Source organism: Mammaliicoccus sp. JADD-157, assembly GCF_049310805.1.
Classification (GTDB): Bacteria; Bacillota; Bacilli; order Staphylococcales; family Staphylococcaceae; genus Mammaliicoccus; species Mammaliicoccus lentus.
On record NZ_JBMOVZ010000003.1, the window covers coordinates 1 to 461373 of the forward strand.

General features: G+C 32.1%; 412 protein-coding genes, 1 rRNA gene, 1 pseudogene and 2 riboswitches (1 of these 416 only partly in view). Of the genes and pseudogenes, 123 read left to right on the top strand and 291 right to left on the bottom strand.

From position 1 onward, the window contains the following. From ACO6VN_RS09225 to ACO6VN_RS09275, 11 genes are all read right to left on the bottom strand, one after another. A 16S ribosomal RNA gene (locus ACO6VN_RS09225) occupies positions 1-872 on the bottom strand; the annotation flags it as partial. A gap of 420 nt (positions 873-1292) precedes the next feature. Beyond that, a complete protein-coding gene (locus ACO6VN_RS09230) occupies positions 1293-1940 on the bottom strand; it encodes a KinB-signaling pathway activation protein (RefSeq protein ID WP_135022045.1) in 648 nt (215 codons plus the stop codon). 15 nt (positions 1941-1955) lie between these two features. Beyond that, positions 1956-3017 (bottom strand): Mrp/NBP35 family ATP-binding protein, encoded by a 1062-nt coding sequence (locus tag ACO6VN_RS09235; protein ID WP_016998985.1) that lies wholly within the window; start codon positions 3015-3017, stop codon positions 1956-1958. A 139-nt stretch (positions 3018-3156) separates the two neighbouring features. Beyond that, positions 3157-4626 (bottom strand): MDR family MFS transporter, encoded by a 1470-nt coding sequence (locus ACO6VN_RS09240; protein WP_194200578.1) that lies wholly within the window; start codon positions 4624-4626, stop codon positions 3157-3159. A gap of 70 nt (positions 4627-4696) precedes the next feature. Continuing rightward, positions 4697-5164: a SepA family multidrug efflux transporter gene (locus tag ACO6VN_RS09245; RefSeq protein ID WP_016998983.1), complete on the bottom strand. Its 468-nt coding sequence runs from the start codon at positions 5162-5164 to the stop codon at positions 4697-4699. Between the two features lie 42 nt (positions 5165-5206). Next, positions 5207-6538, bottom strand: a complete 1332-nt coding sequence (gene sdrM / locus ACO6VN_RS09250; protein WP_194200577.1) for a multidrug efflux MFS transporter SdrM — start codon at positions 6536-6538, stop codon at positions 5207-5209. Positions 6539-6541: 3 nt separating this feature from the next. After that, positions 6542-8131 carry an amidohydrolase gene (locus ACO6VN_RS09255; protein ID WP_194200576.1) on the bottom strand — a complete coding sequence of 530 codons (1590 nt, stop codon included), beginning with the start codon at positions 8129-8131 and terminating at the stop codon, positions 6542-6544. Positions 8132-8311: 180 nt separating this feature from the next. Continuing rightward, complete coding sequence (locus ACO6VN_RS09260; RefSeq protein WP_016998980.1) at positions 8312-8719, bottom strand: TipAS antibiotic-recognition domain-containing protein; 408 nt, start codon at positions 8717-8719, stop codon at positions 8312-8314. 258 nt (positions 8720-8977) lie between these two features. Then, on the bottom strand, positions 8978-9220 hold the full coding sequence (locus tag ACO6VN_RS09265) for a hypothetical protein (protein ID WP_194200575.1): 243 nt from the start codon (positions 9218-9220) through the stop codon (positions 8978-8980). 10 nt (positions 9221-9230) lie between these two features. After that, entirely contained in the window at positions 9231-9929 is a 699-nt protein-coding gene (trhA, locus tag ACO6VN_RS09270; RefSeq protein WP_016998978.1) for a PAQR family membrane homeostasis protein TrhA, read from the bottom strand. A gap of 13 nt (positions 9930-9942) precedes the next feature. After that, the gene (locus ACO6VN_RS09275) at positions 9943-11130 is read right to left on the bottom strand and encodes a UTP--glucose-1-phosphate uridylyltransferase (protein WP_194200574.1); all 1188 of its coding nucleotides are present in this window, start codon (positions 11128-11130) and stop codon (positions 9943-9945) included. A gap of 181 nt (positions 11131-11311) precedes the next feature. Here ACO6VN_RS09275 and ACO6VN_RS09280 point away from each other — a divergent pair, with 181 nt between their 5' ends. Next, positions 11312-11464 (top strand): hypothetical protein, encoded by a 153-nt coding sequence (locus ACO6VN_RS09280; RefSeq protein ID WP_016998976.1) that lies wholly within the window; start codon positions 11312-11314, stop codon positions 11462-11464. A 135-nt stretch (positions 11465-11599) separates the two neighbouring features. Here ACO6VN_RS09280 and ACO6VN_RS09285 read toward each other — a convergent pair whose 3' ends face one another. Both ACO6VN_RS09285 and ACO6VN_RS09290 read right to left on the bottom strand, forming a co-directional pair. Further along, a complete protein-coding gene (locus ACO6VN_RS09285; protein WP_016998975.1) occupies positions 11600-12091 on the bottom strand; it encodes a metal-dependent hydrolase in 492 nt (163 codons plus the stop codon). Positions 12092-12373: 282 nt separating this feature from the next. Then, positions 12374-13072 carry a hypothetical protein gene (locus ACO6VN_RS09290; protein ID WP_422404571.1) on the bottom strand — a complete coding sequence of 233 codons (699 nt, stop codon included), beginning with the start codon at positions 13070-13072 and terminating at the stop codon, positions 12374-12376. Between the two features lie 159 nt (positions 13073-13231). Here ACO6VN_RS09290 and hutG point away from each other — a divergent pair, with 159 nt between their 5' ends. Both hutG and rarD read left to right on the top strand, forming a co-directional pair. After that, positions 13232-14221, top strand: a complete 990-nt coding sequence (hutG, locus tag ACO6VN_RS09295) for a formimidoylglutamase (protein WP_194200572.1) — start codon at positions 13232-13234, stop codon at positions 14219-14221. Positions 14222-14224: 3 nt separating this feature from the next. Then, positions 14225-15133 carry an EamA family transporter RarD gene (gene rarD / locus ACO6VN_RS09300; RefSeq protein ID WP_016998972.1) on the top strand — a complete coding sequence of 303 codons (909 nt, stop codon included), beginning with the start codon at positions 14225-14227 and terminating at the stop codon, positions 15131-15133. Positions 15134-15205: 72 nt separating this feature from the next. Here rarD and argF read toward each other — a convergent pair whose 3' ends face one another. Next, complete coding sequence (argF, locus tag ACO6VN_RS09305; RefSeq protein WP_216683926.1) at positions 15206-16225, bottom strand: ornithine carbamoyltransferase; 1020 nt, start codon at positions 16223-16225, stop codon at positions 15206-15208. Between the two features lie 205 nt (positions 16226-16430). On the opposite strand from argF, the gene ACO6VN_RS09310 reads away from it, so the two are divergent. The 3 genes from ACO6VN_RS09310 to ACO6VN_RS09320 all read left to right on the top strand — a co-directional run bounded on the left by ACO6VN_RS09310 (position 16431) and on the right by ACO6VN_RS09320 (position 17961). Continuing rightward, a complete protein-coding gene (locus ACO6VN_RS09310) occupies positions 16431-16691 on the top strand; it encodes a hypothetical protein (protein ID WP_194200571.1) in 261 nt (86 codons plus the stop codon). Between the two features lie 194 nt (positions 16692-16885). After that, the gene (locus ACO6VN_RS09315; protein ID WP_422404572.1) at positions 16886-17608 is read left to right on the top strand and encodes an SDR family NAD(P)-dependent oxidoreductase; all 723 of its coding nucleotides are present in this window, start codon (positions 16886-16888) and stop codon (positions 17606-17608) included. An 11-nt stretch (positions 17609-17619) separates the two neighbouring features. Next, entirely contained in the window at positions 17620-17961 is a 342-nt protein-coding gene (locus ACO6VN_RS09320; RefSeq protein WP_194200570.1) for a heme oxygenase, read from the top strand. A gap of 162 nt (positions 17962-18123) precedes the next feature. On the opposite strand, the gene ACO6VN_RS09325 is transcribed toward ACO6VN_RS09320, so the two are convergent. After that, positions 18124-19482, bottom strand: coding sequence for a YjiH family protein (locus ACO6VN_RS09325; protein ID WP_194200569.1), 1359 nt, complete (start codon positions 19480-19482; stop codon positions 18124-18126). A 359-nt stretch (positions 19483-19841) separates the two neighbouring features. Here ACO6VN_RS09325 and ACO6VN_RS09330 point away from each other — a divergent pair, with 359 nt between their 5' ends. After that, positions 19842-20996 carry an MFS transporter gene (locus ACO6VN_RS09330; RefSeq protein WP_194200568.1) on the top strand — a complete coding sequence of 385 codons (1155 nt, stop codon included), beginning with the start codon at positions 19842-19844 and terminating at the stop codon, positions 20994-20996. A 112-nt stretch (positions 20997-21108) separates the two neighbouring features. Here the strand turns inward: ACO6VN_RS09330 and ACO6VN_RS09335 are convergent, their stop codons facing one another. From ACO6VN_RS09335 to ACO6VN_RS09385, 11 genes are all read right to left on the bottom strand, one after another. Further along, positions 21109-21624, bottom strand: coding sequence for an Asp23/Gls24 family envelope stress response protein (locus ACO6VN_RS09335; protein ID WP_017001188.1), 516 nt, complete (start codon positions 21622-21624; stop codon positions 21109-21111). A gap of 67 nt (positions 21625-21691) precedes the next feature. Beyond that, positions 21692-21916: a DUF2273 domain-containing protein gene (locus ACO6VN_RS09340; RefSeq protein ID WP_017001187.1), complete on the bottom strand. Its 225-nt coding sequence runs from the start codon at positions 21914-21916 to the stop codon at positions 21692-21694. A gap of 23 nt (positions 21917-21939) precedes the next feature. Next, on the bottom strand, positions 21940-22479 hold the full coding sequence (amaP, locus tag ACO6VN_RS09345; RefSeq protein ID WP_064211668.1) for an alkaline shock response membrane anchor protein AmaP: 540 nt from the start codon (positions 22477-22479) through the stop codon (positions 21940-21942). A 74-nt stretch (positions 22480-22553) separates the two neighbouring features. Next, the gene (locus ACO6VN_RS09350) at positions 22554-23405 is read right to left on the bottom strand and encodes a GNAT family N-acetyltransferase (protein ID WP_422404573.1); all 852 of its coding nucleotides are present in this window, start codon (positions 23403-23405) and stop codon (positions 22554-22556) included. A 166-nt stretch (positions 23406-23571) separates the two neighbouring features. Beyond that, positions 23572-24588 carry a FecCD family ABC transporter permease gene (locus tag ACO6VN_RS09355; RefSeq protein WP_194200566.1) on the bottom strand — a complete coding sequence of 339 codons (1017 nt, stop codon included), beginning with the start codon at positions 24586-24588 and terminating at the stop codon, positions 23572-23574. Further along, positions 24585-25589 carry a FecCD family ABC transporter permease gene (locus tag ACO6VN_RS09360; protein ID WP_194200565.1) on the bottom strand — a complete coding sequence of 335 codons (1005 nt, stop codon included), beginning with the start codon at positions 25587-25589 and terminating at the stop codon, positions 24585-24587. Before ACO6VN_RS09360 ends, ACO6VN_RS09355 begins: the two co-directional genes overlap by 4 nt. 14 nt (positions 25590-25603) lie before the next feature. Continuing rightward, positions 25604-26407 (bottom strand): ABC transporter ATP-binding protein, encoded by an 804-nt coding sequence (locus tag ACO6VN_RS09365; protein ID WP_017001183.1) that lies wholly within the window; start codon positions 26405-26407, stop codon positions 25604-25606. A 220-nt stretch (positions 26408-26627) separates the two neighbouring features. Beyond that, positions 26628-27464: a YitT family protein gene (locus ACO6VN_RS09370; protein ID WP_216683924.1), complete on the bottom strand. Its 837-nt coding sequence runs from the start codon at positions 27462-27464 to the stop codon at positions 26628-26630. 251 nt (positions 27465-27715) lie between these two features. Then, positions 27716-28672, bottom strand: coding sequence for an L-lactate dehydrogenase (locus tag ACO6VN_RS09375; RefSeq protein WP_194200564.1), 957 nt, complete (start codon positions 28670-28672; stop codon positions 27716-27718). Between the two features lie 27 nt (positions 28673-28699). Continuing rightward, positions 28700-30298 carry an L-lactate permease gene (locus tag ACO6VN_RS09380; protein ID WP_017001180.1) on the bottom strand — a complete coding sequence of 533 codons (1599 nt, stop codon included), beginning with the start codon at positions 30296-30298 and terminating at the stop codon, positions 28700-28702. Positions 30299-30552: 254 nt separating this feature from the next. Further along, positions 30553-32277, bottom strand: coding sequence for an ABC transporter ATP-binding protein (locus ACO6VN_RS09385; protein WP_064205186.1), 1725 nt, complete (start codon positions 32275-32277; stop codon positions 30553-30555). 188 nt (positions 32278-32465) lie between these two features. Here ACO6VN_RS09385 and pbp4 point away from each other — a divergent pair, with 188 nt between their 5' ends. Both pbp4 and ACO6VN_RS09395 read left to right on the top strand, forming a co-directional pair. Further along, entirely contained in the window at positions 32466-33839 is a 1374-nt protein-coding gene (gene pbp4 / locus ACO6VN_RS09390) for a penicillin-binding protein PBP4 (RefSeq protein ID WP_017001203.1), read from the top strand. An 81-nt stretch (positions 33840-33920) separates the two neighbouring features. Then, on the top strand, positions 33921-34670 hold the full coding sequence (locus tag ACO6VN_RS09395; protein ID WP_017001204.1) for a M50 family metallopeptidase: 750 nt from the start codon (positions 33921-33923) through the stop codon (positions 34668-34670). Between the two features lie 240 nt (positions 34671-34910). Here ACO6VN_RS09395 and ACO6VN_RS09400 read toward each other — a convergent pair whose 3' ends face one another. Further along, on the bottom strand, positions 34911-35561 hold the full coding sequence (locus ACO6VN_RS09400) for a metal-dependent transcriptional regulator (protein WP_017001213.1): 651 nt from the start codon (positions 35559-35561) through the stop codon (positions 34911-34913). 146 nt (positions 35562-35707) lie between these two features. Here ACO6VN_RS09400 and ACO6VN_RS09405 point away from each other — a divergent pair, with 146 nt between their 5' ends. From ACO6VN_RS09405 to mntC, 3 genes are read left to right on the top strand one after another with little or no spacing between them, the layout of a single operon-like run. After that, complete coding sequence (locus tag ACO6VN_RS09405) at positions 35708-36421, top strand: metal ABC transporter ATP-binding protein (protein WP_017001212.1); 714 nt, start codon at positions 35708-35710, stop codon at positions 36419-36421. Further along, on the top strand, positions 36421-37248 hold the full coding sequence (locus ACO6VN_RS09410; protein WP_026023754.1) for a metal ABC transporter permease: 828 nt from the start codon (positions 36421-36423) through the stop codon (positions 37246-37248). The genes ACO6VN_RS09405 and ACO6VN_RS09410 overlap by 1 nt, the downstream gene beginning before the upstream one ends. 9 nt (positions 37249-37257) lie before the next feature. After that, on the top strand, positions 37258-38175 hold the full coding sequence (gene mntC, locus ACO6VN_RS09415) for a manganese ABC transporter substrate-binding lipoprotein MntC (protein WP_017001210.1): 918 nt from the start codon (positions 37258-37260) through the stop codon (positions 38173-38175). Positions 38176-38688: 513 nt separating this feature from the next. Here mntC and ACO6VN_RS09420 read toward each other — a convergent pair. The 8 genes from ACO6VN_RS09420 to ACO6VN_RS09455 are packed head-to-tail and all read right to left on the bottom strand — an operon-like array spanning position 38689 to position 45150. Continuing rightward, positions 38689-39180 carry a Na+/H+ antiporter subunit G gene (locus ACO6VN_RS09420; RefSeq protein ID WP_422404574.1) on the bottom strand — a complete coding sequence of 164 codons (492 nt, stop codon included), beginning with the start codon at positions 39178-39180 and terminating at the stop codon, positions 38689-38691. Next, positions 39158-39451: a Na(+)/H(+) antiporter subunit F1 gene (locus tag ACO6VN_RS09425; protein ID WP_194200560.1), complete on the bottom strand. Its 294-nt coding sequence runs from the start codon at positions 39449-39451 to the stop codon at positions 39158-39160. Before ACO6VN_RS09425 ends, ACO6VN_RS09420 begins: the two co-directional genes overlap by 23 nt. Continuing rightward, a complete protein-coding gene (locus ACO6VN_RS09430; RefSeq protein WP_017000805.1) occupies positions 39451-39933 on the bottom strand; it encodes a Na+/H+ antiporter subunit E in 483 nt (160 codons plus the stop codon). Before ACO6VN_RS09430 ends, ACO6VN_RS09425 begins: the two co-directional genes overlap by 1 nt. A 2-nt stretch (positions 39934-39935) precedes the next feature. Further along, positions 39936-41432 carry a Na+/H+ antiporter subunit D gene (locus ACO6VN_RS09435; RefSeq protein WP_064205227.1) on the bottom strand — a complete coding sequence of 499 codons (1497 nt, stop codon included), beginning with the start codon at positions 41430-41432 and terminating at the stop codon, positions 39936-39938. Then, positions 41425-41772 (bottom strand): Na(+)/H(+) antiporter subunit C, encoded by a 348-nt coding sequence (locus ACO6VN_RS09440; protein WP_017000807.1) that lies wholly within the window; start codon positions 41770-41772, stop codon positions 41425-41427. The genes ACO6VN_RS09435 and ACO6VN_RS09440 overlap by 8 nt, the downstream gene beginning before the upstream one ends. Further along, entirely contained in the window at positions 41769-42194 is a 426-nt protein-coding gene (locus ACO6VN_RS09445; RefSeq protein ID WP_194200559.1) for a monovalent cation/H+ antiporter subunit B, read from the bottom strand. Before ACO6VN_RS09445 ends, ACO6VN_RS09440 begins: the two co-directional genes overlap by 4 nt. Then, positions 42181-44580: a DUF4040 family protein gene (locus ACO6VN_RS09450; RefSeq protein WP_422404575.1), complete on the bottom strand. Its 2400-nt coding sequence runs from the start codon at positions 44578-44580 to the stop codon at positions 42181-42183. The genes ACO6VN_RS09445 and ACO6VN_RS09450 overlap by 14 nt, the downstream gene beginning before the upstream one ends. 18 nt (positions 44581-44598) lie before the next feature. After that, positions 44599-45150 (bottom strand): tyrosine-type recombinase/integrase, encoded by a 552-nt coding sequence (locus ACO6VN_RS09455; protein ID WP_017000810.1) that lies wholly within the window; start codon positions 45148-45150, stop codon positions 44599-44601. A 137-nt stretch (positions 45151-45287) separates the two neighbouring features. Between ACO6VN_RS09455 and ACO6VN_RS09460 the strand changes: the two genes are divergently transcribed. After that, positions 45288-45497: a hypothetical protein gene (locus ACO6VN_RS09460; RefSeq protein ID WP_017000811.1), complete on the top strand. Its 210-nt coding sequence runs from the start codon at positions 45288-45290 to the stop codon at positions 45495-45497. Between the two features lie 35 nt (positions 45498-45532). Then, positions 45533-45748: a DUF2922 domain-containing protein gene (locus ACO6VN_RS09465; RefSeq protein ID WP_017000812.1), complete on the top strand. Its 216-nt coding sequence runs from the start codon at positions 45533-45535 to the stop codon at positions 45746-45748. A gap of 116 nt (positions 45749-45864) precedes the next feature. On the opposite strand, the gene ACO6VN_RS09470 is transcribed toward ACO6VN_RS09465, so the two are convergent. After that, entirely contained in the window at positions 45865-46194 is a 330-nt protein-coding gene (locus ACO6VN_RS09470; protein ID WP_017000813.1) for a transcriptional regulator, SarA/Rot family, read from the bottom strand. 262 nt (positions 46195-46456) lie between these two features. Between ACO6VN_RS09470 and ACO6VN_RS09475 the strand changes: the two genes are divergently transcribed. Then, complete coding sequence (locus tag ACO6VN_RS09475; RefSeq protein WP_194200556.1) at positions 46457-48637, top strand: AraC family transcriptional regulator; 2181 nt, start codon at positions 46457-46459, stop codon at positions 48635-48637. A gap of 83 nt (positions 48638-48720) precedes the next feature. On the opposite strand, the gene ACO6VN_RS09480 is transcribed toward ACO6VN_RS09475, so the two are convergent. The 13 genes from ACO6VN_RS09480 to ACO6VN_RS09540 form a co-directional block, all read right to left on the bottom strand. After that, on the bottom strand, positions 48721-49683 hold the full coding sequence (locus tag ACO6VN_RS09480; RefSeq protein ID WP_194200555.1) for an LCP family protein: 963 nt from the start codon (positions 49681-49683) through the stop codon (positions 48721-48723). Between the two features lie 223 nt (positions 49684-49906). After that, positions 49907-50209 carry a hypothetical protein gene (locus ACO6VN_RS09485; RefSeq protein WP_194200554.1) on the bottom strand — a complete coding sequence of 101 codons (303 nt, stop codon included), beginning with the start codon at positions 50207-50209 and terminating at the stop codon, positions 49907-49909. Positions 50210-50262: 53 nt separating this feature from the next. Next, on the bottom strand, positions 50263-50685 hold the full coding sequence (locus ACO6VN_RS09490) for an HTH domain-containing protein (RefSeq protein WP_017000817.1): 423 nt from the start codon (positions 50683-50685) through the stop codon (positions 50263-50265). 159 nt (positions 50686-50844) lie between these two features. After that, positions 50845-51699, bottom strand: coding sequence for a MurR/RpiR family transcriptional regulator (locus ACO6VN_RS09495; RefSeq protein ID WP_194200553.1), 855 nt, complete (start codon positions 51697-51699; stop codon positions 50845-50847). Position 51700: 1 nt separating this feature from the next. Beyond that, positions 51701-53137 carry a PTS transporter subunit EIIC gene (locus ACO6VN_RS09500; protein WP_135032211.1) on the bottom strand — a complete coding sequence of 479 codons (1437 nt, stop codon included), beginning with the start codon at positions 53135-53137 and terminating at the stop codon, positions 51701-51703. 17 nt (positions 53138-53154) lie between these two features. Beyond that, the gene (murQ, locus tag ACO6VN_RS09505) at positions 53155-54039 is read right to left on the bottom strand and encodes an N-acetylmuramic acid 6-phosphate etherase (RefSeq protein ID WP_194200552.1); all 885 of its coding nucleotides are present in this window, start codon (positions 54037-54039) and stop codon (positions 53155-53157) included. Positions 54040-54043: 4 nt separating this feature from the next. Continuing rightward, positions 54044-55090: a MupG family TIM beta-alpha barrel fold protein gene (locus tag ACO6VN_RS09510; RefSeq protein WP_017000821.1), complete on the bottom strand. Its 1047-nt coding sequence runs from the start codon at positions 55088-55090 to the stop codon at positions 54044-54046. A 192-nt stretch (positions 55091-55282) separates the two neighbouring features. After that, positions 55283-55666, bottom strand: coding sequence for an aspartate 1-decarboxylase (panD, locus tag ACO6VN_RS09515; RefSeq protein ID WP_017000822.1), 384 nt, complete (start codon positions 55664-55666; stop codon positions 55283-55285). Between the two features lie 200 nt (positions 55667-55866). Then, positions 55867-57489 carry a BCCT family transporter gene (locus ACO6VN_RS09520; RefSeq protein ID WP_017000823.1) on the bottom strand — a complete coding sequence of 541 codons (1623 nt, stop codon included), beginning with the start codon at positions 57487-57489 and terminating at the stop codon, positions 55867-55869. An 81-nt stretch (positions 57490-57570) separates the two neighbouring features. Then, on the bottom strand, positions 57571-58041 hold the full coding sequence (locus tag ACO6VN_RS09525; RefSeq protein ID WP_194200549.1) for a thioesterase family protein: 471 nt from the start codon (positions 58039-58041) through the stop codon (positions 57571-57573). A 4-nt stretch (positions 58042-58045) separates the two neighbouring features. Next, on the bottom strand, positions 58046-59014 hold the full coding sequence (locus ACO6VN_RS09530; protein ID WP_194200548.1) for a 3-hydroxyacyl-CoA dehydrogenase NAD-binding domain-containing protein: 969 nt from the start codon (positions 59012-59014) through the stop codon (positions 58046-58048). After that, entirely contained in the window at positions 59011-59901 is an 891-nt protein-coding gene (locus ACO6VN_RS09535) for a 3-keto-5-aminohexanoate cleavage protein (protein WP_194200547.1), read from the bottom strand. The genes ACO6VN_RS09530 and ACO6VN_RS09535 overlap by 4 nt, the downstream gene beginning before the upstream one ends. Positions 59902-60071: 170 nt before the next feature. Next, positions 60072-60608: a TetR/AcrR family transcriptional regulator gene (locus ACO6VN_RS09540; RefSeq protein ID WP_194200546.1), complete on the bottom strand. Its 537-nt coding sequence runs from the start codon at positions 60606-60608 to the stop codon at positions 60072-60074. Between the two features lie 514 nt (positions 60609-61122). Between ACO6VN_RS09540 and ACO6VN_RS09545 the strand changes: the two genes are divergently transcribed. Further along, positions 61123-61578, top strand: a complete 456-nt coding sequence (locus ACO6VN_RS09545) for a MarR family winged helix-turn-helix transcriptional regulator (RefSeq protein ID WP_216683918.1) — start codon at positions 61123-61125, stop codon at positions 61576-61578. An 11-nt stretch (positions 61579-61589) separates the two neighbouring features. Continuing rightward, complete coding sequence (locus ACO6VN_RS09550) at positions 61590-61958, top strand: transcriptional regulator, SarA/Rot family (RefSeq protein ID WP_017000829.1); 369 nt, start codon at positions 61590-61592, stop codon at positions 61956-61958. A 60-nt stretch (positions 61959-62018) separates the two neighbouring features. Here the strand turns inward: ACO6VN_RS09550 and ACO6VN_RS09555 are convergent, their stop codons facing one another. Further along, positions 62019-63650, bottom strand: a complete 1632-nt coding sequence (locus ACO6VN_RS09555; protein ID WP_422404576.1) for a poly(glycerol-phosphate) alpha-glucosyltransferase — start codon at positions 63648-63650, stop codon at positions 62019-62021. A gap of 102 nt (positions 63651-63752) precedes the next feature. Continuing rightward, entirely contained in the window at positions 63753-66347 is a 2595-nt protein-coding gene (locus tag ACO6VN_RS09560) for a fibrinogen-binding adhesin SdrG C-terminal domain-containing protein (RefSeq protein ID WP_422404577.1), read from the bottom strand. 364 nt (positions 66348-66711) lie between these two features. Between ACO6VN_RS09560 and ACO6VN_RS09565 the strand changes: the two genes are divergently transcribed. Continuing rightward, positions 66712-68229: an AbgT family transporter gene (locus tag ACO6VN_RS09565; protein WP_422404578.1), complete on the top strand. Its 1518-nt coding sequence runs from the start codon at positions 66712-66714 to the stop codon at positions 68227-68229. A 365-nt stretch (positions 68230-68594) separates the two neighbouring features. Here the strand turns inward: ACO6VN_RS09565 and ACO6VN_RS09570 are convergent, their stop codons facing one another. The 7 genes from ACO6VN_RS09570 to ACO6VN_RS09600 all read right to left on the bottom strand — a co-directional run bounded on the left by ACO6VN_RS09570 (position 68595) and on the right by ACO6VN_RS09600 (position 76260). Then, entirely contained in the window at positions 68595-69212 is a 618-nt protein-coding gene (locus tag ACO6VN_RS09570; RefSeq protein ID WP_194200538.1) for an AAA family ATPase, read from the bottom strand. After that, entirely contained in the window at positions 69206-70066 is an 861-nt protein-coding gene (locus ACO6VN_RS09575) for a class II fructose-bisphosphate aldolase (protein WP_194200537.1), read from the bottom strand. Before ACO6VN_RS09575 ends, ACO6VN_RS09570 begins: the two co-directional genes overlap by 7 nt. Positions 70067-70082: 16 nt before the next feature. Further along, positions 70083-71372, bottom strand: a complete 1290-nt coding sequence (locus ACO6VN_RS09580) for a PTS sugar transporter subunit IIC (protein ID WP_017001017.1) — start codon at positions 71370-71372, stop codon at positions 70083-70085. A 15-nt stretch (positions 71373-71387) separates the two neighbouring features. After that, the gene (locus ACO6VN_RS09585; RefSeq protein WP_194200536.1) at positions 71388-71693 is read right to left on the bottom strand and encodes a PTS sugar transporter subunit IIB; all 306 of its coding nucleotides are present in this window, start codon (positions 71691-71693) and stop codon (positions 71388-71390) included. Beyond that, positions 71690-73774 carry a BglG family transcription antiterminator gene (locus tag ACO6VN_RS09590; protein WP_194200535.1) on the bottom strand — a complete coding sequence of 695 codons (2085 nt, stop codon included), beginning with the start codon at positions 73772-73774 and terminating at the stop codon, positions 71690-71692. The genes ACO6VN_RS09585 and ACO6VN_RS09590 overlap by 4 nt, the downstream gene beginning before the upstream one ends. A gap of 238 nt (positions 73775-74012) precedes the next feature. Next, positions 74013-75272, bottom strand: a complete 1260-nt coding sequence (locus tag ACO6VN_RS09595; RefSeq protein ID WP_070045073.1) for an oligosaccharide MFS transporter — start codon at positions 75270-75272, stop codon at positions 74013-74015. Further along, entirely contained in the window at positions 75265-76260 is a 996-nt protein-coding gene (locus ACO6VN_RS09600) for a family 43 glycosylhydrolase (RefSeq protein WP_194200533.1), read from the bottom strand. The genes ACO6VN_RS09595 and ACO6VN_RS09600 overlap by 8 nt, the downstream gene beginning before the upstream one ends. Before the next feature lie 294 nt (positions 76261-76554). On the opposite strand from ACO6VN_RS09600, the gene ACO6VN_RS09605 reads away from it, so the two are divergent. The 3 genes from ACO6VN_RS09605 (at position 76555) to ACO6VN_RS09615 (ending at position 79417) form a co-directional block, all read left to right on the top strand. Continuing rightward, entirely contained in the window at positions 76555-77058 is a 504-nt protein-coding gene (locus ACO6VN_RS09605) for a GNAT family N-acetyltransferase (protein ID WP_194200532.1), read from the top strand. Positions 77059-77088: 30 nt separating this feature from the next. Further along, positions 77089-78084, top strand: coding sequence for an LLM class flavin-dependent oxidoreductase (locus ACO6VN_RS09610; protein ID WP_422404579.1), 996 nt, complete (start codon positions 77089-77091; stop codon positions 78082-78084). A 118-nt stretch (positions 78085-78202) separates the two neighbouring features. Beyond that, entirely contained in the window at positions 78203-79417 is a 1215-nt protein-coding gene (locus ACO6VN_RS09615; protein ID WP_422404580.1) for a pyridoxal-phosphate-dependent aminotransferase family protein, read from the top strand. A 372-nt stretch (positions 79418-79789) separates the two neighbouring features. Here ACO6VN_RS09615 and ACO6VN_RS09620 read toward each other — a convergent pair whose 3' ends face one another. From ACO6VN_RS09620 to allC, 9 genes are all read right to left on the bottom strand, one after another. After that, positions 79790-81004 carry a CynX/NimT family MFS transporter gene (locus ACO6VN_RS09620; protein ID WP_228086099.1) on the bottom strand — a complete coding sequence of 405 codons (1215 nt, stop codon included), beginning with the start codon at positions 81002-81004 and terminating at the stop codon, positions 79790-79792. Between the two features lie 82 nt (positions 81005-81086). Beyond that, entirely contained in the window at positions 81087-82022 is a 936-nt protein-coding gene (arcC, locus tag ACO6VN_RS09625; protein ID WP_422404581.1) for a carbamate kinase, read from the bottom strand. Next, positions 82022-82798 (bottom strand): DUF2877 domain-containing protein, encoded by a 777-nt coding sequence (locus tag ACO6VN_RS09630; RefSeq protein WP_422404582.1) that lies wholly within the window; start codon positions 82796-82798, stop codon positions 82022-82024. Before ACO6VN_RS09630 ends, arcC begins: the two co-directional genes overlap by 1 nt. Before the next feature lies 1 nt (position 82799). Beyond that, positions 82800-84059, bottom strand: coding sequence for a DUF1116 domain-containing protein (locus ACO6VN_RS09635; protein WP_016999007.1), 1260 nt, complete (start codon positions 84057-84059; stop codon positions 82800-82802). Next, a complete protein-coding gene (locus tag ACO6VN_RS09640) occupies positions 84059-85810 on the bottom strand; it encodes an acyl-CoA synthetase FdrA (protein WP_194200527.1) in 1752 nt (583 codons plus the stop codon). The genes ACO6VN_RS09635 and ACO6VN_RS09640 overlap by 1 nt, the downstream gene beginning before the upstream one ends. 16 nt (positions 85811-85826) lie before the next feature. Next, a complete protein-coding gene (allD, locus tag ACO6VN_RS09645) occupies positions 85827-86876 on the bottom strand; it encodes an ureidoglycolate dehydrogenase (protein ID WP_016999005.1) in 1050 nt (349 codons plus the stop codon). Between the two features lie 23 nt (positions 86877-86899). Continuing rightward, the gene (gene allD, locus ACO6VN_RS09650; protein WP_194200526.1) at positions 86900-87931 is read right to left on the bottom strand and encodes an ureidoglycolate dehydrogenase; all 1032 of its coding nucleotides are present in this window, start codon (positions 87929-87931) and stop codon (positions 86900-86902) included. Positions 87932-87946: 15 nt separating this feature from the next. Beyond that, the gene (gene allE / locus ACO6VN_RS09655; RefSeq protein WP_016999003.1) at positions 87947-88735 is read right to left on the bottom strand and encodes a (S)-ureidoglycine aminohydrolase; all 789 of its coding nucleotides are present in this window, start codon (positions 88733-88735) and stop codon (positions 87947-87949) included. Between the two features lie 28 nt (positions 88736-88763). Beyond that, positions 88764-89993 carry an allantoate deiminase gene (gene allC / locus ACO6VN_RS09660; RefSeq protein WP_016999002.1) on the bottom strand — a complete coding sequence of 410 codons (1230 nt, stop codon included), beginning with the start codon at positions 89991-89993 and terminating at the stop codon, positions 88764-88766. A 174-nt stretch (positions 89994-90167) separates the two neighbouring features. Between allC and ACO6VN_RS09665 the strand changes: the two genes are divergently transcribed. Continuing rightward, positions 90168-90989, top strand: coding sequence for an alpha/beta hydrolase (locus ACO6VN_RS09665; protein ID WP_016999001.1), 822 nt, complete (start codon positions 90168-90170; stop codon positions 90987-90989). Between the two features lie 8 nt (positions 90990-90997). Continuing rightward, positions 90998-92230 (top strand): M20 family metallo-hydrolase, encoded by a 1233-nt coding sequence (locus tag ACO6VN_RS09670; protein ID WP_135022222.1) that lies wholly within the window; start codon positions 90998-91000, stop codon positions 92228-92230. A 408-nt stretch (positions 92231-92638) separates the two neighbouring features. Here the strand turns inward: ACO6VN_RS09670 and allB are convergent, their stop codons facing one another. After that, positions 92639-94000: an allantoinase AllB gene (gene allB, locus ACO6VN_RS09675; RefSeq protein ID WP_070045063.1), complete on the bottom strand. Its 1362-nt coding sequence runs from the start codon at positions 93998-94000 to the stop codon at positions 92639-92641. Positions 94001-94002: 2 nt separating this feature from the next. After that, positions 94003-95463 carry an allantoin permease gene (gene allW, locus ACO6VN_RS09680; RefSeq protein ID WP_147641129.1) on the bottom strand — a complete coding sequence of 487 codons (1461 nt, stop codon included), beginning with the start codon at positions 95461-95463 and terminating at the stop codon, positions 94003-94005. A 147-nt stretch (positions 95464-95610) separates the two neighbouring features. Here allW and ACO6VN_RS09685 point away from each other — a divergent pair, with 147 nt between their 5' ends. After that, entirely contained in the window at positions 95611-97218 is a 1608-nt protein-coding gene (locus ACO6VN_RS09685; protein WP_070045061.1) for a PucR family transcriptional regulator, read from the top strand. A gap of 86 nt (positions 97219-97304) precedes the next feature. Here the strand turns inward: ACO6VN_RS09685 and pruA are convergent, their stop codons facing one another. The 4 genes from pruA to ACO6VN_RS09705 form a co-directional block, all read right to left on the bottom strand. Then, positions 97305-98855: an L-glutamate gamma-semialdehyde dehydrogenase gene (gene pruA, locus ACO6VN_RS09690; RefSeq protein WP_422404583.1), complete on the bottom strand. Its 1551-nt coding sequence runs from the start codon at positions 98853-98855 to the stop codon at positions 97305-97307. A 241-nt stretch (positions 98856-99096) separates the two neighbouring features. Continuing rightward, a complete protein-coding gene (locus ACO6VN_RS09695; RefSeq protein WP_422404584.1) occupies positions 99097-99606 on the bottom strand; it encodes a thioredoxin domain-containing protein in 510 nt (169 codons plus the stop codon). Between the two features lie 175 nt (positions 99607-99781). Next, positions 99782-99982, bottom strand: a complete 201-nt coding sequence (locus ACO6VN_RS09700; protein ID WP_016998994.1) for a cold-shock protein — start codon at positions 99980-99982, stop codon at positions 99782-99784. 193 nt (positions 99983-100175) lie between these two features. Then, positions 100176-100862, bottom strand: a complete 687-nt coding sequence (locus tag ACO6VN_RS09705; protein ID WP_194200521.1) for a 2,3-diphosphoglycerate-dependent phosphoglycerate mutase — start codon at positions 100860-100862, stop codon at positions 100176-100178. Between the two features lie 189 nt (positions 100863-101051). Here ACO6VN_RS09705 and ACO6VN_RS09710 point away from each other — a divergent pair, with 189 nt between their 5' ends. Both ACO6VN_RS09710 and ACO6VN_RS09715 read left to right on the top strand, forming a co-directional pair. Then, positions 101052-101438, top strand: a complete 387-nt coding sequence (locus tag ACO6VN_RS09710; RefSeq protein ID WP_194200520.1) for a CidA/LrgA family protein — start codon at positions 101052-101054, stop codon at positions 101436-101438. After that, positions 101435-102118 (top strand): LrgB family protein, encoded by a 684-nt coding sequence (locus ACO6VN_RS09715; RefSeq protein ID WP_194200519.1) that lies wholly within the window; start codon positions 101435-101437, stop codon positions 102116-102118. The genes ACO6VN_RS09710 and ACO6VN_RS09715 overlap by 4 nt, the downstream gene beginning before the upstream one ends. 227 nt (positions 102119-102345) lie before the next feature. On the opposite strand, the gene hxlB (ACO6VN_RS09720) is transcribed toward ACO6VN_RS09715, so the two are convergent. Both hxlB (ACO6VN_RS09720) and hxlA read right to left on the bottom strand, forming a co-directional pair. Further along, positions 102346-102885 carry a 6-phospho-3-hexuloisomerase gene (gene hxlB, locus ACO6VN_RS09720; RefSeq protein WP_422404585.1) on the bottom strand — a complete coding sequence of 180 codons (540 nt, stop codon included), beginning with the start codon at positions 102883-102885 and terminating at the stop codon, positions 102346-102348. After that, positions 102872-103519 carry a 3-hexulose-6-phosphate synthase gene (gene hxlA, locus ACO6VN_RS09725; RefSeq protein ID WP_016998989.1) on the bottom strand — a complete coding sequence of 216 codons (648 nt, stop codon included), beginning with the start codon at positions 103517-103519 and terminating at the stop codon, positions 102872-102874. Before hxlA ends, hxlB (ACO6VN_RS09720) begins: the two co-directional genes overlap by 14 nt. 112 nt (positions 103520-103631) lie before the next feature. Here hxlA and ACO6VN_RS09730 point away from each other — a divergent pair, with 112 nt between their 5' ends. Together ACO6VN_RS09730 and ACO6VN_RS09735 are read left to right on the top strand one after the other, a co-directional pair. Next, a complete protein-coding gene (locus tag ACO6VN_RS09730) occupies positions 103632-103988 on the top strand; it encodes a winged helix-turn-helix transcriptional regulator (RefSeq protein WP_064211761.1) in 357 nt (118 codons plus the stop codon). A gap of 58 nt (positions 103989-104046) precedes the next feature. Next, on the top strand, positions 104047-104601 hold the full coding sequence (locus tag ACO6VN_RS09735) for a DUF4256 domain-containing protein (RefSeq protein WP_422404586.1): 555 nt from the start codon (positions 104047-104049) through the stop codon (positions 104599-104601). 65 nt (positions 104602-104666) lie between these two features. Here the strand turns inward: ACO6VN_RS09735 and ACO6VN_RS09740 are convergent, their stop codons facing one another. From ACO6VN_RS09740 to ACO6VN_RS09755, 4 genes are all read right to left on the bottom strand, one after another. Further along, positions 104667-105485, bottom strand: a complete 819-nt coding sequence (locus tag ACO6VN_RS09740; protein ID WP_422404587.1) for an alpha/beta hydrolase — start codon at positions 105483-105485, stop codon at positions 104667-104669. A 98-nt stretch (positions 105486-105583) separates the two neighbouring features. Further along, positions 105584-105898 carry a hypothetical protein gene (locus ACO6VN_RS09745; protein ID WP_282861971.1) on the bottom strand — a complete coding sequence of 105 codons (315 nt, stop codon included), beginning with the start codon at positions 105896-105898 and terminating at the stop codon, positions 105584-105586. Positions 105899-107177: 1279 nt separating this feature from the next. Further along, on the bottom strand, positions 107178-107558 hold the full coding sequence (locus ACO6VN_RS09750) for a (deoxy)nucleoside triphosphate pyrophosphohydrolase (protein WP_103269026.1): 381 nt from the start codon (positions 107556-107558) through the stop codon (positions 107178-107180). Between the two features lie 60 nt (positions 107559-107618). Continuing rightward, positions 107619-108653: an HNH endonuclease gene (locus tag ACO6VN_RS09755; protein ID WP_422404588.1), complete on the bottom strand. Its 1035-nt coding sequence runs from the start codon at positions 108651-108653 to the stop codon at positions 107619-107621. A 178-nt stretch (positions 108654-108831) separates the two neighbouring features. Between ACO6VN_RS09755 and ACO6VN_RS09760 the strand changes: the two genes are divergently transcribed. Beyond that, positions 108832-109359: an HdeD family acid-resistance protein gene (locus ACO6VN_RS09760; protein ID WP_210619066.1), complete on the top strand. Its 528-nt coding sequence runs from the start codon at positions 108832-108834 to the stop codon at positions 109357-109359. 517 nt (positions 109360-109876) lie between these two features. On the opposite strand, the gene ACO6VN_RS09765 is transcribed toward ACO6VN_RS09760, so the two are convergent. The 7 genes from ACO6VN_RS09765 to isdC are packed head-to-tail and all read right to left on the bottom strand — an operon-like array spanning position 109877 to position 116710. Then, positions 109877-110212, bottom strand: coding sequence for an antibiotic biosynthesis monooxygenase (locus ACO6VN_RS09765; protein ID WP_135021682.1), 336 nt, complete (start codon positions 110210-110212; stop codon positions 109877-109879). Positions 110213-110239: 27 nt separating this feature from the next. Continuing rightward, the gene (gene srtB / locus ACO6VN_RS09770) at positions 110240-110959 is read right to left on the bottom strand and encodes a class B sortase (protein WP_064211624.1); all 720 of its coding nucleotides are present in this window, start codon (positions 110957-110959) and stop codon (positions 110240-110242) included. Continuing rightward, the gene (locus tag ACO6VN_RS09775) at positions 110943-111731 is read right to left on the bottom strand and encodes an ABC transporter ATP-binding protein (RefSeq protein ID WP_282861983.1); all 789 of its coding nucleotides are present in this window, start codon (positions 111729-111731) and stop codon (positions 110943-110945) included. The genes srtB and ACO6VN_RS09775 overlap by 17 nt, the downstream gene beginning before the upstream one ends. Further along, positions 111712-112686 carry a FecCD family ABC transporter permease gene (locus ACO6VN_RS09780; RefSeq protein ID WP_422404589.1) on the bottom strand — a complete coding sequence of 325 codons (975 nt, stop codon included), beginning with the start codon at positions 112684-112686 and terminating at the stop codon, positions 111712-111714. The genes ACO6VN_RS09775 and ACO6VN_RS09780 overlap by 20 nt, the downstream gene beginning before the upstream one ends. A 12-nt stretch (positions 112687-112698) precedes the next feature. Next, positions 112699-113577: a heme ABC transporter substrate-binding protein IsdE gene (gene isdE / locus ACO6VN_RS09785; protein WP_422404590.1), complete on the bottom strand. Its 879-nt coding sequence runs from the start codon at positions 113575-113577 to the stop codon at positions 112699-112701. Beyond that, a complete protein-coding gene (locus tag ACO6VN_RS09790; RefSeq protein ID WP_422404591.1) occupies positions 113574-116003 on the bottom strand; it encodes an NEAT domain-containing protein in 2430 nt (809 codons plus the stop codon). The genes isdE and ACO6VN_RS09790 overlap by 4 nt, the downstream gene beginning before the upstream one ends. Beyond that, positions 116003-116710, bottom strand: coding sequence for a heme uptake protein IsdC (isdC, locus tag ACO6VN_RS09795; protein ID WP_422404592.1), 708 nt, complete (start codon positions 116708-116710; stop codon positions 116003-116005). The genes ACO6VN_RS09790 and isdC overlap by 1 nt, the downstream gene beginning before the upstream one ends. A gap of 305 nt (positions 116711-117015) precedes the next feature. On the opposite strand from isdC, the gene ACO6VN_RS09800 reads away from it, so the two are divergent. The 6 genes from ACO6VN_RS09800 to ACO6VN_RS09825 all read left to right on the top strand — a co-directional run bounded on the left by ACO6VN_RS09800 (position 117016) and on the right by ACO6VN_RS09825 (position 122412). Continuing rightward, positions 117016-118530: an AbgT family transporter gene (locus tag ACO6VN_RS09800; protein ID WP_016999527.1), complete on the top strand. Its 1515-nt coding sequence runs from the start codon at positions 117016-117018 to the stop codon at positions 118528-118530. A 63-nt stretch (positions 118531-118593) separates the two neighbouring features. After that, positions 118594-118703: riboswitch (TPP riboswitch) on the top strand. A gap of 61 nt (positions 118704-118764) precedes the next feature. Continuing rightward, the gene (locus ACO6VN_RS09805; protein ID WP_228064682.1) at positions 118765-119349 is read left to right on the top strand and encodes a thiamine phosphate synthase; all 585 of its coding nucleotides are present in this window, start codon (positions 118765-118767) and stop codon (positions 119347-119349) included. Beyond that, positions 119342-120448, top strand: a complete 1107-nt coding sequence (gene thiO, locus ACO6VN_RS09810) for a glycine oxidase ThiO (RefSeq protein WP_422404593.1) — start codon at positions 119342-119344, stop codon at positions 120446-120448. Before ACO6VN_RS09805 ends, thiO begins: the two co-directional genes overlap by 8 nt. Then, positions 120445-120645 (top strand): sulfur carrier protein ThiS, encoded by a 201-nt coding sequence (gene thiS / locus ACO6VN_RS09815; protein ID WP_016999530.1) that lies wholly within the window; start codon positions 120445-120447, stop codon positions 120643-120645. Before thiO ends, thiS begins: the two co-directional genes overlap by 4 nt. A gap of 1 nt (position 120646) precedes the next feature. Continuing rightward, a complete protein-coding gene (locus tag ACO6VN_RS09820) occupies positions 120647-121414 on the top strand; it encodes a thiazole synthase (protein ID WP_135021670.1) in 768 nt (255 codons plus the stop codon). Next, positions 121414-122412 carry a ThiF family adenylyltransferase gene (locus ACO6VN_RS09825; protein WP_194200506.1) on the top strand — a complete coding sequence of 333 codons (999 nt, stop codon included), beginning with the start codon at positions 121414-121416 and terminating at the stop codon, positions 122410-122412. The genes ACO6VN_RS09820 and ACO6VN_RS09825 overlap by 1 nt, the downstream gene beginning before the upstream one ends. Before the next feature lie 55 nt (positions 122413-122467). On the opposite strand, the gene ACO6VN_RS09830 is transcribed toward ACO6VN_RS09825, so the two are convergent. After that, positions 122468-122824 carry a DUF488 domain-containing protein gene (locus tag ACO6VN_RS09830; protein ID WP_422404594.1) on the bottom strand — a complete coding sequence of 119 codons (357 nt, stop codon included), beginning with the start codon at positions 122822-122824 and terminating at the stop codon, positions 122468-122470. 150 nt (positions 122825-122974) lie between these two features. Here ACO6VN_RS09830 and ACO6VN_RS09835 point away from each other — a divergent pair, with 150 nt between their 5' ends. After that, a complete protein-coding gene (locus ACO6VN_RS09835; RefSeq protein ID WP_422404595.1) occupies positions 122975-124930 on the top strand; it encodes a fructose-1,6-bisphosphatase in 1956 nt (651 codons plus the stop codon). A 109-nt stretch (positions 124931-125039) separates the two neighbouring features. Here ACO6VN_RS09835 and ACO6VN_RS09840 read toward each other — a convergent pair whose 3' ends face one another. The 5 genes from ACO6VN_RS09840 to ACO6VN_RS09860 all read right to left on the bottom strand — a co-directional run bounded on the left by ACO6VN_RS09840 (position 125040) and on the right by ACO6VN_RS09860 (position 132138). Continuing rightward, positions 125040-127040: a CocE/NonD family hydrolase gene (locus tag ACO6VN_RS09840; protein ID WP_422404596.1), complete on the bottom strand. Its 2001-nt coding sequence runs from the start codon at positions 127038-127040 to the stop codon at positions 125040-125042. Between the two features lie 161 nt (positions 127041-127201). Continuing rightward, entirely contained in the window at positions 127202-128965 is a 1764-nt protein-coding gene (locus ACO6VN_RS09845) for an ABC transporter ATP-binding protein (protein WP_016999536.1), read from the bottom strand. Further along, entirely contained in the window at positions 128949-130739 is a 1791-nt protein-coding gene (locus tag ACO6VN_RS09850) for an ABC transporter ATP-binding protein (RefSeq protein WP_194200501.1), read from the bottom strand. Before ACO6VN_RS09850 ends, ACO6VN_RS09845 begins: the two co-directional genes overlap by 17 nt. Positions 130740-130921: 182 nt before the next feature. Then, positions 130922-131731, bottom strand: a complete 810-nt coding sequence (locus ACO6VN_RS09855) for a glutamate racemase (protein WP_194200500.1) — start codon at positions 131729-131731, stop codon at positions 130922-130924. Between the two features lie 11 nt (positions 131732-131742). Next, on the bottom strand, positions 131743-132138 hold the full coding sequence (locus ACO6VN_RS09860) for an acyl-CoA thioesterase (RefSeq protein WP_016999539.1): 396 nt from the start codon (positions 132136-132138) through the stop codon (positions 131743-131745). 183 nt (positions 132139-132321) lie between these two features. Here ACO6VN_RS09860 and pcp point away from each other — a divergent pair, with 183 nt between their 5' ends. Further along, positions 132322-132963, top strand: coding sequence for a pyroglutamyl-peptidase I (gene pcp / locus ACO6VN_RS09865; RefSeq protein WP_422404597.1), 642 nt, complete (start codon positions 132322-132324; stop codon positions 132961-132963). A 413-nt stretch (positions 132964-133376) separates the two neighbouring features. Here pcp and ACO6VN_RS09870 read toward each other — a convergent pair whose 3' ends face one another. Together ACO6VN_RS09870 and ACO6VN_RS09875 are read right to left on the bottom strand one after the other, a co-directional pair. Then, on the bottom strand, positions 133377-134816 hold the full coding sequence (locus ACO6VN_RS09870; RefSeq protein ID WP_422404598.1) for a 6-phospho-beta-glucosidase: 1440 nt from the start codon (positions 134814-134816) through the stop codon (positions 133377-133379). A 14-nt stretch (positions 134817-134830) separates the two neighbouring features. Further along, positions 134831-136714 (bottom strand): beta-glucoside-specific PTS transporter subunit IIABC, encoded by a 1884-nt coding sequence (locus ACO6VN_RS09875; protein ID WP_194200497.1) that lies wholly within the window; start codon positions 136712-136714, stop codon positions 134831-134833. A gap of 153 nt (positions 136715-136867) precedes the next feature. Here ACO6VN_RS09875 and ACO6VN_RS09880 point away from each other — a divergent pair, with 153 nt between their 5' ends. Beyond that, on the top strand, positions 136868-137569 hold the full coding sequence (locus ACO6VN_RS09880) for a GntR family transcriptional regulator (RefSeq protein ID WP_064204645.1): 702 nt from the start codon (positions 136868-136870) through the stop codon (positions 137567-137569). A 194-nt stretch (positions 137570-137763) separates the two neighbouring features. On the opposite strand, the gene ACO6VN_RS09885 is transcribed toward ACO6VN_RS09880, so the two are convergent. Beyond that, complete coding sequence (locus ACO6VN_RS09885; protein ID WP_064211609.1) at positions 137764-138351, bottom strand: histidine phosphatase family protein; 588 nt, start codon at positions 138349-138351, stop codon at positions 137764-137766. Between the two features lie 272 nt (positions 138352-138623). Between ACO6VN_RS09885 and ACO6VN_RS09890 the strand changes: the two genes are divergently transcribed. From ACO6VN_RS09890 to ACO6VN_RS09900, 3 genes are all read left to right on the top strand, one after another. Continuing rightward, the gene (locus tag ACO6VN_RS09890) at positions 138624-139259 is read left to right on the top strand and encodes an FMN-dependent NADH-azoreductase (protein WP_064211608.1); all 636 of its coding nucleotides are present in this window, start codon (positions 138624-138626) and stop codon (positions 139257-139259) included. A 145-nt stretch (positions 139260-139404) separates the two neighbouring features. Next, positions 139405-140688, top strand: a complete 1284-nt coding sequence (gene kynU, locus ACO6VN_RS09895; RefSeq protein WP_422404599.1) for a kynureninase — start codon at positions 139405-139407, stop codon at positions 140686-140688. A gap of 31 nt (positions 140689-140719) precedes the next feature. Then, positions 140720-141100, top strand: coding sequence for a GtrA family protein (locus tag ACO6VN_RS09900; RefSeq protein WP_016999547.1), 381 nt, complete (start codon positions 140720-140722; stop codon positions 141098-141100). A gap of 254 nt (positions 141101-141354) precedes the next feature. Here ACO6VN_RS09900 and lrgB read toward each other — a convergent pair whose 3' ends face one another. The 4 genes from lrgB to ACO6VN_RS09920 form a co-directional block, all read right to left on the bottom strand. Continuing rightward, positions 141355-142056, bottom strand: a complete 702-nt coding sequence (gene lrgB, locus ACO6VN_RS09905) for an antiholin-like protein LrgB (RefSeq protein WP_216683742.1) — start codon at positions 142054-142056, stop codon at positions 141355-141357. Further along, positions 142053-142469, bottom strand: a complete 417-nt coding sequence (lrgA, locus tag ACO6VN_RS09910; RefSeq protein ID WP_194200493.1) for an antiholin-like murein hydrolase modulator LrgA — start codon at positions 142467-142469, stop codon at positions 142053-142055. The genes lrgB and lrgA overlap by 4 nt, the downstream gene beginning before the upstream one ends. Before the next feature lie 119 nt (positions 142470-142588). Then, complete coding sequence (locus ACO6VN_RS09915) at positions 142589-143311, bottom strand: response regulator transcription factor LytR (protein ID WP_194200492.1); 723 nt, start codon at positions 143309-143311, stop codon at positions 142589-142591. Beyond that, positions 143311-145065, bottom strand: a complete 1755-nt coding sequence (locus ACO6VN_RS09920; protein ID WP_216683743.1) for a sensor histidine kinase — start codon at positions 145063-145065, stop codon at positions 143311-143313. Before ACO6VN_RS09920 ends, ACO6VN_RS09915 begins: the two co-directional genes overlap by 1 nt. A gap of 139 nt (positions 145066-145204) precedes the next feature. Here ACO6VN_RS09920 and ACO6VN_RS09925 point away from each other — a divergent pair, with 139 nt between their 5' ends. Then, on the top strand, positions 145205-145993 hold the full coding sequence (locus tag ACO6VN_RS09925; RefSeq protein ID WP_422404600.1) for a putative hydro-lyase: 789 nt from the start codon (positions 145205-145207) through the stop codon (positions 145991-145993). 94 nt (positions 145994-146087) lie between these two features. Here ACO6VN_RS09925 and ACO6VN_RS09930 read toward each other — a convergent pair whose 3' ends face one another. Continuing rightward, a complete protein-coding gene (locus ACO6VN_RS09930; RefSeq protein ID WP_064204640.1) occupies positions 146088-146930 on the bottom strand; it encodes a tryptophan 2,3-dioxygenase in 843 nt (280 codons plus the stop codon). Between the two features lie 2 nt (positions 146931-146932). Further along, positions 146933-147553 (bottom strand): cyclase family protein, encoded by a 621-nt coding sequence (locus tag ACO6VN_RS09935; RefSeq protein ID WP_194200489.1) that lies wholly within the window; start codon positions 147551-147553, stop codon positions 146933-146935. A 123-nt stretch (positions 147554-147676) separates the two neighbouring features. On the opposite strand from ACO6VN_RS09935, the gene ACO6VN_RS09940 reads away from it, so the two are divergent. Further along, positions 147677-149932 (top strand): ATP-binding cassette domain-containing protein, encoded by a 2256-nt coding sequence (locus tag ACO6VN_RS09940; RefSeq protein ID WP_422404601.1) that lies wholly within the window; start codon positions 147677-147679, stop codon positions 149930-149932. Positions 149933-150533: 601 nt separating this feature from the next. Here ACO6VN_RS09940 and ACO6VN_RS09945 read toward each other — a convergent pair. Together ACO6VN_RS09945 and ACO6VN_RS09950 are read right to left on the bottom strand one after the other, a co-directional pair. Continuing rightward, positions 150534-151019: a DUF2798 domain-containing protein gene (locus ACO6VN_RS09945; RefSeq protein ID WP_216683500.1), complete on the bottom strand. Its 486-nt coding sequence runs from the start codon at positions 151017-151019 to the stop codon at positions 150534-150536. Between the two features lie 309 nt (positions 151020-151328). After that, entirely contained in the window at positions 151329-152729 is a 1401-nt protein-coding gene (locus ACO6VN_RS09950; protein ID WP_422404602.1) for a 6-phospho-beta-glucosidase, read from the bottom strand. 152 nt (positions 152730-152881) lie between these two features. On the opposite strand from ACO6VN_RS09950, the gene ACO6VN_RS09955 reads away from it, so the two are divergent. Continuing rightward, positions 152882-153754: a MurR/RpiR family transcriptional regulator gene (locus ACO6VN_RS09955; protein WP_422404603.1), complete on the top strand. Its 873-nt coding sequence runs from the start codon at positions 152882-152884 to the stop codon at positions 153752-153754. Between the two features lie 85 nt (positions 153755-153839). On the opposite strand, the gene ACO6VN_RS09960 is transcribed toward ACO6VN_RS09955, so the two are convergent. The 3 genes from ACO6VN_RS09960 to abc-f all read right to left on the bottom strand — a co-directional run bounded on the left by ACO6VN_RS09960 (position 153840) and on the right by abc-f (position 157389). After that, on the bottom strand, positions 153840-154973 hold the full coding sequence (locus ACO6VN_RS09960; RefSeq protein WP_422404604.1) for an FAD-dependent oxidoreductase: 1134 nt from the start codon (positions 154971-154973) through the stop codon (positions 153840-153842). 24 nt (positions 154974-154997) lie between these two features. Beyond that, positions 154998-155573, bottom strand: a complete 576-nt coding sequence (locus tag ACO6VN_RS09965; RefSeq protein ID WP_194200483.1) for a PadR family transcriptional regulator — start codon at positions 155571-155573, stop codon at positions 154998-155000. A 190-nt stretch (positions 155574-155763) separates the two neighbouring features. Beyond that, complete coding sequence (gene abc-f / locus ACO6VN_RS09970; RefSeq protein WP_422404605.1) at positions 155764-157389, bottom strand: ribosomal protection-like ABC-F family protein; 1626 nt, start codon at positions 157387-157389, stop codon at positions 155764-155766. Positions 157390-158270: 881 nt separating this feature from the next. On the opposite strand from abc-f, the gene ACO6VN_RS09975 reads away from it, so the two are divergent. Further along, positions 158271-159011, top strand: a complete 741-nt coding sequence (locus ACO6VN_RS09975; RefSeq protein WP_216683504.1) for a transglycosylase family protein — start codon at positions 158271-158273, stop codon at positions 159009-159011. A 69-nt stretch (positions 159012-159080) separates the two neighbouring features. Here the strand turns inward: ACO6VN_RS09975 and ACO6VN_RS09980 are convergent, their stop codons facing one another. Beyond that, on the bottom strand, positions 159081-159644 hold the full coding sequence (locus ACO6VN_RS09980; protein WP_422404606.1) for an RBBP9/YdeN family alpha/beta hydrolase: 564 nt from the start codon (positions 159642-159644) through the stop codon (positions 159081-159083). A 246-nt stretch (positions 159645-159890) separates the two neighbouring features. Here ACO6VN_RS09980 and ACO6VN_RS09985 point away from each other — a divergent pair, with 246 nt between their 5' ends. After that, positions 159891-160811 (top strand): nucleoside hydrolase, encoded by a 921-nt coding sequence (locus ACO6VN_RS09985; protein ID WP_422404607.1) that lies wholly within the window; start codon positions 159891-159893, stop codon positions 160809-160811. A gap of 790 nt (positions 160812-161601) precedes the next feature. Here the strand turns inward: ACO6VN_RS09985 and ACO6VN_RS09990 are convergent. Then, positions 161602-162984, bottom strand: a complete 1383-nt coding sequence (locus ACO6VN_RS09990; RefSeq protein ID WP_017000208.1) for an amino acid permease — start codon at positions 162982-162984, stop codon at positions 161602-161604. A 235-nt stretch (positions 162985-163219) separates the two neighbouring features. Beyond that, entirely contained in the window at positions 163220-164413 is a 1194-nt protein-coding gene (locus ACO6VN_RS09995) for a CynX/NimT family MFS transporter (RefSeq protein ID WP_422404608.1), read from the bottom strand. A gap of 113 nt (positions 164414-164526) precedes the next feature. On the opposite strand from ACO6VN_RS09995, the gene ACO6VN_RS10000 reads away from it, so the two are divergent. Next, the gene (locus ACO6VN_RS10000; RefSeq protein ID WP_194200477.1) at positions 164527-165084 is read left to right on the top strand and encodes a helix-turn-helix domain-containing protein; all 558 of its coding nucleotides are present in this window, start codon (positions 164527-164529) and stop codon (positions 165082-165084) included. A 54-nt stretch (positions 165085-165138) separates the two neighbouring features. On the opposite strand, the gene ACO6VN_RS10005 is transcribed toward ACO6VN_RS10000, so the two are convergent. After that, complete coding sequence (locus tag ACO6VN_RS10005; RefSeq protein WP_422404609.1) at positions 165139-165996, bottom strand: fructosamine kinase family protein; 858 nt, start codon at positions 165994-165996, stop codon at positions 165139-165141. A gap of 206 nt (positions 165997-166202) precedes the next feature. Here ACO6VN_RS10005 and ACO6VN_RS10010 point away from each other — a divergent pair, with 206 nt between their 5' ends. Next, positions 166203-166835 (top strand): phosphatase PAP2 family protein, encoded by a 633-nt coding sequence (locus tag ACO6VN_RS10010; protein WP_422404610.1) that lies wholly within the window; start codon positions 166203-166205, stop codon positions 166833-166835. A 299-nt stretch (positions 166836-167134) separates the two neighbouring features. Here ACO6VN_RS10010 and ACO6VN_RS10015 read toward each other — a convergent pair whose 3' ends face one another. The 7 genes from ACO6VN_RS10015 to ACO6VN_RS10045 all read right to left on the bottom strand — a co-directional run bounded on the left by ACO6VN_RS10015 (position 167135) and on the right by ACO6VN_RS10045 (position 175472). Next, on the bottom strand, positions 167135-168370 hold the full coding sequence (locus ACO6VN_RS10015; RefSeq protein ID WP_422404611.1) for an acetylornithine deacetylase: 1236 nt from the start codon (positions 168368-168370) through the stop codon (positions 167135-167137). Between the two features lie 20 nt (positions 168371-168390). Next, a complete protein-coding gene (gene tenA, locus ACO6VN_RS10020) occupies positions 168391-169068 on the bottom strand; it encodes a thiaminase II (protein ID WP_064204625.1) in 678 nt (225 codons plus the stop codon). 69 nt (positions 169069-169137) lie between these two features. Then, a riboswitch (TPP riboswitch) is annotated at positions 169138-169246 on the bottom strand. A 64-nt stretch (positions 169247-169310) separates the two neighbouring features. Then, on the bottom strand, positions 169311-170030 hold the full coding sequence (locus tag ACO6VN_RS10025; RefSeq protein ID WP_422404612.1) for an epoxyqueuosine reductase QueH: 720 nt from the start codon (positions 170028-170030) through the stop codon (positions 169311-169313). A 152-nt stretch (positions 170031-170182) separates the two neighbouring features. Continuing rightward, entirely contained in the window at positions 170183-172099 is a 1917-nt protein-coding gene (locus ACO6VN_RS10030; protein ID WP_422404613.1) for a glucose PTS transporter subunit IIA, read from the bottom strand. Positions 172100-172126: 27 nt separating this feature from the next. Beyond that, positions 172127-173806 carry an alpha-glucosidase gene (locus tag ACO6VN_RS10035; RefSeq protein ID WP_422404614.1) on the bottom strand — a complete coding sequence of 560 codons (1680 nt, stop codon included), beginning with the start codon at positions 173804-173806 and terminating at the stop codon, positions 172127-172129. A gap of 75 nt (positions 173807-173881) precedes the next feature. Next, positions 173882-174883, bottom strand: a complete 1002-nt coding sequence (locus ACO6VN_RS10040; RefSeq protein ID WP_422404615.1) for a LacI family DNA-binding transcriptional regulator — start codon at positions 174881-174883, stop codon at positions 173882-173884. 73 nt (positions 174884-174956) lie between these two features. Beyond that, positions 174957-175472, bottom strand: coding sequence for an NUDIX hydrolase (locus ACO6VN_RS10045; protein WP_422404616.1), 516 nt, complete (start codon positions 175470-175472; stop codon positions 174957-174959). Positions 175473-175679: 207 nt separating this feature from the next. Here ACO6VN_RS10045 and ACO6VN_RS10050 point away from each other — a divergent pair, with 207 nt between their 5' ends. Then, positions 175680-176534, top strand: coding sequence for a DMT family transporter (locus tag ACO6VN_RS10050; RefSeq protein ID WP_194200469.1), 855 nt, complete (start codon positions 175680-175682; stop codon positions 176532-176534). 68 nt (positions 176535-176602) lie between these two features. On the opposite strand, the gene ACO6VN_RS10055 is transcribed toward ACO6VN_RS10050, so the two are convergent. The 8 genes from ACO6VN_RS10055 to ACO6VN_RS10090 form a co-directional block, all read right to left on the bottom strand. Further along, on the bottom strand, positions 176603-176962 hold the full coding sequence (locus ACO6VN_RS10055) for a DUF2200 domain-containing protein (RefSeq protein ID WP_194200468.1): 360 nt from the start codon (positions 176960-176962) through the stop codon (positions 176603-176605). A gap of 19 nt (positions 176963-176981) precedes the next feature. Beyond that, the gene (locus ACO6VN_RS10060; RefSeq protein WP_228086094.1) at positions 176982-178154 is read right to left on the bottom strand and encodes a YbfB/YjiJ family MFS transporter; all 1173 of its coding nucleotides are present in this window, start codon (positions 178152-178154) and stop codon (positions 176982-176984) included. A gap of 150 nt (positions 178155-178304) precedes the next feature. Continuing rightward, positions 178305-180815 (bottom strand): NEAT domain-containing protein, encoded by a 2511-nt coding sequence (locus ACO6VN_RS10065; protein ID WP_422404617.1) that lies wholly within the window; start codon positions 180813-180815, stop codon positions 178305-178307. 315 nt (positions 180816-181130) lie between these two features. Beyond that, positions 181131-182075 (bottom strand): hypothetical protein, encoded by a 945-nt coding sequence (locus ACO6VN_RS10070; RefSeq protein WP_422404618.1) that lies wholly within the window; start codon positions 182073-182075, stop codon positions 181131-181133. Positions 182076-182257: 182 nt separating this feature from the next. Continuing rightward, entirely contained in the window at positions 182258-183577 is a 1320-nt protein-coding gene (locus ACO6VN_RS10075) for an Nramp family divalent metal transporter (protein WP_194200465.1), read from the bottom strand. A gap of 208 nt (positions 183578-183785) precedes the next feature. Next, the gene (locus ACO6VN_RS10080) at positions 183786-185054 is read right to left on the bottom strand and encodes an MFS transporter (RefSeq protein WP_194200464.1); all 1269 of its coding nucleotides are present in this window, start codon (positions 185052-185054) and stop codon (positions 183786-183788) included. 247 nt (positions 185055-185301) lie between these two features. Then, entirely contained in the window at positions 185302-186009 is a 708-nt protein-coding gene (locus ACO6VN_RS10085) for a MerR family transcriptional regulator (protein WP_194200463.1), read from the bottom strand. A gap of 114 nt (positions 186010-186123) precedes the next feature. Continuing rightward, positions 186124-186807, bottom strand: a complete 684-nt coding sequence (locus tag ACO6VN_RS10090) for a pseudouridine synthase (RefSeq protein WP_194200462.1) — start codon at positions 186805-186807, stop codon at positions 186124-186126. A gap of 245 nt (positions 186808-187052) precedes the next feature. Here ACO6VN_RS10090 and ACO6VN_RS10095 point away from each other — a divergent pair, with 245 nt between their 5' ends. From ACO6VN_RS10095 to ACO6VN_RS10125, 7 genes are all read left to right on the top strand, one after another. Next, positions 187053-189143, top strand: a complete 2091-nt coding sequence (locus ACO6VN_RS10095; protein ID WP_343222329.1) for a BglG family transcription antiterminator — start codon at positions 187053-187055, stop codon at positions 189141-189143. A gap of 19 nt (positions 189144-189162) precedes the next feature. After that, entirely contained in the window at positions 189163-189630 is a 468-nt protein-coding gene (locus tag ACO6VN_RS10100) for a PTS sugar transporter subunit IIA (protein WP_194200461.1), read from the top strand. Positions 189631-189695: 65 nt separating this feature from the next. Further along, a complete protein-coding gene (locus ACO6VN_RS10105) occupies positions 189696-189974 on the top strand; it encodes a PTS sugar transporter subunit IIB (protein WP_135021610.1) in 279 nt (92 codons plus the stop codon). A gap of 94 nt (positions 189975-190068) precedes the next feature. Then, positions 190069-191328, top strand: a complete 1260-nt coding sequence (locus tag ACO6VN_RS10110) for a PTS galactitol transporter subunit IIC (RefSeq protein ID WP_017000188.1) — start codon at positions 190069-190071, stop codon at positions 191326-191328. A 20-nt stretch (positions 191329-191348) separates the two neighbouring features. Further along, positions 191349-192380 carry a zinc-binding dehydrogenase gene (locus ACO6VN_RS10115; RefSeq protein ID WP_216683516.1) on the top strand — a complete coding sequence of 344 codons (1032 nt, stop codon included), beginning with the start codon at positions 191349-191351 and terminating at the stop codon, positions 192378-192380. Between the two features lie 23 nt (positions 192381-192403). Further along, a complete protein-coding gene (locus tag ACO6VN_RS10120; RefSeq protein WP_017000186.1) occupies positions 192404-192559 on the top strand; it encodes a hypothetical protein in 156 nt (51 codons plus the stop codon). A 29-nt stretch (positions 192560-192588) separates the two neighbouring features. Beyond that, the gene (locus tag ACO6VN_RS10125; RefSeq protein WP_194200459.1) at positions 192589-193626 is read left to right on the top strand and encodes a galactitol-1-phosphate 5-dehydrogenase; all 1038 of its coding nucleotides are present in this window, start codon (positions 192589-192591) and stop codon (positions 193624-193626) included. Positions 193627-194062: 436 nt separating this feature from the next. Here the strand turns inward: ACO6VN_RS10125 and ACO6VN_RS10130 are convergent, their stop codons facing one another. Beyond that, positions 194063-194620, bottom strand: a complete 558-nt coding sequence (locus tag ACO6VN_RS10130) for a helix-turn-helix domain-containing protein (RefSeq protein ID WP_422404619.1) — start codon at positions 194618-194620, stop codon at positions 194063-194065. A gap of 107 nt (positions 194621-194727) precedes the next feature. Here ACO6VN_RS10130 and ACO6VN_RS10135 point away from each other — a divergent pair, with 107 nt between their 5' ends. After that, a complete protein-coding gene (locus ACO6VN_RS10135) occupies positions 194728-195312 on the top strand; it encodes a LysE family transporter (RefSeq protein ID WP_147640787.1) in 585 nt (194 codons plus the stop codon). A gap of 38 nt (positions 195313-195350) precedes the next feature. On the opposite strand, the gene ACO6VN_RS10140 is transcribed toward ACO6VN_RS10135, so the two are convergent. Then, on the bottom strand, positions 195351-196994 hold the full coding sequence (locus ACO6VN_RS10140; RefSeq protein ID WP_231051432.1) for an alpha-keto acid decarboxylase family protein: 1644 nt from the start codon (positions 196992-196994) through the stop codon (positions 195351-195353). Between the two features lie 213 nt (positions 196995-197207). On the opposite strand from ACO6VN_RS10140, the gene ACO6VN_RS10145 reads away from it, so the two are divergent. Together ACO6VN_RS10145 and ACO6VN_RS10150 are read left to right on the top strand one after the other, a co-directional pair. Then, positions 197208-197657: a MarR family winged helix-turn-helix transcriptional regulator gene (locus ACO6VN_RS10145; protein WP_016999873.1), complete on the top strand. Its 450-nt coding sequence runs from the start codon at positions 197208-197210 to the stop codon at positions 197655-197657. Positions 197658-197719: 62 nt separating this feature from the next. Continuing rightward, the gene (locus ACO6VN_RS10150) at positions 197720-198067 is read left to right on the top strand and encodes a hypothetical protein (RefSeq protein ID WP_194200456.1); all 348 of its coding nucleotides are present in this window, start codon (positions 197720-197722) and stop codon (positions 198065-198067) included. 59 nt (positions 198068-198126) lie between these two features. Here ACO6VN_RS10150 and yidC read toward each other — a convergent pair whose 3' ends face one another. Further along, positions 198127-198894 (bottom strand): membrane protein insertase YidC, encoded by a 768-nt coding sequence (yidC, locus tag ACO6VN_RS10155; RefSeq protein WP_070045193.1) that lies wholly within the window; start codon positions 198892-198894, stop codon positions 198127-198129. Between the two features lie 35 nt (positions 198895-198929). Then, the gene (locus ACO6VN_RS10160; protein ID WP_422404620.1) at positions 198930-199199 is read right to left on the bottom strand and encodes a hypothetical protein; all 270 of its coding nucleotides are present in this window, start codon (positions 199197-199199) and stop codon (positions 198930-198932) included. Positions 199200-199364: 165 nt separating this feature from the next. Between ACO6VN_RS10160 and ACO6VN_RS10165 the strand changes: the two genes are divergently transcribed. Further along, entirely contained in the window at positions 199365-200288 is a 924-nt protein-coding gene (locus ACO6VN_RS10165) for an ABC transporter substrate-binding protein (protein WP_016999859.1), read from the top strand. Between the two features lie 125 nt (positions 200289-200413). On the opposite strand, the gene ACO6VN_RS10170 is transcribed toward ACO6VN_RS10165, so the two are convergent. The 5 genes from ACO6VN_RS10170 to ACO6VN_RS10190 form a co-directional block, all read right to left on the bottom strand. Continuing rightward, complete coding sequence (locus tag ACO6VN_RS10170; protein WP_194200453.1) at positions 200414-201379, bottom strand: FecCD family ABC transporter permease; 966 nt, start codon at positions 201377-201379, stop codon at positions 200414-200416. Then, positions 201379-202362 carry a FecCD family ABC transporter permease gene (locus ACO6VN_RS10175; RefSeq protein ID WP_194200452.1) on the bottom strand — a complete coding sequence of 328 codons (984 nt, stop codon included), beginning with the start codon at positions 202360-202362 and terminating at the stop codon, positions 201379-201381. Before ACO6VN_RS10175 ends, ACO6VN_RS10170 begins: the two co-directional genes overlap by 1 nt. A 72-nt stretch (positions 202363-202434) precedes the next feature. Beyond that, positions 202435-203391 carry an ABC transporter substrate-binding protein gene (locus ACO6VN_RS10180; protein ID WP_422404621.1) on the bottom strand — a complete coding sequence of 319 codons (957 nt, stop codon included), beginning with the start codon at positions 203389-203391 and terminating at the stop codon, positions 202435-202437. A gap of 221 nt (positions 203392-203612) precedes the next feature. After that, positions 203613-203996, bottom strand: a complete 384-nt coding sequence (locus tag ACO6VN_RS10185) for a hypothetical protein (protein WP_194200450.1) — start codon at positions 203994-203996, stop codon at positions 203613-203615. A gap of 161 nt (positions 203997-204157) precedes the next feature. After that, a complete protein-coding gene (locus ACO6VN_RS10190; protein WP_422404622.1) occupies positions 204158-204763 on the bottom strand; it encodes an NDxxF motif lipoprotein in 606 nt (201 codons plus the stop codon). Positions 204764-205027: 264 nt separating this feature from the next. Between ACO6VN_RS10190 and ACO6VN_RS10195 the strand changes: the two genes are divergently transcribed. Further along, a complete protein-coding gene (locus tag ACO6VN_RS10195; RefSeq protein WP_422404623.1) occupies positions 205028-206389 on the top strand; it encodes a CitMHS family transporter in 1362 nt (453 codons plus the stop codon). Between the two features lie 548 nt (positions 206390-206937). On the opposite strand, the gene ACO6VN_RS10200 is transcribed toward ACO6VN_RS10195, so the two are convergent. The 3 genes from ACO6VN_RS10200 to ACO6VN_RS10210 form a co-directional block, all read right to left on the bottom strand. Next, the gene (locus tag ACO6VN_RS10200; protein WP_016999842.1) at positions 206938-207873 is read right to left on the bottom strand and encodes a mechanosensitive ion channel; all 936 of its coding nucleotides are present in this window, start codon (positions 207871-207873) and stop codon (positions 206938-206940) included. Positions 207874-208082: 209 nt separating this feature from the next. Beyond that, positions 208083-208568, bottom strand: coding sequence for a GNAT family N-acetyltransferase (locus ACO6VN_RS10205; RefSeq protein WP_216683528.1), 486 nt, complete (start codon positions 208566-208568; stop codon positions 208083-208085). 19 nt (positions 208569-208587) lie between these two features. Next, positions 208588-209301, bottom strand: coding sequence for a GntR family transcriptional regulator (locus tag ACO6VN_RS10210; RefSeq protein WP_422404624.1), 714 nt, complete (start codon positions 209299-209301; stop codon positions 208588-208590). A gap of 134 nt (positions 209302-209435) precedes the next feature. Here ACO6VN_RS10210 and ACO6VN_RS10215 point away from each other — a divergent pair, with 134 nt between their 5' ends. From ACO6VN_RS10215 to ACO6VN_RS10225, 3 genes are read left to right on the top strand one after another with little or no spacing between them, the layout of a single operon-like run. Then, positions 209436-210779, top strand: a complete 1344-nt coding sequence (locus ACO6VN_RS10215) for a 6-phospho-alpha-glucosidase (protein ID WP_216683529.1) — start codon at positions 209436-209438, stop codon at positions 210777-210779. Then, on the top strand, positions 210776-211507 hold the full coding sequence (chbG, locus tag ACO6VN_RS10220) for a chitin disaccharide deacetylase (RefSeq protein WP_194200446.1): 732 nt from the start codon (positions 210776-210778) through the stop codon (positions 211505-211507). The genes ACO6VN_RS10215 and chbG overlap by 4 nt, the downstream gene beginning before the upstream one ends. 21 nt (positions 211508-211528) lie before the next feature. After that, the gene (locus tag ACO6VN_RS10225) at positions 211529-212932 is read left to right on the top strand and encodes a PTS transporter subunit EIIC (RefSeq protein WP_016999837.1); all 1404 of its coding nucleotides are present in this window, start codon (positions 211529-211531) and stop codon (positions 212930-212932) included. A gap of 53 nt (positions 212933-212985) precedes the next feature. Here ACO6VN_RS10225 and ACO6VN_RS10230 read toward each other — a convergent pair whose 3' ends face one another. Beyond that, positions 212986-213327 carry a DUF4889 domain-containing protein gene (locus ACO6VN_RS10230; RefSeq protein ID WP_194200445.1) on the bottom strand — a complete coding sequence of 114 codons (342 nt, stop codon included), beginning with the start codon at positions 213325-213327 and terminating at the stop codon, positions 212986-212988. A 193-nt stretch (positions 213328-213520) separates the two neighbouring features. Here ACO6VN_RS10230 and ACO6VN_RS10235 point away from each other — a divergent pair, with 193 nt between their 5' ends. The 4 genes from ACO6VN_RS10235 (at position 213521) to ACO6VN_RS10250 (ending at position 218463) form a co-directional block, all read left to right on the top strand. Beyond that, on the top strand, positions 213521-214411 hold the full coding sequence (locus tag ACO6VN_RS10235; protein ID WP_194200444.1) for a fructose bisphosphate aldolase: 891 nt from the start codon (positions 213521-213523) through the stop codon (positions 214409-214411). 159 nt (positions 214412-214570) lie between these two features. Beyond that, a complete protein-coding gene (locus tag ACO6VN_RS10240) occupies positions 214571-215866 on the top strand; it encodes an MFS transporter (protein WP_194200435.1) in 1296 nt (431 codons plus the stop codon). A gap of 5 nt (positions 215867-215871) precedes the next feature. Then, complete coding sequence (locus ACO6VN_RS10245; protein WP_422404625.1) at positions 215872-217299, top strand: glycoside hydrolase family 32 protein; 1428 nt, start codon at positions 215872-215874, stop codon at positions 217297-217299. A gap of 186 nt (positions 217300-217485) precedes the next feature. Then, on the top strand, positions 217486-218463 hold the full coding sequence (locus ACO6VN_RS10250) for a LacI family DNA-binding transcriptional regulator (RefSeq protein ID WP_194200433.1): 978 nt from the start codon (positions 217486-217488) through the stop codon (positions 218461-218463). 497 nt (positions 218464-218960) lie between these two features. Here the strand turns inward: ACO6VN_RS10250 and ACO6VN_RS10255 are convergent, their stop codons facing one another. The 4 genes from ACO6VN_RS10255 to ACO6VN_RS10270 form a co-directional block, all read right to left on the bottom strand. Then, positions 218961-219395 (bottom strand): hypothetical protein, encoded by a 435-nt coding sequence (locus ACO6VN_RS10255; protein WP_194200432.1) that lies wholly within the window; start codon positions 219393-219395, stop codon positions 218961-218963. Between the two features lie 108 nt (positions 219396-219503). After that, entirely contained in the window at positions 219504-220577 is a 1074-nt protein-coding gene (locus ACO6VN_RS10260) for a hypothetical protein (RefSeq protein ID WP_194200431.1), read from the bottom strand. A 120-nt stretch (positions 220578-220697) separates the two neighbouring features. Further along, positions 220698-221102 (bottom strand): universal stress protein, encoded by a 405-nt coding sequence (locus tag ACO6VN_RS10265; protein ID WP_422404626.1) that lies wholly within the window; start codon positions 221100-221102, stop codon positions 220698-220700. 20 nt (positions 221103-221122) lie between these two features. Continuing rightward, on the bottom strand, positions 221123-222574 hold the full coding sequence (locus tag ACO6VN_RS10270; protein ID WP_216683531.1) for a SulP family inorganic anion transporter: 1452 nt from the start codon (positions 222572-222574) through the stop codon (positions 221123-221125). 93 nt (positions 222575-222667) lie between these two features. On the opposite strand from ACO6VN_RS10270, the gene ACO6VN_RS10275 reads away from it, so the two are divergent. Beyond that, positions 222668-223210, top strand: a complete 543-nt coding sequence (locus tag ACO6VN_RS10275) for a recombinase family protein (protein WP_422404627.1) — start codon at positions 222668-222670, stop codon at positions 223208-223210. Positions 223211-223322: 112 nt separating this feature from the next. Here ACO6VN_RS10275 and betA read toward each other — a convergent pair whose 3' ends face one another. Further along, entirely contained in the window at positions 223323-225005 is a 1683-nt protein-coding gene (betA, locus tag ACO6VN_RS10280) for a choline dehydrogenase (RefSeq protein ID WP_194200588.1), read from the bottom strand. A 39-nt stretch (positions 225006-225044) separates the two neighbouring features. After that, complete coding sequence (gene betB, locus ACO6VN_RS10285; RefSeq protein ID WP_194200427.1) at positions 225045-226535, bottom strand: betaine-aldehyde dehydrogenase; 1491 nt, start codon at positions 226533-226535, stop codon at positions 225045-225047. Positions 226536-226742: 207 nt separating this feature from the next. Here betB and cudC point away from each other — a divergent pair, with 207 nt between their 5' ends. Continuing rightward, a complete protein-coding gene (gene cudC / locus ACO6VN_RS10290; RefSeq protein ID WP_070045202.1) occupies positions 226743-227297 on the top strand; it encodes a choline uptake/conversion transcriptional regulator CudC in 555 nt (184 codons plus the stop codon). 339 nt (positions 227298-227636) lie between these two features. Here the strand turns inward: cudC and cysC are convergent, their stop codons facing one another. The 15 genes from cysC to ACO6VN_RS10365 all read right to left on the bottom strand — a co-directional run bounded on the left by cysC (position 227637) and on the right by ACO6VN_RS10365 (position 243843). After that, the gene (gene cysC, locus ACO6VN_RS10295) at positions 227637-228236 is read right to left on the bottom strand and encodes an adenylyl-sulfate kinase (protein WP_194200426.1); all 600 of its coding nucleotides are present in this window, start codon (positions 228234-228236) and stop codon (positions 227637-227639) included. Positions 228237-228260: 24 nt separating this feature from the next. Further along, complete coding sequence (sat, locus tag ACO6VN_RS10300; protein WP_064211723.1) at positions 228261-229439, bottom strand: sulfate adenylyltransferase; 1179 nt, start codon at positions 229437-229439, stop codon at positions 228261-228263. A gap of 15 nt (positions 229440-229454) precedes the next feature. Beyond that, positions 229455-230363 (bottom strand): sulfite exporter TauE/SafE family protein, encoded by a 909-nt coding sequence (locus ACO6VN_RS10305; RefSeq protein ID WP_422404628.1) that lies wholly within the window; start codon positions 230361-230363, stop codon positions 229455-229457. Next, entirely contained in the window at positions 230351-230998 is a 648-nt protein-coding gene (locus ACO6VN_RS10310; protein WP_194200423.1) for an NAD(P)-binding protein, read from the bottom strand. Before ACO6VN_RS10310 ends, ACO6VN_RS10305 begins: the two co-directional genes overlap by 13 nt. 5 nt (positions 230999-231003) lie before the next feature. Then, positions 231004-231768: a sirohydrochlorin chelatase gene (locus ACO6VN_RS10315; protein ID WP_194200422.1), complete on the bottom strand. Its 765-nt coding sequence runs from the start codon at positions 231766-231768 to the stop codon at positions 231004-231006. Positions 231769-231782: 14 nt separating this feature from the next. After that, positions 231783-232553 (bottom strand): uroporphyrinogen-III C-methyltransferase, encoded by a 771-nt coding sequence (cobA, locus tag ACO6VN_RS10320; RefSeq protein WP_017000083.1) that lies wholly within the window; start codon positions 232551-232553, stop codon positions 231783-231785. A gap of 14 nt (positions 232554-232567) precedes the next feature. Further along, complete coding sequence (locus ACO6VN_RS10325; protein ID WP_216683533.1) at positions 232568-234274, bottom strand: NADPH-dependent assimilatory sulfite reductase hemoprotein subunit; 1707 nt, start codon at positions 234272-234274, stop codon at positions 232568-232570. Positions 234275-234289: 15 nt separating this feature from the next. Continuing rightward, positions 234290-236107, bottom strand: coding sequence for an assimilatory sulfite reductase (NADPH) flavoprotein subunit (locus ACO6VN_RS10330; protein ID WP_194200420.1), 1818 nt, complete (start codon positions 236105-236107; stop codon positions 234290-234292). A 94-nt stretch (positions 236108-236201) separates the two neighbouring features. Next, positions 236202-236918 carry a phosphoadenylyl-sulfate reductase gene (locus tag ACO6VN_RS10335; protein ID WP_194200419.1) on the bottom strand — a complete coding sequence of 239 codons (717 nt, stop codon included), beginning with the start codon at positions 236916-236918 and terminating at the stop codon, positions 236202-236204. Positions 236919-237153: 235 nt separating this feature from the next. Further along, positions 237154-238776 carry a BCCT family transporter gene (locus tag ACO6VN_RS10340; protein WP_194200418.1) on the bottom strand — a complete coding sequence of 541 codons (1623 nt, stop codon included), beginning with the start codon at positions 238774-238776 and terminating at the stop codon, positions 237154-237156. 330 nt (positions 238777-239106) lie between these two features. Further along, entirely contained in the window at positions 239107-239808 is a 702-nt protein-coding gene (budA, locus tag ACO6VN_RS10345; protein ID WP_422404629.1) for an acetolactate decarboxylase, read from the bottom strand. A 28-nt stretch (positions 239809-239836) separates the two neighbouring features. Further along, the gene (locus tag ACO6VN_RS10350; protein WP_017000077.1) at positions 239837-240526 is read right to left on the bottom strand and encodes an LrgB family protein; all 690 of its coding nucleotides are present in this window, start codon (positions 240524-240526) and stop codon (positions 239837-239839) included. After that, entirely contained in the window at positions 240526-240906 is a 381-nt protein-coding gene (locus ACO6VN_RS10355) for a CidA/LrgA family protein (RefSeq protein WP_194200416.1), read from the bottom strand. The genes ACO6VN_RS10350 and ACO6VN_RS10355 overlap by 1 nt, the downstream gene beginning before the upstream one ends. A gap of 691 nt (positions 240907-241597) precedes the next feature. Next, positions 241598-242473 (bottom strand): cidABC operon transcriptional activator CidR, encoded by an 876-nt coding sequence (gene cidR / locus ACO6VN_RS10360; RefSeq protein ID WP_017000885.1) that lies wholly within the window; start codon positions 242471-242473, stop codon positions 241598-241600. 35 nt (positions 242474-242508) lie between these two features. Beyond that, positions 242509-243843, bottom strand: a complete 1335-nt coding sequence (locus tag ACO6VN_RS10365; protein WP_216683535.1) for a sodium-dependent transporter — start codon at positions 243841-243843, stop codon at positions 242509-242511. A 255-nt stretch (positions 243844-244098) separates the two neighbouring features. Between ACO6VN_RS10365 and ACO6VN_RS10370 the strand changes: the two genes are divergently transcribed. After that, positions 244099-244335, top strand: coding sequence for a type II toxin-antitoxin system Phd/YefM family antitoxin (locus tag ACO6VN_RS10370; protein WP_422404630.1), 237 nt, complete (start codon positions 244099-244101; stop codon positions 244333-244335). Between the two features lie 56 nt (positions 244336-244391). Beyond that, positions 244392-245258, top strand: coding sequence for a nuclease-related domain-containing protein (locus tag ACO6VN_RS10375; protein ID WP_422404631.1), 867 nt, complete (start codon positions 244392-244394; stop codon positions 245256-245258). Between the two features lie 399 nt (positions 245259-245657). On the opposite strand, the gene ACO6VN_RS10380 is transcribed toward ACO6VN_RS10375, so the two are convergent. The 9 genes from ACO6VN_RS10380 to ACO6VN_RS10420 form a co-directional block, all read right to left on the bottom strand. Then, the gene (locus tag ACO6VN_RS10380; RefSeq protein ID WP_135031993.1) at positions 245658-246626 is read right to left on the bottom strand and encodes a sugar phosphate isomerase/epimerase family protein; all 969 of its coding nucleotides are present in this window, start codon (positions 246624-246626) and stop codon (positions 245658-245660) included. Positions 246627-246651: 25 nt separating this feature from the next. After that, entirely contained in the window at positions 246652-247692 is a 1041-nt protein-coding gene (locus ACO6VN_RS10385; protein WP_194200415.1) for a Gfo/Idh/MocA family protein, read from the bottom strand. Between the two features lie 11 nt (positions 247693-247703). Continuing rightward, a complete protein-coding gene (locus ACO6VN_RS10390) occupies positions 247704-248420 on the bottom strand; it encodes a ThuA domain-containing protein (protein WP_216683667.1) in 717 nt (238 codons plus the stop codon). A 20-nt stretch (positions 248421-248440) separates the two neighbouring features. Continuing rightward, positions 248441-249517: a Gfo/Idh/MocA family protein gene (locus ACO6VN_RS10395; protein ID WP_017001008.1), complete on the bottom strand. Its 1077-nt coding sequence runs from the start codon at positions 249515-249517 to the stop codon at positions 248441-248443. A gap of 301 nt (positions 249518-249818) precedes the next feature. Beyond that, positions 249819-251471, bottom strand: coding sequence for a Na/Pi cotransporter family protein (locus ACO6VN_RS10400; RefSeq protein WP_194200413.1), 1653 nt, complete (start codon positions 251469-251471; stop codon positions 249819-249821). A 158-nt stretch (positions 251472-251629) separates the two neighbouring features. Further along, a complete protein-coding gene (locus ACO6VN_RS10405) occupies positions 251630-251998 on the bottom strand; it encodes a DUF2294 domain-containing protein (protein ID WP_420907883.1) in 369 nt (122 codons plus the stop codon). Positions 251999-252032: 34 nt separating this feature from the next. Then, positions 252033-252524, bottom strand: a complete 492-nt coding sequence (locus ACO6VN_RS10410; protein ID WP_194200411.1) for a hypothetical protein — start codon at positions 252522-252524, stop codon at positions 252033-252035. A 37-nt stretch (positions 252525-252561) separates the two neighbouring features. After that, a complete protein-coding gene (locus ACO6VN_RS10415; RefSeq protein WP_194200410.1) occupies positions 252562-255138 on the bottom strand; it encodes a DUF2309 domain-containing protein in 2577 nt (858 codons plus the stop codon). After that, a complete protein-coding gene (locus ACO6VN_RS10420; RefSeq protein ID WP_422404632.1) occupies positions 255131-256651 on the bottom strand; it encodes an NADH dehydrogenase subunit 5 in 1521 nt (506 codons plus the stop codon). The genes ACO6VN_RS10415 and ACO6VN_RS10420 overlap by 8 nt, the downstream gene beginning before the upstream one ends. Positions 256652-257058: 407 nt before the next feature. On the opposite strand from ACO6VN_RS10420, the gene mbcS reads away from it, so the two are divergent. Continuing rightward, a complete protein-coding gene (gene mbcS / locus ACO6VN_RS10425) occupies positions 257059-258639 on the top strand; it encodes an acyl-CoA synthetase MbcS (RefSeq protein WP_422404633.1) in 1581 nt (526 codons plus the stop codon). Between the two features lie 98 nt (positions 258640-258737). Here the strand turns inward: mbcS and ACO6VN_RS10430 are convergent, their stop codons facing one another. The 13 genes from ACO6VN_RS10430 to ACO6VN_RS10490 all read right to left on the bottom strand — a co-directional run bounded on the left by ACO6VN_RS10430 (position 258738) and on the right by ACO6VN_RS10490 (position 275614). Continuing rightward, positions 258738-259925, bottom strand: a complete 1188-nt coding sequence (locus tag ACO6VN_RS10430; protein ID WP_135031997.1) for a thiolase family protein — start codon at positions 259923-259925, stop codon at positions 258738-258740. A gap of 31 nt (positions 259926-259956) precedes the next feature. Further along, entirely contained in the window at positions 259957-262215 is a 2259-nt protein-coding gene (locus ACO6VN_RS10435; RefSeq protein WP_422404634.1) for a 3-hydroxyacyl-CoA dehydrogenase/enoyl-CoA hydratase family protein, read from the bottom strand. 45 nt (positions 262216-262260) lie between these two features. Beyond that, positions 262261-263466, bottom strand: a complete 1206-nt coding sequence (locus tag ACO6VN_RS10440) for an acyl-CoA dehydrogenase family protein (protein WP_017000995.1) — start codon at positions 263464-263466, stop codon at positions 262261-262263. Between the two features lie 60 nt (positions 263467-263526). Further along, entirely contained in the window at positions 263527-265050 is a 1524-nt protein-coding gene (locus tag ACO6VN_RS10445; protein ID WP_017000994.1) for a class I adenylate-forming enzyme family protein, read from the bottom strand. 13 nt (positions 265051-265063) lie between these two features. After that, complete coding sequence (locus tag ACO6VN_RS10450; RefSeq protein WP_422404635.1) at positions 265064-266641, bottom strand: acyl CoA:acetate/3-ketoacid CoA transferase; 1578 nt, start codon at positions 266639-266641, stop codon at positions 265064-265066. Positions 266642-267335: 694 nt separating this feature from the next. Next, positions 267336-268820, bottom strand: coding sequence for a malate dehydrogenase (quinone) (gene mqo, locus ACO6VN_RS10455; protein WP_017000991.1), 1485 nt, complete (start codon positions 268818-268820; stop codon positions 267336-267338). Positions 268821-269204: 384 nt separating this feature from the next. Next, complete coding sequence (gene rpiB / locus ACO6VN_RS10460; RefSeq protein ID WP_216683669.1) at positions 269205-269654, bottom strand: ribose 5-phosphate isomerase B; 450 nt, start codon at positions 269652-269654, stop codon at positions 269205-269207. A 24-nt stretch (positions 269655-269678) separates the two neighbouring features. Next, positions 269679-270416, bottom strand: a complete 738-nt coding sequence (locus ACO6VN_RS10465) for a DeoR/GlpR family DNA-binding transcription regulator (protein ID WP_301420773.1) — start codon at positions 270414-270416, stop codon at positions 269679-269681. 72 nt (positions 270417-270488) lie between these two features. Continuing rightward, positions 270489-271862, bottom strand: coding sequence for a PTS transporter subunit EIIC (locus tag ACO6VN_RS10470; protein ID WP_422404636.1), 1374 nt, complete (start codon positions 271860-271862; stop codon positions 270489-270491). A 37-nt stretch (positions 271863-271899) separates the two neighbouring features. Continuing rightward, positions 271900-272826: a sugar phosphate isomerase/epimerase family protein gene (locus tag ACO6VN_RS10475; RefSeq protein ID WP_216683672.1), complete on the bottom strand. Its 927-nt coding sequence runs from the start codon at positions 272824-272826 to the stop codon at positions 271900-271902. A 169-nt stretch (positions 272827-272995) separates the two neighbouring features. Beyond that, complete coding sequence (gene rpe, locus ACO6VN_RS10480) at positions 272996-273652, bottom strand: ribulose-phosphate 3-epimerase (RefSeq protein ID WP_216683673.1); 657 nt, start codon at positions 273650-273652, stop codon at positions 272996-272998. Positions 273653-273692: 40 nt separating this feature from the next. Next, a complete protein-coding gene (locus tag ACO6VN_RS10485; RefSeq protein WP_216683674.1) occupies positions 273693-274613 on the bottom strand; it encodes a PfkB family carbohydrate kinase in 921 nt (306 codons plus the stop codon). 20 nt (positions 274614-274633) lie between these two features. Beyond that, a complete protein-coding gene (locus tag ACO6VN_RS10490) occupies positions 274634-275614 on the bottom strand; it encodes a LacI family DNA-binding transcriptional regulator (protein ID WP_216683675.1) in 981 nt (326 codons plus the stop codon). Between the two features lie 44 nt (positions 275615-275658). On the opposite strand from ACO6VN_RS10490, the gene ACO6VN_RS10495 reads away from it, so the two are divergent. The 4 genes from ACO6VN_RS10495 (at position 275659) to ACO6VN_RS10510 (ending at position 280140) form a co-directional block, all read left to right on the top strand. After that, positions 275659-277044: a PTS transporter subunit IIC gene (locus ACO6VN_RS10495; protein ID WP_282862071.1), complete on the top strand. Its 1386-nt coding sequence runs from the start codon at positions 275659-275661 to the stop codon at positions 277042-277044. A gap of 17 nt (positions 277045-277061) precedes the next feature. Next, positions 277062-277610, top strand: a complete 549-nt coding sequence (gene hxlB / locus ACO6VN_RS10500; RefSeq protein WP_422404637.1) for a 6-phospho-3-hexuloisomerase — start codon at positions 277062-277064, stop codon at positions 277608-277610. 253 nt (positions 277611-277863) lie between these two features. Then, complete coding sequence (locus ACO6VN_RS10505) at positions 277864-278166, top strand: hypothetical protein (RefSeq protein WP_017000990.1); 303 nt, start codon at positions 277864-277866, stop codon at positions 278164-278166. Between the two features lie 153 nt (positions 278167-278319). After that, positions 278320-280140, top strand: a complete 1821-nt coding sequence (locus ACO6VN_RS10510) for an acyltransferase family protein (RefSeq protein ID WP_422404638.1) — start codon at positions 278320-278322, stop codon at positions 280138-280140. A 55-nt stretch (positions 280141-280195) separates the two neighbouring features. Here ACO6VN_RS10510 and ACO6VN_RS10515 read toward each other — a convergent pair whose 3' ends face one another. The 3 genes from ACO6VN_RS10515 to ACO6VN_RS10525 all read right to left on the bottom strand — a co-directional run bounded on the left by ACO6VN_RS10515 (position 280196) and on the right by ACO6VN_RS10525 (position 282245). Next, positions 280196-280717, bottom strand: coding sequence for a VOC family protein (locus ACO6VN_RS10515; protein ID WP_064204420.1), 522 nt, complete (start codon positions 280715-280717; stop codon positions 280196-280198). Positions 280718-280948: 231 nt separating this feature from the next. Further along, positions 280949-281944, bottom strand: a complete 996-nt coding sequence (locus ACO6VN_RS10520; RefSeq protein WP_194200405.1) for an LLM class flavin-dependent oxidoreductase — start codon at positions 281942-281944, stop codon at positions 280949-280951. A 4-nt stretch (positions 281945-281948) separates the two neighbouring features. Next, entirely contained in the window at positions 281949-282245 is a 297-nt protein-coding gene (locus tag ACO6VN_RS10525; RefSeq protein ID WP_194200404.1) for a DUF3219 family protein, read from the bottom strand. Positions 282246-282523: 278 nt separating this feature from the next. On the opposite strand from ACO6VN_RS10525, the gene ACO6VN_RS10530 reads away from it, so the two are divergent. Further along, positions 282524-284473, top strand: a complete 1950-nt coding sequence (locus tag ACO6VN_RS10530; protein ID WP_194200403.1) for a PTS fructose transporter subunit IIABC — start codon at positions 282524-282526, stop codon at positions 284471-284473. A 683-nt stretch (positions 284474-285156) separates the two neighbouring features. Here the strand turns inward: ACO6VN_RS10530 and ACO6VN_RS10535 are convergent. From ACO6VN_RS10535 to ACO6VN_RS10545, 3 genes are all read right to left on the bottom strand, one after another. Continuing rightward, the gene (locus ACO6VN_RS10535; protein WP_422404639.1) at positions 285157-286311 is read right to left on the bottom strand and encodes an FAD/NAD(P)-binding protein; all 1155 of its coding nucleotides are present in this window, start codon (positions 286309-286311) and stop codon (positions 285157-285159) included. 156 nt (positions 286312-286467) lie between these two features. Further along, positions 286468-287391 carry an AEC family transporter gene (locus ACO6VN_RS10540; protein ID WP_422404640.1) on the bottom strand — a complete coding sequence of 308 codons (924 nt, stop codon included), beginning with the start codon at positions 287389-287391 and terminating at the stop codon, positions 286468-286470. 98 nt (positions 287392-287489) lie between these two features. Further along, a complete protein-coding gene (locus ACO6VN_RS10545) occupies positions 287490-288221 on the bottom strand; it encodes a type II CAAX prenyl endopeptidase Rce1 family protein (RefSeq protein ID WP_064211817.1) in 732 nt (243 codons plus the stop codon). Positions 288222-288668: 447 nt separating this feature from the next. Between ACO6VN_RS10545 and ACO6VN_RS10550 the strand changes: the two genes are divergently transcribed. Further along, complete coding sequence (locus tag ACO6VN_RS10550; protein ID WP_194200398.1) at positions 288669-289913, top strand: Glu/Leu/Phe/Val family dehydrogenase; 1245 nt, start codon at positions 288669-288671, stop codon at positions 289911-289913. A gap of 507 nt (positions 289914-290420) precedes the next feature. Here ACO6VN_RS10550 and ACO6VN_RS10555 read toward each other — a convergent pair. After that, the gene (locus ACO6VN_RS10555; protein ID WP_194200397.1) at positions 290421-291308 is read right to left on the bottom strand and encodes an osmoprotectant ABC transporter substrate-binding protein; all 888 of its coding nucleotides are present in this window, start codon (positions 291306-291308) and stop codon (positions 290421-290423) included. 229 nt (positions 291309-291537) lie between these two features. Here ACO6VN_RS10555 and fni point away from each other — a divergent pair, with 229 nt between their 5' ends. The 5 genes from fni to ACO6VN_RS10580 all read left to right on the top strand — a co-directional run bounded on the left by fni (position 291538) and on the right by ACO6VN_RS10580 (position 296995). Beyond that, positions 291538-292593, top strand: coding sequence for a type 2 isopentenyl-diphosphate Delta-isomerase (gene fni, locus ACO6VN_RS10560; protein ID WP_016999721.1), 1056 nt, complete (start codon positions 291538-291540; stop codon positions 292591-292593). Positions 292594-292904: 311 nt separating this feature from the next. Further along, positions 292905-293879, top strand: a complete 975-nt coding sequence (locus ACO6VN_RS10565) for an SMP-30/gluconolactonase/LRE family protein (RefSeq protein ID WP_064204412.1) — start codon at positions 292905-292907, stop codon at positions 293877-293879. Between the two features lie 114 nt (positions 293880-293993). Beyond that, complete coding sequence (gene mvk / locus ACO6VN_RS10570; protein ID WP_422404641.1) at positions 293994-294917, top strand: mevalonate kinase; 924 nt, start codon at positions 293994-293996, stop codon at positions 294915-294917. A 5-nt stretch (positions 294918-294922) separates the two neighbouring features. Continuing rightward, positions 294923-295906, top strand: a complete 984-nt coding sequence (mvaD, locus tag ACO6VN_RS10575; protein WP_194200394.1) for a diphosphomevalonate decarboxylase — start codon at positions 294923-294925, stop codon at positions 295904-295906. 12 nt (positions 295907-295918) lie between these two features. Continuing rightward, positions 295919-296995 carry a phosphomevalonate kinase gene (locus ACO6VN_RS10580; RefSeq protein ID WP_064204410.1) on the top strand — a complete coding sequence of 359 codons (1077 nt, stop codon included), beginning with the start codon at positions 295919-295921 and terminating at the stop codon, positions 296993-296995. 70 nt (positions 296996-297065) lie between these two features. Here ACO6VN_RS10580 and ACO6VN_RS10585 read toward each other — a convergent pair whose 3' ends face one another. The 6 genes from ACO6VN_RS10585 to ACO6VN_RS10610 form a co-directional block, all read right to left on the bottom strand. Beyond that, on the bottom strand, positions 297066-297539 hold the full coding sequence (locus ACO6VN_RS10585; RefSeq protein WP_194200393.1) for a peptide-methionine (S)-S-oxide reductase: 474 nt from the start codon (positions 297537-297539) through the stop codon (positions 297066-297068). A 24-nt stretch (positions 297540-297563) separates the two neighbouring features. Further along, positions 297564-298019, bottom strand: coding sequence for a MarR family transcriptional regulator (locus ACO6VN_RS10590; RefSeq protein ID WP_016999726.1), 456 nt, complete (start codon positions 298017-298019; stop codon positions 297564-297566). Between the two features lie 184 nt (positions 298020-298203). Then, entirely contained in the window at positions 298204-298641 is a 438-nt protein-coding gene (gene aroQ / locus ACO6VN_RS10595; protein WP_422404642.1) for a type II 3-dehydroquinate dehydratase, read from the bottom strand. A gap of 29 nt (positions 298642-298670) precedes the next feature. After that, the gene (locus tag ACO6VN_RS10600) at positions 298671-299576 is read right to left on the bottom strand and encodes a shikimate 5-dehydrogenase (RefSeq protein ID WP_016999728.1); all 906 of its coding nucleotides are present in this window, start codon (positions 299574-299576) and stop codon (positions 298671-298673) included. A 21-nt stretch (positions 299577-299597) separates the two neighbouring features. Further along, positions 299598-300794 (bottom strand): MFS transporter, encoded by a 1197-nt coding sequence (locus ACO6VN_RS10605; protein ID WP_218708411.1) that lies wholly within the window; start codon positions 300792-300794, stop codon positions 299598-299600. Positions 300795-300994: 200 nt separating this feature from the next. Further along, positions 300995-301834, bottom strand: a complete 840-nt coding sequence (locus ACO6VN_RS10610) for a class I SAM-dependent methyltransferase (protein WP_422404643.1) — start codon at positions 301832-301834, stop codon at positions 300995-300997. Positions 301835-302021: 187 nt separating this feature from the next. Between ACO6VN_RS10610 and ACO6VN_RS10615 the strand changes: the two genes are divergently transcribed. Further along, entirely contained in the window at positions 302022-302855 is an 834-nt protein-coding gene (locus tag ACO6VN_RS10615; protein WP_216683613.1) for an alpha/beta fold hydrolase, read from the top strand. A gap of 75 nt (positions 302856-302930) precedes the next feature. Here the strand turns inward: ACO6VN_RS10615 and ACO6VN_RS10620 are convergent, their stop codons facing one another. After that, the gene (locus tag ACO6VN_RS10620; protein WP_422404644.1) at positions 302931-304847 is read right to left on the bottom strand and encodes an FUSC family protein; all 1917 of its coding nucleotides are present in this window, start codon (positions 304845-304847) and stop codon (positions 302931-302933) included. 258 nt (positions 304848-305105) lie between these two features. Between ACO6VN_RS10620 and ACO6VN_RS10625 the strand changes: the two genes are divergently transcribed. Then, entirely contained in the window at positions 305106-306053 is a 948-nt protein-coding gene (locus ACO6VN_RS10625) for a rhodanese-related sulfurtransferase (RefSeq protein ID WP_016999734.1), read from the top strand. A gap of 374 nt (positions 306054-306427) precedes the next feature. On the opposite strand, the gene cntE is transcribed toward ACO6VN_RS10625, so the two are convergent. The 9 genes from cntE to cntK all read right to left on the bottom strand — a co-directional run bounded on the left by cntE (position 306428) and on the right by cntK (position 315605). Then, a complete protein-coding gene (cntE, locus tag ACO6VN_RS10630) occupies positions 306428-307606 on the bottom strand; it encodes a staphylopine family metallophore export MFS transporter CntE (RefSeq protein WP_194200389.1) in 1179 nt (392 codons plus the stop codon). An 11-nt stretch (positions 307607-307617) separates the two neighbouring features. Next, a complete protein-coding gene (locus tag ACO6VN_RS10635; protein WP_194200388.1) occupies positions 307618-308367 on the bottom strand; it encodes an ABC transporter ATP-binding protein in 750 nt (249 codons plus the stop codon). After that, positions 308360-309175, bottom strand: a complete 816-nt coding sequence (cntD, locus tag ACO6VN_RS10640) for a staphylopine uptake ABC transporter ATP-binding protein CntD (RefSeq protein ID WP_422404645.1) — start codon at positions 309173-309175, stop codon at positions 308360-308362. The genes ACO6VN_RS10635 and cntD overlap by 8 nt, the downstream gene beginning before the upstream one ends. Continuing rightward, on the bottom strand, positions 309172-310041 hold the full coding sequence (gene cntC / locus ACO6VN_RS10645) for a staphylopine uptake ABC transporter permease subunit CntC (RefSeq protein WP_194200386.1): 870 nt from the start codon (positions 310039-310041) through the stop codon (positions 309172-309174). Before cntC ends, cntD begins: the two co-directional genes overlap by 4 nt. Further along, positions 310038-310973 (bottom strand): nickel/cobalt ABC transporter permease, encoded by a 936-nt coding sequence (gene opp1B / locus ACO6VN_RS10650; RefSeq protein WP_218708435.1) that lies wholly within the window; start codon positions 310971-310973, stop codon positions 310038-310040. Before opp1B ends, cntC begins: the two co-directional genes overlap by 4 nt. 11 nt (positions 310974-310984) lie before the next feature. After that, positions 310985-312583: a staphylopine-dependent metal ABC transporter substrate-binding lipoprotein gene (gene cntA, locus ACO6VN_RS10655; RefSeq protein WP_422404646.1), complete on the bottom strand. Its 1599-nt coding sequence runs from the start codon at positions 312581-312583 to the stop codon at positions 310985-310987. 99 nt (positions 312584-312682) lie between these two features. Beyond that, complete coding sequence (gene cntM / locus ACO6VN_RS10660) at positions 312683-313975, bottom strand: staphylopine biosynthesis dehydrogenase (RefSeq protein ID WP_194200383.1); 1293 nt, start codon at positions 313973-313975, stop codon at positions 312683-312685. Next, the gene (gene cntL / locus ACO6VN_RS10665; protein WP_135032040.1) at positions 313968-314792 is read right to left on the bottom strand and encodes a staphylopine biosynthesis enzyme CntL; all 825 of its coding nucleotides are present in this window, start codon (positions 314790-314792) and stop codon (positions 313968-313970) included. Before cntL ends, cntM begins: the two co-directional genes overlap by 8 nt. 9 nt (positions 314793-314801) lie before the next feature. Further along, the gene (cntK, locus tag ACO6VN_RS10670) at positions 314802-315605 is read right to left on the bottom strand and encodes a histidine racemase CntK (protein ID WP_135032043.1); all 804 of its coding nucleotides are present in this window, start codon (positions 315603-315605) and stop codon (positions 314802-314804) included. A gap of 353 nt (positions 315606-315958) precedes the next feature. Here cntK and adhP point away from each other — a divergent pair, with 353 nt between their 5' ends. Then, complete coding sequence (adhP, locus tag ACO6VN_RS10675) at positions 315959-316969, top strand: alcohol dehydrogenase AdhP (RefSeq protein ID WP_323710861.1); 1011 nt, start codon at positions 315959-315961, stop codon at positions 316967-316969. 116 nt (positions 316970-317085) lie between these two features. Here adhP and ACO6VN_RS10680 read toward each other — a convergent pair whose 3' ends face one another. The 6 genes from ACO6VN_RS10680 to fadH form a co-directional block, all read right to left on the bottom strand. After that, entirely contained in the window at positions 317086-318399 is a 1314-nt protein-coding gene (locus ACO6VN_RS10680) for a cytosine permease (RefSeq protein WP_064211372.1), read from the bottom strand. Between the two features lie 20 nt (positions 318400-318419). Continuing rightward, the gene (locus ACO6VN_RS10685; RefSeq protein ID WP_422404647.1) at positions 318420-320093 is read right to left on the bottom strand and encodes a hydantoinase B/oxoprolinase family protein; all 1674 of its coding nucleotides are present in this window, start codon (positions 320091-320093) and stop codon (positions 318420-318422) included. Next, positions 320083-322131, bottom strand: a complete 2049-nt coding sequence (locus tag ACO6VN_RS10690) for a hydantoinase/oxoprolinase family protein (RefSeq protein WP_422404648.1) — start codon at positions 322129-322131, stop codon at positions 320083-320085. The genes ACO6VN_RS10685 and ACO6VN_RS10690 overlap by 11 nt, the downstream gene beginning before the upstream one ends. Positions 322132-322150: 19 nt before the next feature. After that, entirely contained in the window at positions 322151-322690 is a 540-nt protein-coding gene (locus ACO6VN_RS10695; RefSeq protein WP_016999748.1) for a helix-turn-helix domain-containing protein, read from the bottom strand. 247 nt (positions 322691-322937) lie between these two features. Beyond that, complete coding sequence (locus ACO6VN_RS10700; protein WP_016999749.1) at positions 322938-323450, bottom strand: YfiT family bacillithiol transferase; 513 nt, start codon at positions 323448-323450, stop codon at positions 322938-322940. A gap of 99 nt (positions 323451-323549) precedes the next feature. After that, positions 323550-324314, bottom strand: coding sequence for a 2,4-dienoyl-CoA reductase (gene fadH / locus ACO6VN_RS10705; RefSeq protein WP_218708514.1), 765 nt, complete (start codon positions 324312-324314; stop codon positions 323550-323552). A 333-nt stretch (positions 324315-324647) separates the two neighbouring features. On the opposite strand from fadH, the gene ACO6VN_RS10710 reads away from it, so the two are divergent. Next, positions 324648-324890: an AbrB/MazE/SpoVT family DNA-binding domain-containing protein gene (locus tag ACO6VN_RS10710; protein WP_026023607.1), complete on the top strand. Its 243-nt coding sequence runs from the start codon at positions 324648-324650 to the stop codon at positions 324888-324890. Then, entirely contained in the window at positions 324887-325279 is a 393-nt protein-coding gene (locus ACO6VN_RS10715; RefSeq protein ID WP_422404649.1) for a type II toxin-antitoxin system death-on-curing family toxin, read from the top strand. The genes ACO6VN_RS10710 and ACO6VN_RS10715 overlap by 4 nt, the downstream gene beginning before the upstream one ends. An 80-nt stretch (positions 325280-325359) precedes the next feature. Here the strand turns inward: ACO6VN_RS10715 and ACO6VN_RS10720 are convergent, their stop codons facing one another. Further along, positions 325360-326697, bottom strand: coding sequence for a hypothetical protein (locus tag ACO6VN_RS10720; RefSeq protein WP_422404650.1), 1338 nt, complete (start codon positions 326695-326697; stop codon positions 325360-325362). 373 nt (positions 326698-327070) lie between these two features. Here ACO6VN_RS10720 and ACO6VN_RS10725 point away from each other — a divergent pair, with 373 nt between their 5' ends. Further along, a complete protein-coding gene (locus ACO6VN_RS10725; protein WP_422404703.1) occupies positions 327071-328690 on the top strand; it encodes a BCCT family transporter in 1620 nt (539 codons plus the stop codon). Between the two features lie 58 nt (positions 328691-328748). Here the strand turns inward: ACO6VN_RS10725 and lhgO are convergent, their stop codons facing one another. The 11 genes from lhgO to ACO6VN_RS10780 all read right to left on the bottom strand — a co-directional run bounded on the left by lhgO (position 328749) and on the right by ACO6VN_RS10780 (position 340854). Continuing rightward, positions 328749-329951, bottom strand: a complete 1203-nt coding sequence (gene lhgO, locus ACO6VN_RS10730) for an L-2-hydroxyglutarate oxidase (protein ID WP_194200376.1) — start codon at positions 329949-329951, stop codon at positions 328749-328751. 10 nt (positions 329952-329961) lie between these two features. After that, the gene (locus tag ACO6VN_RS10735) at positions 329962-331236 is read right to left on the bottom strand and encodes a (Fe-S)-binding protein (protein WP_147640699.1); all 1275 of its coding nucleotides are present in this window, start codon (positions 331234-331236) and stop codon (positions 329962-329964) included. Then, positions 331229-332581, bottom strand: coding sequence for an FAD-binding oxidoreductase (locus tag ACO6VN_RS10740; protein WP_228086113.1), 1353 nt, complete (start codon positions 332579-332581; stop codon positions 331229-331231). Before ACO6VN_RS10740 ends, ACO6VN_RS10735 begins: the two co-directional genes overlap by 8 nt. 62 nt (positions 332582-332643) lie before the next feature. Beyond that, entirely contained in the window at positions 332644-333348 is a 705-nt protein-coding gene (locus tag ACO6VN_RS10745; protein ID WP_147640697.1) for a FadR/GntR family transcriptional regulator, read from the bottom strand. Then, a complete protein-coding gene (locus ACO6VN_RS10750) occupies positions 333349-335274 on the bottom strand; it encodes a TRAP transporter permease (RefSeq protein WP_064211377.1) in 1926 nt (641 codons plus the stop codon). Further along, positions 335264-336292 carry a TAXI family TRAP transporter solute-binding subunit gene (locus ACO6VN_RS10755; RefSeq protein ID WP_064204397.1) on the bottom strand — a complete coding sequence of 343 codons (1029 nt, stop codon included), beginning with the start codon at positions 336290-336292 and terminating at the stop codon, positions 335264-335266. The genes ACO6VN_RS10750 and ACO6VN_RS10755 overlap by 11 nt, the downstream gene beginning before the upstream one ends. Positions 336293-336795: 503 nt before the next feature. Then, a complete protein-coding gene (locus ACO6VN_RS10760; protein WP_194200374.1) occupies positions 336796-337818 on the bottom strand; it encodes a lipoate--protein ligase in 1023 nt (340 codons plus the stop codon). Positions 337819-337828: 10 nt separating this feature from the next. Beyond that, the gene (locus ACO6VN_RS10765) at positions 337829-338719 is read right to left on the bottom strand and encodes an SIR2 family NAD-dependent protein deacylase (RefSeq protein ID WP_216683594.1); all 891 of its coding nucleotides are present in this window, start codon (positions 338717-338719) and stop codon (positions 337829-337831) included. Next, positions 338712-339497 carry a protein-ADP-ribose hydrolase gene (locus ACO6VN_RS10770; RefSeq protein WP_422404651.1) on the bottom strand — a complete coding sequence of 262 codons (786 nt, stop codon included), beginning with the start codon at positions 339495-339497 and terminating at the stop codon, positions 338712-338714. Before ACO6VN_RS10770 ends, ACO6VN_RS10765 begins: the two co-directional genes overlap by 8 nt. Continuing rightward, positions 339498-339830 carry a glycine cleavage system protein H gene (locus tag ACO6VN_RS10775; protein ID WP_422404652.1) on the bottom strand — a complete coding sequence of 111 codons (333 nt, stop codon included), beginning with the start codon at positions 339828-339830 and terminating at the stop codon, positions 339498-339500. It abuts the gene before it with no gap. Positions 339831-339849: 19 nt separating this feature from the next. Then, positions 339850-340854, bottom strand: coding sequence for an LLM class flavin-dependent oxidoreductase (locus ACO6VN_RS10780; protein ID WP_422404653.1), 1005 nt, complete (start codon positions 340852-340854; stop codon positions 339850-339852). 265 nt (positions 340855-341119) lie between these two features. Between ACO6VN_RS10780 and ACO6VN_RS10785 the strand changes: the two genes are divergently transcribed. Beyond that, the gene (locus ACO6VN_RS10785; protein ID WP_422404654.1) at positions 341120-342310 is read left to right on the top strand and encodes an NADH-dependent flavin oxidoreductase; all 1191 of its coding nucleotides are present in this window, start codon (positions 341120-341122) and stop codon (positions 342308-342310) included. A gap of 83 nt (positions 342311-342393) precedes the next feature. Here the strand turns inward: ACO6VN_RS10785 and ACO6VN_RS10790 are convergent, their stop codons facing one another. Continuing rightward, positions 342394-343368 (bottom strand): ketoacyl-ACP synthase III, encoded by a 975-nt coding sequence (locus tag ACO6VN_RS10790; protein ID WP_422404655.1) that lies wholly within the window; start codon positions 343366-343368, stop codon positions 342394-342396. 261 nt (positions 343369-343629) lie between these two features. Here ACO6VN_RS10790 and ACO6VN_RS10795 point away from each other — a divergent pair, with 261 nt between their 5' ends. Beyond that, positions 343630-344784: a hypothetical protein gene (locus ACO6VN_RS10795; protein WP_064211385.1), complete on the top strand. Its 1155-nt coding sequence runs from the start codon at positions 343630-343632 to the stop codon at positions 344782-344784. A gap of 1 nt (position 344785) precedes the next feature. After that, the gene (locus tag ACO6VN_RS10800; protein WP_216683590.1) at positions 344786-346018 is read left to right on the top strand and encodes a 5,10-methylene-tetrahydrofolate dehydrogenase; all 1233 of its coding nucleotides are present in this window, start codon (positions 344786-344788) and stop codon (positions 346016-346018) included. A 152-nt stretch (positions 346019-346170) separates the two neighbouring features. Here ACO6VN_RS10800 and ACO6VN_RS10805 read toward each other — a convergent pair whose 3' ends face one another. Further along, positions 346171-346920 carry a glycerophosphoryl diester phosphodiesterase gene (locus ACO6VN_RS10805; RefSeq protein WP_064204384.1) on the bottom strand — a complete coding sequence of 250 codons (750 nt, stop codon included), beginning with the start codon at positions 346918-346920 and terminating at the stop codon, positions 346171-346173. A 279-nt stretch (positions 346921-347199) separates the two neighbouring features. Between ACO6VN_RS10805 and ACO6VN_RS10810 the strand changes: the two genes are divergently transcribed. Beyond that, the gene (locus tag ACO6VN_RS10810) at positions 347200-348951 is read left to right on the top strand and encodes a metallophosphoesterase (RefSeq protein ID WP_369964357.1); all 1752 of its coding nucleotides are present in this window, start codon (positions 347200-347202) and stop codon (positions 348949-348951) included. An 88-nt stretch (positions 348952-349039) separates the two neighbouring features. Further along, entirely contained in the window at positions 349040-349690 is a 651-nt protein-coding gene (locus ACO6VN_RS10815; protein ID WP_194200366.1) for a hypothetical protein, read from the top strand. An 84-nt stretch (positions 349691-349774) separates the two neighbouring features. Here the strand turns inward: ACO6VN_RS10815 and lacG are convergent, their stop codons facing one another. The 8 genes from lacG to ACO6VN_RS10855 form a co-directional block, all read right to left on the bottom strand. Beyond that, positions 349775-351178 (bottom strand): 6-phospho-beta-galactosidase, encoded by a 1404-nt coding sequence (gene lacG / locus ACO6VN_RS10820; protein WP_216683588.1) that lies wholly within the window; start codon positions 351176-351178, stop codon positions 349775-349777. Between the two features lie 18 nt (positions 351179-351196). Beyond that, positions 351197-352930 carry a lactose-specific PTS transporter subunit EIIC gene (locus ACO6VN_RS10825; RefSeq protein ID WP_239724364.1) on the bottom strand — a complete coding sequence of 578 codons (1734 nt, stop codon included), beginning with the start codon at positions 352928-352930 and terminating at the stop codon, positions 351197-351199. 2 nt (positions 352931-352932) lie between these two features. After that, a complete protein-coding gene (locus ACO6VN_RS10830) occupies positions 352933-353247 on the bottom strand; it encodes a PTS lactose/cellobiose transporter subunit IIA (protein ID WP_016998946.1) in 315 nt (104 codons plus the stop codon). A gap of 24 nt (positions 353248-353271) precedes the next feature. Further along, entirely contained in the window at positions 353272-354252 is a 981-nt protein-coding gene (gene lacD / locus ACO6VN_RS10835; RefSeq protein ID WP_239724360.1) for a tagatose-bisphosphate aldolase, read from the bottom strand. Positions 354253-354256: 4 nt separating this feature from the next. Then, the gene (locus ACO6VN_RS10840) at positions 354257-355189 is read right to left on the bottom strand and encodes a tagatose-6-phosphate kinase (RefSeq protein WP_016998944.1); all 933 of its coding nucleotides are present in this window, start codon (positions 355187-355189) and stop codon (positions 354257-354259) included. 12 nt (positions 355190-355201) lie between these two features. Next, entirely contained in the window at positions 355202-355717 is a 516-nt protein-coding gene (lacB, locus tag ACO6VN_RS10845; protein ID WP_064204377.1) for a galactose-6-phosphate isomerase subunit LacB, read from the bottom strand. Positions 355718-355734: 17 nt separating this feature from the next. Beyond that, on the bottom strand, positions 355735-356163 hold the full coding sequence (lacA, locus tag ACO6VN_RS10850; protein WP_016998942.1) for a galactose-6-phosphate isomerase subunit LacA: 429 nt from the start codon (positions 356161-356163) through the stop codon (positions 355735-355737). A gap of 186 nt (positions 356164-356349) precedes the next feature. Then, positions 356350-357105: a DeoR/GlpR family DNA-binding transcription regulator gene (locus tag ACO6VN_RS10855; protein WP_103268983.1), complete on the bottom strand. Its 756-nt coding sequence runs from the start codon at positions 357103-357105 to the stop codon at positions 356350-356352. Positions 357106-357524: 419 nt separating this feature from the next. Between ACO6VN_RS10855 and ACO6VN_RS10860 the strand changes: the two genes are divergently transcribed. From ACO6VN_RS10860 to ACO6VN_RS10880, 5 genes are all read left to right on the top strand, one after another. Then, positions 357525-359915, top strand: a complete 2391-nt coding sequence (locus tag ACO6VN_RS10860) for an MMPL family transporter (protein ID WP_194200363.1) — start codon at positions 357525-357527, stop codon at positions 359913-359915. Between the two features lie 14 nt (positions 359916-359929). Then, complete coding sequence (locus ACO6VN_RS10865; RefSeq protein WP_370686875.1) at positions 359930-360859, top strand: glycine betaine ABC transporter substrate-binding protein; 930 nt, start codon at positions 359930-359932, stop codon at positions 360857-360859. Between the two features lie 231 nt (positions 360860-361090). Further along, a complete protein-coding gene (locus ACO6VN_RS10870) occupies positions 361091-361648 on the top strand; it encodes a TetR/AcrR family transcriptional regulator C-terminal domain-containing protein (RefSeq protein WP_194200362.1) in 558 nt (185 codons plus the stop codon). A 413-nt stretch (positions 361649-362061) separates the two neighbouring features. Then, positions 362062-363426: a branched-chain amino acid transport system II carrier protein gene (gene brnQ, locus ACO6VN_RS10875; protein WP_026023604.1), complete on the top strand. Its 1365-nt coding sequence runs from the start codon at positions 362062-362064 to the stop codon at positions 363424-363426. Between the two features lie 203 nt (positions 363427-363629). Beyond that, on the top strand, positions 363630-364919 hold the full coding sequence (locus ACO6VN_RS10880) for an ABC transporter permease (protein ID WP_194200361.1): 1290 nt from the start codon (positions 363630-363632) through the stop codon (positions 364917-364919). Positions 364920-365096: 177 nt separating this feature from the next. Here ACO6VN_RS10880 and ACO6VN_RS10885 read toward each other — a convergent pair whose 3' ends face one another. Continuing rightward, entirely contained in the window at positions 365097-365522 is a 426-nt protein-coding gene (locus ACO6VN_RS10885) for a MaoC family dehydratase (RefSeq protein WP_422404656.1), read from the bottom strand. Next, positions 365519-366697: a hydroxymethylglutaryl-CoA synthase gene (locus tag ACO6VN_RS10890; protein ID WP_016998935.1), complete on the bottom strand. Its 1179-nt coding sequence runs from the start codon at positions 366695-366697 to the stop codon at positions 365519-365521. Before ACO6VN_RS10890 ends, ACO6VN_RS10885 begins: the two co-directional genes overlap by 4 nt. A 101-nt stretch (positions 366698-366798) precedes the next feature. Between ACO6VN_RS10890 and ACO6VN_RS10895 the strand changes: the two genes are divergently transcribed. From ACO6VN_RS10895 to ACO6VN_RS10905, 3 genes are all read left to right on the top strand, one after another. Beyond that, positions 366799-367956, top strand: a complete 1158-nt coding sequence (locus tag ACO6VN_RS10895) for a thiolase family protein (RefSeq protein WP_016998934.1) — start codon at positions 366799-366801, stop codon at positions 367954-367956. Beyond that, the gene (locus tag ACO6VN_RS10900; protein WP_194200360.1) at positions 367956-369233 is read left to right on the top strand and encodes a hydroxymethylglutaryl-CoA reductase, degradative; all 1278 of its coding nucleotides are present in this window, start codon (positions 367956-367958) and stop codon (positions 369231-369233) included. Before ACO6VN_RS10895 ends, ACO6VN_RS10900 begins: the two co-directional genes overlap by 1 nt. An 888-nt stretch (positions 369234-370121) precedes the next feature. Continuing rightward, positions 370122-370865 (top strand): alpha/beta hydrolase, encoded by a 744-nt coding sequence (locus ACO6VN_RS10905; RefSeq protein ID WP_194200359.1) that lies wholly within the window; start codon positions 370122-370124, stop codon positions 370863-370865. A 101-nt stretch (positions 370866-370966) separates the two neighbouring features. Here the strand turns inward: ACO6VN_RS10905 and ACO6VN_RS10910 are convergent, their stop codons facing one another. From ACO6VN_RS10910 to ACO6VN_RS10940, 7 genes are all read right to left on the bottom strand, one after another. Further along, complete coding sequence (locus ACO6VN_RS10910; protein WP_194200358.1) at positions 370967-371620, bottom strand: GntR family transcriptional regulator; 654 nt, start codon at positions 371618-371620, stop codon at positions 370967-370969. 21 nt (positions 371621-371641) lie between these two features. Further along, entirely contained in the window at positions 371642-372919 is a 1278-nt protein-coding gene (locus ACO6VN_RS10915) for a TRAP transporter large permease (RefSeq protein WP_394877523.1), read from the bottom strand. Then, on the bottom strand, positions 372916-373380 hold the full coding sequence (locus tag ACO6VN_RS10920; RefSeq protein ID WP_315295792.1) for a TRAP transporter small permease: 465 nt from the start codon (positions 373378-373380) through the stop codon (positions 372916-372918). Before ACO6VN_RS10920 ends, ACO6VN_RS10915 begins: the two co-directional genes overlap by 4 nt. Before the next feature lie 11 nt (positions 373381-373391). Beyond that, on the bottom strand, positions 373392-374378 hold the full coding sequence (locus ACO6VN_RS10925) for a DctP family TRAP transporter solute-binding subunit (protein ID WP_422404657.1): 987 nt from the start codon (positions 374376-374378) through the stop codon (positions 373392-373394). Between the two features lie 31 nt (positions 374379-374409). After that, positions 374410-375192, bottom strand: a complete 783-nt coding sequence (locus ACO6VN_RS10930) for a carbon-nitrogen family hydrolase (protein WP_194200584.1) — start codon at positions 375190-375192, stop codon at positions 374410-374412. Beyond that, a complete protein-coding gene (locus ACO6VN_RS10935; protein ID WP_315295794.1) occupies positions 375192-375845 on the bottom strand; it encodes a DUF2848 family protein in 654 nt (217 codons plus the stop codon). Before ACO6VN_RS10935 ends, ACO6VN_RS10930 begins: the two co-directional genes overlap by 1 nt. A 306-nt stretch (positions 375846-376151) precedes the next feature. After that, positions 376152-376673, bottom strand: a complete 522-nt coding sequence (locus ACO6VN_RS10940; protein WP_422404658.1) for a TetR/AcrR family transcriptional regulator — start codon at positions 376671-376673, stop codon at positions 376152-376154. Between the two features lie 139 nt (positions 376674-376812). Here ACO6VN_RS10940 and ACO6VN_RS10945 point away from each other — a divergent pair, with 139 nt between their 5' ends. Next, positions 376813-377730 carry a ketopantoate reductase family protein gene (locus ACO6VN_RS10945; protein WP_422404659.1) on the top strand — a complete coding sequence of 306 codons (918 nt, stop codon included), beginning with the start codon at positions 376813-376815 and terminating at the stop codon, positions 377728-377730. A gap of 197 nt (positions 377731-377927) precedes the next feature. Here the strand turns inward: ACO6VN_RS10945 and ACO6VN_RS10950 are convergent, their stop codons facing one another. After that, positions 377928-378149, bottom strand: coding sequence for a hypothetical protein (locus ACO6VN_RS10950; protein ID WP_422404660.1), 222 nt, complete (start codon positions 378147-378149; stop codon positions 377928-377930). Between the two features lie 83 nt (positions 378150-378232). After that, entirely contained in the window at positions 378233-379384 is a 1152-nt protein-coding gene (locus ACO6VN_RS10955) for an MFS transporter (protein ID WP_422404661.1), read from the bottom strand. A gap of 114 nt (positions 379385-379498) precedes the next feature. Between ACO6VN_RS10955 and ACO6VN_RS10960 the strand changes: the two genes are divergently transcribed. Continuing rightward, positions 379499-380383, top strand: coding sequence for a LysR family transcriptional regulator (locus ACO6VN_RS10960; protein ID WP_422404662.1), 885 nt, complete (start codon positions 379499-379501; stop codon positions 380381-380383). A 101-nt stretch (positions 380384-380484) separates the two neighbouring features. Here ACO6VN_RS10960 and ACO6VN_RS10965 read toward each other — a convergent pair whose 3' ends face one another. The 17 genes from ACO6VN_RS10965 to ACO6VN_RS11045 all read right to left on the bottom strand — a co-directional run bounded on the left by ACO6VN_RS10965 (position 380485) and on the right by ACO6VN_RS11045 (position 399538). Next, positions 380485-381591, bottom strand: coding sequence for an ABC transporter ATP-binding protein (locus ACO6VN_RS10965; RefSeq protein WP_194200349.1), 1107 nt, complete (start codon positions 381589-381591; stop codon positions 380485-380487). A gap of 4 nt (positions 381592-381595) precedes the next feature. Further along, positions 381596-382918, bottom strand: a complete 1323-nt coding sequence (locus tag ACO6VN_RS10970; RefSeq protein WP_194200348.1) for an amidase — start codon at positions 382916-382918, stop codon at positions 381596-381598. Positions 382919-382932: 14 nt separating this feature from the next. Then, complete coding sequence (locus ACO6VN_RS10975; RefSeq protein WP_194200347.1) at positions 382933-383682, bottom strand: HpcH/HpaI aldolase family protein; 750 nt, start codon at positions 383680-383682, stop codon at positions 382933-382935. A 15-nt stretch (positions 383683-383697) separates the two neighbouring features. Beyond that, a complete protein-coding gene (locus ACO6VN_RS10980; RefSeq protein WP_422404663.1) occupies positions 383698-384387 on the bottom strand; it encodes an alpha/beta fold hydrolase in 690 nt (229 codons plus the stop codon). An 8-nt stretch (positions 384388-384395) separates the two neighbouring features. Beyond that, positions 384396-385004 (bottom strand): cupin domain-containing protein, encoded by a 609-nt coding sequence (locus ACO6VN_RS10985; protein WP_194200345.1) that lies wholly within the window; start codon positions 385002-385004, stop codon positions 384396-384398. A gap of 15 nt (positions 385005-385019) precedes the next feature. After that, entirely contained in the window at positions 385020-386276 is a 1257-nt protein-coding gene (gene hisD / locus ACO6VN_RS10990) for a histidinol dehydrogenase (RefSeq protein ID WP_194200344.1), read from the bottom strand. Positions 386277-386289: 13 nt separating this feature from the next. Next, the gene (locus ACO6VN_RS10995) at positions 386290-387114 is read right to left on the bottom strand and encodes a carbohydrate ABC transporter permease (RefSeq protein ID WP_017000026.1); all 825 of its coding nucleotides are present in this window, start codon (positions 387112-387114) and stop codon (positions 386290-386292) included. Then, positions 387114-387992 carry a carbohydrate ABC transporter permease gene (locus tag ACO6VN_RS11000; RefSeq protein WP_017000027.1) on the bottom strand — a complete coding sequence of 293 codons (879 nt, stop codon included), beginning with the start codon at positions 387990-387992 and terminating at the stop codon, positions 387114-387116. Before ACO6VN_RS11000 ends, ACO6VN_RS10995 begins: the two co-directional genes overlap by 1 nt. Positions 387993-388008: 16 nt before the next feature. Continuing rightward, a complete protein-coding gene (locus ACO6VN_RS11005) occupies positions 388009-389322 on the bottom strand; it encodes an ABC transporter substrate-binding protein (RefSeq protein WP_422404664.1) in 1314 nt (437 codons plus the stop codon). Between the two features lie 20 nt (positions 389323-389342). Next, entirely contained in the window at positions 389343-390551 is a 1209-nt protein-coding gene (locus ACO6VN_RS11010) for an ester cyclase (RefSeq protein WP_017000029.1), read from the bottom strand. A gap of 15 nt (positions 390552-390566) precedes the next feature. Next, positions 390567-391991, bottom strand: coding sequence for an aldehyde dehydrogenase family protein (locus ACO6VN_RS11015; RefSeq protein WP_194200342.1), 1425 nt, complete (start codon positions 391989-391991; stop codon positions 390567-390569). After that, on the bottom strand, positions 391984-393171 hold the full coding sequence (locus ACO6VN_RS11020) for an iron-containing alcohol dehydrogenase (protein WP_194200341.1): 1188 nt from the start codon (positions 393169-393171) through the stop codon (positions 391984-391986). Before ACO6VN_RS11020 ends, ACO6VN_RS11015 begins: the two co-directional genes overlap by 8 nt. A 45-nt stretch (positions 393172-393216) precedes the next feature. Beyond that, positions 393217-393993 carry an SDR family NAD(P)-dependent oxidoreductase gene (locus tag ACO6VN_RS11025; protein ID WP_194200340.1) on the bottom strand — a complete coding sequence of 259 codons (777 nt, stop codon included), beginning with the start codon at positions 393991-393993 and terminating at the stop codon, positions 393217-393219. 4 nt (positions 393994-393997) lie between these two features. Next, positions 393998-395023: a LacI family DNA-binding transcriptional regulator gene (locus ACO6VN_RS11030; RefSeq protein WP_194200339.1), complete on the bottom strand. Its 1026-nt coding sequence runs from the start codon at positions 395021-395023 to the stop codon at positions 393998-394000. 374 nt (positions 395024-395397) lie between these two features. Then, on the bottom strand, positions 395398-397746 hold the full coding sequence (locus tag ACO6VN_RS11035; protein WP_422404665.1) for an immune inhibitor A domain-containing protein: 2349 nt from the start codon (positions 397744-397746) through the stop codon (positions 395398-395400). A 180-nt stretch (positions 397747-397926) separates the two neighbouring features. Beyond that, the gene (locus ACO6VN_RS11040; protein ID WP_103269222.1) at positions 397927-398445 is read right to left on the bottom strand and encodes a transcription repressor NadR; all 519 of its coding nucleotides are present in this window, start codon (positions 398443-398445) and stop codon (positions 397927-397929) included. Between the two features lie 4 nt (positions 398446-398449). Then, on the bottom strand, positions 398450-399538 hold the full coding sequence (locus ACO6VN_RS11045; protein WP_422404666.1) for a cysteine desulfurase family protein: 1089 nt from the start codon (positions 399536-399538) through the stop codon (positions 398450-398452). Positions 399539-399623: 85 nt separating this feature from the next. Between ACO6VN_RS11045 and ACO6VN_RS11050 the strand changes: the two genes are divergently transcribed. Genes ACO6VN_RS11050 through ACO6VN_RS11065 form a run of 4 tightly spaced genes read left to right on the top strand, consistent with a single transcriptional unit; the run spans position 399624 to position 403552 of the window. Beyond that, positions 399624-401198 carry an L-aspartate oxidase gene (locus tag ACO6VN_RS11050; protein ID WP_194200336.1) on the top strand — a complete coding sequence of 525 codons (1575 nt, stop codon included), beginning with the start codon at positions 399624-399626 and terminating at the stop codon, positions 401196-401198. Then, on the top strand, positions 401149-401982 hold the full coding sequence (nadC, locus tag ACO6VN_RS11055; protein WP_194200335.1) for a carboxylating nicotinate-nucleotide diphosphorylase: 834 nt from the start codon (positions 401149-401151) through the stop codon (positions 401980-401982). The genes ACO6VN_RS11050 and nadC overlap by 50 nt, the downstream gene beginning before the upstream one ends. Next, the gene (nadA, locus tag ACO6VN_RS11060) at positions 401983-403083 is read left to right on the top strand and encodes a quinolinate synthase NadA (RefSeq protein WP_422404667.1); all 1101 of its coding nucleotides are present in this window, start codon (positions 401983-401985) and stop codon (positions 403081-403083) included. 46 nt (positions 403084-403129) lie between these two features. Next, positions 403130-403552, top strand: a complete 423-nt coding sequence (locus ACO6VN_RS11065; protein WP_017000040.1) for a pyridoxamine 5'-phosphate oxidase family protein — start codon at positions 403130-403132, stop codon at positions 403550-403552. A gap of 528 nt (positions 403553-404080) precedes the next feature. Here the strand turns inward: ACO6VN_RS11065 and ACO6VN_RS11070 are convergent. After that, the gene (locus tag ACO6VN_RS11070; RefSeq protein WP_422404668.1) at positions 404081-404854 is read right to left on the bottom strand and encodes a cytochrome c oxidase assembly protein; all 774 of its coding nucleotides are present in this window, start codon (positions 404852-404854) and stop codon (positions 404081-404083) included. Then, entirely contained in the window at positions 404841-405302 is a 462-nt protein-coding gene (locus ACO6VN_RS11075) for a DUF2243 domain-containing protein (RefSeq protein WP_017000043.1), read from the bottom strand. The genes ACO6VN_RS11070 and ACO6VN_RS11075 overlap by 14 nt, the downstream gene beginning before the upstream one ends. Before the next feature lie 319 nt (positions 405303-405621). On the opposite strand from ACO6VN_RS11075, the gene ACO6VN_RS11080 reads away from it, so the two are divergent. After that, positions 405622-407019: an MFS transporter gene (locus ACO6VN_RS11080; protein WP_422404669.1), complete on the top strand. Its 1398-nt coding sequence runs from the start codon at positions 405622-405624 to the stop codon at positions 407017-407019. A 174-nt stretch (positions 407020-407193) separates the two neighbouring features. Here the strand turns inward: ACO6VN_RS11080 and xylE are convergent, their stop codons facing one another. The 4 genes from xylE to ACO6VN_RS11100 all read right to left on the bottom strand — a co-directional run bounded on the left by xylE (position 407194) and on the right by ACO6VN_RS11100 (position 412792). Next, a complete protein-coding gene (gene xylE, locus ACO6VN_RS11085; RefSeq protein WP_422404670.1) occupies positions 407194-408651 on the bottom strand; it encodes a D-xylose transporter XylE in 1458 nt (485 codons plus the stop codon). A 20-nt stretch (positions 408652-408671) separates the two neighbouring features. Continuing rightward, complete coding sequence (gene xylB / locus ACO6VN_RS11090; protein ID WP_422404671.1) at positions 408672-410162, bottom strand: xylulokinase; 1491 nt, start codon at positions 410160-410162, stop codon at positions 408672-408674. A 5-nt stretch (positions 410163-410167) separates the two neighbouring features. After that, positions 410168-411490 carry a xylose isomerase gene (gene xylA / locus ACO6VN_RS11095; RefSeq protein WP_422404672.1) on the bottom strand — a complete coding sequence of 441 codons (1323 nt, stop codon included), beginning with the start codon at positions 411488-411490 and terminating at the stop codon, positions 410168-410170. Between the two features lie 147 nt (positions 411491-411637). Then, the gene (locus ACO6VN_RS11100; RefSeq protein WP_422404673.1) at positions 411638-412792 is read right to left on the bottom strand and encodes an ROK family protein; all 1155 of its coding nucleotides are present in this window, start codon (positions 412790-412792) and stop codon (positions 411638-411640) included. A 219-nt stretch (positions 412793-413011) separates the two neighbouring features. Between ACO6VN_RS11100 and ACO6VN_RS11105 the strand changes: the two genes are divergently transcribed. The 4 genes from ACO6VN_RS11105 (at position 413012) to ACO6VN_RS11120 (ending at position 418101) form a co-directional block, all read left to right on the top strand. Next, complete coding sequence (locus ACO6VN_RS11105) at positions 413012-413632, top strand: NAD(P)-dependent oxidoreductase (RefSeq protein WP_422404674.1); 621 nt, start codon at positions 413012-413014, stop codon at positions 413630-413632. A 308-nt stretch (positions 413633-413940) separates the two neighbouring features. After that, positions 413941-415989 (top strand): copper-translocating P-type ATPase, encoded by a 2049-nt coding sequence (locus ACO6VN_RS11110; protein WP_422404675.1) that lies wholly within the window; start codon positions 413941-413943, stop codon positions 415987-415989. A 20-nt stretch (positions 415990-416009) separates the two neighbouring features. Then, positions 416010-416558, top strand: coding sequence for a YdhK family protein (locus ACO6VN_RS11115; protein WP_422404676.1), 549 nt, complete (start codon positions 416010-416012; stop codon positions 416556-416558). 874 nt (positions 416559-417432) lie between these two features. Then, positions 417433-418101: an MgtC/SapB family protein gene (locus ACO6VN_RS11120; RefSeq protein ID WP_017000391.1), complete on the top strand. Its 669-nt coding sequence runs from the start codon at positions 417433-417435 to the stop codon at positions 418099-418101. A gap of 77 nt (positions 418102-418178) precedes the next feature. Here the strand turns inward: ACO6VN_RS11120 and ACO6VN_RS11125 are convergent, their stop codons facing one another. After that, positions 418179-418676, bottom strand: coding sequence for a TspO/MBR family protein (locus tag ACO6VN_RS11125; protein WP_064211432.1), 498 nt, complete (start codon positions 418674-418676; stop codon positions 418179-418181). A 234-nt stretch (positions 418677-418910) separates the two neighbouring features. On the opposite strand from ACO6VN_RS11125, the pseudogene ACO6VN_RS11130 reads away from it, so the two are divergent. Next, positions 418911-419116, top strand: a pseudogene (locus ACO6VN_RS11130) (winged helix-turn-helix transcriptional regulator); the annotation flags it as partial. 60 nt (positions 419117-419176) lie between these two features. Here the strand turns inward: ACO6VN_RS11130 and ACO6VN_RS11135 are convergent. The 6 genes from ACO6VN_RS11135 to ACO6VN_RS11160 all read right to left on the bottom strand — a co-directional run bounded on the left by ACO6VN_RS11135 (position 419177) and on the right by ACO6VN_RS11160 (position 425636). After that, positions 419177-419992 carry an alpha/beta fold hydrolase gene (locus tag ACO6VN_RS11135; RefSeq protein WP_422404677.1) on the bottom strand — a complete coding sequence of 272 codons (816 nt, stop codon included), beginning with the start codon at positions 419990-419992 and terminating at the stop codon, positions 419177-419179. Between the two features lie 62 nt (positions 419993-420054). After that, positions 420055-420738, bottom strand: a complete 684-nt coding sequence (locus tag ACO6VN_RS11140; protein ID WP_231051311.1) for a type 1 glutamine amidotransferase domain-containing protein — start codon at positions 420736-420738, stop codon at positions 420055-420057. 16 nt (positions 420739-420754) lie between these two features. Further along, positions 420755-421762: an NADP-dependent oxidoreductase gene (locus ACO6VN_RS11145; protein WP_422404704.1), complete on the bottom strand. Its 1008-nt coding sequence runs from the start codon at positions 421760-421762 to the stop codon at positions 420755-420757. Between the two features lie 542 nt (positions 421763-422304). Next, positions 422305-422859, bottom strand: coding sequence for a histidine phosphatase family protein (locus ACO6VN_RS11150; protein WP_422404678.1), 555 nt, complete (start codon positions 422857-422859; stop codon positions 422305-422307). A gap of 152 nt (positions 422860-423011) precedes the next feature. Then, entirely contained in the window at positions 423012-424331 is a 1320-nt protein-coding gene (gene xylA / locus ACO6VN_RS11155) for a xylose isomerase (RefSeq protein ID WP_216683805.1), read from the bottom strand. 156 nt (positions 424332-424487) lie between these two features. After that, positions 424488-425636, bottom strand: coding sequence for an ROK family transcriptional regulator (locus ACO6VN_RS11160; protein ID WP_422404679.1), 1149 nt, complete (start codon positions 425634-425636; stop codon positions 424488-424490). Positions 425637-425977: 341 nt separating this feature from the next. On the opposite strand from ACO6VN_RS11160, the gene ACO6VN_RS11165 reads away from it, so the two are divergent. Together ACO6VN_RS11165 and ACO6VN_RS11170 are read left to right on the top strand one after the other, a co-directional pair. Continuing rightward, entirely contained in the window at positions 425978-427411 is a 1434-nt protein-coding gene (locus ACO6VN_RS11165; protein ID WP_422404680.1) for an MFS transporter, read from the top strand. Between the two features lie 14 nt (positions 427412-427425). Then, on the top strand, positions 427426-429354 hold the full coding sequence (locus ACO6VN_RS11170; RefSeq protein WP_422404681.1) for a hypothetical protein: 1929 nt from the start codon (positions 427426-427428) through the stop codon (positions 429352-429354). Between the two features lie 217 nt (positions 429355-429571). On the opposite strand, the gene pdxA is transcribed toward ACO6VN_RS11170, so the two are convergent. The 12 genes from pdxA to ACO6VN_RS11230 form a co-directional block, all read right to left on the bottom strand. Continuing rightward, positions 429572-430567: a 4-hydroxythreonine-4-phosphate dehydrogenase PdxA gene (gene pdxA / locus ACO6VN_RS11175; protein ID WP_216683809.1), complete on the bottom strand. Its 996-nt coding sequence runs from the start codon at positions 430565-430567 to the stop codon at positions 429572-429574. Continuing rightward, positions 430564-431850: a four-carbon acid sugar kinase family protein gene (locus tag ACO6VN_RS11180; RefSeq protein ID WP_216683810.1), complete on the bottom strand. Its 1287-nt coding sequence runs from the start codon at positions 431848-431850 to the stop codon at positions 430564-430566. The genes pdxA and ACO6VN_RS11180 overlap by 4 nt, the downstream gene beginning before the upstream one ends. Before the next feature lie 20 nt (positions 431851-431870). Next, positions 431871-432848, bottom strand: coding sequence for a 2-keto-3-deoxygluconate permease (locus ACO6VN_RS11185; protein WP_119489465.1), 978 nt, complete (start codon positions 432846-432848; stop codon positions 431871-431873). A gap of 134 nt (positions 432849-432982) precedes the next feature. Beyond that, entirely contained in the window at positions 432983-434671 is a 1689-nt protein-coding gene (locus ACO6VN_RS11190; protein ID WP_216683811.1) for a PrpR N-terminal domain-containing protein, read from the bottom strand. A gap of 391 nt (positions 434672-435062) precedes the next feature. Beyond that, positions 435063-436496 carry a PTS mannitol transporter subunit IICB gene (locus ACO6VN_RS11195; protein WP_422404682.1) on the bottom strand — a complete coding sequence of 478 codons (1434 nt, stop codon included), beginning with the start codon at positions 436494-436496 and terminating at the stop codon, positions 435063-435065. Positions 436497-436515: 19 nt separating this feature from the next. Beyond that, positions 436516-437517 carry a Gfo/Idh/MocA family protein gene (locus ACO6VN_RS11200; protein ID WP_147640661.1) on the bottom strand — a complete coding sequence of 334 codons (1002 nt, stop codon included), beginning with the start codon at positions 437515-437517 and terminating at the stop codon, positions 436516-436518. A gap of 11 nt (positions 437518-437528) precedes the next feature. Next, on the bottom strand, positions 437529-438365 hold the full coding sequence (locus ACO6VN_RS11205; protein WP_422404683.1) for a MurR/RpiR family transcriptional regulator: 837 nt from the start codon (positions 438363-438365) through the stop codon (positions 437529-437531). Between the two features lie 71 nt (positions 438366-438436). Continuing rightward, entirely contained in the window at positions 438437-439087 is a 651-nt protein-coding gene (locus tag ACO6VN_RS11210; protein ID WP_422404684.1) for an HAD family hydrolase, read from the bottom strand. A gap of 105 nt (positions 439088-439192) precedes the next feature. Beyond that, on the bottom strand, positions 439193-440599 hold the full coding sequence (locus ACO6VN_RS11215; RefSeq protein WP_194200324.1) for a DHA2 family efflux MFS transporter permease subunit: 1407 nt from the start codon (positions 440597-440599) through the stop codon (positions 439193-439195). 123 nt (positions 440600-440722) lie between these two features. After that, the gene (locus ACO6VN_RS11220) at positions 440723-441178 is read right to left on the bottom strand and encodes a MarR family winged helix-turn-helix transcriptional regulator (RefSeq protein WP_194200323.1); all 456 of its coding nucleotides are present in this window, start codon (positions 441176-441178) and stop codon (positions 440723-440725) included. A 230-nt stretch (positions 441179-441408) separates the two neighbouring features. Continuing rightward, on the bottom strand, positions 441409-442764 hold the full coding sequence (locus tag ACO6VN_RS11225; RefSeq protein ID WP_017000412.1) for a gluconate:H+ symporter: 1356 nt from the start codon (positions 442762-442764) through the stop codon (positions 441409-441411). A gap of 307 nt (positions 442765-443071) precedes the next feature. Further along, positions 443072-443956, bottom strand: coding sequence for a 5'-nucleotidase, lipoprotein e(P4) family (locus tag ACO6VN_RS11230; RefSeq protein WP_216683499.1), 885 nt, complete (start codon positions 443954-443956; stop codon positions 443072-443074). Positions 443957-444216: 260 nt separating this feature from the next. Here ACO6VN_RS11230 and ACO6VN_RS11235 point away from each other — a divergent pair, with 260 nt between their 5' ends. From ACO6VN_RS11235 to ACO6VN_RS11250, 4 genes are all read left to right on the top strand, one after another. Then, on the top strand, positions 444217-445050 hold the full coding sequence (locus ACO6VN_RS11235; RefSeq protein ID WP_194200322.1) for a PRD domain-containing protein: 834 nt from the start codon (positions 444217-444219) through the stop codon (positions 445048-445050). 196 nt (positions 445051-445246) lie between these two features. Continuing rightward, a complete protein-coding gene (locus ACO6VN_RS11240; protein ID WP_216683498.1) occupies positions 445247-447154 on the top strand; it encodes a beta-glucoside-specific PTS transporter subunit IIABC in 1908 nt (635 codons plus the stop codon). Positions 447155-447166: 12 nt separating this feature from the next. Continuing rightward, on the top strand, positions 447167-448594 hold the full coding sequence (locus ACO6VN_RS11245; protein ID WP_194200320.1) for a 6-phospho-beta-glucosidase: 1428 nt from the start codon (positions 447167-447169) through the stop codon (positions 448592-448594). 128 nt (positions 448595-448722) lie between these two features. After that, positions 448723-449640, top strand: coding sequence for a DMT family transporter (locus ACO6VN_RS11250; RefSeq protein ID WP_216683497.1), 918 nt, complete (start codon positions 448723-448725; stop codon positions 449638-449640). A gap of 105 nt (positions 449641-449745) precedes the next feature. Here the strand turns inward: ACO6VN_RS11250 and ACO6VN_RS11255 are convergent, their stop codons facing one another. The 6 genes from ACO6VN_RS11255 to ACO6VN_RS11280 form a co-directional block, all read right to left on the bottom strand. Beyond that, positions 449746-451251 (bottom strand): phytoene desaturase family protein, encoded by a 1506-nt coding sequence (locus ACO6VN_RS11255; protein ID WP_194200318.1) that lies wholly within the window; start codon positions 451249-451251, stop codon positions 449746-449748. Beyond that, positions 451248-452123, bottom strand: a complete 876-nt coding sequence (locus tag ACO6VN_RS11260; protein WP_194200317.1) for a phytoene/squalene synthase family protein — start codon at positions 452121-452123, stop codon at positions 451248-451250. Before ACO6VN_RS11260 ends, ACO6VN_RS11255 begins: the two co-directional genes overlap by 4 nt. Continuing rightward, on the bottom strand, positions 452120-453265 hold the full coding sequence (locus ACO6VN_RS11265) for a glycosyltransferase (RefSeq protein ID WP_194200316.1): 1146 nt from the start codon (positions 453263-453265) through the stop codon (positions 452120-452122). The genes ACO6VN_RS11260 and ACO6VN_RS11265 overlap by 4 nt, the downstream gene beginning before the upstream one ends. Beyond that, positions 453266-454759, bottom strand: coding sequence for a phytoene desaturase family protein (locus ACO6VN_RS11270; protein ID WP_194200315.1), 1494 nt, complete (start codon positions 454757-454759; stop codon positions 453266-453268). Beyond that, a complete protein-coding gene (locus ACO6VN_RS11275) occupies positions 454752-455240 on the bottom strand; it encodes a glycosyl-4,4'-diaponeurosporenoate acyltransferase (RefSeq protein WP_194200314.1) in 489 nt (162 codons plus the stop codon). Before ACO6VN_RS11275 ends, ACO6VN_RS11270 begins: the two co-directional genes overlap by 8 nt. Before the next feature lie 314 nt (positions 455241-455554). Next, positions 455555-457234 (bottom strand): thiamine pyrophosphate-binding protein, encoded by a 1680-nt coding sequence (locus tag ACO6VN_RS11280; RefSeq protein WP_194200313.1) that lies wholly within the window; start codon positions 457232-457234, stop codon positions 455555-455557. Between the two features lie 268 nt (positions 457235-457502). On the opposite strand from ACO6VN_RS11280, the gene ACO6VN_RS11285 reads away from it, so the two are divergent. After that, positions 457503-458969, top strand: a complete 1467-nt coding sequence (locus ACO6VN_RS11285; RefSeq protein WP_194200312.1) for an aldehyde dehydrogenase family protein — start codon at positions 457503-457505, stop codon at positions 458967-458969. A gap of 274 nt (positions 458970-459243) precedes the next feature. Continuing rightward, a protein-coding gene (locus ACO6VN_RS11290; protein ID WP_422404685.1) for a YhgE/Pip family protein crosses the window boundary here: on the top strand, positions 459244-461373 show its 5' portion. It continues 1002 nt past the right edge of the window; only the first 2130 of its 3132 coding nucleotides appear in the window; it begins with the start codon at positions 459244-459246; the stop codon falls past the right edge of the window.

The following is a 461373-nucleotide window of genomic DNA, read 5'->3' on the forward strand; positions in this document are numbered from 1 at the left end:
AGCTGCAGCACTAAGGGGCGGAAACCCCCTAACACTTAGCACTCATCGTTTACGGCGTGGACTACCAGGGTATCTAATCCTGTTTGATCCCCACGCTTTCGCACATCAGCGTCAGTTACAGACCAGAGAGCCGCCTTCGCCACTGGTGTTCCTCCATATCTCTGCGCATTTCACCGCTACACATGGAATTCCACTCTCCTCTTCTGCACTCAAGTTCCCCAGTTTCCAATGACCCTCCACGGTTGAGCCGTGGGCTTTCACATCAGACTTAAGAAACCGCCTACGCGCGCTTTACGCCCAATAATTCCGGATAACGCTTGCCACCTACGTATTACCGCGGCTGCTGGCACGTAGTTAGCCGTGGCTTTCTGGTTAGGTACCGTCAAGACTTGTTCAGTTACTAACAAATTTGTTCTTCCCTAACAACAGAGTTTTACGATCCTAAGACCTTCATCACTCACGCGGCGTTGCTCCGTCAGGCTTTCGCCCATTGCGGAAGATTCCCTACTGCTGCCTCCCGTAGGAGTCTGGACCGTGTCTCAGTTCCAGTGTGGCCGATCACCCTCTCAGGTCGGCTACGTATCGTTGCCTTGGTAAGCCGTTACCTTACCAACTAGCTAATACGGCGCGGGTCCATCTATAAGTGACAGCCGAAACCGTCTTTCAACATTGAACCATGCGGTTCAATATATTATCCGGTATTAGCCCCGGTTTCCCGGAGTTATCCCAGTCTTATAGGTAGGTTACCCACGTGTTACTCACCCGTCCGCCGCTAACATCAGAGAAGCAAGCTTCTCATCTGTTCGCTCGACTTGCATGTATTAGGCACGCCGCCAGCGTTCATCCTGAGCCAGGATCAAACTCTCCATAAAAGAAGTAAGCTTGATTAGCTCTTGTTGATTGGTTAAGCCAATCACTCTTTGAAGTACTTTCAGTACTCAATTATTGGAATTAACGTTGACATATTGTCATTCAGTTTTCAATGTTCATTTAAATAAATGTTCAAACAATATTGTACTAAAAACAAAGATTGTTTTCAACTTATTTTTCTTAACTATTTTTTAACACGTTTATAAATATATCGCATTTACAACGTCTTAACAAGAGTCAATTTTACACTTTCAATAAAAACTTTATTTATTGTTTTGTGTGTTTCGCCTGTCGTTTTCGGCGACTTTTATATAATATCAAGTGGCTAATAAAAAGTCAACGATATTCCTTAAAATTTTTACAAAAAATTAAAAAACACAAATTCGGATTGTAAATCATCCATAAATTTGTGTTTTTCTTCTCTATTTCGTCTTTTTGGTACTTGTACCTTTAATTTTTTCTTTCTTTTTTCTTTCTTCCAAAGATAGTTCATTATATTTGGGTAACATTATTAATTGATATGAATTACATAATAAAAGTCCAAATATCGTTAAATAAATCCAACTAGTATCCTCAACTCTTAAAAATGGAATTAATTCTACAGTTGTCATAACTATCATAAAGAACATAGAAGGAATCCATAAGTTTTTTTTAGATTGTTTATTTTTGATATTACTTGTAATAATTGCAAAAATAATTACAACAATAGGTAACCATATGAATGAAATAATTTGATCCGTGCCACCAAATCTTAAAAATCTAAAATAAACGAGGTCAAAAATCGCAAATACAGTTACAACGATTTGTACATGTGGCCATATCTTACCAAATATACCTATACCTAACTGATTGATAAACAAATAAATAAAATATGCTAGCTGACTTATTGTTGCAACCAGTAAGCCTACAACAACAAACCATATCGATGCTGCTACAAATTCGCCAACTTCTCCAGCGACTAAATATTTAGTTACTTTATCATATCCAAATATCAATGAAGATATATATGTAACAATTACACCGATTAACAGAGTATTCCTATAAAATTGTATTAAATATTTAAGAGTCACTAACTTACCTCCGTATTATGATTCCGTTGTAATATCAATAACATTTTCAGCTATTTGATCATAAATTTTGCCTAGTGGTTCATGAGAACCATATATAGAAGGAGAGAAATTCTCTTCATTCCATTCTGGTTGACTCAACGGTAATTCACCTAATAATGGCGTTTGTAACTCTTGTGCTAATTTAGCACCGCCACCTTTACCAAACACATATTCCTTATTTCCAGTTTCTTTACTTTGGAAATATGACATATTTTCTATGACACCTAGTATTGTATGTTCAGTATGTTTAGCCATAGCTCCAGCTCTTGCTGCAACAAATGCTGCGGTTGGATGAGGTGTTGTCACTATTATTTCCTTACTAGAAGGTAACATCGTATGCACATCGAGCGCCACATCGCCTGTGCCTGGAGGTAAATCTAAGATTAAATAATCTAATTCTCCCCATTTGACTTCTGTGAAGAAACTAGTAATCATTTTACCTAGCATTGGACCTCTCCAAATTACAGGTGCGTTTTCTTCAACAAAGAAAGCCATAGAAATAACTTTAACGCCTTCTCTTTCTACAGGTATGATATGCTCACCTTCTACTTCAGGTTTTTCCTGAATACCCATCATATCAGGTACACTAAAACCATAAATGTCTGCGTCTACAAGACCAACTTTTTTTCCTTGTCTTGCTAATGATACTGCTAAGTTTACGGCAATAGTTGATTTACCAACTCCACCTTTACCAGAAGCTACTGCTATAAATTCAACTGGATTATCTTTAGATAATAATCCTTCTATTGTTTGTTCTTCCATTATTCCTTTGAATTTTTCTAATGTTTCTTCAGATAATTCATCGAAACGTATTCCAACAGTTTTAGCACCGTTGTCTTTTAATAGGTCTACAATTTCCATTTGTAAATCAAGTTGCGGTTGTCCACCCATCTTGGCAATCGCTATTTTGACACTAATATGTTCTTTTTCTTCTTTAACGCTAACTTCTACAATTCCACCAGTTTCTTTAATTGGTACGTCTACTATCGGGTCGTGTAACTCCCCTACTAATTCTTTAACCTGTTCTACAGATAACAATGCTACTACTTCCCTTCTTCTTGTTAATCTATTCGTATCATATTCAGTGTAACAAAAAATATAGATTAATTGTTAGTTTATTGTTCAAAAAAAAGCAGGCGAGACATTAATCAAATGTCTCAGCCTGCTTCTTTTAAATTTAATTTGAATGATTTGGAATTCTTGTATTTTGGTGTTTGTTCTCTGTTTTTATAAACATAGAAAGTACTATACCAAAAAATACAATTACAGTTAATACTAGGAATGCAGTATTAATACCGTGTATCATTGCTTGAGATTGCAATATCTCAGCTTTATTTCCTGCACTTGCCGCTTCAAATTGTTCTTTTGATGGGTTAAAGTTTTTAGCACCAATTGACATGATTGTTACTAATATACCTGTACCGATCGAACCAGAAATTGTACGTAATGTATTCATCATAGCAGTACCATGTGATAATAAGTCGTTTGGTATTGCATTTAAACCAGCTGTATTTACAGGCATCATTATCATCGATACGCCGAACATTCTAATAGTATATACTACAATTAAATATACTAATGAAGTGTCTGTACTCATAAATGCCAGCATAAACGTTGTAATCGTTATAATTGTAAAACCTGTTATCGCTAACCATTTAGCACCATATTTATCGAATAATCTACCTGTTACAAGCGACATTACACCAGTAATAATTGCCCCAGGTAATAATAATAAACCGGAAATGAGCGCTGAATATCCTCTAGCATCTTGCATATACATTGGCATTAATAATGATGGTCCTATTAAAGATATCATAGTAAATACACTAATAACTGTAGTTAAAGCGAATGTTTTATATTTAAACACTCTGATATTTAATAATGGATTTGTTAATTTTAATTGTCTTGTTAAGAATATTACGATTGTCACTATACCTATTATTAATGAAACAATAACAGTTAGTGATGAAAAGCCCATCGATCCTGCACTACTAAATCCATATAAGAGGGCACCAAACCCTACTGTTGATAATATAATTGATGGTACATCTAAATGAACATCTTTTGGTTTAGAAATATTAGTTAAATATTTCGCTCCAAAACTCAATGCTACTACTGCAAATGGAATGATTGAATAAAACGGACTTCTCCAACTAAAATTATCAACTAAGTAACCTGATAAAGTTGGTCCTATTGCAGGTGCGAATGAAATAACAAGACCTGCCATCCCCATTGCAAAACCACGTTTTTCTTTAGGGAATAAATTGAATAGTACGAATTGCATAAGTGGCATCATAACGCCTGCGCCCATCGCTTGAAGTACTCTTGCTAACATTAAAACACTAAAAGTAGGTGCTAAAGCAGCAACTAGCGTACCTATCGTAAACGATAGCATCGCCATTAAATAAAGTGGTCTCGTATTAAATTTGTCCATTAAAAATGCAGTGGCAGGTATCATAACACCATTGACTAGCATGAATCCTGTCATTAACCATTGCCCTTGGTTAGCATCAATATTTAAATGCACCATGATTTCAGGTATCGCTGTGTTTAATAAAGTTTGGTTTAAAATAGCCACAAAAGCACTGACTAACATGACAGCGACAACTAAATTTCTTTTACCTTTTGAAATATCCTGAACGTCCATGGTTTCATCTCCTTCTAAATATACCTTAGCTATTATGCACTAATTTATTTCGGAAATCAAAATAAACGTTCTATTTATTTAAATTTTTACTTTCTGGATAGAATATTTCAGTACAGATGTACAGAATCGTGATTATGATCAAAATCACCCAAAAATCAATTTTAATTTGAGAATAGTAAATATGAACGCAAAAATAAAACATAACGGTGCTCACCGATATCGTTAATAAGTGGAATGTCATACCTTTAAAATAAGGGTTATCATTTAATTTTGTTTTAAACCTATCTAGCAACAATTCAATGGCTACTAAAGTGAAATATCCGAATAGTATATAACTGCCGTAATAAATTAAATTGTCAATCATGCTTTTATTATAATTAAACTCTGCTAAACCATAATATATAAGTATTCTGCTTAATCCAAACATACCAAAGGAAAGTAGCACGATAAATATTGCACCAGATATAGTAAATATACCTACGATAGCTAGTATCGCTAGCAAATGAAAAATATCAAAGCGTTTGTTTTTTCTTCTCATAAAGCGCTACTCCTTTTAAATATGTTTACATACAAATTAAATCTAACTTTTAACTTCTTTAAAAATAATCGCCCATACAAATGTTAATATCACTACAATTAACATGATGTATAACATAATATTTTGAATACCATATGCTAAAAACGGGACGTTTAATGCAAATATAGATACAACAATTAATGAACCTGTTGTACTTCCGATTGTTTTGAACAATGTATAAATAGACATCATTGAACCTAAATGTTGAGGTGGTGACTCTTCTTGAACAATTACGACATCTTTTGTATATACCGTTCCAAATGAAGTTCCCATTACAAATACAGCAAAAGGTATAATCGCAATCATTTCAACACCTGTTAAGATGGCAAACGCCCCTACAAACATTGCTAAGAATGCTAACATATAAATAAATTTCAAAGCCAACTTATCTAATTTACCTAAAACAAAAGTAATAATTAGCCAACCTACAGACATAGGGAAAATGAGTAGTCCACTTTGCAATGGCGTAAAGTCTTGTTCATTTTGTAGGTAAATAGGCATAAATATAGTGTATCCCATCAGCATTGTTGAATAAATCAAATCTGTAAATAGTACGAGTATTATTTTCTTATTAATAGATGCTATCGGAACAAATGGATTTTTAACTTTCTTTTCAACTTTAAATAGTAAAAATATAAAAACAATTAAAGTAACAATACTTAGTATTCTTACTATAGAAGGAACTTGTTCAGAAACAATACACAAGAAACTAGCAACAGCTCCATAGAATACAATTAAGCCTTTATAATCTAATCTCGTTTTTTCAATTGTATCTTGTTCAAAATTAAAATACTTAATAACAAGCCACATTGAAATAAGAGCGATTGGAATATTGATATAGAATAAGAAACTCCAGTTTAAGGATTCTAATATTGCGCCACCAAGTAATGGTCCTACAATACTAGAAATACCCCAAACACTTCCTACTATTCCCATCACTTTATATCTTCTAGGTATAGGGAAAGCAAGTTTAGGAACGACTTGGCTAAGTGTCATCATCACACCTGCTCCCATACCTTGAATAATTCTAGAAAAAACTAAAAGTGTAAAACTTTGCGTTATTTCTGTAAGTCCACAAAGTATACTACCTATAATAAAGGTGGAGATACCTAGTAAAACAACATACTTAATATTTATTCTCTTTACTAACTCACCAACTATTGGCGTCATGAATACAACTGCCATTAAATAAACAGTAAATATCAGTGCTACTTCTGTACCAATACCAAAATCTTTTTGCATCGTTGGTGTAGCCAAAGAAACAATAGATGTTTCAATAGCGCTCATAAACATGATTAATACAAGCGCTAATACAATGCCTTTATTTTTAGTCATAATTTACTCTCTTTCATATACAATTTCCCCATTTACAACTGTTTTTGTTGCCTGAATTGTAGCTAATTCTTTTTTATCGATTTCAAATGGATTTTTATTTAATACTGTGAAGTCCGCTTCATAACCTGCTTTAATTAACCCAGTTTTCTCAGTAGTTTGAGCTATCTTACTCGCCTGAGTTGTATAAAGACCAATTGCATCAAAAACAGGTAAAGCCTCCTCAATAAAATATGCACCATCTTGTCCATATGATTGTCTATTAACAGCAGCATGAATCCCTAAAATTGGATTAGGTATTTCTATCGGAGCATCTGAACCTCCACCTATTATAATATTACGTTCCAACATTGATTTAAATGGATATAAATACCTCGCTCTTTCTGAACCTACTTTGTCTTCAACCCATGGAAAATCGCTTGTTATAAATTGTGGTTGAACGTCACATATAACAGGTAATTTTGAAACACGTTCTAATAATTCTTCATTTAACGTACTAATATGGATTAAACGGTCTCTTAAGCCGTTTGGAACTGGATTGTTTTCTATCGCATCCAATACCATTTCGCAAGCCCTATCTCCTATCATGTGAACAGCTATAGCACCATTGTGCTTTCTTGCAAGTTTTACTTTCTCATCTAGAGCTTCCGGTGTATAAATAGCTAGACCATAATTTTCCCCGCTCGGATCGTTCGAGTAAGGTTCTTTCATTAATGCTGTACTCCCACCGAATGCCCCATCAGCGTAAAACTTCATCGCGTCTGGCTCTAGCCAATTTTCTACAAATGTAGCACCATCTTGTATCATTTGTTCATACACACTAAAATGTCTTAACAGTCTAACTTTAAATGGTTTTTGATGTTGTTTATCTCCTATAACTGTTTTATATGCGTTTAATACATCTTTATAATCATTATAATAACCTAAATCTTCAGTATGTGCGCCAGTCACGCCAAATTGATATAAATAATCAACAGCATTTGTTAAATGTCTAGTTAAAGATTTTTCATCTTCAGTCATGGAAAGTTCTTCAAAAGATTCCATTGCAGTATCGTATATCCAACCCGTTAACTCGCCGTTTACTTTTTCATATGATCCACCTTCAGGATTTTGAATATGATGATCAACATTTAATAATTCTAAAGCTTTAGAATTAACAAAAGCAGCATGTCTACATACACGTTTTACGATAACAGGATTGTCTTTACATAGTTCATCTAAATCATGTTTATTCAAACGTATACCATCAAGTAAATTTTCATCATAGCCTTCAGCAACAAGCCATTCACCTTCAGATAATTCTTTAGCTTTTAATTTTATTTTATTTTTAATTTCTTCAATATTCGTTTCTCCATTTAAAATTACGGAAGACAACCATACTCCAGTTCCCATCACATGGATATGCGTTTCCACAAACCCTGGAAACATTGTTTCGCCTTTTAAATCAATAACTTCGTATTCTTTTTCATTTATTCGATTTAAATCATCTTGGTCCAAAACTTTTTCAACCTTGTTCTGATTAACAATTACGCCTTTATATGTATCATCAGGATTTATCATTGTATAGACTGTGCCATTTTTGAAAAGCTTTTTCATCATATCCATCTCCTTGTAAAATTGCTCTTACGCTAATTCTACATATTAAAGCTCAAAAAATACACCGATAAAAATAATAAACCAATTAAAATAACAATCATTCTTGGCGTTCAGCATAGTTAAAAGCTTTTTAAAAGCTGAACACCAAGTAATCAAGTTTATTAATTGGTTTAAGTTTGTTTAATTTTCTAGTACATGCCTAACAGCTGTGATAAGCACTCTTGATCTTTCTTCCCCAAAATACTCTCTAAATCTTGCATCTTCATCATACATCTCTACCATTTCAAGATGTCTTTCTTCTGTATAAGTCGGCCAGCTATATGTTAACCATTCTTTGTGTAATTCTGTTGCTTTTTGCTGTCTTTCTAAAGTAGCTCCATTATCAACAATTTCATCCAGTTGTTTAAACAAGTCATTTTCTATCTCATTTTTGCTTTGAATTTCATCTTGAGACATATCTACATATTTATCATCCGCCTGATCGATATTCTCGTGACCAAATCTTTCTTCTACTTGCTCGCCTTGTTTTTCTTCATTTTCATTAAGTACCTCTCGATGGAACGCTTCGTATTTTCTTTCTTTTGTCATCTTTAAAGCCCCCTTCTATTTCAAAAATAGCTTATATATATGTTTTACCCATTTTTTTAAAAGTTAATGAAAAATAAGAAAGGAGAGCAGGACAGAATTCTTATTTTCTTAAAAGATTCCGTAATCCCGCTCCGGCAAGGATGACTAGGTTTGAAAAAGTTTAATATAAGCGCTTTTCCAGTCAGCTACTGCCAATATGAGAAAAAAGAGTCTGAGACAATTTTTATGCCTCAGACCTTTTCATTAATATTTTATATTTTATTTTAATCGTCTATCTTCGTCGGTTTTTATATGTTCATTAAATTTTTGTTGGTTATTTCTTTTTTGATGCTTGATCAATAAAATCATGACATAAAATAAACAAAGACCAAATATAAGGGAAATGACACCCATGAATTGTAAACCGCTTGCTCTACCATCACTAAATACAAAGTAATAAAAGAAATAGCATTGAATCATTATAATAATTGTCAAAACAATATAATACAAACGGTAATTCATGACTTTCCTCCTACATAAAGTACATTATTGCAATGAAATGAAATATGGACGCAATCAATATAAAGAAATGCCAAATCATGTGGAAATACTTTTTATCTTTTTGTGCATAGAACCATGCACCAATTGTGTAACTAATACCACCGAAAAGTATAAATAACATAAATAGAAGAGATGTTTTATTAATAATAGACGGTAGCATAAGAACACCCATCCATCCCATTATTAAATACATTGATAAACTCAATTTATGATTAACATTTTTAGCAGTAGATTTATAAACTATGCCCCATATTGTTATGCCCCATTGGACACCCATTATGACCCAACCTAACCATCCGCCTACTAGAGACAACGCGATAGGTGTATATGTTCCACATATTGCAATGTAAATCATACTATGATCTATAATTCGCATAATATATTTCTGCGGAGACGAAGTAGACATAGAATGATAAACTGCTGATGATAAGAACATAAGCATGATACTAATAATATAAATAGACACACTTGTTGATTTTAGTGCACCATCTTGAATATAACTTGCAACTGCTGCATATGGTAAAAAGAATAACAGTATAAAAGCTGGTACTCCATGTGATACTGCATTTCCCACTTCTTCTCCAAAGGAAAGAGGCATAATATCTTTAAAGGCCTCTTTCACTTTTCCTTCTTTTTTGTGATGTGATTTTGCATTACTAGACTGTTCCATTCACTTACCTCTTTTACAATAATTGATTTGCTTCTAGATCTTGTTGTGCTGTTTCTATACTATCTTTTCCTTCTTTATTTTTTAATGGACTAAACTCTTCTTTTCTATCTACTTGTAGTGTAGCAAATGAATTTGCATATTGGAAAATATCAAAATAAAATAATTCGAATTTTAAAGTTTCTTTTTCTATTACACTAAAATCTTCATCTATTTGCTTAAGGTTTTTAATCGCTAAGTGATAAGGAAGTGGTTTAGAAGCCGCTTCAATTAGGAAATCTAATTTAAAGGCATGAATTCCAATATTAGCGTTTTCTAATTTATTAACCTCACCTTCAGGTAATTCTGAATACTCAAGGACTTGTTTTTTATCATCAATAGATACTATACGACCTACTTTTTCGTCTGGATATGCTTGTACTGATTTAGTTGTAATGTCACAATCCTTTTCTTTTATAAAACCGGCAAATTCTGGATCTAATACTTTAACTAGCACATTATCAATATTATTTAAGAATAAATATTCTACACCATTGTCTTTCATTTCATTTAATAAATTGGCTTTTTCTAATGATTTAAAAACGCCACCGTTTCCATTCGGGGTACGCATAATATGTTTATCTTTATCTAATACAAGTTCCCCCTCTGTTGATAGGGCTACAACATGGTCTTGTTTGAAAAAGTGGATATAAGATTCATCATAACCAAAATAATTATTTTCTAAAAAGTAAGATAGTGTATCTTTATGATTAATATCACTCGTCATGATGTACCAATGAATAGGTGTTCCAGTTTCTTCGAATAATTTATTTAACTGTTCTGCTTGTCTTTCAAATAAACTTTTATCATTAAATGAGAAAGTGCCCTTAGGTGCTTTATGACCTAAACGTGTGCCTTGGCCACCAGCCATAAGTAAAACTGCAAATTTACCTTCTTTAATTGCACTTAAACCTAATGAGCGGTACTCTGCTAATTTCTCTTCAGGTAAGTTTTCTTTAATGTCATAATTAATTTGTTCTACATCATCTGCTATTTCAATCGTTTTTCTATTTACATAAACATCTTCATATAATTTATCTACTTCATCTAGATCTATTCTGTCCATATCTATGTGTAGCTGTTCTTTTTCGCTTTGGCTCATCATTTTACAATATTCTAAAATGTGATCTTGCCTGTGTTGCTTTAAGATTGTTTCATCTAGCATTTATAATACCTCCAAAATTTGACTCATTATCATTATACGACTTTAGAATGATTTGTCTAAAAATATCATAAAATAATTAAAATTTAAATGATTACAGAAGTAAAATATGGGTACAGTATATAATGTGTAGATTCTATAGCACAAATAATCCTATATCTAATAGGTCAAGGAGGATTTTATTATGAGTTTAGGAGACAAATTTAACGACGCAAAAGATCAAGCAGTTGACAAAGGTAAAGAGCAGGTAGACAAAAACAAAGACGAGTATACTGAAAAAGGTAAAGATTTTGCCAAAGACAAAGGTAAAGATCTTAAAGACAAATTCAGTAAATAACATAAGTATTATAAAACAGTCCGGGACATATATAAATGTCTCGGACTGTTTCTTTAATATAGGCAAGGGAGACTATGAAATTTTTTACTATAAGGAGATTTCCACCCCACTCCCTTCACTTTTAAATATTTATTTTTATAAAAATAATCTATAAATATCTTTCCACCATAATACCACTGTAATAGCGGTAAATGCTGTTGAAAGACTTAAATCAACTACTCCGCCTGTCCTAAATACAAAGGGCATTTTCACAGATATATTAATTGGATAGAATAATTTTACGCCTCTAGGTGTAAGCATATCTAAAATAATATGTGATAGCATCCCCATTATGATAGATACTAAATATGGCTCAGGAGCTTCAATTGCCTTTAACCCCCAAAATATTAAAAATAGAAATAGTAATGAATGTGTAAAAGTCCTATGTCCAAAAATTGTGCGTATAATTAAACTTAAAGGAAAAAGCTTTCTACCTATATTACTTTTAAAATGACAAATATCTGGTACTAAACTAGCCACTCCACATAAACTGACAATTGTAAAAGAGGTAAAGATATCCTCTCCATAATAAATACTTAATGATGACCCGATGAATATACCGCAAGCTAGATGTGTTTTTCCCGTCATATTAGTTTTCCTCGTTTCTATAAATTTCTTTATTAATTTTAACATAATAAAGCGAACAAGTATACGAACACTTTGTGACTTTGTTGTGATTTAAATCACGGGAGGAAAGATTTATTGACAATAATGTGAATTAAATCACATATTCATTGATTTCTTTATAACACTTGGTACAATAACAGTGTAAGTCATATTAAACATAACCCTATACCATTGTTGAAATAACCCCCTTATTTCACACCAAAAGGCGCTCGTCAAAATTGACGAGCGCCTTTTGGTTAACCATTAACTTGCTGCTTTATTTTCATTTTGTTGATTATTTTGCAGATTAGACTGTTTGGGTTCTTGCTCTGAGTTATTATTGCTATTTTGTTTATTCAAATCTTCATGAGATTGTTTATTAGAGTCATCTTCTGGAGAAGGTGTTTCCTGACTTGGAGTATTATCTCGCGATTGATTACTCTGTTCATTAGGAGACTGTTGTTGATTGATTTCATTAGTGTCCTGATTTTCTTCAGGTAACTGACAGCCCTCATCATTACATAAATACCCATCATGACTTAAATTTTGCCAAGCTCGAGTAAATTCAATTGTGTTTTCAACTTCATCACACTCCGCTTGAGAATCACCTTGATTCAATAAACAATTTCTTGCTTTTGAATAAGTCTCAGTATCAAATTCACTTTCCCCTGAATTACGATTCGGTTTAACACCATTAACATTTTCTTCAATCGGAATTTCTTCCGATGATTCATTTTCGTTATTAATAGCTTCATTATTATTCTGATTTGTATTTTCGTTCGTTTCTGTTTCTTGACTACTATTTTTCTCAGTCGTCTTTTCTTCCGTTGTTTTTTTCTTATTTGCGTTCGTTTCCGAAGTTTTTTCGTCTTGGTTTGATTTATTTGTATTCGTAGAAGTTTCATTATCACATGCTACTAGAAACATTAAGCAAACTGCTAAGAGACCATATATCCATTTCATAGAATCACTCCTGGGCCTTTTTGCTTTATTTTCCTTGCTACTCATAAAAGACACTTCTTTCTTATAAAATAATTGAGCATTAATTAAAACATAAGAATATCATACATGATAAACTAATATTAGTAAAAATAATTGTATCATCCCAAGGAGGTATTTGTTATGTATAAAGCTGTCAACAAAGATGAATGGACTGGTAGAACAGATAGCGAAACTTTACGTTCTGCTTTTAGATATCATCAAATTATAGACACAGTTAACTTAGAGCAAGAAGCAATTGAACCAATAAAAGAGTTTGAAGATCAAATTAATATGGCTCTCATTGGTTTCGAATGTGACGAAGGCGTCGCTCGTAATAATGGAAGAACAGGAGCGGTCGATGGACCGAAACATTTTAGAAAAGCATTAAGTCCCTTGCCTATTCATAACGAATATTTACACTTAACAGATTACGGTAATGTCGTTTGTCATAAAACTAAACTCGAGGAAGCTCAAGCTGAACTTGGAGACAAATTATCTCAAATTCTTCCATATAACCATTACACTGTACTTGTAGGCGGTGGTCATGAAATCCTATATGGTCACTATTTAGGTGTTAGAAAAGCCAATAAGGACAAAAAAATAGGCATAATAAATATTGATGCTCATTTTGATATGAGGGATTATGATAAACAACCATCTTCAGGAACAATGTTTAAACAAATATTAGACCAAGATGATCAAGTAGGCTACTTTGTTCTAGGCATTCAGAAAAATGGTAATACAAAAGCTCTTTTTGAAAGAGCTGATGAATATGGCGTTCGATATATTCTTGAAGACGAATTAAGAAGTCATCTTTCAATTGAGACAATCACTTCTATAAGCTCTTTCATAGAAGAATATGATGAAATTATGATTACATTGTGTACAGATTCAATTGATGTAAGTTATGCCCCTGCTGTAAGCGCTCCTTGCATTATGGGATTACAACCTCAAATTGTACAAACTATTCTACAATTAGTTACGAATTCAAATAAAAGTACGAGCATAAGCATAGCAGAATTATCACCTAGATTCGATATAGATAATCGCACAGCTAGACTTTTAGCTAATATTGCATCGAACATTTATCACGACCAAGCTGAAGTAGTTCAGTCACATTGGGAGTCTTAATTTATGTCAGAAAATAAAAAAGGCATACTATTAGCTGGGTTAGCCTATACTATATGGGGTGTGCTGCCTTTATATTGGAATCTCGTTGACGAGATCGGTCCATTTGAAATACTTGCACACCGCGTTCTTTGGTCAGTAGTATTTATGCTTATACTATTGACAGTAACCAGACAGTTAAATATGTTTAAAAATGCGACAACAAAGTTATTCAAAAACAAAAAAATGCTAATCGCTATCATAGCAGCCGGATATATTATTACATTAAATTGGGGTACGTTTATATGGGCTGTTAATAACCATCATGTGCTACAAGCTAGTTTAGGGTATTATATAAATCCATTAGTCAGTATATTATTTGCTTTTATATTTTTAGGCGAACGATTTTCTATTGCACAATGGATTGCGATTATACTTGCTTTCATAGGTGTACTATTTATGACGTTTCAAGTTGGAGAATTTCCAACAGTATCCATCTTGTTAGCTGTCTCATTTGCTCTATATGGACTAATTAAAAAAGTAGTAGATATTGATGCTTTCAGTAGTATTACAATAGAATGTATTGTAACTTTACCTGCCGCATTGATTTATATCTATTATTTATCTGAAACGAATAACATTACATTTGGTATGAATACTTCTAGCGCTTGGTTATTATTAGCTGGTGTAGTAACAGCTACTCCACTTGTACTGTTTAGTGCTGGCGCAAGAAAAATCCCATTATCTTTAACAGGATTTTTACAATATATCGCACCGACCATTATGTTCTTCTTAGGTATATTCCTTTTAAATGAACATTTTGATATTAACCAATTTATTACTTTCATTTTTATATGGATTAGTATCATCATATATAGTTACTCGAAATACATGGAAATGAAGAAAAACAGAAGAAAACTAATAAAAAACAAATAGAAAAATCGTTTCGTTAGAAATAGCGAAACGATTTTTTATTTAACCATACTATCCATTATTTAAACTTAATTATTAATACAATTCTCCACATGTTGCTGCTAAGATAGCTTTTATAGTATGCATTCTATTTTCGGCTTGTTCAAATACTCTTGAATAACTTGATCTGAATACATCGTCAGTTACTTCCATATTTGTTACACCAAATTTATTAAAACAAAGTTCGCCCATTTCTGTGTTTAAGTCATGTATAGCAGGTAGACAATGTAAAAATAAAGTATTTGGCTGTTCTGTTAAATTAATTAATCGTTGGTTTACTTGGTAATCTTTTAACAATTCATAACGAGCTTCTAATTGATTTTCTTCACCCATCGAACACCATACATCTGTATAAATTACATCACTGCCATATACACCTTCTTGAATGTTATCTGTTATCAATATTTCACTTCCAGATAACTCACTTAATTCTATCGCTTGTTGTTGTACACTTTCTTCTGGTTGCAATTCTACCGGCGCTACTATATGAATATTAACGCCTAATATTGCACTTGTAACTAATAGTGAATGAGCAACATTATTACGTCCATCGCCTACAAACGTAACTGTCTTATTCTCATAAGTACCAAAATATTCTTTGATAGTTAAGAAATCAGCTAACATTTGAGTAGGATGCCATTCATTTGTTAAACCGTTCCAAACTGGTACGTTAGAAAATTCAGCTAAATCTTCAACTGTATGTTGTTCAAAACCTCTAAAGGCTATCCCATCAAACATAGACCCTAATACAATTGCAGTATCTTCAATTGATTCCTTTCTGCCAAGTTGTAAATCTTCTTTACCGAGATAAGATACATGTGCCCCCATTTTAGTAGCTGCTACGGTAAATGCTGCACGTGTACGAGTTGATTGTTTTTCAAACAATAAGGCAATATGTTTACCATTTAAAAAACGTTGAGGTATGTGATGTTTTTCCTTGAATTTTAGTTCTTCAGCTAATTCAATAAGTTGTTCTAACTCATCTTTAGAAAAATCAACCTCTTTTAAAAAACTTGTCTGATATAAATCTTTTAGCTTTGATAACTTCGTCCCAATGAAACCAACTCCTTTTTATTTATAAATAACATCATATAATACTTTTTGCACAATGTAAATAGTTATACAGTATATTGCATAAAAATACTTATTTTATTAGTATGACACATTGTTTTAAAAAGGTAACACATTTTTACTGTTTTCTATTGAAAACGAATTCATAATACGTTATGATATAGCTATCAAACAAAAGGATGTGTTAGATATGGCAATGAGAGTATCAAAGGATAATAATCAAGTTCATATTCACTGGAGAGTAGCTGACATTACTATTCCAAATGACGAAATCAAAGAGGTTAAGGAAGATCAAGACATTCATGCATTGTCTAATGAAGACCAAGATCACATTGTAAGAATTGGTTCAACTTTTGGTAAAACAAATCGTGTCATTATTAATACAGACGATAAAGAATACATTATATATACACATGCCGATAAGAAAATTTATAACGAATTAACTAAATAATACTTAGAAATAATAAACAGGCTGAGACATATTTTTGTCTCAGCCTAATTTATTGTAATAGCAGTAGATGACTGGGACGGTACGACGAAATCTTTTTTAAAACAAGATTTCTGTATCTCTCCTTTTTAAGTAGGTAAAATATTATGCTACTTTTTCATAGCGTGCTAACATAGAGTTAAGGAGTGATGCCAATTATGTTAAGAAGTTTATCTGGCTTAAACGCCATTATCACAGGTGGTTCTAGAGGAATCGGTAAATCTATCGCAATTGCTTTAGCACATGAAGGTGTTAACATTGCAATCACAAGTAGGAATCTTGATACTCTAAAAGAAACTGCTGATGAACTAAAAGAGTTTGATGTAAATATATTTTATAAAGACGCTAATATTGCTCGCAAAAATGATGTACAAAAATTTATAGAAGATGCTCACCATGCACTCGGTTCTATCGATATTGTTATTAATAATGCTGGCGTTATGAAAAACAATCCGTTTTTAGAAGTAGATGAAGAAGAGTTTGACCAACTTTTTGATACTAACGTCAAAGGAATATACTATGTACTACAAGAATCTCTTCCTTATTTAGTTAAACAAAAAAGCGGAGATGTTATAAATATCGCTTCAATGTCAGGACTTAAAGCTAATGCTACAAGCAGTATTTATGCTGCTACAAAATATGCAGTCATTGGAATGACTGAAGGAATTATGCAAGAAATGAGAAAACATAATATTAGAGTTTCTTATTTAACACCTTCAGCTGTTCTCACAGATTTAATTGGAGAACCTAAGTTACAAGAAGAAACGATGACACATGCAGAAGACGTGGCAGATGTCGTTGTATCTCAGTTAAAACTTCAGCCTAGAACTTTCATGAAAACAGCACAAATTTGGGCTACAAACCCAACACCAAAACAATAGGAGTGATTTAGATGTATGTTGTAACGAATAGAATTAAAATGAAAAAAGGCTTTGCAGAAAAATTAGCACCAATGTTTACTAAAGGTGGCGCATTACAAGAAATGAAAGGTTTCATTAAAGTTGAGACTTGGAATATGCAAGATATAGAAGAACATGATTTATTACATGTAAATATGTGGTGGGAAACTTTAGAAGACTTCGAAGCTTGGAAGACAAGTGATGCTTTTAAACAAGCACATAATCGTGATGATAAATCTGAAGATGATAAATCCGAGAATGAACAAAGCGATTCACCAATGCTAGGTTCTGAACTCGCAATTGCTAAAGTTGAAACATCACTAGACCCTAAATAAAAATAATTAGGCTTATATGCATAATAAAGCATAAGCATTCATAATAAAAAGTCCGAGACATTTATAAATGTCTCGGACTTTTTATTTATATAGGTATCCTTGCTGGGGTGGGCATACAAAATCTTTTTACCAAAATGAGATTTCTCAGCCACTCTCTTTTAATTAAAAGAATATATGAGCCATGATAACAATAATAGGTAATGCAATGATTGTACGTATAATATAAATCATAAATAACTTACCTAAACTGACTGGTATTTTAGACCCTAAAATAACGCCCCCTACTTCTGATAAGTAGATTAATTGCGAGATGCTCAATGCTCCGACGATGAATCTTGTCATATCACTAGGCACATCACTAATTAATAATGATGGTAAGAACATATCAGCAAACCCTATTAATAAAGTTTCTGAAGCTTCATGTGCATAAGGTATTTGCATTAATTCTAATAATGGTACAAACGGTGCACCTAATATACTAAATAACGGTGTATATTCTGCTACAATTGTAGCCAATGTACCGATAGCCATAACGACTGGCAATACAGCCAACCACATATCTAATACAGTTTTTATACCATTAATGAAAAATTGTTTTAATCCTGGAGACACAACTGCTTTATCAGTGGCTTGTTGAAAACCCCATGTTAATGGATTGTGTGTCTTAGGAATCGTTTCATTTAATTTTTCAGTACTACCATTTGAATATTGATCCGGTATTTGTTTAAGTGGCCATATTCTTGGCATAATAAATGCGGCTACAACACAAGCTATAATTACAGATAAATAGAATTTAAAGAAGTGGTCTACAAGCCCTATCGTTTGAGCAATAACAATAGCAAATGTAATTGACACAACTGAAAATGTTGTTGCAATAACAGTCGCTTCACGTCTTGTATAAAATCCTTGTTCATATTGTTGACTCGTAATCATAACCCCTACTGTTCCATCTCCAATAAATGAAGCTAAATTATCAACTGTTGATCTACCTGGTAATTTAAATAATGGTCTCATAACTGGCGCAAACATTGGGCCTAGAAATTCTAATAAACCAAAATCCATTAATAATGGTAGAAACAATCCAGCAAAGAAAAATACCGCTAATAATGTTGGTAATAAGTCGTTATAAACCATTACCCCAGTATTTTCATTAAGTACAACCCCGGGACCGACATTAAAATATACCGAGATTGCAAACAGTGCTCCTAAAATTCTAATAACTACCCAAATCCAATTAACATTAAAAAGTTCATTCGTGATAGTACGTTTTGTAGAAGTCTTGAATACTGTAGAATAAATAATCGTTAATATCGCAGATACTGATATTAATAACATGATAATTAATCCTGATGAATTGCCTAAAAACTCTAAAGTTTTATTAGCTAAAAACGCTACTGGCAGACTTGTTGAAGCCTTCCCGTCCTCATCTGTTACTGAGACAGGTATTAAAAATAAATAAATTCCTAGTAACGATAATATTATAAATTTTAATCTACCAACTAAAACACTTGTTTCTTTCATATGTATGCTCCTTTACGCAAGATTAACTATACACAATATTTTATAAATATTCAATCCTATTCTTTCCTATTTTTATTATATATTTTTTTGTAAGCGCTGTCATTAAAAATCGGGAGAATATATAATAAATAAGACTATTTATAATTAAATAGTCTTATTTCAAGCCACTAATATATTTTAATCATTCAATAATTTGTATATTTCACGTATATTAACCCTTGTTTAATCATGTTCTACTATATTTTTATACATATATTATGAGTTGAATTCTCAATCGTCCGGTTATTAAATTTTGTCTGTATTTTTGCATATCACACTGTTATAATCATGTTTATATGTAAAAAAGAAGGAGTAATAAAATGTCAAAATCACGATTAGTCACATTTATGTTGAGTGTTTTTGTAGTAGGAATGGTTGAATTGATGATTGCTGGTATTTTAACACTGATGAGTGCAGATATGAATATATCAGAAGCAATTGTAGGACAACTTGTAACTGTTTATGCATTAACATTCGCTATTAGTGGTCCGATACTTGTTAAGCTTACAAAGAATTTTTCACCTAAATTAGTATTAATGATTAGCATGATTTTATTTATTATCGGTAACGGGATTATCGCATTTTCACCTAATTTTACAATTTTAGTGATTGGGAGAGTATTATCATCTGCCGCTGCTGCAATCATTGTTGTTAAAATTTTAGCTTTAACTGTTATTTATTCAAAACCAAGTCAGCGCGGGAAAATGATAGGTCTTGTTTATACAGGTTTTAGCGCTTCAAACGTTTTAGGTGTTCCTTTAGGTACTAAGATCGGAGACCTTGTTGGTTGGAGAATGACATTTCTATTTATTTGTTTAGTTGGCGTAGTAGCATTTATTCTAATTTCTATTAATATTTCTAGTGACAAAATAAATAATGCTGATGAGCCTACACCTCAAAATCATAGTTATAAGATCTTACAGCCTTTAGAAGTAGTCAAATATTTAAGCATCACATTTCTAATACTTGCTGCAAACTATGTTGTTATCACATATATTAGCCCATTATTATCTATATATGGTTATAACTTAAATATTGTTTCTCTTGTACTATTAGTCGCAGGAATCGGAGCAATTTTAGGTACATCACTGGGCGGTTATATTACTGATGCTATAGGTAGTAAAAACTGGTTAATCATATCATTAAGTACATATACAGTACTTATGTTTATATTCCAATCTTTCTTACCTATATTAATCATCACTCTAATAGGTGTATTCGTTTGGAATATCGTACAATGGGGTTCTAACCCACCAGTTCAAATAGGTATTATTTCTCAAATAGAAGGAGATACTAGTGCAGCGATGAGTTGGAATATGTCTAGCTTAAACGCTGGTATCGGAGCTGGCTCATTATTAGGTGGTATTTTTGTAACTTACTTTAATGTAGTTTCAAGCTTATATGTAGCTGGAGCGCTTAGCTTTATCGCTTTATTGATATGTTTAACAATTAAAAAACAACCAAAAATAGTATAAAAAAAGGGGAGCAGGACAGAAATCTTATTTTCAAAAAAGATTTCATAGTCTCGCCCCTGACAAACATGACACAGGCTGAGACATTGATATGTCCCAGCCTGTTTTTTATTCATTATTGTAATTCTTTGTTATTACCTTGTGATTGACCATCTTCATTTGAAGAATTTTTTTGTTCATATTCTTTCTTACTCATAACATCATCTACATGCATGTTCACTTCAACAACTTCAAGACCAGTCATATGTTTAACTTGTTCTTTTACTAAGTCAGCAACTTTTTTGAAAATTTTCGGAGCTGATTCACCATATTCTAAAATAACTTTTAAATCTACAGCAGCTTGTTTTTCTCCTACTTCTACAGAAACACCTTGTGTTACATTATTTCCAGATGTGAAACGGTCAGTTAAACTAGAAGCAAAGCCGCCTTTCATATCTAAAATACCTCTTACCTCTCTAGCAGCAATACCAGCAATTTTCTCTATTACTTCATCAGAGAATGATAATGTATTTGAAAATTGTTGTTCTTGAACTTGTTCTTGCTGTTGTTGTTGGTTTTCACGTACTTGATCATTTACACCAGTTTGTTCATTGTAACTACTTTTTGCTTTATTGTTGTCTAAATTTGCCATAATAGAATCTCTCCCTTAAAATAGTTTAATTTAATTTATAGTTTCTTTATTTATTTAATAATGCAGTTTAACTTATTCGGTTTAAGAAATTTAAAAACTGCTGAGTACAGTCTTTAATGTACCCTAGTCCTATACCTATTAAACATAGGACAAGAATCAATACCGTTTTCCAAAAACCAATTGTTAAAAATAAAACTGCTAATATTAACATCGCAATAAACCCAACAATTCTCCATTTATACTCTTTAATAAAATTAATGAGTTGATTTGGATCTTGATTTTCATTTGGCATAACCGGAACCTCCTATCCTTAGTCTATAAAACTCTTGTATCACTTGTTTTCTGGTCTCTAACATTAATTTCAATGTTTTTGACAGGTATTTCGGAAAAATGCTCAACATTTTGCTTAATATCGTTCTTCATATTTTCCGTTAATGATTGAATACCATTCGTTTCAGATACAACAAAGAAATCTGCTTTAATCGTTGCATAAGAATTATTTTTCTTATTGTACAACTTTGCTATAACATTTGGTTGTCGTACTTCGTCGTATTTCTGGATTGTACGATAAACACATTTTTCAATCGAATTTCTAGTAATGTATATGTGCCCATCCTCATAATCACGATGTAAGCCTGGTTTCTTATGTGTCGGTTTAAATGCTGCAAAGAACATTAATAAACCAAAGAATATTAAAACCCCTGCACAAGCAATCAATGTCGGTTGGAACCAATTATATTTTAATAGTTCCTGTTGATAGCTTGTTATTTGACTAATATCCAAGTACATAAAAAGAAGCGTGCCCACTACTACTATGATGAATAAGCCTAGGAAAAAATTCTTTAATCTTCTCACTGGCAACTGCACCTCCTATGTAAAGTTCTATTGCTAGTATTAGTTATACCCCTAAAATGATTTTAGAAACGTTTTTAACTCATTATTTCATTTTTTGGTAAAATTTTTACAAATTCTCCAACTTGCACATAACCTATTTGTTTATAAATTTTATTGGAGGTGGGATTTTCAAGATCAGTATATAATGTCGTATATTTATAATCTTCTAATAAACGTTTTGTTAAGAGTGATACATTTTTAGCTGCATAGCCATTTCCTCTGTATTCATGAGGCGTATAAACCATAGCAACATGAGCAAATATTTCCCCAACTCCTAAATATTTAACGAAAGATACCGCCTTATTTTTATCAATAAATAATTGTCCAGCTTCATTTTCAATCCAATTCAAAATTATATTATTTTCTTCATCACGATTTAAATTTTTCAATTCAGTTACTAGACCTGTTTCTAGCATGAAATTTTCATACCATTTTTTCAGCAATATGATATCTTCATTTTTAGTTATTCGGGAGTGCCCCTTCACACTATCGAATTTATTTATTACTTTATGACATACATAAACACCCTCATGAATTGCTACATACCAGTTACTATATAACTTTTCTGCTAGTTTAATTGTATAATCCTTATCACCTACAATACCCATCTGAATATTGGAATAAGATGAAAGTTTTTCTGAAATATAATCTATTAATTTCATTTCATTATTCAATATTACAATTTGTATTGGAAACGGTGGTGTATGAATAATTATTCCAAGTACTTCCTTATTCTCAATAATTCCTGCTAAATAATACTCTTTATATTTACCTTCTTTGATAAAATATATCAGTCGCTCTGCCAAATTAAATTTTCCATTTGTATTTTGCAAGCTCTGAAAAATTTCTTCAGGGACACGATTACTTTCATAAACTTTCCAGTACATATACCTCTCCTCTTTTCTTTTGTGTATATTTTACACTATTAGTAGGTTTTTAAAACATTTAATATAATTTAACTTTCCAACAATAAAAAAATCCCTAACCTGTTGAATTAAATCTTCCAACTGATTAGGGATTATTATTAAATATAAATATTGATATCTCAAATTATTATATATGTGCTGATTTTTGCATTAAGTATAAGAAATATGGCGCACCTACTATTGCTACAATAATACCTGCTGGCAAGCCATTTGGTTCTAGTACTATTTTACCAATTGTATCTGCGACAACTAGGAGTATAGCTCCGTTTAATACTGCTATTGGTAAATATAGTTGATGTCTTGGTCCTACAATACTTCTTGCAATATGCGGCCCCATAAGTCCAACAAATCCGATACCACCTGCTACTGATACTGCTGCAGATGACAATACGACTGCTAAAAATACGAGTAAAATACGTTCTCTATTATTGTTTATACCGAATGAAACTGATATTTGTTCATTTGTACTGAGTACATTTAGTACATTAGCTTTATAAAATAGGAATGGCATAACTATGATTAACCATGGTATAAATGCAAATACGAACGGCCATTCATCGCCCCAAATATTACCTGCAAACCATCTTGCGATAAATTCCATTTGATCTTGGTCAAATGTAGACATAATCGTAATGGAAGCACCACTCAATGCAGTTGATAAGCCGACGCCAATCAATACCATTCTCACGGGATTAATGCCTTCTCCTTTTTTATAACTAAACATAAATATAACCATCGCCGTCGCTATACCCCCAACCATACTTACCATTGGGAGTACATATACAAAATCACCTGGTTGTACAGTACCGACAACTAAGAATAAAGCAATCATAAACCCGCTTCCTGCATTAATACCTAATATACCTGGTTCAGCAAGGGGATTCTTAGTAACACTTTGCAAAATTGCTCCACTTAAAGCTAAACTTGCTCCAGCTAATATCGTTATTAACATTCTCGGCATTCTAAATTCATACAATACCATTGAATCTAGTTCATTGCCTTGACCAAATAGTGTTTTAAAGAATTGAATGAATGACATCTTAAATTCGCCTGTCGTCATAGCGAATGCCATTGATGCGATTAATGCTATAATTAAAATGACAAGTGTTATTCTCTGTTTTCTAACTATTTTTGGATGTATCATAATATCTTACCGTCCCTTCTTACAAGATAAAGGAAGAACGGTACACCTATTATAGAAATTACAGCACCTATTGGAGCTTCTCCTAACATTCGTGCTATCATGTCAGCTAAAAGTAATATAAAACCACCCATTACTGCTGTTAAAGGTATAACACGTTTATAGTCTGTACCGACTATAAATCTTACTATGTGTGGCACCATCAAACCTACGAATGCTATTTGCCCTACTATTGATACAGCAATCCCTGCTAAAAACATTGTGGATACTAAACTTGTATATCGCACAACATTACTATTTTGTCCTAATCCTTTTGATAGTGTATCTCCTAGGCTAAGTATCGTTAATTGTCTGCTCATTATAACTAAAACAATTAAAATAACTAGAACAATCGGTGTAGAAATCGCAAGTTGTTTCCAGTTTGTACCACTTACGCCACCAACGCTCCAAAATGTTAAAGTTTGGTTTAATCTAAATATCAATGCGATTCCTTCACTTGCAGCTGTCAATAATGCAGATACTGCAGCACCTGCTAATACTAATCTCATCGGGTTAAAACCACCGCGTTTAGAAGAGCCTACGGTCATGACAAGAATACCACCTATACCTGCACCTATAAACCCTGCAAACATAAGTGTGAAATAACCTGCATTTGGAATAACTGCTAAAGTTAAAGCTAACATCATACTAGCTCCAGCATTTAAACCAAGTAAACCTGGATCTGCTAATCCATTTCGAGTAACACCTTGCATAACTGCACCAGATACTGCAAGTGCCATCCCAACGACAACAGCTCCTATTTCTCTAGGTATTCTTATCTCTCTTAAAATATTGTGTTCTTCGATACTTGGATTATAATTAAATATTGCGTTATATACCATTTGTAATGATGTGTCTTTTGCTCCAAATAAAAATGACAGAAGTAAAACAGCTACAAGTAAAATAATTGTAACTGTTAAGATAATTGGATAGCGATTTTCTTTAACTGTTTTTGATTGACTCATATGTTGCCATCCTTTTATAACTTAGTATAGTGTTTACATAAAAGATTATAAGTAACAAGCATAGGTTTTCCAGTTCTAGGATCCGTAGATAATTCAGCGTCAATATTAAACACTTCTTCTAGAATTTCATTTGTTAATACTTGTTCTGTTTCGCCTTGAGCAACAATATCTCCAGCTTTCATCGCTATTAAATGATCTGAGAATCTGATTGCTTGGTTAATATCATGTAACACCATAATAATTGTGCAACCTTGTTCTTTATTTAACTCTTGTACAAGTTCTAAAATTTCGAGTTGGTGAGAAATATCTAAATATGTTGTTGGCTCGTCTAGGAATATGATATCTGTCTTTTGTGCGAGTGCCATAGCAATCCATACACGTTGTCTTTGACCACCACTTAAATCGTTAATTGCTCTATATTTAAAATCATGAGTACCCGTAACGTTAAGCGCCCATTCTATTTCTTCTTTGTCTTTTTTTGATAATCTTCCAAATCCTTTTTGATGTGGATAACGGCCATAAGAAACGAGTTCTCCAACTGTTAATCCATCTGCAACGTCAGGTGACTGAGGTAATATTGCAATTTTCTTTGCGATTTCTTTAGTAGATGTTGAATGTAGATTTTTGCCATCTAAAACAACTTGCCCTGATTGTACATTTAAAATACGGCTTAATGCTTTAAGTAATGTTGATTTTCCACAACCATTCGGCCCTATAATAGAGGTAATCTTTCCATCAGGTACCTCTAAAGTTAAATCACTAACTATTGCTTTATCTCCATAACCTATTGAAATGGCTTCTCCCGTTAATCGATTCATAGTGAACCCTCTTTCCGTTTAAAATAAATCTATAATATATGCGTTGCGTTAATTTTTAATTGTAGTTAAATGATAATGATTATCATCAATCGTACTTACGTATTATATCATTTAATAATAGTGATTTCTATCAATATATGAATAATTTCACTCATATTACACATTTAATAAAAATAAACATGTTAAAAAAGCTAGAACTTTTTGTCCTAGCTTTTATGTTTTATTCGTCAAGTAAGAATCCGTTCCCAAGTACATCTCTTACATCATGGACAACGACAAACGCATTTTCATCAAATTTTCTAATCATTCGTTTTGTTCTTGTCAATTGCGTTTTGGCAATGACAACGTATAATACATCAGTATCTTTTTTAGAATAGTAACCTCTACCATTTAAAATGGTACAACCTCTACCTATTTTTTCATCTATCATTTTTGCTATTTGATCTGGGTTTTGAGAGATGATTGTAACAGCCTTTTTAGGGTTCAATCCTTCAATTACAAAGTCCATAACTTTTGTTCCTATATATAATGCAACGACAGTTATTAATGCTTTTTCTATAGGCATAACAGTTAATGAAAATAGAACTACGATAAGGTCAAAAAATAAAAGAGCATATGATGTGTTCACATCTAAATACTTATGAGCAATTCTCGCTAATATTGTTGTTCCTGCTGTTGTGCCACCTGATAATACGATTAAACCTATACCCAAGCCAACCGTAAATCCGCCAAACACAGCATTAATAAGAATTTCACTAGAATCTAATGCCCATGAATCCGTCACTCCTAAGAATACGGATATGAGTATTACAGCAATAATAGTATATACTGTGCTTCTCTTACTCAAGAATTTATAACCTAATGCAATTAATACCGCATTTAAAATAAACGTAGACCAAGCTGGCGCAATATCAAAAGCATAAAGTAAGATTAGCGAAATACCCGTCACGCCACCTTCACCTAGGTTAGCAGATATAATAAATGTATTAACACCTGCAGAAAAGACAAATGAACCTACAATTATTAATATCATATCTCTTAGTAATCTATTTTTCATGACCTTACCTCCTTTTAGTTTTTCAATTGACATACTGATACTACCACAAACAGCTAATCGCCTCAACATGCCGATATTTATAAAAATGGGTCGTAAGATAATTTTGCCCTAACTCTAGAAAGAGTTATTAGAAATCGCATATAAATACTCCTATTTCGTCAATTTCTTAATGAACGAATTAGGAGTACTATTTAAAGATAGGGATTCTTTATCCCGAACTCTTCATTATTATATTGTCAGTAGCTTATCATTTACTTAAACTCTTTTTCAAATGGTGCTTGAATGTCTTTTAGCACTTTTACTGAATTATCGAACAATCTTGTTTCTTCATCATTAAGTGGCATTTCAATAACTTCCCTTACACCTGTTCTATTTACAAGTGATGGTACACCGATATAAACATCTTCGTGTCCATACTCACCTTCTAAATATGCTGAAACTGTTAGTACAACATCTTGGTTGTTTAATATTGCTTTAGTAATGCGCATTAAGCCCATTGCTACTCCATAAAAAGTAGCACCTTTTGATTCAATAATTTCATATGCTGCATCTCTTGTCTCAACAAAAATTTCTTCAACTCTATGTTTACGTGTTTCATCTTTTTCAATTATAGAACGTAATGGTTTACCAGCAATATTGGCGTGTGACCAAACTGCTAATTCAGAATCGCCATGCTCACCAATAATATTAGCGTGTACACTTTGAGGGGCTACATCAAATTCTTCGCTTAATAAATATTTAAAACGTGCTGTATCTAATATTGTTCCTGAACCTATTACACGTTCTTTTGGTAAACCTGAGAATTTCATCGTAGCATACGAAAGTATATCTACTGGGTTAGTCGCAATTAAGAAAATGCCATCAAATCCTGAATCCATTATTTCAGTTACTATATTTTTAAATATTTTCATGTTTTTCGCTACTAAATCTAATCTTGTTTCGCCAGGTTTTTGAGCTGCTCCTGCACAAATAACAACCAAATCAGCATCTTCACAATCTTTGTATTCTCCCGCTTTTACTTTCATTGGTGATGGCCCATACACTGAACCATGATTTAAATCCATTACATCTCCATTTACTTTCTTCTTATCTAAATCGATGATAACAAATTCATCACAAATACCTTGGTTAATCATTGAGAATGCATAACTAGAACCTACAAATCCGTTACCTACTAATACTACTTTATTACCTTTAAATTGTTTCATCAAAATCTCTCCTCAAATTTTAAATTTTTATATAATAAATGAAAGTACGAACGTCCAAATACAAATGAAGATGACTATTCCTACACTATATTTTAAAGTCATTTTCAATAATTCTGATTCTTTTCCGACCTGACCTACAGCTGCTGTGGCGATTGCTATAGATTGAGGTGATATAAGTTTTGCTGCTACACCACCTGCAGTATTAGCTGCTACTAATAAAGGTCCACTAGTACCGATTTGGCTAGCTACTGAAGCTTGAATTGGTGCGAATAATGTATTGTTATTGACTACTGATCCTGTCATAAATACCCCAATCCAACCTAACACCGGAGATAGTAATGGGAATATACTACCAGCTTTTGCGATGCCAAGACCCATAGCTGCTGTTAAACCACCATAAGTAGTTACTTTTGCTATTGCTAATATGAAACAAATTGTCAAAATAGGTAACCATAATTCTTTGATTGTTAAACCTAATAATTGAAATGCTTCATTAAATTTGAAATGTTTGGAAATAAGAACTGTTATAATAATTGAAATTAATATAGCTGTACCTGTTGCGCTAAAAATGTCTATTTTTAGTGTTATAAGTTTGTTTGTGATTTCATTCATCGTACCTGGAATACTAATGTTCCATACTAAAAATGATAATGGTCCATCTGGTGCAAATAATGCTTTAAAGAATGGTGCACTCCATATCATCACAAATATCGTTAAAATATAGAACGGACTCCATGCATATAGAATAGACTTAACTGTATGTTTGTTTGCTTGTTTAAATTCAGCGTCTGAAACTCTAAATATTTTTTTCGGTTGATAAAATTTAGAAAATACTGCTAATGCAACCATTGATAATAACGGAGGGATAATGTCCGCTAACTCAGGGCCTTGGAAATATGTCAATATTAATTGAAGTCCAGAGTAAGTGAGACTTACTACTAATATCATTGGTAATATTTCTTTTATACCCTTAAATCCATCTAAAATCATGACTAATAAAAATGGAATAATAAAGTTTATGATTGGTAAAGTTAATGTTGATATTTGAGAAACATCTAAACTACTTATATTACCTTGTAGGCCTAGCGTATCTATCACGACTACTGGGAGGCCTATAGCACCAAATGCTCCAGCTGCTCCATTAGCGATTAAACATAACATTGCAGCTTGTAACGGTCTGAAACCAAGTTGTATAAGCAACACACTACAAATTGCTATAGGTACACCAAATCCAGCTGCACCTTCTAAAAATGCATTGAAACTAAAACCTATTAATAACAACTGTATACGTTGGTCTTGAGATATACCTGCTATACTATCTTGAATAATACTGAATTGCCCTGTTCCATTTGAAACTTTATATAACCATACTGCCATAACCACGATGTAACCTATTGGTAGAATACCTTGGAAGAAACCTTCTATAATTCCCCCTAAGGCAACAATTTTTGGTAATTCAAAAACTACTAAAGCTATTATTATCGTTACGATTAGCGTTGTAATAGAAGCATAAATACCTTTCATTTTAAAAACTGTTAAACATAATAAAAATAATATAATAGGTATACTTGCCACAATTGCTGATAATGCAATATTGTCAAAGGGATTAATATTATTTATTAACACAATAGACATCTTCTTTCTATTTTATTTATTTTAAGATGCGCATCTTTCTTTTGTGATTCTTTTCACAATGTAAATATAGCACTTGGTACCACTGTGGTCAAGTGTTTTTGTGAATATTTTCACATAAATTTTTACGCCTGTTTTCATTAATTTTTATAACTCCTTATTTAACAATAATGTTTGCGTTTACATAAAAAATGTTCTTTAAAGTTATTTTCGTCAACTTTAAAGAACATTTTTTATAATTTATAATTTTATTCTACTAAACTTTGCGTCTTCACAAAATGTCTATATTTTTCATGGTTTTTAATAAGTTCTCCATGAGTTCCTTTACCTGTCACTTCTCCGTTATCTAAAAAGATAATTTGATCAGCTTTTTTAATAGTTGCAAGTCTATGTGCTATTACGACAGTAGTACGGTCTTTCATTAACTCATTTAAAGCCTGTTGAATATAGTACTCACTTTCGCTATCTAAATTAGCTGTCGCTTCATCTAGTAACAAGATGTCTGGATTTTTAATAAAACTTCTCGCAATATCAATTCTCTGTCTTTGACCACCTGATAATTTTGTACCTCTTTCCCCAATTTCAGTTTCAAATCCTTGAGGGAATTTCATAATAAAATCATAACAGTTGGCCATTTTTGTGTTATGAATTAAAGTTTCATCACTTACAATCTCATTTATACCATATGTTAAATTATCTCTAATTGTTCCTGACATCATTGCGTTAGATTGCATAACGTATCCAATTTTTTGTCTCCAAAATCTTAAAGGCATATCTTCAATTAATTCATTACCATATTTGATAACACCTTTATCTACTGGGTAAAAGCGTTCTAACAAACTAAATAATGTACTTTTCCCTGATCCAGAAGGACCTACAATTGCTGTTACTTCTCCTGAACGGATTGTTAACGACAAGTCTTTTATAACTTCTTCATCTTTCTCATAGCTAAATGTAACATTTTCAAATAATATGTCATGTTTTTCATGTGGTAAATAATTGTTTTCATCACCTATTGGTTCTGTAGGTTCTTGATAAATTTCATATATTCTTTCGCTCGCTCCTACTGCTTTCTTATAGTCTGTTATAAACATAGAAAAGTTTAATATAGGAGCTGATAATTGAATAACATAGAATATCATAGCAACTAATGTACCAGCTGTGATTGCACCACTTGAAACTCGGATTCCACCAAAACCTAATATAATAGCTACCGTTAACATCATAATAATTCCTGATAACGGTGATATAATAGCTCTTATTTTAGCTTCTTTTAATCCTAATTTATAGATATCTAATAATGTTGTTTTTGTCTTTTCTAACTCTTTTTCCTCAGAGGTAGTAACTTTTACTAATCTCATTTCTGTGAGCACTCTGCCCAATAAACCACTAAAATTCGCAATTTCTGTTTGTGTCGCTTTAGAAATCTTACCCATACTTTTTCCAAGAGGAATCATAATAGCGATAAATATTGGCAATATGATAAATGTTATAAGTGTCATTTGCCAATCTAAAATAAACAACATAGCTACAGAACCAATCAACGTTAACAATGAAGGTAAAACACTTGGCGCTTTTTCTGAAATGAATAAATTGATGACATTTGTATCGTCAGTAATTCTACTCATGAGTTGACCACTTTCATTTTTATCAAAAAATCTCATGTTCAGTTTTATTAAATGTCTCCACAATTTTTCTCGTATTGAATAAATCGTTTTCTCACCGATTTTACTCAATAAGTATGTACCAAAACCACTTAAAATAGCATTAGCTAGAAAAATAACTATAAATAACCATACCATTCTTAAATCTAAATTTTCAGCATTGAATGTATCTACTAGTTGTCCCGTAAATAATGGAACTAACAATCCACTCAAACTGCCTAAAATAGATAGAATCATGGCAGTAACGACCATTTTCTTTGGCCAGTCTACTTTTTTCAGTAAATAAAACAACGAATTCTCTGTCTTCATTTTAAAACCTCATTATCTCAATTTATTACCTCATCATCATTTTACATTATTTCCCTATATTAATCTCTCATAATAGCTTTAAATTTACAATATTTTAATATACAATTGTAATATTTTTCTAGGGAGAATTATAAAAATATGTTAGAATGATGTAGTTATTTTAAAAAAAGAATAAAGAGGTTTTATTAATGAAAAAATGTTTATTATTATTTTTCTCATTGGTTTTAATTAATATTACTTTGAACCAAAATGCTTATGCAGCTGATAATGAAAAGTCACCTACGCAAGTAGCTAATGAATACGGGTATAACTTAGGCGAAATATATCAACCCGAGGGTGCTATTAACTACAGCTCAAAAACTGGTCAAATTATGTATGAGTATCAAATAGATAAAAAATGGTATCCGGCAAGTATGTCTAAACTTATGACTTTATATTTAACTGAAAAAGCAATTAAAAGTGGAAAGTTAAAAGAAGATGATACAGTTAAAATGACCGACGAAGAATACCGATTATCTACTTTACCTGAATTAAGTAATACTAAATTATATCCAGGTGATGTTTATACAATTTCAGAATTGATGCAAATTACAATATCTAATTCTTCAAATGCTGGCGCTATGATTTTAGGTAGAGAAACAATGAAAGCTGAAAATATTGGTTCTGCTAAAAAAATCGAAGATAAAGATAAAGATTCAAATAATAATACTGCCTCAAAACAACAGAAAAAAGATTTAGACTCTGATTTTATAGACTATATGAATGAAACTGCTAAAGAATTAGGAATGGAACATACTCAGTTTTATAATTCTAACGGCGCTGCCAATAATTTATTACTGGAATATAAAGCAAAGAGATATCAATCTGATGAAGAGAATTACTCTACTTCTAGAGATTTTGCTATATTAACGCAACATCTTGTAAACGATTATCCAGGCATTCTGGAATACACTAAAAAAGTGGCACCTACAATACATTACGTTACATACTACACATATAACCATTCTCTTGAAGGCGCTGATATGTCTTTAGAGGGCACAGATGGATTAAAGACAGGATCAAGCGACATTGCCGATTACAATCACAGTCTTTCCACTAAGAGAGATGGACTAAGAGTAAACCAAATTTTATTTGGTGCAGGCGATTATAATACTGTCGGCGGTGAAAAAGAACGTAATATGATGGGGAACAGTTTAATGGAGAAAACTTTCGACGAATATGAATGGAAAAAAGTTCTTTCCAAAGGTGTTCATAAAATTAATGATAAAAAATATTACATTACAGAAGATTTATACGATGTCGTTAAAAAAGGTGTAGATTATGAAGTAGTTGTAGAAAATGGTGAAGCACATATAGATTATGATCGTTCATATATAAACGATAGTTATGGCCCGCCTACAGTCAAATTAGAATCACCATCAAAACATAAATTTAACCAGACAAAAGATAAAGTCACAAGTCCAGATAATAGACCTATCCTTATGACAGCATCTATCATACTTGCTATCGGTTTAATATTATTATTAACTTGGTTGATTACGCGTAAGAAAAATACAAAATAACATTAAGTCTTAAGTCCGACAACAAAAGCGTCACTTTAGTGTAGAATAGTATTAGACTATTAAACACGAGGTGACGTTTTTTTGACTCGATTTTTACCGAACTTTTTATCAGAATCAATTAATATATCATTAATAACTATTACATTAATTGCCTTAATATATGTTTTTGTACACCATAGAAGACAACACCCAATATTGAGTATGATTGATATAATACTAGGTTATTTTCCGATTTTAATACATGAAATGGGTCATGTTATTGCCAACAAGTTGTCTGGTGGTAAACCTAAAGATCTAGTCGTAGTTTGGCGTAGAAAAGAACGAATGGAGACTGGTCGTCAAGGTTATGCTATTACAGGATCTAAATCTGGATGGAATCAATTCATCACTACATTATTTGGTTATATTATGCCACCATTAATGTTAATAATAGGTGTTTGGATGAAGCACCATACATTCGGACCAATTTTCTTAATTTTATTATTAATCATGTTCTTATTTTATGTCACATTAACTTCAAGAAAATTTCTACCAAGTATTATATTATTAGTTATCGCAGTTGCACTTTATGAAGTTATTTCCGCTCCAAACATCCACGATTTTGCTCAAGTTACAACTTATATTTATCACATAGCATTAGGTACGCTATTAGGTGAAGTTGCCCAATCTACAATAACCATCTTTTTATTAACATTTTCAAGACAGCGCCCTGAATGGGATGGTAGTCAACTTAGACAAATCACAAAAATACCTACTCTATTCTTTAGTATACTTTGGATTGCCATTAACATATACGCTGTTATGTATACATTTAATGCGTTATGGCCATAAAAAAACTTAGAGAACTATAATATCGAGTTAAGAAACGACCAAGCTAGATTTCTCTTATAAAACAAAAATGGGAGTGGGACAGAAATCTCATTTTAATAAATAGATTTCGTAGTCCCACCCCGGCAAGGATGACTAGGGTTGGAAAAAGCTTGATATAAGCGCATTTTCAATCCAGTCAGCTACTGCCATTATAATAAAAAGAGGCTGAGACATGTATTTATGTCCCAGCCTCTTTTTATTTTATCCTTCTTTAGTTCCGAATATATATGAAGCATTTGTTTCGCTAATCATAATCGTTTTATCGTTTAAGCTTAATTCTATTAGTTGATTAAGTTCATCTTTTTTAGTGATTTCAACGATATCACCTATTAGTAATTCTTCATTACTTAAATAGTCTAATAGATTAACATAGTCCATAACACGTTTGATTTTTATTTTATCGCCTACTTCAAATGTACTAAGTGGCGTATTATAAATCTCTTCGATTTGATTTTCTCTCGGTATAATTCCACCGTGTGGACATGTTTTAGGATAATCCATCAGTTTATCTATTTTCTCAATGAAGTGTTCAGAAACTCTATGTTCTAAAATTTCCGCTTCTTCATGTACTTGATCCCATGTGTATTCTAATTCCTCTATTAAAAATCGTTCTATCAGTCTATGACGCTTAATAATATTTGCAGTATGATTTAAACCTTTTTGAGTTAATTTAACACCTTTATACGGACGTATATCCACATAATCCTCTTTCTTTAAACGTAACATCATCTCACTAACAGATGAGGGTTTTATATTTAAATCTTGTGCTAAATTTTTATTAGATACATAATCTGTCGTACCGTTTAAACCAAATATTGCTTTTAAATAATCTTCTTGTTCTTCAGTCAACATTTGTTCTGACCTCACTTTTTTTAGCATATTTTTATTGTACCACGATTTATTTTTCCTTGCTATCTCTTGACTTTAACATAATTTACAGTTATATTAAAAACATAGTTTAGGTTACCCTAAACTTATTTTCGGAGAAAGGTGATAACATGTTACAGGTTAAGAATTTGAATTTATCATTAGGACATCAGCACATATTGCATGATATTAACTTAACAATTGAATCATCGGGAGAGTTAATTGGTATCATGGGACCCAATGGTGCGGGTAAATCATCATTGCTTAAATCCATCCTTGGTGAATTCAAAGCAACTGGTGAAGCACTATGGAATGATAAGCCAGTTAAACAACAGCTGACGGAACTAACTTATATTCCGCAGAGAAATTCATTAGACTTGGATTTCCCTATTACTGTGAAAGACAGTTTAATTACTGGCTATTATCAAACTTCAGGTTGGTTCAGACCTATGAAGAAAGAAGCTTATATTAAAAGAGATGAATTATTAAATGAACTTCAGTTAACTAATTTAAAAGATAAAATGCTAAATGAGTTAAGTGGTGGTCAATTACAACGTGTTCTTTTAGCGAAAGCATTAATGAAAGAGAGTGACTTTCTATGCCTCGATGAACCGTTTGTTGGTATTGACTTCAAAAGTGAAGAAATCATGATAAATCTGCTGCGACAATTAAAATCAGAAGGTAAACTGATTCTAGTTGTTCATCATGATATTCAAAAAGCTAAAGAATATTTTGATAGAATAATCCTCCTCAATCGATCATTAAAATTCTTTGGCTCTGCTAACGAAGCATTATCTGACGAAAACATAAAAGAGGTATTTTTAAAGGATGGCGTTGTATTATGATGAATGAATTTATTTCATCACTCGTAAATTATAATTTTTTAAGTAGAGCTTTGATTACTTCAATCATAGTCGGAATCGTTTGTGGTATTGTAGGTAGCTTGATTATATTAAGAGGTCTTTCATTAATGGGGGATGCAATGAGCCATGCTGTATTACCTGGTGTAGCGCTCAGTTACTTATTTAACATACCAATGTTTGTAGGTGCTCTTTTTACAGGTATGCTGACAAGTTTTTTAATTGGTTTTATTTCACAAAACTCTAAAACAAAAAATGATGCCGCAATAGGTATTACTTTCACAGCATTCTTTTCGATAGGTATTATTTTAATTAGTCAAATCAACTCCTCTACAGATTTGTATCATATTCTATTCGGAAATATATTAGCAGTAACAAAAAGTGCATTTTATACCACAAGTATTGTGAGCATTATTGTAATTTTATGTGTTGTGATTTTCTATAAACCACTGCACTTGTCTACTTTTGATCCAATTGCAGCTAAAATGAGTGGTCTAAATACAAGATTAATTCATTACTTTGTCATGATGTTATTGGCATTAGTAACAGTAGCAAGTTTACAGACTGTCGGTATTATCTTAGTAGTAGCGTTGCTTATAACACCTAGTTCTACTGCTTTCCTTATTACTAAGTCATTAAAAACTATGATGATTGTTGCAAGTACATTGAGTGCAATAAGTGCAGCCTGTGGCATGTATATTAGTTACCTATATAATTTGCCAAGTGGAGCTTGTATAGTCCTAGTAAGTTGTGCATTTTATATACTAGTATTTACTATACATAAACTTAAAAACAAAATTCAATTTAATTAGGAGGCATCTATGAAAAAATTATTATTACCTTTAATAGCAATTATTTTAGTTTTGGCTGGTTGTAATCAATCTAACTCTAAAGACGATTCAAAACTAAAAATTGTTACGACGAATTCAATACTTGGTGATATGACTAAAGAGGTTACTAAAGGTAACGCTGAAATTACTAGCGTAGTGCCAATCGGTCAAGACCCCCACGAATATGAAATTAAACCTAAAGATGTTAAAGCTATTACAGATGCTGACATTATTATCTATAACGGTTTTAACTTAGAAAGCGGTAATGGCTGGTTTGAAAAAGCATTAGAACAAGCAAATAAAAAAATCACTGACAAAAATGTTATTCAGGCTACTGAAGATGTAAAACCAATATACTTAAAAGGTGGCGAGGGAGATGAAAAGAAAATTGATCCTCATGCTTGGTTAAGTATTAAAAATGGTATTCAATACGTTAATACTATCGAGAAACATCTTAGTAAATTAGATGATGAACATAAAGATGATTATAAAGCTAACGCTGATAAATACACTGAAAAACTTGATAAATTAGACGATGAAATGTCGAAAGCATTTAACGACATTGATAAGAAAAAACGTGCATTTATTACAAGTGAAGGTGCATTTAAATACTTTGCAAAAGCTTATGACATTACGCCTGGATACATTTGGGAGATAAACACTGAAAAACAAGGTACACCTGACCAAATGAAACAAGCAGTAAACTTTGTACGTGATCATAATCTTAAAGCATTAACAGTAGAAACAAGTGTAGATAAGAAAAGTATGCAGACTCTAGCCGAAGAAACAAACCTAAAAATCCAAGGTGAAGTCTATACAGATTCAATCGGTACTAAAGATTCCGACGGTAATTCTTACTACAATATGATGGAACACAATGTCAAAGTGATCCATGACACAATGAAATAATAACCCCTCCTCCTCATGTATATAATAAACGAAAAAGAGTGTGAGACATTGATCATGTCTTACACTCTTTTTGCTCATTCTTAAATCTACTATTTTTCTTATGTTTTTTGCTATTATAGTAACCACTAAATCATATTTCACTTTAGATTTTTCTCGTGAAGATATACGAAAGTGCTTTATTTTTAGGTTTGAACCAGAAGAAAAAGTTAATTCGTGAGTTTAGGCATTACATAATCCAATAAAAACGTGTGTACTTGGATTAACGTGTTAGTAAATCCAACAATAATATCAACTCTTGCTTTTATTGATCAATTTCATCCAAAACAATCTAAGGATTTATGTCCCTAACTCGTTTTTTATATTACCAGCGGTTGACTCGATCGAACCATACACTAGGCAAGCATGCACGAACAAAATTCTAAATCACATAAAAATAACATCTGATTTCTAACTGAATAAATCATTGAAATCAGATGTTATTTATTTTGAATTGATATTTATGTTCCAGCTGTTTTATTTTAAAGTTGGGTCGTCTTTTTTCATAACTTGCTTATATTTACTGAATGTTTCTTTATCATTTTTAGAGAAAGCCTCGTTCATAATTCTTCTTTTCTCTGCTCTTCTTCGTCTATCTTTTTTAGATTCTTTTCGGTCATATCTAAAGTTCAACGAAGTTCCTTTTTTTGTAAAATCTTTCATAAACATATATGAACCAGAATTATATGCCGCTCGTATTATCATGTGACCAGCAACTGGCGATGTTAAATATAAAAATAGTATCGTTAATAAAGTACGAACACTAAAGTAATCTTTCGTTACTAAGAAATAAAAAAATACACCCGTTAAACAAAGTAAAACAGATAATGTAGAGCTTTTTGTAGCAGCATGACTTCTTAGAAAGGAATCTCTAAATCTCACAATACCTATCGAACTAATTAAAGCAGTTATAGAACCTAATAATATTGATATAGCTGCAATTAAACTAACGATCTCGCTTAGATTCAAAGACACGACCCCCTTCAATGAAACGAGAAATTCCAACTGTACTTAAGAAGGCTAAAATAGCAATAATTAAACTCGCTTCTAAATAACTGAAGGTGTCATAAACAATGCTCAATATACCTACTGTAGAAACTAAAATTGCACCCATAGCATCAAATGCTATAACTCTATCAGCAGTTGTAGGGCCAATAATTGTTCTAAATAGAACAATTACAATAGATATACCATATATAACTAATGCCGATTTTATGATAAACATGATAGCTATTTCCATTATTTAAGCACCTCCCAGATTAATTTCTCATACTTCTTAATTTGCTTTGTTAGTATCTTTTTCTCTCTTTCAGAAACATCAATCGCATGTATAAAGAATCGTTGTCCATCTGGTGATAACCTTAATACGACTGATCCCGGTGTTAACATGATTAATAACGTTAATAATGTTATAGCCCAATCTTGTTTTAATGTTGTTTCATAAGTAACAAGTCCTGGATTCAATTTATTTGTTTTAAATAAAATATAATTAATTGTTGTAATACTGGATGTCACAAGCTGATAGTTATAAACACAAATAAATTTAAAAATAACCCATACTTTTTTCATATAAAAAACATGTCCGAAAAATCTATGCATTAAGTAAACAATGAACATACCAATCAAGTAACCTGAAATAAATGTCGATAAATGAAATGTATCTTCGTCTTGAAATAAAGTCCACAAGAAGGCAATTAAAATATTTAATAATAGTTGTGCCATTATTATTTAGCCTCCACTTCTACATTTGGAATAACTTCTTTAAAATATTCAAGCTCATTCATGTTAAATTGAGCTGCCATTTCAGAAATATTTAATACATATTGAGAAGCAATACCTAATATTATTGTTGTTACTGTTAATATTATCATCGCATATAATTTATTCTTAACAAAAACAACTTTACCAACTTGAGGTACACTTTCTCTGCCGAAATACATTACTAAAAATACGCGTAATAAACTATACATTGCAATGATACTTGAAATAATCATCACGATAACGCCAAATGTATAACCATTTTCAAGTGCGCCTTTAATAATTAATAATTTCCCAGGAAATCCACTGAGTGGTGGTACGCCTCCAATTGATAGTATCGTAATAAAGAATATGACACCTAAACTTGGATAATGTTTAATTAAACCACCAAATTGGTCATAATATCTTGTACCTGTTAATAATACAAAAGTACCTATGATTAAGAATAATAAAGTTTTGATAATCATATCATGTCCGACATAGAATATAGCACCGGTAATCCCTGCTAAATTGTTTGCGCTCAATCCTAATACTGCAAATCCAATAGATAGTATCACTTGGTACGCTGCTATTTTCTTAATATCTTTAAATCCAAGAACACCTATTGATCCAATAATCATTGTAAGTATCGCCATAATGTAAAGTAAGAAATGTGTTACTTCTGGCTTTTGATCAAACATAAGTACCATCACACGAATAAGTGCGTATACACCTACTTTAGTCATTAAACTCGCAAATAAAGCAGCTAATTCTGTATTCAATGCTGCATATGCTTTCGGAAGCCACATAAATACGACAAGCGCTGCTTTACCTCCAAATACAAATATCATGATAATTGCGACTAAAGTAGTCGTGGTAGGTTGATTACTTTCACTAATTCTCATTGCAATATGACCGAAGTTTAAAGTACCTAACGTACCGTATATATAAGCAACGCCCATTAAGAAGAACCAAGAGCTCACAACGTTAATCACGACGTAAATGATACTTGCTCTTAACTGTTCTATTGATTGACCTAATGTTAATAATACAAATGAAGCTAATAACATTATTTCAAACATTACATATAAGTTGAATATATCAGCAGTTAGAAAACTACCATTAACCCCACTTAATAAGAACAATATAAATGATGGTAAAAAGTAGCGGTTAGCTAACCTTTCTCTCTTACCAAAACCAAAGTATATAATCACTGTGACGACAAAGCAAGAAATAGTAGTGAATAATAAGCTGAGCTCATCACCAACAAACTGAATACCAAATGGTGGTTGCCAGTCTCCGAAGTTGATAACAAGTGCTTTATTCATACTGACATCGACTAATAACCAACCACTTACAATCGTCGTAAGTGCTAGAAAAGTGATGGCGATACGTCTTGTTAACGCTAATCGTTCTTTAAAGAAGAACAATATTAAACCAATAAATAGTGGTACAAGTAATGGTATAAGTATTAAATTATTCATCTACGTCTTCATCCTCACCGCGTAACGCCTCTATTCTGTTGACTTTCGTCAATTTAAATGTTCTATACACTAAAACAAGTAAAAATGCTGTTATCGCAAAGCCAATAACAATTGCTGTTAAAATTAATGCTTGAGGTAAAGGATCGACATAGTCTTTTCCTTCACCATTTATGAGTGGTACATTTCGACCACCAAATTCGCTCATTGATAAAATCATTAAGTTAGCTACGTGTGTATAAATAGCTGTACCGATAACAATACGAATTAAGTTTTTAGATAAAATCATATACGTTCCAACGAAAGTAAGTACACCAATAATAATGACTAATATTAAATTCAACTGTTATCACCACTTATCGCAAGCATGATTGTTACAATGGATCCTACTACTGTAAGTAATATCCCGAGTTCAAATAATGTTACGCTTGAAAGATGAATTTCACCTAATAGTCGGAACGTAATATATCCATCTTCGTGTGTTAACATTGGATGTCCAAAGAACATTGGTATAATCGCTGTGCTCATTGACACTAGACACCCTATAATTGTAACTGCTCTAAAATCTATCGGTAATGATTGAACAACTGTCTCAACATCAAATGCTAAAAACATTAAGATAAACGCAGAACTAAAGACTAATCCACCAATAAATCCACCACCAGGATTATCGTGTCCCGCAAGGAATATATAAAAGCCGAATGTCAGAATGATAAATATTGCGATTTTTGATATGGTTTCTAATACTACATCATTTTCTTTCATCAGGCTCATCCTTTCTTATCTTAAATTTAACGAGTGTATAAATACCTAGTCCGGCAATCAATATAACGATTCCCTCTAACATTGTATCCAACGCTCTAAAGTCTCCTAAAATACCATTTACGATATTTTTAACACCTGCTAATTCATCAGCGTTATCATAATAATAAGAAATTTTATCGAATAGATTATCTTGTTGCATCATGATAACAAAAATTACGACAAATACCGCCATTAAGAGTGCGATTGCTAATTTAACGATTTCTGCTAAAACATTTGGTTTATCTTTCTGCACGTTTGGCAAATGGAAAAATACTAATAAAAATAAGACTGTCGTAATAGTTTCAATAACCAATTGCGTTAAAGCTAAATCAGGTGCTTTCATAAATATGAAAACAACAGCAATCGAATAACCGATTACACCATTTAAAATAGTCATTGTCATTCTTTCTCTAATAAACATTAATGCTGTCGCTGTAATCACAATGTTAATCAATATAATAATCTCGAATGTTGAAGCTTCTGTAATATGGTAATACGCAATATCATAAATACCGACATGATATATGCCATATGCCATAAGTACGAAAAATATTACATAAATGATGTGTAAATATTGGTTCAATCTGTTATTCATTACAATTTGAATTAAATATGCGCTTACCCGATCCAGTAAAATCATACCTTTATTATAAATTGTATTAATTTCTATATTTTTTGATACTTTGCTATAAATAAATGTCCAATTTGGCCATATTACTAATAATGTACCTATTAAATATATTCCTATGGTTAAAAACAATTCCGTTGTAAATCCATGCCACGCTTGAATATGAGGTATATATTCCATTACTTTATCCGATTGGAATATATCCCGTAACGCTGGGCCTATTAAATATTTTCCTAGTACATTTGGAATAAAGAAAAATAACGGTACAAATATTACAATTAAAACAGGCGCTATAAGAAGCCCCCCGCCATCGTGACGTGGTACTTTAGGCAATTGCTTTTCTTTCATTTCCCCAAAGAATGGCTCTTTTATTAACTTCAAACAATAAACAAAAGTAAAAATACTACCTATAAATCCTGCCGCTATCATTACGAACGACATTATTTGATTGAAAATATCCACTTGTCCTGTCTCTACCAGACTAGTGAAGAACTTTTCTTTACTCAAAAAACCATTAAATAATGGAATACCTGCCATAGATAAAGCAGAGATTGACATTACAATTGCTGTAATAGGCATTACTTTTCTTAACCCGCCTAATTTATTAACATCTCTTGTTCCTGTTTCATGGTCTATAATACCTACTCCCATGAATAGTACACTTTTGAAAATAGCGTGGTTAATTAAATGAAATAAAGCTGCAAATAAAGCTGCAATAAATATTTCATGTCCCGCTTCAAACCTTTGATTTAAAGCTAACAAGCCTAAACCAATCATAGACATAATCATACCTAATTGACTGATTGTAGAATATGCTAATAAAGCTTTTAAATCTTTTTTACTTACTGCAAAGAATGATCCTACTAACATGGTAACTAACCCGACTGTTACAACTGTATACACGACCCATTCACTTTGACCAATAATAGGTGTAAATCTAAGTAATAAATACAAACCAGCTTTAACCATAGTAGCTGAGTGTAAGTAAGCACTAACAGGCGTTGGCGCTTCCATAGCATCTGGCAACCATATATGAAATGGAAATTGTGCTGATTTTGTAAACGCACCGAGTAAGATTAAAATGACTGCAAGTACAAACCATGGTGATTGAAACACTTCATCAATCATACCGACTTGTTCAGTAATTGTATTCGTACCCGTAATGCTATATAACAATATCAACCCTACGAGCATAGCCATACCACCAAAAACGGTAATCAAGAAAGATTTAAGTGCCCCTTCTTGGCTTCTTTCTCTTTGATACCAATATGCAATGAGTAAGAAAGAAGAGATACTCGTTAATTCCCAAAATGAATATAGCAAAATTGTATTATTAGAAAGTACAACACCTAACATTGCCAACATAAACATTAGCAAGTATGTGTAAAATCTTGGGAGATTATCTTTTTCATGAGAAAGATAATAAATAGCGTAAAGGAATACACCTGTGCCAATGAGTGAAATAAGAAGTGCAAAAATTAAAGATAAACCATCTAATCTCAAATCTAAATTAAAATCAATTATAGGTATCCACTCTTTAAAAAAAGAAACAGTATGCCCACTCGATATGTATTTAATTTGACTCAAAAAATAAATGGAACTTATTAGCGGCGCGATTAAACTTATCAATCCAGCAAAACGGCTAAATTTAGTATTCATAGTCATAAGGACAATAGCCATTACAACTAAGATGGTGAAGAACAACCATATTAAAGCCATACACGAACTCCTTTCTTTTTATATATTTAGTTCTATTGTTGTTTCTTTTTTTATTGTAGTAACATCTATAAATTTTAAAGTTTCTAACAACGATTGATGACCTAAATATTTTTGTATTATTGAAACTGATACACCCGACTTAAATGCATGAAACGCAAAAGTTTTCCTTAAGGAGTATAGACCAATATTTTTCAATCCAACTTCTTCTGCAGCAACATGAATGATTCGATATGCTTGTTGTCTAGACAATTGTTTCTTCGTCTTGATAGATCTAAATACAAAGTCTTCTTTTCCTAACATTTCCATACGTATATAAGATGACAAACTTGATCTTAAGTGCAATGGAATCACTACTTTAATCAAATCCTTTTTATCATTCACCCAGTTAGAAATAATGTCGTTATCTTCATCTAGTAAATCTTGAACAGTTAAATTTAATAGTTGATTTACTTTAATACCTGTATGAATAGCAAGACTAAATAATAAATAATCTCTTTCACTGTGTGATTTTAATACTTCATACATCGCTCTAATATCATCTTTATTCTTAATTGGAGATACTTGTTGCATGCATTTCGTCCATCCTTCCTAATTAAGGTACATATTAATAATAATATATATTTGAGTAACATGAAAGAATTTTTAACTAATTTGTGGTCGTTTTTTTAATCTCATTTCGATATATAAAGTGAAAGGAGGTTAGCAAAATGGCAACAGTTAAAGACATCAACATCATATTGTTACATCAGTACTTAGATGAGAATGCCAAAGTGAAAAATGTTCAAAGAAAATTTAAAGCAATTAAATTAAATGTAACAAATGAACAAGTTAAAACTTTTAAAGGCATTATCGAAACGTTATCTGACGAAAAGTTCAAAGATGCTTATATCGTCAAAACAATTCAGATAGAAGATTAATTCTATCCTCTCGATCTACCAAGGAGGTGAATTCCATGAAACTCGTATTAGAACTTACTTTTAAAACTTCAACAGATAAGACTTTCACATTACAAATCCAAAACCCAAAACGTGATCTCACTGAAGAAAACGTACGCCAGGCGATGGATAGTATTTTAAAATTAAATTTATTTGATTTATCTAAAGGTGAATTAGTTTCTATTCATTCAGCGCACTACGTAGAACGCTCAACACGTACTGTAATTAAGTAATTTTATAATACCCTTTTAAATCTTTTTTAAATTCTATAGAAAAACCCAAAGAAAATCTTTTCACTTGAAAGGATTTCCTTTGGGTTTCTTTTTGAATAATTAAACCTATTGTTGTTTTATATGTCTTTTGCTATTTGTTCGTATTGAGCCTTTTGTTCGTCTTCCATGTAATAGTAAACTTTTCTTTCATCTAGCTCACTTCTATATTTATTAATATAATCTTTCCTATATAATTTAGCTAAGTTTGTTCCAATGTTAGAAGGTTTCGTTTGAAGTTCTGTTAGCTTCCCGTTAAGTATTTCTTTAATTGTAATTTCTTCAGATCTATAGATTTCTTCTAATATTATAAAATCAACTAATGTTAAACGTTTTTCGTTTTTTAAATTTGCGATTTTATTCTCATAATCTATCATATCTTGAATAATCTTGTTGAAATTCCCTGTCATTCTATATACCTCCATTTTAATATTTTCCCCGTTTTTAATAGTTTACAATACAACAATAGCATTAAGTATTATTGTAAACCGTTTTAATTTCAGATTTTGATTAAATCAATTCATTTATTTGATTTATTATCATCTTTCTTATAAAAATTATTTAATAATCCAACTTTTTCTTACTTTTTTTGATATAATAGTTTAAAATGTAATAAAAATATGACATTATTTGATATAAAATGTAATATCTTAGTGAAGATGAGGTGAAAAAGTGTACAATTACGACATTTCATTGCATAAAGAAGGCATTATTAACCCTAAAAAGTTAGGTTATGGTGCATTATGTTTTGTGCTAGAAGGAAAAGCAATATTAACTTTAAATCAAAAAACATATACATTTACCGTCGGTGACTTATTTTATTTACAGGATAATGACAATTACTTACCAGTAATAAACGACGGCTTAGTCGCAGTATTACATATTGGATATTCAATGATGGAAAGTTTAAGTGGCGAAGAGTCTTACCTATATTGGATACCGAAAACTACAAAAACAAATCAATTAAATAAATATAAACATCAAATAAAGGATTTATTTATAAGAGCTATTTTAGCAGATTTAACGAATATAAAGATCAGACGTAGCCATTATATCGTTGAAATTTATAAAATTATGTATGAGCGTTTTAAAGAAGAAACAAATTATTATGGACAAACAGAAATGGAATTAACAGGACTTATACGTAAAGTGAAGCAATATGTTGATAAGCATTACCAAGAAAAACTATCACTGAACCTCGTAGCTGACTTTTTCTTTATTTCTCCTGAACATTTATCACGTGAGTTTTCTAGACAAATAGGTACGACGTTCACTCAATATTTAAAAGAAACACGTTTGTTCCAAACTACTTACGCCTTGTTATTTACACAATTTAAAGTCGAACAAATTGCAGACTATCATGGATTTTCTAGTTACCATAATTTCAATCGTCAATTTAAAGAACAATTTCAATTAACCCCTAAACAATATCGTTTAATGTATCAACAGAAAAAAATAAGTAAAAAAACTGAGACAATGACAGAAGATGAGCGTAAAACTTTAATTTCTAAATTGCAAAAAATGATGCATAATAAGTCTCTCGTTCATGAGTACAAACATTTAACTTTTAAAGATTTACCTTTACAAAAATTAAAGGCTAACCATAAAACTTATTTACATATCGGTGACGTTAATGATTTTTATACTCCATTCCTTGGTACAATATTGGAAACTGTAGAAAATATACCTCGTCAGCCTATCATTGTTATTCACTGTTCATTAAAATCATTTTTCTGCGATATAGAAAAACATAAGTATCGACATAATTTAGCTTTTTGTTTAAGCATGTTTTCAGATACAAATATAACGCCATGTATAAAAATATATGATTTTGATGTACAAGATTATATGTTCAAAAGTAAATGGTCAGAATTCATAGATGTTATACATAACTATTTCGTTAATAAACAAGGTGAATTTTACTTTGATATTGAGTATGACGAGCTCACGCATATACAATCTCAAATTAATGACTCTAAAGAAAGCTTACCTGATTTACAAATAATGATAAATGGACCTGATCCATTTAAAAATGATTACGAGCAACTTGATATAGATATGCAACTATGTAAAAATATCGATTCTTTTGCAATATCTTATAGCTTTAATGAATTATTCGACTTTAACAAAATGAATAATCATGATATAGCGAAAATAAAAAGTGACTATACTGAAAAGCTTATTCACAATTTAAAATTCATGAAGAACAATAATAAAAACGTAGTACCTATAGAATGGAATGTCATTCATGGTGATTCGAGGACGACGAGTGATTTTTATTTCAATGCTGCTATTATTGTAGATCATTTATTAAGTATCACAACTTATGTGTCTGGTTTAGGCTTCTGGTTATTAGAGGAAACTTCAGCCGATCTCGCAACTATAAATCAACCTTTATCACTACATTTAAAGCATCACTGTAAAAGTCCTGTTAATTATTTAATATATATATTAACGTACTTTAACCAACAAGAATTCGAAAAGGGACAAAATTATATTAAATTTGAGCAACATAATAAAATATTTTTCCTTTTATTTAATTATGAACTATATAATCCAAATGATATCAACTACCAGAATAATGTCGGTATTAGTCTTTCTTACCGTGACATACCTTTTAATACTTTTAGAGTAACTAACATTACATTTGATCAGGATAACGGTAATATCTTCAAAGCAATTAGAAAATTAGATAACGAACGTTTTAATATTGATTATTTCAACACAGTTCTATTAGATAAATATTGTTCTCCAGATATAGAAATGGCTGATTATAATTCTAAGGATGTAGATGAGACATATTATTTAAAAACTAACGCTATCAAATTGCTTATTATTCAAAAAAGAAGTTAAATACAAAAATGCACCTCAAAATTTGAGGTGCATTTTTTGGTTTAAAATTTTGTTTAAAAATTAATATTTTCTAATATTATACTTTACTCCAAACCTAGATTTTCTCTATATGAGTCTACTATATCTTTCTTGCTAGCGTCACTAGGTACAAAGTAATATAATCCATCATCTAAAATTGAATCTTGTCCTTCTAACTGATTACGATCTACATTATCTAAAGCATCATTATATTTAGATCTTAAATCATTTAGTTGTCCAATCTTCATATCTGTTTTAACATTATCACCTAAAGTGTCAAAGATTTGATTAATTTTAGGTAAAGAGCCGATGCTAACTAATTCGTTAGCTAGTGCTTGAATCACTAATTGTTGACGTTCTTGTCGACCAAAGTCTCCACCAGCGCCTTCTTCTTTTCTACTTCTAATAAATGCTAACGCTTCTTCACCATTTAATTTGTATTTTTGGCCTTTAACATATGATTTCCCTTTAACCGTAAACGTAGCATTACTTGTAACATTTACGCCACCTGCATAATCTACTAAATCTTTAACGCCATCCATATTAATTGTTGCATAATGGTCTACCGGTACGTTCATTAATTTTTCTACAGAGTTAATCGCCATTTTAGGGCCACCATATGCATACGCATGGTTAATTTTTTCTACAGAATCATTGCCAACAATTTCCGCTCTAGTATCCCTAGGAATACTAACCATTACAGTTTTCTTCTTATCTGGATTTATAGATAATAAAACGATTGAATCCGAACGCTCTCCTCCACCTTCTGCTGATCTTGTAGAGTCGGAATCAATTCCAAATAAAGCTATCGAAATAGGATCTCCATTAGTATCTACTGCGTTCTTTCTAAGTTCAGATTTATCTCTATCCAGTGGGTTATGTATCGTATTACCTAATGCAAAAAACTTATACACAAAATAGCCAATAATAATTAAAAACGCAATTAATAACACAAGAATAATAGTTGTTACAATTTTAAATGCTGCTGATTTAGGTTTCTTTGCAGAACGCTCATATTGATTTGCCACGTATTCTCAGTCCATTCTTATTTTATTTTTTCTTTATTATACATTTATTAGATGTAATTTGCCAATATACACATAGTTATTTCACATTATCATATTAAATGATATATCTTTTTTCTGTAAAATCTATATATTTTATGTTAGAGTACTTATATAAGTCTACAACGTTACTTATTTAAATTTTTTTAGACATATTAAACGGGAAAGAGGATGAGATTCGGCGATCTCATCCTCTCTTTTTTCTGTTCTTTTTAGATTTATTAGATTTAATAACTTTTGTGGTCATTTGCATATCTTCGTCTTCAGGATATCTAATCCTTACAATATCTCCATAAAAGAGTCTTTCTTCTCCGTATCTTTTACATAAAGATAATTCAGGGTATACTTCTTCTATTTTCGCAATATATTTATAAGATTTATCTCTCTTTAATACATCTATAAAATAGCCAGGTTCTAAATATCTATCTGAACCTGCATTTACAACAAACGAGGTATCATCTAATATTCTTATAATTTCTACTTGTTTCATAATAACACGCTAACTTTCCTTAATTCTTAAAATATGATGTTTATGATGAGCAATTAGTTGACTGATTTTAAAGTTTCATAAAGTTGAAGAACGTTTAGTATAAGATTTCTCTCTTCGTTTCTATCAATTTTCTTAGAATTTATTAATTTTTTAATTGTTTTCTTTTTAACATTACATAATTTGGCAATTGACTTATTTGGTAAATTATACTCTTTTTTCAATGTTTTTTCAATAAAATATTTAGTATACTTTAAAGCATCTTCGTGCTTACCAATAGATTCAAAATAATTTAAACGCTTTTCAATTTCGTTTCTTTGTTTGTCTGTTAAAACACCTTGATTCCCATGCATAAGCAATTCATACTTTTCTTTAGGCAAGTTTAATAGTTTTCTCATTTGCTTATCTTCTAGACTAAATGCATCAATTACATTGTTAATTCTACTGGTGTAATTTTTCTTATTAGATTTTGCCATCATTATGCACCTCCACTCATAATATATATACCCCGTGACAATCTGTATAAGCGGAGAAAGTGTAATAAATTACTTTCTTTCATCTTTTTTCAGTTCTTACATATTATTTAAATACACTGAGAGTCCGGTACATAAATTGTTGTCTCGGACTCTATCAAACATTTATTCTGTATATAATTCAACTGCATCTCTCGTTTTACTCATCGTTATTACATGTTCATCATAATCTCTTGATAAATAGCTATAAAATAATATATCAAGCGTCATCAATTGCGATATAAGAGAACTCGTAGCTGCTAATCTTAAACTTTCTTCTGAACTTGCATCATGTGTTAATTGATAGTCAGATTGTTGTGATAAAGATGAACTTTTTGATTGAGTCAGACTTATTACTTTAACATTATATTTATGTGCAACTTTAGCTAAAGATAGTGTTTCGCTATTCTCACCAGAGTTAGAAATTCCTATCAAAATACAATCTTTATTATGTGAAGCTATTGCTGTAGCTAAAAAGTGAGTGTCTAAAGAATGAATAACTTGTTTACCAATTCTAGTAAATTTTTGATATAAATCTTGTGCTACTAAACTTGAAGCACCTACACCAAAAACTATAATTGTTTTTGCCTCATATAATTGATCAATAATGGCATTTACACTGCTACTCTCGATTAATTTTTCAGTCATTTCAAGTGTATGTGACGCTCGTGTAATAAGTTTCTTACTAATAGACGATACTGTTTCATCTTGTTTAATTTCTTGATATATACTTTTTTCATGTTGAGGCATATACCTAGAAATGGACAGTTTCAAATCAGTAAAACCTTTAAAATCTAATTTGTGCGTACAACGTATAACGGAAGCAGCACTTGTGTTTGTTATCGTGCCTAACTCCTTAGCACTTAATTCAATTATCTTTTCAGGATAATCGACAAAGTACTGTGCTATACGCTGTTCTCGTTTAGTTAAACGAGACATATTTTCTTTAATAAACATAAGTACATGTTGATGTTCGCTCATATTAATCCTCATCCAATTCTTGTGGTGCTGTCATTTCTTTGTTCGTTCCAAATAAATATGTGAAAATAAAGCCTCCTAAATAAGCTGCTAATAAACCTGCAATATATCCTACATACATATTATGAGATATTAATGGAATAAGGGATACGCCACTCGGCCCAATTGCACTTGCACCAATATGTCCGATGGCGCCTATAACTGCACCTCCGACTCCACCACCGATACAAGCTGTAATAAATGGTCTACCTAGAGGTAAAGTTACCCCGTAAATCAATGGTTCTCCAATTCCTAAAATTCCTACTGGTAGAGCACCTTTTAGAAGGTTAATGATTTTTTTATTTTTTCTACATCTAACCCATAGGGCAAATGCTGCACCTACTTGACCTGCACCAGCCATAGCAAGTATTGGTAATAAGTAAGTAGCACCTGATTGATTAATCATTTCTATATGAATTGGTGTTAATACTTGATGCAATCCAAACATAACTAAAGGTAAGAACGTTGCACCTAATATAAATCCACTAAATGCTCCACCTATATTTAAGACCCAATCAATTACGCCTAACAAGCCGTTAGAAATAAAACCTGCTATAGGCATGATTACAAAGATTGTTCCTAACCCCATAATAAATAATGTAATCGTTGGAGTAACAATAATATCTACAGCAGTCGGTACAATTTTGTGTAATCTTTTTTCAATTAAAGATAGCAACCAAACAGCTATAATAACCCCAATTACACCACCTTGCCCTGCTTCAAGTGGTTCGCCATTAAAAATATTTTTCAGTGGACTTTCTGGATCCATGCCAGTCAACATAGTTGTACCACCAATTACACCACCTAAGCCAGGTGTTGCACCAAATTCTTTTGCAGCATTAATACCTACATAAATGACTAAGTAAGCAAAAAGACCATCTTTTATAATATTAAATACTAAAACAAATTGTTCCCATGATGCTCCATCGATTGTGCCGGCTGTTAACAGGTTAGAAAGTACAGCAGAAATACCACCAATTAAACCGGCACCCACAAATGCAGGAATAAGTGGTACAAAAATATTAGCTATCGATCTCAACACTCTTTTGAAAGGTGTTTGATTTTTCTTGTTAATATTTTGTTTAAACAGATCCGCTTCTTGTTCTACTTTCTCTTTATTACTTTGATTTTTCTTAATTGTTTCGCCTAGTGGTACGCCAATAATAGAACTCATTTCATTGGCTACTTTATTTACAGTCCCCGGTCCAACTACCACTTGAATCATATCATCTTCTACAACCCCCATCACACCTTTGATATTTTTTAAACCTTCAATATCAACTTTAGTGTAGTCGACGATACTCATTCTAACCCTTGTCATACAATGAATGACTTTTTCTAAATTGTCTTTTCCCCCAACTTTATCAAGTATCTCTTTAGCCATTTCTTTTTCTTTAGACATATACATACACCCCTTGTTTACGTATTTCTCACAAACCCTTTAGCTTTTTCTAATTTCTGAATGGCTTCTTCTTTACTCACATTGTGCATGCCCATAACAATTGCCACTTTTACTTGTTCATCGCTTTCTTCAAAAAGTTTCTGGCTTTCTTCATATGAACACCCTAAAACTTCTTGAATCATATTAATAGCACGTTGTACAAGTTTTTTGTTGGTTGGTTTAACATCAATCATTAAGTTTTCATAAACTTTTCCTATACCAACCATCGCACCAGTTGAAATCATATTTAAAATGAGTTTTTGAGCTGTACCTGCTTTCAACCTTGTTGAGCCTGTTAAAACTTCTGGACCAACATCAACTTGAACCGGAAAATCAGCGTAATTTCCTACTTCTGATTGTTGATTACATGTTACACAACCAGTAGGAACGCCTATGCTTTGGGCGTATTTTAATCCACCTATAACATATGGTGTTCTTCCACTAGCAGCAATGCCTATAACCGTGTCATTTTCGTTTATATTTAAATTTCTTAAATCTTGTTCCCCTAATTCTAAATCATCTTCAGCCCCTTCTACTGCAATCGTCATTGCTTCTGAACCACCTGCAATTAAACCTATTACGACGTCTGGCGTGACACCAAACGTTGGGACACATTCCGCAGCATCCAATACCCCTAATCTTCCGCTCGTTCCTGCTCCCATGTAAATTAACCTTCCCCCATTGTTTAAGCCCGTAATAGCTCTTTTAATCAATTCGGCTATCGCATTATTCTCTAACTTAATTTGCTCGGCTACTTTTTGATCTTCTGTATTCATCACTTCAACAAATTGTTCTGGCGTTAAAGTATCTAGTTTTGATGAATATTTATTTCTTGATTCAGTAGTTAGTTTTTTTATGTCCATCACATTATCCCCTTTTAATAAATTGGAAAGCTTGCCCAGCACCAATCATATTTATACAATCTAAATTGCTACTAGAAACACGCCCAATAACATTCACGGCTTCATTTGCTTCTAAATCTCTCTTGACGATTTGCAGTTCGTTCATGTATCGCCCATATTTCAAGTTATCTAATGTAACGGTCCCCTTAACTCTTTCAGTCGTATTATCTGGTTTAACTTCCCCTTGAAAACTCATCCTTGCCTCTTCCGCTCTTACTACATCTCTCGCTTTGTCTTTCCTATTATGAAAAATTCTCCCTGTTACATCTTTTAAAGCAGGTGTTTCCTCTTCAATATAAAGACTTACGATTCCATTATTAAAATAATCATGAAATTGATTTATGATATCTAAGTCTATGCTTGTGTCCCCAATACAAACAACGTCGATATCATATTTTAATAATTGATAAGCAGCATATAAAGGATGTATATTTCTGTGTGCTTCAAGTGTTGGTAATCCTCTAAAGATAGGCCCTCTTAATTTAGTACCAGGGACAAATGCCATAATTTTCACATCCGGAAAAACATCCCTTATTTCTTTGTTTTTAGAAATGAAAAACTCATTTTCTAATCCTGTTTCCGGTCGTGGGTAATAATTATGTGCAACCATCACTTTTGATAAGTCTATATCTTTAGCTTTAAGTTGATAGAGCAATTCGACAGCGTCAGTACTTGCGTTACATACTACATTAACTTCATTTAATAAAGATATAATATCTTCTATCTCCAATGATATATCTAATCTTATAAAATCTATTCCAGCATCTTTTAAAGTAGTAGGCTTTTTATATGACAATCCTAAAGTCTTAAACGTTTTAGGATTTGCATCTGCAATAATCTCTGCTCTACCATTTACTATTTTATTTAACTCTTTTAATTTGGTTAAATACAACATTGGATCATCTTCTGGTATTTGCAATGAAGTAAATACATATTTGGCACCTTCATTAAGCATTGTTTCAATATAAGTCTTATCAAATGGTTCTCCTAAATAAACAGAAAAGCCTAGCATTTCAACACACTCCTTATTGGAATCGCTTACATTATCTCACTTTTGGAATGAAATTTCAATATAATATTAAAATATAACTAGAAACGAAATGAAATTACAAAAAGCTTTAAAGTTCAAAATAAAAGTTCTGAACTTTAAAGCTTTTTAGATTAATAATAGTATTAAGGCAAGTATATTCATGACATAGCCACTTTATAATATGATTTCATTTTCCTTCTCATGAATCATTTCAATAATTTCATTACGTTCATTCATTACTGCTACTTTAGGTGATAAATTTTTAGCTTCTTCGTTTGTAACTTGTACGTAATTCATAATGATAATAACATCATCTACTTGAACTAAACGTGCAGCTGCACCATTCAAACAAATCTTACCGCTTCCTCGTTCACCTTCAATTACATAAGTTTCTAATCTTGCACCGTTATTATTATTAACGATTGCTACCTTTTCATTCGGCAAAATATCTACTGCATCAAGAATATCTGCATCTATAGTAATACTACCTACATAATTTAAATTTGCTTCAGTTACCCTCGCACGATGAATTTTTCCATACATCATAGTTCTTATCATGCTTTTCATCTCCATATATTTTTTTATAGTTATTATCATCATACAATTATATTTTCATACGTCAACAATTAAATTCTGAGACGTCTTTCTTCTATTATATAGTTGTTAGAGTGTATTCAAATATCATAATAAATGAAAAAGCACTAACTCGTTATATATAATTCAACGAATTAGTGCTCAAAATTTATATTAAAAAATATTTATTTCTTTTCCCACCATCTATCATTTTTGGCATACCTGATAGAAAGTGTACGACGTTCTCTTTCTTTATGAAGTCGAGAGCGTTCTTCTAGTTTAATACGATCGTTGCTTAGCGTTTTGATGAAGGATACCATCAGCAATATAAATATTATAATCAATGGCACACCTGCAATGATTGAGGCGGTTTGTAACAGATTTAAAATCTCATCCCCACTGATTAGCATAAGTGCTAACGGAATAAATGATAACGCAAATGCCCAGAATAATCTGTTCCAACGATATGGCTCGTCATCTACTTCAGTTTGTGTTGCTCCTGCTAAGATGTATGAACCTGAGTCGAAAGTAGTCGCTAAATAAATGACTGCTGTAATTACGAATATAACGATAACGACATTACTCATTGGTAACTGCTCTAAAATGGACATAATCGCAGCGGGTCCTTCTTTTTCTTGAAGTACTTTTGTAACAGAGAATTTACCAGTAATCTCTAGCCATAAACCATAGTTACCTAATATTCCGAAGAATAGTGTACAGCCAAGGGTACCGTATCCAAGTGTACCTAAAATAACTTCTTTTAACGTACGTCCTTTAGAAATACGGGCTATGAATAATCCTACGAATGGTGCGTATACTAACCACCAAGCCCAGTAGAATATTGTCCATGATTGTGGGAAGTTGTCTTTTGAAATATTACCAAGCCCACCAAATGGTTCTAACCATGTTGCCATTCTGAAGAAATCACGGAACATTAAACCTACACTAGAAAGCGTTGTTTCCATTATAAATACTGTTGGTCCAACAATAAATACAAATAATAATAATATAAACGTTAACCAAATATTAATGTCGCTTAATACTTTAATACCGTAATTAATACCTGAGTATGAACTTGCTGCAAATATCAATGTTGATATGCCTAGTATCGTTAATCGTAGCCAAGTTGAACTACCATCTAGACCTGTTAGTGAGCCAACTCCTTCAGCAATCATTGGCGTAGCAAGTCCTAAAGTCGTACCTGCACCACCTAGTAAACCAAAAATGAAGAGAACATCAATCATTTTCCCAGGCCATTTGTCAGTGTATTTTCCTATTAGTGGTCGACATGCATGACTAATACGTATAATAGGTTGTTCTTTTACATAAAGCGAATAAGCGATTGGAAGTGCTGGCAAGACATATATTGCCCAAGCAATAGGTCCCCAGTGAAACATTCCATATGTAGCAGCATAATTAATTGCTTCTTCACTACGTGGTTTGATATGAAACGGTGGACCATCATAATAATATGCCCATTCGATAATACCCCAATATAAAATACTAGAGCCGATACCTGCACAGAATAACATTGCTGCCCAACTCATCGTATTAAATTCAGGTTTATCATTAGGTTTACCTAGTACAATTCCACCATATTTACCAAATGCGATATAAAGTATAAAGATTAAAACAGCTAGACCAATTCCTAAATAAACAGCACCTAATTTTGAGGTTATTAGATCATTAAGTGATAATATTACTTGACTACTTGCATCTGGAAATGCAATTAAGGGTATAACTACAGATAGCAATATAAGTAAAGAAATTGTAAATGTAACCCAATCCATCAATTTAAATTTTTTCACAATTTACTCATCCTTTAATTTAGTGATTTTTTTCATATAATTAGGACTATCTGCATCATACAAACAGTCCTAGTTATACTTTTATTTACGTTTAATGCCTATTTGACGTCCTAATTCACGTGGTAATGAATCGTCTTGCTTCTTAACTGACTCATTTTTAATTTGCTCTATAATGTTATCTGGAAACGCACTAGGACGGCCACTTTCGACATCGATTCCCATTAACATCACTTCATATGTAGAGCATAATTCGTTTGAACTATTAAACATATTCATGAATACATGACATCTCTTCTGATCAAAGTCTATTAATTGTACACTGACATTTAACGTTTCATTTTTGGGTACTTCTTTTTGGTAAGTAATATGATTTTCTAACGTAAATACAGTATATTTAATATCTTTAATCGTTTGAACATCTAACCCTATGTGAGCAAGCCAAGCATCAGTTGCTTGACTGAACACACGGTTATATTCTGCATCATTCATATGGTTGTTATAATCTAACCACTCATTCTGAACAGTTGTTTGATAGTTGAAAAAGTTAGACACGACATTAAACCTCCGTCTTAGTGAGTTGTTTTTTCTTCATATAATCACTATTTTTTGGCCAATATTCTTCTGCAAGTTCTTTAACTTTAATTAAAAATTCATTTCTTTTTTGGTCTAATTCTGACATTGAATAACCAAATGACGATTGTTCACAGCCTTCAACAACTGCATTGTATAAATCTGTTGTTAATTCTGGCGCGACTAGTTTCGTCCACGGTTTCTTCAGAGCAGGACCAAATTGTTTTAACATGTGACGCATACCACCTTGACCGCCAGCTAAATGGAAAGTCATAAATGGTCCATATTGTGCATATCTTAAGCCAGCTGCATGAGTAAATGCTTTATCTACTTCTTCTGTTGTAGCAATGCCTTCGTTTACAATATGCAATGATTCACGCCATAAAGCTTCCATAAGACGGTCTGCAATGTGGCCTTCTATTTCATGACGTACATGAAGTACATCATTTCCGATAGTTTCATAGATTTCTTCAGCTTTAATAACTGTTTCTTCGCTTGTTTGTTTACCTGGCACAATTTCAACTAAAGGTAAAATATAAACAGGATGGAAAGGATGCGCTACGACTAATCTTTCAGGATGCTTTAAATTTCTTTGTAATTCTGTTGGTTTAATACCTGATGTACTAGAACCGATAATTGCATCTGGACGTGCATAAAAATCAATATCCGTTAATACTTTATCTTTAATTTCTTCTACTTCTGGTACATTTTCTTGTATAAGGTCTGCATCTTTAACAGCTTCTTCTAAATAAGGTGTGAATGTTAAATTATCAAGTGACGCATTTGGGTGTAAGCCCATACGTTCAGCATATGGCCAATTAGATTTCACTTGTTCTAACATTGTTTCATATGCACTTTCACTTGGGTCTGTCGCTACAACTTCATGTCCATGAGCGAGCATACGTGTAATCCAACCGCTTCCGATTACACCTGTTCCTACTACTGCAAATTTCATGATTGTCCTCCTTTAGGGTCTCTTAGTTGATAAAATTCACGCGCTTCTTGAGGCGTCATAGGTTCTATATCTAATTCTTTTAATATTTCTACAGCTTTTTCTACTAATGCTTCATTTGTAGCTTTAACACCTTTAGATATATATAGGTTATCTTCTAAACCAACACGGACACTGCCGCCACGTTTAGCTATTTCTTCTACAGTTGGTAATTGCATTCTACCTATACCAAAGCCTGACCAATGTGCATTTTCTGGTAAACGAGTTTTAAAGTATTCAATCGTTTCTGCGTCATTATCTGCTCCCCATGGAATACCTAGACAAAATTGGAACATTGGTTCTCCATCAATTAAGCCTTCTGAAATTAATTGTCTAGCAAATCGAATGTGACCACTATCGAAACATTCAAGTTCCGGTTTAACACCAGCTTCTTGTACAAGACGTGCTTGTTCACGTAGCCAATCTGAAGGGCTTAAGTAAACCATATCTCCGAAGTTAGTACTTCCGCAGTCTAGCGTACACATTTCTGGTAATAATGTTCCGATAGGCTCATGACGCTCTTCAGGCGTTTGCATGTCTGAACCTTCCCCAGCAGTGTATGGATCTTGTAAATTAGGGATGAAATCTCCACCACCACCAGATGTAATATTGATAATAATATCTTCACCCGATTCACGGATTAATCGTATAGCTTCTCTAAATAATTCTGTATCGTGACTAATACCACCAGTTTCTGGGTCACGTGCATGAATATGTGCAACTGTTGCCCCAGCACGTGCACATTTAATTGCTGAATCTGCAATTTCTTCCGGTGTAACTGGTACATTTTCATTCTTCTCAACAGTATCTCCAGCGCCAGTTATAGCCGCTGTTAACATTACTTTATTCATTATAATCCTCCTGAAATGATGTTTTTTAAAAAATTCAACGTTTGTTAGTATACCAACTGGACGGTAAAGTTTCAAGCCGTTATTCAAATTCTTTTTTAAACACAAAAAAAGCTGGGACATAATAATGTCTCAGCCTGATTAACCACTATAGATTAAATATTTTAAATTGTTTAATTCTTATTTGTATAATTTGATAATTGGTTTAAAACTTCTTCACGTCTTGATTCATCTATTGCATCAAGTCCGAACAATTCTGTTAACCATAAGCCATCGATAGCAAGTCGAATAATAGTTGCATCTACAGGGTTCAAACCATCGTCTTCAATAAAATGTTGCCACTCTTGATAAGTTTCTTGCAACGGTTTTAAAAGTGAGCGGTCGTTACCTTGTGCTGCTAATACAGCTGAACTGATAGCAATATTATTGTCTCGATGACTTCTAGTAGCTTCAATATATCCTCGTAACAATTTACCAGTATCATCATTATCTTGAATATTTGTATCTACATTATTACGATAAGTGGCACTTGCATAATCGACTAATCCTTGAATTAAAGCTTTTTTGTTTTTAAAGTGATACAAAAGTCCGCCTTTGCTCACCTCTGCACGTTTTGCGACAGCATCAAGTGTAAGAGAATCAGTGCCTTGTTCATTTACTATTTGAATTGCTGCTTCAAGCATCTGTGTACGTCTATCGATTTTACTCATACTTGTCATCTCATTTCGGTTTGTAATTATAAAAGTCATTGTATACTAAATAATCTTTTTTATAAACATAGACTATTTCAAAAGTTGTAACTTATTGCCAATTTTTATTAATTTAAATATCCACCTATAACAATACCCTGTTATTTTTATATATATATCATTTATTGCTATTTGTAAATTACTATTTCAATATTCGTACATAATTCTACTAAAATATATAAATTTATTTTGATCTTAATAGTTTAATCAAAGTCCATGAATCACTTATTTGACAGCCTTTGTTTAGCTTTCGTTATATATTAGTTACATTAAATAAATATACAATTAATTATTAGAATATATAAAAGTTCGATTTATTATTGTATTTTACAACAATAATAAATTAGTAAATCTTAAACCTTTTTTAATAGTTTTTTAAACAATATTATTGTATAATTCTATATTTTTGGTATTATTTAGTATTATAAGGGTTTATAGTTATATTTTGACAATACTATATTGGGGGCACATCAAAATGAATGATCAATCTTTAAACGAAAATGCTGAAATTTTCAAAACTTCCCTAGTAAATTTATGTAGTAATTTGCATTATCTATGCAAAGATGTTGCGCAATCCCATGGCATATCCTTAAAACTCGCAAATTTACTAGAGATTATTTATGAACAAGATGGTATTACTTTGAACAACTTATGTAGAAAAATCGATGAAGACAAAGGAAATTTAAGTCGCCTAGTCAATGACTTAATGAAAGATTCTTATGTCATCAAAAAACAATCTGAACGTGATAAACGAATTTACTATATTTATATAACTGAATATGGTAAAGAAGCTATCCTAAATTTAAAACAAGTTTGCATACATAATATGGATAGCTTGCTGTCTATATTGTCTGAGGAAGAACAAAATCATTTTATAAAAGCTCTAACAAAACTTGATAATCACGTATATGACTTAACCATTAAAAAATAGGAGACGATTAAATGAAACAAATTATTTATTACGAACTATTTAAGAAAGATATCCTTAAGACAATTTATAATGAAAAGAAATTAAAAAGAATGGACATTTTAACTTTATTCTATCTATCTGAAATAGATGAGGAAGAAGTCTATGTAAGAAAATTGAGAGATATTATGTTCGATCCGCCCTCTTCAGAAATTACGAATTCATTAAAAACACTTGAACACTTCGGACTATTAAAGAAAGCTAGAGACCCATTTGATGAAAGAGCACTTATACTTAAAGATATTCAATTAAGTAAGATTGATGAAATCCTAGATTATTGTGAAAAAATCGTACAACATCATATAGACAGTATTGATTTAGTTCAAAAGAAAAAACTGATATAACATACTTAAAAAACTTCCTCATAAATTTTGAGGAAGTTTTTATGTATAAATAATTTTTTATTAAGTAATCTTATTATTTTCAAATACATTTTGATACTGCACATAACCTGAAATATAATGCTCCACATCATCTATGCGCACTCTGTAGCCATGGTGCTTAATAAAGAATGTGTTCATTATTCTTTCTGGATTTTTAAAATACATTACTATTTCTGGATAAAAATATCCAGTTCTTTGATAATTTGCTCTTGAATGAATGGTATCAATCAATTTTCTTTCGTCTATATACTCTGTTACTAAGTGTTTAAATCCACTATTTTTAGCTGATTGTACAAGTTTGTATGTCGCTACAAGCATTTCTAAAAATGTAGGAAATGTAGTTTCCCTTTGCTTAATATAGTCCAAATGACCAGCAGCATTTTTCATACCAAATATATAGTACTTTTCTTCATGCTTTAATTTCACTAACTCATTTGTACAATAACTTAACCAGTGATCATGATATTTCCAATAATTCTGTTTTATAAACTTTTCAAATAAATGTTTAACTAGATTGAGCCAATTTTCATCTCCATCAACTTGGTACAATCTTAATAAAGCAAAGGCAGCTTCCCCATCATAATATACAATGCGATACTTTTCTTTTACTTTTAACGTTGGATAATGCAATACATGTACCGTTTCTGCATCATTATCATCAATCATACTTTCAATACCTTTAGCTACTTTTTGTGCTATTTCTACATAATATAAATCATCTGGTCGATGTCTTAAATACTCACAAATCGCTAATATAAATGCTGCATTTTGCCCTAATTTAATTTCATTGATACCTTTTGTATCATCAAAAACATAAGCGATACCGTCATGTTCATATAAATAGTTTTCGATAATATAATTTAAAGGTTTCTTAGCGACTGAAATATCTTTATTCAAATAAGACAATCCTTCTATTAATGCATATGTAGAAGAAGAATGTCTTAAATTATTATAAAAATTAATTTTCTTATCAAAATGAGGAAAATACCCATAAATATACTTACCATTACTTTGAATTTCATACTTTAAATAATTTACACTTTGTTTAATTAATTCATCTATTTCTTCGTGAAAATTATCAACATCTCTTAAATTTTTCTCATAACCTTTTTCATTTAGCTTAATAATTCGATCTTTTTCAACATAAAAACCTTTTGTATAAAATTTAATTACTTTTTTATTATTATAGTAAGCCTTATTAAATACCAAGTTATTTTTCGTATACTTTCTTAAATAGTTATTGATATTTTTTTCAGATAGATATAATTTTTTATCTTTATTATTAGGTCTTATAAAGGCATTCGCATTAATGATTTCAGGTAAAAATGCATACCTCCAACTATCATCAAGTGAAAAACCATAGTCTACGTAATTTCTACGAGTCTTTTCCAAATCATTTACTAGTATATTAAACTCAATTTGCTCTGTATGTGTAACGATATCCATTTTAATCCAAACTGGCTCTTCACCCGTTTTTTTCTTAAATTGAGCACATGCTTTTAATATATCATCTTTTAAATATTTTTTTCTTTTCAAAACTGAAACTATAGCTTTAATATTTGGTAATCCTAAAGATAGAAACGAAATATCAAACTCTAGATTTTCTTCATTTAATGTTGCTAATAATTTATCAATTCGCTTTTCTAAAAACAATTTATTCCCTCATTTCTCGACTTTTGAAATAAGCTGAAAATAAATGGAACCAGGCTAAAAAGCCTGGTAGTAAAAATACTTCCATATTTATTTATACGCTATTTACTTTTCTTTTTTTCGGCTTCTACCAAATAAGAGCAATGAGCCTAAACCAGCAAATAATCCACCAAACAATAGACCATTTTGTGTATTTTCTTCACCTGTATCTGGTAATGTCTTATTAGATTTTCCATCTTTACTAGTACTAGCTGCTTTACCAACATTTGATCCAGAATGCGGTCCATTATCTATATTAGACCCTGGAACCATATCATGATCTACATCGGCGTCATTGTCGGAGTCCGCGTCACTATCGGAGTCCGCATCACTGTCTGAATCTGCGTCGCTATCTGAGTCTGCATCACTATCTGAGTCCGCGTCACTGTCAGAGTCTGCGTCACTATCGGAGTCCGCATCGCTGTCTGAGTCCGCATCGCTATCTGAATCGGCGTCACTGTCAGAGTCTGCGTCGCTATCGGAGTCTGCGTCACTATCGGAGTCTGCATCACTGTCTGAGTCCGCGTCACTATCGGAGTCCGCATCACTGTCTGAATCTGCGTCACTATCGGAGTCCGCATCACTGTCTGAATCTGCGTCGCTATCGGAGTCTGCATCACTATCTGAGTCTGCGTCGCTATCTGAATCAGCGTCACTGTCTGAGTCCGCATCACTATCGGAGTCTGCGTCGCTATCTGAGTCCGCGTCACTGTCAGAGTCTGCGTCACTATCGGAGTCTGCGTCGCTATCAGAGTCTGCATCACTATCTGAGTCCGCGTCACTATCGGAGTCCGCATCACTATCTGAGTCTGCGTCACTATCTGAGTCTGCATCACTATCTGAGTCCGTGTCACTGTCAGAGTCTGCATCACTATCTGAGTCCGCGTCACTGTCAGAGTCTGCGTCACTATCGGAGTCTGCATCACTGTCGGAGTCTGAGTCACTGTCAGAGTCTGCGTCGCTATCGGAATCCGCATCTGCGTCAGAATCTGAATCATCGTCGCCATCACCAGAACCAGAACCTTGTTTTACGATATTTTCATTGTCCCAATAATATGTGTTTTGATTTCCATAATAATCTGTATTACTATGAGTCACTCGTGTTCTTACACTTTCACCACTATTATCAAAGTGTCCGTCTACTACTACAACATAAGTTTTTGAAGTATTACTGAAATCTATTGTCGCTGTATTGTCTCTATAAGTAATTGCGTTACTAAACTGATTTGTTACATCTACATAATTTGAATCTTCAGGATTAATATAGTAACTATCTGTTAATTTTGTATTATCTTGAACTTCGTATACTTTAAATGATGTATTATTTTCATCAATTAAAGTACTACTTTTCGTAGGGTCTTCATGATAACCTTGGATTTTAACTGTAGAATAATTTAGTTTATTGCCTTTAGGATTAACGTATATAGATTGAGTATATTCATTTTGCCCAGAATGTAAGTCTATCTCTGTTATAAACGAAGTAATATTTGATCCATTTTCACCTCTATTACCTTGTACTGGACTTCCATAATTAATATTTATATCTTCATTAAATGTTTCGCCAGCTACATCAAACTCTAAAGGGTATTCACCAGATTGAGGAGCATTTTTTCTATCTGTAAATAATGGAAGTTCAAATTGACCATTAATATTCTTCTTACCATTTATAAAATCAGTAAATGTATACGTACCTGTTTTATTAGTAGTGTTGTACATTCCTGTAGCAATGACATCACCATTTGCATTTTTTAGTTCTGGTAAATTCATAATATTATTTAAATTTGAATAATCTACATCGCCATCAGCTGTTAAATACTGAGGTAATTTAAACGTAAAGTAGTCTCCAGATTTAACTTCTCCATCAACTTGGAATTTTGAATTAAAGGAAGTGTGTCCACTATTATTCGGATTGATATCTTGAGAATTAAAATTAAACTCAGTCGTGTTTACTTTATCATTTACTAATGTTCCAGAAGGTTGTTCACTTGCTTCCTCTGTACTTTCTTTGTCGTCTGTATCAGTTGCTGTATTCGTTACAGCATCATTAGTATTTGACTCTTCTCTATTGGTTTCTTTATCAGTTCGTGTATTTTCAACAGGTTCTTCGTTAGTTGATTCAGTGCTGTCTTCTACTTTATCTGTTACCGGTGTTTCTGGTGGCTCTTCTGTTGTTGCTTCTTCTTTGTCTTCTGCTTTATCTGTTACCGGTGTTTCTGATGGCTCTTCTGTTGTTGTTGCTTCGCTATCTTCTGCTTTATCTGCTGACGGTGTTTCTGGTGGCTCTTCTCTTGTTGCTTCTTCGCTATCTTCTACTTTATCTGTTACTAGTGTTTCTGTTGGCTCTTCTGTTGTCGTTGTTTCATTATTGATTTCGTTATCGTTTGATGTATTTTCAGCTGGTTCCACAACTGGCGGTAATTCTTCACTTGTTTTATTTTCTGTAGTTTTCTCAGCTGTTACCTTATTTATATTACCGTTATCGGTTATGTGTGTTGTACTACTAGTAGTAGTTTCTTCAGCTTGCGCTTCATTTCCTTGTCCTAAAAAGATTAGTGAACCTATGATAATTGAAGCTGTACCTACTGTGAATTTTCTAATTGAATACTTGTTTAATCGGTTAGGTATGAAATCTAACCTTCTTGAATTTGGTTTCTTTTTCAAAATAATCTTCTCCTTCCATTGTTAAAACTTCATTAATCGTTGTTAATTACAATAATTAGCAAACTTTATTATTTAAATAATAATTATAACAAATTAACAAATTTTTACATTCCTCCTTTTAAAAATATAATAGCATATTTTTTTCTGAAATGTATATTTTTTACAAATAATTATATTTATAATTTCATTATCAAATCTTATTCAATTACAAAATATCTCAAAATAAAAAAAGTTCGAATACACGAACGTTTCCCAACCTTTAATTTGCATTACCTTATTATTCTTATTTGTTTGATTTGTTATTCTTGAATTTAGTATAAATTACTATACAATTTTAGTATCACATAAAAAAGAAGGGATACACTTGCAACAAAATAAAATGAGCCGCTACCTAAGTAAAATTGAGAATATAGGTAATAGACTCCCACACCCAGTTACGATATTTTTAATATTTATCGTTATTTTATTTGTTCTTTCACATATACTTTATTTATTTGATGTGTCCGTATCATTTAAAGGTATAAACCAAGAAACTGGGAATGTAGAAAACCAAACTGCAAAAGTTATTAGCTTGCTGACACCTTCTGGTATTTCACATGTATTTACAAGTGTCGTTGAGAACTTTACATCTTTCGTAGCACTCGGCCCTGTTTTGGTCGCTATGCTTGGTGTTGGTGTAGCTGAGAAAACTGGTTATTTAAGTGCATTAATTCAAAAGACCGTTGCACATACACCACGTAAGTTCATAACTCCAATTGTTGTGTTATTAGGTGTACTTTCTAACATTGCCGCTTCAGTAGGATATGTTGTATTAGTGCCTCTTGGAGCAATGATTTTCTTATCATTTAAACGTCATCCTATAGCAGGACTCGCTGCTGCATTCAGTGGTGTAGCAGGTGGTTATTCTGCAAACCTATTTCTAGGTACAAACGATCCAATATTAAGTGGTATGACGACAGAAGCTGCACATATACTTAATGCTGATTACATTGTAAATGCTACAGATAACTGGTTCTTTATGTTTGTTTCTACTTTTCTTATTGTTGGAATTGGAACATTTATTACAGATAAAATTGTTGAACCTAGTTTAGGAGAATATGAAGAACCCGAAAACACTAAATTTGATGAAATTAATCCTAAAGCTTTTAAATGGGCTAACATTGCTTTAATTGCCGTAATTGTTGTTATCGGTAGTATGGTTATACCATCTAATGGATTATTAAGAGGAGAAAATGGGAGTTTTATCGATTCACCATTTATACACAGTATTATATTTACGATGATGCTCGTATTCCTTATCCCTGGTTTAACTTACGGTGTTATTAACAAAACAGTTAAAAACGATAAAGATGCAGTTGAACTCATGAGTGGGTCTTTAATGACAATGTCTGAATTTATTGTTTTAATCTTTTTCGCTGCACAGTTTGTTGCATTATTTGAATACTCTCATATTGGAACAATACTTTCTGTAAACGGTGCTGAATTACTGAAAGCTATGCATGTAAATGGACTAACGGCGCTAATAGCATTGATCATAATTACAACAATTATAAATATTTTTATCGCTGCAGACTCTGCAAAATGGGCACTCATGGCACCAATATTTGTACCGATGTTTATGCAATTAGGCGTTTCTCCTGAAGTTACACAAATCGCATATAGAATTGGAGACTCATCAACAAATATCATTTCACCACTAATGCCATTCTTCCCTTACATCGTGTCAGTAGCAGAAAGATATGGGAAGAAAAATGGGATAGGCACAGTCGTATCCGTCATGCTGCCATACTCTATCGTAATTCTCATATTATGGACAATTATGTTTGTTATTTGGTACTTACTAGGAATACCAGTCGGACCAGGCGCACAAACGAATATTTAGTTAAGTTAAAAATGAAATAGAAAGAGGCTGGACATATATCCTAACTCAAAATAAATAACATCTCCTTTCTAACTGAATAAATCAGTGAAATGAGATGTTATTTTTATATAATCTACGATTTTGTTTGTGCATGCTTGCCTAGGGTATGGTTCGAGCCTATAGTCTCTCACTCATATTATTCCCACAAGCGTCAGCACTTTACAAAATCATTACAAACGTCCATTTTTATACGAAAAATAAAGCACATTCGTATAATTTAATTAATTATGACAAAAACTATAACATGTCTCAAATAATACTTCCACTAGATATTGAAGTATTAATACCAGAAAATGATATTGCTCATTTTGTTTCAATTTAAAGCATTATAAATCAGTAATTGTTTTATTGTTAATCCAATTAATAATTTCATTCAAGTTTATATTCTCGTATTCTGTAACATCTATAAATTTACTTTCACCGATAGTGAATTGACTATACTTTCTATCCTCACATCTCTCTTCAAAACTTGAAAAATCATCAATATCATCTAATTTTATTGGTTCATCTTTTTTATGATATTTTGTAACTATATGACCAATATGTCTATTATCTTTTAAATCCCGTTCTTTTTGGCGATTATAAAGTACTTTAATATCTCCATATAACGTAATAGTTAGTGGTTTATAGTTATGTTTACTAATGATATTTTTTAAAGTTTCTTCTTGTTTATAACTAAACGGGTAATCTATTATTATTTTTTCTTTTTTCTCCATTAAAGTTTCCAGATTATCGTAGTATTCATCCCATGCCTTTAGACCAAGTCCGTGTTTTTCTTCTAAGTTATTAAATCCGAGTTTATCAAAATAGTCTTCTTTTATGTCATCATACGATAAGAGCTGCCAATCTTTATTTTGTTCTATAATTTTATGAGCTAGATATGTTTTTCCTGTTCCAGGTGGTCCGGCTAATATAATTAAGGTTTCTTGCTTTTTATTTACCATACTTTAACACGTTCTTTATTCATAAATAAATCAATTTTATGAGCTACAATATTTTTTACCGCTTCATTACAAGGTATTATATTGTGTCTTAATGATTTATTAATCTTTGTATCCCCAAAATATAACTTTGCCGTTTCTGTCCAAGAAACTAAAAGTTCAGTTCCTACATTAAATTTTCTAATACCATTATCTATCAATTCAGGGATATCTTCTTCTTTAACACCTGTGCCACCGTGGACAACTAATGGTGTTTTAACGATATCATTTATTTCTGCTAATAACGGTATATTCACATTTGTTTTAGATTTGAATTGTCCGTGATTAGTACCAATAGCCACAGCTAAAGCATCAACTTGCGAAGCTTCTGCAAAATACTTTGCATCTTGAGGATCTGTATATCTTACTTCTGATCCATCAATAGTAATACCTTCTTCAGTGCCTCCAATTATTCCAAGTTCTCCTTCCACTGATGCTCCATATTTATGAGCATAATCTACTACAGCTTTAGTCTTCATAATATTCTCTTTTAAAGGCAATGAAGAACCGTCAAACATTACTGATGAATAACCAGCATCAATAGCCTCTTTTATATCGTTAAAGTCTTTAGCGTGATCTAGATGTAGCACTACATCGACCATTTCATTGTTTGCAATTCCTTTTGTAACATTAACTAAATTCCTATATCCTATATATTTTGCAGTATCTACGCTTGTTTGTATTATTATCGGGCTACCTGCCTCTTTAGCAGCATCAATCATGCTTGGTAACATTTCTAAATTATGTGCGTTAAATGCACCAATCGTACAGTTCATTTTTTCCGCTTTCTCTGTTGCTTCTTTTAAATTAATATACATATAAGTTCCTCTCCTTTTAAAATGCTTTCATTAATGGTCCAATTATCCACGCATAAAATAAAGCTGCCGCTACCGTATCCACATCTGTTGCAGTAGCATTAACAAATCCCATGTTACTTAAAACTGTGACTAATAAAGCTGGTAATAAAGTTATAAACAACCCATGTGCAACTCCGCCAATGATTGCCCCTCTAAATCCTCCTGTTAAATTACCAAAAATCCCAGCAGTACCACCTGCAAAGAAGTTAGTCAGTATTCCCGGTATAATCATAGCTAAACCAATTTTCGGGAAAAAGAACATAGCTATAACAGTTCCAATTGTAGTCGTTATAAAACCAATAATTACTGCATTTGGTGAAAATGGAAAGAGTACTGGACAGTCTAAAGCTGGTTTTGCATTCGGTACAAGTTTCATTGCAATTCCTTTAAATGCTGGAACTATTTCGCCTAATAGTAAACGAACACCTGCAAGTAAAACATATACACCAACAACAAATTGTATTGATTGTAGAAATGCATACATTATATAATTTGTATCGCCAGATAATCCTGATGCATAACTTTCACCAGCAAATAAAACTGTAACTAAATACAAGGGAGCCATGACAACCATTAATGATAAATAAGTATCTTGTAAAAACTCGAAATTCTTAGGCAATTTAAGATCTTCTACTGATTTTCTATTCTCTCCTCTTTTACCGAAAACATAACCAACGCCCGCTTCAAATACATAACCTAAAGTACAAAAGTGACCAAGAGCAATATGATCTCCACCCACTATTTTTCGTACAAAAGGCTGTGCTATAGCTGGCATAATTGTTGCAAAGACTCCTCCTATAAAACCCCCAACTAATACTAAGGAAATCCCTCGAAGTCCTGCGAAATAACCTCCAATTGTCGTCATAGTGGCCATCCATAACAAAGCTTGACCAGTTAAGAAAATATATTTCCATGGTGAAAATCTTGCTATTAATATATTAAATATAAAAATTGCTAAAAAGGTAAAAGCAATTTCTCTACCTAAACCTAATTCTCCCATCGCTTGACCATTTATTGCTTCAATTGAAGGGACGATTCCATCCATATGAAATCCTTCAGAAAATATTTTTCCAAAATAAGTTAAGCTACCTACAATTATCGCTGATCCTGCAGTTAAAACTTGAAATCCTAACAGTGTCTTAAATGATCCTGAAATTATTTGTCCCGTTGATTTTCTTTGTAACATCAAACCTACCATTGCAATCAAAGCTACTATAATGGCTGCTTGTGTTAATATATTTTGGATTATAAAATTTATAATTTGCATAGCATCACTTCCTTATTAAATGATCCCTTTATCTTTTAATACTGGTGTTATTTTTTCTTCAATTTCGTCAGTAGAAACGATGTTTTTCAAATAAACAATAGTGGTATTTTCTTCATCAATCGTAAAGTTATCAAATTGTGATTTAAAATTTTCTCCTGTTATAATAATATTTGCATTTCTTGAAACAGCTGATGAAATAGTGTCATGGTCAAGGTTCGCTTCTACACCTAGTTTATTCAACACATCTTCAGCCGCCATCTGACACGCAAAACTACTCCCTAAACCTGCGCCACATACAAACAAAATATCTAATTTTCTCATGATACTTCCTCCTCTAATAAATAATTTATAAATGCATTTTTATCAGTTAAGCTCAATAATTTTTCTACTCTTTTTTCATCTCTTACTAATGAAACAATACTTTTCATAATGTTTAAATGTGAGAATGAGTCTGTTGCAGAAAGACAAAATATTAATTTTACTGGGTCATTCATTTCATTACCAAATTTAATACTAGGATTTAATGTAGCTATGCTAACCCCCAGTTTATTTGCTCCTTCCTCAGGTCTAGCATGAGCTAAAGCAATATGTTTACCTATCACTATATAAGGTCCATATTCTTTAACAGAATCTATCATTGCTTCTAAATATTGAGGTGAGATAACTTCATCCTCGAGCAAAGGTTTAGAAACAGTTTCTATAGCATTTTCCCAATCAGAACAACGTTTATTTAATTGTACGTGATGATTTTCTAAAACTTCTTTTAACATAGGCTGCACCTCTCTATCATTGAAATTCAAGTTATTATCTATAAATAATTTCTTCAATTCTTTATAGTCTTGCTCATTTAGTCTTATAGATTTATTTTCTAGCCATAAAGATAGATCCTTAAATAATGAAACTTCACTTCTATTTAAAGAATCACTATTTCTAGCAAGATAAGCATGTTGCTCTAAAAATTGTTCTATCTTTTTAATGTCTATTTCATTTACGATTGCATTTACATAGCAAGTTGGTTTTTCAAACTGGGCATCAATCGTAGTAAATACAATATCTACATTGTCATCATCAATAAATTTTTCTTCTTCAGAAGAAAGAATTTTCAAGATGTTCACGTTGAAATGCGATTTTAGTATTTCAGCTAATAAATTACTTGTTGCTATTCCGAAACTACAAACTATTACTGCATTAAAATAATTTTTGTTTTCTTGTATATATTTGAAATAAGCAGTTGAAAAATACACAGTTATAAAAGCAATCTCGTCTTCAGTAAATTCTAATTTGGTATAATTATTCAAATATTCTTCTGAATATTTTTTAATTGTTTTAAATATTTTAAAATGACTATTTTTGATATTTTCTTTTAAAGGGTTATAAATTTGAATCCCTTTTTCTAGCCTACTAATTAGCCCTGAGATATGTTTATTTAGCCCTTCAAATAAATGGCTTTGATATCCAGTAAAATCTATAGATAGTTCATGTTCTACATATTCAATTAGTTTTAAACTAACTAATTGTGATAATGCTTCATGTCTATCATCAACTATAATTTCGTTATCACCAATCAATACTTCTAATTTATTAATAATATAATGAAATTCATTACGTGAAACTTTTAAATCATATTGATTTATTAAATCGTTTATAAATATGTGTATAATGCTAAATTTCGCAGTTTTATCAACATGATTGATTTCGTAAATATGTCCTTTCCTAACCCTTGATAACCAAATAGAAGTTAAAATTATAGCTGATAGTTTGATATCACTTTGGTGAATTGCTATTAACTTATTGTAAGTATCATTTATAAAGTTTAAGTCTTTATTATCCAAATACTTAAGAATCGGACTATAGCTCTCATATAACGTACTTATATTTACATTATCTTCAGTTATTTTATTAACTAAATAATCATACAGAAAAGTTCTAATTTGACTCTCTTTTCCTTCAATATGAAGGCCAATTTCCAAATTAGATTCAATTTTCAAATCATATTTTTCTAGATCTATACGTATTTGCTTCATATCTTTATCCATTGTGCTTTTTGATATTTCAAGTTCTTCGCATAATTCATAAACTTTTTTAAAACAAGTTTTATCTAAAGCATTTGTTATAATATATTCTCTTCTAAATGCTGGATTATATGCTTGTTCTTCTATGTCATCAGAAATTAAAAATTTTAACTTTTCCTCCTCTTTATCCGATAATTTCAAAATATATGAACCACGATTTTTCCCCATTTCGTTAAGCTGATTAAGTAACAAAAATTCATTAATATCTTTCAAATCATTTCGTATAGTTCTTTCAGTCTTTTTGAAAATAATACTTAATTCTTTTGTTGATATACTCTCATTTCTACTAAGAAAAATATTTAAAATATTGAGCGGCCGACTTTTTAACATTTTTAACATCTCCCTTGTTTATATTGTAGTTTTATAATTAAACATTTGTTAGTATTTTTAAATTCATAAGCAATTCGGAAATAATGTAAGCGCTTAAATAAATCTAATTTATACACTACCATTCAATTTGGTTTTCATTTCGAATTGTAAAAAAGCTGTCTCTTTCAATACAAAAACACTCCATTCAAAGATTTCGCTTTGAATGGAGTGTTTTATTATTATATAATGCTGCTTTATATCACGTCTTATGAATACTTTGTTCATTCAATGATAATGTTGTTAATGGTACTTTGTCTGTTTTCATAAGCATTGCTCCTAAACAAACTAAAACACCGATTATAACTGCCATTACTAAATACGTGTATTGGAATCCTATTTCTACATATAACCTACCGATTACAATTGAGAAGAAAGCGACTCCAAGTTGCTTCGCTACGTTAAATGCTAACATATAAACTGTTGCTGATAATCTTACGTCGAATACGCTAATTATATATTTCATAATAGAAATAAGCATCAATGGCATTTCAATTGCCGCTAACAATCTAAAGAATGATAATAGCCAAACTTCATCCGTAAATGCAGTTCCCACTACTCTAATGAATAGTATAACTCCGTATAAAAACAGGCCATTTTTTGCACCTATTCTATTAATAATCCATGGCATAAATACCATCACAATTGCTTCAATGAATATTTGAGTAGATGTAAGTCTACTAAACAGTGTTTCACCTGATGAGGCATCATCAAAGAATCTGATAAAGTAATTAGGAAATTGTTGATCAAATACATCGTATAAACTTGCACTACCGATTATCAATAAACAAAGACCCCAAAAACTTTTGTTTTTAAATAACTTAAAGATACTTTCTTTGTTTACAAAATCTTTTTCATCTTGTACGTTATCATCTTTTTGATAATTAAGTTTCTTTACTTTAATGCTCCAAAGTATGACGCCTAGTAAAAGTGCTGATACTGAACACACCCAAAAAATGCTGAATGGATTTTTTATAAACATAATTCCACCTATAAACGCAAATGAACCTCCTGCAAGTGAACCGAATAGTCTAGTATGTCCATATTCAAATTTATTCGCACGGCTTGATTTTTCACAATATGCTTCAACCACGCCTACACCACTATATAAACATAGACTTAGGAATGAACCTCCAATAATACTTCCCATTAGCACGTTCATATCTAATAAAGGTATAAATAAATATTCAAAAAACGGTCCAATTAATGCTAAACAAAAAATGACAAATGCAAACAGATATTTTTTCAATCCTAATTTATCTTGAATAATTCCATAAATAGGTTCTAATATAATCGCTACTACTGACATTGTAGCGAATACAATACCCGCTTGTGATGCATCTAAATTAGCTACTCTATTTAGCCAAAGTGGCAAAAAAGTTATTATTAAAGTCCAAATAGCAAAATAAAAGAAATTAATGCCCCCAAATCTCCAGAACACACTATCCTTAAATTTATTCATGGACTTCGCCTCCTAATACTTCCGGAGTTTCTGGTGTCCAACGATTATCTGGTAACGGTACCCCAAACTGAGGGTTATTATTTTCATCCCAATTAATTATCTGAGCCCTAGCATGACGATTAGGGTCAAATAAAGGGTCTCCTTTGATGTTTTGATAATTCCTTGCGTGATAAACGATGATATCATGTTTACCATCTTCTGATTTAGTAAATGAATTATGACCTGGACCATATTGCTTATTTTCAATACTACTTTCAAACACTGGTTTTTTATTTTTAGTCCAAGACTCAGCATTCAGCAAATCACTACTAATATCGGCACTTAACATCCCTACACAATAATCGATACCTGTTGCACTTGCTGAATATGTTAAAAATATTTTTTCATCTTTTATTAAAATAGCTGGTCCTTCATTCACCCAAAAACCTTTGACTTCCCACTCGAATTCAGGAACAGTTAGTAATGTGATTTTACCTTCTAAAGTCCAAGGATTTTTCATTTTAGAAATATAAATATTTGAATGTCCTTTAATGTTTAAATCTTGTTGAGACCAAACATAATAAAGTTCATTATTTAAAGTAAATACTGTTGCATCTAAAGCAAAAGTTTCCCATCCTGTATCAATTTTCCCTTTGTCTACCCATTCACCTTCTAAAATATTATCTGATTCATTTTCTAATACGTACATTCTATGATTAAAAGTATCATCATCAATATTAGTATTAGGCGCAGCAGCATAATATATGTACCACTTGTTATTGACTCTATGTAATTCAGGAGCCCATATTAATTTACTCTTAGCTCCTTTGGAATCTTTCAACCATACTGTGTATTCCTTTGCATCTTTCAAACCGTTTAACGAATTCGATATTCTTAAAATAATACGATCATATAAAGGATACGAACCTGTGAAATAATATTGGCCTTCATGTTGTAATACAAATGGATCTGCCCTTTGTAACACTATAGGATTATTTATATCTTCCATAAAAAAATGCCTCCCCCTTTTTTGTAAACGCTTTCTAAAATGATAATATTACATGTACGTACATATGTCAAATGTTATTTTATTGTACGTACATGTTAAATTTTTAATTGTATGGTTGAAATAATAAGAAGCTATATTGAACGTAAGACGTGTCTTACAACATTCGGGGGGCTTTGTAGCAGTGGACCTCGACTTGCAACTTTCATAAGTAGCATCATCACATCATAAGCAGATTTTAAAACAATATTTATTTTTAAGTTATACTTTAATTAAGAGTAAAAGGAGTGTGGTTGAATGAATTATAGATTAGCGACAGTAGAAGATGTTGAAGGTATTATTTACGTATGTTCTGAAGGTTATAAAGCCACATACAAAAACATCCTTCCTCAAAAATATATCACTCAAATTATTAATGAGTTTTATAATAAAGTTCGTGTAACAAATGAAATTTTAAATATTAATCATTATTGGAATGGTTGGTTTGTAGCAGCCGATAAAGGTAAAATTATTGGAGCTGGTGGTGGAGGTTTTCGTAATGATAGTAGTTCTGAACTGTATGTCCTTTATTTAGATCCTACTCGTAAAAGAGAAGGTATTGGAACGAAATTATTACATAAAATCACAAGCGATCAAATAGAACGTGGTGCAAAAGAGCAATGGGTATCAGTATTAAAAGAAAACTACATGGGAATTCCTTTTTATGAAACAAACGGTTTTCAATTCCAATTTGAAAAACCAATGAACACACTCCCTAAAGAGGAAGGCTATCTTTCATTAAAATACAAACGTAAGTTATAAATAAGATTTATTCATAAAGGAGCATGCTATATGAAACTCAGTGTACTGGATCAGGCACCCATTTCTAAAGGTGACACGCCTGAGGAAACATTAAGGAAGACAATTGAATTAGCAAAATGGACAGAATCGTTAGGTTATCACCGTTATTGGGTTGCGGAACACCATAATACGAGTGGATTAGCGAGTTCTTCACCAGAGATATTAATGACAAATATAGCCGCTTCGACAAATCAAATTCGTGTTGGTTCTGGTGGTATTTTGTTACCTCAATACAGCCCATATAAAATTGCAGAAAATGCTAAGACATTATCAGCATTTTTCCCTAATCGTATTGACATTGGATTTGGTAATTCACCTGGTGGTTCGCCTTCTACACAAAAGGCTTTAACCGATAATCACATTAAACCTATTGATGATTTCCCTAGACAAGTTAGTGATTTACAAGGTTTCTTATATAATTCACTTCCTCGAGATCATAAATTCAGACTTGTGAAAGCTGGACCTCGTATCGATAATCCTCCTCCAATGTGGTTATTAGGATTAACTGAAAATGGTGCAAAAAATGCTGCGAATTTAGGAATTGGCTTTGTATTTGGTCATTTTATCAATCCTAAGTATGGAAAAATAGCAATGGAGCGATATTATAATGACTTTAAACCTTCTATTAGTCAGCAATCACCTTCTAGTATTGTATGTATTTTTGTAGTATGTGCTGAAACTGATGAAGAGGCTGAAGAACTTGCTCTAAGCCAAGATAAATGGTTAATTAATGTTAGCAAAGGTCGAGGGACTATAGTATTGTCTTCTAAAGAAATCAACGTTGAAGATTTTACAGATGAAGAACAGGATTTAATTAAGAAAAATAGAAAACGTTGTATTATCGGGTCTCCAGAAACAGTCGTAGCAAAATTAAAAGAACTTGAAACATATTATCAAACTGATGAATTCATGATTATTACTAATATTTATAATTTTGAAGATAAGAAAAAGTCTTATAAATTACTTGCAGATGCAATAACTGAATAATCACAATTTTTAGTCATTTTTAATAAAAGTTATATGCTTTTTTGTATAATTATACAAAGAACTTGAATTAATAATTTGATACAATTAAAAAGGAAAAGTGTAAAGGAGAGAACTTAATATGAGTGAATTGAAAATAGCAAAAAGATTAATTATGACACCAGGTCCTGTAAGTGTAGACCCACGTGTTTCACAAGCAATGAGCAACTCTATACTTGGTCAATTTGATCCGGACTTTACAGCTATAATGGATGAAACAATGGAACTGATTAGAAAATCATTTTTAACAGAAAATACATGGTCATTCCCTGTTGATGGTACGAGCAGAGCGGGATTAGAAGCTGTTATTTCAAGTATCGTCGAGCCAGGAGATCGTGTTTTAGTTCCAATTATAGGTAGGTTTGGACATTTATTCGCAGAGCTAGTTCAACGTGCTGGAGGTATCGTACATACTATTGAATGTCCTGTAGGAGAAGTTCTACCACAAGAAGAAATTATTAAAGCATTAGATATCATAAAACCTAAAGCATTAGCAATTGTTCACGGCGAAACATCTACCGGACGCCAGCAACCTATTGATAAGGTTGGTAAAGCTTGTAAAGAACGAGGCGTTTATTCAGTAGTGGATGCCGTTGCTACATACTTAGGTACAACTATACCAGTTGACGAATGGGAATTAGACGCTGTTATTGGCGGTGCTCAAAAATGCTTATCTATACCGTCTGGCATCACACCAATTACTTTCAATGAGCGTTTTAGTGAAGCAATTAATACTAGAAAACGTGTTGAAGAAGGTATTAGAACTAACGAAGAAACAGAGAAAGAAGTTTTCATAAGAAGTAATTACTTTGATTTAACACAACTTCAAGATTATTGGAGTCCTAAACGTTTAAACCACCATACAGAAGCAACAGCTATGGTTTATGCATTAAATGCCGGCTTAAAAATTGCTGTAGGAGAAGGCGTTGAAAATAGAGCTGAACGTCATGCTTACCATCACGAAGGTTTAAAACGCGCACTAGAAGCACTTGGATTAAAAATTTATGGAGATGCAAACCATGAAATGAAAATGGTCATTTGCGTTGAAATCCCTGAAGGTGTAGAACCTAACGAATTTAGAAAATCATTATTAGAAAATTACGGTGTAGAAATCGCTGGATCATTTGGCGAACTACAAAAAAAAATATGGAGAATTGGCTTAATGGGCTATGTAGTAGAAAAACAAAACATACTTACTTTCTTATCTATATTCTCTTTATTTTTACAACAACAAGGCGTACAAGGATTAAATCCTGTTAAAGCATTAGATACACTTGTTAAATATTATGAATCATAATTTTGATTAAAATAGAGGGTGGGACACAAAGGCGTCTCACCCTCTTCAACTCTTATTGGTTTTTCTATCTCGTTAATCCAACTACATACCCTCTTATTGGATTTTCTATCTCATTAATCCAACTATACATACCTTTATTGGATTTTCTATCTCATTAATCCAAATACACGCCCTCTTATTGGATTTTCTATCTCATTAATCCAACGAACCACATTCTTATTGGATTTTCTATCTCGTTAATCCAACTACATACCCTCTTATTGGATTTTCTATCTCATTAATCCAAGTACAACAAAAAACTATTACAATCCCTAATTATAAACAAATACTCCTAATCCGTTAAATCGGATTAGGAGTATTATTTTATAACTTTTATTGATCTTCTACATATACATCTTGTGCTGCTTGTATAGCAAATATAAACGTTAAAACAGATATAACAAGTAATGCGATTATACCTACGTCCCATCCGCCGAAGTAATCATGTAAATATCCAACGAAGAACGGTCCAATTGCTGCAATAAAGTAACCGATAGATTGTCCGAATCCAGACAATGACATGCTACCTGCACTTGTTCTTGCTCTTATTGAGAAGAATGTCATACATATACTGAAACATGCACCCATTCCTAGACCCGCTATAACCATACTAATTGCTAGTAAAACAATTGATTGGCTAAATAGTAAACTGAAGCCAACTAAGAATAGCACCGTTATAATTGTTACGAGTATTTTTTGATTTTTCATTTTAGAAGCAATTATTGGAAATAGAAATGTCATAGGTACTTGTGAAAATTGGTTCAACATAAGGAAATATCCAGCTGTAGTTGGTGATAGTCCTTTATCTATTAGGATGGAAGGGACCCATGCAACTACTGTATAAAACACCATAGATTGGAAGCCCATTGTTAACGCAACAACCCATGCTAACTTAGAAGTTACCATTTTAGGTTTAGGTCCTTGTGCTTTAGCTTGCATTTCTTTAGTAGCTTTAATTTCCTCGGCTTTTCCACCTTTAACTTGAGGCATCCATAATATAAGCGCTAATACTGCTAATATTACCCAAAACGCTAATGACAAACGGAATCCTAATGGTGAGATTTGGGATAAGGGATAACTTAGTCCACCACCCAGACCAGCAGTAAAGTTCATCGTCGCACTATAAATACCGGTGAATAAACCTATTTGTAATGGGAATTTCCATTTCACATAACTAGGTAGACAAACGTTTCCGAATGCGATAGCCACACCAATTAAGATTGTACCGAAAATAAATAAATTAATACCGCCAGATACACGTAAGAATAAACCAACCATTAATAAAATTAGTGCATAAACAATTGCACCTGACATTGTTAACTTAGTAACAACTCTCGATACTAACGGAGATACAATCCCGAATATAAGTAAAGGTATTGTTGTTAAAAATCCAGCCAAACTATTATTGATTTCTAATGTAGATTTAATTGAGTCAACAACCGGACCAACAGAAGTTAATGGTGCCCTTAACGTTGAAGCTACAAATATCATACCTAATAAAACAATCCAAATATCTTTAAAATGATATTTTTTCATTTGTTCTTCCAAATCCTCACCTCCATATAAAATTTTTAGAGTCTAAGACATAAATAATTGTCTCAGACTCTTTCATAATATTGACAGTAGCTGATTATTTTACAATGCGTGTGCCAGCTTTACCTTCTAAAGCATCTACTGCTTCGCCTAATGAACAAATAATTGCTTCATTACCTGTCTTAGCAAATTCAATAGCAGCTTCAATCTTAGGTAACATACTACCTGCTGGGAATTGTCCTTCGCTCACATATTGTTCAGCTTCTTCAACTGAAATTTGTTCTAATTTCTTCTCGTTCTCTTTACCATAATTAATATAAACATTTGGTACATCTGTTAACATCATGAACACGTCTGCTTCTACTTGTTCAGAAAGTTTTAAGCCTGATCTATCTTTATCGATTACAGCTTCTACACCTTCAAGATTTCCTTCTTCATTACGATATACTGGGATACCGCCACCGCCTAAAGAAATAATAATTGATTTACTTAGTAAACTTTTAATTTCTTCAACGCCATGAATAACAAGTGGTTCTGGAGAAGGTACTAATCTGCGGTAACCTCTACCTGCATCTTCTCCCATTGTGAAGCCTTTATTTTGTTCTAGGCTTTTTGCTGTATCTTCATCAAAGAATACGCCTATTGGTTTAGATGGGTTACTGAACGCTTTGTCATCTTTATCCACTTCTACCATAGTTAATAATGTACTAACGTTTGCATTAATTTTATCTTTATTCAAATGATTTTTCAATGCCATTTCCATCATATAACCAATCATACCTTGTGATTCTGCACTACAAACGTCTATAGGTAATGCTGGAACGTTATCTTTAGCATACTCATTTTGAGCAATAATATTTCCTACTTGAGGTCCGTTACCATGTGTAACAACAATTTCATGGCCTGCTTTTCTTATTTCTATCATTTTCTCTGTAGCTGTTATGACATTGTTGTATTGATTGTCATATGTTGCTTCTTGTTTAGGTTGTAAAATAGCATTTCCACCTAAAGCAAGCACGACTCTTTTACCCATTAATTCCACTCCTTATGTAAAGCTAGAGAAATACCATAAAGTGTATCCATTCCTGAGGATGAACCAACTGATATTAATTCTTTTATCGCTTTTTCCGATGCTTCATGTTGAAGCTTTGTAATTTTCGAACTAAACAACCCGTCTAAAGCACAATTTAAAAAGGCTTCACTAACGACTGTTGTAAGATGTTCATTCAATAATTGTTTTAATTTTAATAAATTTGATGTCTCTATAAATGGTGTTAATTTATTTGCATAAAGTATTCCAGTTATAATATCATCACCTGTTGGCGTCAGACCTTGTCCTCTACCAATGTAATATTTTAAATAAGGTTCAATATCTACTTCTTTCGAGCTCAGTGCTACTAAAAATTCATCTATTTTTGAACTTGTAAATTCTGATTCTTCATAATCTGCAAAAGAAAATTTATCCAATTGTTCTTTTAATAACGGTACATTACATTGATCAAAATCTTGTTCTAAATCGAGAACATCAACTTTCCAGTTTAACTTTAAATGATTAATGTTTAAGGTATGATGTTGAACTTTCAGTTGTGCCCCAATCTCAATTTCAGAAATGAGCTGTTCTCTCGTATATGAATCGACAAGTATACCGAAAGGGAACCGACCATTTTCGTCAGTACCTATGAATATTAAATCTTGTTGATTCGTTATGATATTAAAGCCTTTTTTAAATATACTGTGCACATAAAAAGCATCATGCTTTCTTAATAAATCAAGTGCGACACTACCTGTCGCACTTGCATTTAAAATCATCTTAGAATCCTAATTTCTCAGCATAAGCTGTAATTGCTTTTTCGAAACATTCGATTGGAGGATGTACAGTACCCGCTCCAATTTGTCCAAAGCCTGCTACTTTATGTGCAATACCAGTATTAATAACTGGAGTAATGCCTGTTTCTACTACTTTTCTAGCATCAATTCCTAATACAGCTCCTTTGAAATTCCAAGTTGGAATAGCAAAGTTAGGATTTTCACCAATAGTGATTTCTGTCATTTCATTACTTGTTTGTAATGCATCATCAAAGCCGCCTGTGCCTACAAAGCGTGTCACTGCAGGAGCAGCAATCATTGCCATGCCTCCTACACCTATTGTTTCTGTAATTGCAGAGTCTCCCATATCTGGGTTTGCATCGTCTGCTGAGTAACCAGTGAAATACAGTCCTTGTGGTGTGTTTACTGGCCCAGTGAACCATTCGTCTCCCATACCAGCGATACGGATACCGAATTGATTACCGTTACGTGTCATAGCTGTAACTACTGTACCAGATTGAATAGTTCTTGCTGCATCCATCATTGCTTTACCAGTTGCCATAGCAACGTTCAAGAAGAATTGGTCTGTATCAGATAAGAACTGTATTACTTCTGTACGTTTTTCGTTATCAATGTGGTCTAATGAAGATATAACTGGTGCTATATCACGTAAGAATGCGTATGAAGAAGCAATATTACGTTGGTGGAATTCGTCACCCATAGCGATAGCTTTTGCGATAAGCACGTTTACGTTCATGCCATCTTCTAGTGAACGAATTGCTTCACCTAATACAGGACCAAGTACATCTTTCATCCAATGTAGACGATTAATAACTTGTTCATTGTATGCACCGAAACGCATAACCGCACCGATACCTTCGTTCATTTGGCAATATGCTTCGTTACCATTTTCTCTGTTTTCTACAACAAGTACTGGCATGTTCATTGAAGTAATACCGCCCATTGGACCCACCGCGTTTACGTGGTGACATGGTATCAATGTAATTTCATCATTTTCTAACATTTTTCTAGCAGTTGCTTCGTCATCAGCCCATTCTTCAAAAAGAATCGCACCGACACATGCACCTTGCATTGGATCTGTCATATCGTCATATGTCATTGGAGGCCCTGCATGTAAAAGAACATTCTCTTTTAATTCTGGAATTTTAGTTTTTGCTGGGACTACATCTACTAAGAACGGTGCAGCAGCAACCATTTTATCTATAACGGCTTGATTGGCTTCATCAATTGTTTTAAATCCCATTATACTGACTCTCCTTCATAATTATTTAAAAATTGTAAGACTTTCATTAATTTTTCATTTCCACCTGCTATTGGACGCCAGTTAAATTGAACAACTTCTGATCCACTGTTTTCAACCGCTTCAGCGAAACTTTTCAGTCCTATGTTAATAACACTTGGTTTCATATTGATAAGGTTCATAATTTTTTCATCAACTGTTAAATCAACTTTAGTTGCTTCAAATGTTTGAACTTGTAATTCAGGTTGTTCTACTTTTCCACCTACTAATTCAATAGCTGTACGAACCATTTGATCGTTTGTATCACAAATAATTGCACCAGCTTCACGTAATGTTTCTTGTTGTTGTTCATAACCTTGATGATCATGTTCAGTACCAACTACAGTAGCTAAGATTGCAATATCTCTACCTTCTGATTGAACTTTAGATTTAATACTTGAGATTGTTGGTGCTAATTCATTTGCCATATCATTATGGCTACCATATCCAATTACGTTATCAAGCATAATGACAGCAGTTGTTTCTTGATCTGCAGATTTTTCTAACATTTCGATACGTTTTCCAGGATCAATCATTGGGTGTGGTCTACCTTGAGTATACATATCATCACCTAAGTCGATTACTTCGTGATTATTTGCTTTCAAAGTAAATCCTTCAGCTTCTTCACTTTCAACGTTTAAAGCATCTTTAACTAACATTGCTGCTTCAGAAGCTAAAGTACCGCCTGAATAATAACCTTTAATACCAGTTTGATTATCTTTTAGTTCAACATTAATATCTTTAAGTGTTGAAGCTGCAAAGTTCGGTTCTTCGCCGTTAGATAACTGTACAGAAACACGAGCTGCTTCTTCTAATGTGTATGCATGATGAATATTTTTCTCAGTAAATTCTGGTTTATGACCTAAGAATAGTGTTACAACTGGTTTTTCAATATTACGTAAAAGATTTAATACTTTTTCTTCTACTTCTTTAGCTGGGGGCTTAGAAATTACAGTTATCACTTTTACTTTAGGATCTTGGTTTAAAGCTTTGATTGAATCTAACATTGTAACCGCACCAACTTCTGTTGATAAATCACGGCCACCTGTACCGATTGCGTTTGTAACACCTTTGCCTTCACGGTCAATAATTGTTGTAACTTCTTGGATACCAGTACCAGATGCTCCTACAACACCAATGTCGCCTTCGTTCACGATGTTTGTAAATGCTAAAGGTACACTATGAATAATACCTGTACCACAGTCTGGTCCCATAACCATTAAACCTTTTTCATTAGCTTTTTGTTTCAACGCTACTTCGTCTTCTTTAGCAACGTTGTCACTAAACATGAAGACGTGTAAGCCATTGTTTAAAGCGTTATCTGCTTCCATAGCAGCATATTGACCAGGTATAGAAATCATTGCTAAGTTAGGATTATTTGCTAAATCTAAAGCTTGGTTCCAATTTGAAGCTTCTTTATTATTTGATGCTTCTTCCTTTTCACTATTGCCTTTTAATTCTTCATCTACTGCTTTACTTACTTCTTCTACTTTTTCTTCATCTTCTGTATCAACAACGATAGCAATATCGTTTGGTTTAGCATCTTCTAATTCTTCTGTTCCTAAACCTGATGATTTAAATATATCTTTATTTGCTGGTGTTCCCATCATTATTGAAACTTTATTCACACCGTCAATTGCTGATAATTTATTTGATAATAACATTAATACAATTGAATCTTGGTATGTGTTTTCTTTAATAATTGTATATAACATTTTCTTCCTCCAATTATTATTCGGCAAATCTATTTTTGCCGTGATATCTATCGTAATGTACGTCTTCAGATATTAGATAATTATAAATATCGTCTACTATCTCTATGCCTTCTTCGTCATACTTTTCACTTCTTAATTTGCCGCGTTCTCCTGGATAATATATTTCTCCATATCCTTCAGCTGCCGGTTGCTCTTTTAGTTCATCGAGCATAGTCGTGATTTGCTTTTTAAATTGATTTAAATCTGTAAAATAAGAAGGATTAATAACAATGTGTAATTGTCCCAAGTCTCTTCCTTTGGTTAAATCTTGATACATAGATGAAACATGTATACCGTGTGGCACACCTAACAAGCTTCCAGAAAGAATATCAACCATCATCATAAGTCCGTAGCCTTTTGGACCTGCAACAGGTACTAAAGCATGTACATCTCTTGAATCAGTTGTTGGCTCACCTTTGTCGTTTACTGCCCAAGTATCAGGAATAGATTCGTTTTTACTGCGCGCATCTAATACTTTCCCCCATGCTTGTACAGTCGTTGCCATATCAAAAGTAATAATACGATCATCATTTGATGGTGCACTAAATGCAATTGGATTTGTTCCGAAATATGGCTCAGTTCCACCAAAAGGTACTACCATTGGGTCAGATTGACACATGCTTATCGCTACCATGTCTTCTTTAGCTGCCATTTCAACAAAGTAGCCTAGTGCGCCGCTATGAGAAATATTTTTAACACCTACTACTGCAACGCCATTATCTCGAGCCATCTCTATCGCTTCTTCCATAGCTTGCTTTGCAGCTTGATGTCCAGGACCGTTATCACCATCAAATGTGGCAGTTGCTGGTCCAGTCTTTTCAAATGTATAGTCTGGATCAGCCGTTATACCTCCTTTGGCTATTCTTTCTGCATAATATTCAACACGTACTGCGCCATGTGAATGAATACCACGATGGTCAGCAAATGTTAAAACATCTGAAACATCAGACGCTGCTTCTTCGTTTAAACCAGCTTTAATTAATTTTTGTTTCATAAGATTGAATAGTTCTTGTTTTGAAAGACGCATAACGCCACCTCTTCTCCTTTGGATTAATAAACGCGATCTGAAATTAAATATTCGTATATTTCTTCTGCTACTGGAATACCAGTTTCTTGGTATTTTTTAATAACATCTTCTTGAATTTCACCTGGATAATAAACTTTGTCATATCCTTTTGCTGGTGGTACTGCGTGTAACTCTTCCACCATTTGTGAAATCTGTTCTAAAAATCTTTCTTCGTCACCAAAATAAGCAGGATTAATAACAATGTGTAACTGACCTAATCTACGATATTCTGTTAAGTCTTTATACATTGAAGTAACATGTTTACCAAACGGTAGTCCTAATAAACTACCTGATAAAATATCAACCATCATCATTAGTCCATAACCTTTTGGACCAGCTACTGGTAATAAAGCGCTTACTTCATGTGGGTCAGTTGTTGGTTCACCTTTGTCATCTACAGCCCAAGTATCAGGAATAGATTTATGTTTACTACGTGCATCTAATATTTTGCCCCAAGCTTGAACAGTTGTTGCCATATCAAATAATATTGGTGAAGCATCTTTTCTTGGTGCACTAAACGCTATTGGATTTGTGCCAAAATACGGTTCAGTTCCACCAAAAGGTACTACCATCGGATCTGATTGACATACAGTTAAAGCAACCATACCTTGTTCAGCTGCTTGTTTAGCAAAATAACCAATTGCACCACTGTGACCCATTTCTTTAACACCAACGATACCAATACCTGATGTTTTTGCTAATTTCACTGCTTCTTCCATTGCTTCATATGCAACATAATGCCCTAAAGCGTTGTCGCCATGATAAATACCAGAAGCAGGACCTGTTTGTTCAAAATTTAAATCTGGTGATAATTTATATCCGCCTTTTTTAATACGTTCTGAATAATATTGCATTCTCACGGTTCCGTGAGAATGCACACCTCTTTCATCAGCAAATATTAATAGATCCGCGGATTTGTCAGCTTGAGTTTCTGGTAAGCCTGCTTTTATTAATTTATCTTTCATAAGTTGACGTAACTTATTACGTTCAACATATACTAAAGCCTCTTCCGTCATTGCCGATTATCTCCTTTATATTTCGATGTCTCTATTTGCATCTTTAGAATAAATATAAGCGAATGGCTCATCTAAACCTACAGCATAAGTAGCTTGTGGTGAATATGCACCCATGAAGATATAGTCGCCTTTATCAACTGGTAACCAGTCATTGTCTAGGTTATACATACCTCTACCACTTAATACGTAAGCACCATGTTCTTGTACGTGTGTCTCAATGTAACCGTGAGAAGCGCCAGGTTTGAATGACAAGATATGAATATTCATGTCGTATGCAATTTCTTTAGGTAGTAAGTCTTGAACAAGTACTTCTTCCATACCTTCATACGCTTCTTGTTTTAAATCATTTACGTTATCTGTAACAACTTCTGGTGTATGGCCTTCGATTGGTTGGTAACGTTTTTTGTATAAGAATACACGGCTGTCTTCGCCATTGTTATTGTTTTCAAATGTAAGTTCTAAGTGAGGTGGTACATATAAATAGCCGCCTTCATTTAATTGATATTGTTTGCCATCTGCATAAGCATTAATTTTTCCGTAAACAACATAGATAAATGTTTGAACACCATTTCCACCAAAGCCTTCTTTATTTCCGCCTTGATTCTTCAATGTAACTAAGTAGTCAACGAAACGTGCACCTAATCTTGGTGAACCTAAAATTGTAATATCGCAATCTTCAAAGCCAGGTACAACGTTATTTACTAAACCGTCTGGCGTAATTACCGCATAATTGTCTTTCTTAATTACTGAACGTGTCTCTAATAAACCTTCTCTGTATCCTTGATTATGATTTAAATATCCCATTATAAAATGCTCCTTTATTTTTATATTTTTATTCTTTATAAGCTAATTCATAAAGTGTTTCTTTTAATACTTCGATTCCTTTAACAAGATCTTCGATATTTGTTTCTTCTTTGACGTTATGACTAATACCATCAATAGATGGAACAAATAACATTGCTGTTGGTACATATTTCGCAAATATTTGTGAATCGTGACCAGCTCCTGATGGCATAACTTTATATTGATCGCCAACTTTTTTCTGAGCTGATGACTCAATGACTTTAACAATTGATTCATCCATTAATGTTGGTTCTTCATCCATCCAACGATCGATATCACATGTTATACCATCTTCATCACAAATAGTTTGAATAGTTGTTTCAATTTCGTTTGCAAATTGATCCAATGCTTCTTGGTCAATATGTCTGCAATCAATTGAGAATGTTACTTCACCAGGCACTACATTTACAGTGTTTGGAACTGGCGTAACATGGCCAAATGTTAAAACTAACGGATCCCCTATTGATACTGCTTTTTCCGTTAATTGAGTTGCAATTTTACTAAAAGCAACTACCGTATCTTTTCTTAATCCCATCGGAGTCGTTCCAGCATGGTTTGCTTCACCTTTTAGGTTAACTGTATAACGTTTTTGACCAACAATACCATTTACAACTCCAATTGATTTGCCTTCAGCTTCAAGAACTTTTCCTTGTTCAATATGCATTTCAACAAAAGCCTTGATGTCATCTCTGACTGTATCGTTTTGTCTAAAACCAAATCCTGCATCACGCATAGCATCGACAAATTTTATACCTTCTGCATCTTCAATATCTTTAACATCTGCATTGTCAGCTAAATTAAAGAAGTTCTTACTTCCCCAGAAAGCATAAGGGAAACGACTGCCTTCTTCTTCAGCTAAAGATAAAACCTCTAATGATCGCAGTGGTGCACCAAATTCTTCTTTTAAAGATTGGATGGCAACTAATGCTGACAATATTCCGAATTGCCCATCTAAATGTCCACCTTCTGCCACTGTGTCAATGTGTGACCCTGATACGATAACTTCGTTAGGATATTTAGTGCCTTGCAGTCTACCAGTTAAATTCCCAACATCATCAAATTGTGCATCTAATCCAATTTCTTTAAATGCTGTTTCTAATTGTGTTACCGCTTCTTTCCATTCTTTTGAATAAAGCAAGCGCGTAATGCCGCCTTGTTCTAATCCACCAAAACTGGTGAATTGCTTGTCTAATGCTTCAAAAGACGATTTTATATCCATACAACACAACTCCTTTGTTCGTTCTCTTTCATTATAAGATTTATTTTTTGTCAGTTCATCTACATTTCACACAAGAAACTAATAGCTTTTTATGCATAATCAACAAATACTATTTTCTCTTTACTTGAGATAATATAGTTAGAGAAATATACATTTTTAAGGAAGTGATTAAATATGTCTCATATAATAGAGACAGTGAAGGCTCAAGACGGCTTTTTATTAAACATGAAAATATTGTCATCAAAAGATTCAAAAGCTTTAGGTAGTATCGTTTATTATCATGGCGGTGGTTTTTTATCCGGAGAACCTGATGACTTACCTAAAGAATACTTAAACATTTTAAATCAAAGTTTCAATATTATTATTGCGGACTATCGTTTAGCACCTGAAGTGGATTTAAATTGTATTATCCAAGATGCTTTTGAGGCTTATGATTTCGCGCATAATTACTATAAAGATTTGCCAATTTACGTTTTTGGACGTTCAGCTGGAGGTTACTTGGCATTTCAAGTTGCAGCTCACAAAGAAACTGCAGGTATTATTGATTTTTATGGCTATGCTCGTATTCATGTACCCCAATTTTTAAGATCTCATGCTCAATATAAAAAATTAACCGAAAGTATTACGCCTGATTTAATCAACAGTATGATACATTCTAAACCTATTACATCAATTCCAATACAAGAGCGATATATTTTATATTTATACGCTCGTGGTAATGGAAATTGGTTTAAATATTTAGGTGTAGAACATTCAACTGATTCAAAATTTAATTTACAACCAAACCAATTAAAAAAATTACCACCTACATTTATTGTACATGGTAAACACGACCCAGATGTTCCTAGTAGTGAAAGCAACTTTGTTGAACAAAATATACCAGTGACTGAAAAGGTTATCGTACAAACTGAGGAACATGATTTTGACCGTACCCCTACATCTTATACTGAATCAATTTATGAACAAGCTGTTGAATTTTTAAAAAATATAAAGTGAGGTTCGAAATGAATATTAAAAGAGTTTTATCTACTTTAGAAACATTTAATCAATATGGTCGCAATGATGATACAGGCGGTATAAACCGAATTGCTTTTACACATCAAGAAAGATTATCTGCGCTCAAGTTTTCAATGTTATGCCAACAAGAAGGTATGAATGTTTATTTTGATTTTATGGGAAATGTAATTGCACGACGAAGCGGTAAATACAATGACTTGCCAGCAGTCGTAATCGGTTCTCATATAGATACAGTCATTGAAGGTGGTGAATACGATGGACTACTTGGTGTTGTTGCAGCATTAGAGGTTGTTAGACATTTAAACGACTATAATATTGAAACTGATCATCCAATAGAAATTGTTGCTTTCACAGTTGAAGAGTCAACGCGATTTAACCAGGCAACACTCGGTAGTAAATATTTTTGTGGATTTCTAACAAAGTCACAAATGGAACAAATTAAAGATAACAACGATGAAACATTATTAAATGTCGTTCAATCACTCAAACAAGATGTCAGTACAACAGTAGTCCCTAGAAAGAATTCAGATATGAAAGCATTTTTAGAATTACACATCGAGCAAGGACCCATTCTACAAAATAAAGGGAAAGATATAGGTATTGTCACACATATTGCCGCACCTCACAGATTTAAATTAAAACTAAAAGGTGTAACAAGTCATTCTGGTTCTACACCGATGCCAATGAGAAAAGATGCTTTAACAACAGCTTCAGAAATCATATTAAATATAGAGAAAATTGGTAATCAATTTCATAAAGAAGGCATCGTCACAACAGTCGGCTATACAAAAGTACATCCAAATTCCATGAACGCTATACCCGGTGATGTAACATTGCTTATAGATGTTCGAGGAAAATCAATCGAGCCAAGAAATGAAGTAGTACAAAAAATCAAAACAAGCATAGAAGATGTAACAAATGCACGTGGTATTGAATATACACTTGAAGATTTAGGTCACGATAGCCCTGTGACATTAGATCATCAAATTGCTAAAGAAATAGAAAATGTAGCACAAGACTTAAATATAAGTTATCGCTATATGTTTAGCGGTGCTGGTCATGATGCAATGAACCTTGCAAAAATATGTCCAACAGCTATGATTTTCGTGCCATGTAGAGATGGTATTAGTCACTCACCATTAGAAAGAACAGAACCACAACAAATAGAAAAAGGTATTCAAGTATTGATTGATACCGTTATTGAAATTTCAAAATCATAAATACACATATAAAGCCACGCTGTTAGACGATGAACAGCGTGGCTTTTTTGCAGATTGTTGATGCTTGGATGGTCTTGTTGTCACTTCTTATCAAACGTGTCAATAACAGTAGCCTTATTGTCAATTCTTATCAAACGTATCAATAACGATGGTCTTATTGCCGCTTTTTATCAAACATGGGAGTTGGACAGAAATCTCATGTTTAAATAGATTTCGTAGTCTCACTCTGCCAGCTACTGCCAATACAAAATATAATCTATGCCCACGATGTTCCAGAGATTAAAAATCTCCTAACTCGTATATTAAACGAATTAGGAGATTTTTTGAGCATGAGGTTTAGGTCTCAAACTCTTTTTGTATATATTAGGAAATTTATAATGAGTTTATAGGTTTATCAACGTTTTATAATTAAATGAATTGACCGATATTTTCGTCAGAAATACCTTTTTCTATGTCATAGATTTCAGTACCACGTAGAATTGTTTTAACTACTTGCGCACCGATAGTTCTACCTACATATGGACTAATTTTATTACGGTAAGCTAAATCTTCAGTTTGTAATGTGTAAGGTGAGTCTTTTTTGATAAATACAAAGTCAGCATCTTTACCTACTGAAATACTACCTTTTGCATCAAGTCCAAAACGTTTTGCTGGGTTTGTCGCAATGATATCAGCAAATTGTTTCAACGACATGTTACGTTTTTGTACACCTTCGTCAAATAACACATCAACGTTATTTTGTACGCCTGCAATACCGCCCCATGCTTCAAAAGCATTGTCAGTATCTTTCAAGTCTGGTGTACATGGTGAGTGGTCTGAAGTTACGAATGAGATATTGCCTTCAAATACATGTTCCCACATACCTTCTAATCTAGATTGTTCGCGGATTGGTGGTGAACATTTCACAACTGGTCCGATTGAATCTAACTCTTCTTTATAGAAGTATAGATAGTGCGTACATGTTTCACATGTGATATCTACACCTTCTTGTTGTGCTTTAACAATTTCTTCTACGCCTTCTTTACAAGCTACATGTACGATGTGTACACGACATCCTGTTTCTTTTGCGAAAAGAATAATTTTACGAATTGGTTCAACTTCTGTAAATACTGGTCTTGAATCAACATATGCACTTAAAGTAGTTTCGCCATTTTCTTTAGCGATTTCGCCTAAACGATCAGTGATTGTCGCGTTTTCAGCATGTACTGATAGTATTTTACCTGTTTTAGCAATTTGTTTCATACCTTCATATAATGAATAGTCATCTACATTCATGAAGTCTCCTTCAATTGAACGATCTCCACATGTAGCTAAGAAACATTTGTAAGCAACAACGCCGTTATCAGATAATTCTTGAATGCCGCCATTTAAATTGTAAGGTACTAAACCGCCGTAGCTTGCAACATCGACAGATAGTTTACCGTTACCTGCATCAAATTTTTCTTGAATAGATTTATGATCAACAGTTGCTGGAACTTGGTTCAATGGCATTTCAATAAATGAAGTTACGCCACCTTTAGCAGAAGCTCTTGTACCAGTTTCATAGCCTTCCCAACTATCACGGTATCCGCCACCTGGTTCAGTAATATGAACGTGTGCATCAACCATACCTGGAGATACAATCAAACCTTTAGCATCTACAACATTATCAGCTTCGCCTAACTCTTTTCCAATAGCTGCTATTTTACCGTCTTTAATACCTACTTCTACTTCTTGTTCGCCATCTTCTAAAATGACTAAACCATTTTTTATAATAGAATCAAATTTCATAACTATGCATCCCTTTCTGTTCTTCTTACAGATTTTAATAACCAATATAGTAGACCAGATGTTAAGAATCCAATAAACCAAGAAAAGTCAGATATAACGCTAAATCCTGGTAAGAATCCTAGTAAACAAATGATAACACCCACTATTGTAGCAACATATGCTGGTAGGTTAACTTTAGGTATTGCTTTTTGTTTAGCTTTTACATCAAAGTACAACTCATCAATATTGATTTTACATTTTGAAACAATGAAAAAGTGTATAATCATAACGCCTGTAACAGGTCCTAGAATAGCACCAATCATATTTAAGAATACAAATATGCTATCTTCGTTCTCCATCATTTTCCATGGCATAATCAATACGCTGACCACACAAGCTATGATAACACCTGTTTTATAATTAACAAATTTCGGGAATAACGCACTTAATTGATAAGCTGCTGGAATAATGTTACTTGTAGCATTAGTTGAAATCGTTGTTAATAATAATACGCCTAATGCAACTAACACAGCCCAGAAGTTATCCCATTGATTGATAATCGTTAAAATGTTCCATTCTTGATGTCCAATATAAATTGAACCACCTATGATAATCGAAACACTCGCTACAGCAAATAATGTTTGAGCTACAAAAATACCTGCTGTTTGTCCGATAATTTGTGATTTTGTAGATTTAGCATTTTGTGTAAAGTCTGCCACACTTGATCCGGGTCCAGCCCAAACGCCAAGTAATGAGTTAAATATGAGGAAGAATGCCAACAATGAAGGATATAATAATCCACTGTTTGACGATAATTCATAATTAACAATATTACCGAATCCGCCGGCAGTATAAATGCCCCAAATCGTCATACCACCAAATACAATATAAATAAGGGGATTAAGTATTGCAGTGAATTTATTTAGTGTATCTCCACCACCAAAACCAATTGCAAAATTAATTACCCAGAAGATAATAAACGCAATGAAACCTGGTAATGTTATGCCGAGGAAAGTGCCTCCTCCGCCAATCTCGCTAAATCCTGGTATTACTTTATTAATTAAAATTAACAAAGCTTGTGAACCAGCATAAGTTTGCAGTCCAAACCATGCAATTCCGGCTATAACACCACGTAAAATACCTGGTAGTTTAGCACCGATGTCCCCGTAAGTATGTCTTAAATGCATTGCAAAAGGTATTCCAAATTTAGAGCCAGCGTAACCATTCGCTACGAGTAAAGTTGCAATAAAGAATGAACTTAAAACTAATGCAATCATTACTTGTAATGGCGAAAGACCAAGTAGTAAAAATCCACCAACCGCTGTATAATTTGGTATATTGTGAACCGCACCCATCCACAACGTGAAGAAGTTAAATGCAGTTGAATTTCTTTGTTCAGAATTCTTCGGCATGATATCTTTATTATAACCACGTTGCTCGAAAACTTTAGAATCTAGCTGGGTTCCCCTGCTCTGTTCAATCATAGTAGATTCTCCTTTAACTATTTTAAAGAAGATTATTCGTATAACCTTCAGAAGTAATGTTACTATTAACATAAAACGTTTTCATTGTGCGTATTGACATATTTTTTATAGATTTTATTAAAAATGAACAAAAAAGGAGTTAGATTAATGCCAACATTAAGAGAAATATTGGAAGTTCCTAGATTTTCAAACTTAAAATTAATTAATGAAAATGGGGATATAGATAGAAAAGTTGAGGGGTTAGATATCACGGAAGCCCAAGATATTAAACACTTCACTTCACCATATATGTTAATACTGACAACTGCTATGAATTATCAAGAAGACCAAGATGGATTAATTCAACTCATCAGTGATTTAAATGAAATTCAAACAGCTGGTCTTGGAATTAAAGTGTCACGTTTCTTAAAATCTATAGATCAAAAAGTTATAGATTATGCAAATTCCATAGAATTCCCTCTGATTGAGATTCCAGAAGCGTGGAATTTAGGAGATATTACACATCATATTTCATCATATATTTCAGATGATGAATCGGAAAAAATGAACTATGCTTTAAATATACAACAAGAATTAAATCATATGTTAATAAAAGGGTACGATGCTAACTTAATGGTCGAAAGATTCAGCAAGTTACTAAAGGTACCAATCATGTTAATTAATCCTTTTGATGATGTTGAAGCGGTTAGTCATCACTATACTCATAACAGGCAATTACTAAATGAAAACTTAAAGTATTTTAAGCTTTATAAGTCGACTCAAGACATCAAACAAAATACTAAATCTTCTTTTAATGAAAAGCATGTCATATTTGAGGTACCAGCTTTTAATTACTTTCCATATTATTTAATGGTTTCAAACGTTGATACTTTAAGCTATCCATTTAGTTTATTAACAATAGAACAAGCTGTTACAACGATAAGCTTTGCTATATATAAAAACAGTCGTATTAAAGCTACCGAACAACAAGATGTAAATAGATTTTTTGAATCGCTTATGACTGAAAATACATTATCTATTAAACAGCATCCAGATTTATTCAAACGTTATAACATCCATTTATCTGATTTCTATCAAATTTTAATTTGTGCAATTGATAGTGAAGATGGCGTAGAAAATAGTGTTTATCTTAATGAACGATATCAAATGACATCTGAATGGTTATCAAATATGTTGCATGATATCGACAACACTATTTCTGTATTTACATTACCAAGTAACTATAGATTTGCAGTATTACTACAAACAAAACATCAATATTACTTGGATTATTGTAAATTCATACAAAATGAATACACAAAGTATTTCCGCGGAAATATCTCTATAGGTGTAGGTAACGCAGTATCAGAGTTTTCACAACTGCCTTCTTCATTTTTTGAAGCTAATGAGGCATACGAAGATGAAGCTGAAAAAGGTGAAAAAGCTTTCTTAAAAGTTTATAAATCAAAAAGTGTCCAAGAACTATTACAACTTATTCCTGAAAGTAAATTAAAACCTTTCATTACTTATACTTTAGGTCCGTTGGCATATCCTAAAAAGACGAAAGATAAAGAATTAAAATATACATTAAAAGTTTATATGGATAATCAATGCGATATCACTAAAACAGCAGATGAAATTTTTATTCATAGAAACACTGTGAAATATAGAATTAAAAAATGTGAAGAAATCATTGGTTACCCGGTTGAAGATCCCGTAAGATCTTTAGATATACGAATCGCTTTATATGCATCAGAACGTATCAGTTTTCATTAATAAAAACCCCCACTCGTTAAATTAATCATAACGAGCGGGGGTTTTAAAGTTACATTGGATATTTATAATCCACTTACTTTATTATATTAAAATTGTTCTGAAAGAATTTTTTGCTCTAAGAAGTTTAACATGTAGTCTGGGCTACCTGTCTTAGCATCAGTTCCTGACATTTTGAATCCACCGAATGGGTGGTATCCTACTACTGCTGCAGTACAACCTCTATTCAAGTATAAGTTACCTACATCAAAGTCTTCACAAGCTTGTCTCCAATGTTCACGATTATTTGTAATAACTGCGCCTGTTAGACCATAATCTGTATCATTAGCTACTTCTATCATTTCATCAAAGTTTTCACATTTAGTGAAGCCTACGACTGGACCAAAGATTTCTTCTTGCATAATTTGATTGCTAGATTTTAAGCCTGAGAAGATTGTAGGGTTTACGAAGTAACCTTTACTGTCATCAGTTTTACCACCTACTTCAAGCTTACCTTCTTTACTACCGATTTCGATATAATTTTTAATTTTATCGAATTGTTTTTGGTTGATAACTGGTCCCATATAAACATCTGAACCTTTATCAGTATTACCAATTGATAATTCTTTAGTAAGGTTAACAGCTTTTTCTAGAACTTCATCATAAACTTCTTTATGCACAATTGCACGAGAACATGCTGAACATTTTTGTCCAGAAAAGCCGAACGCTGAGTCTACTATAGATTGTGCAGCTAAATCTGTATCTACATTATTATCTACAAGAATAGCATCTTTACCGCCCATTTCAGCGATAACACGTTTTAAGAAGTTTTGTCCTTCTTGTATTTTAGCAGCTCTTTCGAAGATTCTCGTACCAGTCGCTCTTGAGCCTGTGAACGTTACGAAATGAGTGTCTTTATGATCTACTAAATGGTCCCCGATTTCTTTCGGATCACCAGGTACAAAGTTAACTACACCTTTAGGTAAGCCTGCTTCTTCTAACACTTCAATTAATTTATAAGCAATTAATGGTGTGTCCTCAGCTGGTTTAAGCAACACTGTATTACCTGCAATTATAGGTGCAACAGTTGTACCTGTCATTATAGCGAATGGGAAGTTCCAAGGTGGTATTGTAACGCCTGGTCCCATTGGTTTATAGATATACTGATTATGCTCACCTTCTCTATCAAATACCGGTTTACCGTGAGCAAGTTCCATCATTGAACGTGCATAGTATTCAGTAAAATCAATGCCTTCATTTGTATCACCATCTGCTTCATTCCATGGTTTACCCGCTTCGTAAACCATCAGTGCAGAAAATTCATGTTTTCTTCTACGAATAATGGCAGAGACACGAAGCAATAATTCTGCTCTTTCATGAGGCGTCCATTTTCTCCAAGTCTTATATGCTTCTTTAGCCGCTTCCATCGCTTGATCAACTTGCTCTTTAGAAGCTTTTGAAACACGACCTAACACTTGTTGATGATCAGCTGGATTTACAGAATCGTACTTATCATCAGTGAAAATTTTCTCTCCGTTTATTACGAGAGGAATTTCTGTTCCAAATTCAGCTTGAACTTGAATTAATGCATCTTTAAATGCCTGTTGATTCTCTTGATTTGTAAAATCAGTTGCAGGTTCGTTACGAAATTCTACTACCATCCTTCATACCTCCTAAATATAATCAACCCTTTATAAGGTAATAAATACCTCTTATTACTATTGTACTATTGCAAAGTTTTTATATTCAAGTAAAGGGCTTACATTATTGATTCTACCCTATTTAGCACGATTTAAAAACCAATATACATCATTAAAATAAATTATCTTTTTCACCTTGTTAATAAGTGTAATAATATAAAAAATTCAATCGTAAATTAAGATATAAAGTTATAGAATTTGTTTAATTTAATAAGGCTTTTTCTAATTTTTCTTGAATTGTTTCTTGATTATCTTCTACAGGATCAAAATCAAATCTTTCTCCATTAATAAATACTGTCGGTATACCCATTATATCTCTTTCAAACGTTTCTCTATTAATGGCTAATGATCTATCATCTGCATGTTTTTGTGGCGCTAACCTTAATTCATCTTCCATTTTTCTTTCAATCGTTTCAAAGCTTACTGTCCATTCTTCTTGTGTTTCATATAAATCACGTATATATTTTATCGCTTCATCAGGGTCATCATAATCTAAATGGATGTTCGCTACCGTTCCTTTTAAAAGATGTTGCTTCGTCTTATCAAAATGTTTAACAATATATTTTACGTCTCCATTTTCTATATAAGGTGTTAACACTTCATCTGCAGCAAAAAAGTAATGTTTACAATATGGACACGCAAAGTTAATAAAAGCTTCTACTGTAATATTTGCATCTTCTTTACCAAAAGTTAAATGTTGTAATTCTGTCATGATATTACCCCCTTTATGTCGTTAACTTTATTAAATCATTAAATATGTAATATTACCATTATAAAGGGTGATTAACTTTCTTATAAAAACAAAAAAGCATGAAACCATCATAATTGATGATTTCATGCTTTATATTTAGAACGATAACGTCCCAAACAGATCATTAACAGAAATATTAGTTTTTGTTAACGTTAACTGCTTGAGGTCCACGTTGACCTTCTTCGATATCGAAAGTAACTGATGCACCTTCGTCTAATGATTTGTATCCTTCAGTTTGGATTGAAGAGAAATGTACGAAAACGTCGCTTCCGTTTTCTCCTTCGATAAATCCGTAACCTTTTTCTGCGTTAAACCATTTTACTGTACCTTTATTCATATAAAAGTCCTCCTAGTGCTTATGCACAATATATTTGCAATAATCAATCTTCAAACTTAAATGGACTTTCATTAACAATGAATAAAACTACCAATTAATTTAATCTCGAAATATCACTTGTCTATTACTATACGCTACATATTATGAAAAGTAAAGCTTTTTGTTAAATTAAACTTTTATTTCCCTTTTATCTCTATAAATAGTATTTATCAATGACTTTCAATTCATCATCTAATTCATAGATAAGTGGCGCGCCAGTTTTAATTTCTAACTCTGATATTTCATCATCAGGTATATCTTCTAAATATTTAATCAATGCACGCAGTGAATTACCATGGGCTGAAACAAGTGTCGTATGACCATTAACGAGACTCGTTGAGACGTGGTCAATCCAGAACGGAATCACTCTATCTAAAGTGTCTTTTAAACTTTCTGATAGTGGCATTACTCTACGATCTAACATTGCATACCTTCTATCGTTTAAATATTCTTCTTGCAACGCTTTATCTGCTTCAGGTGGTTTTGTATCATAAGAACGTCTCCATATATGTACTTGTTCTTCACCAAATTCTTCTCTTGCTTCGTCTTTATTTTTACCTTGCAAGCCACCATAGTGACGTTCATTTAAACGCCAAGTTTTATAAACGGGAATCCATAATTGATGAGAGTGTTTCAACAATAAATAAGTTGTTTCAATCGCTCTTGTTAACAATGAAGTATAGACAACATCTATTTCTATTTCTTGTTTTAATAATTTTTCCCCTGACAATTTCGCTTCGTTAAATCCTTGCTCAGATAGTCCTACGTCAGCCCAACCAGTAAACAAGTTTTTCTTATTCCAATCACTTTGTCCATGTCGACATAATATTAATTTTGGCATTTCTCTCACTCCATTTTTTTCTATTAGTTTATTCTATTGAAACACTATTTCTTATTTTTTTAAAATAATAAGATAGACTTAATTTATAAAAATACCATTTTAAAAATAACCAATGCATTCTATAATTGAATGATATATGACAAACACAAAGTACAATATTAAATACTTTTTATAAGGATATGAATAAACATGCTTTTAAAGTCCATTAAAGTAATACTTCAATTATGCTTAATATATTTGATTACCTTATGTGGAAATTGGATTCAAGAAACATTCCACATACCGGTTGCAGGAAGCATTATAGGCCTTGCTCTCTTTTTCTTATTATTACAATTTAAAATCATCAAGACAGAGTGGATATCTAGTGGTGCCAATTTATTATTAGGTACGATGATTTTCTTTTTCATACCTTCTATAGTTGGTGCTATGGATTTAGCTGAACAATTCAATTCGAAATACATAGCATTAATTATATTAATTATTGCGAGTACATGTATTGTTGCTCTTACTTCAGGTTATGTAGCAGAAAAAATGTTAAAATCCGCTCATAAAAAGGAAGGTGACAACATTCAATGATGATTAAAACAATATCAATGATTGTCTTAACTTTACTCATGTACTTACTGGCAATATTCATACAGAAAAAGTTGAAAATAGCGATGTTACACCCAGCGCTAGTATCATCAATTGCTATTATTTGCGTACTGCTCATTCTTGGCTATGACTATGATGATTATATGGTTGGCGGACATTGGATTTATGACTTCTTAAACTGTACAGTCGTGTGTCTAGCCTACCCTTTATATTTATATCGAGATATGATTGTAAAACATTTCAGAGTAATATTAACGAGTGTACTTGTTGGTATATTAACTAATATTGTATTAGTTTTTACAACCCTTAAAATACTCGGTTATTCTAAAGAAATGATTGCATCATTATTGCCAAGATCAATCACAGCTGCAGTTGGTATCCAAGTTTCAGAACAAATTGGTGGCGTTGATACTTTAACAGTATTATTCATCATGTTAACTGGACTTATCGGCAGTATGCTTGGACATTACTTAGTTAGACTAGCAAATTTTCAAACTTCCATTGCAAAAGGTCTTACATTTGGAAATGCATCACACGCTATAGGAACAGCTAAAATATTAGAAACTGACATTGAATCAGCAGCATTCAGCTCTATCGGAATGATACTAACAGCGCTATTAAGCTCTGTTATATTACCATTATTTATATTGTTTATATATTAAGAAGTAATATAAGAAAAAGAACTTGGTATATAATCTACGATTTTGTTTGTACATGCTTGCCTAAGGGCATGGTTCAAGCCTGTAGTCTCTCACTCCTACTACTCCCTCGGGCTTCAGCACTTTACAAAATCGTGGAACATACTCTCTTCTTATCTTTATAAATAATAAGCTACTCTCGCTTATATAACACAAAATCCGAGACAATTGTTATGTCTCGGATTTTTTACCTATTCTAAATTCGCATGATTATTTTGCATTGTTGTTTCGGATACGTTTATTTCTTTCATTAATTCCATAATGATACTATCTAAAAATATTTGACTGCTTTGTTCAAACAAACTTCCTAACGGTTGTTCAGAGCCTTTTTCGTCATATTTAGTACCTGCTGGTAATGTAATGACTTCGTTTGATAATTCAGCGATTTTTGATTCGCTTTGAGTTGATATTAAGATAATGTTTGCTTTAGCTTGGTTTGCTATTTCAGATAAAATTTGTAAATGCGCTGTTTTACCTGATCCAGAAACAATTAATAAGAGATCATCTTCTTGAATAGATGGTGTTGTTGTCTCTCCTACAACATAGCTACGTTTACCTAATTGGTTTAAACGCATTGCAAAACTATTCGCAACAAATGAAGAGCGTCCTTTTGCTGCAACAAAGATTGCATTCGCTTTTAAGATTTCGTCTAAAAACTTTATATTCTTTTGCTCATCCACTTTATTGAGTGTATGTTCAATTTCACTAAGAATCAGTTTATATTGTGACATCTTGTTTGCCATCCACAATATTTCTACACGTTTTAGCTGCTTCTACAGGATCTTCAGCATTAGCAATTCCGCCACCTACGATAACTAAATCTGGGCCTTCATCTACAACTGATTGAATCGTTTCTGGTTTTATACCACCTGCTACCGCAAGTTTAGAGTTTTTAATAACTGATTTAACAGTACGTAAACTCTCTAATGGAGATACACCTTCTGCTTGTAAATCGTAACCTGTATGAACAGCGATATAGTCAGCGCCTAATTCGTCTAGTTCTTTCGCACGTTTTTCTAGATCTTGGACAGCAATCATATCAACTAACAGTTCTTTGCCACTTTTATGAGCTTCTTCGATTGCAGCTTTAATAGAAGCATCTTCAGCAACTCCTAAAATCGTTACAATATCAGCACCATATTTGACTGCTTGGCTTACTTCATAACCAGCTGCGTCCATAATTTTTAAATCTGCTAATACTTGTGCTTTTTTAACAGATTGGCTCATTAATTCAACTGCACCTAACCCTTCATTAATAACAATTGGTGTACCGATTTCTACAACATCTACATATTCCTCGACTTGTTGAGCTAATTTAGCTGCTTCTTCTTTATTTAATAAATCTATCGCTAATTGTAATTTCATATTTTATTTATCTCCTTAATATATATTAACTTGCACTTACAATCATGATACAATGGTTAAAAATATGCAATACTGACAAATATGTCACTTAGTGAAGAAACGGGGTTATATCATGCTTTTAATTAACTATAAAGAAACAGAATATTATAATTCGAAAGACCTGGCACTATCGGTAATTGGAGGACGTTGGAAGATACCTATCATTTGGCATTTACTTCAAGAATCACCACTTAGATTAAATCAATTAGAAAAAAGATTACCTGATATTAATCAACGAATGCTCATACGACAACTTAGAGAACTAGAAAATGATCACATTGTACATCGAGAAGTTTACCCGGTTGTACCACCTAAAGTAGAGTACAGTTTAACTTCAATAGGAAAAGACTTAGAAGCGGTTGTCAACGGTATTTGTGACTGGGGTGACGAGTATTTGGCGTTTTTAAAAGAAAATCATGAAAACGAATAACATATTACTTTAAATAACATTCGTTTCTGGTAAACTATTACAAAAAGGAGCTATGACTATGTCATCAAACAAACTATCGCAAGAAGAACAACAACAACTTATTACTACTTTAAAAGAAAGATTTGAAAAATTTACAGAAAGACACGAAGGCATTAACTGGTCAGATGTAGAAGAAAGACTACTTAATAATTCTGAGCAATTATGGTCACTTAATGAAATGGAACGAACTGAAGGTGAACCTGATGTTATCGGAATAGAAGATGGAAAATATCTTTTTGTAGACTGTTCAAAAGAGAGCCCTAAAGGACGTAGAAGTGTTTGTTATGACAGAGAAGCATTAGAATCAAGAAAGAAGCATAAGCCCGAAACAAGCGCTATTGATTTAGTAAAGGAAATGAAAGTATCTTTATTAACAGAATCACAATACCGTCACCTTCAAACGTTAGGCGAATTTGATAAGAAATCTTCTAGTTGGATTGAGACACCAGATAAAATTAGAAATCTGGGAGGCGCACTATTTTGTGACCGTCGCTATGATACAGTATTTACATATCATAATGGCGCAGAATCATACTATGGAGCAAGAGGATTCAGAAGCATGTTGAAAGTATAAATAAAGAGGTTGAGACATGTGTTTATGTCTCAACCTCTTTATTTATTGGATTTCGTACATTTATTTTACTCATCTTCATCAGGTTCAAGTTCCATTATCCAACTACTTATTAAATGTGAGAAAGTGAAAAATTTCGGTGATTCATGAAATATTTCATGTTCGAACTTAGGGAAGATATGCAACGATTTATGTTCTGAGCCGATTTCTCTATATAAATCAATTGAATCTTCCGGTGATACTGCTCCATCATTTTTTCCGTGGAGTATCATGATAGGATCAACAAAGTCTTTAGCGTGTTCTTTTAAGTATTCTACTCCTTCCAGTAAGCTGTGCACTAAGCCTCCTGAAATATGTTTTTTAATTAGTGCATCAATTTTATATTCTTCAACAACTGATGCTTTACTACACAAACCTTCTCCTATTTCATTAGGAAAGTATTCTTCTGGTCCTAATGACTCAGCACCCTCAAATAATTTCGTATGGTATCTAGTTAGCGCACCACTTGTAATATATCCATCTACGGTACCAGGATACTTAGTGCCATACAGTGTTACTGCAAATCCACCCATACTATGACCAATTAAATAAATTTTAGGTCCTATGTTTTCTTTCACATAGTCTACAACAGCTTTAACGTCCTCAATAATTTCTTCATAAGAACCATAGTAAGTATCTTTTCCTTCAGAATGCCCATGTCCTCTATGATCAAACCTTACAATGTTACTACCAAACATATTTAATCCATCTACAAACTCATCATAACGTTCAGCATATTCAGCTAAACCATGCACAATAATAATTGTTGAATCATGCTCCTCTGAACGATTTACCTTAGTATATAATTTTGTTCCATCCTTAGATTCTACATAAGTAATATATGACATAAAATCACTCCTTTCATTCATTGTATCGTATATATAACTTGAAGTTAATTTTTCACAAAAAAGCTTGAAACAAAAATCTATTACCCTGACAAAGATAATTAGGATTGAAAAAAATAATCTAGGTATAAACAAATTTGATTCACTTTATATTCTCTAGCATTATCAGCAGTCGATGATTGTTTAAAAATAATTAATGATTCTAATTCCTTCCCTTTAAAAATCTTTATATACACATTATTAATAAACTGTTCAGGATAAAGATAGTCTTCGTAAAAACGATCATTTAAATTTGCTTTCAACACTGTTAAGTCATAACAATCAATCACATTATACATTCGTTTCCCAACAATCCCCTTTTTACCATTTGTACAAAAGCCTTCAATATCTGTAATTTCAAAAGATAATTTAACCACTATTAACATCCTCCAAATAAAAAAAGCGTGTCCTCTGTTCAAACAGAAAACACGCCCTCTTCCCATATACTACTAAGTCTCCCATCACGAAAAAATCGCGATGATATATGCTACAACATAATAAATTAATATATTTTTATTGATTAATAATAATTATCTTAATCATTTTTGTCCCATCAATTTCTAAGAACTTACCAACTTAAAATAATTTAATATAAAAGTATCGATCATTTATACAAAAATAAAACATCACAAATTCAAAAGCGACAAAATAAAATAGTTTTAGTCAGACATGAATTTTTAAATTGTTCAGAAATCCAATAATATAGTTTTGTAACCACACAATTCTATAAAGAAGAAATGAACACGATAATCTTTAAATATTATATTTAATTAAAATTATAAGAACTATGGAAAGAAAATGAGAAGAACAAAATATGCAACCTAGTCAAAAGAGTATGGTTTAGAACTTGTATGTTTATTGCCTAAATATACAAGCTTCATAATTACTGTAAAGACTAGAATTTACAGTAGAAGCGAGAACTTAATATAACCTTTACTAATAAAGCAATTAAGAGCTGAACTTTGAACGATCATTTAAAAAATCATTAAAACTTACAGAAAAGATTTATAAGTATATTAACAACAATTAAACGATAAATTATATAATCATCATCACGATATCTTAACAATCATTATATAAACAATTACAAAATTCAGTGTATAAATGTTTATTCATTCCCCTTAAATAGAGGTTCAGTGAGGTTACACTTAATATTATATATAATCTCTTTTTGATGTCAATACATTTATTTAATTTTTTTATAGGATTTTCAATAAAATCTATATACTCAAATATCGAAAAAATAACCATCTTTTTCTACAGAAATATCATATTACAATCGTCAAAAAAGAAGGTACATTTCTAGAAACCAAATAGAAATGTACCTTCTCTTCAAACTACCTTTTACTTACCCTCTCAGTTTGAAATAATCATCAAAAATACCTGGAAAATAATAAATAATGTTACAAAACAATCATACAATGAAATATATTTCAGTAAACAGAATACCAACAGCCTCCGGATAACTCTTAGATTACTGTTTACACTTATATTATATAACTCAAAAATTCAATGTCAAGTATTTTTTATAAAAATAACATATAATATTTGTAAATATTAAAATTTTGGTTGTATGAATATAAGCGCTATATTTTCGAACTTTATAAAATTATTTAAAGACTAATATAAAACTCTCAATTTTTAATATGATGCTTTCTATAACCAATTTAAAATTGGTATGTCTGCGGGAGCAAGTTTTAAATTAGTTAAGTTTTGTTTATTTAACCATTTACTGTCCTGGTGCTCTATTAAATTAAATTTTCCTTCCTCTAAATTACATAAATACACATTCAGAATGACTCTACCGAACTCGTACTCATACATTGTAGTTCCTAAGAATTTTTTTATATTGCAATTAGCATTTAATTCCTCTTTTATTTCTCTTTTTAATGCTAATTCTGCAGTTTCATTTATTTCTATTTTACCTCCTGGAAACTCCCAATAGCCGGCCAATGATTTATTTTCTGCTCTTTGACAGCATAGATATTCCTTATGTTCATTTTGAATAACCGCTGCAACTACTTGAATTTCTTTCATGTTATATCTCCAAATCAAAAAATTTTGTAAATGAACTATTCAGCATTTTTCAATGTTGTATTAAATTTCTGTTCTATATTTTTGTGGCCTTTTGTTGACACTTTCTATTAATTTTTCTTTATCAATAGGGTCTTCTAGCATATGGATTTTTGCATGACAATTTGGGCATACCGCTACGCAATTATCTATTGTATCGCTACCGCCTTTTGCTAAATATTCTATGTGGTGAACATGCAAAAATGGCACATTATCAACCTTGAAAGGTGCATTTTCTTCACATAACGTGCATCTTCCATTTGCTAAATACTTTACGATATCTCTAATCTCTTTACTTCTATCGTAATAATTTATCCTAACTTGTCTATGAAATGGTTTTGAACTCCCTATTTTATTTGATTCTTCTTTATTTAATTCACTAGCATCTTTAGCTTTTTTTAACAAATCTTCTATATTGTTTTCTTTTTTATTTTTCCTTGACCTTTCCTCTTTATTATTCTCTATCGTTTCTAGTGGCGGTGCATAAGCTTTATTCTTTAATACAATTGGAAATTTAATAACTGACCTAGCTTCTTTATCAACGTCTCTTTCAAGTATATAAAAAGGTTCTATTTTTTCACTTAATTCAACAGGTCCAGCATATATGTAATGACCCGTTTTAAACGATTCAAATAAATATAGATTTACGTAATTAGACTTATAATTTTTCAAAACTCTATTTTGCCCTTTTTCTATATCTTGATCTCCTTCTCTACCTTCTCCTGTATAATAAAATATATCTCCTTCCCATTTATTATCATATATGTCCTCTCTCTTTATATTTCTTGAAACAATAACTAATGAGTTGGTTCTATGTGATCTATTTAATCCTTTTTGTAATGAACATTTAAATGCATCAGCAACATCTTCCCCTTTATATTCCTCTCCTATTTTCAAATTATTAATTTTATCTTGGTTTAAATTATTTCTAAATTCCACTACTTTTTCTAAATCAAATTCTTGATAATTATCATCTATAGATGGGATTCCATTATCTATCAGATAATTAAAATCCTGTGAACTCATCTCTAAAGTTTTAAGTAATTCACTTTTTTTCATTTTATATCGTCTCTCTTTGTAAGATATTTTAAGTAAATCTTATCATTTAATGTAATTATTTTCATTGTTATTATTAAATTATTTAAATAATCAAAAATTTACATTATTTCCTACTTCCTCTCCGCCCTCTTTACAGTTAAAATATACTTACAATACTTTTTTCAAAGGAGGGTTCGGTTTGGCTAATCAAAATAGTAAGTTTAGATGGCCGAGTTTTGTGATTGGTGGGATTTTCTTAATCATTGGTATTGTTATTTTTAGTTATCCTGTTGAGAATTTCTACGCGATTACTTGGTTAATTGGTTTATTCTCTTTAATCAGTGGTATTTTAGAGATTGTGTTCAGACGTGCTAATAAGAAGGTTATGGGAGTTCCTAGTGGTTGGACATTCGTTTTGGGTATTATTAACATTGTTTTCGGACTTGTTGTGATGTTCAATTCTGCTGAGAGTTCTGTATTTTTAATTTATATTTTCGCGGTTTGGTTCATGATTAATAACGTGATTGCTATCTTTACAGTTACACCTGCTGAAAGATCTAATGGCATGTTCCATTTATTATCTATTATTTTAAATGTGCTTGGTATTTTAATAGCTATAGTATTGTTATTCAATCCTTTACTAGCAGCAGTGTTTATTTCATTCATGATTGGATTCATGTTTGCTCTGTTTGGTGTGTTTTACATTATTGATGCTTTATCGTCTTAACTGTAAAAACAAATTTAGATATATCTAACAAAAGAAGCGGCTTTTCGCCGCTTCTTTTAATTTATAAATTCTTTCTGTTTTCTGTCATATTTCATGTACAGCACTACGGCTAACAATAATATAAACACGATATACAATGTAGTTGTGTATATATTAGCCCACCCCAATGCTTTGATTAGCACATAAATCAGATTTACTCCTATAAATAACATTATGCTTATATACAGCCCTTTACATCGCTTATAAAAAGGCACCTTTTCTCTATCTGAAAAGTAACGCACAACGAGCCCTATACTGAAAAATACCAAGGTAAAAATTCCAGTTATATCATTCAGTGATATCCATAATATTAACCCATAAATAATATTTAATCCTACAATTCCTGATATGACCCAAAAGTCTTTCATACTCATTCCTCGCAATTTTAGTTATTCTATATTATTCGGTATCTAATTTCTTTTTCACATTATCATATTTTTCAAACAAAAACAGCATGACTTTGTTGTCATGCTGTTTTTTATTGTGCTACTTTATCGTTCGAATAATGGTATCCGATTTTATATGTTGTGACTGAGTTTTCTAATATAGGGCTTGTTTCGTCATCTGACTGGTGACGTACGTTTTTGTGTGCTTCTTTGAAAACATCTGATACTAGCCAGTTTTTAAAATTTTGTTCATCTTCCCATAGTGTTAAGATTTTAACTTCGTCGAATTCTTTTAAGTTATTTGTTTTTGTAACAAACATTTCTTTGAATCCTTCGATTGTTTCAATTCCTTGTCTCATATAAAATCTTTCGATTGTCTCTTCTGCTGTGCCTTTGTCTAGTTTTAATTTATTTTCTGCCATAAACATAATAATTACCCCTTTATATTTGTATTTTTATATTTCGACTAATTTCGCTACAACCACAATGCGTCCTGATGATAGTGAATATGCATCCTCACATGTAGACAGGGTTACGATTTTATCATTTTTATTGATTTCTGTTGTTGTTGATATTTCCGATTTTTTTAGTGTTTCTTCTAAGAACTTTTCGTATTGTTTACTTGATGAAAAGTCTGTTTGAATGTAATCATCTTCAGTTGTTGTTTCGTATGCACTGATAACTTCTAGTTGATACTTTCCGTATTTCGTATCATATTGCATCGTTTTGTGTTGATCATAAAATGATTGATCTAAATATTTTTCAACTGTATCGAACATCGTATCATCTCCAACGTGATGACCGTATATAACTGTGTTCATTTTTTCATGTTTTGGTGAATTACGATAATCCATAAAGATACTACCTTTTCTGCTATATTGATTTTCAAAATCTTTTTTTAAGTAATCTTCATTATCTTTAGATTGTAATATTGGATAGTTTAATGTTGTTGCATCTAAATGTATCCAACCAATTATGTCTGGATTGACTGCATCTAGTTGTTTAAATTGTGGACGTACTGTTTTATTCGAGGACACTTGAGTATATTTTTGTTGTAAACTGACATATCTTTCTTCGGTTTTTTTATCTTCTACTTTATTGTGGTATATCGTATAACCTGACCAAACAATCACACCTATTAAAGCTATTTGTATAAGTCTAATGATTATTTTCATATGCTAGTTTGCCCTTTCTTTTACATATAAATACGCCACACTCTGGGTCTTTAATGACCTTAGCCTTAATACCATATACAGATTCAATGAGTGATTCCGTTACGATTTCTTCTGGTGGACCTTGTATCAGTTGTTGTTTATTAATGCATATGATTTCATCACTATATTCTATTGCTTGATTAATATCATGCAATACCATAATGATGGTCATATTATAAGTTTCTTTGAGTGAACGTACGATATCTAATACTTGGTATTGATAATATAAATCAAGATATGTTGTCGGTTCGTCTAATAACATGTATTTCGGTTCTTGAGCAAGTGACATAGCAATATATACACGTTGTAACTCCCCACCAGATAATGCTTGTATCGGTGTATCTTGATAGTGCATTAAGTCGAGTTGTTGTAAAACTTTATCGATTACTTCTTCTTGTCTTGAATCTTTTTTTAAAAGTGATTGATAACTGTATCTGCCACATTTAACAACTTCTCTTACTGTAAAATCATCTGGTGCAGTACTTTTTTGATGTACAGTAGCCAAATGTCTCGCAAGTTCTTTTTTATTAAATGATGATAGTAATTTTTGATTAAGATAAACTAATCCTTCAGTAGGCTTTATGTTGTTGGATAATATTTGTAATAGCGTTGATTTACCAGCCCCATTTGGACCAACAATTGTTGTGATGGCATGTTTTTTAAACTGTATATTTAAGTTTTCGAACAGATTTTGATGCTCTGAATACTGAAATTTAACGTTCTCTATTTGCATTGCCATACGCTCCTTTACAAATTAGGTAAATCAAACAAGGTCCACCTATTACAGTTGTGATAATGCTAGCGGATATTTCTAATGGTGGCGCTATGGATCTCCCTAATGTATCTGCTAACAATACAATCCATGCTCCAAACACCATTGAAATTGGTATAACTTTTTTATAATTACTTCCCACTAACCTTCTCACGATATGCGGTACAATTAATCCTACAAATGCTAATTGACCAACAATAGCAGTAGCACTACTTGCAAGAAATACTGCTACCAAGCCAATGATTAGACGATATTTTGTAATATTAAATCCTATGTTGTTTGCCTGCTTATCATCGAACGATAGTAAATTAACTTTTTCTGCTAACATGTAGGCAATAGTCAGCCCTACAATTGTAAATGCTACGATTATGTATACATCCTGCCATACTTTCATAGTAAATCCTGTAGGCAATTGCATCACTGGACTCATCGAGAATAGTTCTAATACACCGTTTAGCATGGCATATATCGCTACCCCAACAAGAATAAGACGTATAGGTGTAATGTGATATCTAGATACTAATAAGAATAAAACTAAAAATGGTATTAACCCACCTATAAATATAAATATTGGCAAGAAGAAATATAAACTTGGTAAAAATATGAGTATGACACCTCGTGCAACAAGTGCACCAGATGTCACACCAATAATATTCGCTTCTGCTAGTGGATTCTGTAATACCGCCTGTAATAAAGCACCAGACACACTGAGAACAGCACCTACAAATATTGCAATGATGATACGAGGCATACGTAAATCGATAACTGCATCTACTTTTGGTTCGTTACCTGTTGTAATTTTCGTGATGAGTTGCTCTACACTCAAAGGCAATTTACCAGTTACTAATGATATATACGTTGTAACGATAAGCATTAATAACAATATCCAAAATACAAGATGCGAATATTTTTTCATGCTTTAACCTCTTTACTTATTATAAAAAATGTCATAAAGCTGAATCATTGCATCATCAGCTTTAATACTGGCTGTAATGCCAAATGGTATTTCTTCTAAGTCATAAACTTTATCATGCTTGACTGCATCAAAATGTTTCCAAATATCATTCGTTTCAAATTCCTTTTTAAACATTTCTTTCACTTGGTCAGGAAAACCATGTGGTAAACGTAAAATAATATCAGGATTGACGTTATATAATTCTTCAGTATTAGATGCTAAATAGCCTCTTGATTCATCTTGAATAACATTTTCTCCTCCAGCAATTTTAACTAAATCACCAATGTAAGATTTTTCAGTTGCCACAAGATAACTTCCAGACACACCCATTAGAATTAATACTTTCGGACGTTTTTTACCTTGAATTTTTGCAGTAATTTCTGCTTCAGCATCTTCAAATTTCTTATTCAATGCTTTAGCTTCTTTCTTACGATTAAAAGTTTCGCCCATTTCTGTGATGGATTTTTTCATACCATTTAGGCTATCGTAATCGTAATAAGTCCCTTCCATATTGAGCTGCTTATAAAATGGCTCCATCTCTGATTTAATTGTTGTAACAGTTAAAACATGAGTTGGGTTTAATGATTTAACAACTTCAACATTTGGTTTTTTTGGTTGCCCTACTTCTGGGACATCTTTATATCGCTTAGGTAGATCTTTATAACTCGTCGGTTTACCTACGATATCAAGGTCAAGAGCATCTAATGTTTCAGTTAATGCGACTGTAGTTGGCACAATGCGAAAATCATCATTTCCTTGTTTACTTTCTGTTGGCTTTTCTAAACTGAAGTTACAAGCTGAAAGTAAACAAATACAAGCTAGTAAAACACTCAATAATGACTTTAATTTCATTTCGTAGCACGCTTTCTAGCAATGAAAAATGATCCTGCTAATAATAGTACTGCTCCACCAAAAATAAGTGCGTAAGTCATGATATCTTCATTGCTACTTGTAGATGGATTGATGAGTTTCATGTTATTAGCACCATCTTTAGAACTGCCATCTGCATTACGATCAAACGCTGGGTTTGATTTATCAGTTGCACTTGTAGCGCTATTACCTGAACTTGCATTTGAAGCTGTTCCTGACATTGCATTTGTTCCAGTATTACTAGAACTTAAACCACCATCATTTGTACTTGAACCACTATCAGTCGTACCATTAGAACCACCTGTTGTATTACCATTATCAGAATGACTTGATCCACCAGTGCTACTGTCAGATGATCCTGCTTCATTATTTTGTCCACTTATTGCACCTTTGCCATTTGTCACTTCTTTATCAAACACAATGCGTGTTGTGTAATGATTATCGTAATTAATAGCTGGTACAATAATGTGAACTTTAGAAGTTAATTCCTTTAAGTTATTCGGTTCTATAAAACGAATAACTTTTGTATCAGCTGACTTATCTTCTGACACAGTTTCTACATTAATTCTCTTACCATTGTCATATAAATCAAATGACTTCCAATATGACGCACTCTTTAGAGTTATTTCTACATAACGCTTACCGTCTTTTTCAACAATACGAGCTGGTTTTACCATATATTGGTCCATATAAGATATTTCATTTGATTTTTCTTTATAGACTTTATAATCTCTTGTAATTTGACCTGATTCAGCTTTTGGTTTCTTTGTCGTATCTGACTTTTGATGTGATTGTTCCATACTTGTACCTGTGTTAGACTCTGAAGGTTTAGTTGTAGGGGTATCTGTTTCATTACTATCTTCTGCTTTACTTCCATCAGGTTTAGGAACTGCTGAATCAAATTTAATCTCTGTTGTATATTTATTGTCATAACCTATTGCTGATACAACAATATGAACTTTAGAAGTTAAAGATTTTGTACCTGGCTTAGCCTCAAATTTAATGACTTTAGTATCTGCAGATTTATCTTCAGATACCGTTTGAACATTCAATTTTTTGTTGCCGTCATACAAGTCAAATGACTTCCAATACGATGCATTCTTCAACGTTAATTGTAAGTACGTTTTACCATTCTCATGTAACACTTGAGCTGGTTTTTCCATATATTGGTCCATATAAGATATTTCGCTTGAACCTTCTTTATATACGTTGTACCCTAGCGTTGAAGTTGCCTTTTCTTGATTAGTTGAACCGTGGTTGGACCCAGTTGGTTTTTTAACTTCGTCAGGAATTGGCACTTCTTCTTTTGTTATTGGTTTGTTATCATCTTCAGATGGTTGTTCTGGCTTGTTTATAGAAGGTTTATCAGTACTTGGTTCCTCTGGACTTGGTTCTTCTGTACTCGGCTCTTCCGTACTCGGCTCTTCCGTACTTGGCTCTTCTGTACTCGGTTCTTCTGTACTCGGTTCTTCTGTACTCGGCTCTTCCGTACTTGGCTCTTCAATTTTAATCTGTGTACCATGCTTCATTATTCCAAATCCAGGTGCATTAATGCTCACTTTTGCATCATAAACATATTGATTATCTACTAAAGGAAACATGACTACTTTCTTATTACCGTCAACTGAAATAGGAGTTACTCGTTGATAACTATCACCAATTTTCACTTGGAAATCTGTCCAAAATTGTTGACTTGTAATTGTTGTCACAAACATTTTTTGACCGTTTACGTTTGCTATTTCACCTGGCTTTTCCATCTGTCTATCCATCGATGAAGTATTTGAACCATCTTCTTTAAGAACAGTAAAATTACGTTCTTCAGCTGATGATAAATCTACATTTAAATCTGTATAATCTTCTAGATAGTTTTTATCTTTAGAATCTTCTGGTTCCTCTGGACTTGGTTGCTCCGTACTTGTTGGAGCTTCAGGTATTGCTTCTTTAAAATTCACATAAGTTGTGTATTTATTATCATAATTAACAGCTGGTACAACAATGTGTACTTTAGAAGTTAGCTTTTTAGTTCCAGGTTTAACTTTGAACTTTATAACTTTTGTATCTGAATCTTTATCTTCACTTACTGTTTGAACATCAATAGGGTCTGCACCATCTAATAATTCGAATGATTTCCAATATGAAGCACTTTTTAATGTCATCTCAACATAAGTTTCACCATTTTCAAATGAAACTTTTGCTGGTTTTTCCATATATTGGTCCATATAAGAAACTTCATCTGATGTATCTTTGCTTACAGTGTAATCAATCGTTATATTCTCTTTTTCTGACGTTGTTGTTTCCGCTGCTTTAGCTTTGTTCACAGCTGTATGGCTTTGCGGCTCATATGATGTATAAGAAAACGTTGAGAATATTAATGAAAAAGCTAATAGTGACTTAACACCTTTCTTCATTAATTATGACCTCGTTTCATTTTTCTACTAAACACAAACGTTACGACAAGGATTAAGCCTGCGAAAATTGGAAGGGTAAAGATTACTGCAGGTGTTCCAGCGCTTGTTTGTGGGTTCTTCACATCTTTAGTTGTAGATGCTGTAGTAGTTCCCGTTGAATTAGTATTTTTATCTGTAGATTTGCTTGTTGCTGTTCCTGATGTTGAGTCATCTTTCTTTGCAGGTGTTGTAGTTGCTTGACCTTGATCACTGCTTGCACCAGATGGTTCTTTGACATCAAATATGATTTTATATTTATTGTCATATAAGAATGGTTTGCCATCTACTTCTTCATTAATGTAAACAGTAATAGTGCCATTAATTTTTCCTGAAGATGATTTAACTTTGAAGTTTGATGTTCTCACATCCCCTGATTTATCCTCGCTTACTACTTCTTCTGATGAACCATCTACCGTTATGCCTTTAATCCAGTGACTGTGATTCATCGTCAACTGTAAATGTTTCTCGCCATTTTTGACTACAAGTTTCCCTGGCTTATTAAAATAATCATTTGCAATCGACACATCTGAAGTACCATCCTTTAGGACAGTATAATCCACGTCATAAGTACCATCTTTCGTATCAGCAAATGCCTTTGTACTTAAAACTGTCGATATCATTAGTAAAGCTATAAGACAAAAACTTAAAACTTTCTTTGTGAATTGCATAATATACCTCCTTTTTTTAATTTTATAAAACTTACCTTCCAACCTTTAATTTAATTGATAATGATTATCAATGTCAAGGTAATTTTTTATTATTTTTGTTTTTATTCATGTTTAATCATATAATTTTTTTGTAAAAGTTAATTCTTTAACCTTTTTTACATATTTATACAAATTTAAATTTTAAGGTTGATAATTCTTTAACATTGCTAAATATTTTTCCTATCATGCACTATATAAATGTTACTAACACTGGTATAATAATGCCTTGTTAGAATTTTCTGATTTTATAGATAAGGAGTGATAGAATGGCCGTTTTTCGGAATATATTCTTGAGAATTATAGATAGAGTAGAAAAAGTTGGCAATAGATTACCCGATCCGAGTATTTTATTCTTCAGCTTGTGTTTAATAATGTTACTACTTTCTTCATTATTATCTGTTTTAAATGTAACAGCTACAGACCCTACCAATGGTAAGACGATACATATTACAAATTTACTTAGCGTTTCAGGCATTCAAAAAATTCTTTCTGAAACAATTACAAACTTTGCAACATTCCCTGCTTTAGGCATGGTTCTTGTTGTAATGATAGGTATGGGAATTGCTGAGAAAACAGGATATTTCGAACATTTACTTAATAGCGTTGTTGATAAAACACCTCAAAAGTTTGTTATACCTTTTTTAATTTTTATATCTATTTTGGGAAATGCTGCTGGTGGTGTGGCACCAATGATTATGCCTGTCTTAACAGCAGTTATATTTATAAAGATGGGTTATCATCCTATTGCAGGTTTAGTGATTAGTTATGCTGCAGTAGAAGTTGGTTATGGAGCTAATTTATTAATCGGTTTAGATGATGCTCTAGCATTTTCATTTACTCAATCTGCATTAAAATTATTCTCTGGGGAAGCTTCTATTAATATTGCAATGAACTGGTATTTCACAGCTATTTCAACATTTCTTTTAACCCCTATCATTTTCTATGTAGCTAAGAAGTTTACGATTCCTAGTTTTCAAAATAGCCAAATTGATAAATTGCATGCTGAGTCTGTAAAAACATTCAACCAACGTGCGAAAAAAGCATTAACATATGCGAATATCTCAGTCATTGTATTTTTATTATTTATTGTCGTTATACTTATACCTCAAAATAGTATTTTAAGAAATAATGATACTGGCAGTATTTTAGTTGAGTCTCCATTAATGGATGGCTTTGGAGTCATTCTTCTTCTAGTCTTTATTATTCCTGGTTTAGTATATGGATATATGAGTCGCAGTATTGTGTCTACAAAAGATATAGGCAGATTAATGACAAATAGCATGTCAGATATGGGTAGTTTTATTATAGTTATCTTCTTTGCAGCTCAATTATTAGCTTATTTTGATTGGAGTAATATTGGCAAAGTGATGGCTATTAATGGGGCAGAATTGTTGAAAAACCAAAACGGCGTTATTTTGATTATTGGGTTGATTATATTAACGTCTGTTATTAATATCTTTATGGGTAGCGCTTCAGCAAAATGGGCTATATTAGCACCAATTTTTATACCGATGTTTGCTACATTAGGCTATCATCCGGCATTCACACAAATGGTTTATCGTATAGGCGATTCTATTACAAACCCTATTACGCCAATGATTCCGTATTTACCATTCTTATTAACCATCGCACAAAGGTATGATAAAAATATTAAACTCGGTACTTTAATCGCACACTTATTACCTTACAGTATTATTATCGGTGTCGTTTGGACCGTAATCATGCTTATATGGTTCTTATTAGGCCTTCCAGTAGGACCTGGAGGACCAGTTAAATTATAATTTTTATTTATTCAATTTGAATAATTTCCATTTTAATTGTACAATGACATTAATAATTAAATAAATGACCACTGGAAGTGCCTTTATCAAAGGCTGAGACTGAAGTAGTGACTTTAGGATTCCCAGAACCTGATCCAGTTCGTACTGGCGTAGGAAAGTGGCGTACCTATTGAAGCTAATTTGCGCTATTTTTCTACTAAGAAAAATAGCGCTTTTTTATTTGGAGTGATTCAATTGTTTATCGCAATAACACCTTATCAAATTTTAACAAAAGAAGATTTAAATCATTACATCGAAATATCAGAACATATAGATTTACTGTTGTTAAGAACACCTATGAATCATCAAAACTTATTTGCAACCATCGACTATTTAATAACACACGGTTTTCCAAAAAATAAAATAATGTTGCACACACATACTTCATTAGTAGCAACTTTTGATTTAAAGTATGTACATTTTAAAGAAAATGATGCAAAAGCTTTTTTATTTAAAAAACAACATCCAGACATTTCAGTAAGTATGTCTACTCACAACATTGAGACCGTGACAAAAGCCCAAAAGAACAATTTGGATTTTGTATTTTTTGGTCATGTCTTTGAATCTTCTTCAAAGCAAGGAGCAAAACCTAGGTCTTTAGAAGAGATTAAAAATGTACTTTCAATCGATATACCTATTTTCGCTATAGGCGGAATTGATGAGCATACAATACAAAAGCTGCCAAAAGGTTTTCAAGGTGTATGTGCGATTTCTTTCTTTAGAAATGCTGGAAATTCTGCCATTAAATCATTAAGAAAGGAGTGGGAATCTTATGTATGACGTTCTAATTGTAGGGTCTGGCGTCATCGGTATGTCTATTGCACGCGCTCTTTCCGATAAATCAAATAGTTCAATAGCAGTTGTTGATAGAGATGTACCAGGATTACATGCTTCTTATAAAGCTGGTGGCATGCTGGGCGCTCAAAATGAATTTGAAAATTATTCACCTTTATATGAACTCGCTATACATTCTCGACGTTACTTCAAAGATTTAGCTGAAGATTTATACGATGAGACTAATATCGATATCGAATTTGTATCACATGGATTAATTAAGATGGCTTCTAATATTAATGATATTGCTCATTTAAATAAACAGTATACTTTTTTAAGTCAGCATGATGAACATGTAAAAGCGCTCGATAAATCTTCATTGCAAAGCTTATCCAATGGTTATATAGATTTTCATAACCAAGCAATTTATATACCAGATGATGGACAAATCAATGCTTCTAAATATACAAAGGCATTGCTTGAATCTATTACCAATAAAGGAGTTGAACGATTTTATAAAACAGAAGTTACAAACATAACTAAGCAACGTGATTATTACAATATCGAAACTTCCCATGATGTGCTTCAAGCTAAAAAAGTTGTAATAGCTGGGGGTGCTTGGAGTCATGAATTAATTAATGACTCAACTGTCGCATCTCAAATAACTGGTGTTAAAGGAGAAGTTCTTCTATTAGAAAATGAGCAAGTAGATTTAAAACAAACTTTATTTATGACCAATGGTTGTTACATCATACCTAAAGCTAAAAATAGATTTCTTGTTGGCGCTACTAGTTATATGAATGACTTTTCAGTAGGCACTTCTAAAGAAGGTGAAAGCTGGTTGTTTAATGAAGCAGCGCAGTATGTTCCAGCTTTAAAATCAAGCAATGTTATTCATAAGTGGTCTGGCATCAGACCTTACACTGAAAATGAATGGCCAATCATGGACGAATCTGATGACGGACTATTTCTCGTCACTGGACATTATCGTAATGGCATACTCCTCTCACCTATTATTGGTAAGTTAATGTCCGAATGGATTATCAATAATCATGCACCGCCTATATTAGAAAGATTTAAAGCAAAAAGGAGTGTTGAATTATGAAATGTATTATCAATGGAGATGAATTTAATTTTGAACAAGATTTACCTGTTACAGAGGTATTATCATCCCTTGAATTAGACCAAGAAAGAATCATCGTAGAATTCAATGGATCACTGATTAAAAAGGAAAATTTCAACGAAACAATTGTTAGAGAATCAGATCAACTAGAATTACTAGAATTTGTTGGAGGCGGATAAAATGTTAAAAATAGGACCATATGAATTAAACTCAAGATTATTATTAGGAACAGGGAAATTTGAAGATGAAAAAACACAATCAGAAGCGATTAAAGCGTCACAAACTGATGTATTAACGTTCGCTGTGAGAAGAATGAATTTATATGATAAATCATTGCCAAACCCATTAGCTAATGTTGATTTAAAACAGTTTGTTACATTCCCTAACACTGCCGGTGCACATACTGCAGAAGAAGCTGTGCGTATAGCTGAAATCGCACAACATGCAGGCCTTTGTAACATGATTAAAGTCGAAGTAATTGGAGATGACAAAACACTGCTACCTGACCCAATAGAAACTTATAAAGCTTGTGAAATTTTATTAGAGAAAGGTTATATCGTGTGTCCATACATTTCATGTGATGTAGTACTAGCTAAACGTTTAGAAGAACTTGGCGTACACGCTATTATGCCTTTAGCTTCTCCTATCGGTACTGGTAGAGGCATAAATAATCCACTTAATTTGCGATATATTATTGAGCAATCTGAAGTGCCTGTCATTGTTGACGCTGGAATTGGTTCTCCAAAAGATGCTTGTTATGCGATGGAACTAGGTGCTGATGCAATCCTATTAAATACTGCTATTTCCAGTGCTAAAGACCCTGTAAAAATGGCTGAAGCAATGAGATTAGGCATTGATGCTGGGCGATTAAGTTATGAAGCGGGTAGAATTCCAGTAAAATATACTGCACAAGCATCTAGCCCTACTGAAGGTTTAGGTTTTCTATAATGGATCGCTATGATAGACAAACAAAGTTCCAACCATTTGGTGAAAATGGTCAGCATCAATTACAAACAGCTAAGATAATGATTATGGGTGCAGGCGCATTAGGTAGTCACGTTGCTGAGCAACTTGCAAGAGCTGGAGCACATCATTTAACAGTTATTGATATGGACATAGTAGAAATCTCTAATCTTCATAGACAAGCTTTATATGATGAAACAGATGCTTATAATATGCGACCTAAAGTTGTCGCTTTACGCGATAAAATCAATAAAATTAATCAACATGTAACGTTAAATGCTGTGAATAAAGAGCTGACACCGTCTAATATTGAAGAAGTTATTCAACAATATCAACCAGATATTATAGTAGATGGTATGGATCATTTTGATATACGCTTTTTAATTAACGAAGTATGTCATAAACTACAACTCCCTTGGGTTTATGGTGCAGCTGTCGGGAGTAAAGGAACAGTATACGCAATTGATTTCGAAGGACCGTGTTTAAAGTGCATTTTAGAGAATGTTCCAGAAACAGGAGAAAGTTGTGCTATAAACGGTGTATTACCACCTGTCGTTACTCAAGTAGCAAGCTTTGAAGTATCCGAAGTATTACGATATATTGCTGGAAAAGGATTTTCTAAGAAACTTATAACATTAGATTGTTTCGAAATGAATACACGTAGTACTCAAATAGATATGCTGAAAAATCAACAATGCCCTGTTTGTGTACATGGTCATTACAACACCCTGGATAAGCAACATATGTCATCAATAGAAGCGTTGTGCGGAGATGCATTTTTATTTAGATTTAAAGAAAAGACATTTAACTTAGCACATTATTTCCCAGGTGATGTTTTGAAAGAAAATGATTACGTCAAATTGATTTCATTCAAAGATTATAAGATGACATTTTTTGCAGATGGGCGTATGAATGTACATGGTGTTTCACATTTAGAAGAAGCCGAAACGCTATATCATAACTTACGAAAATCAATACAATAAATATAACACCCTCTAATGTATAGATTAATACAATACATTAGAGGGTGTTTATTGATTATTGATGATCTAGAAATTCTTTTAGAACTACTGCTTGATTATGTTTTTCATCCTTCGCACCATATAATAATACAACATTACCGTTATTTTCTTTATAAATGTCTTTGAGTTGATCGAGTGCTTCTTTTTGTTCACCTGATTTAAGTTCTTCTTTATATTTTTTCTTAAATGAATCAAATTTTTCCGGGTCATGTCCGAAGCATTTTCTCAGTGAATCAGATGGTGCTATTTCTTTTATCCAATGGTCTAGATTTGCCTTTTCTTTAGAGATGCCACGTGGCCATACTCTATCGACAAGCACTCTAACATTGTCTTTATCGTAATCTTCATAAATTCTATTGATATCACAACTCACCTTAATCAACCTCCATTTCATTATGTTTATACCCTAAATATCGTGAGTATAAATCTTAATATCAAATTATTTAATGTGTTATACTATATCTCAAATGATGTCTATTATTTAAAGTTTTAACTCATCAATTATACGAACGGAGTGACTAGAATGACAGAGAACATCAATCAACATGTAAAAGAAAAATATTTAGACTTATTAGCAGAAAAATTTGATGCTGAAGAGAAAGTAGCAACTGAAATCATAAATTTAGAATCTATAATGGAATTACCAAAAGGTACAGAACACTTTGTTAGTGATTTACATGGTGAATACCACGCTTTCCAACATGTGCTCCGAAATGGATCTGGTAACGTAAGAGCTAAAATTAATGATATTTTTAAAGATAGACTTTCTGAAGATGAAATCAGCAGTCTTGCTGCCTTAGTTTATTATCCTGAAGAAAAACTTAAATTAATTAAAAATCAATTTTCATCTAAAGAAGCATTAAACGAATGGTACATTGAAACAATCCAACAAATGATTGAATTGATTTCTTACGCTTCAAGTAAGTATACACGTTCAAAAGTTCGTAAAGCTTTACCTAAACAGTTTGTATACATAATTGAAGAACTACTGTATAAAAGTAACGTTTATAATAATAAAACTACTTACTATGAAACAATCATTCAAAAAATCATCTCACTTGGACAATCAGATAAATTAATTATCGGTCTAGCATATACAACACAACGTTTAGTCGTGGATCACTTACATGTGGTCGGTGACATTTATGATCGTGGTCCAGACCCAGATAAAATTATGGAAACATTAATTAATTATCATTCAGTTGATATTCAATGGGGCAACCATGACGTACTTTGGATAGGTGCTTATGCAGGTTCAAAAGTATGTTTAGCAAATATTTTAAGAATTTGTGCGCGTTACGATAACTTGGACATTATAGAAGATGCGTACGGTATTAATTTACGTCCATTAGTCAATTTAGCTGAAAAATATTATAAAGATAATTCTGCCTTTCATCCAAAAGAACATGCAGACAAAGCAATATCCGCAGAAGAAAAATTACAAATAACGAAGATACATCAAGCTATCGCAATTATACAATTCAAATTAGAAAGCCCTATTATTAAACGTAGACCTTCATTCGATATGGAAGAACGCCTTATGTTAGAAAAAGTAGATTACTATAACAATGAAGTTACGATTTACGGCAAAACTTATCCTCTTGAAAATACATGCTTTGAAACTGTAGATCGTAATAATCCTGCACAATTAAGCAAAGAAGAAGAAGAAGTGATTAATAAACTTCTATTATCAGTACAAGAGTCTGAAAAATTAAAACGTCATATGAACTTCTTAATGAAAAAAGGAAACTTATACTTAAGATATAATGGTAATTTATTAATACATGGATGCATTCCAGTAGATGAAAATGGAAAAATGGAAGAAATGGAAATCGACGGTGAAATGTATAATGGTCGCGAATTACTCGATCAATTCGAACAACACATTAGAGTTTCATTCGCAAATAAAGAACAAACAGATGATTTATCAACAGACTTGATTTGGTACTTATGGACAGGTAAATATTCTTCATTATTTGGAAAGCGTGCCATGACTACTTTTGAAAGATATTTCATTAAAGATAAAGCTTCGCACAAGGAAGAAAAAAATCCTTACTATTACTTAAGAGAAGACAGTCAAATGTGTCGTAACATGTTACAAGACTTTGGTTTAGACCCAGAACAAGGACGCATCATAAATGGTCATACACCAGTTAAAGAAATAGACGGTGAAAACCCAATCAAAGCAGATGGTAAGATGATTGTTATCGATGGTGGCTTTTCAAAAGCGTACCAATCAACGACAGGTATCGCTGGCTATACATTACTTTATAACTCATTCGGCATGCAACTAGTGGCGCATAAACACTTTGGCACAAAAGAAAACGTACTTCTGAACGGCGCAGATGAACTGTCTGTCAGACGTGTTGTAGACGAAGAACTCGAACGTAAAAAAGTACGCGACACTAACATCGGTGCCAAACTACAAGAAGAAATAAGAATGTTACAAGAACTTATGGCTTACCGATATATTAATTAATGGTTAGCTGTACTCGTACAAACCCTCACTTTCGAAATCACATATGAAAAAATTCTCCTAATCCGTTAATTAAAAATCCAACGGGTTAGGAGAATTATTTTGTGTTTGTTTAAGTATAATTTCGTTTAATTTTATTTTCCCATGTCTTCGTAAAGCATTGTTCACCATCGTTATATGCAATTACTTCATTTCTTAAGTAATAGTATTCGGCGTCACATGACATAGTGCTGTATGTTTCAACTTCTGTATCAATGTCATCATCTTTCAATATTACTTTCCAGTCGCATTGTACTTTTGCTGAAAGTGGATCATCTTCTTTTATTGTATACACGTTCATATTTTCTGTACCGTAAGTGATATTACTATCTTTCAGTGTTCTCAAGCCTTCATCTGAGTAGTCTGATAGTATCCATTCATTCGTTGTTAACCTTTTCGTTATATCTCTAGTTCTTGAACCATCTCTATGAATAATCTTTTCTAATGGTTTGGCTGTTTCTGAAAATTCATGTTCTAGTTTAACTTCTGTGAACTCACGCACTAATGGTATATCTAGTTTAGAATGTTCTAAATCAACATCTAATTTAACAATTTCTTTGCTCGGCCAAATTTGTGGCCAATATGTTGGTGCGATAGAAACTTCAACCATGTGGCCCTCTGGTATTTGATAACCAATAACATCTAAAGGTACTTCTACATCTATATACTCGTCTACTGGTAAATCTTCAGGGAATTCATTACTCTTATAATGGTTTAAATTGAAATGTCCCATAGTAACAAGTGTTTTTGATCCATCTGGATGCACATCTGTTAAGCGAATATGTATATTTGCTTCTTTACAATCTGACTTAACGCGTAATTTTGCTACTGGTTGACCCATAATATTTAAAGTATCGCCATACATATCCAACATTAATGAATTAGCTAAAGCATTATCAATTGTTTGGTCGTCTGGTAAGTCACCGTCTTGACCGAATGGACAAAATACTCCTGAATATAATCCATGTTGTTGTTTATTCTTTAATTGAATTTCTCTCGTCGTACCAGCGAATAAATTTTTCGTCGTAATTTCTTCATTTAGTAAGTTTAACCACTTACCTTCTCGATAATCATAAGTTGTTTTAGGTTCAACACTATCTTGTAAATATACTAAAAATTCATCACGATGATTTTCAGTTTGTTTATCACCCATCCACTTATCTAACCAAGAAACGACTTCTTGTAAATAACCAAATTGAGGTCCTGGAATAGCTACGTCTGGAAACTCATGTGCCCATGGTCCGATAATCGCCTTTTTAGGTACGTCTAAATGTTTCATCAAACGAAATACAGCATTCGTATAACCATCAGCCCAACCACTCATTGTTAAGACTGGAATTTGAATTTGTGTATAATCTTCATTAATAGAACCGTGTTTCCAATATTCATCTCTTGTTTGATGTTTGACCCATTCATCTACAAAAGGTGGTGTTTGTTCTAATCTTTCTATCCAATTGTCATACCAGTTCTCTCCAAAATATTTAGGGAAAGCTGGTCTTGCATTGTAAGCAAACATAGTTGATGCCCACCAAAGCATATCTGATGCCATCATTGTACCACCTTTATAATGAACATCATCAGCATATCGATCATCTGTTGAACATAAAGATATGATTGTCTTTAAAGCTTCCGGTTGTCTAGCGGCTACTTGTAAACCATTGAAGCCACCCCAAGACTTACCAATCATTGCAACTGAACCATTAGACCAGTCTTGAGATTCAATCCATTTAATAATATCAATTGCATCATCTTGTTCTTGTTTAGGATATTCATCTTCAATAATACCTTCAGAGTCACCTGTTCCTCTTATATCCACTCTAATTGCCGTATATCCAAATCCAGCAAAATATTTATGTCTTATTTCATCTCGTAAAGCAGTGAACTCATCTTTTCTATAAGGTAAGTACTCTAGCACAGCACCTTTAGTTGTTCCTGACTTTTTTGGTTGCCATATTTTTGCTGACAATCGAACACCATCAGTCATTTCAATCCATGTATGATGTGTAACCTCTATTTCATAAGGAAACTCTGTTCGCTCAGTTATTTTATTATAGTCTACATCAAAAGCTCCCATGTTAAATCCTCCTTAAAAATATCTAATAGTTCTTATTATACATAAATTTATAAGAAAAGGTTGTCAGACAGAAATATCATCTTCAAAATAACACCCCCAATCCGTTTAATTTTAAATTGCAGGGTTGGGGGTATGTTTATATTTGATATGTGTTTTTACTTTCAACCATTTTGAAGTAAATACATTTTATGATAAATACCGTCTTGTTTAATTAGTTCATCATGTGTGCCTCGTTCTACAATTTCACCTTTATTTAACACAAGAATTTGATCTGCGTCTTGAATTGTTGATAGCCTATGCGCGATTGCTAAAGTTGTTCTGCCTTTACGCATTTTTGCTAGTGATTTTTGAATTTGTGCTTCTGTTTCAGAATCAATATTAGCCGTTGCTTCGTCTAATATTAATATTTTAGGCTCACTCGCCATCGTTCTCGCAAATGCTAGTAGTTGTCTTTCACCACTTGAAAAGGCACTTCCTTTTTCAATCACTTCATGCTCATAATTATCAGGTAATAAATTAATAAATTGGTCTGCGTGTACAAAGTCTGCCGCTTCTTGTACTTTTTCGAAAGTCATTGTAGGATGATAAAGTTTAATATTTGATGCGACCGTTCCAAAGAATATAAATGCATCTTGTAACACTAGACCGATATTACCTTTCAATTCAGATTTCGGCATTTCTTTTATAGATTGGTTGTCGATTAAAATTTCACCTTGATTGAATTCATAAAATCTCATAAACAAGTTTATAATCGAACTTTTACCAGATCCAGTATGACCAACTAACGCGACTGTTTCTCCTGGATTAGCTGTAAATGTAATGTCTTTTAGAACATCTGTCTTACCATCATAACTAAAAGTAACATGCTTAAATTCAACTTTACCATCCGTTATATGATAATTAGGGTTTTCATGTTGCTCTGGTTCCAACATATCGTTATCAATAAGCTTAAATACACGACTTGCTGACACTAACGCTTGCTGTAATACGTTTAAGTTTTGGCTGACTTGGTTAATAGGTTCAAAGAAGCGTTCCATATATTGTACAAAAGCAAATACAACACCAGCTGTAACGCCTCCAGAGAAACTTAATACTCCGAAATATCCAAGTATCATTACAACGGCAAATATTGAAATCATGCTTATAGCTGGTCTCAATAATAAACCGTCAATTTTAACTGTTCGCATATTAAAATCATAATGCTTATCGTTAATCTCATTAAATTCATTTTGTAATCTTTTCTCTTGGTTAAATACTTGTATAATGCGCATACCTTCTATAGATTCTGCTAATTTAGCATTCAAATCTGACAAGAGCTGTCGTGCCTGTGAAAAATAAATAGCTGAATATTTTCTATATAATGCTAATACAAGTATGATGACTGGCAAGAATATTAAAGCCATTAACGCAAGTTTAAAATCAAGTATAAACATCATGACATAACTAGAAATGACCATAAATATTGCCATTAAGAATGATGAGAATACACCAATAAACATTTCTACTATAGCTTCAGTATCATTAGTAAGTCTTGATACAATACTTCCGCCTGGTTCCTTATCAAAGTAACGCATCCCTAATTTCCCAATTTTATTAAATGCGTCTATTCTTAATTGTTGTATTACTTTAAATGCAAGATATTGAAATAAATATACGTTCCAATAAGTTGTTATAGCGCCAACAATTTGAATGACGAAAAATATAACAATCAGTAATGTAATATCACTTTCTGGGAACACTTGTGGCGTTAAGTAATCATCAATAAATACTTTAACCATATACGGTGTTGCAATGCTCGCTATTGTTGAAATCGTCAACATGATAAATGCTAATAAAATAATACCTTTGAAAGGGAATGTATATTTGATCAAACGTTTTAAAACTTGAAATTGATCTTTAGCTGTCAAATTATGATTTTGAGCCATCTTCTTCATCCCCTTTCGCTATTTCATCTAAGCTACTCGCAAGCTCTTCATGTAATGCTTGTGCTTGATATGTTTCGTAATACCATCCTTTGTTTGCCATCAATTCTGAATGCTTACCTCTTTCGATAATCGTACCTTTATCCATAACGATAATCATGTCAGCATGGCTCACCGCACTCATTCTGTGTGCAGTAATAATATTCGTTTTACCTTGGCGGACATTTTGCATATTTTCTAAAATATGTTCTTCCGTTTCAGCATCAACTGCCGACAATGAATCATCTAAAATAAGCACAGGTGGATTCATGATTAAAGCACGTGCTATCGAAATTCTTTGTTTCTGTCCTCCTGATAAAGAAACACCACGTTCTCCAACTACTGTGTCATACCCTTCCGGAAATGCTAAAATATCATTATGAATATAACTCAATCGACTCGCTTCATAGATGTATTGATTATCAATTTCAGGGTTACTGAAAGCAATATTGTTTCTAATTGAAGTAGAGAATAAGAAATGATCTTGAGGTACATATCCAAATTGAGCTCTTAAATGACTGATGTCATAATAACGAATTGGCTTACTACCGTATTTAATTTCGCTAGATTGTGCAGTATCAAACTCTCTTAATAACAAACGGATGATAGCACTTTTTCCTGAGCCAGTACGACCTACAATACCGATAGTAGAACCTTTTGAAATTGTGAATTTTATATCGCGTAGTGCTAAACTATCATCATCCGGAAAGTGAAATGTATCAATATCAAATTGAATATCCCCTTCAGGAATTGTTTCTGTTTCTACATTTGTATCAACATCATTTTTCACATTTGTTATTTCATTAATACGTTCATATGATGCGTGCCCTCTTTGTACAATATTAAAGAACAGGCCAAGAGCTAATAATGGCCATACCATCATGCCTAAATAAGTTGTGAATGTAACAAGTTGTCCAATTGTAATATCATCTTGAATCACCATTCTAGCTCCGAAGAAAATCGCTAAAAAGTAACTCACGCCTATTACTGACATTATTGTCGGATCAAATAACGCATCAATTTTAGAAACTTTTAAGTTTTTATAAACAACATCGTCACTTAATTTTTTAAAATCTTCTTGGTCATCTTTTTCATAACCGAAAGTTTTTGTTACTTTAATCCCGGCTATACTTTCTTGTGTCTTATCATTCAGCTGACTAAAGGCTGCTTGGGCCTTCTTAAAACCTCTGTTCAGCAATTTACCATAATAACTAGTTAATACAATCATAATTGGCAAAGGTATCATAACGATAAGTGTTAATCGCCAATCAACTGTAATTGCCATTGTTATGAGCACAGACCCACCTGTTATAAGAGAATCAGCTATCGTCAACACACCAGAACCAGCTGTGTTTTGTACTGCTCTAATGTCATTTGTTGCATGCGCCATTAAATCCCCTGTACGTCTCTTTTGGAAAAATGACGGGCTCATCGAAGTATATTTATGATAAAGATTAGATCTTAATATTTTCCCCAACCTCATACTCGCCCCAAATATCATAATTCTCCAATAGTACCGGAAAATATATGTAAGGATTGCCGCAACTACTAATATGACGAGGTAAATTATAAGCGTTTTTCCCGTTAATGTTTGAAGTGTAATCCCATCAATTACTCGTCCAATTATTTGTGGTGGTAATAAATCAATTAAAGCAACTAATAAAAGAATAAAAATACCTAAAATATAATTTTTTAGTTCAGCTTTAATAAACCAACCTAATTTAATAAATACTTTCAAAACTACCACCCTCCCCTTTTATATACACCTTAAAATTTTATCACAGAAAATTAATTTAAAAATAAAAATGTCTGAATTTTGTCACTTTTCCATTAAATTCATACTATCGGAGTATATATGGCTTCCGGTTAGCTACTGCCAATATAATAAAAACAGACTAGGAAGTTATTTTTCCCAGCCTGTTATATTTCAATTTCTTCTAAATTTAATTGTACATTGAAGTTTTGTAGCATCTTTTTAAATTCTTGTAGTGTATATTTTTCGTTTGTTGTGACAAGTGCTTTAATCGTTCCTGTACCTTTAGATGTATATATATTAGCTTTATTTATGATTTCATTTGCTGAATCAATAAATTGAATATGTGGATACAGTTCTTTTAAATAACTATATAACCATGACAGATGTGTTGATGACAACGTGAATACATCTATTTTTTCATCTTGTTCAATTATATTATCCATAAAGCGTTTAACTGTAATTAATGTTCGATATTTATCTGATAAAAATGCGCCCGATTCTACAAGTTCAACTAGAGTTGATGCATTATATGTTTGAACTGTCGCATCGCTTGTCGCTTCTTGTTCAATATATTGAAGCATTTCATCACTTTCTATTAGTGATTGAACACCTAAAACACCAATATTCTTTGATGCTGATTTTTCTATCGCTTCTTTTATAGGTGGATAAACACCTAAAATTTCAGTTTCGTATTCATCTTTAACATCATCTAGAACTGTAATAGAAGGTGCATTAGAAGCAACAACGATTAAACTGGGACTCCAATTTTCTAAGTACGTCAATGTACTTCTTATTACCTTTTTTAAATCATCTTTTGATTTATATCCGTATGGAAATTGATTACGGTCTGCTAAATATATAATATCTTGTTCAGGAAATTCTTTTTTTAGTAATGTTACTATTGCGTAACTTCCAATACCAGCGTCAAAAACAGCAATCGGTTTGTTTAAATCATTTATACTCGATTTCATCATTTAGACCTCACTTAGATATTTAAAAAGATTTCTGGCGATTTCACAACTTTCTCGGTAACAACATTATAGAAACCACCTTTTTGATAACCAGTACAATGCACTTGTTCAGAAGTAGCAATTTCAAATTCTAATTCCCATTTCATTTTGCTAACTTTTACTAACCAACAACGACCTACTGGTTTATCATGAATCGTTAACGGCGCTTTGTAATCCGCTTCTGTATGCATAAGTATAGGCGAGATATCAGATTTCATCATCTCTGAAATCGTCATATATTGATCAATAAATGCATTACGTAAATCTTCAAACCATTTTATATATACTATATTGCTCACTATACCCATAGCGTCGATATCATAGACGTTTACATCGATTGATTTTTCAGCGACTAATTTTCTTTCTGTCATATTAAGTACTCCTTTATTTAAAACATTATTCTAAAATAATATTTAACTTCTATAGCTTAATTATGAATTAATACTGTTTAATAATTCAACCTTTTGAGCATATTAAAATGAATGTCGTTTTGAAATTAACATGAGTCCATCTATAATGAAATAAAATATCGATTTATAAAGAGGCGAATAATCATGAAAATTTTAATCACAGCATTTGATCCATTCGGTGGCGAAAATATTAATCCAGCATTAGAAGCTGTCAATTTATTACCTACAAAAATTAATGGCAATGAAATTATAAAACTAGAAATACCAACAGTATTCCATAAATCAAAATCAATAGTATTAGAGCAATTAAAACAAGATCATTTTGATGCTGTATTAGCAGTTGGACAAGCAGGTGGAAGATTTGAATTAACACCAGAACGAGTTGGTATCAATTTAGACGATGCTAGAATTCCAGATAACGAAGGCAATCAACCTATCGATGAACCTATACAAACAGACGGACAAACTGCTTACTTTTCAACACTACCCGTAAAACGAATGACCATCACTATTAGAAATAGAGGTATCCCTTCAAGGTTGTCTAATACAGCAGGTACATTTGTATGTAATCATATTTTGTACCAATTAGGCTATATAGCAGATAAATACTACAATGATTTAAAATTCGGATTTATCCATGTACCATACACACCAGAACAAGTCGTCAACAAACCAAAACAACCATCAATGTCCATCGAAAATATTGCCAAAGGGTTAGAAGCCGCTATCAGTGCTATTAATGAAAGTGACGAAGATATCAAAATAGCATTAGGTGAAACACATTAATTGGATTTATGCCCTGCTTAATCCAACAAAAGGGACTCTATTTGGATTTTCGTCCTAATTAATCCAACAAAAGGGACTCTATTTGGATTTTCGACTTAATTAATCTAACAAAACGGACTCTATTTGGATTTTCGACTTAATTAATCCAACAAAACGGACTCTATTTGGATTTTCGACTTAATTAATCCAACAAAAGGGACCCTTATTGGATTTTCGACTTAATTAATCCAACAAAAGGGACTCTATTTGGATTTTCGCCTTAATTAATCCAACAAAAGGGACCCTTATTGGATTTTCGCCTTAATTAATCCAATAACAGAATTAGCACTCGCTTTTTAATGTTCCGTACCAAAGAAGAGCTAGGAGATACCCCTAGCTCTTCTTTAACTTCATATTTAATTTACACGTTTTAATTATAGTTCTTCACCGTTTGTCTTAATCACATTATTAAACCAGTAGAATGAATTTTTCTTAGTACGTTTTAATGTACCGTTACCTTCGTTATCACGGTCAACATGAATTAGACCGTAACGTTTTTTCATTTCTCCAGTTGTGAATGATACGATATCGATAATACCCCAAGGTGTATAACCCATTAAGTCTACGCCATCTTCATCTACTGCTTGTATAGAAGCTTTGATATGCTCTCTTAAGTAGTCGATACGTTCTTGGTCATCAATTGTTCCATCTTCTTTAAATTCATCAGTTGTTCCAAAGCCATTTTCAACAATAAATAATGGTAATTGATAGCGGTTATATAACACGTTTAATGTGTATCTTAAACCAACTGGGTCAATAGCCCAACCCCATTGACTTTCTTTAATATATGGATTTTTCACTGAATTTGGTAATCCGCCATTAACCACATTATCTTCAACACTTGTTACTTCATCGTGTTTTACAACTGTAGACATATAGTAACTAAATGCGATGTATTCTACAGTACCATTTTTCAAGATTTCGTCGTCGCCTTCTTGCCACTTAATGTCGTAACCATTTTTCTCGAACATTTTTAAAGCATAACCTGGGTAATAACCTCTTACTTGCACATCTGGGAAGAAGAATCTTAAACGATTTGCGATTTCAGCTTCCATAATATCGTTCGGGTTACATGAATATGGATAAATTGGAACGTGTGAAATCATGTTACCAATTATAAAGTCTGAGTTGATTTCTTTACCTTTTGATACTGCTAAAGCACTTGCTATTAATTCATTATGAGCAACTTGGTATAATACTTCTTCTGGATCTTCATCTTCTGCTAATGTTACACCAGAATTCGTCCATAAGAATATTGGATTACTCGTATCCATTTGGTTATTAATTTCATTGAATGTCATCCAATATTTCACTTTATCTTTGTAACGGTTAAACACTGTTTCAGCAAAACGGACAAAGTAATCTACAACTTTACGGTTTCTGAAACCTCCGTATTCGCGCGCTAAATGTAACGGCATTTCAAAGTGTGACAATGTTAATACTGGTTCAATATTGTATTTTAACAACTCATCGATGATATTATCATAGAATTGTAAGCCTTCTTCATTTGGTTCTGTTTCATCACCATTTGGAAAAATTCTCGTCCATGCTATTGATGTACGTAAACATTTTAATCCCATTTCACCGAATAAAGCGATATCTTCTTTATATCTATTGTAAAAATCTATACCATCATGATTTGGATAAAATTTATCATCTTTAATTGTTTCAGTGATTTCTCTTGCTTTACCGTGTTCACCCGCTGTCATGACATCATGTACACTCAAACCTTTACCGCCTTGATCATACCCACCTTCAAATTGGTTTGCAGCTAACGCGCCACCCCATAAAAAGTTTTTATCTAATTTAGTCATAATGAATTTCTCCTTTATTTTTTAATAATATTTAAAATTGTTTGCCCTTCTTCTACATCTGTAGCATCGACAGGCATAATTTCACTAAATTCTGCACTATTCGTTACAATCACAGGTGTAATTGTGTTATAGCCTTTCTCTACTATTGCTTCTTTATCAAATTTTACTAGTGGTGTTCCTATTTTAATCGAGTCTCCTTCTGAGACTTGTACTTCAAAGCCTTCACCTTTTAATTCAACTGTTTCTAAGCCGATATGAATCAATATCTCTGCACCGTCTAAAGTATCAATACCAATCGCATGTTTTGTAGGTGCAATCATAGTGATTTTACCTTCTACAGGACTATTAATTGAAGAATGTGATGGTTCTATTGCGACACCATATCCCATCATGCCACCTGAAAATATTGGATCTGGCACATCTTCTAATTTAACAAGCTTTCCTGAAACTGGCGCAGACAGTGAAACCTCTAACTGTTCGTTATTTGCTACTTTATTTGAATTATTAACATCAGCATCTTCAACTTGCTCAGTTGTATCTTCACCATATCCAAATACTTGTATCAAGATAATTGGTAATATAACTGCTATAGCTGAACCAATTAAGATACCCCAAATGGAACCAGCATTATCCGCGTTGTAACCATTCACAATAGTTATCGGTCCTGGTAACCCTGCATAAGCATAATATTTAGGATTAAAGAAACTAGCTACAAATGCACCTACTGCACCACTAATACAAGCGATAATAAATGGTTTCTTAAATCTTAAGTTCACACCGTAAATAGATGGTTCTGTAATACCGAATATACCTGTAATACCAGCTGAAGAGGATATTCGTTTAATTTCTTGGCTCTTCGCTTTAATAAGGACACCAACTACAGCACCTACTTGAGCAATTACAGCTATAGTTTGATACGCTTGGAATGAATCACTACCGTATTGTTCAAAGTTAGCAAGAACAACCGGTGTAATACCCCAATGCACACCGAAAATTACAAAGACTTGCCATACACCACCGATAATAGCTCCAGCTAACCAAGGAGCCACTTCAACAAGTGAGTTATAACCGTTTGCGATTCCATGTGCGACAACTGTTGAAATCGGTCCAATTACTAATAATGTTAAAGGTACCATGATGATAATAGCTAAAAATGGTACAAATAATGGTTTTATAACATCATTTATCACTTTATTTAAGTATTTTTCTAAATAAGATAAAATCCATACTAATAGTAACGGTGGTAATACTGATGACGTATATGATGTTTCAGTCAAAGGCATTCCGAAAAATCTAACTGTTTCTCCGTCACCAATTCTATCAATAATACCTGTTAATTCTGGTGTAACTAATGCTGCTGAACAAGCAACAGCAATATATGTATTTACGTTAAAATGTTTAGACGCCGTAATGGCAATAAATATAGGCAAGAACGTAAATGGTGCCCATGAGATAAAGTTAAATACTTCGTACGTTCCAGTCTTTTCAAATGCTGGAATAATTAAATTAATTAAAATAAGTAAACCTTGAAGAATACCTGCTGCTGCGAGTATATAAATAAACGGTGCAAACACGGCAGACATCGTTGCAATAACTCTGTTTAAAACACTACCCTTATTTTCTGTTTCTTTTTCTTCGTTACTTGATTTCCCAGTTAAAGCTTCAAAATATTTATAAACTTCTCCGACGTTATTCCCGATTACAATTTGAAACTGTCCATTATTTTCAACAACAGTAACAACACCGTCTATTTTCTTAACTTTTTCTTTAGCTGATGGATCAGAACGTTGTAATACTACTCTTAAGCGTGTGGCACAGTGCGTGCTCTTTACAATATTACCTTCGCCACCTATAGCATCTAAGATTTCTTGAGCGATTTTTTCATTTTTATTAGCCATGATTGACACCTCGATTATTTTTTAGTCAACTCTGTATACACTTACATTATAATTATACCGATACAATTTGTAAAGTACCATACAAATTTAGTTGGTGTATTTACTTATACAAATGCTATAATTATAGGTAATATAATAAAAGTGGGGATTAATATGCTTAAATACGAACAGATTGCTTCTCGCATCTCATCGCTTATTGAAGATGGACATTACGAAGCTGGGGATAAATTACCGAGCGTCGAAATATTAAAAACAGAATATGATGTAAGTAAAAGTACAATCATTAATGCACTGAAAAATCTAGAAAAAGAAGGCATGATTTATCAAGCTAGAGGAAGCGGCATTTATGTAAGGAATCCAAAGAGAGACGGGTATTTAAACCTGTTTACAGCTGACGGCTTCTCTGATGATTTAAAAGAACATGATGTTACAAGTAAAATCTTAAAAGTCACTGAAGTAAAGCCAGAATCTTATATACAAAATCAGCTAAAAATACCCGAAAATGAAACGGTATATTACGTAGAACGTATAAGATACGTGGATGGAAAAGTATTCTGTATAGAAACTTCATATTTCAATAAAAATGTAGTGCTATATATGAATGAGGAAATTGCAACTGGGTCTATTTTTCATTACATCGAAAATAATCTTAAAGTAAAAGTAGGATTTACAGATATTTATTTTAAAGTAGACAAACTCTCTAAAGACCAAGCAGAAAAATTAGAATTAAGCGAAGGAGAACCATCATTAGAATACACTCAAATATTCTACACAAGCACAGGTGTACCATTCGACTATTCTGACATCACATTCCACTACGAAAACTCAAGATTCTATATACCATCAATAAAATAAAAGTATATTTGCATGAAAAAAGGCTGGGACATAAATAAATGTCTCAGCCTTTTTTATCATATTGGATATACGCCTTAATTAATCCAACAAAAGCTGCCCTTATTGGATTTTCGACTTAATTAATTCAACAAAAGGGACTCTATTTGGATTTTCGACTTAATTAATCCAATAAGAGCCTTTTCTCTGATCTTGAATTATTTTTCTGTTGGATTAATGACATCTAGAAATTTGAATTGTCCGTCTTCATATTCAAACTCTAATATGCAACAATTACTAAATTTTATTCTTTGTACTGATTTTATTGGCAACCAGTCTTGTATGAACATAAACATCGCACCACCATGACTTACTGCTAGGATTGTTTCTGCGTCATCAGTGTTCATAACGTTTAATAATGTTTTGCTCATTCTTTTTTGTACATCTACACTTGATTCTCCACCGTACGCTACGAAAAAATCTCCATATGATGTTTCTCCTTCTTTATGTGGTGGGTTTAACATTTCATTTTCCGCTTCGAATAAGCCGAAGTTCCATTCTTTAAGACCTTTCAATCTCGTGTATGGTCTATTTGGACAAATAATTTCTAGTGTATCTGAAGCTCTTTCTTGAGTAGATGAATATAACGATTGAAATTGAATGTTCTCTTTATCAAAATACTCTTTCGCCATCGTTGCTTGTTCTATTCCTAATTCAGTTAATGGCGAATCACTAGCACCTTGAATTTTATGTTTTTCGTTAAAAAGCGTTTGTCCATGTCGCATTATGTATAATTTTTTTCTCATTTACTACCATCCCTTTGTTTTGTGTTAGTTATACCATATGTTAATTAAATTATAACTAAAGTCAAAAGTTTTACATAATTTTATTAATATAATATCGGACGAATCATATTAACCCCCTATAAATAAGTAATTAAAATCAACTTTCATGAAATAATATTTAAATAAGTGTAATATCACTGTTTTTCATAAATTAATTCTATTGCTAAAAAAATCTTTTTGAGTATACTATTTATAGTTAGTTTAATTTTTATTACGGGAAGGAAAGATTTTATATGTCACAAGTATTATTTATAACAGCTCATCCACACGATGACACAGTATCATTCTCAATGGCTACAGCTAAAGCTTTTATTGAAAGTTACAAAGTATCAAATCCAAATGATGAAGTTGTTCACATTGATTTATATAATGAATATATTCCTCAAATTGATGCGGATGTATTTGCTGGTTGGGGAAAACTACAATCGGGTCAAGAATTTGAAGCTTTATCAGAAGGCGAACAAGGGAAAGTTAAACGTCTAGAAGAATTAAGTAATCAGTTCGTAAATGCAGATAAATATGTATTCGTAACACCATTCTGGAACTTCTCATTCCCTCCAGTAATGAAAGCATATTTAGATTCTGTTTCAGTAGCAGGTAAAACATTTAAATATACTGCTGAAGGTCCTGTTGGTTTATTACCAGATAAAAAAGCATTACATATCCAAGCACGTGGAGGATATTATTCAGAAGGTCCTGCAGCAGAGTTAGAAATGGGTGATCGTTATATCAAACAAATGATGGGCTTCTATGGTATTACTGACGTTGATAGCCTAATCGTTGAAGGACATAATGCTGAACCTAACAAAGCTGAAGAAATTAAAGCTGATGGTATCAAACGTGCTAAAGCTTTAGGTGAAACATTCTAATATAAATAAAATCTCTCAATCCGTTAGTCTTCTAACTTTCAGATTGGGAGATTTTATTTATATTGTCATTATCTTTGTACGTTTTATAATGAAAGTATACAATTGATGTAAAGTATCATGAATCATATATAAGGGGATGAACCAAATGGATACATCATTTAATACAACTAAGGAATTTGCTAAAGCATTAGACACTGCAGATGTGTTGCATTACTTACGCGACCGTTTTTACATACAACCTAACGAAATTTATATGGATGGAAACTCATTAGGTTTAGCTTCTAAAGATGCGGAAGGAGCCTTGCTCAATGTTCTAGAAGTATGGAAAAAGGAAGGTATCAAAATTTGGAATACAGATGATAGCAAATACTATCATTATTCTAAACATATCGCTTCTTATATGGCACCTTTAATCGGTGTCGAGGCTGATGAAGTTGTTATTGTTGGTAGTACGACTTCTAATATTCACCAAGCGATTAGCACTTTTTATAAACCAACTAAAGATAAATATAAAATATTAGTAGATGACTTAAATTTCCCTACTGACCGTTATGCAGTTGATAGCCAAGTGAAGTTGAAAGGACTTAATCCTGAAGACGCAGTTAAAGTTGTGGAAAGCATTGATGGTTCTTATATCGACGAAAATGCTTTAATCGACGCTATGACTGACGATGTTGCTCTCATTTTATTACCTACTGTACTTTATCGTAGTGCTCAAGTTTTAGACATGGAAAAAATCACGATGGCAGCAAAAGAACGTAATATTATTATCGGATGGGATTTATGTCATGCAATTGGTGCACTTGATATGGATTTAACACGAGTAGATGCCGACTTTGCTGTTTGGTGTACATACAAATACTTATCAGCTGGTCCAGGCTCAACAGCAGCTTTATATATTAATAAAAAACATTTCTCAAAAATTCCTGGTCTTGCAGGTTGGTTTGGAAATAAAGATGAAACTCAATTCCAGCTTAAACATGAATTTGAACATCAACAAGATGCTTCAGGTTGGCAAATAGGAACACCAAACTTATTCTCCATGGCACCTATTGAGGGTGTTTTGAAAATATTCAATGAAGTTGGCATGCATGCTATTCGAACTAAATCGCTACATATCACTTCATATCTTATGTATTTAATAGATGAGAAGTTAACTAAATATGGATATGCAGTTGGAAATTTAAGAGAAGATTATTTACGTGGAGGTCATGTATGCCTTGTACATGATGAAGCTTATCGTATTAGTTTAGCTTTAAAAGACAAAGGCGTGATTCCTGATTTTAGAGAACCTAACGTCATTCGCCTAGCGCCTACTGCACTATATACAAGTTACGAAGAAGTATTAACAGTCGTTGATATTCTAGAAGAAATAGCACAAAATCAATTATATGAACAATATAGTAATAAGCGCGGGTTAGTCGTATAACAATTTCTGTTAATATAAGGAGCAACTGTTTATGTACAAAAAATACGGCGAGATCGTCCGATTTATCATAGTTGGCGGCATTAATACAGTTAACTATTATTGGATTTATTTATTGTTATTAAAAATACTACAATTCAATTATTTATTGAGTCATATTACAGCATTTATATTAAGCTTTATAATTTCATTTTATTTAAATTGTTATTTCGTATATCATGTTGAGCCAACAGTTAAGAAATTTTTACAATTCCCTTTAACTCAAATAGTAAATATGGGATTACAAACTTTATTGTTATACATTTTTGTACAATGGCTACATGTAAGTGAAATATTCGCACCATTCATAGGTCTCGTCATAACTGTTCCTGTAACTTTTATCATTTCAAAATGGATACTAGTAGAAAGAACATAAAATAATTCTTGTATGAGCAAATAAACTAAGAATCGTACTACTTATTGGATTCACTAACAATTTTGTGAAGTGCTGACGCCCAAGGAAATAGTATGCGTGAGAGACTACAGGCTCGAGCTATACCCCAGGCAGGCATGCACGAATAAAATCTTTAACTTTCATAAAAATAAGCATATCACTTTCAAACTGAAATAATCAGTTAAGTGATATGCTTATTTATTTTGAGTTAGGATTTATAATCCAAACTTGTTAACTTATAGCAACAGCAGTACAAATATTGGTACAACTGCTACGACCACTACACCAACTAATACGAGAGAAATACTGGCCATTGATTCTTCTATTTCTCCTAATTCTTTCGCAGCAGCAACACCTAATGTATGTCCACTTGTTCCTAATGCTAAACCACGTGCAATTGGATTTGTTATGTTGAATAGTTTCAGCAATTTATTACCTAATGCCATAATAATAACTGCATTTAAAATAACTGCAAGTGATGTTAATTCCTTAATGCCTGAAATACCTTCAGATACTGGTAAAGCAATCGCTGTTGTTGCAGCTTGTGGTAACATTGAAGCGATAATATCATCACCGAATTGGAAAGCTTTCGCAACAATATAGATGATAACTAATGCTGAGACTGTACCTACTGCTATACCTCCCATAATATGATGCCAATGTTTCTTTAATACTTCACGCTTTTTATATAAAGGAATCGCAAAGCAAATTGTTGCAGGTTCAAGGAAGAAGTTAATAATATCTCCCCCGATTTTATAATTTTCATATGGTATGCCTGTAACTTTTAAAAATAGAATACCTACTACCATACTGAAGAATAAAGGTGCGAATAGGAAAAATCCATTTGTTTTTTTAAATAATAGTGTTCCTAATAAAAATACGACAACTGATAAACCTATTCCGAAATATGGTGTATTTACGCCTAAATGTTCCATCATGCGTAATCACCTGCCACTCTTTTACGTTTAATATTTTTAGTTTGTTTAGCAGTTTTTTCACTTGGTTTCATAATAAGTTGTGAAAATATTCCTGTACAAACAAGTAATAAAATCGTGGAAATGATTATTAATAAAATAATTAAAATTGGACTTGAACTTAAAACACCCAGTGAATTAATAACGGAAATACCTGCTGGTACGAATAAAAATCCTATATTATTCGTTAACGCTGTACCAACCGCTTCTACTTGTTCTAATTTCACAATTCTCGTAGTAAGTGCAACAAACATCAATACTAACCCGATTACTGATGCTGGCATTGGTATAGGCATAAAGCTTTCTATAATATGTGATATCAATAATATGATTGATATCGTTAATACTTGTTGAAAGAAGTTATTAACTTGTTTCATAACGACAACCTCCTGTATTTATCTCTTAAGGTTATCTTAATATGAAAACTATTAAATAAAGCGTTTTCATCCCGAGATGCAATATTTAATGTGTGAGTTACAATAAGTTGATGTCCAAATTACACCAACCCTATTTCCGCTTTAAACAACTTCATATATGATCGGCTTACTTGTAATTTTATACCATGTGTTAACGTCACTTGGTATGTGGAATTAAACCAATGTTCTACTGACTGAATATGCTTTTTATTGATGATACTAGCACGGTGGATACGGATAAATTTGGCATGGCTCAGTTTCTTTTCATAATAACTGAGTGATTCGTTTGTTTCATATTTTGTTTCTGTCGTGTTAATTGTTGTAACACCTTGATTGACGGATATCGCTATAATATCTTCTATATTTAAAATGTAAATACGATCATCAATTTCAATAGGTAACACTTCAGTTCCGTCATGATTGGATTGTTCAACTACTGATTGTTGTTCACTACTAGTTAATTTATTTACAGCTTGTTCAATACGTGCCTTTTCAAAAGGCTTTAATATATAATCAGTAGCTTCTAATTCAAATGCCTGTACAGCAAAAGTATCATGAGCTGTTGCAAATATAATATGTGGAACATGTTTCATTTTATTAATTTTTTTAGCTAAATCTAGTCCGCTTTCTTCCATTAAATTAATATCTAAAAATATCACATCAAAATCATTTGATAATAAATGCTCTAATGTTTCTTCAACATTTTCTGCTTCTTTAATATCACTAAATGACCCAATTTGATTAAGTAAATATTTTAATTCATTACGTGCTAATGGTTCATCATCTACAATTAATGCTTGCATTACATATCCTCCTCTATATGTTTATACGGTATTTCAGTTTGGACTTCGGTACCTAAATGACTAGTATGAATGCTAAGTTCTGCAGTTGGACCAAATAAACCGATTAGCCTTTTATTTAAATTTTCAAGTGCACTACCTGTTCCCGACTGTGATTCTACAATTACTTTACCGATTGTCCCCAACTTTTCCTCAGGAATGCCTTGACCATTATCTTTCACTGATAATTTAATTTTATGTTGTTCACTCGTGACTTCTACCCATATTCGATTGTCATCTTTTCTATTTGTAAAAGCATGCTTAATTGCATTCTCTACAAGAATTTGAATTACAAATGGTGGTACAAGTGCTGATTCATATTGCTCAGGAATATCACATTCAATAATAAAATGGTCTGGATACCTTGCTTGTTCTAACGCAATATATGCTCTAACTTGCTCAAGTTCTTTAGAAATTGTAATTGTGTTATTTCTTGCACCTTGCAAATTAGAACGGAAAAACTGACTCATTTGTAATAATAGTTGTCTTGCTTTTTCATGATCAATTCTAACTAATGCAGAAATTGTATTCATAGCATTAAAGAAGAAATGTGGATTGACTTGTGCTTGTAATGATTTTATTTCAGCGTCTTGAAGTAATTGTCTTTGTGTTTCAACAGCACCAAGTTCTAATTGGCTCGAGAATATTTTCGCTAATCCTTCAGCTAAACGTTTCTCAACGAATGTTAAATCATGATAATCAGTAAAATAAAGTTTAAGTGTTCCTACGATATCTCCTTGTATATATAGAGGTATTACGATTGCCGCTTCCAGTGGACAGTTAGGATGTTGGCACCCTATCTCTTTACTAGAATACACTTCTTTTTGTTGACCGGTGTCAATTACGGCTTTAGATAAATCTGTAATGATTGTTTTATCTGGAGTGTGGTGATCACTAGCAACCCCTACATGCGCTAAAATATGTGTTTTATTTGTAATAGCTACAGCTGAAACTTTCATTAAATCTTTAATCACTTTAGCAGATTCGTTTGCTGAAAACTCTGTTAATCCCTCTTTAAAGTAAGGCAAGGTTTGATTGACGAGTTTCAATACATCTTGCGTTTGAATAGCTCTCATTTGCTCTTCTTGTTTTACAGTTGAAACAATAATGGACATAAATATTGCTGTTCCCAGTCCATTAATAATAATCATAGGTAATGCTATCAATTGAACAAGTTCTAGTGCATCTGCTTTTTGTGAGGAAAACACAAGAATACATATCATTTGAATAACTTCTGTAGATGCACCAATTAAAGCACTTTGTTTTACAGATAAATACCCTTTAGATTTCATCGCTCTTTGGCCGAAATAACCAGCCACTAAACCAATAACTATAGATGAAATTAAATAAGTATATGCATCTGCTCCGCCAATATAAACTCTAAATATACCTGATAATACACCTACAAATAAACCGACGAATGGTCCGCCGATCATACCTGCCACACCTATCGTTAATACACGTGTATTCGCCAGTGAAACTTCTGGTCCTAGATGAAGGTAAATCATGCTTGAAACCACTTCGCCATTATTAATAGCTACACCTGTAAAGTTAGATAACAAGGCAAATGAAGAAAACACTATGATAAGTCTCCATTTAACGTACCATTGTTCACGCTCTCCCATCATATTTTTAAAATATGATGTATTCATTAAGATGTAAGCGACAAGTATAATGAGCCCTACTCTTTCTAGTAATAATACAAATAAATTTAACATAATAGCACCCTATATTTTTATTTTTAATTTAGTTTCTCATCCTCAAACATTTTACCATATGTCATTCATCTCAATCATATAAAGAGAAAATGTTATAATATGATATACAAGACATTTAAGATTCAAGGGGGATTTAGTGATGGATTTACAAAACGCTTTACCGAATGAAATAAGAAGTTTAATAAGACGTGGTGAATTAGAAATGCCTACTAGCGGGATGGCTAAAGGTTATGTACAAGCAAATGTCGTCATTTTACCATCAAAGTACGCCTATGACTTTTTGAAGTTTTGTTTTAGAAATCCTAAGACATGTCCGTTATTAGATGTTTCAGAAGAAGGTTCAACTTCATTTAAAAAATATGGTAAAGATGCTGATATTAGAACTGATGTAGGGTTATATAGAATGTATACAGATGGTGTGTTAGTTGATACATATCAAGATATTAGGAACTTATATACAGAAGATATGGTGAGTTTCTTAATAGGATGTAGCTTTACGTTCGAACACGCTTTAATAGAAGCAGGCATTCCAATGAGACACATCGAAGAAAAACATAATGTACCCATGTATATTACAAATATTCCGGCGTCAACAAGCGGTGTTTTCAAAGGTAATATAACTGTAAGTATGCGACCAATGACAATGGCAGATGCGATTAAAGCAACAGAAATCACAACGCAATTTAAAGATGTTCACGGCACACCTATTCACATAGGAAACCCTAGTGAAATTGGGATACAAGATATCAACACCCCAGACTTTGGTGACCCTGTAACAATTAAAAATAATGAGGTCCCTGTATTTTGGGGATGTGGTGTTACACCTCAATCTGTCGCACTTCAAGCTAAACCAGAAATTATGATTACACATGCTCCAGGACATATGTTTATAACTGATATTAAAGACAGCGAAATGAGCAATTCATAAATTTTTTTGAAATAAGAAGGGAGCGGAACTACCAGCCTGAGACATTTATTTATGCCCCAGATTGGTAGTACCACTCCGGCAATTGTTATTGTTTTTACAATTCTGTTCTAAGTTCCCAAAGTTCTGGAAAGAAGCTATGATCTATAACACGTTTTAAATAATTTACACCAGAGCTGCCACCAGTTCCTACTTTAAATCCTATAATTCTCTGCACAGTTTTCATATGACGGAATCGCCATTGACTATATCTATCCTCAACATCCGTTAATTTCTCTAGTAATTCATATAACTCAAAATATGTTTCTGCATTTAAATATATTTCTTTAAACGCTTCTTTCACTGATTCATTAGAAACATGATTGTCTGTCACTTTCCTATTTAATACTGATTCATCAATCTTAAAACCAGCTCTGTTTATAGCTTTAATCGTTTCATCGTATATACTTGGTTTTTCAAGCTGTGTTTTTAACAAATTATATATGTTAGCATCTTTTTCATATATTTTAAGCGCATGTGTCGTTTTATACCCGAGGCTATATTCAAGCATTCTATTTTGGTAAGATTGGAATCCTGAAGAACTACCTAAATCATCTCTAAACGTTAAATAATCACTCGGTGTCATCGTAGATAATACTTCCCATACTTGAATGAGTTGTTTTTGTATATTTCCTACTCGTGCTAACTTTTTAAACGCTTGTTTAAATTGATCATTTTTAACGTCATCACATGCAGAATTAATTTCATGAATTATGAGATTCATCCATAATTCTGAAACTTGATGAACGATAATAAACAATTTTTCGTCATGACTATCTGTTAATGTATGTTGTGCTGATAAAACTTTATCTAGACCTAAATATTCACTATAAGTCATATCTTCTGTAAAATCTGTCTTTACACTTTCCCCTTTGATTGAATCATCTTGAAAATTATTCATCCCTATTCCCCTCTCTTTTCAATAACTGCTCTAATCGGCGAACCATCTGCTCCCATTAAATTAAGTGGTAAACCTATGAAATGATAATAGCCAGCTGATACTTCTTCTAATAATAAATTTTCAATATTGATAATATCGTATTTATTAAAAGCGTGATGATTATCTAATGTTTTAGAATCTATATCATCTACTGAAGGGACGTCTATACCAAACACTTTAATACCAATACTTGATAAGTAAGCAATCGCATCTTCAGTTAGTACAGGTACATTTTCAGGAAAAATATTTAATTTCGCTTCATGCTTTGTTTTAATCATGATAATAGTCCCTTTAATGTCAAACTGTTCAAGTATTTCCCGAGAAATTAAATTCTCTTCAAAAACTTCTATCAATGTAGCCTCGCCTATTAATCGATTTACATCAATTTGATCTATCGTTATGCCTTCATCATCAAAATGAAATGGCGCATCCATATGTGTTCCAATATGAGTACTTGTAGAAATACTCCCTATATTTACCGAGCCCGTTTCTGATTTAGTAGCAGACAATTCAAAATTAAAAGGCTCATCCCCCGGCCAGTGTGCAATTTCGTTTGATAATTTTTGCGTAATATCAATCCACATACATATACTCCTTTACTTTGTAATCGCTAACATTATTTTATGATATAACTTCATTGTACATCAATTTAAGCAGAAGTTTTCGTTTTAAACACAAAAGGGTACAATTATATTGAGGTGAAATTTATGTCTTATATTCGCGTGCATGGTGCAAATCAAAATAATTTAAAAAACATAAATATCGATATTCCTAAACATAAATTAACAGTGTTTACTGGTCGTTCAGGTTCAGGTAAATCTTCTCTAGTCTTTAGCACATTAGCTGCTGAGTCTGAAAGGCTACTAAATGAAACATATTCAAGTTATATACAAAATCAATTAACACAATATGAAAAACCTGATGTTGATCAAATAGAACACTTGCCAGTAGCAATGGTCATTAATCAAAAAAGATTAGGCGGTAATTCTCGTTCAACAGTCGGTACTATATCAGATATTTATGCTTCTGTTAGATTGTTATGGTCAAGAATTGGTGAGCCATTTGTTGGCTATTCAAGTGTATTTTCATTCAATAACCCGAGTGGTATGTGTCCAACTTGCCAAGGACTAGGATATGTTGAAGATATAGATTTAAATGAACTACTGGATTATGACAAGTCATTAAATGAAGACGCAATTAAGTTCCCATCATTTCGTCCGGATAGCTGGAGAGGTAAACGTTATTTATACAGTGGTCTATTCGATAACGATAAAAAGCTAAAAGATTATACAAAAGAAGAAATGGATACATTTTTATATACAAAACCTAAAAAATTAAAAAATCCACCTGATAATTGGCCAAAAACTGCCAAATTCGAAGGTTTAATACACCGTTTTAGACGTTCATTTTTATTAAATGATAATTTTGAGAAAAAACGCTTTTTAGAAGATGTGAACAGGGTTGTTACAACACATAAATGCCCTACTTGTGATGGTAAACGTCTTAATAAAAAAGTGTTAAGCTGTAAAATTAACAACTTAAGCATTACAGACTTCACAGCATTACCGATAGATGAAGCTATTACATTCCTTGAAAATATTCAAGATAAAAAAGCTAACTACATCATTAAACCATTGCGTGAACAGTTACAAGCTTTGTCATACGTTGGACTTAATTATTTAACACTAGACCGTCAAACACCTTCTCTTTCAGGAGGAGAGTCACAAAGAATTAAATTAATCCGTCATCTAAACAGTCCTTTAACTGATTTAGTATATATTATCGACGAACCAAGTGTAGGACTTCACCCTGAAGATATTGAAAAAATTAACGCCATTATGAAATCAATTAGAGATAAAGGCAATACTGTATTAGTAGTCGAGCATGATCCAGATGTCATTCGTATCGCTGATCATGTAATTGATATCGGTCCAGAAGCTGGAAAGCACGGTGGCGAAATTACATTTACCGGTACATATCAAGAACTGCTTGATACACATACTGCAACAGGTAAAGCTCTGAACCGATCTCATCATATTAAAAAGAACATTCGACAACCAGAAAACTTTATCCATCTAAAAAACATTAATAACAATAACTTAAAAAATATATCTATAGATATTCCTAAGAACATTTTATCTGTATTGACAGGTGTTGCAGGTTCAGGCAAAAGTTCCTTATTAAAAGCAGGACTTTATAATCGTAACGACACAACTTTTATAGATCAAAAACCTGTTCATGCATCTAACCGTTCTAATTTATTAACTTACATGGATTTATTTGATGAAGTCCGTGAGTTTTATAGTAATGAAACTGGATTGAAAAAGAGCATGTTTAGCTATAATTCAGAAGGTGCATGTCCCGAATGTAATGGTAAAGGCGTCATCAAGACAGAACTAGCTTTTATGCCTGACTTTTCACAAATTTGCGAAGTATGTAAAGGTACACGATATAGACCTGAAGTGTTAGCAGCAAAAGTAAATGGATATTCAATAGCCGATGTATTAGCTTTAACAGTTGAAGAAGGTATTGATATGTTCAGTCATAATCACAAGATTTATAGTCGCTTAAACCATTTACAGGCAACAGGACTACATTATATGACTTTAGGACAATCACTCGATACACTATCAGGTGGTGAAATACAAAGAGTTAAGTTAAGTAGATACCTTGATCAATCAGCAACTGATGAAATATTCGTATTCGATGAACCAACAACAGGATTGCATGAAGACGATATACCAACACTGTTGTCATGCTTCGAACAATTGATAGAACAAGGTAATACAGTTATCATCATAGAACATAACTTAACTATGATGACCCATGCAGACTGGATTATCGACGTAGGACCAGGAGCCGGCATGAACGGAGGACATATATTATATAGTGGTCCACCACAAGGTATATTAGATGTAGACGATTCATTTACAGCAAAACATTTAAAACGATATATAGATTAAAGAAGGTTAAAAAGCTGAGACATTTATTGATGTCTCAGCTTTTGTTGTTTTGAGCGCGAAGAAAAAGATACTCTATTTGGATTTACGCCTTAATTAATCCAACTAAATGGCTCTTATTGGATTTTCGGCTTAGTTAATCCAACTAAATTGGCTCTTATTGGATTTTCGGCTTAGTTAATCCAACAAAAGGTGGACTACTTGGATTATTGTCTTAGTTAATCCAACTAAATGGCTCTTATTGGATTTTCGGCTTAATTAATCCAACTAAATGGCTCTTATTGGATTTTCGGCTTAATTAATCCAACTAAATGGCTCTTATTGGATTTTCGACTTAATTAATCCAACTAAATTGGCTCTTATTGGATTTTCGACTTAATTAATCCAACTAAATTGGCTCTTATTGGATTTTCGGCTTAATTAATCCAACTAAATTGGCTCTTATTGGATTTTCGACTTAATTAATCCAACTAAATTGGCTCTATTTGGATTATTGTCATAATTAATCCAATAAAAGTATAATCTCTAGCTTTTATATATTCTTTCCAAAAAGGAGTCGACAGAAATCTCATTTTCCTAAAAAAATTTCTGACTCGCTTCCTTCTTAATTTTCCATAGTCATTCTATTCACTTGAATATACCTAGTAAATATATAACGAACTAGTGGGCCCATAACAATAATTTGTAATGGTAATGCTACGATTAAATTTTTACCAAATATCGAAAGGTAGTCTATAATCATTGAATTCGAAGTATATCCAATATGAATGTAAGTAGAAACTAAGCCGTAAATAGACATTAAAAATGCCATTCCTAAAACCATACATATGGACATTGCTAAGACTGTATAGATTTTCTTATTTGTATTTGCTGTTAATTTAAATGCTATCTTTTTAGCGTTAGGTCCTACAATGAACATATCTAATATAAATGCAATAACAAATCCTATTGCAAAATCAGATATTCCTTCTATAAAAGTAATTTCCCCAATTGTTCCATTAATATAAAGATTATATATACTCATTACTAACACCATACCAAAGCACATTATCAAGCCGAATTGTATACTTTCTTTTCTAGTTGTTGGCAAATTTATCATCCTTTTCTATTTATATCTTTATAGTATAGAGAGAATAAAATTTGCTCGTAAGTGAACTTTTTGTGAACAATTATTTTAAACTTAAAAGAGGCTGGGACATAAATACATGTCTCAGCCTCTTTTATTATAATGGCAGTAGTTGACTGGATTGAAAATACGCTTATATCAAGCTTTTTCCAACCCTAGTCACCCTTGCCGGGGTGGGACTATGAAATCTATTTATTAAAATGAGATTTCTGTCCCACTCCCTGGGATTTCAATAGATTTATTTTTTTATTGATTAAATACTTACAGAAAACACTATAAAGGTAACGATTGGTTATTTAATTCTAATACAACTTCATCTTTAATTGTGCATCCTTCTTCTAAAAGTTGTGTAATTTTATTGTCAAACTGTGGTAAATACTCTTTATGTGCTATTAATAGTTCGTCTAGAACGCGCTTAGCTGTTTCTCCACTTGGTATAAGTGGATTCATAGTAAATGCTTGTAGCGCTAAGCCATAATCTCCTGTTACTGCCGCTTCTTCTACAGTTAACTCCATATTCTTCATTAACTGTAACCAACCTTTTTCTGCTGGTTTGAATGTTCCAAATGCTATAGGACGTGCACCTTCTGCTCCAATATAAGCTGAAACTTCTACCACGTCTTCTGGTGATAAATCTGGTACAGATCCTTGGTTTTTAGTAGAAACAACAATATGTGTATTTTTATTAGCATAGATAGATGCAATCGTTTCACACGCTGCTTCTGAATAATAAGCGCCACCACGTTGTTCTAACTGTTCTGGTTTGTGATCTAAGTTAACATCTTTATATAATTCGAATAATTCTTTTTCACTCTTTTTAACTTGCTGTGCTCGCGTTCCTACTTTCTCATCATTGTATTCTTCTAGCATATTCTCAAGCATTTCTTCAGTTCTATAATAGTAGCGATGGTACCCACAAGGAATCATATTCATTTGTTTAAGTTGCTCTTTGAAGAATGGTATATCATGAATATTTGCTGGAATTCCTGAATCATTACTATACATTTTATCAATAATTTCAGAAGTTACATCAACACCTTTAGTATCTTTTACGCGGTGCCAATGAAAATGATTTAAACCGGCAAATGAATAAATTAGTTCATTTATATCTTTTCCTAATAATTCAGGTTCAGCCATCATAGCACCTACTGGAACGTTACATAAGCCAATAACTTTTTCCCAGCCACCGTAACGAATGATTGAGTCAGTTACCATACCGCTTGGGTTCGCAAAATTAATTAACCATGCATTAGGACAAAGTGTTTTCATGTCCTCTACAACATCTAAAATAATTGGAATTGTACGGAATGCTTTAAAAATACCACCAGCACCATTCGTTTCTTGACCTACCATGCCGTAAGATAATGGTATTCTTTCATCTTTCACACGAGCGTCTAATCCACCCACTCTAAATTGTGTCGTCACAAAATCAGCACCTTTCAAGGCTTCTTTACGGTCGACTGTTAAATGAACTTTAACATCGTAAGGAGAAGCATCCCACATTCTTTGAGCCATTTTACCTACAATTTCTAATTTTTCTTTACCTGATTCTATATCTACTAGCCAAATTTCTCTTATTGGAAGCTCTTCGTACCTTTTAATAAAACCTTCCATCAATTCTGGAGTATAACTACTTCCTCCACCTATTGTTACAATTTTTACACCTTTAACCATTGGAAAATCCCCCTTTACCTTAATAATAGTTTCCTTTTAAAAATGTACAAGACCTTAGCATGAATCAACTTTATGATTTACAATATTGTAAGAATTTTTAATTATTTTTGTAAATGTTGTTTACAAAAGCTATAATTAATTTGGTGATAAATATGCTATTAAGCGAGAAAATGAAAGAACAAGAACGTTTTTCTATTTCCGAAAGAACAGTTATTAGTTACATATTTAAAAATTGGGATGAAATACAAGATCAAACAGCAAAGCAAATTGCAGAAGAAGCCTATACTCACCCTTCCATATTAACGAGAATTGCTAAGAAACTAGGATATTCAGGTTGGGTTGATTTAAAAGAAGCTTTTGTTAAAGAAATGTATTACTTAAATAATAATTTTCACAATGTCGATGCTAACTTTCCATTTGATGAAACAGATAACTTCATGACAATTTCAAACAAGTTAGCCACTTTAAATGAAATGACAATAGAAGACACGTTATCGTTAATCGACTATAATGCATTAAAAAAAGCAGTTGATCATTTAAATACAGCATCAGAAATTAAGATATTTTCATTAGAAAATAACCTTCAACTTTGTTATGCTTTCAAATCTCATATGATGAGAATCGGTAAAAAAGTTACGCTATGCACCTTTGACCAAGGTTACGAAGCATCAACCTGTTCGGAAGATACTTGCGTTATTATCATTTCTTACACAGGTGAAACTACAAATATTCTTAAATTGTTACCAATGATAAGAAAAAAGAAAGCAACTATCATATCGCTAACAAGTATAGGCGATAATACATTGGTCAAACAATCCGACTATCTATTCAGAATAACAACACGAGAAAAACTATATTCGAAAATTGGTAACTTCACATTAAATAACTCTATTACCTTCCTGTTAGACATCTTTTACAGTTGTATCTTTTCAGAAGCATACAAAGATAATATTGAGTTCAAAGTAAATATATCTAAATATTACGATAGTAGAAAAAGTTCAAATAAAGTAATGAGAGAAGAATGAATGAATGTGAAAATACAAAGAAGTGGAACAGAAACCTTATTTTTCTAATGAGATTTCTGTTCCACTTCTTTCTAGTTTATAAAAATTATTCTTCCACATCTAAAAAGAATTGTGCCATTTTTTCCGCACCATTTTCCGAGAAAAATATTTCTAAATTATCTTGTGACTCTTTCGCATGAACTTTTGTAGTTTCGAACATTTGTTGTTCATAAACTTTTAATACTTCAGTAAGATTATTAAAATTTTTAAATGATTCTGCTAAAAGGTAAGCATCATACAAAGCCATATTTACACCTTCACCAGCGAATGGACTCATAAGATGTGCAGCATCACCAATGATTGTAATATTTGGTTGTGTTGCCCAAGTTAAACCAATAGGAAGTTTATAAATTCTACGGAATTTAATATCATCATAACTATATGCAATATAATTTTTAAGCTCTGAATTCCAATCCCTATATTCAGCTAACAATCTTTCTTTTAATGCATCCAGTGAAAGATTACGATATTCATCAAGTTTTTCATATTTGGTTTTGAAGCTGATGTATGCCATTATACGTCCGTCTCCATTACGTTGACCTAATATAGCTTGATCGCCACCTAAGCCAATTAGCTTACCATTTTTATTGAACTTAAGAAGATCTGGGTGTTCATTCTCATCAGAATTCATCTCAATCATAGAAATACCAGTATACTCAGGTTTAGCATTTGTTAAATAAGAGCGTATCTGAGAAAATGCACCATCTGCACCAATTACTAAATCTGTCATAACAGTTGTACCATTTTCAAATACTAGCTCAACTTCCCCATTATCTCGCTGTATCAGCTTTTCAAACTTAAAACCATATTTAATATTTTCCGGATGAATTTGTTCCATTATAATATCGCATAATTTCCCACGATCGATTTCAGGCCTATTACCCTCACCTTCTGCATCTTCATCGTATAAAATTTCTCCGTCTTTACTTACAATACGTGTATCTTCACCTTCGTAACGCGCGTGCTTACGAAAAGTCTCAAAAATACCAGCCTCTTTCAAAGGTAACTGCCCACTGTCATCATGAATATCTAGTGAACCACCTCTGTCACTATGCATATTTTGATAACCACGTTCGTAAATAGTGAAAGAGAAGCCTTGTCGCTGTAATAGTAGCCCTAGCATTAATCCACCTGGACCACCACCTACAATTGCTATATGTTTTAAATCTTCTTTCTTCATTATTAGTCATTCTTCTTTCAAGTTTTATTTTTCTTCTCTGAATTGTTGAAGTTTTTCTTTAGTTTCCTTAATTAATTGTTGAAACTGTTCATATTTTTTTTCATCTTGCATTGAGATTTTACCTGCCAACATAAATGATTTGAAAAGTTCTTGTAATTCACTTCTAGATTCTTTCATTTTTCCCATATCTATATTTTGGAATTGCTCCATACGTTTTGTAAATTCATCATTACTACCGTTCTCTTCTAAAAACTGCTTTCCTTCATCAGTAATCGTATAAACTTTTTTCTTGCCATCTTTAGAAATTAATACAAACTCACGATCTTCTAACATTTGTAAAATCGGATAAACACTGCCAGGACTTGCCGAATAAAAACCTTTAAATTTTGCTTCAAGATCCTTAATAATTTGGTAACCATGTTTTGGTTCTTCTAATAACAGATTCAATATAATGAACTGTAAATTGCCTTTTTTGAAAAATCTTTCATTACCTCTTGCAGCAGCGAACATTTTTTCAAAACCATCAAAGCCACGAGAGAAACCTCCGTCATCATGTTGCATCATTGCAAGTCTTCTACTGTGAAATTGTCTGTTGAACATTATTATCACCTTTCTCTTTTCGATATATCGTTATATTAACCGATATATCGAAAGTTGTAAAGCGATATATCGTAATTTAATAAAAATAATTAAACCTTTATAAATTACACCTCTTAAACCCACTAATTTTTCATACTAAAAAGACGTTAACAACCAGAACTGGTTCAGTTAGGTCGTCAACGTCATTTCTTTATATTTCATTTTGCTTTATTTTTTCTTTTACGTAATCATAGTTGCCTTCGTATTTTGTTAATATTTGTTCTTTCAATAAGTACGTTATATTAAACAATTTATTCAAAAAGTACCTATCGTGAGAAACTGCTATAATCGTTCCATTATATTTTTCTAACGCATCTTCTATTGTTTCTTTAGAGTCTATATCTAAATGGTTTGTCGGTTCATCTAATATGAGCACATTAAAGTTTTGATTAACGATTTGCGCCCATCTTAATCTCATTTTTTCTCCACCACTTAGATATTTGATAGGTTTAAACACATCTTCACCATAAAATAAAAACTGTGCTAATATATGCCTTGCTTGACCTTCTGTTACATTCACAACTTCCCTAAATACTTCGATAACTGTTTCAGAATTTAAGTTTTCAAAAGTATGTTGTGATAAGTAACCAATTCTTAAATTAGGTGCAAGCTTTATTTTACCTTCATCTTGTTCTTCGTTTCCTAATATTAATTTTAAGATTGTACTTTTACCTGTACCATTATCACCAATAATAGCTACGTGCTCTTTTCTTCTTATTAATAGGTTAATGTTCTCAAATAAAATATCATCATACATTTTTGATACATTAACAAATTCAACAACATCGTTTGAAACACGTTGCCCCTCAGATAAATTCACATTCATTTTTTTATTTTCTAATATAGGCTTTTCAACTCTTTTTATTCTGTCCAATGCTTTTTCCATACTTTTCGCTCGTTTATACATCGCTGCATTTGGTGGCTTCGCTTGGCTCGCCCATAATCTCAATTGCTTAATAGATTCTTCCATTTTTTTAATCCGCTTTTGTTGAGTCTGATAAGCTTCAAATTCTCTAATTATACGCGCTTCCTTTTCTTTAACGAAATAACTATAATTTCCGTTGTAGATATGAAGCGTTCCTTGATCAATTTCTATAATTTGATTGACTGTTTCATCTAAAAAGTATCTATCATGAGAGACAATTACAATTGCTCCTGAGTATTGTTTAATAAAATCTGTTAACCAATCTATTGCTGAGATATCCAAATGATTTGTAGGTTCATCTAATAGAAGCAACTTAGGTTGTTTAAGTAGAATTTGTGCCAAGCCTACTTTCGTTCTCTCCCCACCAGATAATTTACTCCATGTTGAATCCAATAAGTTACTTATCTTTAGTCCATGGCTAACTCTTCGGATTTGTGCATCTTTCTCGTAGCCACCATGTTCTTCATATAATTCTTGTAATTGACCATATTGTTTTAACAATTTATTTAAATTGTCTGGATTATTTGCCATTTTTAATTCTATATCACTCATTCGCCCAGCAATACTATTCAACTCCTCAAATACTTCTGATAAACATTCGTATATATTTTTATCGTCTTGATATTTCGGTAATTGATTTAAATAGCCTATTGATAAATTTTTCTGCCAGCTGATTTGCCCCTCTGTCGGCACTTCTACACCAGCCATCAATTTTAACAGCGTACTCTTACCTTCACCATTTCTTCCAACTAATCCTACGCAATCACCATCATTTAAATCATATTTTATATCGTCAAAAATAATATCTCCCATATAAGATTGCGTAACTTTCGATATATTTATAATATTCATATTTGCTTCCTCCAAATTGTACTATAAGGAAGCTAGTGCTAGATGTTCCTTATAGCAATATTTTTCTTCAAAAAAGACACACTCCACCAATTTTGGAGAAAAATCCGCAAATTTGTTGCGAACGATTACTATAAATCTGCAACTATTAGCTAAAAGAAACATCTAAAACACCTCCGTTCAAAAATAAGTTACTTCTATTATATATTCTATAACGTGTTTCTTCTATATATATAGATAAATTAAAAAGTTTATTTTTATAAATACTTGCAATGCTATTGATTTCTATTTCACACTCAATTATGCCTCTATGTTTATTACGAGAAGATTACAAAGATTACTGACTGATGACTAACACTATAAGTCAATAAACTACCAGTAATAAAACTGATAATTCTGTTTTTTATAGTCAACTTCGTCTGAAACTTACTCGCAGTAGTTCTCAACTTGTAAGTAAATATTTCAGAGTATTTATTAAAATAAAAATATAACATCATTTTAAAATTAATATTTCAGAGTAATGCTTAATTTTTTGTTCTTACTTTTTACCTTTAATTAATAAATTCAAATATCTTAATTTTTTATAATAAACTGTCACAACAGTTCTCAGAGAGTTTCTAGTCATAAAAGATTACCATATATACAGTTAAATAAGAAAGAGTAAAATAAAGTGTATTATTACAGAGTGTGACATGAAGAAATTTTTATTACAGAATCAATTTGACATTGTAACCTTTTGTTATTTGACTGTAATTTACAAAGGGCTCATATATGTTATTGTTGTCTTGTCCCATTTTCACAGGGAAGAATTTTCTAACTAACAAAGAAATTATCAGCTAACATTAATAATAAAATTATAAAATATTACGGAGGGTTTTTAAATTATGAAAAAAGCAATTTTATCTTCATCATTAGCAGTAGCAATCGGTGCAACAGGAGTAGCTTCAACTAACGTAGCAGACGCTTCAGAACAAAATGTAAACAAGGAAGAACTAGCTCAGTTAGCTCAAGCTAATGCACCACAACTTAACCAAGAAGCTATCCAAGAAGGCGCTTATGACATCAACTTTACTTTAGATGGTTTCGAATATAACTTCGAATCAGATGGTCAAAACTTCACTTGGGGTTACCATGCAACTAATGCAGCAGACACTGAAACTCAAGCTCCAGAAGCTACACAAGAGCCAGTTGCTGAACAACCTGCAGCTGAACAAACTCAAGCTCCAGCTGAAGAAACACAAGCTCCAGCTGCAACAGAACAAGAATCAAACAATGTTGAGGCTCCTCAAGTAGAAGCACCTAAACAAGAAGCTCAACAAACTCAAGAAACTACGACTCAAGAAACTAAAACTACACAAACTTCTTCAGCATCTGAAGGTTCAGATGTAGAAGTTAATGATCACTTAAAAGCAATCGCTGAACGTGAATCAGGCGGAGACCTAAAAGCTGTTAACCCATCTTCAGGTGCAGCAGGTAAATACCAATTCTTACAAAGTACTTGGGATTCAGTAGCTCCTTCAGAGTATAAAGGTCAATCACCAACAGAAGCTCCTGAAAGCGTACAAGACGCAGCTGCTGTTAAATTATACAATGAAGTTGGCGCTTCACAATGGGTTACTGCATAATATATAAGCAGTTATAAACTTTATTTAACAAAATAATCCAACGCCCTCGGCAATAGCTGAGGGCGTTTTTTATGCTTTATTAAATATTTCTTCTACATAATACTTAACTTCAGGAAATGAATCGTAACCATCTTCTTCACAAAAATGACCGTCATGATGCTTTTTAAATACTTTTGCATCTAATCTTTCTGCCAATGATTTACTTAATGGATAAGACACAGTAGGATCTTTTGTTGCACCTATAACGACTCTATACGGTACTACATCTTTAATTTTCTCATAATCTACATTTGTTGATTCTATAAACCCATCTAATTCAGGAAACTGTATTATCTTTTCATCAAATCCTGCAACGAGTACAAGACCTTTTATGTTAATATCACTTGTTGCATTAGATATCATATCTAATACAGTGATTACTCCTAAACTATGAGCTACTATAATATTTTCACCACTAGATAAATCTATATTTTCTTTTAAAGTTTGTGACCATTCTTCTAGCTTAGGTTCTGTAGAATTAGGAAAATCAATTAAATGTCCATCTACCTCTGGAAATTGATTTTTTAACCAATCAAACCAATTTTTTTGGCTATTGGCGTTATACCCGTGTGCTATATATAAATGTTTACTCAATTAAATCACCTTCCAATGAATAATTCTTACATATCAAACCTAGTATCGCCATTAGCATACCACCTACAGGAAATATGAGCCACCAAAAACTTGATAAAAACTCCCAACCATTCATTACTCTGTCATTTGTAGTATTAATAGTAGCTAATGATAAAAAATCATATTTTGGTGAAATCGCTTTATACATATAAAATTATATGGTTTGTTATAATTATTAGTATAGATATTTTACAAAGGAGTGGGATTATGACAACACCAATTATAATTGATACTGATCCCGGTATTGATGATATTATTGCAATTTCAGCAGCTTTAAATTCACAAGAAATAGATGTTCGGTTAATCACATCTATTGGAGGAAATGTTGGAATTGAACATACGACTAGAAACGCAATTGACATTGTAGATTACTTTAAGAAGGAAGTACCTGTAGCTAAAGGTGTCAATAAACCTTTATTAAACGCTTTATCTACGGCTGAATATGTACATGGACACAATGGTATTGGTAATTATGAATTTAACACTTCACAACGTTCAAATATTTTAGAAGACAACGCTGTAATTGCTATGAGAAATGTGATTATGCAGTCTGATGAACCTATTACATTAGTTCCAATAGGGCCATTAACAAATATTTCTCTTTTATTTTCACTTTTCCCAGAAACGATTGAAAATGTAGAGAAAATAGTTTTAATGGGTGGCGCAGCTGTCGGTGGAAATGCTACACCAGTAGCCGAATTTAATATATTCGCTGATCCTCATGCTGCTCACATTGTATTTAATCAAGATTTATCTATTGTGATGTGTGGATTAGATGTCACAAGAGAAACGATGATTAACCAAGATGATGTTGAACGTCTTGCTCAATTAGGTGATTTTGGAAAAATGATTACAACGATGCTCGATGTATACAACGATTCAAACTCTGGTGGCGCAAACCAACACATTATTCATGATCTTAGCACAATATTCTACTTATTGTATCCAGAAATTTACGAAACTAAAAAAGCAAATATTTCTGTTATAACAGAAGGGCAAGCAGAAGGTTGTACATATACTGAATTTAATGAAGAAGGTTTAGTAGATGTATGTATACATGCAGATAACGAAAAATTTAGATCATATTTTGTTGATTTTGTAGAAGATATTTATAAAGAATTTGGATAAATAAATTAACGTAGCGCACTCTTTATTGGATTTTCTAACTCATTAATCCAAGTACGTACCCTCTTATTGGATTTTCTATCTCGTTAATCCAAATACATGCACTCTTATTGGATTTTCTATCTCGTTAATCCAAATACATGCACTCTTATTGGATTTTCTACCTCGTTAATCCAAGTACGTACCCTCTTATTGGATTTTCTGCCTCGTTAATCCAAGTACGTACCCTCTTATTGGATTTTCTGCCTCGTTAATCCAAGTACGTACCCTCTTATTGGATTTTCTGCCTCGTTAATCCAAGTACGTACCCTCTTATTGGATTTTCTGCCTCGTTAATCCAAGTACGTACCCTCTTATTGGATTTTCTGCCTCGTTAATCCAAGTACGTACCCTCTTATTGGATTTTCTGCCTCGTTAATCCAAATACACATACTCTTATTGGATTTTCTATCTCGTTAATCCAAGTACGTACCCTCTTATTGGATTTTCTGCCTCGTTAATCCAAGTACGTACCCTCTTATTGGATTTTCTATCTCGTTAATCCAAATACATGCACTCTTTATTGGATTTTCTAACTCGTTAATCCAAGTACGTACACTCTTATTGGATTGACTACGACTTCAACTCACATAGACATAAAAAATGCCATCTATAAATAAAAATGGACACTACAAATCTCACATATTAAATAAATGCTCCTAATCCTCGAGTAAAATATACACTGGATTAGGAGCATTATGTTGAGTAAGGAATTTCTACCTTACTCTCTTTTTAATTTTAAAATATATGAATTTTAGTATTCTCCTCTATCGACTCTATGATGACCTCTTAAGAAATAAATAACTGTCATCAGTGATAAGAAGACAATACCTATAATAACTGATACTCTTGTTTCTGCATTAAATAACATACCTATCAATACTAATACAAAGAAAGCTAATGTTATATAATTTGTGAAAGGAGCGCCAGGCATTTTGAATGGATGTCCATCTAATTCTTCTGGATGATTTTTTCTAAATCTAATATGACTAAGTAAAATCATAAACCATGGCACCATACCTGGTAGTATAGACGCACTATATACATAAACGAATATATTTTCTGATCCATCAATAATTAATGGTAATACGATGTTTAAAATAACACCTACAAAAATACCAACTGAAATTGCTAATACTGCAAAGAATGGTACACCTGTTCTCATAACTTTTGTAAATATGCGAGGCATTTGTCCTTTTTGAGCAAGTGTATAAACCATACGACTTGAACTGAAAATACCTGAGTTACAACCTGACATCGCTGCAGTAATAACAACAAAGTTAATTAATCCTGCTGCTATTGTAATACCTACTTTAGCGAATGTTGCAACGAAAGGACTACCTACATTTCCTAATTGGTCCCAAGGATAAACAGTTACGATTACAAAAATTGCACCTATGTAAAAGATTAAAATACGCCAAATTACGCCGTTTACTGCACTTTTAATATTTTTCTTAGGATCTTTTGTTTCTCCTGCTGTGATCCCTATTAATTCCACACCTTGATAGGATCCGACAACCATGGATAATGCAAAGAAGAAGCCTACTATACCTTTAGGGAAAAATCCACCGTGTTCTGTTAAATTACTTAAACCAATTGCATTTCCGCCATTACCAAATCCAAAGAATATAAGCCCGAAACCTGCAACTATCATTAAGATAATTGTGACTACTTTAATCATCGCAAACCAGAATTCAAACTCTCCAAAAGCTTTAACTGACACTAAGTTTGCAGTTGCTAAAGTTAGTACAACGATAACACCTGGTATCCATGTTGGTAAGTCTGGCCACCAATACTGCATATATTGACCTACAGCTATTACTTCACTCATACCTACTACAATCCACTGGAATATATTACTCCATGCAGTTACATATCCTGCTACTGGATGTAAATAATCACTTGCATAGTTTGCAAATGAACCTGTTGTTGGGTATAAATAAACCATTTCCCCCATAGCTCTCATGACTAAATATAAGAATAGCCCTGCTACTAAATATGCAAGTATTGCTGATGGTCCAGTCCATAAAATAGTGCTTGAAGCACCCATAAACAGACCTACACCAATTGTTCCACCAAGCGCTATCATCTGCACTTGACGAGAACTAAGACCCCTTTTTAAATGATTGTCTTCCATCTTTTCGTGTCACTCCCATACCTATTTACCAATTTTAAGTTTATTTTTTAAACTGCATGGGACAATTATACTATAAAGAGTGAGAAATAAAAGTATAAGCAGAAAGCGTTTTCCGATTTATGTAAAAAATGTGGTGCAATGTTCATTAAATTGTAATATTTACCATAATTATTTTATTTATGTAAACAAAAAGATTACTCATATTATCTGTTGAGCAATCTTTTAAATTTATATTTTATTTAGTTTGTAAAGTTTGTTCTATTGTTCTATTACGTCCTGCTTGTGAACCAAAGAACATAATTAGCAATGCGGTAATTAGTAAAACGCCAAATGATGTATTCCAGCTGCCTGTAGCGTCATGTAATATTCCGAAGAACAATGGACCTATAGCTGCGAATAAATAACCAACAGCTTGAGACATACCAGAGAGCTTAGCAGCTGTGTATCCATGTTCTGTTCTTAAACCAAAGAACGTGTTTACTAGACCAAAAGCTAAACCACTCGCTATACCAAGCAGGACGATGCCTATAATTGTCCACTCAGGTTTAATCATTAGCGATAAAATTCCTAGTACAAACAATAACCCTGTAATAAATGTGATTAAAAATTGTGATTTCATTTTTTCAGCAAATATTGGTGTTATAAATGTTAACGGTATAATTGCAAGCTGTAAAATTGATAGATATATACCAGCTGCATTTATTGAGATACCATTACTTAATAAAAACTCTGGAAGCCAGTTTATCAATGAATAAAATATTAATGATTGTCCACCCATTAATAACGTTATTTGCCATGATAATGGAGATTTCCAAACATTTATATTAGCATTTGTTTGTTGAGTAGAAATTTTTTCATGTTTTTTTAGTTGAAATGACCAAATAATAATACCGAGTAGTGTAACGACTCCTATTAAACTAATCGCAAAATTATAATTAAAACTTTTCACTAATGGAGCAGTAACATATGAAGAAACACTACCAAATATATTCATCGTAACAGTATAATAACCAGTCATTATACCTATACGTAATGGGAAGTTCATTTTAATAATACCTGGTGTGAGTACATTTCCAAAAGCAATACCTACACCTATAAGTAGTGTACCTATGTATAACCAAGATACGCCTGTAATTGCTCTTAATACAATACCTAGAAAAATTAATATTAACGCGCCAAATACTGTACGCTCTAAACCAAATCTATGACTAATCTTAGCCGCAAATAGTGAAACTACTGCGAAAGATAATAACGGTAATATCGTAATAACACTTACAGTAGTATTAGATAAATCTAAACTCTCTTTAATAGAAGGTAATGCAATACCTACAGAAGTAATAGGCGCTCTTAAACTTGCTCCTATAAGCAAGATACCTATAAACAGCATCCAATTCGTTTTTTTATTATGTTGCCTTAAATCTTCTGACATAAAACATTCTCCTATTTTATATTTTCTGTTATAATGTACAAAACGTTCGTTATAAAGAACAAATCATATTGTACAGTACGTTCGTTACATTGTAAAGAGGAGTTGTTTAATTAATGCAAAATAACATCCATACGATTGTTGCCTATAACCTTTCACAGTATCGAAACAATCAACAGCTAAGTTTAAGTACCGTTTCAAAATTAACAGGTGTTAGTAAAACGATGCTTAACCAAATAGAAAATGGTCAATCCAACCCAACGATTACAACACTATGGAAAATAGCCAATGGTCTACACATACCTATATCAGATTTAATCTCTAATAAAAACGAAAATATTCATTGTATTTCAAAGTCAGACATCATACCTATTTATAATGAACATCAAACTGTTATTATTTATCCTTACTTTCCTTTTAATGTCGATAAACAATTTGAAATGTTTAACATGGAATTAGAAGAAAATGCTGAAATGCATTCAGAAGGCCATCATGTAGGTTCAGAAGAATATGTCATCATACATAATGGTACGTTAGAACTTGATATTAATGGGATGACCAATACTATAACAAAAGATGATGCTATACATTTTTATTCTGATGTACCCCATACGTATCGTAATGTTGGTAGTGAACGCATTCACTTAACAGCTAGTATTCAATATAAAAAATAAACTTTATACATAAAACCCCTTCACTACTTAATTAGCGAAGGGGTTTTAATTTACTTAATCATTTAATATATCTTTCATTGTACGGTTCACACTACCAGCATATAGGCTACCAAATTTAACAAGGTGTACCATTAATAAATATAACTCATAAAACTTTATACGTTCATTAGCGCCTTTACTTAAAGGTAATGCTTCATTATAAGCATCATAAAAGTCTTGTGTGAAACCTCCGAATACTCGTGTTGCGCCTAAATCAAATTCTCTGTCTCCATATAAAGGAGATGGGTCGAATAAAGCTGGTTTTCCGTCCCTTAAGAACATGTAATTGCCTGCCCATAAATCCCCATGTAATAACGAAGGTTTACTAGTGTGTTGTTCTAATTCTTCTAATATCGTTTCACGCACATTTTCGTAAGTGCCTAATGAGTCTTGTGACCAAAGTCCTCTATTCATAATTTCATCGCGAAGTTGATCAAGTCTTTGATGAACAAATAGTTCTGCCCATGTATCTTTCCAAACGTTTTCAAATGTTATATCACTGCCTTCATAAGGCGTATCAAATCCAAATTTACCATTAGGTTCATAGTTACTATGCAATTTCGCTACTAATTGTCCTAATTCTTTCTGACTTCCAGACCGACCTTCTTCTAAGAAGTTCAGTAGTAAATACGCATCACCATTAATTTCACCATGCGCTTCTACTATAGGTGCTCTGACACCAGCCGCTTCAAAAGCTTCTAATCCCGCTATTTCGGCTGCATAAAAATCTTCTGAACGATTTTGTTGAACAAGTAAGAAATAGTCGCCATCTTTACTTTCAATTTTATAAGCGTCGTTCACATCACCACCACTTACTGGTGTTATTTTTTGTATATTCTCTATCGGTAATTGAGATTGCCAATCTTTATTCATGAAAATGCCTCACTTTCTCAAATTTATCATCATATATTATTAACTACCCTTTTTGTTTAAGACAAATCTAGGTCGTCATGTGAAATGCTAATTAGTATCGAAGGACACTAGATTATTAGGTCGTCCTAAAGTTGTATTGTGCTAAATGTCTATCTCATTTAAAATAGTATTAATGTACAAAATACACAGAAGGAGCTTTATGCATCTTGAAGAAGGATACAAAGTTAATCATATCTTACTCTATTATTTTCATTATATTACTTGCTGGTGTACTAACACGATACATATATCCTCTCGATTATGCTGTTCACGATTTTATTGAATCAACAGCAGCGATATTTAGATTAAACACTTATCTAACTGTTATTTCTTTTTTATTTTCACCTTCTCATGTTGTTATTATGATAGCAATAATGTTGATTGGCATTTACTTTTATAAACGAACAGTATTTTCAACCTATACCATATTTACTATAACATCACTTGTAGTTGGCACAGCCTTAAAATATATTATCCAAAGGCCAAGACCTTCAGAATTTATAGATGGCTTTAGCTTTCCTAGTTTACATACATTAACTTTATTCGTAGCTATCTTTATTGCTACATGCTTCTACGATAAAGCAATTGTAAAATGGATATTTGGTATATTAATTGTTTCTATGATGTGTTCAAGAATGTATTTAAACGCTCATTTCTTCTCAGACACATTCGCAAGTTTAATCATTGTCCATTCAATTTATATAATCGTAGTTAACATGCAAATTAAAATTAAAGATAAACGTTTATTGGAAGAAAATAAGAGCAATAGTAAAATTCAAAATAACCAACAACAAAGCTAGTATATAATCCCATAGCTCTAAAAAAGTCTACTAGTCCGTTAATTATAATTTAATGGATTAGTAGACTTTTTATGTATATACGATTTTGAAAGTGCATCTTAGCTTAGGGTGTTGCTCGACCCTATAGTCTCTCACTCATACTATTCCTCAGGTCGTCAGCACTTTGCAAAACCGTTCAAGGTGAAATATATCGAGCTAACGTGCTTGTTTACAATCTCTAGCTCGTTAGAATATGTAACGAGCTAGACTTATTTTTCTTGCACTTTAGAGCACCCACTCTCTTCTAGTTTATTTCACTTTTATAATTTTTTAGGATTTGAATACCATTCTTTTAAAAATTGATATAATACGTCGCTAAAGTTTTCTAAGTCTTTTATTTTTATCTTTTCGTTTACTGAGTGTGCTTCTTTTAGCTCTCCAGGTCCATACAATATTGTTGGGATATCAAAATAATTCAACCATCCTCCGTCTGTCACGGTCGTACTGATTCCTTGTTGTAGCGGACTTTCCATAACTTTCTCATGTGCTTTTGTTAACATTTTGAGTCCTGGGTGTTCTGTCGGTAATGTGAAACTAGGAAAAATCTCACCTTTGTCTTCGATTATGGAAGATCCACCCCATTCAAATTGTAACGGGTTATCTCTCAACCAAATGTCCGCTTCTGCTACTTTATTTAAATATGATTCGATTTCTTCAACAACTTCTTGGTAATTTTCATTCGGTAAATAATGTACCGTAATCCATAATCGACATTGGTCTGCTATAAATGCAGGGTGACGCCCTCCTTCAATAACGGCTGGGTTAATTGTTGTTGTTCCACTAGGCATATTTGGATATTGTTTCATAACAGACCAATGTTGTTCTAATTCTTGCAATGCTTGTATTATTTTGCTCATTTTTTCTATTGCACTTGCTCCAAATAATCCTCCACCAGCATGTATCATCTGTTGTCTAGCACCATCATGTAGGGTTTCTTTACTTTGTACAGTTATCCATCCAGTTATTACGCCACCTTGACCTTGTGCTATTTGATTACTTGTATCTAATACTATAGCTAAATCGGCTGCTTCAATTTGTTCGCAAGCAGTCTTTGTACCTGCTTCTCCTACTTCTTCACCTACTACAGATTGAATGATAATATCGCCTTTCGGTTGAATATCTTCTTTACAAAGTTTTTCAATCACATATAATAACGTTCCATATCCACCTTTCATGTCACTCACACCACGACCATATAAATATTCATCTGCTTTCGTTAACTGAAATGGAGGATGCAACCATTCTGAAGCATCTCCAACTTCTGCTACATCTACATGACCATTTAAAATCAATTTAGGTGCATCTTTGTCCGTTCCTCTCAACACTGCATTAATGACACTATCATTCTCATATAATGGTATGCGCTCTATTTCAAAATTAAGTTCTTTAAGTAAATCTTCAATGTCATCTTGTATTGGATCAGTGTTGCGAGCAGGAGGACTTTCAGTATTAAACTTGATGAGCATATCGATTAAATCAAAATGTCTTTGGTTCATTTCTACTACCTGCCTTTAATTTATTTTACTGGCACTGACCACGTTTCTAAATTCTCAGCCATCTCCCAGAACATATATTCATAGTAGCTCGTCTTTACGACTATATTTTCTAATCGCGCTAGTTCTTCTTCAGTCTTACCTTCAGCTACTTTATCCATTAATTCAATACAATCTTCTTTAAATAAAGTAAATTCGTCAGATGAATACATTTTCACCCATTCTCCGTAAAGTGGATGATCTGTTGCTCCTTCAATATTTGCTAGTTTCAAACCAATATAATTATAGCTCCATGTACAAGTTAAAATAGCTGCAATCACATTTTCAATTCCACCTTGTTGAGCTAAATTCAGCATATAGCTTGTATATGCTACAGTAGTTTCTGCTGGTTCTGTTTCTTGTAGCTCCTCTTCAGAAATGTCGAATTGCTTAGCATATCCGCGGTGTAAATCCATTTCGGTATGCAACGTTCCATTTGCCAAATCTGCGTACGTTGTCATCATATTTAAGTCTGTAGATTTAGATGCTCCTATTAAAAATAATCTCGTATACTCAATTAAGTAAATATAATCTTGCCTTAACCAATGTTTAAACTTTTCTTGTTCCAACGTACCTTTACCTAACTTTTCAATAAATGGATGTTCTAAATAAGATGCCCAAATTGGTTCGACACGCTCAAATAATCTTTCTGTAAATTTCATGATATTTTCCTCCTTAAGAATATAAAAAAACGCTATTTTCCATTAGAAAATAGCGTGTACTCACATACAGATAAAGTTACGCCACTTTCCTACGCTAGTATCATCTAGATCAGGTTCAAGGAATTTTAAAGTTAATCTTTAATCTCAGCCTAAAAATAAGGCACTTCCAGTGGTTTCTTCGTATATTTAATTAGTTCGTAACACCAACATACATTCTTTTTATATTTTTTGCAAATTTCAATTTATTCACATGACTTTAAAAATGTTTTAGCACTTTTATTCACTTCTTTAAAATCAATACCTTGTTGCATAGCCGCAAATACACAACCACAATAGCATTGTCTAAAAATATCATATTCCTTACACATCGTAATTGATCTTTCATATCCTTTATTCTTCTTAAAATCACTCGGTAAATAATGAACATTATAAATGCTTTGTACTTCCATACCTAATTCATTAATCAATTGAGCGTTCTTCTTAGGTGACAGTGTTAAAGCACTCGCAAAATAGTCATAGCCTAAGTTTACAGCTGCTTCAGCAACAAGTTCTAGACGCATTTCAAAACAAGCAGTACACCTTAGACCACCTTCATTCTCATCAGCAAGCTCTTTATCCTTTACCATTTTCATAAATTTATGTGGCTCATATGGCGCCTCTATATATTTAACATTCGTATTCATTTTCTCATTAAAAGCTGTAACAAAATCTTCTTGAACCTTAGCTCTTCTTTGATACTCAGCTTTAGGATGAATATTAGGATTCGCAAAATAAATCGCAACATCAGCATACTCCGTTAACAACTCTAACGTATAAGTACTACAAGGCGCACAACAACTATGAATTAAAATACTAGGTCTTTCCTCTCGACGCTCCCAATCACTTATCATTTTTCTCATTACTCTATCGTAATTAATCTTTTGATTTTTCATCTTATCAATAATGTTATTCGCAGCAATCAACCTCAACACTCCTTATGTTAAAAATTGTAAAATATATATTATTTTATAACAATCAGTGATGAGAGGCAATTGTGTTAAGGTTGGGTATGCGTGAGTATTGGCCGCAAAAAAGAGATTCTTTTATTATCTCAAGAACCTCTTTTTAAATATATTTATTTTAAATTAAGTTCTGCTATTCGCTCGTTATTATAGACCAATCCTTGTTTAAGTAATTTTAAATGGTTAACTTTATCAACACTATTAGTAACAACTGTGATAATAGTCGTTTCTTTATTTAATTCTTTGATTCGATTTCTATCCATTTTAGCAATTAATTGACCTGGTTTAACAACTTGTCCTTCTTTAACATTAAGCTCGAATACATCTTCTTTAATTTCAACTGTGTCTATTCCCATGTGCACTAAAATTTCTAGTCCTTCTTCTGTTTCAAAGCCAATGGCATGTTTAGAATCTGAAATTAAAGTAACTCTACCTTTTATTGGACTGTATATCTCATCAATTTCTGGTATTGTACCAAAACCTTCACCCATCATTCGTTGAGAAAATACCGGGTCATTTACATCTGCTAAGGATATTATCTTCCCTTGTGTAACACTGTTTAACATTTCAGGAATTTTATTCTTGATTTCTAACTCTTCATCATCTAGTTCTGATTGATTTGTACTTTCAGTTACTACATTAGTAACTTTTGATACGCCAAATACATTTGTAATAATGAATCCTAATACAAATGTAGCAATACCAACAATTACATAAGTTAATAATTGGCTAAAATCATATATATACATAAGTGGTGATAGTATAACAGCTAATCCATAAGAGTTTGCTTGTATATTTAATAAAGCGAGAACTCCACCACCTAAAGCCGAACAAAGTAGCATAATACTTAATGGTCTAATTCCACTACGAAGTACAACACCAAACAACGCTGGCTCGCTTACACCTAATAATTGTGTAATTGTTGCACTTATACCCGCAGTTTTAAATGATGCTTTTTTACTTCTTAATGATAATGCAAGACATACACCAGCATTAGAAAAACCATACATAGCTGCTAAAGTGATAAGTGGATTAAATCCAGTTGAAGCTAATAACGAAGTTTCTACAATAATAAACATATGGTGCAATCCAGTCATAACAGCTAAAGGATATAAAAAGCCAATCAATAATCCACCAAATCCAAATGGTAAATGAATAAATGATTTAACTACTGTAATACCAAGTGATTCTATACCATGTACAATCGGTCCCATAATAAATAGTGAGAAAATCATCATTAATAATATAATGAAAAATGGTGTGAATATTAAATCTAATGCATTTGGCATTATCTTTCTTAGTCTTTTCTCAAGCTTTGCACCAATTATTCCTGAAAACAATGCAGTTAAAATACTTCCTTGATATCCTACGATAGGAATAAATCCACCAACCATTATAGGATCAGTATCTCCACTTGCTACATCATAAGCGTTTGGTAATGCCGGCGATACAAGCATAAGACCTATTAAGAAACCAATAATTGGGGTCCCACCAAAGGTCCTAAACGCACTCCAAGCTATAAATGCAGGCAGGAATGCAAATGCTGTATCAGTCAAAACAGTTATTAATGTTTGTATATAGTTGGGTATCATTTCAGGGCTGGCACCGAAAAACCCTAAAACTGACTCATTAAAGACGACTCCTTTAAGACCTAGGAATAAACCTGTAGCTCCCAACACTGGTATAATTGGTATGAATACATCCGCTAATAATCTAATTGCACGTTGAATACTTCCTTGCTTCTCATTCTTCATTTCATCCTTCGATGTTTCCTCAAAATAGTTTGCTTTTGATATTTCTTCATACACATTATTAACTATACCTGTGCCTAAAATAATTTGATATTGACCACCAGTATAAAAAACACCTTTTACTTCTTCTATCTCTTCAATTACTTCATCGTTTATACTTTTTCTATCTTTAACTGATAAGCGTAATCTTGTAGCACAATGTGTAACACTTTCAATATTATCTTCCCCAATTTCATTTACGATGCTATGAGCGATATTTTCATATTTATTGTTACTCATAATTTTCACCTCTTTCATAAATTTTATTCACATGAGTTCTAAAGTTATTGCTTCATAAGGTTTAAGTGAAATTTCATTTAACTTAGTATTTACATCCTCATAGTTATTTAAAATAATTTTATATTTATCTGTACCTAACTTAATATGTGAATTTTCATTTGATAAGTTAACAATAACTTGAATAGTTTTATTATCTTTTTGTCGGTAATAACTAATAATGTTCTCATTAATATCATGAGTTATAGGTTGAAATTCTCCATTTATGAATACGTCTTGATATTCAGAGTTATTTCTTAAATCTATAAGTTTTTTATAAAAGTTAAATAAAGATTTATTACTATTTAATTGTTCCGCAGCATTAATTTGAGGGTATTCTTCAGTTAAAGGTAACCAAGGTAAGCCTTTTGTAAAGCCTCCATTTTTTGAATTATCCCAAGGGAAAGGTGTGCGTGTATTATCTCTGCTACGCAAATTCACAAAATTTAATGCTTCCTCTTTACTAAATCCTTCATCAATGGAACGATAATAATTGTCTATGCTTGAAATATCATTAAATTCATCGATTGATTGTCTATTAAAATTAGTCATACCAAGTTCTTGCCCCTGATATATAAAAGGTGTACCTCTTAAGAAGAAATACATCATCGCCAAAGCACTTCCTCCAAAGAAGTTCTGATATTTTTCGTCTTTGATATATTTTGAAAGTGCTCTAGGTTGGTCATGATTTTCTATAAAGTTAGCACCCCATCCTACTTTTTGAATTGCGAGTTGACTATTGTATATTAATTTTTTAAATTCTTCCGTAGTCCAATTAGTTCGTTTAAACCAGTCACTTCCGGATTCAACATCTATGTCAGCGTATTTAAAGTCAAAAATCATAGAAAAATATCCATCTTCTCCTATAAAGTCAGTTAGTTCGTCATATTTTACGCCCGGTGCTTCTCCTACAGTTACACAATCATATTTATCAAAAGTTTCACGTTTTAATTCATGTAAAAACTTTTCTATTCCAGGTTGATTTCTTGTTTTATATTTACAAGTGACTAAATTATCATTACCGTCAGCAGGTAAACTCTCAAAACCTTGATCTTTTTTTAAAAATGTAATGGAATCTATTCTAAATCCTGCAAGACCTTTATCTAGCCAAGTGTTAATCATTTTATAAATTGCTTGTCTAAGTTCTGGATTCTCAAAATTTAAATCAGGTTGCTTTTTATCGAATACATGTAAATAATATTTATCTTCATTTGGAAGTTTCGTCCACACTCTACCACCAAATATAGAGCGCCAATTATTCGGAGGGTTTCCATTTATCCCCTCTTTTATGATGTAATAATCTCTATAAGTACTACTTGGATTTTTTAAAGCTTCTTGGAACCAATAATGCTCATCTGATGTATGATTGATAACAAGATCTAATATAACTTTAATACCTATTTCTTTCGCTTTACTTAATAATTCATTTAAATCTTCCATCGAGCCAAACTCATTGTTAACATCTAAGTAATCAGAAATATCATAACCGTTATCTACCATAGGTGATTTATAAATCGGACAAATCCAAATCATTGTTATGCCTAACTCTTTTAAATAATCTAATTTTTGAGTTATACCCTTTATATCTCCAATTCCATCATTATTACTATCGTAAAAACTTCTAGGATAAATTTGATAAATTATTTCTTTTTGCCACCATTTTTGTTTCATTTTGTCTCTCTCCTTTATGGTATCGATACCATATTTGTGTTTTAATCAAGCAACTTATATAAAGTTGCTTGTTTTTTATGTAGAACTTCTTACAATAATATCTAATTCTAGTGCTTCTTTATTTACAATATATTCACGTTCGTTTAAATAACTCATTAATAAGTTTGTCGTTTCAATCCCTATTTTGTCTATAGGTTGAGAAACTGTGGATAGAGGAATACTGAGCATTTCAGATAAGGGTTGATTATCATATCCCATTATTGCTATCTCCTCTGGGATGCTCACCTCATTTTGCATAAATGTCTTAATCATACCTGCTGCTACTTCATCACTTCCAGCAAATATAGCTCTTGGCCATTTTTCTTTATCAAGATTCAAGATACTTTTAGCGATTTCTTCTCCATCATTAATAGTATGTATATTTTTATATATACGGTCAAAATTTAAAGGAATATTGTTGTCTTGCAATGCCTTAATATATCCTCTATTTCGTGAAGAACCATGTTTGGTTTCTTTAAACTCCCCACCCGTACAATATGCTATATCTGTATAACCTTTTTCTATTAGATATAAAATAGCTCTGTAAGTAGCGTTTTCTTGATTTGTTCCAACTACTGGTAACGTAGAAGACGATAAAGAGATATCACCGGTAATTACTATTGGTCCATATTGTTCATATTGTTCAATTACAGATAAATCATTTTCAATAGAAGCCATAATGATACCATCTATATGCTTTTGTTTTAGCATATTTAATAACCTTAATTCTTCATCTTTATTATCATATGTTTGCATTATTAATGTATGATAATTTGTTTTTTTCACAACTTTTTCGATAGAATCAATAAGATATGCAAAAAAAGGATTCGTAATTCTTGAAACGATAATACCGATAGTAAAAGACTTATTTGATCTTAATTGAGTTGCAGCTGAGTTTGGAGAATAGTCTAATTCTTTCATAGCAAGCTTAATCTTTTCTTTCTTTTCCTCAGTTATATAAGGATGATGATTTAAATAACGAGACACAGTTGTGACCGATAGACCTGCATGCTTAGCTACATCCTTAATAGTTGCCATTTTTATACCGCCTTTATATGAAATCGATTTCATATAAAGGTTAAAACATTTAATAATATTTGTCAATCTATACTTACATAAATCCACCAGGTGTATCTTTCATATCAAATAACAGTTCAATCATACTTTTCTTATAAGGTATAAAGATTTCTTTGTTTATCATTTCTATAATTTCATCTTTAGTTGCCCATTTAATTTCATCCACTTCTTCAGTAGGAAATGTAAGCTGACTTATATCAATTTCTTTATTTATAATAAAGAAATCATCAAACCCTTTTTCAAAATTTATTGTTAGATGTGGCCTTTGTTTTTTTAAATCTAATTTAACTCCTAGTTCTTCAAAGGTTTCCCTTTCTGCTGCTCTTTGATGATTTTCTGTTTGTATTGCACTTCCTCCGACTGAGACGTCCCATGCTCCTGGCCATCCTTCTTTATCTAAAGTTCTTTTTTGTATCAGCATTTCACCCTCTTTATTAAATATACAAACATGGATTACGAGATGATATTGATTTTCTTTAATATCATTACCCCTTACCATTTTATTTTCAAGCAGTTGTCTATCTTTATCATATAAGTCCCATATTTCCATATTGTTTCCCCTTCTTTTTTGAATTATGAATTTTATTTTATTTTATAACAATCAGTGATGAGAGGCAATTGTGTTAAGGTTGGATTAAGTGTGAAGTTCGTTAATTATATAAAAACTAAATTCACTTTGTTTAAATACTTCTATTTCTTCTGTAACATCATAATTGGAGTTTAATTTTAGTATAACTTTTAAGTAAGGAGGTTAATTATGAGAAAGTACACTTTATTGTTTACTTTAAGTTTAATTTGGGGCTCTCAATTTTTATTCATTGCTCTGATTACACATGATGCTTCTTCTATTACAATTTCTTTTTATAAAGCATTACTTGCTACATTATTTTTATTTATAATGACATTATTCATGCGCAAAACGCCCTATAAAAAACAATGGGGTCTTTACATATTAATTGCTATTTTTGAAGTTGTTATTCCATTTATATTTATTGTGCAAGGTCAGCGTTATATTTCTAGTGGTATGGCTTCTATTATTATTGCATTAACACCAGTGTTCACATTGTTTATTTTAATTTTAATTAGACAGCGTAAATTTAATTTAGTTGAGATTTTTGCTTTAATATTAGGTATTTTTGGTATTGTAATACTTTCTTGGAATCCTGAAAAGTTAGGTTTAGTAGAATATGTTTCACTAGGTCTATTATTAATTGCTTCATTGAGTTTTGCTATATCTTTAGTTCTTATGCAAAATTTACAAGATGACGTTCCAATCCATCATATGAGAAACGTTTTATCGATTGCGACCATTATTTTAATACCAATTACTATATTTTCTTCTAATACATTTACTTTACACTTTGATCCTTTACAGTGGTCTTCCTTGATCATACTTGGTTTAGTCCATTCTGCTTTAGCTTATGTTATTTATAACATTCTCGTTAGACAATACGATGCTGTGTTTGCTTCGTTATCAAATTATATTGTACCTGTAGTTGGGGTATTATTAGGCGTTTTAATATTACATGAGCATTTAACGCTTAACATTATAATGGGTAGCGCAGTTGTTTTATTATCATTGATTATTTCTCAACAAGTTAAAAGCGGCTAAAATATTTAAATTTCATAATAAAAAGTCTTGTTCTTAAATCAGAACAAGACTTTTTATACGTTATAATATTATGGTTTTTCTTTTCTAAATATATTCTCTTTCTTTTTTCCTTTTGCTAGTTCATCTATAAGCTTATCTAAGTATCTAATCTCTTGCATGATTGGTTCTTCTATATCTTCAACACGAACACCACAAATGACACCTTTAATTAATCTTCTATTTGGATTTAAATTTGGTGCTTCGTTAAAGAATGTTTCGAAGTCAGTTCCCGCTTCTAATATTTGTTCTAATTCCTTCTCATCATATCGTGTTAACCAAGTAATAGCTTCATCTACATCTTCTTTTGTTCTGCCTTTTTTCTCTACTTTTTTCACATAATGAGGATATACACTTGATACGCTCATTGAATATATTTTATGCTTTTCCATAATATCTCTCCTTTAAATTCTATATTCTTGTTTTCATTTTCACTTGGCTTAAACTACTTGCTATTAAACCTAATATAAGAAGTATAGATGCAAAAATTAAAGCATGGTTATAATTGTTCGTATCTCCAATTAATATGCCGGCAAAGTAAGGTGCGATAACTTGTCCTAAACTATATATAAATGTAAGTATGGCTACAAAATTCATACCTTGAACAGCGCTTATAACTTGCCCTTTTGACATAAATAAAGTCGTTAAACCTAAAAATGTAGAACCAAATAAACAAGAACTAATAATAAGACTTATTATACTATGAGAAAATACAGGTAAAATTACGCCAATGATTTGTAACATAAACGCTAAATTGACAGCCTTTGCGTTTCCAATCTTATTACCTAATATCGACCATAATACACATGACGGGATTGCAGCTAAACCAACAAACATCCAACTTAAAGCAGCATATTCATGTAAATTTGGGATAGATTCCACGATTGCTACTAAAAATGTACCGGTAACAATATATCCAGCGCCTTCTAGTAAATATGCAATTGAGAAGAATACGAAAAACCATTTCGTATATGTCTCTTTATGAGGTACTTTTAAATCTTTCTGTTGCGTCTTTATAGGATCTTCAATCTCTTTCATTGAAAACACTACAATTGAGCCAATTATAAGTGATGAAACACCTAGTATTATCCAGGTTCCCGACCAATTTTGTGCACTGGTATAAAAATGTACAAATATACTGCTCGTAAAAATACCAATACCCACTCCACTATATAAGAAACCTGATAAATGTGATTTATTCCCTTTATTTAACGATTCTAATACTACATTTGAAGCCAATACAAAAACTGTACCACTCGTAATACCTGCTATAAATCTCAGTATATTCCATGTAATAAACTCACTTGTAAAGCCCATAAATAGTACGGAAATAATATTGATTAATAAATATATTTTTAAATCCATTACTTTACTTTTAAATATGTAAAACGTAGGTATCATTGCTCCTAATAAATATCCCAAATAATTAATTGTAGCTAATAATCCCGCATCTTGATTACTTAAATTCGTCGCTTTTTGCATAAATGGCAAAATAGGTGTATATGAAAAGCGACCTATCGCCATCACGATAAAAAGAGACAACATTCCGAGTAATAGTTGTTTATATGTTTTATTTACCGACAAAGTTGTACACCTCTTTCTAACTACTTAATATTATTATCTACTTCTTATCTATCATAAACAATATCAAATCTCATAAAATTCAATACAAAAACAGAGACAACTCTTGTCATTTTAAGAATCGCCTCTGTTTTTCATTTTATATTTTAATTATTATTTTTCTTCTTTTCTTTTTCTTTTACCAAATAAGAAGAACGCTCCAAATGCTGCTAGTAAAGATCCAAATAATGTTGTATTTACAATTTCTGATTCTCCAGTTTTAGGTAAAGCTTTTTTATTTTCTTTTTGTTTAGATTTCTCTTCTGCTTTTCCTTTATTATCTTTTTTCATCATTTCTTTACTATTTGTTTGTTTCATTGCCGATATATTAGATTGTTTTTCTGGCATACTTGATGTCATACCAGTTGTGTTTTTAGCGTCTTTCATCGGCATGTCTTTCATTTTGTTAGTACATTCTTTTTCATCAGACTTCTCTTCTGATTTTGTCGCCATTGATTTTTCTTCTGGCTTCATTACTGGTTTCGTTGCCATTGGTTTTTCTTCTGGCTTCATTACTGGTTCTGATGGCATTGGTTTCTCTTCTGCCTTCATTGCTGGTTCTGACGGCATTGGTTTCTCTTCTGCCTTCATTGCTGGTTCTGACGGCATTGGTTTCTCTTCTGCCTTCATTGCTGGTTCTGTTGGCATCGGTTTCTCTTCTGGCTTCATCGCCGGTTTATCCATGTTTGTCCCTGAATCAACAACATCACCTAAATCATTAATTCTAACGTGATAAGAACCTTCATATTCAACTTCAGGTGTAACTAAATGTATTTTGATAATTGTGTTATAAATATCTTTACCTTCTTCTAGAGGGAACATAATTGTTCTTTCATCTTTTTCTTTATCTCTATTTATAGTAAGTGGTCGTTTATATCCATCTTTACCTTCAACTTGGAAATCTTTCCACATAGAATCATGAGATAATGTCACAAGAAGCATCTTTTTACCATTTTGTTCAATCACTTGTACCGGTCGTTTCACTTCAAAATCCATATGTGATTGTTCTGGTTTCGAGCTGTGTAAGATTGTGATTTTTCTTTCATTTGGATTATTTATATCAACTTTTGTAATCGGTGCATTCTCAAACTCAGTTACAGCAGATTTTAACTCTTTATCTAATTTATCTTCTAGATCTTGTAATTCTTTTGTATAACTTTCTTTTTCTTTGTCTTGTACTTTATTGATTAATTTTTTAAGTTCGCGTATTTTATCTTCTAAAGTTTTAGCATTATCATATTTTTCTCTATCTTTTTTCTTTTTATAATCAGATTGGCTATCATAATTATTTTTCTCATTTACGATTGGTTTTTCGAATACAATTTTACCTAATGGATATTCATTAACCATACCCAATGCTTTACCAGTACCTTTAATTTTAATTTCTTTTGTGTTTTCTTTTACTTTAACCCTTACTGTTGCAACTTCATTTTCAGTATCGTAAGAAACAATTTCATAATCTAATTTATCTGTTCCATCAAATAAATCAAACTCTAACCATGTAGAAGGTCCATCCACCTTAAATTCTACAATTGGTTGTTTACCATCAAAAATAATATGAGCTGGATTTTTAATCATTAAACTATAATAAATTAATTTTTCATTTGTTTCATTATTGAAAATCGCATAATTAATTGGTCTCATTTCATCATTTAATTTTTTATCATGAATAGAAGGATTTTTAACATCTTCTCTTAATTTTGAAGTCTGTTCTTCTTTATTTGCTGACATATTATCATTTTTAGGTTCTTCTGCTGGTTTAGCTGGCTCTTTAACTGGTGGTGCTGGTACTTCATTATCGAAAAATAAACGAGTTGTATATTTATTATCATAGTTTATAAACGGCACAACAATATGTACTTTTGATGTTAATTCTTTTACACCAGGGTTTACTTCAGCTTGAACAGTACGCTTGTCTTTGTCTTCTGATAAAGTTTCTATGTTTAATTTATTTGTTCCGTCATATAATTCGAACATTTTCCACCATGAAGGGTTTTTTAGAGTGAATTGTACATATGATTTATCATTCTCATGTTTAACTTTTGAAGGATGTTCTAAATAGTCATCCATAACTGATTTATCTTCAGTTTTTTCTTTTTTAACAACAAATCCTAAATCTTGTAATTGATTGTTTGCATTAGCTTTTTCGTTAACGTTACTATTATCTGCCTGTGAAGGTTGAGTAGTTGGCTTATTTACTTCTGGTTGTACTTGCTCATTTGAATTTTCAGCAACTTTATCCGCTACTCGTGGTTGTTCTGCTGTATTCATGTTGGGTTGAGCTTTTCCATTCTGATTATTTTCTACTGTGCTATTTTCTTTATTTGGTTGAACTGTAGATGCTTCAGACCCTGTAGGTTCTTTATCTGTTTTCTTCTCAACTGTTGTGGCATCTGCAGGTTTACTGTTATCTGCAATATTTTGTGGCGCTTCTGTTCTTGCACTATTAAGGTCATTTACTGGAGTAGCTTGGTCATCCATTGCATGAGCTTCATGGTTAATACCTAAAAATAAAGTAGCTCCTATCGCTATGGATGCCGCGCCGCATGTGAATTTTCTAATTGAGTAGTAGTGTCTTGTCTTTGGTTCAGTTTGATTCGTGATGTGGTTTCGATGTTTTGACATGCTTAATCTCTCCTTAAATAAATTACAATGATAATGATAATGATAATCGTTATCATTAATTGCTTGAAAATATTATAGCATCTCAATTCCAGTTTTGAAATAAATTTTTGGATAATTTTGTAAATTATTATTCAGTTAAAAAAAGACCGCTTCTTTTCACAAGAAACGATCTACTATAAATATATATTTAAACTAGTTTTTTCTTAGTGAATTTATTCATAATCCATCTAATAAATAGTGCAATTGATATGACTATACCTATATAACCAAATATCGGATAGAAGAAATTAACTAAGTCTACGAAACCTACGAAGCTTAATCCGTAGCCAAATAATAATCCGACAATGAGTAACATGAGATATTTTTTGAATATGCTTTTGTAAAACGTGTTAAGAATGGATACATTAAACCAACAATTGTATTATATATTACAAGCATCATAATAATAGCCATACAAAATCCTAAAATAGGATGAATTTGTTCTGCCAGTAATAACGTTGGCAAGCCATATTCGTTAGATTCTTTTAAGTTAACAAGCATACCTACGTTTATTAGAAGCATCAATACAATAATAATGATACCTCCTATTAAAGGACCTCTTCTTGCTACTTTATGTGAACTAGCGCCCGATCCTACGATTGTTAGAAAGCTAAACACTGTTGCCATATCTAGCCCAGCATATGTAATTGCGTCCCACCACCATAATCCTGTTGGAGTACGCTCTATTTGTCTATACTGATTCACTTCAGAAAAAGGAATCGTTGGATTGATAATATGGTACCCTGCAATAATTAAAACTAAAATAATTAAAAATGGTGTAATCGACCCTAATGCTTTCATAATGTTATCAAAGTTAAGCAATAAAGTTATAAATACTGCAATGGTCATAATCAAGGAACCTAGCCACGGCTCAATACCAAAACCATCTTGAAAGGCCGATCCTGCACCTGCAATCATAATGACAGAAAGACCGTACAAGAAGAAAATTAATATGTAATCAATTATGGTACCTAGTTTGTTACCAAATATATTTACTAAGGAAACTTCATACGACTCTGTATCTAATCTGTATCCAACTTTTGAAACTTGTCGACCTACAAATATTACAATAATCGCAGTTAGTATAACGCCAGGGATGCTCCATAAGCCAAAATTCGTAAAGAATTGTAGAAGCTCTTGTCCTGTTGAAAAACCCGCACCTACAATTACGCCCGTATAAGCGAATGCTATTCCTATCGATTCTTTGTTGTGTGCTTTCACTTTAAAACTCTCCTTTAAATTTTCGCTATACAATTTTATCTTCCCTAATAAAATAAAATTATTCGAAACTTGTAAAATTATTTTGCACAACAAAAATAGTTACTCATACTTCTTATAACCTCATCATATATAAAAAGCTGATAAAACACGTTTAGTTACGCATTCTATCAGCTTAATAAGTTTTATAAAAATTCTTGTATCGTTTCTATAATTAAATATATGTTTAAGATACTTAATACAAAAGCTAAAATCCAAGATATGATGTTAATCCAAGTTTTATTAGTAAATTGTTCCCCCATTATTTTAGGATTATTCGTCGCCATAATTAACGGAATAATACTAAAAGGTAATGCTAAACTTAAAAATACTTGTGTAAATATTAACATATCTTCTATTTTTGATTCACTTGAACCATATAACCATAAACAAATGAACACTGGAATAACAGCTATCACACGAGTTACTAATCTACGTACCCATGGTTTTAATTTAATATTTAAGAATCCTTCCATAACAATTTGCCCAGATAATGTACCAGTGATGGTAGAATTCTGTCCAGATGCTAGTAATGCGATTGCGAATAATGTACTCATCACAGCTCCACCTACAGCACCGCCAACGTTTGAATGGCTTAGAGCATGGTATAAATCAAAGAATCTACCTAATGCTTCGTTACTGCCATAGAATAATGCGGCACCTAGTACTAATAATAAACAATTAATCACAAATGCAATTGTTAATTGAATATTAGAATCTATAATAGCGTATTTTATAGCACTTTTTTTACCTTGATTATTTCTTTTATAATTTCTAGATTGAACGATAGATGAATGTAAATATAAGTTGTGTGGCATAATCGTCGCGCCAATTATACCTAAAGCTATATATAACACACCCTTATTCGTTACAATTTCAGAACTAGGGATAAATCCAGCAAATAATGAACTCGCGTCAGGGGATGATAAATATACTTCAAATACGAATATTACGAGAACTGTAAATATTAATACACCAACAATTGCTTCTATTTTTCTGAAACCTAATTTTATAATCATCAGTAATAAAAAGACATCTAACACTGTAATTGTGACGCCTAATGCTAAAGGAATATTAAATAATAAATTAAGAGCTATGGCACTACCGATTACTTCGGCGATATCTGTTGCCATAATAGCTAATTCTGCTAACACCCATGAAAAAATGCCAAGTGGTTTATTCGACATATACTTTGTAACTTGTGCTAAATCCATACCACTCGCAACGCCTAAACGAGCACTCATACTTTGTAATAACATCGCTGCTAAACTTGATAATAAAATAATAAATAATAATATATATCCAAATTGTGCCCCGCCAGCCATAGATGTAATCCAGTTACCTGGATCCATGTATCCGACTGCTACTAGTAAGCCTGGTCCTAAATACATGAGAAATTTTCTAAAAGCATTTGCCTCAGAGTCAAAGGACACTGTACTATTAATTTCTTCTAAACTTCTGCCCATATCTAACACCTCTATATGAAGAGGATAAACCTATTAACTTGTTTTGTAAATATTTTTGTTAGGTGTACCTAAACTTTTATATTAGTTTGAAATTGCATATATAATCAAAAGCTCCTAATCCATTAGTTAAATATACTAGGATTAGGAGCTTTATTTTGATCTTAGGATTTATATCCCAAGATCATCTTTATAAATCATTACACTAAACTTAAACGTTAGAATCTTTTACTAAAGGATTATCTGGTTTAATAAAGAACCACATAATGATTGCAAATACTACTGGTACCATCATTAATTGTAATGTCATTGTCCAACCAATTCTATCAGCTAGGAAACCTGCTAATAATGGACTGAGTAATGCACCGATGTTACCCCACAAGTTCATCCAACCTGAAACTGTACCTGCAAAGTTACGACCTAAATCAGTAGCTGTAGCCCAGCTCATACCCATTGACAAACCTACACCACCTAAACAAAGTGATAACCAGAATATGTTCATAGCTAAACTATCTGTCGATAATGCAAAGTAAAGTGAGATACAGAATACAACAAATCCAGATATTGCGATTACGCCACGTGCCATAAATTTAGATTTACCGCTTGATAAAATTTTATCTGAAATAGTACCACCTAGCATAATCAATATAAACATTGCTAACCAAGGTGCACCTGCAATGAATCCCATTTTGTTAAATTCTACATGATGTGTTTCGTGTATGTATGTAGGTAACCATATTAAGAATAACGTGATAACAAACTGTACAACAAAGTATTGTGCTGCAATTGCGTAAAAACTGAATCTACTGAAAAATACTTTCCATGGAGCAGTAGTCTTATCAGTTTCTACTACATCACGCGTTTCCATAATATATCTTTGTTCAGCTTCGTTAACCATTTTATGTTGTTCAGGTAAGTCTTTCGCAATAATTGTCCAAAGTATAGCAATTACGATACCAACTAGACCGAATATATAAAACACTGCTTGCCAGCCAAAAGCGTTCATAATAGCAATTGTCACTATTGGTGCAATAACAGGTCCAAAATACGACCCTGCTAATAATGCAGAAGAGGCTCTACCTTTCTCATTTTTATTAAACCAATAACTGTTAAATACTGCGTTAGAAGGGTACATTGGCGCTTCACCGACACCGAATAAGAAACGTACAAGATATAATAATCCGTGATTCTTAATAATACCTGTTAAAATTGTGAAAGCACTCCACCAAAGTAGTGCAATTGTTAACATTTTCTTAGGGCCAAATTTCTCCGCTAAAATCCCTGAAGGTACTTGCATTAAAGCATAACCTAATGAGAAGAATGACGCTAATAAACCAAATTGCGTCTTGTTCATATTTAAATCTTCCATCATTGGTCCTGCAATTATAGAAATATTTGAACGGTCCATATATGCGATTATACCGATAATGAAAAATGCAATTGCAAAAAACCATCTAATATTAGTTCTTTTTTCCTTCATATTTATCCAACTTTCATAATTAATTTACTCATAAATTCATGTGGTCATATGATGACTTATTTAATAAATTGAATATAGCATAATAAGGAAACGCTTACAACATAAATTTTTATATTTTAAATTAAATATAGTTTGTGATTAATTGCACATAAATTAGGTTAACTAAAAATTCCTTTTATTTTTAATACTAAAAAAGCCAACCCACTAAATTTATTATCAATGGCTTGGCTTTTTATAATCTATTATTTTATTTATATGTCTCAAGACAATAACTCTCTACGCCACATTTTGGGCACTTTAATTTTCTAGTTTGATACGTATGATTTGAAGTAAACCACTCTGAAAATTTTGGTTTGAAATCCCTTTGACAATTTGGGCACACATATTGAACGACCTCATAATAACGCTTTGAAGCTATTACTGCATATAGTATGATAAATGGATAAACAATAATAATTGGTTTCCATTTCTTTTTTAATATAGCCATCAATATACTACTGTATTGTATAACTCCTACGCCTATTGATATTCCCATAAACTTTTTTCGAAAGTTTTGCATCTTTTGATGTTCTTCAGACTTATTTCTTAAATTTAAAATATTAGATACAGGATAATTACTTTCTTTACTAATACTCTCTTTTACAAACTTAATTTGTTTATGCTTTTGCTTATTATGCTCTATATTATCATCAAGTTGCAGTAACTTTTCATCTAACAACATATTGAGCGTTTTAATAGATTGCGTTGAATAAAGTAATTCTTTAATTTCTTTCAATGAAAAATTCATATCTTTCAATGTTGTAACAATTCGTAGTTGATTGAGTTCTTCTTCAGTATAAAATCTTCTATTATTTAAAATTGCGCTCGGCTTAACTAAACCTTTCTTATCATAATACTGCACAGTTCTAACTGTGATATCACATAATTCTGCTACTTCACCTGTAGTCCACTTCATATTTTGCCTCCTCATTTTTATAACGATCACTATATTAGTGTTAGTTTAATTGTATCTTGTGACCTTACGTTATAAGCAAGAAGAAAATATTTTTTCCTTAATATTATGTACAGGTTAGACTGACGTATGTGTAAATTCAGCCCATGGATATTCTTTTGGTGGTTCTGATTCAACCGTAATCATTTCATCTTTAGTCGGGTGCTTAACACTTAAGCTAGATGCCCAAAGCGCAATTTGTTGCCCATGTTTATTTACGTGCTCCCCATATTTTTGATCACCATAAAGGGGTGTACCTTGATTAGCTAATTGAACTCTAATTTGATGAGATCTACCAGTTTTTAATTCTACTTCTAACATACTCAAATTATCTTTTTTACTTAAAACTTTATATTCAAGTATCGCTTTTTTACCATCTTTATTCTTAGAACTAACGACACTTACAAGATTCTTCTTACGATCTTTGTATAAGTAGTCCACTAATTCCCCTTGTTTATTAGGTAATGTTCCACGAATAATCGCTTTATATTTTCGATAAATTTGTTGTTTTCTCAATTCATTAGACAAACGAGATGCTGCTTTAGATGTACGTGCAAATACCATCACGCCTCCTACTGGTCTATCAAGTCTATGTACAAGTCCTAGGTATACATCACCAGGCTTATTATACTTTTCTTTAATATAACTTTTTAGCATGTTCAATAAATCCATATCTTTTGATGCATCTTCTTGAACTGCAATATTGACTGGCTTTTCCACTATGAGTAAATGATTATCCTCATATAGTACATCAATATGCACTAAAATCACTCCTATATAAATAATTAAAAATTCTTATCAACTTTAAAATTTTTGGGTTTATAAAAATTTAATAACATTCAATATAACATTGAAATATAAAAAATCAATAATAGATAAATGGAATAAAAATACATCATTTATAAAAAATAAATACACTTATTACGTACATAATCACAATGATGTACATAAATATAAATAACATTTGTGATTAAAGGTTGTACAACTCTTTGATGTGCTGTGATAAATTGGACTTAACAACAAAGGAGGGAATCAATATACAGAAGGAAAACTTTAATATCATAACTGAAATGATCAAAAATCCAAAAATAAAAGGTAAAGATTTAGAATCGATGTTTAACATTTCTCGCAGACAACTAGGATACAGAATTCAAAAGTTAAATGATTGGTTGAAAGAACAAGACTATCCACAAATAGAAAGAACTAGTCAAGGTTTCTTTATAGTTGATGATTCAATTAAAGATTTTCTTAATATTCCTAGTGAAACTCTCTATCAAGAAAGTGAGCAGGTTTATACAGCCTATCAGCGCGCGCACCTCATTTTGTTGATGTTGTTTAGAGAAAATGAAGTACTATCTTTAAATCACTTCTCAATCGATTTAGAAGTAAGTAAGAATACCGTACTCAATGACATTAAACAATTAAAGGAACTAATAAGCTCATACAATGTATCAATTAATTATTCACGCCAACAAGGATATTACTTATCTGGTAATGAATTTGAAGTAAGACGCTTATTGATGAGATTAATTGATAAAGTATTCACTTTAAATATTTCAGAAAATGACGTAATCAATAGTTTAAATATAGAAGAAGACAAAATAATATTGATTAACAAACACATTAATAAAGTGGAACAATATTTAAATAATATGTTCATTGACGAAAGTACACTTACATTACCTTATAAACTTTACTTGATATTAAGGCGAATTAATCACGATAAGATAGTCGCACCATTTTCTATCGGTTATGATGATCTTTCAGATACTCAAGAATATCAAGCAACTGAAATTTTAACTTCAAATTATCAAGAAATACCTATGCAAGAAAAGTTATTTATAACTTTGCAATTATTATCAACGAGTGTTCAATGGTCAGAATTACATGATGTTCAACATCTGCCAGAACTTCAATACGCACTTGAAGAAATGATTGAGCAATTTGAAAAACTAACATTTATTACTTTTAAAGATAAAGAATCGTTAATTCATCAGCTTATGCATCATATGAAGCCTGCATTTTATCGTATTCGTTATCAATTATCTGATGTTGATAGCTTAACAAATTCACTAAAAGAAGATTATAAAGAGCTATTTCACTTAGTCAAATTGTCTTCTAAGCCTTTAGAAAAGTTTCTTAACCAAGAATTACCGGATAAAGAAACAGTTTATTTAACAATGTTAATAGGCGGAAGTTTACGAAGACAAGATGAAGATATCGATCAGAAAGTAAAAGCCGTTGTTGTTTGTACACAAGGAACTTCTATTTCGAAATTAATGTTGCAAGAATTAAGAAGTGTATTTCCAGAATTTATTTTTCTAGATGCTTTGTCACTTCGCGAATTTAATCAATACGATTTAGATTTTGATATCGTATTTTCGCCAATGCACATTATGACGAATAAAAAATTGTACATTACAAAAACGATTTTGACTGCTCAAGAGAAACACGAGCTAAGGCAACATGTTTTTGGTCAATTAAATAACACTTTAGAAACAGATATCCAAGCCGAAAAAATGCTTTCAATTATACGTGAACATGCGACGGTTCATAACGAAGCTGAACTGTTCAATCAAATTAAAGACCAATTTGAAGATACGTATGCATATTCATCCATTAAAGCATCTACTTTGTCTATAAATAGCAATTTAGATTTACAAGATTTATTACCTGTAAATCATATTCATTTCACAAAAAATGTTATGAGTATCGAGGAAGCTATTCAATTAGCAGCTGAACCCCTTGTCAAAATGCGGTATATCGATAATCAGTATATAGACTTGATGAACAATGCTTTTGACGATACTTATATGGTAATCAATCAAAATATAGCGATACCTCATGCTGATGGCGAGGATACTGTTAACCGTACTTCAATGAGTATGTTGGTACTAGAAGAACCTCTTAAATTAAGTACAGGATTAGACGTTTATATCTTTGTAGTCATTGCTGCAGCTGATAAATTTAAACATTTACGTCCCCTACTACAATTAAGAGATCTGTCTCAAGATACTCAAAATATTCAACGTATTTCACAAACTCAATCTAAAAGAGAAGTTTATGAAATTATTAAGCATTACTCAAAAATAGATTAAAACAAAGGGGTTGCGTTATATGCAAGATTTGAAAATCGATATCTCGAATGTCCTTATAGATTTAGAGGCATCGACAAATGAAGAAGCATTAAGTAAGTTATCTGACCAAATGTATCAAAACGGATATGTTAAAGAATCTTATAAAGATGCTGTAATAGAAAGAGAACGTTCATTTGCAACAGGTTTACCAACTGTGTATTGTTCTGTGGCAATCCCGCATACCGACATTCAACACGTACAATCTAAAGCAATCGGTATCGCTACGCTCAAAGAAACAGTTCCATTTGTCATTATGGGAGAAGAAAAAGAAACAACAGATGTGAAGTTAATTTTTATGCTAGCAATGGATAAAGAGGATGCTCAACTTTCATTACTTCAAAAATTAATGGGCATATTCCAAAATGATGAAATTTTAGAAACTATTGCAAACGCAACTGACAAAGAAACAATCGTAGAAACGATAGATAAAGAATTAAGCGAAGTTTAAAAAATTAAAATATAACAGGAAAAAGAATTTAAATATTAAATTCTTAAAATTAGGAGGAAATAATTATGAAACAAGTATTAGTAGCATGTGGAGCAGGTATCGCAACATCGACAGTGGTAAATAACGCAATAGAGGAAATGGCTAAAGAACACAATATTAAAGTAGATTTAAAACAAATTAAAATTTCAGAAGTTGGCGCATATGCGGATACAGCAGACCTTCTCGTTACAACAGCTATGACTCAAAAAGAATATGACTTCCCAGTAATTAATGCACGTAACTTCTTAACTGGTATTGGTGTAGAAGATACTAAAAAAGAAATCTTAGACGCATTACAAAAATAATAAGTTTTTAAAATCAAAATAACTAGCATGTGGTTGAAATTCACGACTTTGATATTTCAACCTCATTCTTCTAAAAAAGAGGATGGTGTAGGGTATGAGTGGTTTCGTAGATTTTATTCAAGCTTTTCTAGACTTAGGTGCAACGGTTATTCTACCGATTGTTATATTTTTACTAGGTTTATTCTTTAGACAAAAAGTCGGTGCAGCATTCCGTTCAGGTTTAACAATCGGTGTTGCATTCGTAGGTATATTTTTAGTTATTGATTTACTTGTAAATAACTTAGGACCAGCAGCACAAGCAATGGTTAAAAACTTAGGTGTAAGTTTAAATGTTATTGATGTAGGTTGGCCAGCAACTTCTTCAATCGCTTGGGCTTCAGTTATTGCAGCTTTTATCATTCCATTAGGTATCGTTATTAACGTCATTATGTTATTAACAAAGACTACAAAAACAATGAACGTAGATATATGGAACTTCTGGCATTACACATTCATGGGTGCCATGGTTTATGCAATTTCAGGTAGTATTTGGCAAGCTTTAGTCGCTGCTGCACTGTTCCAAATTGTTTGTCTGAAAGTAGCAGACTGGACAGCTCCAATGATGAGTGAGTTCTATGATCTACCAGGTGTTTCAATTGCTACTGGTAGTACAATTTCATATGTTCCTGGGATTTTCTTAGTGAAAGGACTTCAAAAAATTCCTGGCATTAACAAATTAAACGCTGATCCAGAAACAATTCAAAAACGTTTCGGCGCATTTGGTGAATCTATATTTGTTGGTTTAGTTCTAGGTTTAATTATCGGTATATTAGCGGGTTATAACGCTGGAGATGTTATTAATTTAGGTATGTCGATGGCAGCAGTAATGGTATTAATGCCTCGTATGGTTAAGATTTTAATGGAAGGTTTAATGCCAGTTTCTGAATCTGCACGTACTTGGTTAAATAAACGATTCGGTGATCGTGAAATTTACATTGGTCTAGACGCAGCAGTTGCACTTGGCCACCCAGCAGTTATTTCAACTGCATTAATTTTAGTACCAATTACAGTTTTATTAGCAGTTATTTTACCTGGTAACCAAGTCTTACCATTTGGTGACTTAGCTACAATACCATTTATCGTTGCATTTATAGTAGGTGCCGCACGTGGTAACATCATACATTCTGTAATTGTCGGTACAATTATGGTTGCTATTTCTTTATACATTGCAACAGATGTAGCACCTATCTTTACTAGTATGGCAGATGGAACAAACGTCAAAATGCCATCAGGCTCATCACAAATCTCAAGTCTTGACCAAGGTGGTAACATCTTAAACTATATTATCTTCAAGTTCTTTAGTTTGTTTAATTAATAATAAGGGGATGAAAGTTCATGAAAGCATTAGTAAAAACTGAACCTGGATTTGGTAATTTAGAAATATTAGAAAAGGAAATTCCCACACCTTCTGAAAATGAAGTGAAAATAAAAGTTCATTATGCTGGTATTTGCGGTACTGATGTACACACGTATGAGGGTCACTATAAAGTAAACTACCCTGTTACATTAGGTCATGAATTTTCAGGAGAAATTGTCGAAGTAGGCTCAAATGTTAATGATTTTAAAGTTGGCGATCGTGTGACTTCAGAAACAACTTATTATATATGCGGTGAATGTGAATATTGTAAAACTGGTGACTACAACCTTTGTAACCATAGAAAAGGTCTAGGAACACAGCAAAATGGTGGATTTACTAATTATTTAGTTGCTCGTGCTGCAAGCGTTCATAAATTACCAGATAACGTATCTTATAAAGCCGCTTCTATGACAGAACCATTAGCTTGTGCTTACCACGCCGTTTCTAAAATCGATATTTATCAAGACGACACGGTTGTAGTTATGGGGCCAGGTCCTATAGGATTATTAGTCGCTCAAGTTGTGAAAAGTAAAGGTGGAAAAGTCATTATTACTGGCTTAGACAACGATAAAGCACGTTTAAAAAAAGCAGAAGAACTGAACTTAGATCACGTGGTTAACATCCAACATACTGATTTGAAAGAATACGTTAATGATTTAACAGATGGTTATGGCGCTGATGTAGTATTAGAATGTTCAGGTGCTGTACCAGCTGCAAAACAAGGTCTTGATTTATTACGTAAAAAAGGCCGATATGTTCAAGTGGGTATTTTTAAAGACCCTGAAATTCCTTTTGATTTAGAAAAAATCGTACAAAAAGAAATTAGAGTAGTTGGTAGTAGAAGTCAAAAACCTGCAGATTGGGAACCTTCATTACAACTATTAAGTACTGGAGAAGTTAACGCTGAAGCGCTCGTTACTACTGAATTAGATATAACACAATGGGACGAAGGATATAACCACATTAAAGGTGGAGAAGGTATTAAAGTATTACTCCGCCCTATCCAATAAATTATTAAAGGAGATTATTGAATATGGTAGAACCAATGTTAGATTTTATGCTTGGACCAATGAGAGGTATTACTGATTTTTACATGAATAACTTACTCGTTTGTAATAGTGCTGTTTTCTTAAGTTACTTTGGAGCAAAGTTATTCAAGAAGAAAGAAGTTTCTGCTGACCAGTCATAACAATTTATAATCAAGGGAGGGTGAAACATTTGAAATCATTAAATTTATACGGTGTTGAAGATTTGAGATTTGAAGATACATCAAATCCTACTATCCAAACACCTACTGATGTCATTATTAAAGTAAAAGCAACTGGCATATGTGGATCAGACACTTCACGCTATAAGAAACTTGGTCCTTACCGAGAAGGGATGACTTTCGGTCATGAATTCTCTGGTATAGTTGAAGAAATCGGAGATGAAGTTACACATGTTAAAGTTGGGGACTCGGTAACGGGTTGCCCTGCAATTGCATGTCACACTTGTCAGTATTGTGAAAAAGGTGAATACTCAAGATGTGAAAAACTCTATGTTATAGGTTCATATGTACCAGGTTGCTTTGCTGAATATGTCAAATTACCCTCACATAATGTATTAAAATTACCTGATAACGTCGACTTTGATACAGCAGCTATGGTTGAGCCATCTGCTGTTGTATCACACGGTTTTTATCGTACCAATATGAACCCCGGTGCTACTGTAGCAGTGATGGGATGTGGTAGTATTGGCTTACTAGCTATCCAATGGGCAAAAATATTTGGCGCTACAACAATTATTGCTATCGATATAGATAGTCGTAAATTAGAAATAGCTAAAGAACTCGGTGCAGACTATATCATTAACTCAAAAGATAAATCACTCGAAGACGCAATATCAGAAATCAATTGTAAAATAGATGTCGCTGTAGAATCTGCTGGATCACCTTTTACTATCGGACAAGTACTAACACTCCCTACTAAAGGTGGAGAGGTATTACTATTAGGCATACCTTATGCAGATATCGAATTAGAACGCACACATTTTGAAAAAATATTACGGAATGAATTAAACGTTTTAGGTTCATGGAATGGTCTATCTGCCCCATTTCCTGGGAAAGAATGGACTGCAACATTACATTATATGGCTACTGGAGAAATCCAAGTTGAACCTATCATTTCAGATAAGTTACCATTAAGTGAAGGTCCAGATACATTTTATAACTTAGTTAATAAGAAGAAACATTACGACAAAGTTATATTCCATCCATAATTTCAACATTGCCATATATCAATAATAAGCAAAGGTAGCGGGATTGGGATTGAAAAAAGTTTGATAAATAATTCCTAACTCAAAATAAATAACATCTCATTGCACTGATTTATTCAGTTAGAAATGAGATGTTATTTTTATATAATCTACTACGATATTGTTCGTGCATGCTTTCCTGGGATATGAGTCTGGGATTCAATGTCTCAGTCCTTTTGTTATATTGGCAATACTTGATTGGATCAGAACTATTCCCTAAGGCGTCAGCACTTTACAAAAACATGGAAAATATCGCGCTAACGGGCTTGTTTTCAAACACTAGCACGTTAGAAAATGTAACGGGCTTGTCTTATATTTCTTGCACATTAAAAGCTAATCACGCTGACATAACAAAAATCCAAGACAAATGATTATACCCCGGACCCGGTTTCGTTGTTGTTTACAATGAAGCATAATGTATCGTCATATTTATTTTAGTTGTATCATTACCTTTATTGCGGTAACTGTGCTGACAGTTTGCTTTGAATTTAATTGAATCATTCTTTTCTAGATAATAAACTTGATTATTAACTACTAGTTCTAGTTCTCCTTCATATACAGTTAAATATTCTGTTGCACCGTTTGTATGTCGTTCACTTTCTAAAAATCCACCCGGTTCAATTTCAACCATATAGATTTCAAATTGTTTATCCTGTTCAAATGAGAAATATGGATAAACTTTATATTTATCATTATCCATCGTTATTTCGTGTAACTCTGATTTTTTAATGACTTCAATATCTTCAGTTTGCTCTTCTATTAAAGAAGTAAATGACAATTTTAATCCGTTAGATATTTTCCAAATAGTTGAGATGGATGGTATTGAATCCAATCTTTCAATTTGTCCAAGCATTGTTTTGCTAACGCTTGTCATTGTCGCTACTTTATCTAAAGTTAGCCCTTCATTTTTTCGATATTTTTTAAGATTTTCTGCTATTATTTCATGAATCTCTCTCATACAATTTCACCTTCTTATTTACAATATAACGCACTAAAGTTATAATATAAAGCACAACAACTATAACGAATATAAAAACGTTATAGCATATTTAGGGAGGTTTTTAAATGCTCGTTCTGTCTATGACCATTTACGCTGTAGTTTCTAGTTTCACGCCTGGCCCTAACAATATTATGTCTCTTTTTTATTCCAAACATAACGGCATGATTGGTTCTTTAAGATTTTGTATCGGTGTCGGTTTAGGTTTCTTTTTATTATTACTTATTTCGAACTTTTTTAGTTCATTTTTATATCAAGTATTCCCTAAAGTTCAATTATTTATGAAGATTTTTGGTGCTGTGTATTTATTATATTTAGCTTATAAAATTGCTACAAGTAAAAGTACAGATGAAAATGGTTTTAGCGAAAAATATAATAACATTAAATTTGGAATGGCTCTTCAATTCATCAATCCTAAAGGTACAATTTATGCATTGAGTGTTGTCGCAGCTTTTGTTACACCTAATTTTGAAGATCCATTATTGCAATTTATACTGCTTATTTATTTAGCTTTAATTGGTTTCTTAGGAACATTTAGTTGGAGCGTTTTTGGTAGCATCTTCAAAAAATTTATAAACCAATATGAATTAATGTTTAATCTTATAATGGCATTACTACTCGTTTATACTGCTATAAGCATCCTATATGTATAAAAAGAGGCATTATTTAAAACAATGCCTCTTTTTTAATATTAACTATTTTGTTTAGAAAATGCTTTACCAATTGCGTCTAATTTTACTGGTGCGTCTGAAGCTGCCATTTTCACTTCGACAAAATGCATTTGATTTGGTTTTGAATTAATGTTTAATAATGTTTTTTCTAAGTCTTCAGATGTTTCTACATCATGTATAGCGACTTTATCTTTCCCACCGAACACTGCTGGTAGTAGTTTATAATCCCACATTTGAATGTCATTATATGGTTGGTTTTCACCATGAATTTTACGTTCAACAGTATAACCATCATTATTTATCACGAATATAACAGGTTTTAAATCTTCTCTAATCATAGTTGAAAGATCTTGTGCTGTTAATTGTAATGAACCATCACCTATTAATAAAATATTTCTTCTATATAAATCAGCAAGTTGTGTACCTAAAGTTGCTGGTAAAGTATATCCGATTGAACCCCATAAAGGTTGTCCTATAAATGTATTATCTTTGTATAAATTTAAGTCATAAGCGCCGAAGAATGACGTTCCTTGTTCAGCTAACACAACATCATCAATACCTATAAACTCTTGCATCATTTTAAAGTATGTTTCTTGCGTTAACGGTTCGTTATTCACTGTATAGTTGCCTTTTGCTGCACGTTTAAGCTTTGGATATGATGCTTTATTTTCATAATTCACATCAAGTAAACCATTTATAAGATTTGGCAACGTGATATCAAATATTTTTGTTTCATTTAATTTGAAATTGTAATGATTAATCATTACGACATCATCAATATCAAAACCAAATGAATACCCTGCCGTAGCTGAGTCTGTTAATTTTGCACCGATATTTAATATTGCATCACTATTATCTACATAATTTCTAATGTTTTCTTCAGCGATACTACCATCATAAATTCCCATATATAAGGGACTTTCTTCATTAAATGCACCTTTACCTAAAGATAATTGTGCTACTGGTATTTGCGTTAATTGTGCAAATTCGTTTAATTGTTCATGCAGTTTAAAACTATTTATTTCATGCCCTGCTATAATAACAGGTTGTTTAGCAGATTGAAGTTTTTCTTGAACCATCTTAACAATATTAGAAACATCTTGTTGTTCCGGTTCAGCTAATTTAAATCCTTCTGTAATTTCAATTTCAGATTGTGCTACATCAATAGGTAAATGTATGTGTACTGGTCTCTTTTCAGATAGTGCAGCATTAATCAAGCGTGGAATTTCTTGTTGTGCATTCTCTGTTGTAATATACCCTTGAGCTGTTGTAATTTCTTCATACATTTTTCTATAGTTATCGAATTGTCCTTCTCCTAAAGAATGGTGTACATATTTTCCTGCATTTTCAACTACAGTACTAGGTGCCCCAGTAATTTGAATGACAGGTACACGTTCAGCATATGAGCCTGCAATCCCGTTTACAGCACTTAATTCACCTACTCCAAAAGTCGTTACCATTGCAGCAATTCCATTCAATCTTGCATAACCGTCAGCTGCATAGCTTGCATTCAATTCATTCGTATTACCAACCCAATCTAAATTTTCATGGCTTATAATATCATCTAAAAATGCTAAGTTAAAATCACCAGGAACACCAAAAACTTTGTTTACCCCAGCTTCACTTAAACAATCCATTAAATATTCCCCAACACGTTTTTTCATGTCCATTCCACCTTTATATATATTGAATAACTATTTAGGTCAATTATATTGACCTATTAGTGTAAAAAAATATCTTTGGATATTTCTTATAGTTTCTTTAATCTATCTAACAATTACTATTGTATGCCTTTATACTAATTAAGTCAATTAACTTGACCTATAAATGCGTTTTATTCTTTTTTCTATTATAATGAACAAAAAGGAGACGACACTATGGATAATAAAAATAATTATGATCATATGCTTTTTTACTTCGCATACAAAACATTTATAAATACAGCAGACGACATCATTAAAGATCACGGAATGAGTAGACAACATCATAGATTTTTATTCTTTATTGATCAGCTACCTGGCATTACGATTAAAGACTTACTCGAAACATTAGAAATATCTAAACAAGCTTCGCATGCATCATTGAAAATGCTTAAAGAAAAAGGACTTATAAGAGATGCCGACTCACCAAACGATAAACGTGTAAAATGTCTATACCCAACTGAAGAAGGCAGTGCACTAGTAAACAAATTAAACCGTGCCCAAAATGAATTACTACAAGAAACATTTGGAGAAGCAGGAACAGACTGGCATGAAGTAATGGAGCAACTTGCGGACCATCGTTCAGGATTCAAAAATATAAAGTCACTTAAACCAAAAGATAAATAATCATTACCAACAGAAAAAGGTGTTCATTTCAGAATAAAACTGTACGAATAGGAGAACACACTATGTTAAGCAAAATCAAATATCTTATCTCATTAACACTTTTCATTATGTTTTGTGGCTGGGTAATATCAGATTCTATAGATTGGTTAGCTCTCATTTTTATAATATTCTTTATGACGATTTTTCTTTTTGTATTCCAAATACGGGATGAATCGTTTAGAACATTTAAAGTAAAAGATGCGTTAATTTATATACTTCCATTTATAATAATATCTACAGTTATACACTTTTTAGTACCTATAGGCGCAACGAGGAATATCTTACTTGTTTCATTAGCGGTTATATTAGTAATAATACAACTGGTAATAAAAAAGCGTAAAAAGAATGCAACTTCAAAACCGACTAAATAAAAAGACCCCTCCAATCCTCTAGATTTAATCTCGGATTGGAAAGGTCTTTTTGTTTTATATTATGACGTACTTGTTTGTACTTCAATTTCTTCTTCGTGATAATTAAAGTATTTATTTGATATATACTGCTGAATAATTAAGACGATTGCACTAGCGCTCCAATATAATGGTAATGCTGCTGGCATATTCAAGCTCACAATAAATATCATAATTGGACTTATATACATAATATATTTCATTTGGTTATTAGATTCATCTGGTAAATAACGTGTTGATAAATATGCTTGTAATAAATATAATCCACCTGCAATCAGAGCCATGTATATATCTGGTGTGCCTAGATTAAACCAAGCAAAGTTATGACTTGCTAATGCATCATTATTATATATTGCAAAGTATAATGCCATTAATATTGGCATTTGTATCAACATCGGTAAACAACCCATGTTTAAAGGATTTACATCATTATCTTTATATAAAGCCATCATTTCTTGGCTGTATTGTGCTTTTTCAGTTTCATCTTTAGCTGATTTCATTTTCTTATTAATTTCGTCTATTTGTGGTTTAAGTTGTTTCATTTTAAATTGCATTTTCTTCTGCCCTTTAAAAGAACGTAACATGAAAGGCATTACAATCAATCGTACACATAGCGTTACAATGATGATACCTATTCCGTAACTATTACCGAAAAATGATGCAAAGAATTTAATAAGATGAACAAATGGTTCAACAAATGTTGAATGGAACATGCCACCTTCTTGTGGTGCACATCCTCCTAGTATTAATGATATTGCTAAAAATGCGATTACTGTGTATAGTTTTTTCAAAAAATTTTCCTCCAATATATTAAATAAAATATGATTTAATATATTGGCAACGCGTCTTCTTCACCGACTGTTTTCGACAGGCATTTTATTCTCCATCTTAATATAGGTACCATCCATACAAAGATATACTGATCTTGTACTTCAGTAGATGGTTGTAAATGCCATGTCTCGTTCAATTTGATACTTGCTTGCATTTCTAGGTATACAAATAGAAGCGTTAATAATATTGGAATGAAGTAATGTATACTAAACGTTAAATAATTAAATAATATATCTTCTCCTAGTAACCCTATGAGCCATTCCATTATTATCTCACTCCTTTCAAGTATCGATTCTTTTTTAATTCTACTTGTTTTTACCTAATTCTTCAAATGTTTCCTACTTTAATTTTCCAAAAATTTATTGTAATGGTTTTTCAATTTGGTATAATTGAGAAGAATTATCATTTACAAAAAAATAGGAGGACGATGATGAAAAAATTATCCGTTTTTATGCTTGTTTTAGTTATGCTTTTAGCAGCTTGTGGGAATAGTAACACTGAAGAAAATAGTAAAGAATCAGAAGGCAGTAAATCTGATACCAAATCATTTACGAACGATTCTGGAGAAAAAGTTGAAGTTCCAAAAGACCCTAAACGTATCGTTGTATTACATCCAACATACGTGGGCGCATTAGTAAAATTTGGACATAAGCCAGTAGCTGTACCAGAATTTGTTAAGCAGAATAAAGTATTAAATGATGTTACAAAAGATGCGAAGAAGATTGATAACACAAACGTTGAACAAATTGCCAAAGCAAAACCGGATTTAATTATCGCAACATCTCAAGACAAAAATTTAAATAAACTTAAAAAAATAGCACCTACTGTTACTTTCGATAACATGAAATCTACATATGAAGACAATACAAAACTGCTAGCTGAATTAGTTGGAGAACAAGACAAAGCAGATAAATGGCTTAAAGAATGGAAAGCACAACTATCTAAAGATAAAAAAGAACTGGAACCATTAATAAAAGGAAAAACAGCGACTATTTTACAGCAAACACCTAAAGGGCTCATTGCATTTAACGATAAGATGGGCAGAGGTGGAGAAATTATATTTGATGGTTGGGGATTAAAGTTACCTGATGAATTAAAATCAGCAACTAAAAAGACAAGCACACTCACTATCACTCCAGAACAATTTGATCAATATTTAGGAGACTATGTTATTATAGCTGCCAATGGCGACCAAAAAGCGCAATTTGAAGAAACAAATGTATGGAAAAATACAGATGCTATGAAGAACAATCATGTGGTGAAATTTGACGTTACAGAAACACAATATAATGACCCAATCTCATTAGAAAAACAAAGAGAAATATTCTACAAAGCATTTAAAGAAATGAAATAACTTTATAAAAAGACCTTTCCATCATATTTAGATAATGGAAAGGTCTTTTTGTAACTTTCGATATATTTTTTAGACTTCCTTCTGTCTGAAGTAAGACAACCCTCACACTCTCCTTCTCTACATACTCATTTCTCTTTTTTAAGTAAGAATAAAAAGTATGGTGCGCCAATTATTGCAGTAATAACCCCAGCTGGGATTTCTACAGGTGGTGCAATACCTTTACCAATAGCATCCGCTAAAAGTAAAAATATAGCCCCTATAATAGATGAAACTGGTAAAAGTCTTATAGCTTTTCTTCCTACTAATAACCTTGCAATATGAGGAGATATTAAGCCGATAAAACCAATTGTACCTGTAACAGATACGACGGAACCAATACATATTGCTGACATGAATAAATAAGCACTTCTAATAATACTTACCTTTTCTCCTAAACTTATGGCCGCTTCATCACCTAAACTTAAAATATCCAACTTATTTGCGAATATAAATATCAATGGTAATATACATACACTCGGTATAAAATTCCACAAGTCATCAAAATCTCTACTCCATACACTACCCGACAGCCAAAGCAATGTAGTATTGATATTATCTGGATAGCGTATCATAAAGTACTGAATACCAGCTTGGCATATAGCACTTAAAGCTACACCAATTAAAGCTATCGTATAAGTTGTCGCTTGAAAAATCCTCCCCAAGAACATAATGATTATAATCATTATAACCGCACCAAGAAATGAAGAAATACCTAGATAATAGAATGGCAATGCTGGTAATAGTAATGACTGCGCAACGGCAAATAATCCTGCACCTTTAGTAACACCTATAATATCAGGTGAAGCCAATGGATTTCTAAGTAATGTTTGTACAATAGCACCTGCTAATCCTAATAGTAAACCTGAAATTAAAGAAATGACCATTCTTGGTATTCTATATGTATATAATACAAATGCATAATCATCAGTTGTTCCAGCAACCGTGTTTAATGTATCTTTAAATGAAATAAATTGTGATCCAACTTGTACATGTAGCAAGATACTTATAATCAGAACAACTATCACAATGATAAGCTTCCATTTATACTTCATTATTTAAGACCACTCCTTCCATTTTTACAAAGATATAAGAAGAATGGTCCCCCGATTAGTGCTGTTACAATTCCAACTGGAGATTCATATGGGTAAGCAATGATATGTGATAACGTATCTGCATATACGAGAATAACTGCGCCTGTTAATGCGGTGAAGTATAAGTTCTTCTCATACCCTCCACCTATTAATCTTCTTGAAATATGAGGTGCAATTAGACCTATAAATGCAATTGGTCCTGCTACAGCTACAGACGAACCAGCTAATATAATCACAATAAAACTAAAAATTAAATATTTTAGTTTCTTATGAAGACCTAAGCTCGTTACAAATATATCCCCTAATGATAAAACGGTTAAGTCTTTAGCTAAAAATAAAGCAACAGATACACCTATTACAAACCAGGGTAATAAGATTTGTACACCATCCCAATCCTTACCATTTAATGAACCCGTTAACCAATACAAAACATCAGTAGAATTCTCATTAAGTATTATCAACACTTCAGTTATGGAAGATAATAATAAATGGATTGTCATACCTGCTAATGCTAATCGTACATGATTATTCTCGTGTCCATAAATAAACGTATATACTATCAACCCACCTACAATTGCACCTAAAAAAGCAATATAAGGATTAATTGTATCTGAATGGCCTGGTAAATATACAATTGAAGCAACAAGTAACAATGCTGCTCCTGCATTAATTCCAAATGTTTGAGGCGATGCCAAAGCATTTTTAGTTAAAGCTTGCATAATAGCACCACCTACAGCTAAACTTATTCCTACCATTATAGCAACGAATAATCTTGGCAAACGAATCGTATTAATAATCAGCGCATCTTTAGAGTGATCATCTGCTACAATGGCATTAAATATCGTCTTTAAACTCATAAACGTTGAACCTATACTCAAATTCAATATCATACCTATCACTAATATGATAATCATGACCATTGTTATAATAGACTTTCTCTGCATCATTTCACCAACTAAATATTGAAATGATGGAACAATGAATGCATAAAACTACACACTCATTGTTCCATTCAATTATTTATTATTTTTCTCTACATCTTTCATGATGTATTCATTTGCTTTGAAACCTCTAAATCTAGTCCAATAATCTCTATCCACTTCTTGAATTTGACCCTTTTTATAAGCACTTAACTCTTTCCAAAGTTCTTTGTTTTTCCATTCATCAGTAATCGGTTTATCTTTATCAGAAGTAATAATTAATTTATCCGGATTTACTTTAGATAATGTTTCTAAGTTTACTTCTTCATACGCTTTATTAGATTCAATCGCATTTTTCATGCCCATTTTCTCTAATAGTTGGCCTACATAAGAATGCGAGGTATGTGCTTGGAATGCATCTTCACGCGCAACAGCAATCATAACTTTTTCATCTTTATTAGAAGCTTTTTCATTTTTTGATTTAGCTTCTTTTAATTTATCTTCTAAATCATCCAACATCTTTTTGCCTTCATCTTCTTTGCCCATTGCAGTTGCTACTTTTTCAAATGAAGCATTTACATCGTCAAAGCTTGCTTCTCTACTCTTTAAAATCATCGTTGGTGCGATTTTCTTAAGATCTTCATAAATGCCTTTATGTCTTTGAACATCTGCAATAATTAAATCTGGTTTTAATGAACTAATCGATTCTAAGTTAGGTTGTTTACGTGTACCTACAGAAGTATATTTCACTTCTTCTCCATATAACTTCTTAATAATTTCTTTTTTATTGTCATCAGCGATACCAACAGGTGTCGAACCTAAATTTTTAACAGCATCAGCAAATGAATATTCTAATACAACTATATTTTTAGGTTTATCTTTAAGTTGAACCGGACCCAATTCATCTTTAATTTCTATTGATTTTTCTTGTTTAGGTTCCTCACCTTTCGCCTCTTTATCTTTATCATTTGATTTATTACTATCACTACAAGCTGTTAAAAATAACGCACTAGCAACAAGTAACATAACTAATAACCTCTTATAATTATTCATATTTTTCCTCCTTTTATAATTGATAACCGTTATCAATTATAAAATATATGGAAATAAATGTCTATATGTTTTGATATAAAATTCTGAAAATACTATCGTTTCAATTAAATATCAATATTTTTATTCAACAACATTACAAGAAGTTTATTTTTTCTATATAAAAATAAATAAAAAATACGCCTGCGTATGTATTACAAGCGTATTTTTATACAATTTATCTCTTATGAATTTGTTTCATTATTAGTATTTTTAATTAAATATTTCTTTTCAATATAACTGTGAACGAATCCAATGATAGTGTAAATAATGATATAAAAAATACTCAAATTACTATTAGACTTCCAAAATAGAATAAAATATGATAATGCGATACACATTATTATGATAGCTAGTCCCATTTTAAATAACATAAATTTTTTAATATTTTTAGCTACCTTTTTAGCTCTTAACCATTCGAAGAATAAATACGAAATCGTAGCGATAAAAATAATAATATAAGCACCTTTATCTAAACCAAATATTTTCACCACGCCTAGACTTATAAATATTACTATAAATATTGTAACTACTCTCATTAAATCTATATTACTCAGCATTCTATTCATCAACATACTCAAATCCTTGTATTTTATATATTTTTTTATTGAACATTATAAATATGACTAGTGCTACAATCCCATATATGAGAGCACCAATAAAACTTTCCCAATAATTACTATAGTATACAGTCACACCTAGTAATAAGAATATTATTGATTGAAATATTCTATATTTTACGGAACTTTTCTATTTTCTCTTGTTGTTTACCATTAACTTTATTGCTATCTGGTATTATATCTTTCACTTCTTTAATTGAGATTTCACCGTCATTAGCCTTTTTTTCCATTTGTTGAATACTATTATCAAGTTTACTTAAAGTATCATTATAGGCCGTAAAGTACTCACTTATTCTATATGTATCTTTTTTATATTCGCTTGGTAATTCATTATTTTTTAAATAATTAAAGAAGTTTTGATCATTCTCGTTTAACAATTTACGAGCTTGTTCTAATTGCTTAGTTTCTTCATTTGTTAAATTTTGTTCATCCCATACTTTTTCTTCAATTTTTGAAGTCACATTATATACTGATTCATTTGTATTAAGATATTTTTGAATACTTTTCTTCACATCATCTTTAGTTAATGATTGATTGTTTTCATCTGATTGAAATACATCTTTAGGCAATTTTGCTTTTTCTTCTTGTTTTGATTTTACAATTTTACCTGAATCACTTTTCTTTGATGAATCCGTCTCTTTGTTGCTATCATTTGAGCATCCTATTAGCGTTAGCGTAATCATGATGCTAAATAGTGCTATTATGTATTTATTCATTTTATATACCTATTCAATATATTATTATACAATTAAAAACTTTATATATATTTCTTTAATTACTTAAATTATAACATAATATGTAAAATATCAAACCTTGATTAAAAATTTTATAATATCAAAAACTAAAAATTCTTAAAATTCAGTACATTTTTACTTTCTATAATGATATACTAATTAAAGCTTTCTATAAGAGTTCATTTTGCATAGAAAGTTTTTGTTTAACATTATTTGTAAGCGCTTAATTAAAGAGGGGGATCATTCATGGAAGAAGCAAATACAATGTTAACAATTGTGGGGCTTATTATCATAATATCCATTGTCACAATGTTAATTTTTAAAAAGGTTAGCCCAGTAGTCGGTATGACAATAATACCTATTATTGGCGCATTAGTTCTTGGACATGGTTTCGGAGATATACGAAAATATGTAGATTCTGGTTTTGATCAAGTATTTAATGTAGCAGTAATGTTTATTTTCGCGATTATATACTTTGGAATTATTTCAGATAGCGGCTTATTTAGACCGCTAGTTAAAGGCATGATTAAATTAACACGTGGAAATATTATTATCGTAGCAATTGTCACAACCATTATTGGTACTTTTGCACAACTTGATGGTGCTGGTGCCACTACTTTCTTATTAGCGATTCCTGCTTTATTACCTTTATATAGAACACTTAAAATGAGTCCTTATTTATTAGTGTTACTACTTGCGCTAAGTGCCGCTATTATTAACATGGTGCCTTGGGGCGGACCAATGGCTCGTACAGCTTCAGTGCTAAAAGTAGATAATATTAATCAACTTTGGTACAACATCATACCTATACAATTAATAGGTATCGTCTTAGCAATTCTATTTGCTATTTATTTAGGCTTAAGAGAAAAGAAACGTATTGCAAGAGAATTTCCTAATGAAGAAACAATTAAAGTAGACATGAATGAAATTATTGAAAATTATCAAAAAGATCAAGAAGAAAATGCTTCAATTAAAGGCGAAGCTAAAAAACATACTTATATTCTTTGGCTTAATCTTATACTTACAATTACTATAGTTGCAATGATGTTATTAGACATCGTTCCACCAGAATTAGCATTTATGATTGGTGTCGGTATTGCATTACCATTAAACTTCAGAGATGTTGACGAACAAATGGATCGCTTACGTGCACACGCACCTAATGCTTTAATGATGGCCGCAGTTATTTTAGCTGCTGGTGTATTTTTAGGTATTTTAAATGAAACTGGCATGTTAGAATCAATCGCGTTATCATTGATTGATGTAATACCAACAGCAGTTGGACCTTATCTACATATTATAATTGGTATGCTAGGTGTTCCATTAGATTTATTAACTAGTACAGATGCATATTACTTTGCTGTGTTACCAATTGTAGAATCAACTGCAAGTCAATTTGGTGTACCTTCACTATCAACAGCATATTCATTAATGATAGGAAACATAATCGGTACATTCGTTAGTCCATTTTCACCTGCTCTTTGGTTAGCAGTCGGGTTAGCTGAAATTAATATGGGTAAATATATTAAATACGCATTCTTCTGGATTTGGGGATTCTCAATCGTTATGCTATTTATCGCAATTTTACTAGGTATCGTAACAATTTAAATATAATACTCGTATTTAATAAATAATAACCACCTTGGGATATAAGTCCCTAAATCAAAATAATGCTCCTAACCCTTTAGTTAAATCTACTAAGGATTAGGAGCATTTATTTTGATATGTGATTTGTTTTATATTATGGATTTACTACGTTGTTAATTACATAAAATATGGCCCTACTTGGATTTTCTATCTCATTAATCCAATAACTAACCTCTATTTGGATTTTCTACCTCATTAATCCAATAACTAACCTCTATTTGGATTTTCTTAGTCATTAATCCAATAACTAAGGACCTACTTGGATTTTCTATCTCATTAATCCAATAACTATGGCCCTACTTGGATTTTCTATCTCATTAATCCAATAACTATGGCCCTACTTGGATTTTCTATCTCATTAATCCAATAACTAACCTCTACTTGGATTTTCTATCTCATTAATCCAATAACTAACCTCTATTTGGATTTTCTACCTCATTAATCCAAATCATAATACAAGAGGCTGGGCAATTATTTTAGCCCAGCCTCTTTATTTGGATTCTTCAATATTATTTATCAGAGTCTGCTTTGTCTTCAACTTTTCTTAAAGTTTTTTCTGCGAATGACTTACCACCGATACCAAATGAAATAGCAAATGCTACTGCAACAGCACCTAAGATAAGTAAGAATGCTACGTTAACAATACTTTGAGCAAAGTTTAATTGATCTAGTGTCATAAATACTGAAACAACAATTACTAAATACTTAACAATTTCTGCTACAAGACCATTGCCTGTAGATTTTTTGATAAGTTTAGATAATAAGTTACCACCAACAAAACCGATTACTAAGATAATAGCTGCTGAGATAACTAATGGTAAGTAACCAATAATTGCTTCACCAATTGTATTTAACACTTGTAAGTTTACAGTGTGTAAAGCTTCAACAACAAAGAATAAACCAATTATCGTTGTAAGAATCCAGCCTGTAGCTGAAGGAATATCTATACTTTCTTTGTTTTCACCAAAATTAACATAATGGTTATAACGACTAACATTTAAATTAGTTAATAAGTTTTTAACTAATGTACCTAATACTTTAGCAATAAATAAACCAACTATTAGTATTATTACTGCTACTATAACTCTAGGTAAGAAGTTTAAAATACTATCCATCATATTTTTAATAGGTGTCGATACTGATGTCATATTTAATGCATCAAACACTGATGGTAAGAATAATAGGAAAATAATGAAGTAAGCTAGTTTACCGAATGTTTGAATTAAACCTTCTGATTCAGATTTACCACTACCTGCTTCAGTTAATCCTTTTTTCTCTAACCATTTTTCAAATCCAATAGCTCTTAAGCCTTTTACAATAATCGTTTTAACAATTACTGCAATAATCCAAGCTACGATTAATAAAATAATCGCACTAATTAAATTTGGAATAAATCCAATAATGCTATCTAATGCATTCATAAATGAATCTGTAATTTTACTCATATATATATCCTCCTTTTTTAGTATGTTACCCTAGTATTATATTAATAATCATATTTTTATTAATAATTCTAAAAAAACTTTAAAAAAATTTAATCTCGTTGTTTATTCTTAAATTCCAAAGAATTAATATCCTAATATATTAAAGTGTATGTAATCGATATATAAAATAAAAAACCATATTGCGATAAATGAATATCGCAATATGGTTTTTATAAATCTTTTATCATACGGGTTTCACGTAAAACAACACCATGTTCACTTAATTCTACTTTTCCATCTTTTTTAAATCCACACTTCTCATAAAAATTCACTGCTTGTAAATTATCTTCAATTACCCACAGACTTAATTGATCATATTCCTGTTTCATTTTCTTCTCAGCTTCTATCATTAATTGAGTACCTACACCTTGGTTTTGATATGCTTCAAGTAAATAAATAACGAGTATTTCTCCACAATTTTCACTAGTATCATCATCTTTATCTTTAGCATACATTAAAAAACCTACTATTTTATTATCTATTTCAGCAACAATACAAGGTGCATTAAATTTATAATGATTTTCTATGTAAGACTCCAAAGTAATTTCATCTAAATAACTCTCAGGAATAATTCCTTTATACGTTGAAAGCCATGACTCATAATGCACTTTCGCTAGTTCTTCAATATCTGTTTCTTTCTTCTCTCGTAATAACATAATAATATTCCCCTTTTTGTTATCTTGATAATTCTAATTTAAATTTATATTTTTTAGGATGATACAATACCTCAGAATATTCAAATATTTCATCATTACTTAATATAGAATGTGCTCTTAATTCTAATAAAGGAGTATTAGATTTTATATTAAAAATTTCCATTGTATCTTCACTTGGTAACCTAGGTATAAACTCTTCTACCCTTTTTTTTATAACATATCCCTTTTCTTTTAAACAACCATATTTTGATTTAGTCATCGCTTCAACAGAAAGATCAGGAAATAGTTCAAACGGTATATAAGCATTTTCTATAATTAAAACTTCACCGTTCAATTTTCTAATCCTTTTTATGTTATATACTTTTTCTTCTTTGTTGAGATTGAGTATTTCTTGTATTTCTTCATTTGGTTTTATAAGTCTAAATTCTATCACTTTGTTTTTAATAGAATCATGATAAGGTTGCATTTCTTCAGTAAATCCTTGTAACTTAAATAAATTATGTTCAAATTTTGGGAAAGCTACATAAGTTCCGCTCCCTTTAATACTGTATAATATTTCTTTTTCTATTAGTCTTGAAATAGCTTTTCTAATAGTTACCCTACTTACTTGATATTTTTCTGATAAAGCCTTTTCAGTAGGTATAACATCTCCATGCTCTAGCCCTTGATTTTTAATATAATCTTGAATATTTTTCATGATTTTTTGATATAAAGGCATTTTCTTATTGCTCATAAAAACCCCTCACCTTCATAGTTTATTTTAACACTTCAAACTCAAAAAGCATACACATTTAAAATATGTATTATATTTGTATTGATTTTTACAATACATATTATATAATGTTACTTGAAAGGGGTTACAAAATAATGAAAAAGAGTAAATTAACAATAGTTGGTGGCGGAAGTACATATACGCTAGGTATATTAATGAGTTTAATTGAAGAATCGAATCATTTACCACTAAGTCATATTACGCTATACGATACAGATACTTCGCGACAAGAAAAGATAGGACGTGCTGCTTCTATATTATTGAAAGAACATTACCCTTCATTAGAAAATTTTAAATATACTTCTAATAAAAAAGAAGCCTTTAAAGATACTGATATTATATTCGTCCAAATTCGTACTGGCGGACTAACTATGAGAGAAAAAGATGAACAAATACCTATTAAACACGGATTAGTAGGACAAGAAACATGCGGCGCTGGAGGCATGGCTTATGGGTTACGATCAATACCTGATATGATTCAACTTGTCGATGATATTCGTTCATTAAATTCAGATGCTTGGATTTTGAACTATACAAATCCTGCTGCAATTGTTGGCCTAGCATTAGATAAAATCTTCCCTGACGATAAACGATTATTAAATATATGTGATATGCCTATAGCAATTATGAAAAGCTATTCAGACATATTGGAAGAAGATATATGGAATTTAGAAGCTGATTATTTTGGTTTAAATCATTTTGGATGGTTTACGAGTATACGAAATAAGCAGGGTTATGATTATACATCTCAGCTCAAACAACTTATTCTGAATAATGATTTTAAACCTACAGATAAATTAATTGCCAATGACCCTTCCTGGCAAGCTACTTTTAAACAAGCTAAACAAATGATACAAGACTTTAATGAATATCTACCTAACACGTATTTACAATATTATCTTTATCCTAATGAATTATCTAAAAAGGAACCTATGGACAATACTCGAGCTAGACAAGTTATAAATGGACGAGAAAAAGAGGTTTTCACTGACTGCGACGTTATCATTAATCAAAATAGTACTCAGAATATTGATATTTCTGGTGATATACATGGTATATACATGATTCGTATTGCCGCTTCGCTTGTTCATCACTTAAAAGAACGGTTTATTATAATGACAAGGAATGAAGGAATTATTTCTAATCTACCTTATGACGCCCTTGTAGAAGTTCCCGCTTTACTTGGTAACGAAGGTGTAGAGCCTTTTAAAATAGGTGAAATATCTACATTTTATAAAGGATTACTAGAAAATCAATACGCGTATGAAAAATTAATAATCGAAGCTTACTTTGATAATGATTATGAAAAGTTATTGCAAGCCCTTATTTTAAATAGAACTGTCATAGACACGAATAAAGCGAAAGAAGTCTTAAAAGATTTATTTGAAGCGAATAAAGACCATTGGCCCGTTTTAAATAAAAGGGAGGAAACATTATGAAGCTTATCATAAATGCAGATGATTTCGGTTATTCAAATGGGGTAAATTACGGAATTATCGATGCTTTTAAAAATGGCATACTTACTTCAACGACTTGCTTAACAAATATGCCAGGTTTTAACCATGCAATCCAACTTGCGAAAGAAAACCCGAATCTAGGCATTGGCATTCACCTAACTTTAACTTGTGGGAAACCATTAACACATAATTTATATACTTTAGTAGATAGTGATGGAAATTTTAGAGATTTATCTCATTACGAACAAAAATTTTATATAGACACAAATGAACTATACAACGAATGGAAAGAACAAATCGATAAATTTTTAGAGACTGGAATTACACCTACTCATATGGATACTCATCATCATGTAAATAATTTAGACATAATAGAACCAGTATTTTTAAAATTAGCATCTGAATATCAACTGCCTATTCGAAATAATTTAGGAGATAAAAAGAATTATCCTAATTATAAAATGGTTGATTACTTTGAGTATCACCCTGAAACAATTTTAAACCCTATCGAAATCATCAGAGAGAAATATCAATTATATAAAACTGTAGAAATAATGTGCCATCCAGCATATATAGATAAATTTTTAAGAAATCATTCATCTTTTGTCATGCCAAGAATTGAAGAATTAGATTTATTAACAAGCGAACATGCAAAATCTACTTTTAATAAAGCGAATGGGATAACATTAATCAATTATTCACAATTGTAATGTCAAAGGGGGACATTTGTTATGATGAGATTCTTACAAAAGCTTGGTAAATCAATGCTGATTCCAATAGTAGCTTTACCTGCAGCTGGTATACTTTTTAGAATTAGTTCAGAAGATTTACTGGACTGGAAACTATTTCAAGCATCCGGAGCAATATTTAATAATATTGATATTCTTATAGCAATAGGTATAGCGATGGGGTTATCAAAAACTAAAGATAGAGGAATCCCTGCACTAGCTGGTTTTATTGCAATATCTATACTAAAAGAAGGACTTAATTTACTTGATTCTGATTTGAACATGAGTGTATTTGGAGGACTCATTTCAGGGCTTCTTGCAGCTTGGGTCTACAATAAATTTAAAGATGTAGAACTACCGAAAGTCTTTTCATTTTTCTCTGGAGAGAATTTTCCCATAACTGTAATTATAGTACTTATGTTACCTGTAACAGGTATATGTTTTTTAATTTGGCCTTATGCTCAGTCTTCAATTGATTGGCTAGCTCAATCACTAGTAACTTTAGGAGGACTAGGAGTATTTATAAATGGATTTTTAAATAGATTTTTACTTCCATTTGGATTACACCATGTGTTAAATACTTATATTTATTTTGGTCTTGGAGACTTTAAAACATCAGGAGGAGAAGTTGTTCATGGAGAAGTTACAAGATTTTTAAACGGAGATCCTACAGCAGGTTATTTCCTAAGTGGATATTTTGTCTCAATAATGTTCGGTGTACCTGCCATTGCTCTTGCCATATCCAAAGCAGCAAAATACAATAAACAAAATACAAAAGCTTTAATGGGTTCTGGTAGTTTTACAGCTATAGTCGCAGGTATAACAGAACCTATTGAATTTACATTTCTATTTACCTCACCATTTTTATACTTTATACATTCTGTATATACTGGATTAGCAGGAATGACCTTATACTACTTGCACATTAGGGAAGGATTCTCTTGGGGTGGCAGCATCATTGACTATGTATTGAACCTAAGTTTATCAGATAAAGGCTGGATGATAATTCCAGTAGGTATAGGATTTTTCATACTTTATTTTATTACTTTTTACTTCTATATTATTAAGCGAAAAGTTTCAATAATCGGCCAAATTGAAGACAATAATTTTGATGAAGAAAAGTCCGAAGAAGAAAAAGATTTATCTTTATCGCATAACCAATATCAATATATGTCCAAGAAAATATTAGAAAATATAGGTACTAAAGAAAATGTGATAGAATATGAAAACTGTATTACTAGATTAAGATTAGAACTTAAAGATACCTCACTGATAAACAAAGAAAAAATAATGCAAACTGGCGCTCACGGTGTTGTAATCATTGATAAACATAATGCTCAAATAATTATCGGACCAGAAGTAACTAAACTTGTTAAGGAATTTAATAAAGAAATGGATAACACCTAATTAACATTATTTTATAAAAAAACGCCAAAATCTAAATGATTTTGGCGTTTTTATTACATGTCCATGTCCATATCCATTTCATGTATTTTCATCATAAGACCATGTGGAATATCGTCATGATTTACTATATCTTTTTTATAATAAGTTTTACCGTCATCATTAGAAATAAGTTTTACAAAGTCACCTTTTTTAGGTTTAAAGTCTTCTGTATTCTTAATTTTAACATTTTCTGTTACTTTATTATCTTTTTCACTTACTACTTTTTCAGCTGTAGTGCTATTTTCCATGTAACCATAATAAGTAGATTTTTGTGTTGAAGACATCAACAATACGGCTACAGCGATTGCTACGAGAGCTAAACCAGAAATAAGTGCAATTGCGTATTTTTTATTCATTGAGAAACCTCCCTATCCTCTATAATAAAGCGTTAGTCTAATTTATGAAATGACATAGCCTTAAACTTCTTAAATTCGACATAATTGCAGAAACTAATTTATACATAATATTTTTTCATAAAACTTAAATACTTGCGATAACTTTTATTATTCATCATACTGTACATGTAGAAAATCATAAGGAGTGGAAAAAATGAGCCAAGAACAATTTGATAAAATTAAAAACGGTAAAGGTTTTATAGCAGCACTAGATCAAAGTGGTGGTAGTACTCCAAAAGCATTGAAAGACTACGGTATTGATGAAGATCAATATAATAGTGAAGATGAAATGTTTACACTTGTTCACGAAATGAGAACACGTATCATAACATCTCCAGCATTTAACGCTGATAAAATTTTAGGTGCTATATTATTCGAGCAAACGATGGATCGTGAAGTAGAAGGTAAATATACATCTAATTATTTAGCTGATAAAGGTATTGTACCATTCTTAAAAGTAGACAAAGGTCTAGCTGATGAAGAAAATGGTGTTCAGTTAATGAAACCAATAGAAGGTTTAGACGAACTATTAAAGCGCGCTAAAGATCGCAATGTTTTCGGTACTAAAATGCGTTCAAATATTTTAGAAGCTAATAAAGACGCTATTACTAAAGTAGTACAACAGCAATTTGAAATTGGAAAACAAATTATCGAAGCAGGTTTAGTTCCAATTATTGAACCAGAAGTTAATATCAACGCTAAAGATAAAGAAGAAATTGAAGATATTTTAACTGAGGAAATTGCTAAAGAATTAGATAAATTAAACGATGATCAATTCGTGATGTTGAAATTAACAATTCCAACAAAACCTAATCAATATAAATCATTGATAGAACATCCAAACGTAATTCGTGTCGTTGCCTTATCTGGAGGTTATTCAAGAGATAAAGCAAACGAATTATTAAAAGAAAATGAAGGCTTAATCGCTAGTTTCTCACGCGCATTAGTTACAGACTTATTCGCAGGACAATCAAAAGAAGAATTCGATAAAGGCTTAGCAGACGCTGTAGAATCAATCTACGACGCTTCAGTTAATAAAAATTAATAAATATAAAACTCATATTTAATTTAGTATCAATCATTTTGAATTTCATAAAAATGATTGATACTATTTTTTAAATTTTATATGTTAACCGGTTGACATATTAGTTATTTAAATATACACTTCTTTATAAGAAAGCCCTTTCAAGGTTCAGGAGGTATTATGCAAATGTTTCAAACTTTTAAGAACAAGTCTTACTTGCAGTCTTCATTTACTTTATTAATATTTTTCGCGTCATGGTCCATTTGGTGGTCATTCTTTCAAATTTGGCTTACCTCAGAAAAAAATGGTCTAGGTTTATCTGGTAGTGAAGTTGGTACGATATATTCAGCCAACTCATTCGTAACTTTAATTCTAATGTTCGCATATGGTATTCTTCAGGATAAATTAGTATTAAAGAGAAGTTTACTTATTTTCTGTGCTACGATGTCAACGTTAGTAGGTCCATTTTTTATATGGATTTATGCACCACTCATTCAAAATTACTTTACGATTGGAATAATAGTTGGTTCACTATTTCTATCTGCTGGCTTCCTTTCAGCTGCTGGTATTTACGAAGCTGTTTCAGAACGTTTTAGTCGTTATTTTGATTTTAAATATGGTCAAGCGAGAGCATGGGGATCGTTTGGTTACGCTATATCAGCTTTAGTTGCAGGATTTTTATTTGTTAAAAACCCAGAGTATAATTTCTGGATAGGTTCAATTTTAGGTTTATTTTTATTATTAAATTTAATATTTTGGAAACCTAAACAAGAAGATAAAGCTAAAGATGAAATTCTCGATGAGGATGTTGATAGTTCTATTCCGAGTTTCAAAGAGATGCTTGATTTACTTAAATTACCCCACTTATGGGTAATCGTTATTTTTATTATGTTCTCATGGTCGTTCTATACAATTTATGACCAACAAATGTTCCCAGATTTTTACACACAATTATTCAGTTCACCTGAAACCGGCCAACAAATGTATGGTACGTTAAATTCTATTCAAGTATTTTTCGAAGCTTTAATGATGGGCGTTGTGCCTATCATCATGTATAAATTAGGCGTTAGAAATACTTTATTGCTTGGTGTTTGTGTAATGGTTGCTAGAATCGGACTCAGTGGTGTATTAACTACGCCATTTACGATTTCGATTATTAAAATGATGCATGCTATTGAAGTACCATTATTTATGCTTCCAATGTTTAGATATATTACGCTACATTTTAATCCTAAGTTGTCAGCCACTTTATATATGATTGGGTTCCAAATAGCTGCCCAAATTGGACAAGTTATATTATCAACACCTTTAGGAAAGCTAAGAGATAACATAGGATACAGCAACACATTTTTAGTGATTTCAGGAATTGCTTTAATATCAGGAATTTTCGCGATATTCGCATTTAAAAAGGATGACGAAGATGTTTATGGTGACCCATTTATTCGTCAAAATCAAATAAAAAGGAAAGAGGTATAATTGACATGACAAATGAACAAATACAATTAACAGATGATAGATATAGGTTAGGCTACCACGTGATGGCCAAATCTGGTTGGATTAATGATCCTAATGGATTTTGTTATTTTAATGGCTATTATCATATTTTTTATCAACATTATCCATATAGTGCAGAATGGGGGCCAATGCATTGGGGACACGCAAGAAGTAAGGATTTAGTACACTGGGAAGACTTACCGATAGCACTTGCTCCTGGTTCTCCAGAAGACAAAGATGGTTGCTTCTCAGGAAGTGCTATTGTTAAAGATGATACTTTATACTTATTCTATACAGGTCATCACTACTATGGCGATGGTGACCCGGATAACTTCTGGCAAAACCAAAACATGGCTTACAGTAAAGATGGTATAAACTTTACTAAATACGAAAATAATCCAGTAATTGCTTCTGAGCCAGAAGATAATACTCATCACTTTAGAGACCCTAAAGTTTGGAAAGAAAATGATAAATATTATATGGTACTAGGAAGCCAAGAAAAAGATGGTCTAGGTAGAATTATTCTTTATAAATCTGACGACTTATTAAATTGGGAATACATTGGTGCACCAAGTAAATCTAAAGGCTTAAAAACAGAAGGCTTTATGTGGGAGTGCCCTGATGTATTTAGATTAGATGGTAAAGATATTTTATTATGTTCACCTCAAGGTATAGACAAAGAAGAGAAAAAATATTTAAACTTATTCCAAAATGGTTATTTTGCTGGTCAATTCAATGAAGACAACACAGAGTTTAATAGAGGTAATTTCCAAGAATTAGATTTCGGACATGATTTCTATGCAGCTCAAACAACTCAAGCGCCTGATGGTCGTCGAATCCTCATTGCTTGGATGGCGATGTGGGAAAGTGACATGCCTGAAAAAGAAGATGGCTGGGCTGGAGCATTAACTTTACCAAGAGAAGTACACATTAAAAACGAAAAAATATATATGAAACCTGTTGAAGAATTGAAATCACTGAGAAATGAAAAACTAAATTCAGACAGCATAGAATTAAAAGATGGCCTTTTATTAATAGACGATTCTTCTCATGTAGAAATTAATTTAGAACACAAATTCACATCAGAACAAAATGCTGAAACATCATTTTATTTAACTGATAAAAATGGCAATAGCATTTTAAGCTTGAAATATAATGCTAACAGTAATGAATTTGAGTTATATCGCAAAGATACAGATGATACAAGGTATGCCAACATTCTTAGCGATGACAAAGTTAACTTGCGCATATTTATCGATACAAGTTCTATAGAGATATTCATTAATGACGGAGAAGCTGTGTTCACAGAAAGATATTATTTAGAAGAAAATCCACAAGTTTGGATAAATGCTTCAGAATCAGTTTCAACGAACTACGAAATTTATGAACTAAATAATCAAGCAATCAAATTTTAATATACGTATTTACAAAACCATCAAAGTTTTCACTTTTAGTGTCTACTTTGATGGTTTTTTCGTTTATATAACATACCATATTTATAATCCAGTATGATTTTCATTTAGTATTTAACGATACAAATACTAAATGTTTGATATAATGATGAATAATGAATTTCAATACTATGGCGAAAGGATTAAAATATGAAACCTAAATTAGATGATGTTGCTAAATTAGCCAATGTATCAAAAACTACAGTATCTAGAGTATTAAATAAACGTGGCTATTTAAGTCAAGAAACAATCGATAAAGTATACGATGCTATGGAAAAATTAAACTATCAACCTAACACTGTCGCACGTCAGCTTTATAATAAAAAGACTAATATTATAGGCCTATTATTCCCTGCAGTAAGTAATCCTTTCTTTGGAGAACTTGTAGAAGAATTAGAGAAAAAGCTATATTCCCAAGGTTATAAAGTTATAATTGGGAACTCAATGAATGATCCTGAAAAAGAGAAAAACTATTTAAATCAACTTTTATCAAATCAAGTCGATGGTTTAATCGTTGGTACACATAACCAAAATATTCAACAGTATCAAAATGAAAACCTTCCTATAGTAGCAATCGATAGAATTATGAACCAAGACATACCAGTAATCGAATCTGATAATTACTCAGGCGGTAAACAAGCTACAGAAAAATTAATTCAAAAAGGTGCTAAAAAAATCATACATACAACAGGTCCAGATACTTTAGATACACCTGCAAACAGAAGACGAGAAGCATATGAAGAAACAATGACATATCATGGACTTCAACCTATTCACTATTCTGTAGATTTTAATATCTCTTACACAGAGAAAACTGGAATCTTCAACCAAATATTTATAGATCACCCAGATGTAGATGGTGTATTCGCTTCAAACGATGTAGACGCATTACTTATCATGCAAATTGCTAAAAAGTTCAATAAAAACATTCCTGAAGATTTACTTATTGTCGGATATGATGGTTCTAAAATTATGCGTAATATGTTTCCAAACTTAACAACAATAGTCCAACCTATTGAAGAAATAGCCAATAAAGCACTTGAAGTCTTAAATCTAAGGCTTGAAAAACAAGAAACACTATCTGAATATATACTTCCTGTTTCAATTTGGAATGGAAGTACATGTTAATAGTAATATGGAGGAGTTTGAGACACTTTTTATGTTTTAGGCTCTTTTTTTTGGTTCAACTTTTGGGATACACCTCATAAGGGTATGTGTTCTTGGATTATTGTCATCGTTAATCCAAGAAAGGTATAGTTACTTGGATTATTGCGGTCGTTAATCCAACAAAAGTATAGTTACTTGGATTATTGCGGTCGTTAATCCAACAAAAGTATGATTACTTGGATTATTGACGTCGTTAATCCAATAAGAGTATGGTTACTTGGATTATTGACGTCGTTAATCCAACAAAAGTATGGTTACTTGGATTATTGACGTCGTTAATCCAACAAAAGTATGGTTACTTGGATTATTGTCGTCGTTAATCCAATAAAGGTGCGTGTTCTTGGATTATTGTCGTTGTTAATCCAAGAACAATTTCAACTCTTGCTATTTTGATCTCTCCTATCCCCAAAATGAGCTAAAGATTTATCTCCCTAGCTCGTTTGGTTTTTAAACATTCATCAAACCCGATAAATGATTTCTTTTAAATGTTGCCAAACATCATATAATTGTACCCACATCGCAACGTGCAACATGATGACTAATATACAAGCGATAATATGAATAATAGCGTATTTTTCTTTTATATTTATTATTTTTTCAATTATAATCACAAGTGCGCATATCATGATAACGATAGATAAATATGGTGCTATGATATAAATCATATCTAAAGCTGTATTATATAAACTTACTTTCCATGTGTTGAACCTAAAGAAATAAGCCATACCAAAAAATATAACTAAACAAGCTATAATCACAATAATAGTAGCTAATGTCGCCTTTCTCTTTACATGAACCATTTCACCCATTGCTAACTTTAATGGATGATACACAACAACATGTATAAATGGATATACAGAAATTATGAGTAAACATAACCATAACCAGTTCACTGCCACACCCCCAAAAGTGTATATGTACAATTAACTGTATATAACTGCGATATATAAAGCAATACAAAAAAACGCATAGCCAATATATGGCTATGCATTTTTAATTTATTACATTAATTTTTCTTTGGAGAATTTATTATAAATCCATCTAATTAATAATGCTAACGTAATAAATAGTCCTATATAACCGAATAATGGGAAAACAAAATTTACTAAATCAACAAATCCTACGAAACTCAATCCAAACGAAACTATTAGAGAAATAGTTAGTAAAACAACATATTTATTAGATTTTGGATTTGTAAATCTAGTTAAGAATGGGTATAACATGCCAATACAACTATTAAATATAACTCCAACCATTACAGCAGACATTAAAACACCTAAAATCGGATGAATATCATTTGCTAATAACAACGTAGGAATATCAACTGTATTAGCTATTTCAATATTAGCTAATAATCCTGCAATCATAATTAAAAGTAATATGCTAAAAGTTAAACCGCCATAAAAAGCTCCTCTTCTAGCAGTCTTGTGACTTATAGCTTTACTACCTACTATTGTTAAGAAACTGAAGCTATTCCCAATAATAAGCCCACCATAAGTGACTGCATCCCACCACCATACAGAACTAGAAGTTTTGGATGGTACAATATGTTTATCTACATCTGAAAAAGAAATTGTTGGATTTATAATGTTATAACCAGCTATAATAAATACAGCTATAACTAGGAAGGGTGTTACAATTCCTAATATATCCATGATTCGTTCAAATTTTAATTGCAAAACAATAAATAACAATATAACAATAATGAGTGAACCAATCCAAATAGGAATGTCAAAACCCTGTTTAAGTGCTGAACCTCCTCCTGCTATCATGATAACTGTTAAACCGAATAAGAAGAAAATAATTAAGTAATCAATTATTCTACCTAATATATCCCCAAATATGTTATTTAGTGAAATCTCATATGTATCTGCATCTAGTCGATATCCTACTTTAGAAATTTGTCTAGTACCAAATGTAACTATAACTCCTGTTAAAATTGCTGCTATGTATGCATAATTCCCATAGTTAACAAAAAATTGTAATAACTCCTGGCCGGTGGTAAAACCAGCACCTACAATAAAACTTAAATATGCTAATGCTACTTTAATAGCCGCTCTAGTATCTACGCTCATTTGTACAAAATCCCTTTCTAAAATTTATAATATATAAAGTGTATCATAGTTGTGCAATGCTTTTTATTGAATATTCAAATTAATTTTATTAAATAAAATAACGGAATGTTTTACATTCCGTTACTTTACAATTAAAACTGGTATTTTTGATTGTTTGGCTACTTTATGAGAAACACTGCCCATCATCATTTCTTGAAAATTATTCAAGCCCCTTGTCCCTAGTACGATAATTTCATGTTGATGACGATTTGCTTCATTAACGACGGTTTGTGCTGGTTCTCCATGTTTTATTTCGATTTTATGTTTTATATGATTTTCTTCTAGAAATTGAGTGATTTGTGAAAGTTTTTCTTTTTGTTGCTGATTTGAATTTGCCCCATGTAAAATCACTGTTTTTGATTCGTCTATTTCTACTACATTTAATATTGTTACGTGAGTATCTGATTCTGCAATATTTAATATTTGTTGAGCTGCTCTATAACTATTTTCTGATCCATCGGCAGCTAATAAAATAGATTTATACATGTTACTCTCTCCTTTGTATATTAGTTTAAATGTCTTTCATTTAATTGACTAAGTTCAGAGATGATTTTTCTACTATCAGCATTTAATTGTTTAACGTATACACTATTTTGTTTATCTTCAAACTTTTTAACGATGGTATCAATTGCATCAACTGCTGAATCATCCCATAAATGTGCATCTGTAAAATCTAATTCAATATGACTGTTTTCGATTGTAAAATCTAATTGCTCCATCATTGAATCTATCGAAACAAAAAATATTTGTCCTTTAAAATAATATAAATAATTTTTATCTTGTTGGTTTAATTCTACTCTAACGTTAGATATTTTTGTAGCAAAGAACAATGCACTGAAAATGACACCAACAACGACACCAAGTGCAAGATTATTTGTGAATAAAACGATAATAACTGTGAGTAACATGACTACTGCATCAGATTTTGGTGCTTGTTTAATATATTTAAATGATTGCCAATCAAATGTACCAACCGATACCATTATCATAATACCTGCTAGTATAGGCATTGGAATTTGCACGACGATATCTCCTAATACAATAATAAGGAAAATAAGTACGATGCCTGCTGTAAACGTTGATAAACGGCTGTTAGCACCAGATCTAACATTTATTATAGATTGTCCAATCATAGCACAACCACCCATACCACCAAATAAACCTGTAATCACGTTTGCTATACCTTGTCCACGTGACTCTTTATTTTTATTACTATAACTATCAGTAGCATCATCTACTATTTTTGCTGTTAACAAGCTTTCAACTAGCCCAACAACAGCCATTGATAATGAAAATGGGAAAATAATTTTAAAAGTTTCTACATTAAATGGAACATCTGGTATTAGGAAATGAGGAAAAGCTCTCGTTATAGAACCTAAATCTCCTACTGTTCTTACATTTGCTCCGGTATACATATAAAGAGCGGTTAAAATGATGATTGCAATTAAAGGTGCTGGAATAGTTTTGAAGAATTTTGGAACAATATATACGATTAATAAAGTAATAATGAGATACATATAAGTACTAATTGATATGCCGAATATATGTTCAAGCTGAGACATAAATATTAAAATAGCTAAAGCATTCACGAAACCAATCATTACTGATCTAGGTATAAATTTCATAAGCCTACCGATTTTGAGAATCCCTAATATTAACTGTATAATACCCATAAGTATTGTTGCAGCAAATAAATATTCAACACCGTGATCTCGAACTAGTGGTGTAACAATAAGAGCCACTGCACCAGCAGCACCTGAAATCATAGCAGGACGACCACCTACTATAGATGTAGTAGTCGCAATAATAAATGCTGCATAAAGCCCCACCATAGGGTCTACACCTGCTATAATTGAAAAAGCTATCGCTTCAGGTATAAGTGCTAAAGCTACTACGATACCTGCTAGAATATTTTTACTAGGATTTGAAAACCATTCTATTTTTAAATTTTCAAACATAATCTAAACTCCTATTTTTATATTTTTAATAAAGTCATTATAAACAAAAGAGTTTCAAATGTATACCTTTTTGGAACTATCGAGGTGAAATATATGAAGTATGGTTATACAAGACCAGTAGAAATTTATGATTCTTTAGAACAACAAAAATTAAAATTATCCAATCAAGTTGATAAATTAATTGAAGAATCGCATTCCAACACAGAAAACCGTAAAGAAATAAATTCTTTATTTTATAGTAAGTTAAACGATGGCGACCATTTATACATTACCGATTTATGTACTCTAGCTGATTCAGTTTCACAACTTGAAGAACTTATACAAATTGCCCAAGAAATAAATGTTACTATTTATGTTGAGAACATTAACCTTACAATTAGCCCGGATTATCATACGACTTTTATCGAATCGCTCAGCAAAGTGATTCAATTTCAAAATGATATCATCAAATTTAGAACAAAAGTTGGTATGGAGAAGGCTAAGACAAGTGGTAAACGCATTGGTCGACCTCAACGAGATGACATTAATTTAAAAAACGCGATAGAAATGTACCACTCTAAAAAATATACACTAGAAGAAATTAAAGCAGAAACGAACATTAGTAGAGCCACTCTATATAGACATTTAAATAAATAATATAGTTTTTCATAAATAAATGAGGCTGAGCTCTAATTCATCAGTATTATTACTGAATGATTTTTGGCTCATCCTCATTTTATTTTTTGGTTTTTATGATTTATATTTTCTTTTATTTTATTACGCCAGCATCTTTAGGATGTACGCCATGTATATAGTAATCTATTTCTTCTGGTTCTAATGGTTTTCTTCCTCTTATGATGTCTGCTGCTTTTTCTGCTAACATTAACACTGGTGAATGTATATTTCCATTAGTTGTACGCGGCATTGCTGATGCGTCTACTACACGTAAGTTTTCCATTCCGTGTACTTTCATTGTTAATGGGTCTACAACTGCCATAGGATCTGAAGCAGGCCCCATTTTCGCACTACATGATGGGTGTAATGCTGTTTCAGCATCTTTTTTAACCCAATCTAGAATTTCTTCATCTGTTTGTACAGATGGTCCTGGTGATATTTCACCATCATTGAAAGGTTTAAGTGCTGGTTGTGCTAATATTTTTCTTGCTATTCTTATTGCTTCAATCCATTCTTGTTCGTCTTCTTTTGTCGATAAGTAATTGAAGACAACTTTTGGTTTTTCAAATGGATTTTTAGATTTAATTTTCAAACTACCTCTTGAATTTGAATACATTGGCCCTATATGTACTTGGAAGCCGTGTTCAGTATCTGCTTTTTGTCCATCATAGCGTACTGCTAAAGGCAAGAAGTGGAACATTAAGTTAGGATATTCTACTTTATCGTTAGATCTTACAAATCCTCCACCTTCAAAATGGTTACTAGAAGCTGGACCTGTACGACCAAATATCCATTGTAAGCCAATGAAAGGCATCTTAAGTTTATTTAAGCTTGGTTGCTGTGAAACAGGTTTAGAAGATGCATGTTGTACATATACTTCTAAGTGGTCTTCGAAGTTTTCACCTACACCAGGTAAATGAACACGTGTTTCAATACCTAATGAATTTAAGTGTTCTGAATCACCTATACCTGATAACTGTAATAATTGTGGCGTATTGAAAGCACCACCACATAATATAACTTCTCCAGCTCCTACTGTATGTTTCTTACCATTTTTCTTATAAGTCACACCAGTAGCTTTTCTACCTTCATAGTTAATTTCTGTAACGAACGCACGTGTTTGAACAGTTAAATTTTTTCTCTTCATTGCTGGTCTCAAATATGCTGTTGATGCAGAAACTCTTCTACCATTATGAATTTGGCTGTCAAAAGGTCCAAATCCTTCTTGTCTAAATCCGTTAACATCAGGTGTTTTGTTATATCCCGCTTGAACACCTGCATCAAAGAATGCTTGGAATAATGGGTTCTTTGCTGGGCCTCTTCTTAATTTAATTGGACCATTTTTTCCTCGGAATTGATCAGACTTATCGGAACCAAATGTTTTTTCTAATTTTTTAAAGTAAGGAAGACAGTTAGCATATTTCCATGTTTCCATTCCTTCAACTGAACCCCAACCTTCATAGTCTAATGGGTTACCTCTTTGATAAATCATACCATTGATAGAACTTGATCCACCAAGCACTTTACCTCTTGTATGTGATACTTTTCTACCACCCATGTGAGGTTCTCCTTCAGTTTCATACTTCCAATCGTAAAAACGATTACCTGAAGGATACATTAATGCTGCAGGCATTTGTATAAGTAAATCCCAAGGGTAGTCGCTTCTTCCTGCTTCCAAAACTAAAACTGTTTTATCTTTATCTTCACTTAATCTACCTGCTAATACTGAACCGGCACTACCTCCGCCGATAATAATATAATCATAAGATTTTTTCATCATGTTATCCTCCTGCATTTTACACTTCATTGTTGTATTTTATTTACTAAACCAATTAACCGGTTCAGGTTTTGTATTGGTAAATATATGTTTTGAAATTAAATATTCTTCTAATCCTTCTTTACCTAATTCTCTACCAATTCCTGATTGCTTATAGCCGCCCCACGGTGCTTGAGCAAAATATGGATGGAAATCATTTATCCAAACTGTTCCCATTTTCAATTTATTAGCAACTCGATTTGCTTTAGCTATATCTTCAGTAAATACACCGCCAGCTAAACCATAAATAGAATCATTTGCTAAACGTATAGCTTCACTTTCATCAGAGAAACCTTCGATTGTAACGACAGGCCCAAACACTTCTTCCTGGACAATTCTCATAGAAGTATCACAGTTTGTTATAACTGTCGGTTCAAAGAAGAAACCATCCTTTAAGTCTTCTCTATCTGGTCGCTTACCACCAACAGCAATTGTTGTACCTTCTTCTTTAGCGACTTCTATATATTTTTCAACTTTATCTCTATGTTCACTAGAAATAAGTGGTCCCATTTCTGTATCTTTATCAAAACCATTACCTAGTTTGATTTTTTTCACGCGATTAATAAAAGCTGTTTCAAATTCATCTTTAATGTCGTTGTGGGCAATAATACGAGAACCCGCAGAACAAACTTGTCCAGCATGGAAATACCCGCCATTTAATGCTTGATCTACCGCTAGTTCAATGTCAGCATCTTCGAAAATAACATTAGGATTTTTGCCGCCAAGCTCTAACGCAATGTTTGTAACATGATCTGCAGCCTTTTTCATAATATGTTTACCTGTTTCAATTCCACCTGTAAATGAAACCAAATCTACATCTTTATGTGATGTTAATGTATCTCCTACTTCTGAACCTTTACCAAGAACTAAATTGATAACACCTTTTGGAATATTAGCTTCTTCCATTAATTCGAAAATTTTAATAGTTGTTAACGGTGTGATTTCACTTGGTTTGATTACTAACGAACAACCCGTCACGAGTGCCGGAGCTATTTTCCATGAAGCTTGTAGTAATGGGTAGTTCCAAGGTGTAATTTGAGTTACAACCCCAACTGGCTCTTTCACTACTTTACTTTCTGAATTAGGGATAGGTGATTCGATAATTTCACCACCATCATTACCTCCTAGACCAGCAAAATACATAAACACATTATGAATATCATCCATGTCAGCATATGATTCTTCTAATGTTTTACCTGTATCTAATGTTTCAAGCTCTGCTAATTCATCTTTGTTTTCTTTAATTAAATCAGCGATTTCTCTTACTTTTTGACATCTATTTTCACTTGTTTCATCAGCCCATACACCAGATTCAAAAGCATTTTTAGATGCTTGAATAGCTTTAGCTGCATCTTCTGCTGTACCTTCCGAAACAGTTAGAATTACTTCCTGATTATATGGATTTACGATGTCGCGAGTAGCATTATTTGAAGCTTCTACCCACTGGCCATCAATATATTGACGCGTAGACAAATTATTTACATATCCCATAAAACTTACCTCCGTTAACTTTGTTAAATTTTTATTTAACGAACTTTACAAACTTATGTTAGCATATAAATTGAAAGGTCGTCAAATCACCTTTTAATATTTGAAGCATGGCGTATCACTGTATTTCAAATAGACAAGCTAAACAAAAGCAACTACAATGTAAAAGAATTCATGATACAATTAAAGTAATTATTGGAGGTGTAGGTAGTGGCAAGTTCAGATAACTACAAAAAACAATTAGACCAAGCTAAAGATATCGTAATAAATGGCATCGGGGAGACGATGGATTTATACGGTGTTAATAGAAGTGTTGGCAACCTATATGGCACGATGGTTTTCCAAGGTAGTATGACATTAGATGAAATGCGGGAACAACTTCAAATGAGTAAACCGAGTATGAGTGCCGGCGTGAAGAAACTACAAGAGTTCGATCTTGTAAAACAACAATTCACTAGAGGCAGTAGAAAACAACACTTCATGGCTGAAAAAGATTTTTTCATATTCTTTAACAATTTCTTCCCTAAAAAATGGGATAGAGAAATTACGATTAATATGGATTCACTAAAAGAAGCAGTGGTATTACTCCAAAAAATTATTGATGCAGATGATGTTGACGCAGAAACTAAAGAGGATGCGATTGCTATTCACACACAACTAATAGAGTCCAAAAATTATTACAAGTGGCTCTCAAATATTAGTGAAGCCTTCAAAACAGGAGAAATTTATAAATACTTCCCAATACCAGAAGACGAAGAAGATTAATTTCAAAGAAAGGCTCTACCCATTAGTTCGGATATCTAATGAGTAGAGCTTTTTTGTATTGTGTCGGTATCGGGAGATATTGAATGTTGCACGTGATGACCGTCTTGCAACTTAGGACACCAATATGTTGCACGTGATACTCGCCTTGCAACTTAGGACACTAGTATGTTGCATGTGACACTCGGCTTGCAACATTACATCCAATTATATTCTGAATCCAATAAAAACAGAGAACATCCTTTACCGTCTCAGGAGGTCCTCTGTTTTCTACCTTATGGATTATTATTTAAGGGTTGCTTACTTACCTAGGGGTATGGTTTCGGCTCTCAAGCCTCTTACTTACAAATATTTATGTTCTTTCAAATAAGCTACTATTTCTTCTACCGCTTCTTCTACGCTATGTTGTTCTGTATCTATTGTAATTTCTGGATTAGATGGTTCTTCGTATGGTGCGTTGATTCCAGTAAATTCTTTAATTTCTCCGCTTCTTGCTTTTTTGTACAGACCTTTAGGATCTCTTGCTTCACATTCGTCTAAACTGCATTTTGTATATACTTCTATAAACTCTCCATCTTCTAATATATCTCTCACGATATTTCTATCTTCTTCGTATGGAGAAATAAATGCTGTCATTGTGACAACACCTGCGTCGACCATCAACTTTCCTACTTCGCCTATACGTCGTATGTTCTCTTTTCTGTCTTCAGGACTAAATCCTAAATTTTTATTTAAACCGTGTCTAATGTTGTCGCCGTCTAAGCGATATGATGTAATCTTCTGTTCAAATAATGCCTTTTCTAACGCTACTGAAACTGTAGATTTTCCTGATCCTGATAATCCTGTAAACCATATTACGACGCTTTTATGTCCGTTTCTTTCTTGTCTCTCGGCTTTTGTAACTTCGGAATCATGCCACGTTATGTTAGTAGATGTACTCATACTTTTTATTCGCTCCTTGCAAGATTAATTTTCTTTCAAACCTCTAATTAATACTTCAGCTACTTCTGGTCTTGAAAATTCTTTCGGCAATTGTTCACCGTTGCGTAATTTCTCTCGAACTTTAGTACCGCTAAGATGTACATGATTTGATTTATCGTGAGGACAAGTTTTTGCTGTTGTCATGTTTTCACAAATTGTGCAGTAAAATGCATGTTCGAATTTGAATATATTAATATCTATTTCATCTTCATATTGTGTGATTAATTCTTGTGCTTCGTAAGTGCCATAATAGTCACCTACACCAGCGTGATCACGACCCACTATAAAATGCGTACAACCATAGTTCTTACGTACTAAAGCATGTAAAATCGCTTCTCTAGGACCTGCATAGCGCATTGCTGCTGGGTATATTACCAATCTTGCTCTATCTTCTGGGAAGTAGTGTTTTAAGATAACTTGATAACTTTCCATTCGAATGTCCGCTGGTATGTCATCTGACTTTGTTTCTCCAACTAATGGATTTAGCAATAAACCGTCTACCGATTCTAAAGCTATTTTTTGAATATATTCATGTGCGCGATGTACAGGATTTCTCGTTTGGAATCCTACAACTGTCTTCCATCCTAATTCTTTAAAAAGTGCTCTAGTCTCTGTAGGATCTAAATGAAAATCATTAAATTCGTCATGTTTAGGACGAGCCACTAATTGAATAGGACCAGCTAAATAAACATTTCCTTTTTCATATACACGTTTAACGCCTGGGTGGTCCACTTCTGTTGTACCATATACATTTTGTGCTTCTTTAGCTTTATCGTAAGTATATTTTTCCTCAAGTTTTATAACACCATATAAATGGCCATCCTCACCATAAAGTGCAACGTCATCTCCAATTTCTAATTCATCAGCTTCTTCTTCTGTCACTGGTAAAGTAATCGGGATGCTCCATACAAGTCCATTTTCTAGTCGTAAATTGTCTACTACACTTTCATAGTCTTTTTGCCCTAGAAAACCTGTTAATGGACTGAAACCGCCTATAGCAATTAATTCCAAATCAGAGATACTCCATGGATTTAAAGTTATCTTCGGGAATGTTTGTGCTGCTTCTATTAATTGTTCTTTTTCGTTACCTTCAACTTGACGATTAATTAATTGACCACCGTGTGGCTTGATCGTTTCTTCTACAGTTTGAGTTGTTGATGTCATCATGCTTCACTCCTATTAGTTAATTTGATCTACTTTACTAGATTTTTGAGTTTGTACATTGAACGGGAATTTTTGATGTTGGTAAAGTGTAAATAATACTAAACTTGCCCATACTATAATGATGCCGATTTTTACGATTGTTATCGTTACAGCACTTTCTACAAAAGCATTTAAAAGTAAATTGCTATTTGTAAATATAATTAGCCCACCTACACATACAGCAAGTATGTATACAGGCAAAGTTTTTACTAACCATGCTGCGAATGGTGCTGCAACTACACCACCTAAAGCTAAAGCCGCTACAAGTGCGATGTTAATCTGACTCCACCCAAGGAATATAATAAATCCAAGTGAAGTAGAAATCGTGACAAAGAATTCACTCGTTGAGACTGTTCCAATAACATATCTCGGTTCTATTTTATTTCTAGATAATAGTAAAGGAGTGTTAACTGGACCCCAACCGCCACCACCAATCGCATCTAAAAAACCTGCAATAGCTCCTTGTGGAACAAGTAAAAATCCTGATAATTTACCTTCATTGAGCTCATTATTTTTTTGCTTTTTAAATACGAATTGATAAATGATATAAATCCCCATAGAGAGTAAAAATATTGCGATAAACGGTTTAATAAATTCACTGTGCAAATTGCTGAGCACGGCAGCTCCAATAAACCCTGTAATTGCACCAGGTAAAGCGAGTTTTAAAATAATCGATTTATCAACATTCTCAAACTTTAAATGTGATAGCCCTGATGCTGCAGTCGTTGCAACTTCTGAAAAATGTATCGTAGCAGAAGCAATTGCTGGTGCGATTCCAAATGTTAACAGCAATGAAGACGAGGTAGCTCCAAATCCCATTCCAAGAGATCCGTCAATCAATTGTGCTAAGAACCCCACGATTGCAAATATCGTTAATTTTCGCATATGTTACTCCTTTCTTTAGTCTTTTTCGGTTGTAACGTTAACCACTCTATAAATTCTCGCTGTTTATTTTTATCAAAATATTTATCTGAAAGTATGATTTCTAATAATTGATTTTGTTCTAAACGTTCTATATTTAGTCCTTTAATGATTGATCGACAATTACTTAAAAAATCCACATATTCACCATAATCATCTGGATAATCATCTTCTAAATTTCTTAATATCGACGATACAAGCTTAGGGCTTGCGCCTCCGCTTGAAACACTTATAGTCAATTTACCTCTTTTAAATGTCCCGGGAAATATAACATCTCCCTCTTGAGCGTTACTCGTCATATTAAGCAAAGTGTGTTTAGGTACTTCCTCTTTCAGACGATTGTTTACATCTGCTTCATCTGTTGCGACAACCACTAAATCCGCATTCGTTAAATCGGTAGACGTTATTGCTTTTTTGTGCCAAATAATTTTTTGTTCACTTTGCATTCGATATATATAATTAGAAACGTCTGGGCTAATAACGTGAATTTTGGCGCCACTATTTATTAACTTTCTTACACGGCGTTCAGCAATGTTCCCACCGCCTGCTATAACAACTGTCTTATTGGATAAATTCATCAATATTGGCACGTAAGCCATCTACATCATCCTTTATTTAATGCAAATTCTCGAATTTCTTCATAGTGTATCGTTTCAAGCACTCGATCTTTCAAAGCTTCTTGTATCGCTTCATGGTGACCTAAATGCTCACAAACAATGATATCGCTATTTGATTTATGATTTTGAACAGTGCTCTCAATATGTCTTTCCAATACGCCTGTAAACCATAGATAAGGCGCAATATATATTTGAGAATGACCTTCATCAAGTGCGGATTCTAGCGCATCTTCAAAAGATGGTTCACATGCTGCTAAGTAACAAGCCTCTACATCATCAAATGACGTCGTTTCATATAATGTTTCAGTTATTGCCGAAATATCTATTTTAGTTTGAGGATTATAACTACCTCGTCCAACGACTAACAGTTTTGCATCCGAATGAGGTAACACATGCGTTTCTTTAAGACGGTCATTAATGATATTCGTTAATCTAGGTTGAACGCCTAAAGGTTGACCATATGTAAACACTACATCTGGATGCTTCACTTTAATTTCGTTTAAAACTTCAGGTATATCTTTAAAATAATGACCAGCACTTAATAAAAGAACTGGTATGACAGATATTTCTGTCGCACCTTTTTCAATTAATTTATGCATACCTTGATGAATTGTAGGTTCTGCTAGTTCTAAGAAACATATTTCTTGAAGAGATACATCTACCTTCTCTTTCACTGTTTCAATAAAAGAAATTGCTTCTTCCGTTGCTTCTTTTATTCTGCTACCGTGACTGACGTATAGTACACCTTTCATTGTATCCCTCCGATTTAATGCATGAGTTCTGGAATATGTTTATCTTGAGCGACTTCTTCGAACCAATTTATTTTTTCTCTTAATTTAACGACCTCACCAATTACAATCATTGCTGGATTTTGGATTTCTCTTGCTCTATCAACAATATCTTTTAAAGTTCCTGTTACCGTAATTTGTTGATTGGATGTTCCGCAATGAATTAAAGCAACTGGCGTATTAGGATTTCTACCGTGTTTTATTAATATATTTTTTATTTCCGGGAGTTTTTTTACGCCCATATATATACATAATGTTTCCGGTCCCAATGCTAGATGTTTCCAGTATTCATCTTCATCTACTGAGTCTTTAATAACGCCTGTTACAAAAGCAACTGAAGAACTATAATCTCTGTGTGTAACAGGAATACCAGCATATGCTGGAGCTGCTACACCAGCTGTTATACCTGGAACAACTTCAAATGGTATGTCATGAGACTTTAAAGTTTCCGCTTCTTCTCCACCTCTACCAAAGATAAAAGGATCTCCCCCTTTTAACCTTGTGACTGTCTGGCCCTCTAAAGATAAAGTAACAAGTAATGCATTGATTTCTTCTTGTTTTAGTGAATGATTATCTGGGCTTTTACCACAGTATATGAGTTTCGTATCTTCAGACGCATATTCGAGTAATGCTTTATTTACTAGTCGATCATACATAATGACATTTGACTGTTTAATTGCTTTAATACCTTTAATTGTGATTAAGTCTGGATCACCCGGACCGGCGCCAACCAAATATACTTTGCCCATTTTTCCACCTCTTTTTATTGACTATGAAAATCTTGACCTGAGTAAGTTTCTTTAATAATATCTTTACGAATAACAAAGTCTCCAAAATGTTCGCCTTCATCTTTTTCTTTTCCATACTGGATAAGAATTGGTTTAAGACTTTCTAATATTTCATCTTCACCAATATTTTCTTTAAATAATTTGTTTAAACGATCTCCTGCGAATCCACCGCCAAGGTACATATTATATTTACCTGGCGCTTTACCGATAAATGCAATTTCTGCTAGTGCTGGTCTTGCACATCCATTAGGGCAACCCGTCATACGAATTGTAATTTCCTCTTCATTTAAGCCAGCTTCATCTAATAGTCCTTCTATTTTATTAATTAAAGTTGGTAAATAACGTTCAGACTCTGCCATCGCTAAACCACATGTTGGAAAAGCTACACAAGCCATAGAATTTCTTCTTAATCCTGTGTAATGTTCACCATCAGTAATACCATATTCATCAATAATTTTTTGAATGTTATCTTTATTTGATTTATCAACATTAGCTATGATTAAATTTTGGTTTGGCGTTAAACGTAAATCACCGTCGTGAATTTCAGCAATTTTTCGAAGTGCTGTTTTTAACTGATAATCTTTAGTATCTTTAACTCGACCATTTTGTACAAACAGCGTAAAGTGCCATTTACCACTACCTTCAGTCCAACCATAACGATCACCATTATGTTCAAATTCAAATGGTTTCACTTCTTCAATTTCCCAACCTAAACGGTTATTCAGTTCATTTCTAATCCAATCAACACCGTATTTATCCACTGTATATTTGAAACGAGCGTTTAATCTGTTTGTTCTGTTACCATAATCTCTTTGAATCGTTAAAATAGCTTCAGATACTTCTACAGCTTTATCTTTATCAATATAGCCTAATAATCTTCCAACTTGTGGGTATGTGTCAGTATTACCATGCTTCATTCCCATACCGCCGCCAACTGTTACATTAAATCCGACTAATTTATCGTCTTCAATGATGGAAATTAGACCAATATCTTGAGAATAAACGTCGATATCATTTGAAGGTGGAACTGCAATGCCAATTTTGAATTTACGTGGTAAATACGTTTTTCCATACATCGGTTCTACTTCTTCTTTTGTATCAACTACTTTTTCACCATCTAACCATATTTCATGATAAGCACCAGTTCGAGGTGATAAATGATCGCTAATTTGACTAGCTAATGTATCTACCTCTTTATGTACATCAGATTGATAAGGGTTTGGATTACACATTACGTTTCTGTTAACGTCACCACAAGCTGCTAGTGAGTCCATAACCGCTTGGTGAATACTTTGCATAGAACTTTTTAAATTTCTTTTCAAAATACCATGAAACTGAAATGCTTGTCTTGTCGTTAACTTAATTGTTCCATTTGCGTATTGATCGGATATATCATCCATTGCAATCCATTGATCTGCCGTTGCTGTACCGCCCGGAACTCTTACTCTAATCATAAAACTATAAGCTGGTTCTAATTTCTGTCTTCTTCGTTCGTCACGTATATCTCTATCGTCTTGCATGTAACTACCGTGGAACTTTAGTAACTTCGTATCATCATTTGCGATAGCACCAGTTATTTCATCATCTAAACCTTCTTGTATGCTACCTCTTAAGTAATTACTTCTATATTTTATATGCTCTAATTCATCTAATTTCTCAGATAATTCTGTGTGAGTGCTCATATATTTTGCCCCCTCTTAATAAATATCTCTTTGATACTTTTTATCTTTCTTTAATTTCGTTAAAAATGTTTCCGCTTCTTCTTCGTTATAATGACCTTCTTTTTGGATAACGTTTAATAGAGATTGATGTACATCTTTCGCCATATTTTTCTCGTCTCCACAAACGTATATTGCTGCACCTTCTTTAATCCACTGATAAAGTTCTTCGCCATTTTCTTCAATGCGATGTTGTACATAAACCTTTTCTTCAGTATCCCTTGAAAATGCTAAGTTCATCTTAGTTAACACACCATCTTTTAACCATGTTTGCCATTCTGTTTGATATAAGAAATCCGTTGTAAAGTGTTGTTCTCCAAAGAATAACCAAGATTTATTTCCAAGCTCTAATTCTTCTTTTTCTTGAATATATGATCTAAATGGTGCAATACCAGTACCTGGGCCAATCATAATAACTGGTGTATCTTCTGTTTTAGGAAACTTAAAGTTTGGATTCTTTTTCAAATAAATAGAAACTTTGTCTCCTGGCTCTAATCTTTCAGCAAATTGAACAGAGCATACACCTTTGCGATCTCGTCCATTGGCATGATATCTAACGGCTCCTATTGTAAGATGAACTTCATCTGGATTTGCTTCGTAACTACTAGCAATCGAATATTCTCTCGCTGGTAATTTTCTAAGAATTTTATGCAGTGCTTCAGGTTGTAAATCTTCTGGTGGGAAATCATTGATTAAATCTATAAAATCTCGACCTTCTACATATCCATATATCCATCTATCTTTTTTCACTTTTTCTGATAGCACACCATTTTCAAAAATATCGGCCGCCTTTTTAATAATTGGTTTTGTTAATTTTGTAATTTCAAAGTAATTCGTTAAAGCATCACGTAAACTCAGCTTATCTCCTTCTTCGTTAATCGGCACTTCTTCGTCTGCATCCCATACGAGTGTTTCGATTAATTCTTCAACAAATTCAGGATCATTTTTCGGGAAGATACCAATACAATCACCCGGTTCAAATGCTTCGCCAAAACCTTCTAACGATAACTCAATGTGTCTTACTTCTTTATTAGAACCACGTCCATTTAAATTAATGTTCTCAAGAATTTCAGCTTCGTAAGGATTTGTTCTAGAATAAGTCTGAGTTGTTGAAATATGTTCTGGATCAACTTGAGCTGGTATATCTGATGTATTTCCCGCTTCCACTGCCAAAGCATTTAATATATCTTCCATCCATTTCTCAGCTGGTTCATCAAAATCTAAATCACAGTCAATACGTGGATGTAACCTTTCAGCTCCTAATTCTTCTAACTTTTTATCGAAATCTTTTCCTGTTTGGCAGAAAAATTCATAAGATTCATCGCCAAGTGCAAGTACAGAGAATCTAACGTCATTTAACTTAGGCGCCTTCCTGCTATGTATAAATTCATGGAATGTGATGGCATTATCTGGAGGGTCACCTTCACCGTGAGTAGCAGTAATAATAAATAAATCTTCAACTTTCTTTAAATTCTTTGGTTTGAAATCTTCCATACATTCAAGCTGAACATTAAATGACTGTTCTTTTAATTTATTTTCTAATGTTTCAGCTAATCCTTGTGCATTTCCTGTTTCAGAACCGTATAACACTGTAATATCTCTTTGTTTCGGTAGCGTTGCAACGCTCGTTTCTGTTGTAGGTTCTAATACTGCTTGATTTGAATCATTTTTAAATTGTGAAGCTGTCAAATAACCACTCAACCAAACTTTCTGTTCTGGTGTAAGTGTTGAAAGTAATTGAGTAATGCTTTCTGACTGCTGTTGATTAAATGGGCTATTCGTTACTGTTAACTCCAAAAATGTCACCTCATCCTGTCCAATTTTTACTTAAAAAACTAATTAATCTTATTGGTATACTATGTTTTAATATTAAAAATTTTAGCTTGCAGTTTTACTTTGTGTGCAAGCCACATTCTGTTTTGTTAAAGTTTGTCCATCTACCTTCTCTAGAATCCCCTGATGAATAGACTTGTGATGTACAAGGTATGCAACCTATACTCGGATATTGAAAATCATGTAGTTCATTGTATGTTAAATTATGTTTTTCGATGTATTCCCACACATCATCCCATGTCCAATAAATTAATGGGCAAACTTTAATTGATTTAAATCTTTCATCTTTATTAATAAAGTTTGTGTTTTGTCTGCTTGGAGATTGTTCTCTTCTCAATCCAGATACCCATGCAGTAGCACCAGATAGCACTTCTTCTAAAGGTTTTATTTTTCTAATATAACAACACTGATTAGGATTACTCGTCCATAAAGCAGGTTCATATTGATCAGCTTGTTCCTCTAGTGTGAGATCTGGTTTTTTAAGTTCAATATTTAATTTTGGGTATCTCTCTTTAACACGATCAATTAAATCGTAAGTTTCTTGAAAGTGTAAGTCTGTATCTAAAAATACGATTTTAGCATCGTTTTTCACTTTAGATATTAAATCAATGAGAATCATACCTTCAGCACCAAAACTACATGAATAAACAATGGAATCTCCATAATGTTCATACGCCCATTTAATAATATGATAAGCGCCTTTTGTTTCGTCATCAGCATTTAAATTTTCAAACGGGTCTGTTTCAAAGCGTTCATAAGTTAACACTTTAGTCATGACTTAAATAACCTCCTTTTACATAAAAATGATTTATTTTTAAACTTAGCTATTTCCGAAAAATATTTTATTCTGATATGTTTACTAGGAATAATAAATTATGATGATTAGCTTACCCGATAGTTACATACATGTCAACAGTTCTTTTTTTTAATTTTCTGTTAATTGAAGATAAGTAATACAAAAAAAGATTGTCAATAAGCCAATGTTTGACTTATTAACAATCTTAATTATTTTACAAATTATCATCTTCTTTTTTTTCTCTAACCTGTACAATCCTTAAAGAACGTCTTTCAACTTCTTTCAATTTATCAGCACGTTCTTCTAGTTTTATCCGATCGCCTGATAAAGTTCTTATAAAGGATATCATCATCATCACAAATATACCTATTAAAGGAACACTTGCTAAAATGGAAGCAGTTTTTAAAACTTCTAAAGCTTTTTCTCCTCCTACAAGCATTAAAGAGAATGGTAATAGACATAAAGCAAATGCCCAAAAAAGACGGTTCGCTTTAAGTGGTTCGTCTATAACTTTTTTCTGTGTTGCAGCAGCTAAAATATAAGAACCCGAATCAAACGTAGTTGCTAAATATAGAAACGCTGAGATTAAGAACAATACAACCATCACTTTAGGTAATGGTAATTGATGCATCACTTCAATAATGGTAGCTTCAGGCGTATGTTGATTTAAGAACTGAATAACATCGAATTGTCCTGATAATTGAAGGAATACTGCATAGTTACCTAAAATACCAAAGAATAATACACACCCTAAAGTTCCATAAATAATTGTTCCTAAAATGACTTCTTTCAAAGTACGTCCTTTAGAAATTCTTGCAATAAATAGTCCTATGAATGGTGCATATACGAGCCACCATGACCAGTAGAACACAGTCCAGTCTTGTGGGAAGTTCGTTTCTTTTCTTCCTCCTATGCCACCAAATGGCTCTAGCCAAGTACTCATTTGGAAGAAGTTTTTCAACATATTACCTAAACTAGAAACTGTTGTTTCCATTATAAAGACTGTTGGTCCGATAATAAGCACGATACCTAAAATAATAAATGTTAGCCAAACATTTATGTCACTTAATTTTTGAATACCTTTCTTCAAACCAGTATACGAGCTAAATGCGAATATGACGGTAATGATGAGTAATATAATACTTCGCATCACCATGTTCTCTCCGTCTAGCCCTGTCAGTCGCTCTATACCAGCCGCAATCATTGGCACACCTAGCGCAAGTGATGTTGCCGCTCCGCCAAGCAAACCAAATATAAATAAAATATCTACTGTTTTACCAAGAAATTTATCAGTCTGACCTTTTAAAATTGGTCGACAAGCATGACTAATTTTATAAATGGGCTTTTTCTTAACGAATACTAAATACCCAATAGGCAATGCTGGTAATACATATATTGCCCAAGCAATTGGACCCCAATGGAACATGCCATACATCGTAGCATATTCTAACGCTTCATCAGTCATACCTCTTGCACCATAAGGTGGTACTTGATAATAATAAGCCCACTCTATAACGCCCCAATAAAGTATATCGGAACCTATTCCAGCACAAAAGAGCATAGAAGCCCAACTGAAATTATTGAACTCTGGTTTATCGCTAGCTTTCCCAAGTGTTACTTTTCCGTACTTACCAAAAGCTATGTATAACACAAATCCAAATACTACTAATCCTAGTAATAGATAGACCGAGCCTAATGAATTAGAAATCGTTTCATTAATCTGTGTAATAACATACTGACTCGTTTTTGGGAAGACTATCATCGGTACTACGGCAAATAATAATACTGCTACCGTACCAAGGAACGTCCACCAGTCCATAATTTTATATTTTTGCAATCCTGAACACCCCTCGTTGTCGGTTATTATGTATCGTAAATTGAAATCATGATCAATGATTAATGAATACGACAAAACAAATCACAATGATGAGGTTATACAAGTTTTAATAATAATGCAAATTTCATACAATCTATTCCTGATGTTATTTTGAATAATTATATAAATTCCATTAATTAAAATGTGAACAAATATCGCTACAACAACTGTGTTAAGTTAACATTTAACGTACTGAACAAATTTAATTAACTTTAATAACGTATTTTTATGCATGTTATATGAATAAAAATTTATATTAAAAAAGAGCTAGAAAATGAATTTCCAGCTCTTTTATTCTGCTTCTGAAATTTCTGAACCTATATTATTATAATCAATATCTGCTTCTAAAAATGATTGATTATCTGAAGGTAAATGTTGTTCAAATGTATCAAAGTTTTGTATTTCGATACTACCTACTTCTAATTCAAAATCTAAAACATGTCCACCAAAACTTTCAAATTCATCAATAAAATGAACGTGAAAACCACTAGCTCCAATTCCATGGAATAGTTCTGGTGTATAGAAACCTATAATTGTTCCTCTAACTTCAGGAACTACTTTTTCAGGTTGGCGTCTTGCGGATTCTATTAAACGTTGATATGGCGGTTCTTGCTTAGGCATCCATCTTACATGCATATTCTTAAATGTTCCTGTTATTTTTATAGCAGAGAACAAATTTTTACTTTTCATGTTGTTCAATATTTCATTAAATACTTGGTCAGATTTTTCGTGTGCAGCATAATAAGTTTTATCTGAGCTAAATCTTGTAATTGTAGAAAATGGTGTCATTTCATTACCTTCTAATGCTTTAAACTCTCCAAATTCATTTGCATGAAATGCTCTTCCCTCTAAATATATAACTTCTCCATCTGATCCAGTTAATGTCCCTATACCTGAATCACCATGTTGTAAAACCTCATCAATTGTTGCTGTTCCTTCTAAATGACCAGCCATCAAAGTAGCTAACGTGCCATGCTGATATAAAGTTTGCATTAATAAGACACCTTCTCTTTCGTACTATTTATATATAAGTTGTGATTAAATACATTAATGGCAGTATGACAGAACTGATTACAGCAGTTAATATCATACCGATCGTACTGAAAGCTCCTGCCTCAAAATTAGCTTCTAAAGCTTTTGCAGTACCAAATGCATGAGAGGCATTGCCGTATGTCATACCTTTTGCTAAATCACTTTGAAAACGTCCTTTTGTAATAAAGAAATTCCCTAATATACTACCAATAAGACCAGTAGCTATAATAAACATAACAGTTATCGTATCTGTTCCACCCATTTGTTCTGAAACTTCTATACCAACTGCCGCTGTCATAGATCTTGGTAGTACTGTCACAATCGTTTGACTAGGGTAACCCATTATATATAGTGCACCGTAAATGACTATAAAATTCATCATAATGCCTGTCATTACACTTGTAATAATAACTTTGAAATTTGCTAAAATGAGTTTTCTAAATTTATATAAGGGATAGGCTAAACTTACAACAGAACAATCCAAGAAATTATGAATCCATGTTCCACCTACCATATAATCAGTGTAGTTCAAACCGAATATAAGTAAAACAAAAATGATTACGATTGAAGCAATTAAAGCAGGGTTCAATAGCGGATGCTTATATTTAACTTGCAGTTTCTTAGCTGCAATATAAGTTATTAATGTTAGTACAATCATGCCTATCGCTTGAATAATCATCACATGTCCTCCTTACTTGATGGTTTAATTTTTAATAATTTTTCACTAACATAGCCTGAAGATAATGCCACTAAACTTGTACTAATAATGATTAATATCGCTAGAAAAATATATGTGGGATCAATTTGATTTGCGATATCCATTATGCCTACAATTGAAGGTACAAAAAAGAGCACCATCACATTGATCAGTTTATTAGCACCAACTTCTATCCAATGTTCAGGTATCACTTTAAATAGCAACAAACAAAATAATAATGCCAATCCGACAATACTACCTGCTATAGGTATATGAAGTAATTCTCTTAACCACGTGCCTAATAACGTGATGCCATATATTAACGTGACTTGTAATATTATCTTTATAAGTCGTCTCATCATATTTAATCAATCCCTTTTACTTTAAACTCTTAATCTATATTATATGAGGTTACTATGTATTAATAAAATACATAATATCGATTTCTAGTATTCCATTATGGAATACTTAAGATTTAAAGAAATATATAAGGATAATAAACAAGATTAATGTAAGCGTTGAACCTATTGATTTATAAAGGTTTATCTCAAGGTTATAAAGGACATTTAAATTATCATATAATAATATTTTTATGTTATAAAAAAATAAAAAAGAACTTAGAATATAAATCCCTTGCTCTTTTTTTGGAGATGGAACTGATAAAAGTAAGATCTGACACTGCTTTATTGGATTAAATATTGTACAAACTCACGTAGAGCACTTCTTGTTGGATTAATGAAGTAGAAAATCCAATAAAAGTATGTGTACTTGGATTAATGAGATAGAAAATCCAATAAGAGTATAGTTAGTTGGATTAATGTAGCAGAAAATCGAATAAAAGTGTGTCTATTTGGATTATTGTTGTAGTTAATCCAATAAAGCTATGTGTAGTTGGATTATTGAGATAAAAAAACCAATAAAAGCAGGATTAGTTGGATTATTGTTGTAGTTAATCCAACTAACCATTTCGTAAATTCACGAATTAACTTTTCTTTTGATTTAAATTTAAAAATAAGAGGCTGGGACATAAATACATGTCTCAGCCTCTTATTTTTAAAGGTCTTGCTTTAAGAATGCCATCCACTCTTCTGTTACTTGATTCATATATGAACCTTTTTTCCATATTAGGCCGAGGTGCCAATATATTTTCTCGCCTGCGAGTTCAATGGCTCTAACTTCGTCTCCCATTTGATCTGCGATACTCTTTGGAACAATCGAAATTCCTAGACCTCTTTTAATCATATTATCTATAAAAGTTAACTGTGAGATTTTAGCTACCGTTTTAGGATAAAATCCTGCTTTACGACAGTTTTCAATTATCATATCTCTTAAATAATAATCGTCATGTAATAAAACAAATTCTTCATCTACAAGTTCATGTATAGCAACTTTTTTCTTATGAGAAAGTTTATGAGATTGATTAAGCACTAAAAAGAGTTCTTCTTTATAAAGCGGCATACTATTAAATTTTGAAGAGTCTACTGGTAAAGCAGTCACACCGATGTCTATTTCATCTTGGCTCAAGTAATTTTCGACTGCTTTACCGCCTCCTTCAAGCACTTCGTATGTTACATCAGAATATTTTTTATGGAATTTTTCGAGATTATCTGTAATCAAATTCACTTTTATCATAGGGGATAATCCTAATCTGATATGGCCCTTTTTAATTTCAAATATATCATTCAATTCCATTGTTAATTTATCAAATAATGTAAGGAATTCAACTGCTTTTTCGTAAAAAACTTCACCTGTATCTGTTAATTTGATATGGCGTTGTGAACGATCAAATAATGTAATATCAAATTCATTTTCTAAATTTTTAACGGCTTTACTTATTGTAGATTGAGCTACAAATAAATGTTCAGACGCTTGTGTCATACCACCATTTCTCACTATTTCTACAAAATATTTTAACTGTTTAAATTCCAAATTTTACACCTCATTTTTGGCATAACATCACGACTTTATAATGAGAAAATAAATACAATTATAATAATAATCGGTATAATATATCTCATTAAAACTCTCCATAATTTAAACCATTTTATAGATAAATGATTCCCCATACGGAATTCTTTTTCTACAAGTTCTGGATTCATTCTGAAAGATATAAATATTGCGATTAATAAACAACCTATTGGTAATAATATATTACTCACTAAATAATCTGTCGCATCAAATATAGATTTCCCAAATATTGATACGTCACTTAAAACACTATAAGACAATGTAGATGGAATACATGCTATAAACGTCAGTAATCCTAATATCCAAACAATCTTCTTTCTAGAACGTTTACCATCTTTTTCAAATGCTGAAATAATGATTTCGAACTGACTGAATGAAGAAGTTAAAGTCGCGAATAAGAATAACAATAAGAACAATGTTAAGAATAAAGTGCCAAATGCCATTTGTCCAAAAACATTTGGTAACACAATAAATAACAATCCTGGTCCTTCAGTAGGTTCTAATGAAAAAGCAAATACGACTGGAAAAATAGCCATACCAGCTAAAATAGAAACTAAAATATTCATTCCTGATACTAAAGCTGCTGATGTCGGCAAGCTTTCTTTCTTACTTAAATAAGAACTATATGTAACCATACAAGAAAATCCAACTGCTAGCGCAAAGAACGATTGACCAAGCGCAAATAGTATACCTTTTGCACTAAAATCAGAAAGATTAAATTTAAAGAAGAACGCTAATCCCTCAGATGCACCTTCTAATGTTACTGCTCTTACAACTAAAATAAGGAAAAAAATTAGTAACAATGGCATTAAATATTGATTCGCTCTTTCGATACCATTTTTAATACCAAAATTTAATACGAGTACATTCATTAATATAAATACAAGTACACCTAATAATGCAATAAAGGGATTCCCAATAATTTCTTCGAACATTTCCCCATAATTTGCACCATCTGAAATCAAGTTACCTGTAATGCTCATCGTTGTATAAATTGTTATCCATCCACCTACAACACTGTAGAACGATAACAATAAGAAACAACCAATAACCCCTAATCTTCCTGTTATACGCCATGGTGACTTAGGTGCTAACGTGTCGTATGCCGATACAGCCTCTTTATTCGTTGAACGACCAATGATGAATTCTGAAATCAACATTGGTAAACCTATAAATAACGTAAAAATGATAAATATAAGTAAAAACGCGCCTCCGCCATACTGACCAGCAACGTATGGAAACTTCCATATTGCACCTATTCCAATCGCTGCGCCTGCTGCTGCCATCACAAAACCTAATTTAGATGACCATTGATCTCGTTGTTTATTCATGTTATCACTCCATTCAAATCTCTTAGTAGAAGTATAACGTATAATCGTATGCTACACAGTAAGAATTTTTATGTATCAATAAATATTTATCCTTCTAGCTTTAAATTGCACGTTTTTATAGAAAATCCACTTTCAACCGAAATTTATCGGAGTTTATTTTAAAAATAGCGTATGGTAATCTTAATTCAAAGAAAAATTAATCTATAACTAAAGGGAGTGAAACAATGATACAAGATGACATATTAACGCCAGAGTATGCTAAAAAAATATTTTTACAACTTGCTTAAAAAGGTAAATGAAAATCACACACCAATAATTATTAGTGATAAAAAATCACATAATAGTGCAGTAATAATTAGTAAAGATGAATGGGACAGTATACAAGAGACACTTTATTTAGAAGATATGGGAGTTATGAATAAAGTCAGAGCTCGCGAACAAGATAATAGTCTATTTACTAATGTTAATGATATAAATTGGAATAATTTATAGATGTTATTCACTGAATAAATATTATATAATAATTGTAAAAAATAGGAGGTAGGTATATGGAATATGCCACTTATTTAAAAGCGCTAGACGGTCGCTTAGAACAAAATGAAACAACTCGAGAATTATTTAGACAAATAAAAGGAATAGAAGGTGAAGAATTAATTAAACAAATATTGGATCAAGAACTTAAGTTAAATTATGTGCATGATATCGAATTGGATATAAACAATAAAGTTCAAATTGATTTTTTAATTGTCGACGACGAAAAAATTATAAATTTAGAAATTAAACACTACAAAGGTGACTACTATATAATTGATAACCATCTTAAAAATAGCTATGGAAATATATTTCAAACACCTTTTCAGCAGATGAAGCAGGCTGAGTATGAACTAGAACTTATGAAATCTAAACTTGATATCAAACGCACAGTTGAATCCTATCTCATCTTTACTAACCCTACATTTACGCTTCATACAGAAATCCCTCACCGCAATCAAGTACTACTACCTACAGAATTACACAAAATCCCAAAATTAATTAAAAATTATAAAATAGAAGAAAATAAAATTATTTTGAATAGAATAAAGACCTTGAAGAAAGATTTTTCGAAAATCTATCCAAAGAATTTATTACCTTTTGATCAAATAAATCCTGGATTAAGGTGTCCACAATGCAGAAAAATAGGACACATACAATTAAATAGCCATAAGAGGTTTGGAGAATGTATGTATTGTTCGAAGAAAACTGCAAGACAATTATTATATTTAGAAAACTTAAAAGAATTATATATATTGAAAAACGAACCTTTTACTTTGAAAGAAGCTCAAATATGGTGTGATGGAAATGAATGGGCAATTAGAAAATTATGTAACCAATACTTCAAAAAAGAAGGTCAAAGAAAAATCCAATATTATATTTGATGCGTTTAATAAAAAGCACCATTTTTGTAAGAGCAGCATTCTTATTGGATTTACTATGACGTTAATCCAAGTACACATACTCTTATTGGATTAACTACCATAATAATCCCAGTACACACACTCTTATTGGATTTTCTACGACATTAATCCAAGTACACACACTCTTATTGGATTTTCTAACTCATTAATCCAAGTACACACACTCTTATTGGATTTTCTTCCTCATTAATCCAAGTACACACACTCTTATTGGATTTTCTTCCTCATTAATCCACACCCCACACTTCTACCCTTGCCCAGCACCATATATTCACAATCTTCCCCCCTCTTTCTATACTTTCTCCAAAAATAAAACCATGACCTTAGCGAGTTTTACACGAGCTAAGGTCATGGTTTTCATCATGCCCACCAAATATTTTCGAGTTTTTCGTTTATATTTACTGATTGCAGATTTTGTACTGCTTTTTGGAAGCCTTCTTCTACGGACATTATAGGATCTTCATGTTCAATACTCACGACGTAATCATATCCATTGATTCTTAATGCGCTTATTATATCACCCCATACTTGAGGGCTGTGTCCATAACCGACAGATCTAAATGTCCATGCTCTAGATTGTACGGAGCCATATGGTTGCATGTCTGTTAATCCGTACATATTTACATTTTCCTGATCAATGTATGTGTCTTTTGCATGGAAGTGATGAATAGCGTTTGCTTTGCCCAGTATTTTTATAGCAGCTACTGGATCAATACCTTGCCACCATAAATGACTTGGATCTAGATTCGCACCTATTGCATCGTTAGTTGCTTCTCTTAATTTTAATAACGTATGTGGTGTGTGCACCGAAAATCCAGCATGTAATTCTATTCCGATTTTAACGTTATGATCTTTAGCAAATTGTGCCGCTTCTTTCCAATAAGGTATCAGCTTCTCTTCCCATTGCCATTCATAAATTTCTGAGTATGCTGTTGGCCATGGTGTGACTGGCCAATTTGGATGTTTGGCATCTTCATCTGATCCTGGTATACCTGAAAATGTATTGACTACAGGCACTCCTAAAATCGATGCAAGCTTCACTGTTTTAATAAATGTATCGTGTGCTTGTTTAGCATGTTCTTCATCCGGCGAAACTGGATTATCGTGACAACTAAACGCACTAATTTCTAATCCGCGTTGTTTAATCGCATCCATGAAAGATTCACGTTTAGCTTCACTTTCTAATAATGCATCAACATCACAAAAATGATTTCCCGGGTTACCACCTGTTCCGATTTCTACCATCTTCAAACCTGAATTCGCGACATAATCTAACATTTCCTCAAATGATTTATCTTGAAAAAGTACTGTAAACACACCTATTTTCATATGTATCGCTCCTTTATATTTGATATTAAGTTAATCTAACACTACGTCCTTCTTCACTGCTTCTATATATTGCATCTATAATGAGACTGACTTTTCGAGCTTGTTCTGGTTGTACAATTAAAGATTCTAGTCCTAAACAACTGTTCACAAAATTCATGGCTTGTCTCTGTGCTGCTAAATCTTCATTATGTTCTGCTACAGCTTTTTCATTAAAAAAGTTACCAAATTTAGGTTGATATATTTCAAATGGATACACATTCAATCCTCCATCAACGCCTGAAATACTTAAATGTATGTTATCTTCTTTAATGTTCGCTGACCAAGAACACTCAAATTGCATCGTAGACTGATCGTCAAATGTAATAAAACTAGAAACATGATCGTCCACTTCAAAAGTACTACTATCAAATGTTCCCCAGTCATTAATTTGATTAGGTGTTTTACTTAATCGGTTATAAGTTTTACCTAATACTTCAACAGGTTGAACATCCTCAAGTAACCAAAGTGATAAATCTAATAAATGACAACCGTAATCTATTAGACTTCCACCACCTTGTAGTTCTTTATTCGTAAAAACTCCCCATCCAGGTACTTTACGTCTACGCATTGCTTGAACTCTTGTAACAAGAGGACTTCCTACGGTGCCACCTTCAATTGCTTTATGAGCTGTAATAGCAGCATCTGTAAATCGATAATGGTATCCAATAGCTAACAATTTATTTGCTCTATTAGCCGCTTCAATCATCGCATCACATTCTTCTTTATTCATGGCCATTGGTTTTTCACAAAATACATGAACACCTGCATTTAATGCCGCAATACTTATCTCTGCATGAAACTTATTCGGTGTGCATATTACAACTGCATCTACTTCGTTAAACATTTCTTCATAATCTTTAAACACATGAGGTATCATATGTTCTTTAGCTACTTGTTGTGCTAAATCATAGTTAATGTCTTGAACACCTACAATTTGAGCAGTGCCTTTTAATTGTTTAAATGCAGGTATATGTCTGTTTTGAGCAATACCTCCAACGCCTATCATACCTAATTTTAATTTGTCCATAATTCACTCACCTATTTCTCGCTGATATGCTCTAACGGTTGAGCATTACCATATTGATGTTTAGGAGTGTTACGGTTTTTAGCCCATTCCACTGCATTTTTAATAACGTGCTGTATTTGTGAGTTATAATATGTAGGATAGCTTTCATGTCCAGGTCTAAAATAAAATATTTTTCCGTTTCCACGTTTGAAAGTTGCGCCACTACGGAATACTTCTCCGCCTTCAAACCAACTTATAAATACTGTTTCATCTGGTGCTGGTATATCAAAGTGCTCGCCGTACATTTCTTCTTTTTCTAATTCGATATATGAGTCTAAACCTTCTGTTATTGGGTGAGTAGGATCTACAACCCAAAGTCTTTCTCTATCATCTGCTTCACGCCATTTTAAATCACATGTCGTCCCCATCAAGCTTTTAAATATTTTAGAGAAATGTGCTGAATGTAAAACAATTAATCCCATTCCATCTAGTACGCGCTGCTTTACTTTTTCAACAATTGAATCTTCTACTTCATCGTGAGCTTTATGTCCCCACCAAATTAAGACATCTGTCTGATTTAATACATCATCAGTTAAACCGTGTTCTGGTTCATCCAATGTCGCTGTTTTAACATTGTGTTTTTCACTTAAAAATTCAGCTATGACATTATGAATGCCTTTTGGGTAAACTTTCTTAATTTCTTCGCTTTCGACTTCGTGACGAAATTCGTTCCATACTGTTATATTCATTTAGACATCCCCTTTAGTTATTATTCAAAATAAACAGCTTTTCCTGTTTTCGCAGATTTATATATACCTTCTAATATTTGAGTGATGACAATAGCTTCTTCAGGTTTTACGACAGGATCAGTATCATTCAAAATACTATCAATCCATGAACGCGCTTCTACTTCTGCTTCGTCAACTTGTTCTCCTTCATAAAAGTCCACGCCTTTATTTTCAAGTTCAACTTGAGTTGTATATAGTGAACCAAAGTCTTCACCATGTATTCTTAAGCCATCTTTCATGTCTGCTCCACCTTCAGTTCCTGAAAGTTCACATTTAGCTTCATCTACATTAAGTGAATTAAGCGCCCAACTTGATTCTAAAACGATTGTTGCGCCATCTTTCATCTTGATAAATCCAAATGCAGAATCTTCTACAGTAAATTCCTTAGGATCCCATGGTCCCCAAGCATTTGCTGCATTTTCTTTTTTACCTAATTTATGAAAAGTTGACCCCATTACTGATTCAGGTTCATAGTTATCCATCATCCATAATGTTAAATCAAGTGCATGTGTTCCAATATCAATTAACGGGCCTCCACCTTGTTGTTCTTCATCTAAGAATACACCCCACGTAGGCACTGCTCTTCTACGTATAGCATGTGCTTTACCATAATATATATCCCCTAAATCTCCACGTTGTGTTGCTTGACGTAAGTACTGGCTATCTGGTCTAAAACGATTTTGATAACCAATCGTTAATTTCTTACCTGTTCTTTTAGCAGCTTCAATCATTTCTTGTGCTTCTTCAGTCGTCTTAGCCATTGGTTTTTCACACATCACATGCTTGCCTGCTTCCAATGAAGCAATTGTTAATTCTTTATGCGAACTATTTGGCGTACAAACGTGAATAACATCAATCGTTTCATCTTTCAACAACTCTTTATAATCTGCATAAGCCTTTGCTTGTTCAGTACCGTAATAGTCTGCTGCCACTTCAGCCTTCTCTACATCTATATCACAAAAAGCTACAATATTTACTTCTTCAATTTTCTGCAAGCTTGGTAAATGCTTGCCATTCGCTATACCACCACAACCTATAATACCTACATTTAATTGCATCGCTATTTCCCCTTTTCGATTATAATTAATTTTCATTTTAGCAAACGCTTACATTTAATGTTATAAAAATTTATAAATATTACTCTTTATACATATCGTAAATTAAATAATGATAAACACCAATCAATAACACTTGTTTAGAAACTTATTGTTCGTATTAGAATATATTTTCATCAGATGAAAATATTTCCGCGATTTTTTAGCTTATTCTCAATATTCTCGGACATAAATTCTAACTCATAATAAATAAGCATATCACTTTTAAACTGAAAAATAATCAGTTAAGTGATATGCTTATTTTTTATAATCTTACTTCAGATGTTTGAGTATACGTATCTTCTCCAAGGTTAATCATTGATTCTGAAATGTTCCTTGAATGATAACCTATACGCTCTAATATTGAAATCATATCTATATATACAAGACTGCCTTCTGGTGAACATTCGCCAGAACTTAAACGTTTAATATGTTTCTTTCTTAAGTCATGTTCTAATAAATATGAATCTTCACTTCGTTTTACAACCTCATCTTTTTTAACATAATCATATACATCAAATGCTTCGAATGTTTTTTCATATGAAATTTTAACATGTTCATAAAGTCTATCTATACTTTGCTCAGCTTTTTCTGAGATTCGAATATCAGATGATTCTTTTTTCTGCAGTTCATCTAAATAAGATTCTGTTAGTGCTGATACTTTCAAAATTGTTCTATTCACATCATATAATACAGATAGACGTTCTCCGTCTTTTGCTGATAATTTTTTCTCTGACAATTTATTTAAATATTGTCTAACATTATCATACATATTCTCGATGGCAGCGTGTTTTTGTTTATGTTTTTTAACAGCTTTATCATCTGTGTGATCTACTTTTTCAAGCATAGACATTGATAACTTGCCTATATTTCTAATTTCATCTTGCGCTTCTTGCAATGCAATACTCGGCGCTCTATTGATTAAGTTATTATCTAAATATTTAGGTTTATATTTTTCATTTAAATCTTCACCAGGAATAATTTTAGTAACTAGCCACGCTAATACAAAAATAAATGGTAATTGAATCAATGTGTTTGTAATGTTAAATGTGCCGTGTGCAAATGCGATTACCATTTCTGGATTTAATCTAAATGCACCTTGCATCCATGTAACAGCCGCTTCATAAATCGGTAAAATTAATAAGAAAATTGCCGCACCGATTAAGTTAAACAATACATGTGTAACTGCAACGCGTTTAGCTGCTAATGAACCTGCTAAACTTGCCAATATAGCTGTAATTGTTGTACCAATGTTATCACCTAATAAAATAGGCAAAGCTCCGTGTAATGATATTAAATCATTCGCAAAGAATCCTTGCAATATACCAATTGTTGCACTAGAACTTTGAACGATTAATGTTACAAATGTTCCTGCAGCAACACCTAGTATCGGTGAATGAGACATACTTAGCATAATATCGTGGAATCCATCTAAATTAGCTAAAGGTTTTACTGCACCACTCATTAGCTCTAACCCATAGAATAAAGAACCGAAACCAAAGAATATCATACCAACATTCTTAACTTTACGTTTTTGAACAAAGAATATTAAAAATGCACCAATTGCTAATATAGGTAAAGAATATTCCCCAATATCAATACCAATAATAAATGCAGTAACAGTTGTACCGATATTTGCACCCATTACGACACCGATTGCTTGTCTTAGCGTCATAAAGCCTGCGCTGACTAACCCTATCGTAATAACTGTTGTACCTGAACTACTTTGAATCAAAATTGTAACAATCATACCAGCTAATACGCCCATTATTGGGTTGCTAGTAAATCTATTTAAAATACTTCTCAGTCTATCTCCTGCTGCAGCTTGTAATCCGTCTCCCATTTGCTTAATACCATAAAGAAATATACCTAGACCACCTATAAAAGTGAAGATAATTTCTAGCGCCGACAATTCCATAAGACACCTCAATTAAATTTTTTGTAACCATTGTGAATATTAAACGATAATTGTTAATCTAATGTAAATTTTATATTAAGTTTCGTTTAATTCAACTATTTTCTTTTAAATACAAAAGAACTATGAAATTGTCGCAAATAAACATTTACAAATCAACCCTATTTATTAAATAAATCTTCAATATTATTGTACATTTTAAAAATCATCATACGTTCGCCAGTACGAGAACTTAAATCAGTATGAAAACTGTCAACTTTTTCATTAGTTATATTAAATATTATTTCATAAAGATGTGAAACGTCTGATTCCACTAAAGTAGATCTCGTGCGTTTAATGGAAAGTAAACCTTCCTTTGTTTCAGAGACTTTGTATTCAGCAGGTGTTAAAACACCTTGTAAATCTACAATAATCATATCTCTTAATATATCTGTCTTCACCGACAAGGAACCTCTGCCTAAATATTCTTTTTCCCATTGTGTGATAGCTTTACTTATTGTAGATTCACAGTACCCTTTCGTCATGTCCATATTTTTCATCTCCTTACAAATTGATAAATACTTTTTAAGTTGTTTCTTGAATAATAGTTTCTGCATTATTTTCTTTGAATATCACCCCGGAAATTTTAATGTTTTCCGGTACTAATGGATGGTTATAAATCTTGTTAACACTTTCTTCAATTCGTTTATGAACATCACGCTCACCATTCAACCAATCTATAATACTTTCACCATTCATTTCTGGTTTACAATTTTCAAATAAATAGTCTATCGTTTTTAAACGACCTTCCATATTTTTAATCTTTTCAGGTAAGTGAATATTAGGTAAATTATGAGCCTCATCTTTACCAATGATATATATTTCTTGAATGTTTTTCTGATAAATTGATAGGATGATAGACCTCATCACTTCTCCATATGCTTGCGCTATTTCTGATTGATAACTATTTATAGTAATTACATGTGCTGTCTTATCAACCACTTGTTTAATAAATTCGTCTTCTGGATGTGTATTTAGTTCACCTAATATTAATATATTATTTTCTTCGTTCATCATTATACATCCTCTCAGCAAAAAATTGCTTCCTATCTGTTTACCATTTAATCCATTCTCCATGATCATTAATACTTGAAATTAATAACCAACCATTTTTCAATTTGGTGTTTAACACTTCATTTTTATTTAATAAACGTTCAATGTAATGATTAGGTGCTTGTATAACGATTAATAGTCGAATTGGTGAATGATAAAAATCTTCATCAGATTTCATTACAGATTGCCACGGCAACCCTGTCAATAAATCACTTGCATTACCTTGCATTACACCAATGCCTGAAGTCACTGTTTGAGTCGCTTTACTACCACTTCCATAAAAGTGTGGAGCAACTGTCGAAGCGTAATATTGTAGGTTTATCCATTGGGAAACAGTCGCTGGTCCTGTCAAAATAGTATTCAATAAAACGCCATCTTGATCCTTTCTCCAATCATAATTGTGCAAGAACGACCTTCCATTTAATTGTCGCTTCTTAGTTAATTGTCTTTGACCAATTATAAATGATGCATTTCGTGCTAATCCCCATTCAGGACGCACTTCACTCCAGTCACTAGATATTTTCTTAGCTTCTTTAGTCGCATTTTTCTTATCGTAATGAATACCTGGTAATTGTGTTAATCTCAACTCGTTAGCTTTGCGACTCACTTCTGGAATTGTATTTTTTAATAATATATATGATTCTTCAGCTTCTTTCGATAATTCCGGAACATATATCCATTCAAGCTCATCAATTGTTGTACAATGTTCTGCTGCGATAAACACTGTCTCTTCAGGTATAAAAATATGATGTTTAAGCAGTCCTGTTCTAACTTCAGGTAAATTACATAACGTCGCTAGTATTTTAGCATTGAAACCACTTGCTGAACCGCCACAAGCACCACAATCTAGAGAAGCTGAATAAGGGTTGTTAGCTGTGTGACTACCATGACCGCATATCACAACTAGCGGAGCAAAACCTTCTGTTAAACTCATTAATTTTAAAGCTTCTGCCGTATAATTGATTTTTTCTTTTTCTGTAAAACCAATTGGCAAACTATCTTGTTGTCCATGATTATGTTCATGCTCGTTTATTGTTAATGTTGTTTCAGGTTTTTTCAAAAATGTATCGTTAAATTTATTAATGATACTACCTGAACTTTTCGGCATAAAGCTTCTTGTAATAGTTTGAATACTAAGCCATGGTCCAGTTAGTTCCGGTAATAATAAACTAGGTAATACATTTTGTTTCATCTTTTTAAAAGTATAAATTAAGGAAGATACTGTTTTCTTCTTATCCACATAATCATTTTCATTACTGTTCGCTTCAAATTCTTGAATTTTATGTAGCGGTTGGTTCATAACCGGTAATGAATTATGCGTATGTTGATGCCCTAATTCACATTTTTCTATTGGTAAACCGAAAAAACCCGCGATACCAATCGTTTCAAATGGCCCTTCCATTTCTAACTGTCTTCTGAAAGGTTCTGATCTTGTATCTATACAGAATGCCAATTGCGCTTTCGTTTCTTGTATTGGCATGTTATTAACATGTTGAGAGTTAATTTCTTGTCTTAAACTTAATTCATAAGTATCTTCCCATGCTTCTAACAATATTTTCTTACGTGTAATCTCATCAAAACCAAGAGAAAATCGTATATATTCCTTTTGTTTATCTTTTGGTAATGCTAGCCATTTTTCTAAAGTGAAATCTCCCCACTCTAACCATGCAATTATCGGAGAGTAATCAACTTCTTGTTCTAATAAATCTTCAGGTACGAGATTTCCGATTAGTGACCATTCTAGAGCTAGTCTAATCGTTAAATATTCTTGTAACAGATTTTTTGTTTGATTAGATTTTTCATCATACCAAAGCATCATACCAGCCCATCCTGGTAATGAGATTAAATGCGATTCTAAATAAGATTGAATATGTTGTTGTTCAATATTCAAGTTATCTAAGCAACATTCCATTGCTTCAATTGAATCTTCAGGTAAATTTTTAAATTGTTGACGTATATTTTTATTTAATGCAGGATCCAATACGACCATCTTTTTCCAAGCATTATAAAAACTTTCATTATGAGTTGGCATCGACCAACCAGATTGAGCATTATCTAAATATAATTTGCACCATTTTATAATATGATAGTTCAATATATCACTGTATGGTTCACCTGATTTACTTTGTTGATAAGCACTCAACATTTTAACTTTCTTATTTTTAGATAGATTAAATTCATCTACAGTATAATATTGTTTTAATTCTTTTTCGTATTGCTTAACTACTTCATCTTTTAAAGTTATGCCTTTTAAAGCTTTCTGTGCAAATTTGAGTAATTCTTCTTTATCAATTTTATAGTCTGCTTTTTCTAACCAATCTTCTAATTTATTTGAAATAAAATATTCATTGATTTCTTCTTTTTTAATAGCAGATTTAATAATATTTTTATTAGCATACATGTTAATTTCTTGTGTTTCTTTTATCCATCTTGCGACTTCTTCAAAAGTTTGTTCTTCCATATTAGCCCACGGGTGTCTAGCAGCAAAAATTGAAATCGGCGATAACGGCACGATAACTCGACTTGCTGATTGTATGATATTTTTTATATTTTGCGTATTTAAGATTACATTAACCATGTTTATAACCACCTTTTACAAAATGATCTTTCAAATATCTTGGATGACTTTCAACAGAGTGATATTTTGCTTCTCCGAGATGTACAAGCCATAAATATGTCATTAAGAATATGCGAGAAGATTTATTTCTTCCTATCCACATGCTCATTAAACTACCTAACACCAACATTGCAATCATGACAGTGACAACAAAGAAAGGTGGTTCTGCAAGTTGAAATTCAAATTGTTGTAACCAGTGATGAAAGAAGTTATGAATAGCGAAGTATACAACACCGATAGAGACTAATGCTGCTAAACCTATTATTCTTCCTAATTTCCCTTCTCCAAATGCAACAAGCTGTGTCCATGATACAGATAAGGACCAAGCTAATATAAGTGCACTTATGAATTGATAACTACTATAAGGGGTAATCAACCAAAAAGTGATACCTACAAATACAGCTAAGAAACGACCGACTAACACCCAAATATAAGATATGCTTTCATTCATTCTTGCAGGCACTTCAAAGTGTCTCACAGCTGATCCTGAACGTAAGAATAAAGTTGCTTTAAACAATCCATGTAATATGAGATGAATAATTGCAGCTGAATAAGCTCCTAAAGCACATTGAATAAGCATAAAGCCCATTTGCCCCATCGTAGATCCAACTAACTGCCTTTTATAATCTACATGGACTAAGCTGATGCCTGAACCTATTAATACAGAAACACTTGCAATAATAAGTAAAATTGATAACGTCCACTCGTTCATAAAAATCGGTGAAAATCTTGTTAAAATAACGCCACCCACATTCACAATTCCGGCATGCATAATTGCTGAAACAGGTGTTGGCGCTGCAACAGATTCTATAAGCCATCTATGGAACGGCCATTGAGCGGCAGGAATAATCACTGATAATATTAATAGAAGCTGTATGATAACACCTTGCCACGAATCAAATGATTTTAAATTTTCTACAGTAAATATTGCTGAAATTGTCCATTCTCCAGATAAATAATTCACGAATAATATCGCACATAATAAAGAAAGCCAACTCACTAAGAACAAAACACCTGTTATTTTAGATGCTTCTTTTGTCACTTTCCATTGTTTGTTCAATTTTATTAACATTGTTAAACAAAGTAGCGTGATGCCCCACAGTCCTGTCATAATTCTCAAGTCATCACTCAACCATGCTACAGAGGCGAAAGTTGTCATTATCGTAAACAATGTAAAATACTTTCGATAATGCGCATCTCCATATAAATATCTCAATGAAAATCTTTGGATAATTAATCCAATCATCAATATAAAGAATGCAAGTAGCCAAGATAATACATCTAAATGCCATGGCCCAATTTCTATATTTTCTCGAATGAAAACCGTCCCAATTAAAGCTATAAATGTAGGAATCGAAAAAATGATTAAATGATATTTAGCATAACGTAATGGTACTTTATGTATAAGAAATAACAATCCGCTTAAAATCGCTATAACTAATGTGATGAAAAATAATACTAATAAACTCATCATATTGACTACTCCTTTATATATGACTTAAAAATAAAAAAGCCGACAATTTAAAACAAATCATTCATAATGATTTGTTTTAATTGTCGGCTTCAACCAAACATACTTATTGTTGTTTGTATTGCTTCCTTATTATTAAAATATAGAATAATATTTATTATTTCCTGAGAAATAGTTCATTTTTTATTAATAGTTTTAGTAAACTTCTTTTTCAATTAACCAATATATATTAGCCAATTGCTAAAGAATCTATACCCAAGCTATTTTTTATATACTTTTATAACATATATTTATTTTGTAAAATTGTCAATAAAAAGTCCTAAATTATATGTTATAAGTTTTATTTATTCGTATTAAATAGTAATCATTGTTAAAATGTATAAATAATCTAAAGATATAAGGAGATAGTTATGGACAATTCAAATTTAATCGCACCTGAAACTTATAATATCGTTAATGAAATAGAAAAATATGCAGTGGACCAAACAAAAGAAGCCATTGTTTTTGAAGATATATCAGGTGAAGTACAACATATTACATATTCAGATTTAATGAAAAACGCAAATAAAGTCGGGAATGTTTTTAAAAACAACGGGCTTAAAAAAGGTGACAAAATATTAATACTGATGCCTAGATCTATTGTGACTTACGAAATTTATACTGCCGCATTAAAATCAGGGCTAATCATCATTCCAAGTTCAGAAATGTTAAGAACTAAAGATTTACAACATAGAATTACACACGGTGAAATAGATGCAGTCGTTTCAATCTCCAATTCTACAAATGAATTTTATAATATTAAAGAATATGAGCAATTAACGAAATTCATCGTCGGTGATGAAGAAGAAAATTGGATTCCTTTAGACAAAGAAAAAGCTGACGCGAGTGAAACATTAGAAGTAGACAAAACAAAACGCGATGATATTGCGCTACTTTCATACACGTCAGGTACAACTGGGCTTCCTAAAGCAGTCGTGCATACACATGGTTGGGGATATGCTCACATTCAAACAGCACCTAAACATTGGTTAAGCATTAGTGAAGGCGATACTGTTTGGGCAACTGCTGCTCCAGGCTGGCAAAAATGGGTATGGAGCCCATTCTTATCAATTTTAGGTTCAGGTGCTACAGCTCTTGTATACAACGGTAAATTTGACGCTAAAAAATATTTAGATTTACTAGAAAAACACGAAGTTAACGCGCTTTGCTGTACACCAACTGAATACCGTTTAATGGCTAAACTTCCTAACTTAGCTGATTACACTTTAAAAAATCTACATAGTGCTGTTTCAGCAGGCGAACCATTAAACAAAGAGGTAATAGAAAAATTCCAAGAAAACTTTAACATTAAAGTTAGAGACGGCTACGGTCAAACTGAAAATACATTGCTAATCGCATTCTTAAAAGACACTGAAAGCAGAATCGGTGCAATGGGTAAAGCAATTCCTGGCAGTAATGTCGCAATCATTGATGAAGATGGCGAACCAATTACAGACGGTTCAACAGGTGATATCGCTGTGTCATTAGATTCACCTTCTTTATTCCAAGGTTATTATAAAGATGAAGAACGTACTGAAGCTTCAAAAAGAGGCAACTACTATGTAACAGGCGACCGCGCAAGATTAGATGAAGATGGATACTTCTGGTTCAAAGGAAGAGAAGATGACATTATCATTAGCTCAGGATATACAATCGGGCCATTTGAAGTTGAAGACTCATTAACGAAACACCCTAAAGTACAAGAGTGTGCAGTCGTAGCTAGTCCAGATGAAATCCGCGGTAACATTGTGAAAGCTTTTGTTATTTTACAAGAAGGTGTTGATGGCGATGATACACTTGTAAAAGAACTACAAACATACGTAAAACAAGACGTGGCACCTTATAAATATCCAAGAGCGATTGAATTTGTAAATACATTACCTAAAACTAATTCAGGAAAAATAAGACGCGTAGAATTAAGAGAAGCAGAACAAGAAAAATATAATAAATAACTAAATCTTATATAAACAAAAAGCTCCTAATCCATTAATTAAATACAACGGATTAGGAGCTTTATTTTGTAACATATTATTTAGTTCTCAAATTTAATTTATCTTACATATTCAAAGATACCTGCTGCACCCATACCTACTCCAATACACATTGTGACCATTCCATATTTAGAATCTGGTCTTCTCTTCATTTCGGATAATAGCTTAGCAGTTAGCATTGCACCTGTTGCCCCTAGTGGGTGACCTAATGCTATTGCACCACCGTTAACGTTTGTCTTGTTAACATCTAGCCCTACTTTATTAATTGAAGCAACTGTTTGAGAAGCAAAAGCTTCGTTTAATTCAACTAAGTCAATATCTTCTACATTAAGATTTGTAAGTTCAAGTACTTCTGGAATTGCATATGCTGGGCCAATACCCATTATTTTAGGATCAACACCTACTGCTTTAAACCCTACAAACTTAGCAATTGGTTTAACACCTAGTTCTTTCACTTTATCACCAGACATCAGCACTACAAATCCTGCTCCGTCTGTTAAAGGTGCTGATGTTCCAGCAGTTACCGTTCCATCTGCCTTGAATACAGTTCTTAATTTGGCTAATGATTCAAGATTTGTTTCTGGTCTGATTAACTCGTCTTCTTTGAATGTTCCTTTTGATACGACAGGGCCGTTTTGGTCATAACTTACTTTATGAATGTCTAGCGGTATAATTTCATCATCAAATTTCCCCGCTTCACGTGCTTCATTAGCACGCTTATGACTTTCTACTGCATATTTATCCTGTTCTTCTCTAGAAACATTAAATTCATCTGCTACCATTTCAGCCGTTAATCCCATCGGATAAGAAACACCTGTATCTTGTTCTTGCAACTCTGGATTGTTCGTTGGCTCATTACCGCCCATTGGCACGGCACTCATTAATTCTACACCGCCAGCAACTAACACATCTGCTTGTTCTGACATAATTTCATTAGCTGCTATCGCGATTGTTTGTAGTCCTGAAGAACAGTAACGATTCACAGTTTGTCCTGGCACTTCTTTAGGAAGACCAGCTAACAACGCGATTGAACGCGCCATATTTTGTCCTTGTAAACCCTCTGGGAAAGCATTGCCGAGTATTACATCTTCTACCATACTGTAGTCAAATGATCCTTCTATTTTATCTAATACACCTTTTAAGACTTGTGCACCAACTTCATCAGGTCTTTCATGGAATAACGCGCCGCCTGGCTTTGCTTTACCTGCTGCTGAACGTCCGTATGCTACTATATATGCATCTTGCATTGATATCCATCCTCTCTTTTTCAACTCATCATTAATTGCGTAAAGGTTTTCCTTTTTCTAACATATGAGAAATACGGTCATATGTTTTTTCGTTTTGTAAGAGTTGTAAGAATCCTTCTCTTTCTAATTTTTGAAGGTATCTTTGGTTTATAAATGTGTTGCGTGGCAAGTCTCCGCCAGATAATATATGTGCAACTTTCATTGTAATTTCGTAATCATAATCACTAATAAAATGGCCTAAACGTTGTGCGTCCAATTGACCTTGAACTAACGCTTTAAAGTCTCTGCCTAATGCAGTATATTGCGCTTTTGGTTTTGGAATATAATTTGTTTCTGATTCATATCTCGCTTTATTTAACGCTACTTCAACACGTTTTTCTTTATTGAATATGATAGAGTCTGTATCTCTTAAATAACCATAGCGTTTAGCTTCATATGCATTTGTTGAAACTTTAGCTAGACCTACGTTCATTAATACTTTTGAAATAGACTCTTGCTTATCATTTTCTTTATGATTTGTTCTTAGCACTCTATCAGAAAGCTCAGCTAATCCACCACCACTTGGTAATAAGCCTACACCTGTTTCAACTAATCCTATATACGTTTCACTTGCTGCTACAACGAATGGTGAGTGAAGCACAACTTCACAACCACCACCTAAAGCTCTACCATGCACAGCAGTTACGATTGGTTTAAGCGAATATTTCATTCTGTTGAAACTCTTATGCAAGTTATCAATGGCTGGACCAACTAAATTTTCCACATTTTTAGATTCGTGCGCTTGCTTCATTAAATATAAATTTGCGCCGACACTGAAATTATTACCATCAGCGTATATAACCATACTTGTATAATCTTCTTCTTCTAATAAATCTATAGCTTCTATTAAATCTTCAGCAAAACCATCTGATACGATATTATTTTTACTTTGTAATTTAAATAACAATTGATCTTTGTTTGCTACAGATAAATTAGAGTCTTCTTTATTCCAAATTTCACGGTCAATAAATTCCGATGTAGGTGTTACACGTTCTATTGTTTCTCCTTCTTTATAGAAACTTTCAGTCTGATTTTCAATCCACTCTGGTAACTCGCCAAGCTCATCTTTCATACGTTTTTTAACTCTTTCGAAGCCCATTAAATCCCAAAGTTTAAACGGACCTGCTTTCCAGTTAAATCCCCAAACTAAAGCTCTATCAATATCTTTAAAGTCAGAAGCAGCTTTTGGTACATTAATTGCTGAATAATAGAAATTATTTCTTAATGTTTCCCATAAATATAATCCTGCTTTATCTTCTGCATTAAATATCACATCTAAATTTGATTTTAAATCTTTACTGAATTTAGATAAAATTTCTAATTGTGGTTGTTCAGGCTGTACGTATTCATCTGAATCTATATCATAAACTAAACGTGTCTTTTTATCTTTTTTATAAAAGCCTTGTTTTGTTTTGCGACCTAAAGAACCGTTTTTAACGAGCGTTTCTGCAATTTTTGTATCTTTGAAATAAGGCTCTTCTTCTGGAATTTGTTGTAGCCCTTTAATAACAGTGACCGCAATATCTAATCCGACTAAATCTGATAATCCGTAAGTTCCTGTACTCGGTCTACCGATAGCACGTCCTGTTAAAGCATCGACTTCAACAATTGAAAATCCTTGTTCTTCCCCTCGATACATAATGTCATTCATCGTTTGTGTTCCGACTCTGTTTGCTACAAATCCCGGAACATCGTTAGCGACAACAACACCTTTACCTAATATTTCTTCAGCAAATGTTTGTGTTCTGTCTATAACATCTTTTGAAGTATCTTTATTCGGTATGACCTCTACTAACTTCATAATACGAGGCGGATTGAAGAAGTGCATACCTAAGAATCGTTCTTTATCTTTTGGTTCAAACACTTTTGATATTGCTTCAATAGGAATACCAGAAGTATTTGTCGCAAATATTGCATCATCTTTAGCTACTGATGTTACTTGTTTCCATACTTGATGCTTAATCTCTAGTTCTTCTTTAACCGCTTCAATATAGATATCAGCATCATCTTCACCATTTAAATCATCTTGAAAATTACCGTAAGATAAATTAGAAGCAAATTCTAAATTAAACAATAACGGTCTTTTTTTGTCTGTTATCGTTTCATATGCTTTTTTAGAAATTTTATTAGGATCTTGCTCATCAATTACTATATCTAATAGTTTTACTTTCAATCCTGCGTTCACTAATAGAGCAGCTATTTGACTTCCCATTGTGCCTGCACCTAGAACGGTTGCTTTTTTTATAGTCATAAAAAGTCCTCCAATATATTCTGTATTTCTTTACTTGTTATTGAATTAAAGAAAGGCTGAATCACCTGTTAATGCGCGCCCTATAACTAAAGCGTTTATTTCATGTGTACCTTCATATGTGTATACTGCTTCAGCATCCGAGAAGAATCTTGCAATATCATATTCAGCGAGAATACCGTTACCACCTGTAATACCTCTACCCATTGCAACTGATTCTCTAAGTCTCAATGAATTCATCATTTTTGCTGTTGAAGTTGCAACTTCATCATACTCACCATGGGCTTGCATTCGCGCAAGTTGTGCACAAGTTGCCATCGCTTGAGCTAAGTTACCTTGCATCATAGCTAACTTCTCTTGAATTAATTGGTATTTACTAATTTCTTTACCAAATTGCTTACGCTCAGTCACATAATCCAATGTAGCGCGTAATGCACCTGCTAATGCTCCAGTAGCCATGTACGCCACACCAGCACGTGTTGAATAAAGTACTTTTGCAATATCTTTGAAGCCATTAATATTTTGTAATCTATCTTCTTCTTTAACTTCTACATTTTTTAAACGAATTATTGTATTTGGTATAATTCTTAACGCTATTTTATTTTCAATAATTTCAATATCTACACCTTCTTGTTCAGGCTTAATAATGAAACCTTTAGGCTTACCTGTTTCAACATCTACTGCATAAACTGGTATAACATCAGATAAGTTTGCGCCGCCTATCCATTTCTTCTCACCATTGATAATCCATTTATCTCCTTCTCTCTTTGCTGTTGTTTCTAATCCACCAGCAACGTCTGATCCATGTTCAGGCTCAGTTAAAGCGAAACATGTTCTCAATTCGTGAGATTGTAATTTAGGAATATAATAAGCGATTTGTTCTTTGCTTCCGCCAAACAAGAATGAATTGTGTCCTAAACCTTGATGTACACCTAATAGCGTAACTAGTGAAACATCAAATCGTGCTACAACATATGACATGAAAAATTGGAATAATTGACTCGGTGTTTTAGCACCTTCACGGCCTTCAAATAATAATGGATTATTAAAATAATCTAACTTGCCCATATCATCAAAGAAATCTTCTGGAACTGTCGCATTTATCCAATGTTCATTAATAGTTGATCTATATTTTTCTTCTAACAAATCATTTAATTGTTTAAGAAATTTCAATTCACCGTCTGTTAAGTCTTTAGAAATATTGAGTATATCTTCTGGAAATAATTCTTTTAATGTTTCTTCTCTGTTTGTCATAATAGTAACCTCCATTTAAAATGATAACGCTTACAATAAGATTAAAAAAAATATAATGCTTTATTCTAAGTCATTTTCTTTATTATTTTGTTTCGCTTTCTTATTCATCATTTTTTGAATTTCTAATTTATCGGGTTTTGAAGTAGATGTTAATGGCATTTTCGTAACTTTCAAATACATTTTCGGAACTTTATAGCCTGCTAAATGCTCCTTCATATGTTTATCTAATTTTTCTTCATAATCAGGATCATCTTCTGATAGTAACACAGCTGCAGATACGGATTCGCCGAATTTCTCACTCTCAAACCCTACGACTACACCTTGAGCTACTAGAGGGTGAGATGCAAGAACATTTTCAACTTCAGAAGGTAGCACGTTTTCACCGCCAGTAATAATCATTTCTTTTTTGCGGTCAACTATATAAATATCTCCATCTTCGTCAACTCTCGCCAAATCTCCTGTTAAGAAATACCCATCTTTAAAGTTTTTCTCGGTTGCTTCAGGTTTATTCCAATAACCAGGTGTTACTTGTTTACCCTTAATTGCAAGCTCACCAATTTCTCCTACTCCAACTTCCTTATAATCATCATTGTATATACGTACTTTAACGTACATAACAGGTTTACCGATACTCATCGGCTTATTCACTGCATTTGTAGGTGTATTAACTAATGCCAATGGTGCTTCCGTTAACCCATAACCATTAATTAAATTTAAACCCATGCTTTGGAATTTTTTCTGCACGCCTGGAAGCGGAGCAGACCCACCTTGAACAAGAAAGTCTATATTTTCAAAACTTTTCATATCAAAGTTTGGTGCTACTAACATCGCATAATACATCGTCGGAATAAGTGTTAAATAATTAGGTTGATACTTCTTCATTAAATCATTTAACTGTTCACCTTCAAAGTAGCGATGCAGTACAATTGTGCCACCTGCCATCAATAATGGAATTGTTAAATCATTAAAACCAAATACATGGAACATTGGTAATGATACGATAGTAGAGAAATCAGCATTTACTTTATAAGTTAAAATCGTATTTACAGCATTTGTTGTGAATGATTCATACGTAAACATAACACCTTTAGGTAATCCTGTTGTTCCACTCGTATACATTAATGATGCTAAATCATCTTGCCCCACATCTACTGATTCAAATGGTCGATGATTTTTCGGATCCACTATTTCATCATATTCTTTAGAATCAATATCTAAATGTAAATACTCATCTGCTATACCTTGTAAACTACTCAGATGCCTAGTGGAATAAAATATCATTTTAATATTTGAATCTTCTATAACACTTTCGATTTCATTTGGTTTTAGACGCCAATTCATCGGAAAGTATACTGCGCCTATTTTAAATGAAGCAAACAATAAATCTAAAATTGACACATCGTTTGGCGCAAAAATACCAACGACATCACCACGTTTAACCCCTTGTTCTTGTAGGTGATTCGCTAAGTTCTCTGCCCTTATATTCAATTCTTGGTAAGTCCATTCCGTGCCTTTTAACGGATCGATGACTGCTGGTTTCTCTTCATCAAATTGCGCTCTCGTTTTTATCCAATCGTAATTCATATTAAACGCCCCCTTAATAGTTTGAACTATTATCTTGAATACTTCTTTGCAAGCCTCCCCAATTTTCTTGATAAATGTCTCGATTTATCATTTTAAGATCATCAGCGATAATCGGTTGAAATGCCAAGTTAGCGAGTACATCTTTTTCTAAATCTAAACCTGGCGCAATTTCAATCAATTTCAGACCATCATCAGTTAATTGGAATACAGCACGTTCAGTAACATAATAAACTTCTTGTCCTAATTTTCTAGAATATGCAGCATTGAAGTCTAAATTTTTAACTTGTTCTACAAATTTCTTTGTATGACCTTCTTGTTCAATGACCAACTCATTATTGCTACAAGTAGACTGACTTCCTACTACCATCGTCCCTGAAAATACAATTCTCTTAACTGTTTGGCTAATATCAACGAATCCCCCACAGCCATTCATTCTATCGCCATACATCGAGACATTAACATTTCCATGTTGGTCGATTTCAGCAAAGCTTAAATATGCTACATCCAGTCCACCACTATATATAAAGTCCCAAGTCATTTCATGTCTCATTCTTGCATCTAAGTTATAGTTCATACCGAAGTATTCCCTACTTCCTACCATTCCACCAAAGTTACCAGTATCAACGTTTAACTGCACTAAGTCATGTGCTCCTTCTTCTACTAGCATATTTGATAATTCATTATTGATTCCAAAACCAATACTGACTACATCATCTTTTTGTAGAAATTGTGCAGCTCGACGGAGAATAACTTTACGTGTATTAAACTCAATAAATGGTTCAAGCATTTTATTGATTCTGTATTCACCTGATAAAGCAGGGTCATAATATGCTTGTGGAAGTTGTCGATGATATTTTGGATTATCGTTCACAACTACATAGTCCACAAGTTCACCTGGTATAAATACTTCAGTCGGCTTGAAACTACCACTTTCCACAATTTCTTTAACTTGTACGATGACTTTCCCACCGTTACTATGAGCTGCTGCTGCAACGCCATAACCTTCACCTAAGTGTGCTTCATGATTCATAAAAATATTACCTTCACTATCTGCATATGTACCACGAAGAAGTGCAATATCGGTTTTAGGAAAATCATAATGTAAGTATTCTTCATGATTCACTTCTAGTAAACTAACGATATCTTTTTTAGTCACTTCATTCACTTTTCCACCTGAATGTCTTGGATCTATGTTCGTATTAAGTCCTATTTTAGAAATCGTGCCAGGAAACAATTTTGAATCTCGTCTATAATGCGTCGCCATTAAACCTTGAGGCAACATGTAAGCTTCAATTTCATTGCTTTTTATCGCTTCAATCGTTTTAGGTGAACCAATAATAATACTTGCAATCAGTCGTTTAACCATCCCACGACTAACAAATGAATCTAAATCATAACCATCCCCACGGTAATCACTAATATCATTTGCCAACATAATCGTTAAATCATCAATTTGTCCAGTTTTCTCATGAGCCAAAGCAATATGTTTTAAAACATTAACCGGTAAATTAGCAACTGATAATGCAGCAATAGATATTACATCACCGGACTTTACAATATCTTTTAAATCATTGAACGAAATAATTTTCATTAGACTAACCCCCAACTATCTATGATGCAAACATTTCATAAAAGACCCCCTCAAATAAATGTAAGCCCTTACATTTATAAATATAACACATTGTAAATATAAAACAAAAGTAAAAAGGTATACGACAATATCTTTTCAATTATTAAATAATTGCTTGTAACTAGAACTTAGTACCACATCACATACTGTAGTGATAATGCTTTTAGAAACAATTTTATTCCACAGAAAAACGTAACTAAAATACAAAAATTAAATTATCAAAAATCACTTTTATATATGAATATAGTAATAAATTGATTTATAAAAAAATGAACTTATTAAGTTTTATATCAGAACGATTGATATTATAAGCATCATTTTTATAAATATTTAATAATATTCAGTATTTTTGTTTGATATGTGAAGTAATTTTTTCGTATATTATCCTATTAATACATTTCAAAAATAAAAAGTTAAATTGATATGTTGCACGTGGTGCGCGTCTTGCAATATTCGGTGGCATTATGTTGCACGTGAAGCGTGTCTTGCAATATTCGGAGGCACTATGTTGCACGTGGTGCGTCTCTTGCAACATTCGGAGCTACTAAAATTTCAATAAAAAACACCAATTCGGTCTTCTGACGAATTGGTGTTTTCTGCTTGGGATTAGGTACTCCTATCCCACGTTTTTATTTTCTTATGTTACTTTTACGCTTTATGATTCTAATTCAAGATCTTTACTTGTAGCTTTTCTTGTTTTCTTCAATAAATCAGTATCTTCAATTAAAGATTCACCGTATGAAGGGATAATTTCTTTGATTTTTGGTTCCCATTTTTTGATATATTGTGGGAAGTTCTTTTCAAATACTTCTAAAGCTACTGATACTGATGTTGAAGCTCCTGGTGATTCACCTAATAAAGCAATGACAGTGTTATCTTTAGAGTTTACAACTTCAGTACCAAATTGGATAAAGCCTCTACCATGTTCTTCTGTATCTTTAATAACTTGAACACGTTTACCAGCAATGTGTAAATCCCAATCCTCATCTTTAGCATTAGGAACATAGCGGCGTAATTCTTTCATACGATCTTCTTTGTTCATAAGTACTTGCTGAATTGAGTATTTAACTAATGACATGTTTTTCACACCAGATGATAACATCGTTACCACGTTACTTGGATTAATAGATTTGAATAAATCTAAGTTAGAACCATTTTTCAAGAATTTTGGTCCAATTGCTGCGAATGGTCCAAATAAAAGACTTTCTTTACCTTGAATGTAACGTCTATCTAAGTGTGGAACTGTCATAGGTGGTGTGCCTGGTGGTTCTTTACCATACACTTTCGCATCATGTTCATTAACAATTTTCGGATTATTACAAACTAAGAATGCACCACTAATTGGGAAGCCTCCAAGGTGTTTACTTTCAGGTATTTTAGTTTTTTGTAGTAATGGAATTGCATTACCACCTGCACCGATGAAGATATAATCAGCTACATGTGTTACAACTTCACCTGTTTCTAAATTACGTACTTCAACTTCCCATTTGCTGTCTTCACGTTGTTTGAAATTCACAACTTCTTGACGGAATTGTACTTCTGCATTGTCATGCTTTTCGATATTTTTAACTAGTTTACGTGTTAATTCACCGAAGTTTACGTCTGTACCTTCATCAATTTTACTAGCAGCTAAAGGTTCGTTAGAATTACGACCTTCCATGATTAATGGCATCCATTCAGCTAATTTTTCATGATCTTCTGAGTAAGCTAACCCTTCAAACATCGGTAATGATTTTAAAGCTTCATAACGACGTTTTAAGAAATCAACATTGCGCATACCCATAACAAAACTGATATGAGGTAATGGACGGATGAATTCTTTAGGATTCTCTATCGCTTTGCTTTTAACTAAATGAGACCAAAATTGTTTAGAAATCTCGAATTGTTCGTTAATTTCTTTAGCTTTCTCTACATCGATAGAGCCATCTTCTTGTTCTACTGTATAGTTCAATTCACATAACGCTGCGTGACCTGTACCAGCATTATTCTTTTCATTTGAACTTTCAATAGCCGGTTGGTCTAAACGTTCAAAGATTTTAAGGTTCCAATCCGGTTCTATGTCTTTTAAGAAAGAAGCAAAAGTTGTACTTAGAATACCAGCGCCAATTAATATGACGTCTTTTGGTTGTGTATTATCCATTCATAATCACCTTTCTAAATTATAATCAATTATATCCTAAAATTTTTATTTGAATATAACGATAAAAAGCTTAAATCAATTATTGATTTACATAAGAAATGTATAAATAAAGCGCTTTATAAGCTAATATTAAAACAATAGTAAGGAAAAGTAAATTATAACATTTTTAATGATAGTAATATTTCCCTAACATTTTTGGGATATTATGGTTTTGAAGAAATCTATACATTATATGTTCCCTGTATATCGAAAAAATAACGTTTTTTATTGTTTTGAGCAAAGGGATTGTATTTTCTTCTGTGTAATAATTTTTTAATATTATTGATGTTATATAAATATTTCAAATTATAAAAAGCGCTGTCTAATATACAGCGCTTTTTATAATTAACATTCAAAATTCTCTTCAATATTACCAATCATGTTCACTCTATTCCCATGTCTGCCACCTTCAAATTCAGCTTCAAGCCATTCTTTAACTATCATCTTAGCTAATTCACTACCGATAACCCTAGATCCAAATGCTAAAATGTTTGTATTATTATGTCTTTTAGAGAGACTAGCTGTATACGGCTCACTACATACTACAGCTCTGATACCCTTAACTTTATTAGCAGCTATGGAAATACCCACACCAGTGCCACAAATTAAAATACCTAAATCCACTTCTTTAGTTACTACTGAGTCTGCTACTCGCTTACCATATTTAGGGTAATCAGTTCTTTCAGAACTTTGTGGTCCAAAATCTTCTACCTCATAACCTAGTTCTTTTAAATAATCTACTATAATTGGCTTTAATTCAAACCCTACATGGTCGCTTGCAATACCTATTTTCATTTATAAACACTCCTTATATATTTATTATTTATAAATTATCATTGCCTGTTCTGCTATCTCTTCATCATATTTATCACTTATGATTTTAATTTCATTTAAATTTGCAACTTTCACACTAGAACTACTATGATACTTAGAACTATCGCATAAAAAATATGAATCTTTTGATTGATTAAAAATCACTTTTTTCTTCGAGGATTCTTGAATACTAGGAGTAGTTGCGCCAAATTTTTTGTCAATTCCGTTCGCGCCTATAAAAGCTTTATCAAAAATATACTTTTTTAAATTTTCTTCTGTTAATGGACCGCTTAAGGAAGATATCTTCTTATTATATTCTCCCCCAATTAGAGTGATATTTGCATAAATATCGTTCGTTAAAGTTAATATATTAGTATTAGTAGTTATAATATTCACATTCTTTTTTACTAATTCTTCTAACAAAAATGTACATGTTGATCCAGAATCTACATAAACTGTCTCAAATTCATTTACTTGTTTTACTGCTAACTTTGCAATATATTCTTTTTCTTTTACATTTAAAGTAGATTTTGTACTAATTGGAATTTCAGTACTTTTAGTTTGATGCTTAATTGCGCCACCCGACAATGTTTTAATTTTATTGGAAGATTCAAGTTCTTTGATATCACGTCTTAAAGTAGACATTGACACATTTGGTAATAATACATGTAAATCATTTATCTTCATCATCTTTTGCTCTTTTAATATTTGTAAAATTCTTTCTTGTCTTTCATAAGGTATCATAATAAACTCCTCTCAAATCTACATGTATATATTACCAATTAATTATAAATAAAGGGAAGTTTTATCATTATTTTATGTTAATTCTTCATCTTTCTTAGTAAATGCATAAGCCAAAATAGCTCCTATTACTAGTGAAATTACTAATCCAATCATAGCATTTAAAAAGTTCATTTCTTTTTCACTAACAAACGCAGGGAACGTCGTTACGCTTCCAAAAACAAATGCTGAAGTTACTACTTTCATTAACCCAAGATAAGCGCCACCTACAGCTCCTCCGATAATCTGAGCTAAAAACAGCTTTTTATTTTTAATTAATAATCCAAATAGAACAGGTTCGATAATTGCTGATAAAGCTATAGTTATAAAACCTGATGCTGCAAAGTTTTTTAGTTTTTTATTTTTGGCTTTTAGATACACGCCTATAGTAACACCTATAACTGCAAAGTTACACGCAAATGTATAAGGAACGATATAATCAAACCCATATGTCGATACATTATTGATCATAATCGGGTTAACTGCCCAATGTATTCCAAGACTGACTAAAATGCTCCAGCCACCACCGATTAGTATACCTGTAAGAATACTACTTCTTTCTATGAGCCAATTAACTAAACTAGCTACTCCTTCACCGCTGTATACACCTATCGGGCCAATTACCATAATCGTTAATGGCACCATTACTAATAATGATATCAATGGTATAACTACAAGCTTTAAAGTTTCAGGAATTTTTTTATCTAAGAATTTATACAAATATGAATACGCCCATATTGATAATATAATTGGAACAACCGTAGCATTATATCCCATAAGCACTACAGGAATATTTAAAAATGTTGTCGTTGTACCATTACCAGTATCACCCATCAAAGCAATATAATCTGGATTTAAAAGCGCAGCTCCTATTAAAGCAGATAAATAAGGACTAGCTCCAAACCTTCTAGCTGATGTAAACGCTAACAACACAGGTAAAAAATAAAAGACACTCATGGAAGCCACATTTAAAATTGCATATGTCCCACTGTCTTTGGATACTAATCCGATTTGTTCAGCAAGTATTAGCAAACCTCTTAATATACCTGATCCTGCCAATGCCGGTAATAATGGTGCGAATATAGCGGAAATAGCTGAGAATACCTTACTTATAATACTTTCATTGTTATTGTCTTCTGAACTAGTTTCTACCGACTCCCCATCTCCTTTAACAAGTTCTTCAAATTCATCGTATAGTTTAGGGACATCGGTACCAATTAAGATTTGATATTGTCCTGCTTTATTTAAAGTATTTACTACCCCGTCTATTTCTCTGACTTTATCATCTTGAATTAAGCCATTGTCCCGAACGGTTATTCTTAATCTAGTGGCACAATGCGTCATATTTGCTACATTATCTGGGCCACCAATTCTTTCAAGAATTTCTTTTGCAGATTTATTGTAATCCATATCCCTTTCTCCCCTTTCTAAAAAGATATTAGAAATCTTATTTTAAGATTTCTAATACTAAATCACTTACTTTTACAGCACTATTTTGTTTAATTATTTTCTCAAAGTAATCCATTCCTAGCCTATCTATTAAATTATTAATTTTGTGTATCATATTAATATTTCTTTCACATTCTTCTATTGGATCTTCTATGACTGGAAAAGTGTCAAAATAGAACGCTTGTTTATAGTCATATTTTTTAGAGTAATAGATAAATTCGATTGTTTTTATTAAATTATTTGTCCCAATCATTAATCCATCATCATTTAACCCATGGCCATCATTTAAATGAACTCCATATAATTTTTCTTTACTTCCTAAAATGCTAGCAGCATATGCCGGATTTTCATGTTTCATAAGCATGTGACAAAAGTCTAATGTAATTCCAACATTGTCCTTGTTAATTTCTTTTATCATAGAAAATGCTACTCCAAAACTATCTATAAAAGCATACGCTCTAGGTTGAAATGGTTTATATTCAATGCTTATTTTAATGTCAGGAGCATATTCAGCTATTTCAGATATACTATTTTTTATTTGTTCCCAGACTTTTACATAGTCAATTTGAAACGAATAATCAAATCCATCATAACCTAACCAAATCGTTACTACTTCACCATTAATTTCTCTACAATAATCACATGCAGATTTGCATAGTTCTATCGCTTTCTCAGAGATACTAACATCTGAATTTCCTAATTCACCATTTATAAATTCATTTCTAAATCTTAAAGCAACACCATTTGCTTCTAAATTATTGTCTTTAAGCATATCTTTCATTACTTCTGAAGAATAATTAGTTACATGTTCAGGATAATTTAAATCCACATGTGTTATTCCTAATTCACTAAATTTTTTAAATACTAAATTTAAATCATTATTATATTTGGGTAAAAACGAATTTATTCTTGTAGCTATTTTCAATTCCGACACTCCTTTATTTATTTAGTCCATAATAACACGCTTTTATTCCAAATACAATCAAATATTTTCACTTTATTTCAAATATTTTCACTTTATTTCATTTGTTAGAATTATCTGATATTAAATTGTAAAAAAATAGCCTTCACTTTGTGAATGGCTATAAATTTTGTTAAAGTTCTTTTAGTTCTTGAATTATTTCTTTATAACTTTGATCTTTTCCGAAAAGTGAAGATGAACCTAGTACAAATCCTTTAACACCTTTTTTGTGTAATTTCTCAACTTTTTCTGGTGAAATAGCACCATCTACTAATAACTCATATTCATATTTATCTTTAAATGTAGATTGTGCTAATATCTCAATCTTTTCATCAACAAAGTCTAAGTATTTTTGTCCAGCAAATCCTGGGTTTACTGTCATAACCATTATATAGTCTATAATTGATAAATATGGTTGAATACTTTCAACTGAAGTACCAGGATTTATTGCTATCCCTGCTTTAATTCCCTTATCTCTAATTGCTTGTAAAGTTCTTGTAGGATGCACATCCGCTTCAGGATGTATATATATAACGTTTACACCTAAGTTAGAAAACAAATCTATATATTTATCTGGAGTATTAATCATTAAATGAACATCTATTGGTTTGTCGGTTGCACTTCTTATAAACTCTAAATCTTGTAATCCCATGCCAAAATTAGGAACAAACTGACCATCCATTATATCGATATGGTATCCTGTCACATCTGCTTCATCTAATTTTTTAATTTCCTCTTTTAAATTCCCAAAATCCGCGAGCATCATTGAAGGTAATAATATTTTTTTCAAATTAAATCTTCCTTTCTCACATATTATTTGTTGAAATATTTTATTTCTGCTTTTTAACAAAATCTTGAATTTCAGAATAACTAGGTATTGCTTCTTGTGTTTCTTTTTTACTTACTTTAATAGCTGAAGCAGCAGTTGCAAATTCAACTGCTTCAATTAGACTCTGAGAATTATTTAAACAAACAGTTATAGCCGCTGCAAAAACATCTCCAGCTCCAACTGTATTAATTGTATTCACTTTATGTGACTGTATAAAAGTTGTTTCTTGGTTTTTATAAATTAATGAACCTTGAGATCCTAATTTTACGATTACGTTTTCTACACCTTTTTGACTAATAATGTGAGCCGCTTGCTCAGCACTTTCTATATCTGTAACTTTAATTCCGGATATGGCTTCAGCTTCTTGTTGATTAGGTGTAATTAAATATGCATACTTTAAAAATTCTTCATCATACCCATCTGCTGGTGCTGGGTCCAATACAACTTTAATATTTTTTTCTTTAGCAATTTTTAAAGCTGTCATTATAGAAGCCTTACTTGTTTCCAATTGCAATAATAGATAATCAGCATTTGTCTGATCAAATGCTTTAATAATATCATCATCGCTCAAATGATTATTTGCGCCTAAAGTGCCTAACATAGTGTTTTCACCAGTACTATCTAATATTACTATAAATGTACCTGTGTTAATCCCTTTCTTACTAACAATAAATTCTGTATCTACTCCATGCTTTTGTAAGTTTTTAATCATGTTTTCTCCATGGGCATCTACTCCAACAGCACCAATAAACTTTGTTTTTCCTCCGATTTTAGTTAACGCAATTGCTTGGTTAGCTCCTTTACCTCCAGGTTGATTGTTCACGGAATCTACCCAAACTGTTTCCCCATTTTTGGGATAATCTTTAGTGTTAACAAATATGTCTTGATTAATACTACCCATCGTAATTATTTCTTTAGTCATTAATTATACCCCCGTTATGATTATCTTTCTTTTGTAGTTTCTCTTTCTATTATTTCAGGTATAAATTCCGAATTGATTTGTAAATTTTTAGAAATAGAATCCATAATTATATCCCCAATTTTTTTATCCAACTGGTTAACAGTGGTTAAAGATGGCGTAGTGTATTGAGAAAGCGAACAATTATCGTATCCAATAATTTGAATATCATCAGGAATTTTAATATCAAGTTCGAAACATGCTCTCATTACACCAATAGCCATAGCATCATTTGCGCATACAATACCATCTACAATATTTCTTTCTTTTAAAACTTCTTTTGCAAGCTCATAACCACTATTGTAGGTGAAATCGCCTTCAACCAATCTAATAGACTTATGTGAAGTGAATTTTTCTACAGCATTTTTATAACCCTTGAACCTACTAATAGAAGATTGCTCTTTCATAGATCCTGAGATAAAAATGAGGTTTTGACAGTTGCATTCATTTATTAAATATTCCGTAGCCATAAAGCTACCTTTAAAATGATCTACAGACAAAGTATTTGGATGATTTTTTAAATGAGTCCTGTCTATTGTAATAACTTTTATTCCTTTATCCTTCAAAAATTTAATATCTTCTTCTGTAACAGCTAAAGAATTTATAATCACTGTTTTTATAAAGTTATCTACAATATTTTTCAAAAAGTAAGAAATATTTTTAGGATTATCATTACTATTACATAAATATAATTTATATCCATATTTAAGCGCAGCTTTATCCAGTAAATTAATTAAGTCAGTAAAATAAGGATTACTTAAATTCGGAACGATAAATGCAATAAGGTTTGAAGATTTATTTGATAAACTTCTAGCCATACTACTAGGTTGATAGTTAAGTTTCTTAATTGCATCTTTAACTTTCTTCTCTGTTTCTTTATTTGCTCCTGGTCTACCATTCATGATTCTAGAAACTGTTGCAGTAGAGACATTTGCAAACTTAGCAACATCTTTTATATTAACCATATTCTTTCTCCATTCTTTGTAACCGATTACAAAGGAGAGATAAAATGATAAAAACAATAAATAGCATGTTTGAGTGGTTAATTAGTTTAGGTGGACCAGCAATAATGTTTATAATTATAACTTTACTTTCACTAGTATTTGGCGTGAAATTTTCTAAGTCTCTTGAAAGTGGTATTAGAATGGCGATAGCACTTACTGGTATGACAGCTGCTATATCTCTATTAACAGGCGCTTTAGGTCCTGCTTTAGAAGATTTTGTTAAAATGTCTGGAGTAAATTTAAGTGTCACAGATCTTGGGTGGGCCCCATTAGCAGTCATAACTTGGGGGTCAATTTACACTTTATATTTTGCTTTCATATGCACTATTACTAATTTAGTATTATTACTTATTAATAAAACAAAAACTTTAAATGTAGATTTATTTAATATATGGAATATTTCAGTATTAGGTTTATTAATTGAATACTATGCTCAAAATATGGTTGTTACGACTATATTTGTTATCTGTATTTATATATTAATTTTAAAGAATTCTGATGCTTTAAAACCATCTATTAACTATGTACTTGACTACGACGAAAAAAATGTGACAACAACAGCACATCCATCATTATTAATAGCACCAATTGTTTTAGTAGTAGATAAATTTATCACAAAATTTCTTCCATTTATTGACAAATTTGACTTTAATGCTGAAACATTGAATAGAAAAATAGGTTTTTGGGGAAGTAAGTTTGCAATTGGTGTTTATCTAGGTGTATTTATAGGGATTCTAGGACAACAACCACTAAAAGAAATTTTAGTACTCGGGTTTACAACTGGCGTAGTATTAGAGCTGTTTGCATATATAGGAGGTTGGTTCGGAAGTGCTATAGAACCTCTTTCTAACAGAATTAGTCAACTTATGAGTTCTAAACTTAAAGGAAGAAAATTATATGTAGGTATAGATTGGCCGATTTTAGCATCAAGTGCTGAGTTATGGGCAGTAATCAACTTACTCGCTCCTATCCTTATAATTATTGCAATGATACTTCCAGGTAATAATGTATTGCCTTTAGGTGGAATATTACTAACAATCTTGGCTCCAGCTTTATTACTAATCACCCGAGGTAAAGTAATCAGAATGACTATTATCGGAACTATTTTAATACCTTTATTCTTATGGGCTGCGACCATGATTTCTGAATTCTTAACAAACACTTCAAAATCTATGGGAGAATTTCCTTCTGGGCTTTCAAAAGGACAAATGTTTTCTTCAGTAGATTCTGATCCTATCGAAAAAATGTTAGCAATTTTAATAGGCAAAGCTTGGGACACTCTAGATTTAAAATTAATATTATTCGCTATAATAGCTATTATAATATATATCGCTATATTTACTTGGTATTTCAAAGCTATGAAGAAAAAAGATAAAGAATTATATTTATAATTTGAAAGGGTGATATCATGAGTAACATAAAAAATCAAATGATCTCAGAGCTAACTAAAAGCTTTTTCGAAACAAAAGATGCAGAAATCAATAAATTAATTGAAGATATAGATACAGCGAACAGAATATTTATTTATGGTTTAGGAAGGGAAAAAATTGTTTTATCTAGTTTCGCTATGAGGTTAATGCATCTTGGATATAAAGTACATGTTATAGGTGATGTCACTACACCTGCTATATCTAAAAATGATTTATTAATCACAAGTTCAGGCACTGGCTATTTATCAACTGTTGATGCATTAATGAAGATTGCTGCATCAAAAAACGCTAATATAGCTTTCTTCACAGCATTTCCGAATGAGCCTTTGCCACAACAAGCAAACACAATAATAGAAATTAAAGCTCAAACAATGAAACAAGATGATGAAATAGATTCTATTCAGCCTATGGGTAGTTTATTTGAACAAACACAACTTTTTATATTGGAATATATTATTATAATTCTGATAAATAAACACAACTTAAATAAAGATGATATGGTCGATAACCATACTAACTTAGAATAGAAATAATAATAGCCCATGATTTAGGTTCTCTCTAAATTCTGTGCTTTCTTTATAGTTATTTACTTAACAAAACTTAATTTCATTATTATTTTGAGCAAAGATATTGTGTTTTCTTCTGTGTAATAATACACTAGAATTACTAATAGTATTGAGCAGGTGATTATTTCTAAAGCACATTATGATTATTTTTCTTCCTCTTGTTTTAACGATATGAATTTTGTACGGATTTCGATCATTTCAAGGAGGTTTTATTATGGTTATTAAAGGTAAAAATTTAATTAAAGTGAATCGCCAAAATGAACAAAGATCATCCGGAATTTCAGTCATGATTGAAGAAGGTGGCTTAGGTGCTGATAATTACTACCAAATTATTAAATCTAACCCTGGTCATGAGGAATCAGAAGAAAACATTTTTCAATTTGAAGATGAAGTAAGTAATAAAAGTAATACAGCACTTATTGATTTGCTTATTTTAAATGCTCAAGAACACAACGCGGAAAATTATAAGGAAGCATTAAACATTATTAAATCTGAACTTCTTAAACGTATGGACTAAATTATTCTAATTAAGTTCAAACCACCTAGCAATTGCTGGGTGGTTTTTTATTATAAATACACAACCTTTCATTTCCTTTTAATGTATAAATATGGTAAAAAATGATATAATTTTGTCTATTAAGGTTATTTTATATATTAAGGAGATTCGGAAATGATTTCTAAGAATCCAAAGACAGCTATGTCATTAAACACTAGGTATTTGCCTGGTTTGGACGGGTTACGGGCCATTGCTGTTATCGCTATAATTATTTATCATTTAAACCCTAAATGGTTGTCTGGTGGTTTTATCGGCGTTGATACTTTCTTCGTCATTTCTGGTTATTTAATTACAAGTTTATTGTTAAATGAATTTCAGCAAAATGGGCATATTAATTTATTACATTTTTGGAAAAAGAGAATTAAAAGATTATTACCTGCAGTATTGTTTCTCATTGCTAGTGTCTGTATTTATACATTATTATTTGAACCATCTATTATAAAAGATGTAAGACACGATGCTATAGCAGCAATATTTTATGTTTCGAATTGGTGGTATATTTTTCATCATGTAAGTTACTTTGATAGTTTCAAATTAATGCCTTTAAAACATTTATGGAGTTTAGCTATAGAAGAACAATTTTATATCATATGGCCAATTTTTCTTTCGTTATTTTTTAAAAAGGGCGTGTTTAATAAGAAGGCAGTCTTATGGACTTTTATAGTTTCTATTATATCAGTATTATTCATGATATTTTTAGCACAGCCTAATGCAGATAACTCTCGTGTATACTTCGGTACTGATACTAGGTTACAAACATTATTACTTGGAGTGTTGTTAGCTTATATTTGGCCACCATTTAGATTAAAGCGTCATATCACTTTCCCATTAAAGTTAAGTATAGAATTCATTGGTTTAGTATCTTTATTTATTTTACTTTTCTTTATGTTCACAGTATCTTCAAGTGATAATTGGTTTTATTTTGGCGGTATTTATATAATATCTTTATTAACTTTACCAGCTATAGCAAGCAGCGTTCATCCAAGTACGTTGTTATCTAAAGCACTAGGTAATCCATTATTTTTATGGATTGGACAAAGATCTTATAGCTTATACTTATGGCATTATCCAGTTATAGTTTTTATAAATCGGCATTTTGTGCAAGGGCAAATTCCTCTATACATCATAATAATAGAAATTTGTTTAACGATTTTATTTGCTGAATTTTCATATCGTTATGTGGAGATTCCTTTTAGAAAATATAGGTTTAAATATTTAGTAATACCAAAAGGGCACCTCAAGTTTATATTTATGCGTATTACTATAATCATTTTATTAATCGGCGTAACATCTTTAACATTATTTGGACATTTTGATTACTTACATCAAAATAAAACGAAAGAAAATTTAACTTCTTTTCAAACTTCAGGTAAAGAAACCAATGATAAAAGTATCATCAAGCCTGTCCCACCAATTTCAGTAAACAAAGAATTAACTGATCACAAAAATATGGAATCTAATAAAGACGAGCCAGCACCATTATTTATAGGAGACTCTGTAATGGTCGATATCGGTAAACAACTTCATCAAAATTATCCTTCTTCCATAATAGATGGCAAAGTTGGTAGAAATTTAAATGACGCCATCCCATTGGTTAAAGACAAATACAGTAAATACACGACATCAAAACATAAAGTCGTAATTGAACTTGGTACAAATGGAGATTTTACATATGAAAAATTAAAAGAATTGGTTAATAAATTCGGAAAATCACAAGTCTATTTAGTAAACACACATGTACCAAGAGATTGGGAAGACGATGTAAACAAAAAATTATACAAGCTTGCAAGTCAAAAAAATAATGTGCATCTAATAGACTGGCACAGCAAAGCTAAAGGACATCCTGACTACTTTGCATACGATGGTGTTCATCTTGAATATAAAGGCGTGAGGGCTCTCGTAGAAGAAATAGATAATCACCTCAATGATAAATAGATATAATAATTAAAAAATAGTAAAGGCCTTAATAAAGGTCTTTACTATTTTTTAATTATTTCTTTGGGATAAATACTTCCGCTTCACTATCAGAAGGATAATAAAACCCTTCTGGTACTGTTTGTAACTCTATCAAACTGCCCCATGGCGCTTTAACATAAACCGTTTTATTACCTGCAGTGTCTTCGTATTTTGTATTGTCATGTGGTTGTGAAATGGGTTCTCCACCTGCTTTTTGAATTTGTTCAAAAGCTTTTTCAAAATCATCTACATAAAATGAAATATGCGTAAAACCAATGTCTTGCAACGAATCTGGTTTTGCTTGTTTAGCATCTTGAAATTCAAACATTTCTATATTCGGACCATTGCCAAATACCATCATTCTTTTTTTTATAATTTTTGCCCCTTCTTCTAACCCAAGAATATGTTCTACATGCTCTCCATCACGGGGGCTTTCATCTTTCTTCTGACTATCATAAGCAATTTTACCGTCTAGTCCTTCTTTAAAGAATTTTGTAGCATCTTCAATATTCGGGACCGTTAAACCTATATGATTTATACCTCTCGATATATCCAAAATGTATCACTCCTTATGAATTCATTCCCATTTATCATAACAATAAATATTATTTAATTAAAATAAATAATTATAAATCTTTGTTGCGTTCTTTTTTCTTTTTAGACCGTATTGTTTCTTCTATGATTGAGCCAACAACAAGCCCTACTGAGATGATTATTTTACCTATTAAAAGTAACATGCTCATCACCATCCTATTTTGATATTCATATAGCAAAATAATGAATACCTTTATAATAATACCTCTGCTATTAAACAATAAGAATTAAATTTATCATCTGGAGAATACGTTACCGTGTTTATCATAATTTCATCACACTCATATTCTTTTTCAAGTGCTTTTAATTGAATCTTCACTGTTTTTTGGTCACCGATAATCATTTGTTGTTTCATATTTTCGATTTTTTCTTTCTCTTTATCAGTGAGTTCATATTGCTTAGCCGCTTCAATTGAAGGTACGCCATTTTCATCTTCTAACTTTTCTTTTTGAATAGACCAAATTAAACTGCTTAATGCTATTTCCTCCGCCTGTTTATTCGTTTCAGCACAAACAACAGATACTGTAAGAATGACTTCTGGTTCTTGGTTCTCATATCTTTTCACGAAATTGTCCTTATATGTTTGAATAATTTCAGTACCTTTATTGTCACTCATGAAATAACCAAAAGTATATGGCAATCCATTTTTAGCAGCAAGTTTCGCACTCTTTTCACTTGTGCCTAATAACCATGGTGTTGCAGACTTTTCTGGCTTAGGTAACGCTGATAAAGATTTAAACTCATGTTCATCTGGAAAACTACCATCTAAAAAATTCAACAGTTCTTCTAACAATTCAGGTAAAGCAAAGACTTTCTGCAAATAATTTGTAGACAAAGCATTAGTCGCTTCTGCTGAACCACCTGGTGCTCTACCGATACCTAAATCTATGCGATTAGGAAATAAAGTAGCTAAAGTATTGAATATTTCTGCCACTTTATAAGGTCTGTAGTGTGGCAGTAAAATAGCACCCGCTCCAATTCGAATCGTTTCAGTATGTCCACCAATATAACCTAACAACACTTCTGGAGTTGAACTTGCAAGATGTTGTAAATCGTGATGTTCCGTTAACCAATATCTCGTATAACCAAGTGACTCACCTATCTGAGCTAACTTCAAGGAATGATTTAAAGCTTCACGTGACGTTTGATTTGATGAAACTGGCGATTGATCCAATATGCTTAACCTCATAAACTCAGTCCTTTACTTCTTCTGGTACTTCAGTTAACACTAATCTATATTGCGCAACTTCTCCTTCTTTATACAAGTTTGTAAGTGAAGTTGAATAGTTATAAATCTTACCTCTAAACGAAATATCCTTTTCAGGAATACGAATATCGAACACTTCTTTATATAATAATACGGCTATATCATGATATTCCTTACTCGTTACATCAAATTCAATTGAAATCGTATAAGCACCGTTATCTTTCGAATCGTCAAAATACATTACTGGAATTAAAGTATCATCTATATATATTTCTTTAACCACATTATCTCTCCTTTTGTAGCCGCTTGACTATGTGCAGTTTGTTAATTAGTTTGCACATTACTTCTATATACTCAGTATAATATTTATATACCCTTATTACTTATATTTTGTTTATGGTGATTTAATGACACCACTTTTTATATTTTCAAATTTCACAAATATAAATTTATATATTTATTAACTTAGCTTGTTAAATAGAAAATTAATGATTAAAATTATATTGAATATGAAATATTTAAACATATTTAATTTAAAAGGAAACAAAGGGAGATGTAAATATGAAGATATTGGCTATAACATCTTGTCCTAACGGGATAGCGCATACTTATATGGCTCAAGAGAAATTAGAGCAAGCTGCTAAGGACATGGGTGTAGACATTAAAGTCGAGACGCAAGGTGGTGTCGGCGCTGAGAATGTCCTTACAGCGAAGGAGATTAAAGAAGCTGACGGTATTATTATTGCTGCTGATAGACAGGTTGATTTATCAAGGTTTGATGGCAAATTATTAATCAACGAAAATGTTAGAGAAGGTATTCATAATCCACAAGGTCTCATTCAACGTATTATTGATAAAGATGCACATGTACATCATGTAAATCGTGATGAAAATGAAGAATATGACGAAGACGACAATAATAAAAGTGGTCTTCAAATGGTCTATCAACATTTAATGAATGGTGTTTCCTTCATGGTTCCATTTATTGTTGTTGGGGGTCTTCTTATCGCTATATCTTTAACTATCGGTGGTGAAACGACTCCAGGTGGTTTAAAAATCCCTGACGGCTCATTTTGGAAATCAGTTGAAGATATAGGTACTTTATCATTTAGTTTCATGGTCCCTATTCTCGCTGGTTATATCGCCTATAGTATTGCTGATAAACCTGGTTTAGTCCCTGGTATGATTGGTGGGGCTATTGCAGCTGACGGTAGTTTTTATGGAAGTGAAGCTGGTGCTGGTTTTATAGGGGGTATTATTGCTGGTTTCATCGCTGGTTATATAGCAAAATGGATTAAAAACATCAAAGTTCCTAAAGCGATGGCACCAATTATGCCTATCATTATTATTCCAATTATTTCATCCTTTATTGTTGGACTCATATTTATATTCTTAATAGGCGCACCTATTGCGAGTATATTTGAAGGATTAACTTCTTGGTTAAAAGGCATGCAAGGCGCAAATATTGTTCTGCTAGCCCTGATTATAGGTGCTATGATTGCATTTGATATGGGTGGTCCAGTAAACAAAGTAGCATTCTTATTTGGTTCAGCGCTGATTGCTGAAGGTAACTATGCTGTTATGGGTATGGTTGCTGTTGCGGTATGTACTCCACCTATTGGTTTAGGTTTAGCAACATTTGTAAACAGACGTAAATTTAACAAAAGTGAAATCGAAATGGGTAAAGCTTCATTTACAATGGGATTATTCGGTATTACAGAAGGCGCAATACCATTTGCTGCTCAAGACCCGTTACGTATTATCCCTTCAAATATGATTGGTGCAATGGTAGCTGCTGCTATCGCCGCAATTGGGGGCGTTGGTGATAAAGTGGCTCATGGTGGACCAATCGTTGCAGTGCTTGGTGGAATCGAACAAATATTATGGTTCTTTATAGCAGTTATTGTAGGTAGTCTTGTAACTATGACCGCTGCTTTAATGTTGAAAAAACCTGATAATTTAGCTACAGAAACAGCTGGTGTTGCCGACACAAGTGGCAGTACAAATGAATTTAGTCAAGAACAAAACACGACTCAAACGAATGAATCGACTGAAGATAGTAATGATGAAATGAACGTGTTTGATAAAAATATTATTTCTTTATCTGATGAATCAATGACGAGAGATCAAGTAATAGAAAACTTAATAACTCAATTAAAATCTCACGACTACATTGATGATGAACAAAGTTTACTTTCAGCAGTATTAGAAAGAGAATCACAATCTACAACAGCAATAGGTATGAACGTAGCCATTCCACATGGTAAATCATCAGCAGTAAAACAACCTGTTGTAGCTGTATTAAATAACAAGCATGGTGTAGATTGGGAAAGTTTAGATGGCACATTACCAAAATTAGTCTTCTTAATTGCTGTTCCAAGCGATAGTGATGATACACACTTAAAATTATTACAACGTTTATCACGTGCTTTAATGAATGATGACATCCGTAATAGTTTAATAGAAGCAAAAGATAATCAAGAAATTTATAATATATTACAAGAAATATAAAAATAAAGGATTAAGACAGGAAATTAATTTTCCTATACAGATATCTTAGTCCTACCCCGGCAATCCTGCCAACTACTGCCAATATAACAAAAGAGCCTGAGACATTGATTATGTCCCAGGCTCTTATTATATATAAGGAAATTAGTCGGTTTTAACGGGCTATAGTTCGTAAACAAGCACTTTAGCGCTGTAATAGTAATGATAATTTAATACATATACTTTTGATTTTATAAGTATGTACATTTAATATCGACATATAAATATTCCAAGACTGTTTTCTGTTAATCTTATTGTCACTTCTCACCAAACGTGTCAATAACGATAGTCTTATTGCCACTTCTCATCAAACGTGTCAACAACGATAGTCTTATTGTCACTTCTCATCAAACGTGTCAATAACGGTAGTCTTATTGTCACTTCTCATCAAACGTGTCAATAACGGTAGTCTTATTGCCACTTCTCATCAAACGTGTTATTAACGGTCCACATATTTCCATTTCTATTAAGAATATTGCAAATAAAAATAAGAGTCTAGGATTAATATCTAGAACTCTTATTATATTTTATGAAATTAGTAGTCTTTATGTTCTAAAAAAGTGCTAACGTTTAGATAGATAGTCTACGTAAAAGACTATTAACTCGATTCATAATCTATGCATACTTTTTGAAAATCTTAAATATTTTTAATTTTTTATGAGCTCTTTTATTTCTGAATATTTTTCTCCGATTTTCTTAGCCGCTTCTCTTCCACCCATTATATTTCTAGCAAATGGTCCTAATTCTAAATCAGCAAGTCCGCCTGAAACAAATAAATTTGGTAACCATTCTAGATTTTTAGAAATTTCAGGATATCCGCATTCATTTAATGGTGCTTTATATTCATGAATCAATGTGTTTAGTATAGGTTGAGTTAATAATGTATTATCGAATCCTGTAGCTAATAAAATATGGTCATAATATATATTTGTTCCGTCTTTAGTGTGGATATGATGCTTTTTAATTTGTTCAATTTCATTCTCATGTATTGTTAACCTACCCATTTTAATATACCTTTTTAGTCTAAGGTATAACTCTCTAGGCATTGAACCTTTATGTCTTTCTTTTAATATGATATCCATCTTTTTATTAGCACAATTCACTTTCGAAAATTCCGTCATGTTTTTAGGGCCCAACCAACCTGGATCGGCATCAAAATCATGAACTTCAAGCGGTTTGTTCGTCCATAAATGTACATGTTTATCCTCATCATTATAAATCAATTTTAAGGTTAAATGAGCAGCTGAAATACCACTACCTATAACATGAGACGTTGATTTGTATTGAATATCTGTTTCTTCAAATATGTGTTGTATATCTTCTTGTCCTTTATACATACTAGGTATTTTAGGCTGATGATTACATCCTGATGCTATAACAACTACATCTGAATTTATTGCTTCACCGCTCTCTAGACTAATTAACCAAGTTTCTTCAGTTTTCTTTATATCGACTGCTGAATCTTTAATATGACATTCAGTTAAATTGTAATGTTCTATCAGCTCATAAATATGATGCATGAACATTTCACGTTGTGGCCTTTTATATTGACCGTACACTCCTCCTGCATAATCATGCTTCTTATAATATTGTTTTAAATGAAAAGGATTTGGATGAACATGATGTACAATCGGAGATCTTAAGAACGGCATACTGATATCATTTGTTCGTTTATCAAATTGATGACAAAAGACATCGTGAGGATCTATAATTTTTAAATCTTTGTTGTTTAAACCTAAAGTCTTCAATTTAAGTGCAATTGTTATCGCATGTATACCTCCGCCAACAATGGTCCATTTCATTTTATCACCTTTATTCCTTTTATAATTGTCTCCAAATCGTAATGATTATGATTTATATAATACCTTATTATATAAGCAATTTGCAAATGATTTTCAGAATAACGAAAAAGTCCGAGACTATTCTTTATGTCTCGGACTCATCTTCAATATTCTATTTTAAAAAATCATATGTGATAAATATATAACGATTACAACAGTGATAGCACTGAATAACGTTGATAAGAAGACCAATTCTGCAGCGAGTTCAGGATAATTATCATATTCTTGTGCGATAACTGAACTGTTAACTGAAGTCGGCATTGCAGAGGCAATAAATAGCGTTTGACCTACAACACCATCGATTCCCATAACTTTAATAATGGCTAAAGCAATTAAAGGCCCTATAATAAGTCTAATAAAGATATAAATATAAGAAGATGTCCACTTAAAACTAAATTTAATATTAGCAATTTGAGCACCTAATAATATAAGTGCAATTGCAATCATTGCATCTGAAAGATAACTCACAGTAGTCCAAATAAAATTCGGAACAGCAATATCGTTATAATTTAAAATAACTGCTAAAACTAACGCGTAAATGATAGGCATTTTAAAATAATTTAACAATGCTTTTAGTTTACCAATTTGAACAGATTGAATCGCAAACACACCATATGTAAATGTAAAAATATTTTGCATCGTTAAGACAATAACTTGTGCAGACATCGCGACCGGATCACTTTTAAAGACTAAATCATTAACAGGTGCCCCATAATTTCCAGAGTTGAAAAAGAGAACACTATTATTAAGCGTTGTCGCTTTAGCTTTATCGAGATTTTGAACTTTAGAAATGGAATACGCAGCCACATATAATAAGGCTACATATATAATGAAGAAAACCATAACATAAAAAAGCATGTCTAGTGCCAAACTTGTTTTATAAAATTTAACAAAAATAAATCCTGGAACAAATACATTTATATTTAATTTAGCTAATGTACTTAAATCCAATTTAAATCGTTTTTGTAAAACATACCCCAATGAAATCATAATAAAAATAGGCAATAAGACACTCTTTAAAATAAAAATCATTTCAGCCATCCGACCCCCCCTTTAAAACACATTAAATCCATAATATCATTCTTAATTAGTATAATGTAAACTTATTAAAAGAAATTTCATTTTAAAAGTATATTTACTTAAATGAAAAATAAATATAAAGTTTGCATTGTCATATGTGTAAAAACGTGTGCGAGCATGGCACTTTCTAAATAGTATTTATAATAAAGAAAACCATAAACTGTTCCTGCAAATGTATTAAGCGTAATAACTTTAACAATGATTATAAAATAATGTTCATCTATTCCTACTAATGCTGAAGGAAGGTGGCCTAAAGAAAATATCACTGCTGATAATATGATACTTATTATATAAATGAAAGTTGTTTTTCTTTTAAAAATCTTAATTAACATAAATGTTATAAACGTCATTAACCCGAATCTCGTGATAAGTTCTTCTATTATACCTCCGTAAGATATCCCGCCAAGTAAATTAATAAAAGAAGCTTTTTCTACAATCATATCTTCTGGGGCACTATTAAAAACCAAATTCCCCATACCTAAACAAAGGCCAACTAACACTCCGCTTATCACACTTACTAGTATCGTATCTTTAAAGTTCCCCTTTTCATAAATAATAGATTTTAGCTCTGTCTTTTCATGTAAGAAATGGCCTATTAATAAAGCTATTAAACTTAAGATAAGTGGATTAATCATGCTTAAATTAGTTAATGTTATCTCTGACAAATCTGGATTAATATGCATCATTTGAATTTGCTTATTCACTAACTTATTAAAAAAAGGCCAACTAACTAACAAACTTAAAATAATAATTGAAACATAGACTAGCAATGGTTTTAGATTGATTTTCATTTATAACACTCCTTGTCGAAATTTAAGACAAGTATAGTTTATGACGTTACGTCATAAGCAAAAGTTTTTTAAAATCACAAATAAAAAAGAGACGCCCGCTTATACAGGCGCCTCTTATACACTAGATAGTTATTATACTCATTATATTAATAACAGCTAATTCATATTATAACACCACTTTCCATTAAATACCAATTAAAACATATCGATACTTTTTCGATACTAATAATGAAGAAATATTATAATAAAGTTACTTATATTTCTTTTGTAAGATGAGTCTTTTTTCATAATCTAATTCGCTTTTTTATTAAATTTCCAATATACTATTTATTAAATAACTTTTTAGAGTTTTTTGTAAATTCAGTTAATTATATTGAATTATTTTTTTATTCGTATTATTATTTACTTTAGTATGTTTTTTCTAGACAGAGAATAGGAGAGTCAACTATGAATGAAAATAGTAATTTAGTAACTTCTACACAGAGTATTGTAAAAGAGGCATTACATAAATTAGGTTACGATGATGGCCTTTATGAATTAATCAAAGAGCCAATGAGATTCTTTAAAGTTCGTATACCAGTTAGAATGGACGACGGTTCAGTAAAAACTTTTACAGGCTATCGTTCTCAACATAATGATTCAGTTGGACCTACAAAAGGCGGTATTCGTTTCCATCCAGATGTAGATGAAAATGAAGTTAAAGCTTTATCTATGTGGATGACATTAAAATGCGGCATTGTTAATTTACCGTACGGTGGTGGTAAAGGTGCCATCCAATGTGACCCTCATGATATGAGTAAGACTGAGGTGGAACGTTTATCACGCGGTTATGTTAGAGCAATTTCTCAAATCGTCGGACCTACAAAAGACATCCCTGCACCTGATGTGTATACAGATGCACAAACTATGTCTTGGATGATGGATGAGTATAGTTTAATGAATAAAGTAAACGCGCCAAACTTTATTACAGGTAAACCACTTAGTTTAGGTGGTTCATTAGGACGTGAACAAGCAACTGCATTAGGTGCAGTCATCACTATTGAAGAAGCGGCCAAACGTAAGAATATTAATATAGAAGATTCACGTGTTGTTATTCAAGGTTTTGGTAACGCAGGTAGCTTTATTGCTAAAATTCTTCACGATAAAGGCGCTAAAATTGTATGTATATCTGAAAGTCGTGGTGCTTTATACAATCCAGATGGCTTAGATATTGATCATTTACTAGAACTTAGAAAAGAACACGGTCGTATTACACCACTGTTCGATGATCTTATTACAAACGAAGAACTTTTCGAAATTGATTGTGATATTTTAGTACCAGCTGCTTTAGCAAACCAAATCACAGCAGACAACGCACCAAAAATTAAAGCGAAAATTGTAGCAGAAGCTGCTAACGGACCTACTACACAAGAAGCAACGCGCATCTTAACAGAAAAGGATGTTTTATTAATCCCTGACGTTCTAGCAAGTGCTGGTGGTGTTACTGTTTCTTACTTTGAGTGGGTACAGAACAATGATGGCTTATATTGGACTGAAGAAGAAGTCAATCGACTATTAAGAGAGAAACTAGTAGAAGCGTTTGGTAAAGTATACGAAATTTCACAAAATAGAAATTTAGATATGCGTTTATCAGCTTATGTTGTTGGTGTTAGAAGAACAGCAGAAGCAACACGTTTCAGAGGTTGGGCGTAAGATAAACAGTTGATACAACTAAGCTTAATATATTTTTAAATGAACTATTAAACCCCTCACTATCGCTTATAGTGAGGGGTTTTTATTGGATCTTCTAAGACAATAATCCAAGTACACACACCCTTATTGGATTTTCTATGACATTAATCCAAGTACACGCACTCTTATTGGATTAACTACAACAATAATCCAAGTACACGCATCCTTATTGGATTTTCTATCTCATTAATCCAACTACACACCCTCTTATTGGATTAACTACAACAATAATCCAAGTACACGCATCCTTATTGGATTTTTTATCTCATTAATCCAACTACACACCTTCTTATTGGATTTTCTAACTCTTTAATCCAAGTAAACACTCTCTTATTGGATTCCTGACTCATTAACTCATACATGCCTCTTATTTCTTTCTAATTCAATAATAAAGCTGAAACACTAATAAATGTCTCAGCTTATTATCATTAATTTAATTTTTTATTCGCTTCGTCATCTACCGTTTTGTTACTGCTCAAAATAATTATGCTTCTTTAAGAACTTTTCCGCTATAACGGCTGGTTCTTCTTTTTTACCATCTGCTCTATAATTTAGTTCTTGCATTTTTTCAGTAGACACTTTGCCAATTAACTTTTCGATAGACTTTTTAGCTTTTGGATTCTTCTTCAAATACTCATTTGTTGCTAAAGGACTTGCATCATATGGTGGGAAGAAATGACGATCATCTTCTAATGTCACTAAATCATATGCTGCAATTCTTCCATCTGTCGTATAACCAAGTGCTGCATCGATGCTTTTATTCTTCAATGCATCATATACGAGTCCAATCTGCATTGTGCGTATATTTTTAAATTCAAATCCGTAAGCTTTTGCGAATGCTGGATAACCATCACCTTCACGTTTAATCCATGTAGCATCACTTGCTACTCTCAATTTATCTTTATGTTTCTCTAAATCTGATACTTTTTTCAAATTGTATTTTTCTGCTGTTTCTTTCGTCACAGTAAAAGCAAAAGTATTTTCAAATCCGTAAGAGTCGAAAAATGTTTGATTAAATTTATTTTGAAAACCAGCTTTAACCGCTTTTTCTGCTTTTTTAGTATCTGTAATAGGATCAGAATCTAATGCACCGACTAAATCTGTACCCGTATATCTTGTAGCAGAAATTTGAGCGTCATCATTCATGATTGCATTATGCTCAATAACAGCAGACCCGAGGTTATTTACAATAACAGGTTTAACTTCCCCATCAGTATCATGCTCAATTTGCAGTCGAATCATATGTGCCATAATTTGAGACTCACTTGTCGCAAGTGCTGTAATTTTCACAGTTTGAGGTGAAGCACCACCTATACCAGGCAATGTACAACCGCTTAATAATAGTGTACAAATCATAATTAAAGTAAATTTTCTTAGTTTAATAACTTTTCTCCTCCATAAGTTTTATATTTATATAATATTATATTATCACAAATAATTAATTTTGTTTTATAGCCTACATAGTGGACCGGTTAAAGACTGCCCATTATTATATTGTTTAGTTTATATTCAATATGACAACTGATATAATATGAATGAGATAAAAATAAAACATTTAACATATAGATGCATGGAGGATAAATGAATGGACGACTCATTAAGAAGCATTAGAAAGAATGAACATATACAATTAGCTTTAGATACTTATCAAGCAACGGGAACTGATTTTGATAAGGTTCAGCTAATTCATCAATCCATTCCTTCAATTAACAAAAATCAAATAGATTTATCTGTTAAGCTCTCTCATTTTACTTTTAAACATCCTGTTTATATAAATGCGATGACTGGCGGTAGCGAGCGTGCTGCACTCATCAACAAACAACTCGCTCAAATTGCGAAGGCTTGTCAAATTCCTATGGCTGTTGGTTCTACTCATTCAGCGTTGAAAGACCCAAATGCCGAATATAGCTTTACAGTTGTAAGAGAAGAAAATCCAGACGGTATTATTTTTAGTAACGTTGGTGCCGATATTGGCTATAAAAATGCGCAAAAGTCTATCGACCTCTTACAAGCTGATGCATTACAAATTCATGTTAATGCACCTCAAGAGCTTATTATGCCTGAAGGTGATACTGAATTTGAACACTGGTTAACAAATATAAAAGAGATTAAAGAACATATAAGCGTACCCGTTATCATTAAAGAGGTTGGTTTTGGTATGAGCGCTGAAACTATTCAAAAAGTTAAAAATATCGGTATCCAATATGTTGATGTGAGTGGTAGAGGTGGAACAAACTTTGCAGATATCGAGAATCAAAGACGTCCTTTAAAAGACATGGCATTTTTAAATATGTGGGGACAAAGTACCGTACAAAGTCTAATAGAAGCAAAATTATTGGCGACAGACATTCATGTATTAGCTAGCGGTGGCGTTAAAAATCCTCTCGATGCTATAAAGTGTTTAGTATTAGGAGCAGAAGCGGTCGGATTATCAGGCTACGTCCTTAAACAACTAGATGAATTTGGATTAGAACATACAATTGATAACATGAAGCAATTTATAGAACAAATGTATATCATTGCGAATTTACTAAATGCCTCGAAAATATCTGATTTAAAAGCAATAGACTACGTATTTTCTCCAGATTTACAAAGTTACGTTGATCAACGTACAAAGTCCATTAATGATAAGTTAAAATAAACATATCAGGGACATAATTATGAGTTGTTCCTTTGCTATATAAACCAAACTATGAAGTACACTCCTAAAGTTCGACATCAAATAACTTTAGGAGTTTTTTCTTATATATATAAACATTTATCTTTAAATTTTGTTTTCTAAACCTTTATATATTACCTATGTATACATATTGTTTATAAGTAATATTTCAACATCTTTTTTAATTTTTAATATATGATATTAAGTGATAATATAAAAGGCATATATAGAAGATATCTTTTATTATTTACATAGATTTAAATGAATAATATAACGATAAAGGAGAATGTGTTATGACTCATAAAGAAATTCCAACTCTTTACTATACAGAAGCTTCTAAAAGTGCAGTACCACTCCTTTCAGGTGAACAAAATTTACAAACAGTTACAGCTGAACCATGGTTAAAAATTTCAGACGAAGGACTTCAACTTGAAGGTTTATGTTTCGACAGAGACCATAATTTATTTTTGTGTGAAGTTTTTGGTGGAAAAATATTTCGCGTTGATTTACCCGAGAAGAAAGTAAATACAGTCTTTCAATCTGAAAAAACAAACCCTGCTGCTGTAAAAATTCATAAAGATGGTCGTTTATATTTATGTTATTTAGGGAATTTTAAAGATTCCGGCGGCATTATTTCAGTTGACTCTGATGGCAAAAACCCTCAAAGTATAGTTTCAGATATAGACACTGAATATTGTGTAGATGATTTAGTATTTGATAGTAAAGGCGGATTTTACTTCACTGATTTTAGGGGTTATTCAACAAATCCTCTGGGTGGCGTATATTATGTATCGCCCGATCATCAATCAATCACACCAATCATTCAAAATATTTCTGTCGCTAATGGCATAGCTTTAAGTACAGATGAACGTGTACTATGGGTTACTGAAACGAATGCCAATAGATTACATCGCATTTCATTAGAAGAAGATGGTGTAACAATTGAGCCATTTGGTGCTTCTATACCTTATCACTTTACGGGTCACGAAGGTCCGGACTCATGCTGTATTGATAGTGACGACAATCTTTACGTAGCAATGTACGGTCAAGGTAGAGTGCTTGTATTTAATAAGCGAGGCTATCCAATTGGACAAATTTTAATGCCCGGACGTGACGAAGGTCACATGTTAAGGTCTACCCACCCTGCCTTTATTCCTGGTACAAACCAATTAATCATTTGTGCTAATGATATTGAAAGTGGCGGAGATTCTTGGTTGTTTACAGCAAAAGGATTTGCAAAAGGTCATAATAGTTACCAATTTCATTAATGAATAAATGGAAATTTTAAGGTAAGGTCTTTGAATATATTTGACAGTAGTTTTATAATGGTAAAGTGTTATTAAAAATGAAAAAAATTTGAAAGTGCTAAAGGTGATTGAAGTATGACACAAACAGGATACGGGGAAGCAAATGGGAAAGTTATTTTAATAGGAGAACACGCTGTAACATTTGGACAACCTGCAATTGCTATTCCCTTTAAATCTGGTGTAGTTAAAGCAACGATAACATCATTGAAAGAAAATGAACGTTCTTTTATTAATAGTGATGTATACGAAGGGTTTCTAGATGAAGCACCTGAACATATTAAATTAGTTGTAACCCGTTTCATTAATAAATATGAAATACCCCAACCTATTAATGTTACATTTGAAACAAACTTACCGCCGTCTAGAGGTCTAGGTTCTAGTGCAGCGATGGCAATAGCTTTTATAAGAGCAAGTTATAATTATTTAAACAAGCCTCTTTCTGATGAAAAACTCATTGAAGAAGCAAATTGGGCAGAAAAAATTGCACATGGTAAACCTAGTGGTATAGACACACAAACCATTGTTTCGAATAAGCCCGTATGGTTCCAACAAAGTGAAGTAACGACTTTAAAACCTTTAGCTATAGAAGGATATATGGTTGTAATTGATACTGGTGTAAGAGGTTCTACTAAAAAGGCAGTAGAAGATGTTCACCGTTTATGTGATAATAGTCAAGAATATATGCAATATGTAGAACATATTGGCGTGCTTGTGCACGAAGCGAATCAAGCAATCAACAATAATGACTTCAATCAATTAGCGCATATTTTTAAGCTTTCTCAAGAAAACTTACGCAACCTTACTGTTAGTCATGATCAAATAGAAGCACTTCTTGAATTAAGTCAAAATCAAGGTGCTATTGCTGGGAAATTAACTGGCGGTGGTCGTGGAGGCAGTATGATTGTATTAGCTCAAGATCTTGAAACTGCTGAAAAAATATCAGCCAGTGCTCTTGAATTTGGTGCACATCATACTTGGATTGAATATTTAGGAGGTTAATCAGATTGAACAACTGTGGTAAAGCGCGTGCCCATACTAATATTGCTTTAATAAAATATTGGGGTAAAGCAGACGAAGATTTAATTCTTCCAATGAATAATAGTTTATCGGTCACACTAGACCGTTTTTACACGGATACGAAAGTCACTTTCAATCCAGAATATACTAAAGATACATTAATATTGAATGGAGAAGAAGTGAGTGATGACGAAGCTAATAAAATTTACCGCTTTATGGACCTCGTTAGAGAACGAAGCCAAACCTCCATGTATGCATATATCGAAAGTATAAATTATGTACCAACAGCCGCTGGACTTGCTTCGTCAGCAAGCGCATATGCAGCATTATCGGCAGCATGTAATGAAGCCTTACAATTAAACATGTCTAAGAAGGATTTATCTAGACTAGCTCGTAGAGGTTCAGGCTCAGCATCTAGAAGTATTTTTGGTGGATTTGCAGAATGGGAAAAGGGACATGATGATGAAACGTCTTATGCTCACGCTATCGATGCAAATGACTGGGAAAATGAACTCTCTATGGTTTTTGTCGTAATTAATGATAAATCTAAGAAGGTTTCTAGCCGTTCTGGTATGTCTCATACAAGACAAACTTCCCGCTTTTATCAATATTGGTTAGATCATGTTGATGAAGATATTCAATCTGTAAAAGAAGCAATTAACAACAAAGACTTTAAACATTTAGGTGAAGTTATAGAAGAAAATGGTTTACGCATGCATGCTACCAATTTAGGTGCTCAGCCGCCTTTCACATATTTAGTACCTGATAGTTATCTCGTGATGGAAATTGTTCACCAATGTCGCGAAGCCGGATACCCTTGTTACTTTACAATGGACGCGGGGCCGAATGTGAAAATTCTAACAGAGAAGAAAAATCAGCAATACATTTTAAATGCATTACTTCAACATTTTAAAGAAGAACAAGTAATTGCGAGTGATATCACGCACACAGGAATTGAAATTTTAGAATAAGGAAGAGATAAAATGATTCAAGTGAAAGCCCCAGGAAAATTATACATTGCTGGAGAATACGCAGTGACTGAACCTGGATACAAATCCGTACTAATAGCAGTAGATCGTTTTGTTACAGCCACAATAGAAGATACAAATGGAAATACAGGGTTAATACATTCCAAAACCTTGCATCATGAGCCTGTAACATTTATAAGAGCTGAAGATAATATTATTGTTTCAGATACTGATGCTGCTGAACAATTAAAATATATTACACAAGCAATCGAAGTCTTTGAACAATACGCGAAAAGTTTCAATATACCAATGAGACCATTCAATATTACAATTGATAGTAATTTAGACGATGCAAATGGTCATAAATATGGAATTGGATCAAGTGCTGCTGTATTAGTCTCTGTAGTCAAAGCTTTGAATGAATTTTATAACTTACAATTATCTAATCTATACATTTATAAACTCGCTGTTATCGCAAACATGAAATTACAAAGTTTAAGTTCTTGTGGTGATATCGCCGTCAGTGTATACACAGGTTGGTTAGTTTATAGTACTTTTGATCATGTATGGGTAAAAGAACAAATCGAAGCTACATCAGTCAATGAAGTACTTAAGAAAAATTGGCCTGGCCTTCATATAGAGCCGTTACAAGCCCCTGAACGTATGGAAGTATTAATCGGTTGGACTGGGTCGCCCGCTTCTTCACACCACTTAGTAAGTGAAGTGAAACGTTTAAAAGCAGATCCTATATTCTACAGTCAATTTTTAGAAAAATCTCAAATGTATGTAGAACAGCTCATCCATTCATTTAAGACAAATTATATACAAGGCGTGCAGGAGATGATTCGACAAAATCGAAAAATCATCCAAAAATTAGATTCACTTGCTACAATTGATATAGAAACAACACACCTTAAGAAACTATGTGATATTGGTGAGAAATTTGGTGGCGCAAGTAAAACGTCTGGCGCTGGCGGTGGAGATTGCGGTATTACAATAGTAGAAAATAATATTAACAAACAAAAAATATACGACGAATGGACAAAAAATTGTATCAAACCGTTATTATTTAATATATATCACGGACAATAACTAAAGTTTTTAAAACTAAAAACGCCACATAAAAAATGAAATAAATTCATTTTTTATGTGGCGTTTTATATTAACTTTGATACTTTTTTAACAATGCCTTAGGTATATGACAGTAGTCGTTTGGGTATTTAGTTAATCTATCTTGATGTTCTGGAGCGCTTTTTATGTAGTTAGTTAATAACTTAATTTCTACAGCTATTTGACTGGCATCATCTCTACTACTTATAAACGCTCTAGCTTCTTCTAGATGTGCTTGTTCAGTACTATATAGACCTGTTCTATACTTTAATCCTTCATCTTGCCCTTGTTTATTAACACTATATGGATCAATAATTTCAAATAAATAATGCATTAAATCATTAATAGATACAATTTCAGGATTATAAATAACTTTCACACATTCAGCATAACCATCATACGGACCCTCTAATTTATGACTCTCTCCATTCGCTCTACCAGCTTCTGTATCTATGACACCTGGCAAAGTTTTAAAGAAAGCTTGTACGCCCCATAGACAACCACCTGCTATATATACAGTTTCCATAACTAATCCTTTCTTAATTAAAAATTAGTATTTAAATCCATTTTCCTCAACGAACGCATCTGAAACATCTCTTAATTCTCTCAATTCGCTAGGTGCATTATCTAAAGTCTTTTTACTCGCTTTTTCAAACATACGAGCGAACATTTCTAATTCAGCGTTATACAATTTTTCTGCTTGTTTATAGCCTTCTTCTGTTAAATCAATTAAAATAACACGTCTATCTTCTTTAGATGGCGTTCGATAAATCAATTCTTTCTTCTCAAGCTTATCAATAATATAGGTCATACTGCCACTTTTAATTAATACGTTTTTACTAATTGATAAGATAGATTGTGCGCCCCATTGATATAAAGCTCCTAATACTAAAAAATCATTAACTTTAATATTTTCTTCTCTACATATTTCAAAAAGCCCCTTTTGGACGTTTTGAGAAGCTTTTATAAGATTGACATATATGCTCTGTACTTGTCGATTCTCCATATTGCAAAAACTCCTTGATTATCATTTTCCATTCCAATGTTTTGTATATCTTATTTTTATTTTACTATAAATACCTAAACATTTGGTTAAACACCCTTAAAATATAGAAAAAAGAGGTTAAAGAACCTCACATGTGTGAAATAATATCAACAACATGGGCACCTTAACCTCTTCAACTTACATATTATTTTATAGCTGAATAAGCAGCTCTTAAACCAAGTAAATAACTTTCCACTCCGAATCCAGTCATTTGACCTGTAACGATATCAGCAAAGACTGAATGATGTCTAAATGATTCACGTGAATGAATATTAGACATATGAATTTCTACAACTGGGCATTCTAATATGGCTAATGCATCACGAATTGCATAACTATAATGTGTCCATGCGCCAGCATTAATTATAACGCCATCAACATTGTTCAAATATGCTTCATTTATTTTATTTACCATTTCGACTTCAAAATTAGTTTGGTATTTTTCAACATTTACATTTAATTCATTTGCTAATTCATCAATCTTATCGTTGATTCCATCTAAAGTTATTGTCCCATACTGTTCAGGATCTCTGCGCCCGAACATATCATGATTCACACCATGTAACATTAAAAACTGTTTCATTAGTAATGACCTTCTTTCAAAATTTTAAATTATTTGCTGTCTTCACCGAACATAATTTTTACAATTTCTTCTCTAGGCATATCTACACCAGTAAATAGTTTAAATGCAATCGCACCTTGCCATGACATCATGCCTAAACCGTTAATTGCCGTACATCCAGCGTCTTCAGCTTGTTGTAATAATTTAGATTTTTGAGGATTGTATACTACATCTGTTACGACTAAATCTTTTCTTAATACATCTAATGTTTCATCAACAATACTTAAATCGTCTAACGGTTTCATACCAAGACTTGTACCATTTGCAAGTACAACACTGTCAGCAATTTCCTTTCTGAATTGTTCTTTATCTTCTAATGGGAAAATATTAGCTTTAACGTTGAACTCTTTCATATCTTCGTTAATTTTTCTAGCATTTTCTTCAGCTTGTTTAAAATATTGATCATTTCTAGCAAAAATACTAATTTCTGAAACACCAGATTGTGCTAATTGAATTGCGATTGGTGTTGCTGCACCGCCTGATCCTACTAGCGTTATTTTTTTACCTTCTATTTCAACACCATGATTTAATAAGTTTTCAACGTAACCTTGACCGTCAGTATTATGACCAATTAATTTGCCATTGTCATTTACTACAGTATTAACTGCACCAGAATATTTAGCACTGTCATCTAATTCATCTAAATATTGGATGATTTCCATTTTATTAGGCATGGAAACATTAAAGCCAGCTGCATCTACAGCTCTCATTCCATTAACAGCTTCTTCTAAATTGTCATTACCTACTTCAAATGCAAGGTAAGCATAGTTTAAACCTTTAATAGAATAACCTAAATTATGCAATCTTGGTGATAAAGTGTGACCTATTGGTGTAGCTAATAATCCTACTAATTTTGTTCTTCCATCTATTTTTTCTAAGTTTTTTTCAAATTCCATGATTTGCTCTCTCCTTTAAAATTAAATATCAACGCGACCGCCTGTAATTGCTTTATATCTATAGAACACAACAACTGCTGCGATTAAACCAATAACTGATAATATAACTTCTAACCAAATAACTGATTGTATACCTATAGAACCTTCCATATAACCAGTTAGTGCTGGCATGATAATTACTGCAATACTTCCGGAAGTAGAAATAATTCCTGTCATAGCGCCTTTACGTTGCCAGAATATCGTTGTTATTGCTGTAATTGCTAACTGTAATACACCAGAAATAGATAAACCAACGATAAAGATTAGAATATTACTAAAGAATGACACTGGTAATAGTAATACTAATACGTAGCCAACAATTGTTAATACTGGATAAACAATCATTATATAAAGTACGCTAATTTTTTTCAGAAGTAATGTTAGTAATATAACTGATACAAAAGCACCAGCAGTATAATAACTAATAACTGAAACTGAAGCTGCTTGGCTCATACCTAATACAGATTGAGCTAAAGTTGGTATCCATAAAGGCGCAATCATAATAAGCGCAAGGGAAGTAAACCCAATAACAACTAACGCTGCACCTTCTATCCAGAACTTAGGCTCTTCTATAAATTTACTTTGCTGAGTGGTTTCAGATGAGCTGTCCACTGAGTTATTACTTGGGAATTTAGCAAATATTAATATTATTAATGCCACTACTGTCACGATTCCCGGAATGATAAATGACATTTTATAACTCATGTCGTTCGTTAGTAAGAACGTTATAAATAATGGTAGTAATATACCACCGATTGAGTTAAATACTTTCGATAACACGTTCGCTGTACCTGCCGAGTTTGGATAAGATTCTGTTAAAGCAGGATAAGAACCTGAATCTAAAGCAGAATTACCAATACCCATGATAATAGCAAGTATAAATGCCACTACATAACTAGATGTAAATGGGAAAGTAAATAAGAAAAATGCCATTAATACACTTGCGATAATAATGACTGGCTTTCTTCCGATTTTATCTGAAAGATAACCATTAATTGCGTAAGTCAGTAACTTACCAACACCAAAACCAGACAGCAACGTACTCACGCCTCCTGCTGTTGTTCCTAGTTGGCCAGTTAAACTATCCATATTTGACCCAAATATAATGTTGACCATACCTAAAATAAAGAAATTTAAATAAATCCCTGTAGTTGAGGCCAGATACGGTACTCTATTCATTTTTACATAACCCTCCAATTGATATTTGGATTAAAGATTCAGCTGAATTTAATCTTAATTAAATAATTATTAATTAAAGTATCTTTAATTCAAAGTATATTTTACTACGTTTTATGGGAAAGTCAATGTCTATGCTTATTAAAAAAGACATAAAAAAAGAAAGAAGAGAAAACCTATAGATTTTTCTCTTCTTTATATGACTACTCTTTAAAATTTTGTACATTTTTTAATAACACAATTTTATTATTGTATCGGTTTTTTAAATAAGGGATATATTTAAATAACCTAAACCATCTCCATCTATTTGGGTAACGTTCAAAATAGTTTATTTCATTCACGACATTTAAATGTTTAGGCAATATATTTTTTAGTTCTGAGATTTTATTATATCCATATTTAAATTCCAACTTACTAGATAATTTTGAGACAGAAGGATGTTTTTCCGAATGATTAGTCATTGTTTTCGAACAAAATTCTGCAGCAATTTTCACATTTTGATGCTGTAATGTTTTTGTGATTTCCCTTAGTAAATTTTTAATATCCAATTCTTCAAAATACATTAATACTCCTTCAAAAATGATTAATATATTTGAGTCTTCTTTAAATGAAGGATGACTTCTTATATCTTTCAACCAAGAATAATCAAACATAGATTTCCCAATCATTTTGTAATAATCTGTTTCATAAAAAAAGCGCCGTCTTGCATTTATGCTTTCAGGCAAATCGATGTCTATCCACGGTACTTTTTTTAAGTCTAAACGGCTTAATCTCGTGTCCAAGCCACACCCTATATTTATCACAAAAGGATTTTTAAATGTCGTAACAAAATCTAAAACCATTTCATCCAGTATTTCCGTTCTAATACATATACCAAGTTGTGACATCCAGTCCTTAGAAAAATTTTCAAAAGAATAATCCACTTCCCTCATTATATCCAGTGAATAAGGATCATAAATAATTGGAGAGGACTTATAATATTCATTTGCCTTTGCAGCAAGTGGAATTAACATCGATTCAGGTATCCCCTCAAATTTTGACATCTGCCTTCCTCCTTCTATCTATTTTATTCCATTATTGCAGTGAAGGTAAATATTGTCAAAAATTTACAAAATTATATAATATATATGTTTCAAATAGATTTAGTCAAATATTTGCATGGTTTGAAAATTTTAAAAAAAGTGAAGATATAATAATAAATCATTATATAAATTAAATGGGGGCAATAAAATGGAAAGTCTAGATTTAAATGGAGCAAAACTACATTATCATAAAATAGGACAAGGGCCCGTGTTAATATTAGTTCCAGGCGCAAATGGTACAGGAGACATATTTTTACCTATAGCAGAACAACTTAAAGATCAATTTACTGTAGTAGCAGTGGATAGAAGAGGTTATGGTAAAAGTGAGCTGACAGATCCACTTCCAGATAGAGCTAAAAATAAAGATGATGATTACCGTGTAAAACGTGACGCTCTTGACATTGCTGAACTCGCAAAACATTTAAGCAATGAACCTGTGTATATACTTGGGTCTAGTTCAGGCGCAATTGTCACGATGCATGTATTAACGGATTATCCAGAAGTAGTAAAACAAATCGCCTTTCACGAACCACCAATTAACACATTCTTACCAGATAGTCAGTATTGGAAAGATCAAAATGCCGAAATAGTAGAAATTGCACTGTCTAACGGTTTAGAACCTGGTATGGCAGCATTCGCAAAAACATTAGACATTGCTAAAATAGATGAAGAAAGTATGTCTCAACCTATATCAGCTGGCGATGAAAGCAAGAATAAGCGTTATGAAGAAATGATAAATTGGGTTAAATATGAAATTAGACAATACACACACTCAAATATTTCTTTAGAGGATTTAGAAAAATACAAAGATATTATTACACTACTAAACGGTACAGATTCAAAAGGATCATTTCCACAAAGCGTAAACTATTATATACACGAACAAACAAATATTTCGCTCGTCGATATTCCAGGCGGACATTTAGGTTATGTACAAAAACCTGACGAATTCGCCAAAGTTTTATTAGAATTGTGGAAATAAAGAATATATAAATAAGTGCTCCTAATTCGTTAACTAAAATTTCAACGGATTAGGAGCATTATTTCGAATAAGGAATCAATTCGCAACTTCTTTTTCTAAATGATGGTTTTGCAATTTCAATAATACTATTCGTATATTTCGATATACAGGTAGTATTGATAAATCAGTTTTGATTTTGATTGGTTGTTTTGTTTCTAATGTATATGCTAAAACTTCAAATAAAAATAAATATTTACTTATTAATTGTTCATCAAATGTTTCTCTGTTTTCTAAATGAATTGCTCTTTCTAGTAGGAAACTCAATTCGTCTAGTAAATAAATGCTGGAATAATAGTGTCTTATTTTCTTTTTATCATTAAATAGTTCCTCTATCGCACTATCATACATATTATGCATATTATTAATTTTTATGCTGAGTTCTAATGATATATTTTTCTTTTCTTCTTCACTAAATTGATAATTTTCTTTTGAGAACAATTTGAAAAATAATTTCGATTCTGTTCTTACGACATTTGCTATTGTGTTGTTAATGATGGTTGATGCTGCATTTCTACCGAATATTAATAAACCTATAGCTGCTATTACCACACCTGCGAATACATCTGTAATTCTTGGTAACGCGATAGATAATGAAATATCCTGTGATGCTATTCCATTTAATAATATGACTTGTATCGTAATAAAGGTCATCGCAAATCCGTAGTTAGCTGCTACTAATGTCTCTCCTATTAATGCTGATAATCCTAGAATGATAATCGCAATTACGATATTCGGATGGAAAGCTAAGATTATAGAAAGCAATATGACACCTACTACCGTTCCTAAAAACCTTAAACTTGCTCGTTCCATACCTTTTAATGTTGTACCACCTATCATTACTGTATTAGCAGATAATGGTACCCAGTATGCTTGATCAAATTTGAATACAAAAGCAATTGTGATAGCAGCAGACATAATGATTAAATATCTTAGTGTAGATATAAAAGCGTAAGAGTCTAATGTTAAGTTGTGAAATAGATTTTTACTATATATAGGTTTACGCATATCTACTTCATATTGAACTTGATCTTTCGGAATAGCTAACAAATCGTTAGCTCTAAATAAGTATTTCGTTAAATCATTATAAGTTTCGTCGTTATTTATAATATTTGTATCATCACTTTTTAAATATTGTTCTTTAGCAACATTTTCATTAATGTCTTGTAATAAATTATAAAAAGACTCTGGGATTTCCTTAACGCCACTCTCTTTTAATTCTAATAATTCAGCATATATACCTTGGGCTATAGAATGTAATAAATATAAACGTTTCTTTTGTGAGCTTTTCTTAGCACCCGCAGTAATAAATATTCTTTCTGTCGTCTTAAAATTATCTTTTACTTTTTTAGATAAAGCTTCAAATGAATCATTATTAAATTCAGACATCATTTCACAAAGGAATTTGAAATTTTGAACTACACTGCTACGTTCTACATTTTCTTTTTCTGATAATAAAGAAATGGCAAGCACGCCTGTTCCTAGTAAACCACCTAGCAAGACTAGCCCACTTCTTAAAAATGCATCACTTGGCTCTACCGGTAAATTCATAGGTAGTGCAAATAGCACAATATAAAATGTAGAAGCTGGTCCTGGTATTTTTAAAGAAACAAAAACATAAAAGACCAAAGTCGAAATCAGGACGAGCAATATACCAAATAGAAGTTGGTTACCAACTGTCAAAGTACCTAAAAACATACAAATAGATAGCAATATTGCAGATACGAGTACAGTTTGTACTTTCGACTTGAACGTCCCTTTAATCGCATATATATGAGCTAATGTTCCTGTTGCTACAAGTAATCCTAAATCTGTTCTACCTAATAAATAACCAATCAAGATGGGAACAGCAATTAACAAACCTTGTCTAATACCTTTTTTCAAATTCAATCGTTCAGTATGTAATGTCATCAAACTGGAAAAATACTTACTTATCTTATGAACTAAATCTCTCACTGTATCCCTCCTTTTATAAGTGATTTTATTTGTTAATTTACACATAAGTACACAAAATTATTGTAGAACAACTTATAAATCATTACAATAAAACTCCTTTCACAACATTTTACAAAATTAAACAATTGAAATATGCAACTTTTTTGATACAATATAATGAGGATAAAATATGCCCTCATTTAAAAGGGACAACTACAAATTATAAACACTTAAAAATTTTACACATAATACTATTTAAAATATAAGAGGAGAATGAAAATGGATTACAGAGTATTATTATTTTATAAATACACAACAATCGATGACCCTGAAACTTTTTCAGCAGAGCATTTAGATTTTTGTAAAGACTTAGAATTGAAAGGCCGTATTTTAGTTGCAAACGAAGGTATTAACGGGACTTTATCAGGTACTAAAGAAGCAACTGATCAATACATGGAACATATGAAAGCTGATGAACGCTTCAAAGATATCGTATTTAAAATAGATGAAGCTGAAGGGCATACTTTCAAAAAAATGCACGTTCGTCCTAGACCAGAAATTGTTGCATTAGACTTAGAAGAAGACGTTAACCCTAAACAATTAACTGGTGAATATTTATCACCAAAAGAATTTAAAGAAGCTTTATTATCTGACGACACAATAGTAATTGATGCAAGAAATGACTATGAATATGACTTAGGTCATTTCCGTGGCGCAATTCGTCCTAACATCACAAGATTCAGAGACTTACCAGACTGGATTAAAGAGAATAAAGAAAAATTCATGGACAAAAAAATTGTCACGTACTGTACAGGCGGTATTCGTTGTGAAAAATTCTCAGGTTTCCTATTAAAAGAAGGATTTGAAGATGTTGCACAATTAGAGGGTGGCATCGCTACTTACGGTAAAGATCCAGAAACTAAAGGCGAATATTGGGACGGAAAAATGTACGTATTCGATGAGCGTATTAGCGTAGACGTAAACCAAGTAGAAAAAACAGTAGTCGGAAAAGAATGGTTCGATGGTACACCTTGCGAAAGATACATCAACTGTAGCAATCCAGAATGTAACAGACAATTCTTAGTTACAGAAGAAAATGAAGCGAAATATCTTGGCGCATGCTCACACGAATGTGCAAGCAAAGAAAACAACCGCTATGTTAAAGCACATAACATTAGCGACGAAGAAAAAGAAAAACGCTTAGAAAACTTTAAAGAACTAGTTTAAAATATAACGAGTTCGGGACATTGGTTAATGTCTCGAACTCTTTCTTTGTATTGGCAGTAATAGGCTGGAGACTTATGTTGCACGTTCTTCTGTCAATAACGATGGTCTTATTGACTATTCTTACCAAACCTGTCAATAACAGTAGCCTTATTGACTATTCTCACTAAACGTGTCAATAAGAGTAGCCTTGTTGCCTTTTCTCATCAAACGTGTCAATAACGATGGTCTTGTTGCCTTTTCTTACTAAACGTGTCAATAAGGAGATTGTTATGTTGCTCGTGCACCTCGTTTTGCAACATTCGCTACTTTATTAACACAAACAAAACAGTCCGGGACGTCAATCATTGTCTCGGGCTGTTCCGTTTTATTATCATTTAATATGCTGCTTTTCTATTCCTACTACTATAAACCATTATTATTAAGACGAGCATGCCACATATTAAATACATCCATTTAAAGCCTACTAAATCAGATATTGGACCCATCATAGCACCACCTAACGATACACCTAAGTCGGCACAAGCGATAAATAAGCCTAACAACATATTTCTACCTGCTCGTGGTAAGACGAAACTTAAGTATGATGTTAAAGTTGGATAAATCATTGCCTGGGCAATACCGATTAAGATTGCACTACCATAAAATACTCCTATGTATATGTATGGTCCAAAAGCAACAATGATAGCTGCTAACATTAGAATACCTAATACTTTTAACATAAACTTTGGATGCCACAATCCATCAGATGGTATAAATTTTCTTAAATAAAATCTTGATAATACAACAGCAATTGCTTGTATCGTCAAGTATATACCTGCATTAGCAAATCCATATTGGACTGTAAATAATGGAATAAATGTCGTAATAGCTCCAAATACAATGGAAGCTATAATCATAATAAGACCACTTTTAAATAACGCAGGATTTTTAAAAAATTGACAAAATACAGTTAAGCCATTGAATGGCGCTTTTTCTACAACAGGTTTCTCATCCGATGCGACATCACTAAACGTTGCGCTATAACCGAATATGCCTGTTGATAAGGCTATCACTATCATAACAATAGCAAATACACCCATGTTTTCATTATTCCATAAACTAACTGCGATTATCGGTCCAATTAGTGTAGGCAAAGTTGAGAAAAGAGAATATAATGAAATACCTTCTGAACGATGTTTTTCAGGTAATGCATCAATTATGCCAAGTTGTAATGACATTGAGAAGAATGCTGTACAAACACCTTGCATCACTCTTGCTACAAAATACCCTTCTAATTCTGTAAATCCATATATTATTAACGCGATACCATTAATAATTAATATGATACGTAATATTTTAATCGGGCCTACTTTAGCAATGATTTGTCCAGCCCACGGTCTAAATACCATTGCTGTTAACATGTAAGCACCCATTACAATACCGATTGCCGTATTTGTAGCACCTAAATCATGACCTCTTAATGGTACAAATACATTTAATATCGCATTAGCACTAAAGAACATAAGCGCTAATATATATAACCTTAAAAATGGCCATGCCATTGCACCTTTCATATTTTCACTCCTTAAAACGAAAGTTGTTTATCGATTAACGCTCTTGTATATTTATTTTTTGAAAGATGTAGTTGACTCGTTTTAAGTTGTTCTACAATTTGTCCATCTTTAAAAATAATAAGTCTATCGCATAAATAAGTTGCTGCTTGAATATCGTGTGTTATAAATATATAAGTAAGCGAACGTTTATCTTTTAATTCAATTAATAAGTCTAATATTTGAGTTTGTATCGACATATCTAATGAACTAATCGCTTCATCAAATAATATATATCTTGGATGAATAGCAAGCGCTCTTGCAATAGCTACACGTTGCGCTTCTCCTCCAGATAAAGTATTAGGATACATATCTAAATATCCTTCACCTAAACCAACTTCTTCCATGAGTGTCGCCGCTTCATCATGCATTTCTTGTTTGCTCTTACCACCGCAATCACACATGACTTCTAACAGTATTTCTCTAACAGTCTGAAATGGATGTAAAGAAGACGTGTAATCTTGGAAAACTGCTCCAATTTGATGTTTACGAACTTTTCTTTTACAAATTGATTTGCCATCTAAAGTAACTAACCCTTTATCTGGTTTTTCTATGCCAAGTATCATACGACTTAACGTTGATTTACCACTACCACTTTCGCCTATAATGGCAATGCTTGAGCCCATTTCACAATCAAAACTGACACCTTTTACTACATATGTCGATTGTTTTTTGAATAATTGTATACCGCCATAAGACTTTTCCACTGAATCAACTTTAAGCATTTTGTTCACCTCTTAACACTCGTTTAAAATGATCATTTACCTTTTTCTTTGTAGATAATAAGTAGGTTGTATAATCATGCTTTGGTCTATGAAACACATCTTCTTTAAAACCTTTCTCGACGATATTACCATCTTTCATTACAACTACACGGTCAGCAATATTATGAATGACTGATAAATCATGAGATATAAAAATCATCGCACAATTTAACTCTCTCTTTATTTTGGCAAATGCTTCTAACACATCATACTGAGTAATTGTATCTAAAGCAGTAGTTGGTTCATCTGCTATAATAAGTTTAGGTTTCAAACTCAATGCTAAAGCAATCATCAAACGTTGTAACATGCCCCCTGATAATTCGTGAGGGTATGCTTTTAATATTCTCTTTGGATCTTTCAATGACATATATGTCATTGATTTAATAAGCGCTTCTTCGATTTCTTTTATCGATAAATCACTATGGACTCGCATCGTTTGATACATTTGTTTACCAACAGGGATGGATGGATTAAAGGCACGACTACCTTGTTGCATGACCATCGCAATATCACGACCACGATGTCGTCTTATTTCTTTTTCTTTTAAATCTAGTAAAGATACACCTTCAAATTCAACGGTACCTGTTATTTTTAATCGATCTTGGTTAAGCCCCATAACAGACTTACAAGTTATCGATTTACCACTACCACTTTCTCCAATTAAACCTATTGTTTCAGCCTTTTTTACATCAAAGTTAATATCTGATACGAGTTGTTTTCCTGTCCAAGTATCCATAATACTAAGTTCTTTTACGTTTAATAGCGTCATACTTTAGCGACACCTCTCTTTAAAGGACTTATTTTATCCACTTGTGAAATTCTAGGATCGATTGCAATCTGAAGTGAATCAGATAAGAAATTAAATGCCATTACAATGATGATAATTGCTAAACCAGGTGCAAACATCATTTCAGGGTGTGTAAACATCACTTTTCTAGCTTCATTCAACATCATGCCCCACTCTGCGGTCGGCGCTTTAACACCCAGTCCTAAAAATGAAAAGCCTGAGATTTGTAAGATCATTGAACACATTGAACTACTCGCAATTACAGCAATATCTGCTAGCGTAAGTGGAATAATATGTTTAATTATAATTTTGGAGTCTTTCATACCAATCGTTTTAGCAAAACGCACATGATCTGAGGTTGTATATTGCATAACGCTTGTACGTATTACTCGACAGAACCACGCCCATCTCGTCAATATAAATGCGAGAATAATATTTTCAACTCCCATACCAAACAGAGCAATAAGAGCTAATGTCACAACATAACTTGGAAAAGAAAGCATAATATCACAACATCTCATAATCACTACATCAATATAACCTTGGAAATAACCAGAAATAAATCCTAATGCTGCACCTATAAATACAGATATGAATAGTGCTATAAAGACATAGAGCAAACTAGGTCGAATAGCGTATATTATGCGTGTTAGTACATCACGTCCTAAATGATCTGTTCCTAATAAATGCGAAAAACTGATGCCACTATATTTATTAGCTAACTCAACTTGAGTAGGATCATGTGGCGTAACAAAAGGTGCAAATACACCTAATATGATATAAATAATAATGATGGTTAAAGCCATCATTGCTCCCTTGTCTTTTAACAGACGTTTCAAAATCATCATGCTTTCCCCTCCCTTAACCTTGGATTTAAGAAAGCATTAATAATATCCGCCAATGTATTAAATATGACAAATAAAATAGCCACTATAAGTACGTAAGCTTGTATGACTGGAAAGTCTTGTTCTAATATTGCTTTTATACTTAATTGACCTAGTCCTGGCCAAGCAAATATGTATTCAACGACAACTAAACCACCCATAATGATGGGGATAGACATGCAAAATATCGAAACAGCAACTTGTAATGCGTTTCTTAATACATGTAAAACAATCATCCACGATTTAACACCACTTGCCTTCAAATATAAGACATAATCTTGATTTAATTGTTCAATCATTGAACGTCTTACATTTCTGAAATAAATTCCAGCAAACGTCAACGTTACAACAGTAACCGGTAATATATAGCTTTCTGGTCCCGTTAAACCAGATGTGGGTAATAAATTCATTTTTACGGATACATAAATGATTAACATCGATGCTACCCAATATGAAGGAAGTGCCGTTAAGAAGAAAGCAACAGACCTAATTGCACGATCAAGAAACTTTCCTCTCAATAAGGCACTCGCCACACCCAAGATAATGGATGTTATTATAACAACAATACTTGATACTATTGTTAATTTTAATGTGTTATTAAACGCAGGTAGTATTCGTTCGGAGACAGGTTCACCTGTTATATAACTATCTCCAAATTTAAGTTGTACTGCGTCTAATAACCAATTTTTATATTGGACAAAGATGGGATCATTTAAACCGTATTTTTTATTTGTTTCATCGATTAATTGTTGAGTCACATTTGGTACATCCTGAGCATGTAATATCGTTACGGCAGGGTTTTCGTTCGTAATATACATCATTACAAATGTGATAAAACTAATGACAATCATCAATGGAAACATCATTGCTACACGCTTTAAAATAAATTTAACCATCTTAACGCTCCTTATTTATAATGCATTTCATTGAATGGTAATTCATATTGAGATTGTGTAAATCGAACACCTTCTAAATCTTTAGGCGCTATAACAGTCATACCTCCAGATGAAACTGGAATAAAGACTGATTCTTCTTCTAATTGCGTTAATATTTCTTTATATTTCTCTGACCGTTTTTTATCATTTTGTAATTTGAATACTTCATCGATGTTTTCATATAATTTATTTTTATCTTCAATGCCAGATGTTGCTGCTGCATAACCATTTTTAGCTTTGAAAGATGAAACTGTACTTTGTGGGTCATATAATAATCCCCATGTTTGATTGAATAATAAATCATAGTCACCCGATGTTCGGCGTTCAGCAATTTTATCTGATGTTTCACCATTTAAATTCAATGCTACACCAATTTTCTTGAATTCAGATTGTAAAAATTCTGCTTCTTCTTTTTGATTTGAAGAACCATTATCATAGTAAATAGATAATTTTAAAGCTTTTCCATCTTTTTCACGTACTTTATCCTTACCTGCTGCTTTCCAACCCGCTTCGTCTAATATTTTCTTAGCTTTTTCTAAGTCATATTTACGCGTTGGTACATCAAAGTCAATATCAGATACATTTTTCGCAAATAATTGTGTTGCTGGTTTTTCTTCTCCATTAAGGATGTCTTTAGCTATTTTATCTCTATCTACAGCATGCGCTACTGCTTGTCTCACGCTTTTATCACTAATAGGGCTATCTTTCTTACCTGTATTAGCAACAATCATTTTAGTGTGCATTGGTTTACTATGATAAACTTTATAGTCACCTTTATCAGTTAATTGTTTGATAGAACTTTTATCTAAACTATCTGTTCCTCTATCATCAGTAAACGCAAAGTTTGTTTCACCTTTTTGCATAGATAAAAATGCAGTTTCACCTGCTGGCATTACTTTAGCCTGTACCTTTTCAATTTTAGATTTTTCGCCCCAGTAGTCTTTATTTGCTACAAATTCTGCAGACTCGTCTTTCTTATGATCCCCCATTTTAAAAGGTCCTGTACCATCAAAAGCTTTCACACCATTTTTTGTTGTACCATCTTTAAAATCGTTTGGAGATACAAATACATACGGTCTTGGCATTGCAAACTCATTTAAAGCAGGTTGATATTCTTCAGAAAGCTTAATTTCGACAGTGTTCTTATCTATAGCTTTAACATCTTGAATTAAAGTCGAAACTTTAAGCCATGAATGCAATTCTTTGTTACTTTGAACTGCGTCTATATTTTTCTTAACTGCTTCTGCATCAAATTGAGTTCCGTCATGGAATTTAACGTCATCTCTTAAATGAAAAGTATACGTTTTGCCATCTTTTGAAATATCCCATGATTTCGCTAACAATGGTTTAATACCATCTTTCGTATTTTCAACGAGAGATTCATAAATCATATCTTCAGCTGACATAGACCCACCATATACATGAGGGTTCATATCACCAATATCTTTAACTGTCGTATAAGTTAAAGTATTATCTTTCTTTTTTTCATCTAATCCTTTACTATTTCCGCATCCCGTTAAAATGAGACCCGATGCTATTGCAGCCAAACTAAGTTTAACTAATTTATTCATGTTGTTTCCTCACTTTTCTAATTCATAATGATTACTATTCTCAATTATTAGGTTTATGGAATTTTTTGTCAATGTTTTTAAGTGAATTTACTAAAATTGTCAATATATTTTTTTGAAATAATCTTCTAATAGCGATATATCTTGCTGAGCATGTTCTATGTTAAAATCATGCGAAAATGTTTCTGATTTGTTTTTAGCTTTATATTCTGCTACATACGAAATATAACGATCGAGAAATTGATCAATCATTGGTGTTTCGATAGACGATAAACGACCTATTGCTTGAATGATTTTTGTTCTGTAAAAATCTTCACTTGGCATTCTTGGAATTTGAGTAACACCTTCATCATTTTTATATATAAAATGAAACGGTACAGCTGAAAAATCAAAATACTCGCCTTTATCATTCGGTTTAGAAAATGGATCGATTAAAATCCCTGTATAACGTACATATAATAAATACTCTTGATGTATATTTGTTAAAGTTTCAAATCGTTCTATATCTTGTTCATTCATTGTTTCAAGTCTTAAAGGATAATTTTCTTTGACCATAAACTTTAATAAATTAAGCGTAGGTAAATTAAGGGACTTTAAAATATTCATTACTTCTTGCCACATGAGACGCATTTCTCGTATCAAAGTCATTGTTATTGGCCCTTCAGGAAATAGCTTATAAACATAAACAGGAATATCATTACCATAAAATATAGTGTTTAAAGCAAACTCATTCATAAATAAAGCTGGATGAACATATAAAGAACTATTTCTAGATTCCGCTATAAAAGGTGATTCAACTAATGTAAGTTGAATGTCGATTTTTTGAAATATACCTTTAATCTCATTTATCATTTTGGACTCTTCAAATGTAGAACCTATATAAACATTTTCTTTAACCCCAGTTGTTAACACATGGTTAGGCTGTTCAGTATTTAGAACTCTTGTATCTCCTAAATATGTAGAAAAAGAAATGACCTCAATGTTCAAATTCAAATCTTTCATTAATTGCCGAACGATAATATGAGATCCAAATGTTGGTGATACGAGAATGATACATTTTAATGTTGATATTGCTTTCCTTGGTAAAGATACAAGAACATCGCGGTAAGCATTAGCTGTACAGGCCATTACCAAGACATCATAAGTATCTTCCACAGATTCATAGTCTTTATAAATATTCTTTAATTTAGTCTGTCCAGATAAAGAGTTATGCTTTTCATTTTGTATGTGGATATCAATTTGACCTTCTTCTTGATAAGCATCATAAAATTTTTTAGACTTGCTTGAAGCTGTCGCTCTACCTACCATACTCACTAAAGATTTAGTATACTCATTCGCAATATGTGCTAATTGGACACCGACTGGTCCTGTACCTGCTACGAGTATTTTATTCATGTTGCCTCACTTCTCCTTTATTAACTTTGCGATAAAGAGCAATATCAAAAATTTGGTTATCTTGAATACAAGTTTGTATACATTCCCATTTCTCAGGATTAACATTTATTTTTGGGTAATTAAATATAGATTTAAATCCATTTCCATATCTCATTGCCACCACAACATCTTTGTTTGTTAATTGATATAATTCATCTAAAATTTCATATTTCATAGATACAGTAGAACTAAATATAATATGTGTCACTTCACTAATATCTTCTAATTCACTCACCGATTGATTCGTTATGCGAATATCTTTATCAGGCGCTAATCTTTTTACAACAGCTTTCCCAAAAATTAAAGCGTCTTGATCGATATCTATACCAATAACTTGAGCATTAGTTTCTTCAGCGATTTGTACAAGCGTCATTGGATATGCACCTGAACCAATTAGCAATACTTTATCGTTACTATGTATTTCAAACTGCCCAAATTCCTCATTTATACAATGTTCGATATTATCAAAATAACCAGAAGTAGACACCTTACCGTCTAACAATCTTCTAGCACGAATATTTTCAACTTGTTTCACACATTTTGATGTCATATCAGCCAAAGTCATTGATATATGTGACTTCTCAGCAACATCATTCCATCTTAAATAAGCATCTTTATATCGTTCATCTAAAATAAATTCACTATACTCATCAATTAAAATCTCTAATTTTCCTATATAACTATAATCGTTTATGACTTTCTTATATAAATACTCAAATTTCTCTAAATAGTTAAGTAATGCAAGTTCAATATTTTTCTCTTTTTGTATTTCTTTCATCCTATTCTCCTATCCTAAATAAGCTTGTCCGATAGCAACGGTAGATACTTCACCTATAATAGAAGTTTCAAAATCATCTATATTTGAAGAAACCCAAATGCTGCCACCAGGTTGCTTTATTTCTAATTTATGAATTGTTTTTTGTTTGTACCAAGTTTCATAAATACCAATTGAAGCAGAACCAGAACCACAACTGTTTTCCCAGACAATACTTTTCACTTTTGGTATATAAATAAGAGGCACGAGATATTGAGTTGTTGTGTTAAAAAGCATTATGCCAATTGTCTTTAAATGATGAGACCATTTATAAGTTCGAACATAAGTTTCAACGCCCCTTTTTAATTGATCAGTAATTTCACTAACCGGAACAATAATATGAACATATGATTCATAAATCACTTCAATAGCCTCATAAGATACATTGCTTATATGTAAATCTAAATGCTGAATACTCAACGGCTTAGGCATATTCACTTCATATTTACCGTCATCACAAATTTTGCATTGAACGAGATCTGCTCGACCTGAAACTGAAAGTTCAACTTTAGAATGAGGCAATAAATTATGCTCATATAAATAATGCAAATAAGATATCGTGGCATTTCCACAAAACTCATGACCACTCATTTCCAATTTATATAAACCATCCCTCGTTGAAGAAACAAAACCAACCTGTTCACAACAAACATGAGAGAACTTCATCATACAATTCGCAATGTCAGCATATTCCGATGGATGATGTTTCGAATGTACAAGCACCGTCATATTTCCAGAAGGGTTATACTTCGAAAAATCAATGACTTTTTTCTGCATTTTTCCTCCTTTTAAAACTTTTTTAATTGATAATGGTAATCATTACCAATTAAAATAATTATTACATCAACTTGAAAAAAATGTCAATTTAAAAGGTGACTAATATTTTATTAATATAGAAAGAATTAAGTTTTAAAGAATAAATGAGAGGAATATTGTTCGAAGAAAGTAAGGGAATATTGTTGTTTATTAAATTACAAAAGAGTACTGCAACTTCCCTACAACCGCCATTTTCATATTCAATATTTAATGTGAAAATATTCACAAATAATTCATAACTCACCCGGTACAAATCGATAAAAGTATTATAATAATAGTAGATAGAGAATGTTACATTTAGGAGGTAAATCAATATGAAAGCAATCGTAGTTAGTAAAGAACACAAACCACAGGTAACTGAGAAAACATTACGTCCATTAAAGTATGGTGAAGCATTATTAGATATGGAATGTTGCGGCGTTTGCCATACTGATTTGCATGTAACACATGCAGATTTCGGAGATGTGACAGGAAGAGTATTAGGACACGAAGGGATTGGTGTAGTTAAAGAAGTTGCAGATGGCGTGACGAGTTTAAAAGTAGGAGATCGTGCTAGTGTCGCATGGTTCTATGAAGGATGTGGTCATTGCGAATATTGTACTTCAGGGCGTGAAACATTATGTCGTTCAGTAAAGAACGCAGGGTATTCTGTAGATGGTGGAATGGCTGAAGAATGTATCGTTAAAGCAGATTATGCTGTGAAAGTACCAGATGGTTTATCATCAGAAGCTGCTAGTAGTATCACATGCGCTGGCGTTACAACATACAAAGCTATTAAAGAATCAGGTATACAATCAGGACAGTGGATTGTCATTTCTGGTTTAGGCGGTTTAGGAAATCTTGCATTACAATATGCGAAGAAAGTATTTAATGCCAAAGTTATAGCCGTAGATATCAATGACAGTCAATTAGAATTTGCAAAACAATATGGCGCTGATATCACACTGAACCCTAAAAACGAAAAAATCAGTGAATATATACAAGAGCATCTAGATGGCGCACATGCTGCAGTCGTTACAGCAGTTGCAAAATCAGCATTCAACGACGCTGTTAATGCTGTACGAGCAGGAGGTACTGTTGTAGCAGTAGGTCTACCTACAGAATCTATGGATTTATCCATCCCACGCCTAGTATTAGATGGCATACGCGTAGTTGGTTCACTAGTAGGAACACGCCAAGACTTAAAAGAAGCATTCCAATTCGGAGCAGAAGGACTTGTCGTTCCAAAAACACAAACACGCCCGATGGAAGACATTCAAGACATATTTACAGAAATGGAAGAAGGTAAAATTAACGGACGTATGGTGATAGATTTCCGTTCGTAAGTAAAGTTAAAAAGCCTGACTAATATAAATATATTATTATAAAAAAGGACCTTTTCGCTAGATTTTATTCTAATGAAAAGATCCTTTTTGTGTTTAAAAATTATGTACATTAATTTTTAAGACTTCTTCCACTTTTCAGGTGTAAAAGCATCCGGTTTAACTGAAGCTTTTATACGCATTAAAATGTAATATGCAATCATTGTAACGACTAAAGATTGAATTGCCGGTAAACCCATTTGATGGATATATTGAGTGTAATAACCAACAAGCATACCTATTATCATGGCTATTGTAGCTATGATATTCCAGCCATTAATACTTTCCCATTCTCGATTACGAATAGCAAAAAAATCAATAAACATAACTCCAGCGATAGCAGGATAAACAATAGCTGTGAAATTTAAAAAGTCCGTGAAATATTGCAAAATTCCTGCTATTGCAATTGCTATAGCTATTAATGTACCTAATAAAGTTAATAACTGTCTACCTTTATGTGAGTTAACATTAAGTAAATTTGCAAACGCCAATCCCATACTGTAATTATTCACAAGTTGACTTGTCCATGTAGCGAACCATAAGATTAAAAATCCCCAAACAGGAAAACCTAACCCCATCATTACTTGTACTATATCAGGATCACCAACACCTACTGACATTACTGCCCCAACTATAAACAAGGGGACACCGACAGCTACTATACCTAATGGTATTAAAATATTATCTTTCCAAGTAGGCTTTGCGTACCTTGTATAGTCTGCTGCTATGACCCATTGCGATACGTTTACACCAATTATTAAACTAATTGCAGCCATCACTGTCATTTGAGGCTTTGGTTGCCAGCTTAATAAATTATGTAAACCTGTATTGCTTAGTGCAAAGTATATGCCTCCTATAACTAATAATAAACCTGCAGGTACAGCAATGTAATCCGTCCACTTCATTGATTGATAGCCAATAATTGAAGGGATGGCAAATAGTAGGCCTGCTATAATCGTAATAATTGCCCAAAGAAACCAATCTTTTTGGTAATTGACACCAAACATTGCTGATATAGCGTTACCAGCTACTGCTGTTTGTAAAGCCCACCACCCTAAAGAGACTATAAATATAGTTCCACCTGCTATTAACCTTGCTTGTACATCACCAAAACTATTCTTTGCTATGACTGACGATGGTCTTCCTGTTTTAGCGCCTATATATCCGCTAATGGTATTTCCTATCCACTGAAATACAACCATTGCTAACAGTGTAATCCATACAACATGAATCAATTTAAACGATCCCGCTAATGAAGCTCCTACCATAAGAACAGGTATTGTAAACTCTAAACCTCCAAAAATGACTGCAGGAGTGGACCAATGTTGTCGTTGAGACTTTGGAACACTTTCTAAAGGATTATCCGCTTTAGAAAAACTATTATTTTCACTCATAGATTCCCTCCATTAATGACTTATTTATAATTGTAAATTTCTTTTGCTTGCTGCAGAGTTATATATTCATTTTTGATATCTTTTTCTATCAACTTTTTAGCTCTTTTATGTGGATCGCCAAACCCTCCACCGGTTGCTGTTCTTAATATTACTTTATCTCCTTTATTTAATGGATACTGATTATACTTACCAAATGGCCCATCTATTTTACCATTTGATTTCTCTATTAAAAATTCATTATTTGATCCTTCATGTCCACCATCAGCTCCCCAAGTGTTTTGTTTATGATGCCCAAAACTACCTGTAAAGAATTGTCCATCAGTTAATGCTTTATAAGTTCGAATAACACCAGGACCTCCTCGATACTCACCTGCACCTCTACCATCTGTTCTCATACTATATTCTTCCACTTGGACGCCATAAGTATTTTCTGCAATTTCAACAGGTACATTGAACGTTTCTCCATCTGACACACAAAATTGACCAGTATCTCCATCAAAACTATTAGAAGCACCCCATCCCCCTACGGATGGTTCAACAATGAGGAAGTTTCCATCTTTATCTGGATGTTTTCCTCCCATTATTACAACACATACAGACAGTAAATGACCCGCCGTTAATCTGTCAGGAATAACTGGTGCTAATGCTTTCCAAATTGTTTCTGAGCCATATAACATAGACTCCCAATACATAGAAACTGGTGCAGGACGTTGAGCTGAAATGATTGAACCTTTATCTGTAATAATTTTTAGTGGTCTAAAGGCTCCATCATTTACTTCTTGGGATGGATTTGTAATTGCTAAAAAGATTGTCCTAACTGCCGATACTAGTCCTGTATAAGAACTATTAATTGGACCTTGTACTTGTTTAGAGGACCCTCTAAAATCACAAATAAATTCATCTTTTGTGATAGTTAATTTTAATTTAATTGGTATTTGTTCATCTGAAATACCATCATCATCAATTAATTCATCAATTTCATAAATTCCTTGAGGTAATTTTGATATTTCATTTAATGTAGATTTTTCACCTTGATCCAAAAATCGCTCCATACTTTCAAGAATAGATTGCGTTGTATATTTTTTACATAAACCTTGAATACGTTTTTCACCTGTTTTAAGCGAAGCAATTTGCGCTCTCATGTCACCAATTGATAACTCAGGAAAACGAACATTTGATTCAATCACTTTAACTAACGCCTTGTTTTCTGCACCTTTGTCATATAATTTCACGCATGGAAATTGAAGTCCCTCTTGATATACATCAGTAGAATTAGTAGACATTGAACCTGTATCTTTTCCACCTACTTCTGTCCAATGTGCTTTATTAGCAACAAATGCAACCAGTTCACCATCTTCGAAAATTGGTAAAACAAGTCCTACATCACACAAATGTGAACCTCCGCCTTCGTATGGATCATTAATTAAAAATACATCTCCTTCATTAATGTCATCTCCATACGTTTTCAAGGTTTCTTTTACCATGAAAGATAACATACCTATAAAACCTGTAACGCCATTACCAAGTGTTACAAGCTCTCCTTTTTTATTAGTTAAACCACATGCGTAATCTAACACCTCGTATATAATTGGACTCATTGAAGTTCTTGCTAAAGCTATGAACATTTCTTCACCAGTAGAAATTAAAGAATCTTTTATCACTTCATATGTGAATGGATCAGTTTTATAACTCATAATTATCTCCCCCAATATGAATAATCAAGTTTCCATATGAATCTTTAGTGACTGCATCTTTAGAGTTAATCGGTATTGTTGTAGACTTTTCTTCAATAATTGCTGGACCTTCAATTTTTTCTCCGATTGCTAAATAATCTCTATCATAAACTTTTACCTTTTTCCATCCCTCATTCTCAAAGTAGACTTCACGCTCCTCTTTCACTGAATCTCCTTTGGGTACAGTAATCTCTTTAATTGTTGGTTTTTCAATTTTACCTATTACACTAACTTTTAAATTCACTATTTCAGTTCCGTTTTCCTCAAGTGCATAAGTATATAATTGTTCGTGCTTTTTATGAAATGCTTGGATTATATCATTAAGATTATTTTCATCCACTTTATCAAATGGCACTGTTACTTCTACAGGATGGTCTTGTCCTTCATATCTCAAGTCCATTAACTTTGTAACTACTATTTGTTGATTATTTACATCTTCATTTTTCAAAGTACTAACTGCTTCATCAACTAATTCCACAAATTTATTGTTAATTTCTTTGTAATTTAAATCTTTAGTATTAGTAAGATGTGTTTGAGCATAATCATGTCTTAAATCAGACATTAACATCCCCCATGAAGCAAACACACTTGAAGTAGAGGGAACTATTACTTTCTTCACGCCTAATTCACGAGCTAAGTCTTGAGAATGCATAGGTCCTCCTCCACCTATAGCAACCATCGTGAAATCACGTGGATCATAACCCTTTCTAACAGATATTAACTTTAATGCATTTAGCATGTTTGAATTCGCTATTTTAACAATTCCCATAGCTGCTTCATCTAGTTCTACATCCAAATGATTAGTAATTGATTCGTGAAATTGTTTTTTGACCTCTTCAATTTTAGTATCTGTATCAAAATTAGAAATATTTAACCTTCCTAATAACAAGTTTGCATCAGTAGTAGTTGGTTCTATTCCACCTTTTCCATATGCTATCGGTCCAGGTTCAGCTCCAGCAGATTTCGGGCCAACTTTAATAGATCCACCTTCATCAAACCAAGCTATAGATCCTCCACCATTTCCAATTTCAACAATATCTACTACAGGTACTTTCATAGGGTAACCAGCATAATTATTCGTTCTTTCCAAATGATAATCAGTTGTAACTTTAACGTTACTGTTTTCAATCAATGAACATTTCGCTGTTGTACCACCTATATCTAAAACAATTAAATTATTCTCTCCAATCATTTCTCCTAACACAGCGGCACCAAATATACCTGAAACTGGACCAGACTCCACCATATTTATGGGCGCTATTTTAGCGTGATCAAAAGTGCTTGTTCCACCGTTTGATTGCATTACATAATTTTTGCTACTTGAACTATTCTCTATAATATTTTTCTCTAAATTAGATAAATACTCATTAGCAATTGGTTTAACATAAGCATTCAACACCGCTGTAGAGGTACGTTCGTATTCTCTCCATTCATTATTCAATTCAGTAGAATAAGTAGTTAAAAATTCAGGGTATTTTTTATTAATATACTGAGCTATTTTCTTTTCATGTTCATTATTTAGATAACTATGTAATAATGAAATAGCTATAGCTTCAACATTTTCTTCCTTAAAATAATGAATAATTTCATCAATTTCCTCAACATTCAACTCTTGTATAACTTCACCTTTATAATTCAGACGTTCCGTAACTTCACGGCGAAGATGCCTTTCAACAATTGGAGTTGGTTTTTTATATCTAACATTAAATAAATCTGGTCTATTACCACGTGCAATTTCTAACACATCTCTAAAACCTTTAGTCGTTATAAGACCAGTTTTAACACCTTTCTTTTCAGTTAAAGCATTAATAACAATAGTTGTTCCATGAATAAACATGTCAATGTCTTTTAAATTAATTTTAGCTTGTTCAAGCACATTGAATATCCCAGCCTCAAAATTTTTAGGAGTTGTATCTGCTTTACCTACGATAATATTTCCATCGTTATCTAATGCAACCAAATCTGTAAAAGTACCACCAATATCTGTTGCAACTCTCATTTCCATTCTCCTTTCAAATTTAAAATATTTTAGGTGTAACTACACTTAATATAACTGCAGGATTTTGAGATTCATTAATATAATAATGATTCAAACTGGAAGGATAATGAATAATCTCACCCTCATGTACAATATGCTTAACATCATCAAGGTAAAACGTTAATTCACCCTCAATAATGTAATACATCTCTTCACCATCATGTCTAGAAACTTCACTACAATCATCTGGATAAATAGTAATAATAAAATTCTCTAATTTTCTATTTTCAAAATCACTAGAAACACGTTTGAAATTTTGATGAGATCTATTTATCTTAAATGAATCAATTTCATCTGGAATAACATGAAAATTCGTTTCAATTTTAGGTTTAAAAAATGAAGTAATATCAACATTCAAAGCATCCGCTATTTTATTCAAAGAAGTAATCGCTATAGAAGACTCCCCTCGCTCTACTTGTGATAAAAAACTTGTAGATAAGCCGGTTTGACTACTCATTTGTTTAAGCGTTAATTCCTCTTTCATTCTAAAATACTTAATCATACTCCCGATTTCTTCCATAAAAATAACCTTCCTTTTACAGTATTAGTGTAATTTAGAACAATATAACACAAATAATACTTAATAAAAAGAATTTTCGGAAAATTCTAAATAAAAAAACTAGCCTCATAGGTTAAATAGACCGTCTGTGACTAGTTTTATTTATATTATTTTCAATAACTTCTTCTGATGATTTCCACTGAAATAATTCTGAAGCCTCTATTGAACAAGCCGGGACATAACTGTCCCAGCCTACTATATTCTTCATTTATTGTGATAACGCTAATTTAATATGCGCTAAATGGTGTTCTTCATGCCATGATAATTTCGCTACTTTAAATGCTACTGAAGTTTCTCCGTCATCTTCATGCGTAAATTTACGTTTCAATTGTTCTTCACTTAAGTTTCTACCAATTGCTACAATACGTTCATTCATTCCTTCAAGCATTCTAATTGAACATTCGACTGGTAATTCATTGTCTGGTGTTTCTATCCATTTTTGTTGATCAAATGCTGGCACAGTCGGCTTTCTATCATCCGTTAAAGCTAGTTTTAAACGTTGATACATATTCAACTGTGAATCTGCTATATGATGCACAAGTTGTCTTACTGTCCAACTGCCTTCCCTGTATTTCTTGTTCAATTCTGAAGGGTCTAATTCGTCTACCGTTTCTCTTAAGCGATTTGAATAATTCCCGATTTCATCCAGCCATTGTTGGATATGATCAAATGTTACATGTTCTGGAAACTGTAGTTCACCTATTGGAAACCTTGCATCCATCTTTATCACCTTTTCTCTTTTTATATGAAACATTTTGATTACACTACTAATATTCTCTATTTTAAAGAATTTAAACGTAGTGTCATAAATAGAACCATATTAAAACGGATTTTTATTTAGCCACTGTCCGCCATCCATCGTCATACAAGCTCCATTTATATAACCCGCTTCATCTGAAAAAATATAACGTGCTAATCCAGCAATTTCTTCAGTTTGCCCAAATCTTTTTAAAGGTACACTATTCAGTGATTGTTGGCGTGCTTCTTCTGAAAGTGATAACTTTTTAGAGCCACCTGTATTTTCAATAGGACCCGGTGCAATTGCATTTACTGTGATACCATATTTAGTTCCCCATTCCACTGCAAGTGTTCTTGTCATAGCGAGCACACCTGCTTTTGCGCTGGCCGAATGGATAACACCAGCACCTGCACCCCATGAATATGTTGCAACCATATTGATGATGCGGCCTTTATGCCCAGTTTTAATCCATTCTTTACCTACAGCTTGAGAACAATACCATGTACCATTTAGCACAATATCTATAACGGAATTCCACCCATTAATCGACAAATCTTCAGCTGCACATAAAAAGTTTCCAGCCGCGTTATTAACTAGTCCATCTATCTTCCCAAAAGTCTTAACTGTTTCATCAACTGTATATTGAACTCTTTCTGGGTCTCTAACATCCATATCTATACAAAGGATTTGGCCATCATACTGCTCAATCTCTTGCTTTGTCTTCTCGAGATTTTCTAATTTACGACCTGTAATAACGACTTTTGCACCTTCTTCAGCGAATCTTTTCGCCATCCCTTTTCCCATTCCACTACTGCCACCTGTTACAATAATCACTTTATCTTTCATATATACTCTCCTTAGTAATACAAAATATAATTCTTATAGTAAGCGCTTACATATAAGTGTACAACATGTTTTCAGAAAGAACAATTGTAATTCATTATAGCAGTATATTAAAAAACAGAAGACACTCTTTTATAACCTCAAGAATGTCTTCTTCTATAATTAAAAGAATAAAATGGAGCCATTAGTTTAGTCGATATCCGAAGTGAAACACAAATAAACATTAGAAAAAGATAAGTTAAAAAAATAATTAATACGACATAATTGAAAAGTTCAAGAAAACTGGCAACATAAAAGTATATACATGTATATACTTTTATGTTGGGAGTGAATATTATGGAGATATTGAATGTAAAAAAAATAAGAAAAGTAGGAAATAGTAGCGTAATTACCATTCCTAAAAATGTTATGGAAGCTATTAACATTCATGAAGGAGACGCAGTTGAATTTATTGAAGAAGATAATAAAATTTGGTTAAAACCAAGTAAATCAATCAATGAACACGATGATATATTGAAATTAGCAGATGAAATTAGCAATAAGTATGATGATGTCTTCAAAGGGTTAGTTGATAGATGATTAGATATTTAACCGAGAAAGAAATTATTACATTTAATATCTATGTTATTCAAAAGTATAGTCTTAAAGAAACTATAGGCGTAGTCGATGCAACTGCTCTAAATATGTTAGTAAATGCACCGAAACAATATGTATTTGGTATAGAACAATATCCAACACTTGCGTTGAAAGCGAGCAACTTATTTAGAAATCTTGTGAAAAAAGACGTGTTTTATAATGGAAATAAAAGAACCGCATTTATGTGTTTAAATATCTTTTTAAACTTAAATGGTTATGAGTTAGAAGTTAATACAAAAGAAGCTATAGATTTTACTGTTATGATAGCAACACATGATCTACAAGAAGATGATATTGAACAATGGATCTTAAAGCACATAAAAATAAAGTAAGTTTACTGAAGAAATATTCTCATAGAAAAACACCTTTGCACAATTCATTTTAATATGAATTATACGAAGGTGTTTTTAATTTATTCTCCTGAACCTAATTCTTCGCCATCTTCATCGTATTCTGTAACGACACCGTCTTCGTCAATAATATAAGAACCTGCTAAGTTACCGTCTTTATCTAAGAATGAAAAGCCCCATTCTCCGTCATCATTTTTTTCTGGTTCTTTAAATGTATATTTGTCGGTATCTAACTCTTCTCCTTCATAAGATTCTACTTTATCTATCACATTGTCTCGCGTAACTTCTTCATTTTCATCGTCTTCATCCATATCATTGGATTTATTTTCTTCTTTAGTTGTACCATCAAACATTTCTACTACTCTTTCTATTTCTTCATCTGATGCATCATATAATTTCACAACTTTCGGGTTGTTTATAATGCTTTCAGATTCTTTTTGTGACCAATCATCATCTTCCAACCATTTTTTATCATGGAAGTGTGATGGCACATCATAAATTGAAATAGTACCATCATTATTATTTTTATAAACTACTTGCCCAGCAGCTGTAGGCGTACCTGCCAATCGTTGTACCCCTTTAGGATATTTGATAGTATGCTCTTTGTTGTATGGATTTAAATATTCGCCTTCTATTGAATCATGGCTTAGTTCTGGTTTCATGCCGCTAGAATTGTCTGAATCTCTATAGCTTGGTAAAGCTGTCAGCCATACTTGGGCATAATATTCATCGCTATTCGTATCTTCTTGAGATGTACTACTGTCATTCTTTGTCTCCAAGCTTTCTCCATATTTAATTTTATTTTCTAGCTCTGAAATTTTACTGTTATCTTTATGATTATTATATAAATCCGCAATATTAAAACTTGCGAATGTCTCACTATCTTTCACATCGTTATAATCTGAAATAGGAGATTGGGTATATATGTAAACAACTTGGTCTTTATTTATACCAACTATTGTTGCGTAACTACCTTTAGAAGGTGACATTCCATAGAACTTCATACCATCAGGTTTATTCGCCATTTTCCCTAATTCTGGACTTTCCGATAATTCTACTTTATCTACAGAATGTTTTATTTCTTCACCAGATCCAGTTTTTTGTGTATAGCTGCCAGATAATAATTCATCTGCAGTTATGACTTCAGAATCTATTTCAGGTTCTAACAAAGTCATCGCAACACTTTGTGTTTCTGAAATGTTAGTTACTTCTTTATCTGAATTCGATTTAGAAGTTTCATTATTGCTGTTACTATCTTGTGCATTTTGATTCTTTTGTTCGCTTTTTTGTTCATTATTACTTGAGTCTTTATTCTCAGGTTCATTACCTATACTAATACTACAACCTGCAATTGTTACTGATGACACTAATACAATTCCAAAATAAAATATTTTTTTCATAAAAGGCATCCCCTTTTTTAATTATTAGAAAATATTCACATCTATTGTAACAAAGATAATGGTTGTGAAATGTATAAATCATAATATTTAAAAATTATTAAAGACATGTTTTAGGAGAATCGATGATAAAAAAAGAAGCTGAGACATTTATAAATGCCTCAGCTTATCTTTGGGAATAGGTACTCTAATACCTAGTTTTATGAGTTTGTAATTCTACTTTGAGTAGATACCCAAACAGTAACACGTTTGTTTTGTTTTGTAAATATTTACTAATTTATATTTTATTAAAATACAATTTGAAAATTCCAATAGTTTTTGTTAAAGTATTAGGCGTTGTTTTTAATACTAATAAACGAGGAGGTTTATTTTGCTTATGGAATCTCAATTGAACGAAAATAAGCCTAAAAAAGGTTATTCGCTAGTATTTATAATCAGTTCCGTAATCGTTGCTATAATCGTTTTACTAGGCGCAGTTTTTCCAGTTAAATTTAATGACATTGGTGATAAAGCCACTGCCTGGATAACTGAAACACTTGGCTGGTATTACATGATTGTTGTAATAGCCATGATTTTCTTTTGTATTTTCTTAATGCTAAGTCCGATAGGGAAATTAAAATTAGGGAAACCTCATGAAAAACCAGAATTTAATACTGTTTCATGGTTCGCTATGCTATTCAGTGCTGGTATGGGGATCGGGTTAGTATTCTGGGGAGCAGCTGAACCTATTGCTCACTTCGCTGCACCTCCAAAAGCAGACCCTAAAACTACTGCAGCTTATGCAGAAGCGTTACAATCAGTATTCTTCGATTGGGGCTTCCATGCATGGGGTGTTTATGGTGTAGTAGCACTAGCATTAGCATATTTCCAATTTAGAAAAGACGAACCGGGATTAATTTCAAAAACATTACGTCCTGTATTCGGAAGATATGTAGATGGACCACTAGGTATTGTGATTGATGTATTATCTGTTATCGCTACTATCGGTGGTGTAGCCGTATCACTTGGTATGGGGGCGTTACAAATTAACGGTGGTTTAAATTATTTATTCGATGTACCAAATAATATTTTTGTACAATCTATTATAATCATTATTGTAACGATTTTATTCTTAACAAGTGCTTGGTCAGGGTTAAATAAAGGTATTCAAATTTTAAGTAACGTAAACATTAGTATTGCAGGTTTATTATTAATCGCTGTACTTATTATCGGACCATCAATACTTATGTTAAATGCATTTACAACTACAACAGGTAACTTCTTACAAACATTCCTACAAAACAGTTTCGACACAGGTATGTTTAATTCACAAAAAGCAGATTGGATGTCTGATTGGACATTCTTCCAATTAGCTTGGTGGATAAGTTGGAGTCCATTCGTTGGGGTGTTTATAGCACGTGTATCAAGAGGACGTACAGTACGTGAATTCATCGGTGGCGTTATGCTTGTACCTGTTCTTATCAGTTTCATATGGTTCAGTGTATTTGGTGTACTAGGTATTGAAACTGCTAAGAAACATCCAGCAATTTTCGATATGCCACCAGAAACAGCATTGTTTGGTGTATTTAATGAAATGCCATTAGGATTAATACTATCTATTATTACACTAGCATTAATCGCAACATTCTTTATTACATCAGCAGACTCTGCAACATTCGTATTAGGAATGTTAACGACACGAGGTTCATTAAACCCAAGCTCATTTATAAAAATTGTTTGGGGTGTCGCACAATCACTAATCGCGTTTATACTATTATTCACTGGCGGAGATAACGGACTAAACGCATTACAGAACACCGCCATAATAACCGCATTGCCGTTCTCGGTTATTATTATATTTATGATGATTAGTTTCTATAAAGACGCAAACAGAGAACGTAAATTCCTCGGTCTTACATTAACGCCAAAAAGAACCCGAGAAAGTCAAAAACTAGCAAACCTCTCAGATCAAGAACTATTAAACTTAATTAAAAACGAAAGAAAACAAGATAGATAATAATAAGAAAAGCTCTTCATTAGTATACAGACTAGTGAAGAGCTTTTTTATATAACAACTATTTCAAAATCGATAATTGTTCAAATTCTTTTGAAATAGCTTTTCCTATTTCAATCGAGCATGTTGCTGCTGGTGATGGTGCATTTAATACATGTAATGAATGCTTACCTTTCTCAAACACAAAATCATCTAGCAATGTTCCATCGCTTAACATAGCTTGGGCTCTTACGCCCGCTTCAATCGGTTCAATATCTTCCTTTCTTAACGATGGAATAAGTTTTTGTGCATTATTAACGAAAGCACGTTTATTAAATGATCGATAATATTCTCCAAGTGCTTCTTTAATATTTTTTATACCCATCTTATATAACCCAGGAAATTTTAAAATCTCTAATGTTTCTGATTTATCTAATCCAATTTTTTTATAAGCTTCTTTTCTAAGACCTAATACAGCATTAGGTCCGACATCTACCCCTCCATCTATCATATTTGTAAAATGCACGCCTAAAAATGGTAACTCAGGATTTGGAACAGGATATATTAATGTTTGAACATACTTCTCTTTAGATTTATTAAGTTGATAATACTCTCCTCTAAACGGAATAATTTGAATATCTGTATTTACACCACTCATCCTAGCAATTTTATCACTATATAATCCAGCACAATTTATAATGCTTTTTGATTTGAATTGTTGCTCATAACTATTAAGTACAATTTTATCCTCAGATGTTTTTATCGATGTAACTGGAGTATTAAAATTGATTTCGCCGCCTAATTCTTCAAATAATAATTTGAATTGTTCAGTCACCTTTTTATAGTTTACTATCGCGGTTTCTTGAACTTTTATACCACCAACTGTTTGAACAAAAGGTTCTATTTGGTTTACTTCTTCAGCATTTAATAACGTCACTTGAAGTCCATTTTGTAATCCTCTTTCATAAAGCGCTCTTAGTCTATCTAACTCACTTTCATCAGTTGCAACAATTACTTTGCCACATTGATTGTAAGGAATATTGTATTCTCTGCAGAAATGAATCATAGATTGTGAACCCTTTTTACTAAATTCTGCTTTATGAGAACCAGGCTTATAATAAATGCCGGAATGGATAACGCCACTATTGTGACCTGTTTGATGTTCAGCAAGATTATTTTCTTTCTCTAGTAAAAGAACATCCAAGTCAGGATTTTGAAGTTTTAAATGATAAGCTGTACTAAAACCTATAATACCGCCACCTATAATTACTACATCCCTTTGCATATAATTCCTCCTAATCACGTATACCGCATGCTTCTGCTACGACTTCAACTATATGTTTGACAGTTACTTCATTGCTTAACCCTTCTCTTTCTACTCCTAATTGCATTTGCATATGACAACCGGGATTTGAAGTGATAATCATATTAGGCTTTGCTTGTTGAACATATTCCATTTTATCATCCAAAATCTTCATAGATTCATCAAAATGTATAATATTATATATACCAGCAGAACCACAGCATAATGATTGTCCTTCCATATCTATCATATCAAGGTCAGGTACCTTACCTAAGACGCTTTTTGGTGATTTAAATACTTTTTGTACATTTTCTAAATGACAAGATGGTTGATATACAGCTTTGTATGGCATTTTATAATTAAATTCTAATGATAAATCGTCCATTATTTCTGAAATATCTCTTACTTTTTTAACAAATTTTACTGCTCTTTGATGCCAATAGCTGCCTTTTTTAAATAACTTGTCATATTCTTTAAGCGATGCACCACAGCCTCCAATCGTATTAACGATATAATCTATATCGGTATCGGCATATGCTGCTATATTCTTTTTAGCCAATTCGATAGTATCATTTGTTTCACCTGCATGATGTTGTAAAGCACCACAACAAGTTTGATTTGGTACTTCATGAACTTCTATATCATGTTGTTTCATAATTTTAATTGCTAAGTTATTGATTCTAGAGAAAAAGGCATCCATAATACACCCTTGGAAAAAGGCAACTTGTGTCTTAGCTTTATTTACTCTTTCATTATCATGGATTTTACGCGTCTTTTTCACATCAGGTAAAGCTAAGTTTAACTTACCATATTTTGTTTCTTTTCCTAAAAGATGATTTTTGTTTATTAAGTTTTTAGCACCTAGCTTCTCATAGTAATATAATGCATAATTTATTTTTCGAATGACACCTTTTTTAGGTAAAATATGTTTGAATGTTACATTTCGAGCTAACTTTTCACTTAAGCCCATCTTTTTATCTTCTTTTATGACTTCAACTGCTGACATTAATATATCTCCGTATTGGACATTTGTAGGACATACTGTTTCACATGCTCGACAACCTAAGCATAGATCGATACCTTCACTCATATCTCCGATTGAGACCTTACCTTCAGCAGCCATTTTCACCAGATTAATACGTCCACGCGGAGAATGTTTCTCCTTTTCAAAAGCTATATAAGTTGGACATACTGGTAAGCAATATCCACATTGAACACAGTCAAACGTTGCTTGATAATCTAATTTGTCCACTAATGTATTATTCATTTCGCAACACTAACCTTTCTTCTCCCTTTTCAGGAAATATCTTTCCAGGGTTAAGAATATTCTTAGGGTCTAATGCTTTTTTAATCATTTGTTGATAACGTACCCCCGCTTCACCCATTTCTTTTTTGATAAACGCTTTTTTCATGACGCCAATACCATGTTCCCCCGAGAGCGTTCCACCTAATTCAATCGCATAATTAAAAATTTCTTCAACAGCATCTTCTGTCTTACGTACTTCATTTTCATCTCGCATATTTGTATTAATTGTCGGATGTAAATTACCATCACCTGCATGTCCAAATACAACGATATTTAAATCATATTTAGTTTTAATCTCATCGATTTTCTTAAACATTTCTGGAATTTTACTTAGTGGTACTGTTGCATCTTCTGAAATTTTAGTATAACCACTTTCAACTACTGCAGGTGAGACAAGTTTTCTAACTTGCCATAATTTATCTTCTGCTTCTTTAGATTCAGCAATTTCAACATTTTCAACATCTATTTCTTTTAATGCTTTTTTGATAGTATCCAATTCATCACCTAAATTCTCTGGATTACCATCGACTTCAATTAATAATATAGCTGCTGCATCTCTAGGCAAATCTAATCCTGCATAGTCTTCAACTTTATTTAATGCATTATGATCTAAAATTTCCATTTTCGAAGGTCTGACACCTGATGTTAATATTTTGGATATAGACTTTCCTGCTGTGTATAAATCATCAAATATAACCATCGCTGTTTTTGTAGCTAAAGGCTTAGGTATTAAGCGTAACGTAGCTTCAGTAATAATACCTAGTGTACCTTCTGAACCTATTAACAATTTTGTTAAATCATATCCTGTGACATTTTTAATCGTTTGGCCACCAGTGCGTATAACTTTTCCATCTGCCATAACAACTTCTAATCCAATAACATAATCTTTTGTTACACCATATTTTATACCACGCGGACCTCCAGCATTCTCAGCTAAATTACCACCAATTGTGCATACCACTGAAGAAGAAGGATCTGGTGGATACATTAAATTATGCTTTTCTGCTAAAGCATGTATTTTTCCTGTAATCACACCAGGCCTAGTCTTTATGATTAAATCATCAGGATATATTTCAAATTCATCATTCCACTGAGAAAAATCAACTACTATACCACCTTTAACTGGCAAAGCTCCCCCTGACAAACTTGTGCTTGCACCTCTAGCATAAATAGGAATGATATATTCATCTGCTAATTTCACTACATTTTGGACATCTTCCGTAGATAACACTTGAACTACATAATCCGGCATATATTGACCGAACGATGCATCAAAACCATAAGAAACAAGATCTGAAACATCCATAAGTAATCTGTCCGCGAAAATTTCTCTTAATCTCTGTTCAATCTCCTTGCTTTTCACATTTATCACCTACACCTTTTATCTCCCAATTTTTTGCGCATTGTAACTAAATGTTCTTTCATAGCCTTTTTTGCATTGTATTCGTCTTGATTTTTTATGGCCTGATATATCATTTCATGTTCATGAATTACACTCTCTCTTTTTTCAAGCATACCTATATTTAACTTTAATGAATATGATAAAGCATTTACATGAATATCCTGTAAATTTTCAAATGTTTTGATTATATATTGATTCTTAGTACTTTGAACAATACATTTATGGAAATTATAATCAGGCTCTATGCCTAAAGCATATTCATCTTGATGTGTTTCTATATATTTATGAAAAGCATCTTCTATTAATTGCATATCTTCTTCAGTTCTTCTAAGTGCACAAATACCTGCTGCTTCAACTTCTATAATTGTTCTCATTTCTAAAATATCAAGCAAATCTTTCTCTGAGAATCTACCATAAGCATGCTGCCTAAACGTATCAGAAACGTCATGATTAATAACAAAGCTACCTTTACCTTGAAATGATTCAATATATCCGGCTGAAGCTAGTTTACTCAGTGCTTCTCTTATAGGATATCTACTCACTTCAAATTCTTTAGCTAATACTGACTCTGAAGGTAATTTATCACCAACTTTATATTTGTCATTTTTAATTCTTTCTACTAATTTATTAAAGATGACTTCTGATAAACGTTTTGAGCTAGCATTTTTCATTTATGTTACGCCTACTTTCCTGAATTTAATATAATGAACACTCATCAATAATATAACTCCAATAATCCCTACAATACTTGTTATAATTTCAGGGAATATTAACATTACTGCAAATACAATAAATAAAATTCTTTCTAATATATTCAACTTCGTAAATAAATAATTTCCCATACCAGTAACTAACGCATAAATACCCACTAATGAAATTAAAATTGTCACTATTAATTGGCCATAATTTAAACCTCCTGTAGTTGCATCATTTAGTAACAACTCTGGATGATATACAAGTAAAAATGGAATTATAAATCCTGGTAACGCTAATCTTAATGCAGTCCAAGATGTTTTTACAGGATCTGCTTTTGCAATACCAGCTCCAGTATAAGCAGCAAGTGCTACAGGTGGTGTTACGTTTGACATCGCACCAAAATAAAATACAAAGAAGTGTGCTGCTAGAGGTTCTACACCTGCTTGTACTAATGACGGAGCTACTGTAACAGCCACGACAATATAAAGAGCTGTTGAAGGTAAACCAAAACTCAAGACTATACAAGTTACCATTACCATAATTAATATAACTATTAAATGACCGCCTGCTATATCAATAACATTGTAAGCCAGCATAGATCCAACACCAGTCATTCCAACTGTTGCAATCACTATTCCTACAGAAGCACAAGCTAAAGCAACTTGAATAGAACCTTTGGCTCCGTCTATTAGAGCCTCTAAGAAACTTTTTGGCGTTACGCGATTTGTCTTATCTGTTGTACAGTAAGAAGCGATAATCGAAGAAATTATTCCGGCGAATCCTGCAAATATAGCTGTCTTACCGATTAACAGAGCTACAATAACTACAATAATAGGTAATAATAATGCGCCTCTTTCTTTTAATACTTTACGTACTAAAGGGATATTTTCTTTACTAACTCCTTTTAAACCTTTCTTTTTAGCTTCTGTATCAATTGCCCATATTAAAGCAATATAATAGAATACTGCAGGGATAATACCAGCTAATACAATCGTTGTATAAGGAACACCTAAAAATCCAGCCATTATAAATGCAGCTGCTCCCATAATTGGTGGCATAATCATACCTCCAGTTGAAGCGGCAGCTTCAACTCCACCAGCGAATCGAGGAGTAAGGCCTATATTTTTCATTAATGGAATTGTAAACGATCCAGTTGTTGCCACGTTGGCAACGGCACTACCGTTTAATGATCCAGTTAAGGCACTAGATATGACCGCAACTTGTGCAGGTCCTCCACGGCGTTGACCTGCAATAGCTAAAGCCAAATCATTAAATAACTTGCTTGCGCCACTTACACCCAAAAATGCTCCAAATAAGATGAACAACATAATATATGTAGCAGCAATGGATAAAGTACTACCAAATATACCTTCAGTTGTCATATAAAATCGATATAAAAGTCGATTTAAACTAAAGCCAGAATGTGCAAAATCAATAGGAAAATAATTACCATACAAAGCATAAATTATTGCAAATATACTTAATAAAGGAATAAAAATACCTATTGTTCTCCTTGTTATTTCGAATAATACGATAATAGCTATAACTGCAAAAATATAATCTGTTGTATTTGCATGTGATGCTCGGTCAACATGTAACGTATTATAATTTAGAATGATATATCCAATTCCAAGTAACGCTAAAATTATAAATCCAATATCTATAATAGAAGGATGATGCTTATCAATACCTTTTTTATTCAACGGGTATAATAAAAAACCTAATAACACTATCAATAATAAAAATATTGAATTTTGATGAAATGTTTGCAGATTTAAGAAACTTGAAGCTGCTAACACAAATAAAGATAAAATTATGGCCAAACCATTTAGGATGTATTTACTGCCACCTTTTAATTCTCTAACAGAATCTACGATTTCTTTTTCTGGTTTATTTTTCATCTTGATGACCCCCTTTGCTTTCTTTTTCTTTAACTTCTTCAGGGATTAATCGGTCATCAATTTTGAGACCTTTTTCTTTATAATAACGGTATGCACCTTCATGCAATGGAGTATTTAAACCATTTAGTGCAGTTTCCAACTTCATTTCTTTCGCAGAGTTATGTACATCAATCATAAAATCTCGATTTTCGTGCAACATTTTAGTTAAATTATAAACCATGTCTGCGTCCATTTCTTTAGTCGTAACTAAAATATTAGGTTGTGCAATTGTTTGAATATCCTTCTTTTGCTTAGGATATGTTCCTTTTTTAATTGTATAGCGATACCAAGTATCTACTTGACTGTTAATTTGTTTCATTTGCTTATCTGTCACTTCTAAAATAGTAGCATTTACCCCTGAAGCATACATATCAGTAATCGATGATACAGGTACACCTGCAGGTAACGAACCTCCATCAAGCCTACCATCTCTCATAGAAGAAATCGTTTCTTCATATCCCAAATATTCAGGAGATATATCTTTTTTTGATTGGCCAATACCTTTCATCATCATTAAAGTTGATTGTTCAGTACCACTAGCTCTAGGACCTACTGAGAAAGAACTTCCTTTAATATCAGCAATTGTGCCAGTTTCCACTTCGCTATTTTTTAATACAAAATGTTCAACATTAGGCCAAATCATGCTCATTGAACGTAAGGAATCATACTTTTCTCCTTTATAAATTCCTGTTCCTTGAGATGCTTGAGTAGAAATCAAACCTTGTAAAATTGAAAAGTCAGCTTCATTCTTTTTCATTAAATCAATATTTTCTACAGAACCTGCAGAAGATTGACCATTAAATTTAGTATTTTGACTTCGATAATGCTTAGTCCATAACTGTCCCATGCCAACACCTATAGGATAATAGGTACCCCCTGTTGACGCTGTCGCAATGTTATATGTTTTCTTTTTCTCAAAATTACAACCTGCTAATATAACAACTAAACATACTAGTAAACTGATCAAGCGAAACTTCATACTATATCCCCCCTAATTATAAATAAAGCGCTTTCACTTGTATTACAAGTTTATATTTTAGAGTTACGTTTTTCAACATATTTCTGAATATTTTTTCAATTAATTGTATAAATAGGTGTTGTTAACCCCTTTATTATATGAGTTGAATTATAAAATTTTCTTTTTATTTTCTTTTAAATATTTGCATTAAACAACCATCTCAACGCTCTCGCTGCCTATTTGTACAACAATAGGAAAATAAATACAGTTAGGAATTATTTTTATTCAATTAGGGAAAATATGACAAATTTTCAATTTTTACGTTTATACTAAAGTTAATTCAAAAAGAAAAGGAGGTCCTTCAAATGGGTATCGCTGAAATCGTAGGTGGAATTGTAGATATTATTAAAACTATCATTAACAAATTCGCTTAATAACTAGCTTTTCTTTTAACATTATAAAAAAAGAGGAAATCATCAGTTGGGTTGATAATTTCCTCTTTTTCTTTTTTATTTATTTTTATTTTAACTTAAAATTAATTGAGTAAGCTCTGCTGACGTAATATTACCAAAGTAATATTTTAAGTTTATTTCATCTAACACTTTAATAAGTTCTGCTCTGACTACTTTTGTGCCTATTAATGCTTCTTCTACTTCTGTGATATCTCCTTGACCAAAGAAATCTCCGTAAATTCGACATTTGGCAATTCGATTTTGTTCTATGGATAATGTTATGTCGACTGTGCCACAATTGAATCGGTCGCTACGATTATATTCATATTTAGGTGAACGTCCGTAGTTCCAATCCCAGTTTTTATATTTTTTCGCTGCAAGTTCATCAATTGCATCCCAATCTTCTGCGCTTAATTCATATCGTTTCGCTTCTTTAATATCATCAATACCCATAATTTGTTCGACCATTAAATTTTTAAATTCGTCTATCGTAACATTTTTATATTTTTCATCTAAGTAATCACGAATATTGCCAACTCGAGCACGTACGGATTTTATACCTTTAGATTCAATTTTTTTACGATTTGGTTTAAGTATATTTACCATTGGCTCATAATCGACATCTAATAATAAAGAATAGCCGCCATATATACGATTGTTAATAAGCGTCATAGCTGCTCCTGATACTTTTTTATCATGAATTGCTAAATCATTACGACCGCTTTGAATCACTTCTGTAGCTCCTAAATTATGTAGGGCATCGATTGCTGGCTCGTAAAACCTTTGAAAATCTCCATAAATAGAAGTATCTTTTTCAAGAATGCAGCACATATTTACAGCACCCCGATCAACATATACTGCGCCTCCCCCTGTATCTCGGCGGACAACTTGTATATCATGTTCGTCTACATAATCTTGATTAATTTCTATAGCTGTATTTTGGAAACGACCAATCTCGACTTTCGGGTCACAGTAATATGGAAACAAAATATCATCATCCAAGAAAATATTCTGACTTACATAAACTTGCATTGCTAAGGCTATTGCCCCGTCTGCAATATATTCTCCATTACGAATAGGTTCAATTAAATACATATCATCACTCCTAATTTTGTAAGATTTGTTGTGCATCTGTTATTAAAGTAGAAATGTCTTCTGTTAAATGTATTGTTCTATCTTCTATATTTTTAGGAATGCGATACGCTTTTTTGTTTAAAGTCATATAAACTGCATTTTCGTTATGGCGTGTCATACGTTGGAAAGGATGTTTCACAAATTGAGGTGTTGTGTAACCAATGCCAATTTCTATATAAAGAACTTTGTCATCTTGATGTTTTTCTAAAAATGCATTATACCGATCTAACTGTGCATGAAAGTCAGCATCTTCTACCATACCTACTTGTGCTTTACGTTTATTTATTTCCATAGGTGCATCACATTTCGGACAATGTGGAATGAGGTCCCAAGGGATTTTCATATCTTCTTGTTGTTCTACCATTTGTCTAATTGCATCATCATCTCGATACGTTTGAGCATGACAGTGTTGACTACATTGCCATAAAATATATTTACCTTGGATGTGGAACACTTTATCCATGTCATATTCAGCTATATCAAAAGCATTATCCGCATTAGTTGTTATAATATGGTGTTCTTTATCTTTAAGCATTTCTTTTAATGCAATATATGACTTACCTACAGGTTGATCTATATAATTTAATTTTACAAATCGACTTTCAAAAGCCCAATATTCTTGCCAACTTTCAAAAGGATGTAAACTAGCTTGTAACATATCAAAAAATCCATACTTTTCGATAAAGTCTGGAAAGTTCTTTGTAAAACGATCGCCAATATACGTGAAGCCATCAGAAGCTGACATACCAGCACCAATACCAACTACGACCGCATCCGCTTCTTTAAAAGCTTGAGCAATTACTTCAGCTTGGGTATTGTGGGTTTGGTTCAATGTTAATGCATCCCATGTTTCTTTATTCATGTTGACTGAGTGCCTCCTTATATAATTGGAAATCTTTATCTTTAAAAACATTAAAAATAACTTTTATAGGTGAATTTGTTTCATTTAAATAATTTAACGTTGTTTCGATTGCAATTTTTGTCGCCTCTTCTTGTGGAAATCCAAATACACCAGTTGAAATACAGCAGAATGCTAAATGCTTCAATCCATTTTCATCAGCCAGTTTTAAACAACTTCGATATGATTTCGCAAGCAAGTCTTTATTCATTTGAGAAAGAGGTTTTCTTTGAACTTGTGGTCCTACTGTATGAATCACATATTGGGACGGTAAATTATATGCTGACGTAATTTTAGCTTTACCTACGCCTTCTTTTTTACCTTGTTTTTTAATAATTTCATCGCATGCTAAACGAAGCTGTACGCCAGCTTTTGTATGAATAATATTATCAATACAATTATGGTTAGCCTGCATACAACCTAAGAACTTACTATTAGCAGCATTCACAATACCATCTACTGCTAATGTAGTGATATCACCTTGCCATAAATAAATATTTTGGTTTAATTTTGGCTCCAAATCTTCAATATATGTTACATGCTTTTGGTTAAGTTCTGATAAATAAGCATCTTGTACCTGGATAAAAGCATCGTCTATTGGTTTAGGGGAACGAACATTTTGGAGTCCGCGATACAGCTCCCACTTACTTCGTCCCTCATCAACAATAGGAGTGTCTCCATGTGCTTCATTCCATAAATAAGCTGTGAGATAAGCGAGTCTCTCATCTTGTGTTTGTTTCATTTATGCCTCAGATAATGCGTTAAATGCAGCTTCGTCTACATTTTCTAATTTAACTAACCAATTTTCTTCAGGTTTTTCAGAGTTTAAAATTGTTGGCTCATCTTCAGCTTTTTTATTACGTTCCACGATTGTACCTGCTAATGGAGATTGTACATCTAACACTGTTTTAGATGCTTCAATACTTACAATTTCATCGTCTACATTTATGTCGTCTGGTCCCATAAATTCTACATAACCTACAGTTCCAATATCATCTTGTAACTCCGGTGTCATTCTATAAACATATTGATTATTTACTTTCTCTACCCATAAGTAATTCGCTAATTTTTTCATTAAAAATCTTCCCTTTCATTTATAAATATATTTCTGATAATAGCTCTAAAGTTCTACATCTCTGTTTAATTCCTGGATGCAATGGTACTAATAAGACTTCATTTGCTTTGAAATCTTCGACAAGTCGATCTATTTTAAGTTTAATTTGTTCTTTCGTCCCTGCAATAACACGTGCACGATGTTGTTCAATCAAACGTTGATCTCGTTCACTTAATTTATATGATTTAGCAGTTTCAATAGATGGAAATCGACTGAATTCAGCAAACTGTTTTTTGCCTAGTAACCATACATCTAATGATTGTAACAAGTCTTCAGCTTCTTGTTCAGTATCTGTAACAATAACAAATGTTGTTATCATAACAGTGGAGCTCATATTTAATGATGTGCGATTAAAAGCTTTGCGATAAGTATCGACACTTTCTTTTGCACTATCAATTTGAGCTTGATTAGGTAATAAAAACGTACCTAACGTCAAGCCTATTCCTTGCTCAGCTGCAATCTGAGCTGATTCAGCACTTGTACAAAGTAGCCACATACCCGAATGATGAGATAAATGAGGTTGAGCAATTAATCCTTTATAGCGCTGATCTTCATCTTGATTCGTAATATAATGACGTATATCTTTGATGCTTTGCTCATAATCTAGGAAGTCTGTTTTACCTTCATTCAAAGCACGTTTAACAATCGCAGTTCCTAAATTACTACCAATGCCTAAATCCGTTCTATTTGGAAACAAACCTTCTAACAATCTAAAGTTCTCTGCTATTTTATACGGGCTATAATGTGGTAACATAACGCCACCAGAGCCTAATTTAATTCGCTTTGTTTCTGATAATAAATGCATCATCATTAATTCAGGACTACTGCAGGCAAACGCTGGCACATCGTGATGCTCTGTTAACCAAAATCGCTTAAAGTTAAGCTTGTCTGCTAACTTAGCCAGTTTCACAGTATCTTGCAAAGCTTCTTCAGCGCTTTTTCCTTCATCTATCACAGCGTAATCCAATACACTTAATTCAACCAAACCATCATCTCCAAGATTACTTACATCACTGCTAAAATCATGTTCGACTATATTATGCATGATGATGTATGAAATATCACATTTATTGCTTAATCCCTTTTTGTCCAATATATATTATAACTTTTTTATCAGTATTTTGTTAACCATTTATGCAATTATTAAATTTCCGGCAGATAAATATTCATTTAGCTATTTGTTTATTGATTATTAAATTTTTCAATGTTAATTTGAAAGTAATGAAAAGCGCGAAAGAGGATGTTATAACATGAATAAATACTCACCTTTATTAGAATCACTTCAATTGCCTAATGGCGTTGTATTATCAAACCGTTTTGTACTTTCACCGATGACAACAAATTCATCTACTAAAGAAGGTCATATTACAGAAGAAGATTTAAATTACGCCAAAAGACGTGCAGATTCAGCACCTTTGCAAGTAACTGGCGCAGCATACATAGAACCTTACGGACAATTATTTGAATATGGATTTAATATTTCTGACGATGCTTGTATACCGGGGTTAACTAAAGTTGCTAAAGCAATGAAAGGTTCAGGCAATAAAGCTATTTTACAACTTGCGCACGCAGGTCGTTTTTCTAATCATGCTATTTTAAAATATGGACAAGTTTATGGCCCAAGCCCAATGTCATTAAATTCACCTATTAAACATGAAGTACTAGAAATGTCAGTTTCTAAAATAAATGAAGTAATACAACAATATGCTGACGCAACTTCGCGCGCTATTCAAGCAGGATTTGATGGTGTCGAAATATCTATAGCACAACGTTTACTTATACAGACATTCTTTTCTACATTCTCAAATGAACGAACAGATCAATATGGAAGAAACACATTAGAAAACAGAGCAAGATTCGGATTAGAAGTCATGGAAGCTGTCCAAAAAGTAATCGATAAAGAAGCACCTGATGATTTTATTTTCGGTTATAGAGCGACTCCTGAAGAAACACGAGGAGATAAACTTGGTTATACAATCGATGAATTTAATCAACATTTAGACTGGGTATTAGAAGTTGCAAACATTCATTATTTAGCTATCGCTAGTTGGGGGCGTCATATTTATCAAAATACAACGCGCACACCTGGTAAATATTTTGGCAGAAGAGTAAATCAAGTCGTATATGAACATTTAAATGGAAGAATACCACTTATCGTTAGTGGAGGTATCAATTCTCCTGAAACAGCTTTAGATGCACTCCAAAATGCAGATATGGTCGGGATGTCTTCACCTTTCGTTACAGAACCTGATTTTGTTCATAAATTAAAAGAAGGCAGACTCGAAGAAATTAATTTAAATGTTACATCAGAAGAACTTGAATCATTAGCAATTCCAAAAGCAGCTTTTAAAGACATCGTACGCATGATGGATTATGGGGAAGGTCTAGAAAAGAAAGCACGAGACGAATTACGAAAATTAGAAAAGAATTATGATGACTAAATTTCCTTAACAAAAGCTCCTAACCCGTTAAATAAAGTTTAACGAATTAGGAGCTTTTTTGAAAAATAGAGTTTCTTACCCTCTTATATTCCCCATTTTATTAATGAACTTGAATATGTTAAACCACCGCCAAAGCCAAATAACAGTAGTGTTTCGCCTTTTTTAATATCTCCTCTGTCTACTGCATCATCTATAGCAAGTGGTATCGTAGCTGAAGATGTATTGCCGTAATAAACTAGACTATGTAGCGTTCGTTCAAATGGATATTCACTTCTCTTACAGATGTTCTGTATCATTTTCAAGTTTGCACTGTGTGGTACAAACCAATCTACATCTTTCAATTCTACATTTGCTTTTTCAGCTAATTTTTCTATTTCTCTAGGTACCATTTTGATTGCCCATTTATACACTTCTTTACCATTTTGATTTACGAAACCGATTTGTTCTAAATCTTTTCCGAACATCGTTTTACTTACATCTGTACAGTATAAACTTTCAGCTAATTTTCCTTCTGAGCCACTTGTGGACGTGATAAAACTTGATTCTTCATCATTTTCTATTAAAAATGCACCTGCGCCATCACCAAATAAAACACATGTATTACGGTCAGAATAATCAGTGATTTTAGATAAAACTTCACCTGCAACGACAATAATTTTATTGTACATACCTGATGATATATATGCATTTGCCATATTAATACCATATACAAATCCTGCGCACGCTGCATTAACATCTATTGCAGCAGCATTTTCAAGACCTAGTCTACCTTGTACATATGAAGCTACACTTGGCGTTCTATAGTCCGGTGTTAAAGTTGAGACAATTATTAAATCCACATCGCTAATGTCTTTATTATATTTCTTTTCTAAATTTTTAATAGCTTCATAACATAAATCAGATGTAAATTCGTCATCTGCTGCTATACGTCGTTCTTTAATACCTGTACGTGAAATAATCCAATCGTCACTTGTTTCAACTAGTTGTTCCATATCTTCGTTTGTTAATACTTTTGATGGCTTATATGAGCCAACAGCTGTAATTTTTGCATGAGTCATCTTTTCCCCACCTCATCTTGATAGAATTCTTATTTTCTTTTTAAAATAATACTTTTGTTATTCATTAAATGATGTGAACTACTTTTTTATTATCGTACTATAAACAACTATACTCCTAGATTTTAAATTAATAAATGGTCATATTATATATTTTTTGTGTATAAAGTATGTTATTTGGTTTTTTCTTTTGCTCTGAATATGATTAAATCAGGATAATACGGGAATTAATAAATGGTCATATAAGTTTAAGGAGGTCACCTTATGAAGGCTATAACAGTTGGATTGATTCCTTCTCCAGATATGCCAAATAAATTGATTGATAAAGTAATCAATCAACTAGAGGAAACTTTCAAATCTAATATAGATTCAAACGTGGATTGGCACTTTGAACAGGAAGTAGCTCCTATGATTGGCACATCTGAGCATATGGATGAAACACTTGATTTAATAAAAGATAAAAAAAATCAAAACAATTGGGATTATGTTATTTGTGTCACTGATTTACCGAGTATTTCTGGTAAAAAAGCAGTCGTATGTGATATAAACACAGACACACATTCAGCATTTCTTTCTTTACCAGCTCTTGGTGTAATTAATTTAAAGAAGAAATTGAAAAGCTTTCTAGCTTTTGTGCTTAATTACATGTATCGCAAAGAAGACGATGTTGATTTATTAAAAAATAAAGGATTTAAATTTGCCAAAATATCTAAAGTAACACCTAATGAGGACAATTCAACCCAAACTGTACGAATTATAATAGAATCTGCTGCTATAGGTTGGATTCATATTATTGCTGGGATGACTTATGCTAATGAACCATGGTCAGCAATAGGTGATTTCAAAAAGATTATATCTGTTTCATTTGCGACAGGTACGTATGTGTCTATTTTTTCAACGCCTTGGGATTTAAGTATTTCATATGATTATTGGCGTTTTATTTTATTAACGCTTTTATCTTTAATAGGGATGACTGCATGGTTAATTTATTCTTATAAGCTTTGGGAGCATCCTTCTACAAAAACACAAAGGATTTATCGAAATGCTTATAATTTAACAACATTTATGACGGTAGGCTCGATTACTATATTTCACTACCTTTTACTTTTTGTGTTACTCGGAATAAGTGCGTTACTTTTCGTGCCACCTGAGTTATTTACATCATGGACTTCTTTAAATAGCATACACCCAACTTTCATAGACTATGTTAATTTAATTTGGTTCATTACTTCACTAGGCTTTTTAGCAGGAGCTTTAGGTTCAACAGTTGAGAATGCTGAAAAAATTCGTCGCGTAACGTATTCTTACAGACAATACTATCGTTACGAATACATTTCTCAAAGTCAAAGTGAAGATGATAAAGAAAATGAAGAACAATATGAAGGTGAAAAACAATCGCATAGAAAGGAGGAGAAATAAGATGACTAAAAATAAAATAGTCGTAGGTATAGTTGCAGCCCCTGGCCTCCCTGAAAATTTAGCTTATCAACTTGAAAATGAACTACCTGAAACTTTGTCTAAATATATAAATTCAGATGTTGAATGGAAAATTAGTTTAACAATCGATCCTTTAACGGGTTCAGCAGAATCTGTTGAACGAATCTATGAAAAAACAAATGACTACAATCATTCTAATGAATGGGCTTATACGATATGTATAACCGATTTACCAGTCTTTCAAGAAAAATATGTTGTAGCTGTCGATATTAATAAAGACACTGGTACAAGTCTTATTTCTCTCCCTTCATACGGTTGGAGACCAATGAAAAAAAGAGCGAAACATACTATCGTTGGCATTATTAAAGAAGTAAATGAGTACAAACATAAAAATAAAAATAAAGAACCAGAAACAAGCCATGAACTGATGAATAGCCAATTTCCTTTATCATCTCTTAAACGTACATCACACTATATAGAAAATACTAAATCAGAACACGTTCAATATTTAGTATCCAATAAAACATTTGGGGCATTTAGATTAATAAGTGGTATGACTTTTGCGAACAATCCGCTCAATATGATGTCTAGTTTAAGTAGTGTTGTGGCAATAGCTTTTACAACTGGAGCATTCGGTATCGTTTTTACAACAATGTGGAATTTAAGTTATGTTTATACAGAGTGGCGATTATTTTGTATGACGATTGTTGCAGTTTTAGGTATGATGATTTGGACAATTGTAGCACATCGTTTGTGGGAGCCTATTAAACAAAGTGAAGATCGTCGCATTACGAGATTGTATAATTTTACAACGGTTTCTACTTTAGCAATTTCATTGATTATTTATTATGTGACGTTATTGATTTTATTCTTAGTAGCTGCCCTTGTGATTTTACCGCCTGATTATCTCGGTCAAACATTGAAGATGGGCAGATCAGCAGACTTCATAACTTTCTTTAACCTTGCATGGTTCGCAGCATCAATTTCTACTGTTGCCGGAGCAATTGGCGCAGGCTTAAATAATGAAGAATTAATACTCGAAAGTACTTATGGCTATAGACAAAAAATGCGTTACAAACGCATCAAAGAATTACGAGAAGAAAAAGAACAACAAGAAGCTGAAATCGAAGAAGAAGACAAAGCAGAGCAACAAGAAAAAAAACAAGACAATAAAGATCAAACAGTCTATAACACGGATAAAAATCAAGAGAAATAAGACTGCCCGTATCAGTACGGTCAGACAACCCTTAGACTCCCTCTATGTAAATTCGTCTATAAATATTAAAATTGTCTCACGTGAAACAGAAATATTAAAAAAAGCCTTAGCTTAAAACCTAATTACATTAGTAGGTTTATAGCTAAGGTTTTTTATGAATTTGATAAATGAATTAATTTATCAGCGTTATCTGTGAAGATACCATCTATTCCCCAATTTGCGAGTTGATTCGCACGGGATGCTTTATTAACAGTCCAAACGTTAATTTCATATCCTGCTTCTTTAATCACACTTATTTTAGATTGCGTTAACTGAGATGAATCTTGAACATTAACAGTTTTAGAATGACAATAATCTAAAATTGTTCTCCAGTCTTCTCTGAAAGATGTTGTCCAGAATAAACAAGCTCGTTTATATTCCGGCATTATTTCATGCGATAACTTGATTAATACAAAATTAAAACTTGAAATAAGAACTTCAAGATTAGAGTTTAACTGAGCTAACTTTTCTTTAACTTGTTTAACCATACTATTGGAAAGTGCAGTTCCATTTGGTCCAGTTACACCTTTTAATTCTACATTCAAATTCATATTATATTCATTTGCTATTTCAATCACATCGTCAAATGTTGGCAAAACTTCATCTTTGAATTTCGAACTATACCAAGATCCGGCAGATGCAGATTTAATGTCACTATAATTATATTGAGTTATTTCCCCGGTCATATTTGTCGTACGATCTAAATAATCATCATGAATAATAATTAATTGTTCATCTTTCGTAATGGCTACATCAAGTTCCAACCATTTTACATCCTCAATTTCGGATGCTGCTTTGAAAGATGCAATCGTATTTTCTGGAGCTTTACTAGGCAGCCCTCTATGTCCATAAACGGTAAGCATATCTTCACTCCTTAACTATATTGAAGGTTTTATTAATCTACTACCCTCTTTTTTTGTATTTTAGATATAAAGAACGTCCAACACAAGAAATATGAGTCTCTTGTAAAGGTCATTCTATTAGTTGATTAGCGGTTTAAAGCAAGTTAAGTATTTTAACAACATCTTAATATTAATTTAACATCCCATTGCTATAATTCGAAGTAATCATACATAGGAGGTTCTTAAAAGATGAAAAGTGGAAGTTTGTTAAAGTTTGTCACAGCAAGTACAGCAAGTGTTATGTTACTCTTACCTGGTTCACAATATGCAGATGCAAGTGGAGCGGGAAAAGCACCTGAGCAAAACAGTTCCCAAGCCCAAAGTAATCAATCTATCAAGATTATGCAAGAAAAACCTCAAGTAGCGCCCGTGCCTACAAATAACAACCCAAATCGTATAATCGCTAATTTTAATGGTGATACAAGAACACAAATGGGTTTTAGTTGGTACACGACAAATAAGTTTAATGATGCAAAAGTATGGATATCAGAAACGGGAGATTTTAGTGACGCGCAAGTAGTTAATTCAAAGCCTAAAAAAGTAAATTCTAAATATGTCGAACGAGATAAAAACGGGAATTTCATTTTTGCTGATGTAGAGAAAGACGATGAAGGCGAAATTATTAAAGATAGTAATGGTAAAGAAAAAATTAATGGCTATTATACTGATGAGAATGCTAGCGGTGCGGAATGGACTAGCGGTGATAAACACGGTAAGTCTGAATTAACTACCGTTCCAGAGTATACATATAAAGCTAAAGCTCAAAATTTAAAGCCGAATACAAAATACTATTATAAAGTTGGTAGTGCGAGTGGTCCACAAAGTGAAGTTGGTCAATTCAAAACATCTGGTAACAGTGGTGATGAATTTAAATTCGTACAGTATACTGATACACAAAATGCTTACTGGAATGAACATGTAAGAAACGAAGCTCAATTCGGTGCTGATACAATTCAACAAGCAATTCAAACAGCAGGAGATCCAAATTTTGCATTACACACAGGTGATTTTGTTGAAACTGCTGAAGTTGAAGATGAATGGGTAGATTTATACGAGCGCTCAAGACCTTCATTTTTATCTGTTCCAGTCGCTTCTGCTCCAGGAAACCACGATGAATATGCTTTAAGTGAAGACGATGACAAATTATTAGGTCAATTTAACAAACACATGAACGTGCCAAAAGAAAATAATGCAGTAAATGGTGGTTCTTATTACTCATTTGATTACAACGGTGCACACATGGTTGTAGCAAATACAAATGACAACAAAAAATCTAAAGATAATCCTGATGAAAAAGCAATCGGCAAAGAACAAATGGATTGGATTAAAAAAGATATTAAGCAAGCAAAACAAAACGGTGCAAAATGGATTATTTTAAACCTGCATAAACCAATGTATTCAAAATCTTATCATGCACTATCCGATGAAGATGTTAATAAAATTAGAAATGAACTGACAAAAGAGATTGATGAATTAGATGTGGATTTAGTGTTACAAGGTCACGATCATGTTTTATCACGAACTAAACCATTGGAGCATACTTCTACTAAAAATAGCTTTGTAAACGCAAAACCTGAAGATGCATCACAAGTTTTAGGAAAAGACCATGTAGAATATTATGATAATCCAAATGGTTCAGTCTATGTATTGCCAAACACAGGTGGTACAAAAGCTTATGATGCTATTTATGATCGTTCATTAGAACACATCAAAAAAGTACGTCCTGAATTAGGCGATTTAACACAACAACAATTAGATCATTACAACAGCTTGTTCGCACTTGGCAATCAACCACATAAATCTAAAGCTTTTGATACTAGTCATGAAAATAATCGCGATTCATCCGAGCAAAACTTTTCAGTTTACGAAGTATCAGGAAACAAACTTAAAGTGAAAATTTATCAACTATACGGAGATATTAGCAAAGGAGAACAACGTGAAGTAAAATTAGTCGACGAATTTGGTATTTTGAAAAATAAGCAAAATAAATAGTTATGAATGAATTGGGAGTGGGACAGAAATCTTATTTTGATAAAAAGATTTCGTAGTCCCACCCCCTTATACATAAAGGAGTTTATTTATGAAAGCAATATTCAAATACATTTTTCTTACAATTAGCATCGTCGTTTTTACCGTCGGTTGTAGTAGCCAAAGCCAATCTCAACAACACGTTAAATCAGCACATACAACTCAAGCCCAAAAAACAGATATTAATTCATCAGATAAGAAAAAAATTAAAAAATCTATCATGAAATCATTAGATAAATATGCTCAAGAACAATCTTTAGCAATCTCTAATCGTTATTTGAGCTTCGGTGATTATGCTACTGGTGATGCATATACACTTACAGATGATGGTGAAATTCAAGTTAGTGATAAAGGCAAACCAGGCAAAAAAGCATTTGATATACACAATGTTGTTGGAGCTGTCTCATATCATTCAAGTAATGGCACAACTGGGTTTGATAAAGCAGCAGAAAATTTATCTAATATTGAAGGCTATCAAAATGTAGCAAATATGAATAAGCCTATTACAAAATATTTGTTTGCTGATAATGGTAAAGTTTATGCACACACATTTAATTCAGAAGATGACATTACTCTTTCAACAGGGTTCGCAGCAAAAGATCATAATGACAAAGATCCAAACTTAAAACCTAACTTCATTTTCAAAGAAGTAAAAAATGAGACCTTAACAGAAGATTGGAAAAAAATTCTAAATAATAAATGATATTAAAAGGAATTTTTACACTTTATCACTCATATAAAAAGCTTATCTTTTGGTCGTAACCAATAAGATAAGCTTTTTACTGTTTTATTCAATTGTTTTTGTTTCTGATAGCTTCTTATACCAATATGCGCTTTTCTTTGGGTATCTTTCTTGTGTATCAAAGTCTACGTAGAATAATCCATATCTTTTTTCATAACCGTTTGACCAAGAAAACACATCCATTAATGACCAGATAAAATACCCTTTAACATTTGCACCATCTGCTATAGCGTCTGATATTACTTCTAAATGTTTCTTAACATAATCAATACGAGCATCATCATAAACTGTATTATCTTCAAATTTATCTTTATACCCTAGACCATTTTCCGTAATATAAATTTTCTTATAGTTTGGATAATCAGCTTTCACTCTCATAATTTGATCATAAAGTCCTTTAGGGTATATCATCCAATCCCAATCCGTGCGTGGTACATCTACATCAAACTCACGTTGCCCTATACCTTTAAGTTGATATTTAGATCCACCTTTATTGCCTTTCGAATTATGTGTAATTTCAGATTCACCGTCAAATACTTTCATCCAATCACTCATATAATAATTGATACCTAAGAAGTCATTTAAGCCTTTTGAATCATTTAATATTTTTAAATCTTCATCGCGAATATCAAGTTCTCCTCCATTGACTTCAAGAATGTGCTGAACACCTTGCATTGTTTTGTCTGAGTACTCGCCCAAGTATGTTGCATCTAAAATAAATTTATTATGGATAATATCTTCAAGTTCCGCTGCTCTCACATCTTCAGGGTTACTTGGATCATATGGATATTTAGTAGGAAGTGCATGAACAATCCCAATTTCTCCTTTATACCCTTTTTCTTTAAATATTTTAATTGCTCTTGCGTGCGCTATCATCATATTGTGATGAGATTGAAATACTTTTTCGAAATCATATTTAATACCTGGAGGGAATTTACCTACTAAGTATTGACCATCTCCTATAGGTCCAATTTCATTAAATGTAGTCCAATAATTCACTTCTTCAAATTCATTAAAGCAAAAATCTGCATATTCAACGAAATAATCAATATTTCGACGGTTTAAAAAGTCTCCGTCAGAATGTAACGTTTCAGGTGTATCAAAGTGATGAAGCGTTACAAACGGTTCTACATTTCTTTTTTGACATTCTTTAAATAAATTATGATAATATTCAACACCTTTAGAATTCACTTCACCGTATCCATCTGGAAAAATTCTTGACCATGCTATCGAAATTCTAATTCCATTAACTCCAAATTTTTCACTAAGCTCTAAATCTACTGGATAACGATTATAAAAATCACTTGCTGGCTCTGCCGTATACCAATAATTCTCTTCTAAATAAGTGTCCCAAGCTACTCTTCCTTTTCCATCTGTTTGAGTTGCTCCTTCAGCTTGATATGCTGCAGTTGCGCCACCAAAAATAAAATCCTCAGGTAATTTTTTCATATATATCTCTATTCCCTTCTAATTATTGAATTGATTTTTTACAAACTCTAATGCGCCTTTACCATCACGCGTTAATTTAATGTATTCTGCACCTTCTGTTTTTGCTAATTTAAGACCTAATCTATCAACGTCTTGTTTAATATCTTCGTAGTTTGAAGCTACTTGTGGTGCAAGAACGATTAAATCATAGTCTTTCATAATGTCCATATGAGCACCATAACTTCCAGCTGCTGCCGTAACGTGTGCTCCAAATTCTTTAGCTGCTTTGTTTAAAGCGTTAGCAAGTAATCCACTCGTACCGCCACCTGCGCATAATACTAATACGTTTTTGGCTTCATCGTTGCTTAAGTCATTATTACTTTGTTCTTCATCATATTCTTGAGTTTCATTATTATTAGAACTACTTATAATACTATCAGCTTTACTTGTATCAAAATTTTCCTTAACTTTATCTTGTAGATTCTCAGATTGATTGAGTCCAGAAATTTCTTCTTCAACAATTTGTCTATCGTACACTCTAAGGAATGGGTAATAAATAATAATATCTACTATCACTAAAGTAATCGCTAAAATAAAGGACCATACTCCTAATCCTGTTCCCATCACAATTCCGAGAGGCGCTGGCGTTGTCCATGGAAGGTTAACACTAAAACTATGCATACCAACTAAATCAACAAATATTTTAAAAATCCATACGTTTGCTATTGGCGCTAATATGAATGGTATGAAGAACACAGGGTTCAACACTAATGGTGCACCAAAGAGAATAGGCTCATTCACTCCAAAGAATGTAGGTACTACAGATGCTCTTCCAATCGCTTTATTACGCTTAGATTTAGCTAGCCACATAAACATGAATGGCACGACTAAAGTAGCACCTGTTCCACCCATAGTTGCAATAAACATTTGTGTTCCAGAAGTTATGATTTTGTCTGCATGAGCACCAGAACTTAATAATTGATAGTTCGTTTCAATATTAGCATAAGTTATAGCAGCTATTGCCGGTTCCACTATTGAAGGACCATGAATTCCAACGAACCAAAATAATGCAAAAGCTCCAAATATAATAGTAATACCGACATAGCCGTCTGCTGCCGTAAATAATGGTGCGAAGAACTTGATGATAGCGTGAGCAACATTTGATCCTAATGCTGCTCTACTTAGTAAATCAAAACCATATAACACTAAAATAACTAAAGCGAATGGGATAATATCTTTAAATACTTGTGAAATATTTGGTGGAACTTCTTCGGGCATTTTTATCGTGACGTTTTTCTTAACACAAATGTTATATATTATAACTGTAACGAATGCAGATAAAAATGCTGTTAATAAACCTTTAGTACCTAGAAACTCACTCGCAAATCCGCCCTCTTTTATCGAATCAGAAGCTAAAAATAAAAAGCCACAAATCGATGCTAACATAGTAGATATAAAGTTAATTTGCTTTGTATTTTCTAATCTTCGGTTATACGAATCGGTTAAAGATTTAGCAGTAGTACCCGCAACTAACAATGCTACAATACCCATCGTGTATTGATAAGGCTTCATAAGTGCATCTTCAATACTCTTGCTCCATGTAAAACCAAATACGTTTGGTACATAAGCTATTAATAAGAAAATACTTGAAAATAAAATTACAGGCATTGCTGAAATAAAACCATCACGGATAGCTCTTAAATAAATATTTCGAGAAATTTTTTCAAAAAGTGGCTTAGCTTTTTCAATTTGTGCGATAAGTGCTTCCATAATTATCAGCTCCCTCTTTTATATAGTTCAACGATATGCTTCATCATATCTTTCAGAAGCAGAGTAGTCATAAGGTGGTCTTGACCATGCATCATCGTTACACTATATGCAATGTCTTCGCCAGATGCTTCTTTAGCTAGCAAATCAGTTTGTGCATTATGAGCACTTACAATACATTGATTAGCTCCTTCTATTAATTGTTCTGCTTCATTGAAATCCCCTTGTTGTGCAGCGTTTAATGCTTCTAGTAATTTTGATCTAGCGTCTCCTGCATAAGCGACTATTTCAAAACCTAACATTGTTGTTTCTTCACGATTCATGGTTAACACTCCTTTAATTCGTTCTTATAATTTCTCCTTAACTGAAAAAGCTGTTTGTTTAATCACATTATTCAATGCATTAATATTATTAAAACCTTCTGTTTGCAACCATTTTCTAGCCGCTTCTTCCCCTTTTTCTATGTAAATAGGTACGACTCCTGCCCAAGTTGCTCGTCCACAAAGTACACCATTGAATTTAGCACCTGATGCATGTGCAAATTCCAATGTTTCTTGGAATAATTTTGCAGATACACCTGCACTTAAATAAATGTATGGAAGGTTTGTTGAATCTTCTTGTTCTCTAAAATATTGCATAGCTTCTTCTTTCGTATATACAATTTCACTTTCTCCAAATCCTTCAACGTAATTCATGTTTACAGGAACTTCTACTTTTAATACATCCACATTAAATCTCTCTTCTGAGAATACTTTCATAGCGCCATTAACCTTTCTAGGTTTAACTTTAGCGAATTCAACACTTCCGTTATCAGGAATATTATCGTCATAAGTTAATACTTCTAAGAAAAATGGAATATTTTCAGCTACACACTCAGAACCAATCCTTTCTATATATGCCTTTTTCTTAATATTGATACTTTCAGAATCATCAATGTCATAATATAGAAGGAATTTAACAGCATCTGCACCTTGCTCTTTAATCCTTTTAACTGACCAATCTTCTAAACAATCTGGCAATCGCCCTTTAGTGTTCACATCATAGCCTGTTTTTTCATAAGCTAATAATAATCCTGATTCACTATTACGTACTTTAGAAGCTGGTAAACCATATTCTGGATCTAGCAATATTGAAGAAGCATATTCTGTTAAAGCTTCAGAAACTAATGTCTTTAAATTTTCTATTTGCTCTAAAGTTGGTTCTGTATCTTGATACTTAGCCATCATACGTTTTAAAGCGCCTCGTTGATCGAACGCTAAAGCTGATATGATACCTTTCTCATCGCTTAAACGCCTTAATTGTTCAAATTTATGATCTATTTTATTCATTTGTTCACACCTCAATAATTTTGATTTTGTTATAAAGGTCATCGTAGTTCTTTAAATTGATATAACCCGTAACTGTTTCTTGTGCGTTTAACATACCTAGAGTATTTGCCTTTTTAAGTATTTCTTCATTCGTTGCTTTATTAATTAAAGCAGACGCAAAACCAGCTATCATTGAATCGCCTGAACCAACAGGATTCACAACTTGGATTTTAGGTATGTCCACTTTGTAATATTTATCTTTATGTTTAGCGAATACACCATTTGAACCTAAAGACACAACAACCCATTCGATATTTTTAAATATTGGATTCGATACTGCTTGTTTCAATGAATCAATATTTTCATTTATTTGTTCTCCAAGTAATTCAGCGATTTCATCGATATTCGGTTTAATCAACAATGGTTTATATTGACCTCTCAATACTTCTGTAAGCGCTTTATTAGAACAGTCTAAAATTGCTGGAACAGAGTGTTTATCACAGGTCTTTATTAAACTTGAATAAAAATTTGGTTCCACGCCTTTAGGTAAACTTCCGGATATCACAGCAACGTCAGATTTACTCACGAGTTCTTCAAAATGTTCATTAAAGCTTTCTATTTCTTCAGTACTAATAGTAGGTCCACCTTCAAGTATTTCTGTTTGGTTTCCTTCGTGTAATATAGCGATACAATTTCTTGTATTGCCTTGAATTTCAAAAAAGTGATTTGCTATATTATGATCATTCAAAGATTGTTCAAGAAATTCTCCGAGTTTACCACCTTTTAAACCAGAAGCCACAACTTGTTCATTTAACTGGTTTAAAACTCTCGTTACATTTAAACCTTTTCCACCAGCGGTTTTATTCAATTTATTTGTTCTATTAACATGATTGATTGATAAATTATCCAATTGATATGATATGTCTACTGAAGGATTCATCGTAATCGTTAAAATCATAATAATATTCCTTTAATCATGATATTCACCTTTATCCCACTTCTCTAAAAATTCATCAAAGAAATGAGCGTCTGTTTGGCTTTCACTTTGACCTTCTAAATATTTAATTTTAGAAATAAGCTTTTTATTCTCTTCTGTAGGTTTATATTCAGCTTCAATAAAAGCTTCAATAATATCGCACATTAATAATTCACCAATGATTTTGCCTCCAAATCCAATCACGTTCGCATTTAATTCTTCTTTAGCATAAATAGCAGAAGTCATATCTCTTACTAGAGCAGAACGTACACCTGGAACTTTATTAACAGCATTATTTATACCAACGCCAGTCCCACATATACATACACCCAAATCTGCTTCTCCAGTTGTTACTGCTTCTCCGACCTTTTTTCCGTAAATAGGATAATGTGTTCTCGCAAAATCATAAGTACCACAATCAATCACTTCATGACCAAGCGTTTTTAAAAATTGTGAAACTGCCATTTTTGTATCTGTAACAATATGATCACAACCAATTGCAATCTTCATCTATATTTCCTCCTCATTTAGCACATTTTATTTAACATATCGACACGAATTTGATGTCTTCCACCATCATATTTAGCGTTAATAAACTCTTGAACAATGTTAATTGCGAGTTGTTCTCCAACAATTTCTGAACCTATCGTAATCATTCTCGAATTATTATGTTCCCTTGTCATATATGCTGATCTTTCTTCGGAAACTTCAGCAGCAATCATGCCTTTAATTTTTGTTGCTACCATGAAACTGCCTGCTCCGTACGCATCTATTGCAATACCTAAATTTTCTTCATTTGTTTGAACTTCTTTAACAACAGCTAAGGTCGCATCTACGAAGTCAACATCATTACCTTCTGTAGCATCTACAACTTTATAATTGTTTTTCAATAAATATTGTTTGATACGTGATTTTAGATTTTTCCCATGCTCATCTGAACCAATTACGACATTCATTCAAATCTTCCTTTCTATTTGTTTATTTCTTGTTGCTTTAAACAATATAAACGCTTACAAAATGATTATGTTTAGATTATAAACGTAAACGAACATATAATCAACATTTATTGTTCGATTTTGTTTAAATAATATAAAAAAAGACAAAATCTGTTTAGATTTTGTCTTTTATCGTTTAGTTCTTGTTTATATAATAACTTCTGTATAATCTGCTATTATTTTATTTTTGTCTTCGTCTTTACCATCAGTTATGACACCGTTTAATGATTTCAAATCACAAAATGAAACGAAATCTTCTTTTCCTATTTTTGATGAGTCAACGAGCAAATATTTCTCTATAGAATTTCTAAGCGCTAATTTTTGAGTGTATGCTTCTTCATGTGAAGATGTCATAACATCCATTCCTTTTACGCCATTAGCGCTGAAGAACATTTTACTAAATCTCATTGTTTCTAATGCACTATTCGTCATATCTCCTGCAAATGATTCTGTAATTTCTCTCATTTCTCCACCAATTAAATAGACCTTGAAATATTCATTTTTCTTTTTAAATAAAATATTAAATACAGGCAAACAGTTTGTTATAACTGATAAATTTTTATTATGAATTTCTTCCGCTAATAATTCTACAGTTGTACCTGGCCCTAAAAACACTGTGTTTCCTTCTTCAATAAGAGTAGCTGCTTTTTTAGCTATTTGTTTTTTCTCTTCAATATATTGTGTATGTTTCTCTTTATGTGACATTTCTTTATATTGAAATGCTGAGTTACTTCTTGCCCCACCATGTATTTTGGTTAATATGCCTTGTTCATCTAATTCAGCTAAATCCCGTCTTATTGTCATATCAGAAACATTGAGTTCTTCAACTATTTCAGCAATTCTTATTGATCCTTTTCGATTAACTAAGTCAGTTATTTCATCTAATCTATCATATTTATTCAATTCTTATGACCCCCTTTATATTATTGTTCGTTTTACAATAAAGTTGTTTGAAAAAGAAACATTTACTTATTAATATATCAGACTTTGTTTGATTATGTTTAATTTTTATTAATATTTAACAAATTAATTACTTTTATAAAACTAACTTCATTTGTTGTTACTAATTTTTATTTTTCAATACTTATTCACACATTTTTTCTTGAATTTATAAATTAAATGCCAACAATCTTCTAAAAGTGTTGCATTATTCAACACAAGTTTAAAATTATTGGTGTCTTCTTATTGTATAGAGTGTTAGTGTAATCTTATCAAACCGAAATGAAGTATGAAGTGGTGCGCTATTCATAAATATGGATAGTTTTTTTAATTTACCATTCAATTTGTACTGACATTTAAAAATATTTTAGGAGGAAATCGTTTTGGCGAAATTTTTATACAAGCTAGGAACATTTATAGCTCAGAAAAAATGGTTAGCGGTATTTGCTTGGATTATACTAATAGCAGTTATCGTATTACCTTTAACGTTAAATGCACCAAAGTTTGATGATGATATTCAAATGAATGGTTTAAAATCACTAGATACTAATGAAAAAATTAATAAAGAATTTCATCAGGATAGTGAAAAAGCATCAATGCGTATTGTCTTTCATTCCCAATCTGAAAATGGGATAAATGATAAAGACACTAAAAAAGATATTGAAAAAACGTTAGACGATATTAAACAAGATGATGATGACATCTTAAATGTCTCTAATCCTTATGAAAGTAAACAAATCAACGACGACAAAGATACTGCAATTGTAGATATTAATTACGTTGTATCGCAAACTTCATTAAAGGATTCTTCTAAAAATAATATCATGCACGAATTAAATAAATTGGAAGATGACCATAATCTACAAATTGAAACGACAGAAGGCACATCATCTGATGTAGATATCGGTGGTATGTCTGAGGTTATCGGTGTCATTGTAGCATTTGTTATTTTACTTATAACATTCGGTTCATTAATCGCTGCTGGTATGCCAATTATCAGTGCTGTAATCGGACTAGGTTCTAGTATTGGTCTAATAGGGCTACTGACTTACGTGTTCGATATACCTAATGTCACACTGACACTGGCAGTAATGATTGGTCTTGCTGTCGGTATTGACTATTCACTATTTATTCTATTTAGATATAAAGAAGTATCCAAAACTGAAAAAGATCCAATTAAAGCAATAGGTATGGCAGTTGGGACAGCTGGTAGTGCCGTTATCTTTGCTGGTATCACAGTAATTATTGCTGTTTGTGGTTTATCTCTAGTAGGTATCGAATTCCTAGCAGTAATGGGTTATGCATCAGCTATCAGTGTTCTATTCGCTGTATTAGCAGCATTAACATTATTACCAGCGTTTATCAGTATATTCCATAAACATATTAAAATTAAAAATAAGAAAAATACAGATAATAAAGGGTACGATACACCATGGTCTAACTTTGTAGTTGGCAAACCTGTTATCGCTGTTATTTTAAGTTTAGTTGTTTTAGGTTTAGCGATTATACCTGTCGCACAAATGCGCCTAGGTATGCCTGATGACGGTATGAAACCTGCAGATTCATCTGCATATAAAGCAAATGAATTAGTCTCTAAAGAGTTTGGAGAAGGTTATAACGGTCAAATTGTTATGTTAATCAATACAAAAGACAATGGTAGTGAAAATACAATTAAACGTAATCTAGATAATGTTCGAGACGACTTAGAAGATATAGATAGCGTTGACAAAGTATCTTCACCACAGTTAACAAACAACAATAACTATGCATTGTTAGCAATAACACCTGAAGAAGGTCCTAATGCTGTTTCAACAAACGATTTAGTTTATGACTTAAGAGATTATGATGACCAAGCACAAGACAAATATGACTTTAATACTGAAATTTCTGGACAAAGTGTTATTAACATAGACATGTCTAAAAAATTAAATGATGCTATACCAGTATTCGCTGGCGTTATCGTAGCTCTAGCATTCGTACTATTACTATTCGTATTCCGTTCAATCCTTGTACCATTAAAAGCTGTTCTAGGCTTTGTTCTATCATTAATGGCAACATTAGGATTCACAACATTCGTTATGCAAGAAGGTTTCTTAAGCGGATTATTCGGAATTGATGCTACAGGTCCAATCTTGGCATTCTTACCTGTCATTACAATAGGTCTCTTGTTCGGTTTAGCAATTGACTATGAATTATTCTTAATGTCACGTGTTCACGAAGAGTTCAGCAAAACAGGAGATAACGCACATTCTATTAAAGTTGGTATTAAACAAAGTGGTCCTGTAATTGTTGCAGCAGCACTTATTATGTTCAGTGTATTCATCGCATTCGTTTTCCAAGATGATGTAACCATCAAGTCCATGGGTATTTCTCTAGCATTTGGTGTGTTATTTGATGCATTCATCGTTCGTATGACACTGATACCAGCACTTACAAAACTATTCGGTAACGCTTCATGGTATATGCCTAAATGGTTAGACCGTCTCTTACCTAGAATAGATGTTGAAGGTCACGCTTTACAAGAAGGTTCAGAAGAAGATACTCATAATAGTACTTATAACTTTGGCGTAGACCCAAATAATCAAAATGTTGAACAAAGAACAACTAATTTATTCAAAGATTTATCAAATGATTCTTCAGATCAAATGATACTATTCAATGCATTAATGCTTTACGCAAAAGAATATAATCCTTCCGTTTATGACAAATATATTAATCAGGAAGATTTAAAAGAAGATAATCAAGAAGACTTGAATGACGATAATAATGAGTAAAGGAGGTTCTCAGATTGTTTAAAAATAGTAAATTCAAAATAATTGGCCTCGTCACAACACTAATGATTGCAATGATATTAAGTGCTTGTGGAAGTGGAAGTTCAGAAGAAAATTCATCTACTGATCTAGGCGGAAAAGAAATCGAAATTCCTTATAAAGGGGATAATTCAGCAGCACGTTCACTTGTTATCGCTGAAGTATTAAAAGATGTAGGCTATGATGTTGTAACTACGCCGGTACCTGCTAGCGGACCATTGTATTCAGCAACATCAGAAAACTCTAACTCGTTTAACGCAGCTGGTATTTTTCCGTCAACAGACAAAAGTTATTTAAATAAATATGATAACTTAGAAGTTTACGATGACAAAAATATAATTGATGAAGCAAATGTTTCATTGGCAGTGCCTAAATATATGAAAGATGTAGACTCAATTGATGATTTAAAAAATGATAATGATTTAGGAAAATCAGTAGATTGGACAATCACGGGTACAGATAATAGAAACGGTGTTATGAAAGAAACAAATGAAGCATTAAAAGATAATGATTTCAGTGATTGGAAACTTGATAAATCTTCAGATGAAGAAATGTTAAAAACAATTCAAGAAAAATATAAAAAACAACAACCTATCATCTTCACTGGAACTCAACCCCACTGGATATTCGAAGAAATGGATTTCAAAATGTTAGATGATCCGGATAAAATATATGGCAGTGGTAAAGAACACGTAAATTTAGTATTCAACAAAAACTTCAAAAACAATCATCCAGCAGCTTATAAAATAGCGACACGTATTGCTAATGATTGGAATGAAGATGACGAAAAAGAGTTATCTAAAAAAATCTATGTGGATAACGAAGACCCACAAAAAGTAGCTGAAGATTACGTTAATAATCATGAAAGTAAAAAAGATAAATGGACTGAAGGTATAAAAGAAAATTAATGTTATAGGTCTAGGAAGTAGGATTGAAAAAAGTTGATACAAGCGCTTTTTCAATCCAGTTACCTACTGCCGATTTAATGATAGAGCCCGAGACAATTGTTTATGTCTCGGGCTCTTCTTTTTGTATTTTATTTAATTTTTTATTTTATATAATGGATTTTATTTGTTATAAGTTAGTGAATACATTAATATGAGTTTATGAATTCCGTAAACAAAAAGGAGAATTTTACAGTGTATTCGTCTGCGCAAAAAAGAACAGTCCAACACATTACTCAAACTTCTTTTGACTTATTGCATGAAACAGATTTTGATCAACTAACTGTTCAAAAGATCTGTAAAGAAGCAGAAGTTAATCGAAGTACATTTTATCGTTACTTTGAAGATAAATTCGATTTACTCTATCATATTACACAATACATAGCAGAACTTTTATATAACGAAGTAAAAGCTTCACGTTATGATTCGTTATTCGAAGCTACAATCCATTATGTATATAACAATAGAGAGCTACTTAATCACGTAATTAATACATCACATCACGTAGATGTCTTTAATGAATTAACCAAAATAAGCAGTAGACTTTTACAAGAGTTTGCTCCGGTTAATGATGACCCGATATGTAAAAAAGTACGAAACTCAAGCCATCCAGATTTAGTAAGTGATTTCTACGGCAGTGGGATTATACATGTAATCAAACAATGGCATAACAATAAATATGATTATACTATTGAAGAACTATTAGAAATAGTAGAAATAGTAGAAGAAGGCCCAGACAGTATTTTTGAGTAGAAAACACTACCTCAAAAATACTGTTTTTTTAGGGTTTAAAATTGTATTAATGATTCTGAATGTTGCACGTGATGCTCGTCTTGCAACTTTCTAACCCTTTATGTTGCACGTGAACCTCGTCTTGCAACATTCAGTGCCTTTCTACCTCCAGAATTCCCATCGCTTATACTTAAAACTATATTACAATAAATTCACCTAAGTCTTCTTTCTTTTTTTATAATATTCTTATTTCTCTCAAAACCTTATTGACTTGAATGTCTATAAAAATATAAGATAGTTCATATACAATGCAGTTTGTAATTAATTTATTCATAATTAATTATATTATTACAACTTTTTTGTGATTTTATAGGTTATAGTGAATAAAATCACTTACTATTCCGCTAAAATAATAATGGAGGATACATACAAATATCATGAAAACAAAATTAACAATAAAAGAGAATATTTTTATTGGATCCATGCTATTTGGTTTGTTTTTTGGAGCAGGCAATTTAATCTTTCCGCTTCATTTAGGCCAATTAGCTGGTTCTAACGTATTTACCGCGAATTTAGGGTTCTTAATTACTGCAATTGGTTTACCTTTCTTAGGTATTGTTGCTATTGGAATATCTAAAACAAGCGGTATTTTTGAGATATCTTCCAGAGTCAGCGTGATCTATGCTTATATATTCACGATTGCTCTATATCTCGTAATCGGACCATTCTTTGCTTTACCAAGGTTAGCTACGACTTCTTTTGAAATTGCTTTTTCACCTTTTATTTCAAGTTCGTCTAGTACATTATACTTATCTATTTTTAGTATTTTATTCTTTGCAATAGCTTGGTTTTTCGCAAGAAAACCTTCCAAAATTTTAGATTATATTGGAAAGTTTTTAAATCCAATATTTTTAGTTTTACTAGGTATTGTTATTCTTTTAGCTTTTATAAATCCTATGGGTGGTATTTCAGAAGCGCCAATCGACCCTAAATATGACAAGAGTTCATTATTATCTGGTTTCATAGATGGTTATAATACACTAGATGCTCTAGCTTCACTAGCTTTCGGTGTAATTATCGTCTCAACAATTAAAAAATTAGGCATAACAAGTCCGAATGGTATTGCTAAAGAAACAATTAAATCTGGGACAATTAGCATTGTTTTAATGGGTGTTATTTATAGCTTATTAGCTTTTATGGGAACAATGAGTCTTGGCCACTTCAAAATCAGTGAAAATGGCGGTATTGCTTTAGCCCAAATTGCTCAATATTATCTAGGAAATTACGGCATTATCATTTTAGGTTTAATTATTATTGTCGCATGTTTAAAAACAGCTATCGGGCTTATCACTGCTTTTTCAGAAACATTCGTAGACCTATTCCCAAAACAAAATTACTTAGTATTAGCAACAGTAGTAAGTATCATGTCATGTGTGTTTGCAAACGTTGGATTAACTAAAATCATCACTTATTCAACACCTGTACTGATGTTCTTATATCCACTTGCAATCACTTTAATATTACTAACACTATTCAGTCCTTTATTTAATCATTCAAGAACGGTATATCGTTTCACTACATATTTCACAATGATTGCTTCTTTTGTAGACGGAGTTCAAGCGAGCCCTGAAGTATTCTTAAACACAAAATTTGCTCAAGTTGTTATTTCATTCGGTGAAAAATGGTTACCATTTTTTGATATTGGAATGGGCTGGCTACTTCCGTCTATTTTAGGTTTTGTAATTGGCTTAATCGTATATAAACTAACTAAAAATCAAAATAAAGAAATTCCTGCTTAAAAATAATAAAACGCGCTTTCAATTTGAAAGCGCGTTTTATTTTTATCTTTTTATTAATTTTTCATGGACTTAATAAACACTAGACGTTCATTTGTTGATTAACAAACATAATAGCTATTATTGATTATTGTATATTTATTCCTTCTCCTTATAATGAATAACGTAGCTTTAATTAGCGTGTGTTTTTAAAGGAGAGATAACAAATGAACATATTTAAAAGTAAATTATTATGGTTAGCACCCATAACTATACTAGTCGTATTAATCATATTTTCAATAGCATTTTATCCAGCATATAATCCCAAACCAAAAGATTTACCAATCGCAATTGTTAACAATGATCAAGGGACTACTATTCAAGATAAAGATGTAAATATCGGTAAGAATTTAGAAGAGAAGTTAATGAACAGTGACTCTAATCAAATAAAATGGATTAAAGTTGGTAATGAAAAAGAAGCACGCCAAGGCATAAATGAGCAAAAGTATTACGGTGTTGCAATACTTGAAAAAGACTTTTCAAAAAATGCTATGAGTAAAACTCAAAAAGTTATTATAGATAATAAAAAACAAGAAATGCAAGACAAAGTAAAATCTGGTGATATCCCTCCAGAACAAGCAAAGAAAATGCAAGAACAAATGGCAAAGTCCAATGTTGACATAAACGTTACAGTTAAAAAGGGTTCTGTTAAAACAATCTCAAACGGTGGTGCAAACATGCAAGCATCACAAATTGCTTCTAATGTAGTATCAAATATTGGCGATAATCTAAATAAACAAATTTCTCAACAAAGCTTAGATACATTGAAAGCTCAAAATGTTCAAGTAGACTCAAAAGATATTGAATCTATAACGAATCCTGTTAAAGTAGATAATCAGACATTAAACGAAGTAAAAGATCATCAAGCTAGTGGCAACGCGCCTTTCTTAATGTTTATGCCTGTGTGGATTAGTTCTATCGTAGGGTCTATATTGTTATTCTATGCATTTAGAACAAGTGAAAATATTAAAATTTCTCAACGTATAACAGCTTCTATCGGACAAATGATTGTAGCAGTTATTACAGCATTTATAGGAGCATACGGCTATATTTACTTTATGTCTGGTGCTCAAGATTTCGATTTTAATGACAAGCATAAAATAGCTATTTATGTAGCAATTGCCATACTAGGTTTCATAGGTTTAATTTTAGGTGTAATGGCTTGGTTAGGTATGAAAGCTATTCCTATTTTCTTTATTGCTATGTTCTTTAGTATGCAACTCGTAACATCACCTAAACAAATGTTACCTCAATTTTATCAAGACTATATTATTTCATGGAATCCCTTCACACATTACGCTGAATATTTAAGATCATTAATTTATATGAATCAACCATTAGAATTAAACAGCACAATTTGGATGTTTATCGGGTTCATGATATTTGGTATTATTTCAACCCTTACTGCGGCTATCGTAAGAAAACACAGTAATAAACGAACAGAAATTCCTGCTTAAAAATAATAAGAGTCTGGGACATAAATAATTGTCCCAGACTCTCTTTTTGTATTGGCAGTAGCTGACTGGTATGAAAATGCGCTTATATCAAGCTTTTTTCATACCTAGTCATCCTTGCCGGGGTGGGACTACGAAATCTTTTTAATAAAATGAGATTTCTGTCCCACTCCCTTCTTTTTATCTTTTGATAAGTGCTGTTAATTCTGCTTGGTATACTTTTATGTTTTTATCATTAAATGTTGATAAAAGAACAGTGAGTAACCCTTGTTCATCATTTAATACTTTCTTGTTAATGACTTCGGCTCGTACACTTAATACATCTGTTGGATATACTGGCTTAATAAATTTAACAGCTTCCATCTTACTCCCGGCAATCACATCATCACCATACTTACCCTCTTCCACCCATAATTTGAATGATAAAGCGAGCGTATGAATACCTGATGCTATAATACCTTGAAACATACCTTGACTAGCTTTTTCATGATCTAAATGCATGTATTGCGGGTCAAACTCACTAGCAAATTTTTTAACATCTTCTTCAGTTAAAGAATATGGTTTTGTTTCAAATATATCACCAATGGAAAATTCATCTAGTTTCATGATTCATTTCCTTGTTGTTTATAGTTTCTAATATGGCCCTCGATACTATCTAAATATACTTTTGTATATGGATCTTGCGTTAATTCTTGCTCAAGGTCAAATTCTCCATTATCAAAACGATTAAAGAAATGTTCGTATTCTTCTACAGTCAGTTCTTTTCGAGATTTAAGCATATCTAAATGTCTTTCTTTATCTAACATTTTCTCATAGCCCGGTACAAGTGAACCGCTGAATATTTCCCCTACTGCTCCTGATCCGTAACTAAACAAACAGATTTTTTGGTCATCTTGGAATTCGTGATTTTCAAGTAAAGATATTAAACTTAAGTATAATGAACCTGTATAAATATTCCCTACATCACGGTTATAGTTAACAGAATCTTGATACGCATCCATCAATCTATTTTTTGTTGAATCTTCTACGTTTTCGCTTAAAATAGTCTTAAAGGCTTTTTGTCCCATTTTAGTAAATGGCACATGGAAACAGAATGATTCAAAATCATTTAAACCATATTTAGTTCTTTTAGTGTATTCATTCCAAAGTGTATTGAAAGAATCAATATATGCGTCTTTAGATAAAGCTCCATCAACTACTGGATATTTTTCAGACGTTGGACGCCAGAAATCATATACATTTGTTGTATGTGCAACACTATCGTCGTTTAACGTCAAAATTCTAGGGTTGTGGCTAATTAGCATTGCTACTGCACCAGCACCTTGTGTAGGTTCTCCACCAGAGTTTAAACCATAACGTGCAATGTCTGAAGCAATGACAAGAACTTTCTTGTCTGGACGATTAGATAAGAAATCTTTAGCTAATTGAATAGCTGCTGTAGCTGAATAACATGCTTCTTTCATTTCTATACAACGTGCAAATGGTTGTATATTAAGCATGCTGTGTATTTCTATAGATGCTGCTTTAGAATGATCAACACCAGATTCTGTAGCAACGACTACCATTTCGATATCTTTTTTGTCTTCTTCAGTTAACATGTTTTGAGCTGCGTTGACACCCATAGAGATGATATCTTGGCTCACGGGATTTACAGCCATTTTTGTTTGGCCAATTCCAATCGTAAATTTTTCTGGTTCTATTTGACGTGCTTTTGCTAAATCAGTCATACTGACATAGAAGTTTGGGATATAAAAATCTAATTTATCAATACCTATTATCATAATAAATTCCTTTCGAGGTTTATTTTATAATAAAATCATATCAAATGAGGGTATTTAATTACAAATATTAATTAATAAATTTATAAAAGGAGATACAATTCATGAAAAAAGTTGTTATCGTAAGTGCTCAAAGAACACCTGTAGGAAAATTTAGAGGGAAATTAAGCCGTTATTCAGCGGTGGAACTTGGCACTTTTGCCTTAAAATCTGCTATAGATAAGATTCAAATAAATCCAACTCAAATACAAAATGTTATTTTCGGAAATGTTATTCAATCTGGCAGTGGTCAAAACCCTGCTCGACAAATCGGTATTAATTCAGGTGTCCCATACAAGACGCCAGCAATGACAGTAAATGAAGTATGTGGATCTGGCCTAAAATCTATTATTTTAGGTAAACAACTCATACAATTAGGAGAAGCTGAGGTTGTAGCTGTTGGTGGTATCGAAAGCATGACAAATGCTCCAGAACTTATTTTTAAAAAGGACACTGCTCCTGTAAAAAGTTTTATGCATGATGGTTTAACAGATGTATTTAATCAAATACCAATGGGTTTAACAGCTGAACGTATTGCTGAAAAGTATGAAGTAAGTCGTGTAGACCAAGATGAATTTGCGTTAAATTCTCATTTGAAAGCTCATGAAGCAATTCAAGCAGGTAAATTTGATAAGGAAATTGTTCCACTCGAAGATACAAACGGCGAAATGATGAATGCTGACGAATTAGTTAGACCTGAAAGTAACATGGAAGATTTAGGTTCTTTAAAAACAATCTTTAAAGAAGACGGTACGATTACAGCTGGAAATGCATCAGCATTAAGCGATGGCGCATCTGCTTTAATCCTAATGGATGAAGACTATGCTAAAGAACACAATTATACAATTTTAGCTACGTTAGGAGAACATTCAGAAATAGGTTGTGATCCTTTATATATGGGATACGCACCTTTTTATGCAGTTGAAGCATTGCTCAACAAAGTTAACAAAACTATCGAAGATATAGATTTAGTAGAAATGACTGAGGCTTTCTCAGCTCAAAGTATACCAGTTAAGAAAAATTTAAATATTCCAGATGAGATTTTCAACATATATGGTGGCGCAATTGCTTTAGGACATCCGTTAGGCTCCACAGGGTCAAGACTTGTTACAACTTTATCTTATGCACTACATCAAGAGAATAAACAAACTGGTATCGCGACAGCTTGTATCGGTGGTGGCTTAGGTATTGCTTTAATGATAGAAAGAGGAGCAGATCAATAATGGAAAAATTAACAAAAGACTTTAGACATTTATCTCGATTAGAGAAAATTGAACAACTCAAAAAACATGGTTGGCTAAATGAAGAATCTGAACAAATCCTACACAATCATTCTGTAATAGATAAAGAACTATTAGATAATTTAATTGAAAATGTTATTGGACAAGGTACCCTGCCAATAGGTATATTGCCAGAAATAATAGTAAACGACAAAGCATATGTTGTTCCTATGATGGTCGAAGAACCTTCAGTCGTCGCAGCTGCAAGTTACGGCTCAAAACTTTTTAACAATACGGGCGGTCTAAAAATCATTAAAACTGGAACAACAAAGTTAGGGCAAATTGTATTTGATCAAGTGAGCAATACAACAGAACTAAGTAAACAAATATATGCATTAGAAGAACAAATCCATAAAGTAGCCGACAAAGTGTACCCGTCCATCAAGAAAAGAGGCGGAGGATATCAAAAAATAGAAATAGATGAATTCCCTAAAGAACACATGCTTTCCTTAAAAGTCCATGTGGATACATGCGATGCAATGGGGGCTAACATTATCAACACTATACTTGAAGGTATTGCGAGCTACTTAGAAACAGAACTCGATAACAATGAAATATTGATGAGCATCCTTTCCAATTACAACACAACATCTGTTGTACGTATCGAGGGTAAAATAAACATCAAAGATTTAGAGAAAAATGGTATGAGTGGAGAAGAAGTCGCATATCGTATGGAAAGAGCATCTGTATTAGCTCACATAGATCCATATAGAGCTGTCACACACAACAAAGGTGTTATGAATGGTATTAGCTCAGTCGTGTTAGTTACAGGCAATGATACAAGAAGCGTAGAAGCAAGCGCACATGCATATGCTAGTAAAGATGGACAATATCGAGGATTAACAACATGGAAATTCGATAAAGAAAACAAACAACTTATCGGCAGTATTGAACTACCACTAGCAATCGGAACAATAGGTGGTGGTATCGGTCTGTTACCAGCATCAAAAGTTGCATTAGACATACTAAACGTACAGACATCACAAGAACTAGGACACGTAATGGCAGCAGTTGGGTTAGCACAGAACTTCTCAGCATGTAGAGCGCTCGTTTCAGAAGGCATACAACAAGGACATATGAACCTACACTATAAATCACTCGCGATTAAAATAGGTGCTAAAGGAGAAGAAATACACGCTGTAACAACAGCCTTAAAACAATCATCTAACCCAAATCTGACTGCAGCAGAAGAAATATTAAAAGAAATTAGAAGTAAATAGTAAGAAAAAGAGCTAGGAATATAAATCCTTAGCTCTTTTTTGGATGGGATGATCAAAAAAGCAAAAGTTGATATTGTTGTTGGATTAACCATTATGTAAATACACGTAGAGGATCTCTTGTTGGATTTTCTAGCTCATTAATCCAAGTAAACGCCCTCTTGTTGGATTTTCTAACTCGTTAATCCAAGTAAACGCCCTCTTGTTGAATTTTCTAGCTCATTAATCCAAGCAAACACCTTCTTATTGGATTTTCTAGCTCATTAATCCAAGCAAACACCTTCTTATTGGATTTTCTAGCTCATTAATCCAAGCAAACACCTTCTTATTGGATTTTCTAGCTCATTAATCCAAGTAAACGCCCTCTTATTGGATTTTCTATCTCGTTAATCCAAGTAAACACCTTCTTATTGGATTTTCTATCTCGTTAATCCAAGCAAACACCTTCTTATTGGATTTTCTATCTCATTAATCCAACTAAACACCCTCTTATTGGATTTTCTATCTCATTAATCCAACTAAACACCCTCTTATTGGATTTTCTAACTCATTAATCCAACTAAACACCCTCTTATTGGATTTTCTTTCACATTAATCCAACTACATACCTTCTTATTGGATTTTCTATCTCATTAATCCAAGTACATGCCCTCTTATTGGATTTTCTAACTCATTAATCCAAGTAGACACTCTCTTTTTTTGAGGTATAGAGCGCGTGAAAGTTGCAAGAGAAGGTCCACGTGCAACATATTTTACGTAAATATTGTATCAAACTTCTTCAAATTTGATCTTATGTTATAATACGTTAATATTTACTGAATATTCAAATTTACAAAATTATAAATATAGTTTAATGGTTATCATATATGACATAGAAGAGAGGCGTAGATTTTGCGTAAAATTTATTTTTTAAGTGGTTTAGGTAGTCATCGATTATATCTAAATGATTTACAAAAGTATTTCTCAAGTATTCATTTAATTCAAATTGACCTACCTGGTCACGGTTTAAACTATGATTTAAATGTTCAATCTCTTGAAGATCTTGAAAATTGGTTTTTATCAAATATAAATGAAGAAAAAGTAACTGTCGTAGGTCATTCGTTAGGAGCTGATTTATTAGTACATCTGTCTAAGTCCATTAAGAAAATTAAAAACATCATATTACTTGATGGTGGTATATTCTCATTGAAGCAGTTGAATTATGACTTTGATAAGGAAATAACAGATGTAATAACCCATTTAAAGAATCAAACATTCGACAATATAGAGTCTCTGCTAAAAGAAGAAAAAAAAGGCTACAGACAATGGACTAAAAATCTTGAAGAAGCCTCAATTGCAAGAATGTATTGCAACTGTAGTACGAAAAAGTACGAAATGGCTTTAAATCAAGACAGTATTAAAAATTTATTATCATTAAGACGAAAAATAAAAATTCCAGATTTCTCAAATATTGAAGCAAACATTCTTATTTTACTACCTAGTATTCAAGACAAATTTATAGAACAAATAAAAATACAAAACATACCAAAAACAATTGAAACACATACTATTCCAAACAGTGGTCATGATATTTACCTTGATAATCCTGAAGCTGTTAATATAAAAATTAATGAGTGGCTTAAAGATAAAAGTTGATAAGTTTTAAATAAGCGAATATTATATATAAATTAAACACGGATAAGCATGCAACATGCTTATCCGTGTTTATTAGTTAATTGAAAAGATATGATTTAAATTTATTTCTTTTTAAAAGCATGCATAGATTTTTCTAGGTGTGATTTCATAGCTTTTTTAATAATATCTTTATCTTTAGTTGTTAGCGCTTTGAGTATTTCATTATGTTCTTCAATTACTTCCAACATTCTACCCTGACTTTTCAATCCTTGTGTTCCTATCAAAATTGATAAATCATGTTGAACATTATAACTCTTTAAAAATAATTTAAATTCTATTATTTCCATTAAATATGTGTGAAACTCTTTATCTAATAACATGAACGTATAATAATCATTCTTTTCAGCTGCTTTAGATTGATGATCAATAATCGTTTGTAAATCAAAGATATGATTTTCATTTATTAATTCAACTAAAAACGGGACACATGCAATTTCTAAAGATTCCCTTAATAAGAAAATCTGGTTTATTTCATGGTTTGTAAATGTGTTAACTTTGTAGCCCTTTCTAGGTTTAAATATCATGAGCTGTTCTAATACTAATTCATTCATAGCTTCTCTAACAGGTGTACGCGACACATCAAGTAAATTAGATAATTCAACTTCAGTAATGAATTCATTCAATGGTAATTCATTATTAAATAAAGAGTATTTAACTTGATCATATATTTCTTGCTTAATTGAATTTCTATTAACTTTTTTTAATGAATTATACATACATACACCTCCTTAGAAAGTTTATTTAAATAATGAAACCGGGTAAGTAATCAACCACGGAACATACGTAATAATCACAAGTATTAATATTAAAATTGCTAATTGTGGAACAATTGCTTTTATAATTTTTTTAATGTCTACTTTGCTTATTGAAGATACTACAAACAAACATACACCCACTGGTGGCGTAATCATACCTATTGATAAATTCACAGCCATTATTACTCCAAAATGGATTGGATCAATATTTGTAGCTAATATTAAAGGTAAAAATATCGGTGTAAATATTGTTACCGCACTGATAGTATCTATAAATGTACCTGCAATTAATAATACTATATTAATAACAAGCAAGAGTAGTAATGGATTTTCAGCAAATATCCCTAACATATCCTGTATCTGTTCTGGCACATTGTTAAATGATACAAACCAAATAAATACAGCTGCACTTCCTATTAAAAATATTATACCAACAGACGTTTTTGTACTACTAATTAACGCATCATATAATTTTTTAAAAGTAAGTTCTTTATAAACTAATGTACTTATTAGTATGGCATATAACACTGCAATTACGCCAGATTCTGTTGCTGTGAACAAACCACTAATAATACCCCCAATTATAATCGCGGGCATTAACAATGCTAAAATAGCATCTTTAAATCCCAATAGAACATCTTTAACTGGTGGAAAACTGTCCATAGATTTGTAGTTATTCTTCTTACCTACAAAGTAACTATAAATCATTAATCCAACCCCCATTAATATACCGGGAACTATACCTCCTATAAATAAATCACTAATAGATTGGTTCGCCATTACACCAAATAAAATAAATATAATACTTGGAGGTATAATCGGGCCTACTGTAGAAGCAGATGCAACTAATGCAGAAGAAAATCCTTCATCGTAGCCTTCTTTCTTCATTAATGGTAATAACATACCGCCAATAGCCGCAGCCGCAGCAATTGCTGTACCTGTTAACGCCGCAAAGAACACACTTGAAATAATTACTACCATCGCTAATCCGCCAGGTAATGGCCCGATTAACAATTTAGAAAAATTCACGATTCGTTCGGATATACCACCTTTAGACATAATTTCCCCAGCTAATACAAATAGAGGAACAGCTAAAAGTGAAAAATTATTAATACCGAAGTACATTTTTCTTGGTATAATTTCCAAAAACTCTATGCCCGTCCAGCCTATACCAATAATTGAAACTGTCATTAATGAAAACGCAATAGGCATTCTTATAATAATCAAAGCAAACAACAAAATAATTAATAATAGTATCATGATTGTTCACCTGTCTTCCAAGTGAAATAAATCATTAATAGAAAACATATTGGCATAGGAATATACATAATCCATCTTCCTATCGGTATAGATGTCATGACTTGATTAGCATCTATACTCAAATATACTTGTAGAAAGCTGTAATACAACAATATTAATAGCACAATTGTAATGATTGTTTTCACAAAATAATTAAGTAATTTATCGATTTTAGCAGGTAATTTTTCAAATAAATCTACTTGTAAATGCTCCTGTTTATACATCAAAATAACAGCACCAAATAAAATACTATAAACAAAAAATAGCATCAACACTTCTTGTGACCAAAATATAGAAGTCTTAAATATAAATCGTGTTAGTACCTGTAACAAAATCATAGCAATAGATAAAATCATAAAAATTGTCATTATATGTGTTAAAACGTTTATAAACTTCTTCTCTAATATATCCAGTTTATTCATTATTAGCCCCCTTATTCGCTAAATTGACGAACTATGGATTTAGGTACTTGGTCTGTAATTTGTGAATCTACATGTTTAGTTTTATTTTTAAACTCATCCCTATTAACATTAGTTATAATCATACCTTCATCTTTTAGCTGCTTCTTAATTTTTTTCTCCTGTTTTGCAATGTATTGTCTTTGATAATCTGTTGACTCAACAATACTTTCGTTTACTATCTGTTTCTCTTTTTTAGTCAACTGATTATAATAATCATCATTCATGAGCACTACAGCTGGCGTATAAGTATGATTAGTTAATGAAATGTATTTTTGCACTTCAAATAATTTCTGAGAATAAATTGTAGGTAAAGGATTTTCTTGACCATCTACTACTCCTTGATCTAATGCAGAGTACAACTCACTGAAACTAATAGGGGTAGGAATAGCATTCAAAGTTTTTAAATGTTCATTCCAAACCTTTGCAGATTGGACTCTTAGTTTTAAGTTTTCCATATCTTCAGGATGTTTTATTTCTCTTTTTTTATTTGTAAAATGTCTAAAACCAACTTCCCAATATCCTAATCCTTTCATATCTTTCTTTTTAGCTAACTCTAATAAATCTTTTCCAGGTTTTCCATCGAGCTTCGTATAAACATCTTTTTTGCTATCGAATAAATAAGGGATACCAAATAAATTCATTTCGGGCATTGTATTAGATAAGCTACTATCTGCTGCAACAGTTGTCATTTGAATAGTCCCAGTCATTGTTTGGTCTACTAACTCATCTTCATTTCCTAAACTTCCATCCCCATATACATTTACTTTCATTTTCCCATCAGATTTTTCTTCAACAAGCTTTTTAAACTTTTGAGAAGCAATATTATATTGATGTGTATCAGAACCCGTATGAGCTAATCGTATGGTTTTTTCTTCACTTCCATTGACTTTTTCAGTCGAATTTTGGCAACCACTTAAGATTAGAATGAGTACAAAGGATATTGAAATAATCTTTTTCATTAAACGTCATCCCCCTATAATCTATCTCCGTTTAAGAATATAAATCAGTTCTTCTATTTTTAAACACAGGTATTTGATTTCGCATTTCATTTACCTTATTAGAATCAATCTTTACACTTAAAATTGTTTCTTGGTTATTTGCTTCTGATATCACATCACCATTTGGAGCAATAACTAAGGAATGTCCAGCATATTCTGTATTTTCATCATTACCACATGAATTACATGCCACTATATATGTTTCATTTTCAATTGCCCTCGCAATATTCAATTGTTTCCAATGATATAGTCTAGATTCTGGCCACTGTGCTACTACAAAAATAACCTTGCTTTCATTTATCGCTAAACGTCTTATTGGTTCAGGAAACCTTAAATCATAGCAAATAATTCCACCCATTTTGATATCACATAAATCAAACGTTTCTGGTAAAAAATTGCCGGAAGATAAATACTTAGGCTCATTAAGCATAGGAACTAAATGAATCTTATCGTAGTCATAAATTAAGTCTCCATGTTCATTAAATACAACCAATGTATTATATACAGCATCATCTTTTTTATTTGAAACTGATCCAGCTACTACATTAACCTTAAATTGATTTGCCAAATTCGATATAAATTGCTTAGTATTTCCTAGGTTATTATCTGCCTTTTCGTTTAAATGTTCTAAGTCATAACCGTTATTCCACATTTCAGGAAAAACAACAATATCAGTATCTTCATTTAACTCATTTTCAAAAAACTGTTTAATTTTAGATTTATTTGCTTCCAAGTCCCCGAATGCAACCTCAAATTGATAGAGTTGGATTTTTATCATAATTTACTCACCTCATATTCTAATTTAATAGTCTTATTTTGAGCAGGATCTATGAGTTCAGCTTTAAATCTATCGGGATATTTAAAGCCATTTACTAAAGGTACTGTTCCACAATAAACAACTGCTTTAGTTAAATTAGCACCAAATTCATTTAATGAATCTATTAACTTTTCGTAAGGTAAAATACCACTTACTTTATCATCTTGATACAAAGTCCATTCTCCATTTTCTTGTACATAAGATTTCAACTCTAAATCATCCCAATGTTCTTCTACATCCTCAAATTTCCATAAAGTATGAGCAATTGGCTTTGCACATAATTGTTTAGATTTATGAATACTAACTGTCTCTAACTCACGATCAGTATGATCACTACCTAACGTTACATAGCGATTATCCCCATCAAAAATCACTACAATCTCCGCTTCACCACTCGATTTTTCTCCAATTATCGAAATATTGTTATCTTGTCTGAATAAATATGGATCTAAATGATATATTTCAGGAATAGAATCCGGTTCTGGGACACCTAATTCTTTAAGTTCATCAATATGTGCTTTTGTTTTTTCAATATTTCTACCTGAATAACCTATACAATATGCATGATCGAATGAAAGATTTAACTTTTCATAATTTAATTTAAATTCCATATAAACACCCCTTTTTAATGTATACATTATACAGTATACATATATGGGTATACTTTTACAACTTAAGGATAAAATTTTATATAAAAAATCCCTGCTCTTTATTAAGTATAATAAACAGGGATTTTGTGATATTAATATTAAACTTATAAATATTGTATCAAATTTCTTAAATATGTCTTATCACTAAAAAATAATCAGCACCAAATACCCCTCTTACTAGTAACAGCAGTAAGAGGGGTTTGGTGATACCTATGGAAGTTGTATTATAAAAACATTATACTAAACCTCCTATAAAATGTAAATATTTCATCGGATTTCTTCAATATGTGGTTCTAATAAATACCATAATTTATTACTTAATTCATCTATAGAACATGGTCTAGATTTTTCTATCCACCAAACAATTACGCCTACAATCGCCGATGCTAGGAATTGTATTGTTATTTCATTATTTTCTTGTTTAATATTCGACTTAAATTTATCTGTTAGTGTCTGCTTCAGTACGTTTAAATCTGATTTTTGTACCAATTTCTTAAGTATTTCGTATTGTTTATCTATAACTTTAAATATTTCACGGAGGCTTTCCTGTGCATCATCTCTCTCGGACATGAAATTCGCACATTTTTCAATTCCCTCTGCCATTATAAAATCTATTGCGTGGTCAAGGATGTCATATTTATCGATAAAATTTAAATAAATAGTACCTCTATTAATATTAGATACTTCTGCTATATCTTTCATAGATATTTTAGCAATATCTTTTTTTTGCATTAATTTTATAAAACTTTCAATAATAAGTTGTTGTGATTTTTCTTTCCTCTTATCCATAATAACTCCTTTTCCTAAACAATTTTTAATATTTGTGCATTAAACATCATTATCTACTTTTTGTTTATTGAGTTTACTCTTTTACAATGTTAACTTCAAGTTAATGAACAAATGTTTATTAACTGAGAGGAGAACAAAAATGAATATACTCATATATGGTGCTGGTGTTCAAGGACAATTTTTGGCACATGCACTAAACAAACGTGACAATAATATTACTATACTTGCAAGAGGTAAGACTTACGAAAACCTACAAGAAAGAGGCGTCAGATTAAAGCACTTTCTACAAAAGAAAAATTCAATCGATCATTTTAACTATATAAGTGAATTATCTGAGACTGACCAATATGACATTATATTTGTGACAATGAAATACTCGGACTTCTATTCCGTTGTACCTGTATTAGCAAAAAACATTACCCAAAACATTGTTTTTGTCGGGAATAACACTAATCCACAGAAACTTCGTAAAATAGTTCTTGAACAATCAAATACAGACAAAAATATTTCTTTTGGCTTTTTAATGACTGGAGGTAATAGAGATAAAGCAAAGACAACTGTTCTTAGATTTAATGCCGGAGAGTTAAAAGTAAGTCATCTTGAAGGACAAATACCATTTCACAATATACTCGATGAGATATTTAAAGACTTATCTATAAAATTAACTTACGAAACAAACTTTGAGGATTGGCTTATGTCACATGCAGCAATGATTATACCTCTGAATACCGGTATAATGTTGAAAAATCAATATAAAGGACGACAAAAGAAACTTATTAAGAAAATCATAAATTCATACAACGAACTACACTTATTATTAGAACACAGTAACTATAAAATTATTCCAAAAGCACAAGCTACACTATTTAAAAAATTTAAATTTATCGCATATCCTCTACTAAAAATAATTTTAAACATTAAAATTATGAATCAAGTCCAAGGTTCAACGAGTGAAGTAGATTCACTATATGAAGATATTAAATTACTAAATAAGCATAGTGTATCAACAACTAGGCAATTAGATCAGATAGTTAAAGAAGTAAAAGAAACATTATAATTAAATAAGAGTAACATGCGCAAACATGTTACCCTGACAAGCACGTTCGTAAGACGGTGCCTTTGTGTGGTTTTGTAATAACCATCCGCCAAAGTTGGATGGTTATTTTTTTGTTTCATTTTGATAATTGCGACCACTAGACTAATCAGTGTTAGTATGAATATACTAATATTGATTAGTTTTTTTCTCAATAAATATTAAGGGTGTATATTAATGCTTACTGATTTAATAATTGCGATTGTGTTAATTACTGTTTCAACAATTCTTTCTATATACATATCAATAACAAAGAACCTCAGTATAATCTCAGGTATTGAACCAGAGAAAATACCTGCAAATAAAATTAATACTGTTATCAAAATTTTTAATACTTGTTTGTTAATTTCTACTATTTTAATAGCTACTAGTCTTTTATTCATTGATAACAATATAGTGTTAGGAATAATATTTTTGTTTACTGGTGTGGTTGTCTTATATTTGTTTTATATTTACTACATAAAAATCATAAAGAATTAATTTTTTTATTTCTAATGATTACGAACACGATGTTAAGTATACTTATTACTATTCCAGTTAATATAACGAAGTTAGATCCTAATGAGGCTATAAAAATACCACCTACAAAAGTCCCTACTGTTGTTCCTAAGTTAACAGAAGATAGAAAGATACCATTTGATAAGTCAGGTGCATCTGGAGCCGACGATGTAATGACATATTGTGTAACGTTAGCAGATATTCCTGCTAATGTTCCCCATATTATTGAAATAACAATCATAAAAGCAAAGTATTTTCCTAAACTAAACATAAGCATATAAGTTACGATTAGCCCAATTGGCAAGAAAAATATAGCTTTTTTAGGGATACTCGTTAATAGACGTCCCGCTATAATGTTACCTACTATATTAGATGCTCCATACAGAAACAGCACTGCAGTTACTGAACTACTTGATGCTTGTGTAACAATATTTAAATAATCCGTTAAATAACTGTATACACCAAATACTGCCGCATTAAATAGAAATGATACTGTAATTGAAATCCATGTTAAAGGGCGTTTCAATACACTAAGCTGACCACCATAACTTGTTGAAGTTTTCGCTGGCATTTTTGGAACAAAGAGCAAAGTCATAATAAGTACGATTATATTAACTACTGCAAAGAATAATAAAGCAACTTGCAAATTAAATTGTGTAGCTAAGAAATTCACGATTGGAACGCCTATGACCATCCCCGCGGATACTCCTATAAACACGCGTGCCACTGCTTTAGGTGCATCTTTTTTATCTACTGAATCAGAAGCGACTGAAAAAGCTAACGATATATATACTGGATGAAATATAGCCGGTACTATTCGAGCAATCAATAATACTGTAAAGCTTGATGTAAATAATGTTACAAAGTTACTAATAATAAAAATGACAAGTACAAAAATCATAACTTTCTTTCTGTTTATTTTTGATAATAACAAAGGCATAACTGGACCTGATATTGCTATACCTATAGCAAAGCTAGAAACAAGCCATCCTGCAGTTGATACACTTACATCAAACGCATCTGCAATAATAGGTATGAGTCCAATAAAACCCATCTCTGTGTTCAAAATACCGAATACACCTATAGTGAGTATAAGAATAACCAATTTATTATGTTTCAATACATCACCACTCCTGAAATTCTTGATATATAAAGTGTAGTGTGTAAAATGAGTTATAACAAATACTTTTAAATCATCATTAGAAATGCCTAAAAGGTATAACGAGGTGTATAAATGGAATTAAGAATACTAAAATACTTTGTCACCATAGCTAAAGAAGAGAATATTACAAGAGCCGCGAATTCATTACATGTTACTCAACCTACCTTATCTCGACAAATTAAAAATTTAGAAGAAGAACTAGGTGTATCTTTATTTAAGAGAAGCAATCACAATATACATTTAACAGAAGAAGGACAACTTTTTAAAAAGAGGGCCGAAGAATTACTAGCTATGTCACAAAAAATGCAAGATGAATTTAAAGTGATAGATAAACAAGTAGAAGGCGATATTTATTTAGGATGTGGCGAGACGAAAGGTATGCAATTTATTGCTCAAATCTTTAAAAATATTCAAACTACCTACCCGAATATCAATTTACACATATACAGTGGTAATGCTGATGATATTGCAAATAGATTAGATAAAGGTTTATTAGATTTCGGTATCCTTATACAACCTGCTAATTTAGCAAAATATAAAGCATTAACATTACCTTCATACGATAAATGGGGAGCAGTCGCTAAAAGAAATAGTCAATTAGCAAAAAATAAAACCGTCACTAAAGATGATTTAATAGACTTACCATTATTATGTTCTAGACAAGCAATCGATCCAACTATCATTAATAATGAATTTACAGCATGGTTTGGAGATATGTTCGACCAATTAAATATTGTATCTACTTTTAACTTAGCTTATAACGCTGGACTGATGGTTAAGGAAAACGTAGGATATGCATTAACTTTAGACAGCATCATCAATACATCAGAAGAAAGCGACTTATGCTTCATACCATTCGAACCAGAACTTATAGCAAAACATAACATCGTATGGAGAAAAGACCATAGTTTCTCCAAAGCCGCACAAGTATTTCTTGATAAAGCAAGAAGTATGTAAATAACAATGACTTTAATAGCGATTAAATAATATAAAAACGACTGATTTTACTTTAGAAATCAGTCGTTTTTATATTATAAGTATTTTCAATCTCAATTTCTCTACCCCATACTAATTCTATTACCATTTTCACAATCAAAGAAATGTCCTTTATTTATATCAAAAGCTAATTTTATCTTATCTCCTGACATGCTTTGGTTACGTGAATCTAACTTAGCAATAAAGGGATTATTGTTTAACTCTGAATGAATCATAATTTCAGAACCAAGCAATTCACTTACTTTAACATCAGATTCGAAAGGAGAAGCTAAACCAGATTCTATAAACACTGGTTCATCTCTAATATCTTCTGGTCTTATACCAAATTTAATATTCTTACCTTCATATCCTTTGTTTTTGATTAGTCTTTTTTGTGACTCAGATAATCTAATTTTGATCTCCCCTAAATATAATTCACCTTCTATTACTTTAGCATCAAAAATATTCATAGCTGGAGATCCTATAAATTCAGCAACAAATAGATTTTTAGGCTTATCATAAACATCTTTAGGTGTGCCTATTTGCATTATCTCTCCTTTGTTTAATATGACGATTCTATCAGCCATAGTTAGAGCTTCTGTCTGGTCATGCGTAACATATATTGTTGTTGTATTTAACTTTTTATGGATTTTAATAATTTCTGCTCTCATTTGAACTCTCAATTTAGCATCTAAATTTGATAAAGGTTCATCCATTAGAAAGATGCCCGCGTCTCTTACAATCGCTCTACCTAATGCTACTCTTTGCCTTTGACCACCAGATAAATCTTTAGGTTTTCTATCTAAATATTCTTCTAAACCAAGGATTTCAGAAGCTTCTTTCACTCTGCTTTCTATTTCACTCTTAGGTAATTTATTTAATTTTAAACCAAAAGCCATGTTATTATAAACACTCATATGAGGATATAAAGCATAGTTTTGGAATACCATCGCAATATCTCTATTTTTTGAATCTATATTATTCATTCTTTTCTCTTCAACGTAAAAGTCGCCATCCGTTATATCTTCTAATCCGGCTACCATTCTTAATGTAGTAGACTTTCCACACCCTGAAGGACCAACAAATACAATAAATTCTCCCTCATCAATTTTTAAATTAAAATCTTTAACAATCACGGGGCCTTTTTTATTATATTGCTTGGATATATTGCTTAAATTAATTTTGGTCATAACTTCACTCCTTTACATAATCTTCATATGCATTTGCCACTTCAAATAATATGGATTCTTGCTTTTTATTAACAACTAGTTGAATACCTTGTGAAATATTTCTTGCAACATAACCAGATGGTATAGAAATAGCTGGATGTCCCGTTAAATTAAAGACATTTGTATATAACATCATTACATCTGAAAGGTTCTGGGTAACTTTATTAAATTCTATTGTTTTCTTGTTTTTTAATGGTGTTATTATAGGCATAACAGGCGTTAAAATAATATCAACTTCAGCAAATAACTCATTAAATTTATTTGTTATATTTTCTTTTGTTTTTAACGCATTTTCATATTCCTCAATTGATATATTTCTTCCATGTTCAACTATGGATTTGATATTTTCAGTACGATAATAACCTTTTTGATCTCGTTCTGTTTGAGTTAATGAAATATCTCTAGTACCGATTGTTCTAGAAATTTTCATAGTTTCAATATCTTCTAAAAAAGACGTATCAATTTGCACAAGTTCATATCCTAAAAGATTAAAATTTTGATATGCGAATTCCATAACTTTTTCCATGATTTCATCATTATGTTCATTAAAATAAGTATTGGGTATACCTATTTTAACTTTTGCTTTTTCAGCTTTATTGTTAATAATGTTCGAATCCGTGTTAATAGCATTAAAGATTAATTGACTACCCTTTACTGTTTCAGAAAAGATACCTATATGATCTAATTCTTTTGATATAGTCGTCATTCCTTCTAAGTATTTATGGTTATGCCCTAATTTAAATCCTACTATCCCATTACAAGAAGCTGGAATCCTAGTAGATCCAGATGTGTCACTACCAATAGCAAATGGTACTAAACCAGATGAAACACTTACGGCTGATCCACTAGAAGAACCACCAGCTGTTACTTGGTCATTTAAAGGATTTATGACATCTCCATATACAACATTTTCAGACGTTACATCCATAGAATATTCATACATGTTAGTTTTGCCAATTAAAATTGCATCCATTCTTTCTAACTTTTCTACAATATAAGAAGATTTCTCAGAAAATAATTGTTTTGGACCATAATACGTTCCATTAGAAGTTAAATGACCTTTAATATCAAATATATCTTTAATTGCAATGGGAACACCATATAGTGTGTTTTCTTCCTTTTCATCCAATTTTTTTATTTTTTTCAATGTAGAATCTATATCTAAATTAATAAATGCATTATAATCATCTTTATTTTCGATAAGATATAGAGTGTGTTTTAAATTTTCAATTACAGCTAACTCATTTTGAAAAACATCATTTTTATCATATTTCTTGATCATCATCATCGCCTTAACTTCTTCTATTCTTTCAAACTTGTTATTTCTTTCATTGCTTTTGTAATAATTGAATTCATAACAACAACTGTATAATCGATATCTTGATTGATTGAATCTTTAGTTGTATGAACATCACTTGTTACTAATCCAATTTTTTTATTACTTGTTTTAATTTTGGTTATTAAATTCTCTAAAATTTCCTTGAATTCTAACGAGTGAACGTCTAAGCCAAGATTAATTGATAAATCTGTTTTACCAATAAAAATGATATCAATATCTTCAACAGTTAAAATATTTTCAATGTTATTCACTGCTTCTTCTGTTTCTATTTGAATTGCTATCGCTAAATGATTATTTGTATAATCTAGATATTCTTTTCCACTATATAGTCCATATTTAGCAGCGGGGATAGAATATGAAACCCCCCTTTTACCTTTTGGTGGAAAAAGTGCACATTGAACAACAAACCTAGCTTCACTTTCATTATTAATCATTGGCACTTGAATACCATGGGCTCCACTGTCTAATACTTTTTGGATTGCCTCACTTTTTTTAACCGTTCTAACTATTGGTGTAATGCCAACATATTTAGACACTTTAATAATTTCTGCAATATCTACTTCACTAAAAGCACCGTGCTCATTATCAATCACAACAAAATCAAAATTAGAATAACCCATCATTTCAACTATTGAAGTATTATTTAAACTTAAAAAACCACCAACAACTTGCTCGTTATTTATTAAAGCTTCTTTTAAAATATATTTTTCCAATATGCTTAACCTCTTTTAAATATATTTTTTCATAACATTGATAACCGCTTCTGGTTGTTCTAACGTTGATAAATGACCTGCGTCTTCGATAACATCTAGTGTTGAATTATCTATTTCTTTCTTCATATCTTCACTATAAGTTATAGGACAAACAACATCATGCTCACCAACAATTATATGTGTTTCGTTTTTAATTTTTTTTAAATTAACATAATAATCATTTCTAAATTCTAAAGCATTTAATTGTTTTAATACTGCTCTTTCACCTATATTTTGTGACATTGCTATAATCGTATTCTCTAAATCATCCGTTTTTTTGTAGGTCAAACTAGGTAACAAATGCTCTTTAGTAATTTTATAAAATTCATTTGCATGGACTAAGTCTTTAAAGCTGTGCCACATATTAATTTGATTTTGATTTGGTAAATATGGGTTTGTATCTAAAAGTATAAGCTTTTCTACTCTTTGTTCTGCTTGTTTTACGATTTCAAAAGTTACTATACCACCTAAAGATAGACCCGCCAAAATAAATTTGTTAGGTGCATTTTTCAACACATTCTTTGCCATTTCTTCTATGCTACTATTTTGAGTTAAGTCACCTACTATAATACGATATTCTCCTGAAAAATAATCCACTTGCTTTTTCCATAGATTTTCATCACATAACATGCCAGGTAGTAAAATCAAAGTTTTTTTATTATCCATGTTTACTGCTAAATTTCTCCCATATTTAATTTGCGCGCCATTTCTTGTTCAAGCGTTTTAAAATTCTCAGGAGGTATCATTTTCCCTTTATTATCAACTTTAAAATCATACTCTTCTCCCTTTTTCACTACTTTAGGATCCCAAATAGGATCAGGTCTATCAAATACCTCATGTTGTTCTAAGATTGAGAATATCCAAGATTCCTCTTCAGATAAATTTTCAAAACCTCTAAACATGTATGGAGGTAAAGAAATCATATCCCAAGGTTCTAAAATTATCTCTCCTTCTATCTCATCAGCGCTATTTCCCCAATAGAATCTCCATTTACCAGTTAGTATAAAAAATGTTTCTATATATTCATGTGTGTGATACGCAGGACCATTCCCTTTTGGTGCTTTCACCATTCCAATTTGGAAACCATGTGGCTCAGTTATATGCGGACTATAATTTTCATTCTCACTTGCAGTATCTCCAATTAATGCGTAATTTAATCTGTTATGTCCTGGTACTATACTATCTATAAACATTAACGGTATTGCTTGGTTTTTAATTTCATTGAATCTCACTACCCAATTATTTTCTAGTTCTGATTGTGTGTAATTTGTTTTTTCACTCATGATAAAATCTCCTTTTTATTTTAATCTTTTTTGTGCTGACATTTCATGTCCATGGAGTCCTTCTATTCGTGATTGATTAACTGCATGGTTTGCTAATAAATTAATACCTTCTCCACTTATTTCTTGAAATGTTACAAACTTTAAATAAGTGCCAACCCACAAACCACCTGTAAACCTAGCTGCTTTATTAGTAGGTAAAGTATGATTTGTTCCTGAAACTTTATCAGAGAAAACAACTGAACTGTTTTCTCCTAAAAATAGTGATCCATAATTTTTTAACTGGTCACCTATTTTTTTATAATTTTTGCAATGTACGTGAATATGTTCCCCAGCTATTTCATCTGAGACCTCAATCAATTCGTCAATATTCTCTACAACAATAACTTCGCCTTGTTTTTCCCATGCTTTAAATACTGGTGAATCTTCTTTAAATTCTATTAGTTGTTTCGAGACTTCCGACAAGACATTTTCAGCATTTTCTTCAGATGTAGTAATTAATATAGCTCTGGCATTAGGATCATGTTCTGCTTGCGCTAATAAATCAGATGCGCAAAGTTCAGCATTGGAAGATTCATCTGCTAATACAATAACTTCACTTGGCCCAGCTAACATATCAATACCTACTTTTCCAAATACTTGCTTCTTTGCCTCGGCAACAAACTTATTTCCTGGACCAGCAATAATATCAACGTTTGGAACTGTCTCTGTTCCATATGCCATAGAAGCAATTGCTTGAGCACCTCCTATTGCATATATTTCATCAACACCAGATTGTATTAACCCATACACTGTAGCTGGATGTATAGAACCCTCATATGTTGCAGGACTACATGCTATAATTTTTTTCGCTCCTGCTACTTTTGCTGGACATACAACCATTGCTCCTGAAGATAATAATGGGTACCTTCCACCTGGAACATAAGCTCCTACTTTTTCAATGGGTAAGATCTTATGCCCCATTCTTATCCCACTATCGAATTCTTGGTCGATAGGTTTCAGACTGTTCATTTGAGCTTCTGAAAAATCCCTTATTCTATTTACCACTCGGTCAATTAATATTTTAGTTTCTTCGTCTAGCTTTGAAATCTGTTCTTCAATTTCATGTTTTGATAGTTTAAAGTGTTCTCTATTAGATTTACCGAAATTTTCTTCATATTTTTTTAATGATACGTCTCCATCTTTTCGTATGTTATCTATAATCTCTGATACTATTTTTGCAACATCATTATTTTCCTCTTCAGACATCAAATTTGCTTTTTTTAAGTAGTTCATCATTCATCCCCCTTTATTTAACTGCTCCTGCACTCATTCCTTTAACAAATTGCTTCCTTACTATGAACATAAACACAATTGTTGGTAATGCATATAAAATACCTGCAGCTGCCATCTCATTCCATATGACACCATTTTCACCAACAAAATAAGAAAGTGCTATTGGTAGCGTCACGGCTTTTTGATTCGTTAAAATTAAACTAAACATATATTCGTTCCAAACAATTACAAAACAAAATACCGTGGCAGTTATAATGCCTGGTTTAGCCATTGGTAATATGATGTGCCAAATTATTTGTAATTTACTTGCACCATCAATTGAGGCTGCTTCTTCTATACTGGTTGGTATGCCATCTATAAAACCTTTAATTAACCAAATAGCATAAGGTATTGTATGCCCTAAGTTCACTATGATTAAAGCTACAAGTGTATCTAGTAATCCCCAATCTTTAAATAAAGTGAAAAAAGGAATAACATTGACTATTAAAGGAATAAACTGTGTAGATAAAATTAAAAATAATAACAATTGTTTACCGAAAATATTAAACCTGGATAAACTATATGCTGCCAATATACTAATCGGTAATGTTATTAAAAGGGCGACTAATACTACAATCGTACTATTTAAGTAGTAAGCACCAAATTCATACGTGCCACTAAATACATTTTTAAAATTATCCAATGTTGGTTCAAAAATCATACTTAATGAATAAACATCCTCACCACTTTTAAATGCCGTTAATATAATCCAAAATATAGGGAAAAAGAGACAAATTACTATGAACAAAGTACCTATTAATTCAATTGTGCTGAATAACTTACTTTTAAAAATATTCATTATGACCATTCATCTCCTTTCACTAACTTTCTCATATAAATCATTACAAATATGATTGTTATGATTGCAAGAATATATCCAAGTGCTGCACCATATCCCATTTCAAAGTATCTAAATGAAGTTTGGTATACTAAGAAATTTAACACTTCTGTTGAATTCCCAGGACCTCCACTAGTCATAGTGACGATTGGGTCAAATTGTTTAAGTGCAAACATTGTCATCAAAATAGTAGCTAATAATACAATTGGTCTCAAAAGAGGTAATGTAATTTTGAAAAATATTTGTATAAAATTAGCTCCATCCATTCTTGCTGCTTCATAAACTTCTTCAGGTAAGCCCATAATCCCACTTATAAACATTAGAGACATAAATGGGAGCCATATCCATACAGCTACAGAAACTAAAGCAAATAGTGCGGTCATAGGGTTTCCTAGCCAAACTATATGATCTAAGGGTGGAAATATCGTGCCAATAATTTTATCGAATATGCCGTAGTCTGGATTTAACATAAACTTCCATGAATAACCTACTAAGGCAGGACTTAGAGCAAATGGTATAATTAAGATTGCTCTTATAAATGATAAATATTTTTTATCTCTACTTAATAATATGCCAATCAAGATTGCTAAAGTAATTGTGATAAATACTGTTGCTACTGTAAAAATTAGTGTTACAGTCACGCTGTTCCAAAATATTGGGTCTTTAAATGCTCTAATGTAATTATCTAAACCTATAAAATTCCCTATTTTATTAGATGTAGTGAGATCCCATTCATGTAAACTAATCCAGAATGAATTAATCATCGGATAAAATGTAACCATTGCTAAAACTATTAGAGCAGGTATAATCATTACATATTTAAAGTATTTGGTAGCCATATAATCCCCCCTTTAATCAATCATAATAGCCTTCCGCTTCAAGCAATTTCTCTATGTCTTTTGCAGCTTTATCTAAGCTTTCTTCTACATCATCTCCAACGGCCATATTAGAAATTTCTCTACTTAAAATATCTGAAATCCTTGGCCATATTCTAGATACTGGTAACGTATCTGCTTCTTCAAAACTATCCCCTGCAATATTAAATAAATTGTCCCCCAATTCATTTAATTCTTCGTCTCTCAAATTCTTTTTTTGAACGATATCTGTAGAGAATTGTTCAGGTGGTGACTTTTCTGTTAATGAATCTTTTACAATTGATTTCTCATTTTCTTCTTTACTTAGCCATTTCATAAACTTCCAAGCATCTTTTTTATTCTCAGAATCCTTCATCATACCTAATGGGAAAGTTGAAATACTCGAAACTTTTTTTCTTCCTTCCCAACTCGGTACAGGAACAAATCCTACATTGTTTTGTACTTCTTTAGCTGAATCAGGACCATTAAAGTCTGAATACACCCACCACCAGCCAAGCCACATCGCTGATCTACCTTGTTTAAAGTGTGTTCTTGATTCTTGTTCACCAAATTGTACAGACCCTTTTGGTGCCAAATCTTTTCTGATTAAGTTTATATATTCCTTGGTCGCTTCCACACCTTTTTTATTATTAAATTTTGGTTTCATATTTTTATCGAGAATATCACTACCATTCCCCCATAAATATGAAGTCCACATATATAAATTTTGGCCATTATTTCCTGATTGGTAATAAGGGGTTATGCCATATTTTCCAGTTTCTTTTTTAATTTTTTTACTAGCTTTATTTAAATCATCCCATGTTTTTGGAGGTTCTATATCTAACTTTTTAAATATATCTTTTCTATAAAAAAGTAACTGCGTATTGGCTCTTAATGGAAGGCTATAAATTTTGTTATTGTAAGTTGACAATTTCATAGTTGATTCTGGGAACCGTTCAAAGAAATTCTTATCAGCATAACCATCTAATGGTTCTAAAAATTGTTTGATAGATGGCCCCATTACATCAGCATAAGTAACTAAATCAAAGCTCGGTTCCTCTGAAATACCTTCCGTAGTAATCCTATTTAATAAATTTTCATAAGGTACGCCTACAAACCTTACTTTGATTCCTGTTTCTTTAGTAAACTCTTTACTTCTTGCTTCCCAAGCATTAAATTGTCCAATGTTCCCTTCTGTAACAGCAATTGTTATTGAACGCTCTTTATCTGAATTACCTTTTTCAATATTTCCTTGAGCACAACTTCCTAACAATAGTGTTAAAACAATAAGAGTAGTGAGAATTTTTTTATTCATAACATCTATCCCCTCATAAATTATGAGACCCCTGTAAAATTACCGTCATCATAAGAGTCAGATTCTTCGTTATTTTCTGATTTTTCTGTGTATACTTGTCTTAAAACATCTAATCCATCAAATAACATCCATTCTTCAGCTATTTTTTGATTTCTTACTTTATAATGATTAATTCCATTTATTTCTATTGTCTTACCACTTGCTTTTCCGAAGTATCCTATACCTCCGTGTACACCTTGGATTCTCCACCTTACAGCTACATCCCAATTATCTTTACCTTCTCGCTTATTGTTTGTAACGCGATCTATAATAACCTTTCCATTTGGAATAGAAGAAAATAAATTTAAAAATGTTCCTTGGATTTCGCTATGTCCAACCATATCTCTGTTTCTAACAAAGTGTAAAACAGCATTTTTTTCATATTTCTCTTTAACTTTGTTAAGAGATTTCCTAGACCATATTTGGTTAAACATCGTTAAAATAAAATCACCAATCTCAAAGTCATTAAATCTAGGTTGATAATGTTCAGGTTGCAATCCTTCTTCAGCTGATTGCGAAATATTGAATTGAATTGTCGGTGATAATGCGCTTGTTTGTTTCGCGATTTTTTTAGCAACTTCTATAGGGTCAAATCCTAATTGTTCAACTAAATGATGTGTATCCATTACAAGCCATTCTTCATAAATTTTATTTTGGAAAATTAAGCAATCTGCTGTAGTTCTAAACATGACTTTTCTTCCAGTTGCCTCTCCATATAAAGTGTCTCCTAAATTTGTTCCTACAGACTTACCTCTATGAGAAGTAAAGAACCCATCTTTATCGTTTCCAGACCAAATTACACTATATCCTAAACCTGAACGATCAGGGAACGATTGCAACGTTTGTAAAGTTCCAGAAATAACTTCATTTACACCATGACTATTCACTAGTCCCCTATGAATTTGAACACCATAACTATAAGTATCGTAAATTAAACCAATATCTTTCTCTTTCCAAATTTGTCTCGTTATTTTAACAATATAGTCTACAATATTTTGATAATCTCCAAACCCTTGCATAGATTGTTTTTTCATTTGGCTAGGATCAATATTTATATATCCTTCATCATCCATTGAATCTATCATGTTAACTTCTGAAGCATCTGCATAATGCAGTAAAGATGAATATTCCTTGTTGTTGCTTGATTCCATTTTTTTAACTTCATTTGTATTTTTCTTTTCTTCAGCCATATTATAATTCTCCTTTTATTTATTTAAATTTAATAAGCATAATTTTTTCTCAACCATTTCTTCCACTGCATATTTAATACCTTCTTTTCCTATTCCACTCTTTTTGACTCCACCATAAGGCATTTGATCTACACGATATGATGGGATATCATTAATCATTACACCTCCTACTTCAATTTCATCAAAGCATTTAAATGCTTTATCTATTTTTTGTGTATACACCCCAGCTTGTAACCCATAATTTGAATCATTTACAAGGTCTATAGCTTCGTTTAATGTTTCATAAGTATTTATAATAACTACTGGTCCAAAAACTTCTTTACAAGAAACTTCAAATTCATTTGATACATTCTTTAATATTGTCGGATTTATAACCGATTTGTTTCTTTCTCCACCTACAATAATATTTTCTTTATTGACTTTCCCTATCCAATTTTCTACTCTTCTAGCATCTTGTTCAGTTATGAGTGATGAGATATCTGTTTCTTTGTTATTTGGATCTCCAATATTTAATTTAGAAGTTTCTTCTTTAAATGATTTTATAAATTCCTTTTCTAAAGCTTTTTTTACATATATTCTTTGAACTGAAATACAAGTTTGACCACTATATCCATAACTACCTTCTACACATCTTTTAGCAACAGCATTGATATTTTCTGTATCTTCAACAATTACTGCGGCATTAGAACCTAGCTCCAACGCTATCTTTTTAAGTCCTGACTCGCCTTTTATTTTCTCTCCTACTTCGACACTACCTGTGAAAGTAATCATTTTAATAACTTCATCTTTTGTTAACCATTTGCCAATATCTTTACCAGAACCAAAAATTAGATTTATGGCACCTTTTGGTAGCCCAGCCTTTTCAAAAATTTCAGCAGTCATAATTGCACTTAACGGCGTTTGAGATGCTGGTTTTAAAACTACAGTATTGCCAGTTGCAATCGCTGGTCCTAATTTGTGTGCCACCAAATTGAATGGGAAATTGAACGGCGTAATGGCGGCTATAACACCTAATGGTTCTAACTTGGTATAACCCAATCTATTTTTCCCATTTTTAGCAGCATCTATAGGTACTATTTCTCCAGCAATTTTTTTAGCTTCATCAGCTGCAAATTGATATGTTTCTATTGTTCTTTCTATTTCTTGTGTTGCAGCTTTAAAAGGCTTAGCATTTTCTCGAATTAAAATATCAATGCATTGGTTTTTCTTTTCTTTGAAAATCTTCACTACATTATTGAGTATTTCTGCTCTTTCAAAAGCACTTAAGTTTTTCATAGTTTTATTAGTTTTATTTGCTGAATCAATTGCTTTTTTTACAATTTCTTGATTTGCTTTTGGTATTTCTCCAATTACTTCATTTGTATGAGGTGATTTTAACTCGTAATAGTCATCCCCTTGTACCCAATCACCATTTATAAAAAATTTATAGCGCTTATTCATTTTGGAAACCTCCTACGAATGCTTGATTATAAATTTCTAGTAACATTTCTTCTGTTAAATCGTAAGGCGTATTATCAATAAGTCTTTTAACGTTAATAGCTTGGCTTGCCAAATGAGATAAATCTTCCTCTGAAACATTTAAATCTTTTAAATTGGTCGGTAAATTTAGTTCTTGTAAAAGTTTATATAAATAATAGGATACGGCATCAACAACTTCGTATTTTTTCATTTTATAATCTCCGAGTTGTAATAAATTTGCGACTATTACAAGTTCATTTTCAATGGCATGACCAATATTTTTAATAACATAAGGTAGTAATAGGGCATTAGCGACACCGTGTTCAATATGGTATCTACCGCCTAGTGGATAAGCCATAGCATGTACCACTCCCACTCCAGCATTTGCTAAAGAAACACCACCTAATAAACTAACCCACGCCATATCCTCTCTAGCACAAATATTATGTTTATGATGGACAGCTTGCTTGATAGCATTCGGAAATATTTCCATAGATTTTTCTGAATAAATTTTTGTTAGAGGCGTACTTTTGACTGAAATAAATGATTCAAATGCATGTGTAAATGCGTCAACTCCAGAAGATGCAGTTACTTTTGCAGGACAAGTTATTGTTAAATGTGGATCTATAATCGCTATATCTGGTAATAAATATGTACTGACAATTCCTACTTTTAATTGCTCACTTTTATTTTCGAAAATTGCATTTCTTGTAACTTCCGCTCCTGTACCAGATGTTGTTGGAATTAAAATACTTTTTACTGTTCTTTCCTCTATTGCTTCTTTACCGTTTAAATAATCCTCGATATTACCTTTATTCATTAAAGCCGCAGTAGCTTTAGCTACATCTAAAGACGCTCCTCCACCAATACCTATGACCAAATCTGCATCGAATTCATTACCTTTATTCACATTGGAAATAACGTCTTCTTGTGCAGGTTCCCCAAATAAATCACTAGAGACTTCATAGCTGATTTGATGTTTTTCAATAATATCTATTAATTTTTGTGTGATACCTGCTTTTTTAACCCCTATGTCACTCACGATAAATATTTTTCTAATTTTGTTATTTTGAAATTCATCATCTAGCGAATATAATGCATCTTTTCCAAACCTTATGATTTCCGGACTATAAAAATCGTTAAATTGTATTAAGTTGTTCATTATTTATACCTCTTTCTCTTTTATTTATGAATGCGCTTTCAATAATTACCAAACTGTCCAACCTCCATCTACAAAAACTGTATTTCCAGTCATCATGTCTGAAGCATCAGATGATAATAACAAAACACTTCCAAACAAGTCATTTTTCTTTGCAAGCTTGCCTAATGGTATTTTGTCTATTATTTCCTTTTTAAATTCTTGATTTTTGAACCATGTTTGTGTAAGTTCTGTCTCAATAAACGTTGGTGCGATAGCATTAACATTGATATTAAATTTTGACCATTCAATAGAAAAAGCTTTAGTTAACTGAGTGATGCCACCTTTAGTTGTTGAATATACTGATCTATCAAAATAACCAACGAAAGCCATTTGTGAACTGATATTAATGATTTTTCCTTTGTTTAACTTTTTCATTTTTTCTCCGATGTACTTAGTGAAAAAATATGTGCTTTTCAAATTTATATTATTTTGGATATCCCAATCATCCACACTTACTTCTTCAATGGGTTTAGGTATGTTAATTCCTGCATTATTAATTAATATGTCAATCTCTCCAAAGTCATCATTAATTTTATTCGCTAAACTCTCTAATTCATCAAAATTCGTTAAATCGAATGGATATATTTCAACTCGACTTCCTGTATTAGAAAGCTCGTCTTTTAATTTTTGAAGTTGGGTTTTACTTCGAGCTATTAGTGCAGTATTAGCACCATTTTCATTCATTAATTTCGCTATTTCTTTGCCTATTCCTTTGCTTGCGCCAGTAATTACAGCTGTTTTTCCTTCAACTGAAAAGATGTTTTCTACTTTATAATTTATCATTAAGTTATGTCACCTCTTTTCTAGCTTCAGCAGTAGTTTTTCTTAATTTAAGTTGTGGTTTTATGAGTATATCTACTTTTTCTTCATTAGATTTATCACTGATTTTTTTCATTAATTTTTCAATTGTTAATGTAGCCATTTTTTCTTTTTGTTGGGCAATAGTTGTAAGTTGGATAAATGAATTTCCAGAAATATCAATGTCATCACAACCTATAACGGAAATATCTTCGGGTATTTTCAAACCTTCTGATACAGCTGCTTCCATAACTGCTAATGCCATATTATCTGTTGAAGAAAAGTAAGCAGTAGGTGGATTATTGGAATTCATTAATTTTTTTGCAAAATCATATACTTTTTTATATTCCAATTTATCCATGTACATTATTTCTTCATCAACTTCTAAATTATAGGTGTTGATTGAAGATAAAAATCCTTGTAACCGATCATAAAATGTTGAATATCTTAATGGTCCAGATATGTAAGCAATTCTTTTATGATTTAATTTCACTAAATGTTCGATTGCCATATTTGCTCCTAAAAAGTTATCTAATACAACATGACTATTGTAACCATCTTTATAAATCCTTCTATTATAAGTTATAATCGGAAAGTTTTTATCAATTAAATTGACGATTATGTCATTAGTCATTCTTGTAGAGGCAACAATGATACCATCGACTCTTTTAGCCATTAAACTGTCTATTGATTTTTTGAAATTTTCTTTATCGCTTTCAGAATCTATTATGATAACTTCATAGTTATATTTTCTAGCTTCTCTTAAAATGATATGGGCAGTTTCTGAATAAAATGAATTAGAGATATTTTCTATTATTAAACCAATAGTATTGGTCTTATTGTTAGCTAAACCTCTAGCAATCTCATTAGGAGAAAAACCCAATTCTTTAATAGCATTTAATACTTTTTGTTTTGTCTCTGGTTTAATATATGGATAATTATTTAATACTCTCGAAACGGTGGACTGCGATACATTAGCTAATTTCGCTACATCATAAATACTAATTTTATTCATATGACCCTCCTTTTTTGAAAGCGCATTCAAAACTTAGTTGTAATATACATCACGTCCGACAATATTGCAAATGGTAATTTTAATTATAATTTTACAATGCATAAGTTATTTAATTTTATATTTTAGTAATATAGTTACTTTGTTTTTTTCAACCAATCACTTTAAATACACTTTTGAAATATTTAATAGGTTTCTTTAAGCATGAAAATGTATATATATTAAAATTGAATTATGTATTTATATAATGATTAAAAGAATAATTATTTTTATTATGTATATGGTTTACTCGGTACCACTTTTACAATTTACTTTTAAATAGCAAAAGAGCTTGAAACGACTTTTTAAAGTTATTTCAAGCTCTTTTTATCTATTCTTTATTTTGTGATTTTTACTTTCCCTACTGAATTGTCTTTACTTTTTGCTGCTACTTCAAATTTTAAACCATGTTTTGGCACTAAGACGCCTGCGTCTTCTTGCCCTTTATTTGAATAGTCTTGGCTATCATCGAATAATGGATTTTTCTTCGTTTTATTATCGTGTAGTTCGTATCCTTCTTCATTTTTTAATTTTAATTTTGGTTGGTGATCTAAACTAAATGCTGCATCTCTAATTTGGAATTGCGTTGCTGCCGGGTCATCTTTGAGACCTTTTTTCTTCCAGTTTAATGTGTTTTGATCTGCATCCACTATACTTATAAATCCTTGTCCTGGATGGTCTTTTACATTATTATCAGAAAAGCTTTTGTCTACGTACCAAACTGTTAATCCGGTATTATAAGCCATCGTTCCGCCACCGCGTTTAATGTTCTTTAATCCTTTGTCTGGTCCAGTATAGTTTCTCCATTGTAATAAGTAATAATTTTCATCGTAGCGATTTCCATCACTTTGGGTAAATCCTTGTAGTTCAAAATCAGATTCACTTTCTGCATCATCGTTTAATATTTCTTTTCCATCTTTTGATGTTACTTTAATTTGGTCGATAAACCAGCCTGGATATGTTTCATATTTATCTGTTACGTATGAAAAGCGCAGTTTAATCTTTTTACCATCGTATTTCGATAAATCGAATTTAGCATCTTTATACTCGTTAGATTTACCGTCTATACCGTTACCTTGGTTTTGTCCGCTTCCTTCTGGATCATCATTGTTTGTTATATTGCCTTTAATATTCTCCCAATTTTCACCGTTGTCTGTTGATACTTGTACGTAACCATAATCAAATCCTTGTTCAATATCGTACCAAGTTTTGAAGTTTAACTCGCTTGTCTTAGCTGAAGTTAAGTTTAAATCTGTTTCCATCGAATATTGTGTATCATCTTTCGCGCCACTCCAATATGCTTGCTTACCTTGTACAGGTTTTTGGAGCAGAGTTGATTTGTCAGGAAGATTAACTTTTATTGCGTCGTTATTCGTACCTTTCGTTGCTGCTTCATCTATTAACTCTGATGTTTCACCTTTAAATTCACTTGCATTAATTTCACTTCCCGTTTGCCAATTACCACCGTGTTGTTCTTGCAACATTTCTTTCATATATGGATCAAACCCAGTAGGTTCTGTTCCTGGTATTGCACCAGCCCAACTACCTGAAGACATAATTGACCAGAATGATACCGGCTCACCTTTACCTGTATATTCTGTGTCATATTCGTCTGGTAATCCTAAGTCATGTCCGTATTCATGGGAAAATACGCCGGCTGCCCCATCTTCTGGTTGTATCGTATAATCAATAGCTGCTAACTTACCATCAAATTGATCTAATCCTGAATTAGTTCCTGGTATTGTATAAGGCTCACCTTTTTCATCAAAATCAAGCGACCATCTATGTGACCAAATTGCATCTGTTCCAAGTTTACCACCACCTGATTCTTCACCTGGACCAGAGTGCACAATCATAATATGATCGACAATTCCATCTTTTTCATCATACACTCCATCGCCATCTATATCATCACGATCCCATTGGTCATAATCACTTAAATCGATACTAGGGTCTTTCGCTGCTTGTTCCAACGCTTCTTGCACTAATTCTTTCGGTTTACTATCGCTACCACCTTCGTCTGGTGCGTTATCACCATAATAACTAGCTGGGTGTTTTGCTTTATACCAACCGTGTACTTGACCATCTATATCATAGCTGCCACCTGATTGATTTTGATAATATTGCTTCATACTCATCAAGTTTTTACCATTTGGGCCTTTATATCCTTTCTCTCCAAACACCATATCTTGAAAATGAGAAACAGGGTATTCGTCATAATACATATCTGTTTCATCTTTTGTAATAGAGCTATTTGGATAATCTGGAAATTCCATTGCTATAACTAGTACTTTATCTTTACGAACTTTACCAGTATATTTTTCTTCTTGAACTTTATCTACTCGCTTACCATTATTCTTTTTCTTATACATTTCTTTTTCATTTTTATTCAATTGACCTAAACGTTTACCATTATTACCTTTTTTATATCGCTTATCAAAAAGTCCTTTATTAGGTATGTATTTTTGATGATATTGTTCTCCTTTACCATCCATATATCGTTTTAATCTTTCTTCTTTTTCTTCAGGCGTATTCGTAGATTCAATAACACCTTCTTGTTCTAAAGTTTCAAGTAAACGATCTTCATTTGGTGCCACTTGGTGAGCAGAAGCGCCTTGTGATAAAAAAGGAAGTGCTATTATTGTGCTTAAAGAAACACAAGTTAATTTTTTAAACCATGAATTCACTAAAAATCCCCCTTATTTGTGTAATATAAACATATTATATACAATAACCCATAAAATAGTAATGAAAAATTCAAATAATTCAAATAATTATTTTTAGTATATAAAAATAATACACCTCCATATTAATTCGTTATTATACGAAAAAATATGGAGGCGCTTTTATAGATTAAAATTTGATTTTTATTCCACTATAAATTGATGTGCTTTTAAATCTCTAACAGCATTATCTAGAATCTTTTCAGTATGCGCTGAAATCGTATGCAAATGTACATTGTCCGTTAAATGAGCTAACATTTGTCCTTCAAATTTATTCATTGCATGTATAAACTTATCTAAATCGTCTTGTGTTTCTATCATTAAGTTTGCTTTTATATTCCCATACACAGGATGATCAATTGCCACATCATCAATCATCGCCCCATTATCTATAATTAATTGTAGTTCTTCTTCCATTCTTTCATTGTTATGCTGGCATACAATAACACGTTTATACGCTTTACCTTGAGGCGTATTATTAATCACATATCCTCTGCTTGTAGAATTAATAATATGTTCTTGAGATTTGAGAATAGAGATATCTTTCACAATAATTTGTCGTGAAACACCAAATTGTTGGCTCAACTGTTTACCACTAATTGGCTCATTTGTTGATTCGAGTAACTGCAGAATTGCTTTCCTGCGATTAAAGGGATTATTCATGTCGCTAGTCTCCTCTTAAGATTGTTTTTAAATGTTCAAAGCAATTATCTATATCTGCTTTTGTCGTATATTTACTAATTGAAAAACGAATATATTGGTCATACATCTTTTCTGCTATTGTATCTATTTTAACTTGTAAACCGTCACTTAACAATGCTCCGTGACCACAAGCTGTACCTGTCGATATACATATATTTCTATTAGATAAGTATTGCATAATATATTGCCCTTCAAACTTTGGAGAAAGTAAAGCTAAAATATGAGGTGCTTCCTCATTGTATACTATGGGTGTAAACCTTAATTCGACAGCTTGATTCAATAAATATTGCTTCATTTTCTTCATATGATTAATATCATCATCAATCGATAATGCTTTTGTCATGGCTACAATACTTGGTGAATCTATCGTGCCATTTTGTGTATTCATCTCATGAAAGTAATAATCATTTAATAGTTTTACATATTCGTGGTTTATTAACAAGCTACCCGAGCCCTTAGTTCCGTGAAATTTATGACTAGAAAAAGCATATGAAGTAAACAATTGAACGTTTATATCTTCTAATTTATGAACAGCTTGAACGCCATCAACATGTATAGGAATATGATTTTCCATTGCAATGTTACTCAAATCATTTATTGGCAAAATATACCCAGTCTCTGAATTCACATGTTGTGCAATAATAAGAACAACTTCATCTGTTACCAATTTTGTTGTTCTCTCCACATCAATTTCTCCGTTACCGTCTAAAGGTAAGTCTAAAATTTCGAATTTCGACTTATACATTTCTAATGCAGCATATATAGAAAGATGCTCGTATGGTGATACAAGTATCGTTCCTCTTTCTTGATATTCTAAATAACTACGTATTGCAATTTCATTTGCATGAGAACCGCTTCTTGTAAAAATAACTTCCTTATCAGTTTCAAAATATTTTTTAATATATTGTTTACATGATTCTAATAACTGATTTGTATGTTGTCCACCTATATGTAAACTCTCTCCATTATAAAACGCTTCTCTTTGAACATCTTGATACACACTTAACACTTCATTATCAGGTATCGTAGTTGATGCATTATCTAAATAAATCATTTCAAAACTCCCCTTGTTATTTATCTTTACATGTGTCAATATAATGTATATAAAATATAACATATATGTAAAGTAAGGTGTAAACTTGAGAAAAGTTATAGTGATAGGTTCAGGAATTGCTGCATTATCAGCCATTAAAGCCTTAGGTCCAAATGTCGAAATTCATTGTATTACGAAAGATAAACTTAATATGCATAATAGCAATTTAGCTCAAGGCGGTATTTGTTTTTCAAAATATGAAAATGATTATGGGAACGCACATATACAAGATACATATACTGCTGGAAATGAATTAGGTGATTTAAGCATCATCCAATCAATGATTCAACAAAGCCATAACATTATCCAAGAGATGATAGATGATGGCTTAAATTTTGATAAAAAATCCGAACAAACTTCTTTAGATTTTGCTATGGAAGGTGCTCATTCGAAAGCACGTATTCTACACATAGGAGGCGATCAAACAGGTTCTTATATTACTAAATATCTCATTCAACATTTACCGTCAGAAAATTTAACTATTTACGAAGAAACTGAAGTGATTGACTTATTAAGAGACGTTTCACATGAAATATCCGGTGTCGTTGCGCTTGATAAGCATGACAACAAATTAGAAATCATCGCTCATGATGTGATTTTAGCTACTGGTGGTTACAGTAACTTGTTTCCTATCAATTCTAGCGCGTCTCAAACAATAAACTCAGGTCATATAGTTGCATATCATAGCAACATCCATCTAAGACATATGGAAATGATACAATTTCACCCGACTTTACTAGGCACTATCAACGAAACATATGGCTTAGTTTCAGAAGCAGTAAGAGGGCACGGCGGTATATTAGTCAATGAAATTGGTCACGAGTTTATGAACGACTTACATCCGCTTAGTAGTTTAGCACCACGAGATGTGACGAGTAGAGCTATTTTCCAGCAACAAAAAGAAGGTCACCAATGTTATATCAACATAAAACATATTGAACACTTCCCTACTAGATTTCCAACGATATATAAAAATCTAGTTAAACATTTTCCGGATGCATATCATAATCAATTGATACCTGTTTCTCCAGGTGCACACTATACAATGGGTGGCGTTAAAGCGCATTTAGACGGTACAACTGAAGAACCACACTTCTATGCTATTGGTGAAGCCAGCAATACAAATTTTCATGGTGCTAATCGATTAGCTAGCAATTCACTTTTAGAAGGTCTTGTTATGGGAAACCTTTGTGGAAGAAAAATAAAAAATACTCCAATAAGAGAAATACAAAGCATTCAACTATGTAGGTTACAAATACCTCTCATTACAGCACAAGATTTTCATGCGTTACAAAATCAAAGTTTTGAAGTATTAGGTATAGAACGTAATGGTCAAAATATTCAACGTTACTTAAAAGATATTCAACTTTGTCTTAGAAATTCAATGGTTACAGATGAATGGAATAAAGAAAATTGGCAAAGGTATGTAGAAATAAAAACTTTAGAAATGGTAAGTTTATCAGCTTTAAATAGAAATGAATCTAGAGGTGTTCATTTTAGAACGGATTACCCGCATAGCCAACCTCAATTACAAACTATTGATATAGAAATCATAATGGAGGATAAATTTCATGCTAAACAAGTTGTATGTCCAAGAAAAGCTCAAACAATTTTACCTTGAGGATAATCATTATGGTGATTTATCTTCAAGTGTTTTTGATTTAAATCAAAAAGGTGAATTAACACTTATCAGTAAAGCTCAAGGTATTTTTTGTGGAGAAACTATTATTCAAGAAAGCTTTAAACTAATTGAAAGTAATGTTCATACGAATATATTAGTTAAAGACGGTGAAATTGTAGAAAAAGGACAAAAAATCGCAATTATAAAAGGTTCTATCACAACTTTACTTACGATGGAACGCATCACTTTAAACTTAATACAACGCATGTCAGGCATTGCCACATCAACTCATCACATCGTACAAAAAGTTCAAGATACAAATGTTAAAATAGTTGATACAAGAAAGACAACACCGGGTCTCGGTATGTTTGAAAAACATGCTGTTCACGTAGGCGGTGGATACAACCATCGTCGAACTTTAAATGATGGATTGATGTTAAAAGATAATCATATTAGTTTTAGCGAATCTATACAAGACCTCGTGTCAAAAGCAAAGCAACTAGTCGGTCCAATGGATAAAATTGAAATCGAAATAGAAGATATAGATTCTTTACAAGAAGCAATTAAATCAGAGGTAGATATCATTATGTTTGATAATTGCAAACCTGAATGGATAGCACAGCATATTCAAGATGTACCTAGTCATATTAAGACGGAAGCTTCTGGAAACATCAATATTGATAATGTTCTAGAATATGCTCAAACAGGTGTTCATTATATTTCGGTAGGTTCTTTATTTTACAATCAACAAGCATTAGACATTTCAGCAAAGGTGGTTATTTAATTGTTTAATCCTACAATAGAAAAAGCACAGTCTATACCAGATCAATATTTAAATATGACAACCGAACAACTAGAAGAGAAAATACGAACAATCAAAGCTAAATTAGGTGACCAGTTATTTATGCCAACACACCATTATCAAAAAGATGAAGTCGCGCAGTTTGCAGATATAATGGGAGACTCTCTAGAACTAGCAAGAATATGTAAAGAAAATACAAAAGCTAAATATTTTGTATTTAACGGTGTACATTTTATGGCTGAGACTGCAGACATACTAACGCACGATAATCAAAATATATATTTACCAGATTTATCTGCAGGTTGTTCAATGGCAGATATGGCAAATATCGACCAGGCATTATATGGCTATGAAGTATTAACACAGCGTTTAGGTGATAACATTTTACCTCTTACTTACGTTAACTCTACAGCAGCTATTAAAAAATTTGTAGGAGTAAATGGTGGTTCTTGTGTGACAAGTGGCAATGCTGATAGCGTTATAGAGTGGGCATTGGACCAAGGTAAGCGTATTTTATTTTTACCTGATCAACATTTAGGTCGCAATACAGCATATAAACTAGGAATAAACCTTGATGAAATGGCAGTTTGGGACCCTATTCAAAAGGTATTAGATTATGATGGCAATGAAGATAATATTAGAATTATATTGTGGAAAGGTCATTGTTCCGTTCACGAAAAATTTTATTCAATACACATTGAACAAGCACGTAAAAAAGATCCAGATGTAAATGTCATCGTACACCCTGAATGTCAATTCGACATTGTTCAAATGGCAGACTACGCGGGGTCTACTAAATATATTATCGACAAGATTAAAAACGCTCCAAAAGGCTCTAATTGGGTAATAGGAACTGAAATGAATCTCGTTAACCGTTTAAAAACAACATATACTGATATCACCATAAACTCACTTAATCCACTTATGTGTTCATGCTTAACGATGAATAGAATCGACTTACCACATCTAGCATGGTGCCTAGACAAAATACAACAAGGTCATCTTGAAAACATCATTAAAGTTGATGAAGAAACAGCATATTATGCAAAGCAGTCATTAGAACGTATGCTAAGTATCGTTTAAGATTTAACTCATATATACAGGGTATAGTTACAGTGAGGTGATAGAAATGGATAAAACTGAAATCCAAGATAAAATTGAAAACATTTTAAATCAATCACGAGTAGGTGTATTATCTACAGCTCATCATAACGTACCAAACAGTCGTTACATGATGTTTTATAACGACGATTTGACACTATATACAAAAACAAGCAAAGAAACGACAAAAGTTGAAGAATTCAGAGATAATCCGAAAGCACATGTATTATTAGGATATAATGAAACAACGAACCATAGCTTTTTAGAAATAGATGCTGACGCAGAAATTATAGAAGATCAAGAAACAATAGATTGGTTATGGCAAAACCAAGATAAAACATTCTTTGACTCTAAAAAAGATCCAGATTTATGCGTTATAAAGATTAAACCTAAAACTATAAAACTTATGAATGATGACGATGTAGAAACACCACAGGTTATCACTCTATAATAAAGCTTTTATATTAAATAAAACCTGAAAAATCTTTTAAGATTTTCAGGTTTTTTATTACTAATCACTTCAAGTAACTACGCGTCACAATAATGTTTAACAAGTATAGAAATAATATATGGCCCACTATCCAAATAACATGTTCATTTAAGCTATATTGAAATATATCCCTTTCTGACATTTTTATAAGAATTGGATATAAAACAGTAAATATAATAAAGAGAGTTGTTAAAAAAATAATTTTCAATTTATTGAAATTAACGTAAATAACAATAGTGATAATTACTATTATGAAAGTAGTTAAAAAATGATAACTCAATTCTTCTATTAAAGTTATATTTTGATAATTTCTTACAAAATCTACGTTTAATAACAAGTCAGCAGTATGGTAATGTGTTATTAAATCAATAATTACGAATAAAAAATACGTAATACATGTAAGTATTAAACTGATAAATAATGGCATTATAATTAAACGTGCTTTACCCATTCATACATCTCCGATACACAAAACAAAATTTTAAATCATTAGACATTGAGCCTCTTACTACTCTGCTTATTATATTGATTTATTCTTTTCGGCCTCACACTTTTATACCATTTTAAACACATTAAAAATATAATAAAGAGTTCTATTACATCTCCGCCATAGTACATGACCATTGCGCCTTTTTCTGCTTGATTCGTCTCTACCCCTGAAGGAGGATAAGGATAAAATGACTTAGATAATATTTGGTGCAAAGTGACTGAAATCATCATAACAATAGCCCTGTAACGAAATGAATAAGGATTTCGTACTGGATCTATATATAGCATGATAGACGTAAATAAGTATCCTGCTAGAAAAATATGAATATGAACTAAATAATAAATTAAAGCAGAATGATGCATGTACATGAATAAATCAGTCCTATACAATAACCATAAACCGCCAGTATTTAAGACAAGTGCTGTTACTGGATGCATTATAAATTTGACGTAACCAGTATTCATAAACGAAGTTAATTTTCTCGCGCTTTTTGTAGGTAATGATTTTAATAACAACGTTATCGGAGCTGCAAGCACCATTAAAAGGGGTGCTAACATTCCTAATAGTATATGCCCATACATGTGGTTAATAAAATGATGATGCATTAAACCCGCCATTGGTTCAATCATTACAATTGAACCACTACAAACACCAATTACCCATAAACATGTTCTATAAAATGGCCAACTTCGTTCTTTCAATGACATTCCAATATACGAACCAATTAAGGATAACGCTATGATAACAATAGGCAAAGAATTAAGAATTATCATGCTTTATCATCTCTCTTTTTCGAGACATTAAATACCCAACGATAATCATTAAAGAACCTGTAACAATCCAAACTATATCATAAGTAATGACATTATCTACGTAGCGAATTTGGTGCATTCTCAAAATTTTATGATTAATAATGCCGTCATATACCTGGAATGTGCCCATTCCCATTAATACTCGACCAATCCAAAATATCCAATTCGTGCTGAATTTCCGTCTCGCATCTGCCAATAAAAACAAACCAAAAATAATAAAAAATCCACACATTGCGTTTAACACACCATCAGAAAATAAGCCTACTTCTCTCGTCATTTGATCATAAAAATGATGCCACTGTAAAAACTGATGAAAAACCATTTCGTCTATAAAACCCGCTAAACCAAAGCCAAACATAAGTCCGGACCACCTATGTTTTTTATCGTAAAGTTGGCGTTCATTATGCATCAAAATACCCCCTCGAAAATAGCTCTTATTCTAACAAATACCCTCATATGTTTAGCGTAATCTCTCTCTATTTTAAGAATACTCATCTAAACCATTCGAATTGCTGTACAGGAAACTGTACAATAAAGTGAATGATATATAAATCGGTAAGGTAGTTAATTTTTTATACATAGTTATTCGGATAATATTATTTATACTCATAACTTTTATTATTTAACATTTATACTCAAAGGGTATATATTTACTATAAACAGCTTCTGATTCAACATATTTGTATCTTCATTAAAGTGTGCAAACATATTTTTAGGAGGGGACGGGTATGACAAATGAAACAATCACAATACATACGAAACAAGATATCGTCGATTATGTAAATGAGCGAAAAACAACAAAGCGTACGTCACTACTACTGATTATAGTATTAGGGACTATTTTTTTAGACGCTTACGATTTAACTATTTTAGGTACAGCTACTGATCAGCTTACAGAAGAATTTAATTTATCCGCAACATATTTATCTTTTGTTATGACTGCTATGCCTTTTGGTGCTTTAATTGGTGCAGCTATTGGTGGTTTTTATGCTGATAAATTGGGCCGCAAGCTTATTCTATCCATTTCATTAATCTCCTTAATTATAGGTGCTCTCGGTGCAGCGTTATCGCCTACCCCATTCATATTACTCTGTTTCAGATTATTGATGGGATTTGCAATCGGTATGGACAGCCCTGTTGCTTTCACATTCATTGCAGAAATCAGTAATAAAAAGGATAAAGGTCGTAACGTCAATTATTGGCAAGTTGTCTGGTATATTGCAGTGGTATCATCTGCACTGATTGTGATTCTGCTATATGAATTAGGTACTGGCACTTGGTTATGGCGTTATTCAGTAGGTCTTGGTGCTGTATTTGCAACGATTATACTTGTTTTGAGACTTTTTTATTTAAGTGAAAGTCCTACTTGGTCCATGAAAAACAAAACACTTACTCAAGCTACAAGAGAACTTGAAAAGAACTACAATATTAAAGTGAAACTTGAACCGAATAAAGGTGAAGATGAATCTTATCGTAAAACAGAAGTAAAACATCCTTTAAGAACATTATTCAACAAACGTTATCGTAAAAGAACAATATTAGCGACATCAATAGCTACATTGCAAGGAATGCAGTATTATGCAATCGGATTATATATTCCTTTAATTGCTATATACATTATTGGTGACAATAAAATTGAATCATTATCAGGTACTGCGTTGATTAACGTCGCTGGTATCATTGGTGGTTTAGTAGGTGCATTACTTACAACTAAATACGGTGCACGCAAACTAACGATGATTGGTTTTAGTATTGTAGGTTGTTCAATGTTAGTCATCGGATTCTTTTACGGACACACATATACATGGTTAATTGCACTCATGGTAGCATTCTTCCTATTCGGTCATGCCGGCGGTCCAGGCACACAAGGTAAAGCAATTGGTGCCTTATCTTACCCGACTATTTTAAGAGGTAAAGGTACAGGATTTGTTGAATCAGTTAGTCGATTTGGAAGCATGTTCGGAACATTTATATTCCCGATTATATTAGCTAACTTCGGACTAAATAACACAATGCTATTTTTAGCTGCTGTGCCTATACTTGGCTTAATTATTACTACCGTTATTAAATGGGATCCAGTTGGTAAAGATGTAGAACATGAAGACCAATATATTGAAAAAGTATAATAACAAAAGGGAGCGGGACAGAAATCTCATTTTAATAAATAGATTTCGTAGTCCCCCGGCAAGGATGACTAGGGTTGGAAAAAGCTTGATATAAGCGCATTTTCAATCCAGTCAGCTACTGCCATTATAATAAAAGAGGCTGAGACATGTATTTATGTCCCAGCCTCCTTTTTTCTACTTCGTAACTGTATTTTCATACGGTACATTTCCGTATTCTTCAGTTTGTTGGTTTTCTTTTGGTTTATCTTTTTCCCATATACTTTCTAGTTCTTCTAAAGTTTTACCTTTAGTTTCAGGAATGAATTTCCAAACAAATATTCCTGACAGTATACTCATTGTGGCATAAAAACCATAAGTCATTGTACCGCTGATATCCATCATAAATGGATAAGTTGATGTGATTGTAAAGTTCGCTAACCACTGAACTGCTACTGCTATAGCTATCGCACTACTTCTAATACGGTTCGGGAATATTTCTGATAATAATACCCAAATAATTGGACCCCAACTCATCATAAATGAAGCAGTATAGATGACCATAAATAGTAATGTGATTACACCGAATATTCCATTTGCTGTTAATATACTCATGCCTATCATACCGATAGCCATTCCTGTTGATCCAATGATAAGTAACGGTTTACGTCCAAATTTATCAACATAAATTATAGCAATTAATGTGAATACCACATTTACTAATCCCATAACGACAGTTTGAATCATTGAAGCATCACTACCTGCACCAAGGGTTTCGAAAATTCTCGGTGCATAATAAAGTGCTACGTTTATTCCAATAAATTGTTGGAATATAGATAGTAATATTCCGATGATAATGACTGTTTTACCAAAACTAAATAATGGTGCTTTTGTATCATTTTTCTTACTTTTTGTAGATAATATATCTTTCAATACTTTTTTAGCATGCTCATTTGATGAATAAATTTTATTCAGAACAGTTAATGCGTCTTTATCTTTATTAGCTAATATTAAATACCTAGGTGTTTCTGGTACCAAGAATAGTAATACAAAGAACACGACAGCTGGTATTGCTTCAGTCATAAACATATAACGCCAACCTATTACATCAACCCAATTTTGTGATTGACCAAATGTAATACCATAGTTTACAAAGTATACGACTAACATACCAAAAATAATTGCGAACTGGTTCCAAGACACGAGTCGTCCTCTAATTGATGAAGGAGAAATTTCACTAATATACATTGGAGAAATAGCAGAAGCTAAGCCCACTCCTATCCCACCTATAATACGGTATATATTAAACATGACTAACAACCCTAAACTTGATTCTCCTGCATCAAAGAATAGAAATTCTGGATATCCTGATAAAATTGCTGATACTATAAATAAGATTGCAGCAACTTGTAAAGATTTTTTACGACCTACACTTCTTGAAATATTTGAAGACAATAATCCACCTATAATACACCCGATTAAAGCACTTGATACTGTTATTCCGTGGATAAAACTACCATAACCTGATGTGATATACTTTTGTAATGATTGTTCTGCCCCAGAAATTACTGCTGTATCATAACCAAATAATAGCCCACCAAGCGTTGCGATTAGTGCAATTTTAAAGATAAATCTCTTATTATCATAACTACTCATTACCCCATCTCCCTAATTCGTTATTTAAATTGAGCTAAGTCTTTCGTTAGTGGCTGAGTTGCAGTATAAATTTGTTTATATATATTAAATAATTTTTGATATGATTCATTATTTTTTGAATCTGGCGTGACTTTTTCATGATAGTTAATCCATGATTGGCTAATATCTTGAAATGTATCGAACCAGTTTTCGCCCATTGCCGCTAACATTGCAGCACCATATGCTGGCCCTTGTTCTTCTGTCCTAGTCATAATAGGCGCATTAAAGATATCCGCTTGTATTTGTAACCATTCTTCATTTTTTGCGCCTCCACCAATAGAAACAATTTCTTTTATATCGACATCTTGATTTTTCATAATCTCGATACTTTCATTAATAGAGTAAGTAACACCTTCAAGTACTGAACGTTTAATATCCTTTTGCGATGTATTAGCATCTAGCCCAATAAAGCTACCCCTGACAGATGCATCGTTATACGGTGTACGTTCACCTAATAGATATGGTGTATACAAGAGTCCATTTGCCCCTATTTTAGATTGTGAAATATCTTGTAAGAATGTACTAAAGTCTTCATCTGGGTTAAACAATTGCTTCAGCCATTCTAAACTATAGCCAGCTGAAAGTGTGACACCCATAATATACTTTTGATTTGGCACACAATGACTAAAGTAATGCATGTTACCGTCATTTTCGTAATGTTCACTGTTCTCAATAGAAAGTGCAACGCCCGATGTACCAATGCTTACAAGTTGTTTTGTTTCATCTGTTATACCAGAACCAAGTGCACCACAGGCATTATCTGCGCCACCTTGATAAATATTTATTTCCCAGTCAATATTTAATTGATTCTTAATATCTTCTTTTAACACACCACTTTTTTGATGAGAAGGAATCACTTCTGGGCATATGTTCGAATCAATATCTAATTGATCTAATAACGTTTCAGACCATTTTTTAGTTTTGATATTATACATAATCGTTCCAGCAGCATCTGATGGTTCTGTGAAAATATTACCCGTCAATTTATAGACAACATAATCTTTCGGCAACATAAATTTATGAATCTTTTTATAATTATTAGGTTCATTATTTTTTAGCCAAATTAATTTCGGAAGTGTGAAACCTTCAAGTACAGTATTTTGTGTTTGTTTAAGTAAGAACTCCATACCTAAAGTTTCTTTAATTTCTTCCACTTCTTGTGAAGTACGTGTATCATTCCATAAAATAGCTGGCCTTATACTATCACCAGATTCGTCAACAACGACTAATCCATGCATCTGTCCTGAAAAGCTAATACCTGTGATTGATTGTTTATCAAATTTCTTTAATAAGTGCGTTAAACTATTCACTGTTGCTTCGTACCAAACATCTGGATCCATTTCACTGTAACCAGACTTTGGATGCGTCGTTTTATAACTGAAGCTATGAGAGTCGACGACCTCACCATCTTTATTAACAACTATGGACTTTAATCCACTTGTACCAATATCAACGCCAATTACATAATTCATAATTATCATTCTCCATTATTGATATTTAGAATATATTGATTGATTTGTGATTTTATTACTTCTAAGTGATCTGACTCATTTTCAATTTTTTCTATTTTATGTGCATATTTTTCTAATTCTTTAAATGAAGTTGTTCCTTCTACAATTTCCTTACCGATACCTTCACTAAATGATTTATATTTTTTATTAATGATATTTTCGAAGAAGTTATCTTCAATCATTTTATGAGCGACTCTTAATCCAAGTGCAAATGTATCCATACCTGCAATGTGCGTTAATAGTAAGTCTTCTTGTTTAAATGATGTTCTTCTTGGCTTAGCATCGAAGTTTAGACCACCTGGGCTTAAACCATCATTTTTAAGTATTTCGTACATCGCTAATGTCGTGTCATACACGTCTGTAGGGAATTCATCAGTATCCCAACCTAGTTGAGGATGACCTTGATTGGCATCCACTGATCCTAACATTTGATTATCGCGTGCATATCTTAGTTCATGTTGGAATGAATGACCTGCTAAAGTAGCGTGGTTTGCTTCAATATTAAATTTAAATACATCATCTAAGCCATACTTCTGTAAGAAAGCATGAGCTGTTGCAACGTCTGTATCATATTGATGAGTAGTTGGTTCTTTAGGTTTAGGTTCAATTAAGAATTGTCCTTCAAATCCTATTTCTTCAGCATAACTTTTAGCCATCTTGAAGAAGTTTGCTAAATTATCTAGTTCTAACTTCATATCGGTATTTAATAAACTTTCATAACCTTCACGACCACCCCAGAATACAAAGTTTTCTGCGCCTAACTTTTTAGCAATTTCTAAAGATTTTTTCACTTTCGCTGCAGCGTATGCATATACTTCAGCGTTAGAAGATGTAGCTGCTCCGTGTACAAAACGTTCATGTGTGAAATTATTAGTAGTATTCCACAATAATTTCTTGCCCGTTTCATCTATTTTTTCTTTAATAAGATCGACTATTACGTCTAAGTTTTCATTTGATTCTTTTAAATTAGAACCTTCAGGAGCAATATCAATATCGTGGAAACAGAAATATTCAAGATTTAATTTTTCCATGAATTCAAAAATAGCATCCACTCTTGCTTTAGCTTTGTCCATCTCATTTAAGTTATCCCATTCACGTTCAGCCGTGCCTAAACCAAATGGGTCTGAAAGATCTGCAGTAAATGTATGCCAATAAGCGACACTAAACCTTAAATGTTCAGCCATCGTTTTATCGCCTATTTTTTCTTCCGGATTATAATATTTAAAACTATAAATGTTTTGTGATTTTGAACCTTCGTATTTTACTTTATCTATGTCGAAATATGTCATTGTTATCCTCCTAATGATAGTTGGTTAGTTTATTAAACAAACTAACTTTAAAAATAATATATCATATACTATCATTTATGTAAACGCTTTCTACATTAAAAAAAGAACTTGTTAGAAATCTTATAAAAGATTTCTAACAAGCTCTTTTTAAATATGAATATCTAATTGAATGTCTTCAATTTGTAGCACTTTTTGAATGATTGCTAAAGTTCCGCCTAACAAAGTAGCATACTTCACATTAGAATTTAGCTTGATTTGAATTTCATTTCGAGAATACTGTTTAAACTGTTCTTTAATTTCTTCTAAAATTTCTGGTATTTCATTAATTAACGGACAGTTAACATAAAAAGCATTTGGATTAAATTGCGTGTTTAAGTTATGTATTAATATAGCAATCTTATTAATAAATTGCTCCATCTCTTGCACAACTACAGAGTTTCGCTCTTTATAATATTGAATTAGTTTACTAAGTGTTAACGTCTCACCTAATTGATGGCTTAAATTTTGTAGTAAAGCTTCTTGAGAAAAAATATCTTCAATCTTATGATAAGTTTCCACATTATTGCTTACTTTTGATACAAGTGTTTTTCCAATCTCACCCGCTTCACCATTGGCACCGCGATACAATTTATTATTAATAATTAAGCCCGCACCAATACCTTTATGAATGCTAAGCGCTATAAGATTATTAATCGATAAACTATGCTTAAAATTACGCTCATACAATGCAGAAAGATTTGCCTCATTTTCGATCATCACAGGAACTTGGGCAAATTCTTTTAGCATTTCTGTTATAGAAGCTCCATCTGTCTTGTGGAATGGTAAATAAATGACATTTTGATCATTATCAACGACACCATGTATAGATACAGACATACCTAATAAACCATGAATAGTGTCATTTTTCTCACGAACATCAACGTGCTCTTTCAAAATATCTAATATACTACTTACATTGTCATTCGGTAATTTATAAGATTCGTGTTGAATCACATTACCATCAAAGTAGTTATACATCACTTCAACAGAACTATACGTCAAATCTAACGAAATAAAGTAGCCATACAGATGATTAACCTTGAGTAAGATTGGTTTCCTTCCGCCACTTTTCGTACTGTCACCTTCACCAACTTCGCGCACTAAAGATTTACTCTTCAATTTATTTAAAATACTAGAAATGGTCGCTTTATTAATTCCTAGATTCTTTGATATTTCTGTGCGTGAAATATTTTGATGATTAAAAATTTCTTTTAGCACTAATTTTTCATTACTATTTATATTTAAAAATAAGTTATTTTCCATAATTTAAGACCCCATATGCACTTTGAATGTTCTATTTTAAATATCCATTTTATTATATTTATTATTTTAACACATATTAAAATAGCCAAAAGTTTTATCCTTATTTAATATATACCCTCTATTATTCATATTTGTTCAATTTCTTGTATGATATCATTGATATTATATACATCAATCTAAAATCACTTTTTATATAACTGAAAAGGAGCATATAAATTTATGAATATTTTAATTTTAGGGGCAACTGGTCGTGTTGGTCATGAGATTTTAAATCATGCGATTAATGACGATCACCATATAAATGTATTAGTTCGTAATAAAGAAAAATTAAAAACTAAATATAACCAACTCAATATAATAGAAGGCAATGTGTTAAACAAAGATGATATTGCCCAGGCAATAAAAGGTGTAGATGTTGTATTCAGTGCATTAGGTACTGATGGTACAACTACATTAACAGAAGCTATGCCTCTTATTATTGAAGCAATGGAACAAGAAGGCGTTAAGCGTATCATTACTATAGGTACAGCTGGCATATTACAAAGTAGAACTGACATCGATCTTTTTCGTTATGAATCAAACGAATCAAAAAGAAAAACGACTCGTGCAGCGAAAGAACACCGCAAAGTATATGAACTACTCGACCAATCTTCACTTAAATGGACAATTGTTTGTCCTACGTATTTACCTGATGGAGAAAGAACTGGCAAATATCGAACAGAGAAAAATTATTTACCTGAAGATAGCGTTAAAATCTCCGTACCAGATACTGCAGAATTCGCTTATCAACAGTTGAATAACGATGAATATGTTAAATCGCGAGTCGGTATTGCGTATTAAATAGAAAAGCCCGGGACATAAATAATTGTCCTGGGCTTTATTTTTGAGAATAGCTGAAAAGTTTTTTTAAATAAAAAATAAGTGATTTGTTGTTCATTATTTTCAGCTCCAATTTTTTATCAACATTTCTTTTTTATAAAGTTCTTGGAAGGCTTGTTATCACTATTTATTATAAACCATGATTGTAGTTATTGAACAATAAAATCAACAAAAAATCTTTTTACTATATACCTATAGGGGGTATATGTTATACTTTGATTATCAACTAGTTGTTCTTTTAAATTTTATAAATTAGGAGGTTCATTATCATGAATAAAGATAACAAGCATGATCATGAGCATCATAGTCATCAAGGACATGAAAATCATGAAGACCATGATAATCATAGTGACCACGCTCACCATCATGGTAATTTTAAAAGTAAATTCTTTATTTCATTAATTTTCGCAATACCCATCATCATTTTATCACCAATGATGGGCATAAAATTACCGTTCCAAGTTTCATTTACAGGTTCAGATTGGATCGTATTAATTCTAGCTACAATTTTATTCTTTTATGGCGGAAAGCCATTTATTACAGGTGCTAAAGCTGAGATTTTAAGTAAAAAACCTGGAATGATGACGTTAGTTACACTAGGTATTTCAGTTGCATATATTTATAGTTTATATGCATTTTATATGAATAACTTTAGCTCTTCGTCGTCCCATACTATGGACTTTTTCTGGGAGTTAGCTACTTTAATTGTCATTATGTTATTAGGTCACTGGATTGAAATGAATGCAGTTGGTAATGCTAGCAATGCTTTAAAGAAAATGGCGGAACTTTTACCTAATACCGCTATAAAAGTAACCGATGAAGACCAACGTCAAGAAGTGAAAATATCAGATATTGATATTGATGATATCGTTGAAGTTAAAGCTGGTGAAAGTATACCTACTGACGGTATCATCGCACAAGGTGAAACTTCGATTGACGAATCATTAGTAACAGGGGAATCAAAACTCGTTCCTAAAGCTTATAACGATGAAGTTATTGGTGGTTCCATCAATGGCTCAGGAACTATTCAAGTTAAAGTTACTGCTACCGGCGAAAACGGCTACCTTTCTCAAGTAATGGGATTAGTGAACCAAGCACAAAATGATAAATCCAAAGCTGAATTATTATCTGATAAAGTAGCAGGTTATTTATTCTACTTTGCAGTAAGTATCGGCTTAATTTCGTTTATTGTATGGATGCTTATTCAAAGTAATGTTGATTTTGCACTTGAACGTCTTGTAACAGTACTTGTCATAGCTTGTCCTCACGCATTGGGATTAGCGATTCCTTTAGTTACAGCACGTTCTACATCTATAGGTGCACACAATGGTTTAATTATAAAAAATAGAGAGTCTGTAGAAACAGCTCAACATTTAGATTATATTATGATGGATAAAACAGGTACATTAACTGAAGGTAATTTCTCAGTTAACCATTATGAAAGCTTTAATGAACAATTAACAGATGAAGATGTATTGAGTCTATTTGCTTCATTAGAGAGCAATTCCAATCACCCTCTTGCTACTGGTATAGTCAATTACGTTAAAAGTAAAGACATATCCTATTCTAGTCCTAAAGAAGTTAACAACTTACCAGGTGTAGGTCTAGAAGGTACTGTTAATAATAGAAAATTAAAAATAACAAATGTAACTTATTTAGATCAAAATAAATTTGATTACAACAAAGAACAATTTACTGACCTTGCTAAAGAAGGCAATTCCGTTAGTTATTTAATTGATGACAACCAAGTTATTGGCGTTATCGCGCAAGGTGACAAAATTAAAGAAAGTTCAAAACAAATGGTTTCGGATTTATTATCTAGAAATATCACACCTGTCATGCTTACAGGTGATAATAATGAAGTTGCTCAAGCAGTTGCCAAAGAGTTAAGTATTGATGATGTGCATTCACAATTAATGCCTGAAGATAAAGAAAAAATTATTAAAGACTATCAATCAAAAGGTAGTAAAGTTATGATGGTTGGCGATGGTATTAATGATGCGCCAAGTCTTATTAGAGCCGATATTGGTATGGCTATAGGTGCAGGTACAGATGTAGCCGTTGAGTCTGGCGATGTCATACTTGTTAAAAGTAACCCATCAGATATTATTAGTTTCTTAGATCTTTCTAAAAATACAATGAAGAAAATGGTTCAAAATCTTTGGTGGGGTGCTGGATACAACGTCGTTGCTGTACCTCTAGCAGCTGGAATATTAGCTGCAATAGGATTAATTTTATCCCCTGCTGTTGGCGCAATACTCATGTCATTCAGTACGATTATCGTAGCAATTAATGCTTTTATACTAAAATTAAAATAAAAGATAGGAGCTTTCAAATTATGATTAAGAAATTCAGTTTTATTATACTAGCATCAGGACTCGTATTATCCGCTTGTTCATCAGATAAAGAGGCAGAAGATAAAAAATCTAACAATCATAAAGAAGAAGAACATATGGAGCATAAAAACAATAGTAAAACACCAGAAAACATGAAGAGTACAAACGATGGCAAGTTTAAAAAAGGTGATAAAGTTACAATTACAGAAGGACATATGGCAGAGATGAAAAATGCCAAAGGTACAGTGAAAGAAGCTTATAAAACTTATGCTTATGAAGTAAGTTACACACCTACAAACGGAGACGACAAAGTAAATAATCATAAATGGGTCGTTAACGAAGAAGTAGCCGACGCACCTGAAGATGGTTTCAAAAAAGGTGACACTGTTAAATTAGAAGCTGACCATATGTCTGGCATGAAAAATGCAGAAGCTAAAATTGATGATGTAGAAGAAACAACTGTTTATATCGTAGATTATCAATCAACAGATAATGATAAAATGGTTAAAAATCATAAATGGATGACGGGCGATGAACTAAAAACACGTTAAAAACATCGGAATAAAAGAGCTAAGGACATAAATCCTTAGCTCTTTTTTTGGATGGGATTGATCGAGTCGATATTGTTATTGGATTTTCTATGACGTTAATCCAAGTAATCACATTCTTATTGGATTTTCTAGCTCATTAATCCAAATACACTCACTCTTATTGGATTTTCTACGACATTAATCCAAATACACTCACTCTTATTGGATTTTCTAACACAATAATCCAAGTAAACACATTCTTATTGGATTTTCTAGCTCATTAATCCAAATACACTCACTCTTATTGGATTTTCTACGACATTAATCCAAATACACTCACTCTTATTGGATTTTCTACAACATTAATCCAAATACATGCACCTTTATTGGATTTTCTAGCTCATTAATCCAGGTAAACATACCTTTATTGGATTTTCTAACACAATAATCCAAGTAAACACTCTCTTATTGGATTTTCTACTACAATAATCCAAATAAACATACTCTTATTGGATTTTCTAGCTCTTTAATCAAAATACACACACCTTTATTGGATTTTCTAACACATTAATCCAAGTAAACACCTTCTTTTTGGATTTTCTAGCTCTTTAATCCAAATACATACACTCTTATTGAATCAACCTTTACGTAAAATCACGAATTAACTTTTTCTTCTGTTTCATAGCTAATCTTTGTATATTTTTGTTTAATTTATTGTTAACCGAGTATATATAAATACTATGAGTAGAAGTTAAACTGAATATGCTTTAAAATTTTCAGTAGTACTACTAATTACGCTTACTTAATTTATTAGCCAATTAAAATTTATATTTTTTTACAATAAGTATTATTAACCTTTTGCAAATCACTCTTTTATATCGGAAGAAGGGATATTATGCTATTTCAATTAGACTTATTTTTAAGAATTTTTTTGGCCGTATTATGTGGTGCGATAATTGGTTATGAACGGTCACAAAGACTGAAAGCAGCTGGCATTAGAACGCATATACTTGTATCCGCCGCTTCAGCGTTGTTTATTATCATTTCAAAATACGGGTTTAATGATATTTTAAACTATTCAAACGTTGAGCTAGATCCATCAAGGGTTGCTGCTCAAGTTGTTAGTGGTATCAGTTTTATTGGTGCTGGTACAATATTGATTAAAAATCAAAATATTAACGGGCTAACAACTGCTGCTGGACTATGGATAACTTCGGGAGTAGGTATGGCTTTAGGTTCGGGACTTTATTTCATCGGGATTCTATCAGCAATTTTAATTGTCATTATCCAGTACTTTTTGAGAGAAAATTTTATATACGAAAAAATTGTTAAAAAAGAAAGAATACAAGTAAATATTGAAGCTTATTATTCAAACTATTTAAAACAGGATATATACAATTTACTTAAAGAAAATAATATTGAAAATATTTCATTTTACGTATATAAAATAGACCAGGATATAATTTATTTAAGCGTAACAGGTAAAGTTGTTTCTAAAACTTATAATAACAATGAACTTATGGAAAATTTATTCAGTTTAGAAGATGTTAGAGCAGTTAATTAAATAGAAGTAGAATTATATCGAAAAAACACGCATATACTCATTTCAGTACATGCGTGTTTTAGTTTTCGTAAACACAATTATTTATCATTTGCTATATATTCTGGATTATCTTTATTTAATACCCAGTTTCCAGTTGTTAAGTAAGATGCGAAAGCACACCATGCCACATAAGGGACTAATAGTAGCCCTGCAGTCTTCTTAACTTGATAAAACTTAACTGTCGTAATAATAACAGCACTAAATAAAGCAAAACTTTCAATCAATGCAGTACCTCTTAATTTATATTTAAAGTAAAGTATAGACCATAAATAATTCAGACCTAATTGAAGAGAGTATATACCTTTAGTACTCTTATTTGCATTATTATTAGAGACTAGAGAATAAGCTATGCCCATACTAAGATAAAGTAGTGGCCATACTATAGGAAAGATATAACCTGGCGGAGAAAATGGTGGCTTTTTATTTCGTTTATAATCTTGTCGCGCATTTTTGCTCGTATACTTACCTATCAAATTACCCCCGACAAACGGAAATCCAACCTCAAAAACTTGTTTCACTATGCCTGTAAGTCTCATTTAATCATGCCCTTTCAAACAGAATTTTTATCCCTTACACTTAAAAATACCCTCAATCTGTAAAATAAATCATTATTGATTTAATAAAAATAGAGCTTTTTAAAATAGACTCTCATAATTTATATATAAAATTGTTTTCAATTTTTAATTATTACTATTAAATAATTTCATTTATTCCATAATATTTTCTATTTAATTCTACAATTTGATCATGGTTTATATTCGTTACTAGTTTTTTTATCAGGTATATCTCAAGGTTCATTAACAAAACAATTAAAAGAACTAGAAGCTGATGCCTTATTAATCGAAATGTATATCCAGAAGTCCCACCAAAAGTAGAGTATTCCTTAACAGACATGGGTGAAAAAATATTACCAATTCTAAAAATGATGGAAGAGTTCGGTAAAAAACATGGTAAACAAATAGATGAAATGCTTTAATTCTTATTTATATATAAAAATACCTCGACACTATTTTCCTAACTAGTGTCGAGGTATTTATTATTTCTTCAATAATTCAATGATTAAATCGTTAATTTCATGTTTTTTCTCTACGAATAATGCGTGTCCTACATCTGATACACGTGTTAGTTGATAATTAGGCATTGTTTTTTCTAGTACTTCAGAAAATTCGATTGGGCATGCCGCATCGTCTGTGCCGTGTATTCCGTATACTGGTAAGTCTATATTCTTCACGTCTTCTCTAAGGTCTTCATCACGAAGCGACTCTAATAATTTAACTGTACCTATTAATGATGATGTTAGCGTTAATTGAGTGAAATAGTTTTTGTATTCATCTGATACGTCTGTTTTAGAACTGAAGAATGTGTCTCCAAATTCTGTAATTGCTTTTGGTTGATCGTCAGAAATAGACTTCATTAAATCTGTTACATCGTCTACTTCCATACCGTAAGGGTAGCCTTCTCTCTGTGTAAAGCTAGGTCCTGCTGGTCCAAGTAGTATCATTTTTTCTAAATCTGGATTGTTATGCTTAGCTGCATATTTTAGTGCTAACACACCACCTACTGAGAATCCAACAACAACAACATAATTTTTAAGGTTTAATTCATCGACTACTTTTTGAACGTCATCTACAATTGTGTCGTAATCATAACCAGAAGCAGTCGTATCTGATAATCCGAAACCACGATGATCAATACCTATATAACGGTAGCCATTATTTACAACATGTTGTGCTTGATATTCAAACATTTTATTATTAGCCGGCCATCCGTGAAGAAATACAATCGGTTGACCTTCACCAAAGTCTTCTACATTAAGATATGCATTTTCTTCTATTTGAATTCTATGTGTCATATTTATCTACTCCTTTGTTTAGTTCTTTCCTTTTTGCTTTCTTCTTTAAACATTAGGTCAGATTAACTCAACAATTCTTTAACAGCAGCACCTACTAAATTAGCAGATTGTGGATTTTGTCCTGTTACTATTTGACCATCAACGACTACTTTAGGACGAAATGGTATATGAGATTTTTCATAACGTGCACCTTGGACTTTCAATTCGTCTTCAAGCTTAAATGGGACAATCTTCATCTTGTTGGCCAAAAGTTCTTCTAAGTTTGAGAACCCTGTAATTTTCTTCTGATCAATTAAAAATCTTCCTTTTTCATTTTTCACATTTAATAGACCTGCAATACCATGGCAAACTGCGGAAACAACGCCACCTTTCTTATAAACCTCATTTATAGCTTTTTTAGCGTCTTCATTATCAGGAAAGTCATACATTACACCGTGTCCACCCGTGAAATAAATTGCATCGTATTGCGCAACATTTGCTTCGCTAATAGGTTGTGAATATTTTAATTTATTCATAAAATCTTTATTTTGATAGTAGGCTTTTGTCGTCTTATCCAACATTACTTTCCCTAAACTCATTGGATCAAGCGGTGTATTTCCTCCAGTAATGTTGAAAAAGTCTACTTGATAATCATCACTCTTAAAATGTTCATAAAAATGAACAAGTTCACCTAGCCATAAACCTGTTGGAACTTGAGTTCCTTCAAAAACATCCGAACTTGTATTTACAATCATAATTCTTTTCATGATATGTCCGCCTTTCTTATTTGCTGTCATCCATTTTTACAATAATTTTACCTTTTGCCCTTCCACTATTTGAATATTCTAGGGCTGCTTCTGTATCTTTAAAGTCATAAACTTTATCAATGATTGGTTTAATTTTATCTTGTTCGATTAAATCTTTAATAATCGTTAATTGTTCACCGCTCGGCTTCATAAACAGAAATTCATAATTTGCATGATATTTTTTAGCTTTTCTTGTATATTTTGAAGAAGCTAACTTAAATAACACTTGTTTAGCGACACCTAAATTCATGCTTTTCGCAACTTTAGCTGTTGGCATACCTGATATAGATGTAACTGTACCGCCTTCTTTTAACACTTCAAAAGAATGTTCTAAATTTTCTCCTCCTAAAGTATCGAAGACACCGTTATATCCTGATAAGACTTCCCAAAATTTTTCTTCTCTATAATTAATAATTTTATCTGCACCTAGTGAACTGACAAGATCATACCCTCGAGAACTCGCTGTTGTAGCAACATATAAGCCCATCGCTTTAGCCAATTGTATAGCGAATGTTCCAACGCCACCTGAACCAGCTTGAATTAATACTTTATCACCTTGTTTAAGTTTCATAACATCATTGAGTGCTTGATATGCCGTTAATCCCACTAACGGTATACTTGCCGCTTCTTCAAAAGTTAAATTACTTGGTTTTAAAGCAATATCATTCTCATCGACAGCTATATATTCTGCAAATGTCCCTATCTTATTTTTTCTAGGACGGGCGTAAACTTCATCCCCGACTTTAAAACCTTTAACCTTACTACCAACTTCAGCAATCACACCTGAAAAATCATTACCAAGAATAAGAGGAAAGTCATATTTCAATAAAGGACGTAAGCCTCCCTCTTTAATTTTATAATCTATAGGATTAATACTAGCTGCTTTAATTTCCACACGTACTTCAGTAGGGTTCATATTCGGTATTGGCATGCGTTCTAATGACACTGGTCCATCACCATATTTATGAATTACCATCGCATTCATATCCGTTATCATATAATTCTTTCCCTTCTTTTTTAACGTTCATTTTATCTTCTATACATATTACCTATTATACGCTTTGCTAAACTTTCGAAGACAGTCAAAAGTCACACCATTATGCGTGTTAGCTAATGGTATGGCTTGATTTAAATCGTATATTTGTATTTTAATGTATTAAGATATTTTCTTTGGAAATAAAGCTCATTATTAGATATTATAGAAACAAAAGCTATACCTCATAATTAATTTTGAAAGATAATTCAGTAAGCTAAAGTTAGTTTTATACGCTTTATACTTTGGAGGTAACATTATGTTAAATTTTCTTTTTATAGTTCTTCTAGTCTTTCTTACGTATACTTTCTTCCATTGTTTATATATAAAAATTTCTAAATCGTTAAAGGCTAAAGAAAGAACAAAAAACAACTATGTGGTCAAAAATATTTTGCTTTCTTCTAAGCACAATATTGATTCCTTTGACGTAATAGTTGTTTTGACGATTTCTTATTTCATATATTATATATAATATATTATTCACTTGTTACACATCACCCTAATATTTCACTTTTCGTAAACTGAAAAATTTCATTGTTTAGCATTAAATCGTTATTTTCATCACGCTCTAGTTTTATATTTTTATACTGTTCTAATAAAGTGGCAATGACGCCATCGTGTGTGATAATCACATTATTTTCATCATCTTTTATATATTTTTTTATAAAATGTTGGAATTCTTTAATAAATGATTGGTGCTCTAAATCATTAGGGTGTTTATTATTTAATAAGTTAATCGTAGATACGTTTTTGTCGTTATAATTTGAGAACATCTGATCACATATATTCATTTTTCCTTTTCTATGTGGGTACACTCTTGGACCTAAAATATCTACGACCTTGATTTTATTGTTATGACTTAATAACATAGCAGTTTCAATTGTTCTAACTGTTGGACTTACCCAAAATTGAGAGTCTTGGTCAATATATTCACTTATGTTTTTTGTACCTCTTCTACCTTTATCAGTCAATTTTGGGTCTTTTAAATTAAAGCTTTCCGGCTCATTCATGTTATGTTCAGCTTGGGCATGTCTCATAATCTTTATCATCTCGACTCATCCTTTTTAATTAGCTTATATTACTTTATCCCTCATTATACATTTCCATGGAAATATTTTTTAATATACTGCCAAAATAAAAAAGCTGCTATCCATCAATTCTTCTAAATTTATTAGAAAAATGAAGGAATGCAGCTCAATAATTATTGATTATTAATGTTTAAAATATATTGGTTAATTTCTGATTTAATCACTTCTAAATGATCAGACTCATTGTCTATTGTTGTTAGATTTAAAGCATAGTTCTCTAAATCTTTAAATGATACTTCACCTTCGACAATTTGCTTACCAATACCACTTGCAAATGATGAATATTTTTTCTCTACAATTTTTTCGAAGAATTCATCTTCAATCATTTTAGAAGCTACTCTTAGCCCCAATGCAAAAGCATCCATACCCGCAATATGAGTAAGTACTAAGTCTTCTTGTTTGAATGAAGTTCTTCTTGGTTTAGCATCGAAGTTTAATCCACCTGGAGCTAGTCCACCATTTTTTAAAATTTCATACATTGCTAAAGTTGTATCATAAAAATCTGTTGGAAACTCATCAGTATCCCAACCTAGTTGAGGATGACCTTGGTTTGCATCCACTGATCCTAACATTTGATTATCTCTAGCGTAACGTAATTCGTGTTGGAATGAGTGACCAGCTAATGTTGCGTGGTTTGCCTCAATATTAAATTTGAAATGCTTATCTAAATCATATTTTTGTAGAAACGCATGAGAAGTTGCTACATCTGTATCATATTGATGTGTAGTTGGTTCTTTAGGCTTTGGTTCAATTAAAAATTGGCCTTCATAACCAATTTCTTCTGCGTAAGCGATAGCCATTTTAAAGAATTTAGCTAAATTATCTAACTCTAACTTCATATCTGTGTTTAACAGGCTTTCATACCCTTCTCTTCCACCCCAGAAGACAAAGTTTTCTGAACCTAATGTTTTAGCTATTTCTAAAGATTTTTTCACTTTTGCAGCTGCATAAGCAAATACATCTGCGTTAGAAGATGTCGCAGCTCCGTGTACAAAACGTTCATGAGTGAAGTTATTTGTAGTATTCCAAAGTAATTTCTTACCTGTTTCATTCATTTTCTTTTTAATTAATTCTACAATTTCATCTAAATTTTTATTAGATTCTTCTAATGTATTTCCTTCAGGAGCAATATCAACGTCATGGAAACAAAAATATTCAATTCCTGTTTTATCCATAAATTCAAAAATAGCATCAACTCGTGCTTTAGCTTTTTCCATTTCATCTAATGAATCCCAATCACGTAATGCAGTACCTACACCAAAAGGATCAGATAGATCTTCAGTGAATGTATGCCAATAAGCTACACTAAAGCGTAAATGTTCAGCCATTGTTTTACCATTAATTTTTTCATCAGCATTATAATATTTAAAACTAAATGGATTTTTTGATTTAGGACCTTCATATTTCACTTTTTCAACATTAAAGTAAGACATTCTTAACTCCTCCTTGAATTGTGGTTTAGTTAGTTTGTTTATTAAACTAACTAACATTGAGTTAAATATAACACCTTAATTAATTTTTGTAAACGGTTTCTTTAAGTGAAATAAAAATAGGCTGCAACATAAATGAATGTCTCAGCCTTCTCTAAATTAAAAGTTAAGTTTAATATTTTCTATATCTAATATTTTCTGGGTAATAGCGAGTGTAGCTCCAAATAAAGTTGCGAATTTAACATTTGAAGTTAAACTAATTTCTATTTCTTTTTGTGTATATTGGTTAAAAGTCGTTTTAATATTATCTAAAAGATCTGGTATTTCGTTTATTAATGGACAATTAATATAAATCACTTTTGGATTAAGCTGCATATTTAAGTTGTACATCAAAATTGCAATCCTAATTGAAAATTGTTGTATCTCTTCCAGTACAATTTCATTTCGTTCATAATACATCTTCTTAAGCTCTGATAATGTATTTTGTGTATTTAACCTTTTATTAATCTTTTGGACTAGTGCATCTTGAGAACATAAATCTTCAATTTTGTGATATGTTTTCTGATTATCTTCAATAGATGATACGAGTGTCTTTCCTATTTCTCCCGCTTCACCATTTGCACCTCTATATAATTTCTGGTCGATAATTAAACCTGCACCGATACCTTTATGTATGCTAAGTGTAATTAAATTATTGATTTCTAAACTATTATTAACATTACATTCATAAATAGCAGAGAAATTGGCTTCATTTTCTACGATAACAGGCACGTCTGCGATTTCCTTAATACTCTCAATCATAGAAACTTTTTCTAATTCGTGAAACGGTAGATGTATAATTTCTTGTTCATTATTAACTATTCCATGGACAGAAATGGCGATACCTAGTAAACCAAAATGTGTTCCAAAGTTTTCATCAGCATTAATATGATATTTTAACAATTCCAACACATGCGTTATTTTTTGATTAGCCAATGGTATAGATTCATACTTTAATAATTCTCCATTGAAGTAGCTATAGATTATTTCAATAGAATGGTATGCAATATCCAAAGAAATGACATAACCAAAATTTTTATTGATCTCTAATATTATTGGTTTACGCCCACCGCTTTTAGTACTCTTACCTTGCCCTACTTCATTAACAAGCTTTTTCTCTTTTAATTTATTTAGAATACTTGAAATGGTGGCTTTATTAATCCCAAGATTTTTAGATATTTGTATTCTTGAGATTAGTTCATTATTAAATATTTGTTGTAAAACTAACTTTTGATTTGAATCTAAATTTGTTACATCTAATTTCTCCAAACTAACACCACCTCAATAAAAACAATTTAAACTAATTAAAACGTTCACTATTTAATTGCACAGATTTGGTTTAACTATAGCATAAAATATATCTGCAAACATCATATGTCTATGTATAGATTATTTATAGAAACTTTTAAAAGAGAAATAAATAGTAATATTTTGATAACCTTCTAACCCTTGATTTAAACACACTTGTTAAAGATTGAAATATTATAATAATACATAATACATAAGAAAGCGTTTACAAAAAATATGTTCAATGGTAATATTTCACTTAAGTTAGTTTGTTTTAAAAACTAACCAACTTATTTGCTTTTTAAACAGGGGGGATATTATTTATGAATGAAACTGTAGAAGCTCAATCTAGTGAACAGATTTTACAATCTAATAATAATGAGAAATTGCATATGCCTGAAAAAATCGTTTTCGGTATTGGTGACTTTGGCGCTAACTATAGTTGGACCTTCATCGCATCATTTATCACTATCTACATGACAGATGTAGTTGGCATTGCAGGCTCAGTTATTGGAACGATTATACTTTTTTGTCGTTTTGCAGATGGTTTTTCTGATTTATTTATGGGAAGCATTATCGATAATACGAATACTAAGATGGGTAAAGCGAAACCTTGGGTCTTTTGGACAGCACCAATTCTAGGGGTATTAACTTTTATGTTGTTCAACGTTCCAGATTTCTTTGGTAATACAGGTAAAATCGCATATATTTTCATTGTTTATTTCTTAATATCAGTTATTTTTTACACTGCTAACAATGTTGCATACTCATCTCTTATCTCATTTATGTCTAAAGATGAAAAAGACAGAGTTTCCTTAGGTAGTATTCGTTTTATTTTTTCAAATATTAGTGTACTTTGTATTACAACTTTCACTACATTTTTAGTAACAAGCTTTGGTGAAAACCAGCAAGGTTGGACTTATACAGCATTAATTTATGGATTTTTATGTGCAGTACCTTTAATGATTACAGGGTATTTTGTTAAAGAAAGAAACGTAGCTAAAAAACAGTATACAAGCAACGGTAAGGCAAAACGTATTCCATTTACCTTAATACTTAAATCATTACTAACTGAAAAATATTTTATTATAACAATTATTCTTTATCTATTATGGTATTTACGTCAAACTGATAATGGTATGAGAGTGTACTATGCTACCTACATTTTTGATAATGTCAATGTCATGGCAATTCTTAGCGTAGCGACATTATTACCTACAATTTTAGGGCTGTTAATCGCACCTAAATTTGCAGAAATAGTTGGTATTAAAAATAGTATTATAATTGGGTTAGTTATTTCTATAATTTCGTACATTGTTATGGCATTATTCTCAGAAAACTTACCATTCCTCATTGTAGGTTTAGTTATAAATGGTATAGGTCTTGTACCATTTACTGCAGCATTAAGTGGAATCGTTGCAGATGTTGGTGATATTATTTATTGGAAGACTGGCGTACCTGTACAAGGTTCCATTTTTAGTTTGGCTAGCGCAGGCATGAAAATCGGTTCTGGATTACAATCCGCTATCGTGGGCTGGTCACTATCTATTGGAGGCTATGTCGCAGGAGCATCTGTACAATCAGAAAGTACTATATTTGCAATTAAATCTATGCAAATATACTTTCCATTATTAACAGTAGTACTCATTTGTGTCATTACTTTCTTCTTAAATTATGAAAAGTTTATTACACAAATTAAACAACAAATTCGTTCAAATAATGTTGGCGAAATGAGATCAAAACAAATATATAAATAAAAGGAGTATTTCAAATGACTAATTTAATACATGTAGCTAAAAACGGTTCAGATTATGGGTTAGGAACTGAAACATCACCCTTCTTAACTATTGATAAAGCCGCTTCAGTAGCGTTACCAGGAGATTCAGTAATCGTACATGAAGGCATCTATAGAGAACAAATCACTCATATTAATAGTGGCTTAAGCGAAGCTAGAAGAATTACTTTTAAAGCTGTAGATAATGAGAAAGTAGTAATTAAAGGTTCTGAAGAAATAAAAAACTGGGAACATGTAGAACAAAATATATGGAAAGTGGATATTGATAATCAATTTTTCAATCATTTCAATCCATTCGATACCAAACTATTTGGTGATTGGTTAGTTGTTGATAATAATAAAACATTAGGACAAGTTTATATAAACGGGCAAGCATTATTTGAAGTGAATGATTTTGATTCTCTGAAAAATCCACAGCCTATACATGAAACATTAGACCATTGGACTAATAAACAAGTCTCTTTTGATTATACAGATGAATCAGTATATGTATGGCATGCAGATGTTCAAGAAGACCATACTACTATTTATGCTAATTTCCAAGATTATGATCCAAATAATGAAACAATCGAAATTAATGTGAGAGAAAATGTTTTTGCTCCCGTTAAAACACATACAAATTATATAACTATTCAAAATTTCGAAATTGCACATGGTGCAACACAATGGTCACCTCCTACAGCTAAACAAACTGGAATAATTGATACAAATTGGAGCAAAAATTGGATTATAGAAAAGAATCTTATTCATGATTCTATGTGTAGTGCAGTAGCAATTGGTAAAGAAATATCAACTGGTGATAACTTTACTACTTATAGAAAAGATAAACCAGGATACCAATACCAAATTGAAACTGTTTTTAAAGCAGTTAATAGTGATTGGAATAAAGAAACGATTGGTTCTCACATCATTAGAAATAATACTATTCATGACTGTGGACAAAACGCAGTTGTCGGACATTTAGGGTGTGCTTTTAGTCATGTATATAGTAACCACATTTATAATATTGGAAATAGAAGAGAGTTCTTCGGTCATGAAATTGCAGGCATAAAATTACATGCAGCATTAGATACACAAGTTTATGATAACTACGTTCATAATTGCTCTTTAGGTATGTGGTTTGATTGGCAAACTCAAGGCACAAGAATAAGTAAAAATATTTTCGCAAATAATACAAGAGACCTATTTGTTGAAGTAACTAGTGGACCTTATATCGTAGATAACAATATTTTAACAGCAGACTATGCACTGGATAACCATGCACAAGGCGGAGCTTATATTAACAACATTATTAACGGTGAAATCGTACATCGATTAATGTTAGATAGATCAACACCTTACCATGTACCACATAGTACTTTAGTAGCTGGATTTGCACCTGTTTATGGTGGAGATGACCGATTTTATAATAATATATTTGTTGGTAAACCAAGTGTATCTAACATTGGCACGCATATATTTAATGAATACACAACTTCATTAGAAGAATATAAAGACTTAGTATCCAAAGAAGAAGGAGATCACGAAGCCTTCCATAAAATAAAACAACCAGTGTTCATCAACCATAACGCATATTTAAACAATGCCGAACACTTCAATAGAGAAGAAAGCTTCATTGAAGATAATTCATTCAATCCAAAGATTTCAATAACTGAAGATGAAAATGAAGTTTACTTAAATGTAACATTGCCAGATTCATTATTAGAATTCAAAGGAGATGTACATTCTACCACTTCACTTCCTAAAGTAAGATTAGTCGACGCAGACTTTGAAAGACCAGATGGAAACGAAGTTGTTATTGATTCAGATTTAATCAATGATACTAGAAACGAATTTGCCTTGTTAGGTCCAATCCAAAATTTAAAACCAGGTAAAAACCGTATATCTATATGGAAAAAATCTTAATTTAAAATTTTCGCATGTTATGAAAGGTATGTCCTGGGAAATAAAAAAGTGCGTTTTCTATACAGAATACAAATTCCTTAGCTATTATTTTTACTCTCTAATTTAAGAAGAATATATTTAATATACAAAAACCAGTGAAATCTATGTTTTATCAAGAATTTCACTGGTTTTTAATATTATAAAATTTTTCACCCAATAGTTTACTACAATATAATATTTATTTTACTGGTGCTAATAAAATCGCTTGGTTTAATGCTTCATTCATACTTCTCTCATCAACTATACCTTTACCAGCAATATCAAATGCAGTACCATGATCTACACTCGTTCTAATTATAGGTAATCCTACTGTAATGTTCACACCCGCTTCTAAGCCTAAAACTTTAATAGGTCCATGTCCTTGATCATGATACATTGCTATTACAATATCAAAATCGCCTCTTTGTGCTCTAAAGAATAATGTGTCAGCTGGCAAGGGTCCCTCAACATTGATATTTAAATCTTTTGCTTGTTTTATTGCTGGGTCAATTTTTTCTTCTTCTTCACCATTTCCGAACAATCCATTTTCACCTGCATGTGGATTAATGCCACACACTCCAATTTTAGGATTTTCAATACCACTATTTTTTAAAGTTACATCCGCCATTTTTATTACATCAAAAACTCTTTCAGGTTTTATTTGATTAATAGCTTCAATCAGACCAACATGAGTAGTAACATGTATAACTTTCAATTTTGGTGAAGATAACATCATTGCATAATTATCCGTGTTAGTTAAATCAGCTAATATTTCTGTATGACCAGGATATAAATGCCCAGCTTTTTGCATTGCTTCTTTATTTAATGGTGCGGTACAAATTGCATCTAACCTCTTAGAATTCGCTAAATTTATCGCTTTTGATAAATACTTAAAAGCAGCATCTCCTGATGTTAGATTAATTTGACCAAATTCTATATTATCTGGGAGTAAATTTAAATCTAGACACTTGATTTCACCAAATTTTGTAGTCTCAAAGTCATCATTCTCACTGATACTTTTCACTTCTAAATTTAAATTTAGAATTTTTATAACTTCTAACAACCTTTTACTATCACCAATAACAATAGGATGTGACCTATTATAAAGTTCTTCATTATTTAAACTTTTAACAATAATTTCAGGTCCAACTCCTGAGGGGTCGCCCATTGTTATACCAATAATTGGTTTTTTCATATTATCTCTCCTTCTAAATAATTTATAGTATTTAAAATAGTATTTTGATTTCCAAATGCTCCAGCTTTAGTAACTATGTTAATCTTACCATTATAAGAATTTGTAGAACTATAAGGTACTCCTTCTTCTATTTCGCCTAATAATTTTAATGAATTTATTTTAAGTTGAGTTAAAACTTCATTAGCTGTATCTCCACCGATTAAAATTATTGAATCACATTTTATATTTTCAAAAATTTCTATAAAAATATTTGTCACTGACTTTACAATAATTTTGCTTACATCATCACTAGAAATATTATGGTTTTCTATATAATCATTTAAATCTTGATTAGAAATTTCATCATTTTCTGCATAAATAATAAGATGCTTATATTTTTTTAAGTGATTAATTCCAATGTTCACATAATCTAAATAGTAATTTTCATTATATCTTTTTACTAACTCATAGACATTAATACCTAAACCAACTGTTTCAACGCTATTATTAGTTGCCTGTTTTATTTGGGAAATAGAAATATCAGACATACTGCTACTGATAGTAATAGTTTGCGATGAATTTGGACTTGAATGATTATGATTTAATTCACTTTTTTCAGGAGTTAAATGTTTTATTAATCCTGCTGAACCAACCCACAATACTTTTTTAAAGTTTTTCTTAATATTATTAATTAATAATTTGAAATCATTTTCTTCCTCTATATCACTTATAATATATTTTATTGTATTTTGTTTTATATAACCGATTTTATCATCAAATGCTTTTTCATCACGTATATTCTCTAAATATAAATTATTGACTTCTATGTTGTGATTGGCATTTAATAATGTTTTTATCTCAGAGTCATATATAGGAAATATCGGATCATTTTTAAAACCAGTATCAGCAATTAGTTGTTTGTGCACAAAATGCTTGCCATTCTTTGTAGTTCTATTCATTTCCGGAAAAGCCGGCGCTATTATTATTAAATCAAAGTTTAAAACTTCATTTACTGCCTCAATCTCAGAAATTATATGTCCTCTAAGCGTAGAATCAATTTTTTTATATATTAAATCAAAATCATTATCTTTAATTTTTTGTGCAATTTTTTTATTTATTTCATAAGATTTATTTTTATTCATCGCCCTAGAATTACTATTAAAAACATAACTAGAGTTATCAGTTATATCAGCATTTCCTTCATTCAATATAACTTTAGTTTCAAAACCATTTTGAGCTAGCTTAATGCCACAGTCATTTGCTCCTGTTAAATCATCAGCTATAACACTAACTCTATATTCCAAGTATATACACCTCTCGCTAACTATTTAAAATCTCCAGGCACTTTATAACCTTTTTTATTTAATAATTTCACTAAAAATCCAATATATAATGGTAATAAAATTGCGCTTACAACCACTGCTGCTGCGACCTGTACTGTTGCTAAATGGACATTAGCAGAAAATGCAGGAGAAGCTGTAGCTATTGCTGCTGGTGTGGCAACTGCATTACCTGCAGTAGAACCCTCAGCAGCTCCAGCTATAGGATTCCACTTAAACCATCTGAATACTAAATAACCAGTTGTGCCTGTTATAAATACTGTTATAACACCTAATATTATTCCTGATAATCCACCATCTATAATACTTTTAAAATCTATACCCATTCCTAATGAAAAAGCAAAAAATGGTATTAGTACTGCACTAGATCTCTCAAAGAATTCTCTTAATTCATTGTCTAAATTCCCTAATATCATACCAATAATAATTGGTAATAGTACTGATATAAAGGAAACGGGCGAAAACACACCTTCGACAAAACCGATTGTACCAAATATTGCTAAAGCTACCATAGTTAAAAATGGTCCATCATTAAGAGCTAATAAAGAGTATGCAGCTCTATCTGTTTTATTACCATATTGACCTACCATAGCAACATATAGTCCGCCATTACTATTTGTTAAAGCTGCTATTATTGCTACTGGAACCATGCCAAGGAATAGTCCATTAACACCACTAATCATTATCGCTAACAAACCTATTAAAATGCCAACAAGCCATTTAACTATTAATAAAGTGGCACCTTTTTTTAAACTTAATCCTACATTTTTAAAATTAATTTGTGCTCCAGTAAATAATAAGAATAAAGCTATTAAAGTACTCGATCCATCAACAAATAATGCTTCTGTAAAATTACCAATTCTTAAAATTTCCGGAAAAAGAGTATTGATTACTGCTCCTAAAAGAAGTGGAACAATCATCATTCCTCCAGGAAACTTTTCTAAACTTTGTTTAATTTTCATACAAAACCTCCACGAAAAAAAGATTTTGAAAACGTTTTCTAGTTCATGATAGTATTATTCGGTTAATTTTTAAACATTTATAACAAAATAAAAATGAACAATTTCAAAACTGTTCATTTTTTAAACAAATAATTCTATTTTTCTAGTTTTTTTAACTTTTTCCATAAAGTTGTTCTCGTTATATTTAAACGTTCAGCTGTTTTGGTTTTGTTATAATTTTCTAATTCATAAACTTTTAATATGATTTCTTCTTCTATTTCTTCTAATGTAGCTCTTGAAGAGATTAATTCGTAAATATTATCAAATGTATCTGCTTTCCATTTTTTCACGGCTCTTTGTACATCACTTTCATTAATATAATTACTAGGTGATATTTTAGTTAGCTGATATATTTTATTTTTTAATTCTTTTAAATTATCTTCCCAAGGGAGAGTTTTTAATATATCCAATGCACTATTGCTTACTCCTATAATTTTAGTACCATAATTTATATGTAAATCTGTTAAAATGATGTCAATATTAGGTTTTAAATCATTAACTCGATTCGCCAACTTTGGAACAAATATTTTAGGAACATCCAAACTTTCTATTTTATTCATAGATATTTCAATTGGTGAATGAACATTTATAATCAAATCACAACTATCATTTATTGATTTTTTTAATTCTTTTAATAAATTTAAGTGTGACTCTTTTTCTATATTAATAAATAAAATAGTAGCTGTATTTATTGTTGATAATTTCCACATCAGTAAATCTAAATTATTAAAATTTACCTTGGAAAAATCTAATTCATACAAATTGTTATTATTTTTTTTATTTTTGACTAAGTAAATAGCTAGATTTCTCTTACTAGTATATTTTTCACCATAAATAAGAAGCTGTTGTAAATTTGCATATTCATTTTTATTTCTAAAAATTTTTTCAGCCCAATCGCTAGATCCGACAAATTTATGGGCTTCATTTAAATCATCTAGCTTTGATAATTCTTTGAGAGTAGCTATCTTTTGTATTGTGTAAGATAGATACTCTTTATTTAAAATAGATTGCTGTTTTAATTCATAAATATGATTTTGAAAATTTAATCTTATAATACCATTTTTATTTTCATTGGAACTTTTAAGTGTGTTTTGTAAATTCATTATTAAATCATCGTTATTATTTAAATTAGTATTTACAACTTCAAGAGAATTTCGTTTTAAGATGATATATTTAGTATCTAAAGCCTTAAACATTTCATCATGTAAATTATTTATATTTAATAATTCGCTATATAAATTAAGAAACCTTTCGCCTTCACTTAAAGACTTTAATATAGCTTCTTCCCCAGAAGTTAATAAAATACCTCTAATACCATAATGTCGAGCTTTATCAACAGTTATTACATCTCCTATTACAGTTGATATATTTCTCTCCTTTAATTTTCCTAATATACCTTTTAAATCATCTGTCTTTTGAATTTGGTATATTTCAACATCATATTTTAATATATCAGAAATCATATTTGCTCCTCTAGTAAAGTTTTCATAACCTATTAGAGCTATATCGTCATCTATATTCTTAGTTAAACTTAATACTCTTGCAATATCATAACTATTTATATCTATTTCAATCACTGGAATGTTTACAACTTCTTTTACTAATTTCGCAGTCCCGCCTCTAGTAATAATGAAATCATAATTTTTTTCATACTTAATTGAAGTGTCTACAGCGTTTTCTAAGTTTGCAACAATAATATCAATATTAAAATTTTCTATTGGTAATAAACTTTTTAGAGTTTCAGCCATGCCCTTATAAGGAGCTATAAAAAGTACTTTAATCATATAAGATTCCCCTTGTGTAATAATTAAAATAATGAACTATTTCAAATTATAACATTATGATACTAATACAGTATTTAAATTAGTTAACTAAATACATCCACTTTATATATATATTTTTTTTAAAAAAAGTATTATAATTTTAAAAATGGATTATTGTCATGATTTTGTAAAGTGCTGACGCCCGGGGAATAGTACGCGTGAGAGACTACAGGCTCGAACCACACTCAGGCATGCATGCACTTTCAAAACCATATATAAATAAATTCTCCTAATCCATTAATTAAGAATTCAACAGATTAGGAGAATTATTTTGAGCTAGGGATCTATGTCCCAAGTACTTTTTATATCTTTTGACGATATACTATAAATCAACTACTCACTTAATAACATTTTATTCACCTTCATTATTACTTTTTTCTTGTTCACTAAGCTTTTCAATTAAATTATCATATTCAGGAGTATTCATATAATTCTCGATAGAAATATGATAAGCTTCTGGCTGTTTTTCTCGAGCTCGTTCTGTTAAATCTTTATGTGTAATAATAATTTCTCCTTCTTGAGGCAAATTACTAATTGCTACATTACTAACGTCAATATTTTCTAAATTAGCTTTTTTCAATTTTTTCCTTACAATTGAAGCACCCATAGCGCTTGAACCCATTCCTGCATCGCATGCAAATAATATATGATTTACATTATTTAAAGAAGGTTCTTCTTCTGATTCGTCACTAGTTAAAAATTGAGTTGCACGACTTTTCTTCCCTTTCATTTGTTCCATTTCTTTCGTCGCCTCAGATAAATCATTAGTATTAGATTTATCAAATTTCAGAAGTAATCCAGCTATAACAAAGGAAACAATAGTAGCAACAAGTACACTTAATATAACGCCAAGATAACTATCCGAAGCTGTTAACAACATTATAGGTATAATACTACCTGGTGAAGCAATACTAACTAAACCTGCATCAAACAGCATTAGTATCGTAATTCCAGACATACCACCTAATATAGTTGCAATCAGTAATTTAGGTTTCATTAGGATATACGGGAAGTATATTTCATGAATACCTCCAAAGAAGTGAATAATACTTGCGCCGTACGCAGAAGTTTTAGATGAACCTTTACCAAAGAACATATATGCAAGTAGTACACCTAAACCTGGACCTGGGTTTGCTTCAAGTAAAAACAACATAGATTTTCCTTGTTCAGCTACCTGTCCTGTAGCAATAGGTGCTAAAATACCTTGGCTAATAGCGTTATTTAAAAATAATATTTTTGCTGGTTCAATAAATATACTTACTAAAGGAAGCGCATGAATTTTAATCATTAAGTCAACGCCAGCCTCTAAAAATGATGTTAAAAGTACAACAACTGGCCCTACAAGTAATGAACCAATTAACGCTAGAAGCGCACCAGTGATTCCTGCTGAGAAATTATTTATTAACAACTCAAATCCTGTAGGTGTTTTCTTTTGCAATAATTGGTCTACCTTTTTAATTGCTAAACCACCTAAAGGCCCCATCAACATTGCTCCAATAAACATTGGAATATCGGCTGCAACAATGACACCCATTGTTGCAACAGCACCTACAACTCCTCCTCTAAACTCGTAAACCATTTTCCCGCCAGTAAAAGCAATAAGTAGAGGAAGTAAATAATGAAGCATTGGATCTACAAAGTCACTAAATAATTTTATACCTGTAGGTACAGCAATTGCAGTTAATAACCCCCAAGCAATAAAAGCACCTAAGTTAGGCAAAACCATATTACTTAGCGAACTACCGACTCTTTGAACTTTAATACGCAAATTTGTATTATTTGCCATAAAACCATCCCCTCTATATTTACGGTTCTATCCTAACTGGTTGTCCTAATTCAATGGATTCTTCGACAGCCTCAACAATCTTAATGGCTCTATGTGCTTGGTTAACACTGATTGGAAATTCTTTATCCTCGATTATATTATTAACAAAAGTAGAAAGTTCTTCTTTTAGAATTCCTGCTTGTTTGCCATATAAGTCAATATTAGTGATTGGATCTGGATATTTTATACTTTCATTTGTGTACACATTAATATTTTGATTAACAATATTAATGTTTAGCACTCCCGATGTGCCTACGATGTCCAATTTAGCATCTAAGTTAACGTGATTTTCAGGTAAAGCCCATGTTGTTTCGTAGCTTCCAATAGCACCAGAAGATAGTTTGAAATTCGTAATAATCGTATCTGGTGTATTATATTTTTTAAGTCTTTTATAAACAGCTGTAGCATAGACTTCAATAATTTTATCTTGTGTAATCCATTCGATAGCTTCTAAGTCATGTACACCTAAGAACTTAATAACGGAAGTTCTTCCTTTTAATCGTTCGCCATTTTCTATTGAGTTATTTCTACGGGCAAATAAATGAATCGGTTCCCCGATAACACCAGATTCAAATTGTTTGGAAGCTTCAAAATAACGAGGATCCCAATGTAAAGTATGACCTACCATTAATCGAACGTTCGATTTTTCATACGCTTTAATAATTTCTTCGGCATCTTCATTTGTATCAGCAAGCGGTTTTTCAATAAAGATATTCACACCTTTTTCTATAGCTTTAAGAGCTATATCTTTGTGTAAATGGTCAGAAGTACAAATTAAAACTGCGTTTAAATCAGGTAAATTTAATAATTCATCTGTATCGAAATACGCTTTTGTATCTAAATTTTCTCCAATTGATGTTGCTAAATTTTTATCTAAATCACATACACCTAATAATTCAACTTGAGGTAATTCAGACAAAATTTTTGCATGTTGCTCTCCCATAACACCTAAACCAATGACACCAACTTTAAGTTTATTCATAATTGAGCCTCCTAATATATTTTATCTACGATAGATGTTGATGATTTTTCTATTGCTTTCTTATACTCTCCCTCATCAACAAAGAGCATAGCTTGATAAATTGTATCTATAATAAAATCTTGAGAAACTTTACTTTCTATTGAACCACCTTGAAGCAAAATTTCTTTACCTATAGTGAATATGCGATAATCCGCATACTTAGTTAAAGGATTGTTTTCAGAGTTAGTAATAGTAATTATTTTTGCGTCGGCAGATTTAGCTAAAGATGTAGCGTTAACAGTATCTTTCGTTAATCCACTTGAAGAAATTGCAACAACAACATCTTCAGATGTAACAGTTGAACAATTCATTAACTCCATATGATTATCTGAATAATATTCAATATTTTTGCCGATTTTAATAAATTTATTTTGAGCATATTCTGAAGTAATACCTGAAGCAGATGATCCAACAAATAAAATTCTTTTTGCACTTTTTAATAATTCAGCAACTTTTTGGATTGTATTAAAATCTAATTGTTTATATGTTTGTTCAATTGCATTTTGAATATTAAACATAGATTGGTAAATATAACTCTCTAGTTGCCCCATTTCATTTGTATTCTTTATACCTTCTAAATTGAATAAATCTTTAGATAACCCCAGTTTAAAATCACTAAAACTTTTATAATCGAGTTTTTTGCAAAATCTTAATACTGTTGTTTCTCCTACATTAACTTCATGAGAAAGGGTTTTGACTGTTTTATGGACGACACTTTCCATATTATCTAGTACATAATTCCCTACTTTTTGTTCACTCTTTGTTAATTCATGTAGATGTTTTTGAAACTTTAATTTATAACTATCCATAAATTTGCTCCTTATAGATTAAATATCCTTTTTTTATAAAAATGAGGATTTTTGCTCCATTTTAGTCCTTTTTAAAATTGCTTCAATAAATCTTTCAAAGCAATTTCTGACATATTTTTATAAATTTTATTTGCACCTGTGAAATCTAAATGTTCAGTTACTGGATTAGGGAAAATTACTGTTTTTATTCCCGCCTTTTCTGAGGATAAAAGTCCGTTTAAAGAGTCTTCAAATACTAACAATTCTTCTTTATCAATGTTTAGACTTTTTATTGTTTGGTTGAATAAGTCTGGATGCGGTTTTATTCTCTCTACATCGTCTGCAGTCACAAAACAATCAAAATACTCAATAATTCCCTTATTAGTCAAATGTTTATTTATCCATTCTTCTTTTGAACTTGTACAAATTGCAAGTTTTAATTCTAAATTCTTAGCTTCCTTAAGATAATCTAGAACACCCTCTCTAAGGGGTTTCTCTGAAACTATATTTTGATGTCTTTCCTGAACTTCTTTAAATACTTGGTCTTCATCTAACTCATTACCTAAGTCTTCTTTTAAAATTTTAAAAAGTATTTCATTATTTGCTCCGACACATTTAACAAAGTCTTTAAGATTCAATTCATAATTATATTTTGATTTTAAAACATAAAAATAAGATTCATACCAAGCTGTTTCTGTATCTAGGATAAGCCCATCAAAATCAAAAATAAGGCCTTTTATCAAATCTATCCCTCCTTCGTAATCGCTTTCATAACACATTATCACTTTTTACAAGTTTGTCAACATATTATACTTTTTTTGTAATCTTAATGAATAATATTATGATATTTATTCACCTTCCTCCTTCGAAGGTAAATAAATCCAACATATGAATAACAGTACAAGTATTATAACTGGTATTAAAAAGCCTATTTGATAAGCTAATACGGCGTTATTTGGTGATACGAAGGTGCTTCTTGTCATCGTTGCAACTACAGTAGCTATAATTGCTGATCCAAAACTTGCTCCAATATTTTCAACAATATTTATTGTGATACCAGCTTGTGGTAATTGTGAGTCTTTAAGTCCAACATACGTGTTTGTAGTAAGTGGCAATAGTATACCTCCAACACTTACACCTCTCATAAATAGGATAATACTCATAGTTAGTATAGTCGTTTGACTTGTTACAAATACTAATGGTATTGATGCGAGTAGAGATACTATTAAACTGATCAAAATAACTTTTTTTGCGCCATATTGATCTGTTAATTTTCCTATCATAGGTCTTGCGATTAACATACCTATACCTTGTGGCATTAATGCAGTGGCCGCTTCTATCGTATTAAAATTCTTAAATTGCTGAAAAAATAAAGGCAATATAATCATTGGACCCATGATTGCAATATTTGCTAAGAATAATCCACTACTAGACGTTGCAAAATTTCTATATTTAAATAGATTTGTCGGTAATACTGTTTGATAATTCTTCATTCGATTGTAAATAAGATAGATAATTATAAACAGTCCGCCTACGACTAACGAAATAATGGTTTCTTTATTTATAAACGTAGTATTTTCAGTTGCTTTAGTAATTCCGTATATGATTGTAAAGCTTATTAAAGATAAGTTTGAAATACCAAACCAATCTAATTTTTTCTCTTTGTTAAATGGCATAAATGAAGGTAATTTCTTAATCATAAGCGGAACGATGAGAACTGTAACAAAAATATTAATATAAAATATCCATTTCCATGAAGAGAAATGAATAATAAATCCTCCAATAACTGGTCCCAGTATCGGTCCTAAAATCATAGGTATACTCACGATAGCCATAACACGTCCTAATTTATCGTGACCGGCTGTTTTTACTAGTAGCGTTGACATGAGTGTTGATATAATACCTGCACTAAACCCTTGTAATACTCTAAATAGTATAAATAAAGATATGCTTTCACTCAGTCCTGTTAAGACTGATATTATGCCAAATAATGTTACTGAAGAAATATATACTGTCTTGCTATTAAAGTGGTCCATGAGCCAACCTGAAAATGGAACTGCAATTGCCATGGCTAAAATGTATCCTGTAACTCCCCACTGAATCATATTCAATGAAACATCAAAATATTGCGTTAAGTCATCAATAGCTATATTAATCATTGTTGAATCTAACATAGGAGCAATAGCGCCTAAAGCTATAGCCCATGCAGCCAACATAGTACTTTTTGGAATTTTATCTAATTGTTTTGCTGACATTATTATTTACCTCTCTTTTTGTTTCCTGAGAAACATTATATGAAATTTTTTGTTTCCTAGTCAACAAAAATATTTCAATAAAATAGGGATAAGCATCACATATGCCTATCCCAAATATACATTTTACTTTTCTTTTTTTATTTCTTGATCTAAATAATCGCTATATTTTTCAAAAAAGTTATTTAATACTTTAAATTCTTCATCTGATATATTATCGAAAAACGGTTTGTCTCTATCAAGAAAAACTTGATGTAATTTTAAATGACGTTGATAAACACGTTCACCTTCTTCAATTAAACGAAAATAGATTTCTTTTTTATTTTCTGATTTTCTATAACTTTCAACAGCATTTTTCTTAATTAACTTTTTAGTTAATTTGCTAATAGCACCACGCGTCATAAACATTTCATCAGATATCTTTTTCACGTTAGGGTCTTGAATGTTTTTAATAGCCTCTATACAATGCACTTCTGACGGTGTGTACCCTTCTAATTCTTTTTCCATTTTTGGCTTATTGAGCCATATTATTCTATCTTGTACACGTCGCATTAGATAATTTAATTCTTTTACTTTATTCATAATATAAACTCCTTATATTATCACCAAAATAAGATTAGTACCGTACGCAATAATCCCTTATTATATAGTTTATCACTTACAATAGTAATTCTTAAATTATTATTCGTGGATGCTCTATGTAATTATTTTATCATGCAGCATAATTATTAGAATTGGTTAAGAAATTTACTAGCCAAATCACAAAAAACTACTAGTCTCAAATAAACTAGTAGCTTTAATTAACAACTTAATTATTTAATAAACAAACTTAAAATCATTACAACAGCAAATCCTACGAAACCTACAATTGTTTCCATAACTGTCCATGTTTTAAGGGTTTGTTTTTCTGTCATTCCGAAGAATCTATTTACTAACCAGAACCCTGAGTCATTCACGTGTGAAACGGCCGTAGATCCTGCTGCGATAGAAATTGTAATTAACCCTAATACTGGTTGTGACACTGACATATCGGCTATGATAGGTGATACCAATCCTGCTCCTGTAACCATTGCAACTGTTGCTGAACCTTGTGCTACACGAACAAATAACGCTATTAGAAATGCGACCATTACGATTGGTAAGTTAGATTGTGCCATAAACTCACCCATCACCTTACCTACGCCACTATCTATTAACGTTTGTTTGAATACTCCACCTGCACCAGTAATTAAAATGATAATACCGGCTGGTTCTAGAGCTTTAGTTGCAATTTCCTGTATATCGCTTTTAGTGTAACCTCTTCTAGTTCCTAATAACCAAAATGTTAAAAGTACTGTAATAATTAAAGCGATAAATGGATGTCCAATAAACGTTAGAATATCCTTAGCAAGACCGTCCGGTAAGACTACCCCCGACACAGTGTTAATGAGTATTAGGATTAGCGGAATTAGGATTAGACTTACTACTAAAGCAAAGCTAGGTAAGTCTTTTTCTGATTTTATATCTTTTACTTCTCCATGTAATTTAGCGATGTCTGGCATATCTAAGTGTACTTTTTTACTTATAAATGTTCCAAAAATTGGCCCCGCTAAAATCATAGCAGGAATACCGGCTATAATACCAAATAGAATAACCCACCCCAAATCTACTCCTAGCATTTTTGCTACCGTTATAGGACCAGGCGTTGGAGGTACGAATGCATGTGTAACTGCCAACCCAGCTAATAAAGGGATACCATAGAATAAAATTGGCTTTTTAGCTTTCTGGGCTAAACTATAAACGATAGGAATTAATATCACTAATGCGACATCTAAAAATACCGGAATGGAAACAATGAAACCTGTTATACCTAATGCCCATTGTGCTTTATTTTCTCCAAATTTATTAACCATCGTTAAAGCTAACCTTTCTGCACCACCAGAGACTTTTAATACTTCTCCGAACATAGCGCCGAGGCCAACTACTACAGCTATAAAGCCTAATGTTCCTCCCATTCCTTCTTCAACAGTTTCTACAATTTTGTTCAAGTTCATACCTGAAGCTAGTCCAATAAGAATACTAGAAATTAAAAGAGCAACAAACGCCTGCATTTTTGAGACCATTACTAAATATAGTAATAATCCTATACCTAGTATTGTGATTAATATCAACCATAAATCACCATTCATTTTACCCCTCCTCATTTATGCTATCTCTTTTTATAAATGATTCTCCCATCTTTTATTGTTTATTTTATATAGAAATAAGAGGCTGGGACATAAATACATGTCTCAGCCTCTTTTATTATAATGGCAGTAGCTGACTGGATTGAAAATGCGCTTATATCAAGCTTTTTCCAACCCTAGTCATCCTTGCCGGGGTGGGACTACGAAATCTATTTATTAAAATGAGATTTCTGTCCCACTCCCTTAAAATAAAAATTTAATAATTTTTAGCTTGTTCAACTGTATATAATCCTTTTACTTTGCTTAAATTTTATTCAACTTCACCTGTTGATGGGTTAAATTGTTTAATTGATTGTTTTCTTAGCTGATCTTTTTCTTCGTCGCTAATATCATAGTTGTTGTTATACAATGTTGCTTCAAAGCTTCCATACATAGGATTTGGGAATATGATGTATTTCTTACCGAAATCATCTTTATGTTCTTGAATGAATTTTTCACGTTCTTTAGCAGTTGGTTTTTCAGGGTCACCGAAGTCTAAAATGTTATCTCCAAATAACATCACAAGTTTATGATCTTTTTCCACTTGTTTTCTACGTGGTTCTTTACTCTTATCATCTTTACCTTTTAACATGATATGATCATCAGTTGCTTGTGGAATACCTTGTTCTTTTAAGTTTCTTTTAGTTGCTTCGAAGTCTTTATCTTCATCTCTGTCAGTTATGTAGTAAATGTCTACACCTTTTTTATCTGCGTATTCTAAGAAAGATTTAGCACCGTATACTGGTTTTGCTTTTGCTGCTTCTATCCATTCATGCCAACCTTCTGGATGCTCTTTGTTGTTTAATGTCGCATATCCTTGATAAGGCGAATTATCTAAAACTGTTTCATCTAAATCAAGTGCGATAGCAAGTTTTTCTTTCCCATCATTCTTCTTAATTTCTTTATCCAGTTGCACTTTAGCACTATTGTACCCCTGTAAATATAGAGCTTTAGCTTCTACTGAATTTTGATACCATGAAACAGCCATGATATTCTCAGAACCAAGATCGGTTTGTTGCTGCTGTTTCTCCTGCTCTATCGTTGGTGCACCTGATCCGCTTGCATTCGCTACAGGTGAGTATGTAGAGAGTGGTGCTGAAACTGTGAAAGCTCCCGTTAATAAAGCCGTTACAACATATTTCGAAAACTTATTCATGTGCTCACTCCTTTAAAATTTAATTTCCAATACAATTTAAATGATATAACAAATTAAAAGAAATGTGAATAGTTACAATATTGTAAATTATATAACTTCTAAATAATTAACATGAATAATGTAATTATTTAAAGTCAGAATACTGAACATGAATTTTAATTTTCTTTTAATTATTTATAAAATAACTTATCATTATATATAAAATCATGTATAAATGATTAATATATAATAAATTCTTAATGAATATACGGGGTATTATTATGAAAATAAATAAGGTGCTTAACAATAATTTAGTCATTTCTAACATTAACGGGAAAGAACGTATTGTAATGGGAAATGGCATAGCTTTCGGGAAGAAACGAGGACAAAAATTAGATGAAAGCAAGATAGAAAAATTATTTCGTTTAACGACTACTGAACAAGAAAAAATGTTAGCTTTAATCGATGAAGTTGATGATAATGTTGTCTTAATCACTGAAAAAATTATTCAAAAAGCGAATGAACTATACGAAAATGCTATATCAGAATCCTTATATTTATCTTTGATTGACCATATTAACTTTGCAATTGAGCGGACTAAAAATGGTTATGTTATCAAAAACCCATTAATGCATGAAATTAGAAAGATTTATCCTCAGGAATATCAAATTGGTGAATTTGGCGTAAATTTAATCAATAAAGAATATAATATAGATATTCAAATAGATGAGGCTAGTTTTATAGCTATGCATATTGTTAACACAAACCTAGGTGAAAGTTTATCGAACACTTATGAAATCACTAAAATAACAACACGAATACTAGATCTTATTAATTCGTATTTCGATTTAGATTTATTGGAGACGGACTTAAATTATTCTAGATTTATGACTCATTTAAAATTCTTTATTCAAAGATTAATTAATCGTGATCCTCTCGAAGAAGTTATGGACGATACGTTAATTCAAATATTAACGGTTAGATATAGCGAAGAAAATAAATGCGTAGACGAAATTGCTAAATTATTAAAAGAAGAATATGACCACGAATTACTAAACGACGAAAGAGGTTATCTTATATTACATTTAGCTCGATTACTTAAATCTAATATGTAAGCGTTGACACAAAATAGTTTTCGAGTTAATATAATATGCATCAGTAAATAACTTAATAATTTCTTACTCTAACAATAAATTTTATTGTTCGGGATTGTGACTTTAATTAGGCAACACCCAGAGTAATATATATCGATTCAACAGGATGGATATATATTATTCTGGGTGTTTTTATTTTTTTATAGGAGTGTTGTAAATGAAAGATCAAGATTTAGCAAAAATGATTATCGAAAAAGTGGGTGGCGAAAATAATATTAAATCACTTACCCACTGTATTACACGCTTAAGATTTAAATTATACGATGAATCTAAAGCAGATACAGAATTTTTAAAAGGACATGAAGATATTGTCACGGTTGTAAAATCTGGCGGACAATATCAAGTTGTTATAGGGAATCATGTACCCGAAGTTTACGAAGAAATCAAAAAAATAATTGGCCCAGAAATGAATAATGCTGATAATGACCATTCTTCTAAAAAAGAAGGGCTATTCAACCAAGCCATCGACATTATTTCAGGAATATTCCAACCTATTTTAGGATTATTAGCAGCAGCTGGTATGATTAAAGGTTTAAATGTTCTCTTTACGACTACTGGTTTGTATCAAGAAGATTCGGGAACAAGTTTGATTTTTAATGCAATCGGGGATGCTATGTTTACATTCTTACCAATCATACTCGGTTATACATCTGCGAAAAAATTTGGTCTGACACCAATGTTAGGTTTATTAATTGGCGCAATCTTATGTTATCCAGAAATGCAATTGAGTAATATCTCTGAAAGCGGAAAACCTTTATACAATCTTTTTGCTAACACAATGTTTGAATCACCTGTATACCAGACATTTTTAGGTATTCCATTGATTACAGTTGATTATACGAGCACAGTAATACCCATTATTTTAATTACATATTTTGCTTCTAAATGTGAAAAAGCATTAAAAAAAGTAATTCCAGATTTAGTGAAGTTTTTCTTTGTTCCTATGATTACTTTGCTAATCGCATTACCTTTAGGTTTCTTAATAATTGGACCTTTAGCAACTTTTGCATCAAATATCATTTCAGAAACTGTATTTTCAGTTAGAGATTTCAGCCCAACACTATCAGGGTTTATAGTTGGTCTAACATGGCAAGTTCTAGTAATTTTCGGCATACATTGGGGCTTTATTCCTGTGTATATAAATAATATTATGACGCAAGGATTTGATAGTGTCATGATGCCATTCTTCGCTTGTACTTTCGCTACAGCAGGTGTGGTCTTAGCGCTATTTATTAAAACAAAAGATCCAAAAACTAAAAAATTATCTATACCTAACTTTATTTCAAGTGTATTCGGCGTAACAGAACCAGCTATATATGGTATGTTACTTCCACTTAAAAAGCCATTTATCATTAGTTGTATTGCTGGTGGTATAGGCGGCGGTTTTTATGGATTCTTTGATTTTAAGAAATATATGGTAGGCGGCATGGGGATTTTTGAATTACCAGCAATGATCCCCTCTAACGGTAATATGAGTAACCTTTGGGTCGCAATAGCAGGTATATTCATTTCATTATTCCTTGGATTTATTTTAACTATGATTTTCTACAAAGAAAAATTAGAAGAAGATGATGAAAGTTTAGAAAATAATTTAACTAGTGAAGACTTTGAAAGTACTACTTTTAGCAGTCCTATTACTGGAAATATTATACCTTTATCAGAAGTAGACGACCCAGTATTCTCAACTGAATCTATGGGTAAAGGAATAGCTGTAGATCCCACTGAAGAATATATCATGTCTCCTTGTGACGGAGAAGTAATCGCCCTATTCCCAACAAATCATGCGATTGGTATAAAAACGGTAGAAGGATTAAATATATTAATTCATATAGGCATAAACACAGTTGAGCTTAACGGACAATTCTTTAATAACTTTGTTAATCAAGGTGACCAATTTAAAAAAGGTGATAAGCTTATAGAATTTGATAAAGAAAAAATTCAAGAAGCTGGATATAGCACTGTAACGCCTATTCTTGTAACAAATACGGATGAGTATACAAATATTGATATAACAGAAGAAAAGCACATTGCGTTTCAAGATAAGTTATTTCATATAGACAAATAGGAGGAAGAGACAATGGAACTAAAAAACAATTTCCTTTGGGGAGGCGCAACAGCTGCAAACCAAGTAGAAGGTGGCTTTAACGAAGGGGGAAGAGGTCTTGCGAACGTAGACGTCTGTCCTTCAGGTGCGTACCGAAATGACGTTATTTCAGGTAAGCGTAAAATGCTCGATTTTGAAAAGAATTTAAACTATCCTGCAACTTACGGAATAGATATGTACCATAAATACTTAGATGATATAAAGCTATTTCATGAATTAGGTTTTAAAGCGTATAGAATGAGTATTGCTTGGACACGTATATTTCCAAACGGTGATGAAGAACTACCAAACGAAGATGGATTGAAGTTTTATGAAGACATTTTAAAAGAATGTAAAAAATACAATATTGAACCTATCGTTACTATAACGCACTTTGACTGCCCTATTCATTTAATAGAAAAATACGGTGGTTGGCGCAACAGAATAATGATTGAGCATTATAAAAAATTATGTAAAACATTATTCAAACGATATAAAGGATTAGTAAATTATTGGATCACTTTTAATGAAATTAATATGATTTTACATGCGCCTTTTATGGCAGCTGGATTAGTCTTCGAAGAAAATGAAAATGAAGAACAAATAAAACATCAAGCTGCTCATCATGAATTATTAGCAAGCGCTGAAGCAACAAAAATTGCACATGAAATTGATGAAAATAATAAAGTTGGTTGTATGTTCGCAGCTGGGTGTATTTATCCATATGATAGTAACCCAGAAAACGCTTTGGAAGTAATGAAAATAGATCACGAAAATTACTTTTTAATAGATGTTCAAGTTAGAGGGCAATACCCTCAATATGCTTTAAATAAAATGAAAAGAAATCAGACTTTACCGAACATAACAGATGAAGATAAAGTTTTACTGAAAAATCATACAGTCGATTTCATGTCACTCTCTTATTACAATAGTAGATGTGTACGTGTAGATGATCCTGATGGTGATAATGCATCTGGTAACCTATTTTCTTCAGCGAAAAATCCTTATTTAAAAGAAAGTGAATGGGGATGGCCAATTGATCCACTTGGCTTAAGAATTACTTTAAATAACATATACGATAGATATCAAATACCTCTATTTTTAGTTGAAAATGGTCTAGGTGCAAAAGATTATCCAGACGAGAACTTAAATGTAGAAGATGATTACAGAATTAATTACTTACGAGATCATATACAAGCAATGAAAGACGCTATATTGATAGATGGTGTAGACATTCTAGGTTATACAGTGTGGACTGCTTTAGATGTCATAAGTGCAGGTTCAGGACAAATGGCTAAAAGATACGGCCTTATTTATGTAGACCAAGATGAGTACGGAAATGGTTCGAAAAAAAGAGTTAAAAAGAAAAGCGCGTATTGGTATAAAAAAGTAATAGAAACTAATGGTGCAAACTTAGGTTAAATTTAAACCAACTATCCCCTTTCAAAGATAAATCTTCTGTCATTTTATAAAGAAGTTAAGTATAAAGAAGTTTTTTTACACTGAAACCTTTATACTGTATTTAATATCTTTGATTGGGGGTTTATGTTGTGAAGCGCACGAATTTACAAACATATATCATAACAATGTGTGGCGCTGGTTTATGGGGAACTATTGGCTTATTTGTTAATCCTTTATACAAAGAAGGGTTTACTGCATGGGAAGTCGTGGCTATTCGAGGTGTATTCACATTTGTGTTTTTGTTTATTTTTATGTTGATACGGTATCCTTATCTCTTAAAAACAAATTTAAAAGATCATATTAACTTTGCATGTTCAGGTATTTTAAGTACAGCGTTGTTTAATTATTTTTACTTTGAAGTTTTTTCTCAATCAACACTTTCTTTAGCGGTAACACTGTTATATACAGGGCCAATTTTTGTCACGATTTTAAGTAGAATATTTTTCAAAGAAGCATTTACTATTAAAAAGATACTAGCATTAATCATAGCTGTCTTTGGTTGTAGTTTTGTTGTTGGATTTTTACCAAGCGGTGATATAGAAGTTTCTATAAGTGTACTCATACTTGGACTGTTATCAGGATTTTGTTTCGCACTGTACACTATTTTCAGCAAACCTATCACACGTAAATATTCAGCATTAACAATCACAACTTATAATTTCTTATATACTGCTATTTTCATGCTTATCTTTAGTGATATCACAACAAAAGCCAATCAATTTACTAAAATAGAAGTACTAACCCCGTCAATAGCATTGTCACTAATCGCTACTGTTCTTGCATACCTATTATATACATCTGGTCTAAAGAACCTAGAAGCAAGCACAGCATCCATTTTATCAACGATGGAACCAATTATAGCTATACTATCTGGCGTAATTTTCTTAGGTGATGTATTAAATATATGGCAAATTATAGGTATATTATTAGTCATCACCTCAGCAGCAATCATAGGTAATTTAAACTTAAAAATAAGACGAAAAAACTCAAAAAATAAAGTAATATGAAATAAGGGCTAAGACAAAAATAAATGTCTTAGCCCTTTACTTATTGAATTAACTTCAAGGTTGACTCACGTAACACAACCCTTAATGCTTACGCTATTTCATCACCTATTTTCCATCTTTCATATCTTTCAGCATTTCTTCGACTGTAATTTTTGCGCTTGTAAGTACGATTGGTACGCCAGCGCCTGGGTGTACGCTTGCGCCTGCGAAGTATAAGTTAGCATATTCTCTACTTACATTGGGTGGTCTATAATAATTACTTTGTGCCAATGTTGGCATTAAACCGAATGCTGATCCGAATTTAGCATTGTATTTATCTTTGAAATCTTCTGGCGTAAATATCATTTCTGTCACTATATGTTCTTCTATGCTGTTTAATGATTTTACAGTTGATAACTTTTTATAAATGATATTTTTCACGTGTTCGATGGATTTCTCATCTGACCAATCGACTTTACCTGTTTTTAATTCTGAAACAGGCATTAATACATATACACCTGTTTTTCCTTCTGGTGCTAATGTTTCATCTTCTACGCTAGGAGCGTATACGTAAATGGATGGATCTTCTGATAGTTCCCCTTCGAAAATTTCTTCAATGTTATTGCTAAAATCTTCTGAGAAAACAATATTATGTATCAAAAGTTCATCTGTTAAGTCTTTGTCTAAACCTAAATACATTAAAAATGCTGAGCAAGAATATTCCATATTATTAATTTTTTCAGTGGTATATTTTTTAGGCTGGTTTTCTTTTTTTATCAATTCTGATTTAGCATAAGGAAAATCTGCCGTGCATAATATTTTGTCATATTTTTCAATTTTACCATTTATTTTTAGACATTCCGCACGCTTAAACCTTTGATCAATTATGATTTCATCAACGCTTGAATTCGTATAAATTTGAGTACCTAATTCTCGATTTAACTGTTCAAGTGCATTTACAAAACTATACATGCCACCTTTGATAAAGTGAACTCCAAACATAAGCTCAATCATAGGTATAATTGAATATAAAGAAGGGCTACGTTTTGGATCTATACCAATATACAACGTTTGAAATGCTAATAACTTTTGAATTTTTTCATTATCTACATATTTTGCAATAAGCTTATCAGCAGTATCGAGTGTTTTTAATTTCGAGCCTTGGTATAAAGTAAATGGATTATAGAAATCTGTTGGCTTTCTAAAAGCACGCTCCAAAAAGTATTTACGCGCAATTTCGTATCTTTTGTATATGTCAGTTAGAAAAGACATGAAGCCGTGTGTGGAACCAGGTTCAATACCTTCTAACATGTCTTTTAGTTGAGCTAAATCCGTCGGAACTCTTACTTTATCATCCTCACTAAAATAGACATCATAAATGTAAGGTAACTGTTTAATTTCTAAGTATTCATCCATATTTCTGTTTGCGTAACTGAATACATCACGATATATTTCAGGCATCATGACAATAGTTGGACCCATATCAAACGTAAATCCATCTTGTTTGATTTGGTTCATTCTACCACCAACTTGCTCCCCTTTTTCATATAGATCAACTTGATGTCCGTTTGCAGATAACCTTGCTGCAGCAGCCAAGCCTGAAACACCTCCACCTACAATTCCAATCTTCATGGTGTTCCCCTCCTTTTATATTTTGACATGATTTCATTATATATTGATATCTTTCTCACTTTATTTACATAAACTTTTGTATGCAAAGTGTAATTCGATTTTCTTACTTCTTCTAAAATTTCAAAATAAGCACGAGCAGCCAATTCAATAATATATTGCACATCTTCATCAAAATATTTAATTCTATTTAAAGCTTTTTCATACAGTAGACGTGCTTCATAAGCATAACTCTCCCATAGATTGATATAGGATTTTGTAACACCATGTTGATAAATGTCTGATAGTTTTATTTCATATTGATTTAACTTCTCTTCACTTATATAAACTCGATTTTCTTTAAAATCTTCCCCAACATCTCTTAATATATTAGTGATTTGCATTGCTTTACCTAAATCAATACCAGCTTCTCTTGCTGATGAATAATTACTATGATTTTCCGAAGCTAATATAGGTATCAATAGTTCTCCAACTGTACCCGCCACACCATAGCAATAATTAAAGAACTGTTCTTCCGTCTTAATTTGACGTAATTCTAAATCATTTTTAACATATTGGATTAATGTTAAGAGAGGTTGATGTGGTATAGCATAATGTTTCAGTGTGTCTTTAAATGCTCTCATAATAGCAACATTACTTTCAAAATCTTTAGAATCATCGTTATAAATAGCATCTAAATCGGATTCTATTTTTAATAACTGATTTAAGTCTTGATCTCTATCAATACTATCGTCTATGATGCGACAAACCGCATAAACAGTCCACACTGCTCTTTTTTTATCTATTTTTAAAAAATCAAAAGCATAAGAAAAAGTTTTTGAGTGGGTCTTCATAATGTTATGACAATAATTATAGTCTTTATCTAACTGTTTCATTTCTTCTCACCTCTAGATTCCAATTTAGCATTCAAATCTATTTTTCTATCTTTCCATTTAACTGTTTTAAACACATGTATATCCATCCATGATTTTGCGTGAATGATGACAAAGCATAATGAAAAAACAGGATGTAATAGTGATATTACTTTATTAAAATTCCCTACTCTTTTAATTAAAATTAGAAATTGTAACGCATAACTTCCATACATTATTAACGATATTATCAGAGCTTTCATACTTTTCTTTAACCCAAATATTATGAGTAAGACAGATGTGATTGATCCAAATAACCAACTCATCGTCATAAACATCACACTTGGTTTCGTGATAGATGAACCTGAAGCAAAATGTTTAGACCATCCATTGACTAAGCTTGATAATCCTTCTGGATACATTCTAAACTTAACGATATTTGCTCCTTCATATATTTCCACAGGTAAGCCTAACTTGTCATAAGCTTTGCTAATCGCAAAACCTTCTATAATAGCTCCTTGTGCGTTGAGATGGCCTTCAGTTGTTAAATAATCTTGTTTATTTGTAAATACAACTGGTCCAAAAGCTCCTATATTTTTATCGTTATGATGCTTATATGAAAATGCGTTCATACCGACTAATGTAAATAAATTAAAGATAGCTGATAAATTTTCATATTTATTCTTAATCATATGGTATGGCTGAATAGATAATAGGCCTTTACATGACTGCTTCTCATATTGTCCGTATATACGTGATAAGCTTTCTTTTGCTGTCAATTCAACGTCAGCATCTATAAAAAGTAAAAATGAATGACTAGCTTGTAATGCTCCTTGCCAACATGCATTAGATTTACCTTTATATTTAGAGTGCCCGCTCACTTGGATTGTCTTGGCACCACATGCTTCAGCGATACCACGAGTATCATCAGTAGAGTCATCATCAACGACTATTACTTCAGTCCTTGTATTGTTTGCATTGATAGATTTTAATAACTTCGGAAGATTAGATTGTTCATTTCTAGCAGGTATAATAATACTGATTGGCGGTGTTTCTGCTGTCATTTGGTTAACATCAATCAATCTTCTGTAAAGAAACATCAACTTGCCGTTAATCATCGACCAAATAACAATCATTAATGAAATAAAATAGTTTATTACGATCATTTAATCACTGCTTTCTTTCTTTTGAATCAGCATATCTGCAACTTGCATTCCACTTAAAGTAACCATTGGCATACCTGCTCCAGGGTTAACTGTTCCACCAACAAAGTATAAATTATTAACGTATTTACTATGTTTAGGAAATTTAAAACCTTTATTTTTCTTACGATCAGATACTACTCCGTATATAGCCCCTTTATGCGAACCGTACGTTGAAGCAATTCTATTGGGCGTCCATATATCTTCATATACGATATGTTTCCTTAAATCTGTTAAACCCATACTTTCTAATTTATCCAGAATTAACTCATAGAATGCTTTGTATTGTGCTTCAGTAAAAGGTTTATCTTGTATATAAGGTATATGCGGTAAAATTTTTATATTTTCGTACCCATTAGTTGCTTGAGTAGCGTCCGTTTTATTAGGATTTACAACATAAATCGTTGGATCTTGAGGTAATTGATATTTATGAAACACTTCGTCATAGTTCCTTTTAGAATTCGATGAAAAGAAAAAGTTATGATGCTTTAATTGAGGATACAGTTTATTCACACCTAAATGGATAACATAACCTGAGCTCGCAGGTTCGTACTTTTTTTCTAATTTATCTATTTTGTTTTGTTCGAAATTTAATAATTTTTGATATAAAGGCAATACTTCCATATTTGAAATAAAGTAATCAGCATAAATTGTTGGACCGTTTTCTAAAGTGATAGATTCAATATTTTTAGAATCATCCAAATGCATATCAACCACTTTCTCTCCTAAATGAATATTCACGCCTGATTCTTCTGCAAGTTGTTTCATCGCATCTGCTAATTTGTGAATACCACCTTCTACGTACCATAAGCCTTCTTCAAACTGCATTTGAGGTAAAAGTGTTAAAACTGCTGGGGCATCATAAGAAGAAGACCCAACATATTTAATGAAATAACCAAGAACTTCTCTTAAATATTCATTAGTAACCCTCTTGTTAATGGCTTGTTGCATCGTATGAAAATAATCGAATTTCTTTAAAGCTTCAAAAGGACCATGATATTTAACAATAGAAGTTAAACTATCTAAACCCTCATTAAAGTAGCCTTTTTCTGCAATATCATGAATGCTTTTCGCATAATTCATAAAATTGTTTAGTTCTTTTGCATCTTTTTCAGTTACCATTTCATTATTTTTTAAAATATCTTCTATTTGATCATAAAAATCTAAAACCGTGCCATCTGGAAAGAAATTTCTAATTTGTAAATCAAGCTTTTTAATAGTGACATAATCTTCTAAATTACGGTTACTATAATTAAAAAGTCGCTTAAATATTTTAGGCATCGTTAAAATAGAAGGTCCTAAATCAAATCCAAAGTCTTCAACATCTAAGCGATTTACTTTCCCACCAATATGATTATTTTGTTCATATAAATCTACTGTATAGCCTTCTTGAGTCATTCTAATGGCAGCAGAAATACCACCTAAGCCTCCTCCAATGACAACTATATTTTTATTCATTGTGTTTCCCCTTTCTTTCAACGAACTTTTTATAATAAAACCTTTCTAATTTCGGCCTATTATAACGTTGAACAATGATAATAGGTACATTAGAAACAATTGCGTATACAATATTTATAAATTTAACTTTTCTAGATGATTTCAAGAATACTAAAGCTGGCAACATAGATAACAGATGTATAAATTCAGCCCTTCTCGTTTCTAAAATAAAATCATTGATGTACTGTTCAGATTCTAATTCTTCTATAGTCTTTTTACTTTTAATTGCGTGATTCATTTTGTGTCCATCTGGAAGTAATTTTTTCCAAGATTTCACTTTAAATAACTTTTCCCATAGCCTTCCTTCTGATTCTATTGGCCATGATTTAAATAAAAAATGATATTTTTCGAAGTAACGTTTATCTATTAAAGTACCCAATGTAGAAATAATCATTTGTACAACAAACCAGTACACAGAAATGGATAGTATTAGCCTTTTCATTATTTATTCTCCTAATGAGTTTTATATTAATTTAAAATAGATTTGTGATTAAAAAAAGCGAGTCAGGACTTTAATCCCTCTAACTCGCTTTCATGGTGACTAACTTGGCAAGAGCTCTAAATCTCTTGTTTAAATAGTACCCTATATATACTTATGTAAACTATTATTAAATAAAATTATTATTTAAAATATAACTTAAAAAATAATTTGAAAAACATTGGTTATAAATAGAAAATATTTTAATTATTTATATAAAATAAAAACATCATACCGTTACTTTTAACTAACAGCTTGATGTTTTTAACTCTTGTATTTTAGAACTTTTCTTGTGGACGGAAGCTTTCTATATAAGCTTCATCTTCTGAATAAGGAACATTTGTAGGTCCAACTTTATCCATATCAACAATAATAAAAGCAGGTTTATTAAGTTGTAGTGCGTGCTCGAAAGTTTTATGGAATTCGTCTATATTTTCAACTACTTCTGCATGTATACCTACAGACTCACTTAGCATTTTAAAGTCTGGTGTATGAAGGTCTACACCTTCGTTATAATCATAAGCTGCACTTTGTAAATAACGTAAAATACCGTAGCCACCATCTTTAAATAGCAAAGTGATAACTGGTAAATCTTGTTCAGCAAGTGTAGCTAATTCTCCAGCATTGACCATAAATCCTCCGTCACCAGCCATATTAACTACGCGACGTTGTTTTGTGCCCATTTGTGCACCGATAGCTAATGGCAAACCTTGTCCAATACCACCGCCTACTGTATAAACTGATGTGCGAGGTTTCGTAAATTGAATTAAATGATTGCCCCACCAGTATGCTGGCACAGTGACATCTCTTACGACAACATCATCATCTGCAAGCAATTGATTCATACTTTCAGCAATTTGGTTGTAAGGTGAAACATCATCGCTTAATACTTTATACATCTGAGCTTTAATATTAGCAATTTGTTTAACATAACTTTCATCAATTTGTACATGCTTTGATTTAAGTGCATGATTTAATGATTCTAAAACTGTGTTTGCATCCCCAATGATTGATTTAGATGCAATATAGTTCTTATTGATGTGTTCTGGGTTTGAATTAATATCAATATGTGTTTGCGGTAATTCGAGCTCCCAATTCAGCGTATCTTCACCACGCAAATGCGTTCCGATTGTAATTAAAACATCTGACTCTTTCAATAATTTTATAACTTCAGGATGTACTGAATTATTTGCTAAACATAGATCTGAAGTTTCTGGATATGCACCTTTACCTGATTCGCTCGTAATCACTGCGGCCTGCAATTTATTTACAAGGTGTTGTAAAGCGTCTGTCGCACCTGCTTTAATTACACCGCCACCTACCCAAATGATTGGTTTTTTCGAATTTACAATCATTTCTATAACTTCTTCAGGTATCACAATATCTTGTTGTTCAACTTGAGTAGCTGTTTCTATTACTTCATGCTTCGGCAGTTTCACATGTTGTAAATTTGTAGGAATAATTGCTGTAATTGGTCCCGTTGGGGTACTTTGTGCTTCTTCTATAGCATGAGACATAAAGTCATGAATTTGATATGGTGAATCTAATTGATAAGCAGCTTTACTTGCAGCTTCCATCATGCCCAACTCATCTTTACATTCATGAATGTAACGTTTATGTTTACCGATATAGTTTGAATCAATCTCACCCGTAATATGTAAAAGCGGTGTTTCTGCATTCCAAGATTCTGTTAAAGAGCCCGCACCATTTCCAGCACCTGCACCAGTACTTGTAAGCACTACACCCATTTTTCCACTCGTACGTGCATAACCATCTGCCATATTTACAGCACCACTTTCACCACGCGCTGTAACAAGCTTGATGCGCCCATCTTGGGCAATCGCATTATAAATCGGCATATTATGTATACTGACAATCCCAAAAATTGTATCAACATCTGCCTCTATTAATTTATCTACTATGACATTTGCAACTGTATAATCAATTTTATTATTCATATTAATAACCCCTTTTAAAAAATAATTAATAAAATCTAAAAGCTAGTAATCAAACTGACTATATTATGGTAACACTGTTTATTATTAATTCAACTTTCCATACTTTTATTTTTGTAGCATTAAACAAATAATATTTTTAAAATGTATTATATCAACTCATTTTACAGATATATCAGTATTTTGAACTTATATATGATTTTGTGCAATTTGCTAAAAAAACTAATTTTATCTAGTATTATAGTGAACAACATTTTGGGAGGTTGCAAATATGGGACGATTACAAATGTATATAGATGGAAATTGGCGAGATGGTTTAAAAACTAGAGAAATTATAAATCCAGCGACAAGTGAAGTACTTGCGCAAGTTGCAGAAGGGAAACGTCAAGATGCTAAAGATGGGATTAAAGCTGCAAGACAAGCGTTTGATTCTTCAAATTGGTCGGAGTTAGGTGTGGAGACACGCGCAAATTATTTAGAAAAAATTGCCGATCAAATTGAAGCGCATGAAGATGAACTTGCTAAAATAGAAACTTTAAATAATGGAAAAACTTTAGCAGAATCCCGTTATGATGTCCAAGATTCAGCAAGTTGCTTTAGATATTATAGTGAATTAATTCAGAATGAAACACAGGAACAAACAATTGATAATGAAGAAACAGAAAGCTTCATTGTTCACGAACCTGTTGGAGTAGTGAGTTTAATTGTGCCTTGGAACTTCCCTCTTTTAATGGCTGTTTGGAAAATCGCACCTGCACTCGCAGCAGGTAATACGATTGTCGTAAAGCCAGCAGAAAGCACACCAATGACATTACATCGTTTATTTGAAATATTTGAATCGGTTAGTCTACCGGACGGTGTTGCAAACTTGATTATGGGCGATGGTGCAATTATCGGAGATGAAATGACATCTAATGATGATGTGGATATGATTTCATTTACTGGAAGCACAAAGACTGGCCAACATATTATGAGAAACGCTACAACTACACTTAAAAATGTATCTTTAGAACTTGGTGGTAAATCACCTAATATCATATTTGAAGATACAAATATTGATGCAGCGGTAGATATAGCGCTATACGGTATTTATATGGGTGCTGGACAAGTATGTACATCAGGTTCACGTATTTTATTACATGAAAATATTTATGATGTATTCGTAGAAAAGTTTACTGAGCGCGCAAGCAAAATTAAAGTAGGACCAGGTATGGATGAAAATTCAGAAATGGGTGCAATTACTAATAAAGATCAATATGAAAAGATATTAAATTATATTAATATCGGACAAAATGAAGGTGCCAAACTATTATGTGGAGGTTATCCATTGACAGAAGGTGAACATCAAAATGGATACTTCATCGCTCCTACAGCATTTGGTGATACTACACCAGAAATGCGTATAGTCCAAGAAGAAATTTTCGGACCGGTCGCTGTATTCCAAAAATTCAAAACTGAAGCTGAAGCAATACAACTTGCCAATAATACAAAATACGGATTAGCAGGTGCTGTATTTACAGACGATCAAGAGCGTGCCCTTCGTGTTATTCGTAAAGTAAAAGCAGGTATCACGTGGGTTAATGATTACCATACTGCTTTCAATGAAAATCCTTGGGGTGGCTATAAACATTCTGGTATAGGTCGAGGGTTAGGTACTTACGGTTTAGAATCTTTCCAAGAAGTAAAACAAATCAATATTAGTAAGCAATTAAATAAAATAAATTGGTTTAGCGAGTAATTAATAAAATACAATTTCAAATAGCCTCTTTCAAAGTAGACATTAAAACTTCATTCTTTGAAAGAGGCTTTTTCTATTGAAAATCGCAAATATAAAATAGAAAGATATTCTATTTTAATATACTGATATACCTATTACTATCACTTTTAAAGCTATATAATACCAAATAAATATAGTGATATAGCAAAAATATTATTGAATTGATTTTGAACATGGGTTATGATAACGGTATTGATTATTATAGTACATGTCGTGTACTAATAAATAAGGAGTTGTGCTTTTGAAAAAACCATTTGAAATTTTTATAGAAGACATTAAAAATATAAGACGTGTGCCGTTTGTAATTATATTATTATTAGGGCTTTCAATTTTGCCATCATTCTATGCTTGGTTTAATTTAAGTTCTACATGGGACCCATACAACAATACTGAAGGTATTAAAATTGCGGTCGTAAACGAGGATAAAGGTGCCAAAGTTGAAGGAAAAGATATTAACGTAGGTGACCAATTAGTTAAACAATTAAAGAAAAACGATAAGTTCGGATGGGAATTTGTAAATCGTAAAAAGGCTGACAATGGTGTCGAAAAAGGTGATTATTATGCTTCTATATATTTGCATAAGACTTTTTCTGAAGAAGTCACAAGTATATATAATAAAAAACCAAAGAAAGCAGTCATCGATTACAAAGTAAATGAGAAATTAAATGCTATTGCACCTAAAATGACAAACGCTGGTGCATCTTCAATTGTAGATTCTTTAAATAAAGAATTTGGCGAGAATGCTACGCAAGCATTATTAAAAGAAGCGAATCAAGTCGGTTTAGACATTGAAAATGAATTACCTACTATGAGTAAAATTAAAAATGCTGTATTTACCGCTGAAGATAATCTTCCTAAAATAGAAGAATTTAAAGAAAAGGTAATAGAAATTGACGAACATCAAGATGACATCACGCATTATAAAGATGAATTCGAAGCGCTTGGTAATTACAAAGGCGATATTAATGAAGGTGTAGACAAGATTAATGAAGTAAACAGTAAAATGGGTGAAATTAACCAAGCTGCTAAATTAATTACTGCACTTAATGCTAAAATGCCTGAAATTGAAAGTGCATTAGCAAAAGCTAATAAAGTACAAGAGCAATTTCCTAAAATAAATAAAGGTGTTCCTCAAGGTATTGAAGCATCTGAAAAAGCATTAACGGCTATCAATAAAGCAGAACAATACTTGCCTGAATTAAATAATAAATTGGATAAGTATGAAGAAGATGCTAAAAAAGCTCAGGAAAAAACTGAAAAAGCTAACGAAAAATTGAAATCAGAAGAAGACAAAGATAATAAAGATAACAAAGAACAATCAGATCCAAATAAAGAAGAACCTAAAGATAATCAAATCAAAGAGCAACAAGATAGTAATAAAGAAAACGAAGATAATAATAAAGAAAACGAAGATAATAACAAAGAAGAAAATAAAACTGAAGAACAACCTAAAGAGCAATCAGAAGAACAAAACGAAGAAGATAATAATACTGATCAAAGTGCTGAGGAGCAAGAAAATAATAAAGAGAAATCAGACGCTTCAAAAGAAGAAACAGAATCAACTGAAGAGAACGAAAATGAAAATAACATCGTAACAACTCAACAAGCTTACGATGAAGATGGAGAAAACGCTAATAAAGAAGACAATCCAGACAACAATCAATCTTCTAAAGAAGTATTAAATGATCAAGAATTAAAAGAAATGAAATCAGCACTTAGCGAATCATTAACAGCGCTAGCAGACTACAGCAATGAACAAGCAACAATGAATAAAAAAGATTTAGAAAGTATGCAGTCAATCAATCAAAGTATATTGATGAGTCAAGACAGCAAACAACTTGCAGATACTGTGAAAAATAATCAATCACGATTAAAACAAGGTGTAGAATTTAATAATTCAATGATTGATATTTTAAATGAACTTAAGAAATCTGAAGGTATTGATACTTCAAAAGCAATTTCACAATTTGAATCAGCTAACAAAGATTTACAAAGTGTAATTAATGGCCAAAGCAACCTTATTAACGCTTTAAATGACGGTAAATCTGGAAAAGAAGAAGTATTGGCATTAGATAAATTAATAGATTCTAATTTACTATCTTTAGATAATTTAATGAAATATACGAGCAGTGATTTTAAAACTACCTTAATGGAAGGCGTCAATCAAATTGATCAAGCGTTAAATAAAGGTATCGACGATATCTCGACTATCAGAAGTTCAATGAACATGGTAGAAAATGTCATTCAAACTGGGAAAAGCTCATTACAAAATGGGCACGATTTATTAGTAAGCATTAATAATGAATTGCCAGAACTTGAAAGAAAGTTTAATAACATTAATGAAGTTGCACAGACAAACTTCCCT

Excerpts from the sequence above, each read along its gene's own strand:
- ACO6VN_RS09240 (WP_194200578.1), bottom strand. The coding sequence starts at position 4,626 with ATGGACGTTCAGGATATTTCAAAAGGTAAAAGAAATTTAGTTGTCGCT.
- ACO6VN_RS09245 (WP_016998983.1), bottom strand. The coding sequence starts at position 5,164 with ATGAGAAGAAAAAACAAACGCTTTGATATTTTTCATTTGCTAGCGATA.
- sdrM (WP_194200577.1), bottom strand. The coding sequence starts at position 6,538 with ATGACTAAAAATAAAGGCATTGTATTAGCGCTTGTATTAATCATGTTT.
- ACO6VN_RS09255 (WP_194200576.1), bottom strand. The coding sequence starts at position 8,131 with ATGAAAAAGCTTTTCAAAAATGGCACAGTCTATACAATGATAAATCCT.
- ACO6VN_RS09260 (WP_016998980.1), bottom strand. The coding sequence starts at position 8,719 with ATGACAAAAGAAAGAAAATACGAAGCGTTCCATCGAGAGGTACTTAAT.
- ACO6VN_RS09265 (WP_194200575.1), bottom strand. The coding sequence starts at position 9,220 with ATGAATTACCGTTTGTATTATATTGTTTTGACAATTATTATAATGATT.
- trhA (WP_016998978.1), bottom strand. The coding sequence starts at position 9,929 with ATGGAACAGTCTAGTAATGCAAAATCACATCACAAAAAAGAAGGAAAA.
- ACO6VN_RS09275 (WP_194200574.1), bottom strand. The coding sequence starts at position 11,130 with ATGCTAGATGAAACAATCTTAAAGCAACACAGGCAAGATCACATTTTA.
- ACO6VN_RS09280 (WP_016998976.1), top strand. The coding sequence starts at position 11,312 with ATGAGTTTAGGAGACAAATTTAACGACGCAAAAGATCAAGCAGTTGAC.
- ACO6VN_RS09285 (WP_016998975.1), bottom strand. The coding sequence starts at position 12,091 with ATGACGGGAAAAACACATCTAGCTTGCGGTATATTCATCGGGTCATCA.
- ACO6VN_RS09290 (WP_422404571.1), bottom strand. The coding sequence starts at position 13,072 with ATGAAATGGATATATGGTCTCTTAGCAGTTTGCTTAATGTTTCTAGTA.
- hutG (WP_194200572.1), top strand. The coding sequence starts at position 13,232 with ATGTATAAAGCTGTCAACAAAGATGAATGGACTGGTAGAACAGATAGC.
- rarD (WP_016998972.1), top strand. The coding sequence starts at position 14,225 with ATGTCAGAAAATAAAAAAGGCATACTATTAGCTGGGTTAGCCTATACT.
- ACO6VN_RS09310 (WP_194200571.1), top strand. The coding sequence starts at position 16,431 with ATGGCAATGAGAGTATCAAAGGATAATAATCAAGTTCATATTCACTGG.
- ACO6VN_RS09315 (WP_422404572.1), top strand. The coding sequence starts at position 16,886 with ATGTTAAGAAGTTTATCTGGCTTAAACGCCATTATCACAGGTGGTTCT.
- ACO6VN_RS09320 (WP_194200570.1), top strand. The coding sequence starts at position 17,620 with ATGTATGTTGTAACGAATAGAATTAAAATGAAAAAAGGCTTTGCAGAA.
- ACO6VN_RS09325 (WP_194200569.1), bottom strand. The coding sequence starts at position 19,482 with ATGAAAGAAACAAGTGTTTTAGTTGGTAGATTAAAATTTATAATATTA.
- ACO6VN_RS09330 (WP_194200568.1), top strand. The coding sequence starts at position 19,842 with ATGTCAAAATCACGATTAGTCACATTTATGTTGAGTGTTTTTGTAGTA.
- ACO6VN_RS09335 (WP_017001188.1), bottom strand. The coding sequence starts at position 21,624 with ATGGCAAATTTAGACAACAATAAAGCAAAAAGTAGTTACAATGAACAA.
- ACO6VN_RS09340 (WP_017001187.1), bottom strand. The coding sequence starts at position 21,916 with ATGCCAAATGAAAATCAAGATCCAAATCAACTCATTAATTTTATTAAA.
- ACO6VN_RS09350 (WP_422404573.1), bottom strand. The coding sequence starts at position 23,405 with ATGTACTGGAAAGTTTATGAAAGTAATCGTGTCCCTGAAGAAATTTTT.
- ACO6VN_RS09355 (WP_194200566.1), bottom strand. The coding sequence starts at position 24,588 with ATGATACATCCAAAAATAGTTAGAAAACAGAGAATAACACTTGTCATT.
- ACO6VN_RS09360 (WP_194200565.1), bottom strand. The coding sequence starts at position 25,589 with ATGAGTCAATCAAAAACAGTTAAAGAAAATCGCTATCCAATTATCTTA.
- ACO6VN_RS09365 (WP_017001183.1), bottom strand. The coding sequence starts at position 26,407 with ATGAATCGATTAACGGGAGAAGCCATTTCAATAGGTTATGGAGATAAA.
- ACO6VN_RS09370 (WP_216683924.1), bottom strand. The coding sequence starts at position 27,464 with ATGAAAAATAGATTACTAAGAGATATGATATTAATAATTGTAGGTTCA.
- ACO6VN_RS09375 (WP_194200564.1), bottom strand. The coding sequence starts at position 28,672 with ATGAAACAATTTAAAGGTAATAAAGTAGTATTAGTAGGTAACGGATTT.
- ACO6VN_RS09385 (WP_064205186.1), bottom strand. The coding sequence starts at position 32,277 with ATGAAGACAGAGAATTCGTTGTTTTATTTACTGAAAAAAGTAGACTGG.
- pbp4 (WP_017001203.1), top strand. The coding sequence starts at position 32,466 with ATGAAAAAATGTTTATTATTATTTTTCTCATTGGTTTTAATTAATATT.
- ACO6VN_RS09400 (WP_017001213.1), bottom strand. The coding sequence starts at position 35,561 with ATGTTGACTGAAGAACAAGAAGATTATTTAAAAGCAATATTTGGTTTA.
- ACO6VN_RS09405 (WP_017001212.1), top strand. The coding sequence starts at position 35,708 with ATGTTACAGGTTAAGAATTTGAATTTATCATTAGGACATCAGCACATA.
- ACO6VN_RS09410 (WP_026023754.1), top strand. The coding sequence starts at position 36,421 with ATGAATGAATTTATTTCATCACTCGTAAATTATAATTTTTTAAGTAGA.
- mntC (WP_017001210.1), top strand. The coding sequence starts at position 37,258 with ATGAAAAAATTATTATTACCTTTAATAGCAATTATTTTAGTTTTGGCT.
- ACO6VN_RS09425 (WP_194200560.1), bottom strand. The coding sequence starts at position 39,451 with ATGGAAATAGCTATCATGTTTATCATAAAATCGGCATTAGTTATATAT.
- ACO6VN_RS09430 (WP_017000805.1), bottom strand. The coding sequence starts at position 39,933 with ATGGCACAACTATTATTAAATATTTTAATTGCCTTCTTGTGGACTTTA.
- ACO6VN_RS09435 (WP_064205227.1), bottom strand. The coding sequence starts at position 41,432 with ATGAATAATTTAATACTTATACCATTACTTGTACCACTATTTATTGGT.
- ACO6VN_RS09445 (WP_194200559.1), bottom strand. The coding sequence starts at position 42,194 with ATGAAAGAAAATGATGTAGTATTAGAAACCATATCAAAAATCGCAATA.
- ACO6VN_RS09450 (WP_422404575.1), bottom strand. The coding sequence starts at position 44,580 with ATGGCTTTAATATGGTTGTTCTTCACCATCTTAGTTGTAATGGCTATT.
- ACO6VN_RS09455 (WP_017000810.1), bottom strand. The coding sequence starts at position 45,150 with ATGCAACAAGTATCTCCAATTAAGAATAAAGATGATATTAGAGCGATG.
- ACO6VN_RS09460 (WP_017000811.1), top strand. The coding sequence starts at position 45,288 with ATGGCAACAGTTAAAGACATCAACATCATATTGTTACATCAGTACTTA.
- ACO6VN_RS09465 (WP_017000812.1), top strand. The coding sequence starts at position 45,533 with ATGAAACTCGTATTAGAACTTACTTTTAAAACTTCAACAGATAAGACT.
- ACO6VN_RS09470 (WP_017000813.1), bottom strand. The coding sequence starts at position 46,194 with ATGACAGGGAATTTCAACAAGATTATTCAAGATATGATAGATTATGAG.
- ACO6VN_RS09485 (WP_194200554.1), bottom strand. The coding sequence starts at position 50,209 with ATGAAACAAGTAGAAATTATAAGAATATTAGATGATACCTCGTTTGTT.
- ACO6VN_RS09490 (WP_017000817.1), bottom strand. The coding sequence starts at position 50,685 with ATGATGGCAAAATCTAATAAGAAAAATTACACCAGTAGAATTAACAAT.
- ACO6VN_RS09495 (WP_194200553.1), bottom strand. The coding sequence starts at position 51,699 with ATGAGCGAACATCAACATGTACTTATGTTTATTAAAGAAAATATGTCT.
- ACO6VN_RS09500 (WP_135032211.1), bottom strand. The coding sequence starts at position 53,137 with ATGTCTAAAGAAAAAGAAATGGCTAAAGAGATACTTGATAAAGTTGGG.
- murQ (WP_194200552.1), bottom strand. The coding sequence starts at position 54,039 with ATGGACATAAAAAAACTAACTACTGAATCAAGAAATAAATATTCATCA.
- ACO6VN_RS09510 (WP_017000821.1), bottom strand. The coding sequence starts at position 55,090 with ATGCTAGGCTTTTCTGTTTATTTAGGAGAACCATTTGATAAGACTTAT.
- panD (WP_017000822.1), bottom strand. The coding sequence starts at position 55,666 with ATGATAAGAACTATGATGTATGGAAAAATTCATCGTGCGAGGGTAACT.
- ACO6VN_RS09530 (WP_194200548.1), bottom strand. The coding sequence starts at position 59,014 with ATGAAATTTGCAGTAGTAGGAACAGGTGTAATCGGAAGCGGTTGGATT.
- ACO6VN_RS09535 (WP_194200547.1), bottom strand. The coding sequence starts at position 59,901 with ATGAATAAAGTAATGTTAACAGCGGCTATAACTGGCGCTGGAGATACT.
- ACO6VN_RS09540 (WP_194200546.1), bottom strand. The coding sequence starts at position 60,608 with ATGAGTAAAATCGATAGACGTACACAGATGCTTGAAGCAGCAATTCAA.
- ACO6VN_RS09545 (WP_216683918.1), top strand. The coding sequence starts at position 61,123 with ATGAATGATCAATCTTTAAACGAAAATGCTGAAATTTTCAAAACTTCC.
- ACO6VN_RS09550 (WP_017000829.1), top strand. The coding sequence starts at position 61,590 with ATGAAACAAATTATTTATTACGAACTATTTAAGAAAGATATCCTTAAG.
- ACO6VN_RS09570 (WP_194200538.1), bottom strand. The coding sequence starts at position 69,212 with ATGGTAAATAAAAAGCAAGAAACCTTAATTATATTAGCCGGACCACCT.
- ACO6VN_RS09575 (WP_194200537.1), bottom strand. The coding sequence starts at position 70,066 with ATGTATATTAATTTAAAAGAAGCAACAGAGAAAGCGGAAAAAATGAAC.
- ACO6VN_RS09580 (WP_017001017.1), bottom strand. The coding sequence starts at position 71,372 with ATGCAAATTATAAATTTTATAATCCAAAATATATTAACACAAGCAGCC.
- ACO6VN_RS09585 (WP_194200536.1), bottom strand. The coding sequence starts at position 71,693 with ATGAGAAAATTAGATATTTTGTTTGTATGTGGCGCAGGTTTAGGGAGT.
- ACO6VN_RS09590 (WP_194200535.1), bottom strand. The coding sequence starts at position 73,774 with ATGTTAAAAAGTCGGCCGCTCAATATTTTAAATATTTTTCTTAGTAGA.
- ACO6VN_RS09595 (WP_070045073.1), bottom strand. The coding sequence starts at position 75,272 with ATGAATAAATTTAAGGATAGTGTGTTCTGGAGATTTGGGGGCATTAAT.
- ACO6VN_RS09600 (WP_194200533.1), bottom strand. The coding sequence starts at position 76,260 with ATGGAAGATATAAATAATCCTATAGTGTTACAAAGGGCAGATCCATTT.
- ACO6VN_RS09605 (WP_194200532.1), top strand. The coding sequence starts at position 76,555 with ATGAATTATAGATTAGCGACAGTAGAAGATGTTGAAGGTATTATTTAC.
- ACO6VN_RS09610 (WP_422404579.1), top strand. The coding sequence starts at position 77,089 with ATGAAACTCAGTGTACTGGATCAGGCACCCATTTCTAAAGGTGACACG.
- ACO6VN_RS09615 (WP_422404580.1), top strand. The coding sequence starts at position 78,203 with ATGAGTGAATTGAAAATAGCAAAAAGATTAATTATGACACCAGGTCCT.
- arcC (WP_422404581.1), bottom strand. The coding sequence starts at position 82,022 with ATGGGTAAAAGAGTCGTGCTTGCTTTAGGTGGAAATGCTATTTTACAA.
- ACO6VN_RS09630 (WP_422404582.1), bottom strand. The coding sequence starts at position 82,798 with ATGATTTTAAATGCAAGTGCGACAGGTAGTGTCGCACTTGATTTATTA.
- ACO6VN_RS09635 (WP_016999007.1), bottom strand. The coding sequence starts at position 84,059 with ATGGGATTTAAAACAATTGATGAAGCCAATCAAGCCGTTATAGATAAA.
- ACO6VN_RS09640 (WP_194200527.1), bottom strand. The coding sequence starts at position 85,810 with ATGTTATATACAATTATTAAAGAAAACACATACCAAGATTCAATTGTA.
- allD (WP_016999005.1), bottom strand. The coding sequence starts at position 86,876 with ATGCGTCTTTCAAAACAAGAACTATTCAATCTTATGAAACAAAAATTA.
- allD (WP_194200526.1), bottom strand. The coding sequence starts at position 87,931 with ATGACGGAAGAGGCTTTAGTATATGTTGAACGTAATAAGTTACGTCAA.
- allE (WP_016999003.1), bottom strand. The coding sequence starts at position 88,735 with ATGGGATATTTAAATCATAATCAAGGATACAGAGAAGGTTTATTAGAG.
- allC (WP_016999002.1), bottom strand. The coding sequence starts at position 89,993 with ATGGATATAAAATCGTCTTTTGAAGCATTAGACAAGCAATTCACCAGT.
- ACO6VN_RS09665 (WP_016999001.1), top strand. The coding sequence starts at position 90,168 with ATGTCTCATATAATAGAGACAGTGAAGGCTCAAGACGGCTTTTTATTA.
- ACO6VN_RS09670 (WP_135022222.1), top strand. The coding sequence starts at position 90,998 with ATGAATATTAAAAGAGTTTTATCTACTTTAGAAACATTTAATCAATAT.
- allB (WP_070045063.1), bottom strand. The coding sequence starts at position 94,000 with ATGAAATTTGATTCTATTATAAAAAATGGTTTAGTCATTTTAGAAGAT.
- allW (WP_147641129.1), bottom strand. The coding sequence starts at position 95,463 with ATGATTGAACAGAGCAGGGGAACCCAGCTAGATTCTAAAGTTTTCGAG.
- ACO6VN_RS09685 (WP_070045061.1), top strand. The coding sequence starts at position 95,611 with ATGCCAACATTAAGAGAAATATTGGAAGTTCCTAGATTTTCAAACTTA.
- pruA (WP_422404583.1), bottom strand. The coding sequence starts at position 98,855 with ATGGTAGTAGAATTTCGTAACGAACCTGCAACTGATTTTACAAATCAA.
- ACO6VN_RS09695 (WP_422404584.1), bottom strand. The coding sequence starts at position 99,606 with ATGACAGAATTACAACATTTAACTTTTGGTAAAGAAGATGCAAATATT.
- ACO6VN_RS09700 (WP_016998994.1), bottom strand. The coding sequence starts at position 99,982 with ATGAATAAAGGTACAGTAAAATGGTTTAACGCAGAAAAAGGTTACGGA.
- ACO6VN_RS09705 (WP_194200521.1), bottom strand. The coding sequence starts at position 100,862 with ATGCCAAAATTAATATTATGTCGACATGGACAAAGTGATTGGAATAAG.
- ACO6VN_RS09710 (WP_194200520.1), top strand. The coding sequence starts at position 101,052 with ATGCTTTTAAAGTCCATTAAAGTAATACTTCAATTATGCTTAATATAT.
- ACO6VN_RS09715 (WP_194200519.1), top strand. The coding sequence starts at position 101,435 with ATGATGATTAAAACAATATCAATGATTGTCTTAACTTTACTCATGTAC.
- hxlB (WP_422404585.1), bottom strand. The coding sequence starts at position 102,885 with ATGTCACAATATAAACTGATTCTTAGTGAAATTGAACATACACTCAAT.
- hxlA (WP_016998989.1), bottom strand. The coding sequence starts at position 103,519 with ATGAAATTACAATTAGCGATAGATTTATTAAATAAAGAAGAAGCAGCT.
- ACO6VN_RS09730 (WP_064211761.1), top strand. The coding sequence starts at position 103,632 with ATGCTTTTAATTAACTATAAAGAAACAGAATATTATAATTCGAAAGAC.
- ACO6VN_RS09735 (WP_422404586.1), top strand. The coding sequence starts at position 104,047 with ATGTCATCAAACAAACTATCGCAAGAAGAACAACAACAACTTATTACT.
- ACO6VN_RS09740 (WP_422404587.1), bottom strand. The coding sequence starts at position 105,485 with ATGTCATATATTACTTATGTAGAATCTAAGGATGGAACAAAATTATAT.
- ACO6VN_RS09750 (WP_103269026.1), bottom strand. The coding sequence starts at position 107,558 with ATGAAAGAAATTCAAGTAGTTGCAGCGGTTATTCAAAATGAACATAAG.
- ACO6VN_RS09755 (WP_422404588.1), bottom strand. The coding sequence starts at position 108,653 with ATGAAAAAAAGTGAATTACTTAAAACTTTAGAGATGAGTTCACAGGAT.
- ACO6VN_RS09765 (WP_135021682.1), bottom strand. The coding sequence starts at position 110,212 with ATGTTTATGGCAGAAAATAAATTAAAACTAGACAAAGGCACAGCAGAA.
- srtB (WP_064211624.1), bottom strand. The coding sequence starts at position 110,959 with ATGAAAATAATCATTAGACTTATACAAATAGCTTTAATAGGTGTGATT.
- ACO6VN_RS09775 (WP_282861983.1), bottom strand. The coding sequence starts at position 111,731 with ATGCAAATAGAGAACGTTAAATTTCAGTATTCAGAGCATCAAAATCTG.
- ACO6VN_RS09780 (WP_422404589.1), bottom strand. The coding sequence starts at position 112,686 with ATGAAAAAATATTCGCATCTTGTATTTTGGATATTGTTATTAATGCTT.
- isdE (WP_422404590.1), bottom strand. The coding sequence starts at position 113,577 with ATGAAATTAAAGTCATTATTGAGTGTTTTACTAGCTTGTATTTGTTTA.
- ACO6VN_RS09790 (WP_422404591.1), bottom strand. The coding sequence starts at position 116,003 with ATGAAGAAAGGTGTTAAGTCACTATTAGCTTTTTCATTAATATTCTCA.
- isdC (WP_422404592.1), bottom strand. The coding sequence starts at position 116,710 with ATGCAATTCACAAAGAAAGTTTTAAGTTTTTGTCTTATAGCTTTACTA.
- ACO6VN_RS09800 (WP_016999527.1), top strand. The coding sequence starts at position 117,016 with ATGGCCGTTTTTCGGAATATATTCTTGAGAATTATAGATAGAGTAGAA.
- thiO (WP_422404593.1), top strand. The coding sequence starts at position 119,342 with ATGTATGACGTTCTAATTGTAGGGTCTGGCGTCATCGGTATGTCTATT.
- thiS (WP_016999530.1), top strand. The coding sequence starts at position 120,445 with ATGAAATGTATTATCAATGGAGATGAATTTAATTTTGAACAAGATTTA.
- ACO6VN_RS09820 (WP_135021670.1), top strand. The coding sequence starts at position 120,647 with ATGTTAAAAATAGGACCATATGAATTAAACTCAAGATTATTATTAGGA.
- ACO6VN_RS09825 (WP_194200506.1), top strand. The coding sequence starts at position 121,414 with ATGGATCGCTATGATAGACAAACAAAGTTCCAACCATTTGGTGAAAAT.
- ACO6VN_RS09835 (WP_422404595.1), top strand. The coding sequence starts at position 122,975 with ATGACAGAGAACATCAATCAACATGTAAAAGAAAAATATTTAGACTTA.
- ACO6VN_RS09840 (WP_422404596.1), bottom strand. The coding sequence starts at position 127,040 with ATGGGAGCTTTTGATGTAGACTATAATAAAATAACTGAGCGAACAGAG.
- ACO6VN_RS09845 (WP_016999536.1), bottom strand. The coding sequence starts at position 128,965 with ATGGCTCAAAATCATAATTTGACAGCTAAAGATCAATTTCAAGTTTTA.
- ACO6VN_RS09855 (WP_194200500.1), bottom strand. The coding sequence starts at position 131,731 with ATGATGAAATCGAGTATAAATGATTTAAACAAACCGATTGCTGTTTTT.
- ACO6VN_RS09860 (WP_016999539.1), bottom strand. The coding sequence starts at position 132,138 with ATGACAGAAAGAAAATTAGTCGCTGAAAAATCAATCGATGTAAACGTC.
- pcp (WP_422404597.1), top strand. The coding sequence starts at position 132,322 with ATGAAAATTTTAATCACAGCATTTGATCCATTCGGTGGCGAAAATATT.
- ACO6VN_RS09870 (WP_422404598.1), bottom strand. The coding sequence starts at position 134,816 with ATGACTAAATTAGATAAAAACTTTTTATGGGGTGGCGCGTTAGCTGCA.
- ACO6VN_RS09875 (WP_194200497.1), bottom strand. The coding sequence starts at position 136,714 with ATGGCTAATAAAAATGAAAAAATCGCTCAAGAAATCTTAGATGCTATA.
- ACO6VN_RS09880 (WP_064204645.1), top strand. The coding sequence starts at position 136,868 with ATGCTTAAATACGAACAGATTGCTTCTCGCATCTCATCGCTTATTGAA.
- ACO6VN_RS09885 (WP_064211609.1), bottom strand. The coding sequence starts at position 138,351 with ATGAGAAAAAAATTATACATAATGCGACATGGACAAACGCTTTTTAAC.
- ACO6VN_RS09890 (WP_064211608.1), top strand. The coding sequence starts at position 138,624 with ATGTCACAAGTATTATTTATAACAGCTCATCCACACGATGACACAGTA.
- kynU (WP_422404599.1), top strand. The coding sequence starts at position 139,405 with ATGGATACATCATTTAATACAACTAAGGAATTTGCTAAAGCATTAGAC.
- ACO6VN_RS09900 (WP_016999547.1), top strand. The coding sequence starts at position 140,720 with ATGTACAAAAAATACGGCGAGATCGTCCGATTTATCATAGTTGGCGGC.
- lrgB (WP_216683742.1), bottom strand. The coding sequence starts at position 142,056 with ATGATGGAACATTTAGGCGTAAATACACCATATTTCGGAATAGGTTTA.
- lrgA (WP_194200493.1), bottom strand. The coding sequence starts at position 142,469 with ATGAAACAAGTTAATAACTTCTTTCAACAAGTATTAACGATATCAATC.
- ACO6VN_RS09915 (WP_194200492.1), bottom strand. The coding sequence starts at position 143,311 with ATGCAAGCATTAATTGTAGATGATGAACCATTAGCACGTAATGAATTA.
- ACO6VN_RS09920 (WP_216683743.1), bottom strand. The coding sequence starts at position 145,065 with ATGTTAAATTTATTTGTATTATTACTAGAAAGAGTAGGGCTCATTATA.
- ACO6VN_RS09925 (WP_422404600.1), top strand. The coding sequence starts at position 145,205 with ATGGATTTACAAAACGCTTTACCGAATGAAATAAGAAGTTTAATAAGA.
- ACO6VN_RS09930 (WP_064204640.1), bottom strand. The coding sequence starts at position 146,930 with ATGAATAATTTTCAAGATGATTCAATCAAAGGGGAAAGTGTAAAGACA.
- ACO6VN_RS09935 (WP_194200489.1), bottom strand. The coding sequence starts at position 147,553 with ATGTGGATTGATATTACGCAAAAATTATCAAACGAAATTGCACACTGG.
- ACO6VN_RS09940 (WP_422404601.1), top strand. The coding sequence starts at position 147,677 with ATGTCTTATATTCGCGTGCATGGTGCAAATCAAAATAATTTAAAAAAC.
- ACO6VN_RS09950 (WP_422404602.1), bottom strand. The coding sequence starts at position 152,729 with ATGGTTAAAGGTGTAAAAATTGTAACAATAGGTGGAGGAAGTAGTTAT.
- ACO6VN_RS09955 (WP_422404603.1), top strand. The coding sequence starts at position 152,882 with ATGCTATTAAGCGAGAAAATGAAAGAACAAGAACGTTTTTCTATTTCC.
- ACO6VN_RS09960 (WP_422404604.1), bottom strand. The coding sequence starts at position 154,973 with ATGAAGAAAGAAGATTTAAAACATATAGCAATTGTAGGTGGTGGTCCA.
- ACO6VN_RS09965 (WP_194200483.1), bottom strand. The coding sequence starts at position 155,573 with ATGTTCAACAGACAATTTCACAGTAGAAGACTTGCAATGATGCAACAT.
- abc-f (WP_422404605.1), bottom strand. The coding sequence starts at position 157,389 with ATGAATATTATAAATATATCGAAAGTTACGCAATCTTATATGGGAGAT.
- ACO6VN_RS09975 (WP_216683504.1), top strand. The coding sequence starts at position 158,271 with ATGAAAAAAGCAATTTTATCTTCATCATTAGCAGTAGCAATCGGTGCA.
- ACO6VN_RS09985 (WP_422404607.1), top strand. The coding sequence starts at position 159,891 with ATGACAACACCAATTATAATTGATACTGATCCCGGTATTGATGATATT.
- ACO6VN_RS09990 (WP_017000208.1), bottom strand. The coding sequence starts at position 162,984 with ATGGAAGACAATCATTTAAAAAGGGGTCTTAGTTCTCGTCAAGTGCAG.
- ACO6VN_RS09995 (WP_422404608.1), bottom strand. The coding sequence starts at position 164,413 with ATGTCAGAAGATTTAAGGCAACATAATAAAAAAACGAATTGGATGCTG.
- ACO6VN_RS10000 (WP_194200477.1), top strand. The coding sequence starts at position 164,527 with ATGCAAAATAACATCCATACGATTGTTGCCTATAACCTTTCACAGTAT.
- ACO6VN_RS10005 (WP_422404609.1), bottom strand. The coding sequence starts at position 165,996 with ATGAATAAAGATTGGCAATCTCAATTACCGATAGAGAATATACAAAAA.
- ACO6VN_RS10015 (WP_422404611.1), bottom strand. The coding sequence starts at position 168,370 with ATGAACCAAAGACATTTTGATTTAATCGATATGCTCATCAAGTTTAAT.
- tenA (WP_064204625.1), bottom strand. The coding sequence starts at position 169,068 with ATGAAATTTACAGAAAGATTATTTGAGCGTGTCGAACCAATTTGGGCA.
- ACO6VN_RS10030 (WP_422404613.1), bottom strand. The coding sequence starts at position 172,099 with ATGAGTAACAATAAATATGAAAATATCGCTCATAGCATCGTAAATGAA.
- ACO6VN_RS10035 (WP_422404614.1), bottom strand. The coding sequence starts at position 173,806 with ATGAAACAAAAATGGTGGCAAAAAGAAATAATTTATCAAATTTATCCT.
- ACO6VN_RS10040 (WP_422404615.1), bottom strand. The coding sequence starts at position 174,883 with ATGGCAACTATTAAGGATGTAGCTAAGCATGCAGGTCTATCGGTCACA.
- ACO6VN_RS10045 (WP_422404616.1), bottom strand. The coding sequence starts at position 175,472 with ATGGAAATATGGGACTTATATGATAAAGATAGACAACTGCTTGAAAAT.
- ACO6VN_RS10050 (WP_194200469.1), top strand. The coding sequence starts at position 175,680 with ATGAGAAAGTACACTTTATTGTTTACTTTAAGTTTAATTTGGGGCTCT.
- ACO6VN_RS10055 (WP_194200468.1), bottom strand. The coding sequence starts at position 176,962 with ATGGAAAAGCATAAAATATATTCAATGAGCGTATCAAGTGTATATCCT.
- ACO6VN_RS10065 (WP_422404617.1), bottom strand. The coding sequence starts at position 180,815 with ATGTCAAAACATCGAAACCACATCACGAATCAAACTGAACCAAAGACA.
- ACO6VN_RS10075 (WP_194200465.1), bottom strand. The coding sequence starts at position 183,577 with ATGGGCAGAAGTTTAGAAGAAATTAATAGTACAGTGTCCTTTGACTCT.
- ACO6VN_RS10080 (WP_194200464.1), bottom strand. The coding sequence starts at position 185,054 with ATGAAGGAAAAAAGAACTAATATTAGATGGTTTTTTGCAATTGCATTT.
- ACO6VN_RS10085 (WP_194200463.1), bottom strand. The coding sequence starts at position 186,009 with ATGAAGTGGACTACAGGTGAAGTAGCAGAATTATGTGATATCACAGTT.
- ACO6VN_RS10100 (WP_194200461.1), top strand. The coding sequence starts at position 189,163 with ATGCAAGATTTGAAAATCGATATCTCGAATGTCCTTATAGATTTAGAG.
- ACO6VN_RS10105 (WP_135021610.1), top strand. The coding sequence starts at position 189,696 with ATGAAACAAGTATTAGTAGCATGTGGAGCAGGTATCGCAACATCGACA.
- ACO6VN_RS10110 (WP_017000188.1), top strand. The coding sequence starts at position 190,069 with ATGAGTGGTTTCGTAGATTTTATTCAAGCTTTTCTAGACTTAGGTGCA.
- ACO6VN_RS10115 (WP_216683516.1), top strand. The coding sequence starts at position 191,349 with ATGAAAGCATTAGTAAAAACTGAACCTGGATTTGGTAATTTAGAAATA.
- ACO6VN_RS10120 (WP_017000186.1), top strand. The coding sequence starts at position 192,404 with ATGGTAGAACCAATGTTAGATTTTATGCTTGGACCAATGAGAGGTATT.
- ACO6VN_RS10130 (WP_422404619.1), bottom strand. The coding sequence starts at position 194,620 with ATGAGAGAGATTCATGAAATAATAGCAGAAAATCTTAAAAAATATCGA.
- ACO6VN_RS10135 (WP_147640787.1), top strand. The coding sequence starts at position 194,728 with ATGCTCGTTCTGTCTATGACCATTTACGCTGTAGTTTCTAGTTTCACG.
- ACO6VN_RS10140 (WP_231051432.1), bottom strand. The coding sequence starts at position 196,994 with ATGAAAAAACGTGTTGGGGAATATTTAATGGATTGTTTAAGTGAAGCT.
- ACO6VN_RS10145 (WP_016999873.1), top strand. The coding sequence starts at position 197,208 with ATGGATAATAAAAATAATTATGATCATATGCTTTTTTACTTCGCATAC.
- ACO6VN_RS10150 (WP_194200456.1), top strand. The coding sequence starts at position 197,720 with ATGTTAAGCAAAATCAAATATCTTATCTCATTAACACTTTTCATTATG.
- ACO6VN_RS10160 (WP_422404620.1), bottom strand. The coding sequence starts at position 199,199 with ATGGAATGGCTCATAGGGTTACTAGGAGAAGATATATTATTTAATTAT.
- ACO6VN_RS10165 (WP_016999859.1), top strand. The coding sequence starts at position 199,365 with ATGAAAAAATTATCCGTTTTTATGCTTGTTTTAGTTATGCTTTTAGCA.
- ACO6VN_RS10170 (WP_194200453.1), bottom strand. The coding sequence starts at position 201,379 with ATGAAGTATAAATGGAAGCTTATCATTGTGATAGTTGTTCTGATTATA.
- ACO6VN_RS10175 (WP_194200452.1), bottom strand. The coding sequence starts at position 202,362 with ATGCAGAGAAAGTCTATTATAACAATGGTCATGATTATCATATTAGTG.
- ACO6VN_RS10180 (WP_422404621.1), bottom strand. The coding sequence starts at position 203,391 with ATGAATAATTATAAGAGGTTATTAGTTATGTTACTTGTTGCTAGTGCG.
- ACO6VN_RS10185 (WP_194200450.1), bottom strand. The coding sequence starts at position 203,996 with ATGAATAGAATGCTGAGTAATATAGATTTAATGAGAGTAGTTACAATA.
- ACO6VN_RS10190 (WP_422404622.1), bottom strand. The coding sequence starts at position 204,763 with ATGAATAAATACATAATAGCACTATTTAGCATCATGATTACGCTAACG.
- ACO6VN_RS10195 (WP_422404623.1), top strand. The coding sequence starts at position 205,028 with ATGGAAGAAGCAAATACAATGTTAACAATTGTGGGGCTTATTATCATA.
- ACO6VN_RS10200 (WP_016999842.1), bottom strand. The coding sequence starts at position 207,873 with ATGAGTAAAATTACAGATTCATTTATGAATGCATTAGATAGCATTATT.
- ACO6VN_RS10205 (WP_216683528.1), bottom strand. The coding sequence starts at position 208,568 with ATGTTATTACGAGAGAAGAAAGAAACAGATATTGAAGAACTAGCGAAA.
- ACO6VN_RS10210 (WP_422404624.1), bottom strand. The coding sequence starts at position 209,301 with ATGAGCAATAAGAAAATGCCTTTATATCAAAAAATCATGAAAAATATT.
- ACO6VN_RS10215 (WP_216683529.1), top strand. The coding sequence starts at position 209,436 with ATGAAAAAGAGTAAATTAACAATAGTTGGTGGCGGAAGTACATATACG.
- chbG (WP_194200446.1), top strand. The coding sequence starts at position 210,776 with ATGAAGCTTATCATAAATGCAGATGATTTCGGTTATTCAAATGGGGTA.
- ACO6VN_RS10225 (WP_016999837.1), top strand. The coding sequence starts at position 211,529 with ATGATGAGATTCTTACAAAAGCTTGGTAAATCAATGCTGATTCCAATA.
- ACO6VN_RS10230 (WP_194200445.1), bottom strand. The coding sequence starts at position 213,327 with ATGAATAAAAAATACGCAATTGCACTTATTTCTGGTTTAGCTCTCGTA.
- ACO6VN_RS10235 (WP_194200444.1), top strand. The coding sequence starts at position 213,521 with ATGAGCCAAGAACAATTTGATAAAATTAAAAACGGTAAAGGTTTTATA.
- ACO6VN_RS10240 (WP_194200435.1), top strand. The coding sequence starts at position 214,571 with ATGCAAATGTTTCAAACTTTTAAGAACAAGTCTTACTTGCAGTCTTCA.
- ACO6VN_RS10245 (WP_422404625.1), top strand. The coding sequence starts at position 215,872 with ATGACAAATGAACAAATACAATTAACAGATGATAGATATAGGTTAGGC.
- ACO6VN_RS10250 (WP_194200433.1), top strand. The coding sequence starts at position 217,486 with ATGAAACCTAAATTAGATGATGTTGCTAAATTAGCCAATGTATCAAAA.
- ACO6VN_RS10260 (WP_194200431.1), bottom strand. The coding sequence starts at position 220,577 with ATGAGCGTAGATACTAGAGCGGCTATTAAAGTAGCATTAGCATATTTA.
- ACO6VN_RS10265 (WP_422404626.1), bottom strand. The coding sequence starts at position 221,102 with ATGTATAAATCTATTTTATTAGCTGCCGATGGATCAGAAAATAGTTAT.
- ACO6VN_RS10270 (WP_216683531.1), bottom strand. The coding sequence starts at position 222,574 with ATGTTTGAAAATTTAAAAATAGAATGGTTTTCAAATCCTAGTAAAAAT.
- ACO6VN_RS10275 (WP_422404627.1), top strand. The coding sequence starts at position 222,668 with ATGAAGTATGGTTATACAAGACCAGTAGAAATTTATGATTCTTTAGAA.
- betA (WP_194200588.1), bottom strand. The coding sequence starts at position 225,005 with ATGAAAAAATCTTATGATTATATTATTATCGGCGGAGGTAGTGCCGGT.
- betB (WP_194200427.1), bottom strand. The coding sequence starts at position 226,535 with ATGGGATATGTAAATAATTTGTCTACGCGTCAATATATTGATGGCCAG.
- cysC (WP_194200426.1), bottom strand. The coding sequence starts at position 228,236 with ATGAGTACATCTACTAACATAACGTGGCATGATTCCGAAGTTACAAAA.
- sat (WP_064211723.1), bottom strand. The coding sequence starts at position 229,439 with ATGACATCAACAACTCAAACTGTAGAAGAAACGATCAAGCCACACGGT.
- ACO6VN_RS10305 (WP_422404628.1), bottom strand. The coding sequence starts at position 230,363 with ATGCGAAAATTAACGATATTTGCAATCGTGGGGTTCTTAGCACAATTG.
- ACO6VN_RS10310 (WP_194200423.1), bottom strand. The coding sequence starts at position 230,998 with ATGGCTTACGTGCCAATATTGATGAATTTATCCAATAAGACAGTTGTT.
- ACO6VN_RS10315 (WP_194200422.1), bottom strand. The coding sequence starts at position 231,768 with ATGAAAGGTGTACTATACGTCAGTCACGGTAGCAGAATAAAAGAAGCA.
- cobA (WP_017000083.1), bottom strand. The coding sequence starts at position 232,553 with ATGGGCAAAGTATATTTGGTTGGCGCCGGTCCGGGTGATCCAGACTTA.
- ACO6VN_RS10325 (WP_216683533.1), bottom strand. The coding sequence starts at position 234,274 with ATGAGCACTCACACAGAATTATCTGAGAAATTAGATGAATTAGAGCAT.
- ACO6VN_RS10335 (WP_194200419.1), bottom strand. The coding sequence starts at position 236,918 with ATGACTAAAGTGTTAACTTATGAACGCTTTGAAACAGACCCGTTTGAA.
- budA (WP_422404629.1), bottom strand. The coding sequence starts at position 239,808 with ATGCAAACTTTATATCAGCATGGCACGTTAGCTACTTTGATGGCTGGT.
- ACO6VN_RS10350 (WP_017000077.1), bottom strand. The coding sequence starts at position 240,526 with ATGATTATTCAAGCGATAGGCATGATTGTACTAACATTAATAACTTAT.
- ACO6VN_RS10355 (WP_194200416.1), bottom strand. The coding sequence starts at position 240,906 with ATGATGAGACGACTTATAAAGATAATATTACAAGTCACGTTAATATAT.
- ACO6VN_RS10365 (WP_216683535.1), bottom strand. The coding sequence starts at position 243,843 with ATGAATAAACAACGAGATCAATGGTCATCTAAATTAGGTTTTGTGATG.
- ACO6VN_RS10370 (WP_422404630.1), top strand. The coding sequence starts at position 244,099 with ATGCTAAAAAAATATTTTTACAACTTGCTTAAAAAGGTAAATGAAAAT.
- ACO6VN_RS10375 (WP_422404631.1), top strand. The coding sequence starts at position 244,392 with ATGGAATATGCCACTTATTTAAAAGCGCTAGACGGTCGCTTAGAACAA.
- ACO6VN_RS10380 (WP_135031993.1), bottom strand. The coding sequence starts at position 246,626 with ATGAAAATAGGTGTGTTTACAGTACTTTTTCAAGATAAATCATTTGAG.
- ACO6VN_RS10385 (WP_194200415.1), bottom strand. The coding sequence starts at position 247,692 with ATGGACAAATTAAAATTAGGTATGATAGGCGTTGGAGGTATTGCTCAA.
- ACO6VN_RS10390 (WP_216683667.1), bottom strand. The coding sequence starts at position 248,420 with ATGAATATAACAGTATGGAACGAATTTCGTCACGAAGTCGAAAGCGAA.
- ACO6VN_RS10395 (WP_017001008.1), bottom strand. The coding sequence starts at position 249,517 with ATGCAATTAAATGTAGGTATTATAGGTTGTGGTGGTATAGCGAATGGC.
- ACO6VN_RS10400 (WP_194200413.1), bottom strand. The coding sequence starts at position 251,471 with ATGGAATTGTCGGCGCTAGAAATTATCTTCACTTTTATAGGTGGTCTA.
- ACO6VN_RS10405 (WP_420907883.1), bottom strand. The coding sequence starts at position 251,998 with ATGGACATGACGAAAGGGTACTGTGAATCTACAATAAGTAAAGCTATC.
- ACO6VN_RS10410 (WP_194200411.1), bottom strand. The coding sequence starts at position 252,524 with ATGATGAACGAAGAAAATAATATATTAATATTAGGTGAACTAAATACA.
- ACO6VN_RS10415 (WP_194200410.1), bottom strand. The coding sequence starts at position 255,138 with ATGGTTAATGTAATCTTAAATACGCAAAATATAAAAAATATCATACAA.
- ACO6VN_RS10420 (WP_422404632.1), bottom strand. The coding sequence starts at position 256,651 with ATGATGAGTTTATTAGTATTATTTTTCATCACATTAGTTATAGCGATT.
- mbcS (WP_422404633.1), top strand. The coding sequence starts at position 257,059 with ATGGACAATTCAAATTTAATCGCACCTGAAACTTATAATATCGTTAAT.
- ACO6VN_RS10430 (WP_135031997.1), bottom strand. The coding sequence starts at position 259,925 with ATGCAAGATGCATATATAGTAGCATACGGACGTTCAGCAGCAGGTAAA.
- ACO6VN_RS10435 (WP_422404634.1), bottom strand. The coding sequence starts at position 262,215 with ATGACTATAAAAAAAGCAACCGTTCTAGGTGCAGGCACAATGGGAAGT.
- ACO6VN_RS10440 (WP_017000995.1), bottom strand. The coding sequence starts at position 263,466 with ATGACAAACAGAGAAGAAACATTAAAAGAATTATTTCCAGAAGATATA.
- ACO6VN_RS10445 (WP_017000994.1), bottom strand. The coding sequence starts at position 265,050 with ATGAATTACGATTGGATAAAAACGAGAGCGCAATTTGATGAAGAGAAA.
- ACO6VN_RS10450 (WP_422404635.1), bottom strand. The coding sequence starts at position 266,641 with ATGAAAATTATTTCGTTCAATGATTTAAAAGATATTGTAAAGTCCGGT.
- mqo (WP_017000991.1), bottom strand. The coding sequence starts at position 268,820 with ATGGATAATACACAACCAAAAGACGTCATATTAATTGGCGCTGGTATT.
- rpiB (WP_216683669.1), bottom strand. The coding sequence starts at position 269,654 with ATGAAAATAGGTATTGCAAGCGACCATGTAGGGTTTGAATTAAAGCCA.
- ACO6VN_RS10465 (WP_301420773.1), bottom strand. The coding sequence starts at position 270,416 with ATGATACCTTATGAAAGACAAGAAAGAATTTTACAAATATTAAAAGAG.
- ACO6VN_RS10470 (WP_422404636.1), bottom strand. The coding sequence starts at position 271,862 with ATGGATTACAATAAATCTGCAAAAGAAATTCTTGAAAGAATTGGTGGC.
- ACO6VN_RS10485 (WP_216683674.1), bottom strand. The coding sequence starts at position 274,613 with ATGACTAAAGAAATAATTACGATGGGTAGTATTAATCAAGACATATTT.
- ACO6VN_RS10490 (WP_216683675.1), bottom strand. The coding sequence starts at position 275,614 with ATGGTTAATATAAAAGATGTTGCTAAGTTTGCAAATGTCTCTACTGCA.
- ACO6VN_RS10495 (WP_282862071.1), top strand. The coding sequence starts at position 275,659 with ATGATAAAAACAATAAATAGCATGTTTGAGTGGTTAATTAGTTTAGGT.
- hxlB (WP_422404637.1), top strand. The coding sequence starts at position 277,062 with ATGAGTAACATAAAAAATCAAATGATCTCAGAGCTAACTAAAAGCTTT.
- ACO6VN_RS10505 (WP_017000990.1), top strand. The coding sequence starts at position 277,864 with ATGGTTATTAAAGGTAAAAATTTAATTAAAGTGAATCGCCAAAATGAA.
- ACO6VN_RS10510 (WP_422404638.1), top strand. The coding sequence starts at position 278,320 with ATGATTTCTAAGAATCCAAAGACAGCTATGTCATTAAACACTAGGTAT.
- ACO6VN_RS10520 (WP_194200405.1), bottom strand. The coding sequence starts at position 281,944 with ATGAGGTTAAGCATATTGGATCAATCGCCAGTTTCATCAAATCAAACG.
- ACO6VN_RS10530 (WP_194200403.1), top strand. The coding sequence starts at position 282,524 with ATGAAGATATTGGCTATAACATCTTGTCCTAACGGGATAGCGCATACT.
- ACO6VN_RS10535 (WP_422404639.1), bottom strand. The coding sequence starts at position 286,311 with ATGAAATGGACCATTGTTGGCGGAGGTATACATGCGATAACAATTGCA.
- ACO6VN_RS10540 (WP_422404640.1), bottom strand. The coding sequence starts at position 287,391 with ATGGCTGAAATGATTTTTATTTTAAAGAGTGTCTTATTGCCTATTTTT.
- ACO6VN_RS10545 (WP_064211817.1), bottom strand. The coding sequence starts at position 288,221 with ATGAAAATCAATCTAAAACCATTGCTAGTCTATGTTTCAATTATTATT.
- ACO6VN_RS10550 (WP_194200398.1), top strand. The coding sequence starts at position 288,669 with ATGAATGAAAATAGTAATTTAGTAACTTCTACACAGAGTATTGTAAAA.
- ACO6VN_RS10555 (WP_194200397.1), bottom strand. The coding sequence starts at position 291,308 with ATGATTTGTACACTATTATTAAGCGGTTGTACATTGCCTGGTATAGGT.
- fni (WP_016999721.1), top strand. The coding sequence starts at position 291,538 with ATGGACGACTCATTAAGAAGCATTAGAAAGAATGAACATATACAATTA.
- ACO6VN_RS10565 (WP_064204412.1), top strand. The coding sequence starts at position 292,905 with ATGACTCATAAAGAAATTCCAACTCTTTACTATACAGAAGCTTCTAAA.
- mvk (WP_422404641.1), top strand. The coding sequence starts at position 293,994 with ATGACACAAACAGGATACGGGGAAGCAAATGGGAAAGTTATTTTAATA.
- ACO6VN_RS10580 (WP_064204410.1), top strand. The coding sequence starts at position 295,919 with ATGATTCAAGTGAAAGCCCCAGGAAAATTATACATTGCTGGAGAATAC.
- ACO6VN_RS10585 (WP_194200393.1), bottom strand. The coding sequence starts at position 297,539 with ATGGAAACTGTATATATAGCAGGTGGTTGTCTATGGGGCGTACAAGCT.
- ACO6VN_RS10590 (WP_016999726.1), bottom strand. The coding sequence starts at position 298,019 with ATGGAGAATCGACAAGTACAGAGCATATATGTCAATCTTATAAAAGCT.
- aroQ (WP_422404642.1), bottom strand. The coding sequence starts at position 298,641 with ATGAAACAGTTTTTAATGTTACATGGTGTGAATCATGATATGTTCGGG.
- ACO6VN_RS10600 (WP_016999728.1), bottom strand. The coding sequence starts at position 299,576 with ATGGAATTTGAAAAAAACTTAGAAAAAATAGATGGAAGAACAAAATTA.
- ACO6VN_RS10605 (WP_218708411.1), bottom strand. The coding sequence starts at position 300,794 with ATGAATAGAGTACCGTATCTGGCCTCAACTACAGGGATTTATTTAAAT.
- ACO6VN_RS10610 (WP_422404643.1), bottom strand. The coding sequence starts at position 301,834 with ATGTCAAAATTTGAGGGGATACCTGAATCGATGTTAATTCCACTTGCT.
- ACO6VN_RS10615 (WP_216683613.1), top strand. The coding sequence starts at position 302,022 with ATGGAAAGTCTAGATTTAAATGGAGCAAAACTACATTATCATAAAATA.
- ACO6VN_RS10625 (WP_016999734.1), top strand. The coding sequence starts at position 305,106 with ATGGATTACAGAGTATTATTATTTTATAAATACACAACAATCGATGAC.
- cntE (WP_194200389.1), bottom strand. The coding sequence starts at position 307,606 with ATGAAAGGTGCAATGGCATGGCCATTTTTAAGGTTATATATATTAGCG.
- ACO6VN_RS10635 (WP_194200388.1), bottom strand. The coding sequence starts at position 308,367 with ATGCTTAAAGTTGATTCAGTGGAAAAGTCTTATGGCGGTATACAATTA.
- cntD (WP_422404645.1), bottom strand. The coding sequence starts at position 309,175 with ATGACGCTATTAAACGTAAAAGAACTTAGTATTATGGATACTTGGACA.
- cntC (WP_194200386.1), bottom strand. The coding sequence starts at position 310,041 with ATGATGATTTTGAAACGTCTGTTAAAAGACAAGGGAGCAATGATGGCT.
- opp1B (WP_218708435.1), bottom strand. The coding sequence starts at position 310,973 with ATGGTTAAATTTATTTTAAAGCGTGTAGCAATGATGTTTCCATTGATG.
- cntA (WP_422404646.1), bottom strand. The coding sequence starts at position 312,583 with ATGAATAAATTAGTTAAACTTAGTTTGGCTGCAATAGCATCGGGTCTC.
- cntM (WP_194200383.1), bottom strand. The coding sequence starts at position 313,975 with ATGAATAAAATACTCGTAGCAGGTACAGGACCAGTCGGTGTCCAATTA.
- cntL (WP_135032040.1), bottom strand. The coding sequence starts at position 314,792 with ATGAAAGAAATACAAAAAGAGAAAAATATTGAACTTGCATTACTTAAC.
- cntK (WP_135032043.1), bottom strand. The coding sequence starts at position 315,605 with ATGCAGAAAAAAGTCATTGATTTTTCGAAGTATAACCCTTCTGGAAAT.
- adhP (WP_323710861.1), top strand. The coding sequence starts at position 315,959 with ATGAAAGCAATCGTAGTTAGTAAAGAACACAAACCACAGGTAACTGAG.
- ACO6VN_RS10680 (WP_064211372.1), bottom strand. The coding sequence starts at position 318,399 with ATGAGTGAAAATAATAGTTTTTCTAAAGCGGATAATCCTTTAGAAAGT.
- ACO6VN_RS10685 (WP_422404647.1), bottom strand. The coding sequence starts at position 320,093 with ATGAGTTATAAAACTGATCCATTCACATATGAAGTGATAAAAGATTCT.
- ACO6VN_RS10690 (WP_422404648.1), bottom strand. The coding sequence starts at position 322,131 with ATGAGAGTTGCAACAGATATTGGTGGTACTTTTACAGATTTGGTTGCA.
- ACO6VN_RS10695 (WP_016999748.1), bottom strand. The coding sequence starts at position 322,690 with ATGGAAGAAATCGGGAGTATGATTAAGTATTTTAGAATGAAAGAGGAA.
- ACO6VN_RS10700 (WP_016999749.1), bottom strand. The coding sequence starts at position 323,450 with ATGGATGCAAGGTTTCCAATAGGTGAACTACAGTTTCCAGAACATGTA.
- fadH (WP_218708514.1), bottom strand. The coding sequence starts at position 324,314 with ATGAAAGATAAAGTGATTATTGTAACAGGTGGCAGTAGTGGAATGGGA.
- ACO6VN_RS10710 (WP_026023607.1), top strand. The coding sequence starts at position 324,648 with ATGGAGATATTGAATGTAAAAAAAATAAGAAAAGTAGGAAATAGTAGC.
- ACO6VN_RS10715 (WP_422404649.1), top strand. The coding sequence starts at position 324,887 with ATGATTAGATATTTAACCGAGAAAGAAATTATTACATTTAATATCTAT.
- ACO6VN_RS10720 (WP_422404650.1), bottom strand. The coding sequence starts at position 326,697 with ATGAAAAAAATATTTTATTTTGGAATTGTATTAGTGTCATCAGTAACA.
- ACO6VN_RS10725 (WP_422404703.1), top strand. The coding sequence starts at position 327,071 with ATGGAATCTCAATTGAACGAAAATAAGCCTAAAAAAGGTTATTCGCTA.
- lhgO (WP_194200376.1), bottom strand. The coding sequence starts at position 329,951 with ATGCAAAGGGATGTAGTAATTATAGGTGGCGGTATTATAGGTTTTAGT.
- ACO6VN_RS10735 (WP_147640699.1), bottom strand. The coding sequence starts at position 331,236 with ATGAATAATACATTAGTGGACAAATTAGATTATCAAGCAACGTTTGAC.
- ACO6VN_RS10740 (WP_228086113.1), bottom strand. The coding sequence starts at position 332,581 with ATGGATGTTTCAGATCTTGTTTCTTATGGTTTTGATGCATCGTTCGGT.
- ACO6VN_RS10745 (WP_147640697.1), bottom strand. The coding sequence starts at position 333,348 with ATGAAAAATGCTAGCTCAAAACGTTTATCAGAAGTCATCTTTAATAAA.
- ACO6VN_RS10750 (WP_064211377.1), bottom strand. The coding sequence starts at position 335,274 with ATGAAAAATAAACCAGAAAAAGAAATCGTAGATTCTGTTAGAGAATTA.
- ACO6VN_RS10755 (WP_064204397.1), bottom strand. The coding sequence starts at position 336,292 with ATGAAGTTTCGCTTGATCAGTTTACTAGTATGTTTAGTTGTTATATTA.
- ACO6VN_RS10760 (WP_194200374.1), bottom strand. The coding sequence starts at position 337,818 with ATGTATTTAATTGAACCTATTCGTAATGGAGAATATATTGCAGACGGG.
- ACO6VN_RS10765 (WP_216683594.1), bottom strand. The coding sequence starts at position 338,719 with ATGAATAAAGAAACATGGGATGCATTAACATTGAACCAAACCCACAAT.
- ACO6VN_RS10770 (WP_422404651.1), bottom strand. The coding sequence starts at position 339,497 with ATGAAACAAACACAAGATGAGAGACTCGCTTATCTCACAGCTTATTTA.
- ACO6VN_RS10775 (WP_422404652.1), bottom strand. The coding sequence starts at position 339,830 with ATGAAAAAATTAGCGAATTACTTATGGGTAGAGAAAGTAAATAATCAA.
- ACO6VN_RS10785 (WP_422404654.1), top strand. The coding sequence starts at position 341,120 with ATGAATAAATACTCACCTTTATTAGAATCACTTCAATTGCCTAATGGC.
- ACO6VN_RS10790 (WP_422404655.1), bottom strand. The coding sequence starts at position 343,368 with ATGACTCATGCAAAAATTACAGCTGTTGGCTCATATAAGCCATCAAAA.
- ACO6VN_RS10795 (WP_064211385.1), top strand. The coding sequence starts at position 343,630 with ATGAAGGCTATAACAGTTGGATTGATTCCTTCTCCAGATATGCCAAAT.
- ACO6VN_RS10800 (WP_216683590.1), top strand. The coding sequence starts at position 344,786 with ATGACTAAAAATAAAATAGTCGTAGGTATAGTTGCAGCCCCTGGCCTC.
- ACO6VN_RS10805 (WP_064204384.1), bottom strand. The coding sequence starts at position 346,920 with ATGCTTACCGTTTATGGACATAGAGGGCTGCCTAGTAAAGCTCCAGAA.
- ACO6VN_RS10810 (WP_369964357.1), top strand. The coding sequence starts at position 347,200 with ATGTTACTCTTACCTGGTTCACAATATGCAGATGCAAGTGGAGCGGGA.
- ACO6VN_RS10815 (WP_194200366.1), top strand. The coding sequence starts at position 349,040 with ATGAAAGCAATATTCAAATACATTTTTCTTACAATTAGCATCGTCGTT.
- lacG (WP_216683588.1), bottom strand. The coding sequence starts at position 351,178 with ATGAAAAAATTACCTGAGGATTTTATTTTTGGTGGCGCAACTGCAGCA.
- ACO6VN_RS10830 (WP_016998946.1), bottom strand. The coding sequence starts at position 353,247 with ATGAATCGTGAAGAAACAACAATGTTAGGTTTTGAAATAGTCGCTTAT.
- lacD (WP_239724360.1), bottom strand. The coding sequence starts at position 354,252 with ATGAATAAAATAGATCATAAATTTGAACAATTAAGGCGTTTAAGCGAT.
- ACO6VN_RS10840 (WP_016998944.1), bottom strand. The coding sequence starts at position 355,189 with ATGATTTTAACGATTACGATGAATCCTTCAGTAGACATATCATATCAA.
- lacB (WP_064204377.1), bottom strand. The coding sequence starts at position 355,717 with ATGAAGATTGCAATTGGTTGTGATCATATTGTTACAGATACAAAAATG.
- lacA (WP_016998942.1), bottom strand. The coding sequence starts at position 356,163 with ATGAATGTCGTAATTGGTTCAGATGAGCATGGGAAAAATCTAAAATCA.
- ACO6VN_RS10880 (WP_194200361.1), top strand. The coding sequence starts at position 363,630 with ATGAACATATTTAAAAGTAAATTATTATGGTTAGCACCCATAACTATA.
- ACO6VN_RS10885 (WP_422404656.1), bottom strand. The coding sequence starts at position 365,522 with ATGAAACTAGATGAATTTTCCATTGGTGATATATTTGAAACAAAACCA.
- ACO6VN_RS10890 (WP_016998935.1), bottom strand. The coding sequence starts at position 366,697 with ATGATAATAGGTATTGATAAATTAGATTTTTATATCCCAAACTTCTAT.
- ACO6VN_RS10895 (WP_016998934.1), top strand. The coding sequence starts at position 366,799 with ATGAAAAAAGTTGTTATCGTAAGTGCTCAAAGAACACCTGTAGGAAAA.
- ACO6VN_RS10900 (WP_194200360.1), top strand. The coding sequence starts at position 367,956 with ATGGAAAAATTAACAAAAGACTTTAGACATTTATCTCGATTAGAGAAA.
- ACO6VN_RS10910 (WP_194200358.1), bottom strand. The coding sequence starts at position 371,620 with ATGTATAATTCATTAAAAAAAGTTAATAGAAATTCAATTAAGCAAGAA.
- ACO6VN_RS10915 (WP_394877523.1), bottom strand. The coding sequence starts at position 372,919 with ATGATACTATTATTAATTATTTTGTTGTTTGCTTTGATTATTATAAGA.
- ACO6VN_RS10920 (WP_315295792.1), bottom strand. The coding sequence starts at position 373,380 with ATGAATAAACTGGATATATTAGAGAAGAAGTTTATAAACGTTTTAACA.
- ACO6VN_RS10925 (WP_422404657.1), bottom strand. The coding sequence starts at position 374,378 with ATGAAAAAGATTATTTCAATATCCTTTGTACTCATTCTAATCTTAAGT.
- ACO6VN_RS10935 (WP_315295794.1), bottom strand. The coding sequence starts at position 375,845 with ATGGAATTTAAATTAAATTATGAAAAGTTAAATCTTTCATTCGATCAT.
- ACO6VN_RS10940 (WP_422404658.1), bottom strand. The coding sequence starts at position 376,673 with ATGGATAAGAGGAAAGAAAAATCACAACAACTTATTATTGAAAGTTTT.
- ACO6VN_RS10945 (WP_422404659.1), top strand. The coding sequence starts at position 376,813 with ATGAATATACTCATATATGGTGCTGGTGTTCAAGGACAATTTTTGGCA.
- ACO6VN_RS10950 (WP_422404660.1), bottom strand. The coding sequence starts at position 378,149 with ATGAATAAAAGACTAGTAGCTATTAAAATAGTAGAAATTAACAAACAA.
- ACO6VN_RS10960 (WP_422404662.1), top strand. The coding sequence starts at position 379,499 with ATGGAATTAAGAATACTAAAATACTTTGTCACCATAGCTAAAGAAGAG.
- ACO6VN_RS10965 (WP_194200349.1), bottom strand. The coding sequence starts at position 381,591 with ATGACCAAAATTAATTTAAGCAATATATCCAAGCAATATAATAAAAAA.
- ACO6VN_RS10970 (WP_194200348.1), bottom strand. The coding sequence starts at position 382,918 with ATGATGATGATCAAGAAATATGATAAAAATGATGTTTTTCAAAATGAG.
- ACO6VN_RS10980 (WP_422404663.1), bottom strand. The coding sequence starts at position 384,387 with ATGGATAATAAAAAAACTTTGATTTTACTACCTGGCATGTTATGTGAT.
- ACO6VN_RS10985 (WP_194200345.1), bottom strand. The coding sequence starts at position 385,004 with ATGAGTGAAAAAACAAATTACACACAATCAGAACTAGAAAATAATTGG.
- hisD (WP_194200344.1), bottom strand. The coding sequence starts at position 386,276 with ATGAACTACTTAAAAAAAGCAAATTTGATGTCTGAAGAGGAAAATAAT.
- ACO6VN_RS10995 (WP_017000026.1), bottom strand. The coding sequence starts at position 387,114 with ATGAATATTTTTAAAAGTAAGTTATTCAGCACAATTGAATTAATAGGT.
- ACO6VN_RS11000 (WP_017000027.1), bottom strand. The coding sequence starts at position 387,992 with ATGGCTACCAAATACTTTAAATATGTAATGATTATACCTGCTCTAATA.
- ACO6VN_RS11005 (WP_422404664.1), bottom strand. The coding sequence starts at position 389,322 with ATGAATAAAAAAATTCTCACTACTCTTATTGTTTTAACACTATTGTTA.
- ACO6VN_RS11010 (WP_017000029.1), bottom strand. The coding sequence starts at position 390,551 with ATGGCTGAAGAAAAGAAAAATACAAATGAAGTTAAAAAAATGGAATCA.
- ACO6VN_RS11015 (WP_194200342.1), bottom strand. The coding sequence starts at position 391,991 with ATGAATAAGCGCTATAAATTTTTTATAAATGGTGATTGGGTACAAGGG.
- ACO6VN_RS11020 (WP_194200341.1), bottom strand. The coding sequence starts at position 393,171 with ATGAACAACTTAATACAATTTAACGATTTTTATAGTCCGGAAATCATA.
- ACO6VN_RS11025 (WP_194200340.1), bottom strand. The coding sequence starts at position 393,993 with ATGATAAATTATAAAGTAGAAAACATCTTTTCAGTTGAAGGAAAAACA.
- ACO6VN_RS11030 (WP_194200339.1), bottom strand. The coding sequence starts at position 395,023 with ATGAATAAAATTAGTATTTATGATGTAGCGAAATTAGCTAATGTATCG.
- ACO6VN_RS11040 (WP_103269222.1), bottom strand. The coding sequence starts at position 398,445 with ATGAATAATCCCTTTAATCGCAGGAAAGCAATTCTGCAGTTACTCGAA.
- ACO6VN_RS11045 (WP_422404666.1), bottom strand. The coding sequence starts at position 399,538 with ATGATTTATTTAGATAATGCATCAACTACGATACCTGATAATGAAGTG.
- nadC (WP_194200335.1), top strand. The coding sequence starts at position 401,149 with ATGCTAAACAAGTTGTATGTCCAAGAAAAGCTCAAACAATTTTACCTT.
- ACO6VN_RS11065 (WP_017000040.1), top strand. The coding sequence starts at position 403,130 with ATGGATAAAACTGAAATCCAAGATAAAATTGAAAACATTTTAAATCAA.
- ACO6VN_RS11070 (WP_422404668.1), bottom strand. The coding sequence starts at position 404,854 with ATGATAATTCTTAATTCTTTGCCTATTGTTATCATAGCGTTATCCTTA.
- ACO6VN_RS11075 (WP_017000043.1), bottom strand. The coding sequence starts at position 405,302 with ATGCATAATGAACGCCAACTTTACGATAAAAAACATAGGTGGTCCGGA.
- ACO6VN_RS11080 (WP_422404669.1), top strand. The coding sequence starts at position 405,622 with ATGACAAATGAAACAATCACAATACATACGAAACAAGATATCGTCGAT.
- xylE (WP_422404670.1), bottom strand. The coding sequence starts at position 408,651 with ATGAGTAGTTATGATAATAAGAGATTTATCTTTAAAATTGCACTAATC.
- xylB (WP_422404671.1), bottom strand. The coding sequence starts at position 410,162 with ATGAATTATGTAATTGGCGTTGATATTGGTACAAGTGGATTAAAGTCC.
- xylA (WP_422404672.1), bottom strand. The coding sequence starts at position 411,490 with ATGACATATTTCGACATAGATAAAGTAAAATACGAAGGTTCAAAATCA.
- ACO6VN_RS11100 (WP_422404673.1), bottom strand. The coding sequence starts at position 412,792 with ATGGAAAATAACTTATTTTTAAATATAAATAGTAATGAAAAATTAGTG.
- ACO6VN_RS11105 (WP_422404674.1), top strand. The coding sequence starts at position 413,012 with ATGAATATTTTAATTTTAGGGGCAACTGGTCGTGTTGGTCATGAGATT.
- ACO6VN_RS11110 (WP_422404675.1), top strand. The coding sequence starts at position 413,941 with ATGAATAAAGATAACAAGCATGATCATGAGCATCATAGTCATCAAGGA.
- ACO6VN_RS11115 (WP_422404676.1), top strand. The coding sequence starts at position 416,010 with ATGATTAAGAAATTCAGTTTTATTATACTAGCATCAGGACTCGTATTA.
- ACO6VN_RS11120 (WP_017000391.1), top strand. The coding sequence starts at position 417,433 with ATGCTATTTCAATTAGACTTATTTTTAAGAATTTTTTTGGCCGTATTA.
- ACO6VN_RS11125 (WP_064211432.1), bottom strand. The coding sequence starts at position 418,676 with ATGAGACTTACAGGCATAGTGAAACAAGTTTTTGAGGTTGGATTTCCG.
- ACO6VN_RS11135 (WP_422404677.1), bottom strand. The coding sequence starts at position 419,992 with ATGACACATAGAATTCAAATAGAAGAAAATGCATATCTTAATGTAGAA.
- ACO6VN_RS11140 (WP_231051311.1), bottom strand. The coding sequence starts at position 420,738 with ATGAAAAGAATTATGATTGTAAATACAAGTTCGGATGTTTTTGAAGGA.
- ACO6VN_RS11145 (WP_422404704.1), bottom strand. The coding sequence starts at position 421,762 with ATGAATGCGATGGTAATTCATAAATATGGTGATGGACCAGTGTCATTA.
- ACO6VN_RS11150 (WP_422404678.1), bottom strand. The coding sequence starts at position 422,859 with ATGATAAAGATTATGAGACATGCCCAAGCTGAACATAACATGAATGAG.
- xylA (WP_216683805.1), bottom strand. The coding sequence starts at position 424,331 with ATGTCTTACTTTAATGTTGAAAAAGTGAAATATGAAGGTCCTAAATCA.
- ACO6VN_RS11165 (WP_422404680.1), top strand. The coding sequence starts at position 425,978 with ATGAATGAAACTGTAGAAGCTCAATCTAGTGAACAGATTTTACAATCT.
- ACO6VN_RS11170 (WP_422404681.1), top strand. The coding sequence starts at position 427,426 with ATGACTAATTTAATACATGTAGCTAAAAACGGTTCAGATTATGGGTTA.
- pdxA (WP_216683809.1), bottom strand. The coding sequence starts at position 430,567 with ATGAAAAAACCAATTATTGGTATAACAATGGGCGACCCCTCAGGAGTT.
- ACO6VN_RS11185 (WP_119489465.1), bottom strand. The coding sequence starts at position 432,848 with ATGAAAATTAAACAAAGTTTAGAAAAGTTTCCTGGAGGAATGATGATT.
- ACO6VN_RS11190 (WP_216683811.1), bottom strand. The coding sequence starts at position 434,671 with ATGATTAAAGTACTTTTTATAGCTCCTTATAAGGGCATGGCTGAAACT.
- ACO6VN_RS11195 (WP_422404682.1), bottom strand. The coding sequence starts at position 436,496 with ATGGCAAATAATACAAATTTGCGTATTAAAGTTCAAAGAGTCGGTAGT.
- ACO6VN_RS11200 (WP_147640661.1), bottom strand. The coding sequence starts at position 437,517 with ATGAATAAACTTAAAGTTGGTGTCATTGGTTTAGGTGTTATGGGAGAG.
- ACO6VN_RS11205 (WP_422404683.1), bottom strand. The coding sequence starts at position 438,365 with ATGGATAGTTATAAATTAAAGTTTCAAAAACATCTACATGAATTAACA.
- ACO6VN_RS11215 (WP_194200324.1), bottom strand. The coding sequence starts at position 440,599 with ATGTCAGCAAAACAATTAGATAAAATTCCAAAAAGTACTATGTTGGCT.
- ACO6VN_RS11220 (WP_194200323.1), bottom strand. The coding sequence starts at position 441,178 with ATGAATAAAGTAAAAGAATTAAATTATCTAATGCGACGTGTACAAGAT.
- ACO6VN_RS11225 (WP_017000412.1), bottom strand. The coding sequence starts at position 442,764 with ATGAATGGTGATTTATGGTTGATATTAATCACAATACTAGGTATAGGA.
- ACO6VN_RS11230 (WP_216683499.1), bottom strand. The coding sequence starts at position 443,956 with ATGAATAAGTTTTCGAAATATGTTGTAACGGCTTTATTAACGGGAGCT.
- ACO6VN_RS11235 (WP_194200322.1), top strand. The coding sequence starts at position 444,217 with ATGAAAATAAATAAGGTGCTTAACAATAATTTAGTCATTTCTAACATT.
- ACO6VN_RS11240 (WP_216683498.1), top strand. The coding sequence starts at position 445,247 with ATGAAAGATCAAGATTTAGCAAAAATGATTATCGAAAAAGTGGGTGGC.
- ACO6VN_RS11245 (WP_194200320.1), top strand. The coding sequence starts at position 447,167 with ATGGAACTAAAAAACAATTTCCTTTGGGGAGGCGCAACAGCTGCAAAC.
- ACO6VN_RS11255 (WP_194200318.1), bottom strand. The coding sequence starts at position 451,251 with ATGAAGATTGGAATTGTAGGTGGAGGTGTTTCAGGCTTGGCTGCTGCA.
- ACO6VN_RS11260 (WP_194200317.1), bottom strand. The coding sequence starts at position 452,123 with ATGAAACAGTTAGATAAAGACTATAATTATTGTCATAACATTATGAAG.
- ACO6VN_RS11265 (WP_194200316.1), bottom strand. The coding sequence starts at position 453,265 with ATGATCGTAATAAACTATTTTATTTCATTAATGATTGTTATTTGGTCG.
- ACO6VN_RS11270 (WP_194200315.1), bottom strand. The coding sequence starts at position 454,759 with ATGAATAAAAATATAGTTGTCATTGGAGGAGGCTTAGGTGGTATTTCT.
- ACO6VN_RS11275 (WP_194200314.1), bottom strand. The coding sequence starts at position 455,240 with ATGAAAAGGCTAATACTATCCATTTCTGTGTACTGGTTTGTTGTACAA.
- ACO6VN_RS11280 (WP_194200313.1), bottom strand. The coding sequence starts at position 457,234 with ATGAATAATAAAATTGATTATACAGTTGCAAATGTCATAGTAGATAAA.
- ACO6VN_RS11285 (WP_194200312.1), top strand. The coding sequence starts at position 457,503 with ATGGGACGATTACAAATGTATATAGATGGAAATTGGCGAGATGGTTTA.